The organism is Serratia sp. GW822-FHT06D09 (genome assembly GCF_058799515.1).
In genome coordinates, this window is the sequence record NZ_JBXALO010000004.1 from 57672 (window position 1) to 413479 (window position 355808).

303 protein-coding genes, 1 tRNA gene, 1 other RNA gene, 2 pseudogenes and 1 riboswitch (1 of these 308 only partly in view) are annotated in these 355808 nt (G+C 55.3%); of the genes and pseudogenes, 169 read left to right on the forward strand and 138 right to left on the reverse strand.

The features are described 5' to 3' along the window. The 3 genes in view from AC1RKG_RS11255 to AC1RKG_RS11265 are tightly spaced (at most 22 nt apart) and all read right to left on the reverse strand, a layout consistent with a single transcriptional unit that may run on beyond the window. Nucleotides 1–31, reverse strand: the beginning of a protein-coding gene (locus tag AC1RKG_RS11255) for a nucleoside hydrolase (protein ID WP_116691094.1). The gene continues 953 nt to the left of window position 1, outside the view; 31 of the gene's 984 nt are visible here — the first part of the coding sequence; its start codon is at nt 29–31; its stop codon lies off the left edge, out of view. A gap of 22 nt (nt 32–53) precedes the next feature. Then, a complete protein-coding gene (locus AC1RKG_RS11260; protein WP_122080339.1) occupies nt 54–1055 on the reverse strand; it encodes a LacI family DNA-binding transcriptional regulator in 1002 nt (333 codons plus the stop codon). A 22-nt stretch (nt 1056–1077) separates the two neighbouring features. After that, on the reverse strand, nt 1078–2460 hold the full coding sequence (locus tag AC1RKG_RS11265) for an MFS transporter (protein ID WP_020837173.1): 1383 nt from the start codon (nt 2458–2460) through the stop codon (nt 1078–1080). Nucleotides 2461–2851: 391 nt separating this feature from the next. Here AC1RKG_RS11265 and ubiC point away from each other — a divergent pair, with 391 nt between their 5' ends. Next, a complete protein-coding gene (gene ubiC, locus AC1RKG_RS11270; RefSeq protein ID WP_122080338.1) occupies nt 2852–3376 on the forward strand; it encodes a chorismate lyase in 525 nt (174 codons plus the stop codon). Continuing rightward, a complete protein-coding gene (gene ubiA / locus AC1RKG_RS11275; protein ID WP_493183055.1) occupies nt 3373–4266 on the forward strand; it encodes a 4-hydroxybenzoate octaprenyltransferase in 894 nt (297 codons plus the stop codon). Before ubiC ends, ubiA begins: the two co-directional genes overlap by 4 nt. A gap of 59 nt (nt 4267–4325) precedes the next feature. Here ubiA and plsB read toward each other — a convergent pair whose 3' ends face one another. Continuing rightward, nucleotides 4326–6791, reverse strand: a complete 2466-nt coding sequence (gene plsB, locus AC1RKG_RS11280; protein WP_046372522.1) for a glycerol-3-phosphate 1-O-acyltransferase PlsB — start codon at nt 6789–6791, stop codon at nt 4326–4328. A 148-nt stretch (nt 6792–6939) separates the two neighbouring features. Here plsB and AC1RKG_RS11285 point away from each other — a divergent pair, with 148 nt between their 5' ends. The 4 genes from AC1RKG_RS11285 (at nt 6940) to AC1RKG_RS11300 (ending at nt 10000) form a co-directional block, all read left to right on the forward strand. After that, on the forward strand, nt 6940–7308 hold the full coding sequence (locus AC1RKG_RS11285; protein WP_046372523.1) for a diacylglycerol kinase: 369 nt from the start codon (nt 6940–6942) through the stop codon (nt 7306–7308). Nucleotides 7309–7429: 121 nt separating this feature from the next. Beyond that, nucleotides 7430–8038, forward strand: a complete 609-nt coding sequence (lexA, locus tag AC1RKG_RS11290) for a transcriptional repressor LexA (protein WP_037416119.1) — start codon at nt 7430–7432, stop codon at nt 8036–8038. 101 nt (nt 8039–8139) lie between these two features. Then, the gene (dinF, locus tag AC1RKG_RS11295; RefSeq protein WP_020837168.1) at nt 8140–9504 is read left to right on the forward strand and encodes an MATE family efflux transporter DinF; all 1365 of its coding nucleotides are present in this window, start codon (nt 8140–8142) and stop codon (nt 9502–9504) included. Between the two features lie 286 nt (nt 9505–9790). Further along, on the forward strand, nt 9791–10000 hold the full coding sequence (locus tag AC1RKG_RS11300) for a CsbD family protein (protein ID WP_017894203.1): 210 nt from the start codon (nt 9791–9793) through the stop codon (nt 9998–10000). Between the two features lie 105 nt (nt 10001–10105). Here the strand turns inward: AC1RKG_RS11300 and zur are convergent, their stop codons facing one another. The 4 genes from zur to AC1RKG_RS11320 form a co-directional block, all read right to left on the reverse strand. Further along, a complete protein-coding gene (gene zur / locus AC1RKG_RS11305; protein ID WP_041415728.1) occupies nt 10106–10618 on the reverse strand; it encodes a zinc uptake transcriptional repressor Zur in 513 nt (170 codons plus the stop codon). 185 nt (nt 10619–10803) lie between these two features. Then, the gene (locus AC1RKG_RS11310) at nt 10804–11562 is read right to left on the reverse strand and encodes an anti-sigma factor family protein (protein ID WP_490633077.1); all 759 of its coding nucleotides are present in this window, start codon (nt 11560–11562) and stop codon (nt 10804–10806) included. Then, the gene (locus tag AC1RKG_RS11315) at nt 11559–12047 is read right to left on the reverse strand and encodes an RNA polymerase sigma factor (protein ID WP_071827058.1); all 489 of its coding nucleotides are present in this window, start codon (nt 12045–12047) and stop codon (nt 11559–11561) included. The genes AC1RKG_RS11310 and AC1RKG_RS11315 overlap by 4 nt, the downstream gene beginning before the upstream one ends. A 42-nt stretch (nt 12048–12089) precedes the next feature. Next, entirely contained in the window at nt 12090–12623 is a 534-nt protein-coding gene (locus tag AC1RKG_RS11320; protein WP_115060659.1) for a tetratricopeptide repeat protein, read from the reverse strand. 204 nt (nt 12624–12827) lie between these two features. On the opposite strand from AC1RKG_RS11320, the gene dusA reads away from it, so the two are divergent. Further along, the gene (gene dusA, locus AC1RKG_RS11325; protein WP_404780420.1) at nt 12828–13838 is read left to right on the forward strand and encodes a tRNA dihydrouridine(20/20a) synthase DusA; all 1011 of its coding nucleotides are present in this window, start codon (nt 12828–12830) and stop codon (nt 13836–13838) included. A gap of 160 nt (nt 13839–13998) precedes the next feature. Further along, nucleotides 13999–14217 (forward strand): envelope stress response protein PspG, encoded by a 219-nt coding sequence (gene pspG / locus AC1RKG_RS11330; RefSeq protein WP_020837162.1) that lies wholly within the window; start codon nt 13999–14001, stop codon nt 14215–14217. A gap of 309 nt (nt 14218–14526) precedes the next feature. On the opposite strand, the gene AC1RKG_RS11335 is transcribed toward pspG, so the two are convergent. Together AC1RKG_RS11335 and AC1RKG_RS11340 are read right to left on the reverse strand one after the other, a co-directional pair. After that, nucleotides 14527–14958 carry a lysozyme inhibitor LprI family protein gene (locus tag AC1RKG_RS11335; RefSeq protein ID WP_041415033.1) on the reverse strand — a complete coding sequence of 144 codons (432 nt, stop codon included), beginning with the start codon at nt 14956–14958 and terminating at the stop codon, nt 14527–14529. Nucleotides 14959–15075: 117 nt separating this feature from the next. After that, nucleotides 15076–16065, reverse strand: a complete 990-nt coding sequence (locus AC1RKG_RS11340) for a quinone oxidoreductase (protein ID WP_020837160.1) — start codon at nt 16063–16065, stop codon at nt 15076–15078. A 180-nt stretch (nt 16066–16245) separates the two neighbouring features. On the opposite strand from AC1RKG_RS11340, the gene dnaB reads away from it, so the two are divergent. Next, nucleotides 16246–17670 (forward strand): replicative DNA helicase, encoded by a 1425-nt coding sequence (dnaB, locus tag AC1RKG_RS11345; RefSeq protein WP_020837159.1) that lies wholly within the window; start codon nt 16246–16248, stop codon nt 17668–17670. Nucleotides 17671–17687: 17 nt separating this feature from the next. Then, nucleotides 17688–18767 carry an alanine racemase gene (alr, locus tag AC1RKG_RS11350; protein ID WP_261287009.1) on the forward strand — a complete coding sequence of 360 codons (1080 nt, stop codon included), beginning with the start codon at nt 17688–17690 and terminating at the stop codon, nt 18765–18767. 42 nt (nt 18768–18809) lie between these two features. Here the strand turns inward: alr and AC1RKG_RS11355 are convergent, their stop codons facing one another. Further along, nucleotides 18810–19577: a transporter substrate-binding domain-containing protein gene (locus AC1RKG_RS11355; RefSeq protein WP_046372529.1), complete on the reverse strand. Its 768-nt coding sequence runs from the start codon at nt 19575–19577 to the stop codon at nt 18810–18812. A 214-nt stretch (nt 19578–19791) separates the two neighbouring features. Between AC1RKG_RS11355 and AC1RKG_RS11360 the strand changes: the two genes are divergently transcribed. The 5 genes from AC1RKG_RS11360 to maa all read left to right on the forward strand — a co-directional run bounded on the left by AC1RKG_RS11360 (nt 19792) and on the right by maa (nt 23161). Further along, the gene (locus AC1RKG_RS11360; RefSeq protein WP_020837156.1) at nt 19792–20259 is read left to right on the forward strand and encodes an Lrp/AsnC family transcriptional regulator; all 468 of its coding nucleotides are present in this window, start codon (nt 19792–19794) and stop codon (nt 20257–20259) included. A gap of 80 nt (nt 20260–20339) precedes the next feature. Continuing rightward, nucleotides 20340–21533 (forward strand): amino acid aminotransferase, encoded by a 1194-nt coding sequence (locus tag AC1RKG_RS11365; protein WP_258090749.1) that lies wholly within the window; start codon nt 20340–20342, stop codon nt 21531–21533. 126 nt (nt 21534–21659) lie between these two features. Continuing rightward, the gene (locus AC1RKG_RS11370) at nt 21660–22076 is read left to right on the forward strand and encodes a secondary thiamine-phosphate synthase enzyme YjbQ (protein ID WP_017894193.1); all 417 of its coding nucleotides are present in this window, start codon (nt 21660–21662) and stop codon (nt 22074–22076) included. Nucleotides 22077–22080: 4 nt separating this feature from the next. Continuing rightward, nucleotides 22081–22434: an MmcQ/YjbR family DNA-binding protein gene (locus AC1RKG_RS11375; protein WP_020837154.1), complete on the forward strand. Its 354-nt coding sequence runs from the start codon at nt 22081–22083 to the stop codon at nt 22432–22434. A 169-nt stretch (nt 22435–22603) separates the two neighbouring features. Continuing rightward, nucleotides 22604–23161 carry a maltose O-acetyltransferase gene (maa, locus tag AC1RKG_RS11380; protein ID WP_020837153.1) on the forward strand — a complete coding sequence of 186 codons (558 nt, stop codon included), beginning with the start codon at nt 22604–22606 and terminating at the stop codon, nt 23159–23161. 34 nt (nt 23162–23195) lie between these two features. Here maa and AC1RKG_RS11385 read toward each other — a convergent pair whose 3' ends face one another. After that, nucleotides 23196–24248, reverse strand: coding sequence for an NAD(P)-dependent alcohol dehydrogenase (locus tag AC1RKG_RS11385; RefSeq protein ID WP_187961985.1), 1053 nt, complete (start codon nt 24246–24248; stop codon nt 23196–23198). Nucleotides 24249–24472: 224 nt separating this feature from the next. Continuing rightward, nucleotides 24473–27304, reverse strand: a complete 2832-nt coding sequence (gene uvrA, locus AC1RKG_RS11390; RefSeq protein ID WP_020837151.1) for an excinuclease ABC subunit UvrA — start codon at nt 27302–27304, stop codon at nt 24473–24475. 277 nt (nt 27305–27581) lie between these two features. Between uvrA and ssb1 the strand changes: the two genes are divergently transcribed. Continuing rightward, nucleotides 27582–28118: a single-stranded DNA-binding protein SSB1 gene (ssb1, locus tag AC1RKG_RS11395; RefSeq protein WP_020837150.1), complete on the forward strand. Its 537-nt coding sequence runs from the start codon at nt 27582–27584 to the stop codon at nt 28116–28118. Nucleotides 28119–28179: 61 nt separating this feature from the next. Here the strand turns inward: ssb1 and AC1RKG_RS11400 are convergent, their stop codons facing one another. Then, nucleotides 28180–28929 (reverse strand): 3-oxoacyl-ACP reductase family protein, encoded by a 750-nt coding sequence (locus tag AC1RKG_RS11400; protein WP_046372533.1) that lies wholly within the window; start codon nt 28927–28929, stop codon nt 28180–28182. A 128-nt stretch (nt 28930–29057) separates the two neighbouring features. Between AC1RKG_RS11400 and AC1RKG_RS11405 the strand changes: the two genes are divergently transcribed. Beyond that, a complete protein-coding gene (locus AC1RKG_RS11405; protein WP_493183060.1) occupies nt 29058–29975 on the forward strand; it encodes a LysR family transcriptional regulator in 918 nt (305 codons plus the stop codon). Between the two features lie 56 nt (nt 29976–30031). On the opposite strand, the gene bhsA is transcribed toward AC1RKG_RS11405, so the two are convergent. Continuing rightward, complete coding sequence (bhsA, locus tag AC1RKG_RS11410) at nt 30032–30292, reverse strand: multiple stress resistance protein BhsA (RefSeq protein ID WP_020837147.1); 261 nt, start codon at nt 30290–30292, stop codon at nt 30032–30034. A gap of 231 nt (nt 30293–30523) precedes the next feature. Here bhsA and AC1RKG_RS11415 point away from each other — a divergent pair, with 231 nt between their 5' ends. The 4 genes from AC1RKG_RS11415 (at nt 30524) to AC1RKG_RS11430 (ending at nt 35181) form a co-directional block, all read left to right on the forward strand. After that, nucleotides 30524–31192, forward strand: coding sequence for a glutathione S-transferase family protein (locus AC1RKG_RS11415; RefSeq protein ID WP_020837146.1), 669 nt, complete (start codon nt 30524–30526; stop codon nt 31190–31192). Nucleotides 31193–31239: 47 nt separating this feature from the next. Continuing rightward, nucleotides 31240–31647: a VOC family protein gene (locus AC1RKG_RS11420; RefSeq protein WP_020837145.1), complete on the forward strand. Its 408-nt coding sequence runs from the start codon at nt 31240–31242 to the stop codon at nt 31645–31647. A gap of 336 nt (nt 31648–31983) precedes the next feature. Then, nucleotides 31984–33345 (forward strand): NCS2 family permease, encoded by a 1362-nt coding sequence (locus tag AC1RKG_RS11425; RefSeq protein WP_020837144.1) that lies wholly within the window; start codon nt 31984–31986, stop codon nt 33343–33345. Between the two features lie 186 nt (nt 33346–33531). Further along, on the forward strand, nt 33532–35181 hold the full coding sequence (locus AC1RKG_RS11430) for a Na+/H+ antiporter (RefSeq protein ID WP_020837143.1): 1650 nt from the start codon (nt 33532–33534) through the stop codon (nt 35179–35181). 175 nt (nt 35182–35356) lie between these two features. On the opposite strand, the gene AC1RKG_RS11435 is transcribed toward AC1RKG_RS11430, so the two are convergent. Next, the gene (locus AC1RKG_RS11435; RefSeq protein ID WP_020837142.1) at nt 35357–36259 is read right to left on the reverse strand and encodes a LysR family transcriptional regulator; all 903 of its coding nucleotides are present in this window, start codon (nt 36257–36259) and stop codon (nt 35357–35359) included. A gap of 138 nt (nt 36260–36397) precedes the next feature. Here AC1RKG_RS11435 and AC1RKG_RS11440 point away from each other — a divergent pair, with 138 nt between their 5' ends. Together AC1RKG_RS11440 and AC1RKG_RS11445 are read left to right on the forward strand one after the other, a co-directional pair. Next, nucleotides 36398–36820 carry a CidA/LrgA family protein gene (locus AC1RKG_RS11440; RefSeq protein WP_115060649.1) on the forward strand — a complete coding sequence of 141 codons (423 nt, stop codon included), beginning with the start codon at nt 36398–36400 and terminating at the stop codon, nt 36818–36820. After that, complete coding sequence (locus tag AC1RKG_RS11445; protein ID WP_020837140.1) at nt 36813–37502, forward strand: LrgB family protein; 690 nt, start codon at nt 36813–36815, stop codon at nt 37500–37502. Before AC1RKG_RS11440 ends, AC1RKG_RS11445 begins: the two co-directional genes overlap by 8 nt. 33 nt (nt 37503–37535) lie before the next feature. Here the strand turns inward: AC1RKG_RS11445 and AC1RKG_RS11450 are convergent, their stop codons facing one another. The 3 genes from AC1RKG_RS11450 to lpxP form a co-directional block, all read right to left on the reverse strand. Continuing rightward, entirely contained in the window at nt 37536–41480 is a 3945-nt protein-coding gene (locus tag AC1RKG_RS11450; RefSeq protein ID WP_493183063.1) for a non-ribosomal peptide synthetase, read from the reverse strand. A gap of 712 nt (nt 41481–42192) precedes the next feature. Next, nucleotides 42193–42891 carry a CTP synthase C-terminal region-related (seleno)protein gene (locus tag AC1RKG_RS11455; protein WP_422917693.1) on the reverse strand — a complete coding sequence of 233 codons (699 nt, stop codon included), beginning with the start codon at nt 42889–42891 and terminating at the stop codon, nt 42193–42195. Nucleotides 42892–43161: 270 nt separating this feature from the next. Beyond that, nucleotides 43162–44082 carry a kdo(2)-lipid IV(A) palmitoleoyltransferase gene (gene lpxP, locus AC1RKG_RS11460; protein ID WP_128864512.1) on the reverse strand — a complete coding sequence of 307 codons (921 nt, stop codon included), beginning with the start codon at nt 44080–44082 and terminating at the stop codon, nt 43162–43164. A 953-nt stretch (nt 44083–45035) separates the two neighbouring features. Between lpxP and AC1RKG_RS11465 the strand changes: the two genes are divergently transcribed. The 4 genes from AC1RKG_RS11465 (at nt 45036) to AC1RKG_RS11480 (ending at nt 50203) form a co-directional block, all read left to right on the forward strand. After that, on the forward strand, nt 45036–45527 hold the full coding sequence (locus AC1RKG_RS11465) for a transcription termination/antitermination NusG family protein (RefSeq protein ID WP_201895964.1): 492 nt from the start codon (nt 45036–45038) through the stop codon (nt 45525–45527). 169 nt (nt 45528–45696) lie between these two features. Beyond that, nucleotides 45697–47097, forward strand: coding sequence for a glutamate--tRNA ligase (gene gltX / locus AC1RKG_RS11470; protein WP_493183066.1), 1401 nt, complete (start codon nt 45697–45699; stop codon nt 47095–47097). 182 nt (nt 47098–47279) lie between these two features. Continuing rightward, a complete protein-coding gene (gene gad, locus AC1RKG_RS11475; RefSeq protein ID WP_236591420.1) occupies nt 47280–48611 on the forward strand; it encodes a glutamate decarboxylase in 1332 nt (443 codons plus the stop codon). Nucleotides 48612–48805: 194 nt separating this feature from the next. Then, entirely contained in the window at nt 48806–50203 is a 1398-nt protein-coding gene (locus AC1RKG_RS11480; protein WP_122080322.1) for an APC family permease, read from the forward strand. 133 nt (nt 50204–50336) lie between these two features. Here the strand turns inward: AC1RKG_RS11480 and fis are convergent, their stop codons facing one another. The 11 genes from fis to acuI form a co-directional block, all read right to left on the reverse strand. Then, nucleotides 50337–50633 (reverse strand): DNA-binding transcriptional regulator Fis, encoded by a 297-nt coding sequence (gene fis / locus AC1RKG_RS11485; protein ID WP_000462905.1) that lies wholly within the window; start codon nt 50631–50633, stop codon nt 50337–50339. A gap of 21 nt (nt 50634–50654) precedes the next feature. Next, entirely contained in the window at nt 50655–51620 is a 966-nt protein-coding gene (gene dusB, locus AC1RKG_RS11490) for a tRNA dihydrouridine synthase DusB (RefSeq protein ID WP_044553902.1), read from the reverse strand. Between the two features lie 463 nt (nt 51621–52083). Beyond that, nucleotides 52084–52965, reverse strand: coding sequence for a 50S ribosomal protein L11 methyltransferase (prmA, locus tag AC1RKG_RS11495; protein ID WP_020832090.1), 882 nt, complete (start codon nt 52963–52965; stop codon nt 52084–52086). An 11-nt stretch (nt 52966–52976) separates the two neighbouring features. Further along, nucleotides 52977–54422 (reverse strand): sodium/pantothenate symporter, encoded by a 1446-nt coding sequence (gene panF, locus AC1RKG_RS11500; protein ID WP_122080321.1) that lies wholly within the window; start codon nt 54420–54422, stop codon nt 52977–52979. Beyond that, a complete protein-coding gene (locus tag AC1RKG_RS11505; protein ID WP_128864515.1) occupies nt 54412–54654 on the reverse strand; it encodes a YhdT family protein in 243 nt (80 codons plus the stop codon). The genes panF and AC1RKG_RS11505 overlap by 11 nt, the downstream gene beginning before the upstream one ends. A 390-nt stretch (nt 54655–55044) precedes the next feature. After that, the gene (gene accC / locus AC1RKG_RS11510; protein ID WP_020832086.1) at nt 55045–56394 is read right to left on the reverse strand and encodes an acetyl-CoA carboxylase biotin carboxylase subunit; all 1350 of its coding nucleotides are present in this window, start codon (nt 56392–56394) and stop codon (nt 55045–55047) included. A 10-nt stretch (nt 56395–56404) separates the two neighbouring features. Further along, the gene (accB, locus tag AC1RKG_RS11515) at nt 56405–56869 is read right to left on the reverse strand and encodes an acetyl-CoA carboxylase biotin carboxyl carrier protein (protein WP_122080320.1); all 465 of its coding nucleotides are present in this window, start codon (nt 56867–56869) and stop codon (nt 56405–56407) included. Nucleotides 56870–56900: 31 nt separating this feature from the next. Then, nucleotides 56901–57353, reverse strand: coding sequence for a type II 3-dehydroquinate dehydratase (aroQ, locus tag AC1RKG_RS11520; protein WP_020832079.1), 453 nt, complete (start codon nt 57351–57353; stop codon nt 56901–56903). 241 nt (nt 57354–57594) lie between these two features. Further along, entirely contained in the window at nt 57595–58194 is a 600-nt protein-coding gene (msrQ, locus tag AC1RKG_RS11525) for a protein-methionine-sulfoxide reductase heme-binding subunit MsrQ (RefSeq protein WP_020832077.1), read from the reverse strand. Next, a complete protein-coding gene (gene msrP / locus AC1RKG_RS11530; RefSeq protein WP_129984027.1) occupies nt 58195–59196 on the reverse strand; it encodes a protein-methionine-sulfoxide reductase catalytic subunit MsrP in 1002 nt (333 codons plus the stop codon). It abuts the gene before it with no gap. 252 nt (nt 59197–59448) lie between these two features. Beyond that, nucleotides 59449–60426 carry an acrylyl-CoA reductase (NADPH) gene (gene acuI, locus AC1RKG_RS11535; protein WP_122080319.1) on the reverse strand — a complete coding sequence of 326 codons (978 nt, stop codon included), beginning with the start codon at nt 60424–60426 and terminating at the stop codon, nt 59449–59451. Between the two features lie 296 nt (nt 60427–60722). On the opposite strand from acuI, the gene csrD reads away from it, so the two are divergent. The 14 genes from csrD to AC1RKG_RS11605 all read left to right on the forward strand — a co-directional run bounded on the left by csrD (nt 60723) and on the right by AC1RKG_RS11605 (nt 87846). Further along, a complete protein-coding gene (gene csrD / locus AC1RKG_RS11540) occupies nt 60723–62657 on the forward strand; it encodes an RNase E specificity factor CsrD (RefSeq protein WP_371078600.1) in 1935 nt (644 codons plus the stop codon). A gap of 412 nt (nt 62658–63069) precedes the next feature. Further along, nucleotides 63070–64113 carry a rod shape-determining protein MreB gene (gene mreB, locus AC1RKG_RS11545; RefSeq protein ID WP_012147106.1) on the forward strand — a complete coding sequence of 348 codons (1044 nt, stop codon included), beginning with the start codon at nt 63070–63072 and terminating at the stop codon, nt 64111–64113. 94 nt (nt 64114–64207) lie between these two features. Then, on the forward strand, nt 64208–65209 hold the full coding sequence (mreC, locus tag AC1RKG_RS11550; RefSeq protein ID WP_493183071.1) for a rod shape-determining protein MreC: 1002 nt from the start codon (nt 64208–64210) through the stop codon (nt 65207–65209). After that, on the forward strand, nt 65206–65694 hold the full coding sequence (gene mreD / locus AC1RKG_RS11555; RefSeq protein ID WP_012147104.1) for a rod shape-determining protein MreD: 489 nt from the start codon (nt 65206–65208) through the stop codon (nt 65692–65694). The genes mreC and mreD overlap by 4 nt, the downstream gene beginning before the upstream one ends. Before the next feature lie 10 nt (nt 65695–65704). After that, on the forward strand, nt 65705–66289 hold the full coding sequence (locus AC1RKG_RS11560) for a Maf family protein (RefSeq protein ID WP_020832069.1): 585 nt from the start codon (nt 65705–65707) through the stop codon (nt 66287–66289). Between the two features lie 38 nt (nt 66290–66327). After that, on the forward strand, nt 66328–67797 hold the full coding sequence (rng, locus tag AC1RKG_RS11565) for a ribonuclease G (RefSeq protein ID WP_020832068.1): 1470 nt from the start codon (nt 66328–66330) through the stop codon (nt 67795–67797). 105 nt (nt 67798–67902) lie between these two features. Next, nucleotides 67903–71718 carry an AsmA2 domain-containing protein YhdP gene (yhdP, locus tag AC1RKG_RS11570; RefSeq protein WP_493183073.1) on the forward strand — a complete coding sequence of 1272 codons (3816 nt, stop codon included), beginning with the start codon at nt 67903–67905 and terminating at the stop codon, nt 71716–71718. After that, nucleotides 71715–72575: a deaminated glutathione amidase gene (nit1, locus tag AC1RKG_RS11575; protein ID WP_020832065.1), complete on the forward strand. Its 861-nt coding sequence runs from the start codon at nt 71715–71717 to the stop codon at nt 72573–72575. Before yhdP ends, nit1 begins: the two co-directional genes overlap by 4 nt. A gap of 7 nt (nt 72576–72582) precedes the next feature. Then, the gene (gene tldD, locus AC1RKG_RS11580; RefSeq protein WP_046372542.1) at nt 72583–74028 is read left to right on the forward strand and encodes a metalloprotease TldD; all 1446 of its coding nucleotides are present in this window, start codon (nt 72583–72585) and stop codon (nt 74026–74028) included. A gap of 287 nt (nt 74029–74315) precedes the next feature. Then, the gene (locus AC1RKG_RS11585; protein WP_493183074.1) at nt 74316–75989 is read left to right on the forward strand and encodes a ShlB/FhaC/HecB family hemolysin secretion/activation protein; all 1674 of its coding nucleotides are present in this window, start codon (nt 74316–74318) and stop codon (nt 75987–75989) included. Nucleotides 75990–76015: 26 nt separating this feature from the next. After that, entirely contained in the window at nt 76016–85414 is a 9399-nt protein-coding gene (locus AC1RKG_RS11590; RefSeq protein WP_493183076.1) for a two-partner secretion domain-containing protein, read from the forward strand. Next, nucleotides 85411–85776 carry a hypothetical protein gene (locus AC1RKG_RS11595; RefSeq protein WP_493183078.1) on the forward strand — a complete coding sequence of 122 codons (366 nt, stop codon included), beginning with the start codon at nt 85411–85413 and terminating at the stop codon, nt 85774–85776. The genes AC1RKG_RS11590 and AC1RKG_RS11595 overlap by 4 nt, the downstream gene beginning before the upstream one ends. Before the next feature lie 217 nt (nt 85777–85993). Next, entirely contained in the window at nt 85994–87502 is a 1509-nt protein-coding gene (locus AC1RKG_RS11600; RefSeq protein ID WP_493183080.1) for a VENN motif pre-toxin domain-containing protein, read from the forward strand. Next, entirely contained in the window at nt 87499–87846 is a 348-nt protein-coding gene (locus tag AC1RKG_RS11605; RefSeq protein WP_217331608.1) for an immunity 8 family protein, read from the forward strand. Before AC1RKG_RS11600 ends, AC1RKG_RS11605 begins: the two co-directional genes overlap by 4 nt. A gap of 144 nt (nt 87847–87990) precedes the next feature. Here the strand turns inward: AC1RKG_RS11605 and uriH are convergent, their stop codons facing one another. Further along, the gene (gene uriH, locus AC1RKG_RS11610; protein ID WP_493183083.1) at nt 87991–88935 is read right to left on the reverse strand and encodes a uridine-preferring nucleoside hydrolase UriH; all 945 of its coding nucleotides are present in this window, start codon (nt 88933–88935) and stop codon (nt 87991–87993) included. A gap of 214 nt (nt 88936–89149) precedes the next feature. Between uriH and AC1RKG_RS11615 the strand changes: the two genes are divergently transcribed. Beyond that, complete coding sequence (locus AC1RKG_RS11615) at nt 89150–89431, forward strand: zinc ribbon domain-containing protein (protein ID WP_230090396.1); 282 nt, start codon at nt 89150–89152, stop codon at nt 89429–89431. After that, on the forward strand, nt 89428–89805 hold the full coding sequence (locus AC1RKG_RS11620; RefSeq protein ID WP_128864525.1) for a hypothetical protein: 378 nt from the start codon (nt 89428–89430) through the stop codon (nt 89803–89805). Before AC1RKG_RS11615 ends, AC1RKG_RS11620 begins: the two co-directional genes overlap by 4 nt. On the opposite strand, the gene aaeR is transcribed toward AC1RKG_RS11620, so the two are convergent. Next, nucleotides 89768–90679 carry an HTH-type transcriptional activator AaeR gene (aaeR, locus tag AC1RKG_RS11625; RefSeq protein ID WP_041415021.1) on the reverse strand — a complete coding sequence of 304 codons (912 nt, stop codon included), beginning with the start codon at nt 90677–90679 and terminating at the stop codon, nt 89768–89770. The genes AC1RKG_RS11620 and aaeR overlap by 38 nt on opposite strands. A gap of 440 nt (nt 90680–91119) precedes the next feature. Between aaeR and aaeX the strand changes: the two genes are divergently transcribed. From aaeX to AC1RKG_RS11650, 5 genes are all read left to right on the forward strand, one after another. Further along, on the forward strand, nt 91120–91323 hold the full coding sequence (aaeX, locus tag AC1RKG_RS11630) for a p-hydroxybenzoic acid efflux pump operon protein AaeX (RefSeq protein WP_004936952.1): 204 nt from the start codon (nt 91120–91122) through the stop codon (nt 91321–91323). A gap of 7 nt (nt 91324–91330) precedes the next feature. Further along, nucleotides 91331–92266, forward strand: a complete 936-nt coding sequence (aaeA, locus tag AC1RKG_RS11635) for a p-hydroxybenzoic acid efflux pump subunit AaeA (RefSeq protein WP_020831905.1) — start codon at nt 91331–91333, stop codon at nt 92264–92266. Then, the gene (aaeB, locus tag AC1RKG_RS11640) at nt 92266–94233 is read left to right on the forward strand and encodes a p-hydroxybenzoic acid efflux pump subunit AaeB (RefSeq protein WP_020831904.1); all 1968 of its coding nucleotides are present in this window, start codon (nt 92266–92268) and stop codon (nt 94231–94233) included. The genes aaeA and aaeB overlap by 1 nt, the downstream gene beginning before the upstream one ends. Nucleotides 94234–94476: 243 nt before the next feature. Further along, a complete protein-coding gene (locus AC1RKG_RS11645; protein ID WP_020831903.1) occupies nt 94477–94926 on the forward strand; it encodes a ribonuclease in 450 nt (149 codons plus the stop codon). Nucleotides 94927–94931: 5 nt separating this feature from the next. After that, nucleotides 94932–95231 carry a barstar family protein gene (locus AC1RKG_RS11650; RefSeq protein WP_020831902.1) on the forward strand — a complete coding sequence of 100 codons (300 nt, stop codon included), beginning with the start codon at nt 94932–94934 and terminating at the stop codon, nt 95229–95231. Nucleotides 95232–95261: 30 nt separating this feature from the next. Here the strand turns inward: AC1RKG_RS11650 and yjgA are convergent, their stop codons facing one another. Then, a complete protein-coding gene (yjgA, locus tag AC1RKG_RS11655) occupies nt 95262–95810 on the reverse strand; it encodes a ribosome biogenesis factor YjgA (protein ID WP_020831901.1) in 549 nt (182 codons plus the stop codon). Between the two features lie 189 nt (nt 95811–95999). On the opposite strand from yjgA, the gene AC1RKG_RS11660 reads away from it, so the two are divergent. The 4 genes from AC1RKG_RS11660 (at nt 96000) to cybC (ending at nt 98781) form a co-directional block, all read left to right on the forward strand. Beyond that, entirely contained in the window at nt 96000–96350 is a 351-nt protein-coding gene (locus tag AC1RKG_RS11660) for a type II toxin-antitoxin system RelE/ParE family toxin (RefSeq protein ID WP_122080305.1), read from the forward strand. Then, nucleotides 96347–96685 (forward strand): helix-turn-helix domain-containing protein, encoded by a 339-nt coding sequence (locus AC1RKG_RS11665; RefSeq protein WP_122080304.1) that lies wholly within the window; start codon nt 96347–96349, stop codon nt 96683–96685. Before AC1RKG_RS11660 ends, AC1RKG_RS11665 begins: the two co-directional genes overlap by 4 nt. 176 nt (nt 96686–96861) lie before the next feature. Beyond that, nucleotides 96862–98202, forward strand: coding sequence for a metalloprotease PmbA (pmbA, locus tag AC1RKG_RS11670; RefSeq protein ID WP_020831900.1), 1341 nt, complete (start codon nt 96862–96864; stop codon nt 98200–98202). Nucleotides 98203–98394: 192 nt separating this feature from the next. After that, nucleotides 98395–98781, forward strand: coding sequence for a cytochrome b562 (cybC, locus tag AC1RKG_RS11675; RefSeq protein WP_020831899.1), 387 nt, complete (start codon nt 98395–98397; stop codon nt 98779–98781). Here cybC and AC1RKG_RS11680 read toward each other — a convergent pair. Continuing rightward, the gene (locus AC1RKG_RS11680) at nt 98778–99563 is read right to left on the reverse strand and encodes an AraC family transcriptional regulator (protein ID WP_493183088.1); all 786 of its coding nucleotides are present in this window, start codon (nt 99561–99563) and stop codon (nt 98778–98780) included. The two genes, cybC and AC1RKG_RS11680, sit on opposite strands and share 4 nt — an antisense overlap. Before the next feature lie 120 nt (nt 99564–99683). On the opposite strand from AC1RKG_RS11680, the gene AC1RKG_RS11685 reads away from it, so the two are divergent. Then, entirely contained in the window at nt 99684–100472 is a 789-nt protein-coding gene (locus AC1RKG_RS11685) for a sulfite exporter TauE/SafE family protein (protein ID WP_493183089.1), read from the forward strand. A gap of 39 nt (nt 100473–100511) precedes the next feature. On the opposite strand, the gene rnk is transcribed toward AC1RKG_RS11685, so the two are convergent. Further along, entirely contained in the window at nt 100512–100922 is a 411-nt protein-coding gene (gene rnk / locus AC1RKG_RS11690; protein WP_020831894.1) for a nucleoside diphosphate kinase regulator, read from the reverse strand. 425 nt (nt 100923–101347) lie between these two features. Here rnk and AC1RKG_RS11695 point away from each other — a divergent pair, with 425 nt between their 5' ends. The 10 genes from AC1RKG_RS11695 to AC1RKG_RS11740 all read left to right on the forward strand — a co-directional run bounded on the left by AC1RKG_RS11695 (nt 101348) and on the right by AC1RKG_RS11740 (nt 110243). Next, a complete protein-coding gene (locus AC1RKG_RS11695; RefSeq protein ID WP_130017021.1) occupies nt 101348–101695 on the forward strand; it encodes a glycine dehydrogenase in 348 nt (115 codons plus the stop codon). Nucleotides 101696–101730: 35 nt separating this feature from the next. Next, nucleotides 101731–102096, forward strand: a complete 366-nt coding sequence (locus AC1RKG_RS11700; protein ID WP_012147075.1) for a glycine-rich SFCGS family protein — start codon at nt 101731–101733, stop codon at nt 102094–102096. Next, on the forward strand, nt 102096–102392 hold the full coding sequence (locus tag AC1RKG_RS11705) for a DUF4312 family protein (protein WP_020831890.1): 297 nt from the start codon (nt 102096–102098) through the stop codon (nt 102390–102392). The genes AC1RKG_RS11700 and AC1RKG_RS11705 overlap by 1 nt, the downstream gene beginning before the upstream one ends. Nucleotides 102393–102422: 30 nt before the next feature. After that, the gene (locus AC1RKG_RS11710; RefSeq protein WP_012147073.1) at nt 102423–103199 is read left to right on the forward strand and encodes a DUF4311 domain-containing protein; all 777 of its coding nucleotides are present in this window, start codon (nt 102423–102425) and stop codon (nt 103197–103199) included. An 11-nt stretch (nt 103200–103210) separates the two neighbouring features. Beyond that, nucleotides 103211–103861, forward strand: coding sequence for a DUF4310 family protein (locus tag AC1RKG_RS11715; protein WP_017894152.1), 651 nt, complete (start codon nt 103211–103213; stop codon nt 103859–103861). A 66-nt stretch (nt 103862–103927) separates the two neighbouring features. Beyond that, nucleotides 103928–105067 (forward strand): amidohydrolase/deacetylase family metallohydrolase, encoded by a 1140-nt coding sequence (locus tag AC1RKG_RS11720; RefSeq protein ID WP_493183092.1) that lies wholly within the window; start codon nt 103928–103930, stop codon nt 105065–105067. Next, complete coding sequence (locus AC1RKG_RS11725) at nt 105051–106169, forward strand: DgaE family pyridoxal phosphate-dependent ammonia lyase (RefSeq protein WP_493183093.1); 1119 nt, start codon at nt 105051–105053, stop codon at nt 106167–106169. The genes AC1RKG_RS11720 and AC1RKG_RS11725 overlap by 17 nt, the downstream gene beginning before the upstream one ends. Next, complete coding sequence (gene dagF, locus AC1RKG_RS11730) at nt 106166–106906, forward strand: 2-dehydro-3-deoxy-phosphogluconate aldolase (protein WP_493183094.1); 741 nt, start codon at nt 106166–106168, stop codon at nt 106904–106906. The genes AC1RKG_RS11725 and dagF overlap by 4 nt, the downstream gene beginning before the upstream one ends. A gap of 151 nt (nt 106907–107057) precedes the next feature. Beyond that, the gene (locus AC1RKG_RS11735) at nt 107058–108275 is read left to right on the forward strand and encodes a lactonase family protein (protein WP_493183096.1); all 1218 of its coding nucleotides are present in this window, start codon (nt 107058–107060) and stop codon (nt 108273–108275) included. Nucleotides 108276–108326: 51 nt separating this feature from the next. Beyond that, nucleotides 108327–110243, forward strand: a complete 1917-nt coding sequence (locus AC1RKG_RS11740; protein ID WP_400826804.1) for a BglG family transcription antiterminator — start codon at nt 108327–108329, stop codon at nt 110241–110243. Nucleotides 110244–110294: 51 nt separating this feature from the next. Here AC1RKG_RS11740 and npr read toward each other — a convergent pair whose 3' ends face one another. The 12 genes from npr to AC1RKG_RS11800 all read right to left on the reverse strand — a co-directional run bounded on the left by npr (nt 110295) and on the right by AC1RKG_RS11800 (nt 118754). Continuing rightward, nucleotides 110295–110567: a PTS phosphocarrier protein NPr gene (npr, locus tag AC1RKG_RS11745; RefSeq protein ID WP_020831874.1), complete on the reverse strand. Its 273-nt coding sequence runs from the start codon at nt 110565–110567 to the stop codon at nt 110295–110297. Next, complete coding sequence (rapZ, locus tag AC1RKG_RS11750; protein ID WP_012147065.1) at nt 110564–111418, reverse strand: RNase adapter RapZ; 855 nt, start codon at nt 111416–111418, stop codon at nt 110564–110566. Before rapZ ends, npr begins: the two co-directional genes overlap by 4 nt. Nucleotides 111419–111549: 131 nt before the next feature. Next, on the reverse strand, nt 111550–112011 hold the full coding sequence (ptsN, locus tag AC1RKG_RS11755; protein WP_115060613.1) for a PTS IIA-like nitrogen regulatory protein PtsN: 462 nt from the start codon (nt 112009–112011) through the stop codon (nt 111550–111552). Nucleotides 112012–112169: 158 nt separating this feature from the next. Then, nucleotides 112170–112457 carry a ribosome hibernation promoting factor gene (gene hpf, locus AC1RKG_RS11760; RefSeq protein WP_004948547.1) on the reverse strand — a complete coding sequence of 96 codons (288 nt, stop codon included), beginning with the start codon at nt 112455–112457 and terminating at the stop codon, nt 112170–112172. 23 nt (nt 112458–112480) lie between these two features. Next, nucleotides 112481–113914 (reverse strand): RNA polymerase factor sigma-54, encoded by a 1434-nt coding sequence (gene rpoN, locus AC1RKG_RS11765; protein WP_020831868.1) that lies wholly within the window; start codon nt 113912–113914, stop codon nt 112481–112483. Between the two features lie 50 nt (nt 113915–113964). Continuing rightward, nucleotides 113965–114690, reverse strand: a complete 726-nt coding sequence (lptB, locus tag AC1RKG_RS11770) for an LPS export ABC transporter ATP-binding protein (protein WP_020831867.1) — start codon at nt 114688–114690, stop codon at nt 113965–113967. 6 nt (nt 114691–114696) lie between these two features. After that, complete coding sequence (gene lptA / locus AC1RKG_RS11775; RefSeq protein WP_020831865.1) at nt 114697–115236, reverse strand: lipopolysaccharide ABC transporter substrate-binding protein LptA; 540 nt, start codon at nt 115234–115236, stop codon at nt 114697–114699. Then, nucleotides 115205–115783, reverse strand: a complete 579-nt coding sequence (gene lptC, locus AC1RKG_RS11780) for an LPS export ABC transporter periplasmic protein LptC (RefSeq protein ID WP_115060611.1) — start codon at nt 115781–115783, stop codon at nt 115205–115207. The genes lptA and lptC overlap by 32 nt, the downstream gene beginning before the upstream one ends. Then, on the reverse strand, nt 115780–116334 hold the full coding sequence (kdsC, locus tag AC1RKG_RS11785) for a 3-deoxy-manno-octulosonate-8-phosphatase KdsC (protein ID WP_122080298.1): 555 nt from the start codon (nt 116332–116334) through the stop codon (nt 115780–115782). The genes lptC and kdsC overlap by 4 nt, the downstream gene beginning before the upstream one ends. Before the next feature lie 17 nt (nt 116335–116351). Beyond that, nucleotides 116352–117338, reverse strand: a complete 987-nt coding sequence (gene kdsD, locus AC1RKG_RS11790; protein WP_044553673.1) for an arabinose-5-phosphate isomerase KdsD — start codon at nt 117336–117338, stop codon at nt 116352–116354. A 124-nt stretch (nt 117339–117462) separates the two neighbouring features. After that, nucleotides 117463–118449 carry a calcium/sodium antiporter gene (locus AC1RKG_RS11795; protein ID WP_122080297.1) on the reverse strand — a complete coding sequence of 329 codons (987 nt, stop codon included), beginning with the start codon at nt 118447–118449 and terminating at the stop codon, nt 117463–117465. A 20-nt stretch (nt 118450–118469) separates the two neighbouring features. Then, nucleotides 118470–118754: a hypothetical protein gene (locus AC1RKG_RS11800; protein ID WP_153263146.1), complete on the reverse strand. Its 285-nt coding sequence runs from the start codon at nt 118752–118754 to the stop codon at nt 118470–118472. Between AC1RKG_RS11800 and mlaF the strand changes: the two genes are divergently transcribed. The 7 genes from mlaF (at nt 118753) to murA (ending at nt 123567) form a co-directional block, all read left to right on the forward strand. Further along, nucleotides 118753–119568, forward strand: a complete 816-nt coding sequence (mlaF, locus tag AC1RKG_RS11805; protein ID WP_020831858.1) for a phospholipid ABC transporter ATP-binding protein MlaF — start codon at nt 118753–118755, stop codon at nt 119566–119568. The genes AC1RKG_RS11800 and mlaF overlap by 2 nt on opposite strands. Before the next feature lie 4 nt (nt 119569–119572). Further along, nucleotides 119573–120355 carry a lipid asymmetry maintenance ABC transporter permease subunit MlaE gene (gene mlaE, locus AC1RKG_RS11810; RefSeq protein ID WP_046372552.1) on the forward strand — a complete coding sequence of 261 codons (783 nt, stop codon included), beginning with the start codon at nt 119573–119575 and terminating at the stop codon, nt 120353–120355. A 4-nt stretch (nt 120356–120359) separates the two neighbouring features. After that, nucleotides 120360–120911 carry an outer membrane lipid asymmetry maintenance protein MlaD gene (gene mlaD, locus AC1RKG_RS11815; protein WP_493183099.1) on the forward strand — a complete coding sequence of 184 codons (552 nt, stop codon included), beginning with the start codon at nt 120360–120362 and terminating at the stop codon, nt 120909–120911. Between the two features lie 14 nt (nt 120912–120925). Further along, nucleotides 120926–121555, forward strand: coding sequence for a phospholipid-binding protein MlaC (mlaC, locus tag AC1RKG_RS11820; RefSeq protein WP_044553666.1), 630 nt, complete (start codon nt 120926–120928; stop codon nt 121553–121555). Continuing rightward, nucleotides 121555–121857 carry a lipid asymmetry maintenance protein MlaB gene (gene mlaB / locus AC1RKG_RS11825; RefSeq protein ID WP_493183100.1) on the forward strand — a complete coding sequence of 101 codons (303 nt, stop codon included), beginning with the start codon at nt 121555–121557 and terminating at the stop codon, nt 121855–121857. Before mlaC ends, mlaB begins: the two co-directional genes overlap by 1 nt. 140 nt (nt 121858–121997) lie before the next feature. Next, nucleotides 121998–122252 carry a BolA family iron metabolism protein IbaG gene (gene ibaG / locus AC1RKG_RS11830; RefSeq protein ID WP_020831850.1) on the forward strand — a complete coding sequence of 85 codons (255 nt, stop codon included), beginning with the start codon at nt 121998–122000 and terminating at the stop codon, nt 122250–122252. Nucleotides 122253–122307: 55 nt separating this feature from the next. Then, nucleotides 122308–123567: a UDP-N-acetylglucosamine 1-carboxyvinyltransferase gene (gene murA, locus AC1RKG_RS11835; protein WP_130017013.1), complete on the forward strand. Its 1260-nt coding sequence runs from the start codon at nt 122308–122310 to the stop codon at nt 123565–123567. A 417-nt stretch (nt 123568–123984) separates the two neighbouring features. Here the strand turns inward: murA and degS are convergent, their stop codons facing one another. The 3 genes from degS to zapG form a co-directional block, all read right to left on the reverse strand. Continuing rightward, the gene (degS, locus tag AC1RKG_RS11840) at nt 123985–125043 is read right to left on the reverse strand and encodes an outer membrane-stress sensor serine endopeptidase DegS (protein WP_122080296.1); all 1059 of its coding nucleotides are present in this window, start codon (nt 125041–125043) and stop codon (nt 123985–123987) included. 96 nt (nt 125044–125139) lie between these two features. After that, on the reverse strand, nt 125140–126510 hold the full coding sequence (gene degQ, locus AC1RKG_RS11845; protein ID WP_128864528.1) for a serine endoprotease DegQ: 1371 nt from the start codon (nt 126508–126510) through the stop codon (nt 125140–125142). 195 nt (nt 126511–126705) lie between these two features. Next, nucleotides 126706–127107, reverse strand: coding sequence for a Z-ring associated protein ZapG (gene zapG, locus AC1RKG_RS11850; RefSeq protein ID WP_020831844.1), 402 nt, complete (start codon nt 127105–127107; stop codon nt 126706–126708). A gap of 231 nt (nt 127108–127338) precedes the next feature. On the opposite strand from zapG, the gene zapE reads away from it, so the two are divergent. The 5 genes from zapE (at nt 127339) to sspB (ending at nt 131060) form a co-directional block, all read left to right on the forward strand. Beyond that, entirely contained in the window at nt 127339–128466 is a 1128-nt protein-coding gene (zapE, locus tag AC1RKG_RS11855) for a cell division protein ZapE (RefSeq protein WP_493183101.1), read from the forward strand. A 275-nt stretch (nt 128467–128741) separates the two neighbouring features. Further along, entirely contained in the window at nt 128742–129170 is a 429-nt protein-coding gene (gene rplM / locus AC1RKG_RS11860; RefSeq protein WP_020831840.1) for a 50S ribosomal protein L13, read from the forward strand. A 15-nt stretch (nt 129171–129185) separates the two neighbouring features. Beyond that, on the forward strand, nt 129186–129578 hold the full coding sequence (gene rpsI / locus AC1RKG_RS11865) for a 30S ribosomal protein S9 (protein WP_020831838.1): 393 nt from the start codon (nt 129186–129188) through the stop codon (nt 129576–129578). 337 nt (nt 129579–129915) lie between these two features. Continuing rightward, nucleotides 129916–130557 carry a stringent starvation protein SspA gene (sspA, locus tag AC1RKG_RS11870; RefSeq protein ID WP_012147043.1) on the forward strand — a complete coding sequence of 214 codons (642 nt, stop codon included), beginning with the start codon at nt 129916–129918 and terminating at the stop codon, nt 130555–130557. Nucleotides 130558–130562: 5 nt separating this feature from the next. Continuing rightward, a complete protein-coding gene (sspB, locus tag AC1RKG_RS11875) occupies nt 130563–131060 on the forward strand; it encodes a ClpXP protease specificity-enhancing factor (RefSeq protein ID WP_493183103.1) in 498 nt (165 codons plus the stop codon). 66 nt (nt 131061–131126) lie between these two features. Here the strand turns inward: sspB and AC1RKG_RS11880 are convergent, their stop codons facing one another. From AC1RKG_RS11880 to gltB, 3 genes are all read right to left on the reverse strand, one after another. Continuing rightward, nucleotides 131127–131606, reverse strand: a complete 480-nt coding sequence (locus tag AC1RKG_RS11880) for a hypothetical protein (RefSeq protein WP_020831834.1) — start codon at nt 131604–131606, stop codon at nt 131127–131129. A 171-nt stretch (nt 131607–131777) separates the two neighbouring features. Beyond that, entirely contained in the window at nt 131778–133196 is a 1419-nt protein-coding gene (locus AC1RKG_RS11885; protein ID WP_044553650.1) for a glutamate synthase small subunit, read from the reverse strand. Between the two features lie 11 nt (nt 133197–133207). Further along, entirely contained in the window at nt 133208–137668 is a 4461-nt protein-coding gene (gene gltB / locus AC1RKG_RS11890; protein WP_261158790.1) for a glutamate synthase large subunit, read from the reverse strand. A gap of 695 nt (nt 137669–138363) precedes the next feature. Here gltB and mnmL point away from each other — a divergent pair. From mnmL to mtgA, 4 genes are all read left to right on the forward strand, one after another. Beyond that, complete coding sequence (gene mnmL / locus AC1RKG_RS11895) at nt 138364–139290, forward strand: tRNA modification radical SAM protein MnmL/YtqA (RefSeq protein ID WP_187963018.1); 927 nt, start codon at nt 138364–138366, stop codon at nt 139288–139290. Nucleotides 139291–139394: 104 nt separating this feature from the next. Continuing rightward, nucleotides 139395–141734 carry an aerobic respiration two-component sensor histidine kinase ArcB gene (gene arcB, locus AC1RKG_RS11900; protein WP_046372558.1) on the forward strand — a complete coding sequence of 780 codons (2340 nt, stop codon included), beginning with the start codon at nt 139395–139397 and terminating at the stop codon, nt 141732–141734. A 237-nt stretch (nt 141735–141971) separates the two neighbouring features. Continuing rightward, nucleotides 141972–142625 carry an isoprenoid biosynthesis glyoxalase ElbB gene (elbB, locus tag AC1RKG_RS11905; protein WP_020831829.1) on the forward strand — a complete coding sequence of 218 codons (654 nt, stop codon included), beginning with the start codon at nt 141972–141974 and terminating at the stop codon, nt 142623–142625. After that, complete coding sequence (gene mtgA / locus AC1RKG_RS11910; protein ID WP_020831828.1) at nt 142622–143353, forward strand: monofunctional biosynthetic peptidoglycan transglycosylase; 732 nt, start codon at nt 142622–142624, stop codon at nt 143351–143353. Before elbB ends, mtgA begins: the two co-directional genes overlap by 4 nt. Nucleotides 143354–143410: 57 nt before the next feature. On the opposite strand, the gene AC1RKG_RS11915 is transcribed toward mtgA, so the two are convergent. The 5 genes from AC1RKG_RS11915 to AC1RKG_RS11935 all read right to left on the reverse strand — a co-directional run bounded on the left by AC1RKG_RS11915 (nt 143411) and on the right by AC1RKG_RS11935 (nt 148697). Beyond that, on the reverse strand, nt 143411–144973 hold the full coding sequence (locus AC1RKG_RS11915) for a S10 family peptidase (RefSeq protein WP_130017010.1): 1563 nt from the start codon (nt 144971–144973) through the stop codon (nt 143411–143413). Between the two features lie 116 nt (nt 144974–145089). Further along, a complete protein-coding gene (dolP, locus tag AC1RKG_RS11920; protein ID WP_020831822.1) occupies nt 145090–145665 on the reverse strand; it encodes a division/outer membrane stress-associated lipid-binding lipoprotein in 576 nt (191 codons plus the stop codon). A 9-nt stretch (nt 145666–145674) separates the two neighbouring features. Next, nucleotides 145675–146265, reverse strand: a complete 591-nt coding sequence (diaA, locus tag AC1RKG_RS11925) for a DnaA initiator-associating protein DiaA (protein WP_020831820.1) — start codon at nt 146263–146265, stop codon at nt 145675–145677. A 51-nt stretch (nt 146266–146316) separates the two neighbouring features. Next, a complete protein-coding gene (locus tag AC1RKG_RS11930; RefSeq protein WP_020831818.1) occupies nt 146317–146670 on the reverse strand; it encodes a YraN family protein in 354 nt (117 codons plus the stop codon). After that, nucleotides 146667–148697: a penicillin-binding protein activator gene (locus AC1RKG_RS11935; protein ID WP_176984409.1), complete on the reverse strand. Its 2031-nt coding sequence runs from the start codon at nt 148695–148697 to the stop codon at nt 146667–146669. Before AC1RKG_RS11935 ends, AC1RKG_RS11930 begins: the two co-directional genes overlap by 4 nt. A 62-nt stretch (nt 148698–148759) precedes the next feature. Here AC1RKG_RS11935 and rsmI point away from each other — a divergent pair, with 62 nt between their 5' ends. Together rsmI and rnpB are read left to right on the forward strand one after the other, a co-directional pair. Then, nucleotides 148760–149623, forward strand: coding sequence for a 16S rRNA (cytidine(1402)-2'-O)-methyltransferase (rsmI, locus tag AC1RKG_RS11940; protein WP_020831815.1), 864 nt, complete (start codon nt 148760–148762; stop codon nt 149621–149623). Nucleotides 149624–149664: 41 nt separating this feature from the next. Continuing rightward, nucleotides 149665–150043: RNase P RNA component class A (gene rnpB / locus AC1RKG_RS11945), an RNA gene on the forward strand. A gap of 58 nt (nt 150044–150101) precedes the next feature. On the opposite strand, the gene AC1RKG_RS11950 is transcribed toward rnpB, so the two are convergent. Next, nucleotides 150102–150803, reverse strand: a complete 702-nt coding sequence (locus tag AC1RKG_RS11950; protein ID WP_046372563.1) for a pirin family protein — start codon at nt 150801–150803, stop codon at nt 150102–150104. 107 nt (nt 150804–150910) lie between these two features. On the opposite strand from AC1RKG_RS11950, the gene AC1RKG_RS11955 reads away from it, so the two are divergent. After that, nucleotides 150911–151816 (forward strand): LysR family transcriptional regulator, encoded by a 906-nt coding sequence (locus AC1RKG_RS11955; protein WP_493183107.1) that lies wholly within the window; start codon nt 150911–150913, stop codon nt 151814–151816. A 37-nt stretch (nt 151817–151853) separates the two neighbouring features. Here the strand turns inward: AC1RKG_RS11955 and AC1RKG_RS11960 are convergent, their stop codons facing one another. From AC1RKG_RS11960 to AC1RKG_RS12010, 11 genes are all read right to left on the reverse strand, one after another. Next, nucleotides 151854–152840: a glutathione S-transferase family protein gene (locus AC1RKG_RS11960; protein ID WP_129984011.1), complete on the reverse strand. Its 987-nt coding sequence runs from the start codon at nt 152838–152840 to the stop codon at nt 151854–151856. Nucleotides 152841–152912: 72 nt separating this feature from the next. Continuing rightward, a complete protein-coding gene (locus tag AC1RKG_RS11965; RefSeq protein WP_020831809.1) occupies nt 152913–153308 on the reverse strand; it encodes a DoxX family protein in 396 nt (131 codons plus the stop codon). A gap of 294 nt (nt 153309–153602) precedes the next feature. Continuing rightward, the gene (locus AC1RKG_RS11970) at nt 153603–153890 is read right to left on the reverse strand and encodes a YqjK-like family protein (protein WP_020831807.1); all 288 of its coding nucleotides are present in this window, start codon (nt 153888–153890) and stop codon (nt 153603–153605) included. Further along, nucleotides 153887–154291, reverse strand: a complete 405-nt coding sequence (locus tag AC1RKG_RS11975; RefSeq protein WP_493183109.1) for a phage holin family protein — start codon at nt 154289–154291, stop codon at nt 153887–153889. Before AC1RKG_RS11975 ends, AC1RKG_RS11970 begins: the two co-directional genes overlap by 4 nt. A gap of 2 nt (nt 154292–154293) precedes the next feature. Next, nucleotides 154294–154599, reverse strand: a complete 306-nt coding sequence (locus AC1RKG_RS11980) for an ElaB/YgaM/YqjD family protein (protein WP_020831805.1) — start codon at nt 154597–154599, stop codon at nt 154294–154296. 164 nt (nt 154600–154763) lie between these two features. Further along, on the reverse strand, nt 154764–155135 hold the full coding sequence (locus tag AC1RKG_RS11985; protein ID WP_142816311.1) for a DUF1090 domain-containing protein: 372 nt from the start codon (nt 155133–155135) through the stop codon (nt 154764–154766). A 220-nt stretch (nt 155136–155355) separates the two neighbouring features. Beyond that, nucleotides 155356–155727: an EnvZ/OmpR regulon moderator MzrA gene (gene mzrA, locus AC1RKG_RS11990; protein WP_020831802.1), complete on the reverse strand. Its 372-nt coding sequence runs from the start codon at nt 155725–155727 to the stop codon at nt 155356–155358. Beyond that, nucleotides 155727–156407 carry a DedA family protein gene (locus AC1RKG_RS11995; RefSeq protein ID WP_020831800.1) on the reverse strand — a complete coding sequence of 227 codons (681 nt, stop codon included), beginning with the start codon at nt 156405–156407 and terminating at the stop codon, nt 155727–155729. The genes mzrA and AC1RKG_RS11995 overlap by 1 nt, the downstream gene beginning before the upstream one ends. A gap of 139 nt (nt 156408–156546) precedes the next feature. After that, nucleotides 156547–156993 (reverse strand): hypothetical protein, encoded by a 447-nt coding sequence (locus AC1RKG_RS12000; RefSeq protein WP_020831799.1) that lies wholly within the window; start codon nt 156991–156993, stop codon nt 156547–156549. Between the two features lie 185 nt (nt 156994–157178). After that, nucleotides 157179–157955 carry a transcriptional regulator ExuR gene (gene exuR, locus AC1RKG_RS12005; protein ID WP_020831798.1) on the reverse strand — a complete coding sequence of 259 codons (777 nt, stop codon included), beginning with the start codon at nt 157953–157955 and terminating at the stop codon, nt 157179–157181. Nucleotides 157956–158071: 116 nt separating this feature from the next. Then, nucleotides 158072–159370, reverse strand: coding sequence for an MFS transporter (locus AC1RKG_RS12010; RefSeq protein WP_046372567.1), 1299 nt, complete (start codon nt 159368–159370; stop codon nt 158072–158074). A gap of 388 nt (nt 159371–159758) precedes the next feature. Here AC1RKG_RS12010 and uxaC point away from each other — a divergent pair, with 388 nt between their 5' ends. Together uxaC and AC1RKG_RS12020 are read left to right on the forward strand one after the other, a co-directional pair. After that, on the forward strand, nt 159759–161171 hold the full coding sequence (gene uxaC, locus AC1RKG_RS12015) for a glucuronate isomerase (RefSeq protein ID WP_493183111.1): 1413 nt from the start codon (nt 159759–159761) through the stop codon (nt 161169–161171). A gap of 20 nt (nt 161172–161191) precedes the next feature. Continuing rightward, nucleotides 161192–162682: a UxaA family hydrolase gene (locus AC1RKG_RS12020; RefSeq protein ID WP_493183113.1), complete on the forward strand. Its 1491-nt coding sequence runs from the start codon at nt 161192–161194 to the stop codon at nt 162680–162682. Nucleotides 162683–162739: 57 nt separating this feature from the next. On the opposite strand, the gene sstT is transcribed toward AC1RKG_RS12020, so the two are convergent. The 5 genes from sstT to AC1RKG_RS12045 form a co-directional block, all read right to left on the reverse strand. Next, nucleotides 162740–163975 (reverse strand): serine/threonine transporter SstT, encoded by a 1236-nt coding sequence (gene sstT, locus AC1RKG_RS12025; protein ID WP_130017008.1) that lies wholly within the window; start codon nt 163973–163975, stop codon nt 162740–162742. Nucleotides 163976–164242: 267 nt separating this feature from the next. Further along, nucleotides 164243–165220, reverse strand: a complete 978-nt coding sequence (locus AC1RKG_RS12030; RefSeq protein ID WP_020831791.1) for a TerC family protein — start codon at nt 165218–165220, stop codon at nt 164243–164245. A 258-nt stretch (nt 165221–165478) separates the two neighbouring features. Next, the gene (locus AC1RKG_RS12035; protein WP_020831790.1) at nt 165479–166210 is read right to left on the reverse strand and encodes a glutamine amidotransferase; all 732 of its coding nucleotides are present in this window, start codon (nt 166208–166210) and stop codon (nt 165479–165481) included. A gap of 1 nt (nt 166211) precedes the next feature. Beyond that, a complete protein-coding gene (locus AC1RKG_RS12040; protein WP_493183115.1) occupies nt 166212–167192 on the reverse strand; it encodes a Gfo/Idh/MocA family protein in 981 nt (326 codons plus the stop codon). 100 nt (nt 167193–167292) lie between these two features. Further along, nucleotides 167293–167799, reverse strand: coding sequence for a M48 metallopeptidase family protein (locus tag AC1RKG_RS12045; RefSeq protein WP_122080277.1), 507 nt, complete (start codon nt 167797–167799; stop codon nt 167293–167295). Between the two features lie 149 nt (nt 167800–167948). On the opposite strand from AC1RKG_RS12045, the gene rlmG reads away from it, so the two are divergent. Then, nucleotides 167949–169088 carry a 23S rRNA (guanine(1835)-N(2))-methyltransferase RlmG gene (gene rlmG / locus AC1RKG_RS12050; RefSeq protein WP_493183117.1) on the forward strand — a complete coding sequence of 380 codons (1140 nt, stop codon included), beginning with the start codon at nt 167949–167951 and terminating at the stop codon, nt 169086–169088. Between the two features lie 44 nt (nt 169089–169132). Here rlmG and AC1RKG_RS12055 read toward each other — a convergent pair whose 3' ends face one another. Beyond that, nucleotides 169133–171154 carry an oxidoreductase gene (locus tag AC1RKG_RS12055; protein ID WP_122080275.1) on the reverse strand — a complete coding sequence of 674 codons (2022 nt, stop codon included), beginning with the start codon at nt 171152–171154 and terminating at the stop codon, nt 169133–169135. A 426-nt stretch (nt 171155–171580) separates the two neighbouring features. Between AC1RKG_RS12055 and AC1RKG_RS12060 the strand changes: the two genes are divergently transcribed. Further along, on the forward strand, nt 171581–173200 hold the full coding sequence (locus AC1RKG_RS12060) for an ABC-F family ATP-binding cassette domain-containing protein (protein WP_187961960.1): 1620 nt from the start codon (nt 171581–171583) through the stop codon (nt 173198–173200). Between the two features lie 14 nt (nt 173201–173214). On the opposite strand, the gene pdxR is transcribed toward AC1RKG_RS12060, so the two are convergent. Next, nucleotides 173215–174699: a MocR-like pyridoxine biosynthesis transcription factor PdxR gene (gene pdxR / locus AC1RKG_RS12065; protein WP_493183119.1), complete on the reverse strand. Its 1485-nt coding sequence runs from the start codon at nt 174697–174699 to the stop codon at nt 173215–173217. Between the two features lie 128 nt (nt 174700–174827). Between pdxR and AC1RKG_RS12070 the strand changes: the two genes are divergently transcribed. Genes AC1RKG_RS12070 through AC1RKG_RS12080 form a run of 3 tightly spaced genes read left to right on the forward strand, consistent with a single transcriptional unit; the run spans nt 174828 to nt 178863 of the window. Continuing rightward, nucleotides 174828–176093: a 4-aminobutyrate--2-oxoglutarate transaminase gene (locus AC1RKG_RS12070; protein WP_122080273.1), complete on the forward strand. Its 1266-nt coding sequence runs from the start codon at nt 174828–174830 to the stop codon at nt 176091–176093. Between the two features lie 12 nt (nt 176094–176105). Next, entirely contained in the window at nt 176106–177560 is a 1455-nt protein-coding gene (locus AC1RKG_RS12075) for an NAD-dependent succinate-semialdehyde dehydrogenase (RefSeq protein WP_046372577.1), read from the forward strand. A 58-nt stretch (nt 177561–177618) separates the two neighbouring features. Further along, nucleotides 177619–178863 carry an aromatic amino acid transport family protein gene (locus AC1RKG_RS12080; protein ID WP_130017003.1) on the forward strand — a complete coding sequence of 415 codons (1245 nt, stop codon included), beginning with the start codon at nt 177619–177621 and terminating at the stop codon, nt 178861–178863. Between the two features lie 70 nt (nt 178864–178933). On the opposite strand, the gene yfcF is transcribed toward AC1RKG_RS12080, so the two are convergent. After that, nucleotides 178934–179569: a glutathione transferase gene (yfcF, locus tag AC1RKG_RS12085; RefSeq protein WP_020831776.1), complete on the reverse strand. Its 636-nt coding sequence runs from the start codon at nt 179567–179569 to the stop codon at nt 178934–178936. A gap of 171 nt (nt 179570–179740) precedes the next feature. Here yfcF and AC1RKG_RS12090 point away from each other — a divergent pair, with 171 nt between their 5' ends. Continuing rightward, complete coding sequence (locus AC1RKG_RS12090; RefSeq protein ID WP_493183122.1) at nt 179741–180457, forward strand: HPP family protein; 717 nt, start codon at nt 179741–179743, stop codon at nt 180455–180457. 73 nt (nt 180458–180530) lie between these two features. Here AC1RKG_RS12090 and AC1RKG_RS12095 read toward each other — a convergent pair. After that, nucleotides 180531–180607 (reverse strand) — tRNA-Ile (locus tag AC1RKG_RS12095). Between the two features lie 148 nt (nt 180608–180755). Here AC1RKG_RS12095 and mug point away from each other — a divergent pair. Together mug and AC1RKG_RS12105 are read left to right on the forward strand one after the other, a co-directional pair. Continuing rightward, on the forward strand, nt 180756–181244 hold the full coding sequence (mug, locus tag AC1RKG_RS12100; RefSeq protein ID WP_116691708.1) for a G/U mismatch-specific DNA glycosylase: 489 nt from the start codon (nt 180756–180758) through the stop codon (nt 181242–181244). 28 nt (nt 181245–181272) lie between these two features. Continuing rightward, nucleotides 181273–181716, forward strand: coding sequence for a nuclear transport factor 2 family protein (locus AC1RKG_RS12105; protein ID WP_420283946.1), 444 nt, complete (start codon nt 181273–181275; stop codon nt 181714–181716). A gap of 48 nt (nt 181717–181764) precedes the next feature. On the opposite strand, the gene rpoD is transcribed toward AC1RKG_RS12105, so the two are convergent. From rpoD to rpsU, 3 genes are all read right to left on the reverse strand, one after another. Beyond that, nucleotides 181765–183600, reverse strand: a complete 1836-nt coding sequence (gene rpoD / locus AC1RKG_RS12110) for an RNA polymerase sigma factor RpoD (RefSeq protein WP_020831770.1) — start codon at nt 183598–183600, stop codon at nt 181765–181767. Between the two features lie 157 nt (nt 183601–183757). Continuing rightward, complete coding sequence (dnaG, locus tag AC1RKG_RS12115) at nt 183758–185506, reverse strand: DNA primase (RefSeq protein ID WP_046372583.1); 1749 nt, start codon at nt 185504–185506, stop codon at nt 183758–183760. Nucleotides 185507–185642: 136 nt separating this feature from the next. Next, the gene (gene rpsU / locus AC1RKG_RS12120) at nt 185643–185858 is read right to left on the reverse strand and encodes a 30S ribosomal protein S21 (RefSeq protein ID WP_001144069.1); all 216 of its coding nucleotides are present in this window, start codon (nt 185856–185858) and stop codon (nt 185643–185645) included. Nucleotides 185859–186185: 327 nt separating this feature from the next. Between rpsU and tsaD the strand changes: the two genes are divergently transcribed. Next, a complete protein-coding gene (gene tsaD / locus AC1RKG_RS12125) occupies nt 186186–187199 on the forward strand; it encodes a tRNA (adenosine(37)-N6)-threonylcarbamoyltransferase complex transferase subunit TsaD (RefSeq protein WP_020828723.1) in 1014 nt (337 codons plus the stop codon). 62 nt (nt 187200–187261) lie between these two features. On the opposite strand, the gene AC1RKG_RS12130 is transcribed toward tsaD, so the two are convergent. The 4 genes from AC1RKG_RS12130 to plsY form a co-directional block, all read right to left on the reverse strand. Further along, entirely contained in the window at nt 187262–189004 is a 1743-nt protein-coding gene (locus AC1RKG_RS12130) for an ABC transporter ATP-binding protein (protein WP_493183124.1), read from the reverse strand. Continuing rightward, nucleotides 188998–190794, reverse strand: a complete 1797-nt coding sequence (locus tag AC1RKG_RS12135; RefSeq protein ID WP_115060537.1) for an ABC transporter ATP-binding protein — start codon at nt 190792–190794, stop codon at nt 188998–189000. The genes AC1RKG_RS12130 and AC1RKG_RS12135 overlap by 7 nt, the downstream gene beginning before the upstream one ends. Nucleotides 190795–190935: 141 nt before the next feature. Then, nucleotides 190936–193131 (reverse strand): ferrichrome porin FhuA, encoded by a 2196-nt coding sequence (gene fhuA, locus AC1RKG_RS12140; RefSeq protein WP_128864541.1) that lies wholly within the window; start codon nt 193129–193131, stop codon nt 190936–190938. A 252-nt stretch (nt 193132–193383) separates the two neighbouring features. Then, on the reverse strand, nt 193384–194022 hold the full coding sequence (gene plsY, locus AC1RKG_RS12145) for a glycerol-3-phosphate 1-O-acyltransferase PlsY (RefSeq protein WP_046372586.1): 639 nt from the start codon (nt 194020–194022) through the stop codon (nt 193384–193386). A gap of 107 nt (nt 194023–194129) precedes the next feature. Here plsY and folB point away from each other — a divergent pair, with 107 nt between their 5' ends. Together folB and bacA are read left to right on the forward strand one after the other, a co-directional pair. Continuing rightward, nucleotides 194130–194489 (forward strand): bifunctional dihydroneopterin aldolase/7,8-dihydroneopterin epimerase, encoded by a 360-nt coding sequence (gene folB, locus AC1RKG_RS12150; RefSeq protein WP_006320572.1) that lies wholly within the window; start codon nt 194130–194132, stop codon nt 194487–194489. 131 nt (nt 194490–194620) lie between these two features. Beyond that, complete coding sequence (gene bacA, locus AC1RKG_RS12155; protein ID WP_004948342.1) at nt 194621–195445, forward strand: undecaprenyl-diphosphate phosphatase; 825 nt, start codon at nt 194621–194623, stop codon at nt 195443–195445. Between the two features lie 39 nt (nt 195446–195484). On the opposite strand, the gene AC1RKG_RS12160 is transcribed toward bacA, so the two are convergent. After that, nucleotides 195485–196729: a multifunctional CCA addition/repair protein gene (locus AC1RKG_RS12160; protein ID WP_046372588.1), complete on the reverse strand. Its 1245-nt coding sequence runs from the start codon at nt 196727–196729 to the stop codon at nt 195485–195487. Nucleotides 196730–196852: 123 nt separating this feature from the next. Further along, nucleotides 196853–197473 (reverse strand): TIGR04211 family SH3 domain-containing protein, encoded by a 621-nt coding sequence (locus AC1RKG_RS12165; protein WP_020828715.1) that lies wholly within the window; start codon nt 197471–197473, stop codon nt 196853–196855. 280 nt (nt 197474–197753) lie between these two features. Between AC1RKG_RS12165 and AC1RKG_RS12170 the strand changes: the two genes are divergently transcribed. The 4 genes from AC1RKG_RS12170 (at nt 197754) to yjeH (ending at nt 204833) form a co-directional block, all read left to right on the forward strand. Then, nucleotides 197754–199061, forward strand: a complete 1308-nt coding sequence (locus AC1RKG_RS12170) for a CYTH and CHAD domain-containing protein (protein ID WP_493183126.1) — start codon at nt 197754–197756, stop codon at nt 199059–199061. Nucleotides 199062–199106: 45 nt separating this feature from the next. After that, nucleotides 199107–201944 carry a bifunctional [glutamate--ammonia ligase]-adenylyl-L-tyrosine phosphorylase/[glutamate--ammonia-ligase] adenylyltransferase gene (glnE, locus tag AC1RKG_RS12175; RefSeq protein WP_128864542.1) on the forward strand — a complete coding sequence of 946 codons (2838 nt, stop codon included), beginning with the start codon at nt 199107–199109 and terminating at the stop codon, nt 201942–201944. Nucleotides 201945–202037: 93 nt separating this feature from the next. Then, nucleotides 202038–203468 (forward strand): bifunctional D-glycero-beta-D-manno-heptose-7-phosphate kinase/D-glycero-beta-D-manno-heptose 1-phosphate adenylyltransferase HldE, encoded by a 1431-nt coding sequence (gene hldE / locus AC1RKG_RS12180; RefSeq protein ID WP_020828712.1) that lies wholly within the window; start codon nt 202038–202040, stop codon nt 203466–203468. Nucleotides 203469–203579: 111 nt separating this feature from the next. Then, entirely contained in the window at nt 203580–204833 is a 1254-nt protein-coding gene (gene yjeH / locus AC1RKG_RS12185; protein ID WP_174574842.1) for an L-methionine/branched-chain amino acid transporter, read from the forward strand. 28 nt (nt 204834–204861) lie between these two features. Here the strand turns inward: yjeH and ubiK are convergent, their stop codons facing one another. After that, entirely contained in the window at nt 204862–205140 is a 279-nt protein-coding gene (ubiK, locus tag AC1RKG_RS12190) for a ubiquinone biosynthesis accessory factor UbiK (protein WP_006328184.1), read from the reverse strand. A 145-nt stretch (nt 205141–205285) separates the two neighbouring features. Next, nucleotides 205286–205447: riboswitch (FMN riboswitch) on the forward strand. 110 nt (nt 205448–205557) lie between these two features. Here ubiK and ribB point away from each other — a divergent pair. After that, complete coding sequence (gene ribB / locus AC1RKG_RS12195; RefSeq protein WP_020828709.1) at nt 205558–206211, forward strand: 3,4-dihydroxy-2-butanone-4-phosphate synthase; 654 nt, start codon at nt 205558–205560, stop codon at nt 206209–206211. Nucleotides 206212–206277: 66 nt separating this feature from the next. Here the strand turns inward: ribB and zupT are convergent, their stop codons facing one another. Further along, the gene (gene zupT, locus AC1RKG_RS12200) at nt 206278–207045 is read right to left on the reverse strand and encodes a zinc transporter ZupT (RefSeq protein ID WP_020828708.1); all 768 of its coding nucleotides are present in this window, start codon (nt 207043–207045) and stop codon (nt 206278–206280) included. Nucleotides 207046–207251: 206 nt separating this feature from the next. On the opposite strand from zupT, the gene ygiD reads away from it, so the two are divergent. Further along, entirely contained in the window at nt 207252–208034 is a 783-nt protein-coding gene (gene ygiD / locus AC1RKG_RS12205; RefSeq protein WP_493183129.1) for a 4,5-DOPA-extradiol-dioxygenase, read from the forward strand. 16 nt (nt 208035–208050) lie between these two features. On the opposite strand, the gene AC1RKG_RS12210 is transcribed toward ygiD, so the two are convergent. Next, nucleotides 208051–209076 (reverse strand): LacI family DNA-binding transcriptional regulator, encoded by a 1026-nt coding sequence (locus AC1RKG_RS12210; RefSeq protein ID WP_044553550.1) that lies wholly within the window; start codon nt 209074–209076, stop codon nt 208051–208053. 214 nt (nt 209077–209290) lie between these two features. Here AC1RKG_RS12210 and AC1RKG_RS12215 point away from each other — a divergent pair, with 214 nt between their 5' ends. Genes AC1RKG_RS12215 through AC1RKG_RS12235 form a run of 5 tightly spaced genes read left to right on the forward strand, consistent with a single transcriptional unit; the run spans nt 209291 to nt 213642 of the window. Next, nucleotides 209291–211060, forward strand: coding sequence for a class I mannose-6-phosphate isomerase (locus AC1RKG_RS12215; RefSeq protein WP_493183131.1), 1770 nt, complete (start codon nt 209291–209293; stop codon nt 211058–211060). 5 nt (nt 211061–211065) lie between these two features. Continuing rightward, nucleotides 211066–211494, forward strand: coding sequence for a PTS sugar transporter subunit IIA (locus AC1RKG_RS12220; RefSeq protein WP_129941651.1), 429 nt, complete (start codon nt 211066–211068; stop codon nt 211492–211494). A 9-nt stretch (nt 211495–211503) separates the two neighbouring features. Further along, nucleotides 211504–211998 (forward strand): PTS sugar transporter subunit IIB, encoded by a 495-nt coding sequence (locus AC1RKG_RS12225; protein ID WP_493183133.1) that lies wholly within the window; start codon nt 211504–211506, stop codon nt 211996–211998. A 22-nt stretch (nt 211999–212020) separates the two neighbouring features. Further along, nucleotides 212021–212821 (forward strand): PTS mannose/fructose/sorbose/N-acetylgalactosamine transporter subunit IIC, encoded by an 801-nt coding sequence (locus AC1RKG_RS12230; RefSeq protein WP_020828702.1) that lies wholly within the window; start codon nt 212021–212023, stop codon nt 212819–212821. Continuing rightward, nucleotides 212821–213642, forward strand: coding sequence for a PTS system mannose/fructose/sorbose family transporter subunit IID (locus AC1RKG_RS12235; protein ID WP_020828701.1), 822 nt, complete (start codon nt 212821–212823; stop codon nt 213640–213642). The genes AC1RKG_RS12230 and AC1RKG_RS12235 overlap by 1 nt, the downstream gene beginning before the upstream one ends. A gap of 94 nt (nt 213643–213736) precedes the next feature. Here AC1RKG_RS12235 and AC1RKG_RS12240 read toward each other — a convergent pair whose 3' ends face one another. From AC1RKG_RS12240 to AC1RKG_RS12255, 4 genes are all read right to left on the reverse strand, one after another. Further along, complete coding sequence (locus AC1RKG_RS12240; RefSeq protein WP_122080262.1) at nt 213737–214519, reverse strand: glucose-6-phosphate isomerase family protein; 783 nt, start codon at nt 214517–214519, stop codon at nt 213737–213739. Beyond that, nucleotides 214512–215075, reverse strand: coding sequence for a glucose-6-phosphate isomerase family protein (locus tag AC1RKG_RS12245; RefSeq protein WP_493183135.1), 564 nt, complete (start codon nt 215073–215075; stop codon nt 214512–214514). Before AC1RKG_RS12245 ends, AC1RKG_RS12240 begins: the two co-directional genes overlap by 8 nt. Nucleotides 215076–215198: 123 nt before the next feature. Next, nucleotides 215199–216359, reverse strand: a complete 1161-nt coding sequence (locus AC1RKG_RS12250; protein ID WP_020828698.1) for a glutathionylspermidine synthase family protein — start codon at nt 216357–216359, stop codon at nt 215199–215201. Between the two features lie 3 nt (nt 216360–216362). Further along, nucleotides 216363–217031, reverse strand: coding sequence for a DUF1190 family protein (locus tag AC1RKG_RS12255; RefSeq protein WP_020828697.1), 669 nt, complete (start codon nt 217029–217031; stop codon nt 216363–216365). 352 nt (nt 217032–217383) lie between these two features. On the opposite strand from AC1RKG_RS12255, the gene AC1RKG_RS12260 reads away from it, so the two are divergent. Genes AC1RKG_RS12260 through dhaM form a run of 4 tightly spaced genes read left to right on the forward strand, consistent with a single transcriptional unit; the run spans nt 217384 to nt 221700 of the window. Continuing rightward, nucleotides 217384–218490 carry a glycerol dehydrogenase gene (locus tag AC1RKG_RS12260; RefSeq protein WP_046372598.1) on the forward strand — a complete coding sequence of 369 codons (1107 nt, stop codon included), beginning with the start codon at nt 217384–217386 and terminating at the stop codon, nt 218488–218490. Nucleotides 218491–218542: 52 nt separating this feature from the next. Next, nucleotides 218543–219613, forward strand: a complete 1071-nt coding sequence (gene dhaK, locus AC1RKG_RS12265; protein ID WP_041415710.1) for a dihydroxyacetone kinase subunit DhaK — start codon at nt 218543–218545, stop codon at nt 219611–219613. Between the two features lie 9 nt (nt 219614–219622). Then, nucleotides 219623–220255 carry a dihydroxyacetone kinase subunit DhaL gene (dhaL, locus tag AC1RKG_RS12270; protein ID WP_020828694.1) on the forward strand — a complete coding sequence of 211 codons (633 nt, stop codon included), beginning with the start codon at nt 219623–219625 and terminating at the stop codon, nt 220253–220255. An 11-nt stretch (nt 220256–220266) separates the two neighbouring features. Beyond that, nucleotides 220267–221700 (forward strand): dihydroxyacetone kinase phosphoryl donor subunit DhaM, encoded by a 1434-nt coding sequence (dhaM, locus tag AC1RKG_RS12275; RefSeq protein ID WP_493183137.1) that lies wholly within the window; start codon nt 220267–220269, stop codon nt 221698–221700. Between the two features lie 8 nt (nt 221701–221708). Here the strand turns inward: dhaM and dhaR are convergent, their stop codons facing one another. Continuing rightward, nucleotides 221709–223655 (reverse strand): dihydroxyacetone kinase operon transcriptional regulator DhaR, encoded by a 1947-nt coding sequence (dhaR, locus tag AC1RKG_RS12280; protein WP_020828692.1) that lies wholly within the window; start codon nt 223653–223655, stop codon nt 221709–221711. Nucleotides 223656–223889: 234 nt separating this feature from the next. Here dhaR and AC1RKG_RS12285 point away from each other — a divergent pair, with 234 nt between their 5' ends. Beyond that, entirely contained in the window at nt 223890–224951 is a 1062-nt protein-coding gene (locus tag AC1RKG_RS12285) for a mannonate dehydratase (protein ID WP_493183225.1), read from the forward strand. Nucleotides 224952–225098: 147 nt separating this feature from the next. Here AC1RKG_RS12285 and tolC read toward each other — a convergent pair whose 3' ends face one another. Then, nucleotides 225099–226601: an outer membrane channel protein TolC gene (tolC, locus tag AC1RKG_RS12290; protein ID WP_493183139.1), complete on the reverse strand. Its 1503-nt coding sequence runs from the start codon at nt 226599–226601 to the stop codon at nt 225099–225101. Between the two features lie 286 nt (nt 226602–226887). On the opposite strand from tolC, the gene nudF reads away from it, so the two are divergent. The 6 genes from nudF to AC1RKG_RS12320 all read left to right on the forward strand — a co-directional run bounded on the left by nudF (nt 226888) and on the right by AC1RKG_RS12320 (nt 232304). Beyond that, complete coding sequence (gene nudF / locus AC1RKG_RS12295) at nt 226888–227520, forward strand: ADP-ribose diphosphatase (RefSeq protein ID WP_020828689.1); 633 nt, start codon at nt 226888–226890, stop codon at nt 227518–227520. Beyond that, nucleotides 227520–227945 carry a DUF1249 family protein gene (locus tag AC1RKG_RS12300; RefSeq protein ID WP_020828688.1) on the forward strand — a complete coding sequence of 142 codons (426 nt, stop codon included), beginning with the start codon at nt 227520–227522 and terminating at the stop codon, nt 227943–227945. Before nudF ends, AC1RKG_RS12300 begins: the two co-directional genes overlap by 1 nt. A 27-nt stretch (nt 227946–227972) precedes the next feature. Next, a complete protein-coding gene (gene cpdA, locus AC1RKG_RS12305) occupies nt 227973–228800 on the forward strand; it encodes a 3',5'-cyclic-AMP phosphodiesterase (RefSeq protein ID WP_020828687.1) in 828 nt (275 codons plus the stop codon). Continuing rightward, nucleotides 228800–229384: an esterase YqiA gene (yqiA, locus tag AC1RKG_RS12310; RefSeq protein WP_020828686.1), complete on the forward strand. Its 585-nt coding sequence runs from the start codon at nt 228800–228802 to the stop codon at nt 229382–229384. The genes cpdA and yqiA overlap by 1 nt, the downstream gene beginning before the upstream one ends. A 47-nt stretch (nt 229385–229431) precedes the next feature. After that, nucleotides 229432–231327, forward strand: coding sequence for a DNA topoisomerase IV subunit B (gene parE, locus AC1RKG_RS12315; protein ID WP_020828685.1), 1896 nt, complete (start codon nt 229432–229434; stop codon nt 231325–231327). An 80-nt stretch (nt 231328–231407) separates the two neighbouring features. Continuing rightward, entirely contained in the window at nt 231408–232304 is an 897-nt protein-coding gene (locus AC1RKG_RS12320; RefSeq protein WP_493183141.1) for a LysR substrate-binding domain-containing protein, read from the forward strand. A 27-nt stretch (nt 232305–232331) separates the two neighbouring features. On the opposite strand, the gene AC1RKG_RS12325 is transcribed toward AC1RKG_RS12320, so the two are convergent. After that, complete coding sequence (locus AC1RKG_RS12325) at nt 232332–232640, reverse strand: putative quinol monooxygenase (RefSeq protein ID WP_020828683.1); 309 nt, start codon at nt 232638–232640, stop codon at nt 232332–232334. Nucleotides 232641–232799: 159 nt separating this feature from the next. After that, entirely contained in the window at nt 232800–233381 is a 582-nt protein-coding gene (locus AC1RKG_RS12330; protein WP_020828682.1) for an NAD(P)H-dependent oxidoreductase, read from the reverse strand. 315 nt (nt 233382–233696) lie between these two features. On the opposite strand from AC1RKG_RS12330, the gene parC reads away from it, so the two are divergent. The 4 genes from parC (at nt 233697) to AC1RKG_RS12350 (ending at nt 240171) form a co-directional block, all read left to right on the forward strand. Beyond that, on the forward strand, nt 233697–235970 hold the full coding sequence (gene parC / locus AC1RKG_RS12335) for a DNA topoisomerase IV subunit A (RefSeq protein WP_020828681.1): 2274 nt from the start codon (nt 233697–233699) through the stop codon (nt 235968–235970). Nucleotides 235971–236328: 358 nt separating this feature from the next. Next, nucleotides 236329–237063: a 1-acylglycerol-3-phosphate O-acyltransferase gene (locus AC1RKG_RS12340; protein WP_493183143.1), complete on the forward strand. Its 735-nt coding sequence runs from the start codon at nt 236329–236331 to the stop codon at nt 237061–237063. Nucleotides 237064–237195: 132 nt separating this feature from the next. Beyond that, nucleotides 237196–238611 carry a cell division protein FtsP gene (gene ftsP / locus AC1RKG_RS12345; protein ID WP_020828679.1) on the forward strand — a complete coding sequence of 472 codons (1416 nt, stop codon included), beginning with the start codon at nt 237196–237198 and terminating at the stop codon, nt 238609–238611. A gap of 264 nt (nt 238612–238875) precedes the next feature. Further along, entirely contained in the window at nt 238876–240171 is a 1296-nt protein-coding gene (locus AC1RKG_RS12350; protein WP_493183145.1) for an SGNH/GDSL hydrolase family protein, read from the forward strand. 352 nt (nt 240172–240523) lie between these two features. Here AC1RKG_RS12350 and AC1RKG_RS12355 read toward each other — a convergent pair whose 3' ends face one another. The 4 genes from AC1RKG_RS12355 to AC1RKG_RS12370 all read right to left on the reverse strand — a co-directional run bounded on the left by AC1RKG_RS12355 (nt 240524) and on the right by AC1RKG_RS12370 (nt 245122). Then, nucleotides 240524–241405 (reverse strand): LysR family transcriptional regulator, encoded by an 882-nt coding sequence (locus AC1RKG_RS12355; protein ID WP_128864551.1) that lies wholly within the window; start codon nt 241403–241405, stop codon nt 240524–240526. 653 nt (nt 241406–242058) lie between these two features. Continuing rightward, nucleotides 242059–242862, reverse strand: a complete 804-nt coding sequence (locus AC1RKG_RS12360; protein ID WP_187961942.1) for a hypothetical protein — start codon at nt 242860–242862, stop codon at nt 242059–242061. Nucleotides 242863–242917: 55 nt separating this feature from the next. After that, nucleotides 242918–243994: an HBL/NHE enterotoxin family protein gene (locus tag AC1RKG_RS12365; protein WP_128864553.1), complete on the reverse strand. Its 1077-nt coding sequence runs from the start codon at nt 243992–243994 to the stop codon at nt 242918–242920. A gap of 30 nt (nt 243995–244024) precedes the next feature. Next, nucleotides 244025–245122: a hypothetical protein gene (locus tag AC1RKG_RS12370; RefSeq protein WP_493183146.1), complete on the reverse strand. Its 1098-nt coding sequence runs from the start codon at nt 245120–245122 to the stop codon at nt 244025–244027. 373 nt (nt 245123–245495) lie between these two features. On the opposite strand from AC1RKG_RS12370, the gene AC1RKG_RS12375 reads away from it, so the two are divergent. Next, complete coding sequence (locus tag AC1RKG_RS12375) at nt 245496–245981, forward strand: lysozyme (protein ID WP_201895995.1); 486 nt, start codon at nt 245496–245498, stop codon at nt 245979–245981. A gap of 27 nt (nt 245982–246008) precedes the next feature. On the opposite strand, the gene AC1RKG_RS12380 is transcribed toward AC1RKG_RS12375, so the two are convergent. After that, the gene (locus AC1RKG_RS12380; RefSeq protein WP_409325242.1) at nt 246009–246899 is read right to left on the reverse strand and encodes a LysR family transcriptional regulator; all 891 of its coding nucleotides are present in this window, start codon (nt 246897–246899) and stop codon (nt 246009–246011) included. Between the two features lie 151 nt (nt 246900–247050). On the opposite strand from AC1RKG_RS12380, the gene xapA reads away from it, so the two are divergent. After that, the gene (xapA, locus tag AC1RKG_RS12385) at nt 247051–247872 is read left to right on the forward strand and encodes a xanthosine phosphorylase (protein ID WP_493183148.1); all 822 of its coding nucleotides are present in this window, start codon (nt 247051–247053) and stop codon (nt 247870–247872) included. Between the two features lie 81 nt (nt 247873–247953). Further along, a complete protein-coding gene (locus AC1RKG_RS12390; protein ID WP_116691782.1) occupies nt 247954–249213 on the forward strand; it encodes a nucleoside permease in 1260 nt (419 codons plus the stop codon). Between the two features lie 38 nt (nt 249214–249251). Here AC1RKG_RS12390 and AC1RKG_RS12395 read toward each other — a convergent pair whose 3' ends face one another. Continuing rightward, nucleotides 249252–250139: a PfkB family carbohydrate kinase gene (locus AC1RKG_RS12395; protein ID WP_493183150.1), complete on the reverse strand. Its 888-nt coding sequence runs from the start codon at nt 250137–250139 to the stop codon at nt 249252–249254. A gap of 182 nt (nt 250140–250321) precedes the next feature. Here AC1RKG_RS12395 and AC1RKG_RS12400 point away from each other — a divergent pair, with 182 nt between their 5' ends. After that, nucleotides 250322–252487 (forward strand): YgiQ family radical SAM protein, encoded by a 2166-nt coding sequence (locus AC1RKG_RS12400; protein WP_020828674.1) that lies wholly within the window; start codon nt 250322–250324, stop codon nt 252485–252487. A 63-nt stretch (nt 252488–252550) separates the two neighbouring features. Here the strand turns inward: AC1RKG_RS12400 and AC1RKG_RS12405 are convergent, their stop codons facing one another. Both AC1RKG_RS12405 and AC1RKG_RS12410 read right to left on the reverse strand, forming a co-directional pair. Further along, on the reverse strand, nt 252551–253156 hold the full coding sequence (locus AC1RKG_RS12405; protein ID WP_041414972.1) for a transglycosylase SLT domain-containing protein: 606 nt from the start codon (nt 253154–253156) through the stop codon (nt 252551–252553). A gap of 38 nt (nt 253157–253194) precedes the next feature. Next, nucleotides 253195–254397: an ROK family protein gene (locus AC1RKG_RS12410; protein WP_020828672.1), complete on the reverse strand. Its 1203-nt coding sequence runs from the start codon at nt 254395–254397 to the stop codon at nt 253195–253197. Nucleotides 254398–254504: 107 nt separating this feature from the next. Here AC1RKG_RS12410 and AC1RKG_RS12415 point away from each other — a divergent pair, with 107 nt between their 5' ends. The 13 genes from AC1RKG_RS12415 to AC1RKG_RS12475 all read left to right on the forward strand — a co-directional run bounded on the left by AC1RKG_RS12415 (nt 254505) and on the right by AC1RKG_RS12475 (nt 271463). After that, nucleotides 254505–257795, forward strand: coding sequence for a DUF5107 domain-containing protein (locus AC1RKG_RS12415; protein WP_493183152.1), 3291 nt, complete (start codon nt 254505–254507; stop codon nt 257793–257795). A gap of 19 nt (nt 257796–257814) precedes the next feature. Beyond that, a complete protein-coding gene (locus AC1RKG_RS12420; RefSeq protein WP_261136102.1) occupies nt 257815–259236 on the forward strand; it encodes a sugar porter family MFS transporter in 1422 nt (473 codons plus the stop codon). 163 nt (nt 259237–259399) lie between these two features. After that, nucleotides 259400–260383, forward strand: coding sequence for a substrate-binding domain-containing protein (locus AC1RKG_RS12425; RefSeq protein ID WP_174574796.1), 984 nt, complete (start codon nt 259400–259402; stop codon nt 260381–260383). 161 nt (nt 260384–260544) lie between these two features. After that, on the forward strand, nt 260545–262068 hold the full coding sequence (locus AC1RKG_RS12430; RefSeq protein WP_493183154.1) for a sugar ABC transporter ATP-binding protein: 1524 nt from the start codon (nt 260545–260547) through the stop codon (nt 262066–262068). Between the two features lie 35 nt (nt 262069–262103). Further along, complete coding sequence (locus AC1RKG_RS12435) at nt 262104–263084, forward strand: ABC transporter permease (RefSeq protein ID WP_261440270.1); 981 nt, start codon at nt 262104–262106, stop codon at nt 263082–263084. A gap of 48 nt (nt 263085–263132) precedes the next feature. Next, on the forward strand, nt 263133–264191 hold the full coding sequence (locus tag AC1RKG_RS12440; protein WP_122080252.1) for a zinc-dependent alcohol dehydrogenase family protein: 1059 nt from the start codon (nt 263133–263135) through the stop codon (nt 264189–264191). A gap of 14 nt (nt 264192–264205) precedes the next feature. Continuing rightward, nucleotides 264206–265093, forward strand: a complete 888-nt coding sequence (locus AC1RKG_RS12445; RefSeq protein ID WP_493183155.1) for an aldose 1-epimerase — start codon at nt 264206–264208, stop codon at nt 265091–265093. Between the two features lie 145 nt (nt 265094–265238). Continuing rightward, a complete protein-coding gene (locus tag AC1RKG_RS12450; RefSeq protein ID WP_020828663.1) occupies nt 265239–265550 on the forward strand; it encodes a PTS sugar transporter subunit IIB in 312 nt (103 codons plus the stop codon). A gap of 85 nt (nt 265551–265635) precedes the next feature. After that, complete coding sequence (locus AC1RKG_RS12455) at nt 265636–266955, forward strand: PTS sugar transporter subunit IIC (RefSeq protein ID WP_020828662.1); 1320 nt, start codon at nt 265636–265638, stop codon at nt 266953–266955. Next, nucleotides 266952–267281: a PTS lactose/cellobiose transporter subunit IIA gene (locus tag AC1RKG_RS12460; protein ID WP_020828661.1), complete on the forward strand. Its 330-nt coding sequence runs from the start codon at nt 266952–266954 to the stop codon at nt 267279–267281. Before AC1RKG_RS12455 ends, AC1RKG_RS12460 begins: the two co-directional genes overlap by 4 nt. Continuing rightward, entirely contained in the window at nt 267278–268681 is a 1404-nt protein-coding gene (locus tag AC1RKG_RS12465) for a GH1 family beta-glucosidase (protein WP_493183156.1), read from the forward strand. Before AC1RKG_RS12460 ends, AC1RKG_RS12465 begins: the two co-directional genes overlap by 4 nt. Nucleotides 268682–269065: 384 nt before the next feature. Then, nucleotides 269066–269863: an alpha/beta fold hydrolase gene (locus AC1RKG_RS12470; protein WP_122080245.1), complete on the forward strand. Its 798-nt coding sequence runs from the start codon at nt 269066–269068 to the stop codon at nt 269861–269863. 151 nt (nt 269864–270014) lie between these two features. Continuing rightward, nucleotides 270015–271463 (forward strand): amidohydrolase family protein, encoded by a 1449-nt coding sequence (locus AC1RKG_RS12475; RefSeq protein ID WP_259218489.1) that lies wholly within the window; start codon nt 270015–270017, stop codon nt 271461–271463. A 48-nt stretch (nt 271464–271511) separates the two neighbouring features. Here AC1RKG_RS12475 and dkgA read toward each other — a convergent pair whose 3' ends face one another. Continuing rightward, nucleotides 271512–272336 carry a 2,5-didehydrogluconate reductase DkgA gene (dkgA, locus tag AC1RKG_RS12480; protein WP_493183158.1) on the reverse strand — a complete coding sequence of 275 codons (825 nt, stop codon included), beginning with the start codon at nt 272334–272336 and terminating at the stop codon, nt 271512–271514. 268 nt (nt 272337–272604) lie between these two features. Further along, nucleotides 272605–273768: an alcohol dehydrogenase gene (gene yqhD / locus AC1RKG_RS12485; RefSeq protein ID WP_020828656.1), complete on the reverse strand. Its 1164-nt coding sequence runs from the start codon at nt 273766–273768 to the stop codon at nt 272605–272607. Between the two features lie 222 nt (nt 273769–273990). On the opposite strand from yqhD, the gene AC1RKG_RS12490 reads away from it, so the two are divergent. Beyond that, entirely contained in the window at nt 273991–274878 is an 888-nt protein-coding gene (locus tag AC1RKG_RS12490) for an AraC family transcriptional regulator (protein ID WP_218167687.1), read from the forward strand. 20 nt (nt 274879–274898) lie between these two features. On the opposite strand, the gene AC1RKG_RS12495 is transcribed toward AC1RKG_RS12490, so the two are convergent. Next, the gene (locus tag AC1RKG_RS12495; RefSeq protein ID WP_419225725.1) at nt 274899–275927 is read right to left on the reverse strand and encodes a zinc-dependent alcohol dehydrogenase family protein; all 1029 of its coding nucleotides are present in this window, start codon (nt 275925–275927) and stop codon (nt 274899–274901) included. Nucleotides 275928–276035: 108 nt separating this feature from the next. Here AC1RKG_RS12495 and AC1RKG_RS12500 point away from each other — a divergent pair, with 108 nt between their 5' ends. Next, complete coding sequence (locus tag AC1RKG_RS12500; RefSeq protein ID WP_046372618.1) at nt 276036–276956, forward strand: LysR family transcriptional regulator; 921 nt, start codon at nt 276036–276038, stop codon at nt 276954–276956. Nucleotides 276957–276983: 27 nt separating this feature from the next. Here AC1RKG_RS12500 and AC1RKG_RS12505 read toward each other — a convergent pair whose 3' ends face one another. Both AC1RKG_RS12505 and metC read right to left on the reverse strand, forming a co-directional pair. Beyond that, nucleotides 276984–277646 carry a DedA family protein gene (locus tag AC1RKG_RS12505; protein WP_046372619.1) on the reverse strand — a complete coding sequence of 221 codons (663 nt, stop codon included), beginning with the start codon at nt 277644–277646 and terminating at the stop codon, nt 276984–276986. A 154-nt stretch (nt 277647–277800) separates the two neighbouring features. Next, nucleotides 277801–278997 (reverse strand): cystathionine beta-lyase, encoded by a 1197-nt coding sequence (gene metC, locus AC1RKG_RS12510; protein WP_493183161.1) that lies wholly within the window; start codon nt 278995–278997, stop codon nt 277801–277803. 458 nt (nt 278998–279455) lie between these two features. On the opposite strand from metC, the gene exbB reads away from it, so the two are divergent. Continuing rightward, nucleotides 279456–280430, forward strand: a complete 975-nt coding sequence (gene exbB / locus AC1RKG_RS12515) for a tol-pal system-associated acyl-CoA thioesterase (RefSeq protein WP_493183162.1) — start codon at nt 279456–279458, stop codon at nt 280428–280430. Nucleotides 280431–280433: 3 nt separating this feature from the next. Beyond that, nucleotides 280434–280856, forward strand: a complete 423-nt coding sequence (gene exbD / locus AC1RKG_RS12520) for a TonB system transport protein ExbD (protein WP_020828649.1) — start codon at nt 280434–280436, stop codon at nt 280854–280856. Between the two features lie 230 nt (nt 280857–281086). On the opposite strand, the gene AC1RKG_RS12525 is transcribed toward exbD, so the two are convergent. The 6 genes from AC1RKG_RS12525 to cscK all read right to left on the reverse strand — a co-directional run bounded on the left by AC1RKG_RS12525 (nt 281087) and on the right by cscK (nt 288421). Next, the gene (locus AC1RKG_RS12525) at nt 281087–281905 is read right to left on the reverse strand and encodes a shikimate 5-dehydrogenase (RefSeq protein WP_493183163.1); all 819 of its coding nucleotides are present in this window, start codon (nt 281903–281905) and stop codon (nt 281087–281089) included. Nucleotides 281906–281941: 36 nt separating this feature from the next. Beyond that, the gene (locus AC1RKG_RS12530; protein WP_046372623.1) at nt 281942–282985 is read right to left on the reverse strand and encodes a LacI family DNA-binding transcriptional regulator; all 1044 of its coding nucleotides are present in this window, start codon (nt 282983–282985) and stop codon (nt 281942–281944) included. 21 nt (nt 282986–283006) lie between these two features. Next, nucleotides 283007–284416 carry a sucrose-6-phosphate hydrolase gene (locus tag AC1RKG_RS12535; RefSeq protein WP_493183228.1) on the reverse strand — a complete coding sequence of 470 codons (1410 nt, stop codon included), beginning with the start codon at nt 284414–284416 and terminating at the stop codon, nt 283007–283009. Further along, complete coding sequence (locus AC1RKG_RS12540) at nt 284416–285786, reverse strand: sucrose-specific PTS transporter subunit IIBC (protein WP_020828643.1); 1371 nt, start codon at nt 285784–285786, stop codon at nt 284416–284418. The genes AC1RKG_RS12535 and AC1RKG_RS12540 overlap by 1 nt, the downstream gene beginning before the upstream one ends. Before the next feature lie 65 nt (nt 285787–285851). Further along, nucleotides 285852–287261 carry a carbohydrate porin gene (locus AC1RKG_RS12545; RefSeq protein WP_020828642.1) on the reverse strand — a complete coding sequence of 470 codons (1410 nt, stop codon included), beginning with the start codon at nt 287259–287261 and terminating at the stop codon, nt 285852–285854. Between the two features lie 230 nt (nt 287262–287491). Continuing rightward, nucleotides 287492–288421: a fructokinase gene (gene cscK, locus AC1RKG_RS12550; RefSeq protein ID WP_046372624.1), complete on the reverse strand. Its 930-nt coding sequence runs from the start codon at nt 288419–288421 to the stop codon at nt 287492–287494. A 580-nt stretch (nt 288422–289001) separates the two neighbouring features. On the opposite strand from cscK, the gene AC1RKG_RS12555 reads away from it, so the two are divergent. The 6 genes from AC1RKG_RS12555 to AC1RKG_RS12580 all read left to right on the forward strand — a co-directional run bounded on the left by AC1RKG_RS12555 (nt 289002) and on the right by AC1RKG_RS12580 (nt 302473). Further along, entirely contained in the window at nt 289002–290717 is a 1716-nt protein-coding gene (locus AC1RKG_RS12555; RefSeq protein WP_046372625.1) for a ShlB/FhaC/HecB family hemolysin secretion/activation protein, read from the forward strand. 10 nt (nt 290718–290727) lie between these two features. Then, complete coding sequence (locus AC1RKG_RS12560; protein ID WP_020828639.1) at nt 290728–291258, forward strand: toxin-activating lysine-acyltransferase; 531 nt, start codon at nt 290728–290730, stop codon at nt 291256–291258. Nucleotides 291259–291268: 10 nt separating this feature from the next. Then, nucleotides 291269–300889, forward strand: coding sequence for a hemagglutinin repeat-containing protein (locus AC1RKG_RS12565; protein ID WP_493183165.1), 9621 nt, complete (start codon nt 291269–291271; stop codon nt 300887–300889). After that, the gene (locus tag AC1RKG_RS12570; RefSeq protein ID WP_493183167.1) at nt 300879–301127 is read left to right on the forward strand and encodes a hypothetical protein; all 249 of its coding nucleotides are present in this window, start codon (nt 300879–300881) and stop codon (nt 301125–301127) included. Before AC1RKG_RS12565 ends, AC1RKG_RS12570 begins: the two co-directional genes overlap by 11 nt. Next, complete coding sequence (locus AC1RKG_RS12575) at nt 301124–301657, forward strand: hypothetical protein (protein ID WP_046372628.1); 534 nt, start codon at nt 301124–301126, stop codon at nt 301655–301657. Before AC1RKG_RS12570 ends, AC1RKG_RS12575 begins: the two co-directional genes overlap by 4 nt. A 240-nt stretch (nt 301658–301897) precedes the next feature. Further along, on the forward strand, nt 301898–302473 hold the full coding sequence (locus AC1RKG_RS12580; RefSeq protein ID WP_020828635.1) for an Ail/Lom family outer membrane beta-barrel protein: 576 nt from the start codon (nt 301898–301900) through the stop codon (nt 302471–302473). A 45-nt stretch (nt 302474–302518) separates the two neighbouring features. On the opposite strand, the gene abgT is transcribed toward AC1RKG_RS12580, so the two are convergent. From abgT to AC1RKG_RS12595, 3 genes are all read right to left on the reverse strand, one after another. Further along, on the reverse strand, nt 302519–304045 hold the full coding sequence (gene abgT, locus AC1RKG_RS12585) for a p-aminobenzoyl-glutamate transporter (RefSeq protein WP_493183169.1): 1527 nt from the start codon (nt 304043–304045) through the stop codon (nt 302519–302521). Nucleotides 304046–304147: 102 nt separating this feature from the next. Beyond that, nucleotides 304148–305599, reverse strand: a complete 1452-nt coding sequence (locus AC1RKG_RS12590) for a M20 family metallopeptidase (protein ID WP_046372632.1) — start codon at nt 305597–305599, stop codon at nt 304148–304150. After that, the gene (locus AC1RKG_RS12595; RefSeq protein WP_020828628.1) at nt 305596–306912 is read right to left on the reverse strand and encodes a M20 family metallo-hydrolase; all 1317 of its coding nucleotides are present in this window, start codon (nt 306910–306912) and stop codon (nt 305596–305598) included. The genes AC1RKG_RS12590 and AC1RKG_RS12595 overlap by 4 nt, the downstream gene beginning before the upstream one ends. Nucleotides 306913–307185: 273 nt before the next feature. On the opposite strand from AC1RKG_RS12595, the gene AC1RKG_RS12600 reads away from it, so the two are divergent. The 14 genes from AC1RKG_RS12600 (at nt 307186) to AC1RKG_RS12665 (ending at nt 320558) form a co-directional block, all read left to right on the forward strand. Then, nucleotides 307186–308082: a LysR family transcriptional regulator gene (locus AC1RKG_RS12600; protein WP_041414962.1), complete on the forward strand. Its 897-nt coding sequence runs from the start codon at nt 307186–307188 to the stop codon at nt 308080–308082. Between the two features lie 402 nt (nt 308083–308484). Beyond that, nucleotides 308485–309336 carry a winged helix-turn-helix domain-containing protein gene (locus AC1RKG_RS12605; RefSeq protein ID WP_130016524.1) on the forward strand — a complete coding sequence of 284 codons (852 nt, stop codon included), beginning with the start codon at nt 308485–308487 and terminating at the stop codon, nt 309334–309336. Continuing rightward, nucleotides 309326–309811: a hypothetical protein gene (locus tag AC1RKG_RS12610; RefSeq protein WP_217331580.1), complete on the forward strand. Its 486-nt coding sequence runs from the start codon at nt 309326–309328 to the stop codon at nt 309809–309811. Before AC1RKG_RS12605 ends, AC1RKG_RS12610 begins: the two co-directional genes overlap by 11 nt. A 156-nt stretch (nt 309812–309967) precedes the next feature. Next, on the forward strand, nt 309968–310597 hold the full coding sequence (locus tag AC1RKG_RS12615; protein ID WP_128865443.1) for a helix-turn-helix domain-containing protein: 630 nt from the start codon (nt 309968–309970) through the stop codon (nt 310595–310597). A gap of 309 nt (nt 310598–310906) precedes the next feature. After that, the gene (locus tag AC1RKG_RS12620) at nt 310907–311452 is read left to right on the forward strand and encodes a fimbrial protein (RefSeq protein ID WP_130016522.1); all 546 of its coding nucleotides are present in this window, start codon (nt 310907–310909) and stop codon (nt 311450–311452) included. A gap of 43 nt (nt 311453–311495) precedes the next feature. Next, complete coding sequence (locus AC1RKG_RS12625) at nt 311496–312077, forward strand: fimbrial protein (RefSeq protein WP_217331579.1); 582 nt, start codon at nt 311496–311498, stop codon at nt 312075–312077. Nucleotides 312078–312163: 86 nt separating this feature from the next. Beyond that, on the forward strand, nt 312164–314689 hold the full coding sequence (locus AC1RKG_RS12630; RefSeq protein WP_240504971.1) for an outer membrane usher protein: 2526 nt from the start codon (nt 312164–312166) through the stop codon (nt 314687–314689). Nucleotides 314690–314831: 142 nt separating this feature from the next. Beyond that, a complete protein-coding gene (locus AC1RKG_RS12635; RefSeq protein WP_280638211.1) occupies nt 314832–315524 on the forward strand; it encodes a fimbria/pilus periplasmic chaperone in 693 nt (230 codons plus the stop codon). A 17-nt stretch (nt 315525–315541) separates the two neighbouring features. After that, nucleotides 315542–316201 (forward strand): fimbrial protein, encoded by a 660-nt coding sequence (locus tag AC1RKG_RS12640; protein ID WP_232807859.1) that lies wholly within the window; start codon nt 315542–315544, stop codon nt 316199–316201. A 31-nt stretch (nt 316202–316232) separates the two neighbouring features. After that, the gene (locus tag AC1RKG_RS12645; protein WP_493183173.1) at nt 316233–316700 is read left to right on the forward strand and encodes a fimbrial protein; all 468 of its coding nucleotides are present in this window, start codon (nt 316233–316235) and stop codon (nt 316698–316700) included. Between the two features lie 19 nt (nt 316701–316719). Continuing rightward, nucleotides 316720–317220: a fimbrial protein gene (locus AC1RKG_RS12650; RefSeq protein WP_493183174.1), complete on the forward strand. Its 501-nt coding sequence runs from the start codon at nt 316720–316722 to the stop codon at nt 317218–317220. An 11-nt stretch (nt 317221–317231) separates the two neighbouring features. Next, nucleotides 317232–317777, forward strand: coding sequence for a fimbrial protein (locus AC1RKG_RS12655; RefSeq protein WP_232807857.1), 546 nt, complete (start codon nt 317232–317234; stop codon nt 317775–317777). A 76-nt stretch (nt 317778–317853) separates the two neighbouring features. Then, nucleotides 317854–318732, forward strand: coding sequence for an MrpH family fimbial adhesin (locus tag AC1RKG_RS12660; protein ID WP_493183175.1), 879 nt, complete (start codon nt 317854–317856; stop codon nt 318730–318732). Nucleotides 318733–318821: 89 nt separating this feature from the next. Then, nucleotides 318822–320558 carry a PglL family O-oligosaccharyltransferase gene (locus tag AC1RKG_RS12665; RefSeq protein WP_493183177.1) on the forward strand — a complete coding sequence of 579 codons (1737 nt, stop codon included), beginning with the start codon at nt 318822–318824 and terminating at the stop codon, nt 320556–320558. A 140-nt stretch (nt 320559–320698) separates the two neighbouring features. Here AC1RKG_RS12665 and AC1RKG_RS12670 read toward each other — a convergent pair whose 3' ends face one another. From AC1RKG_RS12670 to AC1RKG_RS12720, 11 genes are all read right to left on the reverse strand, one after another. Beyond that, nucleotides 320699–322828, reverse strand: coding sequence for a TonB-dependent receptor family protein (locus tag AC1RKG_RS12670; protein WP_020828626.1), 2130 nt, complete (start codon nt 322826–322828; stop codon nt 320699–320701). A 162-nt stretch (nt 322829–322990) separates the two neighbouring features. Next, nucleotides 322991–324070: an ABC transporter substrate-binding protein gene (locus AC1RKG_RS12675; RefSeq protein WP_369982364.1), complete on the reverse strand. Its 1080-nt coding sequence runs from the start codon at nt 324068–324070 to the stop codon at nt 322991–322993. Nucleotides 324071–324213: 143 nt separating this feature from the next. Further along, nucleotides 324214–326361 carry a phosphocholine-specific phospholipase C gene (locus tag AC1RKG_RS12680; RefSeq protein WP_493183179.1) on the reverse strand — a complete coding sequence of 716 codons (2148 nt, stop codon included), beginning with the start codon at nt 326359–326361 and terminating at the stop codon, nt 324214–324216. A 122-nt stretch (nt 326362–326483) separates the two neighbouring features. Further along, entirely contained in the window at nt 326484–327326 is an 843-nt protein-coding gene (gene queF, locus AC1RKG_RS12685) for an NADPH-dependent 7-cyano-7-deazaguanine reductase QueF (RefSeq protein ID WP_048759769.1), read from the reverse strand. Further along, nucleotides 327304–328200, reverse strand: a complete 897-nt coding sequence (locus tag AC1RKG_RS12690) for a queuosine precursor transporter (RefSeq protein WP_020828622.1) — start codon at nt 328198–328200, stop codon at nt 327304–327306. Before AC1RKG_RS12690 ends, queF begins: the two co-directional genes overlap by 23 nt. Further along, nucleotides 328201–328815 carry a helix-turn-helix domain-containing protein gene (locus tag AC1RKG_RS12695; protein ID WP_020828621.1) on the reverse strand — a complete coding sequence of 205 codons (615 nt, stop codon included), beginning with the start codon at nt 328813–328815 and terminating at the stop codon, nt 328201–328203. It abuts the gene before it with no gap. 609 nt (nt 328816–329424) lie between these two features. Further along, nucleotides 329425–330720 carry a cytosine permease gene (locus AC1RKG_RS12700; protein ID WP_046372634.1) on the reverse strand — a complete coding sequence of 432 codons (1296 nt, stop codon included), beginning with the start codon at nt 330718–330720 and terminating at the stop codon, nt 329425–329427. A gap of 20 nt (nt 330721–330740) precedes the next feature. Further along, the gene (locus tag AC1RKG_RS12705) at nt 330741–331430 is read right to left on the reverse strand and encodes a helix-turn-helix transcriptional regulator (protein WP_020828619.1); all 690 of its coding nucleotides are present in this window, start codon (nt 331428–331430) and stop codon (nt 330741–330743) included. 25 nt (nt 331431–331455) lie between these two features. Further along, complete coding sequence (locus AC1RKG_RS12710; RefSeq protein WP_020828618.1) at nt 331456–331866, reverse strand: GNAT family N-acetyltransferase; 411 nt, start codon at nt 331864–331866, stop codon at nt 331456–331458. Between the two features lie 344 nt (nt 331867–332210). Beyond that, nucleotides 332211–333131: an alpha/beta hydrolase gene (locus AC1RKG_RS12715; RefSeq protein ID WP_493183181.1), complete on the reverse strand. Its 921-nt coding sequence runs from the start codon at nt 333129–333131 to the stop codon at nt 332211–332213. A gap of 216 nt (nt 333132–333347) precedes the next feature. Continuing rightward, nucleotides 333348–336545, reverse strand: coding sequence for an autotransporter outer membrane beta-barrel domain-containing protein (locus AC1RKG_RS12720; RefSeq protein WP_493183183.1), 3198 nt, complete (start codon nt 336543–336545; stop codon nt 333348–333350). Nucleotides 336546–337561: 1016 nt separating this feature from the next. On the opposite strand from AC1RKG_RS12720, the pseudogene tssB reads away from it, so the two are divergent. The 6 genes and pseudogenes from tssB to AC1RKG_RS12750 all read left to right on the forward strand — a co-directional run bounded on the left by tssB (nt 337562) and on the right by AC1RKG_RS12750 (nt 347035). After that, nucleotides 337562–338109 (forward strand): annotated as a pseudogene (tssB, locus tag AC1RKG_RS12725) (type VI secretion system contractile sheath small subunit). A 529-nt stretch (nt 338110–338638) separates the two neighbouring features. After that, on the forward strand, nt 338639–339232 hold the full coding sequence (locus tag AC1RKG_RS12730; protein ID WP_187961918.1) for a response regulator transcription factor: 594 nt from the start codon (nt 338639–338641) through the stop codon (nt 339230–339232). 157 nt (nt 339233–339389) lie between these two features. Continuing rightward, nucleotides 339390–342476 carry a DUF4214 domain-containing protein gene (locus AC1RKG_RS12735; protein WP_493183185.1) on the forward strand — a complete coding sequence of 1029 codons (3087 nt, stop codon included), beginning with the start codon at nt 339390–339392 and terminating at the stop codon, nt 342474–342476. Nucleotides 342477–342614: 138 nt separating this feature from the next. Then, nucleotides 342615–344360 (forward strand): type I secretion system permease/ATPase, encoded by a 1746-nt coding sequence (locus AC1RKG_RS12740; RefSeq protein ID WP_493183186.1) that lies wholly within the window; start codon nt 342615–342617, stop codon nt 344358–344360. Beyond that, a complete protein-coding gene (locus tag AC1RKG_RS12745) occupies nt 344347–345666 on the forward strand; it encodes an HlyD family type I secretion periplasmic adaptor subunit (protein ID WP_087762503.1) in 1320 nt (439 codons plus the stop codon). Before AC1RKG_RS12740 ends, AC1RKG_RS12745 begins: the two co-directional genes overlap by 14 nt. Before the next feature lies 1 nt (nt 345667). Then, entirely contained in the window at nt 345668–347035 is a 1368-nt protein-coding gene (locus AC1RKG_RS12750) for a TolC family outer membrane protein (RefSeq protein WP_187961914.1), read from the forward strand. A 647-nt stretch (nt 347036–347682) separates the two neighbouring features. On the opposite strand, the gene pqiB is transcribed toward AC1RKG_RS12750, so the two are convergent. From pqiB to AC1RKG_RS12770, 4 genes and pseudogenes are all read right to left on the reverse strand, one after another. Then, nucleotides 347683–349329 carry an intermembrane transport protein PqiB gene (gene pqiB / locus AC1RKG_RS12755; protein ID WP_187961913.1) on the reverse strand — a complete coding sequence of 549 codons (1647 nt, stop codon included), beginning with the start codon at nt 349327–349329 and terminating at the stop codon, nt 347683–347685. 603 nt (nt 349330–349932) lie between these two features. Then, nucleotides 349933–350173, reverse strand: a pseudogene (locus tag AC1RKG_RS12760) (transposase); the annotation flags it as partial. Nucleotides 350174–350507: 334 nt separating this feature from the next. Then, nucleotides 350508–351926 (reverse strand): hypothetical protein, encoded by a 1419-nt coding sequence (locus AC1RKG_RS12765; protein ID WP_493183188.1) that lies wholly within the window; start codon nt 351924–351926, stop codon nt 350508–350510. Beyond that, on the reverse strand, nt 351923–352123 hold the full coding sequence (locus tag AC1RKG_RS12770) for a hypothetical protein (RefSeq protein WP_493183190.1): 201 nt from the start codon (nt 352121–352123) through the stop codon (nt 351923–351925). The genes AC1RKG_RS12765 and AC1RKG_RS12770 overlap by 4 nt, the downstream gene beginning before the upstream one ends. A 1180-nt stretch (nt 352124–353303) precedes the next feature. Between AC1RKG_RS12770 and AC1RKG_RS12775 the strand changes: the two genes are divergently transcribed. Next, on the forward strand, nt 353304–354170 hold the full coding sequence (locus tag AC1RKG_RS12775; RefSeq protein ID WP_493183192.1) for a hypothetical protein: 867 nt from the start codon (nt 353304–353306) through the stop codon (nt 354168–354170). Between the two features lie 184 nt (nt 354171–354354). Here AC1RKG_RS12775 and AC1RKG_RS12780 read toward each other — a convergent pair whose 3' ends face one another. After that, nucleotides 354355–354654 (reverse strand): Cif family virulence factor, encoded by a 300-nt coding sequence (locus AC1RKG_RS12780; RefSeq protein WP_493183194.1) that lies wholly within the window; start codon nt 354652–354654, stop codon nt 354355–354357. 378 nt (nt 354655–355032) lie between these two features. Next, on the reverse strand, nt 355033–355191 hold the full coding sequence (locus AC1RKG_RS12785) for a hypothetical protein (protein ID WP_262504730.1): 159 nt from the start codon (nt 355189–355191) through the stop codon (nt 355033–355035). Nucleotides 355192–355808 lie beyond the last annotated feature (617 nt).

A 355808-nucleotide genomic window follows, 5' to 3' on the forward strand; every position in this document is an offset into this window, starting at 1 on the left:
TGCCGGGATCGCAATCAATAATCAAACGCATAGCGGTTACCTGAATCAATAAACTAACAGCCGCACGATCGGCGGATATGCAGTTGGAAAGCGAATTCGTGCAGCTCTGGCTGTGCAGCACCGGCGGCCAGCATGGCGATGGCTCGCTTGGCCATGGCGTCAATCGGTTGTTCGACCGCACTGAGCGGTGGCACGCTGAACTCGGACTGCTGGGTGCCGTTAAAACAAATGATCGCCAGATCGTCCGGCACGCGAAGCCGGTGTTCTGCCAGTGCCGACAGGCAACCGAGCGCCTGTTGTTCGTTAGAGGTGAATATGGCCCGCGGCCGTGGGGCTTGCAGCATTTTCTGGCTGGCCTGATAGCCCCCCTGACGGGTATAGGGCGCTTCGAATATCCACTCTTCGCGTGGCGCAATGCCCGCTTCCTTCAGTGCATCACGCCAGCCGTTAAGGCGGTCCTGCGCGTTGAGCATGGTCAAGGGGCCCACAAAAATGCCGATGTCCTGATAGCCGTGCTGCAACAGATGGCGAGTTGCCTGACAGGCTGCATCACGCTCGTCGACGCGAATGGCGCAGACGCCGGCATGGCTGTCTATGGTGTCAATCATTACGCATGGCGTGCCGGATGCGCGGATCAGATCGAACCAGGGATGGCGATCGACGCTGGTGTACAGCAGCCCGTCAACCTGACGGCGCAGCAGATGATTAATCAGGTCGTGCTCGCGCTGGCGGTCGTCACCGGCGTCACCCAACAGCAGTACCCGACCGTGGCTGAAAGCCTCTCGCTGCAACGCCTGGGCCAGGGTGGCAAAAAACGGGTTGGAGATATCGGGTACCACCAACCCGTAGGTCAGGGTGTTGCCTGAAGCCAGTGCCCGGGCGATATCGTTTGGTCGGTAACCGGTTTTTTCAATAGCCTCCAGCACCCGCAGACGGGTGGCTTCCGCCACCGGGCGCGGTCCGTTGTTGATCACGTAGCTGACGACCGCAACCGAGGTGCCCGCTACGCGGGCGACGTCGGCACGGGTGATGCGTCGCGCAGATTGATTATCCAAGTTGGGTTCCTGTGCGCCCTGATTACGCCGCGTCCTGCGGCAGGTTTAGATCGCGGCCGCGTGTTTCCGGTGCAAAGAAGGTGGTGATTAAGCCAATGGCCGCCATTACAACAAAATAGCAGGCGACAGGCCACCAGTGACCGAAGCCGGACAGCAACGCGGTGGCGATCAGCGGAGCGGTACCGCCGGAAAGGATCGACCCCAGCTCCTTGGCGAACGCCATTTTTGAATAGCGATTTTTGACGCCGAACAGTTCCACGCCATAGGCCGCCTGCACGCCGAAAATGCCGAGTGACGCAATGCACATGCCGACCACAATCACTGAAATGACGGTTGCCGGTTCGCGGCTGTCGAGCAGCCAGAACGCCGGGAAGGCATACAACACCAGCAACAGACAGAACCAGCGGTAAGTGATGCGACGGCCGAAGCGATCGGAAAGCCAACCGGCCAGGGGGATCACCAGGAAACCGCACAGTGAGGCGATCATCACCGCCAGCGCGGGCACCGATTTGTCCACCATCAGCACTTTGGCGACGTAACCGACGATAAAGCCCTGGCACAGATAGGAGGGGCCATTCTCGCCAATGCGCAGGCCAAGCATGATCCAAAAAGCTTTGGTGCGCTGCAAGTAACTGCGGTTATCCGGCTCGGTGGGGGTATTTTCCAGCATCCGCTGGCGGTTTTGCTGCAGCTCGCGTTCAAAAACCGGCGTTTCGCGTACGTGGCGGCGCAGGTACAGTGCTCCTGCGGCGATCAGGATGCTGGCAAGGAACGGAATACGCCATCCCCAGGCGATAAGATCCGCTTTGTCCAACTGCAACACTAACAACCACACCAGCGACGCCAGCAGGGTGCCGCTGTTGGAACCGATGGCGATGATCGACGCGACCAGACCGCGTCGTTTTGCCGGTGCGTATTCTGCCAGCATCACCGCGCCGCCGGAGAGCTCCGCTCCGGCACCGAAACCTTGCGCAAAACGCAGGATCACCAGACAGACAGGCGCCCAAACGCCAATTTGTGCGTAGGAGGGGATTAGCCCGATCAGCGTGGTAGAAACGCCCATCAACGCGACCGTGGTGAGCAGTACCACGCGGCGGCCTTTGCGATCGCCAATCCAGCCGAATACCAACGCACCGATTGGACGGGCGACAAAGCCGACGGAGTAAGTGGCAAAGCTGGCCAACAGCGCCACTATCGGTGTGGCTTCGGGAAAGAACACGTCGCCGAACACCATGCCGGCCGCCAGGCCATACAGTGCGAAATCGACATATTCCATCGCGGTGCCGAGCCAGCAGGAAAAAGTGGCACGCCAGAATTGGCCGCGCCCTTCTTTGGTGGCCAGGCGTTCGTCGGCCGCCAGCGTATCGCCGGCGGCCTGTTGGTGTGCAAGCGTTGTTTCGCTCATGGCATTGATATCCTCTTTTCGTCATGCGCCATAAATGGCGCCGTTAAAGATGGTTTCCCTGGTGTCGGCAAGAAGGTTTGCTGACAAAGTGTTGGACTGATGGCGATTCAACGCTGCGGCACAAGAGTATCTACGCGCGTAGATAAAACAATGTGGCAGAGGCGAAAGTTTGCAGGCGATCACAGAATCCCCATCGCTCCGGTGGACGAAGGTAAAGAAAACAGATGGCAGAAAGATGACATTGCGCCGCTTTTTTGGGCGTTATTTTGCTGCGCGTCACGCCACGAATCAGCCTGCCGCTTTTGAATTTCTGCGTTACAATGGTCGACTGTTAACAGTTTGTCTGGTCTGGCGCGGCCGCAGGGCGCGGCGTCAGGCATGGAGTAGAGCAATGTCTGGCAATAAGGATTCCATCCTGCCGCCGTTGGAGTGGTTATCCGCACAACAATCTCCGCCACCGGCCGCCGTCAGTGATTGGCTGATGGAGTTAGGATCCATGACCCGCCGCTTTGAACGTCACTGCGGGCGCGTGCACGTTGAGCCGCAGCGCGAGTGTTTTATCACCCGCGATCAACTGGGCGAAGAAGCCGACCATCTTCCTGAGAGCCCACGATACTGGCTGCGTGAAATCGTGCTGTTGGGCGATAACCAGCCCTGGCTGCTGGGGCGTACGGTGATCCCGCAGGAAACTCTGACCGGCCCGGATTTGGCGCTGGTGGATTTGGGCACATTGCCGTTGGGGCGCTATCTTTTTAGCAGCGACGAGTTAACTCGCGATTACATCCATATCGGTCGGCAAGATGCGCTGTGGGCACGCCGTTCCCGCCTGCGGCTGGCGGGTAAACCGCTGTTGCTGACCGAACTGTTTCTACCGGCTTCGCCGCTGTACGCCGCGGGCAGTACTGACCCCGAATGATGAGGAGAGGAAATACCTTGGAGGGAAGCGTGATTCAAAGTAAATGGCAGGCTTATAGCCATCTGATGCGCATCGATAAACCTATTGGCACCTTGCTGTTGCTGTGGCCGACGCTGTGGGCGCTGTGGCTGGCGGGGAAGGGCGTGCCGTCGTTGTCTATCCTGCTGGTGTTCGTGGTCGGGGTTTTCCTGATGCGTGCCGCCGGCTGTGTGGTGAATGATTATGCCGATCGCGCCGTCGATGGCCATGTGAAGCGTACCGCCGGACGCCCAATGCCCAGCGGCCGGGTGAGCGAAAAAGAGGCCAAGATCCTGTTTGTGGTGCTGGTGCTGATTTCGTTCGCGCTGGTGCTGACGCTGAATGCGATGACCATCTGGCTGTCTCTGGCGGCGTTGGCGCTGGCATGGGCCTATCCGTTTATGAAGCGGGTCACTCATTTGCCGCAGTTCGTATTGGGCGCTGCGTTTGGTTGGGGCATTCCGATGGCCTACGCCGCCGTCAGCGAATCGTTGCCGCTGAGCTGCTGGCTGCTGCTGCTGGCCAACATCTGCTGGACGGTAGCTTACGATACGCTGTATGCCATGGTCGATCGCGACGATGATCTGAAGATTGGCGTGAAATCCACCGCCATTTTGTTCGGCCGTTACGACAAACTGATCGTCGGCCTGCTGCAGTTCGCCACCTTGCTGCTGATGCTGTCGGTGGGCTATCTGGCGCAGTTGAGCGGCGCGTTTTATTGGTCGCTGTTGCTGGCGGGAGCCCTGTTTATCCATCAGCAAAAACAAATTGCCGGTCGTGAACGGGATGCCTGCTTCAAAGCGTTCTTGGATAACAACTACGTCGGGCTGGTACTGTTTATCGGTATTGCGTTGAGTTACTGGCAAAGTTGACCGCGTTCGGACAGTAAAAAAGGCACCCTGGGGTGCCTTTTTGTTTTTTTATCAACGTATTACTGGTCTTTCTCTTCCGGTTCAACCGCTTCTGGCAGAGCGTTGGTTTCCGCCGGCATGCTGACGCTTTCAATGGTCAGTTTGATTTCCGGGGTAATCAGGTCGCTCAGCATGTTGTACACCTCTAGGGTGTGCTCACGCACCGCATCGCCAATATCATTGATGTAGCCCTCTTCACGCAACGTAGCCACCAGAGTGGAGAATACCGCCTTGTCGAAGAACTCCGGTGCGTTGATGCCGTGCAGCACGGATAAACGCTGCGCCATGATACGGCTCTCTTTCTCCAGCGCACCGCGGTTAATGCTCGGGTTGGCGCTGAGGATAGACATGGTGATGGCGTAGCGCTGCAAGGTTTCACGGACACCGGCGGCCAGCAGCTGCAACGGACGGATGCGTGCTGGATTCAGTACCAGATCGTCGCCTTTATCGCAGATCAATTGCTGACGGATCATTTCCTCGATCAGCGGTTGCAGCACTTCCGGCAGTTGTTCCTTGTCGTTGTGCAGGAACAGCTCGGCTTTCAGCATCGGGTAAATCAAACCAATCTGGCGCAGCAGTTCAGCGCGAGATACCCGGCGATGGTGCATCACGATAGTGGCAATCAGAGACGGCAGAACCAGCAGGTGATGGATATTGTTGCGGTAATAGGTCATCAGCACCGCCTGCTCGCGCGGCAGAATGATGATATCGCCGATGTTATCCTTCTCCACCTCGAACTTGTTCATGTTCAGCGCGTGATCCAGCAACTCATCCGGCGTTTGAGTCGGCACGGTAACGTCATCGGCATAAGGCACGTTGCGCATCAGTTGCAGATAGCATTCCAACTGTTCAAGCAACTGCTCGCGGGTCAACGAGCGCTGGCGAGAAGCCAGTAACGCCGTGGAACACAGGTTCATGGCGTTGGCCGCTGCGGCATTGTTGATGCGCACCATAATCTTGGCCGCCAGATCGTTGACCGTCGGCGTCAGCCAGCTTGGGCGCTGGGATTCGATCGGGTCAATCGATTCGCGCCACTGCGGCACATTCTGGTTCAGGTAGGTGGTCAACGGCAGGGGATCGCCGAAGTTCACGTAGCCCTGGCCGAGATTACGCAGTTTGCGCAGGCCGCGCAGCATCTGCAGCAGGCTCTCTTTTTCCTTGGTGGCGCCACGCAGCTCTTTGGCGTAGGTACCCACTTCCATCACGTGCTCGTAACCGATGTAGATCGGCACTAGCGTGATAGGGCGGGCCCCGCCGCGCAGCATAGCCTGAATGGTCATCGACAGGGTGCCGGTCTTCGGCTCCAGCAAACGCCCGGTACGGGAACGCCCGCCTTCGACAAAATATTCCACCGAGTAACCGCGGGTAAACAGCTCGCCGAGGTATTCACGGAACACCGTCGAGTACAGCTTGTTGCCTTTGAAGGTCCGGCGGATAAAGAACGCGCCCAGGCGGCGGAAGATCGGCCCGGCCGGCCAGAAGTTGAGGTTAATACCGGCAGCAATGTGCGGCGGCACCAGGCCCTGGTGGTACAACACATAGGACAACAGCAGATAGTCCATGTGGCTGCGGTGACAGGGCACATACACGATCTCGTGGCCGTCCTGCGCCAGCTGACGCACGCGTTCGGCGTTGGTGACGTTGATGCCCTGATACAAGCGGTTCCAGGTCCAGCTCAGCACGCGGTCGGAAAGGCGCACCGTCTCGTAAGAGAAGTCGGCGGCAATCTCTTCCATCAATGCAATGGCATTTTGCTGGGCTTTTTCGTGGGAGATCTTTTTACTGCGCGCTTCGTCTTCGACCGCTTTTTCGATCGCTTTGGACGCCAACAGCTTGTTGAACAGGTCCTGACGGGCCGGCAGGCTTGGGCCTACGGCGGCCAGACGCTGACGTGAGAAGTGCATCCGGGCTACGCGAGCCAGCTTTTGCGCGATGATCTTGTCCGTACCGTGCTCGGTCGCCATGCGGCGCAGCGAAACGGTATTGGAGAAGCGCACAAAGCTATCGCGGCCGAGCCACAGCACGGCGAAGAATTTCTGCACGCCATTTAGCAAGCGCAGATGCGGTGTGCCGTGGCCTTCGCGCCCCGGAGAGCGGCCAAACATCACCGAAACCGGCAGCATCTGAATATCGAGATCCGGGTTACTGCGGTGCAGATCCAGATAGTCGTGGAACAGTTTTACCGACTCTTCTTTCGGCGTGTAGTAGCGGAATACGCGCGGGCCGTCGTGAATAAACACGTGGCTGGGCAGCACGGTGCCGTCTATTTCCAGCGGTTCGAGAGGATCGGGCAAATCCTGCGCCAGGCACTGGGTGCGCAGCGTCAGTAAATCCGCCTTGGAATTATAAGGTAAAACATACAAAATCGGCCGTGAGGGATCCAACCCTAACTCCGTGACCGGATCTGAAGGGATAACCTTACTTCTTACCAACAATTTGAGTGGTAAATTCAATAGTTTATAATAAATTTTACGCCAACCTGACATAACAACGTGAAGCCTCTTGTTAGCAATGCGCCGCAAGCATACCAGAAACCGGGTAGCAGATCTGTGGTGTTGGAAAACCGGGAGCCGTGAGCGCTTCCTGGCCTAGACTGTTTAATTATGACTTACCTCTGCGAAAGGCACTAAAAACATGACGAACCAAGCAACCGGCCTGACCCGTATTATTAAAGCCGCCGGCTACTCTTATAAAGGTTTTTCCGCTGCCTGGCAGCACGAAGCGGCGTTCCGCCAGGAGTTGGTGGTGACCGTGCTGGCTATCATACTGGCGATTTGGCTGGACGTGGGTGCGATAGCGCGCATTTTACTGATTGGGTCGGTGGTGCTGGTGATGATTGTCGAGATGCTCAACAGCGCGATTGAGGCGATTGTTGACCGGGTGGGGACCGAGTATCACGAGCTGTCCGGCCGGGCCAAGGATATGGGGTCGGCGGCAGTTTTGCTGGCGGTTATTTTGGCGCTGTTTGTTTGGGCCGCGGTCCTGTGGCAGCACTTTGTCTGAGCAGAGCAAGCTCGTTGCGATCCGGGTCGCTAATCCCTGATTTTTATTCATTCTTCGGTTCCCAAGCCGCACTTACCTGTATATACTCACAGCAAGACTGTATAAACAAACAGGGGGCGGAATGAAAGCACTAACTACCAGACAGCAAGAGGTCTATGATCTGATTCGCGATCATATTTCGTCCACTGGCATGCCGCCGACGCGTGCCGAGATCGCCATGCGTCTGGGGTTCCGTTCGCCAAATGCCGCAGAAGAACATCTGAAAGCGCTGGCGCGTAAAGGCGTCATCGAAATCGTCTCCGGCGCTTCGCGCGGCATTCGGTTGCTGATGGAAGATGAAGAGGGTTTACCGCTGATTGGCCGCGTGGCTGCCGGTGAGCCGCTGCTGGCGCAGCAGCATATCGAAGGTCACTACAAGGTGGATCCTTCCCTGTTCAAACCGAGCGCGGATTTCCTGCTGCGGGTTAACGGTATGTCGATGCGTGATATCGGTATTCTGGACGGTGATCTGCTGGCGGTGCATAAAACTCAGGACGTGCGTAATGGCCAGGTGGTTGTGGCGCGCATCGAAGATGAAGTTACGGTCAAGCGGCTGAAAAAGCACGGTAACGTGGTTGAGCTGCTACCGGAAAACAGTGAGTTCCAGCCGATTGTGGTTGATCTGCGTCAGCAGAACTTCACCATTGAAGGCTTGGCGGTCGGCGTGATCCGCAACGGCGACTGGGTTTAACCCATAAGCCTGCACGCTGCCCTTTGATTTAAATCGCCCCAGCTCTGGGGCGATGTCATTTCTGACCGATTAAAACCGCATTGCCACGGGAACATTTCACTATGCGCCTGCTCTCCGCCTTCACCAGCGATACCGATAAAGCCTTGTGGCGCCTGGCGCTGCCAATGATCTTCTCCAATATCACCGTGCCGTTGCTTGGGCTGGTGGATACCGCAGTGATCGGTCACCTCGACAGCCCTGTTTATCTGGGCGGTGTGGCGGTAGGAGCCATGGCGACCAGCTTCCTGTTCATGCTGTTGTTGTTCCTGCGTATGAGCACCACCGGTCTGACTGCGCAGGCTCTGGGCGCACAAAACCCACAGGGATTGGCGCGCGCCTTTATGCAACCGCTGCTGCTGGCGGCGTTGGCCGGTGTGGCCATTGTCTTGCTGCGCCATCCGCTGATCGAACTGGCGCTGAAAATCGTCGGTGGCGACGAGGCGGTGCTGGAGCAGGCCCGATTATTCCTCGAGATCCGCTGGCTGAGCGCACCGGCGGCATTGGCGAACATGGTTATCCTGGGCTGGCTGCTTGGCGTGCAATACGTACGTGCGCCGGTGATCCTGCTGATTGTCGGCAACTTATTGAATATTGTACTGGATATCTGGCTGGTGATGGGGCTGGGCTGGAACGTGCAAGGTGCGGCGACGGCGACCGCTATTTCTGAGTATGCCACGCTGCTGCTGGGCTTATGGCTGTCCTGGCGGGTCATGCGCCTGCGTGGCATTTCCATGCCGATGCTGCGCACTGCCTGGCGTGGCAACCTGCGGCGTTTACTGGCGCTGAATCGCGACATTATGCTGCGTTCCCTGCTGCTGCAGCTGTGTTTCGCTTCTTTGACCATCTTCGGTGCCCGGCTTGGCGGCGAAGTGGTGGCGGTGAATGCGGTGCTGATGAACTTACTGACCTTTACCGCCTATGCGCTCGACGGTTTTGCCTACGCGGTTGAAGCGCATTCTGGCCATGCCTATGGCGCGCGCGACGATAGCCAACTGCGCAAGGTGTGGCGTGCGGCTTGCCGACAAGCCTGTCTGGTCGCGTTGGCCTTTGGCCTGGTTTATGCCGTTGCCGGTCAGCATATTATCGCCGCCTTGACCTCGTTACCGGAACTGCGTGCGCTGGCCGGCCACTATCTGCCGTGGCAGGTGGTGCTGCCATTGGTGGGCGTATGGTGCTATTTGCTGGACGGCATGTTTATTGGCGCCACACGAGGAGCAGAAATGCGCAACAGCATGGCAGTGGCGGCGGCCGGCTATGGTTTGACGCTGCTGACCGTACCCGTCTTGGGCAATCATGGTTTATGGCTGGCGCTGGCGGTCTTTCTTTCTCTGCGCGGCATCGCGCTCGGCTGGATTTGGCACCGCCACAGGCTGCGCGGTACCTGGTTTGCCGCGGATCCAACGGCTCACAATGAGACGTTATCATAAAATTAACTAATGTTTTGTATTCATATTGAGTTACATATTATCGCGTCGATTGAGTCCCGCTTACTGACTGTTATTTCGGGTGTTTTACTGAATTTTGTTGTTTTGTTGAATTTTTATTCTGGTTTTTTGTTATTTATCGATATCTGTTGCTATAGTTAATCATGTGGCTGGCGGAATGAATTGGAATGACATTCCCTTCATTTTAGGTCAATTGACCATGATTATTACTCAGTTAAGCCCAGCGACAAGTTTTTAAAACTGACTAATCACAGGTAACGGAGAGGTTATGAACAAAGATCAAGCCGACGGTAACTGGAAGCAGTTTAAAGGGAAAGTGAAGGAAAAATGGGGCAAGCTGACCGATGACGATTTGACGGTCATTGAAGGGAAACGCGAACAGCTTGTCGGTAAAATTCAGGAACGCTACGGCTACCAGAAAGAGGCGGCCGAGAAAGAAGTGAAATCCTGGGAAGACCACAACAAGTATCGCTGGTAGTGCGATAGGCCGCAGCGGATTGCGGCCGTAAACTATGCTGATGGCCAGGCGTTTCAATCCCCTTGACGCTATGGCCGAAGGTACAGGGAGGTACCTGATACCCTCTTATTTCTTCTTGATAGCGATGCTGTGATCGTGTTCGCCGCAATCATGTTTGCTATCGCAGGCTTCTACCTCAACGCAACCCTCACACAGGCCATGGGCTTCTACCACGCTGTGACGCAGGGCAAATCCTGACTCTTTAGCCAGCTTTTGCAGCGTCTCTTCGATCCCTTCGGTTGTGCGCTCAGTCACCTGGCCGCAGCGATCGCAAATGAACAGTGCGGAAGTATGCATCGGCTGTTCGAAATGATGGCACAACACATAGCTGTTCGCCGATTCCACGCGATGAATAAAGCCTTGTTCCAACAGGAAATCCAATGCACGGTAAACCGTGGGGGGTTTGGCCTGGGGTTCGGCTACGCGCAGCAAATCCAGCAGGTCGTAAGCGCTGATGGCACCGGGCTGTTGTGCCATCAGGCGTAACACTTCCAGCCGCTGCGGTGTCAGCCGCACATTGCGTTGCTGGCAGAGTTGTTCAGCCTGCGCCAGCAGCTTTTCCTGGGTGCTTGAGTTCATGGCAAATTTCCCGGTACGTAAAAAAGCCGATTTTACCATGCTTCAGCCGAATCGCCGAGAGTCGGCCACTTTTCTGCCAGTATGGCGCATTAAACGTCCGGTTTAGCGCCCGTTGTTAGCCAGAAATGTGATGGTATTCACGATGTTCCGTGCCGTTCTCGCAGGCTATGGCTTTGCGTAGGCTCTTAGGCAGTCAGCGAACGCTGTAATTGACTGGCCAATCTGACCATTTCCACTGCCGGATTATGGCCAATCAGCATGAAACTGTGTCTGCTATCGGACCAATAGACCACATTCATTCCCAGGCGTTGTTCGCTCTCGGCGGGCTGCGACTTGCCCGGTTGCTGGATAATACACAGTGCCAATACACCGTACCGCGCATCCAGCCAGGTCAATTGAGCAATACGGCGATCGTCGTACGCCAGCACACGGGCGTTTTTCAGTTCGGCCCCTTGCAACGTCAGCTGCGGCAGAGGAAGCGCGATGCTCAGCCGATCACCAGTGTGCTGTAGTTGACTGGCAATCTGCGCTGCGGAGCCCTCAAAACCCATCAGCGTTTCCGGGGTGTACAACGCCATATATTGAGCGACCAGGCTCCGCCAGTTGTCATCCGGTTGGCTGAGCTGCAGATAGGCGCGATCGCCTGCGATGCCCAGTGCCAGAAAAGCGACGGCGGCGGCAATCAGGCCACGGCGGCTGATAGCGTGCGGTGGCGAGGGGACGATAAGTGGCAATTTTGACTGCAATCTTTGCACCGGCGCTTCATCAAGCAAAGGCGCAAAGGCTTGCTTAAAGGGCAAGCTGCTGCGCTCCAGCAACGACAAGCGTTCTGCCAACGCCGGTTCGCCGGCCAGACGCTGTTCCAGCCGGTGGCGTTGCTGTGGGTCCAACTGATTATCCAGATAGGCGACCAGCAGTTCATCCGTTGCGTAGGCTGAACTCATGATTGTTCTCCTTTTACCTGCGGGGTACGGGTTTGCAGCAGGCTGTCGTTCGCCAACCGCAGCCGTGCCGCCGCCAGACGGCTCATGATGGTGCCAATGGGCACACCCAGCACCTCAGCGGCTTCCCGGTAAGAAAGTTCCTCCACGTACACCAGAAACAACGTATTGCGCTGCGCCTCCGGCAGTTGATTAACCCGTTGCATCACCTCATTGGCCCAAATCGGCTGCTCGCCGTTTTCCGCACCGGCCAGTTCGTCAACGTCGACAAAGCCCTGTCCCTGGCGAATGTGCTGAGAGCGGACCTCGTTCAACCAGATGGAGTGAAGAATGGAAAATAACCAGCGGTCCATACGCGTTCCCACGGCAAACTGTGCGGCGCGTTCCAACGCCCGCACGCAGGTGGCCTGAACCAAGTCGTCGGCTACGTCCCGCCGGTGGGACAGCACCAAGCCATAGCGCCACAGGCGGGAGAGATATTGGCCGATTTCGTTGCGGATCGCGTCGCTGCTGATGTTTGCCTCCGGGTTTTACGATTCAGGGTGATGATCGATAGCCGCCGCCAGATCTCGGTACTCTTCACAACCGGTACCGCACAGCGATTGAATAACCTTAAGCTGCTCCTTCGCCAGGTCCTGACGCCCTTTGATCATATAAGCCTCACCCAGGTATTCGCGGACTTTGGGGTATTTCGGATCGAGCGCCACTGATTTTAAATAGTAGCCGATCCCTTCGTCGGTGCGGCCGAGCTTGCGGGTGGCATAGCCGCGGTAATTTAGGGCCACGGCAGTGTTGGGATCTTTGAGGGTATTCAGCACATCCAGCGCTTCCTGATAGCGGCCGCTTTTGGCCAGCGCATAGGCATAGTTCGTGCGATCGTTGTCGCTGACCATGCTGCTTTTATCCACCATGCAGGTTTTGGTTTTCGTATCGTATATCTGGCCTTTGGGGCAGGTTGGCGTGGTTTGACCGCTGCCATCGCCGCCCATCGCCAGAGCGGTACCGGAAAACAGCAGTGAACCGGCAATGACTGGCAGCAGCAGGCGTTTAACGAAACTGTTCATGGTTATTTCCTCATCATGAAGGACGCAGAACTGCGGCCTTACAGAGAGAACACCTGACAGCCTCTTTTTATTCGCTTTTGCCGGTGCTTTTTTATCGGCGACACAGCGGTTTTCCCAACGCCGCCGATTGTCGTTATAATAGCCGTTTGCGGCAGCATGCCGTTCGTTGAACCCCAGACAGAATCAGGTAGCCGGTAGCCCAGCATGACGACAGACAATAACGCCCCAAAATACGCCGCCAATCGTTTTTCCATCGCGCCTATGCTCGACTGGACCGATCGTCATTGCCGTTACTTCCACCGCTTGTTGACCAAGGAAACCTTGCTGTACACCGAAATGGTGACTACCGGCGCGATTATCCACGGTAAGGGCGACTATCTGGCCTACAGCGAAGAAGAACATCCTGTGGCGCTGCAACTGGGCGGCAGCGACCCGGCTGCGCTGGCGCACTGCGCAAAACTGGCTGAGCAGCGCGGCTATGACGAGATCAACCTCAACGTCGGTTGCCCGTCGGATAGGGTACAGAACGGCATGTTCGGTGCCTGCCTAATGGGACAGGCAACGCTGGTTGCCGACTGCATCAAGGCGATGCGCGACGTGGTGTCGATCCCGGTGACGGTGAAAACCCGCATTGGTATTGACGATCAGGACAGCTACGAGTTTCTGTGCGATTTCATCGCCACCGTCGCCGGGCGCGGTGAATGTGACATGTTTACCATTCATGCCCGCAAGGCATGGCTGTCGGGCCTGAGTCCGAAAGAGAACCGCGAAGTGCCGCCGCTGGATTATCCGCGCGTGTACCAGTTAAAAAAGGATTTCCCGACGCTCACTCTGGCGATTAACGGGGGGGTGAAAACGCTGGAAGAGGCGAAACAGCATCTGCAGCATCTGGATGGCGTGATGATGGGGCGCGAAGCCTACCAGAACCCAGGCATTCTGGCGCGGGTCGACAGTGAACTGTTTGGCTGCCAAAGCGAAGTTATGGACAGCATAGCGATTATCGAATCGTTGTATCCGTACATTGAACGCGAGCTGTCGAATGGCACTTATTTGGGCCATATCACCCGCCATATCCTTGGGTTGTTCCAGGGCGTGCCCGGTGCCCGTCAGTGGCGCCGTCACCTGAGTGAGAATGCCCATAAGCCAGGGGCCGATGCACGCGTGGTTGAGCAGGCGCTGGATTTGGTTCGCCTACCGCGCACCGAGATGGCGTAATAGAGATAAAATTCTGACTAACAGTTAGTGTTTTTGACCAGGCATGTTGCGTGATGCGGCATGCCTTTTTTTTCAATTTCAATAACTTAGTCCTCTCACCATTTTGGCACGCTTCTTGTAATACCTTCGCAGATACTTTGTTTTGCGAAGGAGCAAAATCATGTTGGAACTCTTCTTTCTGGTCGGCTTTGTCGTCATGCTGATGGTGACGGGCATTTCGTTGCTGGGCGTATTCGCGGCGTTGCTGGTGGCCGCGGCATTCATGCTGATTGGCGGGCTGTTTGCGATGGTGATTAAGCTGTTGCCGTGGCTGATTTTGGCGGTGGTTGGCGTTTGGATCTACCGTTCAATGCAGAAGCCTTCAATACGCCGCTATTAATTTTTTGTCGAATAATCAGTCGGTCACGCTGAAAGTCGAGCAACAGATGCGTTCTTAATGCGGCAGCGATCACAGCTTGACGTTTAAACGGCCGGTGCGGCGCATTAGCCATTTTTTTTGCGCCTCGGGGCTGTTAGGATGTTTGCCGATGCAGCGATGCGACCGATTTCATCACCGCAAGAGACAATAATAATACGAGCGTTGCTCAAGCAACCCACTGTCTCTGGCGGACTCTGCTCTACCCCTACAAACGCAGTAACAAAAAGGGCTCCTTACGGAGCCCTTTTTGTTACTGATAATCCAGCAATATTAAGATCTTGGCCAGTTGTCGCTTTCAAGTTGCAACGTACGTTCAATGGTCATGTTCAGTTCGCATGAAGCCGCATCCAGCGCATCGCCGGAGCCATGCGGTGCTGCCACCAGCGCCTGGCATTGGCTGTCTTTGAACTTCAGCCAGTTACGCTGTGCCTCACGCCAGGCTTTTGGGGCTGCCTTAAACTTGAGCGCTTCCTTATAGGACTTGTTCAGGCGTGCATCCCAGAGCTTGAACTCTGTTTCAATGCAGGCAGCCATACTTGGTGTATTGAGATCTGGTTTGCTCATACATTGCGTATAGGCGGCAGAGTAAGGGTATTTCATCAATGCGTCTTTTTCTGCGTTTGGCGTCGCTGCCTGCGCTGCGGTGGCCAACGCTGGAGCTGCGGCGAAAACCAGCGCTGTAACCAGCATTTTTATTTTCATTTCAGAGCTATTTCCCTATTGAACAACGTGAATTGCCGGAAGATCATATTCCACTCTTCGCCTTTAGACGATGTACCACCGCACGTTATACCTAATTTTACCGATCTTTTTTCCAACTCAACGACCAGGGATCAGCAGGCTTGAGCCGCTGGTATTACGGCTTTCCAGCACCTGATGCGCACGTTGTGCGTCAGCCAGCGCAAACTTCTGCTCTTCTTTCACGTCGACCTTGATGGCCCCGCTGCCGATCAATGAAAACAGCTCATTGCTGGCAAATTGCAGCTCCGCGCGGCTGGTGATGTAGCCATTGAGGGAAGGGCGGGTGACATACAGAGAGCCTTTCTGGTTAAGCAATGCCAGATCGACACCGGTAACCGGGCCGGAGGCGTTGCCAAAACTCACCATCAGCCCACGTCGCTTGAGGCTATTGAGCGAGGCTTGCCAGGTGCTTTGGCCCACAGAGTCATACACCACGCCGACTTTTTCGCCCTGGGTCAGTTCGGCGACGCGCTGGGCGATGTCTTCCTTATGGTAATTGATGGTGGCCCAGGCGCCGGCACGCTTCGCCAGCTCGGCTTTTTCGTCGGAACCGACGCTGCCGATTAACCTCGCCCCGAGCGCTTTGGCCCACTGGCAGGCAATCAACCCGACACCGCCTGCGGCAGCATGGAACAGGAACACTTCACCCGGCTGCACCTCATGGGTTTGACGCAGCAGGTAATGCACCGTCAGCCCCTTCAGGAATGAGGCTGCCCCTTGCTCGAAACTCAAATTGTGCGGCAGGATGGCCACTTTTTCCTGCGCGACGTTGTGCACTTCGCTGTAAGCACCGAGCGTTGACTGGGCGTAAACCACGCGGTCACCCGGCTTCAGCGCGCTGACTCCTGCGCCGATCTTGGTGACCACCCCGGCCGCCTCGGTGCCCAACCCACTTGGCAGGCTGGCGGGCGGGTATAACCCGCTGCGTATGTAGGTGTCGATATAGTTGATGCCGATCGCCTTGTTCTCGATCTGCACCTCACCGGCTGCCGGGTCTGGTGGGGTAAAATCAACGTATTGCAACACTTCAGGGCCGCCGGTGGCGGAGAATTGAATGCGCTTGGCCATATCAGTACCTCGTGTGGGTGTCTGATTTCACCCTACGCGTTTTAGTATTGGCGATCCAGTTTGTCCGCGCGCGGATTGATACCTTTTTTGCATCGGTTATGCCGCAGGAATCACAGATAAAAATCACGTATACTCTCGCGTCAGGATCCTTCATTCGCAACCGGATTAAGAATACGCTTCATGGCAGGAAAAAAACCAACCAACAAAACAAACGCAGACGAAGCCAGAGAACGTCCCCGCGATCGCCAGATGGAAGGGCTGAAGATGCCGCCACATTCGCTGGAGGCTGAGCAGTCAGTGTTGGGCGGTTTGATGCTGGATAACGAACGCTGGGATAACGTGGCGGAACGCGTGGTCTCCAATGATTTCTTCAGCCGCCCGCACCGCCTGATCTTTACCGAGATGCAGCGCCTGCTGGAGATGAGTCGGCCTATCGATTTGATCACCCTGTCCGAATCGCTGGAACAGCGGGGCGAACTGGACTCTGTCGGCGGCTTCGCCTATCTGGCCGAATTATCGAAAAACACCCCAAGCGCTGCCAACATCGGCGCTTATGCGGATATCGTGCGTGAACGTGCGGTAGTGCGTGAGATGATCTCGGTGGCCAATGAGATCGCTGACGCCGGCTACGATCCGCAAGGGCGCAGCAGCGAAGATCTGCTCGATTTAGCCGAATCGCGGGTATTCCAAATTGCGGAAAATCGTGCCAGCAAAGATGAGGGTCCAAAAGGGATCGAGCGTATCCTGGAAGATACCGTTGCGCGTATTGAGCAGCTGTATCAGCAGCCGCACGATGGCGTCACCGGGGTGGATACCGGCTATCAGGATCTCAATAAGAAAACCGCCGGTTTGCAAAAGTCGGATCTGATCATCGTCGCCGCCCGTCCAGCAATGGGTAAAACCACCTTCGCCATGAACCTGTGCGAACACGCCGCGATGACGCAGGACAAGCCCGTGCTGATTTTCAGCCTGGAAATGCCCTGCAACCAGATCATGATGCGTATGCTGGCCTCGCTGTCACGTGTGGATCAGACCCGTATTCGTACCGGCCAGTTGGACGATGAGGACTGGGCGCGAATTTCCAGCACCATGGGTATCCTGCTGGAGAAGCGCAATATGTACATTGACGACTCCTCTGGCCTGACGCCAACCGAAGTGCGCTCCCGTGCGCGGCGTATTTTCCGTGAACATGACGGCATCAGCCTGATCATGATCGACTACCTGCAGTTGATGCGCGTGCCGTCGCTCTCCGACAACCGAACGTTGGAAATTGCCGAGATCTCCCGCTCGTTAAAAGCCCTGGCGAAAGAGCTGCAGGTACCGGTGGTGGCGCTGTCGCAGCTGAACCGAAGCCTGGAGCAGCGTGCCGACAAGCGCCCGGTCAACTCCGACCTGCGTGAGTCCGGCTCCATCGAGCAGGACGCCGACCTGATTATGTTCATCTACCGTGATGAGGTTTATCACGAGAACAGCGATCTGAAAGGGATTGCCGAAATTATTCTGGGTAAGCAGCGTAACGGCCCAATCGGTACCGTACGCCTTACCTTTAACGGCCAGTGGTCGCGCTTCGATAACTATGCGGGGCCACAGTATGATGACGAATAATCAGCTAAGGAACTGAAATGAAAGCGGCAACCGCTGTAATCGACCGCCGCGCTCTGCGACATAATCTGCAACAGGTGCGCCGTCAGGCGCCGCAAAGTCGCCTGATTGCCGTTGTGAAAGCAAACGCTTATGGACATGGCCTGCTGGAAACAGCCCACACCCTGCAAGATGCCGATTGTTACGGCGTGGCCCGCATTGGCGAGGCGTTGAAGCTGCGCTCCGGCGGCATCGTCAAACCTATCCTGATGCTCGAGGGCTTCTTCTCGGCCGAGGATCTGCCGGTGCTGGTGGCCAATAACATCGAAACCGCCGTGCACAGTATCGAACAGCTTGAAGCGCTGGAGCAGGCCACGCTGGCGCGTCCGGTGCCGGTGTGGATGAAGCTGGATACCGGCATGCATCGTCTGGGGGTCCGCCCTGAGCATGCCGAGGCGTTTTATCAGCGTCTGAGCGCCTGCCGCAATGTGGTGCAGCCGGTCAATATCATGAGCCACTTCAGCCGTGCCGATGAGCCGGGTTCCGATGCCACGCTCAAACAAATGCAGTGCTTTGAACAGTTTGCCCGTGGTAAACCGGGCCAGCGTTCTATTGCCGCCTCCGGCGGTACCCTGCTGTGGCCGGATGCGCATAACGACTGGGTTCGCCCAGGCATTATCCTGTATGGCGTCTCGCCGATGGAGGACGCCAACGGCAGCCAGTTTGATCTGCAGCCGGCGATGACGCTCAAGTCCAACCTGATCGCGGTGCGTGAGCACAAGGCTGGCGAGTCCGTAGGCTACGGTGGCACCTGGGTCAGTGAAGGTGATACTCGCTTGGGCGTGGTGGCGATGGGTTACGGCGACGGTTACCCGCGCAGCGCGCCTTCCGGTACGCCGGTGTGGCTCAACGGCCGTGAAGTGCCGATCGTGGGCCGGGTGTCGATGGACATGATGTCGGTCGATCTGGGGCCGAACGCGACCGACAAGGTCGGGGATGAGGTGGTGCTTTGGGGGCGGGAGTTACCGGTCGAACGCATCGCCGAATGCACCGGCATCAGTGCTTATGAACTGATTACCAAGCTGACGCAGCGCGTGGCGATGGAATATATCGGCGAATAAGTCCATTGAGGGGCCGCCAGGCAGCGGCCCCGTTATATTGAGTTACTTCTTCACTGCCAACCACTGATCGATAATGCTTTGATACTCACCGGTCGCCTTGGCCAGGTGCAGCCACTGATCCACATACAGCTTCCAGCTCAAATCGTCACGCGGCAGCATGTAAGCCTTTTCGCCATACTGCATCGGCTTTTTCGGGTTGACCGCGCACAGCTTCGGATAGCGTTTTTGCTGATACTGCGCCTCGGAAGCGTCGGTGATCATCACATCGGCTTTCTTGTCGACCAACTGCTGGAAAATCCCCAAATTATCATGGGTCAACGTCAGTTTGGCCTTGGGCAGATAGGCGTGGACAAAGGCCTCGTTGGTGCCGCCTGCCGGCTCAAGCAGGCGTACGGACGCTTTATTGATCTGGTCAATGGTGCGGTATTTCTTCACGTCGGTGCAGCGCACTAACGGGATCTTGCCGTCGGTATCCAACGGGTCGGCGAAGAACACCTGCTTTTGACGTTGCAGCGTGACCGAGATGCCGCCCATGGCGATATCACATTTGCCGGCGACAAAGTCCGGCGTCAGGGTTTTCCAACTGGTTTTCACCCATTTCACCTTGGCGCCCAGGCTTTTTGCCAGCGATTCCGCCATGGCGATATCAATGCCTTCGTAGCTGCCGTCTTCTTTTTGGAAGGTATAGGGTTTGTAATCGCCGGTGGTGCACACTTCCAGCGTGCCCTGCTGTATCACCTTATCCAAATGCGATTGTGCGCTGGCGCTTCCGGCGGCAACCAGCAGTGCGAGAGGGAGAAATCTTTTCATCGGCGTCCTTATTATACATTCGTGGTTTTATGCGCTATTTAACCGCTCATTGTTGCTGACTTGCGCGAGTTACCCGTTTTTTATGCCATTGGCAGGCGGAAACGTCCGGCATTGCTGCTGTGCGCTTCACAACCTCGGTGCGGGAAGGGTATCCACAGTCAAAAAACTGATAGGCTGTAACGTCAACATTTATTAACACAGTTTACAGGTGGCTATGTACAACATTGACGATTTTGATATGAAAATCCTGACGCTGTTACAGGCCAATGGCCGTCTGACCAATCAGGAACTGAGCGATCTGGTGGGGCTGTCGGCATCCCAGTGTTCGCGGCGGCGCATCAGCCTGGAACAGGCGCAACTGATCCGCGGTTACCACGCGCGGCTGGCGCCGGAGGCCGTCGGGCTAGGGTTGGTTGGCCTGATAGAAGTGAGTCTGACCCACCATGCTCAGGAGCAGATCGACAGTTTCCACCAGATGCTGGAAGAAGTGGACGCCATTCTTGACGCTTACAAAACCACCGGCGATGCTGATTATCTGCTGAAGGTTGCGGTGGCGGACCTGCCGGCACTGGACGATTTGATCAGCCAGACGCTGTCCCGCCACAAAAGCGTGGCGCATATCAAAACGGCGGTGGTGCTCAACCGAATCAAGGAAAATGGTTTGTTGCCGGTTGCGAGATAAAGCTCAAACTGAACGGCCTTTTCCGTCTATATTAGGAGCGTAACGCTGTGCCTACTCACCATAATCCAGGAGAATAATCCGTGTTCCAGAATGTTGATGCCTACGCAGGTGACCCGATCCTGTCGCTGATGGAAAAATTCAAAAAAGACTCACGTGCGCACAAGGTTAACCTGAGTATCGGCCTTTACTATGATGAGCAGGGTATTATCCCGCAGATGAAAGCGGTTGCTGCGGCAGAAGCGCAGCTGAACAGCGTGGATCATGGGGCATCGGTGTACCTGCCGATGGAAGGTCTGCTGCCTTACCGCACGGCGATCCAACATTTGCTGTTCGGTGCCGAACACCCGATGCTGCAGCAAGGGCGCATCGCCACCATTCAAACCGTGGGCGGTTCCGGCGCGCTGAAAGTCGGTGCCGACTTCCTGAAAAGCTACTTCCCGGATTCGCAGGTGTGGGTCAGCGATCCGACCTGGGAAAACCACGTTGCCATCTTTGGCGGCGCTGGGTTCAAAGTGAACACCTATCCGTACTTCGACAGCGAAAGCCTGGGCGTGAAGTTTGACGCCATGCTGAGCGCGTTGAAACAGCTGCCGAAGCACAGCATCGCACTGCTGCACCCGTGCTGCCATAACCCGACAGGTTCCGACCTGACCCACACTCAGTGGGATGAAGTGGTCAAAGTGATCGCCGAGCGTGAACTGATCCCATTCCTCGATATCGCTTATCAGGGCTTCGGTGGCGGCATTGCCGATGATGCCTACGCTATCCGCACTATTGCTGCGGCCGGTCTGCCATGCCTGGTGAGCAATTCCTTCTCGAAAATTTTCTCGCTGTATGGCGAACGCGTCGGCGGCCTGTCGGTAGTGTGTGAAAGCGAAGAAGCGGCCGGACGCGTGTTGGGCCAACTGAAGGCCACGGTGCGTCGTAACTACTCCAGCCCGCCGAACTTCGGTGCGCAGGTGGTGGCGAAAGTGCTGAACGACGCGCAGCTGAAAGCCCAGTGGTTGGCCGAAGTGGAAACCATGCGCACCCGTATTCTCGAGATGCGCAAGACGCTGGTGGAAGCGCTGAAAATCGCCCTGCCGCAACGGAACTTCGATTATCTGCTCGCACAGCGCGGCATGTTCAGCTACACCGGCTTTAGCGCTGCACAGGTTGATCGCCTGCGTGAAGAATTCGGCGTGTACCTGATCCACAGTGGACGCGTTTGCATGGCTGGCCTGAACCACCACAACGTGCATCAGGTAGCCGAGGCGTTTGCCGCCGTGCAGTAAAAGCTGTTAGGGTAAACTGACGTTAGCCAGGGAGCGATAGCGATATCGCTCCTTTTTTGTTGTCGGTTTGCCGCCAGAGTTGCCGCAAACTGGAGAGAGAATATACTGATTGAGGGGCGCTCACTTATGTGGCATCAGCAAACGCTAATCCTCAGCGCAAAAGCGCGTGGTTTTCATCTGGTTACCGAAGAGATTACTGACCAGCTAACCCACTTACACCGCCTGCAAACTGGCCTGCTGCATCTGTTATTGCAGCATACCTCGGCCTCGCTGACGCTGAACGAGAACTGCGATCCTACGGTGCGAGCCGACATGGAGCAGCATTTCCTGCGTCAGGTGCCAGAGAACGCACCCTATCAGCATGACTACGAAGGGCCGGACGACATGCCGGCGCACATCAAATCCTCTCTGTTGGGCACGTCGTTGACGCTGCCTGTCGGTCACGGGCGGCTGATGCTGGGCACATGGCAGGGAATTTGGCTGGGGGAGCACCGCATCCACGGCGGTTCACGCCGGGTTGTGGCCACGTTACAGGGGGAATAACCCAATGAATAACACAGCACTGCTGGAATACTGCATGGCGAAACCGGGCGCGGAACAGAGCGACCAGAACCAGTGGCAGGCCAGCCAGATCAAAGTCGGCGACGTTATGTTCGCCATGGTGTGCGAGGTACAGGGGCGACCTGCTTTGGCGGTAAAATCCAGCCCGGAACTGGCGGAAAGCCTACGGGAGCATCACCCGGAGATCGTCCCCTGCGTCGGACTGAACAAGGCACACTGGAATACGGTCTTTCTTGATGGCAATCTGCCGAACTCGCAGTTCTATACGTTGATCGACAGTTCCTATCAGCTGGTGCTGGAAGGGTTACCCGACCATGTGCGCCAGGAATTGCGCGCCTAACCATAGATAACGGCAGGTGTAGCGCCTGCCTGAGTCCTTCGTTTATTTCTTCTGTTTTCCCGCCAAACTGTGATCGTGATTCGATATTGGGAACGTTCCCGTTTTATTGTGGATGAGGAAAGACTAGGCTTTTTAATCAATAAGCCGAAATACCAAAGGATGCCGCGAGATGGCGATGAGTGAAGAAAAACGCAAAATGATTGCCGGTGAATTGTACGACGCCGGCGACGAACTGTTGCGCAGCGAGCGCAAGCGCGCACGCCAATTGGTCCACCGTTACAACCATTCGTCACCGGATGAGGGCGACCTGCGTAAACAGGGATTGGCAGAATTGTTGGGCCAGTATCAGGGGGGCACTATCGAGCCGACGTTTCGCTGCGATTACGGCTACAACATCTATCTGGGGAAGAATTTCTACGCCAATTTTGACTGCGTGATCCTCGACGTATGCGAAGTGCATATCGGTGATAACTGCCTGCTGGCGCCTGGAGTGCATATTTATACCGCCACCCATCCGCTGGATGCGGAAACCCGCGTGGGCGGGGCGGAGTTCGGCAAGCCGGTGCGCATTGGCAATAATGTGTGGATTGGCGGTCGTGCGGTGATTAATCCCGGCGTTACGCTGGGGGATAACGTGGTGGTGGCGTCCGGTGCGGTGGTGACCAAGGACGTGCCTGCGAACTGCGTGGTCGGCGGCAATCCGGCGCGAGTGATAAAGCAGCTGTAAGAAAATCGGGCGCCGCTGTGGGCGCCCGAGAGGCTTAGGCTCGCAAAGAGTCGATATCCACCACGAAGCGATATTTCACGTCGCTTTTCAGCATCCGCTCGAAGGCTTCATTGATTTGCTGCATCGGGATCAGTTCGATATCCGAGGTAATGCCGTGCTGGCCGCAGAAATCCAGCATCTCCTGGGTTTCTGCAATGCCGCCAATCAGTGAACCGGCGATGCGACGACGCTTCATGATCAGGTTAAACACCTGCGGTGACGGGTGGTCATGCTCCGGTGCGCCAACCAGCGTCAGGGTGCCGTCACGGCGCAGCAGATTGAGGAACGGGTTCAGATCGTGCTGGGCCGCCACCGTGTTAAGAATAAAATCGAAACTGTTGGTGTGCTGCGCCATCTCTTCCGAATTGCGTGAGATCACCACTTCGTGAGCGCCGAGGCGTTTGGCATCTTCGACTTTGGACGCTGAAGTCGTGAACAGCACCACATGCGCTCCCATCGCCCGGGCCAGTTTAACGCCCATGTGCCCCAGCCCGCCGAGACCGACGATGCCCACCTTTTTACCCGGACCGGCGCCCCATTGACGCAGCGGGGAATAGGTGGTGATACCGGCGCACAGTAAGGGGGCGACACCGGCAGGATCGAGGTTTTCCGGTACGCGAAGTACAAAGTCCTGATCTACTACCATATCGGTGGAGTAGCCGCCGTAGGTGGTGGCGCCGGTTTGTCGATCCTCACCGTTATAGGTGCCGGTAAACCCATTTTCACAATATTGCTCCAGACCCTCGTCACAGCTCGGACAGCTGCGGCAGGAGTCCACCATACAGCCCACGCCGACCAAATCACCGACCTGATAGCGTGACACATGGTTGCCGACGGCGCTCACGCGCCCCACAATTTCGTGGCCGGGAACCACCGGAAAAAGGGTGTTGCTCCATTCGTTGCGGGCCTGGTGTAAATCCGAATGGCAGACGCCACAGAACAGAACCTTGATTTGCACATCGTGGTCGCGCAAGGTGCGCGGCGTGTAATCAAAAGGAACTAACGCTGATTTGGCGTCATGCGCGGCATAGGCGTGCGTAATGTTCATGGTAACTCCAGTCATCAGTGTATGGGGGGAACGGCTTCCGGCAGTAGGGTGCCGGTGGACGTGGCCTGAGTACGGCAAAGGGCCACAGAGGGAACATTGATGATAAAAGCTGAGAGCGGGGAGGGAAATGCCTGAAAATGTCTAAATCTTGCCTGTTTCTGTTCAATTTGACCGAAACGGGTAAGCGTGCGGGCCGCTACAGTAACGGCCCGCCTGGCAGGGGATTATTTCTTCTTCAGTAACGGCTTAAGGAAGCGCGCGGTGTGCGACGTTTCGCAGTTAGCCACGGTTTCCGGCGTGCCGGCAACCAGGATCTCACCGCCGCCGCTGCCGCCTTCCGGCCCCAGGTCGACAATCCAGTCCGCGGTTTTAATCACGTCCAGGTTGTGCTCAATCACCACGATGGTATTGCCCTGATCGCGCAGTTGATGCAGCACCGCCAGCAGTTGCTGAATATCGGCGAAGTGCAGCCCGGTGGTCGGCTCATCCAGGATGTACAGCGTTTGACCGGTACCGCGTTTTGACAGCTCACGAGCCAGCTTGACGCGCTGCGCTTCCCCGCCGGACAGCGTGGTCGCCGACTGGCCGAGACGGATGTACGACAGGCCGACTTCAATCAAGGTTTGCAACTTACGCGCCAATGCCGGTACCGCGTCGAAGAAATCACGTGCCTCTTCGATGGTCATCTCCAGCACTTCGTGAATGCTTTTGCCTTTGTACTTCACTTCCAGCGTTTCGCGGTTATAGCGTTTGCCTTTGCACTGGTCGCACGGCACATAGATGTCCGGCAGGAAGTGCATTTCCACCTTGATCACACCGTCACCCTGGCAGGCTTCGCAGCGGCCACCCTTGACGTTAAAGCTGAAGCGGCCCGGGTTGTAACCGCGACTGCGCGATTCCGGCACGCCGGCGAACAGCTCACGCACCGGGGTGAATATGCCGGTGTAGGTCGCCGGGTTGGAACGCGGAGTACGCCCGATCGGGCTTTGATCGATGTCGATCACCTTGTCGAAGTGCTCCAGACCGGTCACTTCGCGGAACGGCGCCGGTTCGGCGATAGTGGCACCGTTTAGCTGGCGCTGGGCGATCGGGAACAGCGTGTCGTTGATCAGCGTGGATTTGCCGGAGCCGGATACCCCGGTAATGCAGGTAAATAGCCCCACCGGCAGCGTCAGCGTCACGTCCTTCAGATTGTTACCGCGAGCACCGCTCAATTTCAGCACCTTGGTCGGGTCCGCCGGGACGCGCTGTTCCGGAATGGCAATCTCGCGTTTGCCACTGAGGAACTGGCCGGTCAATGACTCAGGCTGCGCCATGATGTCTTCGACGGTGCCTTCCGCCACTACCTGGCCGCCGTGCACGCCGGCACCGGGACCGATGTCGATGACATGGTCGGCGGCGCGGATGGCGTCTTCGTCATGTTCCACCACGATCACCGTATTGCCGAGGTTACGCAGGTGGATCAGGGTTTCCAGCAGGCGTTCGTTGTCGCGCTGATGCAGGCCGATTGACGGCTCATCCAGCACGTACATCACGCCCACCAGGCCGGCGCCAATCTGGCTGGCCAAACGGATACGCTGCGCTTCACCGCCGGAGAGGGTTTCCGCCGAACGCGACAGCGACAGGTAGTTCAGGCCGACGTTCACCAGGAATTTCAGGCGATCGCCAATCTCTTTCAGCACTTTCTCGGCGATCTTGGCGCGCTGGCCGCTGAGCTTCATGTTCTGGAAGAAGGTCATCGCATGGCCGATGCTCAGATCGGAAATTTCCGGCAGCGTGGTGTCTTCAACGAACACGTTTCGCGCTTCTTCGCGCAGACGGGTGCCGTGGCACGAGGCGCAAGGACGGTTGCTGATAAACTTCGCCAGCTCTTCGCGCACCGCACTGGATTCGGTTTCTTTATAACGGCGCTCCATGTTGTGCAGCACGCCTTCGAACGGATGGCGGCGCACGGTGGTGTCACCGCGATCGTTGATGTATTTGAATTCGATCGATTCTTTACCGGAGCCGCTGAGCACCGCTTTCTGCACGTTGGCGTCCAGGCTGTTGAAAGGCGCTTCAACGTCAAACGCGTAATGCTCTGCCAGCGAACGCAGCATCTGGAAGTAGTAGAAATTGCGACGATCCCAACCGCGAATGGCACCGCCGGCCAGCGAAAGCTCGGGGTTTTGCACTACGCGTTCCGGATCGAAGAACTGCTGTACGCCCAGACCGTCGCACGTTGGGCAGGCGCCGGCCGGGTTGTTGAACGAAAACAGGCGCGGTTCGAGTTCGCGCATGCTGTAGCCGCAGATAGGGCAGGCGAAGTTGGCGGAAAACAGCAGCTCATCCGCTTTTTCGTCGTCCATATCAGCCACAATGGCGGTGCCGCCGGACAGCTCCAGCGCGGTCTCGAAGGATTCCGCCAGACGCTGCGACAGATCATCGCGCACTTTAAAACGATCGACCACCACTTCGATGGTGTGCTTTTTCTGCAACTCCAGCTTCGGGGGATCGGAAAGATCGCACACTTCGCCGTCGATGCGCGCACGGATATAGCCCTGGCTCGCGAGGTTTTCCAGCGTTTTGGTGTGCTCGCCCTTGCGGTCTTTTACCACCGGGGCCAGCAGCATCAGGCGTTTGCCTTCCGGCTGGCTGAGCACGTTATCCACCATCTGGCTAACGGTTTGCGCCGCCAGTTCGACATGGTGATCCGGGCAACGCGGTTCGCCGACGCGGGCAAACAGCAGACGCAGGTAATCGTGGATCTCGGTGATGGTGCCGACCGTGGATCGCGGGTTATGCGAGGTCGATTTCTGCTCGATGGAAATTGCCGGTGACAGACCTTCAATGTGGTCGACGTCCGGTTTTTCCATCAGCGAAAGGAACTGGCGTGCATAGGCGGAGAGCGATTCGACGTAGCGACGCTGCCCTTCGGCATACAGGGTATCAAAGGCCAGCGAGGACTTGCCTGAACCGGACAGACCGGTGACGACGATCAGCTTGTCACGCGGGATAATCAGGTTGATGTTTTTGAGATTATGGGTTCGAGCACCACGAACTTCGATATTGTCCATTTACACTTCCCGTCTTGATGATACACCGCGCCTGTCTGGGTGATTTACGCACGATTATGTGATCGAACGCGCAAAAAACCGGCACAGCCAGTACGAAACGCATAATTATGACACAAAAAAACCTGAATGAATATCCAGTACATGAATGCAAACAGGTCGATCGAAAGGACAATTCCGGAATACAGCACGCAGTAATCAACACGGGTGTCGTTTCAGGCTGAGCGTGTTAAACTTACTCGTTTATACTGTGTAAAAATCAATCATCAGGAGAGTTCTCATGGCCAGCAGAGGCGTAAACAAAGTAATTCTGGTCGGGAATCTGGGCCAAGACCCGGAAGTCCGTTACATGCCGAATGGCGGTGCAGTGGCCAACATTACCCTGGCAACCTCCGAAAGCTGGCGTGACAAGGCGACTGGCGAGCAGAAAGAAAAGACCGAGTGGCACCGCGTTGTGCTGTTCGGCAAGCTGGCTGAAGTGGCGGGCGAATATCTGCGTAAAGGTTCCCAGGTGTACATCGAGGGCGCGCTGCAGACTCGCAAATGGACCGATCAGGCTGGCGTAGAAAAATACACCACCGAAGTTGTGGTTAACGTTGGCGGCACCATGCAGATGCTGGGCGGCCGTCAAGGCGGTGGCGCACCGGCAGGCGGTGGTCAGGCTTCCGGCGGCCAGGGCGGTTGGGGTCAACCTCAGCAGCCACAAGGCGGCAACCAGTTCAGCGGTGGCCAGCAGGCGCGCCCGGCGCAGAACAACGCACCGGCAGCCAGCAGCAATGAACCGCCAATGGACTTCGACGACGATATTCCTTTCTGATATCAGGTTGTCCTAAGCCCAAAAAAAAGCCCCTTTTGGGGCTTTTTGCTTTTCAGAACATTTAAGCCGAAAAACCGCCGTCGATGCTCAGGCTGGCACCGGTGATATAGCCCGCCTCCGGACCGGCGAGGTAAGCGACAAAGCTGGCGATCTCCTCATCTTTGCCGTAACGGCTGATGGCCATCATGGCTTTTAACTGTTCGGCGAAATCACCGCTGGCCGGATTCATGTCGGTATCGACCGGGCCGGGTTGCACGTTATTGACGGTGATGCCGCGTGGGCCCAGATCGCGCGCCATGCCTTTGGTCAGACCGACCAGCGCGGATTTGCTCATGGCATAAACTGCGCCGCCGGCAAAGGGCATGCGTTCAGCGTTGGTGCTGCCAATATTGATGATTCGGCCACCGTCATTCATATGGCGCGCCGCTTCCTGGCTGGCGACAAATACGCTGCGCACGTTGACAGCCAGCGTGCGATCCAGATCCTCCAGCGGCAGCTCTTCGGTACTGCCCATCGCAAGCACGCCGGCGTTGTTCACCAGAATGTCCAGATTACCCAGGCTGTTTACTGCCTGGCGTACCGCTTGTTGCAGGGCCGCGGCATCGGCACTGTCGGCCTTGATGGCGAGCGCTTTACCGCCGGTGGCGCTGATTTCGGCCACCAGGGCGTCTGCTTTTTCGGCGGAGGCGACGTAGGTGAAGGCTACGGTGGCGCCTTCACGTGCCAGGCGCTTAACGATGGCGGCACCAATGCCGCGTGAGCCGCCCTGAATAAATGCGACTTTGTTTTGCAGAGGATGTGCTGTTGTCATGGTGCTTCTCCAGAGTGGGGTGAGGTTAAACATCTACCGGATCAGTATCTGGGAAACGCCGGGTCGCCACTAGCCACAAAGAGCTATAATCAGCTTAAACCGTGGGTTTGAAATCAACAGGGGAAACCATGCTGGGCCATCTGGAATGTTTTGTTTGCAGCGCAGAGAACGGCAGCTTTTCTGCGGCCGGACGCAAGCTGGGCATCAGCTCTGCGGCCGTCGGGAAGAATGTGACCAAGCTGGAGACGATCGTCGGGGTAAGGCTTTTCCAGCGCAATACGCGCAAATTGATCCTGACCGAAGAGGGCGAGCGTTTTTTGCAGGAGGTCAGCGGCGGCCTGTTGTCGATCCAGTGCGCATTAAAAGGAGTAAGCAGCGGCGGCGGGGTGGCGGCCGGCACGCTGAAGGTCAGCATGGGGACGGCGTTCGGCCTGCATTTTGTCATGCCGATGCTGCCCGACTTTCTGGCGCGGTACCCGGCAATTGTCCCCGACTGGCATTTCGACAACCGTAAAGTGGATCTGATTGGTGAGCATTTTGATGCTGCAATGGGGGGCGGTATCGAATTGGCGCAGGGCATGATTGCACGTGAACTGGCTCCAGCCCACGGCATCCTGGTGGCTTCTGCAGCGTATCTGCAGCGCAACACTGCCATCCGGCAGCCGGAACAGTTGATGAATCATGCGGGCATTTTTATCCGCTCACCGCAAACCGGGCGGATCCGTAATCTGCCGCTGCGTAATGCGGAGAATGAACAACGAGCGCCGTCGATGGAAATCAAAATGACGGTAAATGAACCGGATGCTGCAGCGCAGGCGGCGGAAATGGGGTTGGGGATCGCGCTGATCGCCATGCCGAACGCCTTGCCTTATCTGGAAAGCGGTCGACTGGTGCGGGTATTGTCGGGCTGGTATGTCGATCGCGGCAGCGTGCACCTGTATTTCCCCACCACCAAGTTCCTGCCGACCAAAACCCGAGTGTTTGTTGATTTCATGATCGAACAATTTCGGCTGCAGAAGCTGGCGGCGAGGTTTGATGCTCGCTAGAAACGAGAAAAGCCCCTTGCGGGGCTTTTTTCTTCCGTCAGTTTACTGTCTGACGATCAGTTGAAGATTTCTGCGGTGCCATACAGTTTGTTCTGGCCACCGGCGGAGATGATGCGGTAAGAGCTGGCACCGGATGCAGCGGCTTTGCTGGCCAGTTCATTTTCCAGCGTGCTCAGGTTAGAAGCGCCGCTCACGGACACCACACCGATTTTCTGGGCACCGGCCGCAGGCTGGTTAGCGGGTTGGTCAGCGGCAACGCTGGCGAAAGAAGCGGTAGTCAGCAGCAGAGCGGTAGCAAAAAATTTGATGTTTTTCATGATTCAATCCTCAGGGTATTTTTTAGGTGAGAGGCTGTTTTCTCTCGATGTGTTAGATAATAGGCCGTCATGCCCAAAGAGAAAATCGGAGAGTTTTGAGTATCTCTGTCAAATTTATTGATTTAAATTTGAGCGACAGATGACCTTATTGGCAGATGGGATAATTCACCACTACCCTTTAACCAGAAGCCTCGACATATAACGGGTGTGGCAACAGAGTGGAGAAGCCCCATGATTATCGTGCACCATCTAAATAACTCGCGGTCGCAGCGCATCCTGTGGTTTCTGGAAGAATTGGGAGTGCCGTACCAGGTGCAGCGCTATCAGCGCGATCCGCAAACCATGCTGGCGCCTGCGGAGTTGAAAAAGATCCATCCGCTCGGCAAGTCGCCAGTGATTGTCGATGGCGATCTGACGCTGGCGGAGTCCGGCGCCATTATTGAATATCTGCAGGAAGCCTACGATGCGCAGGGGCAGTTTATCCCCACCGACTATCATGCCCGGCAACAGTATCGTTACTGGCTACATTATGCCGAAGGGTCACTGATGCCGCTGTTGGTGATGAAGCTGGTGTTTAGCCGTTTGGGCCAGCCGCCCATTCCCTGGCTGTTACGACCAGTGGCAGGGGCTATTGGCAAAGGCGTACAGCGGGAGTATCTGGATAAACAGATTGCTCCGCACCGCGACTATCTTGAACAGCACCTGGCCAAAAGCACCTGGTTTGTCGGCAATGAATTCAGCGCGGCGGACATCCAGATGAGTTTTCCGCTGGAAGCGATGGCGGCACGTGGCGCATTGGATGGCTGTCCAAAGCTACGCGACTATCTCCAGCGTATCCATGCGCGGCCGGCCTACCAACGGGCGCTGGAGCAGGGCGGGCCTTATGACCTGCTGAAATGAGCGGGTGGGCTATACTCGATGAGGTCACTCTTCGTCGGAGGTAGCCCATGGCTACGCAAATTTTTGTTAACCTGCCGGTGGGCGATTTGCCCGTATCCATCGAGTTTTTCACTCGTCTTGGTTTCAGCTTTAATCCACAGTTTACCGATGACACCGCCGCCTGCATGGTGGTCAGCGACAGCATCTATGTGATGCTGTTGACCCACGACAAATTCAAAATGTTCACCCCGAACCCGATCAGCGATGCCAGAAAGGCGACCGAAGTGCTGATATGCCTGTCGCAGCCTAACCGGGCAGCGGTGGACGATCTGGTGCGCAAAGCGATCGCCGCCGGCGGCAATACCTATAATCAGCCGCAGGATTATGGCTTTATGTACGGCCACGGTTTTCAGGATCTGGACGGACACATCTGGGAACTGATGTACATGGATGAAAAGGCGGCCCAGGCTCAGTAGTCGTTTTGCCCTCCGAAAGGGGGGCGCTCCCATCGGATTTACCTATGAGACAAATACCGTATTTTCGATAATGATTGATCCCAGTGCTTTTCCGCATAAATTGGCGCGATCTTTGGTTGATCAGACGGTATGGAAGGCTGGATAATCGTTTGCCTTGAATAAACCACCATAAATTACCCGTACCATTCACTGTGAGTTAAACGTTTGCCTTTGATGCGACGCCCATTGGCGACGTGAGCAAAGGGCAGAAAAGCAAACGTTACCCTAATGAACATGCGTGGGCGGAATAACAAGCCTCTTTAAACGGGCTGGCAATGAAACACAGGGGACAGCAACATGTCGAATTCTCAAGCGAATAACGCCGTTAAACCAAAAGGCGGGCTTGATGGTTATTTTAATATTTCTGCGCGCGGCAGCACCGTGCGTCAGGAAGTGGTGGCGGGGCTAACTACCTTCCTGGCGATGGTGTACTCGGTGATCGTGGTGCCGAGCATGCTGGGCAAAGCCGGCTTCCCGCCAACGGCGGTGTTTGTCGCCACCTGCCTGGTGGCGGGTCTCGGTTCGTTGCTGATGGGGTTATGGGCCAATTTGCCGATGGCCATCGGCTGTGCAATTTCCCTGACCGCTTTCACGGCGTTCAGTCTGGTGCTGGGCCAACACATCAGCATTCCGGTGGCGTTGGGGGCGGTATTCCTGATGGGGGTGCTTTTTACCATTATTTCGGTAACCGGTATTCGCGCCTGGATCCTGCGCAATTTGCCGATGGGCGTCGCTCATGGTACCGGCATCGGTATTGGTCTGTTCCTGTTGCTGATCGCGGCTAACGGCGTTGGCCTGGTGGTGAAAAACCCACTGGACGGCCTGCCGGTGGCTTTGGGCGCATTCACTTCGTTCCCGGTAGTGATGACGCTGCTCGGGCTGGCGGTGATTTTCGGGCTGGAAAAACTGCGCGTTCCCGGCGGTATCCTGCTGGTGATCATCACTATTTCGGTGGTGGGGTTGGTGTTTGACCCGGCGGTGAAATACCAGGGCTTATTCGCGATGCCAAGCCTGGCGGATGCCAACGGCAATTCGTTGATTTTCAGCCTGGATATCATGGGCGCATTGCAGCCGGTGGTCTTGCCGAGCGTGCTGGCGCTGGTGATGACCGCGGTATTTGACGCTACCGGTACTATCCGTGCGGTGGCCGGTCAGGCCAACCTGCTGGATAAAGACGGGCAAATCATCAACGGCGGCAAGGCGCTGACTTCGGACTCCCTGAGCAGCATTTTCTCTGGTCTGGTCGGTGCGGCCCCGGCGGCGGTGTATATCGAATCCGCAGCGGGCACGGCTGCGGGCGGTAAAACCGGTCTGACAGCAACCGTAGTCGGTTTGCTGTTCCTGCTGATCCTGTTCCTGTCGCCGTTGTCTTATCTGGTGCCGGTTTACGCGACCGCACCGGCGCTGATGTACGTTGGCCTGCTGATGCTGAGCAACGTCACCAAGCTGGACTTCAATGATTTTGTCGATGCCATGTCCGGCCTGCTGTGCGCCGTGTTTATCGTGCTGACCTGCAATATCGTCACCGGTATCATGCTGGGCTTCAGCTCATTGGTGATTGGCCGTATCTTCTCCGGCGAATGGCGTCGGCTGAATATCGGTACCGTGCTGATCGCCGTGGCGCTGGTGGCATTCTATGCCGGCGGCTGGGCAATCTAACCGCTATGTCGTTTCCCCCGTCGTTCCGGCGGGGGGATGTTTGCCCTCATACCCTATTCAGATAAATCTCCTTCTGCCAATGCTGCATTTTGAAAGGCACAACAAGCTTTAACCGCCGTAAAAAAAGTGATCTACTATCGGGTATACATCAGAGATGTAGTCTGAACCCAAGAGTCTAAGGAAAGCATGGAAATCTTTTTTACAATCCTCATTTTAATCCTGGTGGTCTCCCTGTCCGGGGTGGTGACGCGCATGTTGCCGTTCCAGGTGCCGCTGCCGTTAATGCAAATCGGTATCGGGGCCCTGTTGGCCTGGCCGCATTTCGGGTTGCACGTCGACTTTGACCCTGAATTGTTCCTGGTGCTGTTTATCCCGCCGCTGCTGTTTGCCGATGGCTGGAAAACCCCGACGCGGGAGTTTTTGCACCACGGTCGTGAAATTCTTGGCCTGGCGCTGGTATTGGTGCTGATCACCGTGGTCGGCGTCGGTTATCTGATTTACGCCATGGTGCCGGGCATTCCTCTGGTGGCGGCGTTTGCGCTGGCGGCGGTGCTGTCGCCAACGGATGCCGTGGCGCTGTCCGGCATCGTCGGTAAAGGGCGTATTCCGAAGCCGATCATGGGCGTGCTGGAAGGCGAGGCGCTGATGAACGACGCGTCGGGCCTGGTCTCACTCAAATTCGCTATCGCGGTGGCGATGGGCACCATGGTGTTTACCGTGGGCGGCGCGACGCTCGAGTTCCTCAAGGTGGCGATCGGCGGCCTGCTGGCAGGCGTAGCGGTCACCTGGCTCTACAGTAAATCTTTGCGGATCATGAGCCGCTGGAGCGGTGATGACCCGGCGACGCAGATAGTCTTCCTGCTGCTGTTACCTTTTGCTTCTTACCTGATTGCCGAACACATTGGCGTATCCGGCATCCTGGCGGCGGTGGCAGCGGGGATGACCATCAGCCAGTCCGGCGTGATCCGCAACGCGCCGCTGGCGATGCGCCTGCGCGCCAACAGCGTCTGGGCGATGCTGGAGTTTGTGTTCAACGGCATGGTGTTCATCATGTTGGGCCTGCAACTGCCGGGGATCCTGGAAACCTCTATCCTGCAGGCGGAGCTGGATCCGACCATTCAGACCTGGTACCTGTTTGCCGACGTGGCGATTATCTACGCGGCGCTGCTGGTATTGCGTTTTACCTGGCTGTGGCTGATGAAAAACGCCAGCCGTCGCTTTATGAAAAAACGGCCGTTGCAGTTCGGCGATTACACCACCCGCGAACTGTGGGTAGCGTCGTTTGCCGGGGTACGCGGGGCGATTACGCTGGCCGGTGTGCTATCAATTCCACTGTTGCTGAGTGACGGCACCGCCTTCCCGGCGCGTTACCAACTGGTGTTTATCGCCGCTGGGGTGATCCTGCTTTCATTGATTGCCGGCGTACTGGCGCTGCCGCTGTTGCTGCGCGGCGTTCAGGTGGCGGATAAGAGCGTCAGCAAAAGCGAAGAGCGGATGGCAATCGCCATGGCGGCTGAAGTGGCGATCGAAAGCATCAACAAAATGGAAGAGCGGTTGGCGGTTGATACCGAGGAAAACCTCGATCCGCAGGTGCTGAAAGAGATCAGTTCGCGAGTGGTGGGGACGCTGCGGCGCCGTATCACCACCAAAGACGATATCGAGAATGCGCTGATGCTGGAAAACCTCGAGCGTCGTTTCCGCCTGACGGCGCTACGCGCTGAGCGCGGTGAGCTATATCACCTGCGCGCTACGCAAAAAATCAGCAACGAGACGCTGCAAAAGCTGTTGCACGATCTCGACCTGCTGGAAGCGCTGTTGATAGAGCGAGAAGGATAATACTCACGGGGCCGCATATGCGGCCCTGATTTGATGACAAACACCCGAAAAGCGTGGTTTTCGGGTGTTTGGGGTAAAACTGAAGACATCATCCTTAGTTTTTATCAGCACGCAATCCATGACTTTTAAGTACAAAGGAATTATCAGCAGTCTGGGGCCGCATATGCGGCCCTTGCTATTTGTGGTGACTGGTACTGGCTGCGGGCCAGTAGTCGCGGCAGCAGGCTATCCAGGCCTGTGCACTGTGCGACAGGTAGCTGCCCTGCCGCCAGATCAACCCGACTTTCCATTCCATACGGGGTTCCAGTGGCAGCCAGATCAGGTTTTCCTTATCCAGCCATTGGCAGACCGGCTCCGGCAGGGTGGCGATGCCGACCCCGGCCTGTACCATCGAAGCCAAAAAATCCCACTGTCCGCTGCGCACCGCAATCTGTGGCTCAAACCCGGCCTGACGGAACGCTTTCATCAGCATTTTGTACAGCGCGAAGTCCTCGTTATAAAGCAGGATCGGCCAGTTAGCCAACTCGGTGATATTGATGCTGGTGCGATTAAGCCAGTGTGGCGTACGCGGCGCAACCACGCACATGGGGTGGACGAGTAACGGCAGGAAGGTCAGTGGTTGATCCGAATCGACCGGCAGTATGGTCATCGCCAGATCCAGCTCGCCGGACATCACCGCCTGCTCCACCGACAGCCCACCCAGCTCGGAGATTTTCAGTTCGATGCCAGGGTAGGTTTGGCGGAATTGACGGATCAGATCGGCAATCTGCCGGCCGACCATGGGGGGAATACCCAGCCGCAGCACGCCTTTTTTAACCGAACTGATGTCTTCCAGCTCCGCCTCCAATTGGCGGAACTCATCAATGATCGCCAGCCCGCGCTGGTATACCGCTTGCCCGCTGTCGGTCAGGTGCAGTTTGCGGCCTTCGCGGATCAGCAGCGTGCATTCCAGTTCTTCTTCCAAATGGCGCAGCATCTTGCTGATGGTCGGTTGGGTGACGAACAGTTTCTCCGCCGCGCGGGTAAAGCTTTGCTGGCGCACCACTTCCACGAAGTAGCGCAGGGTGCGGACATCCACGTTGGATTCTCCTGGGGGAAGTACCGTCGGGAAACTATTCCCTGATGGCATGATGTCGATAATTTTAATTCATTTCAGGCGAGGTTTCCTGGCTGCGTATACTGTAAACCGTGAATTTTTTGTTTAAGGCCTTCCCCCATGTTATTGGCGTTCCGCCACGCTGCTCCCTCTTTGTTGAACCGGCTGCAGGTGCCGATCCAGGTTGCTTTATATGCAGTGTTATTTTTGATTGCCGACCGATTGGTGCAGCAGTTCCATCTGCCGCTGCCCGCCAACATTGTTGGCATGTTGATGTTGTTGGCGCTGATCCTGTTGCGCATTCTGCCGCTGAACTGGGTCAAGGCCGGTTCGCGCTGGTTGCTGGCCGAGATGCTGCTGTTCTTTGTTCCAGCGGTGGTGGCCGTGGTGAACTATGCCCAGCTGTTAATGGTGGAGGGGTGGAAAATTTTCCTGGTGATTGCCATCAGCACCATGCTAACGCTGGGCGCGACCGGATTGGTGGTCGATCGCGTCTATAGACTGGAAGTCTGGCTGCAACGGCGTAAACAACGCGATGAATGATTTTATCCTTAGCCTCGCCTGCTTTCTGGCAACCCTGGTGTTGTACTTCGCCAATAAAAAACTTTACCGGCGCCGTCGTACCCTGCTGTTGATGCCATTGGTGTTGACGCCGATGATCCTGGTGCTGCTGCTGGTGGTGACCCATATTTCCTACCAGGACTACATCGGTGAAACGCACTGGCTGCTATGGCTATTGGGGCCGGCGACCATCGCCTTCGCGGTGCCGGTCTACGAAAATCTGCATATCATTCGTCGCCATTGGTTATCGCTCAGCGCCGGGGTGCTAACGGCGGTGTTGGTGGCGGTTTACAGCTCGGTGTGGCTGGCTCGCCTGCTGACCTTGCCGGAAGAGGTGCAACGCAGCCTGGCGGTGCGATCCATCACCACGCCGTTTGCGCTGGAGGCCGCCAAACAGATGGGCGGCCAGCCGGATCTGGTGGCGCTGTTCGTGGTGATCACCGGGGTATTCGGTATGGCAGTGGGGGACATCCTGTTTCTGCGGCTGTCAGTGCGCAGCAGTCTGGCGAAAGGGGCCGGGCTGGGGGCTTCGTCGCACGGCGCCGGTACCGCGAAAGCCTATGAGATGGGGCAGGAAGAAGGCGTCGTCTCCAGCCTGGTGATGATGCTGGCGGGGATTATCACGGTGATTGCCGCCCCACTGATAGGGCAACTGATGTGGTGAGCCTGCGGCACAAGCGCCGCAGGCGGGGGAACGTTAACGGATACCGGTCGATGCAGCGGGCGCTCGCGTAGACTCGCGCAGAACGCGACCGATTTCCTCATGGCTGAAAATAATAGAGTGGTGGTTACAAGCCAGAGGCTGTATCTGCAAAGACGGGCTGATGGATGACAACCCGTTGTCGGCAATCGCCAGCAGCTCGCGCCCATCCCCTTGGTCGCTCATACTCAAATTCACGTCCTCCGTGGCTTTGAATAGCGTGATCCGTGCGTGCCTCAATGGCGCACTGAGCCTTTCCTTATTCAAAGATAACTCCGTAGGCTCCGCCCGTAGCGCTCTGGCGGCGGCCTCGCCATCAATGCCCAGCATCGCCAGCATGGCCGCCAGCAGGCCCGGTTCGCTGCGGAGCTGGAAGGCGGTTTGGTAGAAGGTATCCAGCAGGAAGACCTGCACGTCACTAAAGCCGCGGCTTTCAAGCTGCGCCGCCATTTCAAGCGCAATCAGCCCCCCTAGCGACCACCCCAAAAGGCGCACGGGGCGGCTGGGAGCCAGTTTCATATGGCCGAGATAATATGATGCCAATTCGCGTAATGACGTGATGGGCGTTGGCATAAACAGGTTGTAATTGTTAATGCCAAAGGCGTTAAACTCACCCTCCAGCGAACTGGCCAGATCGTGGTAAATATCGCAGCCGGTGACCGCAGGATGAACCATCCAGATATCGTTGGCGGCCTGGGTGCGGTTAAGCCGCAGTACCTGCTTGAAGGCCAGGCTGGTTTGGTTCAGTCGCGCCAACAGCTGTTGTAGCGGTGCTGCCGTAATCGGTGCATCAATGTCAGAGTCCTTCTCGCTGGCCAGTGCTTGCGCCTGGGCGCGTAACGACGGATGAGCGAACAGCGTTTTTATCACTGCCGGGTAGCCACGGCGTTTCAGTTTGACCAGCAGTTGAATGGCATGCAGCGAGTGGCCGCCGAGCTCAAAGAAATCATCGTCCAGGCCAATTTGCGCAACGCCCAGCAGTTCGGACCAGAGTTCGGCAAGCTGTTTTTCCAACGCAGTTTGGGGCGCTTCATAGCGCAGTGAAACTTGCGTAACCGGTGCGGGGGCAGGAAGGGCTTTGCGATCCAGCTTCCCATTAGGCGAGAGGGGTAATGCTTTCAGCCTGACAAAGCTGGAGGGCACCATAAAATCGGGTAACTGCTGTTGCAACTGCTGACGCCACTGTGTCGAATGGACATTCTCGTCCGGTGCCACCACGTAGGCTATCAGCCGTTTTCCGCCCTGTCCGTCTTCCTTTGCCAGTATTGCAGCATCTTCCACACCTGTGCACTGCCGCAGTTGCTGTTCGATTTCACCCAATTCAATACGTACCCCATGGATTTTGACCTGGAAATCATTTCTGCCCAGGTACTCAATGTTGCCATCCGGCAGCCAGCGGGCGAGATCGCCGGTTTTATACAAACGTGCATCGGACTCGGGGCTAAAGGGGTCGGCAATAAAACGCTCGGCGTTCAATTCCGGGCGATTAAGGTAACCGCGGGCGACCTGGATACCGCCGATATGGAGTTCGCCGGCGACGCCGGGTGGCAGCGGCTGTAGCTGATGGTCCAGAATATGGAGCTGCGTATTGGCGATGGGTTTGCCGATCGGCACCAACGGCCGTTCGTCATTGGGCAGACATTGCCAACTCGAAACATCTACTGCGGCCTCCGTCGGTCCGTAGAGGTTGTACAATTGCGCCTGAGGCAACTGTTGCAGGCAGCGTTGCACTGTCGCCAGGGGCAAGGCTTCGCCGCTGCAGAGTATGCGACGCAGGGACGCGCACTGTGTCATTTCGCCATGCCGCAGGAATAATTGCAGCATCGAAGGGACAAAATGCAGCGTGGTGACGCGGTTTTGTGCGATGCAGGCGCTCAGATAGTCGGGGTCCTGATGGCCGCCGGGTTTGGCAATGACCAGTTGCGCACCCACCATCAGCGGCCAGAAGAATTCCCAAACTGAAACGTCGAAACTGAACGGCGTTTTTTGCAGTATCACGTCGTCATGCGTCAGAGGATAGGCTTGCTGCGTCCAAAGCAGGCGGTTGATCACGCCCCGATGTTCATTCATCACGCCCTTGGGTTTTCCTGTCGAGCCTGAGGTATAAATCACATAAGCCAGGCTGCGTTGCGGATCGGATGCCAAAGGGGCAAGGTTTTCCGTGGATCCCTGTTGCCAGCGATGACTATCATGCTGCAGGTGCAGACGCGGAATAACGACGTCATGGATCGAATGCAGCGCCTGCTCACCGGCCTCGTCAATCAGCACGAATTTCGCGCCGCAATCCTGCAGCATATGGCGCAAGCGATCCTGCGGGTAGTCAGGATCGATTGGCACATAGGCGGCCCCCGATTTTAAAATGGCATACAGCGCCATCACCATTTCCGGGCTGCGGTTGACGCAAACCGCGATGCGATCGTCCGGCTGTATCCCTTGCTGACGCAAGAATCCGGCAAACTGGTTCGCCTGCTGATTCAACTGCAGATAGCTTACCTGTTGTTGCTCATAGCACAGTGCCGGGGCGTTAGGCGTGCGCAGAACCTGTTGCTCTAAAAATTGATGAATGCCCTGCGGCATGGCCCAGGATTGCTGCGTATGATTCCATTCGCCAAAAATCTGTTGCCGTTCAACGGGCAGTAACAGCGGCAATTGACCCAGGGGCAGGTCAGGATCGCCTTCTAACAGGCTATCGAGCATTTGCAGGATGCGGCCGGCGATACGTTCACCGTCTTTATCGCTAAACCAGGCTTGGTTGAGGTTGAACTCCAGCAGCGGATCGTCACTCGGGTGGTAATGGCGCAGATAGATACCCAATGGCAGCTGTTCATAGCCATGATGGATGTTTTCTACCTTGAACTGGCTTCCCTCCAGCTCGATATCGGTTGGGAAGGCCTCAAGCGAAAAGCTGATATCAAACAGCTGGCGTCTTCCCTGTTGATGCAGGTTCAACTGACGGTTTAGTTCGGCAATGGGAAAGCGCTGGTGGCGATAGCATCTGCGCAGCTCGCTGCCCACCTGTCGCAGCAGGTGGTGAAAGGGCTGCTGCAGATCCACGTCGATATTGAGTGGGATCATGGAGGAGAACATGCCCAGCGTTTGTTTATGATCCTGAGTGCTGCGGTTATGCACCGGGACGCCCAGGGTGACATTATCCATCTGCCAAATTCGGGCGAACCAACTTGCCAACAGAGCCACCATAAAATGCATGGCCGAACCGCCGTGCTGAGCTGCATATTGCTCCAACCGCAGGAAACGTTCACGCGGTAAACGCTTGATGATTTGACTGCTGGGATAGGCTTGCTGCTCTGTGTAATGTGGTCGCCGCTCCAGCACAGAAGCTGGTGCCGTTGCAAAACGTTCCAGCCACCAGTCACGGTCGCGTTGATAACGTAACGACTGGAGATAAGCCTGATCGCTAACGACGAAATCCCCGTAGTGTGACTTGCTGGCCTCACTTTTATCCCCAGCTTTTAATTGCTTATAGCGATCCATGATCATACGGCTTAATAAAGAGATCGAGGTGCCATCGGCAATCAGATGGTGCGAGGCCAATAACCATAGCGTAGTTGAATCATCGATTTTGGTTAAATGGCAGCGCCAGAGCAGGTCTTCATAGAGTTGATAAGGTTGGATAAACATGTCACGCAGATGGTTCTGCGCCAGGCTGGCGGCATCTTCTTGCTGCGAAAAGTCGGTGTAGTGAAGTTCAATGGATCTTTGAGAAAGAGGTTGCTGAATGATGCCTTGCGGTGTTTCCTTCAGGGTGGTTTGCAATGCATCATGCCGTTGCTGAACCTGTTGGATGGCTTCTTTAAACAGAGGGAAAGAGATCTCCCGCTCCACTCGCCATAAACACCCCACATTATAGAGAGGAATATCAGGATTTAATGTCTGGTCGAGCCATACGGCCTGTTGTACCGTCGTGAGAGAATAAGCGGACACGGAACCACCTCCATAAAAATAGGAAAGAGTCGACTTAAATAGGTGCGTAGTCGGTAAGTACTCGAACATTATAAGAGGTGATGGTAAATTCGCCCAATTTCACATTAACTATTTTAAATTGTTTGTTTGAATAATTTAAATTGGATTTGTTTGTGATTGAATTGTTTTGTGTTTAATTTATTTCTTTGTGTATCGTTAGTAACGATATAAATAGCTATTTTCAATTGTTTGACGAGAAAAAATAAGGGGGGTTATCAAGGGATTTTCTGAGGTCTCGATGGGTTTTTTATGTGTAATGTATTGATTTTAATTGGTTTATTTTTATTGTGTTGTCGGCGTTATTTTTCTGAAAAATTTAGGAGGGGATGTTGTCGTTGTAATGATGGCTTCATTTACTTCTGATCTCCTATCAAAAATGACAATAATTTATTGCTATTCTTGCTACTTCAGATTTATCGCCAGGTTCTCCGCGAGTACAATTTTTGCATCAAACTGCAGGGTTTCTAATGATATATTATTTAGTAATAAATAAGAGCATTATCAGATTATTGTCGGGTCGGCGTGTGAAAATATGGCATGCGCATGACGGAACAATTAATTTGGAATGAATTAAGTTTCTTTATCACAAACCAGCTTACGCTATCTTATTTTCCTGGCCCTGTTTGGAATTAAGGCAAGGAGGGCCATTATGCCATGACCCTCCCAGGGGCTATCAGGCCGTTGCCGCGGTCCTGATCAGTTCCACCACCAGTGGCGAAAGCTCGTTTCGCAATGCCGCACGTTCGGACTGAAACAGCGTGGCAGCGTAAAAACGGTGTCCCGGTAGTTCTACCGAGCGAACGTCACCTTCACTGTCGTGGCCGCTGATTATCAGCGGGTGCCGTTGCAGATCGGCGACAAACTCCGGGTTGACGCCAAAGTTGCAGTGGTAGCCTTCGTGCGTTTCCAGCTTGCCGTAGACACGGGCTGCCAGCGTATTGGGTTGGAAAATAATGACCCCGCTTTTTTCAACCAGCGAACAGCTCAGGGGAGCTATTACCAACCGACCCTCGCTGTCGGTTTCCGCATGCCCGGCATCGTGCCAGCCCATCACGTTACGGGCGTACTCTACGATCGCATATTGGAAACCACCGCAAGAGCCCAGGAAGGGAACGTTTTGCTCGCGCGCATGGCGGATAGCCATAAAGGCACCATCGTCATGATTATACGGGCTGCCGGGTACCACCCAGATGGCATCGTAGTCCTGCAGAACCGACGTGTCGGTAATGGTTTCTGTGGGCAGCCAGTGGGATTGAATGTCGACGTTAAGATGGGAGGCGGTGAGCTGGAGAGCAATGGGGATGGCCTGGTGAGAAATGGCCTGAGGTTGGTAGTCACCGACCAGAGCAATACGGACTTGAGCTTTCATCATTTCCTTTTCCTGTGCGGGTAAAAAAGGAGGTTACAGCAAAGATAAGCGCCCATCCGCAATTTTTTAAATCCGGCGCACAAAAAAGCCCGGCATTGGCCGGGCTCAGACTGTGGAGGGAATTCTGTGTGACTAAAATCATGATGATGATTCGGTTAAAAACAAAGGATTATGCCTTCGGTTTCCCCCAAACATCCGAAAATCCCATTTTTCGGGTGTTTGCCACTAAACTAAGCCCGGCATTGGCCGGGCTGATAAATATGGTTTTTGGGCTCAGTACAATGACGGAGCCCCGATCGGCCGGGTTTTAAAGCGACGATGCAGCCACATGTATTGCTCAGGTGCGCGCATGATCTCTTTTTCCACCACTTTATTCATGTAAGCCGCCGCGGCAATCTCATCGCCGATAGGATAATTTTCCAGCGCAGGTTGGATCAGCAGGTCATAACCTCGACCTTTTTCGCGGCGGATCAGAACCACCGGCACCAGCGCCGGCTTGGCCATGCGCGCCAGCATAAAGGTACCGCTGGTGGTGGCAGCCTGATCGACGGCGAACAGTGGAGCGAACACGCTACCGCGTGGGCCGTAGTCTTGATCCGGGGCGAACCATACGGCCTCGCCGCGCTTGAGGGCATGAACCATGCCGCGCAGATCTTTGCGATCGAGCATCGCCTTGTTGGAACGCATGCGACCTTTGGTCTGCGCCCATTCCATCGCTTTATTGTTATGTGGGCGGTACATCGCCATCATTGGCTGACACAGGCCCATGGCACGGCCACCCAACTCCAGCGACATAAAGTGCACGCCAATCACCAACACACCGCGCTGGTTCTGCTGCGCCATTTTCAGGTGGTTGATGCCGGAAACGTTGAACCAACGTTTGACGCGCTTATCTGACCAGAACCAGGCCATGCCGGTTTCCAGCAGGCCCATGCCGAGGGATTCAAAGTTGCCGACCACTTTACGCTCGCGCTGAGCCTCGTCCATATCCGGGAAGCACAGTTCCAGGTTGCGGCGGGTGATGGAAACGCGCCGCTTCAGAAAGCGCATCGAGGTGCGGCCCATCCACACGCCGAGCTTGTGCAGCACCGGGTAGGGGAGTTGGACTAACAGGAATAAGCAGGCCAGGCCGAACCAGGTAAACCAGTAGCGCGGATGCAGCAGGGCCGATTTGAATTTTTGCGGACGCTTCATATGAACTCATTTATGCGTTTAAGGGGGCAGCAACCTGTAACGCATAAAGATCCACTCAATTGCGATACAACCACTCAGACACCCAGATACCACTATGGTTTAGCCAGATTCCATAATTGACTAAATCTTTACACTCGAAGGGCGGTTCGCGCTGCTATCAGGCTTCGGGAGGAGGGCTGTAGGCCAGCGAAGGCGGTCCAAGACGGGGCATTTTACCACACAACATCAGGGGGAGGATCCGAATATTCCGATTCCCATGAGAAGAGAACGACGCATTTTCGTTGGTTTGCTTTTGTGCAAAACCTGCGAGAGAAGATCAAAAAATAAGCATGTAAATCCGCGGAAATACGGTGGGATATAAAGTTTGATCTTTGTTTTATATCATGGCGAAGTCAGTTCATATGCATTATGCGTTTGTGGATTTTTTCCCCTGCAACAGAAGGTGTTAGTACTATTGATTTTTAATGGTCATCTTTTCTCAAAATTTTGTTTTTATTGTTTTTTTTATTAAAATAAAATCAGCATGAAACTTTTTGATACAGGGTGATACATTTCATTTTATTTTAATGCCCATTTAAAATTCTCAGCCAGTAAAATTGCGTCTGTGGATTCTTGTACTGGATTTTTATCTCAAGAGGGAATATTGTTTTTGGCGTAGTGCTGGTGGTCAAAATGAAATTTTCAAAAACTCAGTGGGATCGCTCACTGCTACTGCATTGGTAAAACGCCAACTCGTGCTCTGACTAGACCCAATCTCGATAAATACCCTATCCAAATTCCTGATAACGCCTGGGGATTATTTCCTGGCGAAAATAGCCATCTGATCAATGAAAACTAATGTGCCGATTCAGCTTTGTTCCTAAGAACAATGGCTGCGGATGGCTATTTCCATTCGCCTGATAAGCAATGAATTGGTTTTCCATCACAAGCAATGAAATGAATAAGGGGCAGAAATGTACTCATGGTATCTCATTTGCTATCGTTCCAGATTACATGCGAAGGTTATTGATGAAATAGAACGTATTGGTGTTGAATGTTATATGCCAATGAAAACCAGGTTAACATTACGTGCCGATCGGAAAAATTCGTTTAGAACTCACACCACTCCATTGTTCCCCGGTTATTTATTTGTGCGATTTTCACCAGAGATCACTCATACCACTTTAATTGCTAAGCAAAGTAGCGTGCAGGGGTTTGTTCGTCTTGGAAGAGAGATTTGCACCGTCCCTCAAAATATTATTGATGCTATCAGACGTCTTTCTTTTCGATTAGAGAATAAGGATGAAAGATTAAGCTATATAGAATGTAAAAATGTTTCTCCTGGCATGTTGAAAGAGATAGAGAAAATAATAGAGGTGGAAAAGCCAGAGGTTAGAACACAAACATTATTGCAATATCTCTCTTATTCAATACAACATCCAACGGCTTTATTGGCAAGCGGTTAATGAACCTCATGGGCATGGCTTGAAATGCCACCTGATATTGGCAGGTGTTATCTCTGGCGCTGTTTTAACCCCGCAATGCTTGAAGTTGCTTCAGGGTTGATGAATGTGTTTATCACCTTGATGCAATGCTCATTATTTGGGGTTTTATTCAATAATAAGGAGTTCTCTAATGAGCGTAAGAACAAGGTTTGCGCCCAGCCCAACGGGTTTTTTACACGTAGGCGGGGCAAGAACAGCTCTCTATTCCTGGCTCTATGCACGCCATAATCACGGCAAATTTATTCTGCGTATTGAAGATACCGACGTGGAACGGGAAAAGGAGGGTGCAGTCGACGCCATCCTGGACTCGATGAAGTGGTTGGGTATGTATTGGGACGAAGGCCCCTTCTACCAGACTAAACGCCTGGAGCGTTACAACGAGGTGGTCGATCAACTGTTGGCGTCTGGGCAGGCCTACCGCTGCTACTGCAGCGAGGAGCGCTTGAATGCACTCAAGGCTCAGCAGGAAAAGAACAAAGAGAACTTCATTTACGACCGCCACTGTCTGCATCATCTGGGGCACGATCCCAGCCTGCCTCACGTGGTGCGTTTGAAAAGCCCACAGCAGGGTATTGTGGCCTGGGACGACATGATCCGCGGACGTATTGAGTTCAGCAACAGCGAGTTTGATGACTTTATTATTCGCCGCACCGACGGTTGGCCAACGTATAATTTTTGTGTGGTGGTCGATGATATCGACATGCAGATGACGCATATCATCCGCGCCGAAGAACATATCAATAATACACCGAAGCAAATTTATGTTTACCGGGCGTTGGGGCTGGAGCCGCCTGTGTTTGCTCATGTTTCGCCAATACTCGGGGATGACGGTAAAAAACTCTCCAAGCGCCACGGTGCAGCCAACGTTATGCAATACCAAGAGGAAGGTTTTTTACCTGAGGCATTGCGTAACTATTTAGTGCGTTTGGGGTGGGGGCATCAGGATAAGGAAATTTTCTCTTTGGATGAGATGATCTCTCTTTTCGATATTAACAATGTCAGCAACTCACCGAGCGCGTTCAATACAGAGAAATTACTGTGGCTCAACAAGCATTATATCGCTGCCGCTACGGCCGAACATTTATTACCCGATTTGCAATGGCAACTCCAACGGCTGGCTATCAGTACGGAGGACGGCCCACCGCTGGAACGGGTTGTTATGCTGTTAAAAACCCGAGCCAGAACGATGAAGGAAATGGCGGAAGCCTGCCGTAGTTATTACGGTGAATATCAGTGTAACAACCAGGAAACTTACCAGCAGTTGCTTGCCTCGGCACATCCAACGGTTTTCTGTGAAATCTATCAGCGCTTCTCCACGATAAACGACTGGCAAAGTGCCGAGATTAACCAAGTGATTGGCGATATTTCCAAGGAATTCGGCACGTCGTTAAAAGACATCAATATGCCGCTGCGATTATTTATTCTCGGGGCGAAAGATACACCATCGTTAAATGATTGTCTGGCCGTATTGGGAAAAGAAAAAACGTTGAATCGCTTACATGCGGCAATAGAGAATATGTCGTGTAAATAGCAGGTAATAGGGCCGGCCATCGTAAGATTAATCACGATGGTCGGAATGTATAAGGCTGGGATGACAACCAATATTAATTCCTTAAGGAGGTAAGTCGAAGCGTAATTATTAGCGATATCCACGGCAACTTTCATGAAAACACATCAAATAAAAAGAGGTGATTTATTATGACTAATCAATATATGCCTATCTATTCCACTGAGGTGGCTCAACACACTTTATCTGAGGGAAAGATCCCAGAATCATCCAGCTGCCCGAGTTCTGTTTTGAATTTGATTAAAGATCGTTTAATGCTAGACGGCAATGAAAAACAGAATTTGGCGACGTTCTGCACCACCTGGTCAGAGCCCGAAGTCGACGAACTGATGAAGCTGGGATCGGTAAAAAACCTGATTGATAAAGAGTTGTACCCAGAAACGGCAAAAATTGAAGTGTGCTGTACAAAAATGCTGGCGGGGTTGTGGCATGCGCCAGACGTGAATAATTCGATTGGTACTTCCTGCGTGGGGTCCAGCGAAGCGGCAATGTTGGGCGGTTTGGCGTTGAAACGCAACTGGCAGCAAAAACGCAAGGCAAAAGGGCTGGACACTTCCAAGCCAAACCTGGTCACTGGCCCGGTACAAATTTGCTGGAAAAAATTCTGCACCTATTTTGAGATCGAGCACCGCGAGGTGCCCATCCGCGAAGGCGCCCTGTGCGCCCACCCCGACGACATGGTTAATTACATCGATGAAAATACCATCGGTGTGGTGCCGACTTTCGGGACGACCTTTACGCTGGTGTACGAAGACGTGCTTGGCCTGTCCAATGCGCTGGACAAGCTACAGAAAGAGCGTGGCCTGGATATTCCGATCCACGTTGATGCGGCATCCGGCAGCTTTATTGCGCCTTTCGTCGAAGAGCAAAGCCACATCGTTTGGGACTTCCGTCTGCCGCGCGTAAAATCCATCAACTCTTCCGGCCATAAATACGGCCTGGCCCCGCTGGGTCTGGGTTGGGTGGTATGGCGTGAAAAACAAGACTTGCCTGACGACCTGGTGTTCTACGTTAACTATCTCGGCGGCAACATGGCGACTTTCGCCCTCAACTTCAGCCGTCCTGGCGGTTCCGTCATTGCTCAGTACTACCAACTGCTGCGTCTGGGTAAAGAAGGTTATTCCGAGATCCAGCAGACCTGTGTGGATACCGGCAAGTTCCTGGCGCATAAATTGGCCGACTTCCCAGAATTTGAAATGCTGTACAGCAGCGAAGGGGGGTTGCCTGGCGTGGTCTTTACCCTGAAAGACGATGTAAAAGGCTTCACCCTGTATGATTTGCAAAACCAGGTGAAACAGCGCGGCTGGCAAACGGCGGCATACCCGCTACCGAGCAACCGTCAAAACACCATCATCATGCGCGTTCTGATCCGCTACGGCGTCAGCACCACATTGATGAACCTGCTGGCGCAGGACATTCGAAACATTGTTGACCAGCTAAAGGCCAACGCCACTACCCATGAGTCCGTGCTCTGCTGAGCGCTTCCTGACGGCATTCACGCCGTATCCCAATGGGGACGTCAAACACACTGACGTCAGTGCTCAGCGTGCCGGCAGGCCCCGTTGCTGCCGATGTTCTGAGCTACTCCCGTCTTTGCTTTGACAGACCTTCTTACTGAGCGTCCGGGCACCTAATGCTGGTGCTTGGGCGCTTTGTCTCGCAAAGGTGAATAATGAGCACTCAAACAACGACCTCGGGCAAAATGAAGTTCGGGACGATAGTCCTGTTCGGCATTAACTGCCTGCTGGGGGCAGGGATCTTCATCACCCCCGGCAAAGCTTATTCTGAACTCGGTATGAACCTGTTTCCGGTACTGGTGGTCTGTGCCGTTCTGGCGCTGATCATGGCATTGGCTTTTGCCGAAATGGCCGGGATTTTTACTAAAACCGGCGGGGTGTACGTTTACGTAAGCGCCACTTTTGGTCCTTTCCTGGGATTTAACATTGGCTTTATGCGTTTTCTTGCCGCCTGCGTAGCATTGGCAGTACAGGTGGCCGCATTGCCGGGGATCATTACGACCGCGTTAGGTATCCATTTGGCGCCAGCCAACTCGGCGATGATCAGTATCGCTTTTGCCTGCGTGCTTTGCGGTATCAACCTGATCTCGGTAAAAGTGATGTCGGTGTTTACCCGCGTGAGCAGTTGGCTGGTATTGGCGGCGTTAATCAGCTGCATCCTGGTCTCTTTCAGCCATTTCGACCTGGCTAATTTTACCGATGTGCCAGGATTGGTGGCGCAGTCGACCGGGGTTGAAGTGCCCGCGTTTGGCCATTTGACCTCGGCAGAATTTTCAGGCGGCTTCCTGCTGTTGTTTTACGCGATGGTGGGTTTCGAGAATATTGGCGTGGCCTCGCAAGATATGGAAAACCCTACTCGCGATATCCCACGGGCGATCATTCTGGTGCTGTTATCGGTCACGGCGCTCTATTTCCTGCTGTTTGCTTCCATTATCGGGTCTATGGGGGGCGAGCATCTGGCGTTTTCCGATAACTCCGTGGCGGACAGCGTGGGGATGGTTCTGGGCAATGGCGCTCGTGCGATCATGTCCTTAGGGTCGGTGGTTGCCCTGTTTGGTATCGGTCTGGCCATGTGCTTTGCCGGGCCGCGAAATCTGGTGCCGCTGGCGGTGGATGGCTTCCTGCCAGAGTCAGCCGGTGCCAATAACAAACGCGGCGTACCGGCCAAGTCGATCATTGCGATGCTGGTGGTGACTATCATCTTTATCGTCTTGGCGAATGCGATGTCGAAAGAGTCCTTTGTACTGCTGGTGGAGGTCGCAACGGTTTGCCGTCTGCTGCAGTATCTGGCGGTGATTGTCGGTATCTTTGTGGTGCGCAAGAAAAAGATGCAAGGGACTTACCGCATGCCGTGGTTCAAGGTACTGGTGCCTATTTGCGTATTGGTTTGCCTCTATCTCGGTTCATGCACCCCGCCAACCGTGCTGTTGATTACGCTTGGGTTGATAGTGATTTCCCTGCTGGTGTACTTCCTGTACGCGCAACCGCGAGCAAAACGGATGGATGAGTCGGGAGATGACGGCCACCACCACGGCCATCATCACGCGGTTTAATAAGGCTTAATAAACACAAAGGCGCTGCTCCTGAGGGAAAAGCGCCTTTTTTGCGTTCTGATGGGACGGCCCACAAGAAAAAGGCGCCGCCTCTTGCGAGGTTGCGCCTTTTCAACATGCCAACTGACTAGTATCAGTTCATGCCGTATTTTTTCAATTTCTTACGCAGCGTACCGCGGTTGATGCCCATCATCAGGGCTGCACGGGTCTGGTTGCCACGGGTGTATTGCATCACCATGTCCAACAGTGGCTGTTCAACTTCAGCCAATACCAGCTCATACAGATCGTTAACGTCTTGACCATTCAGTTGAGCAAAATAGTTCTTCAGTGCTTGTTTAACCGAGTCACGCAGAGGCTTTTGAGTCACTTGATCCTGTGAGTTCACGGTTGAAACGGTCAGTACGTCAGAATTTACGCGTTGTTCGAACATAGTTCTGTCAGCTCTTTTTTGTTACGCAAGATTTTCGAAATATGCCTCCAACGCCTCCAGCTGTTCGCTGGCATCCTCTATGGCGTTGAATGTGCGCCGAAACTGGTCATTCGGGGCGTGCTCCTGGAGATACCAGGATACGTGCTTACGAGCAATCCGGAATCCCTTGCCTTGGCCGTAAAAGCCGTGCAATTCCCGAATATGCCCTATCAACAAACGCTTAACCTCGCCAAGTGGCAGAGGGGGCAGCAGTTCCCCAGTGTCCAGATAATGCTGGATTTCCCGGAAGATCCAGGGTCTCCCCTGAGCAGCGCGGCCTATCATAAGGGCATCAGCCCCAGTGTAGTCGAGCACTGCTCTGGCTTTATGCGGGTCAGTAATGTCACCATTCGCGATAATCGGAATGGAAACATTCTGCTTAACTGCCCGAATGCTGTCGTACTCCGCGTTGCCGTTGAACAGGCAGGCGCGGGTTCGGCCATGAATAGTCAGGGCCTGTATACCACAGTCTTCGGCCAGTTGGGCAATCTCTACACAGTTACGGTGTTCTGGCGCCCAGCCAGTGCGGATCTTAAGCGTTACCGGCACATCCACGGCGTTAACCACCGCGTGGAGGATCTGTTTAACCAGATCCGGGTACTGCAGCAATGCAGACCCTGCAAGTTTCCGGTTCACTTTCTTGGCCGGGCAACCCATATTGATGTCGATGATCTGTGCACCGCCGGCCACGTTAATACGCGCCGCGGCGGCCATATCATCCGGATCGCATCCGGCAATCTGCACGGAGCGGATCCCTGGTTCATCGCTATGGACCATACGCAGACGCGACTTATCCGTCCGCCACACCTCCGGATTGGAGGAGAGCATTTCGGATACAGCCATCCCAGCACCCATTGCATGACATAGGGTCCTAAATGGGCGATCTGTAATGCCGGCCATCGGGGCCGCAATCAGGCAATTTGTAAGCTGGTGGTGTCCAATGCGCATAGACAAAGAGTAACCATACTGTGTCCGCAAGGGCGCGTATATTACGCATTTTTGCGCTGAGATGAAAGGCCAAACTTTGACCAATTGGCCGCTATTCGCCATTAAAAATGCGGTTTGTCGGGATTCATAAAAATATTATATATATTTAACAATGACTTGCCTGATTTTGGTTAATTAGTGCGCTATAAAATATTCCCAATACAACAGGATTTTATCTGTAATGAGTCTCGATTCAGCTCGAGAACGGCAGTGATTTAAGTCGTTTCTCAGGGTTTTTCATTGAGAATGGGCTGAATTATGCTGAAATCGCGTGGTGAAGGCTTAGGCAGAAAATATTCAGGGTCACGTGAATTTGGCATGGTGTTTCAAAGGCGCGGGGTGCCGACGTCGCGTAGACAGGAAAAACAAAAAACCACCGCCACGGGCTACGTTGGCGGTGGTTTTTATCAGGGCAGTAAGGGGATTACTTGCGCTGACCGGTGATGCGGCACCACTCTTCACGCTCTGCGACCGGATCCAGCGTGAATTTCTCTTCATAGGCTTGCGCCACGCTTGCCGCCTGTGTTGCCAGCACGCCGGACAGGCCCAGATAACCGCCGGACTTCGGCAGACAGCCGATCAAGGGGGCCAGCTCACGCAATGGGCCTGCCAGGATATTGGCGACGACCACGTCGGCCTGCAGATCGGCAGGCTGGTCTTTTGGCAGATACAGCTCCAAACGCTCTGAAACGCCGTTACGCTGCGCGTTGTCGCGGCTGGCCTGAATGGCCTGGGGATCGATATCGATGCCGATAGCGCGCGCTGCACCGAGCTTCAACGCGGCAATTGCCAGGATGCCGGAACCACAGCCGAAGTCGATAATGGTTTTACCGGCCAGATCGAGGCCGTCAAGCCATTGAAGGCACAGTGCAGTCGTTGGGTGAGTGCCGGTACCAAATGCCAGGCCCGGGTCCAGCATGACGTTGACCGCGTTCGGGTCGGGCACGTCGCGCCAGCTTGGGCAGATCCACAGACGTTCGCCGAAGCGCATCGGGTGGAAGTTGTCCATCCACTCGCGCTCCCAGTCCTTGTCTTCCAGCTGTTCAATTTTATGGCGGAAGCCGACGCCCAGCAGCGGGTGCTGTTCCAGCATGGCGACCACGTCGGCCATGTCGGTTTCGGCATCGTACAACCCGATCACATCAGTGTCGCCCCACAGCAGGGTCTCGCCCGGCAGCGGTTCGAACACCGGATTGTCGTGGGTGTCCTGGAAGGTGACCGATACGGCGCCGCTTTCAACCAGCGCGTCGCTCAGGTCTTCCGCCTGGCTGCCGGTGGTGTTCAGTTTTAGTTGGATCCAAGGCATAACAATTCTCTTTAAGAGGCTAATGATGACGCCACTCGGCGCTTTTCGCCTATGACGTTACCGATATAAAACGCCAGCAGGCTAAGCAGCAGCGAAGGCACGATAGGGTGCAACCCCGCTAGCTGCAGATTGAAGCTGGCCAATAGCGTATAGCATACCGCACCCGTCACCATTGAGCTAAGTGCTCCCTGCGCATTGGCGCGTTCCCAGTACAGGCCCAGCACCAGTGGCCACAGGAATACCGCTTCCAGGCCGCCAAATGCCAGCAGGTTCAGCCAGATGATCATTTCCGGTGGCCGCCAGGCTGCCAACAGCACCAGCAAGCCCAAAATCAACGTGGTCAGGCTGGAGAAGCGTTTGATCAGGCGCTCGTTCTGCATGTGCTGTGGGCGTACGCCAAGGTAGAGATCTTTGATGATGGTGGCGGAAGATTGCAGCAATTGGGCGTTAATGGTCGACATGATCGCCGCCATCGGCGCCGCCAGGAAAATACCGGCGGCATAAGGCGGCAGCACGGTGATCATCAGCGTCGGGATCACCTGATCGGGGATCTTCAGGTCCGGCAATACCGCACGGCCCAGCGCGCCAGCCAGATGCATGCCAAACATCAGCACCGCGACCACCATGGTGCCGAGGATGATCCCGCGATGCACTGCTTTGCTGTCCTTGTAGGAGATGCAGCGCACCGCCGTGTGCGGCAGGCCAATCACGCCAAAGCACACCAGGATCCAGAACGATGCCATAAACGGCAGGCTGAGGATCTGTTCACCGCCCTGCGGTGATACCAGCGCGGGGTCAATCTGTTGCAGCTTATCCACGGCGCTGTGCAGGCCGCCGGCGGCGTGAATCACCGCAACCAGCAGCAGCACGGTGCCGATCAGCATCACCAGCCCCTGCATGGCGTCATTGAGCACGCTGGCGCGGAAGCCGCCAAAGGCGGTATACAGCGCGATGCTGATACCGAAGATCAGCAAACCGGTGTCGTATGGAATACCGGCGGCGGTTTCCAGCAGGCGCGCGCCGCCGATAAACTGCACCGTCATGGCCCCCAGGAACGCCACCAGCAGACTGAGGCTGGCCAGCCAGACCAACAGACGACTTTGATAGCGGCCGTAAAGCATGTCGTTCAGGGTAATGGCGTTGTAGCGGCGCGCCAGAATGGCAAACTTTTTGCCCAGCACGCCGAGTGAAAGCCAAACCGCCGGCAGTTGGATCATCGCCAACAGCACCCAGCCAAGGCCGTATTTATAGGCGGCGCCGGGGCCCCCGATAAAGGAACTGGCACTGATATAGGTGGCGGTCAAGGTCATGGCCAGTACGAAGCCGCCCATCGATCGGTTGCCCAGAAAATATTCGCTGAGGAAGTTGCCGCTCTGGCGTCGGCTATAGGCGTAAACCGACAGCCCGAACACCAGCACCAGATAGGCGACCAGCGGCAGAATGACTTCAGTTTGCATCGCCGTCCTCCAGCGAAATATCGCGGAATATGCCGCGAACCATTAGCCAACACAGGCCGATGAACAGCAGCGGAACCAACAGGCAGGCCATTTCGAACCAGTGCGGCAGACCGGTAATACCGGATGCGCTGTCCGGCAGATAGGCTGCCAGCGCCCAGGCCAGCAGATAAAGCAGCGTCAGGCCCAGAGCCCAGCGCGCCTCGCGGTGAGCTTGAATAAAACGTGTGTCCATCCGTTTCTCCAATATACCCGTCATACTTGAAGCTGCCTCTGTGTTGGCTGCGCTCACTTACCCGAATCACTTACTACAGTAAGCATCATCGGGATGCGCTCCTTTGCCGCCTTGATGCAACTCCAATTATTTAGGGTATACAACTATTATGGATTTGATCATCCATTGAGTGACCCAAAGCAGTAAAGAAAAAGGCCGGTGATTAACCGGCCTCAGATTGCTGACAAAGTCCTTTGCAGTTAAAAGTCCCGATCTGGCGACGAATAAAAACAAAGGATTATGTCTTCTGATTTACCCCAAACATCCGAAAACCACGTTTTTCGGGTGTTTGTCATCAGACTAAGGCCGGTGATTAACCGGCCTTCTGTCAGGCGATGCGAATAGCCTGCCTTAGGTTTCCTGCAGACCGAGCTTTTTCTCCAGATAGTGGATGTTGGTGCCACCGTGCTGGAAGTTTTCGTCGCTCATGATCCGCTGTTGCAGTTCAACGTTGGTTTTGATGCCATCGATGATCAGCTCAGCCAGGGCGTTCTTCATGCGGGCAATCGCCACGTCACGGTTTTCACCGTAGGTGATCAGTTTGCCGATCATGGAATCATAGTACGGCGGTACGGTATAACCGGCGTAAATATGAGATTCCCAACGCACGCCGAAACCGCCTGGCGCATGGAAACGGGTGATCTTGCCTGGGCTAGGCAGGAAGGTGTTCGGGTCTTCGGCGTTGATACGGCATTCCACCGCGTGGCCGTGAACCTTCACTTCTTCCTGTTTGATCGACAAAGGCTGACCGGCAGCGATACGCAGCTGCTCTTTAATCAGATCCACGCCGGTGATCATCTCGGTAACCGGATGCTCAACCTGAATACGGGTGTTCATTTCGATGAAATAGAACTCGCCGTTTTCATACAGGAACTCGAAAGTGCCTGCGCCGCGGTAACCGATTTCCACACAGGCTTTCGAGCAGCGCTCGCCGATATAACGGCGCATTTCGCTGGTGATGCCCGGTGCCGGAGCCTCTTCAACCACTTTCTGGTGGCGGCGCTGCATGGAGCAGTCGCGCTCGGCCAGATAGATGGCGTTACCCTGACCGTCCGCCAACACCTGAATTTCGATATGGCGTGGGTTTTCCAGGTATTTTTCCATGTAAACCATGTCGTTGTTGAAAGCCGCTTTGGCCTCCGCCTTGGTCATGGAAATGGATTGCTCGAGGTCTTTGTCGCTGCGCACTACGCGCATGCCACGACCGCCGCCGCCGCCGGATGCCTTGATGATAACCGGGTAGCCGATGCGCTTGGCGAAGGCACGGTTTTTATCCATGTCGTCGGTCAGCGGGCCATCGGAGCCAGGTACGCAAGGCACGCCTGCTTTCTTCATGGCATTGATGGCAGAAACCTTGTCGCCCATCAGGCGGATAGTTTCGGCTCTCGGGCCAATGAAGATAAAGCCGGAGCGTTCGATCTGCTCGGCGAAATCGGCGTTTTCAGACAGGAAGCCGTAGCCCGGGTGGATCGCCACTGCGCCGGTGATTTCAGCCGCAGAGATGATTGCCGGGATATTCAGGTAACTTTTTACCGATGGCGCAGGACCGATACACACGGTCTCGTCAGCCAGCAGTACGTGTTTCAGATCGCGATCGGCTGTCGAGTGCACGGCAACGGTTTTGATGCCCAGCTCTTTACAAGCACGCAGGATACGAAGCGCGATCTCGCCACGGTTGGCGATAACAATTTTATCAAGCATGTTCGCCTCGTTATTCGATGACGACCAGTGGCTCGTCAAATTCTACCGGTTGGCCGTTCTCTACCAGGATGGCTTTCACCACGCCGGATTTGTCCGCTTCGATCTGGTTCATCATTTTCATTGCTTCAACGATGCACAGAGTGTCGCCGGCGTTCACTTTCTGGCCGACTTCGATGAAGGCTTTCGCATCCGGGCTTGGCGTGCGGTAGAAAGTACCGACCATTGGGGAACGAACGACGTGGCCACTCATGGCCGCTGGTGCTGCAGGCGCTTCGGCTGGCGCGCTGGCAACGGCGGTAGCCAGTGCTGGCTGCGGCTGTGCCGGCATTGCGTATGCCTGTGGCATCATTGGGTAAGCCTGCGCTGGAGCAGCGCGGCTGATGCGAACTGACTCTTCGCCTTCAGAAATTTCCAGTTCAGAAATACCTGATTCTTCAACCAGTTCGATCAGTTTCTTGATTTTACGAATATCCATGAGTGTGATTCCGTACTCTTTTGCGTAGCAATTAGTGGGTTTTCGACAGACGGTTAACCGCTGCCTGTAAAGCAAATGTGTAGCCATCCGCGCCGAGGCCGCAAATCACGCCTACCGCAATATCGGAGAGGTAAGAGTGATGGCGGAAAGGCTCTCGGGCATGCACGTTGGAGAGGTGGATCTCGATAAACGGGATCTGCACCGCCAGCAATGCATCACGCAGCGCCACGCTGGTATGCGTGAACGCGGCAGGGTTAATCAGAATAAAATCTGTGTTGCCGCGCGCCTGATGTATGCGGTCGATCAGCGCATGTTCGGCGTTAGACTGCAGATGGCTCAGGGTAATATCCAGTGCGGATGCCTGGTTTTCCAATCCGTTAACAATCTCTGTTAACGTCGTGCTGCCGTACTTCTCCGGCTCACGCGTCCCCAGCAGATTCAGATTGGGGCCGTTCAGAAGCAAAATGTGAAACTTATCCGCCATTGTGCTGGTATCTCCGGCAATAAAACCATCATCGTAGAAAATAACCCGACGTCACAGATTTGTCACCTGTTAAGGGGAAAATTCACCCTGAGAACAGGAACAAGGTCGGGCATTATAACGATATCGTAGCAATTCGCAGCTAAATACTGGTCTTATCAGCGAAGATATTCAACCCTAAATCAGTAAACTGGCCAGGGCGATATTGCATTATGAGGGGTAGAACACAGAAAAGTTCCGGCTTTTAACGCCACCAATTGCGGAATTTCTTGTATCGCAGCGCCAGTAGCGCGACGGCCAGCAGAGCATAAATGAAGGGCTGCGGCGAAAAGGTTTTTACCGACCACAGGTAGTGAATCGGTGCCAGGATCGCCACCAGATAGACCAGATTATGCAACGTCTGCCATTTGGCCCCCAGTTTACGCATCGCCCACAGCGTGGAGGTTGCGGCCAGCGCCAGCAGGATCAGCCAACTGACAATGCCGAGCGTCAGGTAAGGGCGGGTGACCAGTTCACGCCCCAGCAGGCCGATATTGCTCAGCCCCAGCTCCAGCGTCGAATAGCTTATCAGATGCAGCGTGCCCCAGGCAAAACACCATAGTCCCACCAGACGACGACAGCGAATCAGCAGCGGTTGCCGGGCATAGCGCGCCAGTGGCGCAATCATCAAGGTCGCCAGCAACAGTTTCAACGTCATTCTGCCGGTAAAGTGTTGAATGTCTTTGGCCGGATCGGCGCTGAACCAACCCTGGTCCACCGACAGCACCAGCCAGAGAAAAGGCAGGAATGCCGCCAGATAAATGGCGACCTTAATCCACTTGATATGAGCCGGAGTTAAACGCACCTAAAAATTCTCCCTTAGATCCAGGCCGCGGTACAGCGACGCTACCTGTTCGCCATAGCCGTTAAACAGCAGCGTGGGTTGGCGTTTAACGTCCAGAATGCCGCCGGAGCCGATAAAGCGTTCGGTGGCCTGTGACCAGCGTGGGTGATCGACGTTCGGGTTTACGTTGGCATAGAAGCCGTACTCATTCGGCGCAGATTCATTCCAGGTGGTGGGCGGCTGATCGCGCACCAGACGGATATGGACTATCGACTTAATGCCTTTAAAGCCGTATTTCCAGGGGGTGATCAACCGCAGCGGCGCACCGTTTTGCGGCGGCAGCGTTTTGCCGTATACGCCGACGGTCAGCAGGGCCAATGGGTTCATGGCCTCATCGAGACGCAGCCCTTCAACATAAGGGTATTTCAGCCCGCCGCCGATAAAACGATCCTTCTGGCCTGGCATCTGTTCCGGATCGTACAGCGTTTGGAAAGCGACGTAGCGGGCATTGCTGTTCGGCTCCGCCAGCTTGATCAGCTTACCCAGCTCAAAGCCAATCCAGGGCACGACCATCGACCAGGCCTCCACGCAGCGCATACGGTAGATGCGTTGTTCCAGCGGGAAGCGTTTGATCAAGTCATCGATATCCAATGTGATCGGTTTGGCGACCTCGCCGTCGATACGCACTTTCCAGCCTTCGGTTTTCAGGCCGCCGGCATTCGCGGCAGGATCGGCTTTATCCAGACCGAATTCGTAGAAGTTGTTGTAACCGGTGACTTTGTCTTCCGGCGTCATGGCCAGTTGCGCCTGCCAGGCCGCAGGCTTGCTGAATGACAGCGGTTTACCGGCGGGGGCCTTGGGCCGATCGTTGCCTTTGAACCATGACAGCAAATCGGCCTGCGCATTAAGCGGCAAGGCCAGCGACGCGGCGGTGATACCCAACGCCTGTAGCACTTTGCGCCGCTGATGGAACACGCTCTCGGGCGTGACATCGGCTTCGGTCAATTTAGGGGGCTTTCTCATGGTGTGTTCTCCGCGTTTCATCCCCGCCGCCTTTCAGGTGCGGGTACTCAAACCTGCTCCCATCAGAGTGACTGTAGGGGGTAACCTTCTGAGCCCGATTAACGCGGACGCAGCATGCAACGCCCCTACAGTATGCTGGGGTATCTGTGTTGTAAGCATGGCGTGAAATCAGGCTATATGCGAGAGGGCGCGGGAAAATATGAAATTTCGCAGGCGAATGTTCCCCCCCGTTGCCGGGGGGCGATTTAAGCTTTAGCGGATTTTAACCAGAGTGCGTCCGGTCACTTGATGATTCAGCAGCGCGGCGGCGGTGGCCGGTGCCTGTTCCAAAGTGATTTCCTGGGTGGCCTGTTGGTAGAAACTGTCCGGCAGAATACCGGCTAGCCGTTCCCAGGCGGTCTGGCGGCGATGCAGAGGCGTATGCACCGAGTCCACGCCCTGCAGGCGAACGTTGCGCAGGATAAACGGCATCACCGTGGTGGGCAGGTGATAGCCACCGGCCAGGCCACAGGCGGCGACCGTGCCGTTATAATTCATCTGTGCCAGGACTCGCGCCAGCAGCGTGTCGCCAACGGTATCGACCGCCCCGGCCCACAGTTGCTTTTCCAGCGGACGCGGGGCTTCCAGGTAGCCGTCGCGCGACAGGACTTCTTTGGCGCCCAGCGCTTTCAGATACTCGGTATTGCTCTCGCGGCCGCTGATGGCGGTGACGTGATAGCCCAACGCCGCCAGAATGGCGATGGCCGTGCTGCCTACGCCGCCGCTGGCACCGGTAACCAAAATATCGCCGTCGTCCGGGCGCACGCCACCTTCTTCAAGCGCCATCACGCACAGCATGGCGGTAAAGCCGGCGGTACCCAGGATCATCGCTTTGCGTTCATCCAGCCCGTTTGGCAACGGCACCAGCCATTCGCCTGAGACTCGTGCCTGTTCGGCCAGGCCACCCCAGTGGTTTTCACCCACGCCCCAACCGGTGAGCACCACGCTTTGGCCTTCTTTAAAACGATCGTCGCGGCTTTCGCGTACCGTACCGGCGAAATCGATACCTGGCACCATCGGGAAGTTACGCACGATCTTGCCTTTGCCGGTGATCGCCAACGCATCTTTATAGTTAAGGCTGGACCAGTTGACGTCCACCAGGACATCGCCGTCGGGCAGCAGATCGCTGCTGATATCCTTGATGTGAGCCAGAGTTTGATCGCCTTGTTGTTCCAATAACAGTGCACGCATGTCACTCTTCCTCTTGTTTGCATTTTTGCCATGGATGGCTGAACCAGATTTAATTGACTATATGCATATAAGAAATTTATGTCCTGATAAAAGACAAAAAAGGGTGATTGAAGGTTTTCTTCGTTGTCGAGGCTTGGTAGCTTGGGTGGTGTGAACCGACAACGGGTATCGCCGGAGCGGTACCCGCTATTCATTAAAAAAATCAGGATATTGTGTTGGATTCATTTGAGCGGATTCGGGGCCTTTATACTTCCAAAGGTGAAAACTCACGTAACCATACCGGACAAGGCACAGGGATGCGATTCACCACCAAACTCTCTGCATTGATCACCTTGCTTGTTGCTTTGGCGATGTTTTTGATGCTGATGGGCTGCTCATACAGCTTCTTTTACGTCACTCAGGAGCGTCTGGATCGCCGCTTCGAGTCGCTGATGACCTCACTCGATCAAGCGATGCTGCGCGAATCCCCAGAGGAACAGAAACGCTGGTTGCCGTTGGTGATGCGTCCACTGGGTATTGTGGCGGTCAGCGTGGATACCAGCCACAGTAACCTCCTTTCCTATAAATTGCCGACGCTCAACAAACAGCCCTGGGATCCGCTCAACGGTTACAGGCAGGTGGCTTTGCCGCTGATGCAGCATCCCGGCGCGGCACTGCAAATTACTTATATCGATCCTTTCGCCAGCGACGTACGCTCGTTGCAATCTACTGCCGCCGTGACGCTTTCGATCGTTGTGATGGTGGTGATCTTGCTGTTTAGCCTGCGCTGGCTTCGCGATCAGGCCGACGGAGAGGATCGGCTGGAACGCCGTGCACGACGCATTCTCAACGGCGAAAGAGAGAGCGTGATGCAGGGCGATATGCGCGAATGGCCGGCGAACGTCAGTGGCGCGCTCGATCGCTTGCTGGCAGATTTGGCGGAAGCGCGCGAGGAACGCAATCGGGTCGATACCTTGATCCGCGCCTTTGCCGCCCAGGATGCCAAAACCGGCCTGAATAACCGCCTGTTCTTCGACAACCAGCTAACCACCCAACTGGAAGAAGAGGGCTCGCACGGTATTGTGATGATGGTGCGACTGCCCGATTTTGACACGCTGCGGGAAATTCACGGCAACGGCGCGGTGCAGGAACTGATGTACTCGCTGGTCAATCTGCTGTCGACCTTCGTGATGCGCTATCCGGCGGCGCTGCTGGCGCGTTATTTCCACAGCGATTTCACCGTCCTGCTGCCGCACCGTACGCTGAAAGAGGCGGACGGCATTGCTTCACAGCTGGTCCACGCGATTGACGCCTTGCCTTCAACGGCGCTTATCGATCGTGAAGCATTCCTGCACATTGGCATCGTGGCGTACCGCAGCGGACAAACCACCGAGCAGGTGATCGATTACGCGGAGCAGGCAACGCGCCATGCTACGTTGCAAGGCGAAAACGGCTGGTATGTTTATGACAGCCAGGTGCCGGAAAAAGGGCGCGGCAGCGTCAAGTGGCGCACCCTGCTGGAACAGGTGCTGGCGCGGGGAGGCCCGCGTTTGTATCAGAAACCGGCGGTGACGGTAGAAGGGGAAGTGCATCACCGTGAGATCATGAGCCGGATCTACGATGGCACCCAGGAACTGCTACCATCGGAGTATATGCCTCTGGTGCGGCAGTTAGGGCTGGCGGAAAGCTACGATCGTCAACATCTGAGCCGTATTCTTCCTTTACTGACGCTGTGGCCCGAAGAGACATTGGCTTTTACGCTGAGCGTAGACTCACTGTTGCAGCGTAGTTTCCAGCGTTGGCTGCGTGATAGCCTGTTACAGTGTGAAAAAAGTCATCGTCGGCGAATTCTGATTGAACTTGCAGAGGCAGACGTGTGTCAACATATCGACCGTTTACGTCCGGTACTGAAGTTACTGTCAGGGCTGGGCTGTCGTCTGGCGGTGTCCCAGGCCGGGTTAACCGTGGTAAGTACCTCCTATATCAAGTCCTTACCGGTGGAATTGGTTAAGCTCCATCCGGGTCTGGTGCGGAGTATTGATAAGCGTGATGAAAATCAGCTGTTCGTTCAAAGCCTGACCGGCGCCTGTGAAGGCACCAGCACTCAGGTTTTCGCCGCCAGCGTGCGGACGCGTAATGAGTGGCAGACGCTGAAAGAGCGGGGGATCCTCGGTGGACAGGGCGACTTTTTCGCGTCGCCGGAACCGATAGACGTCGGGCGTAAAAAATATTCGCGTCGTTATCGTGTTTAACCTGAATACCGAACAAAAATTAACGTAGAATGAGCGCCAATTCATCTGGGCTTTTTTCTCTGTCATTTTGGGATAACCCCCAAACTGCCTGCGACAATGACGCCTATTTGATATAGGCTCTTGTCAGTCCTTTTCTGTTGAACGTTGGTAGGTGCTTACCACCAGCGGCAATCAGGGAATATGTTAGATTTTATGAGCTGTGTTACGCCGTTTCGTGCGCTGACAGGGTGGTAAACTGAGCCTTTGTTCAGGGAATTCAGGCCTCATCCAATTTCCGTGCATTCGAGCAGAAACAATACAGACTATTTTTCACCGAAGTAGAACGTTTTTGCGCCTTGTCGCTGCTTCGTGTGGTTGGTAAAGTAGGCGGATTTTATTTTCCGCCCCCAGCTTGCAGGATTATCCTTTAGTTATGTTTAAGAAATTTCGTGGCATGTTTTCCAATGACTTGTCCATCGACTTGGGTACCGCCAATACCCTGATTTATGTTAAAGGGCAAGGCATTGTACTGAACGAACCGTCGGTGGTTGCCATTCGCCAGGATCGTGCCGGTTCACCCAAGAGCGTTGCGGCCGTGGGTCATGAGGCTAAACAAATGCTGGGGCGTACGCCCGGCAACATCGCGGCTATTCGTCCGATGAAAGACGGCGTGATCGCCGATTTCTTCGTGACCGAAAAAATGCTGCAGCACTTTATCAAACAGGTTCACAGCAACAGCTTCATGCGGCCAAGCCCGCGCGTGCTGGTGTGTGTGCCGGTTGGCGCAACTCAAGTTGAGCGCCGCGCCATCCGCGAATCTGCCCAAGGGGCCGGTGCGCGTGAGGTGTTTCTGATTGAAGAACCTATGGCTGCCGCAATCGGTGCCGGCCTGCCGGTTTCTGAAGCGACAGGTTCCATGGTGGTGGATATCGGTGGCGGTACCACTGAAGTGGCGGTGATCTCACTGAACGGTGTGGTCTACTCTTCTTCTGTACGTATCGGTGGTGACCGTTTCGACGAAGCTATCATTAATTACGTGCGTCGTAACTACGGCTCACTGATCGGTGAAGCAACTGCCGAACGTATCAAGCATGGCATCGGTTCCGCTTATCCGGGCGATGAAGTGCATGAAATCGAAGTTCGCGGCCGTAACCTGGCTGAGGGCGTGCCACGTGGCTTTACCCTGAATTCCAATGAAATCCTTGAAGCGCTGCAGGAGCCGTTGACCGGCATCGTCAGTGCGGTGATGGTGGCGCTGGAGCAGTGTCCACCAGAGCTGGCTTCAGACATTTCCGAACGCGGCATGGTGTTGACCGGCGGTGGCGCATTGCTGCGCAACCTGGATCGCCTGCTGATGGAAGAAACCGGTATTCCGGTGGTCGTGGCAGAAGATCCGCTGACCTGCGTAGCCCGCGGCGGTGGCAAGGCGTTGGAAATGATCGACATGCATGGCGGCGATTTGTTCAGCGAAGAATAGTCAGCCCCAAGAAGGAGGAATCGTATCGGGTGAATGCGCAAAGCGAAAATCAGGTACGGTTCCTCTTTCTGTTGTCGAGGAACACGCATAATTTATGAAGCCGATTTTTAGCAGGGGGCCTTCCCTGCAACTACGACTTTTTTTGGCGGTGATCGTGGCCATTGGCCTGATCGTTGCCGATAGCCGTCTCGGTACGTTCGTGAAAATACGTAACTACATGGACACGGCCGTCAGCCCTTTCTATTTTTTGGCCAATGGGCCACGTAAAGTTTTGGACAGCGTTTCAGAAACGCTGGCTACCCGCCAACAGCTGGAGCTGGAAAACCGGGCTCTGCGGCAGGAACTGCTGCTGAAAAACAGCGATATTCTTCTTCTTGGCCAATTCAAGCAGGAAAACGCCCGCTTGCGTGAGCTGTTAGGCTCGCCGCTGCGCCAGGACGAACACAAAATGGTCACTCAAGTGATCTCGACCGGCTCGGATCCTTACAGCGATCAGGTAGTGATCGACAAAGGATCGGATAACGGCGTTTATGAGGGCCAACCGGTCATCAGTGATAAAGGCGTAGTGGGCCAGGTGGTGGCGGTGGCTAAAGTCACCAGCCGCGTGCTACTGATCTGCGATGCTTCACATGCGCTGCCAATTCAGGTGCTGCGCAACGATATCCGGGTGATTGCTGCAGGCAGCGGCTGTGCCGACGATTTACAGCTCGAACATCTGCCGAACAATACCGATATCCGCGTGGGTGATGTGCTGGTCACATCCGGCCTTGGTGGTCGCTTCCCTGAAGGCTATCCGGTGGCGGTGGTGTCCTCGGTCAAAGTGGATAATCAGCGCGCCTATACCGTGATTCAGGCTCGACCAACCGCAGGGCTACAGCGCTTGCGCTATCTGCTGCTACTGTGGGGGGCCGATCGTAACGGCGACATGCCGTTGCCGCCCGATGAAGTTCATCGCGTCGCCAATGAGCGTCTGATGCAGATGATGCCGCAGGTTCTGCCGCCGGCTGATGCGGTGGGGCCGCAACTGCCTCTGCCTGCTCCGGCAACCGGGGCCGCGGTACAAATCGCTGCTCCTGCCGCGGGAGTCACGCAATGAATCGTTACCGCAGCAACGGGCGCTGGATAATCTGGCTGTCATTCCTGGTGGCGCTGGTGCTGCAAATCATGCCGTGGCCGGAACAGATCTACATGTTCCGTCCCTCCTGGCTGGCTTTGATCCTGATCTACTGGGTGATGGCGTTGCCTCATCGGGTTAACGTCGGCACCGGCTTCGTGCTGGGGCTGATTATGGATCTGATCCTCGGTTCCACGCTGGGCGTACGCGCACTGGCGTTAGGTATTATTGCCTATCTGGTGGCGTTCAAATTCCAACTGTTCCGCAATATGGCGCTCTGGCAACAGGCGCTGATCGTCGTGCTGCTGTCACTGGCGATGGACGTTGTGGTGTTCTGGGCCGAGTTTTTAGTGATCAACGTTTCTTTCCGCCCAGAGGTGTTCTGGAGTAGTGTGGTAAACGGCATCCTGTGGCCATGGTTGTTCCTGTTGATGCGAAAAATTCGCCGTCAGTTCGCCGTACAGTAAGGGTATAACAATGACTTCGCTTTATCTGGCCTCCGGCTCTCCCCGTCGACATGAATTACTGACCCTGTTGGGCGTCCCCTTTGAAGTTATCCTGACGGATACCGAAGAGCAGCGGCAGGAAGGGGAATCCGCGGAAGCCTATGTGCGCCGTCTGGCGCAGGATAAGGCCAAAGCCGGCGTGGCGCTGGCACCGCAGGCGTGGCCGGTGCTGGGTGCCGATACCATAGTGGTGCTCAATGGCCGGGTGTTGGAAAAACCTCAGGACGAGACGCACGCGGCGCAAATGCTGGCGGCGCTGTCGGGTAAACAGCATCAGGTGATGACTGCGGTGGCGATCGCCGATCGCCATGACGTTCTGTGCCAACTGGTGGTGACGGACGTGACATTCCGCAACCTGTCACAGCAGGATATCTGCGACTATATTGCTACGGGCGAGCCGATGGATAAAGCGGGCGCCTACGGAATTCAAGGAAAGGGTGGTTGTTTCGTCAGAACGATAACCGGGAGTTATCATGCGGTGATGGGCCTGCCGTTAGTCGAAACACATGAGCTGCTCAGTAATTTTGTCGCATTACGTGATGTAAGAACCGGTTGATGGGCGCTGCCATTATCGACCGGCTCTGAGGAGAAGGCATGACAGCTGAGCTACTGGTTAATATCACACCGTCTGAAACGCGGGTTGCCTATATTGATGGCGGCATCCTGCAAGAGATCCATATCGAACGCGAATCCAAGCGCGGCATCGTCGGCAATATTTATAAAGGGCGCGTAAGCCGCGTGTTGCCGGGCATGCAGGCGGCATTCGTCGATATCGGCCTGGATAAAGCGGCCTTCCTGCACGCTTCCGATATCATGCCGCACACAGAATGTGTCGCCGGCGATGAGCAGAAAAATTTCCACGTGCGTGACATTGCCGAACTGGTGCGCCAGGGACAGGATCTGATGGTCCAGGTGGTGAAAGATCCGCTCGGCACCAAGGGCGCACGCCTGACCACCGACATCACTTTGCCTTCGCGTTACCTGGTGTTTATGCCAGGGGCGGCGCACGTTGGCGTTTCGCAGCGTATAGAAAGTGAAGCCGAGCGCGATCGCCTGAAAAAAGCGGTGGCCGGTTACTGTGATGAGCTGGGCGGCTTTATCATCCGCACCGCGGCTGAAGGTATTGGCGAAGAAGAGTTGGCGCAGGACGCCGCTTTCCTCAAACGCCTGTGGACCAAGGTGATGGAGCGTAAAAAACGCAACCAGACCAAATACAAATTATACGGTGAGTTGGCGTTGGCGCAGCGCATTTTGCGTGACTTCGCCGGCGCGGCGCTGGACCGGATCCGCGTGGATTCCCGCCTGACCCACGATCTGCTGGTGGAGTTTACCGGTGAGTACATCCCGGATATCACCGCCAAGCTGGAGCTGTACACCGGCAGCCAGCCAATCTTCGATCTGTACGACGTCGAAAACGAGATACAGCGTGCGCTGGAGCGCAAGGTCGAGCTGAAGTCCGGCGGTTATCTGATCATCGATCAGACCGAGGCGATGACGACCGTGGATATCAATACCGGCGCCTTTGTCGGCCACCGCAATCTCGACGAAACCATCTTCAACACCAATATCGAAGCGACCCAGGCCATTGCCCGCCAACTGCGGCTGCGCAACTTGGGCGGCATTATCATCATTGACTTCATTGATATGAATAATGAAGAACATCGCCGTCGAGTATTGCATTCGCTGGAGCTGGCGCTGAGTAAAGATCGGGTAAAAACCACGATCAACGGCTTCTCTCAGCTAGGCTTAGTGGAAATGACGCGTAAACGTACACGGGAAAGCATTGAACATGTGCTGTGTAACGATTGTCCTACCTGTCAGGGACGCGGCACGGTGAAAACAGTGGAAACCGTGTGCTACGAAATTTTGCGTGAAATTGTGCGCGTGCACCATGCTTATGATTCAGATCGTTTCCTGGTTTACGCCTCTGCGGCGGTGGGTGAGGCGCTGAAAAGCGAAGAGTCCCATGCGCTGGCCGAAGTGGAAATCTTTGTGGGCAAGCAGGTGAAGGTACAAATCGAACCTTTATACAGCCAGGAACAATTTGACGTTGTCATGATGTAGTTCGCCCGTTGGTGGCTAAAGTCAGACATGAGTGGGGCTCAGCATACTGAGCCCCATCGTGCATAGATATTCCCGTTGCCAGGCAGCGGAAGCAAGGAGAACTGCGTGAGGCGACTGCCTGGGATTTTGTTAGCTACAGGCGCCACTCTGATTGTCATCGTGGCGTTGCTGATCAGCGGGCTGCGTCTGGCGCTGCCTGAACTGAACAACTATCGCCCTCAATTGCTGGCAAAGGTTGAAAGCCTCTCCGGCGTGCCCGTACAGGTCGATTTCATCCAGGGCAGTTGGGAAACTTTTGGCCCACAGCTTGAAATGCGCAACGTGCGCGCCACGCTGCCCAAAAGCAATCTGAAGATTGAACGCGTGACCTTGGCGCTGGACGTGTGGCAATCGCTGCTGCATTTGCGCTGGCAGTTCCGCGATCTTACCTTTCACCAACTCCAGTTCGATCTTAACACCACGCTGGGCGGCGATGAGCACCAGGGTAGCACCATCGAACCGGGTAAAATCACCGATTTGCTGCTGCATCAGCTGGATCATTTCGACCTGCGCGACAGCCGCATCTCATTCCTGACGCCCGCCGGCGCGCGTGCCGAATTCGAAATCCCGCAGTTGACCTGGCTGAACGGCCGCGATCGTCACCGGGCAGAAGGGCAGATCAGCCTGTCGACGCTGAACGGTCAGCATGGTGTGGTGCAACTGCGCATGGATCTGCGTGATAACCAAGGGCTATTGAATACCGGCACTGTCTATATGCAGGCCGACAATATCGATATGAAGCCCTGGTTCACCCGTTGGCTGCGTGCCAATACCGGGCTGGAAAGCGCAGACTTCAGTCTGGCGGCCTGGCTGCAGATCCAAAATGGTGAAATCGCCACCGGCAGTGCATTACTGAAACAGGGGGCGGCCAACTGGAACGTGGGGACTCAAGCTCATCGGCTCGACGTGGACAATCTGGCGCTGACGCTCAGCCGTCAGGGTACCGGCTGGCAGGTGGACGTTCCGCAGTTGAACCTGGCCACCGACGGTCAGGCCTGGCCACAGGGTAAACTGTCTGCGCTGTGGTTGCCGGAAAACACCGAGTTCCTGGGCCCAGGGCAAACCGAAGAGCTGCGCGTGCGCGCCACTGACATTCAGCTTGAGCGCCTGGCCGCGCTACTGCCGACCTTCTCTTTCCTCAGCCCGGACGTGTTGGATCGCTGGAACGATCTGCAGCCGCAAGGCAAGGTCAACGCGCTGGCGTTGGATATCCCGCTGAAACAACCGGAAAAAACGCGTTTCCAGGCCCTTTGGCAGGATGTCAGCTGGCAGCACTGGAAACTGTTGCCCGGCGTGAATCACTTCTCCGGCGCACTGAGTGGCGGTGTGGAAAATGGTCGTCTGCAGCTTGATCTCAATAACAGCACCTTGCCGTATGGCGATATGTTCCGGGCACCTCTGGAAATCAGCAGCGCGCGGGGGGTTCTGACCTGGCAGAACAACGATCAGGGCTGGGAACTGGCGAGCCAAAACCTGGATGTGAAAGCCAAATCGCTGTGGGTTAACGGTGATTTCCGCTATCAGCAGCCGGCCAAAGGCGACCCGTGGCTGAATATTCTGGCAGGTATCCGTCTGTACGACGGCGCGGACGCCTGGCGCTACTTCCCTGAGCCCCTGATGGGCAAGCATCTGGTGGATTACCTCAGCGGCGCCATCCAGGGTGGGCAGGTGGATAACGCCACGCTGATCTACAACGGTGACCCGCAGCATTTCCCGTACCGCAAAAACGAAGGTCAGTTTGAGGTGTTTGTCCCGCTGCGTCATTCCACCTTCCAGTTCCAACCGGATTGGCCGGCGTTGACCGATCTGGCTATCGATCTCGACTTCGCCAATGAAGGGCTGTGGATGAACGCTCCGCAAACCAAATTGGGTAAAGTCGATGGTAAAAATGTTAGCGCCGTCATTCCGGACTACCTGAAAGAGCGTTTGTTGGTGGATGCCGAGGTCGCGGGTCAGGGGGGGGAAATCCATGACTATTTCAAACAGACTCCGCTGCACGATTCATTGGGCTCGGCCCTGGACGAACTGCAGATTGGTGGTAATGTCAGTGGGCGCTTACACCTTGATATTCCCTTGAACGGCGAGCTGGTGCGCGCCACCGGTGAAGTTGCACTGAACAATAACTCACTGTTGGTGAAGCCTATCGACAGTGAGCTGCAAAAGGTCAGCGGCAAGTTCCGTTTTGATAACGGCAACCTGAGCAGCGATACCCTGTCTGCCAATTGGTTTGGACAGCCGGTGGCGGTGGATTTCAACACTCAGGAAGGGAAAAACGATTACAAGGTCAACGTTGGCCTGAAAGCTGACTGGCAGCCGGGCAAATTCCCTGGCATCCCGCAGGAAGTGAACGATGCACTGAGCGGCAGCGCCCCTTGGCAAGGCCAAGTGGCTATTGTCTTGCCTCATCAGGGCGCGGCCAGCTATGACATTGGCGTTGATGCGGACCTTAAGAAAGTAAGTAGTCACTTACCTTCGCCATTAGATAAACCGGCGGGTGAGCCATTGCCGCTGAGCGTAAAAGTGAAAGGCGGTCTGAATGGATTCATGCTGACCGGCAGTGCTGGCAAACAAAACAAATTCAACAGCGAATGGACCTTCGCCAAACAGCAAGTCACGCTGGCACGGGCGGCCTGGCAGACCGCTGGTAGTGGGATCCCACCGCTACCGAACGGAAAATCGCTGACGCTTAACCTGCCGCCGCTGGACGGTGAGAAATGGCTGGGCCTGATGGCACCGGCGCTGAAACAAAGTGGCGGTATGGGCAAGGTGGGCGGATTTAACTTCCCGACCACCGTCGCACTAAAAACGCCACAGCTGCTGCTAGGCGGTCAGGCGTGGCATAAGCTGACGCTGTCGGCAGAGAAGCAGCTGGGGGCCACGCTGGTCAGCGCCAAGGGCGATGAGGTTGACGGCAGTTTGCGGGTGGCGGACCGGGGGCCGTGGCGCGCCGATATCAATTATCTCTATTACAACCCGCAGTTTGACGCCGCTAAGAGCACTCCGACGGCGACCGCAGCTGCGCAGGTGGCCGCAGACAAGGTTTCCTTCCGCGACTGGCCGTCGCTGATGCTGCGCTGTAAGTCGTGCTGGGTGATGGGGCAGAACCTCGGCAAGGTTGAGGCGGATTTGACCAATCAGGGGGATACCCTCCTGCTGACGCACGGGTTAGTCGATACCGGCAAAGGGCGCATGACCGCCAGCGGTTTGTGGAAACAGAATGCCCAGGAAGAGCGCAGCTCGCTGAAAGGTAAACTGCTGGGTGCCAAAATTGATGAAACCGCGGCTTTCTTCGGCATCACCACGCCGCTGAAAGGCGCACCTTATGACGTCGATTTCGATCTCTACTGGCGCGGCCAGCCGTGGAAACCGCAGTTGAATACCCTGAGTGGCGCGCTGAAAATCAATATGGGCAAGGGCGAAATCGACAGCATGGGCGGCGGTCGTGCCGGCCAGCTGTTGCGTCTGGTGAGCTTCGATGCCCTGTTACGCAAGCTACAGTTCGATTTCAGCGATACCTTCGGCAAAGGCTTCTACTTTGACTCCATCCGCAGCACCTCGTGGTTGAAAGATGGCATAATGCATACCGATAACCTTTTGGTTGACGGGCTGGCAGCGGATATTGCCATGAGCGGGCAAATTGACCTGGCGCGTCGGCAGATTGATATGGAAGCGGTGGTGGCGCCGGAAATTTCAGCCACCGTCGGCGTGGCGACGGCATTCGTGATTAACCCGATTGTCGGTGCTGCGGTGTTTGCCGCGTCCAAAGTGCTGGGGCCGCTGTGGAACAAGATTTCGCTGATTCGTTACCATATCGGCGGCAGCCTGGATCAGCCGAAGATCAATGAGGTGTTGCGTAAGTCAAAGGAGGATAAGGCGTCATGAGAAATGCTAACGTTGCGTTGTTACAGTTGTGCAGTGGCGATCGGGTGCGTGACAACCTGGCCCAGATTGAACAGCAGATTAAGCAGCTCAATGCCGGGGTAAAACTGGTAATGACGCCGGAGAATGCGCTGCTGTTCGCCAACTCTGCGGCCTATCGTGAGCATGCGGAGCAACAGGGCGACGGGCCGTTGCAAAACGCGGTGCGTGAAATGGCGCGACGCTATGGCGTGTGGTTGCTGGTCGGTTCCATGCCGCTGGTCAGCCGCGAAAATCCTGCGCTTATCACTACCAGCAGCCTGCTGTTTGACGATCAGGGCGAGATCCGAGCGCGTTACGACAAACTGCACATGTTCGACGTGGACATTAACGACTCCCACGGCCATTATCGTGAGTCGGACACCTATCAACATGGCCAACAGCTCACGGTAGTGGATACCCCGGTCGGTCGGCTTGGCATGACCATCTGCTACGATTTGCGCTTCCCGGCGCTGTTCCAGGCGTTGCGAGCGCAGGGCGCTGAACTGATTTCCGTGCCTGCAGCCTTTACCCGCGTGACCGGTGAAGCGCACTGGGAAATACTGCTGCGCGCAAGGGCGATTGAAAACCAGTGTGTGATCCTGGCGCCGGCGCAGGTCGGCAGCCATGGTCCGACTCGCCGCACCTGGGGCCACTCGCTGGCGGTAGACGGTTGGGGCAAGGTGCTGGCCGAAAACGCGGATGCGGTCTCGGCGTTGAAAGTGCGGGTTGACACTACCGGCCTCAAAACGATTCGTGAGCAGATGCCGGTGTTGCAACACAACAGATTCCAGATGTCGCTGACGGCGCCGTTTGAAAAAAACTCCTCCATTAAAGAGTGAAAAAATTATGAGCCTGACGTTTGTCAGTGAGCAGTTACTTGCTGCGAATAAGTTGAGCCACCAAGACCTGTTTTCCGTCCTGGGGCAACTGGCAGAACGCCGCCTCGATTATGCCGATCTCTATTTCCAGTCGAGCTACCATGAAGCCTGGGTGATTGAAGACGGCATTATCAAGGATGGTTCTTACAATATCGATCAAGGGGTCGGGGTACGCGCCGTCAGCGGCGAAAAAACCGGCTTCGCCTATGCCGATCAGATCACCCTGAACGCTTTGCAGCAGAGCGCTCAGGCGGCGCGCAGCATCGTACGTGACAAGGGCAACGGCCAGGTACATACCCTGGGCGAAATCAGCCATAAGGCGCTGTACCCGCTGCTTGATCCGCTGCAAAGCCTGCCGCGTGAAGAAAAAATCGCCTTGCTGCATCGCGTTGATAAGGTGGCCCGCGCTACCGATAAGCGCGTACAGGAAGTCAGCGCCAGTATCACCGGCGTATATGAGCAGATCCTGGTCGCGGCTACCGACGGCACCCTGGCGGCGGACGTGCGCCCCTTGGTGCGTTTGTCCGTCAGCGTGCTGGTGGAACAAGACGGCAAGCGTGAGCGCGGCTCCAGCGGCGGCGGCGGTCGTTTTGGCTATGATTATTTCCTGGAAATCGTCGAGGGTGACGTTCGCGCCGATGCCTACGCCAAAGAGGCGGTGCGCATGGCGTTGATCAACCTGTCTGCCGTTGCGGCGCCGGCGGGCAATATGCCGGTGGTGTTGGGCGCAGGCTGGCCAGGCGTACTGCTGCATGAGGCGGTAGGCCACGGCCTGGAAGGTGACTTCAACCGTCGCGGTACGTCGGTGTTCAGCGGTCAGATGGGCCAACTGGTGGCTTCCGAGCTTTGCACCGTAGTGGATGACGGTACTCTGCAAGGGCGTCGTGGGTCACTGGCTATCGATGACGAAGGCGTACCGGGTCAGTATAACGTGCTGATTGAGAACGGCATCCTGAAAGGCTACATGCAGGACAAGCTCAATGCGCGCCTGATGGGCGTTGCACCGACCGGTAACGGCCGCCGCGAGTCTTATGCGCACCTGCCAATGCCGCGCATGACCAATACCTACATGCTGGCGGGTAAGTCGACGCCGGAAGAGATCATCGCCAGCGTCGAGTACGGGCTGTATGCGCCTAACTTCGGCGGCGGTCAGGTGGACATCACTTCGGGCAAGTTCGTGTTCTCCACCACCGAAGCCTATTTGATTGAAAATGGCCGCATCACCAAACCGGTGAAAGGCGCTACGCTGATTGGCTCCGGTATCGAGGCGATGCAGCAGATTTCAATGGTCGGCAACGATCTGGCGCTGGATAAAGGCGTTGGTGTATGTGGCAAAGAGGGGCAAAGCCTGCCGGTGGGCGTCGGCCAACCGACCCTGAAGCTGGACACCCTGACCGTTGGCGGTACCGCGTAACCGTCTCCTGGGGCCGGATCCCGGCCCCTATCAAACGCCATTTTGCGGCCTGCATCGCATTAACGGCAATGAGTTGGCTTTGCTTAAATTAAGAGCGATTCACTGTTTTTCCCAGCCTCAGTAAATCAATAAATTAGATTTAACTATTTGAAGCTATTTTCTGCGGTTTTCCCTAAGAGCTTTCTGTATCGATTGCCCTAATTGCCTCTCCAGCTAATGATTCACAGCTTGTTACATTCTTCCTTCCGTCGTTAAAATGCTGAAAAAACACACGGATGATCTTCTGAATGGATTCAGTGACTCAACGGCTTTCGACAGCTTTGCTGTGCATTTTCTTTTCCTCCGCGGCGGGCGCTAACCTGCTTAGCCCGGCAGATCGTGACACCATTCAACAACAGCAGCGTGAATTGCTGGAGCAAAACCAGCAGCAGCGGCAGGAGCTGCAACGTAGCCTGACGCCGGCCTTGCCGCCCCCTGCATCACCCAACGCCAACGCTGGCGGACCTTGTTTTAGCATCACCCATATCCGGCTGGAAGGCGCGGCTCATCTGCCCGCCAGTGCACAACGTAAACTCACGCAGCCTTATCTGCAGCAATGTCTGAATCTGGGCCAAGTCCAGACGCTGGTGCAGCAGATCTCCGATTGGTATATCAACCGTGGCTATATCACCAGCCGCGCATTCCTGACCGAACAGGATCTGTCGCGCGGCGAGCTGCGGTTGCTGGTGCTGGAGGGCAAGCTGGAGAACGTTCTGCTGGAGCAACGAGACGATCGCATGCTGAAAATGGCCTTCCCGGGCCTGCAGGGCAATATTCTTAATCTGCGTGATATCGAACAGGGCATGGAACAGATCAACCGACTGCGTCAGCAGCCGGTACAGATAGAAATTCTGCCGGGTAGCCGGCCGGGTTACTCGGTGGTCAATCTGAGCGCCAAACCTGAGTTTCCTCTGACGCTGGGGGCAGGGTTCGACAACAGCGGGCAAAAAAGTACCGGTGCCGGTCAGATCAACGGATCGCTGACCGGCAATAACCTGCTGGGGCTGGCGGATCAATGGTTTGTCGCCGGTGCCCGCAGCAGCGATTTCGCCAACGATCACAATGCGCGCAGCGTGCAGGCCGGCCTCAGCTTGCCTTACGGCTACTGGACGCTGGATTACAACTATTCCTACAGCGACTACCTGGCTACCCTCAACAACCAGGGCTTTGACTGGCGTTCCAGCGGTGACAGCCAGATCCATCGGCTGGGCGTTTCGCGGGTGTTGTTCCGTGACGGCGAAATGAAAACCGGCCTGTCGCTGGGGGTCACGCACCGCATCAATCGCAATTATCTCAATGACACCCGGCTGGAAAGCAGCAGCCGCAAACTGACCAGCGTGACGCTGGGTGTTAGCCACAGCCAAAAGCTGTTGGGCGGTTTCGCCACCCTGAACCCGGCTTACAGCCGCGGGGTGCCGTGGCTAGGGGCAGAGAACGACAGCGGAAAAATCAAGGAAGCCCCCCGCGCCGAATTTCATAAACTTTCGCTTTCCGGCAGCTACTACCTGCCGCTGGCGCAAGATTGGACTTATCTCACCAGCCTGTACAGCCAGTGGAGCAATCACCGCTTATACGGCAGCGAACGTCTGACCATCGGTGGTGAGAGCTCGGTACGTGGTTTCAAGGAGCAGTATCTTTCCGGTGACAAGGGCGGCTACTGGCGTAATGAAGTTAACCGGGCGCTGGTGACCTTGCCGTATGTCGGCAGTGTTAACGCCCTGGTGGCGGTGGACGGCGGCTATCTGCACCGTGACGCGCTGGATGCCAATGCCTCGGGGACGCTGTGGGGCGGCGCCCTGGGCCTGGGGAACCGTAGCCGCTATTTCAGCAGTCAACTGACCGTCGGCTGGCCACTGGCTTACCCGGATGGAATGAAGCCGGATCGTGTTTCGGTCTATTACCGGGTCAATATCGTAATTTAACGCTAACGCACAGGAAGGTTTCAAGGATGAAACATAATGATAATCAAAACCTTAATACCACGCAGCGCCTGCTGAGTTATACCCTGTGCACATTGCTGGCGGGGCAACCGTTGCTGCCTGTACTGGCCGAGGGCATTAACGTAGCCGAAGGCAATACCCGAGTGGATCAGGCCGCCAATGGTGTGCCGGTGATCAATATTGCCACGCCGAACCAGGCCGGTATTTCGCATAACAAATACAACGATTTCAACGTTGGCAAAGAGGGGACGATCCTCAACAACGCCACTGGCCAGCTCAATCAGAGCCAGCTTGGCGGGCTGATCCAGAACAACCCCAACCTGCAGGCCGGCGGGGAAGCGCAGGGCATCATCAATGAGGTGGTGGCACCGAACCCCTCACAGCTGCGCGGTTACCTGGAGGTCGCGGGCAAGCAGGCCAGCGTGATGGTTGCCAACCCCTATGGCATCACCTGCGACGGCTGCGGCTTTATCAATACCCCCAACGCGACGCTGACGACCGGCAAGCCGGTGCTGGGTGCTGACGGCAAGCTGCAGGCGCTGGAAGTCACCCAGGGGGCAATCACCATTCAGGGTAAAGGGCTGGACGCCGGCAAGAGCGAAAAATTTGCCTTGATCGCCCGCGCAACCGAGATTAACGCGCAACTGCACGCCAAGGACCTCAGCATCACGCTCGGGGCCAACCGGGTAGATGCTACCGGCAAGGCCACGGCGATTGCAGGCAGCGGCGACGCGCCCAAGGTGGCGATTGATACTGGTGCGCTTGGTGGCATGTACGCCAACCGCATCCACCTGGTCTCCAGTGAAAAAGGCGTTGGGGTCAACCTCGGCAACCTCAACGCGCGTGAGGGCGATATTCAATTGGATGCCAATGGGCAACTGCGGCTGAATAATACGCTGGCAGAGGGGAGCCTGAATGCTACGGCGGCAGGAATGACGCTGAGCGGCAACCATAAGACTGGCCAGGCGATGAGCCTGAACAGCCGGGGTGAACTGGCTCTGGACAAGGCCGCGTTGAACGCCAAAGGCGATATGCAGCTTACCGCCGCAGGCAAATTGCAGGCGGGCAAAGCCAGTACTGACGGCAAACTGCAGCTGACCGCAGACACCCTGAGCAGCGCTAAAGACAGCAGCCTGACTGCCGAAGGCGACATCAATATGACGCTTAACGGTGACGGCGACTGGCAGGGCGTTCTGACCGCCGGGCGCGATCTGCACCTGCAAGCCAATAACCTCAGCAGCAGCGGCCAACTGGCCGCCAACCGCGACAGCCACATTCAGACACAGAGCCTGGACAACAGCGGGCGGATACAGGCACAGGGCACGCAGACGCTGATCGGCGAACGGCTTGATAACCGGGGGCAGTTGCAAGCGGGCGGTGTTCAGCGGATTACGGCTAAAAGCGTCGATAACCAGGGGGCCATCGGGGCCAGGCAGCAGCTTGAGCTGCGCGTGCGCGACAAGCTTAACGTGGCAGGTTCCCTGTCTGCAGATGGCCTCTTAACCGTACAGGCCGGGGAATTCTTGCTGGCGGGCCGCGCCAGCGGCAAACAGGGCATCACCCTCAACGGCGGCATACTGAGCACAGCTGCAGGCTCATCGCTGCTGAGTGATAGCGATATTGTCATTCAGGCTAATGACGTGCGGTTGGGTGGGCTGCTTTCCAGCGAACTCGCCCTGACGATGGACAGCCAGAATTTGTCGACCACCGCAGGCGCCCGCACCCAGGCCAAACAGGGCATGGCGTTAAAAATTACGCAGGATGCGAAGTTGGCGGGCGTGTTTAACACCTTGGGGGATTTGAACTTTTCCGCTGCGACGGCCGATAACAGCGGCCAAATCAATGCACTTAACATTGACTGGCGCGGTGGTTCACTGCGCCAGCGAGGGCATCTGCAGGCCGATAATGGCTTCACGCTGAAGGTAAATCGGCTCGATCAACAAGGCGAACTGCTGGCAGGCAAACGGCTGACGGTGAATGGCACTACCTTGGTCAACAGTGGGCAGATCGGCGCCTCCGGGGTGGAGCTGAGCTTTAGTGAAAAGGTGGACAACCAGGGCAAGCTGGTGGCGGACAATACGCTGACGTTAAAGGCTCCAACGTTGAACAATACCGGCACCCTCGCGGCAAACAGCATGAAGCTCACGGCGCAAGACGTGGAGAACAGTGGGCTGATACAGGCCAAGGGGCTGGCGGAGATTACAGCGAAAGATCTGCAAAACCGCGTGGCAGGGCGAGTGCTGGCCGGGGGGGCGTTGGCGCTGCAGGGGGAACGGTTGAATAACGCCGGTAAGTTACAGGGACAGAACATTGATATCGGCGTACAAGGTTGGGCCAACACTGGCAGTACCCTGGGGGAAAATGGGCTGACGGCAACGGTTGAACAGACGTTGCACAACAGTGGGCAAGTGCTGAGCCAGGGGCCACTGAAACTGACGGCTGCCACGCTGAAAAACGACGGCAAGGTATTGAGCGAAGGCGCATTACAGCTTTCGGCCGACAGCATCAGCAATCAGGGGGAAGCGCAGGGTGCGGCGACCACCGTCACGGCCAACACGGTGAACAACAGCGGCAATCTGATTGGTCTACGGCAGTTGGCGTTGCAGTTGCAAAAGGATCTGAACAACACAGTAAGCGGCAAGTTGCTCAGCGAAGGGGAACTGACGGTAGGGGCGGCGACCGTCGATAACGACGGAGTATGGCAGGGCGACAGCATCAGGCTGGCGGCTCAGCAGTTGGATCATAAAGGCGTGTTGCAGGCGGGCACGGGAGGGATCCATTTGGATCTCAGTGACAGCCTCAAGACGGAAACCAGCAGCAAGATCTTCTCCAGTGGGAAAATGGATCTGACGGCGCAGACCTTGAACAATCAGGGCCATGTACAGGCGGGCGAGTTGACGTTAAAAGCCGCTGAACTGACCAACACCGGCAGGCTGCAGGGGCAGAAAAATCTGGAGGCCAAGCTGAGCGGCATATTCCATAACCTGGCTGGTGGCACGATGCGCAGCCTGGGAACCCTGCGGGTAGAGGCGGCAGAGCTAAACAACGCTGGGGATCTGCAGGGAGATGGTGGCAGCGTATTGCGGTTGGATCGCCAGTTGATCAACTCAGGCAAAATGATCGTCGGCGGCGCACTGGATCTTCAAGCGCCTTCGCTGAATAACCTCGGCTGGCTGCAGGCCAATAGCCTGACGTTCAGGGGCACCCGGTTGGATAACAGCGGCACATTGAGCGGTATCGGCGATACCCGGTTTACGCTCGATGTTCTGAATAATATGGGAACCCTGCAGGGCGGCAATTTAACGCTGCAGACAGGCAGCCTGGATAATACCGGCACGCTATTGGCGACAAGCCAGATGAGCGTTAACGCGCGGCAGATTGATAACCACCAGAACGGCAAGCTGTTCAGCGGTGGCGATGCGACATTGGTGAGCAGCCTGCTGAATCAGTACGGTCAACTGGTGGCGCTGGGCAATATTACGCTGACGTTAAAGGAAGCCTTCACCCAGAATGGCACCTTGGCGGCAGGTAAAAAGCTGACCCTGAGCAGCGACGGCGATGTTGTGCTGCTGGGTACCCTCCAGGGCCAGAGCATCGATGTGCGTAGCGCTGGCCAACTGACCCATGCCGGTACCCTGCGCGGCGGAAGCGGCGACGTGCGGATCGAAGCCGCCGGCATCACGCAAACCAGCACCGCCAGTCTGCAGTCGGGTGGCTGGGTACAGTTGCTGAGCCGTGGCGACATCAATAATAACGGGTTTATCGGTACCGCCGGCAATTTGCTGCTGAGCGCGGCTAACCATCTGCTCAACACCGGCATGTTGTACGGCGGTGGCGATGTGCAACTGTTGGCGGAACGTATCACTAACCAGCGTGGCGACGTCCTGGCGGGCAACAACCTGTGGATGCAAAAAGACGCGGCCGGCAATGCCAACAGTGAGATCGTCAACACCTCCGGCACCATCGAGACCGAAAATGGCAATATTCAGATCAACACCGCGCATTTGCTCAATCAGCGTGATGGCTGGTCGGTGAGCACCGAAAAGCAGACGACGGCGAAAGATCCGCTGTGGAATGGTCAGACGCTGGTCAATATGAAACTGGGGGATTTGGCTGAAAGCGAGCTCGGTTATTACATCAAAACGGTGCGCACCGGCGGCAGCATGGGGCATGGCAACGGTTCCGTTGATGATTACTATTATTTAGCGCCTAAAGCGCCTGCCATTGATAAAAAGATCCTGGTTGAATCATCCAGCGTAACCGTCACTGCGAACGGGGGCGCTGGGCGAATTGCCGCAGGAAAGGACATTGTCGGCACCATTACGCGTTTTGACAATATTGCCAGCGACATGCTGGCCAATGGTGATATTTCGCTGAGTGGCGGCTCGCTGAATAATGAGAGCACCCAGGCAGGAAGTCAGAATAAATACCTGAATTACCGTTATGACGGCGAAATCGCACAGTATGATTTCGACAAGCACCGCTCGTTGGCTGACTTCAAAAAGAGCGGCCATTACATCCGTGATAACGTCAATACCCCCATTCAGTACCGCTTAACCGGACAGCCAGAGTACCAGAACGAAAACACCGCTGTTTATCGCAGCGTGATCCAGGCCGGTGGTGCCGTTAACGTCCATTTTACCGACGATATCAGCAACAGCATGGTGACACCGAACGCCGGCAGCCTGAGCCATACCCTGGCTAGACCAACGTTGGACAGCCTGCAGCAGCCGGAGGCTATCAGCGGTGTTCAACAGCAGGATCTGGCGGCGGATCAGAGCGTTGCCTTCGGTTCAGCGGAGTGGAAAGACAACCTGCAGGCGGCCTTGGGCTCGCTGGGTAATAACGCCGTAGCCTTGGCGGACTACCCACTGCCGGGCGGGGATAGCGGCCGTTTTGTCGTCAGCGCGGATCCCAATAGCCCATACCTGATCACCACCAACCCGAAACTGGACGGCCTGGGGCAGTTGGATAACAGCCTGTTCAACGATCTCTACGCCATGCTGGGCCAACAGCCGGGTGCCGCTCCGCGTGAAAACGACCGCCGTTTTACCGATGAAAAACAGTTTATCGGTTCGGCCTACTTCCTCGATCGGCTGCGACTTAATCCGGACTACGACTATCGGTTCCTGGGGGATGCGGCGTTCGATACCCGCTATATCAGCAACGCCATGCTCAGCCAGACCGGCAAGCGCTATCTCAACGGTATCGGCTCCGATTTGGCGCAGATGCAGCAGTTGATCGACAACGCCGCACAAGCGCAGAGCGGCCTGAATTTGCAGTTTGGCGTTAGCCTGACGCCGGCCCAGGTTGCGCAGTTGGATAAAAGCATCGTCTGGTGGGAGAAGGTAACGATTAACGGCCAGACGGTGTTGGCGCCAAAACTCTATTTGGCCAAAGGTGACGCAGCCCAGCTCAATGGCAGCGTGATCACCGGCAATATCGTTAACCTGAACGGCGGCAGTCTTCGTAATGACGGCAGCTCGCTACAAGGTGGTGAACGGCTCAACGTTAATAGTAAAACGGGTATCAGCAACCTTAACCAGGGGCTGTTCGACGCCGACGGCAATTTGCAGCTCAGCGCCATTGGCGATATCAGCAATATCGGCTCGACCATCAGCGGCAAACGGGTCGTGATTGAAAGTCTGGATGGCAGCATTATCAATAAAACTCAGGCTCGCCAGTGGGATGCCACAGGGACTCAGGGCGGCCAGACGTTGTCGCTGTCGCGTACCGAAGTTGGCGATACTGCTGTCATTAGCGCAGAAGATGCGTTGATCATGCGTGCCGACAAAAATATCGATGTTATCGGCGCGAGGATCGCCTCTGATGGCACGATGAATCTGCAGGCGACGGGTGATATCAACCTGCTTGTCAATCACACGGAATCCATTGATAAAACCAGTAATAGCGAGCGCATCAGCAGCGGTGCCGATCGCAGCATCATCACCAGTAGTGGGAATATGACGCTACATGCCGAGCATGATTTGAACTCGCAGGCGGCGGTGTTGGTGGGTGACGGCGACATCCTTCTGAGTGGCAAGCGAGACGTAAATCTTAACAGCGTGGAAAACCGGGAGTATCAGGCAAGCCACGGCGGCGGCCAGCTGCGGGTGAAGGAGTCCATACGCCAACAGGTCACCGAAATCGCCGGCGGCAGTTTGCGCGTTGATGCTGGCCAGGATGCCATCTTCGAGGGTACTCAGGCACAGGTAAGTGGAGATTTGGTGGTTAACGCCGACCGTAATATCGTGGTGGACAGCGTAACTGAAAGTGACTACAGCTTCTTCGAAGAGACTAAGGTCAAGAAAGGGTTTATGTCCAAAACCACCACCCATACGGTGGAGGAGGACTACGCGACCCATGAGAAAGGAGCGGTACTAAGTGGCGACAACGCTTTACTCAACGCCGGTAACGACCTGACAGTACGGGGTTCGACGATAGTGGGTGACGGCCAGGTCACATTAAAGGCCGATAATACCATCGATATTTTTGCCGCCACCGAGGAGCAATCCCTTTACCGGCTGAACGAGAAAAAAACCAGCGGCGTGTTCAGCGGTGGCGGCATCGGCGTGACCATCGGCAGTAAATCTTCTCGTCATCAATTGAACGAAGATGGTACTACCCAAAGCCAGAGCGTCAGCACCATAGGTTCGACCGGCGGCAGCGTGGATATCGAAGCGCGCGGCAAGGTGCATATCAGTGGCGCAGATGTGATTGCGGATAAGAATCTGTCGGTGACGGGGGATAGCGTCCATATCGACCCGGGTAAGGATATTCGTCGTCGTGACGAAGCCTTCGAACAGAAACAGAGTGGCCTGAGTCTGGCGCTGTCCGGTACGGTGGGCAGTGCGATTAATAGTGCGGTGACAACGGCCCAACAGGCAAAGCAGGAGACCGATGGTCGACTGGCTGCCTTGCAGGGGGTCAAAGCGGCATTATTCGGCGTGCAGGCCGCTCAGGCGGGTCGACTGGCAAAAGTCGGCGATACCGATACTGAAGAAGGCAGTATGGTGGGGATCAGTATTTCTCTTGGCGGCCAGAAATCGTCGTCGAAACAGCATCAGGAACAAACGAGCATCGCCGGTTCAACATTCAGTGCCGGTAATAATATGCAGGTGACTGCAACCGGCAAGGGCAATACTGCTGACAGCGGTGACATTGTCGTTGTCGGCAGTCAGTTTAAAGTGGCGGGCAACACCACCGTGGTCGCCGAGCGTGACATCTTGCTGTTGGGCGCAGCCAATACTCAGAAGACCGAAGGAAGTAACAAGAGCAGCGGCGGCAATATCGGCGTCAGCATTGGCGTGGGAAAACAGACGGGATTGAGCGTCTTCGCCAATGCCAACAAAAGCCAGGGCAGTGAGCATGGTGATGGAACGTTTTGGACTCAGGCGAAGATAGACACCGTTGGCGTGCTGTCACTGCGCAGTACCCGGAATACTCTTTTGTCAGGGGCACAAATCAGTGGCGAAAGGGTGGAGGTGGATACCGGCGGTAACCTGATAATGCAAAGCCAGCAGGATAGCGACAACTATGACGCCAAACAAAGCAGCGTCAGTGGTGGTGTCAGTGTGGCTATCATCGGTGCTGGCGGCTCGGGGAGTCTGAGTATGAGCCATGACAAATTGCACAGCAATTATAACAGCGTGCAGGAGCAAACCGGTATATTTGCCGGCAAGGGCGGCTATGATATTAAGGTTAACCAGCATACGCAGTTGGACGGTGCGGTCATCGCCAGTACTGCCGCGCCAGAGAAAAACCGTCTTGATACCGGCACCCTGGGCTTCAGTGATATCCATAATCAGGCGGATTTCAAGGCCGAGCATCAAGGGGGCAGCATCAGCAGCGGCGGCCCGGTGGGGTCAGATCTGCTGACCAATCTGGCGGGCGCGGCCCTTTCCGGCGCGGGCAATAGAGGGCATGCAGAAGGCACGACCAAGGCTGCGGTGTCGGGCGGTAGCGTGGTTATTCGCGATCGGGCCAATCAGCAGCAAGATGTGAATGCGTTGAGCCGGGATACGGATAACGCCAATGGCAGTATCGGGCCGATCTTCGACAAGGAGAAAGAGCAGAACCGGCTGAAGCAGGCGCAGCTGATCGGCGAAATCGCCGGGCAAACGATGGATATTGTCCGCACCCAGGGTGATATCAATGGCTTGCAGAAGGCAAAGGACAAGCATCCGGGGCTGGATGCGACAGCGTTGCGTAAAACGCCGGAATATCAGGCCGAGATGCAGAAATACGGCACCGGCAGCGATATGCAACGGGCCGCACAGGCGGTAACGGGCGCGCTGCAGGCGTTGGCGGGGAACAATCTGGCCGGCGCTTTGGCGAGCGGAGCGGCACCGTATCTGGCGAGAGAAATCAAGGCGCGGGTCGGTGAAAATAACGTGGCAGCGAACGCAATGGCGCATGCGTTATTGGGGGCGATAACTGCGCAACTGAACAACCAGTCTGCGGTAGCCGGTGCAGTGGGTGCGGGCGGTGGCGAGCTGGCCGCGCGGGTGATAGCAGAGATAAGGTTCCCGGGCCGTGACATAAGCAGTCTGACAGAAGGTGAGAAGCAGGAGGTGAGTGCTTTGAGCCAGTTGGCCGCAGGGCTGGCAGGGGGGCTAGCTTCAGACAGTACGGCAGGGGCGGTAGCGGCTTCGCAGGCCGGTAAGAATGCGGTGGAGAATAACTCGCTCAGTGGTGACAAAGCGCGGGAGTCTGTGAAACAGGCTGCTGAATCTCTGAAAAATCAGGTTAGGGATAAACTTGGTGAGGGAACAACGTCTTCGATTGCGAATGGCATCATTAACGCGCTTGCGGATACTGGCGATGCAGCATTAGGTGGAGCGGATTACGCTGCGGATGCAGCAATGGCCTTGGCGGCATGCGCTGCCGGAGACAGTTACTGTAATAAGGCACTGAGCGACCTGTCAGGGAAAAATCAGACAGTGGCTGACAGTGTTACAGCGCTGATGAAGAGTGAAACCTGGTCAGCGGTGAAAGACACGTTAGTTCAGGCATCTGAAGGGAATCAGGCAGCGCTGGAAGCGACGGGTGGGTTGGTTGCTGGAATTATCCTGCCAGGTAAGAAAGTACCGCATACGCCTAATGCCGGAGCAGTAGGGAATATGAGTGAATTCCTTAAGCAACCAGGCTTTGGTAGTGAAATCAAAGAACTATCCAAAAAAACCAGTAAGCAATATCAGGGGCAAAGTGTCTATCAGGCAAATAAGCCCGTAGGTGATTATATTCAGAAAGGTGATCAGTTTTATTTAGATGCTAAACATAAGGACCATATAGAGGTCTTTGATAGTACAGGAACAAAAGTGAGGGCGGTCCTTAATCTTGATGGTTCATTTAATGACGCAAAAACTAAAGCTGCCAAAGCTGAAGGTCGAAGGTTGCCAAAATGATTGATATCAGTATGTTAGATAAGTTTAAAGATGCTTACTTGGAGCTATTAAAGCAGAAAACGGGAAAAGAGCTTGATATGGATAATCTTTATTTGGAAAAAGATTATTCAATCGTTGATAGCATTCAAAGCAGCATAGAAAATCTTAACTTAACAATCGAGTTATTTTTTAATGCAAAAGAAAATAACGATGAATTAGCAATGCAAGCAGCCTTGCTACGTATATCAACTTTTTTATCTGGGATATATGGAGTTTTTTATCAAACTACTGAGGATATTGACAGATTTTTCAAACTTCCTAATGGGATACCTTTCCCGGAAGATTATAAAATCCCAGAGCATTACAACTATCCTATTAAATAAAACGAATCCCGGCCATCTGGCCGGGATTTTTACATCTATGCCCCAAATCCTCCCACCTCCCGCCGCCGTAACAGGATCACACCGGGTGCGGCGGTGATCTTCAGAGGTTTCGGGTTGGTGATGCCGTACTCGGAGAGCCAGTTATCGTCGATAATCAGATTGCCGTTCTAAAAGGCATGCAGAAGGCACGACCAAGGCTGCGGTGTCGGGCGGTAGCGTGGTTATTCGCGATGGGGCCAACCAGCAGCAAGATGTGAATGCGTTGAGCCGCGATACGGATAACGCCAATGGCAGTATCGGGCCGATCTTCGACAAGGAGAAAGAGCAGAACCGGCTGAAGCAGGCGCAGCTGCTCGGCGAAATCGCCGGGCAAACGATGGATATTGTCCGCACCCAGGGTGATATCAATGGCTTGCAGAAGGCAAAGGACAAGCATCCGGGGCTGGATGCGACAGCGTTGCGTAAAACGCCGGAATATCAGGCCGAGATGCAGAAATACGGCACCGGCAGCGATATGCAACGGGCCGCGCAGGCGGTAACGGGCGCGCTGCAGGCGTTGGCGGGGAACAATCTGGCTGGAGCCTTGGCGAGCGGAGCGGCACCGTATCTGGCGAAAGAAATCAAGGCGCGGGTCGGTGAAAATAACGTGGCAGCGAACGCAATGGCGCATGCGTTATTGGGGGCGATAACTGCGCAACTGAACAACCAGTCTGCGGTAGCCGGTGCGGTGGGTGCGGGCGGTGGCGAGCTGGCCGCGCGGGTGATAACAGAGATAAGGTTCCCGGGCCGTGACATAAACAGTCTGACAGAAGGTGAGAAGCAGGAGGTCAGTGCTTTGAGCCAGTTGGCCGCAGGACTGGCAGGGGGGATAGCTTCAGACAGTACGGCAGGGGCGGTAGCGGCTTCGCAGGCCGGTAAGAATGCGGTGGAGAATAACTTGCTGGGCGGGAATGAGGAAACTCAAACCAAGTTCGTGCAGGAGCACGGCAAGAATATCGCGTCTTGCAGCACTGACCCAAGCTCAGCGTCCTGCCAGAAAGGGCTGGCGATGAACGATGCGCTGATGGTGGCGCTTCCGGCGGGTCTTGGTGGTGGTTTACTGGCAGCGGCCACGCCTGAAATAGCAGCGGCAGCGAAAGCAGCGATACAGGCTTGTGCGGGTAATGTGGTGCTGTGCCTGAATAATGCCGGTATCCAGATGTCGGAAGCTATCGTACCGGGCGGTGTTGGCGCTGGCGGTGCGGTAGGTATTGGTAAGACAGCGGCAGAGGCAACGGCAGCGAAAGCTGCGGCGGCTAATGCTGCTAAGAATGGAAGCTTAGGAAAGGGAACATCAACGAGTTCTGGTGCGGAAAACATCGCAACCTATCCTAAGTTGAAAGATGAACTGTTACAGCAAAACCTGAATAATATTGCGAAGCAGGATCCGAGGCTAGCAGAAGCTGTTAAAGGTAGCGGTACAACAAACCCTAACTTCTCTGTTGGGGTGGGATCCGTATCTGAAGCGGACAGGTTAGGTAAAATCTGGGTTGGTGATGGTGGGAGACTAGTTGATAATCAAGCGAAATGTCCAGGTTGTTGGATTAGTGCTGATAGTACTCGTTTATATCGACCACCGACTGCTAAGAAAAGCCAGTTTGCCACTACTGGTGTCCAGGCCAACTTCCAGCAGTTTGATAAATCAGGAGCGATGATCAGTAATGGTCATCTTAATGTGACCAAATGAAAGCCGATCTAAAAGCCCTATGGTCTGATCACTTATTATTGGAAGATTATCAGCCTCCTGAATACGATAATTTCTCCTTATGGATAGAATTATCGATAGGTACTTATGGTGAGGAGGAAGCCGACCTCTTCCGATTAAGAATATGCACCCCTGAATGGCTCTGTAAACATCATTGGGTGCCTGAGCTGATGCGTCATACCCTATTGGTTCGCAAGTATGATCTTGATGAGATCACCAAGACCATTACAGATTATATCGATCAGTGCGACGGCAAAGACTGGATGGAGATAGCGCAAAAGCTCTCTCGCGTCTTTGCTTGGGAATATGAAGATTACCAACCTTAAACGACAATCCCGGCCAACTGGCCGGGATTTTTACATCGATACCCTAAAAACTTCGTCCTCCCGCCGCTGCAACCGAATAACACCGGCTGCGGCGGTGAGCTCCAGTTGTTCGGCATCGGTAATGTCCGGCTCGTTAACCGTTCATTAAATCTTCACGTCCCCAATCCTCTCTAGAGCATCCACCACCAAACCCCAGAATTTATCCTGATCCAGCGCTACTGCTACCTGCGTATGGCAGTCGGGCGGTGGTGCTGTGCGGAAATCGGCTACCGTCATGCCCAGTGTCAGGGTGCCGGTGAGTTCGATATCTACCGGGACTTTTCGCACCGTCATCACATCGGGGGCAATAACGTAGGCCACCGCACAGGGATCGTGCACCGGCGGTGCACTGAACCCCTGCGCCTGCTGGTACATTTTGCCAAAGAACTCGAGCAATTCGCCGACAAACCTGGCTGGTCCGGTGTGGATGGCGGCAATGCGTGCACACACCTCTGGGGTGGCGAGCGCCTGATGGGTCAGATCCAGCCCGACCATGGTCAGCGGCCATTTCTCATTAAAAACGATGTGCGCGGCTTCCGGATCAATCTTGATATTGAATTCCGCTACCGCGCTCCAGTTCCCCACGTGGTAGCCACCCCCCATCAGCACCACTTCCTTCACCCGTTCGGCAATCCGTGGTTCTTTACGAACTGCCATGGCGATATTGGTCAGGCCGCCGGTGGGGACCAGCGTCACGCTGCCTGGCGGATGGGCCATGATGGTGTCGATAATCAAATCTACCGCGTGTCGCGTTTCCAGCGTCAGCGTTGGCTCAGGTAAAACCGGGCCGTCCAGGCCGGACTCGCCGTGAATATCGGGCGCAACCTCGATTTGCCGCACCAGCGGCCGTGGGCAGCCGGCGGCGAAGGGCACGCCGGTGATATTGGCGATACGTGCAACAGCCAGCGCGTTGCGGGTCACCTTATCCAGCGTTTGGTTGCCCACCACGGTGGTGACGGCCAGCAGCTCGATCTGCGGATTGCCCCAGGCCAGCAGCATGGCGATAGCATCGTCATGCCCCGGATCGCAGTCCAGTATGATTTTTTTCATTTTTATTCCTGATGCAGGGAGAGGTCTCCGCAGCATAGCGCACCGGCAGCAGGCCAGGTAATGACAGATGATGCTTTTTGCTAGCCACATCAAAGCGTTGCTGATCTTAGGATGTAATTAAACGTAAATCCTTCTCGCAGCGCTTTACCCTGGAGTTTACTCCAGGGTTTACATTGAGTCCTGGCGTACAGCAGAGAGGTGAAGAGCGATGAGCATGTTGAAAAAGCTTTTGGGACAAGGTGGCTTTGGTGGTGGCCACTCACGTTCGCGGCACGGGGGCGGACACCATGGTAACCGTTATAACCAGCATGGCGATCAGGGCCCGCAGTGCCTGCAATGTCAGGCGCCTAACCGGCCCGGTGCCCGTTACTGCCACCGCTGCGGCCAACCTTTCGAAACGGAGTCAGCGTCCTGCCGCGGGTGTTCGGCGCCGCTGCCGCCGGGGAGCCGTTTCTGCCAGCAGTGTGGTACGGCGGTCAGCGGAGGGCAACCATGACCAAATCAGGATGGAGTCTGGTCGTCCTGTTGGCGGCCATGACGTTATGGACGCTGCTGGCCTGGGGAGCTTCCGGCGTGTTGGCCTGGCTGCCGTCGTTGACGGGGCTGGCACAAAGGGGTTCTGCGGAGCTGGCGCCCCCGTTGGCGGGGTTGCTTAGCCTGGTGCCGCAGGCGCTGTTGGAAAGCTGGTTACCGTTGTTGCAGCAACTGGGGGATTGGCTGACGAGTTATTTCCCGCAGTTGATCACCTGGGCTGGGTATCTTGTCTGGCTGGTTTGGGGGCTGGGCATGCTGGCCTTGTTGTTGCTTGGCGCGTTGGCACGCCGTATTTTGCTCAGCGATACTCCTGATAAACTTCCGCCACGCGCTTGAAGTAATCGCTCAGGTAGTTGATGCACACCTGCACCTTCAGCGGCAGCTTATCTTTCTCGGTGTACACCGCGTACACCGGGCGAGGATCCGCATGATAGCTTTTAAACAGGATCTCGATCTCACCACGTTTGATCTCTTCGATCACCCACATCAGCGGCGCATAGGCGATGCCGGCTCCGGCTTTCAGCCAGCGGATCATGGTCTGTGAATCATTGGTGATAAAACGTCCCTGCGGCGCAATACGCGTGCTGATGCCTTCGGGGGCGATCAGTTCGAATTCGCTATCCGGCCGCACGCTGTATTCCAGCCAGGAAAAGTTGACCATGTCGCTGGGCTTCTGCGGCGTACCGTGCTGGCTGAGATAGCTTTTGGCGGCGCAGACCACCATCGGCATGGATCCCAGACGTTTGGAGAACAGGCTGGAGTCCTGAAGCGCACCGGTACGGATCACCACGTCCAGCCCGTCAGCAATCAGGTCCGGCGCCGGAATACCGGTCACCAGGTTCACCGTCAGGCCAGGATATTCCTTCAACATATCGGCAGTCATGGTCGCCAGCACGTTTTGCGCCATGGTGGACGAGCTGCCAATGCGCAGCGTGCCGGTCGGGGTATTGTTAAACGCGTACAGCTGTTCGTGCACCTCGCTCACTTCCAACAACATGCGACGACAACCCTGGTAATAGATTTTTCCGGCTTCCGTCAGGCCAATGCTGCGGGTGCTGCGGTTAAGCAGTTTAACCTGCAGCTCATTCTCCAGTTTGGAGACGGTCTGGCTGATAGACGAAACGCTCATATCGAGTTGGCGCGCCGCCGCAGTAAATGACCCGCATTCAACCACTTTGGCGAATACCGACATCCGTTTTAATCGTTCCATTATTCACTCTGGCTTAAAAGTGATTTAGATCACAGATTGTTGATGAGTTGATAGTAAGCACGCTAATATAACGGGGTCGGGTGGAAAGACCTTATCAACGCGCGAGTGCGATCGGCGCCGACGTCGTGGCCGATCCCTCCGGTATCCTCGCATTCCCTATCGCGGATGTACGTTCCAGAGTTTACCTTTTTTTCAGGTTCGTGGCCTGGACAACCTGTCTGGGGCGGAATTTGTGGTGCGTGTCGGCTAAAATGTAAAGAGAATGTGAATGAAATATACCCTATAGCTTTCAAGTTGCAGCTAGGCGACCAGCTCGCTCACCCCAGGCGCTTACTTAAGTAAGTAACTGGGGTGAGCGAGTGCAGATAACAGCGCTGCAACTTGAAAGATGACGGGTATAAAGGGTTACGCCCGGTGCAGTGAGTAATAAGGAAAAATTGATGAGTTTGCTTCCGGTTATGGTCATTTTCGGACTGTCGTTCCCCCCGGTATTTTTTGAATTGCTGGTCTCTCTGGCGCTGTTTTTCTTGCTGCGCCGTCTGCTGCAGCCTACCGGGATCTACGATTTTGTCTGGCATCCAGCGCTGTTCAATACCGCGCTGTACTGCTGTTTGTTCTATCTGATTTCATGTCTTTTCGTTTGAGGTCGCTGTGAAAAATTTTTCAATAAAAATAACCCGAATCGCGATCACTCTGATTCTGGTCCTGCTGGGGATCGTCGCCGTATTCAAAGCCTGGGTGTTTTACACCGAGTCCCCCTGGACGCGTGATGCCAAGTTTACTGCCGACGTGGTGGCGATAGCGCCGGACGTTACCGGGCTGCTGACCGACGTGCCGCTGGTGGATAACCAGTTGGTCAAGAAAGGGCAGGTGCTGTTGGTGATCGACCAGCCGCGCTACCAGCAGGCCCTGGCGGAAGCTAACGCCGACGTGGCCTACTACCAGACCTTGGCAGCGGAAAAAAGAAGGGAGGCGGGCCGTCGTGTTCGCTTGGGCGTGCAGGCGATGTCGCAGGAAGAAATAGACCAGGCGAATAACGTTCTGCAAACCGTAGAACATCAGTTGGCGAAGGCTGTAGCGACGCGTGAACTGGCGAAGCTGGATCTGGAACGTACCACTGTGCGCGCACCGGCCGATGGCTGGATCACAAACCTGAACGTGCATGCCGGTGAGTACATTACCCGCGGTTCAGTCGCTGTGGCGCTGGTGAAGAAAAACAGTTTCTATATTTTGGCCTATCTGGAAGAAACCAAGCTGCATGGTCTGAACAAAGGCGATCGTGCGGAAATTACCCCGTTGGGCAGTAACCGTATCATGCATGGCACCGTCGACAGCGTGGCTGCCGCCGTCAATAACAGCAGCAGCACCGTGAACAGCAAAGGGCTGGCGTCGATCGACAGCAACCTGGAGTGGGTGCGCCTGGCACAGCGCGTGCCGGTGAAAATTCTGCTGGATGACAAAGACCAATTGCATCCGTACCCGGCAGGTACCACGGCTACCGTGGTGATCACCGGCAAGAACGATCGCGCTACCGACAGCGGCTCGCCTTTTGTGCGTTTGATGCATCGGCTGCGTGAGTTCGGTTAATGAATAACCCAACCTTTATCAGGCTGAGATTTGCCTTCAAGCTCAGCTTTGCCATTGTGTTTGCCCTGTTTGTCGGCTTCCACCTCAATCTGGAAACGCCACGTTGGTCGGCGATGACCGCCGCCATCGTGGCCGCCGGCCCGGCCTTTGCCGCCGGTGGCGAACCCTTCTCCGGCGCTATCCGCCACCGCGGCTGGCTGCGTATCATCGGTACCTTTATCGGGTGTTTCGTCGGTCTGGCGATTATCGTCACTACGGCGCGTGCGCCCGTTGTGATGCTGTTGTTGTGCTGTATCTGGGCCGGTTTTTGTACCTGGTTGTCCTCGCTGATTAAAGTCGAGAATTCTTACGCCTGGGGGTTGGCCGGTTATACCGCGCTGATCATTATCGTGACGGTCGCCACCAGCGAATCCCACCTGCTGGAAGCGCCGCAGTTCGCCATTGAGCGCTGCAGCGAGATCGTGCTGGGGATCGTCAGCGCAGTGCTGGCGGATCTGTTGTTCTCGCCGCGATCGATCAAGCAGGATATCGATCGCGCGGTGGATCAACTGTTGGTGGATCAGTACCGCTTGATGCAGATGTGCATCAGCGATGCCGAGAAAGAAGACATTGACCGCGCCTGGAGCAACCTGGTGAAAAGCACCACTGCGCTGAACGGCATGCGCAGCAACCTGATGATGGAGTCTTCACGCTGGCAAAAGGTGAACCGTCGTGTTCAGGCGTTGCATACGCTGTCGCTGACGCTGATTACCCAGGCCTGCGAGACGTATTTAATCCTACTGAATCATCCGGATGCGGTGAAAGAGAATATTCGCGAACTGCTGATGGTGCCGGCGGATACCCCGCAGGAAATTCACAAGCGCATGAAGCTGTTGCGCCAGGTGCTGACCACCAACCGCACCGACGAAACCTTGCTGACCATCAGCAGTTGGGTCGGGGCGGCCACGCGTTATCTGTTATTGGCTAAAGGCGTACACACCAACAGCAGCATCAGTGCGGTGGAAGAAAGTGTGCTGAGCAGTGAGGTGGTGATCAAACCGACGTCGGCGGAAGGCCATCACGCGATGATCAACGGTCTGCGTACCTTTGTGGCGACGACCTTCGGCAGCCTGTTGTGGCTGTGGACCGGTTGGACCTCCGGCAGCGGTTTTATGGTGATCATTGCGGTGATCACCTCGCTGGCGATGCGTACCCCCGCGCCACGTATGGTCGCAATGGATTTTGTGCTGGGCATGCTGGCGGCAATCCCGGTCGGTTCGCTGTTCTTTATGGTGATCCTGCCGGCGACCCAGCAAAGCATTTTGCTGCTGTGCCTCAGCCTCGGGCTGCTGGCGTTTTTCATCGGTATCGAAGTGCAGAAAAGGCGGCTGGGTTCGCTCGGCTTGCTGGCGGGGACCATCAACATTTTGGTGTTGAGTAACCCGATGGAATTCAACGTCACTCAGTTTCTCGACGGTGCGCTTGGCCAGTTCCTCGGTAGCTGCGTGGGGTTGATGGTGCTGTTGCTGATCCGCGATAATTCACGTGAACGCACCGGCCGCACGCTGCTGAACCAGTTTGTCAGCAGCGCAGTATCGGCACTGACCACCAAGGCGTCGCGCCGTCGGCAAAACCATCTGCCGGCGCTGTATCAGCAGCTTAACCAACTGCTGATGATGTTCCCGAACGACATTGCCAAATACCGGCTGGCGCTGAATCTGATCATTGCTCATCAGCGCATGCAGCGGGCGGAGATCCCGGTTAGCGAGGAACTTTCGGCGTTCCACAAGCAGATTCGCAACACTGCCGATCATGTGGTTTCGGCCAAGAACGACGTGAAGCGCGCTTACTATTACGATCGGCTGCTGGACGAAATGAATGACTATCAGCAAAAGCTGGTGGATTATCACGCACCGCTCAGCGTTACCGATCCGGTAAAACGCCTGGCCGGCATGCTGCATCGCTACCGCCACGCGTTGATCGACTGATACGCCAAACGCCCCTGCCGGGGCTATACTTGCCTGATAGAGGCCTGTTTCAGAGTTGCACTGAGTGCCAGACGCGCTGCACAATGGCATGATTAGCTTGAATGGGTGTTGCAGGTTGTGGGGCGTGGTTTCCCTGAAGTGAAAACGTTACATACCAGTCATCTCTGCTTCATCCTCTTCATCTATAAATCCAACTAGCATGGGTGCCGGTGCACCCTTGTCGGCCATAATTCAGGGACAGCAATGAATAAGCGGATCCTCGTGGCGGTAGTTATCGCCATTGTGATAGCCGGTTTTAGCGCACTGCGTGGTAACGATCGGGCGATTACCAACGTACCGGCGGTGGCCGAAGGCCAGAGTATTGACCAACTGACGCAGCAAAAAAGGGTGGTGAGCTACCTGCAGCAGCATCAGCGGCTGCCGGATTATTACATCACCAAAAAACAGGCGCGCGAGCAGGGATGGGATGCACGTAACGGCAACCTGTGTTCGGTGCTGCCGGGCAAGGCAATTGGTGGCGACCGTTTCTCAAACCGTGAAGGACAACTGCCTGCGGCCCGCAGCCGGGTATGGCGCGAGGCGGATATCAATTACCAATGCGGCCGGCGTGGTGCCGATCGCCTGCTGTATTCCAGTGATGGCCTGATTTTTGTCACGCGTGACCATTATAAAAACTTCATTCGGGTGGAGTGAGCTTGATGGCAAAAGTAGAGTTCGATTTTAATCAGATTAGCGATCTGCCGGCGTTTTACCGCGATTTTGCGCATAAGTTTGCACTGGATGAGGCTTTTGGTGCCAATCTTGATGCGCTGTGGGACGTGGTCACGGCGGATATCGGCCTGCCGGTCGAGATTGAGTTTACCCATCTCAACGCCCGCAGCAAACGTCGCTTTGGTGCGATTATCCTGTTGTTTGAAGAGGCGGAAGAAGAACTGGAAGGCAGCCTGCGTTTCAATATCCGTGAAAGCAGCGGTGAACCTGCACATCACCGGGGATGAATCGGGTTCATCCCGTGGTGACGGCGGCGATTATTCGGCGGTTTCGGCCAGATCGCGCAGGTATTGGAAAATTTGACGGTAAGCTTTCGGCGGCTTGTTAGCGGCTTTCTCTTTCTGTGCGTTACGCACCAGTGAGCGCAGCTGCTGGCGGTCGGCTTCCGGATACAGCGCCAGAATCGACGGGATCGCGTCATCACCTTCTTCCACCAGACGGTCACGCAGCGCTTCCAGCTTGTGGAACAGCGAAACCTGTTGGTTATGGCGGTTCTTCAGCTTGTCGAGCGCGGTTTGGATCGGCTCTACATCGCGGGCGCGCAGCATTTTGCCAATCAGCTGCAGCTGACGGCGGCGGCCTTCTTTCTTGATCTTCTGCGCCAGCTCAACTGCGGCGCGCAAATCTTCGTCCAGCGGGATGCGTTCCAGCGCGTTTTTACCCAGTTCGACCAGTTCGGTCCCCAGGTCTTTCAGGGCTTCGGCATCACGTTTAATTTCACTTTTACTGACCCAGATAATCTCGTCATCGTCCTCGTCCGTGTTCTCCGGGACATCGTCGAGCCAGTCTTCAGGCTGTTTGTTCATGGTAGGCTCCGTTAAAAAGAGGCTAATCCTAACAGGTTGTCCAGCAACCCGCCAATTGCGCGCCAGAGCAGATTGAGTATAGCTGCCGATGCGACAAGAAATCCGCCTTATTCACCGACAGTTATTTTTTGATTTGTTGTTTTTATCACCACGCGCGTATAAAATTTTATACATATGGAGGTGGGGCTCATGGATGATGAGAATGAAAAGGCCATAGACTGGCGTGGCTCCTCGTTGGCGGATCTATTAGCGTTTCCGGCGGACGCACGTAGAGCGGCCGGGTTTGAATTAAGCAAAGTGCAAAAGGGAGTAGAACCCGGCAATTGGAAACCGATGAAGGGGTGTGGCACCGGCGTTTGCGAAATTCGCTTATATGCCCTTGCAGGAGCTTTTAGAGTGATTTACGTGGCTAAATTTAATGAAGTTATTTATGTTTTGCACAGTTTTCAGAAGAAAACGGCGAAAACTAGTCAGCACGATATTCAGATTATCAAAGCGCGTTATGACGCAGTGATAGAAGAGCGGGGTAAGAAAAAATGACCAAGCCAATTGATACCCATTCCAGGCATGTTACGCCACAAGGTGGCAATGTGTTCGCTGACCTGGGTTTTGCCCCTGACGAGGCTCGGCAGTTGCAGAAGCAATCCAACGCAGAGATTGAACACATCATCGCGCTTAAAAGGCAACTGATGGGAGAAATAAGCGCGTGGATAGAGGACGAAGGGTATCGGCAAGAGGAAGCCGCAAGGTATTTACACACTTCACGACCGCGCGTGTCTGATGTGGTAAACCGGAAAACAGATAAATTTACGCTTGATGCATTGATCAACATGCTCGCCAATATAGGCAAATCAGTAAAATTGGTGATTGAGTGATAAGCCTGCTGTTTTAGCGATCATTCTGTGTCCCTGTTCTCGCTTTATGCGAAATTCCACGCGGTTCCTGTTAGACTCAAAAGTATAAATCACATGATTTTTGCGCGTGACTCCGCGCGCAACCACGCCGCCACGGCACTTTTCTCAACGATTTTCTGATTAAGTATGGCAGATTGATGAAAGTAGTCACTCAAGTTGCAGAACAGCGCAAGGCGCTGGAACAGGCCGTTTCACAGGCTTTGGAACTGGCGCGCGCCGGTTCTGATGCGGCAGAAGTTGCCGTGACCAAATCTACCGGTATCAGCGTCAGCACTCGCTTTGGCGAAGTGGAGAACGTTGAGTTCAACAGCGATGGCGCGTTGGGCATTACCGTTTATCACCAGCAACGCAAAGGCAGCGCTTCTTCCACCGATCTCAGCCCGGATGCCATTGCCCGCACCGTGCAGGCGGCGCTGGATATTGCCCGTTACACCTCGGTAGATCCGAACGCCGGCCCGGCGGAAAAGGACCTGTTGGCGTTTGATGCACCGGACTTGGATCTGTTCCACCCGGCAGAACTGGACGCCGAACGCGGTATCGAATTGGCTGCTCGCGCAGAGCAGGCTTCGCTGGCGGCTGACAAGCGCATCACCAATACCGAAGGCGGCAGTTTTAACAGCCACTACGGCATCAAGGTGTTCGGCAACAGTCATGGCATGCTGCAAAGCTACTGTTCCAGCCGGCACTCGCTGTCGAGCTGCGTGATTGCCGAGCAGGATGGCGATATGGAGCGCGACTACGCCTATACCATCGGCCGTGCGATGGGCGATTTGGAAAGCCCTGAATGGGTGGGTCAGGAATGTGCCCGCCGCACGCTGTCGCGTCTGGCACCGCGCAAGCTGTCTACCATGACCGCCCCGGTGCTGTTCGCTTCCGAAGTGGCGACCGGCCTGTTCGGGCATTTGGTTGGCGCCATCAGCGGCAGCAGCGTTTACCGTAAATCCACCTTCCTGCTGGATTCTTTGGGCAAGCAGATCTTGCCGGACTGGCTGACCATTGAAGAACACCCGCACCTGCTGAAAGGCCTGGCTTCCACGCCGTTCGACAGCGAAGGCGTACGCACCCAACGGCGCGACATCGTTAAAGATGGCGTACTGCAAACCTGGCTGCTGACCAGCTATGCGGCCCGCAAGCTCGGTATGCACAGCACCGGGCACGCAGGCGGTATTCACAACTGGCGCATTGCCGGGCAGGGTAATGACTTTGCCGGCATGCTGAAGCAACTGGGCACGGGCCTGGTGGTGACCGAACTGATGGGCCAGGGCGTTAGCGGTATTACCGGTGACTATTCGCGTGGCGCCGCCGGTTTCTGGGTGGAAAACGGCGAGATCCAGTATCCGGTCAGCGAGATCACCATCGCCGGCAACCTCAAGGATATGCTGCGCAACATTGTCAGCGTGGGCAGCGACATCGAAACCCGCAGCAATATTCAGTGCGGCTCCGTTTTACTGCCGGACATGAAAATCGCCGGTCAATAATGTTCGCCACGGCTGGCCGCTCCGGTTGCCAGCCGTTTCCCCTTCCTCTGTTTTAACCTTGCTTACAAATCTCCGGTTTCGGTTTTCTGCTCCCTTGCCTATGTTTAGGCTGTGCTGCGTCATGGCGTGGTCAATGACGGCGCACGGCCCTAAAAGGGGACCACTAAAACAATAACTGGAAGGTGAGCAAGCATGTCGAACAAACTGAAAGCGCTGATGGCGCTGGCGCTGCTGGGCGCCAGTTCACTGGCGGTCGCGGCCGATCTGGCCGACGATATGGATACCATCGCAGGCAATTACAAAACGGTGCTGAGCACTGACTCCACGGATACCTTGAAGCAAAGTTTGCAGAACATGCGCGCAGCCGCAGTGGATGCAAAGCAAAGCACGCCGCCCAAGCTGGAGGACAAAGCGCCCGATAGCCCGGAGATAAAAGATTTCCACCACGGGCTGGACACGCTGATCGGTCAGATCGACCAATCGCTGGCGCTGGCCAACCAGGGCAAGCTGGCCGAAGCCAAGCAGGTCGCGCAGGGCTTCAAACAAACCCGCGACGCTAACCACAAGAAGTTCCGCTAACCCCTTTCGCGCCGTTCTGAAGCCAGATAGCAGGACGGCGCCTGCCCCAGCACGCGGCGAAACATGGTGGCAAACGCCGCGCTGCTTTCATACCCCAATTCCAGAGCCACCTGCGTCACGCTGCTGCCTTCGGCCAATTGGGCCAGCGCCAACACCACGCAGGCACGCTGACGCCATTGTGAGAAGGACATTCCTGTCTGAGCGCGAAACAGGCGGCTGAAACTGCGGATGCTCATATACAGCCGCGAAGCCCATGCCTGAGGTGAATCGTGCGCGTCAGGGTGTTGCAGGAATTGCTGGCAGAGTTCACTCAGCCGCCGGTCCGCCGGCAGGGGGATATGCAGCGGCAGAGGCGGTAGATTGGCCAGCTCATGCAGCAGCAGGCTAACCAGCGCGCCATCCCGGCCTTGCTCATCGTAATCCAGTGGCATATCGACGGCGGCCATCAACAGTTGGCGCATCAGCGGCGTTACGCTGACCACCTGGCAATCCTGTGGTGGGTCAACCAACAACGCGACCGGTTCAATGTACAGGCTGCGGGTCGTGACGCCGACCATTCTTACTTCATGCGCCATCTGTGGGGGCAGCCACACCGCATGCTGAGGCGGCACAATCCAGTTCCCCTGACGGGTGAACACGTGCATTACCCCGGTGGCGCCGTAAAGCAATTGAGCGCGCCGATGCTGGTGCATAGGCAGCAGGTAACCCCTTGGGTAGTCGGTGCCAATAGCAATTACGGGCCTTTGCACCGAGTCGAGATCGTCAATATGTCGATTGCGCATAAAGCTTTTCGCTGAACAGTTGGCCGAAACGCAATGATAGTTGGCCTTTGATATGAAGCAAGCCAAAAGCCGGTGTTTTATGCTGCCGCTCGACATCTTTACTCAGGAGCGCCTGCGGCTATGGTGGATATTATTTTCGTGCTGTTGACCGGCGTTGTTACCGGTATGACGACCATCGTGTTCGGTTTTGGCGGTGGTTTTGTGGTGGTGCCACTGGTTTACCATCTGGTGATCGCCTCGGGGGAACAGCCTGGTCAGGCGATGCATATCGCAGTGGCCACCTCGACGGCGGTGATGATTTTCACGGCAGGTTACGCCACTTTTTCCCAGTGGCGCAGCGGCAACCTGCTGCGTGAAACTCTGGTCCCGCTCATTTTTTATATCGGGATGGGGGCGGTGCTGGGGGCTTTTGCATCCAGCCTGTTGGCGGACGGCACGGTGCGCTTGTTGTTTGTGATTTACATCCTGGTGACGATTGCGGATTGTCTGTTCAGGCCGGGGTTTTTGGTTAAGCCGGTACGCGCTGCACTTTCACCATCGACTCTGTTGATCGGCGGTCCGCTGATTGGTGTCATCGCGACCCTGCTCGGCGTAGGGGGGAGCGTGATGACGGTGCCTCTGTTGCGTCGCCATGGGTTCGAGATGCGGCATTGCGTCAGTTCGGCCAATGCGTTGTCGATCCCTGTCGCCGTCGTGGGGGCATTGATGTACGTCGGTTTGGGATGGAGAGAAATGACAGGGCCGCACTATCTGGGTTACGTCAATCTGGCTCTGCTCGGGCAGTTGGTGACGAGCGGTGTCGTGGGGACGGTGGTTGCCAGGAAGTGGCTGCCGAAGGTCAATGATCGGCTGCATGCCAGAATTTACGTGCTGTTGCTGATCCTGGTTTTGATCGCCATCGGTGTGTAAGAGACAGAAAGGGCGGCTGGTCACCGCCCTGAAAACCGCTTAGCGGTGGTATTCACCCGCCGCTTCCGGCTGGTACAACAGTTCCAGCACTTCGATACGCGCTTCTTCACCGTTCGGCAACTGCCAGGTAATCTGGTTGCCGATGTGCATGCCCAGCAGCGCTGCGCCCAGCGGCGCCATCACCGACAGCTGTTCGTGGCTATCCTTCAGCGAAGCCGGGTAAACCAGCGTACGCACGTGTTCTTCTGCCGTGTGCAGATCGCGGAAACGTACGCGGCTGTTCATGGTCACTACGTTGGCCGGGATCTGGGACGGCGGCAGAATTTCGGCGCGATCCAGCTCGATGTTCAGCGCAGCCGCGACATCGGTGTTGGCAAAGGCCGGTTGTTCCAATAGCGCATCCAGGCGTTCCGCATCCAGCTCATTAATAGTAATGGTTGGCTTGGTCATTCCACTCTCCAGTCAAATCAAAAGGCGTCGGGTAACGCGCCCATAAATTCGGAAAAACAGCACAAAAGCAAAACCCCCGCGCCAGAGGTACGGGGGTGTTGTTGATGTCGAATTGTCTTACCGATAGTAGGCGGTTAAGCCGGGAAAAGAAAGAGATCCCGATCACGAAGCTTTTCACCTCCCTTGGCTCAACTGGAAACCTTTTGTGGCGATATCTTTTTGTAATCTAATTGAATTATCTGGCAGATGCTTATTTTGCGAAATGGATCCCTGACGGTCATTGAATTTCCACTTTCAACTGGAAAAAAACAGAGTACACAGAATATCGCTCCGGGGTTAGGGTAAAGGCATCAGAGAAGGCGGCTTATTCAGGTGATGTGCTGTGCGACTTACGGAATCATGTTTGGATCTAGGGGTGCTGAAAAGTGAATGATGGATCTGCTGCGAGAGAAAATAGTGTACAACCTGATGTCAGCACGGCCGGGGCGATAACCGAACGGGTGCTGGCTGATATTACCGCCATGCTAAACGCCGAAGATATTTATACCAATGCGGTGCAGCAACAGATGCTGGAGTCGCATATTCGCGCCATGGTGTTGCGCTCAATAACCGGCGAGCCATTACCGGAAGTCGATAAATCACTGTTTGACGAGATCTCGGCGGAATCCATGCAAATGGCGGAGCGGGTAGTCGACCAATTTACCACTCTGCCGATTGAAGAGGCTTATTTGCTTTCCGTCCATTTTGAAGTGGCAAAAGATAATAACCAATAGCTTTTACCGAATTAAATTAATCAGGAGAAAATACCATGGGTCAGATTACCGTAGTGATTGGCGATCGTTTGGGTAAAGGTCAGAAAGTGGGTCAGGGTATTGAAAACGCAGGCGGAAAAGCCATCGTGATCCCCGGTGTGGCGGCCGACATGAAGCTGGGTGACGTGATGAAAGCGGAAGGCGCGCAGCTGGGGATTTCTTTCTGCGGCAGCGGCGGTGCCGGGGCCATTACCGCCCAGACTAAATATGGCTACAAAGCCAAATACGGCATGCGTTCCATTGATGAGGGCGTGACGGCAATAAACGAAGGCTGCACCGTATTGGGTTTTGGTTTTATGGATAAAGAAGAGCTGGGTCAAAGACTGGTTGAAGCCTACGTCAAAAAACACGGCAACCCGTAATGAAAGAACAATATACAACGTCGGTAAAGGTGGAGGGTAAGGGCGATAGCAAAGCGAAAGCTTTTGCTTCCGCCTTGGCCAATGTGCAGGGCGCGGTATTAAAATCCACCGGTAATATTCTGCTGCGTATTGAACCGCAGGATGTCAGCGTATTAAAAGCAGAAGAGAAAATAACAAAAGAAAAGTTTCTGTTTTTCTTTCTGCCGCGCGAAAGAAAAAGCTACTTCGTGGCTCTGGAAATAACCGTGAACGTGACAATGATCAATACAGAAAAAGTTGTCTTCGTCGCGAAATAAAAACGTTAGCATAAATCAAAGGGTATACTGATGTTTTTAATCATCTTATTTAAGTCGCTTATTATCGGCGGACTGGTGGGGGTTGGCGTAGGGGCCGGCGCCGCACGTATGTTCCATGCTCCGACGACACAGGGCATGGGAGCTTTCCGCACCTTGGGCGAGTTGAACTCCTGCGAGGGTGACCCGGCTTCCCACTTCTCATTCGGTCTGGGCTTCTTCTTCAACGCCTGGGCGTCTTCCGTGGCAGCAGGGGCCTTCACGCAGGACGTTGACCACCGCATTATTCCACACTGGGGCGCGGCTGCGTTGATGGTCAAAAACCGCAACCTGGCGCAAACGCTGCACGATCCGAAAAAAATGGCTATCGCCTGCGGCATCATCGGCATGCTGGTTGTGGCCTTCCTGAATACCACCGCTTCCGCCGTGCCTGCCGCATTGCAGGTGACGGCGATCAAGGTGCTGGTGCCGGCAGCAAACCTGCTGGTGAATACCGTGATGCCGGTGATCTTCTGGCTGGCGGCGATCGACGCCGGACGCCGTTCCGGCTTCTGGGGCACCATCTTCGGCGGCCTGGCGCAGCTGATTATGGGCAACGCCGTACCGGGGCTGGTGCTGGGCATCCTGATCGGTAAAGGCGTGGAAGAGAGCGGCTGGAACAAAATCACCAAGATCATGATGGCGGTGATCGTGCTGCTGTTCGTGCTGAGCGGGTTCTTCCGCGGCTTCGACATGAAAGTCCTCGAGTCCTTCAGCCTTGGCGTGCCGGGTTGGTTGGACGCCATTCACAACACCCTGAGCGGTAAATAAGGAGCTGGATAATGGAAGAACAAACCCAAAAAGGCTTCTGGTATGCCGACTGGTCATTCCCGATTTTTGTCGGTCTGCTTTCCTCAGGCGTGTTCGCCGGAACACATATGTACTACCTGTACGGCATCGGCGCGTTTAACGAAGTGGCCTTTGTTTCCATGCTGCGTGCGGGAATGGACACTGGCGTTTACGGTGCCGTGGCGGCCTTCGGGGCCAGCTTCCTGTTTGCGCGCATCATTGAAGGTTCGCTGGTGGGGATCCTGGACATCGGCGGTGCGATCCAGACCGGCGTGGGGCTGGGGGTTCCGGCGCTGCTGCTGGGGGCGGGGATCATTTTCCCGGTCGCTAACTTTGCCGCCTCGCTGGTGACCGGCCTGGTGATTGGCCTGGCGATTGGCTACCTGATCATTTTGGCGCGTAAATTTACCATCAATCAGAGCAACTCCACCTACGGGGCGGACGTGATGATGGGCGCCGGTAACTCCTCAGGGCGTTTCCTGGGGCCGTTGATCATCTTGTCGGCGATGACCGCTTCCATTCCGATCGGTATCGGCTCGCTGCTTGGCGCCTTGCTGTTCTATATCTGGAATAAGCCGATCACCGGTGGGGCGATCCTCGGTGCGATGCTGTTAGGGGCCATTTTCCCGGTAGCTATCGCCTAATCACGAACGTGATTGCTGGGGGCGGTACCGGGTGCCGTCCCCAGGCTGTAAAAGGAGTAATGCGGTATGTATGACTTAGTAATCACAGGCGCCAGACTGGCGGATGATCGGCTGGTGGATCTGGCGGTCAAAGACGGCAAGATTACCGAAGTGGGTCAATTGGCCGACGACGTCCACGCCCATCGAAGACTGGATCTGGCGGGTAACTGCCGCCTGAGCGCCGGCTGGATCGACTCCCACGTGCACTGCTACCCCTCTTCGCCGATTTACCATGACCAACCGGACTTGGTCGGGACGGCCTGTGGCGTCACCACGGTGGTGGATGCCGGCAGCACCGGCACCGACGACGTGGATGCGTTTTATACGCTGACGCGCAGCAGCAAAACCAACGTTTTCGCCTTCCTGAACATTTCGCGCATCGGCCTGCTGCGTCAGAACGAACTGGCTGATTTGGCAGACATCGACAAACAGAAAGTCAGCCGGGCGATCGACAAACATGCCGGTTTTGTCATCGGCATCAAGGCGCGCATGAGCAGCAGCGTCGTTGGCCAGAACGGCATCCGGCCGCTGGTGCTGGCCAAAGAGATCCAGCAAGAAAATAACCTGTTGCCGTTGATGGTTCATATTGGCAATAACCCGCCGGATCTGGATGAAATAGCCGATCTGCTAACCCGTGGCGACATTATCACTCACTGCTACAACGGCAAACCGAATCGCATTCTGACGCCGGCGGGCACGCTGCGTGAGTCTATCCAGCGCGCGCTAAAGCGCGGCGTCCTGCTGGATGTTGGCCACGGCACCGCCAGCTTCAGCTTCGAGGTGGCGCGTCAGGCGATAGCGCTCGGCATTTTACCGCATACCATCAGCTCCGATATCTACTGTCGCAACCGGATGGCCGGGCCGGTACACAGCCTGGCGACGGTGATGTCCAAATTCTTCAGCGTTGGGTTATCGCTGCCGCAGGTGATTGCCTGCGTTACGGAAAATGCCGCCTCGGCGCTGCATCTGTCCCATAAGGGGCGACTAGAACCGGGCTGCGATGCCGATTTCACGCTGTTCGAGCTCCGTCAGGGGCCACAGGTGTTCGCCGATTCAGAAGGGCAGTCGGCCGAGGGCCAACAATTGCTGGTCCCGCTGGCCGCCGTGGTGGCCGGGGAAATCCTATTAACCGATGAAGGGAAAGCCGCTCATGTCTTCGATTTATGAAAAATATAATTTAAAACAGGTCATCAACACTTCAGGTCGCATGACTGTACTCGGCGTGTCTACGCCGCGGCAGGACGTCATTGATGCCGTGGATTACGGCATGAACCACTACTTCGAAATCAAGGATCTGGTCGACAAAACCGGCGCTTACATCGCCAATTTGCTGAATGTCGAAAGCGCGGTGGTGGTTTCCTGCGCCTCGGCGGGCATTGCCCAGTCAGTGGCGGCGCTGATCGTCAAAGACAACGCCAACCTGTTGGTGAACCTGCACTCCGCGCCTATTACCGTTCCGCGCGAAATCGTATTGCCGCGCGGTCATAACGTCAACTTTGGTGCGCCGGTCGATACCATGGTGGCGCTGGGCGGCGGCAAGGTGGTTGAAGCCGGTTACGCCAACGAGTGTTCCGCCGAGCAGCTCGAGGCCTGCATTACGCCGCAAACGGCGGCGATCCTCTATATCAAGTCACACCACTGCGTGCAGAAAAGCATTCTTTCCGTTGAGCAGGCGGTGGTGGTGGCGCGCAAACATAACCTGCCGCTGATCGTCGATGCCGCGGCGGAAGAAGATCTGCTGTGCTACTACCAGATGGGAGCCGACCTGGTGGTTTACAGCGGCGCCAAGGCCATCGAAGGCCCGACCAGCGGTCTGGTGATTGGCAAGAAACAGTACGTCGAATGGGTGAAGCTGCAAACCGGCGGTATCGGCCGGGCGATGAAGGTCGGCAAAGAGGGCATCCTCGGCCTGACGCAGGCGATAGAAAGCTACCTGCGGCTGGAGAAAACCACCGGGCAGCAGATGGTTGAAAGAATGACGCCGTTTATCGACAGTCTGAATACCCTGACCGGTATCAGTGCCAAAACCGTCTGGGACAGCGCCGGGCGTGATATCGCACGGGCAGAAATCACGTTCGACGAAGCGGTGCTGGGATGGTCGACCTACGACATTGTGCAGGCGCTGAAAACCGGCGAGATCGCTATCTACTTCCGTGGCTATAAAGCTAACGAAGGCAAGATTGAAGTGGACGTGCGCAGCGTTGATCAGCAACAGCTGATGACCGTTTTCACCTGTATTAAAAATCTGTTCACGGAGAAACAAGCATGAAGCTGCAACCTAACTACTATCGCGATCGCGTGTGCCTCAACGTGTTGGCCGGTTCGAAAGACAACGCGCAGGAGATTTATGCGGCGGCAGAAGGGCATGTGCTGGTAGGGGTGCTTTCCAAGAACTACCCGGACGTCGACAGTGCAGTTGCGGACATGCAGCGTTATGCGCGTCTGATAGAAAATGCGCTGTCGGTAGGCTTGGGCGCAGGCGATCCTAAACAATCGGCGATGGTCAGCCTGATTTCCCAGCGGGTACAGCCGCAGCACGTCAATCAGGTGTTTACCGGCGTGGGCGCTAGCCGTGCGCTGCTGGGGCAGAATGACAGCGTGGTGAACGGTCTGGTGTCGCCAACCGGCCGCGTTGGCTGGGTAAAAATTTCGACGGGGCCGCTGAGCGCTGCCGCGCCGGACGGCATTGTGCCGGTGGAAACCGCCATCGCCTTGTTGAAAGACATGGGCGGTAGCTCAATCAAATATTTCCCGATGGGCGGACTGGCATGCAGAGAGGAATACGATTATGTCGCCAAAGCCTGTGCCGAGCATGACTTTATGCTGGAACCGACCGGCGGTATCGATCTGGAAAACTTCGAGCCGATCGTCGAGATCGCATTGGCTGCCGGCGTGAAGCGCGTGATCCCGCACATCTATAGCTCAATCATCGACTCCAGCACCGGTAACACCCGCCCACAGGACGTGAAAACCCTGCTGGCGACCACCAAAAAGCTGGTGGGTTAAAGCACATTATCGGATGACGTAAGGCAGGGAGGCGCAGGCTCTGTATCCCCAGGCGCGGGCACACCGCGCCGCTATCTTTCCCCTCTGGCTTTCAAGTTGCAGCTAACTACGCTGTGGCTTGAAAGATGACGGGTATACCATCAGGATAACTATGCGAAACTGGCAAACATCTTCCACCCTGCGAACTGCAGTCACTCTGGCGCTGCTGGCGATGGCTAGCCCGGCGCTTCATGCTGAGGATGCAATGAAATCTACGTCATCTCATTTTGCTTATATCGGTACTTACAACCCTAACGGCGAAGGCGTTTACCGGGTGCAGGTCGATCCGGTCAGCGGCGCACTGAGCGCCAGAACCCTGGCCAGCAGCCAGCCGAACCCAGCACAGCTTACCGTGGATGCCAAAGGCCAGACGCTGTATGTCGCCAGCGAAGTGGCTGACTTTAACGGGACTCAGCATGGCGGCATTATTGCTTACCGTATCAATCCGATGGACGGCAACCTGACCCAGCTCAATCAGGTTGATGCGCAGGGGGCGGGGCCGGTTTATCTCTTCCTGACGCCAAACGGTCGTCATCTTTTGGTGGCAAACTATGTCAGCGGCACCGTAGCGGCTTTCCCGGTTGAAAGCGACGGCAAGCTGGGCACGGCCAGTTCGGTGCAGCAACAGCAAGGACCGGCAGGGGCCGGCAAGCCTGAGGCGGCGGTGGAGGGCAGCTTTGCTATCAGCGATCACAACGGCCCGCATGCGCATATGATCGCCAGCGATCCGAGCGGCAAGTTTGTGTTCTCCACCGATCTGGGGCTGGATCGTATTTATCAATGGCGCTTTGACGATGCCAGCGGCCAGTTAACGCCGAACGATCCGCCGTGGATCGCGGCATCTTCCGCCGGCGCCGGGCCGCGTCATTTCGTGTTTCATCCGGACGGGAAAACCTTGCTGCTGGTGAACGAAGAGGCTTCCACGCTGACCAGCTACCGTTTTGATAACCAAAAAGGTACTCTGAAACAGTTGCACGTGATCTCTTCGCTGCCAGCCGATTATAAGGGCACCAACTTCGCCGCCGGCCTGGTGCTGAGCGAGGATGGCAAAAATCTGTACGTGGCCAATCGGCTGCATAACAGCATCGCGCAGTTCAGCGTTGGCAGTGGCGGCGAGCTGCATTCGGTGGCGGAAACCTGGACGCGCGGGGATTATCCGCGCTCGTTAACGCTGAGTCCGGACGGGCGCTATCTGTATGCGATGAATCAACGCAGCGATAACATCACCCGTTTCAGCGTGGATAAGGCCAGTGGCAAACTCAGCTTTGTTGAAGGCTATACGCCGGTCGGCAGTCCCTCGCAAATGGTGTTCTTGCCGCTAGCCAAGTAACTTGTTGCCCGCCGGATCCACCTGGCGGGCACTCTAATTGACGGAAAGAGAATGGTGCGATTTCCCTACCCGCGTTTGGCCTATCTGTTCGATGCTTTGCAGTCTGAAACCTTGCCGCAGGACGAGTTGGCGAAACGTTTTGCCGTGTCCACCCGAACCGTGCGGGCTGATATCACCGCGCTGAACGATATTTTGGAAAAATATGGTGCGCACTTTGTGCATAGCCGCGGTGCGGGCTATCGCCTGCAGGTGGATGACGCCAGGTTGTTCAGCGCCCTGCAGCATCAGGAGCGTAAAAAACACGCCACGCCACGCAGCGCACAGGAGCGGGTACACTATCTGCTGGTTCGTTTTTTGACCTCAGCCTTTTCTCTGAAGCTAGAAGATTTAGCCGACGAATGGTTTGTCAGCCGCGGCACGCTGCAAAACGACATGGCTGAGGTGAGGGAGCGCCTGGCGCACTATCAGTTGACCATCGAGACCAAGCCGCGCTATGGCATGAAGCTGTTCGGCTCGGAGATGGCGATCCGCGCCTGCCTGACCGACTTGTTATTCCAACTGCATTTGGCCGATGCCGAGAACCCATTGCTTAACAATGAGATCCTGCAGCAACCGCAGGTGGCGACCTTTGCCGGGCTGCTGCATCCGCTGTTGTCTCAATATGCTATTCGTCTGACCGACGAAGGTGAACAGTACCTGATTTTCTACTGTGCGGTGGCATTGCGGCGCATTACCGACGGCTATCCGTTGCCGGATTTTGACGTTGAGGACGGTGATGACGCTGTGCGTAAGGCTTCTACCTGGCTAGCCGGGGAGTTACGCAAAGCCAGCGGCAAAGAGGTCTCGATGGCGGAGGAGGCTTATCTACGGGTCAACATCGCCGCGCGTCGTGTGCAGGAGGTGCAGCCGACCGAGATCAACGCCGACGATGAAGAAGCGCTGGTGGATTACATCCTGTCGTATATCAATTCGCACTATAACTACAACCTGCAAGGGGACAAGCAGCTGCGGGCCGATCTGCTCACCCACATCAAAACCATGATCACCCGGGTGAAATACCAGATTAATATCCCCAACCCGCTGTTGGCGAACATCAAGCAGCACTACCCGATGGCCTACGACGTGACGCTGGCGGCCGTATCGAGCTGGGGAAAATACACGCCTTATACCCTGAGTGAAAACGAGATCGGCTATTTGGTGCTGCACATTGGCGTTGGCCTGGAGCGGCATTACAACATCGGTTATGAGCGCCATCCGCAGGTGATGTTGGTCTGCGATACCGGCAACTCGACGGTCCGGATGATCCAGGCGCAAATCGCACGCAAATACCCGCAGTTGGTGATGACGCGCATCGTTTCGCTACGCGATTACGAGGTGCTCAATCATATCGACGAAGACTTTGTCATTTCCAACGCGCGGGTCAGTGAAAAGAACAAACCGGTGGTGGTGATGTCACCGTTCCCGACCGAATACCAACTAGAACAGTTGGGTAAGCTGGTGCTGGTGGATCGCACCAAGCCCTATATGCTGGAGAAGTTTTTCGACGCCGACCATTTTATGGTGGTGAACGAGCCGCTGACTCAGGCGCAATTGTTCCAGAAAGTGTGCAGCCAGCTTGAGCGCGAAGGCTACGTGGGTGGTGACTTTTATCCGTCGGTCGTAGAGCGCGAGGCGATAGTTTCCACGCTGCTGGGCGAGGGGATCGCACTGCCGCACTCGCTGGGCCTGTTGGCGAAAAAAACCGTGGTGGTGACGTTGCTGGCGCCGCAGGGTGTGGTCTGGGGAGAGGGCGAAATCGCCCACGTGATCTTCCTGTTGGCGATCAGCAAAAGCGATTACGAAGAAGCGATGGCTATTTATGAGCTGTTTGTCACCTTTGTACGCGAGCGGTCAATGAGCCGCCTGTTGGGCAGCAACAACTTCGATAGCTTCAAGGCGGTGGCGCTGGACTGTTTGAGCCGGATCTAGGACTGGAGGGGTTAGGTCTAATGAAAAGGGCGCAATAGCGCCCCCAGTATTTTAGTCTTCGTCAAAACCGGAATTAATCAGTTCAATCACCGCGGCCAGCGCTTTAACCTCATCCGGCCCGGTGGCTTCCACCTCGATATGGCGCCCTTGCGCAGAGTCCAGCATCAGCAGCGCAATCACGCTGCTGGCCTCGGCCTCGGTGCCGCTGTCGTTGCGCAGCATCACTTCGGCATCAAAACTCTGCACCAGCTCGAACAGCTTCATCGCCGGGCGGGCGTGCATGCCCAGTTTGTTTTTGATTTCAACCGTTTGCTTGACCGTCATTGTTTGCGTTTTTCCAGCGTGCGGTGGCGTGACTGTACGTTCTTGCCGCGTGAGCGGAAGTAATCGGCCAACTGTTCCGCTACGTAGACTGAACGGTGTTTACCGCCGGTACAGCCAATGGCCACCGTCAGATAGCTGCGGTTGTTGGTTTCCAGCATTGGCAACCACTGTTCCAGATAGCTGCGGGTCTGGTAGATAAAGTTGTGCACCTCAGTGTGGCGATCGAGGAATGAGGCGACGGGTTTATCCAGGCCGGTCATCGGGCGAAGTTTAGGATCCCAGTGTGGGTTCGGCAGGAAACGTACGTCGAACACGTAATCGGCGTCGATCGGGATACCGTGCTTAAAGCCGAAGGATTCAAACACCATGGTCAGCTCGCGCTCGCGTTTGCCCAGTAAACGGGTACGCAGCATTTCGGCCAGTTCATGCACCGACATTTCCGAGGTGTCGATGATCAGATCGGCTCGTGAACGCAGTGGTTCCAGCAGATCGCTTTCTTCATCGATGGCGCTTTCCAGCGACAGATTCTTGCTGGACAGCGGGTGTAAGCGACGAGTATCACTGTAACGACGAATCAGTGTGTTACGGTCGGCATCAAGGAACAGCAACTGCGGCGAAAAGCTGTCCGGCAGTTGGGTCATCGCATATTCAAACACTTCCGGCGATTCCGGCATGTTACGCACGTCGATGCTTACCGCCGCGGAGCTGTTGCGTTCCGCCAGCGTATTGGCAAGCTGCGGCAGCAGTACCACGGGCAGGTTATCAACGCAGTAAAAACCCATGTCTTCCAGCGCCCGTAAGGCGACGGATTTCCCTGAACCGGAACGGCCGCTGACAATCATCAGCACCATGTGGCAACTCCCCCTGGCATCTCAGTGGCGTTTATCGCCACCGTTAGAAACTTTATTATTCCGGCCTGAACCGGAATCCATCATGGCTAAACAGTATCGTTATCCGGGCTGGAAGTCACGCCAGCCGGGCGTTACTCGGTGATGATTTGGTAAAGCTCTTCGTCACTTTGCGCCGCGCGCAGGCGGCGGCATACTGTTTTGTCGGCCAGACGCTTGGCGACCAGAGACAGGGTATGCAGATGGGTTTTACATTGGTCGGCCGGCACCAGCAGGGCGAACAGCAGATCGACCGGCTGGTTATCAATGGCGTCGAAGGCGATAGGTTGGTCGAGACGAATAAACACGCCAACGGCCCGCAGTGTGTCCTCTTCCAGTTTGCCATGGGGGATGGCGATACCGTTGCCGATACCGGTGCTGCCCATGCGCTCGCGGGTGAGAACCGCGTCAAATACCACCTGGGGTGGCAGATTGAGCTGTTTGGCGGCCAGTTCGCTGATAATTTCCAAAGCCCGTTTCTTGCTGGTGCAATGTACGGAGCTTCTGGTGCACTCGATATTTAATACCGAGCTTAACTGCATTGTTTCGTTGTTCATCTCATCTTCACTTAAAACCACACCAGCAAGCAGGCTTGTGAGGTGATTTTTCGCCTTGTTTAACCCTGATGGCTTATCGGCGCGTACCCAAACAGGTAACGCGCCGATGGCCGAGGCTACGTTTGAGCCGTACCCGCTGACGGAAACGGCCCAGAATGTCAGTGTTGTTTCAGTTTGTCTTTATGTTTGTTCAATTGACGCGCCAGTTTGTCGATCAGGGTATCAATTGCCGCATACATGTTCTCGTCTTCCGAGGTGGCGTGCAACTCGCCTCCATTCACGTGCACCGTCGCTTCTGCAATCTGCTGCACTTTTTCCACACTAAGCACGACATACACCTGATTTATGCGGTCAAAATACTGTTCGAGTTTGGCGAACTTGGTGTTCACGAACTCACGCAAAGGTTCGGTGATTTCGATGTGGTGTCCGGTAATGTTGAGCTGCATAGTGTCTTCCTTCTCAATAGAGGTCAAACCAACTGTTTACGTTGGTTGGACGGCGGGATGGACAAAGACTCTCGGTACTTGGCGACGGTACGCCGCGCCACGATGATCCCCTGATCGGAGAGCAGGGTAGCCAGCTTGCTGTCGCTGAGCGGTTTGGCGGGGTTTTCCGCCGCAATCAATTTCTTCACCACCGCCCGGATCGCCGTAGAGGAAGCTTCGCCCCCGCTGTCGGTATTCACGTGGCTTGAGAAGAAATATTTCAATTCGAAAATGCCGCGCGGACTGTGCAAAAACTTCTGCGTGGTCACGCGTGAGATTGTCGATTCATGCATCTCCACGGCCTGAGCGATATCCGCCAGCACCATGGGCTTCATAAATTCCGCGCCTTGCTCAAAGAACGCCTGCTGCTGCTCGACGATGCAGCGCGAAACTTTCAGCAGGGTGTCATTGCGGCTTTCCAGGCTCTTGATCAGCCATTTCGCCTCCTGCAAATTGCTGCGGATGTACTGACCGTCGCTGTCGTTACGCGCGCTATTGCCCAGAGCGGCATACTGCTGATTGATCTTCAGCCTTGGGATGCTGTCGCTGTTGAGCTCGACCGTCCACACATCCTGCACTTTGCGTACCAGCACGTCCGGGATCACGTACTCAGATTCGCCGGTGTTGATCGACTGGCCTGGACGCGGATCGAGTGACTGGATCAGCAACATCGCTTCTTTCAGTGTATCTTCTTTTGAGCGCGTTGTTCGCATCAGGCTGCGAAAGTCGTGGTTAGCCAGCAAGTCCAGATGTTCGCTGATGATCAGGCGCGCTTCCGCCAGGTAAGGCGTGTCTTGGGCGTATTGGGATAGCTGAACCAGCAGACAATCGCGCAGGTCGCGCGCCGCGACGCCAACCGGATCAAACCGCTGTACGCGCTTCAATACCGCCTCGACTTCGTCCATTGTCACATTCTCGTCACCCATGCTCTCCAGAATGTCTTCCAGCGGCACGGTGAGATAGCCGGTGTCATCGACGGCGTCGACGATCGAGGTGGCAATGGCAGCATCGGTATCGGAAAACGGCGTCAGATCCACCTGCCACATCAGGTAATCCTGCAGGGTTTGGGTGGTTTCACCCTGATACACCGGCAGTTCGTCGTCACTGTAATCGGTGCGAGTTCCTGACGGAGTTCCGGCGGTATAGATCTCGTCCCAGGTGGCGTCCAGCGGCAGCTCTTCGGGCATGTCCTTTTGTTCCAGCGCCTCCCGGGTATCCAAACCTTCGGTTTCGGTCGTCTCTTTCGCGTCGATTTCTTCGTGCAGATCGGTCTGTTCAAGCAGTGGATTGCTCTCTAACGCCAGCTGTATCTCCTGCTGGAGCTCAAGCGTGGACAACTGCAGCAGTCGTATGGCCTGCTGGAGCTGGGGGGTCATTGCCAGTTGTTGGCTAAACCTGAGTTGCAAACCTTGCTTCATATTCTTCAGTCTACTTCCGTTAACAGTCGCCCATCAGGACGCGCCGGTACTCAGAGGCGGAATTCTTCGCCCAGATAAACGCGTTTTACCTGCTCATCGGCCAGAATAGCATCCGGCGTGCCGTGAGCAATCAGTTTGCCCTGGCTGACGATATAGGCGCGTTCACACACGTCCAGCGTTTCGCGCACGTTATGGTCGGTGATCAGCACGCCCAGGCCGCTGTCACGCAAGTGCTCGATAATTTTTTTAATGTCGATAACGGAAATCGGGTCAACCCCGGCGAAGGGTTCATCCAGCAGGATGAATTTCGGGTTAGCCGCCAGCGCACGGGCGATCTCCACGCGGCGACGTTCGCCACCGGACAGCGCCTGGCCCAGGTTGTCGCGCAGATGGGAGATATGGAACTCTTCCATCAGCTCCACCGCACGGTCCGCCCGCTGTTCGCTGCTGAGATCGTCACGGATCTCCAGCACCGCCATCAGGTTGTCGTAAACGCTCAGGCGGCGGAAGATCGAGGCTTCCTGCGGCAGATAGCCGATGCCACGACGCGCACGGGCGTGCAGCGGCAGCAGGCTGATGTCTTCTTCGTCAATCACGATACGTCCGGCGTCACGCTGAACGATACCGACCACCATGTAGAACGTGGTGGTCTTGCCGGCGCCGTTTGGCCCCAGCAGGCCGACGATCTCGCCGGATTTCACTTTCAGGCTGACGTCTTCAACGACTTTGCGGCCCTTGTAGGCTTTCGCCAGGTTTTCTGCGATGAGTGTAGCCATAAGTGATTAGTTACTCTTGTTTTGCCCGTTTTTGTCTTGCAACTGCGACGGTACCAGAACCGTAGTCACGCGCTTGCCTTTATCGCTAAACGCCTGCATTTGCTGCTGTTGCACCAGGTAGGTGATGCGATCGCCCTTGACGTTGCTGTCGAGCTGTTCCAGGTAGGCGTTCCCGGTCAGGGTCACCAACTGAGACGCCACATCGTAACGCACCTTCTGAGCGTGGCCTTTCACCGGCTTGCCGCTGTCTTGCATCTGATAGAAGGTTACCGGGTTGCCGAAAGCTTCAATATAGGTTTTGTTCTGATCGCCGCCTGGGCGGGTGACCACGACTTTGTCCGCTTTGATATCGATGGTGCCTTGCTTGATCACCACGTTATCGGTAAAGGTGCTGACGTTGCTCTGCATGTCCAGAGACTGTTTCAGCGAGTCGATGCTCACCGGCTGATTGGAGTCGGACTTCAGCGCCCATGCGGGGGCGCTGGCGGCCAAAATCAAGCTGCCGATTAACAGATTACGGCTTGGTTTGTTGGTTTTGAATTTCATAGTTGGTCTTAACCTTATCAATCAGCTCAGCGGTCTTGGCCCGCAGGTTCCCACGCATTTTCATGCCGTTAGAGGTGAAGTTCGTCCCGTAGAGCGTCACTTCGTCATCCGAAGACACATCCTGGGTCACCAGGTTCACCTGAGCATTGTCTGTTTTAATTTTTTCCAGCTGCGACGTGGTGGTCAGGCTGTTCACCTCGACGTGGCCGTAAAGATACAGCATCCGGTCTTTAGTCAGTTTGGCGCGGTCGGCGCGAACTGACCAGGTGGCCACCGCGTTTTCATCAAACAGCGTCATCACCGGCTGGGTGAACCAGCTTAATTCATCGGCGGTATAGTACTTCACGTCTTCCGCCACCAGCTTGTAACTCAGCTTGCCGGTCGGATTGTACACTATGGTGACCGTATGCTGGCTCTGATAAGTCGGGTCCTGGCTGTTCACCGGTCCCGGAGCAGTATCATCACTGAAATCCGTCATGTTCCAGCCAATCAGCGCCAGTGCGATCACCGCCAGCAGCACGGTGATCCAAAGTTTGGTTTTACTCATATCGATAGCCCTTTGGCGTCTTCCAGCTTGTTTTGAGCCAAAAGAATAATGTCGCACAGCTCACGCACCGCACCGCGGCCGCCGGCAATGCGGGTAACATAATGGGCCCGTGGCGTCAGCAGCGGGTGCGCATCTGCCACCGCGACCGCCAGGCCAACCTGCGCCATCACCGGCCAGTCGATCAGGTCATCGCCGATATAGGCGACCTGATCCGCCGTCAGCGACAGTGTATCCAACAGTTCGCGGAAGGCCAAAAGCTTATCGGATTGCCCCTGATAAAGGTGCGTGATGCCGAGCGTTTTAGCCCGGTCTTCCAATAGCTTGGCGGAGCGACCGGTAATGATCGCCACTTCGATATCCGAGGTTTTCAGGCAGCGGATGCCGTAACCGTCGCGTACGTTGAACGCTTTTAATTCTTCGCCATTGTTGCCCATGAAAATCAGGCCGTCTGACAGCACGCCATCGACATCACAAATCAGCAGGCGGATTTTGCCGGCACGCGCCATGACATCTTGCTCTACAGGCCCGTAGCAGGTTTCAACCAGACTCATTGAGTTCTCTTCCATAGTTAAACGACGCCGGCGCGCAGCATGTCATGCATATGTACCACACCCAGCAATTGGTCGCCATCGGCAACCAGCAACGCGGTGATATGGCGCTGCTGCATCAGGTTCAGCGCGTCGACCGCCAGCAGGTTCGGGCGTACCCGCACGCCGCCGAGCGTCATGACATCGACGATCCGCGCTTCGTTGAGATTGATGCCCATATCGAAAATCCGGCGCAGGTCACCGTCGGTGAAGATACCGGCGATTTTCATCAAATCATCGCAGATAACCGTCATGCCCAGATTTTTGCGGGTAATTTCCAGTAGCGCGTCGCGCAGCGATGCATCGGCGCTGACGTGAGGAATTTCATCGCCGCTGTGCATGATGTCGCAGACGCGCAGCAACAGGCGGCGACCCAGAGCGCCTCCCGGGTGCGATAACGCAAAATCTTCCGGCGTGAAACCGCGTGCCTTTAACAGTGCGACGGCCAACGCATCCCCCATCACCAGAGTAGCGGTGGTGCTGGTGGTCGGCGCCAGGCCGAGTGGGCAAGCTTCCTGTGGCACCTTGATGCACAGGTGAATATCCGCCGCTTTGCCCATCGAACTTTCCGGGTTGTTGGTCATGCAGATCAGCGGGATGCGCTGACGCTTCAATACCGGGATCAGCGCCTGTATTTCGTTAGACTCACCCGAATTGGAAATGGCGAGCACAATATCCTGTGCGGTGACCATGCCGAGATCGCCATGGCTGGCCTCGGCCGGGTGAACAAAGAACGACGGCGTTCCGGTGCTGGCGAAGGTGGCGGCAATCTTGCAGCCGATGTGCCCGGATTTACCCATGCCCATCACCACCACTTTGCCGCTGCATTCGGCGATCAACTCGCAGGCGCGGGTAAAGTCTGCATTGATGTATTGATCGAGCTGGGCCAGCCCGTCACGCTCAATCTGCAGCACTTCTTTGCCTGCCTGCTGAAAATCAAAGCCCGGTTGCAACTGAATGTTCGACATGCTCATTCCCATCGGTCATACCCGTCATCTCTCAAGTTACAGCGCCGTTACCACTCATCCCGGTGACTTACCTGAGTAAGCGCCTGGGGATGAGTGAGCTTGCCGCCTGGCTGCAACTTGAAAGCTAGAGGCTATAGCTAAATGAATTGAAAGGGTTAAAAAACAGCACCGCAAGGTACGCAATAAAACCACATAATAACAGAGCGCCGGCCAGATGGCCGATGCGATGTTTGCGCCCGATGCACAGGGCGCTGAGCACAATGCTGACCGCCAGCATGACCCAGTAATCGCGATGGAAGGCGGCGCCATCGACGGTCCCCGGAGACAGCAGGGCGGGCACGCCCAGCACGATCACCGTGTTGAAAATGTTGGAGCCGATGATATTGCCAATTGCCATATCATCTTCGCCCTTGAGTGCCCCGGCGATGGACGTCGCCAATTCTGGCAAGCTGGTGCCGATGGCGATGACGGTCAGGCCGACCACCAACTCACTCATACCGAAATAGTGCGCGATGACCGTGGCGTTATCGACCACCATTTTGGAAGACAGCGGCAGAATGATAAACGCCAGCACCAGCCACAGTATCGCCACGGTGTTGCTGCTGTCCTGCGGCAGTTCGGCGATTTGCTCCACGGTCAGGCTGTCGCTGCCTTCGCGCTGCGCCAACCGGGCAATTTTCAACATCAACAGAATAAATACCGCGGCGGCAGCCAACAGCAGCACGCCATCCAGCCGGCTCAGCGTGCCGTCCATCAGCACGAAACCGCACAATACTGTGACCGCCAACATCAGCGGCAGTTCGCGCCGCAACACTTCGGATCGCGCCGCCAGCGGGTGTATCAGCGCGGCAACGCCGAGGATCAGTAAAATATTCGTGATGTTGGAACCTAGTACGTTCCCCACGGCCATATCTATTTGCCCGTTCAGTGCCGCAGTGGTCGACACGAACAGCTCTGGCAGTGAAGTGCCTATGCCGACGATGGTCATACCGATAATCAGCGGTGGCACGCCGAGTGAACGGGAAATTACCGCAGCACCGTAAACTAAGCGGTCTGCACCATATACCAGTAAAAATAAACCAACGATTAATAAAGCTATCGCGAGAAACATGCAGGGTCCTTTGTTGGGTATCATCCCGGTTCGTTGGTTAAAAGCCGTAATTCGGCTATCTTGCTTTGCCCTCCGTTGCGCAGGTTAAAACCGCAGCAACGGGTTTTCCCGGCTAATATATGAACACTTTCGTTTTTTTTCGTTATGGCGCCAATTTTGACCGGGTGGCGGGTAAAAGTAAAACCTATGGCACCATTGGTAGCGAAATGGCGGTAAGTTTTTGTAAAGATGAGACGCATTGCGCCCGTTGCTTTAACATCGTGGGTAGATTTGGCAAAAATGACCCGTGAAGGATCAATTAACATGCACCAGAAGGCAGAGAATCTGGTCGAAGTTCGCGACATGACGTTCACGCGCGGCGATCGACTGATATTCGAAGATATCAACCTGACGGTTCCCCGTGGCAAGGTCACGGCGATCATGGGGCCGTCCGGCATTGGCAAAACGACGCTGCTGCGTTTGATTGGCGGTCAACTGGCACCGGACAGCGGTGAAATCTGGTTTGATGGCGATAACATTCCCGCGTTGTCTCGCCATCAACTGTATGAAGCGCGCAAGAAAATGAGCATGCTGTTTCAGTCTGGTGCGCTGTTCACCGATCTGACGGTGTTCGAAAACGTGGCGTACCCGCTGCGCGAACATAGCCGTTTGCCGGAGCCCATTCTGCGCAGCACGGTGATGATGAAGCTGGAAGCGGTTGGACTGCGTGGCGCAGCCGATCTGATGCCCAATGAATTGTCCGGCGGTATGGCGCGCCGTGCCGCACTGGCGCGAGCGATTGCGCTCGATCCGGAGATGATCATGTTCGACGAACCTTTCGTCGGCCAGGATCCCATCACCATGGGCGTGCTGGTGAAGCTGATCGATGAGCTGAATCATGCACTGGGCATTACCTGCATCGTGGTTTCGCACGACGTGCCGGAAGTGCTGAGCATCGCCGACTACGCTTACATTGTGGCCGATCATCGGGTGATAGCCGAAGGCACGGCGCAGCAATTACAGAACAATCCTGATGCACGCGTGCGCCAGTTCCTGGATGGTATTGCCGATGGGCCGGTACCCTTCCGTTATCCGGCCGGTGATTATCAGGCCGAGCTGTTAGGTTTAGGGAGTAAATAAGCTGATGTTATTTCAGGCGTTAGCGTCGTTAGGACGCCGTGGCATCAACACCAGCGCCAGCTTTGGGCGTGCTGGGTTGATGCTGTTCAACGCGCTGGTCGGGCGGCCTGAGCCGCGCAGGCAGTGGCCACTGTTGCTCAAGCAGTTGCACAGCGTGGGCGTGCAGTCGCTGCTGATCATCGTGGTTTCCGGGTTGTTTATCGGTATGGTGCTGGGGTTGCAGGGTTATCTGGTACTGACCACTTACAGCGCAGAAGCCAGCCTGGGCATGATGGTGGCGTTATCGCTGCTGCGTGAACTGGGCCCGGTGGTCACCGCGTTGCTGTTTGCCGGGCGTGCCGGCTCTGCATTGACGGCCGAAATTGGCCTGATGAAGGCAACGGAACAAATTTCCAGCCTGGAAATGATGGCCGTCGATCCGCTGCGGCGTATCGTTGCGCCGCGCTTCTGGGCCGGTTTGATCAGCATGCCCTTGCTGACGATGATTTTTGTCGCTATCGGTATCTGGGGCGGCTCGGTGGTGGGCGTAGACTGGAAGGGCATTGACAGTGGCTTCTTCTGGTCGGCCATGCAGGGCGCCGTTGAGTGGAAAAAAGACTTGCTCAACTGCCTGATCAAGAGCGTGGTATTTGCCATCACCGTGACCTGGATTGCCATCTTCAACGGGTATGATGCCGTACCCACCTCTGAAGGGATAAGCCGGGCAACGACCCGTACCGTGGTACATTCGTCACTGGCGGTGTTGGGATTGGATTTCGTGCTGACAGCACTGATGTTTGGGAATTGATTCGATGCAAACGAAGAAGAGTGAAATCTGGGTTGGGGCATTTATGCTGATTGCGCTGTGCGCCATCGTGTTTTTGTGCCTGCAAGTGGCGAACATTAAGTCGATCGGTAACGAGCCAACATACCGCATCTACGCGACCTTCGATAACATCGGTGGTTTGAAAGCGCGTTCTCCGGTGAAAATCGGCGGTGTGATGATTGGCCGAGTGGCTGATATTACGCTCGATCCTAAAACCTATACGCCGCGCGTAGCCCTGGATATCCAGGATAAATACGACCAGATCCCGGACACCAGCTCACTGGCGATCCGTACCTCCGGCCTATTGGGGGAGCAATATCTGGCGCTGAACGTCGGTTTTGAAGATCCGGATATGGGCACGGCCATCTTGAAAGATGGCGGCACGATTCAGGACACCAAATCAGCCATGGTTCTGGAAGATCTGATCGGCCAGTTCCTGTATAAGAGCGGCGGTCAGGATGATGCTGCCAAAACAGGAGACGCGGCTGCTCAGCCGGCTGCCGGTGCAGCTCCACAAACCGCTGCCCCTATTCATTAAGAGAGGAAACCTGCATGTTTAAACGTTTACTTATGGTTGCCCTGCTGGTGGTCGCACCGCTGGCGAATGCGGTCGATCAGACCAATCCTTACAGCCTGATGCAAGACGCGGCTGAGAAGACCTTCACCCGTCTGAAAACCGAACAGCCGAAGATCAAGCAGGACCCTAACTACCTGCGTTCCGTGGTGCATCAGGAGCTGATGCCGTTTGTGCAGGTCAAATACGCCGGTGCGCTGGTGCTGGGCCGTTTTTACAAAGAAGCGACGCCGGCGCAGCGTGAAGCCTACTTCACCGCATTCCAGGCCTACCTGGAACAGGCTTACGGCCAGGCGCTGGCGATGTACCACGGCCAAACTTATCAGATTGAGCCAGAGAAGCCGCTGGGCGACGCCAGCATTGTGGCGATCCGCGTGACCATCATCGACAACGGCGGTCGTCCGCCGGTGCGTCTGGACTTCCAGTGGCGCAAAAACACCAAAACCGGCCACTGGCAGGCTTATGACATGATCGCCGAAGGCGTCAGCATGATCACCACCAAGCAGAACGAGTGGGCTTCTACGCTGCGTACCCAGGGGATCGACGGCCTGACCAAGCAGCTGCAGGCGGCGGCGGCTCAGCCGATTACTCTGGATCAGAAAAACTGATGTCAGCTGCACTCAGCTTTGAATCGCAGCAACAGACCCTGATCCTGCGCGGTGCGTTGGATCGGGAAACCCTGTTGCCGTTGTGGGAACAGCGGGAAATGTTGCTGGCGGATAAAACCGCTATCGACGTTGCTCAACTGCAGCGGGTGGACTCGTCCGGGTTGGCACTGCTGGTGCATCTGCGCGAACAGCAACGCCAGCATGGCGTGGAATTAAAAATTTCTGGCGCCGGCGATCGCTTGAAAACGCTGATCGCACTGTACAATCTGCAAGCAATAATGCCTGTCGATACCGCTGGTTAGCCCGATTTTCGACTGGATGAAGACGTTTTCTCCCCAGAAAGCCCCTGTTGTACAGGGGCTTTTTCTTTAGTTTAAGAAAACGTCGTATTCCACTAAGATATCAGGCTGATTATGATCCTTTTGATACAGAACTGGATACTATGGAAAATAGCGAGATTAAAGATGTGCTGATGCGCGCATTGGCACTGGAAGAAGCACATGTTACCGGCGACGGCAGCCATTTTCAGGTGATCGTGGTCGGTGAGCTGTTTGCCGCCATGAGCCGCGTCAAGAAACAACAGGCGGTCTATGCGCCGTTGATGGAATACATTGCGGACAACCGTATTCACGCCTTGTCGATTAAGGCGTACACCCCTGAAGAGTGGCAGCGAGATCGCAAACTCAACGGATTTTAAGGCTGTTTGCCCAGCGGGGCGGGCAGCGTCAGTTTAGATAACAGAGAGTAGTCAAATGGATAAATTTCGTGTGCAGGGCCGGACCCGCCTCAGCGGTGAAGTGGCTATTTCCGGGGCTAAAAACGCCGCCCTGCCGATCCTGTTCGCCGCATTGTTAGCGGAAGAGCCGGTCGAGTTGCAGAATGTCCCGAAGCTGAAGGACATCGACACCACCATTAAGCTACTCAGCCAATTAGGCACCAAGATTGAACGCAACGGTTCCGTATTCGTTGACGCCAGCGGCGTGAACGAATTCTGTGCACCCTACGATCTGGTGAAAACCATGCGCGCCTCTATCTGGGCGTTGGGGCCGTTGGTTGCCCGTTTCGGCCGTGGTCAGGTTTCTCTGCCGGGCGGCTGCGCCATCGGTGCGCGTCCGGTCGATCTGCATATTACCGGTCTGGAACAGCTCGGTGCAGAGATCAAACTGGAAGAAGGCTATGTTAAAGCTTCCGTCGATGGCCGCCTGAAGGGCGCACACATCGTTATGGACAAGGTCAGCGTTGGCGCTACCGTGACCATCATGAGTGCTGCCACCCTGGCGACCGGTACCACCGTGATTGAGAATGCTGCGCGTGAACCGGAAATTGTCGATACGGCCAACTTCCTCAACACGCTCGGCGCAAAAATCACCGGTGCCGGCAGTGACCGCATCACTATCGAAGGGGTTGATCGTCTGGGTGGCGGTGTTTATCGCGTTCTGCCGGATCGCATCGAGACCGGTACCTTCCTGATCGCTGCAGCCGTTTCCGGTGGCAAGGTGATGTGCCGTGATACCCGTCCTGATACGCTGGATGCCGTGTTGGCCAAGCTGCGCGAAGCCGGTGCGGATATCGAAGTGGGCGAAGACTGGATCAGTCTGGATATGCATGGCAAACGCCCTAAAGCGGTGACCGTGCGTACTGCGCCACACCCGGGGTTCCCGACCGATATGCAGGCTCAGTTCAGCCTGCTGAACCTGGTTGCGGAAGGCACCGGTGTGATCACCGAAACCATCTTTGAAAACCGCTTCATGCATGTGCCTGAGCTGATCCGTATGGGTGCACACGCTGAGATCGAGAGCAACACCGTGATTTGCCACGGCGTTGAGCAACTGTCAGGGGCTCAGGTGATGGCGACCGATCTGCGTGCTTCAGCCAGCCTGGTATTGGCCGGTTGCATCGCCGATGGCGTGACCGTCGTCGATCGTATCTATCACATCGACCGCGGTTATGAGCGTATCGAAGACAAGCTGCGCGCGCTGGGTGCTAATATCGAGCGTGTGAAAGGCGAGTAATTTGTCTGACGGGCATTTTTTATTCGGTCCCTGAAGGCTCAGTGCAGGCAGAATTGCCGTCAATATCCCGCATTTCTCTGCCGCCGCAATGAACGGCAATTGGAGGGGCCGTAGGCGCGGCCCCTCCACCTGCGCCCTCGCTTAACACCCTCTGTCCGCTACGCGGATACCCTCGCTGCACCCGCGTTGTCGGGCGTGATACGGCGTGATGAAGTGAGAGTCGTTGGCGCAGCCAACCGTCTGATAGGGCAAAGGCGCGGGTTGCAAGGGGCCGCGCCTACGGCCCCTTGCTCGGTCGGAGCTTCAGAACCTCATGGAGCTTTGCCCGTTTATCGACCGAAAAGAACGTTGAACTGGCCTAAAAAACACCTTAAGTGAACGGCATTAGTATTGAGGGCTCGGCATTGCCGGGCCTTTTTAATTGTTATCTTCCGGGAATTCACCCACCGTCATCTTCAGCGTGATGCGTTTGCCTTCGCGCAGGACCACCACCGGGATTTCTGTACCCGGTCGGATTTCTGCTACCTGGTCCATGGTTTCCAGCACCGATACCGCAGGCTTGTTGTCCACGTTGATGATCACGTCGTTAATATGGAAACCGGCGTTGCCTGCCGGCCCGCCCTGAGTAATTTCAGTCACGATAATGCCCTGCAGGCGATCGATGCCGGAATTGGACGAGCGCAACGGAATAATCTCTTTGCCCTGAATGCCGAAATAACCCCGAATGACGCGGCCGTCGCGGATCAGTTTGTCCATAATCTTGGTGGCCAGCTCGATAGGAATGGCGAAACCCAGGCCTTCCGGCGTTTCACCGTCGGTGATTTTGTCGTAGGTCAGGGTATTGATACCGATTAATTCGCCGAGGGAGTTGACCAAAGCACCGCCGGAGTTGCCGCGGTTAATCGAGGCATCGGTCTGCAGGAAGGTCTGACGTCCGGTGGTGCTCATACTGATACGGCCGGTGGCGCTGAGGATCCCCTGAGTCACGGTCTGGCCTAGGTTGTAAGGGTTGCCAATCGCCAGCACGACGTCACCGACGTGGGCGGTGCGTGCGGTATTAATTGGGATCACCGGCAGGTTGCCCTGATCTATTTTCAGCACTGCCAGATCGGTCAGGCTGTCAGAGCCGACCAGCAGCGCCTCATAGCGGCGGCCGTCCTGGACGACCACGGTAATTTGTTGCGCATCCTTGATCACGTGTCGATTGGTCAGGATATAGCCACGTTCATTCATGATCACGCCTGACCCCAGCAACAGCACGTTGGCGGTGCCGTTCATATTGCGGTTGTAGATATTGACTACGGCAGGCGCGGCACGTCGTACCGCCTTATTGTAACTGACGGGTGTTTCATCAAGGGTACTATCATGTTTTTCTGCGAACAAAGCATTGGAAGAACGTAGCACGGGTAAAGCAACCAGCAGCAGGCCGGCAACGATTAGACCAATAACGACGGAACGCAAGAGCTTAGCAAACATGGAGTTTTAGTACGTAAGATGAAAGATACCGGGAGGATAACATGAGAATACCGAGCGCAGTATGTCACCGCGCCCGGTTTTTAAACAAATATACGATCAGCGCAACAGCAGATAAATGGTTTCGCTGCCACGCACGATGTTCAGCGCCATGACCGGTGGTTTGGCTTCAAGCACCTTGCGCAACGCCGTGATGTTCTCAATTCGCTGGCGGTTGACGCCGATGATCACATCGTCTTTCTGCAGCCCGATTTGTGCCGCCGCAGAGCCTTTATCCACTTTATCGATCTTCACGCCTTTTTCACCGCTTGGGATCGCCCCGTTGCTGAGTGAAACCCCCTGCAGAGCTGGGGAAAGCGTTTCGGCATTGGTTGAGGCGCTTTCGCTGTTATCCAGCGTAACGGAAACTTCCTGCGGTTTGCCGTCGCGCAGCAGACCGACCTTGATGGTTTTGCCCGGCGCAGTGGTGCCGACCTTGGCGCGCAGCTCGGCGAAACTGCTGACAGGCTTGCCGTCCACCGAAACCAGGATATCGCCGGCCTTGATGCCCGCCTTGGCAGCGGCGGATTTCGGCAGCACTTCGCTGACGAACGCCCCGCGTTGCGCGTCGGTATTAAAGGCCTTGGCCATATCGGCGGTCATTTCACTGCCTTTAATGCCCAGTAGCCCGCGTTTCACTTCGCCAAACTCGATCAACTGCTGGCTGAGGTTCTGCGCCATGTTGCTCGGAATGGCAAAACCGATACCGACGTTGCCGCCGCTTGGCGCCAAAATGGCGGTGTTGATACCGATCAGCTCACCGTTAAGGTTAACCAGCGCGCCACCGGAGTTACCGCGGTTGATGGATGCATCGGTCTGAATAAAGTTTTCCAACCCTTCCAGGTTCAGGCCACTGCGGCCCAACGCGGAAATAATGCCAGAAGTGGCGGTTTGGCCCAGGCCAAACGGGTTGCCGACGGCCACGGCGAAATCACCGACCCGCAGTTTATCGGAGTCCGCCATTTTTATAGCGGTCAGGTTTTTCACGTCGTTGAGCTGAAGCAGGGCGATATCGGACTGTTCGTCACGGCCTACCAGCTTGGCGTCCACTTCACGGCCATCGTTCAACTGTACGCTGATTTTATCGGCGTTGTTGATCACGTGGTTGTTGGTCAGCACATAGCCCTTGGCGGCGTCGATGATGACGCCGGAACCCAAGCCTTCAAACGGGCGTGAGCTTTGCTGTTGCCCAGGGCCGCCAGGGCCAAAGAAGCGTCTGAACTCCTCCGGAACTTGCTGGCGTTGTACCTGGGTTCCTTCAACATGCACGCTGACCACTGCGGGCAAGACTTTCTCCAGCATCGGCGCCAGGCTTGGCAGCGGTTGCCCTTGAACGGCGACGGGCATCGCGGCGGTGGCAGCCGGTACGGAGGTCAGTGTGAGGCCAATACTCATTGCCAATGCACTAAGAATTAACGACTTTTTCTTCATTGATAATAGCTCTCTCAATACCTGCCGGTGGAATAGTGATGATAAAGCAGCAGCAATACCATAGTGAAGGGTAAGACCGTGAATTTGCGTGAAAAGTTCACTCAAACGTCTGCGTTAAGGATAGCTCAGCGTGGGGGAAGAAGTATGAGGAGGATCAAAAACCCGTGGGACTGGCCCACGGGCGAAGAACGGCGTTTAGTCGCGACGTGGACGTTCGCCACGCAGCAGGCCTGATGCGCCTTCCGAATAGTCGCGCGGCATTTCTACCGGCGCCTGATCGTTATCCGCTTCGGCTTCGGTCAGGCGATAGCGGAACGGATTTTCCTGCATCGGCAGATCCGGCAGCAGGTTGTTGGAGCTTTTCGCCATATGCTGATACAGCTGGCGATAATCGCGTGCCATGTTGTCCAGCAGCTCGGCGCTGCGGGCAAAATGACCGACCAACTCCTGACGATACTCTTCCAGCTCGGTTTTGCTCTTATCCAACTCGTTCTGCAAAACTTGTTGTTGACGTAATTTACGGTTACCAAAACGCATCGCTACCGCACCAATGACGATACCGACCACCAAACCAATCAGCGCATACTCCCAGGTCATGATGACTCCTATTTTGACTTCGTTGTTCCGCAGGGATTTTTCACTTAATAATATCCACTATAACCGTTAACCTTGTCCGAGTGGAATCCTGATGAGCTTTGACCTGATTTTTACAGGGTTTTCAGCGCCGCTCAGAGTGGGCATTTGTGGCGATATGAGGGCTAACCAGCCGTAATATGTCGCGAAAATGGGCTAAATAATTTCTAAGCGTTCTTAGGGAACATCGAACAGATGCAGGCACAATCACCGTTATCACGCTACCAGCGGCTGCTTGCTGCGGGGGAATACCAGGCCGATGAGGTTCAACGCCAGGCCGTCACTCAACTGGATCATATCTATCAGGCCTTGCAGCAAATACCGGCCGTCAGTGCACCTGCCGGCGGTCTGCGCGGCAAGCTGAGCCGTTTGCTGGGCAAAAGCAGCGAAACGGTAAAACAGCGGCCGGTGCAGGGCTTATATATGTGGGGCGGGGTCGGGCGTGGCAAAACCTGGCTGATGGATATGTTTTTCCACAGTCTGCCGGGTGACCGCAAGCTACGGCTGCATTTCCACCGCTTCATGCTGCGGGTGCACGAAGAGCTGACCGAATTGCAGGGGCAGGAAAATCCGCTGGAAATCATCGCTGATGGTTTCAAGGCGCAAACCGACGTGCTGTGTTTCGACGAGTTCTTTGTTTCCGACATCACCGACGCCATGCTGCTGGCGACGCTGTTGCAGGCGCTGTTTGCCCGTGGCATTACGCTGGTCGCCACCTCCAATATTCCGCCGGACGATCTGTATCGCAACGGTCTGCAGCGCGCGCGCTTTCTGCCGGCGATCGACCTGATTAACGAGTATTGCGATGTGATGAACGTTGACGCCGGCATTGATTATCGTCTGCGCACCCTGACTCAGGCGCACCTGTATCTGACGCCGCTGGATGAACAAACCCGGCAGACCATGGATCAGATGTTCGTGAAACTGGCCGGCAAGAAAGGCGAGGCGGCACCGGTATTGCAGATCAATCACCGGCCGCTGCAGGTTATCAACGCGGTAGACGGCGTGCTGGCCGTTGATTTTCATACCTTGTGCGAGGAAGCACGCAGCCAGCTCGATTACATCGCCTTATCGCGCCTCTACCACAGCGTTATCCTGTATAATGTGCGCGTGATGGGGCCGTTGAAGGAAAATACCGCACGCCGCTTCCTGGCGTTGGTGGATGAATTTTACGAGCGCCACGTCAAGTTGGTGATCGCTGCCGAAGCCTCGATGTTCGAGATTTACCAGGGCGAGCGGCTGAAGTTTGAGTACCAGCGCTGCCTGTCGCGGCTGCAGGAGATGCAAAGCGAGGAGTATCTCAAGTTGCCGCATCTGCCTTGATTGCCCGGGGGCGCCACCGCCGGCGTCCCCGATTTTCCGCTGCTGGCGATTAATTGCGTTTCCATTCAAAAAGCGTTCGATCTTTGTGAGCGACTTCTCTATAATCTTGCGACCCCACGTTACAACAAAGTTTTTTTTCCCAAAAACTTTATAGTGCCGGCAATGGCTATTCGAAGGGGTAGGTTTGCTGGACTTGTATGGTCGTGTGAGCCTCAACTGTTTTCGAGCGTTTGGGTGTTCACCAACGTGTAACTAATTATTGGGTAAGCTTTCTAATGAAAACTTTTACAGCTAAACCAGAGAGCGTTCAACGCGACTGGTACGTTGTTGATGCAGATGGTAAAACTTTAGGCCGTCTCGCTACTGAACTGGCTCGTCGTCTGCGCGGCAAGCATAAAGCGGAATACACCCCGCACGTTGATACCGGTGACTACATCATCGTTCTGAACGCAGAAAAAGTTGCTGTAACCGGCAACAAGCGTACAGACAAGGTGTATTACCACCACACCGGCCACATCGGTGGTATCAAGCAAGCGACCTTTGAAGAGATGATTGCCCGCCGTCCTGAGCGCGTGATTGAAATCGCGGTTAAAGGCATGCTGCCAAAGGGTCCGTTGGGTCGTGCAATGTTCCGTAAACTGAAAGTTTACGCGGGCAACGAGCACACTCATGCGGCACAGCAACCGCAAGTTCTTGACATCTAATCGGGATTATAGGCAATGGCTGAAAATCAATACTACGGCACTGGTCGCCGCAAAAGCTCCGCCGCTCGCGTTTTCATCAAGCCGGGCAGTGGTAACATCGTAATTAACCAGCGCAGCCTGGAACAGTACTTCGGTCGCGAAACTGCCCGCATGGTAGTTCGTCAACCGCTGGAACTGACTGACATGGTTGGTAAATTTGACCTGTACATCACCGTTAAAGGTGGTGGTATCTCTGGTCAAGCTGGTGCTATCCGTCACGGTATCACCCGTGCACTGATGGAGTACGACGAGACTCTGCGTGCAGAATTGCGTAAAGCTGGCTTCGTCACTCGTGACGCCCGTCAGGTTGAACGTAAGAAAGTCGGTCTGCGTAAAGCACGTCGCCGTCCGCAGTTCTCCAAGCGTTAATTTTTTACTGCTTCGGCAGTGGAATTTACGCAAAAAACCCGGTGCTTCACCGGGTTTTTTTATGCCTGAAAATCACGTTGCTGCTACTAAAATCTTTGGTATATCAGACAATTCAATACGAATTCGCCGCACAGCCCCCACAAAACAAGCAAAATCTGGTAAACTATCATCCACTTTTGCGCCTGTTCGCCATGCAGCAGTTATCAGTTTACCTCCGAGGCCGGTTTTTATGACCTAAGGTTTAGCTGCGAGTTGCTGGCCTGCGGTCAAGATCATTCAGGATAGCAGCCTGTCAGTGGGCTATTCGCAGTATTTTCTAGATAACTTGGAGGTTTTCATGGCTGTCGCTGCCAACAAACGTTCGGTAATGACGCTGTTCTCTGGCCCGACCGACATTTTTAGCCATCAAGTACGTATCGTACTGGCGGAGAAAGGTGTCAGCGTCGAGATTGAGCAGGTTGAGTTGGATAACCTGCCGCAGGATCTGATTGACCTCAACCCGTACCAGACGGTGCCTACGCTGGTCGATCGCGAACTGACCCTGTATGAATCCCGTATCATCATGGAATACCTTGATGAGCGCTTCCCGCACCCGCCGTTGATGCCGGTTTATCCGGTCGCGCGTGGCGAGAGCCGCCTGATGATGCTGCGTATCGAGAAAAACTGGTATTCGCTGATGTACAAAATCGAGCAGAGCAACGGTCAGGAAGCTGAATCAGCTCGCCGTCAACTGCGCGAAGAGCTGCTGGCGATTGCCCCTATCTTTGGTCAGACGCCGTATTTCATGAGCGAAGAGTTCAGCCTGGTGGATTGCTACCTGGCGCCGCTGCTGTGGCGTTTGCCGCAGTTAGGCATTGAGCTGAGCGGTGCTGGCTCCAAAGAGCTGAAAGGCTACATGACCCGCGTCTTCGAACGCGATGCCTTCCTGGCCTCCCTGACCGAAGCCGAGCGCGAAATGCGCCTGCAGACTCGGGGCTAAGCGTCATGGATATGTCTCAGATGACACCACGCCGTCCGTACTTGCTGCGGGCGTTCTATGACTGGTTGCTGGACAATCAGCTAACACCGCATCTGGTGGTAGATGTGACGCGTCCTGATGTGCAAGTGCCGATGGAATTCGCCCGCGATGGACAGATTGTTCTGAACATTGCGCCGCGTGCGGTGGGCAATCTGGAACTGGGCAACGACGAAGTGCATTTCAACGCACGTTTCGGCGGTGTGCCGCGTCTGGTTTCTGTGCCAATGGCAGCCGTGCTGGCGATCTATGCGCGTGAGAACGGTGCAGGCACCATGTTCGAACCGGAAGCCGCTTATGAAGCGGAAGGCGCGTTTGAAGGCCTGGACAATGAGACGATCCCATCGGAAAGCCTGATGTCGGTGATTGATGGCGATCGGCCGGATCTGAGTGAAGATAACGATTCGGACGATGAACCGCCTCCGCCGCCACGTGGTGGCCGCCCGGCACTGCGCGTGGTGAAATAACCTCGCGGTAGTGAACACCAAAGGTCGCTTCGGCGACCTTTTTTATTGCCTGCGATCCGGCTTGGCTTAGCTTTTCAATGAGGCGATACAGGCGTCACGCGGTGCACTGAGATCGCCGATACGGACGGTGGTGAGTGCATGGGTGGCGCGCTGCTTGAACGTGGTGATAGCGGTATCACCTTGCACTTCCGGCGGCGCGGTACAGATATCGTTGATCGGTAAGTTATTGCCTTTGTCGAGGGCATGCAGCACCGCCGCGGGGTTATAGACCAACGCGGAAGACAGGGCTGACTTCACGCCGGCGGTAAATGAGGCGTTACCCCCATTGGCCAGTTTAGGGGCCAGCGCGATCCAGTTATCGTCGCCCAGTTTGATGTTTTTTTCTACCGCGGCAAGCTGGCCTGCTTTAGCCAGTTGTGCGACCACCGACGCCGCACCGCGTGCCTCAATGTTATAACCCACTTCCTGAGAGTCGAGCGACATGGCCAGTGAATTGAAGCTGACAACCAGCAGTGCGCCAGTCAGTAAGGCAAAGGAGAATTTCATGGTTAGCTATCCTTATCAAGATATCAGACGCAGCAGCGCCCCTGAGTGATGCTAACTCAATACTATAGCGCGTTGGGCAAAAGGGGGTGTTACAAAGCGTGTGGGTTGCGGTGAAAAAACAAAGGCCCGGCAGTTTTGGCTGCGGGCCCTTGGGGGGAAGTCAGCGAAAAATTACACTTCCAGATAGCTCATGATGCCATCGGCGGCTTTACGCCCTTCGGCAATCGCCGTCACCACCAGGTCAGAACCGCGTACCGCATCGCCACCGGCGAAGATTTTCGGGTTGCTGGTCTGGAAGGCGTTATCGGTGCTTTCCGGTGCCACGATACGACCTTGCTTGTCGAGCTCGACGTCGTGGGCAGCCAGCCAGTCCATCTGGTGCGGACGGAAACCAAACGCCATGACCACGGCATCGGCATCGATAACGTGCTCGGAGCCTGGCACCTGTTCTGCAACCTGACGACCATTGGCGTCTGGCGCGCCCAGTTGGGTACGAACCATTTTCACACCGGCGACGCGGCCGGCGCTGTTCAGTTCGATGCTCAGCGGCTGCAGGTTGAATTTGAAATCAACCCCTTCCTCACGCGCGTTTTTCACTTCACGCTTGGAGCCTGGCATGTTGGCTTCATCACGGCGGTAGGCGCAGATAACCTCGGTGGCGCCCTGACGGATAGAGGTGCGTACGCAGTCCATCGCGGTATCACCGCCGCCCAGTACCACCACGCGTTTGCCTTCCATGCTGACATACGGCTCATGCTGCTCGGCTTGATAACCCATCAGCTGTTTGGTGTTGGCGATCAGGAACGGCAATGCGTCGTAGACTCCCGGCGCGTCTTCATTCTCCAGACCACCACGCATCGACTGATAAGTACCGACGCCGAGGAACACCGCGTCAAACTCACTCAGCAGCGTTTCCATGGCGATGTCTTTGCCCACTTCAGTGTTGAGTTGGAATTCAATGCCCATCTCACTGAAGATGCCACGGCGCTTCACCATCACTTCTTTTTCCAGCTTGAAGGCCGGAATACCGAAGGTCAGCAGGCCACCGATCTCGGGATGACGATCGTAGACCACCGCTTTCACGCCGTTGCGGGTCAGCACATCGGCACAGGCCAGACCGGCAGGACCGGCACCGATCACCGCCACCCGTTTGCCGGTAGGCAGTACATGGGACATGTCCGGCTTCCAGCCCATTTCGATCGCTTTGTCGCTGATATAGCGCTCGATGTTACCGATGGTCACCGCACCGAACTCATCGTTGAGAGTACAAGAGCCTTCACACAGGCGATCCTGTGGGCAAACGCGGCCGCAGACTTCCGGCAGGCTGTTGGTCTGGTGCGCCAGATCCGCCGCCTCCATGATGCGGCCTTCATTCGCCAGCTTCAGCCAGTTCGGGATGTAGTTGTGAACCGGGCATTTCCATTCGCAATAAGGGTTACCGCACGACAGGCAGCGGTCCGCCTGCGCTTTCGCCTGAGTTTCCGAAAACGGCTCGTAAATCTCTACAAACTCAATTTTACGGATCTTCAGCGGTTTCTTTGGCGGATCAACGCGCTGCAGGTCGATAAATTGATAAACATTCTGACTCATTTAATGACCTCTTACTGCGCCTGAACCCGCAGCTCGGCTGCGGAACGACTACGGTGACCCAACAATGCTTTGACATCACTGGACTTCGGCTTGACCAGAGCAAACTTCGGTGCCCATTCCGGCCAGTTGGCCAGGACCTCTTCCGCACGCGAAGAACCGGTCGCCTGCACGTGCTCGGTAATCAATCCGCGCAGGTGTTCTTCATGAATTGCCAGTTGGTCGACATCCAACACTTCCACCAGTTCTGGGTTCACTCGTTTACGGAACTCGCCGTCTTCATCCAGCACGTAGGCGAAGCCGCCGGTCATGCCCGCACCAAAGTTGATGCCGGTTTTGCCCAGCACGCAGACGATGCCGCCGGTCATGTATTCACAACCGTTGTCGCCGATGCCTTCTACCACGGTGATGGCACCGGAGTTACGTACGGCGAAGCGTTCACCCGCACGGCCCGCAGCGAACAGCTTGCCGCCGGTAGCGCCATACAGGCAGGTGTTGCCGATAATGCTGGCTTCATGACTGCGGAACGCGGAGCCAATCGGTGGACGGACGGCGATACGGCCGCCTGCCATGCCTTTGCCAACGTAGTCGTTGGCGTCGCCGGTCAGGGTCAGTTCTACGCCGCCCGCATTCCATACGCCGAAGCTCTGGCCGGCGGTACCGGAGAAGTAGGCCTTGATCGGATCGGCCGCCATGCCCTGGTCACCGTGCACGGTAGCGATGGCTCCGGACAGGGTAGCGCCCACTGAACGGTCGGTGTTGCGGATATCGAAGTAGAAGGCTTTGCTGCTTTTCGCTTCAATATGCGGTTCCGCCTGCGCCAGCAGATCCTTGTTCATCAACCCTTGGTCGAACGGCGGGTTGCTGCTTTCGGTGCAATACAGCGCCTTGCCCGGATGCGGCGTGGCGGTTTTCAGCAACGGCGACAGATCCAGCTTGTTCTGCTTGGCGGAGATACCGTCCAACTCGGTCAGGAAATCGGTACGACCAATCAGATCCACCAGTTGGCTAACCCCTAACTGCGCCATGATCTCGCGGGTTTCGCGCGCGATAAACTGGAAGTAGTTGGTCACGCGTTCCGGCAGGCCGTGGTAATGATCGCGGCGCAGTTTTTCATCCTGAGTTGCCACGCCGGTAGCGCAGTTGTTCAGGTGACAGATACGCAAGTACTTACAACCCAGCGCCACCATTGGACCGGTGCCGAAGCCGAAGCTTTCCGCACCCAGAATTGCCGCTTTCACGATATCCACACCGGTTTTCAGGCCACCATCCACCTGCAGGCGAATTTTATGGCGCAGGCCGTTGGCCACCAACGCTTGCTGGGTTTCCACCAGGCCCAATTCCCACGGACAGCCAGCGTATTTCACTGAAGACAGCGGGCTGGCGCCGGTACCGCCGTCGTAGCCGGCGATGGTGATCAGATCGGCATAGGCTTTCGCCACGCCGGTGGCGATGGTGCCCACGCCCGGTTCGGAAACCAGCTTCACCGAGATCATGGCCTTCGGGTTGACCTGTTTCAGGTCGAAAATCAGCTGTGCCAGATCTTCAATCGAGTAGATGTCGTGGTGCGGTGGTGGCGAAATCAGCGTCACGCCCGGTACCGAATAACGCAGCTTGGCGATATAAGGGGTAACCTTATCCCCCGGCAACTGGCCGCCTTCACCCGGCTTGGCTCCTTGCGCCACTTTAATTTGGATCACATCGGCATTCACCAGGTAAGCCGGCGTCACGCCGAAACGGCCGGATGCCACCTGCTTGATGCGCGACACTTTGTTGGTGCCGTAACGGGCCGGATCTTCACCGCCTTCGCCGGAGTTGGAGAAACCGCCGAGGCTGTTCATGGCGATTGCCAACGACTCGTGCGCTTCCGGGCTCAGGGCACCGATGGACATCGCTGCGGTATCGAAACGTTTGAACAGCGATTCAGCAGGTTCAACCTGATCAACCGGAATTGGCGTGCCCTTCGGCGTGATGGCCAACAGGTCGCGCAGCATGGCCACCGGGCGCTCGTTCACCAGCTTGGCGTAAGCCTGATAGTCGCTGTATTTGCCGCTGTGCACTGCCGTTTGCAACGTGCTCACCACGTCAGGGTTGTACGCATGGTACTCGCCGTCGTGGACGAACTTCAGCAGGCCGCCCTGTTCCAGCGGTTTACGTTTCAACCACGCACGCTTGGACAGGTTCTGCAGATCCTGTTGGATGTCGCTGAAGCTGGCGCCGCCGATGCGGCTGACCACGCCCTGGAAACACAAATCGGACAGATCGCGGTGCAGGCCGACGGCTTCGAACAGTTTAGCGCAGCGGTAAGAGGCGATAGTAGAGATGCCCATTTTGGACATGATCTTGTACAAGCCTTTATTGATGCCGTTACGGTAGTTCAGCATCACTTCACGGTATTTCTTGTCGATTGCCTGGGTATCTACCAATTTGGCCAGCGTTTCGTAAGCCAGGTAGGGGTAGACCGCCGTCGCGCCAAAGCCTAACAGCACGGCAAAATGGTGCGGGTCACGGGCACTGGCGGTTTCAACAATGATGTTGGCGTCGCAGCGCAGGCTTTTCTCGACCAGACGGGTCTGGATCGCACCAACGGCCATTGGCGCAGGCACCGGCAGGCGTTGGGGGGTGATGGCGCGGTCTGACAGCACCAACAGCACGGCACCGTCGCGGACTTTACGTTCCGCTTCGTCGCACAGCGAACGGATGGTCTGCTCCAGATCCTGCTCCGCCGGATCAAAGGTCAGATCGAGCGTGTCGGCCCGATAGTATTCGCCTTCCAGCGTAGTGAGCTGTTTGAAATCGGAGTACAGCAGGATCGGCGATTTGAAGCTTAAACGGTGCGCCTGGCCTTCGGCCTCGCAAAACACGTTCATTTCGCGGCCGATGCTGGTGGCCAGCGACATGACGTGCGCTTCGCGCAGCGGATCGATAGGCGGGTTGGTCACCTGCGCGAACTGCTGACGGAAATAGTCATAGATGATGCGTGGGCGGCTGGACAGCACGGCAAACGGGGTATCGTCACCCATTGAGCCGGTAGCTTCCTGGCCAATCTCGCCCAGTACGCGGATCACCTGATCCAGTTCTTCGCTGCTGTAGCCGAACTGTTTCTGGTAAGTCTCGAGCTGCGAATCGTCAAGCTCACGACTGCCGACCTGATCGGCCGGCAGGTCTTCGAACGGCACCAGCCGCTTGACGTTCTTTTCCATCCACTCTTTATACGGGTGGCGGCTTTTCAGATCGTCGTCGGTTTCGGCAGAGTGCAGGATCTTGCCGCTACGGGTATCGATCACCATCAGCTCGCCAGGGCCCACGCGGCCTTTCTCGACCACTTCATCCGGCTGGTAATCCCAGATGCCGACTTCAGAGGCACAGGTAATCAGCTTATCTTTGGTGATGACGTAGCGTGCCGGACGCAGACCGTTACGGTCCAGGTTACAGGCGGCGTAGCGGCCGTCGGACATCACGATACCGGCAGGGCCGTCCCACGGCTCCATGTGCATCGAGTTGAAGTCGAAGAAGGCACGCAGATCGGTGTCCATATCCGGGTTGTTCTGCCAGGCTGGCGGAACCAGCAGGCGCATGGCGCGGATTAAGTCCATACCGCCTGCCAGCAACAGCTCCAGCATGTTATCCAGCGAGCTGGAGTCTGAACCGGTTTCGTTAACGAAAGGCGCTGCCGTTTGCAGATCCGGGATCAGCGGCGTCTGGAATTTATAAGTACGGGCGCGCGCCCATTGGCGGTTGCCGGTGATGGTGTTGATTTCGCCGTTGTGCGCCAGGTAGCGGAACGGCTGCGCCAGCGGCCAGCGTGGCACGGTGTTGGTGGAAAAACGCTGATGGAACAGGCAGATGGCCGATTCCAGACGCAGGTCCGCCAAATCAAGATAGAAACGGGGCAGATCCGCAGGCATGCACAGGCCTTTATAGATCGTCACCAGATTCGAGAAGCTGCATACATAGAAGCTGTCGTCCTGGACGCGCTTCTCGATACGGCGGCGCGCGATAAACAGGCGGCGTTCCATATCGCGTGGGCGCCAACCGGCCGGGGCGTTAACGAAAATCTGTTCAATACGCGGCAGGGAGGAGAGGGCAATTTCACCCAAAACGTCCGGGTTGGTCGGCACTTCACGCCAGCCAACAACCGACAGCGTTTCGTTCTGCAGCTCTTCTTCTACAATGCGGCGGCTGGCACGGGCTTCCTCTTCGTTCTGGCTGAGGAACATCATGCCAACGGCGTAGTTCTTGGCTAAGCGCCAGCTGCGCTCTTCCGCCACCATGCGGAAAAAGCGGTCGGGCTTTTGTAATAACAGGCCGCAACCGTCGCCAGTCTTGCCGTCAGCAAGGATTGCGCCACGGTGCTGCATGCGGGCCAGTGCGTGAATCGCGGTACGCACGACCTTATGGCTAGGTTCGCCTTCTATGTGGGCGATCAGGCCGAAACCACAGTTGTCCCGCTCTTGGGATTTATCGTACAACATATCAGTGAACCTCCCCAGGCTCTGCGTGACTCTCACAACCGACTCACGAGCGGGCTTCTCAACGTCAGGCAGAAGTCCAATCAGCAAGCTGAATATCGCCGATCTGCTTTTCCGCCCTCCGTCAATGGCCTCTCGTGATGGTGCTCACAAGTGGTAAATGACTTGTTTTAAGAGGGAGTCTTAAATTACTGCATAAATATGACGAGACGTTTGCCCGTCCAGAAAGCTTCCAGCGGACTTCCAACTTAGCGAGAAAGAATACGCAGGTCAAATATAGGCCTAAGGGGGTTTTTTAATGAAATAACTGTATTTAATTATTTGATATTAATTGTTTTTTGGCGTTTTTTAAGCTTGCATGGGGGAGTGTCGTCCCCCGAAGAAATGTGAGCTGTCTCACTATAGTGCAACGCCTGAATCTCTGCACCATGCTAGTGCGGGTGGGAATGTCAGAGTTTTATTCTAATAACTTATTCTTTTTTGTTTTTTACAACTATTTTTCATCGCTTTGTCATACTGGCGTTAACGGTTGCGTGGAAATAAGAAAAATTCATCTCGGCCAAGATGATTTTATTTGCATTTATAATGAATAGTTATGCTTGGTGAAGCCTTGCGGAGAAAGCGTTGATCTCTGTCATCGCGGGAAAAGCCGTTTTTTATTAGCATCACGGGCTTTGAGCACAGAGACCTCCAAGATTATGCAGTTGCCGCAATTAGTCAATATGTTTGGTGCCGACCTTCAGCGGCGATACGGCGAAAAGATCCATAAACTCACCCTGCACGGCGGGTTCAGTTGCCCGAATCGCGACGGCACGTTGGGGCGTGGTGGCTGTACCTTCTGCAATGTCGCTTCTTTTGCCGATGAACAGATGCAGCATCAAAGCATCGCCGAACAGTTGGCGCTGCAGGCCGGCAGGGTGAATCGCGCAAAACGCTACCTGGCCTATTTTCAGGCCTATACCAGTACTTATGCAGAAGTGAATCTGCTGGCGGAGATGTACCGCCAGGCGCTGGGACAGGCGGATATGGTCGGCATTTGTGTTGGAACCCGGCCGGACTGCGTGCCACCTGCCGCCCTGGATCTGCTGGCGAGTTACCGCGAAAAAGGCTACGAGGTGTGGCTGGAACTCGGGCTGCAGACGGCGCACGATAAAACGCTAAAGCGCATTAACCGCGGCCACAATTTCTCCTGTTATCAGCGCACCGCCCGGCTGGCGCGCGAACGCGGGCTGAAGGTGTGTAGCCATCTGATTGTTGGGCTGCCGGGGGAAAGCGCCGCCGAACATCTGACCACGTTACAACGGGTGGTGGACAGCGGCGTGGATGGCATCAAGCTGCATCCGCTGCACATCGTTACCGGCAGCACGCTGGCGCGGGCCTGGCAGGCGGGTCGGTTGCCTGAACTGTCGCTGGAGGCATACGCCGCCAGCGCCGGAGAGATGATCCGCCACACGCCGAAGGAGGTGGTATATCACCGTATTTCCGCCAGCGCGCGTCGGCCGACGCTGTTGGCACCGTTATGGTGCGAAAACCGCTGGAACGGCATGCAGGCGGTCGGCGGCTATTTGCAACGCCATGGCGGGCAGGGCAGTCGATTGGATGAAAAGCAGCAATATCGCCCTTGATCGCTGTTTTGATTTGCAATCTTTCCCACACTTCGACGTTTGCTTCCTTATCTCCTCGGTGTTTTACGGTATGATTTAGACGATTCTGTCTGATGGGAGCGGCTATGAAGCAAATCCGGGTGTTAGCCCAGTACTACGTTGATTTAATGGTAAAACTGGGGCTGGTACGCTTTTCGCTGCTGCTGGCATCGGCGCTGGTGGTGCTGGCGATGGTGGTGCAGATGGCGGTGACCATGCTGCTGCGCGGCGAAGTGGAAAGCATCGACGTGGTGCGCTCAATCTTCTTCGGCCTGTTGATTACGCCCTGGGCAGTCTACTTTCTGTCGGTGGTGGTCGAACAGCTTGAAGAATCACGCCAGCGCCTGGCGCGGCTGGTAGATAAGCTGGAAGAGATGCGCCACCGCGACCTGGAGCTGAACCAGCAGCTTAAGGACAACATCAGCCAGCTGAATCAGGAAATTGCCGATCGTATCAAGGCGGAAGAAGAGCGCCAGCAGGTGATGGACAAGCTGACGGAAGAGATGGAACAGCGCGAACTGGCGCAAATCGAACTGGGCCAGCAGTCGGCGCTGTTGCGTTCTTTCCTCGATGCTTCACCGGATCTGGTGTATTACCGTAACGAAGACAAAGAATTCTCCGGCTGTAACCGGGCGATGGAGCTGCTGACCGGCAAAAGTGAAAAACAGCTGATTGGCCTGACGCCGTATGACGTTTACGGCCAGGAAATCGCCGAAAAGGTGATAGAAACCGATGAGAAAGTGTTCCGCCACAACGTTTCGCTGACCTACGAACAGTGGCTGGTCTATCCGGACGGGCGCAAGGCCTGTTTTGAGCTGCGCAAAGTGCCGTTTTACGATCGCGTTGGCAAACGGCATGGGCTGATGGGCTTCGGCCGCGATATAACCGAGCGTAAGCGCTATCAGGACGCGCTGGAGAATGCCAGCAGGGACAAGACCACCTTCATCTCCACGATCAGCCACGAGCTTCGTACGCCGCTTAACGGCATTGTCGGGCTGAGCCGCATTCTGCTCGATACCGAGTTAAACGACGAACAGCTGAAATACCTCAAAACCATCCATGTCAGCGCTATTACCCTGGGCAATATCTTCAACGACATTATCGAGATGGACAAGCTTGAGCGGCGCAAAGTGCAGCTCGACAATCAACCGGTAGATTTCACCGGCTTCCTGGCGGACCTGGAAAACCTCTCCGGCCTGTTGGCTCAGCCGAAAGGCCTGCAGTTTGTGATGGAGCCGCAGCAACCGCTGCCGCAGCAAATCATCACCGACGGTACCCGCCTGCGTCAGATCTTGTGGAACCTGATCGGCAATGCGGTGAAGTTCACGCCGCAGGGGCAAATCGTGGTCCGCGTACGCCGCGAAGAGCAGGATCGGTTGGTGTTTGAGGTGGAAGACTCCGGCATGGGGATTCCGAAGGATGAGCAGGACAAAATCTTCGCCATGTATTATCAGGTCAAGGACCAGCACGGCGGCCGTCCGGCGACCGGCACCGGCATTGGGCTGGCGGTTTCCAAGCGCCTGGCGCAGAGCATGGGCGGCGATATCACTGTCAACAGCGTGCAAGGGCACGGTTCTTGCTTCACTTTGACCATCCAGGCGCCGGCGGTGAAGGAAGCGGAAAGTGAAACGCAGGCGGAAGAGGCCCTGCCATTACCGGCGCTGCATATCCTGCTGGTCGAAGATATCGAGCTGAACGTGATTGTGGCGCGTTCGGTGCTGGAGAAGTTGGGCAACAGCGTCGAAGTGGCGATGAACGGCAAGGATGCGCTGGCGATGTTTGATCCGGACGAGTTCGATTTGGTGTTGCTGGATATCCAGTTGCCGGACATGACCGGGCTGGATATCGCCCGGGTGCTGCGAGAGCGCTATGCCGGGCAGGCGCTGCCGCCGCTGGTTGCATTGACTGCCAACGTGCTGAAAGACAAAAAAGAGTATCTCGACGCGGGGATGGACGACGTGCTGAGCAAGCCGCTGTCGGTGCCGGCGCTGACCAAGGTGATTAAACATTACTGGGATCATCAACCCTCTCACACCACAAAGAAAATGGAGCAAAAGACGATGCAGATTAATGAGTCTTTACTGGATACCACCATGCTGGAACAGTACATGGACCTGGTGGGGCCGCAGTTGATCCATCAGAGCCTGGAGATGTTTGAGCAAATGATGCCGGGCTATCTGGCGGTGTTGGATTCCAATATGACCGCGCGTGATCAGAAAGGCATCACGGAAGAAGGGCACAAAATTAAAGGTGCAGCGGGTTCGGTGGGTCTGCGCCATCTGCAACAGCTGGCACAGCAAATTCAAACCCCGACGTTGCCAGCGTGGTGGGATAACGTGCAGGACTGGGTGGATGAGCTGAAGCAGGAATGGCGTAACGACGTGCAGGTACTGCGGGCGTGGGTAGCGGAAGCTGAAAAAAAATGACCCCGACCTAGGCCGGGGTGCGCGAATATTGCGCCAACACCAGGGAAATTGTGAACCTGCGTATTGGATTTAGTGTTCTGGTCGAGCAGGTTGCAGAGAATTCCTAAACATCATACAGCCAACAACATAGCAAATGTAAGCGCTCTTGTTAGAAGATTCATTAAAATGTGTGATGTAGATTAGTGTTTGACTACTCCGAGCACTAACCAGTTGACAGTATCAACAGGAGGAAGGGTGATGAAAAACGTGGGTGTAGTGCTGAGTGGCTGCGGGGTTTATGACGGTACGGAGATCCATGAGGCCGTCCTGACGCTGCTGGCGTTGGACCGGGCAGGCGCACAGGCGGTGTGCTTTGCGCCTGATAAACCTCAACTTCATGTTATTAATCACTTATCTGGCGATGAAATGCCAGAGGCGCGCAATGTTTTGCTGGAGTCTGCACGCATTGCCAGAGGCAAGATCCAGCCGCTTTCACAGGCCGATGCCGACCAACTGGACGCCCTGATTGTCCCCGGCGGGTTTGGCGCTGCGAAGAACCTCAGCAGTTTTGCCAGCGAAGGGGCGGAATGCTGGATTGATAAAGATTTAGCGAAGCTAACGCAACAAATGCATAAGGCAAATAAACCAATTGGTTTTATGTGCATCGCGCCGGCGCTGCTGCCAAAGTTGCTGGATCAACAAGTGCGGCTGACCATTGGCAACGATCCTGACCTCGGTGAAGTGATTGATGCCATGGGCGGTGAGCCGGTCATTTGCCCGGTTGACGATATCGTGGTGGATATTGAGAACAAAGTGGTGACCACGCCAGCCTATATGTTGGCGAAATCGATCGGTGAGGCCGCCCGCGGGATTGATAAGCTGGTTTCACGGGTGCTGGATTTGGCTGAATGAGAAAATCTGTGGGCAAATCGATGCTATCCCGGCCATGGTTTTGGCTGAAACGCGGATTGATCGCAGTGGTTGGTGCCTGGCTGCTGGGTATCCTGGTATTTGCTTTTTTACCGGTGCCTTTTTCTGCGGTGATGGTCGAGCGGCAGATCGGTGCCTGGCTGAGGGGCGATTTTGGCTATGTGGCGCACTCCGACTGGGTGTCGATGGACGAGATTTCCCCGCAGATGGCGCTGGCGGTGATGGCGGCGGAGGATCAGAAGTTCCCGGATCACTGGGGTTTTGACGTGGCGGCGATAGAAAAGGCGTTCAGCCACAATGAACGTCGGCCCACGCGCATTCGTGGCGCTTCTACGCTGTCGCAGCAAACCGCGAAGAACCTGTTCCTGTGGGACGGCCGCAGTTGGTTGCGCAAAGGGTTAGAGGCCGGTTTGACCTCCGGCATCGAACTGGTGTGGACCAAGCGTCGGATCCTGACGGTATACCTGAATATCGTGGAGTTCGGTGACGGCGTGTTCGGCGTAGAGGAAGCGTCACGGCGCTACTTCAATAAACCGGCCAAGCGTCTGACTGCATCGGAGGCCGCACTGCTGGCGGCGGTGTTGCCCAATCCACATCGCTTCAAGGCCAATGCGCCTTCCGGCTATGTCATACAGCGACAGCAGTGGATCATGCGCCAGATGCGCCAGTTGGGTGGGGAAGGTTTCCTGAAAGAGAATAAGCTCGATTAACCTGATGCTCCCCTACCGTCAGGCAGGGGAGCCGTCTCTTTAGCAGTGAATTTTGTATCAGGGTTTTTGACTGATAAACGCACTCAGGTCTGCATGCATCTTTTTGAGCGACGGTTCATCCACGTACGGCATATGCCCGGTGTCATACCAATAGAAACGGATATTGTCGCGTAGTTTGGGCGACACGGGCAGATGGCTCATCTCATATTTGGCGACGAAATAAGGCGTGGCCAGATCGTAAACCCCGCCTATCACCATCACTCTCATTGCCGGATTCATTTTCATCACCCGCGACAGGCTCGGCAACACGTTAAACGATCTGTCGCGGCTGTTGCTGGACATGTTCCAGTCATAGACCTCATCGGAAAATGCGCGATAGTTTTGGTCGGCGCTAAAATGCAGCGTCTTGCCAAGATAATCGTGGAATTGCGCGACGTAGGCGGAGGTAATTGCACTGATGTTGGGATCGTAATTGGACGTTTCGGCGATATTATCCAGCGACGGCCCACGATAGCGGGTATCGATTCTGCCAATGGTCTCGTCCTGGCCGCTCAACAGTTGTTTGGCGAAAACCGGCCCACTCAGGCGCAGATTGGCCTTGAGCCAATAATCGGCCGAAATGCCGGTAAATTGGTAAAGTTGCTCGGCGAGCGTTTGACGATCTTTTTCAGGCAGATTGGCACCTTGCAGCAATGCCTGGGCATAAGTCCCCAGTGCAAACTTCTCGGCCTGGTCTAACAAGGTTTGCAGGCTCTGGTGTTTGTCCGGCAGCCGCTGGTGATACCATGCGCTGGCCGCGTAGGTGGGGAGTGCCAGGTAGTAAGGCTGATCGACGCCGGGGTTTTGATTGGGATCGTCGACATTGTTGTCATAGTTCAGAAACTGCGACATCAGAATAATGCCGTTAAGATCGATATTCTGATTTTTTAGCGTCTCGGCCAATACCACCGAGCGGGTAGTGCCGTAGCTTTCACCCAATAAATATTTAGGTGAGTTCCAGCGTTGGTAATGCGTTAGAAACTGAACGATAAACTGAGAAAAAGCCTGAGCATCGCCGTTGACGCCATAAACGTTGCTGGCACTCTGTGATTTTTGCTGCGCTCTCTCCGGTTGGCTGGCGGCACTGCTGGAAAAGCGGCTGTAACCCGTTCCGGGGGCATCGATAAATACCAGATCGCTGACGTTGAGCAGGCTGTATTGGTTATCGGTTAGTTGGTAAGGCGCCAGCTGTGTTTTCTCTGGCTGAGTAGCGATAACCCGTTTAGGCCCGAGTGCCCCCATATGCAGCCAAAGCGAGGCGGAGCCCGGCCCGCCGTTGTAGATAAAGGTAATCGGCCTGTTCTCGTTCTTATTCTCATTCTTTTTGAAATACGCGACATAGAACATGCCGGTCACGGGATCTTCCGGGTCGTCTTTACTCAATTCCAGCACCCCGGTTTGCGCCTGATAATTGATTTTTACCTGGTTGACCGTGATCGCGCCTTCGGTAGCAACGGTTTGATCGGCCATCGGGGCTGGGGCGTGCTCGGCGTGGGGCGCTTCCTGTGGCGGATTGGCGGCGGAAACTCCGGCGGTGAATAAAGAAACGGCAGTGAGAAAACCGATTAAAATTCTGTCCATTTGAATTTTATCCGTAATGAAGTGAGAGATGACTTTAAACGCGACTCATTAAACCAGGGTACAACAGCGCGGAGCGTGCAGAAAAGCGGCAAGGGGAATGCCCCTTGCCTGAAGGATCATTTAACGAAGGTGAAGGCGGTGGTGACGTGTTTTACGCCGCTCACCTGGCTGGCGATCTGCGCCGCAGACTGGCCTTCCTGTTGGGTGACCAGGCCCAGCAAGAACACTTCGCCATTTTCAGTGGTCACTTTCACGTTGGATGACTTCACCGTATCGCTGGTGAGCAGCTGTGAACGGACCTTGGTGGTGATCCAGGTATCGGAGGAGGCGGTGCTCAGGCTAACCGGCGTTCCCTGACGGATCTCGTTATACACTTCGGTGGTGCCTTCAACACCCATGGCGATTTGCTTGGCGCGAGCCGCCAGATCGGTGCTTGGCGATTGGCCAGTCAGCAGGACTTTACCCTGGTAGGCCGTTGCGACCACCCGGGCTTCTTTCTTCAACTGCTGATCTTTGCTCAGGGCATTTTCAACCCGGGCTTCCAGCGTCCCATCGTCTACCTGAGTCCCCACGCTGCGTGGGTCGGTGGCCGTTTTAGTGGCGACGGCGGCGCTGCCAACGACAACGCCTGCAATACAACCTTGTAACAGCAGGGCGCTGGACAGCACTGCAAATGTGGCTTTTAGCTTCATCTCAGTTCCTTAATCGTCCTGGTGGGGAAACAACGTATTATCTATCAGGTCGCATAGGCAATTTACAGTCAGCATATGCATTTCCTGAATGCGTGCACTGCGGTGGGAAGGGATGCGGATCTCGACATCCTGCTGACCGAGCAAGCCGGCCAGTTCCCCACCGTCGTAACCGGTAAGTGCGACAATCGTCATGTCACGCGTCACGGCGGCTTCGACCGCTTTCACAATATCACGGCTATTGCCGCGGGTGGAAATTGCCAGCAGTACGTCGCCGGCGTGTCCGAGCGCACGAACCTGTTTGGCATAGACTTCATCGTGCAGGCGATCGTTGGTGATCGCGGTCAGCACCACGTTATCGGCATTCAGGGCAATGGCCGGTAGGCTTGGGCGCTCGGTTTCAAAGCGGTTGATCATGCTGGCGGCGAAATGCTGCGCATTGGCTGCCGAGGTGCCGTTACCGCAGCACAGAATTTTATTACCGTTAAGTAAGGATTGAACCAGCGTCATTGCTGCACGCGAGATGGCGTCGGGCAAAGCTTCCGCCGCCGCAATCTGGGTTTGGATGCTTTCGGTAAAACAGGCTTTAATTCTATCCAGCACGTTGTATTAATCCACTAAGTCAAAGGGCCGGTCTGCACCGGTAAACCGCGTTTAATCCGCATTGAAGGCATTGGGTATCCATTCTAACTGGCTACCGGTAATGGCCAAAACATCAAAACGGCAAGACGATGTGTCAAAACTGGCTCCGCGCCCCGCCAGCCAAACGGCGGCGGCATGCAGCAACCGCTGTTGCTTGCGATAGGTAACGCTGGCGGCTGCACCGCCAAACGCATCGCTGCGCCGGTAGCGTACTTCAACGAACACCCAGGTTTGGCCATCGCGCATGATCAGGTCGAGCTCACCGCCGCGCAGCGTAACATTGGCGGCGAAGAAAGTGAGCCCGGCGCGTTCCAGATAGTGGCGGGCCTGTAATTCATAGCCCGCCCCTGTGGCGCGTTGACTCAAGAGACCGGAACGACCATGCCCTGGCGGTATTGCAGCCAAGGCAGTTTTCTGTTGATGACGCAACCCGGTGAGGCGGTCAGCATGCCAGTGGTGCCTGAGACCTGGAAGCCGGGCAACTGGCGCATTTCAGCAAAGTGGTTGGACAATGTCCAGGCATCCATCCCCATGGCGTACAGACGCACCAGCGAGTAGTCGTTGCGGAACTGGCTGCTTGCCTGCTGCAATAGCTGCGGGTTGGCACCGGCCAGCAACGGGATATCGCTGAACTGCAGGCCTTCCATTTCCAGACGGAAGTCCGGACCGGCACCGGCCTGGTAGCTGCGTGAACTGGCGTACATCGCCGGCTTGCTGCGCGAGTTGGTGGCCATGTCGATCATCGGTTTGATCAACGTCAGTTGGGACTGGGTCGCGACGATATAGACCGAGTCTACGCTGCCGCCGCTGGCTGCTGGCGTGTCGCTCGGTGGCGCAGGGATGGTCAGCCCGGCAATGGTAACGGCCTGCGGTGCCGGCGCGGTGGAGATTGGCGTACCCGACATGCGAATGCCGCCGCTGTTCACCATTTGGCGCAGTTCACCGGCGGAGCCGATATTTTGCTGCAGCACCGTTTGGCCGCCCAGTTTTTGCCACTCCTGATTAAAGGCTTTGGCAACGCGATCGCCGAAGGCACCGCGCGGGATCAGCAACAGCGGTTGCCTTTTCTGCTGTTCCCAAATGTGGCGGGCAGCATCGCGGGCTTCATCTTCCGGTGAAAGCGCGAAGTAACAAATATTCGGATTGTCCTTCGGCGTTTCCGGCTGGTTGAGCGCCAAGACGTTCAGGGTGGTGGTGCTGCCGGCCAGTTGATCGACATTTTCTTTCAGCAGCGGGCCGACCACCAGGGTGGCACCATCCTGCTGGGCCTGCGTCAGCAGCGCGGCCAGTGGCTGACTGGAGGTATCATACACCTTAATTTGCGCGTTAGCGGCCTGCGGCGGCGTAATTGGCGCGGTAGACGGAGCAGAAGGCTGAGCGGCAGTGACAGGGGCAGCATCTGCTGACGGCGCCGAGGTGCTTACTGCGCCGTTGGCATTGGGATCCGTCGAGGCAGGAGCCTGTACCGGCTCGCTGGTAGGCTGTTGCTGCTGTTGTTGCACCGGAGCGGAAGGCGTCACGCCGTTTTTCGCCGCTTCAAACCCTTTTTGGATCGCGTCGGCGAACACTTTTGCCTGGCCGTTCAACGGCAGCAGCAGTGCGATTTTTGAAGTGGAAGCCTGGGTAAAGTTCAGTACCTGGTTCAACTGAGTGGGCAGGGTTTTCGCCGCCGGATTCTGCGGGTAGCGATTCTGCCAATCTTTAATACCGGCCTTCAGCAGATCGGGATCCTGTTTGTTGTCCTGATAAACGCGCAGCAGATCCAACCAGCCCTGCAGTACATTCTCATTGGCGTTGATCACCAGACTGTTCATGTCCTGCGGTGTCAGCTGCAGCAGGGACAGCCAGGTCTGGTCCAGATTGGTTTGGTGCGCTTTGCCGGTCACCAGCGGTTCTTGTGCGATGTAAGCGCGGATCAGCGGCAGGGAAGGTTTACCCTGATTGGCAGCGATCTGCGCCTGGTAGAAGCGCACCAGCTGGTTGGCCGACAACGAGCCGGTATCCAGATGGCTCAGGGTGGTGCGGGCAGCGACATAGCTTTTGTTCGCCACCTGCAGCTCGGCGCTCAGTAACTGGCGCTCCACCAGTTGAACGCTGCTGAGGTTTTTCGGCAGCTGGTTCAGTTGTTCACTGGCCTGCGGCAGTTTCCCTTCGCGCAGTAACGCGCGAATAGCAAGTAATTGCCAGTCAGCCTTGTTATCATTGCTGCTTTGCTGTAGCTGCTGCAGATAGTAATCGGAACTGGCGCTCGCTTCGTCCTGTATATTAGCGGGCGGCGTCTGCGGGGCCTGACTCGGGCAACCTGCAAGGAAAAGGGCTGCCGCGATAACTGCGGTAAGTCGGACAGGCTTTGAACGCCCTGCTTTGGTACGAACGAATGTTGAGGAAAGCATACTGTATCCAGTGATGTTTTTTTCAAGATGCTTAATATTAAATCGGCAATCCGGATGAAACAATGAATCAACACCAACAATCAGTCATTTCTGCATCAACGCTGTATGTGGTGCCCACCCCAATCGGCAATTTAGGGGACATTACCCACCGTGCGTTAGAGGTACTGAAAAGCGTTGATCTGATTGCGGCGGAGGACACGCGCCACACCGGGTTGCTGTTGCAACACTTTGCGATTAGCGCGCGGTTGTTTGCGCTGCACGACCATAACGAACAGCAAAAGGCCGATCAACTGCTGGCGAAATTGCAGGAAGGCCAGAGCATTGCGCTGGTTTCCGACGCAGGTACGCCTTTGATTAACGATCCCGGCTATCACCTGGTACGCCGCTGCCGTGAAGCCGGTATCCGCGTCGTACCCTTGCCGGGCGCCTGTGCGGCAACCACCGCGCTGTGTGCTGCCGGTCTGGCTTCAGACCGCTTCTGTTACGAAGGGTTCCTGCCGGCGAAAACCAAGGGGCGTAAGGATACGCTGATGGCGCTGGCAGAGGAACCGCGCACGCTGATTTTCTACGAATCAACCCACCGTCTGCTGGAAAGTTTGCAGGACATGGTGACCGTGTGGGGGCCGCACCGTTACGTGGTGCTGGCGCGCGAACTGACCAAGACCTGGGAATCCATTACCGGTGCGCCGGTCGGCGAATTGCTGGCCTGGGTGCAGGAAGACGAAGTACGTCGTCGCGGTGAGATGGTGCTGATCGTTGAAGGCCACAAAGTACAGGAAGATGCACTGCCGCTGGAGGCGTTGCGGACGCTGGCGCTGTTGCAAAAAGAATTGCCGTTGAAAAAGGCGGCGGCGCTGGCGGCGGAGATCCACGGCGTGAAGAAAAATGCGTTGTATAAACACGCATTGGAGCAACAAGAACAGTAAAGCGGTTGACCTGCCGTGAGCGCAACGCTACTATCCGCGCCGGAGTTGACCAGACAGTCGCCGCTTCACTGCCGTCCCTTTCGGGGGAGACAGGTGGAGGGGAGGAAAGTCCGGGCTCCATAGGGCAGGGTGCCAGGTAACGCCTGGGAGGCGCAAGCCTACGACTAGTGCAACAGAGAGCAAACCGCCGATGGCCCGCGCAAGCGGGATCAGGTAAGGGTGAAAGGGTGCGGTAAGAGCGCACCGCGCGACTGGCAACAGTTCGTGGCACGGTAAACTCCACCCGGAGCAAGGCCAAATAGGGGTTCACATGGTACGGCCCGTACTGAACCCGGGTAGGCTGCTTGAGCCAGTGAGCGATTGCTGGCCTAGAGGAATGACTGTCCACGACAGAACCCGGCTTACCGGTCAGCTCCCTCTATAAAGAAAACCCCGCGTGACGCAAGTTACGCGGGGTTTTTTCCTTTCAGGATGTGACTCACACCGGCAAGTCGATCAGCAGCGCACGCAGCGGCGTGGCGGCGCGTATCGTCAGGCGGTTTTCATCATGGATAAATGCGCCGTCACCGCACGTCAGGTTCTGGCTGTCCTGATGGTTGCCCTGGGCTTCAATGGTACCGTGGATCGACTGCAAGTAAGCACGGGGCCCATTCAATGCCAGCGTCTGCTGCTCGCCTTCCTGTAAATCCAGGTGATGGATCCACACCTGTTGGCGCAGTTGCAGGCTGCCCTGAGCGCCGTCCGGCGACGCCAGTAGCGTCACACCCTTCGCCGGCAGCGTCAGGCGCTGCACACGTTCGTTATTGGTGTCTGGACAGGCATCCAACCACAGCTGCAGACGGGTTAGCGGCGTATCGCTGCTGGCGTTTTGTTCGCTGTAACTCATCCCTGGCTGGGTGGCCAGCAGCAAAGCCTCACCGGCCTTGGCGCTCATCGTGTTACCGTCGCTGTCGCGGTATTCGGCCTGGCCTTGCAGGATCAAATTCAGAATGTCCACGCTCGGATAAGTACGCGGCTGCAAGGCTGCGCCCGGCGCCAGGACTTCCTGATTGAGCACCCGCAGCGAGGCGTAACCCATCAGCTTGGGATCGAAGTAATGTCCAAAAGAAAAGGTGTAGCGAGCCTGCAGCCAACCAAAGTCAGCTTGCCCGCATTGTTTTGCTGTTCTGCATGTAATCATGGCAATTGGCTCTCTAAATTCATTATGTAGATGGTAAGCATCTGGACGCCGGATTGTTAGCCAGTTAATCTGGTCGGCATATTCAAATTTCCTGACAGAGAGATTCGATGGCCAGAGATCGGGCGTTAACGCTTGAAGCGTTAAGGGTTATGGATGCGATCGACCGACGTGGCAGCTTTGCTGCGGCAGCCGATGAGCTGGGGCGCGTGCCTTCGGCGCTCAGCTACACCATGCAAAAATTGGAAGAAGAATTGGACGTGGTGCTGTTCGACCGCTCCGGCCACCGCACCAAATTCACCAACGTCGGCCGCATGCTGCTGGATCGTGGACGGGTGCTGCTGGAGGCGGCGGATAAGTTGACCACCGACGCCGAGGCCCTGGCGCGCGGCTGGGAAACCCATCTGACTATCGTCAGCGAGGCCTTGTCGCCGCCAAGCAAGCTGTTTCCGCTGGTTGATAAGCTGGCGCTGAAAGCCAATACCCAGGTGTCTATCTTCACTGAGGTGCTGGCCGGAGCCTGGGAGCGGCTGGAGCAGGGGCGCGCCGATATCGTTATCGCCCCGGACATGCATTTTCGCGCCTCGTCTGAAATCAACACGCGCAAACTGTACAAAGTGACGAGCATGTATGTGGCCGCGCCGGACCATCCGATCCATCTGGAGCCAGAGCCGCTGGCTGAGGCCACGCGGGTGAAATACCGTGGTATTGCGGTAGCGGATACCGCCAGGGAGCGTCCGGTATTGACCGTACAATTGCTGGATAAGCAGCAGCGCCTGACGGTGAGCACCATTGAAGATAAACGTCTGGCTCTGTTGGCCGGTCTGGGCGTGGCGACCATGCCTTACCCGATGGTCGAGAAAGATATCGAAGAAGGGCGCTTGCGGGTGGTGGGGCCGGAATACAGCCGTGAAGTTGACATTATCATGGCCTGGCGGCGCGACAGCATGGGCGAGGCAAAAGCCTGGTTCCTGCGCGAGATCCCAAGGCTGTTCACCCAGTTGGATCGTCAGTAAGCGCTCCCCCTTGCCGCAGGCAAAGGGGAGCTTGCCGTTAACCGAAACGCGTGTCGCGACCGTGTGGTTCGTCGAGATCCTGCGCCGGCCCAATCGAAATGATGCCGTGCGGATTGATGGTGGCGTGGCTGCGATAATAGTGATTGCGGATGTGCGGCAAACTGACCGTTTCGGCAATGCCTGGCATCTGGTAGATATCACGCAGGAAGCCGTACAGGTTGAGGTAATCGCTGATGCGGTGTTTGTCGCACTTAAAGTGGGTAACATACACCGGATCGAAGCGTATCAACGTGGTCCACAGGCGCAGGTCAGCCTCAGTCAGGCGATCGCCCGTCAGATAACGCTGTTGTCCCAGAATTTGCTCCAGCCGTGCCAGGGCGTCGAATACCCCGTGTACTGCTTCGTCATAGGCTTCCTGGCTGGTGGCAAAGCCGGCCTTATACACCCCGTTGTTCACCAGGTCGTAAATCCAGCCGTTCAGCTCATCAATTTCCCCGCGTAGCTCTGCAGGATAATAATCGCCAGCGCGTGCGCCAACGCCATCGAACGCGCTGTTGAACATGCGAATGATATCGGCAGATTCATTGCTGACGATGGTTTGCTGCTGCTTGTCCCAGAGCACCGGTACTGTCACACGACCGGTGTAGTGCGGGTCGGCGCGCAGGTAAAGCTGATAGAGGAAATCTGAGTGATAGAGATCATCGCCGGTCGCTTCAGGGAAATCGGTGCCGAAGGTCCAGCCGTTTTCCAGCATCAGCGGATGTACCACCGAAACAGGAATGATCTGCTCCAGCCCTTTCAATTTACGCATCAGCAGAGTGCGGTGCGCCCAAGGGCAGGCAAGTGAAACGTACAGGTGATAACGATCTTTCTCCGCTTTAAAACCTGCGACGCCGTGTTCGCCCGGCTGGCCGTCGGCGGTCACCCAGTTGCGGAACTGAGAGGTTGAGCGTTTGAAACGGCCTCCGGTAGATGAGGTGTCATACCAGATGTCTTGCCAAACGCCATCGACGAGTTGTCCCATGGGAATCTCCTTCGTGTCCGAGTGAAAAAGCAGAAGGGCCCGCTTACCGGGCCCCGTGTCACTATTAAAAACTTACCACTTCTTGTTCAGCAAGCGGTCGATACTGAAACCGCCCGGGCCAGCAACAGCCAGTACCAGGAAGCCGCCGGCGATGGCCAGGTTCTTCATGAACATCAGCTGGTTTACGCCTTCCGCAAAGTTAGTATGGAACAATAACGCGGTCAGCACAGTAAAACCGGCGGTGAACAGCGCTACGGTACGAGTCAGGAAACCGAACATGATCGCCAGACCGCCGCCAAATTCCAGCAGGATGGTCAGAGGCAGCAAGAAGCCAGGCACGCCCATCGATTGCATGTACTGTTGGGTTCCGGCATAGGCATCGCCCATTTTGCCGTAGCCAGCCACGATAAACAGGATTGTCATCAAAATACGCGCAACCAGCAAACCTGTATCTTCTAATTTTTTCATCATTTACTCCAAAGTGATTTTTGTTTGCCAGTCTTGGCGTTTTCATGTCGGTGGGCGGTATGCCGGGTATTTAGCCCCGTGCGGCCCGTCTCGTGTCGATGGAGTGAATGTTAATCGGGAAGCCTACGCTTTGTTAGCAAGTAAAACTGTCGTATTTTTTCAAAAAAACTGAATCTTTAGCCTGCTAACAAAGAGAGGGGAATCAGAATGTTGCCCAGCCTTCACCGACAGAAACGGGAATTTTCTGCGAAAAGGCGGGCTTAACAACGGAAGAATTGAAGGAACTGCGAAAGGTTATTTGTTGGAAAAGGTTTTCTGGATCAAACGGATAGTGCCAAAGACACCAAAAGCACGACGAGACCAGCGAATCAGCTTGCTTGGATGGCGTATACCGTAGATGGCCATCACGCTGGAGCCGACCACCAGGTATTTACGCAAGCCGAAAACCGTTTGCCAGCCGCGGTCGATACGCTCGGTCTTTTCCAACCACAGGGTTTTGTTTTCCGCAAGATCCAGCCTTTGCTGCTGGATCTTGCGGATGAGCTTCTCTTTTCTCCATTCCAGATAGCGGCGACGATTCATTTTTCGTCCTCCAGCTCGGAACGGTCGATCTCCAACTGTTTGCGCGTGGCGCCCAACAACGTGGAGCGTCGAGCCTTGACCAGTGTCCAAATGGCACCGAACACGGCCAGGAACAGCAGCACCCCGGTAGTGGCCCCTAACGCCATCAGGCGGTAGATAGGATCGATGGCCCAGAAAATCAGGATTAACAGGCTCATCAGGCCAAATGCGGTGAACAACAGCGTCATGCCGGCCATGATCAGCAACTGAATGAGGTTGGCTTTCTCCTCTTCCAACTCGACCACTGCCAGACGGACACGGGTTTCCACCATACCGACCAAAATAGTGATGATGCGCTGGCCGACGTCCATGACCCCCTTGGCGGGGCCCTGTGCACGAACTTGCGGTTGTTGTTCAGCCATAATTAGCGGCGCGCTAACAGAACGCCCAGTACCACACCGACAGCGGCGCCGATACCGATACCGGTCCACGGATTATCACGAACATATTCGTCCGCCTGGCCGGCGATCTGTTTGGTTTGAGAAGCCAGTTTGTCCCCGGCATCGCTCAGGCGAGCACGGGTATCCTTCAGCGCGCCTTCAGCTTTGGAGCGCAGCTTTTCCAGTTCGGCTTTTGGCTTATCGGTGGAAGAGTTCAACACTTCTTCCAGCGTATCGGCTAAGGATTTAAGTTCAGCGCGTAAGTTTTCTGCATTTGAATCATGTGCCATGTGATAATTCCTTAACGTTAACTGAGACAGACTTTTAACATAGCGGATTTTTTCGCCGGAGCAAAGGGGGGATGAGTAGTTGATATCACTAAGCATCCATTTCAAATACGGTAAAAATCCCGCTTGGTGCGGCTCTCAGCGATAAATCCGCTAGTGTAAAAAAATTATTCCGCTTGGGCTTGCTTAAGCTCGGCTTGAGCTTCAGCCAGCTTTTTCTGTTTCTTGGCCACTTTGTCCAGATTGCCGGTCTGCTGGGCTTCTTTCAGCTCCTGCTGACGTTCGGCTACCTTGCTTTGTTTCTCATCGATTTTTTTCTGGCGATCGGCCTGCAGGCCAGCTTCGGTGCAATTTGTCTGCACTTCGCTCAGCGCCTTTTTCAACCCGGCGACGCGGTGAGTATTGCCGTGCTGGGTGGCGTAATCGATCTGTTTTTGAATCTCTTGTGCTTTGGCGGCACAGCCGCCCTCAGCCGCAAATGACAGGGCCGGGAAGACGAAGAATGGGAGAGCCAGTAACATAGATTGGCGTAATTTCATGCTATCAATTCCTTGTTATTGGGATGCGTTGTCACGTATCCGCTTTCCTGACTGCCGACAGAGGCAGTGCGACAGGAGTCTTACGTAGCTGACTGACGCTAACCTTGAGCATAGCCATAAATCGTGAAGACCCCAAAGAATCCGCCACGGTTCAGTGTTGAGTGATGATTAATTGAACAGGGCGGTGATATGAAAGGAAACCCCTTCATATGAAAGGGTATTATCCCAGATTAAGGGGGGAGCGCGCAAATTCGCGCACCCAGTGAGTGGGCACTGGGGATTCGCTCAGGGCAATGATGTACCCCGGCGGCAGAATGGTTTGCAAGGCCTCGCGCGCCAGCAACTGCTGTTCCGGCGAGTCCAGGCGGATCACCAGGCCGTCGCCTTCCGGGGTAATGCTCTTGATGCGAATACCGCGTTGATCCAGCCGCTGATAGACATAAAAACCGTCAGGCAGCGAAAGGCCTTGCTGCCCTGCGCGAATGCGAAGCTCGCTCTCGGTTCGCACCATGCAGGGCACCAACAGCGTGGCGAGTGCCAGCAAGGCGAGCGCAATCAGCAACACGTACTGCCAGCGCGGGCGCTTGATCATCACGCCCCTTTCCCCTGGTCCTGGCTATCGGCGCGTTTCTTGCGCCACAAGACGATCAGCGAGCCGACCAGCCCGACGACCAGCAGCACCAACGGCAACAGCATCAGGCAGAACATCAGTTGATCTTCATACTTGCGGAAGACCGGGGTTTTGCCCAGAGCAAAGCCCAGCGAGGTGAGGATCACGACCCACAGCAGGCCGCTCATCCAGTTAAAGAACTGGAAGCGGGCATTGCTCAGGCCAGACAGGCCGGCAATGGTCGGCAGCAGGGTGCGGACAAACGCCAGGAAACGACCGACCAGCAGGGCGGAAAGCCCGTGGCGGTGGAACAGCTGGTGAGCCCGTTGATGATAGTGAGCCGGCAGATGCGACAGCCAGCCCTGTACCGTTCGGGTATTGCCGAGCCACTTGCCCTGTATGTAGCTGACCCAGCACCCCAGGCTGGCGGCGACGGTCAGGATCAGGATGGTGAGCGGGAAATTCATGGTGCCTTTGGCGATCAGGACGCCGACCAGGATCAACAGGCTATCCCCTGGCAGAAAGGCTGCCGGCAGCAGACCGTTTTCCAAAAACAGGATCATAAACAGCAGCACGTAGAGGGTCCAGACCAGCGAAGGGTTCGCCAGCGTCTCAAAATCCTGCTGCCATAAGGCATGTAACAGTTCTTTAATGATGTCCATCCGGTGTTCCTAAAACGTCATTGTTTATTTTATTTCAGCGGCTGATCGAGTGTGGGCCGAAAGCGCGCGGGCGATGCTGGCTGCTGATAATGATGAAACGGCGTTGCTTTTTAGTAGATTCTAGTCGGTGCGACACCGGTCATGAGTGGTAAGTCAGCGTGCCACGGTAAAGCATATTACTTTCTTTCCAGCCGCCTAGCCTGTTTTGCTGCTGCGGGGTGTGCAGCGTCCAGTTGACCTGGGCAAGCCGGTTGAGCGCAGGTGAGTTCTGGCGCGGGAGTTTGGTGCGGTGGCCCAGCTCTGCGGCCAGGGTATAGACCGGCGGTAATTGGGCGCAGGTCGACAGCGAGCCGGAGAAGGAATGCAACCGCGGCAATAACAACGGCAATTTACCCGGCTTTTTTCGCTGCAGCTCTGCCGGTGACCGATAAACCTGGTCGTAAGGGGAAAGCAGCGGATCGGAGAGCGAGGGTAAACTGCTCAGCGACGTAGGGGTTGCTTTGGAAGGAGCCGCGCATAGCTTTTGGCCGGAGACCGAACCGGTCCAGCAAAAAAGAGCAATAAGCATGGCAAACAACCAGCGCATGTATTCGCGTCCCGCCCCGTAGCAGAGGGTAAAAAAGTGGCTCAACTTTACCAAAATAGCACGATTGGCAACAGGGAAATCTACGTTGCCAGCGGTGAAATACTACACGGCAAATCGCCGTTCAGGCATCGATTCAGCGGATTTTACAATACCTGACATAACCCGACGATTTTTGACCGCCTGGGCTATTTATTTTCGGCGGCTACGCCATCCAGATGCACCACCGGGTTATCGGCGAACAGGTAGCGGTCGGCATTATATTCAAAATCGTCGCTGGTGGCGTTGAACAGCATCTGCTTGGTGTTTTCCAGGTGTTGCCACATGGCTAGCTTGGCGGCGTAAGGATCTTTACGTATCAATGCCTTGAGGATCTGATCGTGGTCGTCGCACCAGCTGGCGATGGAGCGATCGTCGATATGCTCATGCAGCTTGATCCAATAAGGGTTATTCACCCGCTGAACCCACATTTTTTCCACGATGGTGGCCATGGCGGTGTTCTGAGTGGCCAGCGCCACCTGCACGTGGAATTTCAGATCCCACTGCGAGTCGCGGAAGCGATCCTCTTTACGCGCCTGTTCCTGGATCTCCATCAGTTGGACGATGTCCTGCTTGGTAACCTGGGTCGCGGCGAATTCGGCGATGTTGCTCTCAATCAGTTGGCGCGCCTGCAGCAGCTCGAACGGCCCGGCAGTGGCAAATTCAATGCTGTCGCCCGGCACCACCAGATGCTTTTGCTGGTTGGACATCACGTGGATCCCGGAACCTTTGCGTACGTCGACGTAGCCTTCCACTTCCAGCATGATGATCGCTTCGCGTACCACGGTACGGCTGACGTTCATCTCTTCGGCAATGTAGCGCTCGGCCGGCAGCTTATCGCCCACCGGGTATCGGCCGCTTTCGATACGCTGTTTAAGCTCGGCGGCCAGTTGCTGATACAGGCGTCTGGTTTCAGTGAATTCCATAGTGAATGCTCTTTGGATAGGGAGGGGCGCATAGCCATGGATTTGTTATACCACTTATCCGGCAGAGCTGCCAGTAGGCTCCGGGGAGCGCCCGGCGCGATGGCCGGGCTGCGGGGTTAATGGCGCGCCGGGGAGGGGGCCAATACTGCCTCTTCGGATTGCGTAGCGGGGCGATTTTGCAGGACGGTCCAGATAACGATGGCGCCGAGAATATCGAATACCGACAGTGCGGCAAACAGTGGGCTGAAGCCCAGTGTGTCCGCCAGGGCGCCGACCACCAGGGCAAACAGGGTACTGGCGGTCCAGGCCGCCATGCCGGTCAGGCCGTTGGCGGTGGCCACCTCGTTGCGACCGAAGACGTCAGAAGACAGGGTAATCAGTGCACCAGACAGCGCCTGATGGGCAAAGCCACCGACGCACAGCAGTGCAATAGCCGCATAGGGGCTGGTAAACAGGCCTATCATGCCAGGGCCAATCATCAGCACGGCACCCAGGGTAACCACCAGCTTACGTGAAACAATCAGGTTCACTTTAAAGTGTTTCTGGAAAAACGGTGGCAGGTAACCGCCGACGATACAGCCCAGATCGGCGAACAGCATCGGCATCCAGGCGAACATGGCGATCTCTTTCAGGTTGAAGCCGTAGGCTTTGAACATGAATAACGGGATCCAGGCATTGAAGGTGCCCCATGCCGGCTCTGCCAGAAAGCGCGGCAGCGCGATGCCCCAGAACTGGCGGTTGCGAACAATCTGCCAGGCGGACATTTTCTTGGCGTTGCCGGTTTGGTGCTGTGCTTCCTGCCCACCCAGAATGTACTCGCGCTCTTCGTCGCTGAGCTTCTTCTGGTCTTTCGGGTGCTTATAGAAAATCAGCCAGCAGACAGCCCAGATCAGGCTCAGCACGCCGGTGATGATGAACGCCATTTCCCAACTGTGCGCGACGATTGCCCAGACCACCAGCGGCGGCGCCAGCATGCCGCCTATCGACGAGCCGACGTTGAAGTAACCCACGGCGATGGAACGTTCTTTGGCCGGGAACCACTCACTGCTGGCCTTCAGCCCGGCGGGGATCATTGCCGCCTCCGCCATGCCCACGGCCCCGCGCGCCAATGCCAGCCCGCCCCAACTGTTGGCCAGAGCCGTGCCCATGCAAAACAGCGCCCACAGGATGGCGAACATGGCGTATCCGACCTTGGTACCCAAGACGTCCAGCACATATCCCGCCACTGGTTGCATCAGGGTGTAGCAGGCAGAATAGGCCGCGACGATGTAAGAATACTGCTGCGTGGTGATGTGTAAGGTGTCTTCCAGCGTGGGCGCCGCGACGGCGATGGCGTTACGCGTCAGGTAACCCAGCACGGTGCCGATCGTCACCAGTCCGATCATGTACCAGCGTAACCCTTTAATTTTACGCATCCGAAATATCTCCCAGTCTTGAATTGGCGGCGCCCTGTCGGCGTCAGCGTTTTAAGGGGTTATCCCTTTATCGTTGATTTGCACCGGCCTCTTCATCACCGGCGTATTCCCGCCGCAAGCACGACTGGGTGGCGAGACAATAACTTGTCATACAGATTTAAAAGTTGAGTGATATCACAAAAGCCATTTTTCAATTCGGCAATACTGTTTGCCGCATGATTGGGCTGTTTAGGCGCTATCTGGCCGTAAAAATGCCGGTAAACGGCCTTTTATGGGTCATGGCAGCCTGGCTGAAGGCGATATTTTGCTGGACGCCCAATAAAATTGGTGTGATAACTTTGTCGCATTGAACACTGTGTCGAACGGCAAGCAAGGTGAGGAGCCAGCTATGGCGACGTTTTTAAACGAAGATTTCTTGCTGGGCAGCGAATTCGCCCGGCGTTTGTATCATGACTATGCGGCGGAGCAACCGATCTTTGACTATCACTGTCATCTGCCGCCGGAACAGATCGCCGAGAACACCCGTTTCAAAAATTTATACGAAATCTGGCTTAAGGGTGACCACTACAAATGGCGGGCGATGCGCACCAACGGGGTGGCAGAACGGCTGTGTACCGGCGATGCCGGCGATCGTGAAAAATTCGATGCCTGGGCTGCCACCGTACCGCATACCCTGGGTAACCCACTTTATCACTGGACCCACCTGGAGCTGCGTCGTCCGTTCGGTATCACCGACACGCTGCTTTCCCCGATGACGGCGGACGACATCTGGCAGCGAGGCAATGCCCTGCTGGCGCAGGACGATTTCAGGGCGCGCGGCATCATGCAGCAGATGAATGTGAAGATGGTCGGCACCACTGACGATCCTGTCGACGATCTGCGCCACCATAAAGCCATTGCCGCCGACAGCAGTTTCGATATCAAGGTGTTGCCAAGTTGGCGACCGGACAAGGCGTTTAATATCGATGCGCCGGGCTTCAATGACTATCTGCAAAAGCTGGAAGCGGCAGCCGATATTCATATCGGTCGATTCAGCGCGCTGTGTGACGCGTTGAAAAAGCGCATGGATCATTTTACCGCCCATGGCTGCAAGGTGGCTGACCATGCGTTGGACGTGGTGGTTTATGGAGAGGCGGATGAAGCTGCACTGGATGCGATTTTAACGGCGCGCCTGAGCGGCAAGCTACCTGCGCCAGAGCAGAGTGCCCAATTCAAAAGTGCGGTGCTGCTGTTCCTGGCGGCAGAATATCAACGCCGTGAATGGGTACAGCAATATCACATCGGCGCGCTGCGCAATAATAACAGCCGCATGCTGGCCAGCGTCGGCCCGGATATCGGCTTTGATTCGATAAATGACCGACCGCTGGCGGAGCCACTTTCACGCCTGCTGGATGCCCAGGCGCGTCAGGGGGGCCTGCCGAAGACCATCCTGTACTGCCTCAACCCGCGTGACAATGAAGTGATCGCCACCATGGTCGGTAACTTCCAGGGGGAGGGCACGCCGGGCAAGATGCAGTTCGGTTCCGGCTGGTGGTTCAACGATCAGAAAGACGGTATGCAGCGTCAGATGACGCAATTGGCGCAGCTCGGCTTGTTGAGCCGCTTTGTCGGTATGCTGACCGACAGTCGTAGCTTCCTGTCTTATACCCGCCATGAATATTTCCGCCGCATCCTTTGCCAGATGATGGGGCGTTGGGTGGCAGACGGCGAGGCGCCAGCAGATATCGCGCTGCTGGGCGAGATGGTGAAAAACATCTGCTTCGACAATGCCAAGAACTATTTCGCCATTGAACTGGCGTAGCCGCTGCCCGAGGTGGGTTTATGCAAAGCATGGTAAAAATTCATTCGCTGGATAATGTCGCGGTGGCACTGCGCGATCTGGCGGCCGATGAAACGTTGATGCTGGACGGCACGGCAATTCGGCTTGCGCAGCCGGTAGCGCGCGGGCATAAGTTTGCGCTACGGCTGATTGCCGCCGGTGAGGCCATCATCAAATATGGCCTGCCGATCGGCCATGCGCTGGAGACGATTGCTTCCGGTGTACATATCCACTCGCAAAATGCCAAAACCAACCTGAGTGACCTGGATAGCTATCAGTATCAGCCGCAATTTCCCGTATTACCGCCGCAGGCTGCGGATCGGGAAGTACAGCTTTATCGCCGTAGCAGTGGGGAAGTAGGGATCCGCAACGAGCTGTGGATCATACCGACCGTTGGCTGTGTCAACGGCATTGCCCGACAGATCCAGCAGCGCTTTTTGAAGGAAACCCAGGATGCGCAGGGGATCGACGGCGTGCACCTGTTCAGTCATCCGTTTGGTTGCTCCCAACTGGGGCAAGATCATGAGAACACCCGCACTATGCTGCAAAACATGGTGCGCCATCCCAATGCTGGCGCGGTGTTGGTGATTGGCCTGGGGTGCGAGAATAATCAGGTGGATGTTTTCCGCAGTACCCTGGGTGCGGTTGATGATCAGCGGGTGCGCTTTATGGTCTGTCAGCAACAGGACGATGAGGTAGAGGCTGGGTTGGAACAGCTACATGCGCTGTACCAGGTGATGCGTGATGAGCGCCGTCAACCGGGCAAGCTGAGTGAATTGAAATTCGGGCTGGAGTGCGGCGGGTCTGACGGGCTGTCCGGCATCACTGCCAATCCGCTGTTGGGGCGTTTTTCCGACTATCTGATTGCCAACGGCGGCACGACGGTACTGACCGAAGTGCCGGAGATGTTTGGCGCCGAAAGGATCCTGATGAGCCGCTGTCGCGATCGTGCGACGTTCGACAAGACCGTCAGCATGGTTAACGATTTCAAACAGTATTTTATTGCCCATAACCAGCCGATTTATGAAAACCCTTCGCCGGGCAACAAAGCTGGCGGGATCACCACGCTGGAGGAGAAATCGCTCGGCTGCACGCAGAAAGCCGGGCACAGCCAGGTGGTGGACGTGCTTAAATATGGCGAACGGCTGCGGCAACCCGGTTTAAACCTGCTGAGTGCGCCAGGCAATGACGCGGTAGCGACCAGCGCGCTGGCCGGTGCCGGTTGCCATATGGTGTTGTTCAGCACCGGGCGCGGTACGCCCTATGGCGGTTTCGTACCGACGGTGAAGCTGGCGACCAACAGCGAGCTGGCGGCGAAGAAGCCGCATTGGATCGACTTCGATGCCGGCCGGCTGATCCACGGCACCCCGATGGAAAGTCTGCTGGAGCAGTTTGTCGATCTGATTGTGGCGATTGCCAATGGTCAGCCAGCACGCAACGAAACCAATGATTTCCGTGAGTTGGCGATTTTTAAGAGTGGAGTGACATTGTAAGGCTCCAGTCGTAAAAAAGGCGCCCGATCACGAGCGCCTTCTGGAACATTTTGGGGATTAACGCACTTTCAGCGGGTCTTCATCCGCTAAACGCTGATCCTCCGCCTGACAGGCAGCTGCGGTGAACAGCACGTCGGTCGAGGAGTTCAGCGCGGTTTCGGCGGAGTCTTGCAGTACGCCGATGATAAAGCCGACTGCCACCACCTGCATTGCCACGTCGTTCGGAATGCCGAACATGTTGCAGGCTAATGGGATCAGCAGCAGTGAACCGCCTGCCACGCCGGAAGCGCCGCAGGCACAGATAGCCGCGACGACGCTGAGCAGCAACGCCGTGGGCACATCAACCGGGATCCCCAGAGTATGCACCGCCGCCAGCGTCAGCACGGTAATGGTGATGGCGGCGCCGGCCATGTTGATGGTGGCACCCAGCGGGATGGAAACCGAATAGGTGTCTTCGTTCAGATTCAGCTTTTTGCACAGCTCCATATTCACCGGGATGTTGGCAGCTGAGCTGCGGGTGAAGAAGGCGGTCACGCCGCTTTCGCGCAGGCAGGCAAACACTAGCGGGTAAGGGTTGCGACGGATTTTCCAGTAAACGATCAGCGGGTTCAGCACCAGCGCCACCAACAGCATACAGCCGATCAGCACCACCAGCAGTTGCGCATAGCCCCAAAGCGCACCGAAACCGGTATCCGCCAGCGTCGAGGCCACCAGACCGAAAATACCGAGTGGAGCGCAGCGGATCACCGCGCGTACTACCAGGGTGACCGCATGCGACATATCGTTAATCAGCGACTTGGTGGTTTCAGAGGCGTGGCGCAGCGCCAGCCCCAGACCCACGGCCCAGGCCAGAATACCGATATAGTTGGCATTAATCAGCGCATGGAACGGGTTGGCGACCACGCTCATCAGCAGGCCTTTCAGCACCTCAATAATGCCGCCTGGCGGGTTGATATCCGCATTGCCGGTCACCAGCGCCAGGTTGGACGGGAACATAAAGCTGACCACTACCGCCACCAGCGCCGCGGCGAAGGTCCCCAGCAGGTAGAGGAACAGGATCGGGCGGATATTGGTTTTTTGCCCGTGCTTGTGGTTGGCGATTGAGGCCATGACCAACACCAGCACCAATACCGGCGCTACCGCTTTTAGTGCCCCGACGAACAGGGCGCCAAGCAGGCCCACCGCAGAAGCTGTTGCCGGCGAGATCAACGCCACGATAATCCCGGCCACCAGGCCGATCATGATTTGTTTAACCAGGCTGCCCTGTACGATCCTGTGTAGTAAGTTTTGCATAATGCTTTTTCCCGATGATGTTGCGTACAGACTTTGTCACCTCGGTGGGAACGCCACCGGACAACTTTATAGGGATCTGTAACCAAGTGTGTTTGCCGAATCAGTATTCAGTAAAGCCTGGGTATTGGAAAGGGGAGAGGGTGAAATTCTGAGCGCGGATCAACTCTTTATAACATACTGATTACATTTGTGTGATCGCAATAACATTTGGCGTTTGGGGGGAATTGCCAAACAATCGCGGGGCGGCAAGCCGCCCCGGCTAACAGATTATGGTGCTTTATGATTGGCCAGACGGTCGTTACGACGGTTAACCCAGGCGTTGATCACCAACGTTAACGTCAGGATACCGGCCACCACGCCGAGCGAAACGCCGATCGGGATATGGAAGAAGTCGATAATCAACATCTTGACGCCGATAAACATCAGGATAATCGACAGGCCGTATTTCAGCATCGAGAAACGCTCAGCCACGTTAGCCAGCAAGAAGTACATGGCGCGCAGGCCCATGATGGCGAACAGGTTAGAGGTCAGAACGATAAACGGATCCGTGGTCACAGCGAAAATTGCCGGGATGCTATCGACCGCAAAGATCACGTCACTCAGTTCGACCAGGATCAGCACCAGCACCAGCGGCGTAGCGAACAGCAGGCCGTTGCGGCGCACGAAGAAACGTTCACCTTCCAGGTTGTCGGTCATACGCAGGTGGCTGCGCAGCCATTTCACCAGCGGCTTGTCACCAATCGCCGAGTCATCTTCTTTTGCCAGCGCCATCTTGATACCGGTAAACAGCAGAAACGCACCGAACAGATACAGCAACCACTGGAACTGGGTCACCAGCCAGCTGCCGGCGAAGATCATGATAGTACGCAGCACGATCGCGCCCAGTACGCCAAAGATTAGCACCCGACGCTGCAGGTTGGCCGGAACGGCAAAGTAGCTGAACAGCATCAGCCAGACGAAGACGTTATCGACCGCCAGCGCTTTTTCGATCAGATAACCGGTGAGGAAGGCCAACGCCTGGGTGTCGGCGACGGCGCGCCCGGCGGTTTGGTTCAGGTAGTACCAGAAGCCCAGGTTGAACAGCAAAGAGAGGCTGACCCACACCAGCGACCAACTGGCGGCCTGCTTGAGCGTCATGGTGTGTGCGCCTTTGCGGCCTTGCAGCAGTAAGTCGATTGCGAGCATCACAACTATGATGGCGGCAAAGCTGCCCCATAACCAAGGTGTGCCAACGGTATTCATCATCAGAGGTATCCTTCAAAAACAAAAACGGCCAACGTCGGAAGACGCTAGCCGCTCTTATGAACGCTGCAAGCAAACCTCGCCTTCCGGCAAGGTCTCACTTACAACGTTGATGAAGGTGCACTGATCGTGCCCGTTACATCATGTTGCCCGGTAACCGGATGCTTGCGCATCGTAATGACGATTGACCGGCTATGAAGTTACTCCCCTTTGCACGGCAGAAAGTAATGCAAAATATGTCAGCGGTCAACGTTTATTAAGTTACCCGGCCAGGGCTTTTTGCGCGCCGAGGCTGACGACAAATCCCTGCAGCAGCAGCCGACTGAACGGCGTATCGCTAACCTGCTGTTGCTTAAGCTGATACGCTGCCTGCTGCTCTGGATACAGCTCACCGAGCCAGCTCAGATACTGGTGCATCACCGCGCCGTTAAATTCCGGATGGAACTGGGTCGTCAGCACGCGATCGCCATAACTGAGGATCTGATAGGCATCCTGTTGCGACCGGGCCAGCGGCACTGCGCCGGCGGGGGGCGTCAACACGCTCTGCGAGTGGATCAGATTGGCTTTGAAGCGCGGCGGTAACATCGCCATTCGCCGGTCGTTGGCGGCGGCGGGCAGCAATTCGACGTCCAATGTGCCGACTTCCATACCCTGCGGGTGATAACCGACTTCACCGCCAAGCGCATAGGCCAACAGCTGGTGCCCGTAGCAGGCACCGAAGATCGGCAGTTGGATCTGCATCGCCTGGCGCAGCCACTCGGCGGCTTGCTCGCTCCACGGCAGCCGTTCGGTCACCATCGCAGGTGAACCGGTGATCACCACGCCGGCGTAATTTTGCGGCGGCAGCGGCTGCTCGCCTGCGGGAAGGTGCACGATCTGCACGCGATCGGCATCAATGTTCCCCTGTTGCAAGAACATGCCGTCGAAGTTGGCCTTTTCCCGACGGATAACCTCTGGGGCATCGCCGGTTTGCATCAGTAATAAGGGTTTCATGTCACTCTCCGTCGGCAGGGAAGACCACGCCGGTCTGGCGGCGAATTTCGGTCAGCAGGCGGGCGATAACCAGTGAATTCTCCAGCCCCGGGTGTTCCACCTGCCGTTTTTCCACCAGGTCGGCGAACACCTGTGCCTCATACAGCATGGTATTGATGTGCTGAGGACGGGTCAGATCCTGACGATGGCCGCCGCGTGGGGTCAGCACCACGCCCTGACACTCAGAAATTTTCTCAATCACCAGCGTTCCTTCTTCGCCCTGGATCTCACTAGGAATCTCCGAGTTGCTGACTTTGGAGTGGGAGAGGGTGATGTCGAAATCGCCGTAGTTGAGGCAAGCGGTACCGTGGGCATCCACACCGGTATCCAGCAGCGCCGCGCTGGCAATCACCGATTTCGGTTCGCCGAACAGGGCTACGGCGCTGGCCAGGCAGTAATAGCCAATGTCCATGATTGAGCCGTTGGAAAACTGCGGATTGAAGGTGTTCGGATTCTCGCCGGCCAGATAGCGCGGGTAGCGTGACGAGTATTGGCAGTAGTTGAGGAAGGCTTTGCGCAACCTGCCGATTTGCGGCAACGCCTGTTGCAGGGCCAGGAAATTCGGCAGATGAGCGCTTTTGAAAGCTTCGAACAGCACCACCTGATTTTCACGCGCGCAGGCCACCAGCTTTTCGGCTTCACGCAGGTTGGACGCCAGCGGCTTTTCGCAAATCACATGCTTTTTATGGCTGAGGAACAGCAGCGATTGTTGGCAGTGAAGGGCGTTGGGGCTGGCGATGTAAACCGCATCGATGGCATCAGATTGGGCCAATGCTTCAAGGGAATCGAAAAACAGGCTGACGTGGTAGTTGGCGCCAAATTCCTGCGCTTTTTCCAGCTTGCGCGAATAGACGGCGGTCAATTTCAGCTTGCCGCTTTCGTGCGCGGCGTCGATAAAGCGTTCCGTAATCCAGTTGGTGCCCACAACGGCAAAGCGAATCATAGATATCTCCGGTTCCCAGGCGCTGTACCCTATGCGCTTCACGCGTCGCACAGGGTAGAAAGAATCAGATTATCACGGCATTTACAGAAGGCGAATCTCGCTATGCATACAGATCGCCAAACACGGAGAGGTGGGTCAGATACAGCCGGGTGTCGAACTCCAACTGATGGTAATTGGGTTCCATATGGCAGCACAGGCTGTAGAAGGCCTTGTTGTGGTCTTTCTCTTTCAGATGCGCCAACTCATGTACCACGATCATGCGCAAAAACGGCTCAGGCGCCAGCTTGAAGACCGTCGCCACGCGGATTTCCGCCTTGGCCTTCAGTTTGCCACCCTGCACGCGGGAAATGGCGGTGTGCATGCCCAGCGCGTGTTTCATCACCTGAATTTTACCGTCGTAAGCCACCTTGCTCAGCGGTTGAGCGTTGCGCAAATACTGGTTTTTCAGATCGACGGTAAACTGATAAAGCGACTTGTCGGTAGTGCAGTCATGCACTTGCGGATAGCGCTGCAACAGCACATCCCCCAGGCGTCGTTGGTCGATCAACTGCTGCACCTGGCTTTGCAGATGTTCAGGGTAGCCCTGCAGGTAGGTCAGTTCGGACATCATCTTCCCGTTTTGGCCTCAATTGAGCGGGTCATTGTATGATGTTTTTTCGTGCAAAGCCCGCAAAGGGCAATTTATCCGAAAAAACATTTTACTGCCGGACGTTTTTAGGGGATAAACAGCCCAAATTTTATCAGTCAGGAGGGGCAATGAGCCAACTCGATCTGGGAACACAGCAACTTGAGCTGGAACGTTATCCCCAACAGGAAGAATCCACCCAACTGCAGGCGTGGGAAGCGGCGGACGAATATCTGCTGCAACAGCTTGAAAATATAAACATTGGCGATCGCCCGGTGCTGATTTTCAACGACAACTTCGGCACGTTGGCCTGCGCACTGCACGCTCATCAGCCTTACAGCATCAGCGATTCCTACATGAGTCAGTTGGCAACGCGCCATAACCTGAAGCTCAATGAACTGGATCCGGAGCAGGTGACGCTGCTGGACAGCCTGGGCGAACTGCCTGCATCACCGGCAGTGGTGCTGATCCGCATTCCTAAAGCGCTGGCACTGCTGGAACAGCAACTGCGCTCGTTGCGCAACGTGGTGGCGCCGGATACGGTCATTATCGCCGGAGCCAAGGCGCGTGACGTGCACACCTCGACCATGCAGCTGTTTGAAAAGGTGCTTGGCCCAACGCGCACCAGCCTGGCATGGAAGAAAGCGCGTCTGATCCACTGCGAAGTGACGGACATTGTGCCGCCGGCGGCCCCGGAAACCACCAACTGGACGCTGGACGGCACGGATTGGCTTATCCACAACCATGCCAACGTGTTCTCGCGCAGCAATCTGGACATCGGCGCGCGCCTGTTCCTGGAGCATCTGCCGAAGGATCTGGAAGGCCATATTGTCGATCTTGGCTGTGGTAATGGCGTGATTGGCCTGACGGCACTGGCGCAGAATCCGCAGGCTCAGGTGACTTTTGTCGATGAGTCTTATATGGCGGTGGCATCCAGCGAGTTGAACGTAGAGCACAACCTGCCGCAGGATCTGGATCGTTGTCAGTTTGAGGTGAACAACTCACTGGCGGGGATTGAGCGTGAAAGCGTGCAGGCGGTACTGTGCAACCCACCGTTCCACCAACAGCATGCGATCACCGATCACACCGCTTGGCAGATGTTCTGCGACGCCAAGCGTTGCCTGCAGGTCGGTGGCGAGTTGCGCATCGTCGGCAACCGTCATCTGGATTACCACCATAAGCTGAAGCGCCTGTTTGGCAACTGCACCGTTGTGGCATCCAACAAGAAATTTGTGATCCTCAGAGCGGTGAAATCCGGCGCACGTTACTGATTGACCGAGGGGCGCGGTGAATGCGCCCCTCCATGATTAGCGAATTAAAGTGCCATTGCCAGCCGCGTACCCTGATCGATAGCGCGGCGGGCATCCAGCTCGGCGGCGACGTCCGCACCCCCAATCAAATGCACGGTTTTTCCCATCTCCAGCAGCGGTTGCTGCAGTTCGCGTCTGGGTTCCTGTCCGGCGCAGATAATCACCGTATCCACCGGTAGGCAGCTTTCCTGTTCGGCGCGTGAAATATGCAGGCCTTCATCATCAATGCGTTGGTAGTTCACGCTGTTGAGCATTTTTACACCGCGCATCGCCAGGCTGGTGCGGTGGATCCAACCGGTGGTTTTCCCCAGGCCTTCGCCCACTTTGCTGGTTTTGCGTTGCAGCAGGTAGATCTGCCGAGCAGGGCGGGCAACCACTGGCCCCTGCACCGCCAGCCCGCCGCGTTGGCTAAGCTGGTCATCGATACCCCATTCACGGTTAAATTCCGCCGGATCCAGACTGCTCGACACCCCGTGTTGGCTGAGGTATTCGGCGGTATCGAAGCCGATGCCGCCGGCACCGATAATCGCCACGCGCTGGCCGACCGGCTTTTTATCGCGTAGCACATCCAGATAGGTCAACACTTTGGCGTTGTCGATACCGGGGATCGCCGGGGTACGCGGCACAATACCGCAGGCAAGGATCACTTCGTCGAACTCCGCCAGATCGGCCGCCGTCACCCAGGTGCCGAGCTTCACATCGACCTCTTGCAGCGTCAATTGGCGACGGAAATAACGCAGCGTTTCATGAAACTCCTCTTTACCGGGGATCTGCTTGGCGATATTGAACTGGCCGCCAATCTGATCGGCGGCATCGAACAGCGTCACCCGGTGGCCGCGGCTGGCTGCGGTAGTGGCAAAGGCCAATCCGGCCGGCCCGGCTCCGATCACCGCCAGCTTTTTCGGCTTCTCCGTTGCCACCAGCGGCATCTCGGTTTCACGACAGGCTCGAGGGTTCACCAGGCAGGAGGTGAGTTTGCCTTCAAAAATCTGGTCGAGGCAAGCCTGGTTACAACCAATGCAGGTATTGATTTCATCGGCACGCCCTTCGGCGGCTTTCTGCACAAAAGCGGCGTCGGCCAGGAACGGGCGGGCCATTGATACCATGTCGGCGCAGCCGTCGGCCAAGACCTGCTCCGCTACCGCCGGGTCGTTGATGCGGTTGGTCGTGATCAGCGGAATGCGCACCTTACCCATTAGCTTGCGGGTCACCCAACTGAATCCGGCGCGTGGCACCATGGTGGCGATGGTGGGGATACGCGCCTCATGCCAGCCAATGCCGGTGTTGATAATAGTGGCCCCGGCTTGCTCAACGGCCAGCGCCAACTGTTCGATTTCCTGCCAACTGGAGCCATCCTCAACCAGATCGAGCATCGAAAGGCGGTAAATCAGGATAAATTCGTGGCCGACCGCCTGGCGTACCGCCCGGACGATCTCCACGGCAAAACGCATGCGGTTGCTGAAGCTGCCGCCCCATTGATCATCACGCTGGTTGGTGCGTGCGACCAGGAACTGGTTGATCAGATAGCCTTCGGAACCCATCACTTCGACGCCGTCATAACCTGCCTGTTGAGCTAAAGCCGCGCACTGCGCGAAGTCTGCGATAGTTTGCAGAATGTCCGCTTCGCTCAGTGCGGTAGGGGTAAAGGGATTGATCGGCGCCTGTAGCGCGGAGGGGGCTACCGGCTGCGGCTGGTAGCTGTAGCGACCGGCATGCAGGATCTGCAGCGCAATTTTACCGCCGGCCTTGTGGACGGCGTCGGTGACGATGCGGTGATGGTCGACCTGCTCCGGGTGGCTCAGGGTTGAGCCGCCGCGATAGACCACACCTTTTTCATTGGGGGCGATGCCGCCGGTGACGATCAACGCCACGCCGGCTGCAGCGCGCTCGGCATAGAAAGCGGCCATGCGCTCGGGGCCATTCGGCAGTTCTTCCAGGCCGGTGTGCATCGATCCCATCAGCACCCGATTTTTCAGGGTGGTGAAGCCGAGATCCAGCGGCGCCAGCAGGTGTGGGTAATTGCTCATTGCAGTCTCCATCATTCATCCCCTTCATCTTTCAAGCTGCAGCGTTGTTGGCTGCATTCGCTCACCCCAGTCACCTACCTGAGTAAGCTCCTGGAGACTCGCGAACTTGCTGCCTCGCTGCCGCGTGAAAGCTATTGGGTATGATCTGTAGTTATTATTATGTGCGACCTCAAGTGGTCGGATGAGATAAATCTAGCCGTTGTCTCTGTCGTTGGGAATCTGCGTTGCGCTGAATGTGATAGATGTCATGAATCTGTGCCTCTGTTTGCATGGTGAACAACAAATGGGTTAGCATTCGTTCGTCATAAATTCCCTTTCTCTACGGAGCCATCACCGAAAATGAACACACACGCCTGCTGATATCTTGTCCCACGTTGCGCACACCGGTGCCTTGTGGGGATATTTTGATTTCATTCAGGAGTGCTTATGGCTCATTTTGCGCAATCCCCTCATTTTGTTTTACATCACCTGATCTGCCAGTTCGCTGACGGCGAAACGCTGTTCGGTCCCTTGGATTTGACTTTCGATCAGCAACGCTGTGGCCTGGTTGGGCGCAATGGCGTCGGCAAAACGCGCTTGCTGCGTTTGATCGCCGGACTGGATCATCCCGGTGGCGGACATGTTGAATCCCATGCATCGCTGGCTTACGTCGCGCAACAGCCGGAGCTCTCCCCACAGACTACGCTGGCCCAACTGCTGGGCTACGGTGAGATATTTGCCGCATTGGCCCGCCTTGAGCAGGGGCAACCGCTGGCGGACGATCTCGATCTTTTGGAAGGTCAGTGGGATCTGCGCGATCGTCTGCAGGCTGCCTTTGTCGCCGCCGGGTTACCGGCGTTCGATGCGCAACGCCCCGTGAGCGATTTGAGCGGCGGTGAACGAATGCGTGCCGCGCTGTGTGGGGCGATACTGAGCAACGCGGATTTTTTGTTGCTCGACGAACCGACCAACCACCTCGACGGCCGGGGCCGCGACTGGCTGTATCAACAGGTGGAACAGTGGCGTGGGGGCTTGCTGGTGGCCAGCCACGATCGGCAGCTGTTGGCGCGTATGCAGCGCATTGTCGAACTGACGCCGGGCGCACTGCACAGCTACGGCGGCAACTACGACGACTATCGCCGCCAGCGTGATTTGGAGCAGCAGGCCGCACGAGCCGGGCTGGAACACGCGCGCCAGGAACGGCGGCGCACCCGGGCCCGGCAGCAGAAAGAACACGACATCAGCCAACGGCGCTCTGCGCAAACGCTGAAAACCGTCGATACGCTCAATATCGCGTCTTTTGAGCGTGTGGCCTACAAAGCGGCGGCCAAAGAAAGCCTCGGCACGCTGCGCAAGCAGCATCAGGACCAGAAGGACGCTCTCGATGCCGCCGTGCGCGATGCCTATCAGCGGGTGGAAGACGACTGCCCGGTGATGCTCACCCTGCCGGGCAGCGCCGTGGTAGCGGGCAAACAGGTGCTGGTACTCGAACAGTTGGAACTGCCTTTTATCACCATGCCGCCGCTGAATTTTCGCATTGATGGCCCGATGCGCGTGGCGCTGACCGGCCCGAACGGCTGCGGAAAATCCACGTTGCTGAAGGTGATCCTGGGGCAGTTGGCGGCCAAAGCGGGGAGTTGTCACTGCCCACTGTCGACGGCTTACCTCGATCAAACCCTTTCACAGCTCGATCTTTCGCTGTCTGTGGTTGAGCATCTGGGGCTGCAGGATTCACCGCTCAATGAGGGTACGGTACGCAGTCAATTGGCGCAGTTGCAGCTAAACGCCGAACGCGTGCTGTTGCCGATGGCGGTGCTGAGCGGCGGCGAACGACTGAAGGCGGCGCTGGCCTGCATGCTGTGGCGTCGAGAGCCGGCGCAGTTGTTGTTGCTGGATGAGCCGACTAACCATTTGGATCTGGCGTCGTCACTGGCAATCGAGGCTTCGCTGGCCAGCTTCCCCGGCGCGATGCTGGTGGTTTCTCATGATGAAAACTTCCTGCAGGCGCTGAAATTGACCCATCGTTTGCAGTGGCAGGTGGGGGAATGGCACCTTCAGAGCTTATGAAGCTCATTCGTGCCTTAGGGCCGCCTTCTGTTTTCAGGGGGGATGCACTCCAACAGCAGGGTAAAAGCGGCGGCCATCTGCTCTTCCGGTACGCAGGCAAAGCCCATCAGCAGGCCGCGGCGATGGTTGGGCAACATGTAGTACCGCGACAGCGGCCGTACCAGTACGCCACGCGTATTGGCTGCGGCGGCAATTGCCACATCGTCCGCCTGGTCCGGCAGGTTGAGGATCAGGTGCAGCCCGGCATTGTTATTGAATTCACTCAGGGCCTGCTTACCCAGATGCTGCTCGATAAGACCGGTTAGGAAGGCGCGCCGCCGGGCATACAGCAGGCGCATGCGGCGGATATGTGCGCTGTAGTGGCCTTCCTGAATAAACTGCGCCAGCGCGGTCTGGATCAGCAAATGGCCGCCGCGATACAGCTCTGCATGTGCGGTTTTCAGCGCCGCCATCAGCGGATTCGGCAACACCACATAACCCAGTCGCAGCGCCGGATACAGCGTTTTGCTGAAGGTGCCGATATAGATCACCGGCGCGTCGGCTTCCAAGCCCTGCAACGCCGGGATCGGCTGACCGGAAAAGCGAAACTCGCTGTCGTAGTCATCTTCAACAATCCAACTGCCGGCGTTGCGCGCCAAGGCCAATAACCTTTGCCGACGCGCCAGGCTCATCACCGATCCCAGTGGGTACTGGTGCGACGGCGTGACGAAAATCAGCCGCGGCGCCTCGGTAGGCTGTTCCGGTGGCACCATACCGGCTTCATCCACCGCCAACGGGCAGATATTCACGTCGTTCATCCGCAGGATATTGCGGATCCCCCAATAGCCCGGTTCTTCAATCCATGCGTCGTCGCCCGGATTACACAGCATGCGCGTCACCAGATCTATCGCCTGATGGATGCCTTCGGTAATCAGAATTTGCTCTGGCGAACAGCGTACCGAGCGCGCTACGCGCAGATAGTCCACCAGCGCATGCTGCAGCTCCGGACTGCCGCCCTGGTTGCTGTAGGTCAACTTCTGCGGGGCCGGACGACGGCTGATACGCGCCTGGATCTTGCTGAATAACTGGTGTGGGAAAGCATTGACGTCAGGCACGCCGGGGATAAAGGCGCCCCACTGTTTGGGGCTGGCGCTGGCGTGGTGCAGCAGGGTGGCACCGCGCGCTGACAGTTCAATCCGCCGCTGTTCCCCGTCACTGCCTGCTGGCGCGCTGACGGTGGATAAACAGCTGTCCGGGACGGTTTCGGCGACGAATGTACCGCTTCCGGCGCGCGCCAAGACATATCCTTCCGCCAAGAGTTGTTCATAAACGGTTAATACAGTGTTACGAGAAAGGCTGAGCTCCTGGGCTAAATCCCGTGAGGCGGGCAGGCGGCTGGAGGGCGGCAGGCTACCGTCCAAAATGCTGGTGCGGATCGCATTATAAAGCCGCTTATGCAGCTTATCATCCGGCTGTTCGCCAAGACGTTGCAACAGCAGGTCACCACTCAGTGAGCGCAATTGGATCCCTCAATTAATCGTAACTGGCTCTCGATTATAGGGCCACATCCTGTGTAAATAAACGTCATTGTTTCACGAATGTGAACAAACCGTTTAGCTGGCACCGACTACCGACTGGAGAGAACAACATGAAAAACGCAGAATTGAATCAACGTCGTCAGGATGCCACCCCACGTGGGGTCGGCGTGATGTGCGGCTTTTACGCCGAACGCGCCGAGAACGCCACGCTGTGGGATGTCGAAGGGAATGAAGTTATCGATTTTGCCTCCGGTATCGCCGTATTGAATACCGGACACCGCCACCCGAAGGTGATCGCTGCCATTGAGAAGCAACTGAAGGCCTTCACCCATACCGCTTACCAGATTGTCCCTTACGAAAGCTACGTTTCGCTGGCCGAACGCATCAACCAGTGTGCGCCGATCGAAGGACCATGTAAAACCGCGTTCTTCACCACGGGGGCGGAAGCGGTAGAGAACGCCGTCAAAATTGCCCGCGCCCACACTGGCCGTCCGGGTCTGATCACCTTCGGCGGCGGCTTCCACGGCCGCACCTACATGACCATGGCGCTGACCGGCAAAGTGGCGCCTTATAAACTGGGCTTCGGGCCATTCCCGGGATCGGTGTTCCACGGCCAGTATCCGAATGCGCTGTATGGCGTGACCACCGAAGATGCGATGAACAGCCTGGAGCGTATCTTTAAAGCGGATATCGATCCCAAGCAGGTTGCGGCCATCGTGCTGGAGCCGGTGCAAGGTGAAGGTGGTTTCAACGTCGCACCGGCCGAGTTTATGCAGGCGTTGCGCACCTTGTGCGACGAACACGGCATTTTGCTGATTGCCGACGAAGTGCAAACCGGTTTTGCCCGTACCGGCAAGCTGTTTGCCATGGATCATTACAACGTCAAACCCGATCTGATCACCATGGCGAAAAGCCTGGCGGGCGGCATGCCGTTGTCGGCCGTAGCCGGTCGTGCAGAGGTGATGGATGCCCCGGCACCGGGCGGGCTGGGTGGCACCTATGCCGGTAACCCGCTGGCGGTGGCGGCAGCGCTGGCGGTGCTGGATGTGATTGAAGAAGAGCAGCTATGCCAACGTTCTCAACGCCTGGGCCAGCATCTGGTGGAGGTGCTGCAGCAGGCCCGTCAGACCAGCCCGGCGATTGCGGATATTCGTGCGCAGGGTTCGATGGTGGCGGTGGAGTTCAACGATCCCAAGACCGGCAAACCCTCGGCCGAGATCACCCGCCAGGTGCAGCAGAAAGCGCTGGAAGAAGGCCTGCTGCTGCTGAGCTGCGGTGTTAACGGCAACGTGATCCGCTTCCTGTATCCACTGACCATTCCTGAAGACCAGTTCACCAAGGCGCTGGGCATTCTTTCCCGCGCGCTGGCTCAATAAGGAGTGACCGGTATGAAATTGAATAACCCCGAGCTGCTGCGCAGCCAGTGCCTGATTAACGGCGAGTGGTGCGATGCGCTGAGCGGTAAACGTGAAGCGGTCATCAATCCGGCGACCGGCGTTGAGCTGGCCAGTATTCCGTTAGTCAGCGGCGAAGAAACTCAACAGGCGATTAACGCTGCGCAGGTTGCGCAGCAAGGTTGGAAACAACTGACCGCCAAACAGCGTTCCGCTTTGATGCTGACCTGGGCCGACAAGGTGCTGGCGGCGCAGGAAGATCTGGCCCAGTTGATGACCGCGGAGCAGGGCAAATCGCTGGCGGAAGCGCGCGGTGAAGTGGCTTATGCCGCCTCGTTTATCACCTGGTTTGCTGAGGAAGCCAAGCGAGTGGATGGCGCGGTACTGCAAGCGCCGCAGGCTTCACAACGTCTGGTGGTGGTAAAACAGCCCATCGGCGTTTGTGCGGCGATCACTCCGTGGAACTTCCCGGCGGCAATGATCACCCGCAAGGTGGCGCCGGCGCTGGCAGCAGGTTGCGCAATCATCGTTAAACCGGCCGAACAAACGCCGCTGACCGCGCTGGCGTTGGGCAAGCTGGCGCAGGACGCCGGCATTCCGGCGGGGGTGCTGCAGATCGTGACCGGCGATGCCGCTCAGGTGGGCAAAGTATTGTGTGACAGCCCGGTGGTACGCAAGTTGAGCTTTACCGGTTCGACCGAGGTCGGCCGCATTCTGATGGCGCAGTGCGCGCCAACCATCAAAAAGCTGTCGCTGGAGCTGGGTGGCAATGCGCCGGTGATCGTTTTCGACGACGCCAATCTGGACGCGGCCGTGGCGGGTATTATGGCCTCCAAATTCCGCAATAGCGGCCAGACCTGCGTCTGCGCCAACCGTATCTACGTGCAGGACGGCATCTATGACCGGCTGGTGGATAAGCTGGTGGCGGCGGTCGAGCAACTGAAGGTCGGTGACGGCAGTCAGGCGGGCACCACTCAGGGCCCGTTGATTGACCAGGATGCGGTGGAAAAAGTGCAGAGCCATATCGACGATGCATTGATCAAGGGCGCGCAAATCGCTATCGGCGGTCAGCCGCATGAGCTGGGTCGTACCTTCTTCCAGCCTACGGTAGTGACCGGCGTGACGCAGAAAATGCGCTTCGCCAAAGAGGAAACCTTTGGCCCGGTGGCACCGCTGTTCCGTTTCCATGACGAGGCGGAAGCTATCGCCATGGCCAACGATACCGAGTTCGGGTTGGCCGCCTATCTGTTCACGCAGAACGCCTCGCGTCAATGGCGAGTGCCGGAGGCGTTGGAATACGGCATGGTCGGCATCAATACCGGTCTGATTTCCAATGAAGTGGCACCTTTTGGCGGCGTGAAGCAGTCAGGGCTCGGACGTGAAGGATCGCGTTACGGGATTGAAGAATATCTGGAGCTGAAATACCTGTGTATCGATGTGAGCTGTTAACCCCTGGGAAATTAACCAACCCCGGTGGCCAGCGCCGCCGGGAGCCAAAGGATGCTGCATGTCTTCTGAAAACATCTCTATTTCTCCGGCGCTTGCCGCCGGGGTGCGAACGCCTGCACCCGCCAAATCACTGAGTTTCCTTGAAGGGGTGGCGATGATTGTCGGCACCAACATTGGCGCCGGCGTGCTGTCCATCGCCTACGCCTCCAGCAAGGCCGGTTTTCTGCCGCTGTTGTTCTGGCTGGTGCTGGTGGGCAGTCTGACCACTATCACCATGCTGTACGTTGCTGAATCTACCCTGCGTACCCGTGCCCATCTGCAATTGAGCGGACTGGCGAAACGTTATGTCGGCGGTATCGGTGCCTGGCTGATGTTTGCTTCGGTTTGCGTTAACAGCATTGGGGCGTTGACCGCCTACATGAGCGGCAGCGGCAAACTGTTGCAGTCCCTGTTTGGCATTTCCCCGGCAATAGGCAGCCTGCTGTTTTTCGTACCCGCTGCGGGGGTCTTGTACCTGGGATTAAAGGCGATTGGCCGCGGGGAGAAGTTTATCAGCATCGGCATGGTGGTCATGCTGAGTGCGCTGGTGGCGGCCACGCTGCTCAAAGACACCACCCAGATGCGCAACCTGCTGGACGGTGATTGGCGCTTTATGGTGCCGGTATTCAACGTGGTGGTGTTCTGTTTCTCTGCGCAGTATATCGTGCCGGAAATGGCGCGCGGTTTTTCGGACAAGCCGGAACAACTGCCCAAGGCGATTATGGTCGGAATGGCCGTGACCTTTGTGCTGCTGGCGGCGGTGCCGATGTCGGTGATTGCGCTCAGCGGGCTGAATAACATTTCTGACGTGGCGACCATTTCATGGGGCCAGGCGTTAGGGCAGTGGGCCTTCTTCTCCGCCAATATTTTTGCCCTGTGCGCGATGCTGACCTCTTACTGGGGCCTCGGCGGCAGCTTCCTGACCAATATTTTCGACCAGTTCAGGCTGGGCAACGACGAACAGCCACTGCGCCGTTTCGGCGTGCTGATGCTGGTGGTGCTGCCGCCGTTCGCGCTGGCCTACAGCGGGTTGGTGTCATTCGTTAACGCGCTCTATTTCGCCGGGGTTTTCAGCGGAGTGATTTTGTCGATTATGCCAATGCTGATCCTGCGTGAGGCGCGCAAGCATGGAGACCAGACACCGCGTTGGCAGTGTAACTGGATCACCCACCCGCTGTTGCAGATCAGCATCGTGTTGCTGTATCTGGCCAGTGCGGTGTATGCCATCGCGTCGCTGTTAGGCTATCTGCCCGCGGGATGGTGATTTGCCTTCCCTCAAGAAGTGATGTTATTTCTCAGTTGAGAACGGCGGCGTCGTGGCCGCCGATTTTTTATCACCCGCGCATTTTCTCTGGCAGCGCCAACCAGGCCTGCACGGAAGGACGTTGCCACTGTTTGTGAGCGTAGTGGCGAATATTTTCCGGTACCGGATCGCCATGTATCACCAGCCGATTCAGCATCAAAGCCAAATCGGTGTCGGCAATGCACCATTCCCTGAACAGATTATCCTGGCCGTGACTCAGCAGCTTTTCGACGGCGGCAATCAACTTGTTGGCGGCACCCTGCGCGGCGTTGGACAGTGGAGGAAACTTGCCGTTAATGAACACTGCCTCGGTCGGCCGCTCGGCGCGTAGCTGTAGCAGATCGCTGCGCAGCCATGCCTGAACTTCGCGGGCTTTGGCACGGTGTTTTACATCGCGTGGGTACACCGGATGGGCAGGATGGATCTCATCCAGGTACTCATCAATCGCCGAGGACTCCGAAAGCTGAAATTCACCGACCACCAGCGTTGGCACCCGGCGTGTCAATGACAGGGCCGCGTAGGCCGGCTCATGGTTTTTCCCCTGCGACAAATCGACCGGCTTCACGGTGAAGGGAATACCTTTTTCCGTCAGGGTGATAAACGCCGACATGGCATAAGGGCTGAAAAATTCGGCGTCGGTATAGAGTTCGGCAATCGGCTGAGACATTGGGTTTTCCTCAAGGCAAAGGGAGGCGAACTTTGATAATTGACGAGGAGTGGCTAAAGATCAATCTGTTAGCCGAAAGTTATTTTCGTAGTGAAAAGCGCGGCGAGCGGCGACGCCTGGCGTTGTGATATATTTGTTGCCATTAAGTTGAATTTGGCAGCACGAAGTAACATGAAAATGCCGTTGTTGGAAAGAGTGAAAGTAGGGTGCGCACGTTTGTGGCCGCACCCATTGGCGGTGGGCAAAAAAGAGATTTTGCTTTCCAGCGTCGGTGCCGGGCTGGGGCTAATGATTGCCGGCTGGATCAGCCATTTTGTTCTGGGCGAGGTAAACCTGTGGTTTATCGCCCCGATGGGCGCATCGGCCGTATTGCTGTTTGGCGTGCCAAATAGCCCGTTGGCGCAGCCCTGGTCGATCGTGGGCGGCAATATGTCGGCGGCGGCAGTGGGGGTCAGCACCAGTTTGCTGATTGCCGACCCGGGGCTGGCTTGCGGGGTGGCGGCCGCACTGGCGATTGGCTTGATGTTTAAGCTGCGCTGCCTGCACCCGCCCGGTGGCGCGGTGGCGCTGACCGCCATTCTCGGTGGCCCGGGTATTCATCAACTGGGCTATAGCTTTGTGCTGTACCCGGTGCTACTGAACTCGGTGCTATTGGCGCTGCTGGCGATCGTCTTCAATAACCTGGCCGGGCGACGCTACCCGCACCCTTTGGCGCCGACCGAGGCGAAGACGGCTAATCTGCCGATTGATGCGGTGTCTATCACCCGCGCCGATCTGCACGAGGCGCTGATGCAGGGCGAACTGTTTGATATCGACGAGGACGATTTGCAGGAAATCCTGCTGCGTGCCGAACAGCTAGCGCATCAACGCAAGAGCGGTGGAAGCTGATCACTTGGGCGGATGGAAATAAAAAAGCCACCTTTAGGAAGGTGGCTTTTTTGGCTGTGAAAACAGCGAGATTTGGTGGCCCCTACTGGACTTGAACCAGTGACCAAGCGATTATGAGTCGCGTGCTCTAACCAACTGAGCTAAGGGGCCAAGCGGCGAGATTATACGGCAATCCTTCGACGCAGGTCTACAGTTAACCATCCGTATGTTGCTTTTATGCGCAGTTCTAGCCTGTTGTAATTACTGGCGGATTTTGCGATAACCGCTGTAAATCCCCTTTAATGGACTCCCGAACCCTATGGAACTCCTGGCGCCAAACCTGCGGGTGGTGTTTTGCGGCATCAACCCCGGCCTCTCCTCCGCCCACCAAGGCTACCCTTTTGCCAACGGCAGCAACCGCTTCTGGAAGGTGGTGCATCAGGCCGGCTTTACCGAACGTCAACTGGCGCCCGAACAGTGGCAACAGCTGCAGGATACCGGCTGCGGCATCACCGCGCTGGTGGCACGGCCAACGGTCGCGGCCAGCGAAGTGACGCGTGACGAATTGCTCAGCGGCGGCGAGGCGTTAAAAGAAAAAATCTTGCGCTATCAGCCGCGCGCATTGGCTGTTTTGGGCAAGCAGGCGTTCAGCAGCGCCTTTGGGGTAAAAAATGTAGCTTGGGGCCGTCAGGAGATGACGATCGGCAAAACTGAGGTTTGGGTATTGCCGAACCCCAGCGGATTGAATCGTGCCACGCTGGAGCAGCTTACAGAGAGTTATCGCGAGCTGTTTCTGGCATTGAAATAATCTGAGAGGGAGTTGAGGGATGAAAGCGATGATTAAAGCGGGATTGGTCGCTCTGCTGTTGGCAAGCGGCGTTGCCCATGCGGGCAACAGCGCGCAGGAGCTGAAGAACAAAAATAACGTGCTGGAGTTTTATCAGCAGGGGTTAAATAACAAGGATTTTGCCGCGGCACGGCCCTTTCTGGGGGACGAGTACAAACAGCACAATCCCAATGCGCAGGATGGGGTGGAAGGGTTCCGCAAGTTTGTCGAGCTGCTCAAAGCGCGTTACCCCGATTCTCACAGCGAAATCAAACAGGCATTTGTCGACGGCAACTATGTGATTTTGCACGTAGAGACCAGCGGACGAGAAAAGGGCAAGACGGCCGCGATTATCGATATTTTCCGGCTTGATGACGCAGGCAAAATCGTGGAGCACTGGGACGTGACCCAACCGGTGCCGGAGAAAACCGCCAGCGGCAACAGCATGTTTTAGGCAATAAAAAACCCCGGCTCGCCGGGGTTTTTTGTCAACAGCTGAACCTTAGTCGTCCAGGAAGCTGCGCAGCACTTCGGAACGGCTTGGGTGGCGCAGTTTACGCAGTGCTTTGGCTTCGATCTGACGAATACGCTCACGGGTAACGTCGAACTGTTTGCCCACTTCTTCCAGCGTATGGTCAGTGTTCATGTCGATGCCGAAACGCATACGCAGCACTTTCGCTTCACGGGCAGTCAGGCCGGCCAATACGTCGTGCGTTGCGGAGCGCAGGCTTTCCGAGGTGGCAGAATCCAGCGGCAGCTCGAGGGTGGTATCCTCGATGAAATCGCCCAGATGTGAATCTTCATCATCACCGATCGGCGTTTCCATGGAGATCGGCTCTTTGGCGATCTTCAGCACTTTGCGGATTTTGTCTTCCGGCATCAGCATGCGTTCAGCCAGCTCTTCCGGCGTCGGTTCGCGGCCCATCTCTTGCAGCATCTGGCGCGAAATACGGTTGAGCTTGTTGATGGTCTCAATCATATGCACCGGAATACGGATGGTACGCGCCTGGTCGGCGATAGAACGGGTGATAGCCTGACGGATCCACCAGGTGGCGTAAGTCGAGAACTTATAACCACGACGGTATTCAAACTTGTCTACCGCTTTCATCAGACCGATGTTGCCTTCCTGGATCAGATCCAGGAACTGCAGGCCGCGGTTGGTGTATTTCTTGGCGATAGAAATAACCAGACGTAAGTTCGCTTCAACCATCTCTTTCTTCGCACGGCGGGCTTTCGCTTCACCGATAGACATGCGGCGGTTGATGTCCTTCACCTGCTCGATGGTCAAGCCGGTCTCTTCTTCGATCTGACGCAGTTTCTGCAGGCTGCGCTGCACGTCTTCGGCGACGTCTTTCAGCTTCTCTGACCATGGCTTGGCCATTGCCAGCGCCGCTTCGAACCAGGTGGTGCTGGTTTCGTTGCCGGCGAACAGAGTGACGAAGTTTTTCTTCGGCATTTTGCACTGTTCAACGCACAGCTTCATGATGATACGTTCTTGAGTACGAACGCGGTCCATCATGGTACGCATGCTGTTGACCAGGAAGTCGAACTGTTTTGGCACCAGGCGGAACTGCTTGAACACTTCAGACAGCTTCAGAATTTCTTCTGCTGCGCTGGCGTGGCTGCGGCCGTTCTTTTTGATGACGACACGAGTCGCTTCGTACTGATCGCGCAGGTCGGCGAATTTCTGACGGGCCAGCTCAGGATCGATGCTGTTGTCGTCTTCTTCTTCGTCTTCATCCTCTTCTTCGTCGTCGTCGTTCTGCTCTTCGGTAGACAGCTCAGAACCCACGTGGGTAGCGGTAGGGGCGATGTCCTCTTCCGCATTAGGATCGACGAAGCCGGTGATCAGATCGGACAGGCGAGCTTCGCCCGCTTCGACGCGATCGTACTGTTCCAGCAAATAGGTAATGGCTTCCGGGTACTCGGCAACCGAGCACTGCACCTGGTTGATGCCGTCTTCAATGCGCTTGGCGATGTCGATTTCGCCTTCGCGCGTCAGCAGTTCAACGGTCCCCATTTCGCGCATGTACATGCGCACCGGGTCGGTGGTACGGCCGATTTCAGACTCAACGCTGGACAACACCTGAGCGGCAGCTTCTTCCGCATCTTCGTCCGTGCTGTTTGAGTTTTCAGCAAGCAATAGGTCGTCGGCGTCCGGTGCTTCTTCCAGAACCTGGATGCCCATGTCGTTAATCATCTGGATGATGTCTTCGATCTGGTCGGAGTCGACGATATCTTCCGGCAGATGGTCATTGACCTCAGCATAGGTCAGATAGCCTTGCTCCTTACCACGGGTGACAAGTAGCTTTAGCTGTGACTGCGGGTTTTGCTCCATAAGACGGTATCCACACTTCAGAGTATTTGGGTTGGTGTCGGTCGGCGAAACCGCCAACAATAGCATTTGGGGCGTTTTTGTTGTTGCCGCGGCCCACTGTGGCGGCATATTGCAGGGCTCTGCCCTCGCATTTATCGGCACTTAAGCCGTTTGGTATTCAGTTTTTCTTCGCCAGCACCTGATTCAAAGAACGGACTTCTTCACGTTCTTCCGGGCTGAGGCCATGGGTTCTGGCCTGTGCGATCAATGTCTCCAGCCGCTGTTCCAGTACCGAGTCGTACAGGCTGGCTAAAGTATCCAAAAAAGTCTGTTCAACCATATCCTCAACGATCATATGGTTCCATGTTGCCAAGGTTTCAAGCTGTTGGCTCAATTTGTTGTCGCGATACTGCTCCAACAGTTGGCCGGTTGTCAGCCCTGGCTGAGCCAGACAGGTCTGCACCAGCTCGACAAACAGCGGCAAACCCGCCTGTTTGGTCTGCTCCAATCCCTCAAGCGAAGGGATAAGTGTAGCCAGTTGCGGATTTTGTACCAGTAACCCTATCAGTATACGCATGGTTGTGCGTTTTAGCTGGGGCGCCTGATAAGTATTCGCATTTTCGGCTTGCTTGGGCATCAGCTTGTCCAACTGGCTGTCGTCCAGCAAACCCAGCTTGCTGCCGAGCTGTTGGCGCAGGTACAAGCGCAACGTTTCGCCCGGTACCTGAGTAATCAGCGGCAGTGCCAGCGTGCTCAGCTTGGCGCGGCCGTCCGGGCTGCTCAGGTCTACCTGTGGCATCAGGGTTTCGAACAGGAAAGTGGAAAGCGGCTGCGCCTGCTCCATTCGCTGTTCGAAGGCCTCTTTGCCTTCTTTGCGTACCAATGTGTCCGGGTCTTCGCCGTCGGGCAAAAACATAAACCGCAGTTGACGCCCGTCATTGAGATAGGGCAACGCGGTTTCCAGTGCGCGCCATGCCGCTTCGCGACCGGCTCTGTCACCGTCATAGCAACAGACAACGTTGTCGGTGGCGCGGAACAGCAGCTGAATATGTTCGGCCGTTGTCGAGGTGCCAAGCGAGGCGACGGCATAATCGATGCCGTACTGCGCCAGCGCCACCACGTCCATATAGCCTTCCACTACCAGCAATCGCTGCGGGGTAGGGTGGCTCTGTTGCGCTTCATACAGGCCGTACAGCTGACGACCTTTGTGGAAAACTTCGGTTTCCGGTGAGTTCAGGTATTTCGGCATGCCGTCACCCAATACACGTCCGCCAAAGGCGATCACTCGCCCGCGTTTGTCGCGGATAGGGAACATTACGCGCTCACGGAAACGATCGTACGAGCGTCCTTGATCGTTAGTCACCAGCATGCCTGCATCGTTCAATGCCAGGCGTGACTCGGCGTCACGACCAAAACGCTTTAATGCGTTATCCCAACCGGCAGGTGCAAAACCGATGGCGAAATGACGGATAACGTCGTCACTCAGTCCGCGCTGTTGCAGATAATTGCGCGCCGGCGTGCCGGAGGACTGATGCAGTGACTGTTGATAGAACGCGCTGAGCTGTTCCATCAGTTGATACAGGCTTTGACGCTGATGGCGTTCGATTTGCGTCGGTCCGGAACCCGCCTCGTAAGGCACTTCCAGTCCGTGCATGGTGGCCAGCTCTTCGATGGTTTCGACAAACTCGAGCCTGTCGTAATTCATCAGAAAGTCGACGGCGTTACCGTGCGCACCACAACCAAAGCAGTGGTAAAACTGCTTTTCGCCATTAACCGTAAATGAAGGCGTTTTTTCGTGGTGGAACGGACAGCACGCGTGATAGTTCTTGCCCTGCTTCTTGAGCTTTACCCGGGCATCGATCAGATCGACGATGTCGGTGCGAGCCAGCAAGTCATTGATAAATACGCGCGGAATTCGTCCAGCCATAAGCCCTTACTTTACTAGCCTATAAACGAGAACAAGCCGCGCATTCCTTTCGGAAAGCACGGCCTTCGTATGCAACTACTCGGTCTGCGCGATTTTTAAAATCAGAAATTCACGCGGCGGGGTTGCCCCCGAAGAATTAATACAGACGAGTGCGGCGTGCGTTTTCGCGAGCCAGTTTCTTCGCGTGACGTTTCACAGCAGAAGCTTTAGCGCGCTTACGTTCGGTAGTCGGTTTTTCATAGAACTCACGACGACGAACTTCAGCCAGAACGCCCGCTTTTTCGCAAGAGCGTTTGAAACGACGCAGAGCAACGTCAAATGGCTCGTTTTCACGTACTTTAATTACAGGCATGTGCCTCTCACCTCAATAAAATTCGGTTTGCTGCTGGCCAAGCGCCAGCAATTTCAAAATGGTGCGGAATTTTACTTCAACGGATGCTGCTTTGTAAAGCACCACAGCAAATTGAAACCTGCGGCCACCCTGGTAAAACATGCGCAATTTTGCATCGGGCGCTGATTATAGACTAATCAGAAAAAAATGCTCGTTTTTAATCAAATCGGCATTTGTGGCTGTAATCATCAACATAGCCCAATAATGGTGACAAGCGTGCGCCACGCTGGCGGTAAACAGGCCCGATTGTGCTAAACTGGCGGCCGCACGTGAATGATGGGAAATGTAATGCGAGTACTGGGCATAGAAACCTCCTGCGATGAAACCGGAATTGCAGTGTATGACGATCAGGCCGGTTTATTAGCCAACCAATTGTACAGCCAGGTGAAACTGCATGCCGACTACGGCGGCGTGGTGCCGGAGCTGGCCTCCCGCGATCACGTGCGCAAAACCGTGCCGTTGATTCAGGCGGCATTGAAGGAAGCGAACCTGACCGCGGCGGATATCGACGGCGTTGCCTACACCGCCGGGCCGGGCCTGGTGGGGGCGCTGCTGGTCGGAGCCACCATTGGCCGCGCACTGGCGTTTGCCTGGAATGTGCCGGCGGTGCCGGTGCATCATATGGAAGGCCACCTGCTGGCGCCGATGCTGGAAGATAACCCGCCGGCGTTTCCGTTTGTCGCGCTGCTGGTGTCTGGCGGGCATACGCAGCTGATCAGCGTGACCGGTATCGGCGAATATGAACTGCTGGGCGAATCGGTCGACGATGCGGCCGGTGAAGCTTTCGACAAAACCGCCAAGCTGCTTGGGCTGGACTACCCTGGCGGGCCGATGCTGTCGAAGATGGCGCAACAGGGCACGGCGGGGCGTTTCACCTTCCCACGCCCGATGACCGACAGGCCAGGGCTGGATTTCAGCTTCTCCGGGCTGAAGACCTTTGCCGCCAATACCATTCGCTCCAACGGCAATGACGATCAGACGCGTGCTGACATAGCCCGGGCGTTTGAAGATGCGGTGGTGGATACGCTGGCGATCAAATGCAAGCGCGCGCTGGAACAAACCGGCTTTAAGCGCCTGGTGATGGCCGGTGGCGTCAGCGCCAACCGTACGCTGCGAACCAAGCTGGCAGAAATGATGCATAAGCGCGGCGGTGAAGTGTTTTACGCCCGACCGGAGTTTTGCACCGATAACGGTGCGATGATCGCTTACGCAGGCATGGTGCGGCTGAAAAGCGGCGCTAATCCGGAGCTGAGCGTTTCGGTACGGCCGCGCTGGCCATTGGCTGAGCTGCCTGCCGTCTGATTAGGTCGGCTCTTGCCGTAGCCAAAAAAAAGGCTCCCAGTGGGAGCCTTTTCAGTTTTCAGTCAGGCAATACGCCAACCTTTGGTTCTGTGCCGCTGAGTCAGGAAATGCGCGTAGCGTCCCCCCAGGGCTTCAAGCTGGGTATGGGTGCCGCGTTCAGCAATTTCGCCGTCTTGCAGTACCAGAATTTGATCGGCCATCGCTACCGTCGACAGCTGGTGCGCAATGACAATCAACGTCTTCTTGCCGCGCAGCCGTGCCAGGGTGTCGGCGATGATCGCTTGATTCTCGGGATCCAGTGCCGCAGTCGCTTCATCAACCAGCAGAACAGGGGCGTCTTTAATCAGCGCGCGGGCGATAGAAATACGCTGGCGCTCGCCGCCGGAAAGCCGTGCGCCGCCTTCCCCTACCGGGGTATCCAGCCCCTGGGGCAGCCGTTCGATGATTTCCGCCGCCCCGGCCTGTTCGATGGCCATCAACACTTCCTCGTCGCTGGCCGTCGGCTTACCCAGACGGATGTTTTCGCCAATGCTGCCTTGGAACAGGTAGGTATTTTGGAAAATCTGGCTGATCTGATCCGTCAATTGTTCGTTAGGGATCTGGCGTACGTCGGCTCCGCCAATCATCACAGCCCCGCCGGTGACGTCAAAGAAACGCGCAATCAAACGGACCAGGCTGGTTTTACCCGAGCCGGATGCGCCAACCAGTGCGGTCATGGTGCCGGGTTCCACCTTAAAGCTGACCCCGTGCAGTACGGCAGCCTGTTCTGGCGAATAGCTGAACGAAACATCGCGCAGCTCCAGCGAGCCGTCATGTGGCCGTTGCGCCTGTTGAGGTTCGGGCAAGGGGGTAATGGCTAAAATTTCGCTGACGGCATTTAACTGGCCGCGGGCGTTTCGCAGGGCTTCGCCATAACTGGCAACGTCCAGCAACGGGTCGATAAAGCGGCTAACCAGCATCAGGGCGATCACCGTCCCCACGGCGCTACCGATAGCCGGCAGGTTCCCCTGATAATGGCTCAGCAGCGTGGCTCCGGTGACCAAGAGGGTGGCAAACACCAGTTGCACTACCCAGGAGTTGAGCACCACAGAGGCCGTGGAGATATAAATAAGCCGCTTGCCTGACTGATACTGCCGATCGATGGCCTGTTCGAGGAAACGGGTCCCGCCGCCTTCGCCATTGAAGGCGCGCAGTACGGACTGTGCCTGAGCAAACTCCACCATACGTTGGCTGGTGTGGGCGGATGCCTGATGGAAGGCTTCGTCAGCCTGGGTACCGAGCCGCGCTGAGAGCAGGAAAATACCGGCAATCAGGGGGAGGGCCGCCAGCGCCAGTAACCCCATTTGCCACTGCAGGGTGCAGAGCGCTATCACCAGCACCAGCGGCGTGACGACACCGCTGACGATCGGTGTAAAAAGGTGCGCCGGGAGTTGCGCCACATCCATCATCCCCTGAGAAACCACATGACTGAGTCGCGCCGTATTATCAGGAGTGAACCAGCCGATAGGCAAGGTAGCCACATGGTCGCCAATGCGTTGACGGGCGGTCAGTAACAGCGATGAACCTACGTTCATGCCGGCGAAATCGACGCGCCTGCGCAACAGCCAGCTCAAAAGTACGCCGGCGAAAAGCGCTATCAGCCAACCGGCAGCCGTGTAGACTTCACCTTGCAGCAGATAGCCGACTATAGGCACCAAGGTGGTGACCGTCAGGCCGCAACACACACCGTAAAGCGCGGCCATGCCGATATAACGACGGAATATGGGAGCATCGTTGCCGAGCAACTGCATAAATGTTTTTAACATGGTTGATCCGCCTGTTTCGTCATGTTTTCGTAACCCCCCGCAGCCCAGAGGCGAGCATAGCGGCCTTGGCCGGCCAACAACTCGGCATGGTTGCCTTGTTCGCGGATCGTGCCGTCCTCAAGCACAACGATATGATCGGCGTGCATAATGGTGTCTAACCGATGGGCAATCACCAGTAACGTGCGATTTTTGGCAAAGTTGGAAAGGGCTTCCTGAATCAGGTATTCGTTCTCCGCATCAGCGGCGGCGGTGGCTTCATCCAGTACCAAAATCGGAGGGTTCAACAGTACGGCGCGCGCAATGCTTACGCGCTGCTGTTCACCCCCGGAGAGTTTTGCATCCTCCCCGACCACCGAGTCGTAGCCCCGTGGCAAGCTCAGGATATGATCGTGAATATTGGCAGCCCTGGCGGCGGCTTCGATTTCTTGCATGCTGGCATTGGGGCGACCCAACGCAATATTTTCTCGCAGGCTGGCGTGGATCAGCTTCACTTCCTGCAACACGAAACCAATGTGTTGGTAAAGCTGGGTCGAGCTCATTTCGCGCAGATCGACTCCGCCAAGCGTGATGCGCCCCTGCGTCGGATCGAAGAAGCGCAACAGCAAGCGCGCCAGGGTGGATTTACCCGCGCCTGATGGGCCGACGATGGCGGTTACGCTGCCGGGTTTCAGGCTGAGGTTGATGTCTGCCAGCACGTGACTGTCACTATTGTAGGAATAACCGGTTTGTTCGAAACGGATCTCCGCGTCTTTCAGCATTGGCTGCACTTCCGGCTGTGTGAGGATCGGCGTGTCCAGCAGCGATTGTATGCGCTCCGCCGCCCCTGTGGCATTACGCAGGCCGTGGGTAATAAAGCCCATTAGCAGCAGCGGGGCGGAAATACCCGGTGCGACCAGGGCGAACGGCAAGACGTTAAGCGGTTCAAGCCAGCCCAGTGCCACAAACAAGGTACCGAAAACCAACACCACCCCCAATACGGTCACCGGAGCAACGATGGCATTCGCCAGCGCGATGGTCTTGATCACCGGGCTCATGGTACGGGTGAATATCTGGGTAAAGGAGGCGATCGCTTTACGGTAGCTGCTGTGCGCTTTGCCGCCGCCGCTGAAGGTCTTGATCACCGGGATACCGTTAACGAATTCGGCTACGGCATTATTGATACGGCCTAATCCCTTAACAAACTCGCCCATATGGGGCGCTCCGGCTTTCTGAGCCCTGCCGAAAATGAAGAAGAACAGGAAGAAAGGAATGATCGAGACGATCGCCATCCGCCAGTCCATGACGAACATGTAGATAACCGAGATCAGCATCGCGCCGATTGTGCGTCCCAGCGTGGTGAAAAAGTGGGCGGTGAGATCGTGCAGAGTGCCAATATCGTCCTGCATCGCCTGTTTCACTTCGCCTGAGGCACGGTCGCTAAACCACCCCAAGGGCACCTGTGCCAGACGCCGGGCCGCCGTAATGCGCAGGCCATGGGTAATGCGGTTATCCGCCAGGTGTGCGAGCACTTCGGCCAGGGTGACAATGATTAAGCCGACAAACAAGCTGACCAGGCAGACGACGACGCTGTCGCCAATCCCACCCGCCGCCAGCAACGGAGTAGCGGCTCCTGTTTGTTCCTGATGACCCAAAACAATGACGGCAATATGGGCAATGCCCGCCAACGGCACCAGCGTGAATATTGTGCCGATAGCTGCCAGTACCCCGGCGACAATAAGGCTCCCACGTATAGGCCGCAGCAGTCGCCCGATCGGACCAGGCTTACCGGCCCCCGTTTGATGACTACTCATAATAACTCCCCTGAGGAATATAAATAAGGATTCTTGGCCAAGATTGGCCAAGAAATAGAGTGGCGAAAATTAAACGCCATAATTAAAGCACGACATGTAGCTCAATATAATTTCGGAAGAATAGGACTGTAATATTTGTTATTACCAATGCAATGTTAATGTGGTGAGGATTTGCCGTTCCGCACCCCATGAACAGGTATTGTTGGTAAAGCAAGAGGAAACATAGTGCTTATCAAAAAGATTATTTACGTTTAAAGCAATTTCTGCGTTTTCCAGTCCGGGGATATCATCCAGTTGATATTTTATGGCGGTATCAAAAACCGTATAGCTCGGGACTTTGAAATTATTCCCATCGTCACCCGGGGTGCTTGACACATAACGTGCACCACCGCCGAGGCTCAGCCCATTTAGCCAGCCTTGATTAAAGGTGTAATCGGTCCACAAATTAGCCATATGTTTAGGCACCATGGCTGGAGTATGACCATTATTACCGGAGTTATCGCGGAACTCTGCATGGGTATAGGTATAGCTTGCGATTAAATTAAGGTTATAAGTGAGTGCGGCCTTACCTTCAATTTCAATCCCGCGAGAGCGGATTTTGCCTTCCTGCACATTGTAATAAGGGTTAATGGCATCACGGCGTAAATTATTGTCTTTGGTCAGTTGGAATGCGGCGATAGAGGCAGAAACCGGTGCGTTATCAGGGATGAATTTAATCCCGGCTTCATATTGCTTCCCTCGGGAAGGTTTGAAAGCCTGGCCTGATAAACTGTTGCCGCTATTGGGTTCAAATGACTCGCTATAGCTCACGTAAGGTGCGATGCCGTTATTGAAAACATAGTTAACGCCGCCACGCCAGGTGAATTCATTATCCGTGATGCTGGATGAGGATTCCGCGCCCGTCATATTACTGCTTTCATGGGTTTTTACGACGCTGTGGTCAAAGCGGCCGCCCAGCGTGAATACCCAGTTCTGCCATTCGGCTTGATCCTGCAGATAAGTGCCTAACTGGTGGTTTTTGTTAATCGTATGGGTGTCGCCAAAATAAAGCACATCATGGTTGCCATACTGCGGGTTCACCAGATTGAGCGGCGCGGCAGAGCCCATCTTGTTTTGCAGATCGTTGCGCAGCTGCGAATAGTCGATCCCCATCAACAGGGTGTGGCGCCAACTGCCGGCGTTCAATTTCCCTTCCAGCCGGGTATCCGTGGTTAACCCATTCAATCTCTCGTCGCTGACCATGGTTGCGCGGGACAAGGTGGTGCCGTATTGCTGGGGGGCTACTCCCATGCAGGTCATTGGGTTGCACAGGCCGTTGCCATAGATGCTGCGCCAGTTGACCTTGGTATGCTGATAGCGGACGGCCTGATGGAAGGACCAGGTATCGTTGAAGGCATGATCAAGCTGATAGCCCACCGTGCGCTGCTGGCGTTCGAAACGGTTATAGCTGGGCTCGCCCTCGTTAAACGAAGGAGACAATTTGCCGAATTCGCCGGAAGTCAAAGTTCCTTCGCTCGGCAGCCAGCCGTAATAACCGGTGCGTGGTTCGTTTTGCAAAGACAGCTGAAACAACAGTGAGGTTTTATCCGACGGCTGCCAAAGCAAAGAAGGCGCAATGGCATAGCGTTTTTCGCGCTCGCCCTTTTGCTGGCTGTGCGCTTCGTAATAATTACCGGTTAAGCGGTAAGCCAATGCTTCTTCATCATCAAGAGCGTCGCTGAAATCGAATTGGGTTTTCCATTCGTGATGGTTGCCGGCCTGCAGTTGTAATTCATGCAATGGCTGCTTTTGTGGACGCTTGCTGACGCTGGAAATAACGCCGCCGGGGTTACTTTTGCCATACAGCACCGAGGCCGGACCGCGCAAAACTTCTACCCGCTGTAAAAAATACGGATCCACTTTGCTGTCGGCATACATATCCCCTTGTAATTTCAAACCGTCCAAATAGATATTCTGGCTGACGTTATTGAATCCCCGGATCATGACGCTATCAAATATGCTCGAACTGCCGCTGTTGCCTGTCATTACACCCGGCGTATAGTTGAGCGCATTTTTAATGGTGGCTGGGCGTTTGGTTTGTAATTCTTCTTGCGTAATAACGGAAATAGACTGAGGAGTTTTGATTAATGGGGTGCTGGTTTTTGTTGCCGTAACGCTTTGTTTGGCGGCATAGGTTCCATTGGATCCTATGGCTTCTTCTGCCGTATTTCCCTCGCCGTAAACGGTAATGACACTTTCGTTTTCCCCTGCGGCATAAGCCAATGAACTGGTACATATTCCTGCCAGCAGCATAAAAAGGTTAGGCTGTTTTATTATCAGGCGCCGAATAGTCTTCATAGGCATTTTATTGATGATCCATCTTTAGGGAATGACAATATTTAATTGTCGCTAATGATAATCATTAGCGATGGGGCCATTTGGCAATTCATGCGATTTTGAAAGAGGGATATTATTACAGCAGAGGCGTTACCCTAGCGGGAAAACGCAATATATTCACGACGATAGAGTGATAACTCAAAAAAACGGGCAACGAGGGGAACAGAACCCGGGCTAATTCGGGGCAGGCTGACCTGCCCCTGGCGTTATGAATTACTCTTCTTTTTTGGTTTCCTGCTCAACCGCTTCAGGCTTTTTCTTGCGGAATTTGCCCCAAATTTTTCCTTCCTGCCCACGCCAAAGGCGCTGAATGTTGTCGTGGTGCCGCATCAGGATCAGGCATGACAGCATGGCTACCGGGAAGGTGAACTGCGGTTTGAACCACCAAACGTAGAAGGGGGCAATCAGCGCGCTGACAATCGCGCCCAGCGAAGAGTAACCGCTGAGCAACACGGTCAGCAACCAGGTACCGGTCATCAGACCGGTCAGATCCCAGCCTATCGGTGCTATGGCACCAAATGCCGTTGCCACGCCCTTGCCGCCACGGAAATGGAAGAACACCGGATAGATGTGCCCAACGCAGGCGGCAATTGCCGTCAGCCCCAGGTACAGCGGCGGGACATTAAGCTTGTATGCCAGCCAGACCGGCAGCATTCCTTTGAGAATATCGAAAACCAGCACCGCCGCCGCCGCCAGGCGACCGCCGATGCGCAGGACGTTGGTAGCCCCTGGATTCCCTGAGCCATGTTCACGCGGATCGGGCAGCCTGGCGATCCGACAAACCAGGATCGCACTGGAAATTGAGCCACACAGATACGCGAAGATAATCATGCCAAGCGCGGTAGCACTCATAACGCGGTTCCGTTTAATAAGGGTCGTTTTACTCGCAACATAAAGGGATAATACGCATATTCCGCTGGAAGTGGTATCCGGCAAGGCCAAAAACAGAGAATGACGTGATGGATATCGTATTTATAGAAGAACTTACCGTAATCACCACCATTGGCGTTTATGACTGGGAACAAAACATTCGCCAGAAGCTGGTGTTCGATATCGAAATGGGCTGGGATAACCGCCAGGCAGCTGCCAGCGACGACGTGAACGACTGTCTGAGCTATGCCGATATCAGTGAAGCCATTATCCAGCACGTGGAGCCAAATCGCTTTGCGTTGGTGGAGCGGGTGGCAGAGGAAATATCTGAAATATTGCTCCAGCGCTTCAATTCCCCCTGGGTCCGTATTAAGGTCAGCAAACCGGGCGCTGTTGCACATGCCAGCCGGGTTGGGGTGATTATTGAGCGTGGTACCCGTCCGGTGTGATGTTCTGTCATACAGGTGCAACTAAAGGCCGTTAACCTGGTCTGAACCTGAGAATTGTTTTAGCGGCAATGTATTGAGCACTGCCGCTTTTTTATGTTTATAGCCGTAAATTTATGGGGTGATCGAAGCACATGGCGGACATGCATTCACTGTTTATTGCGTTTGTTCTTGGGGTGGTTGAAGGGTTAACTGAATTTTTGCCGGTATCTTCTACCGGGCACATGATCATCGTTGGCGAGTGGCTGGGTTTTACCGGCGATAAGGCCAAAACCTTTGAAGTGATCATTCAGTTGGGGTCGATTCTTGCGGTGGTGGTGATGTTCTGGCGCCGTCTGTTCGGGCTGATCGGCATTCATTTCGGCGGTAAGCCGGTTGAGCACGAAGGCAAAACGGCGGGCCGGTTGAAACTGGGCCATATCCTGCTGGCGATGATCCCCGCAGTAGTGCTGGGACTGTTGCTCCATGATTTCATCAAATCGCTGTTCGCACCGAAAAACGTGATGTATGCGTTGGTGGTCGGTGGTTTCCTGTTGCTGGCGGCGGAATGGCTGAAGCCGAAAAAACCGAGCGCTGAAGGGCTGGATGACATCACCTACCGCCAAGCGTTTATGATTGGTTGCTTCCAGTGTCTGGCGCTGTGGCCGGGCTTTTCCCGTTCAGGTTCGACCATTGCCGGCGGTATGCTGGTGGGCGTGAACCGTTATGCGGCCTCCGAGTTCTCCTTCATTCTGGCGGTGCCGATGATGATCGGTGCCAGCGGGCTGGACTTGTACAAGAGCCTGCACTTCCTGACGATGGGCGATTTACCGATGTTCGCCGTCGGTTTTGCTACCGCTTTCGTCGTAGCGCTGATCGCGATAAAAACCTTCCTGTCGCTGATCAAACGCATTTCGTTTGTGCCGTTCGCCATCTATCGTTTTATCGTTGCCGCCGTGGTTTACATGGTCTTCATGTAAGCGGCATGCCAATTAAAAACCCCGCGCTGCGGGGTTTTTTTATGCCTGGTCTTTCAGAATATCCTGGGTTTGTTTCCAGTCGGCCAACGCCTGTTGACGACGGCGTTTGAGCTCATCGCGGATCGCCAGCCCTTGCAGGCCGCTGGCCACCACTTCTTTTACCGAGACGGCATTCGCCACCTGAAACGCCTGGCGCAGATAGTCACCCTGCGGGTAGGGATTGTTTTCAAATCCGGTACGGCCCCGAGCATCGGCTTCGCTGGTGAGGATCATCTGCTCCAGCCGCTGAGGCTTGCGCCAGACATCGACCGCATCAAACAGTTTCAACAGGGTCTCCGGGCGCAGCTTGTTAACGGTGTGGATCAGGTCGTGATACTCGGCCACCAGTTTGGCCAGGTCGCGTACCGGGTTGGGGACGCGCAACCGCTGACACAAGGCGTCGACCAGCACAACACCGGCAGGCCCATGGCCGTGGTGGTGAGGCCACAGCTCTTTTGGTGTCTGCCCTTTACCCAAATCATGGCACAGCGCCGAAAAGCGTACGTCGACCTCGGGGCTGAGTTGGGCGGCGATAGCCAGCGTCATCAGCGTGTGAATGCCGGTATCGATCTCCGGATGCCATTTGGCGGGGGCCGGTACGCCGAATAAAGCATCGATCTCCGGGAACAGTACGCTGAGCGCCTCGCAGTCGCGCAGCACCTGGAAATAGACCTGCGGGCTTTGGCTCTGCAGCGCCTTCTCGGTTTCTTTCCAGACCCGTTCTGGGGTCAGCGCCGCCAGTTCGCCGCTGTTCGCCATCTGACGCATCAACTCCGCGGTTTCCGGGGCGACGGTAAAACCCAGATGAGCGAAGCGGGCGGCAAAGCGCGCCACGCGCAGCACGCGTAACGGATCTTCACCAAAAGCTTCAGATACATGGCGTAACACCCGCGCTTGCAGGTCGGCCACGCCGTTGAAAGGATCGATTAACTCCCCGTCGGCGCTGCGGGCGATGGCGTTGATGGTCAGATCCCGGCGCTGCAGATCCTGCTCCAACGTCACGTCCGGCGCGGCGTAACAGGTAAAACCGGTATAGCCCTGGCCGGATTTCCGCTCGGTGCGCGCCAGCGCATATTCTTCATGGGTCTTGGGATTAAGAAACACCGGGAAGTCTTTACCGACCTGTTGATATCCCAGCGCGATCAGCTCTGACGGCGCGGCGCCCACCACCACCCAGTCGCGGTCGAATACCGGTATCTCAAGCAGGCTGTCGCGGACGGCGCCGCCGACCAGGTAAGTCTTCACTGTTAACTCCTGAATTTATCTTAAGGCTCTGCTGACCAGATTACCTCAATTAGCCGGGCGGTGCCGCAGCCAATAAAAAGGGCGCCCCGCAGGCGCCCGATCTCAAACAGAAGGAGACTGAAATCAGTTCATCCAGCGGTTGTTGCTTTTGCGCCGCGGGATCAGGTGTGGCAACAACAAGCCAAGCAGCAGGCCTACGCCAGCTACGCCACCGCCGTACATGAACCACTGCAGGATAATGGTACGCTGTTTGTCGTCGAGCTGCAGATTAACCGCGTTAACCTTTTTCTGTGCGACCACCAGCTGATTTTTCAGATCCTGGTTTTCCTGCTGCAGACCGCTGATGGTGCTGTCGCTGCCGGCCACTTTCTGCTGCATTTCTGCCGTGCGCTGGTTCCAGCTATTGTCGATGTTGGCCAGCTTGTCGGTCAGGGTTTTTACCTGTTGCTCCAGCGCCGGCACTTGGGTGCGCAGGCTTGGCGTCTGGCTCAGCTGATTGAGTGGGATCCAGGTCGTGCGGCCTTTCGCATCGCGGATCTGGCCATAGTTGGTGCTGTCATTTACGCTCAACAGGGTGACTTCTTCACCGGCGTTCAGGGTACCGACGATACGGTACTGATTACCCGGGCCGCTATGGACGTAAGTATTCAATTCATCGGAGATATAGCGTTTATCTTCGGCATGGGCGCCCCAAGTGATGCTGAAGCTCAGCACGGCAAGGCAAATTAGGCGTAATTTCTGCATTAGTTCATCGTTTCTGTGTGAATTTATGGGAACGATAGTAGAGCGTTCAGTCTGACGACGCAACGCAAAAACCGGAATGAGAACTATCTTACTGTGGCAGATTCTGTGAGTTGCGCAGTGTTTTATAACGTAACAGGTTTTTTCTGCAGTTAGCAGGGTTAAGGTGCAGGGAATCGCGGTAAGATAACGGCAACTGTGCGTCATCGGGCAGAGCGCGGCAGGCGAGGCCCGCCGCCGTGAAGGCTGACGCGAATGCGTAACTTATTGGTGTAAAAGACTTATGACCGTTGAAATAGAACTGAAATTTATTGCTACCCCGGATGCGGTTGCCGCTTTGCCGCAGCGGTTGGCTGCCTGGCCTCATCAGCATTCCGCGCCGCAAAAACTGACCAATATCTACTTCGAAACCGCCGATAATTTCCTGCGCAGTCAGGATATGGGGCTGCGTATCCGCGGCTTCGACGACAGTTATGAAATGACCATCAAAACCGCCGGCAAGGTGGTGGCGGGTTTGCATCAGCGCCCGGAATATAATGTGGCTATCACCACGCCGGAGCTGGCGTTGGAACGGTTCCCGGCGGATATCTGGCCGCAAGGCTGTGATGTCGACGCGCTGCAGCAGGCGTTGCAGCCCCTGTTCCGCACCGACTTCGTGCGTGAGAAGTGGGTGGTCACTTACGGTAAGAGCGAGATTGAGGTTGGGCTTGACCAGGGCGAGGTCAGCGCCGGTGAGCTGAGTGAAGCGCTGTGCGAGATTGAGCTGGAGCTTAAAACGGGTAATACCGACGATCTGCTGGCGCTGGCCAACGAATTGGCGATGCACGGCGGCCTGCGTCAGGGCAACCTGAGCAAAGCGGCGCGCGGCTATCATCTGGCGCAGGGCAATGCTCCGCGTGAGCGCCGCCCGCTGGCGGTATTGAAGCCTGCGGCCAAATCCAGCGTAGAGCAGGGTATGGTTGCCAGCTTCGAATTGGGCCTGAGCCACTGGCAGTATCACGAAGAGCTGTGGCTGCGCGGTGATACCCAGGCCCGTCGCTCGGTTATGGAGGCGATTGCGCTGATCCGTCAGGCACTGGTGATCTTCGGTGGTCTGGTACCACGCAAAGCCAGCGCCGATCTGCGCGCCCGCCTGACCGCACTGGAGCCGCTGTTGATTGATAAGAGCACTCAACCGCAGGTGTTGTGTTACAGCGCAGAATACCTGCAGTGTAAGTTAGCGCTCACATCATGGTTGGTGACCGGTGCCTGGAAACCCTTTATCGACGCCAAGGCGCAAACCAAGCTCGACGGTTCATTCAAACGTTTCAGCGACATTATGCTGGGGCGCAGCGCGGCCGAGTTGAAAGAGGCCTTCACGCGCACGTTGAACGAGGATGAATACGAGGAACAGCTGCCGCGCCTGACCCGTCAGGTGTCGGCATTTATCCTGCTGTCCGGTGCTTATCCCGATGACGAAACCGGTCCTTATATCGAAAGCTGGCGCGAACTGCAGCAGGCGCTGGCCGAACGTCGTCAAGGCTGGTACGAATCCAGCCGCAAGCAGGCCTTATCGCATGCGCCATTCTGGTTAAACGGCGCGCTCCGCTAATAAAGCTGGCCTGCGAGGCGCAGGCCGCAGAACGGATCCTTCACTATGTTGCCACTCTCGAGCAGGTTACAGGTTCAGGCACAGAGCATCGTGCAGCGTTTTCAGGAAACTCAGGGCGCGGACTGCGTGCTCAGCAGCCAGGAACAGCGGGTTTTGGCGTCGAGCGATTTTGTCTGCGACATGTTGCTCAGTCAGCCGCAATGGCTGGAGACGTTGCGCAAACAGCCACCGGTCGCGGACGAGTGGCAACATTACGCCGCCTGGTTGCAAGACACGTTGGAAGATGTGCGCGATGAAGCGCAACTGATGCGCGCGTTACGTCTGTTCCGCCGCGAGACGCTGGTGAGGATCGCCTGGGCGCAGGCGCAGAATCTGTGCAGCACGCAAGAGACGCTGTTGCAGCTGAGCGGGCTGGCGGAAACGCTGATCGTCAGCGCTCGCGACTGGCTGTATCAAACCTGCTGCCGTGAGTGGGGCACCCCGTGCAACGCCCAGGGCGTACCCCAGCCGTTGCTGATCCTCGGCATGGGGAAACTGGGCGGCGGCGAGCTGAACTTCTCGTCCGATATAGACCTGATTTTTGCCTACCCGGAAAACGGTCAGACCCAGGGAGGACGGCGCGAGTTGGATAACGCGCAGTTCTTTACCCGTCTGGGGCAGCGGCTGATCAAGGCACTGGATCAGCAAACCATCGACGGCTTTGTTTATCGTGTGGATATGCGGCTGCGGCCCTTCGGCGACAGTGGTCCGCTGGTCATGAGCTTCGCCGCCCTGGAGGACTACTACCAGGAGCAGGGGCGCGACTGGGAACGTTACGCGATGGTGAAAGCGCGGCTGATGGGCGGTTCGGAAGACGCCTACAGTGAAGAGTTGCGCAAAACCCTGCGGCCGTTCGTTTTCCGTCGCTATATCGATTTCAGCGTGATCCAGTCGCTGCGCAATATGAAAGGCATGATTGCCCGCGAAGTGCGGCGGCGTGGGCTGAAAGACAACATCAAGCTGGGTGCCGGCGGCATCCGCGAAATTGAATTTATCACTCAGGTATTCCAATTGATCCGCGGCGGGCGAGAGCCGGCGCTGCAGGGGCGATCGCTGCTGCCCACGCTGCAGGCCGTGGGGGAACTGGGGTTGCTGGAGCCGCAGCAGGTACAGGCGATGAGCGCCAGCTACTTGTTCCTGCGCCGGCTGGAAAACCTGCTGCAGGCCATTGCCGACCAACAAACGCAGACGCTGCCACAAGATGAGCTCGATCAGGCCCGTTTGGCCTGGGGCATGGGGTTCGACGACTGGTCGACGCTGCTCGCGGCGCTGGACGAGCATATGCAGGCGGTCAGAGCGGTATTTAACGACCTGATTGGCGACGATAGTCCCGATGTGGGCGAAGATCCCGATTATCAGCACTACCACAGCCTGTGGCAGGACGCACTGGAAGAACACGAACTGGCGCCGTTGACGCCACATCTGGATGAAGAAGCGCGCAGGCAGATGTTGCGTACCATCGCCGAGTTTCGTCACGACGTCGACAAACGCACTATCGGCCCGCGCGGTCGCGATGTGCTTGATCAATTGATGCCGCGTCTGCTGGCGGAAGTGTGTCCGCGTCAGGATGCGCCGACGGCGCTGCTGCGGTTGACCCAGCTGCTGTTGAGCATCGTAACGCGCACCACCTACCTTGAGCTGCTGGTGGAATACCACGCGGCGCTCAGCCATCTGATTCGCCTGTGCGCCGCTTCGCCGATGGTCGCCAACCAGCTGTCGCGCTATCCGCTGTTGCTGGACGAACTGCTGGATCCGGCGACGCTGTATCAGCCGGTGGCCCCGGATGCTTACCGCAGCGAACTGCGCCAATACCTGTTGCGGGTACCGGAAGATGACGAAGAGCAGAAACTTGAGGCATTGCGTCAATTCAAACAGGCGCAGCAATTACGCATCGCAGCCGGGGATATCTCTGGGGCGCTGCCGGTGATGAAAGTGAGCGATCACCTCACCTATCTGGCCGAGGCCATTATCGATGCGGTGGTGCAGCAAGCGTGGAACGACATGGTTGCTCGCTATGGTCAACCGACCCATTTGCAGGAACGGGAAGGGCGCGGTTTTGCCGTGATTGGCTACGGAAAACTGGGCGGTTGGGAGCTGGGCTACAGTTCCGATCTTGATCTGGTGTTTATTCTGGATTGTCCACCGGACGTGATGACCGACGGCGATCGCTGCATCGACGGCCGTCAGTTTTATCTGCGTTTGGCGCAGCGCGTCATGCACCTGTTCAGTACCCGCACCTCCTCCGGCATTTTGTACGAGGTGGACGCTCGCCTGCGGCCCTCGGGCGCAGCAGGCATGTTGGTCAGCACGGTCGAAGCCTTTGCCGATTATCAGCAGAACGAGGCCTGGACCTGGGAGCACCAGGCACTGGTGCGGGCGCGTATCGTCCATGGCGATCCGGCGCTGCATCAGCAGTTTGACGCGATCCGCCGTGAGATCTTGTGCAAACCACGCGACGGCGAAACGCTGCGGCTGGAGGTACGCGAGATGCGCGAGAAAATGCGCAATCACCTCGGCAACAAGCAGCGTGAACTCTTTGATATCAAAGCCGACGAGGGTGGTATCACCGATATCGAATTTATTGCCCAGTATCTGGTCTTAGGCTATGCAAGCACCGAGCCCCGTCTGACGCGTTGGTCTGATAACGTACGCATTTTCGAGTTGATGGCCAATTACGGCATCATGCCGGAAGAAGAGGCGCAGGCGCTCACTCAGGCCTACGTCACCATGCGCGATGAAATTCACCACCTGGCGTTGCAGGAGCATTCCGGCAAGGTCGCCAAGGGGCAATTTGCCGCCGAGCGTGAACAGGTTCGCACCAGTTGGGCGAAGTGGCTGGGTTAGGCAGGCCGGTTGCGCAATACGTTTTGCAGCTATTACAGACGTCTGTGGTAATATCTGCGCCACTAAAATTTTGTACTTTTTTGGAGTTATCGGATGAAAGTTACACTGCCTGATTTTCGCCGCGCCGGGGTATTGGTGGTGGGTGACGTCATGTTGGATCGCTATTGGTATGGGCCGACCAGCCGTATTTCACCGGAAGCGCCGGTGCCGGTGGTCAAGGTTGAAACCATTGAAGAGCGTCCCGGCGGTGCAGCAAACGTGGCGATGAATATCGCTTCGCTGGGTGCCAACTCACGCCTGGTGGGCTTGACCGGTATTGATGACGCGGCGCGTGCACTGAGCGCCAAGCTGAACGAAGTGAACGTGCGCTGTGATTTCGTTTCGGTACCGACGCATCCGACCATCACCAAGCTGCGCGTGCTGTCACGCAACCAGCAACTGATCCGTCTCGACTTCGAAGAAGGGTTCTCCAACGTCGATTCGCAACCCATGCTGGAACGCATCCAGCAGGCGCTGCCGCAAATTGGTGCGCTGGTGCTGTCTGACTACGCCAAAGGTGCGCTGAGCCAGGTACAGAGCATGATCCAACTGGCGCGGGCCGCCAAGGTGCCGGTGCTGATCGATCCAAAGGGTTCCGATTTTGAGCGCTATCGCGGTGCGACGCTGCTGACGCCAAACCTGTCTGAGTTCGAAGCGGTCGTAGGGCACTGCAAAGACGAAGCCGAGCTGGTCGAACGCGGCATGAAGCTGGTGGCGGACTTTGAGCTCTCCGCGCTGCTGGTGACCCGTTCCGAACACGGCATGACGTTGCTGCAATTGGGCGTTCCGCCACTGCACCTGCCAACCCAGGCGCAGGAAGTGTTTGACGTTACCGGCGCCGGCGATACCGTGATTGGCGTGCTGGCCGCCGCGTTGGCTGCCGGTAACACCTTGGAAGAGTCCTGTTTCCTGGCCAATGCCGCTGCCGGCGTGGTGGTGGGCAAACTGGGGACCTCTACCGTTTCCCCGATCGAGCTGGAAAATGCGGTGCGTGGCCGTGCCGAAACCGGCTTTGGCGTCATGACCGAAGCCCAGTTGAAAACCGCCGTGGCGCAAGCACGTCAGCGCGGTGAAAAAGTAGTGATGACCAACGGTATCTTCGACATTCTGCATGCCGGTCACGTTTCCTACCTGGCGAATGCCCGCAAACTGGGCGACCGCCTGATTGTGGCGGTCAACAGCGACGCTTCTACCAAGCGCCTGAAAGGCGAGACCCGTCCGGTCAACGCGCTGGAAAACCGCATGATCGTATTGGGTGCGTTGGAAGCGGTGGACTGGGTTGTGGCATTCGAAGAAGACACGCCGCAACGCCTGATCGCCGATATCCTGCCGGATCTGCTGGTGAAAGGCGGCGACTACAAACCTGAAGATATTGCCGGCAGCGCCGAGGTTTGGGCCAACGGCGGCGACGTCAAGGTGCTGAACTTTGAAGACGGCCTGTCGACCACCAATATTATCAAGGCAATCAAAGACGGGCGGGGCTAACAGACTCTTTTTAGCCTAAATAATTCGAGTGGTATCAAGGCGGTAATCGGGTGAGTAAAAGCAGCCGACGCGGATGCAACTTGAAGTATGGCGGATAAAACGGCGGTGGCAGTGAGTGGACTGAAGCAGGAATTGAGTTTGGCGCAGGGCGTTGGGCTATTGTCCACTTCATTGCTGGGAACGGGGGTGTTCGCCGTTCCTGCGCTGGCGGCCCAGGTGGCGCAGGGCGATAGCCTTTGGGCCTGGCCGGTATTGATTGCGCTGGTGTTCCCGATTGCCATCGCTTTTGCTGCTCTGGGCCGGCATTTCCCCAGCGCCGGTGGTGCCGCGCATTTTGTCGGTCTGGCTTTTGGCCCGCGTATGGCAAAAGTGACCGGCTGGCTGTTTTTGTCGGTGATCCCGGTGGGCCTGCCTGCGGCATTACAGATAGCCGCCGGTTTTTGGCAGGCCGCGTTCGGCTGGAACGCCAATGGCCTGCTGCTGGTGCAAATAGCCACGCTGATGGTGATTTGGCTGCTGGGCACGCGCAGCGCCGGTTCCAGCGCCAATATTCAAACGCTGATCGCCATGCTGGTGGTGGCGCTGGTCGCCGCAATTTGGTGGCGTGGCGGCATCTCTCCTGCTCAAATCCCCTGGCCAGCACTCGACGAAATATCTCCCCCTAATTTGTTCCACGCGTTGGCGGTGATGTTCTGGTGCTTTGTCGGTTTGGAAGCCTTTGCGCATCTGGCAACCGAGTTCCGCAACCCTGAGCGCGATTTCCCGCGTGCCCTGCTGTTTGGCCTGCTGGTCGCCGGGGCGGTGTACTGGGGTTGTACCGTGGCGGTGTTGCACTTTCACGCGTACAGTGAACATCAGGCGGCGGCCGCGTCGTTGCCGGGTATCGTGGTGCAACTGTTTGGGCAACATGCGTTGTGGGTAGCCTGCGTCATAGGTTATCTGGCTTGCTTTGCCAGCGTGAATATCTATACCCAAAGCTTCGCCCGGCTGGTGTGGTCGCAGGCGCAGGATCGGCCAGCCAGCGCGTTGGCTAAACTGTCCGCCGGACAGGCACCGGTCAATGCATTAAGCGCGGTGGTGGGCTGTTGCCTGCTGTTTACCCTGCTGATTTATACGCTGAAACTGCCGTTGGATATGCTGTTGGTGTATGCCAATGGCATCTTTGTGCTGATCTACCTGCTGTGTATGCTGGCGGGCTGTCGAATTTTGCACGGACGTTCGCGGCTAATGGCGGCGGTAGGGCTGGGGCTGTGTTTGCTGCTGATGGTCATTATCGGCTGGAAAAGCCTGTATGCGCTGGGGATGTTCGCGTTGATTTGGCTGGTGTTGCCGCGCAGGCCGAAGGCGGCGCTAAAACGGCAGTAAGGGCGCGATGCCGCGCCCTTAGCGGTAACTATTCTGCGTCTGGCTGTTGTGCGGCTGGTGCTGCGTTCAGCTTGCTTTCCAACTCGTTCATGCGCTGTTCCAGCAACGCCAGCTTTTCACGGGTGCGCAGCAGCACCTGTGTCTGAACGTCGAACTCTTCGCGGTTGACCAAATCCAGACGGGTAAGCTGCGACTGCAGCACCTGACGGATTTTCTTCTCAACGTCTTCCCCGAATTCACGTACGCCTTTAGGCATGGATTCATGCACCTGGCGTGCGATCTGTTCAATTTTTTTCGGGTCAATCATGGCGTATCCCTTTCAGAGTTTAATAGCTGTCGTCTAGTGTAATGCGAGTTGCCCGCCGGATAAACTAATAACCGCATTCCCTGTGATTGGCCGAATTGTGCTTTTGCCAATTGCCCTGATTAATCATTAGCGTTATAGTCGAGAAGCTTATTCTCAGGGCGGGGTGCAAGTCCCCACCGGCGGTAAATCACCTTCTACGGTGAAAGCCCGCGAGCGCTCAGCCAGTCTCTTGCAGCTTGGTTAGAGGTCAGCAGATCCGGTGTAATTCCGGGGCCGACGGTTATAGTCCGGATGGGAGAGAGTAACGGTATCTGCCGGGTTTGCGCCCGCTTGCGTTATTTTTTTAGCTATTGCTAGCTACTCCTCAAGATCGCCCTGGTTCTGGTAATCCATAATTTTTTAATGAGGTTTTTTACCATGAATCAGACCCTACTTTCAGATTTCGGCACGCCGGTAGAACGCGTAGAGCGAGCTATTGAAGCATTGCGCAATGGCCGCGGTGTAATGGTGCTCGATGATGAAAATCGTGAAAACGAAGGTGATATGATCTTCGCCGCAGAAACCATGACCGTTGAGCAGATGGCACTGACCATTCGCCACGGCAGCGGTATTGTGTGTCTGTGTCTCACCGAAGAACGTCGTCAGCAGCTCGAACTGCCGATGATGGTGACCAACAACTCCAGCCAGTTCCAGACGGCCTTCACCGTGACTATCGAAGCGGCGCAGGGCGTGACCACCGGCGTGTCCGCTTCCGATCGCCTGACCACTATCCGTGCGGCCGTGGCCGATAACGCCAAGCCAAGCGATCTGAATCGTCCTGGGCACGTTTTCCCGCTGCGCGCGCAGCCAGGTGGCGTGCTGAGCCGTCGTGGTCACACTGAAGCGACTATCGATCTGGTCTCTATGGCCGGTTTCAAACCTGCCGGTGTGCTGTGTGAACTGACTAACGACGATGGCAGCATGGCGCATGCGCCGGAAGTGATCGTGTTTGCCAAACAGCATGATATGACCGTATTGACCATCGAAGATCTGGTGGCTTACCGCCAGGCTCACGAAAAGAAAGCCAGCTGATAACGAACTGACTTTCTGACGATGAAAAAAGCCGCGTAATGCGGCTTTTTTTGTGGCTGAAAACCGTTAACCTATGCCGCCGCTTTGCAACAGCGTCAGGCTGAATCCCATCACCGCCATCCCACACAGCACGCCGTAGCTCGGGTTATTGTGCGGATCGATTTCTTTCGCCAACGGCATCAGTTCATCAACCGACAGCGCCACCATGATGCCAGCAACCGCCGCCATAATCGACGCCATTACCACCGGCGAAATCATCGGGCCAAGCAGCAGGAACGCCAATACGCCGCCGAGAATCTCCGCCATGCCGGAAATACCGGACCACAGCAGGGCTTTGGTCTTGGAGCCGGTTGCGGCATACACCGGGCCGGCCACCGCCAGACCTTCAGGAATATTGTGGATAGCCACGGCCAGCGCAATGCCCATGCCCAGTTCCAGGTCGGCGCTGGCGGTGACGAAGGTAGCGATGCCTTCCGGGAAGTTGTGCAGGCTGATGCCCAGCGTCAACAGCACCGCGGTGCGCTTCAGGTTGTGCGGTTTCAGCGGTTGCTGCATCAGATCCTGCGGGTGCTGGTGCGGCAGCATGCGGTCCAGCGCGAAATACCCCAGCAGCCCAAGCATGAACATGCCGTAACCCATCATCGGCGACATGCCGACGGTGTGCAGCGCCGCGGGCAGCATTTCCATCAGCGATATCAGCAGCATAATCCCAGCGGCAAATCCAAGAGCAAAAGCCAGCATTCGGTTGGAAGGCTTCTGGCCAATAATGCCGAACAGGGCGCCGACAAAGGTGGCGCCGCCGGCCAGCAAGGTCAGGAGCAGCGGTACGGACATGGTTGTCTCCTTTTATGCTGAAATTATCGTTTATTTTCTGATACTAACAGAGTAAAGGCATAAATCGAGTGGATTTGGCTGATTGTTTCTATCGTTTTAACCGTTCAAATTTATTGAAGATCATCATCACGGTTATCCGGCTGTGTCGCCGTGGCAAACGGCGTAGTCTAGTCCCCATCATGTTTGCGACTGACCAAGGATCTTGTATGAACAGCTCTCGTATGCCTGCACTTTTTCTCGGCCACGGTAGCCCGATGAACGCGCTGGAAGAAAACCGCTATACCCAGGCCTGGCGTCATCTGGGTGAAACGCTGCCGCGCCCGAAGGCCATCATTGCCGTTTCTGCTCACTGGTACACCCGTGGCACCGTGGTGACTGCGATGGAAAAACCAAGAACCATCCATGACTTTGGCGGTTTTCCGCAGGCGCTGTTCGATACCCGGTATCCGGCGCCAGGATCCCCTGCGCTGGCGGCGCAGATCCAGCAAGTGTTGGCGCCGATTACTGTCACGGCAGACGACAGCGAATGGGGCCTGGACCACGGCACCTGGGGCGTGTTGATCAAAATGTATCCCGAGGCGGATATTCCGATCGTGCAGCTCAGCATCGACGGCACCAAACCGGCGGAATACCATTATGAACTGGGCCGTAAACTGGCGGTGTTGCGTGACCAGGGGGTGATGATCGTCGCCAGCGGCAACGTGGTGCATAACCTGCGGATGGTAAAATGGCAGGGGGACGCCACCCCTTATCCGTGGGCCACTTCGTTTGACCGGTTTGTGCGTGATAACCTGATTTATCAGGGAGATAACCACCCGCTGGTCAATTTTATGCAGCACGAAGGCGCAGCGCTGTCTAACCCGACGCCGGAACACTACCTGCCGCTGTTATACGTACTGGGCAGTTGGGACGGCAAAGAGGCGATAACCCTTCCGGTGGAGGGCATCGAGATGAGCGCACTGAGTATGCTGTCGGTGCAGGTTGGCTAAAGGCTCTACGCCGGCCTCAGGCCGGCGTAGATTGATCGGCAAAGCCGCAGGATTGGCGGATCACCAGCGAAGGCGGCAGGATGATGCGTTTTGGCGGCTCATCATTGCCTTGAATGCGGCTATACAGCAGTTCCCCCGCCTTGCGGCCGATCTCGCGGGAGGCCACCGATACGGTGGTCAAACCCGGCTGCACCAGCGACGCTTCGGTAATATCATCAAACCCTATCAGCGCGAAATCACGGCCAATCTGGCGTTCGAGTTTGCGCAATGTCTGCATCACGCCCAACGCGACAATGTCCTGATAGCATAACGCCGCCGTGATTTCCGGATGGGCCATCAACAACTGCTCTGCAGCCTTGGCGCCGGAGCTTTGGCTGGCCTCGCTGTCGACGATCCATTCGCCCTTGACCACAATCCCCCGTTCCAGCAGCTTGCTGGTGTAACCCCCCAACCGCTGCGCGCGGGTGGTGGAGTTGATGGATCCTCCGATGAAAGCGATATTGCGATGGCCAAGATCCAACAGATGCTGGGTTGCCAACTGTGTGCCAAGGAAGTTATCTGTGCCGACAAAGTCAAAGTGCGCATCAGCCACCGGCCTGACCACCATGATGGCCGGGATCTTGCGGCGTTTCAGCGTTTCAAAAAACAGGCTCGGCGTTTGTCGGGCGGCACACAGCACCATGCCGCTGGCGCTGTTTTGCAGCAGCGAGTCGACAAATTTTTGTTGCCTGTCGGCCGATTCTTCGCTGTTGGCCAGAAACAGCATCAGTTGATGGCGTTCCATTTCCTGGCTCAGCCCGGCGGTCATCTCGGCGTAAAAAGGATTGGTGATGTCATGTAGCAGCAGGCCGACCTGATTGCTGCTGCGATTGCGCAGGTTTGCCGCGGTCTGATTGTAAACGTAGCCCAGATGATCGATGGCGCTCAGCACACGCTTGCGTGTTTCATCCGATATGCGGCCACGGTTACGCAATACCATCGAAACCGTAGCGGTGGAGACTTTTGCGTATGCGGCGACATCCGCCAAGGTTATGGTGCTCATTTCATCTCCTGTCGATGCTGGCTTTTACACCAAGGTATATCGATTAACCTTTTCTGTATGATTTCGTTAAATAGAGTGTGACGACGATCGCGATTTATAAGCTTTTTAGCAGGTTATTATCCGTTATATGAGGTTAATCTCGTTAATCAGCCTGTTTGTTATGGGGTTAATCGATTAATCTTTTTCTATCTATTCAGTGCATAGGCAGAAGGATATGACAGAGCAACAGCGCAACGCAACAAGCTATGACAAACACCCGGAAGTGGCGGTTCAGGGCTTTGATCATGCCGCCTGGCAAGGTTGGCCGGCGGTGGTCGAGGCAGTCAGCCGCAAGGTTGCCGCCCTCGGGTTACGCAAAACCCTGTTGGTGGTGGATTGCTACCCTGGGGTGAATTTGGCAGAACTGAGCGAGAATCTTATCCATCCGCTGAAGCCCGCCAGCAGTATCAACGCCGAATTGGCCAAATATGATGAATCGCATATTCACGCGATGATTGAACGCAACTTAACCGATGACCGCGTTTTTGGCGTGCTGTCATGCCATCAACTACCTGAATTTTTTGATGATGAGCGCGTGCAGCAGCTACGCGATCAAATTGCGAGCGTCGAAAGTGGCCTGGTAGTGATTTATGGACCGGGCGCGGCGTTGATCGCCGAGGGCGATGTGCTGGTGTATGCCGACATGGCTCGCTGGGAAATCCAGCAGCGTTTTCGCCGTGGTGAACTGGGCAACTGGGGCGTCACCAATGTGGACGAAGACGTGTTGCGTCGTTACAAGCGGGCCTTTTTTGTGGAATGGCGGGTGTTCGATCGCCATAAAACCCCGTTGTTGCAGCGTGCTGACCTGGTGTTGGACACCAACCAGGCAGGTAAGCCCAAGGCCGTGAGTGGCGAGGCATTCCACGCTGGATTGCAGCAGGTCACCCAACGTCCATTCCGCGTCGTGCCCTTTTTTGACCCCGGTATTTGGGGCGGTCAATGGATGAAACAACAGTTCGATCTCGACCCGACGGCAGCCAACTACGCGTGGTGTTTTGACTGCGTGCCCGAGGAAAACAGCCTGCTAATGCGTTTTGGTGACGTTCGGGTCGAGATCCCCTCACAGGATTTGGTGCTGTTATACCCGAGGCCCCTGCTGGGCGAGCGCGTACACGCCCGTTTCGGCGCCGAATTCCCGATCCGTTTTGACCTGCTGGATACCGTCGGCGGGCAAAACCTCAGCTTCCAGGTGCACCCGCTGACGGAATACATCCAACAGCATTTCGGCATGCATTACACCCAGGATGAAAGCTATTACATTCTGGCGGCAGAGCAAGGCGCCGAAGTGTATCTGGGGATGAAAAACGGTACCGATCCGCAGGCGATGATGGCCGATCTGGCGGCCGCCCAAAGGGGCGAAAAGGCGTTCGACGATTGCCGTTTTGTGAACCGCTTCCCGGCGCGTAAACACGATCACTTCCTGATCCCGGCTGGGACGGTGCACTGTTCAGGTGCGGGAACCATGGTGCTGGAGATCAGCGCTACGCCGTACATTTTCACCTTCAAACTGTGGGACTGGGGCCGTGTGGGATTAGATGGCCTGCCGCGTCCGGTGCATTTGCAGCACGGTGAGCAGGTGATCAACTGGCAATGCGACACCGACTGGGCAACGGAGAACCTGGTCAACCACGTTGAACCGGTTGCTGAAGGGCAAGGCTGGCAGGAAGAGCGAACCGGCCTGCACGAGCGCGAATTTATCGAAACCCGCCGTCACTGGTTCAGTGAACCGGTATTACACCATACCGAAGGGCGAGTGAACGTGCTGAACCTGGTGGAAGGAGAAGAGGCAGTGGTTGAAAGCCCTGAGGGCCATTTTGCTCCCTTTGTGGTGCATTACGCGGAAACCTTCATCGTCCCGGCTGCGGTCGGGGCGTATCGCATCAGCCCACATGGCCGCAGCCTGGGTAAAACCCTGGGCACCATCAAAGCCTGGGTAAGGGGATAAACATTATGTTGAGAGTGATTGTGACTTCTCATGGGCCGCTGGCCGAGGCGTTACTGAGCAGCGCGCGCATGGTTTACGGCGAGTTGCCGGGGACCAGTCATGTCGGTCTGAGTGAAGGCGCCGGCATCGAGGCTTTTAAGCGGGACTTTGCCGACGAACTGCGTCGGGTGAGCGCAGGGGCTGACGGAGTGTTGATACTGTGCGACATGCTGTGCGGTACGCCGTACAACGTGGCCTGTCGTCACGCCTTTGATCCCAATGCGCCAGTGCCGATGGCGGTAGTGACCGGCGTGAATTTCCCGATGTTGCTGATGAGTGCCGAATTGCTGGAAGGAAAGGATGTTCAACTGGCGGCACAGGAGCTGGTGGCGCAGGGCGGTGAGGCGATTGCGCTTGCCCGTCCTGCGGTGACGGCGCAAATGGACGATTTCTGAGGAGAGAGTATGGCTATTTCATTCGTACGTATCGACGACCGGGTCATTCACGGTCAACTGGTGACCCGCTGGGCGAAAGAGCTGCCCTGCGACGGCATCGTGGCGATTGATGATGAGGTCGCGGCAGATCCGCTGTTGTCATCGGTGATGAAAGGGGCAGTGCAGGACACCAAGGTATGGCTGTTCACCGTACAGCAGGCGATAGAAAAATTGCCGAAGGTGATCGCCAGCGACAAGCAGTACTTCGTGATTGGCAAATCGCCGGTCACGCTGCGACGGCTGATGGAAGCAGGAATCGACCTCAGCAATCGCAACAAGAAAATCAACGTCGGTCCGATGTCTGCCCGCAAAGACACGGTGACTATCGGCCCGAATCAATCCGTGACGGTAACAGAATCGGAAGCCTTTGATTTCCTGAGCGAACATGGCCATGCCATCGAATTCCGTTTAGTCCCGGATGCCAGCCATTTCAACTGGCTGGATGCAAAAAAGAAACTCAAATAAGCCTGAACGGCGGGAGTGAACTATGTGGTTTGAAGCGACGCTTATCGGGATACTTTGCTATCTCGGCGCGCTGAGCAGCCCCTGGCTGCTGGGACTGACCGGAGGCTGGTATATTCTCAGCCGTCCGCTGGTCTCCGGCATGCTGGTGGGGGCTATCCTCGGCGATGTACAGACCGGCATCATCATTGGTGTGGCGGTACAGGCGGTTTATATCGCCATGGTTACACCGGGCGGATCGATGCCGGCCGACCTCAATTTTGTAGCATTCCCGGCGATTGCGCTGGGCATTCTTTCCGGTAAGGGGCCCGAGGTGGCCGTCGCCCTGGCAGCGACTATCGGCATCATGGGCACCGTGCTGTTCAATGCCATGATGGTACTCAATTCCTACTGGAACCACCGCGCGGATCTGGCGGTGGAGCGCGGGGACGAACAGGGCATTTACCTTAACAGCGCCATCTGGCCGCAGGTCACCAACTTCCTGCTGCGCTTTGTACCGACGTTTATCGCCGTCTTTTTCGGGGCGCGCTATATCAACGCCTTTATGGACAGCTTGCCGACGTTGGTGCTGACTACCATGAACGTGGTCGGCGGCATTCTGCCTGCGGTCGGTATCGCCATTCTTCTTAAGCAGATTATTAAAAGCTACAGCATGCTGATTTACTTCCTGGTGGGGTTCATCTGCATTGTTTTCCTCAAGCTGAATATGGTGGCGCTGGTGATTGTCGGCGCGCTGCTGGCATTGATTCACTACAACTATAAGCCAGAGCCGCAGGCGGCTGCCGCACAGGCCGCGCCTCAGGCTGACGATGAGGATGAATTCTGATGGATACGCCAACACCAAAATTGAATAAGCAGGACCTGCGTCGTTGCTGGCGCAGTTGGATGATGTACAACCTGTCGTCGATGAGCTTTGAACGTCTGGAATCTTACGGTTTCTGCCTGAGCATGATGCCGGCGCTGAAAAAACTGTATCCGGAAAAACAACAGCGCATTGAGGCCATTCGCCGCCATACTTCGTTCTATAACACCGAGCCGCAGCTGGGCGCGATTGTTAACGGCATGGTGATAGGGCTGGAAGAAAAACGTGCCAACGGCGAGCCGATCGACGGTGAAACCATCAATACGCTCAAGGTCGGCCTGATGGGGCCGGTGGCCGGTATCGGCGACTCCATGGTGCCGGGCATGTTGCTGCCCATTTTGTTGAGCATCGGTATGGCGCTGGCTGCTGGCGGCAGCGTGATTGGCCCGTTATTCTACATTATGGCGTTCAGCCTGATCGTCATTCCCGGGTCTTACTGGCTGTTTATGAAGGGCTACCATATGGGCTCCGGCTCGGTGGAAATGCTGGTCAGCAGCAAGTCCTCACGCCTGCGAGAAGCGCTTTCCCTGCTGGGAGTGTTCGTTATGGGCGGCGTAGCCGCGAGCTACGTCAAACTGGGCACCGGCCTGGAGTTCATCACCAAAGACGGGGTGAATATTCACCTGCAGCAAATGCTGGACGGCATTTTCCCTAACCTGATGCCGCTGATCGTGGTGCTGATGACCTGGTATCTGATGGCCAAGCGGGGATTGTCACCGGTGAAAGCGATGTTGGGGCTGTTGGCCCTGGCAGCGGCAGGGGTGGCCTGCGGCTTGTTCTCCTGATACCCGTCGCCTTTCAAGCTGCAGCCAGGCGCCTAGGCTGCAGCTTGAAACTCATAGGGTAGAAATTTCCTATTATTGAATTAGACAGTAGTCTTTAGGGCTCAAACCGTTGCCATTTTTCCGCTACGCTGCCCGGTTTGGAAATGAACTGGAAGCGCGCCGGATCGGTTTCAAACTGCGAGTAGAGCGGGGCATCACTCAGACCGAATTCATGGTATTGGCGTGGGCCGATGGCGTGCAGCCGGCCGGATTGATAACGCGGGTTCTGTTGCCAGATTATATTGTCGCCCTGCAATAGCGGGTACCACGCCAGTCCTTTGTATTCACGCACGGCATCGTATTCAAAGCCATATTCACGATCGCACCAGGCCGCGAAGGTCAGCGGCTGGTGAGGATCGGCAGAAATCGTGGCGTGGGCCCAACCCGGCGGCACCAGCACTTTCTCGCCGGGTCCGGCGTGGACGGCGAAGCAGCGGCCCGGTTCATATTCCACCTGTTCCTGCATGTAAATGATCGCCTTTCCCTGCCAGATTTCATACAGCTCTGGTGGTGACCAACCGCTGTGCGCGCTGATACGGTGTACGTGTCCCTGGCTGCGTATCGGCTCCTGGCCCAATTGCCCTTGGGCATAGGTGACAATGCCGAACAACAGCATGCGTTTCTTCAATTCGGCCAAATGTTGCTGTTTCGCGACGTCCATCGCGATGGCATAAACCTGCTCTGGTCCCTGGCAGTCAGGATCGCGCAGGGAACGGCGGATTTGCTCCAGCGTGCGTATCTCCGGCAAGGGGCCAATCACGTCATTGCCATAGCCAAATCCCATCGGGCTGTCGCTAATACGGACATCAAGCCCAAATCGCAGCATTGAGTCACTCATATTGCGCCTCCGCCTTCCAGCCATCGCCATCGGCAAAGACCCGCAGCTTGAAACCCTGAGGCTGCAACGCATCGTAGTTGTGGCCGGCGACCGTTGGCCACACCGCCAGCGCAGAAAGCACGTCATTGCCGATATTGATCAAACGGTGGGCAGTAAAGGAGGGGATATGATGAACGCTACCGGGGGAAACCTGTTCCAGCGTACAAGCGCCGTCCTGGTGTTGCAGCAACAGCAAACCTTGGCCCCGTAGGCCAAAATAGAACTCGGCCTGTTCTGGCCGCTGGTGAAAATGCCCACGGGTCATAAAGAATTCGTCGCCCACCCGGCCAGGTTGCAGATGAGTGGTGCCGACAAACAGCTCGCCTTCCTGCTGCACGGAAGGCAACATTTCAACCTGATAGACGGCAAGCTCCGCCGGTAAGCTTTGCCAGGCTGCGGGATCGGCAAAGATCCCCGACAGGCTGCCCAGCGTCGTGGATTTGCGTTGAACATCAGGTGCGGTAAAGCATCCGTTCGCCAGGTTGACCTGCGGTGGGATCATGGACGTCAGTTTCATATCTGGTTGCTCCGCCCGAGGAGAACAGACGCTTCGAGTATAGAAGGTTAATCGATTAATCACCAGGCGAAATGCATAAAAAAAGCGCGATAAGATCGCGCTTTTTACCCAAGAACTGAGCCGTTAGCCGAGAATGATATGCGGATAGAAACGCGACAGATCCTGGGTGATCAGTTCACGATCTTCGCGCAGGCCGATCCCGCAGGGTTGATCGTCCACCAGCCAACTGCCGATCAGCGTATAGCTGCCTTCGAACTGGGGCAGCGGGTGGAACTGCTGCACGATCATGCCTTCTTCGCCGTAAGGGCCATCGACGCTCGCGACCTGCTGGCCGTTCTGCACGATCTGGATATTGGCGCCTTCGCGTGAGAACAGCGGCTTGGTGACGTAGTGGTCAAGCTGCGGGTGCTCGTCTTCTGCAAAGTAGGCCGCCAGCAGATTTGGATGATCCGGGAACATTTCCCACAGCATCGGCAGCAGTGCCTTGTTGGAAATGATGCTTTTCCATGCCGGCTCCAGCCAGCGTACGCCGGCGTCTTCCAGCTTGGTGGAAAACATCTCGCGCAGCATGAACTCCCACGGATAAAGCTTGAACAGGTTACCTATGACCTGGTTCTGCAGGTCGGTAAACTGGCCTTTTTCACCCAGGCCAATCTCTTCCATAAACAGGAATTCGGTCGGCACGCCGGCTTCCAGCGCGCAATCTTGCAGATACTGCACTGTCCCGCGATCTTCTTCGCTGTCCTGGCAACAGGCCATATGCAGCAGGCCAAAACCGTGGTGCGCTTTCAGATCGGCGAAACGCTCGATCAGCTTTTCCTGCAGGCTGTTGTACTGATCGGATTCCGGGCTAAGGTTGCCTGCATTGATCTGATCTTCCAGCCACAGCCATTGGAAAAAGGCTGCTTCATACAGCGAAGTTGGCGTATCGGCGTTGTTCTCCAGCAGCTTGGGCGGGTTAACGCCGTCGTAGGCCAGATCGAGACGCGAATACAGCGAAGGCTGGTTGGTGCGCCATGAACTGCGCACGAATTCCCAGGTGTGTTTCGGGATGCGGAACTTGGTCATCAGCGCATCGCTGCTGACCACTTTTTCTACCACCTGCAAGCACATCTGGTGCAATTCAGCGGTGGCGTTTTCAATTTCTTCAATCTGCGCCAGCGTGAATTGGTAATAGGCATCCTCACACCAATAGGGTTCGCCGTACATGGTGTGGAAGCGGAAGCCAAATTCGGTGGCTTTTTCGCGCCAGTCCGGACGCTCGGTAATCGCAACGCGTTTCATGCATTAACCGCCCATGCTGCGTGAGCCGGAATTGGACGTTGCGCTGCTGCGCTGCATGCTGGTTTGCTTGGCCACGGATTCACCGAAGCCACCGCGGGTGACGGTATTGGTCACTGCCGGTTTTGGCGCCATCGCGGTTTTCGGCACCGTCATGGTGCGGCCGCCGGCTGTGGCTGGGCCGTAGCTCTTGCCACTGGCGTCAACAAACTTGCCGTTTGCCGGGCTGGCTGCATTTTTGGAGGTGAACAGCGGTTGCTGAGCAAAACCGGAGCCGCCCATCATGCGGCCCATCATGTAACCGGCCATCAGCGGCATCCAGAAGCTGCCGCTGCTCTGCGACTCTGCGGCCATGCCGGCCTGGGCCGGAGCAGGTGCCTGAGTACATTGAGCTTCGCCGAACTCGGCGACGCAGTCTTCGCGGGTTGCGTATTTCGGCGCCGTTTTCTCGGCTTCTTTCAGGGCGTTGTTATAAGCGGTGGTGCACTGCTCGCTCATGGAAGGGTTGTTGCGCGAACAGTCGTCGGCATTCTGATACATGGAGACAGTTTCATCGCTCTTCTCGCAGCCGGCCAGCATAAAGACTGCGCTGATCGCCAAAGCCACAGGGGCAACACGGTAGTTGCGCCAGGATTTGCGGAACGTCTCTTGGTTGATGTTTTTTGTCCGTTTCATCGTTAGTAATCCCATCAGTCGGGCTGTTTTCGCCCTTTCCCAGTAGTGGCCGTAAGAATAGGGGAAAGATGGTCAAAATTAAAGCTGAAACGCCCACAGAATCCACTCTTTACGCAGTTATACGTTGGGCTGTGCGCCAGCTCGCTTTACTGACTAAAAAAGCGGCGTCAGGGTTTCATTATGGAACGTGAAGGGGAAAGTAATGTTCCATAATGAAACAAAAAATCCCGAGATCGCAAAGCAAGCAGCAAGCCCTATAGTCAGTCCATAACAACGCGGCGGCACAAGACCGACGCAGCATCACCTGATATCTGAACGTTACCATCGCCAATTTCCCTACAAGGATCCGGTTATGTTGAGAATCATCCAGTCTCCAGGCAAGTACATTCAGGGCGCCAACGCATTGGCCGCCGTGGGCGAATACGCCAAAAACCTTGCCGACCATTATTTCGTGATTGCCGACGACTTCGTGATGAAGCTGGCGGGCGATACCCTGATGGGCAGCTTGCAACAGCACGGGGTGAAGCACCATGCCTGCGTGTTCAACGGCGAATGCTGCCATAAGGAAATCGACCGGCTCGGCCGGGAGCTCAAGGCTCACGGTTGTCGCGGAGTGATTGGTATCGGCGGTGGCAAAACGCTGGATACCGCCAAAGCGATTGCGTATTACCAGCATCTGCCGGTGGTGCTGATCCCGACCATCGCCTCTACCGATGCGCCGACCAGCGCGTTATCAGTGATTTATACCGAACAGGGCGAATTTGCCGAATACCTGATTTACCCACGCAATCCCGACATGGTGGTGATGGACAGTGCAATTATCGCCAAGGCCCCGGTGCGGCTGCTGGTGGCGGGTATGGGCGATGCGCTGTCGACTTATTTTGAGGCGCAGGCGTGTTTCGATGCGCAGGCCACCAGTATGGCGGGCGGCAAATCGACGCTGGCAGCCCTCAGCCTGGCGCGCTTGTGTTATGAGACGCTGTTGGCGGAGGGCGTCAAAGCCAAGCTGGCGGTCGAGGCCGGAGTGGTGACGGAGGCGGTCGAACGCATTATCGAGGCCAATACCTACCTGAGCGGCATCGGCTTTGAAAGCAGCGGATTGGCGGGAGCGCATGCCATCCACAACGGCTTTACCGTGCTCGAAGAGTGCCATCATCTGTACCACGGCGAGAAAGTGGCTTTTGGCACGCTGTCGCAGCTGGTGCTGCAAAACAGCAGCATGGAGCAGATCGAAACGGTGCTGGATTTCTGTCAGCAGCTCGGTTTGCCGATCACGCTGGCGCAAATGGGGGTTAGCGGCGATGCGGCAGAGAAAATCATGGCGGTTGCCGAAGCCAGCTGCGCTGCCGGCGAAACTATCCACAATATGCCGTTCAAGGTCACGCCGGCCAGCGTTCAGGCGGCTATTCTGACGGCAGATCGGCTGGGCAATGCCTGGCTGCAACGACACTCAAGCTGATGCCGCAGGGGCGCAGCAGGCTGCGTCCCGTGGGCCAAACGAGGAAATAACCGTGAAGAAACTGATTAATAAGGTGGAATCGGTACTGGAAGAGCAACTGCTGGGGCTGGCAGAGGCGCACCCGGAGCTGTTGGTGCATCAGGAGCCGGTGTTCGTCACTCGCGCCGACGCGCCGGTCGCGGGCAAAGTGGCGATCCTGTCCGGCGGCGGCAGCGGCCATGAGCCGATGCACTGCGGCTTTGTCGGCGAAGGCATGCTCGACGGTGCCTGCCCGGGCGAAATTTTCACCTCGCCAACGCCGGACAAAATGTACGAGTGCGGCCAGGCGATCGACGGTGGTGCCGGGGTGTTGTTGCTAATAAAAAACTATACCGGCGACGTGCTGAACTTTGAAACCGCCACCGAGCTGCTGCATGACAGCGGCGTCCAGGTGGCGACGGTGCTGGTGGACGATGACGTGGCGGTCAAAGACAGCCTGTTCACCGCCGGACGTCGCGGGGTGGCCAATACCGTGCTGATGGAAAAATTGCTCGGTGCGGCAGCGGCGCGCGGCGACGATCTGGATAGCCTGGTGACGCTGGGCCACAGCATCAACAATCACGGGCATTCGATCGGTATTGCGTTGGGGGCCTGTACCGTACCGGCCGCCGGCAAGCCCTCGTTCGTGTTGGCGGAAAATGAGATGGAGTTTGGCGTCGGCATTCACGGCGAGCCGGGCATTGCACGGCGTCCGTTTACCACCCTCAATGCGGCGGTGGACGACATGTTTCATACCCTGATAGACCATGGCCATTACCAGCGCACCCTCCGCGTTTGGGATCGTCAGCAGGGGGAATGGCGTGATGAAGCGCAAACCAAGCAGCCGCTGACGCGCGGCGATCGCGTGATTGCATTGGTGAATAACCTGGGTGCGACACCTTTGTCCGAGCTGTATGGCGTCTATCACCGTCTGGCGGAACGTTGCGCAGAAGCTGGCTTGATCGTCGAACGCAGCCTGATCGGTTCTTACTGCACGTCGCTGGACATGCAAGGGGTTTCAATCACGCTGCTGAAGGTGGATGACGAGTTGTTGTCCCTGTGGGATGCGCCGGTGAAAACGCCTGCGCTGCGTTGGGGTTGCTGAGGAGGAATTATGGCGTTAACCAAACAACAAGTGGTCGATTGGCTGATGCGTTGCGGCGAAGTGTTTACTCAGCAGCGCGATTTCTTGACCCGGCTGGATACCGAGATCGGCGACGCCGACCACGGGCTTAATATGAACCGCGGCTTCAACAAGGTGGTGGAGAAACTGCCTTCGGTGGCGGACAAAGACATTGGTTTTATCCTGAAAAACACCGGCATGACGCTGCTGTCCAGCGTGGGCGGCGCCAGCGGTCCGCTGTTTGGCACCTTCTTCATCCGTGCGGCGCAGGCGGCGAATGCCAAGCAGAGCCTGGATCTGGCGGAGCTGCATCAACTGATGCAGGAAGGCGTTGACGGCGTAGTGATGCGCGGCAAGGCGGAACCGGGTGATAAAACCATGTGCGATGCCTGGTGGGCGGTGGTGGACAGCCTTGGTCAGTCGGTTGAGCAGCAGCTTGGCGTCGCGGAAGCCCTGCAGCGCGCCAGTGAGCGGGCAGAGCAGGCGGTCGAAAGCACTATCACCATGCAGGCGCGCAAAGGGCGAGCCAGCTATCTGGGTGAGCGCAGCATCGGTCATCAGGACCCGGGCGCGACTTCGGTGATGCTGATGATGAAAACGCTGGCAGAGGTCGCCGGCCAATAGCAGGAGGCGAGATGATCAATATCGTTGTTGTTTCACACAGTGCGCAGTTGGCTCGCGGCGTTGAGGAACTGGCATTGCAGATGATGCGTGGCGACGGCTGCAAACTGGCGCTGGCAGCGGGTGTCGATGATGCGGAGCATCCGATAGGCACCGATGCGATCAAGGTGATGGAGGCGATAGAGTCGGTGGCTGAGGGCGCGGGCATTGTGGTGCTGATGGACCTGGGCAGCGCGCTGTTGAGCGCCGAAACCGCCATCGATCTGCTGGATCCTGCGCTGGCCGCCAAAGTCAGGCTGTGTTCGGCGCCGTTGGTTGAAGGGACGCTGGCCGCCGTGGTTGCCGCAAATGCCGGCGCGGGGCTGGAGCAGGTGCTGGCCGAGGCGCAAGGCGCGCTGCAGGCCAAGCAGGCGCAACTGGGCGAGGGTACTGCGCCCGTGGTCAAAAAGGTTGAATTACCGCTGACGCAGGGGAAAAGCGTCAGTTGGACGGTGCAGAACCCACATGGGCTGCACGCCCGCCCGGCGGCCCGGCTGGCGGAAGCGCTGGCGCCGTTCGATGCCGAACTGGTGCTGGAAAAGCAGGGGCAGTGCGCCAATCCTCGCAGCCTTAACCAACTGGCATTGTTGCAGGTGCGTCATGGCGACACCATCCGGCTGATTGCCGACGGTGCGCAGGCCGACCAGGCGCTGGCGGCCTTTAGCGCATTGGCGGAGCAGCACTTTGGCGAAACCGTCTCTGAGCAAAGTTTACCTTCGCTGCACGGTATCCCGGTGGCGGAAAGCGTCACCAGCGGCCCGGTTTGGCAGGCGTACAGCTTCTGCCCGGCGATCACCGAACGCCAGATTGGCGCCGATGACGTACTCAACGAACAGCAGCGTCTGCGTGAAGCGCTGCAACATACGCTAAGCGATTTGAACCGCCTGGCGGAGCGCACCGGCTCGTTGATTGGCAAGCCGCAGGCGGCGATTTTCGGCGCGCACAGCATGTTGCTGGACGATCCGGACCTGCAACAGGCGGCCTATACCCGCATTGCCCGTCAGCAATGCAGCGCCGAGCAGGCTTGGCAGCAGGAGATGGAAGCGATAGCCGAGGAGTATCGCGCGCTGGACGACGAATATATGCGGGCGCGTGAGCTGGATGTGCGCGACATGCTGCGCCGCACCTTGAGCCATTTGCAGCAGCAGCCGTTGCCGTTAATCACGCTGACCACACCGTCGATTCTGGTGATGGACGAACTGATGCCGTCAGACGTGGTGATGTTAGATCGCCGGCAGGTGCTGGGCATCTGCCTGAGCGGTGGCAATGCGCTGTCGCACAGCGCGATCCTCGCTAAGGCGATGGGGATCCCGATGGTGATTGGCATGCACGACTGCATGAGCAAAACCCGCAACGGCCAAAAAGCGATGCTGGATGCGGCACGCGGGGTATTGCAGCTCAGCCACTGACGGCCGCTTCAGGCGCGCAGCTTAAACTGGCGGATATCAATTTGATACTGTTTGATTTTCCGCCACAGCGTAGTGCGGCCAATCCCCAGCAACTGCGCCATTTCATTCAACTGCCCGCGGCTGACGTTGGCCGCGCGAATGATCGCCTGGCGCTCCATTTCCGCCAATGTTAACAGCGGCATACCCGGCTGCGGATCGCTTTCCAGTAAGGGTTGTTGACCGAGCAGGTGCTCGGGCAGATCGGCCAGTTGCAGGTGGTGGCCGTGGCACATCATCGCCGTGCGCTCCACCACGCCTTTCAGCTCCAGATCGTTGCCGGGCCACAGATAGAGCCCAAGTTGGGTCATCACCTCGTCGTCTACCCGGAAGCGGCACTGGAAATGCTGTTCCAGCGTACGCAGATGATGCTTCACCAACAGTGGAATATCGCTTAGGCGCTGGCGTAACGCCGGGATCTGGATCTCGAACGCCTGCAGGCTGTAAAACAGCTGACGGCGAAAGCGATTTTGCTGCACCAGCAATGGCAGATCGGCGGCGCTGCTGGCGATCACCCGCACGTCGACGGGGATCACTCGGTTAGAGTTGAGCCGCATTACCACGCCGGTTTTCAGCACCTGTAACAGTGCCGACTGCATTTCCATCGGCAAATACTCAATCTGCTCCAGGTACAGCGTCCCGCCGTTAGCCAGTTCAAACTTGCTGAGCTGGCCCGCTTCCTCTTCGTTGGCGTCGCTGCCCAGCAGCTCGCGCAGCCCCTGGGCCTCCGGCAATAGCTGACAGTTGAGGGCGATATAGGGCCCGGCGGCGCGATCGCTGGCATTGTGGATCGCCTGGCTGAGTTGTTCCTTGCCGACGCCTTCTTCGCCACACAGCAAAATGGGATGCTGCCCCTTCGCCGCCTGTTGGCCATAGCGGATCAAGCGACGCATCTCCAGCGAGGCGGACGGCATCTGTTCAAAGCTGTGGCTGACGCGCCCCAATTGGCTGCTGACATACTGGCGCAGCCTTTCCAGCGGGTGCAGCAGGGCGATAAAGCTGCAGCGCTCGCCGTCGAAGATCGGCTTCAGGGTCAATAGCGTTGCGATAAACTGCCGCTGGCTCTCAAAGGTGACTTCAACGTGCTGCAGCGCCTGACGCTGGGCGATAGCTCGGTTGAGCAACGCGGGCAGCGTCAGCAGCTGTGTCAGCGGTTTGCCCTGGCTTTGCTGCTCATCCAGTTTCAACAGGGTGGCGGCACGCTGGTTGATGTACTGCAGGTAGCCGCGGTGGTCCCAGGCCATAACGCCGTCATCCACGCCGTCGAGCAGGCCGTAAAGCTGGTTTAGGTGACGGTTGGACTCGGCAAGGAGGCCATCGGCATTCAGCGAATTGCCGATTTCGCGTGCCAGTGCCAGCGTCAGGGACAGATCGCCGGCGGCGCAGTCGGCCAGCAGACAGCCCAGCGCAATTGACCCGCGTTGACGGCCGCTGTTGTCATAGACCGGGGTGGCGCAGAATGACCAGTCGTGCAGCGCCTGACGCACGTGCTCGCTGCCGCGTACCTGTATCGGATGCCCCTCCGACGCCGCCAGCGACGGTGCATTGGTGCCGATATCACCTTCCGCCCAATAGGCGCCGGGGGTAAACCCCAACAGCTGCAGACGTTCGCGAGTCAGGACATCGCCGCACAGCCACAGCATGCAGCCGCTTTCGTCGAGGATAGCTAACAGGCAGCGGCGCTGTTCCATGTATTCGCAGGCGTCCTCCAACGCTGCCTGGCCGAGCGTCAGCAGATCGTTCTTACGCTGGCAGATTGACGTAAAAGTTGCGCCCAGCGCGCAGTGGGGGGCTTTCCACACCGCAGGCTGCATCAGGCTGCGACAACGTAGCCAGGAAGCATAAATTGCCGGAGCAGGGCGCTGGGCCGGCGGCAGTTCGCCTTCGATCAGGCGTTGCCAGCGTGAAGTGTTCTCCATCGGATCCCATCCAAACGAGATAAAGCGATAGCCGTGATGATATCACCCCCTCTTCTTTTCGACGGTTTGCCGTTGCCATATTGACGATGAAGATCACATCGCAGTGATTTGCCGCTTTTCTGTTATTTTTATTTCTCATAACCTGTCATACAGGTTGATAGCTTCTGCCTGAGGGGCAGGGTACGAATCCGTAATCGGTGATAAATAAAATTTTTTTCTTCAGGAGATAAGGTGATGAAACTGGGTTTCGGTCTGTACAAGCATATGCTGGATGATGAGCACTTTGCCTTTGCTCGCCAGTGCGGTGCGACGCATGTCGTGGTGCACATGGTGGATTACTTTCATCGAAACGATCGTTTTTCTCGTTCGAATCAGCCCGTGGGCGATACTCAAGGGTGGGGAACGGCACAGGCGGAGATCTGGAGCACGGAAGATCTGCTCGATATTCGTGCCCGGATGGAGAAATTCGGCCTGACATTTTTTGCCATCGAAAACTTCGATCCCTGTCATTGGGACGACATTCTGTTTGATGGCCCCAAAAAAACTCAGCAGATAGAAACGGTTAAACAAATTATTCGCAATGTGGGTGCCGCCGGTATTCCCGTTTTTGGCTATAACTTCAGCCTGGCCGGGGTCGCCGGTCGAATAGAGGAAAATAAAGCGCGTGGCGGAGCAAAAACCGTTGGGCTAAACGGAGCCAATGAGCAAACAGAAAGCCCGCTACCGGCCAGCATGGCGTGGAATATGGTGGTGGATGAAAACGCTACAGGGTTGAGAGAGGTGACGACGAAAGAGCAGCTTTGGCAGCGTCTTGAGTGGTTCCTGGCGCAGATTGTCCCGGTGGCGGAAGAGGCTGGCGTCAGGCTGGCAGCGCATCCGGATGATCCACCGCTCGAGTTTGTACGCGGTCAGCCACGATTGGTCAATCAACCGCATTTGTATCAAAAATTGCTGGATTTGCAACCCAGCCATGCGAATGCGCTGGAATTCTGCCTTGGCACTATCGCCGAAATGTCAGAGGGGGATGTTTACCAGGCGGTGGAGCAGTACGTACAGCAGGATGCCATTGCTTATATCCACTTTCGCAATGTGAAAGGCAAAGTGCCGTACTACCATGAAACCTTTATCGATGAAGGTGATATAGACATGCCGAAGGTGTTGCGAGTGCTAAAAGAGTGCAAATTTAACGGTGTATTGATCCCCGATCATTCGCCGCAGATGAGCTGTGAGGCGCCATGGCACTCGGGTATGGCCTATGCGATGGGATACATGAAAGCACTTATGCAGGTTATTTGAGCCGTTTCTCGATTTTCAGCCAGTTCTTCTGCCCAAACGCCCAGAAGTGAATTCCTGCTATTGGGGCTGAGGATCCAAATCTATAAGCCGAGACAAAAAAAACGGGGCTGGCAGATGCCATACCCCGTTTTCAATGCTGTGCGCGAATCAGTTGCGGAATGGATTACCGCTGTTGCGTACAGGCGGAGTGGTTGTGTTCACCGGCGCAGAGGTCCGGGTAGCGGCAACCGGTGCCGGCGCTGCGCTTTGCTGTGCAGGCGCATTATCCTGATAACCGTCGGCATAAGCGTCTTGCGCCGTGGTCGGTGGCGCTACCACGTCTTGCGAGGTAGAGATTGGTTTGCCCAATGCACCGTTCAACAGCATCAGGTCGTTCTCGTTCAAGGTACCGAGTGCGAACTTGATGTTCAACTGGTTGATCAGATAGGTATAACGCGCGCTGGAGAGCTGTTGCTTGGCGTTATACAGCGTGGTGGTGGCATCCAGCACGTCGACGATGGTGCGGGTACCGACCTGATAACCTGCTTCCATTGCATCCAGTGAACTCTGAGCCGACACCACTGCCTGTTTGTAAGCGTTGATGCTACTGATCGAGGCGTTCACGTTATTGAATGAGGAACGAACAGTCTGCACCACGTTACGGTGTGCACTTTCCAGTTGCTCACTGGCGCCGACGAAGTTGTACTGTGCTTGTTGCACCTGCGAGTTGGTCTGGCCACCGCTGTAAAGCGGCATATTAAAGCTCAGGCCCACTTTGTTCTGACCAATATCGGCGTCTGGCGTTGAATTACGCGAGCCGTTGTTTTTGGTGTTACTGACTGCCGTGGACGCATTGAAGTCAATCGTTGGCATATAGCCGGTTTGCGCAGAGCGGATCTGCTCGCGGGCCAGATCCTGGCTCAGACGGGCGGATAACAGGCTCAGGTTGCGGCTTTCGGCCTCTTTCAGCAGATTATTCACTGCTTCCGGGCGCTGGGTGCTGAAACGGTCGGTATTCAGCGAAGCCAGTTCCGGGTAGAAGGTGCCGGTGACCTGGCGCAGTTTTTCCAACGCGTTATCCAGCGTGTTACGGGCAGTGACTTCCGCCGCCAGCACCGTATCGTAGTTGGAACGGGCGTTCTGCACGTCGGTGATCGCTACCAGACCAACGTTAAAGCGCTGAGTGGTTTGATCCAGGGTGCGATATACCGCCTGTTTCTGCGCTTGGGTATAGGACAGTGAATCGATGGCGCTCAGCACGTTGAAATAGGCGGTGGCGGTATCAAGGATCAGCTGTTGCGACGAAGTCTGGAACGTCACGTCGGAGATGCCGGCAGTTTTTTCCTGCAGCGTCAGCGCGCGCCATTTCGACATGTCGAAGATGGTCTGGGTCAACGCCAGTGAACCACTGGTGGCATCACTGTTTTGATCGCGACTGTCACGGTAGCCATTGGTGTGGGTATAACCCGCACTTAACCCCAGCTGTGGCAGTAAGGGGCTGCGCGCTTCATTGATTTTTTCGAATGCGGCGTCACGGTCAGCGGCGGTTTTGCGCAGATCCGGGTTACTTTCCCTGGCCTGTTTGTAGACCTGCAGCAGGTTCTCTGCCTGGCTCATTGCACTGAAGCCGCCCAGGCTCAGTCCGATAAGAAGGGGGAGCAGTTTCTTCATTTGCATTCCTTGTTGTGCAGCAATATTGCTATGTAGTTAGCGCTGACGATAGACGAAATAGTTGCCGATTCTAACAGAGTCTGTTGTACGCATAAGGTGGCGGAATGTGCCATCTTGCGTAACTTTTACCTTTCAGGCCGCCTGTTTACCTTAGTTCAACTGGCTGCGTACGTCACACCTGATATCATGGCTCACAATCTATCATAAAGCCGCGGAAGATTATCCCGCCGTTTCTGTCATCAAAACTGTTTATTTTATCGGCATACTCACGCAGGAGAATTCGCTTATGAGCCACTCGCAGCCATCGCCCGTTACTCTCGATAAAAATGATGTAGAAATTATTGCACGTGAGACACTTTACCGTGGTTTTTTTTCACTCAATTTATATCGCTTTCGTCACCGTTTATTCAACGGCGATATGAGCCCGGAGATTAAGCGCGAAATTTTCGAGCGTGGGCACGCGGCGGTGCTGCTGCCTTATGACCCGGTGCGTGACGAAGTGGTGCTGATTGAACAACTGCGCATCGCTGCGGTCGATACCAGTAGCTCGCCCTGGCTACTGGAAATGGTGGCGGGTATGATCGAAACCGGCGAAAGCGTTGAAGACGTGTGCCGCCGCGAAGCGCAGGAAGAAGCCGGCGTGACGGTCGGGCGCTGCAAGCCGGTGCTGAGTTATCTGGCGAGCCCAGGCGGCACCAGCGAGCGCTTGTCGATCATGGTCGGCGAGGTGGACGCCACCACGGCGGAAGGTATCCATGGACTGGAAGAAGAGCATGAAGATATCCGTGTCCATGTGGTCAGCCGCGAACAGGCTTACCGCTGGGTTGAAGAGGGCGCGATTGATAACGCGGCATCAGTGATTGCATTGCAGTGGCTGGCGTTGCACCATGAATCGTTGAGAAAAGAGTGGGCCAACTAATGAAACAGCGCTATACCCCTGATTTCCCCGAAATGATGAGATTGTGCGAAACCAACTTCGCGCAATTGCGCCGCTTGTTGCCGCGCAACGATGAAGTGGGCGAAACGGTGACTTATCAGGTGAGTGGCGCCAGTTATCGTCTGACTATTGTTGAATCCACACGCTATACCTCGCTGGTGCAGATTGAGCAGACTGTCCCGGCGGTCAGCTACTGGAGCCTGCCTGCCATGACGGTGCGCCTGTATCATGACGCGATGGTTGCGGAAGTGTGTTCAAGTCAGCAGATCTATCGCTTTAAAGCGCGTTATGATTATCCCAACAAAAAGTTGCATCAACGCGACGAAAAGCATCAAATTAACCAGTTTCTTGCTGATTGGTTGCGCTACTGTTTGGCGCATGGAGCGATGGCGGTTCCGGTTTGTTAGACAGACTGAGATAACAAAGGACACCATTTGGAAAGCCTGTTTAAACCGACCGTGGCAAGTGGGGCCAGGGTCAGGATTCTGCAAATAACAGATACCCACCTTTTTGCCGGCGAAAATGAGACTTTGCTCGGCATCAATACCTATCGCAGCTATCACGCGGTGTTGGACGCCATTTTGGCGCAGCAGCGTGATTTTGATTTGGTCGTCGCCACCGGTGATTTGGCCCAGGATCATTCATTGGCTGCCTACCGGCATTTTGCCGAAGGTATTGCCCGTCTGCCGGCGCCTTGCGTCTGGTTGCCGGGTAACCATGACTTTCAGCCGGCGATGGTCGACGCATTGGCCGCCGCCGGTATCGCCCCGTCAAAGCAGGTGCTGGTGGGCGACCACTGGCAGGTGTTGCTGCTGGACAGTCAGGTTTTCGGCGTGCCGCACGGCGAACTGAGCGAGTACCAGCTTGAGTGGATGGAGCGCTGCCTGCAGGCCTATCCCGAGCGCTATACCCTGATGCTGCTGCACCATCATCCGTTGCCTTCCGGCTGCACCTGGCTCGATCAGCACAGCCTGCGCAACCCACACATGCTGGGTGCGGTGCTGCTGCGCTACCCGAAAGTGAACACGCTGCTGTGCGGGCATATTCACCAGGAGCTGGATCTGGAGTGGCAGGGGCGTCGTCTGCTGGCGTCGCCCTCTACCTGCGTGCAGTTCAAACCGCACTGCACCAATTTTACCATCGACGATGTTTCGCCCGGCTGGCGCTATCTTGACTTGCTGCCGGACGGCCGTATCGAGACGCAGGTTTTCCGATTGGAAAACGACGACTTCCGCCCCGACATGGATTCGGATGGGTACTGATGCCTTCTACGCTGCTCTATCTGCACGGTTTTAACAGTTCGCCGTACTCGGCCAAAGCGACGTCCTTCAAGGCGTGGCTGGCCGAGCATCATCCGCATATCGAAATGTTGGTGCCACAGCTGCCGGTTTTTCCGGCTGAAGCCGCCGAAATGATCGAGAATCTGGTGATGGAGCGTGCCGGGCAGACGATGGGCCTGGTTGGTTCCTCGCTGGGTGGCTACTACGCGACCTGGCTTTCGCAGTGTTTTTCACTGCCAGCGGTAGTGGTTAACCCTGCCGTGAAGCCGTTTGAGCTGCTGATTGACTACCTTGGCGAAAACGAGAACCCCTACACCGGCCAGCAATATGTGTTAGAGTCACGACACGTTTACGATCTGAAAACGATGCAGATCGATCCCTTGGAGTCACCGGATTTAATCTGGTTGCTGCAACAAACGGGCGATGAAATTCTCGATTATGGGCAAGCGGTGGCCTATTACACTGCGTGCCGTCAGACGGTGGAATCGGGTGGAAACCACGCTTTCGTCGGTTTCGAGCACTACTTCCCCCAGATTGTGGATTTTTTAGGGCTCAACGCTGTCTGAGCAGACGGTTCCGGCACCTTCCTTTAACCACGAAAAAATAATCAACGATGACTCAATCCAGCTATAACGCTGATGCCATTGAAGTACTCAGCGGTCTAGAACCAGTGCGCCGTCGTCCCGGCATGTATACCGACACGACGCGCCCCAATCACCTCGGCCAAGAGGTGATAGATAACAGTGTCGATGAAGCTTTGGCCGGTCACGCCAAGCGCATCGACGTGATTTTGCACGCCGATCAGTCACTGGAAGTGATCGACGACGGCCGCGGCATGCCGGTGGATATCCACCCTGAAGAAGGCGTACCTGCGGTTGAGTTGATCATGTGTCGTCTGCACGCCGGCGGTAAATTCTCCAATAAAAACTACCAGTTCTCCGGCGGTCTGCACGGCGTGGGGATCTCGGTGGTTAACGCCCTGTCGAAACGGGTGGAAGTCAACGTCAAGCGTGACGGTAACGTCTACAGCATTGCCTTCGAAAACGGCGACAAGGTACAGGAATTGGCGGTGACCGGCAGCTGCGGCAAGCGCAATACCGGCACCAGTATCCACTTCTGGCCTGACGAGCAGTTCTTCGACAGCCCGCGTTTCTCGGTATCGCGCCTCAGCCACCTGCTGAAGGCCAAAGCGGTGCTGTGCCCCGGCGTTGAAATTTACTTCATCGACAAGCTGAACAATACCGAGCAACGTTGGTGCTATCAGGACGGCCTGACCGATTACCTGATGGAAGCGGTCAACGGCTTGATCACTCTGCCGGAAGCGGCCTTTGTCGGTAACTTCTCCGGTGATACCGAAGCGGTGGACTGGGCGTTGCTGTGGCTGCCGGAAGGCGGTGAGCTGCTGACCGAAAGTTACGTCAACCTGATCCCGACCATGCAGGGCGGTACCCACGTCAACGGCCTGCGTCAGGGCCTGCTGGACGCGATGCGTGAGTTCTGCGAATTCCGCAATATCCTGCCGCGCGGCGTTAAGCTGTCCGCCGAAGATATCTGGGACCGCTGCGCCTATGTGTTGTCGGTCAAGATGCAGGATCCGCAGTTCGCCGGCCAGACCAAAGAGCGTTTGTCTTCGCGCCAGTGCGCGGCCTTTGTTTCCGGCGTGGTGAAAGACGCCTTCAGCCTGTGGCTGAACCAGAACGTTCAGGCGGCGGAACAGCTGGCCGAGTTGGCGATTTCCAGCGCCCAGCGGCGTTTGCGTGCCGCCAAAAAAGTGGTGCGCAAGAAGCTGACCAGCGGGCCGGCATTGCCGGGCAAACTGGCCGACTGTACGTCGCAGGATCTGAACATGACCGAACTGTTCCTGGTAGAAGGGGACTCGGCGGGCGGTTCAGCCAAGCAGGCGCGCGATCGCGAATATCAGGCGATCATGCCGCTGAAAGGCAAAATCCTCAACACCTGGGAAGTGTCTTCGGACGAAGTGCTGGCCTCGCAGGAAGTGCACGACATTTCCGTGGCGATCGGCATTGACCCGGACAGCGAAGATCTTAGCCAACTGCGTTACGGTAAAATCTGTATCCTGGCGGATGCGGACTCCGACGGTTTGCACATCGCCACGCTGCTGTGCGCGCTGTTCGTGCGTCACTTCCGTTCGCTGGTGAAGGGCGGCCACGTGTATGTGGCGATGCCGCCTCTGTACCGTATCGATCTGGGCAAAGAGGTGTACTACGCGCTGGACGAAGAAGAGAAAGCCGGCGTGCTGGAGCAGTTGAAGCGCAAAAAGGGCAAGCCTAACGTTCAGCGCTTTAAAGGGCTGGGCGAGATGAACCCATTGCAGCTGCGTGAAACCACGCTCGATCCGAATACCCGCCGTCTGGTGCAATTGACGGTGAGTGACGACGATGTGGATCAGACGCTGGCGATGATGGACATGCTGCTGGCCAAGAAGCGTTCAGAAGACCGCCGTAACTGGCTGCAGGACAAAGGCGATATGGCCGAGCTTTCTGTCTGACTGTCAGGCCCGGCTTCTCCGCCGGGCCTTCTTTCCGCAGGGGCGCTGCGTGCGGCACCCGACCACTCTGGGCGGCATGCATGAAAATCACCCTCGAAGAGTTACTGGCCTTTACCACCGTCGTTGACAGCGGCTCCATCACTGCCGCAGCCGAACAGCTCGGCCAGACCACCTCCGGCATCAGCCGCGCACTCAGCCGGTTGGAGAAAAAACTCGATACGACCCTGATGCGCCGCACCACGCGTCGACTGGAGCTGACCGAAGAAGGCCAGAATTTTCTCAGCCATGCGCGTGAGATTATCCACTCGGTGGAAAACGCCGAAGAGCAAATGGCGCTGCGCAGGTTGATCCCTGCCGGGAAACTGCGGGTCAACGCTGCCGCTCCGTTTATGGAGCACGTGATCGTGCCGCTGGTAGCCGGTTTCCGGCAAAGCTATCCGCAGATTGAGCTGGAACTGAATACCGATAACCTGATCATCGATCTGCTGGAAAAACGCACCGACATTGCCATTCGCATTGGCGCGCTGCGGGACTCGACCATTCATGCACGTCTGTTGGGCTCCAGCCGCTTGCGTATTCTCGCCAGCCCGGAATACCTCTCGCGTTATGGTACGCCGGGCAGCGTGGAAGCGCTGCGCGAGCACTGCCTGCTCGGGTTCACCCAGCCGGAGTCGCTCAACCTGTGGCCGTTGCGCTATCAGCAGGCGCAGCATTTTGCCATTGCCCCGACAATCTCGGCTTCCAGCGGTGAAACCCTGCGTCAGTTGGCGTTACGGGGGGAAGGGATAGTGCAATTGGCGGATTTTATGACGCGAGACGATCAGCGTGCGGGGCGACTGATACCCTTGCTGGAACAGGAAACGCTGGATGTGCGCCAACCGATTAATGCGGTGTATTACCGCAATACCCAGTTGGCGGCGCGTATTACCTGTTTTCTGGACTACGTCAGTGCGCATATTGATGCGCAGACGCTGTAGAAAACGACTGGCTGTTCCCAACCGGTCTTACAGGGCGTTGCCCAGCACGTGAATGGTCACGCCCAGCACGCTGTCTTTGATGGTGTCACGATGACGGTGCATGTGAGCGATATCCAGATGCTTTTCCAGATGCGCCTGACTGGCCCATTTCTCCAGCATAAACACCGAGTCCGGCGACAGCTTCTGCCATGGCGCCTGGGTGTGGCTGTCGATCATCGGCGTGTATTCGCTACAGCCATCTTCTGCCAGTACCAGCGGGACCAGTTTCTCAATCGCCTTCAGAACCGTTTCACGGTGGCCCGGCTTGGTTTTGATTTCTGCAATTACGGTGATCATCATTACCTCATTGGTTGACGTGTATTCCCATCATACTTCAAGCCGCCTCTTTGTTGGCTGTCCGTACTTACCCCGGTCACGTACCACTTGTACGCTCCCGCGGATGCGTTTGGTTGCCGCCTTGATGCAACTTGAATTATCTCGGGAATAACCTATCAGTTAAGCAAAAATTTCGGTCAGATGCGCGCGATAACGTGCGATGTCGCTGTCGATATCCGGTTGTTTAATCACATCATTACAGATAAAGGTCGGCAGCGCTTCCATTCCCAGGAACTGATTGGCCTTATGGAAATGCAGATACACGCCGTCGACGCCGACGCCATGGAAGAACTGGTCCGGGTCGGTAAAGGCTTCCAGTGGGGCGTTCCAGGTCAGGCTCAGCATGTATTTCTTGCCCTGGATCAGGCCGCCGGAGCCGTACTTCTTGCCGGCGTCTGAGCGGGTGCGACCGTCGCTGGCGTACAGGCTGCCGTGCCCGGCGGTGAACACTTCATCGATGTATTTTTTCAGGATCCACGGCTCGCCCATCCACCAGCCCGGCATTTGATAAATCACCACATCGGCCCACAGGTATTTTTGCACCTCGGCTTCGATGTCGTAACCGTCGTCGACGACGGTGACCTGCACCTGGTGCGGTACATCGCGCAGGAAGCTTTCCGCCACGTCGCTCAGGGTTTGATTGAGTTCGCCGTTGGAATGGCCAAACTGCTTTTTAGCATTGATAATCAGGATATTGCTCATTATTCACGGCTCCTGTCAGAATTAGAATGTGTGATGTTCTCCGCGCCGGGGGCGGGAAACATTTCGCTGAGAAGCAGTGTAATCGTTAGCAATACAAGTAAAAATGCGATCCAGCGCACAACAGTGTTGACTGTGAGTCAATAAATGCGCCACCGCATAGCGCTATTTTGCACAAAACTGCCTGATACACCGGCTTCGCCGGATGATTGCTGCGCCATCTGTGACAGCTACCCTGCTGATGGGTTACTATCGCAGGCAGAATCAACCCTTTGTCGTCCAGGGATTGCCAAGCCACGGTCTGAGGATAATTGAGTAATGAGTGATCTGACTCATGACGGTGTAGAGCGTTTACCGCTGCACACATTCACTGAAAACGCCTATCTGAACTATTCCATGTACGTCATCATGGATCGGGCGTTGCCGTACATCGGTGACGGTTTGAAGCCGGTACAACGCCGCATCATCTACGCCATGTCGGAACTGGGGCTGAGCAACAGCGCCAAATTCAAAAAATCCGCCCGTACCGTCGGTGATGTGCTGGGTAAATACCATCCGCACGGCGACAGCGCCTGTTATGAAGCTATGGTATTGATGGCGCAGCCATTCTCTTATCGCTATCCGCTGGTAGACGGCCAGGGGAACTGGGGTGCGCCGGACGATCCGAAATCCTTCGCCGCGATGCGTTATACCGAATCGCGCCTGTCCAAATATGCGGAAGTGTTGTTGGCCGAGCTGGGTCAGGGCACCGTTGACTGGGTGCCGAACTTTGACGGCACTATGCAAGAACCGAAGATGTTGCCGGCACGTCTGCCCAACATTCTGCTGAACGGCACCACCGGCATTGCCGTGGGCATGGCGACCGATATCCCTCCGCACAACGTGCGTGAAGTGGCTGCCGCTGCGGTGGAGCTGCTCGAGCGGCCGGGCGCTTCGCTTGAAGACCTGCTCGAGTTCGTGCAGGGGCCGGACTTCCCGACTGAAGCCGAGATCATCACGCCGCGCGACGAAATTCGCAAAATCTATCAAAATGGCCGCGGTTCAGTGCGTATGCGCGCCGTTTGGAAGAAAGAAGACGGCAGCGCTGTGATTACCGCCTTGCCGCACCAGGTTTCCGGCGCCAAGGTGCTGGAGCAGATTGCCAGCCAGATGCGCGCCAAAAAGCTGCCGATGGTTGAAGATCTGCGTGATGAATCCGATCACGAGAACCCAACGCGGCTGGTGATCGTGCCACGTTCCAACCGTATCGATTTGGAACAGGTGATGAACCACCTGTTTGCGACCACCGATCTGGAACGCAGCTACCGCATCAACATGAACATGATCGGTCTGGACAACCGCCCGCAGGTCAAGGGGCTGGTAGAAATCCTGACCGAGTGGCTGGCGTTCCGTCGCGATACGGTACGCCGTCGCCTGAATTACCGCCTGGAAAAAGTGCTGAAACGCCTGCACATCCTCGAAGGTTTGCTGGTGGCGTTCCTCAATATCGATGAAGTGATCAACATCATCCGTACTGAGGACGAACCCAAGCCGGTGCTGATGGCGCGTTTTGGTATTTCAGACACTCAGGCTGAAGCCATCCTCGAACTGAAACTTCGCCATTTGGCGAAGCTGGAAGAGTTCAAGATCCGCGGTGAGCAGGACGAACTGGCCAAAGAGCGCGATCAACTGCAGGCACTGCTGGCCTCCGAACGTAAGCTGAACACTCTGATCAAGAAAGAGATCCAGGCCGATGCATTGGCCTACGGCGACGATCGCCGCTCGCCGATTACCGAGCGTTCGGAAGCCAAGGCGATGAGTGAGCACGACTTCGTACCTTCAGAGCCGGTGACCATTGTGCTGTCTGAAATGGGCTGGGTGCGCAGCGCCAAGGGCCACGATATCGACCCAAGCGGCCTGAGCTACAAGGCGGGCGACAGCTTCCGCAGCGCGGCGCGCGGCAAAACCAACCAGCCGGTGGTGTTTATCGACTCCACTGGACGCAGCTACGCGCTTGATCCGCTGACGCTGCCTTCGGCACGCGGGCAGGGCGAGCCGCTGACCGGTAAGCTGACACCACCGCCGGGCGCCACCATTGAGCAGGTGCTGATGGCGGCGGACGACCAAAAACTGCTGATGGCTTCCGACGCCGGCTACGGCTTCGTTTGTACCTTCAACGATTTGGTGGCACGCAACCGTGCCGGCAAGGCGATGATTACTCTGCCGGACAACGCCAAAGCGCTGGCGCCGATGGAGATCCACGGCGACGACGATATGCTGCTGTCGATCACCGCAGCCGGTCGCATGTTGCTGTTCCCGGTTGCCGATCTGCCTCAGCTGTCGAAGGGCAAAGGTAACAAGATCGTCTCTATCCCGTCGGCGCAGGCCGCCTCCGGTGAAGACAAGCTGACATGGCTGTTCGTGTTGCCGCCGCAGACCTCTGTGACGCTGCATGTGGGTAAACGCAAGCTGACGCTGCGTCCGGAAGATTTGCAGAAGTTCCGTGCGGAGCGGGGCCGTAAAGGCACCTCACTGCCACGTGGCCTGCAGCGTATCGATCGCGTAGAGATCGACGCGCCTGCACGAGCGCCGACGGGCGACAGCGAAGAGTAACCCTGAGGGAATAACAAGCGGGCGCAGCATATTGCGCCCGCTTTTTTTCACGCAACCGGCAATTATTTTCAAATAGTTAACATTTCTCTGCATAAAATTATTGTGCGTATCGCCGGCTGGCGGGAAAATAGCAAAAAAATGCAGGGCAGGTTTTCAGCCCCTGCAATCAAAGAATGAGTTTACCCAAAATAATTGGAGTTGCATCAAGGCGGCAAGGCCGTAAATCCCTGGGAGCTTAGTAAACTAAGTGACTGGGGTGCGCGGACGCAGCCAACACAGATGCAGCTTCAAGTATGAAGTGAAAAAGGGACCTGCGCAGCGTTTCAGGCTGTGTCGGCAGTGTGCTAATGAGGTTGTTATGTTATTAATTTTGCGTGCCATTCTTGCCACTCTGTATTGTATTTTGGTGTGCATCTTCGGTTCTATTTACTGTTTGTTCAGCCCGCGCGATCCTCGCCATGTGGCGACCTTCGGTCACCTGTTTGGCCGCCTTTCCGGGTTATTCGGTTTGAAGGTGGAAGTCCGCGTACCGGCCGATGCGGCCAAAAATGGCAACTGCATTTATATCGCTAACCACCAGAATAACTACGATATGGTGACCGCCGCCAAAGCGGTGCAGCCGCGTACCGTGACCGTGGGTAAAAAGAGCCTGCTGTGGGTGCCGTTCTTTGGTCCACTGTATTGGCTGACCGGTAACCTGCTGATTGACCGTGATAACCGCGCCAAAGCGCACGGCACCATTGCACAGGTCGTCGAACAGTTTAAAAAACGCGACATTTCGATCTGGATGTTTCCTGAAGGCACCCGCAGCCGCGGGCGCGGGCTGATGCCGTTTAAAACTGGCGCATTCCATGCGGCAATCGCCGCCGGGGTGCCGATTGTGCCCATCTGCGTTTCCACCACCAGCGGTAAAATTAATCTTAACCGTTGGAATAATGGTCATGCGATCGTCGAAATGTTGGAGCCGGTCGATATCAGCGGCTACGGTAGAGAAAATGTGCGTGAGCTGGCGGCCCATTGCCATGAGCTGATGCTGGCGAAAATCGCCGAGCTGGATGCGGAAGTCGCCCAGCGCAATGCCGCCGGAAAATAATATTCCTACCGGCTTCAAAGAATGAACTTTTAAACGGCGCCAAATGCCGTTAACGCCGGGGCTCCTGCTAATCTGATTAACAGGGGCCCGGTCTTTGCACACGGTTTAGTCATTGCTTTTCATGGAGAAAATATGTCACTCAGTCGACGTCAGTTTATTCAGGCATCGGGCTTGGCGCTGTGCGCGGGAGCCGTGCCGCTGAGGGCTGAGGCGAGCGGAACGCAGACCCCGTTACCTGTCCCACCGTTGCTGGAATCCCGCCGTGGGCAACCGCTGTTTTTAACCTTACAGCGTGCCCACTGGGCATTTATGGATAACCGCAAGGCGTCGGTGTGGGGCATCAACGGCATGTACCTCGGGCCGACGGTGCGGGTTTACAACGGTGATGACGTAAAGCTGATTTACAGCAACCGCCTGCCGGAGCCGGTGGCGATGACCATCAGCGGCCTGCAAGTGCCGGGTACGTTGATGGGGGGCGCGCCGCGCATGATGTCTCCCAACGTTGACTGGTCGCCGGTGCTGCCGATCCGCCAGAATGCGGCCACCTGCTGGTATCATGCCAGCACCCCTAACCGCATGGCGCCGCATGTTTACAATGGCTTGACCGGGCTGTGGCTGGTCGAAGACGAGGTCAGCAAATCGCTGCCTTTGCCGAATCACTATGGCGTAGATGACTTCCCGCTAATCATTCAGGACAAGCGCCTCGATAACTTCGGCACGCCGGAATACGATCCGCCGTCGCAGGGGGGCTTTGTCGGCGATACGCTGTTGGTTAACGGCGTACAAAATCCTTATATCGAAGTCTCCCGCGGTTGGGTGCGCCTGCGCCTGCTTAATGCTTCCAACTCACGTCGCTACATGCTGCAACTGAGTGACGGCCGACCGCTCAACGTGATCGCCAGCGATCAGGGCTTCTTGCCTGCGCCGGTCGCGGTACAGCAACTTTCGCTGGCACCGGGCGAACGCCGTGAAGTGTTGATCGACATGTCAAAAGGCGATGAGGTGACGATCACCGCCGGCGAAGCGGCAGGCATTATGGATCGCCTGCGCGGCTTGTTTGAACCTTCGAGCATCCTGGTCTCTACCCAGGTGCTGACGCTGAAACCGACCGGGCTGTTGCCGTTGGTGACCGATAACCTGCCGATGCGCTTGTTGGCCGATCAACTGTTGGACGGCAGCGTCAGCCGCACCCGCGAGTTCCGTTTGGGCGACAGCCAGGCCGGGATCAACGGGGCGATCTGGGACATGAACCGCATCGATGTGCAAACTCAGCAGGGGAGCTGGGAGCGCTGGAATATCCATGCGGATACCCCGCAGGCGTTCCACATTCAGGGCGTACAGTTCCTGGTCAAGCGCGTTAACGGTGCGCAGCCAATGGCAGAAGATCGCGGTTGGAAAGACACGGTATGGATCGACGGAGACGTTGAGCTGTTGGTTTACTTCAATCAGTCCACCTCAGAACATTTCCCGTTCCTCTACTACAGCCAGACGCTGGAAATGGCAGATCGCGGCAGCGCAGGCCAGTTTATGGTGCAGCCTGCACTCTAAACCCGGAGTATTTCTGCATCATCTTGGGGTTTAATTCGTTCCCTGTGGCCGCAAGCCGACCACAGGGGATATCTCTTGTTAAGAGAAAGAATATAAAGGCGTCTTAATAGACAGTTGGGGATTTCCTTTTTAATAATTATCTTAATTAAAAAAACATGCTGTCAAATAGTCTTCTTTGAAGTCTTAAAAGGACCTGTATATGACATTCTGTCGATGTCATATTTTTTATCGCATCATCCGGTGCGATAAGAAGAGAATTCTTTTATGAAAAAATCACTTTATGCATTACTGTTTATTTCTTCTGCTGCTTTTGCTAATGATAATTTAGCTCCCATTCCGCAGGGGGGCGTTAATAATACCCTTTCACCCAAAGGACCTGATGTCATTGATAAAGGTTCTCCTTTCTTATTCGGTAAGAGTAATAATACCTATACTTACTTGCGGTGTTATTACCGTATCGACCCGAGCAGTATCTCCCCACGGGCAGATTATCTCTGGGCTAAGAATATCGATTCAACGACGTATTATCGATTGCAGGGAAGTTGGTGGTCATCGTTCGCAATGTCCTGGAAGAATATGTTTTACAGTGATACATCATTAACTGCGCTGAATCAGGTGTGCGACAACACCCTGAGTCGGGCCGGCATTGATCAACCTCTGGCGATGATTGCTGCAGCTAACAATAAGCTTTCATTCAACTACAGCGTTTGGAGCAATGACCCGCCGACGCAAGGCGTAGGTATCAATAAGATCATTGCTTTTGGGGACAGTCTTAGTGATACGAATAATGTATTTAATGCGTCATTATGGCGTTTCCCTAATCCTAAAAGCTGGTTTTTAGGGCGGTTCAGCAATGGCCCCACCTGGGTTGAATATCTGGCGAAGCAGAACCATTTACCCGTATATAACTGGGCTGTGGGGGGGGCGGCGTCCAATCAGCAAAAATTGGTCATTCCCGGGTTGCTTGATCAGGTTGACTCGTGGCTGATTTACATGAAAAAGGCTAAAAACTATCGGCCGGAAAACTCGCTGTTTACCGTTTGGATCGGTGCTAATGATTTGGTTACCTATAATCAAGGGGTTGATGGCCTGATTGCGAATCAAACCAAGGCGCTTAATCGACTGGTCAGTGCGGGGGCGAAAAAGGTGCTGGTACTCAATTTACCGAATATTACGCGGGCGCCGGAGTTTGCTTTTCGTCAGGACGGGGAAAAGATCAAGCGACAGATCGATGATTACAATACCCGTATTAAGCAGGTAGTGGACGATATCAACCGGAGCCATCCTGATTCACCGGTGATCATTTTTAACTTGGCTGCGTTGTTTACTGACATGCTTGATAACCCTGCTCGCTATCAGGTCAGTGAAACTAAAATGGCCTGTCTCGATATCCATGCGCCTTCATCGTTGAATTATATCAATGCACTTCCGGTGCGTGCTGCCTGCACCAACGCAGATACTTATGTATTTTGGGATCTATTACATCCGACTACCCACACTCACAAACTGTTGGCAGAGCACGTAAGCCAGTACTTGAAACAACAGCAGGTATTACCGTAATTCCTGCCTCAGCCGGTTAATATGAAAAATATCTGATGTCAAAGGGGTGAGGAGTGTAATCTCAATTCGCTAGCAAAGCCTGGATTCTCTGTTCTACGGGGGCCGGGCTTTTTAACTTTTGTCTGGCATGAAGCCTGAGAGGCACCCCATAGTGATGCTAATTAACGGATGATGTCTGGGAGAGTGTCTGTTAGTTAATCGTTTGCTATTTCGCGTAGAGAAGAAGGGAGGATGCCGGGGGGTTAAAGTTTTTAGGATTAGTGCTGTCATGAAAACTGGTGTTGTGCGCTGGAAAATTACGTGAATATAAATTAAATACCAAGCTGAGCGGACTCAGAAAAAAATCAATCTATTAATTCATATATGCAGGGGGGCAAATTGTTTTCCACTGTTGCGTCCCTTGATGGGCCAGATGGGCCATCACCTGCTGGCTGTCATTTAATTGCGCCACATTGCTGTAGATATGATGCGTCAAGCGCGCATTAGACAACAACATGGTACTGCATTCACTTTCGTCAACATTCATGATGGGCAGCATGGATTCTAGCGCCAGTGCTACGGCTTTACCCTGACGGATCAGGTTGAGCCGCAGGTGCAGATTATCGATGTTCATCAGATCCCGTGCAAACCCCTGTTGCTGCAGTTGCTCATGGCAGTGTTTAAATATCGGGGTTTCAGAGAAATAAGTGCTTTGCACCCAGGGTAGTGATCGATATTGTTCTGGCTTATTCCCTACCGGGTGCAGTAGCAGCAGCCGTTCCTCGGTACACAGGTGCTGCGAAAAGGGGGCGGTTGGCAAAGGTTCGATGCTGAACAGTAGATTGAGCCGATTAAGCTCATTGCGGTTCACTCCATCCGTCGGTGTCAGCCGTACCAGGTTGATAGTCAATGCCGGGTTTTTCATCAACAGGTAATCAATCACCGTATTGACGTGAGGAGGCACCGGTCCGTAAACACCGACTTGAATGTGCCTTTTTTCCTTATGATTATCTTTGATTCTATTGAGTTCTTCATAGTGGGCAATAATATCACTATATAAATGCTGGCCTTCTTTGGTTAAGGATAGCCCTTGGTTAGTCCGCTCGAAAAGCGTAATTTTTAAATTTTCCTCCAACTCTTTAATTCTTTTGCTTAATGGCGATGGTGTGATGCAGAGGCGATCTGCAGCCTTGGTGATTGATCCTTCTTGTGCAACAGCGATAAAATAATTAACGCGTTTTGACATAAATTCCATAACTATTCCTTTTTATAATCTGCATGCTGTCATTGAGTTTCATTTTAGAGTGAGTTGCTGTTCTCAGTTCCTTATCTGATCCCGGATTTACATTGGATTACATAGTATTCTGTTGCGGTTCAATGCTTTCTATATGGATGAAGATCGGTACCCGTGATGATCTCCTTTTTTTTGATTGAGTTGCATTACCTCGATAGGATGACATTTTTATGACGAATATGAAGCAGAATGTGTTACTTTTTTGATCTATGGCGACTGAATATGTGTGGCGGTTATTCGTAACCCTATACCTTCATTTAAACTATTGAGGTCTGGGTCGGTTATTGTGATAGTACATATTTCCCAGAAAATGGCTAAGAAGACTCTGGGAGTAATTATGATCGAGATCGCGAAATCGAAAGAGCAGGCTCTTTTTTTCATGATGTTCCTTATCAGCACGGCGCGTATAAAATGAAAAGCGAGTTAAGGTATTTTGGAATGCCAGATCCTGAGTGTATAGGGCTGAATGGAGCACTCTTGGTGGTTAAAAAGGACATCGGTACGCCAGCCGCGTCCTTGGTAGCTCAACTTATCACTCCCCAACAACCGATAAATATCACCTTTTGTCAGGGAGGATGATTCTTGGTCTAAAAATAGAGATGAGCAGTTACCGTTTAAGACGCGTCTACCAGCAACGTTTTCACACTCATTTTTGCTGCAGTAAAGAACAATTTCGTCAATTGTGCTGCTTCGCCACCTGAGATGTTTTTCTCCGCTTTCTGAATATCATTGCTGACAAACTCGATAGCATTGCCGATCTTCAGCATATGGTTACTCAGCTCAAGCAGATCCTGTGAGAATGCAACAGTTTGTGTCGCAAAGCTTTGTTGTTGCCGAATATCCGATTGTTGTGCTGAAATCTGACGCTCAATGCTATTCACGTTACTTTGTGCTTCACTGAGCAGCACTGCCATGGCAATCAGCCCCGGGATACCCAAAATACCGAGCGCAATAAAGTAGTACTTTTTCTTGTTCAACTCATCGAGCTTCTGCTGGCTACCTTGCAAATTCGATTTCAGCCCGGCAATCGTCGCCTGCAGGTCGATGATAATGCGTTGCAGGGTTATATTATTATCAACAACGGTATTATCGGTATTTTTCGTACGATCTTTAACTTTATCGACCTGACTCATTACCTTGGTAATTTCCTCCTTGCTTTGGCGAATGAACATGGTCAGTTCGCTGGGGGATAAGCTCTCCAAAACCGCCAGTTTTTCATCAAGCTGAGCCTCGAGTTTCAGACCCCAGGTCGTCACATCACGCTGCATTTGTTTAATGTCCGGCAACAGCGTGTTAATAGCGCTCTGGATATTCCGTTGGATTGGGATCGCATTAGCCGGCAGACCATCGAATTTTTGAATAGCCTCACCGGTGCGCGATAAATTATTGATGACTTGCGTTAGCATTCCACCACTCATGGGGTGTTCTCCAGAATAGGGGCCGGGATCGCCTGGCCCCCCGGGTTATAAGGGATTACGCCGCCAGGCGTTTAACAAAATCGGCAATGGTTTGATCTTGCGGTACTTCGCGTACCACTACACCTGCCATCTGTTGTTTGATGATTTTTGTTCCATCCAAGACTTTGCCAACGGACGACTTTGATGCTTCCAGGAACAGTTGGCGCAGGAAGCCGTCATCAATAATGCCTTTGCGCAGGTTGGCGTTCAGCGTATCCAACTCTGAAGTGAGTGAGTCCCACGCGTTGCTCATCTGAGTGGCGGCGGTGACTGCACTTTGTGCCTGAGTCTGCAGCCCCTTGTATCCTGACCCAATCTGGGTGGCTACCATCACTTCGCTGTTAAGTTGGCTACGGTCGCGATAGAGTTTTTCACGGGCCTCCAATGATTTACTTAGTACAATGGCCCCACCGACCACCCCACCAGCCCCTGCGGTCATCATGGCAATACCGCCGAGTACTACAGGGGTTGAGGTTCCCGCAGTCACCAGGCCGGCAACAGCACCAATGGCCGTGACAATGGCACCGCCAATGATCAACAGGCCGCCGACTACAATGCCGGCAATCGCGCCATCAATGGCCGCGTTGATACCATCGATATCCCGATTTAGCTGCTCCAAAATCCCATTGTTACCACCGACTACGTTGTTAAGGTTAACCACAATTACTTGATAGTTATTTGAGTCGATAATCAGGTTGTCATTCAAGGTACCAATGGTACGGCGAGTATTTACCGAGACTTCCTGGTACTCTTTGGCCTTATCGCGGATCATACCCAAGGTGCTTAACCATTGTTCTTTTGTCGCACCGGAAGGCATGACAGACGCAATAAGGTTTTGCGTTTCAAAATAATCCTGGATATTAGTGACGTTACGGATGATCAACGGTTGAATATCATTCAAATAATGGTTTGAATGACGTTTTGCCGTGGTCAGACTCTCATTGATTTGACGTTGATGCTCCCGTAAGTTCGGGAAACGTTCAAAGTCGACCGATATTTGTTGTCGGACGCTATTACAATAGGTCTGGATATGCAGTGCTTGGGATGATTGATTGTTCATACCATCGTTAATAGAAAGTGTTGGGGTAGTCATGATTTTTTCCTTTATTAAAATAAGTGGTGATTACATTTCGGGTAAGATGTTGTTTCCAGCGTAATTAGCCTTGGCATTCTCAATGACTTTCGATATTTGCTGCCATTGATCGGCACTGAGCGAAATAACCTGCTTGATTTGCTTCATATCAGAAGGTTCACTGATATCGCGTATAACGGGAGTCGCGGCCAGATAGGCGTTCGCCACCTTGTTCCACTCGGCTGGCAAGAGCGCTACACGTTGCGCAGTAAGCGCATAGGTTTCGACAAATAGCTGGGCCTGAGCGTGAACCGACTTGGCAACGGAGAGCAACGCGTTGGCGGTGGCCAAAGCCTGATAGGCAGCTGCCAACTTGACGTAGTTGGCCTTCAGATCGCTAATCGCCTGATGAGCACCGGAGGCCCCGGCTGAGATGGCCTGAATGCCGGAGATCATATATTCGGTTTGGTCACCGGCAGATTTGGGTTTGGCGGGTGGCGGGTCTTTCGGTTTGTTGCCAGTGGTGCCCAACGGTACGGCGGCGACAATGGCCTGGCCCAGCTGTACCACCCCGGAACCTGCCTTGATACCAGCATCCACGATGCCTTGAATATTTTTAGCAATCGCTTCATTAAGCGCGGTGATGGTTTGCGCCTGCTGTTTGGCCTCTGCGCCAAGCCCCTGTTCAATGGCGCTGACTGTCTCACTGAAATTGTTCATTAGGGGCTCTAAGGTTTCCCTTGTAGCGCTGAACTGCGTATGAACCGCTTGCGCCGCGACCTGGTAGCTTTGAGCTACGGTCGCCAGTGCTGCCACCATTTCACCCCCTTTCTGGGATGACTGCGGGTCCTCCGTGGAAAAGATGCCGTCGACGGTGGTGACCAGGGTGGAAAAGTTTGATGCCTTGGTAAACAGCCCAATCAGCTCAGACATGGTACTTTGTTTAAATGTATGAGCCTGCTGCCTTAATTGATTCTGATAGGCCTTTATTTTCACGGTCAGGCCCGGATCCATACTTAGTGAAGTTAACAGCTGTTGGCTCAGTAACAAATTACTGTAACTTTGATTAAGCAAAGCATGGGAGGAAATTGAGATATGTAATGATAATAACTCTTGCGGACTTAAATCAATACTCATCAGGTCTTTCATAATACACTCTCTGTAAGTAATGGGTTTTTAAATGACGGCGATAATAAACGGTGGTATCTGTTTTCTCCTTTAGGGTTATCTGTTGGCCAGATAAACCTATCGCAGAGTGACCCATCATGAATATTGTCAAAATCAGCAGGTGGATGTTCGAAACGGAAAATACACTTTATTTTATGGGTATTACGAGAAGGCAGCTTTCAGAACGATGTTTCTTATTTTATTTTTGAGTCTGCTTCGTGTTATTTCGCCTGTCCTTTTTGATGATTCATATTAATTTATGATGATTTGGTATTGTCTGTTGCCGGGACAACTCTATACTGCTTAACCCAATAAATGAGGAGCGTTATTAATTACACTATTGAAAGGAGTCTATATGCATCAAGTACTGTCAGAGCGTGGATTAACATTAATTAAAAGTTTTGAAGGGCTTCGACTTTCGTCATACCGCGATAGCGGCGGTATTTGGACTATTGGTTATGGACATACCGGTGACGTGGGCGCGGGGAAAACCATCAGTGAATTGACTGCGCTGACTTTGCTGCAAGCCGATGTGATGGATTGTGAAGCACTGCTGCACAAGATAGTTGAGGTCCCTTTGAACCAAGGGCAATTTGATGCCTTGGTGTCTTTTCTGTTCAATGTCGGGCCGGGCAAGCCCGGGATAAAAAGTGGGCTGCGGTTTCTGAAATCCGGTTCCCCTTCGACATTGTTGGTTTTGTTGAACGCCGGACGTTATCAAGAGGCGGCAGGGCAATTCCCTCTGTGGATGTATGCCGGTGGTCAGCGTCTGCCCGGGCTGCTGCGACGTCGCAAGGAAGAGCAGCGTTTGTTCTTATCGGAAATGCAACGCGTAGCCTAAACGCGTCCCGGCAGAGTGGAACAACAACTAGGCACGCAGCATCGCCAGAAAGGCCTGCACCACCGGCGTCGCGCTGTCGGCATGGTAAATGGCGTACAAATCCGCTGACGGTGCCTGCTGCAGCGGGCAAAAACGCACGCCGGGCCACGGAATGCGGCCGTAGCTGTCTGGCAACAGCGTGATGCCATAGCCTTCGGCCACCAGCGCCATCAGGGTTTGCGGTTCGTTGACCTGATAGGCGATATCCGGTTTGAACCCCTGCTGCAAACACAGGTTGTGCAGATATAGCCCCAGACTGGCCTCATGAGGCGGCAGCACGATGAATTTTTCATGCCGCAGTGCCGCCAGCGGCAGGCTTTCCGCCTGTGCCAGCGGGTGATCGAGCGGTAGCACCAGCGCAATGTTCTCCCGTGCCAGCAGTTGGCATGCCAGCCCCGGTAATATCTGTTCCCTGGCTTCTCGCCACACGCCGATATCAATATGACGTTTTTGCAGCGCCGTTATTTGCTGGCCGGGTGTCAGTTCGTTCAACGCCCAGGTGACGTTGGCCGTTTGTTCGGTAAAGCGCTTCAGCGCCGGTATCAGCCCACCCCACACCGATGTGCCGACCATGCCAATCACCATATGGCCCGCTTCGCCACGCCCCAATTGCTGCACCTGATTGAGTGCATTACCCGCCTGATCCAATAGCATCTCGACGTTGTGAAACAAGGTTCGGCCCGCCAGCGTCAGCGCCATCGAGCGGGTGGTGCGTTTGAACAGCTCTACGCCCAGTTGGCTCTCCAGCTCTTTGATGTGTTTGCTGAGCGGGGGTTGGGAGATGTTCAGCCGCAGTGCGGCCTGGGTGAAGTTCATCTCTTCCGCCACCACGCGAAAATAGTGCAGCAGGCGGAAGTTAATCCGGCTGGGATCCGGCAGTTGCTGTGGCTGCTTTAGGTTGATGATGGCCTCCTGATGCGAGCAATTTATAGGTGAATGGAATAAATCAGCCGCCAATAATGTATTGGTCGCCGGTGCGCATCGCTCTCTACTATGGGGATTATTTCACCCTTCCACAGATGAGAATACTATGTTTAATCAAGAAGATGCTTTTTCCTGTGCTGAAACTATCCGCGCCCGCCTGCCGGGCTTCCAACCGCGAGCGGCTTTGATTCTGGGCTCCGGCTTGGGGGCGTTGGCGGAGGTGATGACCGACACCCTGACCATCGACTACGCCGAACTGCCGGGTTTCCCGGTCAGCAGCGTGGTGGGGCATGCCGGCCAGTTGGTTGCCGGCTGGCTGGAAGGTGTTCCTGTTGTGTGCATGAAAGGGCGCGGTCATTACTATGAAGGGCGCGGTATGCAGGTGATGACCACTGCCGTACGTACCTTCAAACTGTTGGGCTGCGAATTCCTGCTGGCGACCAACGCCGCCGGTTCGTTGCGCCAGTCGGTGCCGCCGGGCAGCCTGGTGGCCCTCACCGATCACATCAATTTTATGCCCGAGTCGCCGTTGGTTGGCGATAACGATGAGCGTTTTGGTCCGCGCTTTTTCAGCCTGGCCAATGCCTACGATCGCGATTTGCGTGCTCAACTGACGCAGGTGGCCCAGCGCGTGGGTATTCCGCTGGCGGAAGGGGTGTTTGCCGCTTACACCGGGCCCAACTTCGAAACACCGGCTGAAATTCGCATGATGCAAACGCTGGGGTGCGACGTGGTCGGCATGTCCATCGTGCCGGAAGTGCTCTCGGCGTGCCATTGCGGGCTGAAAGTACTGGTGGTTTCGGCGATGACCAACTACGCCGAAGGGCTGTCCGATACGCCACTGTCCCACGAGCAAACGCTGAGCTGCGCGGCCCTGGCGGCAGAAGACTTTATGCGCCTGATCCGTGAGTTCTTCAAAACGCTGTAACGCTGCAAATTCCCCCGCGGCGAGGTGCAGGGGCCTGGCCGCGTGAATCATCGTTTTAATCAAAATAATAAGGTGATGGTGATGGCAATAAAAACGCGACTGAAGGTAATGGTTTTTCTGCAGTTTTTTATTTGGGGTGCCTGGCTGGTTACGCTGGGATCTTACATGATTAATACCCTGCATTTCAGCGGATTGCAGGTGGGCATGGTGTACAGCGCCAAAGGCGTCGCGGCGCTGATTATGCCGGGGCTGGCGGGCATTCTTGCCGACCGCTGGATCAGGGCCAATTACCTGTACGCGCTCTGTCATCTGTTCGGTGCGCTTGCGCTGTATTGCGCCGCCCAGGTTGAGCAGCCGATGGTGATGTTCTGGGTCATGTTGTTCAACGCCATGGTGTATATGCCGACCATTTCGCTTTCCAACGCCATTGCCTATTTCTGCCTGGAAAAGCACGGTTACGACACGGTGAAAGATTTCCCCCCGGTGCGGGTATACGGCACCCTGGGCTTTATTGTGGCGATGTGGCTAATCGGCTTTAGCCGAATTGAGCTGAGCAATATGCAGCTGTATCTGGCTTCTGCCGTGTCACTGTTGCTGGCCTGCTATTCTCTGACGCTGCCGAATTGCCCGACCAGCAAAGTCGAAAAATCGAAAAGCTGGTTCAGTGTGCTGGGGCTGGACGCGTTGGTGCTGTTTCGCCAGCGGCGTATGGCGCTGTTTTTCCTGTTTGCCATGCTGTTGGGCGCGGCACTGCAGATCACCAACACCTTCGGCAATCCCTTCCTGCATGATTTCGCGAGCAACCCGCTGTATCAGGACAGCATAAGCGTCAGATACCCGGCGGTGCTGTTGTCGTTGTCACAAATCTCCGAGGTGTTCTTTATCCTCACCATTCCGTTCTTCCTGCGTCGATACGGCATCAAACAGGTGATGCTGATCAGCATGGCGGCCTGGACGCTGCGCTTCCTGTTCCTGGCCTATGGGACCCCGGTTGGTTTCGGCTTTGTGCTGCTGCTGCTGTCGATGATCGTTTACGGCTGTGCCTTTGATTTCTTTAATATCTCCGGGGCCATCTTCGTTGAGAAAGAGGCCGATAGCCGCATCCGCGCCAGTGCGCAGGGGCTATTCATGACCATGGTCAACGGTATCGGCGCGTATCTGGGGGCGATAGCCAGCGGCGAAGTGGTGGATTTCTTCACCCACGACGGCGTCAAAGATTGGCAGAGCATCTGGTTGATCTTCGCGCTGTATACGTTGGTGCTGGGGATCATTTTTGCGCTGACCTTCAACTATCAGCACCGGCCGGAAGAATATGTCGGGCCGGTAGAGCGAGCGCATTAGAAAGAGAAGAGGGGCGCGCAAACCGCGCCCATTAGGCATCAAACGTCGGGGAAACGCTGTTGCAGCTGTTGCCAGTCTGGCCCGTCGCTTGCACCTTGGGTTGTTACCACGCAGGCGGCCACGCGGTTAGCCAGATCGACCGCTTGCGGCAATGGCCAACCGGCGGAGAGCCCGGCCAGCAGGCCGGCGCAGTGGGCGTCGCCCGCACCCAGAGTGTCGACGACGTTCACCGGATAGGCCGCTATCTGGAGCGGCGGGGTGTCGCCACGGCAAATCCAGACGCCATCGCAATCCAACCGACAGATCAGCGTGATATTGCGCGCGGTGGCAAACTGCTGGGCCAGAGTGAGCGCATCGCCTGCGCCGCAGAGTGTGACCACTTCATTTCGGTTCAGCGTCAGCAGGGTGTGGCTGTCGCTGAGCATGGCAAAGAAATCTTCATCCAATTGAGCGATGCCCGGGCCGGGATCAATCAGCCGCCACTGGTCAAACGGCAAGCGTGTTAACCATTCACGTACCGCCTCGCCGCTTTCTCCGGCCAACTGCTCGCCGCTGATGTAAATCAGCGTGTCTTCGCTCAGGGGCAGCGTGCCCAACTGGGCTTTATTCCACTGGGTTTCGCAGCCGGGCTCGATCACCGACAGCGACTCGCCGCTGGGTTGCATCTGTGTCAGACGGCGGCCGTTGTCCATCTGGCCATGGCGCAGCAGCACCTGCAGGCCTAAACTTTCCATCTCGGCTTCAATCGCCGCGCCCCATACTCCATTGCCGACCGGCATACCGTTGAGCACCGGGACCTGCAGGCGCTTCAGCGCCCGCGCAACATTAAACGCGCAGCCACCTATTTTTTGCTCCTGCGTCAGCGTCACCTCAACGATCGCGCTGCCCAGAGCCAGAATCGGTTTTACTGCTAAAAACTCACTCATTGATCTCCTCCGCTGTCGGCCGGTGGGCCGAACAGAATGCGCTATGATGACCGCGCAGGCGCGTGGAGTCGAGAGGGAAGCCCGAGATGCTGTGGCGAAGGCGTGAAATAACCATGCTCTTTTTGTCACTAGTGCGTATAATCGCCGCCCGGCGATTAATTAACCTGTGAAAGAGCACCAGAATGAGCACTACCAGCCTGATCCAACCCGATCGTGAATTGTTTTCCTATAAGCCTTATTGGGCCGAATGTTATGGCACCGCGCCATTTTTACCGATGTCGCGCGAAGAGATGGATCAACTGGGCTGGGATAGCTGCGATGTGATCATTATCAGTGGTGACGCCTATGTCGACCACCCGAGTTTTGGTATGGCGATCATCGGCCGCATGTTGGAAGCGCAGGGCTTCCGCGTCGGCATCATTGCGCAGCCGGACTGGAGCAATAAAGAAGATTTCATGCGGTTGGGCAAACCGAACCTGTTCTTCGGCATCACCGCCGGCAACATGGACTCGATGATCAACCGTTATACCGCCGATCGCAAACTGCGTCACGATGATGCCTACACCGCCGGCAACGTGGGCGGCAAACGTCCGGATCGCGCGACGCTGGTTTACAGTCAACGTTGCAAAGAAGCCTATAAAGACGTGCCGATCGTGCTGGGCGGCATCGAAGCCAGCCTGCGTCGTATCGCTCACTACGATTACTGGTCTGATACCGTACGCCGTTCGGTGTTGGTGGACTCCAAAGCTGACATGCTGATTTACGGCAACGGCGAGCGTCCGCTGGTGGAAGTGGCGCACCGCCTGGCTGCGGGCGAGAAAATCAGCGAGATCCACGACATCCGCAACACCGCGGTGATGCGCAAGGGTGCGTTGCCGGGCTGGACCGGGGTGGATTCTACCCGTCTGGACAAGCCGGGCCGCATTGAGCCTATCCCGAACCCTTACGGCGACGATCTGCCGTGTGCTGACGGCGGTAAACCGGAGCCGGAGGCCAAACCGGTCACCGTGCGCGCCGCCAAGCCCAAGCCGTGGGAAAAAACCTACGTGTTGCTGCCGTCATTTGAAAAGGTGAAGGCCGACAAGGTCCTGTATGCGCACACTTCGCGCATTCTGCACCATGAAACCAACCCTGGCTGTGCCCGTGCGCTGATGCAGTCGCACGGCGACCGTTACGTGTGGATCAACCCACCGGCGATCCCGCTGACCACGCCGGAAATGGACAGCGTGTTTGCCCTGCCGTACCAGCGTATTCCGCACCCTTCCTACGGCAAGGAAACCATTCCTGCCTATGACATGATCCGCTTCTCGGTCAACATCATGCGCGGTTGCTATGGCGGCTGTTCATTCTGTTCGATTACCGAGCACGAAGGGCGCATCATCCAGAGCCGTTCGGAAGACTCCATTATTCGCGAGATCGAAGAAATTCGTGACAAAGTACCGGGCTTTACCGGTGTGATCTCCGATTTGGGCGGCCCGACCGCCAACATGTACATGCTGCGCTGTACCAACCCGCGCGCTGAGCAGACCTGCCGCCGCGCCTCGTGCGTGTACCCGGAAATCTGCACCTACATGGACACCAACCACGAACCGACCATCAAACTGTATCGCCGTGCGCGCTCGTTGGAAGGCATCAAGAAGATCCTGATCGCCTCTGGTGTGCGTTACGATCTGGCGGTGGAAGATCCGCGCTATATCAAAGAGCTGGCTACCCACCACGTTGGCGGCTACCTGAAGATTGCGCCGGAACACACCGAAGAAGGCCCGCTGTCGAAAATGATGAAGCCGGGCATGGGCAGCTACGACCGGTTTAAACAGCTGTTTGACCATTACTCCAAGCTGGCGGGCAAAGAGCAGTATCTGATCCCGTATTTCATCTCCTCGCATCCGGGCACCCGCGATGAGGATATGGTGAATCTGGCGCTGTGGCTGAAGAAAAACCGTTTCCGTCTCGATCAGGTGCAGAACTTCTATCCGTCACCGATGGCAAACTCCACCACCATGTATTACAGCGGCAAGAACCCGTTGAGCAGAGTGGGTTATAAGAGTGAAGATGTGGTGATACCGAAAGGCGATCGTCAGCGTCGCCTGCACAAGGCGTTGTTGCGTTACCACGACCCGGCCAACTGGGCGATGATCCGTACCGCTCTGGAAGAAATGGGCATGAAGCACCTGATCGGCAGCCGTCGCGAGTGTCTGGTGCCGGCACCGAGCATTGACGAACAGCGCGAAGCCAAGCGCTTGCAGCGTCATACCCGCCCGGCGCTGACCAAGCACACCGACATCACCCGTCAGCGTACGCCGTCCAACAAGCCGCCGCGCAAGCCGATTCGTAACGGCAAGCCATAACGGCTCGGCACTGGCTTAAACGAAAAGGAGAACCCTCGGGTTCTCCTTTTTTGCTTTTGAAAATCAGAGCTGCTCGTAGGCCGCTTCTACCTTCATCAAGTGGCGCGGCGCCTGCGGGGCGGGATGATACTTGCGCACGTGCCAGTTAAAGGCTTCCGGTGACAGATTGTTAATCATCGAAATGGCTTGCTGGCGGTTGCTGGAGAAGGTCCGCAGCAGCGCACCGGTGCCGTTGACGTAGGCGATGATGGTGGCATAACGCAGCGTGACAGGATCGTCGATGCCTTTAAGCTGCTGTTTTTGCAACACGGCCAGATAGGCTGCGCCAAGGTCGATATTGGTATCCGGATCCAGCAGATCGTCGTCGTCCGGACAGCCACGTTTCCCTTTGTAGCGATAGGCGTCACAGCCGGCGGTGTCGGCTTTCAACTGCATCAACCCGATAGCATTGGAGCGGCTGATTGCCGCCGGGTTAAAACCGGACTCGACCTTGATCATCGCAGCGATCAGTTTTTGATCGACATCGTATTTATCCGCAGCATCCTCAATCGCGTCGTCAAAGGCATGAGCATCATAGCTGGTACGCGGTTTTTTGCTGGAACAACCGGCCAGGATCAGCATCAGGCATATCACGCCTGCGCGCGACCAGTGTCGTAGGGTGGGTTTCATGGTGCTCCGTATTGTTTTTGCTGGGATAAAAGTCGGCATCATAGCATCTCCGTCAGTGCCTGTTCGACATACAGATAGCCAATTCCCATCACCTGCTGCGCGCGCGTGAGTTGGCCAAAGCCGATATGCGTGGCCTGAGTCTGAATCTGATCGTGACGATCGAAGGGGTTGAACCCGGTCTGGCTGATGATGGTCTCCAGCCAGGCCTGACCGAAGCCACAGCTGCGGCCATAAAGATAAATACGGTTAATATTTAAGATGTTAAGGAAGTTATACAGGCTCAGGCCAATCGCTTGGGCGGCGCGTTGCACCAACACCTGCAACGCGGGGTCTCCCTGATGATAGCGGGCGATCAGCTCGGCGGTGGTGGGGGTTTTAAGCCTTTCGCCTTCGTGTTGCGCCCTGGGGGTGACTTTTAGCTGAATGCGCGCTTTTTTCTTCAGTGCCGACAGTGATGCGATGGTTTCCAGACAGCCGTAACGGCCGCAGGAGCACAGGCCACCATCGGGATCGACGATGGTGTGGCCAATCTGGCCGCTGCCGAACAGGCTGCCCCGGTAAATCTGCTGGTTGATCACGAACGACGAGCCGATGCCGTAATCGACATTAATCACGCAGAAGTCCTGCGCGTTAGCGTTATTTTGCCACTTTTCTGCCAGCCCCAGCATCACGCAGTCGTTATCCAGCAGGACCTCGGTCTTCAGGCGCTCTTCCAGCAGGTATTTTATCTCCACCGGGCCTTCCCAGGGGGCCTGTGGCATGCGCTGCGACACCCCGGTGAGCGGGTTTACCTGGCCGTGGATCGACAGCGCTATTTTCAGCGGCATCCCCTGTTGTCGGCTGTGCAGGTGATAGATCTGCACCATTTCCTGCAGCATCGCCTGTGGCGTGGTGGCAACGATCGGTTGCGGCGTGAAGGCGCTGCACGGCGTGATCAGGCCATCCACCACGATGCTTTCAATCAGATAGGGCGACACGTTCAGGCACAGGATCCGTTGCTCAGAGGCAGCGATGCGGTAACTGCCGCCGCCCAGACCGCGGCGGTGCAAATTCTGCTGGTCGTGCTCAACCCGGCGTTCTTCCTGCAGCTCATCGAGAATTTTGCCGACGGCAGGAATAGACAGCTGTGAAAGCCGCGCCAGCGTCGATTTACTGGCCACCTTTTCCCGATACAGCAACGCGCACAGCACCCGTTTATTAAAATTGCGCACCCGTTGGTTATTCAACCCTTGCAATGCCATTCATTAAACCCCGTTTACTGTATTGCGTGATGGTAGCGCGTAAAGTAGCCGATTCTGTCATTTAGACTGCCTGAAAAGCAACCTTCAGTATTTTTAGTGAGGAAAACATGCACGGGACAGTCAAGGTTTGGCAAGAGCAGGTTGAATTACCCACTTACGGCACGGGCGAGCAGGACTCGCACCCGATGTTCCTGGAAAACCGCGTCTATCAGGGATCGTCCGGTGCGGTTTATCCCTATGGCGTTATTGACACCCTGAGTGGTGAAAAATCTCTGCGTCGCTATCAGGCGGTATATCTGGAAAACGACTACCTGCGCGTGATGCTGTTGCCGGAACTGGGCGGGCGTATTCATCGGGCTTACGACAAAGTGCAGCAGCGCGATTTTGTCTATCACAACGAGGTAGTGAAACCGGCGCTGGTGGGGTTATTGGGGCCGTGGATCTCAGGGGGGATCGAGTTCAACTGGCCGCAACACCACCGTCCGACCACCTATATGCCGGTGGACTGCCAGATCCAGCAGCACGATAACGGGGCGCAGACCGTCTGGCTGGGGGAGGTGGAGCCGATGCGCGGGCTGCAGGTGATGGCCGGTTTCACGCTGTATCCTGACCGCGCGCTGATTGAAATCAGCGCCAAGATTTTTAACCCTAACCCGACGCCGCGCCATTTCCTGTGGTGGGCCAACCCGGCGGTGAAAGGTGGAGACGATCACCAGAGCGTATTCCCGCCGGATGTGACCGCCGTTTTTGACCATGGCAAGCGCGATGTCTCTTCGTTCCCTATTGCCACCGGCACCTACTACAAGGTGGATTATTCGGCCGGTGTGGATATTTCGCGCTACAAGAATATCCCGGTACCGACGTCTTACATGGCGCATAAGTCGGACTATGACTTTGTAGGCGCTTACAGCCACGATGAGCAGGGCGGATTGTTGCACATCGCCGATCGCCATGTGTCGCCCGGCAAGAAACAGTGGAGCTGGGGCCACGGCGAATTTGGCCAGGCCTGGGATCGCAATCTGACCGACAATAACGGCCCTTACATTGAGCTGATGACCGGGGTTTACACCGATAACCAACCGGATTTCACCTGGCTCGACGCCTACGAAGAAAAATGCTTTGTGCAGAATTTCCTGCCCTACAACACCCTGGGCATGGTGCAGAACGCCAACACCCGTGCCGCGCTAAAACTGGAAAGCGACGGGCGACAACTGGTGTGGGGGTTGTATGCGGTCGCGCCGCTGGCGCAGCACCGGTTGGTGATCCGCAGCGATAGCGATCAGCAGCTGCTGCTCGACCTCCGCGTTGATCTCACCCCCGGTGCGGCGCTGCTGGAGACCATGACCGGCGATTTCTCCGGTCGCCTGACGATTGAATTGCAGGACGCCCAGGGCCGCAGCGTACTCAGTTATCGCCAGCATCAGGCGAGCGAAAGCACCGAATTACCGCAGCCCGCCAAAGCGCCACTGGCGGCAGAACAGATCGTCAGCGCCGATGAAGCCTGGTTTATCGGCCAGCATCTGGAGCAGTACCACCATGCCAGCCGTTCGGCGTTCGATTACTACCAGCGGGGCCTGACGCTGGATCCTCTTGATTACCGCTGCAATTTGGCTCTGGCCACGCTGGAATATAACCGCGCCAATTTCCAACGCGCGATTGCCTACGCGGATGACGCGCTGACACGAGCCCATAACCTTAACCGCAACCCACAGTGCGGGTTAGCCAGCCTGATTCGTGCCTGCGCTCAGGAACAATTGGGTAACGACGACGCGGCTTACGAGGATTTCTACCGCGCCATCTGGAGCGGTAACGGTAAACCGGGCGGTTTCTATGGTCTGGCGCGGGTCGCGGCGCGGCGCGGGGAGTATCAGCAGGCGCTGGCGTTTTGCGAAAGCAGCCTGAGCGTTAACGCCAGCCATTATCCGCTGATCGCCCTGAAAGCGCTGCTGTTGCAACGCCTGGGGAAAGGGGCACAGAGCCTGGACTATATCGATGACCAGCTTGTCGCCCGTCCGCTGCATTACAGCCTGTATTACCTGCGCTATGCGCAAACTCACGCCGAGGCCGATTTACAACGGCTGCGGTCGGTGACCGGTTGCCGTGGGATCAATGCGCTAAACATTGCCGGTCAACTCTGTGAATGGGGAGCCAAAGAGCAGGCGATTGAGTTACTGACGCTGTTGGACAGCCAGGAAACCTTGCCGCGCTATATGTTGGCCAGCCTACGCAAAGGCGCGGTAAGTGACCGGGAATATCGGCAGCTGTTGGCGCAGGCGCGCGACGGCTTCGGCCACCAGGTGCGCTTCCCCAATACCCTGAATGAAGTGCAGATGCTAAGCCAACTGCAGGAGTGCGTTTTTGCACAGTATCTGTTGGCTTGTTTCCATTACAGCAAGCGCAACTACTCGCAGGCGGTAGCGCTGTGGCAGCAATGCGTGGAGCGGGAGCCGACGTTTGCCGACGCCTGGCGCAATCTGGGGATCTACGCCTTCAATAAACTCCAGCAACATGACGTGGCACTGGCGCATCTGCAGCAGGCCTTTGCTCTGCAACCTGATGACGCTCGGCTGCTGTTTGAACTGGATCAACTGAACAAACGCCTCGGTACTGCACCTGCTCAGCGGCTGGCGATGTTAGAGCAACATTTGCCGGTAGTGGCCCGGCGTGACGACCTTACCGCCGAATTGCTGAGCCTTTACAACCAGTGCGATCGGTTGAGTGACGCGCAACGGATCCTGCAGCAGCGTGAGTTTCACCCGTGGGAAGGTGGTGAAGGCAAAGTCACCGGCCAGTATCTGATCAATCTGCAACGGTTGGCATTCCAGGCGCTGCAACAGGGAGCGCCGCAGCAGGCGCAGCATTTGCTGCAGTCGGCGTTGCACTATCCGCAAAATCTGGGGGAAGGGCGTCTGGCTGGGCAAAGCGACAACGATATCTACTATTGGCTGGGTATCTGTGCTGCCCGGCAAGGCCAGCTCGAGGCAGCGGCCACCTACTGGCAGCAGGCCTGCGCGGGGCACGGCGAACTGGCTGAAAGCCGCTACTACAACGACCAACCGGTGGATTATTTGTTCTATCGCGGCATGGCGCTCAAGCAACTGGGGCAGTCGGCACAGGCTGAACAGCAGTTCACCCAAATGCAGCAGTGGGCAAGCCAGCAGTCTGAGATGTTGCCTGGCGCCGATTTCTTTGCCGTTTCGCTGCCGGATTTGATGGCGTTGGACAATGACCTGCAACAGGCGCATCAACAGCACTGCCTGCTGGTGACGGCTTTGGCGCAACTGGGGTTAGGGCAGTTAGCCGCAGCGCAGCAAACGTTAAGCGAGCTGCTGGCGATAAATCCTGCGCATGACAAAGCGCGTTTATTCACCGTGCTGGCCGAGACTTTAGCCAACTGATGCCCAAAAGGGGACCAATGTGACGAATAAACTGAACATGCCCTATGTCTGGACTATCTGCCTGGTCGCCGCTTGCGGTGGCCTGTTATTCGGCTACGACTGGGTGGTCATAGGCGGGGCCAAGCCTTTCTACGAGGCCTATTTTGGCATCACCGATCCCGCCCAGTCAGGCTGGGCGATGAGTTCGGCGCTGGTGGGCTGTATTTTCGGCGCGGTGATCTCGGGCCTGCTGTCGGATCGTTTTGGCCGCAAGCTGCCGTTGGCGATTGCCGCCTTGACCTTCGTGATCTCGGCCTGGGGCACCGCCGTGGCCACCAGTTTTGACGCCTTTATCATTTACCGCATTGTCGGCGGGGTCGGCATTGGCCTGGCTTCGGCGCTGTCGCCGGTGTATATCGCCGAAATCAGCCCGGCGGCACAGCGGGGGCGCTTCGTTGCGGTGAACCAATTGACCATTGTGATCGGGGTATTGGCAGCGCAGTTGATCAACCTGCTGATCGCCGATCCGGTGGCGGCCAATGCCGGTCAGGCGGAGTTGTTGGCTAGCTGGAACGGACAGGTTGGCTGGCGTTATATGTTTGGCGCCGAACTGGTACCGGCGCTGGCCTTCCTGCTGCTGATGCTGGCAGTGCCGGAATCGCCACGCTGGCTGGCGAAGGTCGGCCGCCACGAGCAGGCGCAGAAGGTCTTGCGACGCATCGGCAATGAAAGCTATGCGCAGCAAACGCTAAAGGAGATCCGTCATACGCTGGACAAGGACAGCGGCAAGGTGCCGCTCAGTGCGCTGCTGCGCAGCGATGTACGGCCGGTGTTGGTGATAGGCATTGTGCTGGCGATATTTCAGCAGTGGTGCGGTATCAACGTGATCTTTAACTATGCGCAGGAGATCTTCGCGTCGGCAGGGTTCGATATTAACGATACGTTGAAGTCGATCGTCGCCACCGGGTTGATCAACCTGATCTTCACCTTGCTGGCTTTACCGCTGGTGGATCGCATTGGCCGACGCCGGCTGATGCTGATAGGCGCCTGTGGATTAACGGTGATCTACCTGCTGATGGCGGCGGCTTACGCCTATGGTTTGCTGGGGCTGCCGGTGTTGTTACTGGTGTTGGTCGCCATCGCTATCTATGCCGTCACGCTTGCCCCCGTTACTTGGGTACTGCTGTCTGAAATCTTCCCCAATCGCATTCGCGGAGCAGCCATGGCCGCCGGCACCTTTGCGCTGTGGGTGGCCTGTTTTGTCCTGACCTATAGCTTCCCGTTGCTGAATGCCGCATTGGGCGCAGCGGGCAGTTTCCTGTTGTATGGCGTCATTTGCCTGGCCGGTGCGGGGTTCATTTACGCCAGAGTGCCGGAAACCAAAGGCATTACTCTGGAAGCATTGGAAGAACAGCTCAGTGCAGCAGGCACGGATCGCGCCAGGGAGAAAAAGTTTACTTAACCCTGTTTAGTTTAATGCGTGATCCTGTGGCGGTAAGTAATCAGTTTGATCATTTAGTGTAATGAGTCTGTGCTCCGCCTGAGGGCGAACAGCGGTAAAGCCTTCAGGCGGGATAATAAAAATAGGCAGCAAGAGGTTAATGAACATTAACTGGAGAATAACGATGTTGCTAAAAAAAATAAAACACGTGCTGTTAGCCATTACCGGGGGCCTGATTATTTTCAGTGCAGGCGCACAGGCTAAGAACGACAAAACCGCCATCGGCGCTATTTATCTCGATACCCAGGGGTATTACGCCGGGGTCCGCTGGGGCGTGCAAGACGGCGCCGCCAAGGACAAAGGGAAAATTGAAATCATAGAAACCAATGCGCAGGGGGATGTTTCTAAAGAAAGTTCGTTTATCGATACCATGATTGCGCGCGACGTGAATGCCATCGTGCTTTCCGCCGTTTCGGTGAATGGCAGCGTGCGGGCCATCAAGCGTGCCAACGAAGCCAGTATTCCGGTGATTTGTTACAACACCTGCATTAATGAGAAAGGCGTAGATAAATATGTTTATGCCTATTTGGTCGGCGATCCCTACGAGTTTGGCAAAAAACTGGGTAATACCGCCGCCGACTACTTCATTGAAAAGAAAATAACCGAGCCTGCGATCGCCGTTATTAATTGCGAAGCCTTCGAAGTTTGCGTGCAACGGCGTAAAGGATTTGAAGAGGCGTTAAAAGCGAAAGTACCGGGCATGAAAATCGTCGCTAATCAGGAAGGCACCGTGCTGGACAAGGCGATATCGGTCGGCGAGAAACTGCTGATTTCCTCCGGGAAAGTCGATGCCATTTTCGGCGAATCCGGCGGCGCTACGCTCGGGGCGGTTAAAGCCGTGCGCAACCAGAACAAGGTCGGCCAAACGGTGGTATTCGGCTCGGACATGACCACCGAAATCGCGCAGGAACTGGTGAACCGTCAGGTACTGCAGGCGGTGGTGGATATCTCGGGCAAGAAAATGGGGGCGTTGGTCTTTACGCAGGCGATGAACGCCATCAACCAGCGGCCGGTCGGCCAAAAGGTGGTGCAGGTGCCGATCGATCTCTACGCCTCGTCGCAGAGCGCTACTGATTGGCTAGTGACTCACAAAGACGGCTTACCTTAGAGCCTATTCCATTAGGTTATTTTATTTGTCCGTTTGGCCCTGGGCAGTGCTCAGAATCCTCACGTACTCTGTGTACGCTCCGGTTCTTCCGCGCTGTCCTTGTCCAAACTGCCTGCAACAATGACGCCTACTGGGATAGGCTCTTAATGTCGGTGGCTTGCATGAGTGACAGAGCCTTAAACGAATTGGCGCAGCAACCGGTCGTGGCCCGCATTCAATCGGGGCATAAGCGTTACCCGGGAGTGGTGGCGCTGCAAGATGTGAATTTCACGCTGCAGCGTGGCGAGGTGCGCGCTCTGCTGGGGAAAAACGGCGCGGGCAAGTCCACCTTGATCCGCATGTTGACCGGCAGTGAGCGGCCGGACGCCGGGCAGGTGTTTATCGGCGATCGACTGCTGGAGGGGCCAGATGCGCTGTTGACGCGCCGGGCCGGTGAGCTTGGCGTGCGGGCCGTCTATCAGGAGCTAAGCCTGGTTCAGGACATGAGCGTGGCGGAAAACCTGTGTTTGGGGGCCTGGCCGCAGCGCGCCGGCGTGATTGACGCACCAGGCATGCTGGCGCAGGCCCGGCACGCGTTGGCGCTGCTCGGGGTGGACATCGATCCTCAACAATGGGTTCGCGATCTCAGCCCGGCGCAGCAGCAGCTGGTGGAGATAGCCCGGGCCTGCCAGGGGGATCCCAAAGTGGTGATCCTCGACGAGCCAACCAGTTCGCTGGCCAACGCCGAGGCCGATCTGGTCGCGGCGGCAGTGATGCGCCTTTCCGCCGCCGGGATTGCAGTGGTGTATGTCAGCCACCGAATGAATGAGATCCGCCGGCTGGCGTCGTCCTGCACCATTATGCGCGACGGTCGCGTGGCGGGTGACGTGGCACTGGACAACACCTCAACTCAGCAAATTGTCGACCTGATGCTGGGCCATCAAGACCACCATACGCAAACCGTCACGGCCCCGAAGGGCGGGGACAAGGTTTTTGAAGTTAAACAATTATCGCTGCCGCCCAAGTTGCATCAGGTCAGTTTTGAGCTGCGGCGGGGCGAAGTACTGGGCATTGCCGGGTTGTTGGGCGCAGGCCGCAGTGAATTGCTGAAAGCCATCGTTGGTCTGACGCCGTTCACCGACGGCGAGCTGATCCTCGACGGTGAAACGCTGATCTGCCCGAATTACGCCCAGATGCTCCAGCGCGGTATGGCCTACACGCCGGAAAACCGAAAGGCGGAGGGCATCATGCCGTTGCTGGGCGTGGATGAAAATACCGTGATGACAGACAGCCGCTCCGTCAGCCGCTTTGGCGTGTTGAATTGGCCGAAGATCAAACAGGCAACCTCGGCGATCGTCAGCCGGATGCGGGTGAAAACCGCAGAAACCGGCACACCGATCATGACGCTTTCCGGCGGTAACCAGCAGAAGGTGGTGATCGGCCGTTGGGTTTACGCCAGAAGCCGGATCCTGTTGCTGGATGAGCCGACGCGCGGCGTGGATGTCGAAGCGAAAAACCAAATTTACCGTATTGCGCGTGAGCTGGCGGCAGAGGGGAAAAGTATCATTTTCGTATCGAGCGAAGTGGAGGAATTACCCCAGGTCTGCGACCGGATCTTGTTGTTGCAGCAAGGCACGATAGTGAAGGAGTTTATCTCGCCCGTGGATGTTGAACAGCTGATGTCTGAAGTGCTGATGATCCAATAATTCTGCCCACATTCGAAGGCACCGGAGGTAATACAATGTCCACATTGGTACCGGAAGTAAAAATAACCCGAACCCGAAAATTATCGAAGCACGCCAATGAACTGGGCCTGCTGGCAATTATTGTCGTGCTTTACCTGGTATTTTCTATTTATGCCACCGGGTTTATTTCGCTGAATAACCAAATGAATATCTTACGCGATGCCGCCACCATCGGCATTGCCGCCTGGGCCATGACGCTGATTATTATTTCCGGGGAAATCGACGTTAGCGTAGGCCCGATGGTGGCGTTTATCTCGGTGATCCTGGCTTATTTGATGCAGTACGCGATCCCGCTGCCGTTCGCGCTGATCCTGGCCTTGTGCCTGGGGGCGGCGTTGGGCTCGGTCGCCGGGGTGTTGCGAGGCTGGTTTAACGTGCCCAGCTTTGTCGCCACATTGGGGCTTTGGAGCGCCCTGCGCGGGATGGGATTGTTTATGACCAACGCCTTGCCGGTGCCGATCGACGAAAATGGCGTGCTGGACTGGCTGGGTGGGCAGGTACTGGGGCTGCCGGTTTCGGCGGTGATTATGCTGATCCTGTTCGTGGTTTTTCAGTTTATCAGCAAGAAAACCGCCTTTGGCCGCTCGGTGTACGCCATTGGCGGCAACGCCAGCGCCGCCCAGCTGTGCGGCATTAACGTCAAACGCATTCGTGTCCTGCTGTTTACCCTGGCCGGCCTGTTGGCGGCCGTCACCGGTATTCTGTTGGCGGCGCGCCTGGGCTCCGGCAATGCCGGTGCGGCCAGTGGCCTGGAGTTTGACGTGATTGCCGCCGTGGTGGTCGGGGGGACAGCCTTGTCCGGCGGGCGCGGTTCGATGCTTGGCACTCTGCTCGGCGTGCTGGTGATCACCCTGATTGGCAACGGCCTGGTCTTGCTGGGAATTAACTCCTTTTTCCAACAGGTGGTCAGAGGGGTGATTATCGTACTGGCGGTGCTGGCCAATATTATCGTGATGCAGAAGAACAATAAGCAATAGCCTCATATGCCACTAAAAATAACGCATTAAATCTGGAAGGAAAATATTATGGGAAAAATGTTGGCGGCTTATTTACCCGGAAATTCCACGGCAGAGCTGCGCGAGGTGGATATTCCGCAACCGGGTATTGGCCAGGTATTAATTAAAATGAAGTCGTCCGGTATTTGCGGCAGCGATATTCATTATATTTATCATCAGCACCGTGGCACGGCTGCCGCACCGGATCAGCCCTTGTACCGGGGATTTATTAACGGTCACGAACCTTGTGGGCAGATTGTCGCGTTGGGGGCCGGTTGCCGGCACTTTCGCGAGAGTGACCGCGTGCTGGTGTACCACATTTCCGGCTGCGGCTTTTGCAGCAACTGTCGCCGGGGCTATCCGATTTCCTGTACCGGCGTTGGCAAGGCAGCCTATGGCTGGCAACGGGATGGCGGCCACGCCGACTATCTGTTGGCGGAGGAAAAGGATCTGATCCATCTGCCGGATTCGCTCAGCTACGAAGACGGCGCTTTTATTTCCTGCGGCGTCGGCACGGCCTATGAAGGCATTGTGCGCGGCGAGGTGTCCGGCAGCGATCACGTGCTGGTCGTAGGGTTGGGCCCGGTCGGCATGATGGCGATGATGCTGGCGAAGGGGCGGGGGGCGAAAACGGTGATTGGCGTAGATGTCATACCGGAACGTCTGGCGACCGCGAAGCGGTTGGGGCTGATGGATCACGGTTTTCTGACCGGCGAGGGGGTGACAGAGCGCATTCGCGAATTGACCGCGGGCGGCGCCAACGTCACCCTCGACTGTTCCGGTAACGCTAAAGGACGGCTGCTGGCGCTGCAGGCATCCTCGGACTGGGGAAGGGTTGTCTACATCGGTGAAACCGGCAAGGTGGAATTTGAGGTCAGTGCAGACCTGATGCATCACCAACGACGAATTATCGGCTCCTGGGTCACCAGCCTGCACCATATGGAAAAATGTTGTACCGACCTGCACGACTGGAAAATGCATCCGCATCACGCGATTACCCACCGCTTTGCCCTTGAACAGGCTGCCGATGCTTATGCGCTGATGGCTTCCGGGCAGTGTGGCAAGGTGGTGATTAACTTCGCCGATTAACGTCAGGGGGCACTATGGCACTGTTTAGTTTGGATAACGGCTGCGTCTCGCTGGTGGTTTCCTCGTTGGGCGGCAGCGTGCTGAAATTCACCGCTTATACACCGGAGGGAGAGCTTCCTCTGCTGCGGCCTGCGGTAGTGAATGACGCTACGCCGGCGCTGCAATCGGGATGTTTTCCTCTGGTCCCCTTTGGCAATCGGGTCAATCAAAACCGCTTCAGCTTCGAGCAGCAAGACTACCGGCTCAGCGCCAATACCGACTGGGATCGGCATTATCTGCATGGTGACGGCTGGCTGCAGGAATGGCAATGTGTTGAGCAAGGCGACGAAGTCCTTCACTTGCGCTATCAGCATGAGAATGGCCCTTATCGTTATCAGGTAGAACAATACTTTACCCTGCATCAGCACCAACTCAGCATCGAACTGGCGGTAGAGCACACCGGAGAAAGGCCGATGCCCTATGGGCTGGGTTGGCATCCGTACTTTCCGTTAACCGCGCATACCCGGGTACAGGCTTCCGCCGCGGCCTATTGGCGGGAGGCCGAAGACTGGCTGGCGGGCGAGCAGGCGGCGCTGAGCGAAGAAATGGATTTCAACCAGCCGGGGCCATTGCCGCGTCATTGGGTGAACAACGGCTTTAGCGGCTGGAATGGCGAGGCGGAGATCCAGTGGCCGGAGCAGGGAGCTCGGTTACGAATGAACACTCAGCCGGCCTGTCCGGTTTATTTCCTGTTCGTCTCGGATCCGGCCTTCGATCCGGGTTATCAATTCGACTTTTTCTGTCTGGAACCCATGTCCCACGCGGCCAACGGGCATAACATGGCTGACCTGGGCGGGCTGCGCCGCCTGGCTAAAGGGCAGCGGTTTAGCCAGACGATGTTGCTCCGTTATTCCGCGCTTTAAGCCCGAAAATTAAAATTCGGATCTCCTTCACAGAACCCATTCAAACTCTGCAACCGGTTACTGAAACCGGTTGCGGTTTTTTCGTTTTTGAAACCATACTCATTCTTCAACTGAATCATTTGTACCTATGCCTCCAGGAGAACGGATGAAAAAAATATTCTTATGCTGCGCCGCAGGAATGTCGACCAGCATGGTGGTGAATAAAATGAAAAAGTCTGCCGAACAGCAGGGGATTGAGGTTGATATTATCGCCGTCGGCCTGGAGGAATTTGAATCCACGTTGGCGAATTACCAATGTTGCCTGCTTGGGCCGCAGGTGAAATATAAGTTCGCCGATTTTAAAAAGATTGCCGACAGGGAAAATAAACCTATCGCGGTGATAAACAGCATGGATTACGGCATGATGCGCGGCGATAAAATTCTCGCCGAAGCCTTACAGATGATCGCACAACACTGATCCCACCGGGCCGCCGGCATCAGGCCGTTTCCGCCGGTTTTCCCATCCTGTGACCATTGACTCAGCACCTCCCGAGGGTTGGACCATGAGTATCAGCCAGGCCGCATTCAATTTTATCGAAAACCGCATCAGCCCGATTGCCGGGAGATTATCGACTCAGCGACATATTATGGCGATCCGCGACGGTTTTATTTCCGCGATGCCCTTTATGATCGTCGGCTCATTCTTGCTGGTGTTTGCCTATCCGCCCTTTTCCGCCGACAGCAGTTGGGGCATTGCCCAATGGTGGCTGGGGGCGGCGGAAAAACATCAGGTCGCTATTCTCACCCCGTTTAATATGACGATGGGCATTATGTCCATCTATATCACCGCCGCCATTGCCTACAACCTGGCGCAGAGTTATAAGCTCGATCCCTTTATGGCGGCGATGCTGGCATTGATGTCTTTCTTGCTGGTGGCCGCGCCGCAAAGCGAAAAGATGCTGCCGACCGCGGCACTGGGCGGCGTGGGGATCTTCACCGCCATTTTGGTGGCGATATACACCACCGAACTGATCCGTTTCCTTAAGGCGCACAATATCGGCATCTCGCTGCCGGAACAGGTGCCGGCCAAGATCAAGCAGTCGTTCGATCTGCTGATCCCGATACTGGCGGTGGTGATCACCCTGTATCCGCTGAGCCTGCTGGTGCAGCACCAGTTCAACCTGCTGTTGCCGCAGGCGATCATGGCGCTGTTCCAACCCTTGATCTCTGCTGCGGATTCGTTGCCGGCGATCTTGCTGGCGGTGCTGATCGGCCATTTGCTGTGGTTTGCGGGTATCCACGGCGCGGTGATCGTTTCCGGCATGCTGCAGGCCTTCTGGCTCACCAACCTGGGGATTAACCAAGACGCGCTGGCCGCCAACCAACCGATGCCGCACATCTTTATGGAGGCCTTCTGGACCTTCTTTATCGTCATCGGCGGATCCGGCGCCACCTTTGGGCTGGTACTGCTTTATCTGCGCAGCCGTTCGGCGCACCTGCGTTCGATCGGCAAGCTGAGCCTGGTGCCGAGTTGTTTCAACATCAACGAACCGGTGATCTTCGGCACGCCGATCGTGATGAACCCTACCTTCTTTATTCCGTTTATTACCGCGCCGATCGTCAATTCGATCATCGCCTACGCGGCGGTGAAGCTGGATCTGATCGGGCGGGTGATCTCGGTGGTGCCCTGGACCGCTCCGGCGCCGATTGGTGCCGCCTGGGCTACCGGTTGGGATTTCCGCGCCGCGCTGTTGGTGCTGCTGCTGGCGGCGGTTTCGGCGTTGATCTACTACCCGTTCTTCAAAGTCTATGAGCAACAGCTGCTGGATCAGGAAGTGAGCGAAGCGGAGCAGATTGAACAGACACAAGGAGTCACCGAATGATGGACATGGAAACGGCGGTAATGGAGCTGATCATCAACGCCGGAGAGGCGCGCAGCTGTGCCATGCAGGCGCTGTATGCGGCGCGTAAGTACCAGTGGGACCAGGTGGATATTCTGCTGGCGGAATCGCAACTGGCGGCGAAGCGTGCCCACGCCACCCAGACCGAGCTGATCGGTTTTGACGAGGGGGAGGGCAAACTGCCGGTCAACCTGATTATGGTGCACGCGCAGGACCACATCATGAATGCCATGCTGGCGCGCGATCTGGTGGAGGAACTGGTGAGAATTTACCGATTACTGGAGCAAAACGGGGTGAAAAACCAATGAGCGTATTTCCGAAAGACTTTCTCTGGGGGGCCGCGACCGCGTCTTATCAGGTCGAGGGCGGCTATGATGCCGACGGCAAAGGCCTGTCCAACTGGGACCTGTTCTCTCACCTGCCAGGCACCACCTATCAGGGGACTAACGGCGACGTGGCGGTCGATCACTATCATCGCTTCCGTGAAGATGTGGCGCTGATGGCCGAGCTGGGTATGCAGACCTACCGATTCTCGATCTCCTGGCCACGGCTGCTGCCACAAGGCCGGGGAGAAGTGAACGAGGCCGGGATCCAATTCTACAGCGATCTGATCGACGAACTGCTCAAGCACAATATCAAACCGATGATCACCCTGTACCACTGGGATCTGCCGCAGGCGTTGCAGGACGCATTTGGTGGTTGGGAATCACGAGAGATCGTCGATGCTTTTGATGAATATGCGCGTCTGTGTTACTCGCGGTTTGGCGACCGGGTCGAACTCTGGTCCACGTTCAATGAAACCATCGTGTTTATCGGCATGGGCTATTTCACCGGGGCGCACCCACCCAAACTGACCGATCCGAAAAAGGGCATTCAGGCGTGTCACCATGTGTTCCTGGCCAACGCCCGAGCGGTAAAAAGCTTCCGTGAAATGAAGATCAAGGGCCAGATCGGCTTCGTCAACGTGCTGCAACCGAACGATCCGATCAGCGATTCACCGCAGGATCGCCGCGCCTGCGAAATAGCCGAAGGGATCTTCACCCACTGGCTGTACGATCCGGTGCTGAAGGGCGAATACCCGTCAGAGCTGCTGGCGATGGCGCAGCAGGCCTTTGGCGTGCCGCATTTCGCGCCGGGCGATGAGGCATTGCTGAAAGAGAATATCGTCGATTTTATCGGCCTGAATTACTACAAGCGTGAAATGGTCGCGCACAACGATGACGTGGACGGTTATACCATCAACACCAGCGGGCAGAAGGGCAGCGGGCGCGAGCTGGGCTTCAAGGGGTTGTTTAAACAGGTTCGCAATCCGCACGGCGTCTACACTGATTGGGACTGGGAGGTCTATCCGCAGGGGTTGACCGATGCCATTGGCCGTATCGTCAAACGCTACGGCAATATCCCAATCTACATTACCGAGAACGGGCTGGGAGCCAAGGATCCGATCGTCGAAGGTGAGGTGCGCGATCAACCACGTATTGATTATTTACGCGATCATATCCAGGCGATTGGCGCGGCGATCGAGCAGGGCGCGGATGTTCGTGGTTATTACCCGTGGTCGTTTATCGATCTGCTCTCCTGGCTCAACGGCTATCAGAAACAGTACGGCTTTGTGTATGTCGATCACGACAACAATCTGGCACGTAAGAAGAAGCAGAGCTTTGGCTGGTACCAGCGGGTGATCGCCACCAACGGCGAACGGTTGTAACTCGCTAAAGGGGTAAGTCTCAGTATGTCCCAGGCTGATAGGCAACACTTTAGCCTGGGCGGGTACTTACCCTCTTTTTCTGATCTGTCTGTCAATCATACCCTTCTCAAAATCCCCTTTTGCTATTCCATTTCGGCATACCCGTGTTGTGACTATTCATTACTCACCGCCTATAAAAACGCCATATAGTCAAATTATTGCCTTACCGTACCATCACAAACAGGAGGGGGGAGATGAGCGATTTCCCGCTTGAACCGCCACACAATTTTTCTCGCCGGCTGGCAGAGCATAAGCATCTACTACAGTTCTTGTGGGAAACGGCCAAATCTGGGCGGATCGCCATTCACCCCTGCATCCCACTTTCTGCATGATGAGGGAACAAGCATGAGCATGAAAACGATAACGCTGGGCAGCAATTCATTCGACTACCAGGACAGCGGCAGCGGGGACACCACCCTGCTGTTGCTTTCCGGTTGGTGCCAGGATCACCGGCTTTTTAAACACCTAATACCGCTGCTGGCGCAACACTATCGCGTACTGAATATTGATTGGCGCGGGCACAATGCCGCACGCAGTTATGACGGCGATTTTGGTATGGATGATCTCACGGCCGATCTGGTTCTGTTTCTTGACCGGCTGGATGTTGAGCGCTTGATTCCGCTCTCTACATCTCATGGCGGCTGGGCCAACATCGCTTTAAGCCAGCAACTGGGCCCGTTGCGGGTACCGAAAACCATCGTGGTGGACTGGTTGATGACCGGAGCTTTTACCGATCTGCTGCAGAATTTACAGCAGAGCCAGCGGCCGGAAAGCTGGCAACAGGCGCGAGATGCCCTGTTTGCGGAATGGGTAGCCCATACGGATAACCAGGATGTGATCAACCATGTCCAACAGGAAATGGCCGGATTCGATCAGGAGATGTGGATCCGTTCTTGTCGGGAAATCGAGTTGGCCTATGGGCAATTTGGCTCTCCCCTGCAACGCCTGGAACAGCTCACCCCTGAGCGTCCGGTAATGCACCTCTATTCACAACCGCATAGCGCAGAGTATGACCAGTTGCAGCGCGAGTTCGCCCAACGCCACCGCGGGTTCAATCCGGTAAAAATTGCGGGGGCGAGTCATTTCCCCACCCTGGAATCGCCGGACAAAGTGGTGATGGAAATCCGGTCATTTATTGGCTAGGCAACATCCCGCCGTAGCAACAGCGCTCCTAATGATGAGCAGATTCATAAGAATGTGCGTAGCCGTATTTATGTCGTTCGGCCTGTCTGCCGTGATTAAACCAGCGACATTGTGCACGCCTGTTTTCCAGTGGGTAATCAGGAGGTAAAACATGAGCATGCAGGCCGATCGTAAGGTCATCACTGGCGGTCATATTATCACCATGGATGCAGAGTATGGGGAACTGCCCCAGGGGGCGCTGCTGATTGAAAATGGCCGGATCGCAGCGCTGGCGGAAAACGCAAAGGCGTTTAGTCATCTGGATGCCGAAGTGATCGATGCGCGTGGTGCGATCGTGTTGCCGGGTATGATCGACAGTCATCGCCACACCTGGATGTCGTTGTTTCGGGGGATCTCCGGCGATATGTCGTTGCCGGAATTTCTGGCAAATACGTTTTATGGGCTGGGGGCCTTGGTGACCGCCGAGGATTTGTCCACTGCCACCCTGGTGGGGGCGCTCGAGGCCATAGACAGCGGGGTCACAACCATCCTCGACTGCTGTGACTGTGTGAATAGCCCGGATCATGCCGTCGCGGCGATCGAATCACTGCAACAATCCGGTATCCGTGGCGTGTATTCCTATGGATTTCAGGTTTATGATTTTCAGCCCGCCGGTTTTTCCAGCCATCAAGAACGCGTCAATTTTGCCGCTGAATTGCGCGAGCGTTATTTTAGCGACGATCAGGGTTTGTTGCGTATGGGGACCTTGCTCAGCGATTTTGGCACCGTGCCCTTTACGCAGACTGCGGCGGAGATCCGCATGGCGCAGCAGCAGGATATCCTGATTGCTTCTCATACCGGCGCACTGCCGAATAGCCGGTTATTGAAAGGGTTACAGGAGCTTGACGATCATCAATTGCTGCAGCCCGGTCACCTGCATATTCACTGTTCCGGTCTGACCGATCCCGAATGGCGGCTGTTGGCTAAAACCGGCGCTAAAGTCAGCATTGCTCCCGAAACTGAAATGCAAATGGGCATGGGCTTTCCTCCCATCAGAGCCTGCCTGGATCACGGGATAGCCCCGGCGATCAGCACTGACATTGTCTGCGTGGGGTCTGGGGATCTGTTTTCGCAGATGCGGCTGGGGCTGCAAACCCAGCGCTGCCTGGATAACCATCAGCACCATATCCGTGGTGAAGTGGTTTCTGAACTTTCTCTCTCGGTGGGGGATGCGTTGCGTTGGGCGACCCACGGCAGCGCGGCTGCGCTGGGAATGGAGACAAGTATTGGTTCGCTGACGCCGGGAAAACAGGCCGATGTGATTATGCTTAAACATCAGCGGGCGATGGTGCCTTCTTCTTTCCCAAGGGCGAGCAGCGTGTTGCAGTCCCATGCCGCCGATGTAGATACGGTGATCATCAACGGCCAGACTCGCAAGCGGCATGGCGAACTGGTGGGACAGGATATGGCCGCCATCCGGCAACGTGCCGCTCAGACGCTGGCGCGTATTCAGCAGGCGGCACTCGGGCGTGCAGAGATCACCGGAGCAGAAGCGGTTGCCTGGCTTAGGGAGGCGGAGCGGAGAGCGTCGGTAAATCTGGCGGAGGCCTATCGCCGATAAGCGTATTTTGGATGATGCTGCGCCCGACCGAAGCCGGGCGCAGGGAGATTACAGTGAGTCCGGATCCGGCCCCAGGCGGTTGCCGATATCCAGTTTGGCAATTTCGCCCAGTTCGTCTTTATCCAGTTTGAAGTCGAAGACTTCGAAGTTTTCACGAATGCGCGCTGGCGTGACCGATTTCGGGATCACGATCAGCCCGCTGTCCAGGTGCCAGCGCACCACGATTTGCGCCGGGGTTTTCTCGTATTTTTCCGCCAGGTTTTTGATCACCGCTTGGTCGAATACCCCTTCGCCACCTTGTGCCAGTGGGCTCCAGGATTCGGTCGCAATATGGTGGGTTGCGTTCCAGGCGCGTAGCTGACGCTGTTGCAGCAACGGGTGCAGCTCGATTTGGTTAATCACCGGTGCGACATTGGTTTCGTCCAGCAGGCGCTGCAGGTGCGGGGTGTGGAAATTGCATACCCCGATGCTTTTGACCAACCCCTGCTCGCGCAGTTTGATCAGCCCGCGCCAGGCGTCGACATATTGGTCCTGCTGCGGCCTTGGCCAGTGGATCAGATACAGATCGACGTAATCCAACTTGAGTTTTTCCAGGCTGGTTTCCAGCGCGCCTTGCGGGTCGCCCTGATCGTCGTTCCACAGTTTGGTGGTGATAAACAGCTCATCGCGTGGTATTGAGGTGGATTGCAGTGCTGCGCCAACCCCTTCCTCATTCTTGTAGATTGCAGCGGTATCGATCGAGCGATAGCCCACCTCCAGTGCTTTAAGCACCGCCTGGGTGGTTTCTGAAATACTCGCCTGCCAAACGCCGAGACCCAACTGCGGCATCAGATTACCATCGTGGAGTTTGATGATGGGTTGTTGCGTTGTCATGCGTATCTCCTTGTCAACGGATTGCCCAGTGCTGTATGCACCGGAAACGGCTATTAATAAATTCTAGTTGGCAAATTGGGGGAGTGCTGAGTTTGCTAACCAAATTCCAGCGCTGTCGGGATAGGGCGGCTACAGGTCATGTTTTCTCCCATGGGTTAATCAGATGAGGATCGGCAGCGCGAATAGCGCATTGAACTGCGCCCGATGAAGCGTCGGGCGCAGGAGAGAAGTTGAAACTAAAGCCTAGCAGGAAATAGGCGGTTTGCGATTAACGCGCCGCGTTATAAATGCGTTGGCTGACTTCGAGGGTGATGTCTTGATGCTCGCCAAGTGCTGTCATGCCGTGCTGATGCAGTTTATCAAGCAACGCCGGGATAGAGCTGCCGTCGAGCTGGTAATCCGCCATGCGGGTCGGTACGCCCATTTGTTCGAAGAAGGCACGAGTGGCGGCGATGGCACCGTCGATACGGCTGTCTTCACTGCCATCGCGCAGGCCCCAAACGCGGTCGGCGTACTGCAGCAGTTTTTCGCGTTTCTGCGCTTTTTTCTCGATCAGCAGCGCAGGCAGAACAATCGCCAGCGTCTGGGCATGATCCAAACCGTGCATGGCGGTCAATTCGTGGCCCAGCATGTGGGTTGCCCAATCCTGCGGCACACCGGCGCCGATCAGACCGTTCAAGGCCATGGTTGCGCTCCACATCACGTTGGCGCGCACCGCATAGTTTTCCGGCTCGGACAGCGCGCGCGGGCCATCTTCCAGCAGCGTCAGCAGCAGGCCTTCGGCAAAGCGATCTTGCACCTTGGCGTCGACCGGATAGGTCAAATACTGCTCAATGGTGTGGACAAAGGCATCGACTACGCCATTGGCGATTTGGCGCGGCGGCAGAGAGTAGGTCACTACCGGATCCAGCACCGCGAACAGCGGTTGCACGTGTGGCGAGAAGAAGTGCTGTTTGTCGCCGCTGCTTTTGCGGGTGATCACTGCGCCGCTGTTGGACTCAGAGCCGGTGGCCGGCAGTGTCAGTACGCAGCCCATTGGCACCGCGCCTTTGATTTCACTGCCCACGGTTTTCAGGATGTGCCATGGATCGGCATCCGCCTGATAATGGGCCGCTGCGGCAATAAACTTGGTGCCATCAACCACGGAGCCGCCGCCGACCGCCAGCAGGAAATCGATATTCTCTGCGCGCACCACTTCGACCGCTTTCATCAGCGTTTCGTAGGTTGGGTTAGGCTCAATGCCGGAAAACTCCTGCACGTTGCGGCCCGCCAGTGCGGCATACACCTGATCCAGCACGCCATTTTTCTTCACGCTGCCGCCACCGTAGGTGATCAGAATGCGTGCGTCGGCAGGGATCTGCTGTGCCAGGCCGGCGATTTGGTCTTGGCCGAACAGGATTTTGGTTGGGGTATGAAGAATAAAGTTTTGCATGGGTAATTTCTCTTCTGCATGTGGCAAGCGCCGCTGGCGCAAAATATCTGAGGTGTATTGTCAGTAACTTGGCTCAGCAGCACAATGCACATTCCTGCCCGAGTCTTGCCTATTCCTACAAAGCGTTGTAGAAAAATAGAGTTTTAAACTATTATTTATGCCGAATTATTCTTAATGTAAGAGGGTGTTTCCGTGAGCGAAATCGATGAACTGCGCGGCCGCATGGCGCGCCAGGCGGCCTGCTTTGCCGAGAGCAACGGTTACACGCCCTCGCCGGTGCCGCTGGTGAAAATTCTTTATGTCGATCGTCATTGCCCGCGCCAGCCGGTGATGTATGAGCCGGGTGTGGTGATCATTTTCCAGGGGCACAAGGTCGGCTACTGCGGTAATCGGGTTTTCCAGTATGACCCGCGCAATTATCTGTTGATGACGGTGCCGTTGCCGTTTGAGTGCGAAACCTTCGCCAGCCCGGAATTGCCGCTGGTGGGGTTGTCGGTGAACATCGACAGCCAAATGCTGCAGGACCTGTTGATCGACATCGGCGATGACGACTACCTGGTGAAGCCGCGCAGAGAAAGCAGCGGGGTGAACCTGGCCGAGCTGTCGGAAGAACTGTTGTGCGCCACCGAACGCCTGCTGGATGTGATGGCCAAACCGCTGGATGCACGCGTACTGGGGCCGCAGATTGTACGTGAAATTCTCTACCACGTACTGCGCGGAGCCTGTGGCGCCTCATTGCAGGAATTGGTTAACCGCCATACCCACTTCAGCCAAATCGCCAAGGCGCTGCGGCGTATTGAGAACCAATATGCGGACAACCTCAACGTTGAGCAGTTGGCGGGGGAGGTGAATATGAGCATCTCGGCGTTTCACCATAACTTCAAGGCGGTGACCAACACCTCGCCGCTGCAATATGTGAAATCCTATCGCTTGCACAAGGCGCGTTTGCTGATGGTACACGACGGTTTGAAAGCCAGTACCGCGGCGATCCGTGTCGGCTACGAAAGCGCTTCGCAGTTCAGCCGCGAGTTCAAACGTTTCTTTGGCGTGACGCCGAGTGACGAAGTTGCCCGACTGCGCGAAAACCCTCCTTTAATGATGGAAGGTTAATCTCGCCGCCGGGCAGTGATTCAGCGCGTCAGCACAATTTTACCGAATGCTCCGCGATCGAGGTGATCGAGCGCCTGCGGCAATTGATCAAAGCGGTAGCGCTGGTCGATCACCGGCTGTAGGGCATTAACGTCCACCGCACGCACCAGATCTTCCAGTGCGCGGCGGTGGCCGACACCAATACCCTGAATGACCGGCGATTTCATCAGCAGCGGCCCTGCGGGAGCCGAAACTTCAAAGCCCTCCAGCGCCCCGATCACCGAGATACGCCCGTGCACCGCAACGGCGCGTACCGAATTACCGAGATTAGGGCCACCCACGGTGTCAATCACGTGGTCGATGCCGCGATCCTGGGTCAACTGGTACACCTTTTCTACCCAGTCCGCAGTCAGACGGTTAATGCCATGATCGGCACCCAAGGCTTTGGCTCGCGCCAGTTTTTCGTCGCTGCCGGAGGTTACATAGACCTCGGCACCCAGCATTTTGGCGATTTGCAGTCCGAACAGCGCCACGCCACCAGTGCCTTGTACCAGCACCGATTCTCCGGCGTGCAGCTGGCCCTGTTCCACCAGCGCGAACCAGGCGGTCAGTCCGGCACAGGGCAGGGTACTGGCCTGCGCGTCGTCCAGCGAGGTGGGCGCAGCCGCCAACCAGTCTTCGTGCAGCACTACGTATTCCGCCAGCATACCCTGATAAAAGCCGCCCAGAGTGCGGTAGGGTGGGATGCGCGCATTACCATAGGGTTTTTGCCGGCCATCGATCCAGTCGGGGCTAAAGGTGGAAATCACCCGTTCGCCGGGCTGAAAACGGGTAACGTCGGGCCCAATGGCGTCGACTTCACCGGCCATGTCGGAGGCTGGCGTGAAGGGCTGCGGCAGTTCTAGTCCCATGCCGGTTTCAATGACCAGTTTGTCGCGGTAATTGAGCGATACCGCATTCACTTTCACTCTGATCTGGTGCGGTCCCGGTTGCGGTATGACGCTTTCGTTCAGTTGCAGGTGTTGGCGCCCCAGGGCGTCCATTGTCCAGCGTTGCATTGTTTCGGCCATGATTGACTCCAAAGTCAGCGATAAACAGACCTGCTGATAATATCGTTGATAGAAGTTCGCCAGTGGCGATAAGATTTCCTTTGATTGTTTCTTTCAGGGCTACAAATCATGAGCGATCGATTGAACGGCATTTCGGTATTTGTCACCGCGGTGGAGGCAGGCAGTTTTGCGCTGGCGGCCAGCCGGCTACACCTTTCGCGTTCGGCGGTGGGGAAAACCATCGCCCGCCTGGAGCAACGGTTGGCCGTTCGCTTGTTTCATCGCACGACCCGCAGCCTGAGCCTGACCGACGACGGTGCGCTGTTTTACGAACGTTGTCTGCGGGCACTGGAAGAGATACGTACCGCAGAAATGCTGCTGGAGTCGGGGAAGCAGCAGGTCAACGGCAGGCTGAGGGTGTCGATGCCGGTGCTGTTTGGCCGCATGTGCATTGCGCCGCTGTTGACCAGTATGGCGCGTGAGCATCCTGGGCTGGAGCTGGAGCTGTCATTCAACGACCGCGTGGTGGATTTGATTGAGGACGGTTTTGACCTGGCGATCCGCAACGGTACGCTGGTCAGTAGCAGTGGGTTGGTGGCACGGCGCGTTGGCGACCACCGTATGACATTGTGCGCGGCTCCGGAATATCTGTTGCGCAGCGGCGAACCCAAAACCCTCGAGCAGCTGGCACAACATGATGCGGTGACCTACATGCGCGCCGGCGTGGTTCTTAACTGGACGCTTCTGGATGCCTGCGGAAAAGAGCAGGAGGTGATACCGAAGAAAGGGTTACAGATGGATGACCTGCAGGCGATTGCGGATGCCACGGTAGCGGGGTTTGGCATCGCCTGGTTACCTTGCTGGCTGGTGCGCGAAGCGTTGTTGAAAGGGGAATTGGTCAGGCTGATGCGCAATCGGCCCGGCATGTCATTCGACGTTCACGCGGTTTGGCCGCAAACGCCGCATTTGCCTTTGAAGGTTCGATTGGCGGTGGATACGCTGGTGAGCAAGCTGCCTCCCAGACTGGCGTTGGTTGAAAAAGCGCTTTAAGGGCGACGATGGCCGCCCGTCTGGGTATCAGGAAGAGGCGGCGCGTTTTTTACGCCAGATAACCAACATGCCGCCCACCAGGCCAACCAGCAGCAGCACCAACGGCAGGATCATCAGCCCGGTCATCACCTGGCTCTCATAGCGTTTAACCAAAGGGATCTGGCTGAAAGCGTAGCCGAGGCCGACCACTGCACCTACCCAAATCACCGCGCTTAGCCAGTTAAAGAACTGAAAACGGGTGCTGTTCAGGCCAGAAATCCCGGCCATGGTGGGCAGCAGGGTGCGAACAAAACCCAGAAAACGTCCGATGACCAGCGCCGTTAGGCCATGGCGGTTAAACAGGTTGTGTGCACGTTGGTGATACTGAGCGGGCAGTTGCAGCAACCAGCCTTTGACCAGATTGGTATGGCCCAACCAACGGCCCTGCAGGTAGCTCAGCCAGCAGCCCAGGCTGGCGGCGACGGTCAAAATGATCAGCGTTGGCACAAAGGCCATCACGCCTTTGGCGATCAGCGCGCCGGATAACAGCAGCAGGCTGTCGCCGGGTAAGAAGGAAGCTGGCAGTAGTCCGTTTTCTAAAAATAGAGTGGTGAAAAGCACCGCATAAACCACCCAAATTACGCTGGGATCGGCAAGGGCAATGAAGTCCTGCTGCCAAAGCGCATGAACAATCTCTCGTAATACATCCATTATTTATCCTGTTGCATACCGGTTGCGCCTGGCTTCAGGGTATCCAGGGCACAGTGTTGGCCGTATCTGACAGTTACCCGCCTAGTGTAACGCTAATAGCTTAAGCACACATTAAACAAGGCGAATAAAGTTGCCGATGCAAGCAGGCGTTCTGTTAGCGCGTATTGGCAATTCGGTCGAACCCGGCGGCGAGATCGGCGATCAGATCCTGCACATTTTCCAGGCCGATATGCAGGCGTACCAGAGTGCCGGAGAAGTCTATGCCACCCGCTGGGCGAATGGCTTCCAGTTCTTCCGGTTGGTTAGCCAGGATCAAGGATTCAAAGCCGCCCCAGGAATAGGCCATGCTGAAGTGGCTGAAGTTATCCAGAAACTCGGCTAACTGCACGTCGCTCAGGCGCTTTTTCAGCACGAAAGAAAACAGGCCGTTGCAGCCGTTGAAATCGCGCAGGTAAAACTCGTGGCCCTTGCAACCAGGCAGCGCCGGGTGATTGACCACCGCCACCTCTGGTCTCTGGGCCAGCCAATGGGCGACTTCGATGCTGCTCTGCTGGTGCTGCTTCAGGCGTATGCCCAGGGTGCGCAAACCGCGGCTGGCCATATAAGCGGTATCGGCGTCTACCATCTGGCCCATCAAATAAGAGTATTCACGCAGTTGGTCCCAACAGCGCTCGTTAGCCACGGCGGTGCCGAGCATGTAATCGGAATGGCCGATAATATATTTGGTGCCAGCCTGAATCGAAATGTCGATATCAAAATCCAGCGCCTTGAACAAGATGCCGGCCGCCCAGGTGTTATCGATCATGATCACCACTTCAGGTGCCACGGCGCGAATCGCCTGCACCATCGCCGGGATATCCTGGATCTCCATAGTGATCGAGCCGGGTGATTCAAGGAACACCACACGGGTATTGGGTTGAATCAGTCCGGCGATATCGGCGCCGATCAGCGGGTCGAAATAGGTGGTTTCCACATTCATGCGGCTCAGAATATGGGTACAAAAGTCCTGCGTCGGCTCATAGACGGAGCCGGTCATCAGCAGATGGTCGCCTGCGCCGACAAAGGACAGAATGGCGTTGGAGACCGCCGCCGCGCCGCAAGGATAGAGCACGCAGCCTACGCCGCCCTCCAGCTCGACCATCGCATCCTGCAACGCGAAGTGGGTCAGGGTGCCGCGTCGGCCGTAAAACAGCTCGCCATGAGCACGTTTGGCGGTAGCCTCTTTTTTGGCCGCCACGGAGTCAAATACCAATGAAGAAGCGCGTTGGGTGACGGGGTTGACGGAGCCCTGGGTATAGCGCTTGCTGCGCCCGGCGCCAATCAGGGTAGTTTCGATGTTTTTAGACGTCATAGGAGCGGGCTCACCTTTGCTTGATCTTCACGGGCCATTTGCAATAGCCCTTACGTTAGCATGACGCTTTATAGCCATCCAGACGTTTTAACATCCAAATGTAGAAACGGCTATAATCTTCTGCTCAATCGTGCTCTCGCATGCCATCCTTCTGCCTGACGGCGATAACCAAGCGAGTTTATCGGTGAGACCGGGATGTAACAGTAAAATGCGACAAATCCCCTGTCTATGTTGCATCCCTGTGCGGTAAAAGTGACGAAATAGCCCTATAAAGGGTGCATATAGGCCCGAACAGGCGGCGAATGGGTTCGCCAGGGAGCCATAAGTGCGCCGCAGGAGTAATTTTCCCGATTATTTGGTAAATAATAATGAGAACTACTATCAATCCCTGATTGGTTTGATATGATCGCACGCTGAATTATTCCTCAATTTTGATCGGTAACGGGTGGAGGCACAGCGTGAAAACGGCTGGCAAGAATTTAAATCAAGGATCGTTCGGTCAGGGCCGGGCGCAATGGGGCCAGGCGTTCGGCCGTGGTCTGTTAGCTTCAATGGTATTGGTGGCAGGTCTGGCCGGCAGTGCTCATGCGGCACCGGCGACTAATCCGGCCGTTACCGAAAGCGTGGCTCCGGCAGCCACCGCGCCTGCCGCGGCAGCGCCTGAAACCCTCACTCCGGTCAATCCGCAACCGACCATCCAGCCGCCGGAAACCCTCGGTATGGACCTGTCCGTCTGGGGTATGTACCAGCATGCGGACATCGTGGTGAAAATCGTGATGATCGGCCTGGTTCTGGCGTCTATCGTCACCTGGACCATCCTGTTCTCCAAGGGCAGCGAACTGTTCCGCGCCAAGCGCCGTCTGCGCCGCGAACAGCTGGCGTTGGCCAACGTACGCTCGCTGGACGAAGCGTCCGAACTGGCGCAGAGCTTCTCGGACGAAAGCATCAGCTCCGTGTTGCTGAACGATGCGCAAAACGAACTGGAGCTGTCGGCGGCGTCCAACGACAACAACGGCATCAAGGAACGTACCGGTTTCCGTCTGGAGCGTCGCGTAGCGGGCTACAGCCGTAACATGGGACGCGGCAATGGCTTCCTGGCGACCATCGGTGCCATTTCGCCGTTTGTCGGTCTGTTCGGTACCGTTTGGGGCATCATGAACAGCTTTATCGGCATCGCGCACTCACAAACCACCAACCTGGCCGTGGTTGCGCCCGGCATCGCAGAAGCGCTGCTGGCTACCGCGCTGGGCCTGGTCGCCGCTATTCCGGCGGTGGTGATTTATAACATCTTTGCCCGTGTGATCAGTGGTCACCGCGCTCAGGTTGGCGACGTAGCGGCACAGGTTCTGCTGTTGCTGGGCCGTGATTTGGATCTGGCCGCCACGGCGGAAGCCAAACGTTCACAGCATTCCCACCAACTGCGGGTGGGGTGAGTTATGGCGATGCGCTTAAATGAAGATCTGGACGACAGCGGCGAACTGCATGAAATCAACGTGACGCCGTTTATCGACGTCATGCTGGTGCTGTTGATCATCTTTATGGTGGCCGCGCCGCTGGCAACGGTAGATATCCGTGTCGATCTCCCGGCGTCCTCCGCCAAACCTCAGCCGCGTCCGGAAAAACCGGTGTTCCTGTCGGTGAAAGCGGACAAACAGCTCTACGTTGGTGAGCAGGCGGTCAGTGCAGATCAACTGACGTCGGTGCTGGATCAACGGACGCAGGCGAACAAAGAGACCACCATCTTCTTCCAGGCGGATAAGAGCGTGGACTACGAAACGCTGATGAGCGTAATGGATACGCTGCGTAAAGCCGGCTACCTGAAAGTGGGGCTGGTGGGGATGGAAGGCACCGCCAAGTAGCGGGCTGGCATCATCCAGGATTAGAAGGGCGCTCAGGCCCCTTTGAGGCCGTTGACAAAGTGCTCTGTTGTTTAATGGTAGGGGCGCTGCATGCTGCGCCCAATAGCATAATCAATGGGTTAAATCGGGTCGAACATGTTCGACCCCTACCGGTTTAGCCTTTCACAGGTTTGTCAGCAGTTTGAAAGGGCGCTCAGGCGCCCTTTTTTACGTCCAGAGTTCGAAAATATTCAGCCGCGAGCGTGCGCTGCAGCACGGGCGATTTGCTCATCGGTAGGACGTACGCCGGTGTAGAGGACAAACTGTTCCAGCGCCTGCAACGCAATCACTTCTGCCCCGGTAATCACCTGTTTGCCGTGCTCACGCCCGTAACGGACCAGCGGGGTTTCCGCAGGCAGTGCCACCACGTCGAAGACGATTTTCGCCGCATCGACAGTCGCGGGCGCGAAAGCCAATTGCTCCGCTTCTGCACCGCCGGCCATGCCGATTGGCGTTACGTTGATCACCATATCCACTTTTAGCTCATCGACTTGTGCCTGCCACTGATAGCCGTATGCACTGGCCAGAGCCTGTCCGGCCTGCGGGTTACGGGCGATGATATAGCCATTTTTAAAACCGGCGTCACGCAGTGCCGCGGTCACCGCTTTTGCCATACCGCCGCTGCCGCGCAGGGCAAAGGCGGTTTCTGTCGGGATTTGGTACTGGGCCAGCAATTTGGCGATGGCGATATAATCCGTGTTATAGGCCCGCAAAAAACCGGCGTCATTGACGATGGTATTGACCGATTCAATCGCCGTTGCGGAAGCGTCCAGCTCATCGAGGAAAGGGATGCAGCTCTCTTTGAACGGCATGGAAACCGCGCAACCACGGATGCCCAAAGCCCGTACGCCGCCCACTGCCGCCTGGATATCCTGGGTAGTGAACGCCTTGTAGATAAAGTTCAGACCCAGTTCCTGATACAGATAGTTATGAAAGCGAGTACCGAAGTTGCCTGGGCGACCGGCCAGCGACATGCACAGCTGGGTATCTTTGTTAATCTCACGGCTCATGCTGAGCTCCTTAAGCGGAAAAAGAAAAACCTCAAGTCAGGGCTGGCCGAGCAGCGCCTTCGAACCGGCGTGGCGCCAGTGGATATTGCCCGGCAGGTAAAGCGCGTTCTGTTCCAGGGGCCGCTCGTCAATCAGCGCGCTGACCATGTCGAAGCTGTGTTGCGCCAGGGCACGACAGTCTTGGGCCACGGTGTCGATTTTCAGCGTCAGGCCATCGAACAGGTAGTGATCGTCGAAACTGCACAAATGCAGGTCGCTCTCCATCAACTGGTGCTGATTCAGGTAGCGCAACACCCCTTCCAGCAGACCACAGGCGGCGGTAAATAACGCTTTTGGCGGACGGCCCAACTGTGCGCACAGCTGGGCGAACATCTCGTAGCCGGAGCTGGGGTGATAATTGCCGTTGATGATCCATTCCGGTTTACACGCCACGCCGGCGCGCTCAAGGCCGAGCTGAAAACCGGCCAATCGATCGCGGGTTGGCGAGATGCGCGGTTGCCCGCCAAGGAAATAGAACTCGTCAGGATGCTGGCGCGCGACGTTTTCCACCAGCGTAGCGGTCGAGCTCAGCGAGTCGGTGATCACCAGCGGCAGTTCGGAGCCGGTAATCAAGCGGTCCATCTGCACTACCGGCAGGCTGGCGTTAATCTTTTGGTATTCCGCATCGTTGAGCTGGCTGGAGGCGACAATCAGGCCGTCGACCTGACGCTGCACCAGGCTGTTCACCGCCATCATTTCCTGCGCCGGGTTTTCGTCGGTACAGGCGATCAGCAACTGCAAACCGGCCTCGCGGCACAGGGTTTCCAGCTCGCGTGAAATCACCGCAAAACCGTAGTTGGTCATTTCCGGCACCACCAGCCCCAGGGTATGGCTGCGGGAGGAACGCAGCGAACGGGCATGGAAGCTGGGCTGGTAATGGTGCTCGCCGGCCAGCGCCAGGATGCGATCGCGGGTATCGTCGGACACCCGATACTCCTTGCTGCGGCCATTAAGCACCAGGCTGGCGGTCGATTTCGACACGCCGGCCAGTGCGGCAATATCACTGATGGTTATGCGTTTATTTTTTTTCACTGACGGCATCTGAATTCATCGAAGGATGCGTCATTCTAGCATGCATGGCGTCAGCGACCAGTGCTCGAGCGCCAGCTGCGCTTTACCGCTCAGGTGCAGCAAGGGTTGTGGGCCGGGGAAATAGCGCGAACTCATGGTCGCTTCGCCGTGATTGATAAAAATCTCCACGCTCGAACGGTCGAACAATATCTGCAGCTGAGTCAGCTCACCGCGCCAGTAACGGTGTTCCGGCTGCCCGCTGCGCAGGTTGTTGCGCGTCAGCCGCAGCTCGGTGCCATCCCAATTCAGGGCCATCGCCCCGCCAAAGTCGGCGTTGAACGCGCCGTTTGGCGCCAGCAGCAGTTCCGCGCTGTCGACAGGCCAGCAGGGCGCGTCGTCGGCGGTGCCCTGCCATTGGCGGTTTTCGCCCCTCAGCTGTTGCAGTTCACGTGCCGGACGTTGGCGGAGTCTGCCGTTATGCAACGACAGCTCCCGTGGGCAGGTCAGAATATGGATCCAGCCATACTGCAGGGTCGGGTGGCAATCCTCGTCTTGCTCCGGCACGCCCATCCAGCCAACCAGTAGCCGGCGACCGTCTTCGGTCAGGGTGGTCTGCGGCGCGTAGAATTCAAACCCGGCATCCAGTTCGTGGAAATCCTGATGGTCGAAAGTGGCCTGTCGATAGTCCAGCCTGCCGGTGAAATATCCCGCCTGGTAAACATTGAGATAGCGTTCGGCCTCCGCCGCCAGGCCTTGCGGACAGCAGATAAGCACCTCGGCACCGTCCAGCGTAAACAGATCCGGGCATTCCCACATATAGCCGAAGTCACCGATGCCGTTCAGCTGTGAGCCGGCGATTTCACCCAGCAACTGCCAGTTGCGCAGCTCGGCGGAGCGCAGCAGTAAAACCTGACCGCGATCCTGCAGGTCACGGGCGCCGAGCACCATGTACCAGTTGTCCTGATGGCGCCAGACCTTCGGATCGCGCACGTGGCCGCTATAACCCGGCGGCAGCTGCAATACAGGCCCGAGCTTGTCATAACCGCCGTGAGCATTTTCCTGCGCCAGGCATTGATAGGCGGTGCGCGAGCCGTCGGGATATTTTACGTTGCCGGTGTAGGCCAGCATGATTTTGCCGTCTGCCACTACCGCCGAGCCGGAATAACAGCCATGGCTGTCGTAGCAGGCTCCCGGCACCAGCGCCACCGGCTGGTGCTGCCAGTGGACCAGATCCGTCGACTGCCAGTGACCCCAGCATTTGTTGCGGTGATCGCAGCCCAGCGGGTTCCACTGATAGAACAGGTGGTAAACCCCGTTATGCTGAATAAAGCCGTTGGGATCGTTGAGCAGCCCGACGCTGGGGGCCAGGTGCCACGCCGGTCGGTGCGGATCGCGCAGCGCCTTGGGCATGCCGCTCATCATCGCCTGAACGGCCTGTTTCATCAGGTTAAGTTCTTCCATCATTCACTGTCCGTTTTGTATTTCAGCAACAACGAGAGGGTAAAGGCGCTGCCAAAGGCGATCACCAGACCAATGATATAACTCACCAGCGAACTGGCCTGCACGATTGCCATTCCCGGAATCGCCGTGAGCCCGACGGCGTTCATGCCGACATGATTGGCCACCACCCAGGCTCCACCGAGCGCACCGCCCGCCAGAGCCGCCAAAAACGGTTTCACAAAGCGCAGGTTGATGCCGAAAAGCGCCGCTTCGGTAATGCCAAGCATGGCGGAAAAGGCCGAAGGTACCGCAATGGCTTTGATTTTTGCGTCACGGGTTTTGAAATACACCGCCAGACAGGCGCCACCCTGGGCGATGTTGGCCATTGACCAGATCGGCAGCAGGAAGTTAACGCCGATATTGGGGTTACCGAGCAGTCCGGCTTCGACGGCGTGGAAGCTGTGGTGAATGCCGGTGATCACGATAGCGGAATAGAGACCGCCGAACAGCAAGCCGGCAAACCAACCGGCGTGGGTAATCAACGTGCTGAGGACAAAGGAGATGCCGTCACCCAGCGCGCGCCCGGCGGGGCCGATAAACAGCATGGCGACGAAGCCGGAGATCACCACCGTCAGGAACGGCGTCAGGATCAAATCCAGCGCGTTGGGGATCACCTTACGCAGCTGTTTTTCCAGTACGCTCATAAACCACACCGTCAGCAGCACCGGGAATACCGTGCCCTGATAGCCGATCATGGCGATCTCCAGCCCGAAGAAATCCATGGTATGGAAACCACCGGCCACGCCCCAGGCGTTGGTCAGCGCCGGATGCGTCAGAATGCCGCCGAGCGTGGCACCCAGATAGGGGTTACCGCCGAACTCGCGCGCCGCGGTGAAACCGATCAGGATCGGTAAAATGATGAACGCCGCCGAACTGAACATGTCCAGCATCACGAACAGGGCGCTGTTGGCATCGGCCCAGCCGTAGGTTTTCACCATGCCGAGCAGGCCCATCAGCAGGCCGGAGGCGACGATGGCCGGAATGATCGGCACGAAGATATTCGACAGCAGGCGGGCGATGCGTTGCAGCGGATTAAGTTTTTTAGCGGCTATATCGGCGGCTTCCGATTTACTGGATTCGCTGACGCCGGCCGCTTTGATAAATTCCGCGTGCACCTTGTTGACCAGCCCGGTACCGAAAATCACCTGGATCTGCCCGGCGTTGCTAAAGCAGCCTTTCACCCCGTCCAGCTTGCCGATCGCCACTTTGTCTACCTTGCTGTCATCCACCAGCACCAGACGCAGGCGCGTGGCGCAGTGGGCGGCACTGGCGATATTTTCTTTACCGCCGAGCAGCGGCAATAGCGCGTTGGCGGTTGCGGTTATGTCCATGTTCACTCCCTTCATAAATAAAAATGCCGCCGCGGTTTTTCGCGGCGGAAATCAGTTCATCCGCGTCAGAAGAAGTACTTGAATCTGGCACGTACGCCATAGCGCTGATCGTTATTGGCGTTGGCTATCTTGTTCTCGGCATTGGCCTCCAGCATCGAAACGTAGGCGCCGAGGTACAAATTGAAATTCTTCATATTCATGATGTTAGGTATCTGATACGAAGTATGGATTGTGTGGATGTCATACTTGCCCGGCTCGCTGAGCGGGTTGCTGATATCGGCCGTCATTCCGGCAGTGTTGAACTCTTTGATGTTGTTGTGAGCATAGATATAACCCACTTCAAAGCGGCGCCACAGCACGTTGACCCCGGCGGTAAAGTCCTGCTCGCCGGAGGCGTCAAGATAGGCAGTGCTCAGGTTGGCGACCACGCCGTTGTCCGGATGAGTGGCGGTGTTGTTCCAACTGAGGGTCATGCCATAGCCGTTGCGCTTGGATTGGTCGACGAATTGTCCCTGACTGTCATGGTAGCCATAGGCGTTGTTGACCACGTTGCTTTCCATCGCCACCGCCGCGCTGAGCCGATCTTTTTTCCAGGCGATCACCGGCCGCAGGTAGGCGACATTCTTTTTGTTATCCAGGCTGTTGCCGTGATAGGCGTCGTCCTGAAACAGCGAAGTACCGTCTTCGACCAGCGTATTCAGTTCGAAGTAGAAGTCGCCGGCGTACTTGCTCAGCATCAGGTTACCGCCGCTGCTGCTACGACCGCGGCCTTCTTTCATCATGTAGATATAACCGAAGCCATCAGCATACAAATCGTTGGCGGTATTGCCGGAATACTGGATGAAGGTGTCCTGATTGAGCGGGAACATGTCGTAGGCTTCAAAGCGACCAATCTTGGTTTGCCAGTTCTTTTCATTACCGAAGAAGAAGGCGGCATCGTCGAGGTTCATTTTGCCGGTCATGTCTGCCAGCGGTTGCACGCTGAAACCAGAAAAGTTGCCATCCGGGTTGCGGCGATAACCGTCCACGCCGACCAGTATGCGACCGTTGATATCCCACTTTTCTTTGTTACCGGGCTTCCAGTCCTTGTTGTCGCTGCCTTTCAACGACGTCAACTGGCCGCTGCGGCTGGCGCCGTCCAGGTTGAATTCGACGTCGCCGTACAGCTTGAGATCGGTTAAGCCGGTGAGCTTCAGGTTGCTGGCCGGTGCGGCGTGGGTTTCCAGCGTCGCGGTACGCTGCGCCACTTGTACGGTTTGCCGCTCGGTGTTGGCGGTACGCTGCTCCAACTGCTGAGCCTTGCGCTCCGCCGCCGTGGCGCGCGTTTCTGCCTGGCTCGCCCGTTGTTCGGCCTGCTGCAGCCGCTGTTCCAACGCATTGAGGCGCGCTTCGATGCTGTCGTTGGCGCCTGCCGCTGCGGCAGAGGTAGAGATGAGAAGCCCTGTAGTGATGGCCAGATAGCTAAGTTTTTTCATGATTTTCTATCATCCGGGAAGGTTGTTATTATTTTTTGCTAAATTGCTAAACCGGTTTTTCAGGATGAAAGATAGTGAGTTGCTGTGCGGCTGGCAATCAAGTTTGCTAACCCGATTCAGCTATTGTGATCGACTCCGCAAATTGTGCCTGAACTGGCAGGGGCGAATGTGGCCCCGATATTGTTTGCTTAATCTCGGGTCTTGTCGGGGCCAGTTTTACTGTGGGCGGCTCAGCGGCGAAGGAAGGCCCGGAGCTCGTCGGCATGCGGCAGCGCGGTCATCGCACCTTTGGCGGTAGTCGCCAATGCGCCGCAGGCCTGAGCCTGAGCGATCACCGCCGGCCATTGTTCCTCCTGCGGCAAAGCGCCGATCTGCGCCAGCGCCGCCAGCAGGCCGGCAACAAAAGCGTCGCCTGCACCGGTAGTATCGACAGGGGTGATTGTGGGGGCACGGAAATGCCGGATCTGCTTGCCGTCGTGTACGCATACGCCGTTGCCGCCCAGCGTCACCAGCAATAAACGCAGCGGGTAGCGTTGCATCATCCAGTCAATGGCACTCTCCAACTCACCGATATTGCTGATAAAACTCAGCTCTTCCAGCGAGATTTTCACCACGTCTGCCAGCAGCAGGGCCTTTTGCAAACAGGTGCGCAGCGCATCCGGTTGACGCCAGACCTCTTCACGAATGTTCGGGTCAAAGCTGACCCAGCCGCCGGCCGCCTTGATGTTCTCCATGGCGGCAAACGTGGTGCTGCGGCTGGGCTCCTGCGACAAGGCAATAGAGCAGACGTGCAGCCATTCATCGGCGTTGAATTCAGGCAGATCTTCAGGCTGCAGGAACAGGTCGGCACTGGGATTGACCATGAAAGTGAAGGAGCGCTCGCCCGACAAATCAAGGTCCACCACCACGGTGGAGGTGTGGTGACCGGGGTCCTGGAACATATGGCCAATATCCACCTGTTCTTCGCTCAGTACCTGTTGCAAGAAGGTGCCGAAACTGTCTTGGCCAACCCGGCCGATAAAGGCGCTGTCGCCGCCCAGGCGGGCAATGCCAACCGCCACATTGGCAGGCGCACCACCGGGACACTTAAGGTAACTGTTTGAGTTTTCAGGCACCAGGTCGACGACTGCATCACCCAGAACCCATACGCGATTAACCATGTTCAACCTCTGTTTTCACCCGTGTCAGATGGCGAGCTAAAATAGAAGAACCGGTTTAGCATTGCAACGAAAGAATCTGTCGCACCAGGCGAAAGGCAGCAGACTGCGAGGTGGCTATGACTTGATGGCGGAATAAGTTATATCGATTGTGAATAAGTAACGCATTGACAAATATAATTAAAAAACAGCATGGCAATTAATGGCGAATTTGATTTCTGGTGGGAGCTAATAAAGTGGTTAATCGTATTTGAAATAGGAAATTTCTTAAAGGTTGTAACCTGTTTAGCGTTAATGACTCGGTGATGAATAATTGCATTGTTTAGATGCAATTATTCATGAATATGAATGTCGATTAAAATGGATTTATAAATATAGTGATTAAAAACAATTTGTTAGTTGTTATTTTTGGCTTGGCTTAACAGCGCCGGCATTAGCATTGCAGATCCTTCTTATTAAGCATTTTGTTACCCAGCGCCCATTACCGAGCAAAATTAAGTTGATCGTGAGCTATTCGTGCGCATAATGTTTGCGTTTATTTACAATTCTTATCTTTTATTTGTCTTTCGACAGGGAAAAAGTAATGCGCCACTCCGCTTACTCTTCGCTCGGCCTTGCTGTGCGCAAGGGCTGTATTCCATTTGGCTCCGTTGTCTTGCCGCTATTTATATTCAGCCAACCGTTGCTGGCGGCAACATCAAACAGCGAACAGCTGATCATACAGCAGCAGCGGCAAAAGGCGCTGGAGCAACAGCTGACCCCTCCGACGCCGGATGTGCGCTTGTCGCCACCTTCATCCAGTTTTGGACGTATTGCTTTCCCGCAGGAAAAACCCTGCTTCCCTATCGATCAGGTCGAATTGAGCGGCCAGGACAAACTCCCTCATTGGCTGCCGTTACAGCGCATCGCTAATCAGGCGCAGGGGCGCTGCCTGGGCGGGCAGGGCATTAACCTGTTGATGAGTACCCTGCAAAACCGGCTGGTGGATCACGGCTACATCACTACGCGCGTGCTGGCGCCGACGCAGGATCTGAAAAGCGGCAAGCTGCGGCTGGTGGTGGTGCCGGGTTACGTGCGGCAGGTGAAACTGACGCCTGACAGCGGCCATTACATTCAGCCTTACAGCAGCTTCCCGGCCCATGCGGGCAACCTGCTGGACCTGCGCGATATCGAACAGGGTCTGGAGAACCTGCAGCGCCTGCCGACGGTGCAGGCCAATATGGAAATCATCCCCGGCGAACAGCCCGGCGAAAGCGACATCGCTCTGAGCTGGAAGCAGGAACGCATGTGGCGTATCGGCGCCTCGCTGGATGATTCCGGCACCAAGAGTACCGGGCGCTATCAGGGTGGTTTAACGCTGTCGCTGGATAACCCGTTTTCGCTCAGCGATCTGTTCTATATCTCCGGCTCTACCGATCTGCAAAACCAGGGCGGCAAGGGATCGAAGAACATCACCGGGCACTATTCGGTACCGTTCGGTTACTGGATGGCCGGGGTTACCGCCAACAGCTATGACTACCACCAGACCATTGCCGGTCAGAATCAGGATTACCGCTACAGCGGCAAAAGCAAGAATCTGGATTTCCAACTCAGCCGGGTGCTGCACCGCAACGGCAGCCAGAAAACTACGCTGACCTATGACGTGCTGGCGCGCGAGTCCAGTAACTACATCAACGATACCGAAGTGGAAGTGCAGCGCCGACGCACCTCGGGCTGGCGCCTGGGGCTGCAGCACCGCCACTACATTCAACAAGCTACGCTGGACGCGGGTGTCAGTTATCAGCGCGGTACCCGTTGGTTCGGCGCATTGCCTGCGCCGGAAGAGACCTTTGGCGAGGCCACGGCGCTCAGCAAAATTGTGCAGCTTAACGCCCAGCTCGACGTGCCATTCAGCCTGTTCAGCCAGAATTTCCGCTACAACGTGCAATACCAGCGTCAGATCAGCGATACGCCGCTGACGCCGCAGGATCAGTTCGCTATCGGCAACCGTTGGACGGTGCGCGGCTTTGATGGCGAACGCACCCTGAACGCCAATCACGGCTGGTTCGTCCGTAACGATCTGGCCTGGCGCACACCGTTGCAGGGGCAAGAGTTGTACCTCGGCGCCGACTACGGCGAAGTGGGCGGTTACGGTTCCGACTATCTGGTTGGGCAGCACCTGGCCGGTGGCGTGGTGGGGCTGCGCGGCTACGCCTTCAAGGTCGGTTACGATCTGTTCGCCGGCGTGCCGTTCTCCAAACCCGAGGGGTTCAGCACCAGCCCGGTCACCCTGGGCTTTAACCTGAGCTGGAACTACTGAGGGCACGACCATGCGCATAGGCGAATACGATATCAGGGCGCCGTTGATCCTCGGTGGCGAAGACAGTGAGGCAGAAGCCTTTGGCGCGGCGGTATGGCTGTGGATGCATTCACCGATGCACCGCGACGCCCCGCTGCACACCCTGCCGACCCTGCTGCTGCCGATCATCAAGCGACAGCAATATGTGCTGGCGTCGCACCAGAATCAGCCGGTGTTTTTCCTCAGTTGGGCCTGGATGAATCAAGAGGCCGAGGCGCGGTATTTGACGCAGCCTGCGGTGAATATGCTGGAAAGTGATTGGAACAGTGGCGATCGTCTGTGGTTCTGCGACTGGATAGCGCCCTTTGGGCACACGCGAGAAATGCGCAATCTGATCGCCCGGGAAATCTTCCCGCACCTGTGCATGCGGGCGCTGTATCACCGCGGAGAGCAGCGCGGAAAGCGCGTGGTGAACTTTAAAGGCGCGCAGGTTAGCCATCAACAGGCGCAGCAATGGTGGGCGAGCCACCCGTTAGCCGTCGAGCCGTCAGAAATCCAATAAGGACATTGCCATGAACAAGAACCTGTATCGTATCGTTTTCAACAAAGCGCGTGGCATGCTGATGGTGGTGGCGGATATCGCCCGCTCCGGCCGTGCCGGGTCAGCCCGTTCGTCTGGTTTGGGGCATACCCTGAGCCAGTGCATAGGCAAGATGAACGCCGTCAGCTTTAGCCTGCTGATGGCGCTGGGGGCTATCCAACCGGTGCAGGCGGCGATTATTGCTGACGGCAATGCGCCGGGCGGCCAGCAGCCGACCATCGTCAATAGCGCCAACGGTACGCCACAGGTCAATATCCAGACGCCAAGCGCCGGTGGGGTTTCTCGCAATACCTACAGCCAGTTTGACGTCGACAAACAGGGTGCGATCCTCAACAACTCCCACAAAATGACTCAAACCCAGCAGGGCGGCTGGGTCGACGGTAACCCGTGGCTAGCGAAAGGCGAAGCCAAGGTGATCCTCAACGAGGTCAACTCACGCGATCCCAGCCGTTTGAACGGTTATATCGAGGTTGCCGGGCAGCGTGCTCAGGTGGTGATCGCCAACCCGTCAGGCATTACCTGTAACGGTTGCGGCTTTATCAACGCCAACCGCGCCACCCTGACCACCGGGCAGGCGCAGATGAACAACGGTAACCTGACCGGCTTTAACGTCGAACGCGGTGAAGTGGTGGTTGAAGGTGCCGGTATGGACAGTTCTCGCCAGGATTACACCGAGATCATTGCACGTTCGACGAAGATCAATGCCGGACTGTGGGCGAACGATCTCAAAGTCACCACCGGGCGCAACAAGGTGGATGCCGCGCATCAACAGATCGACAAACAAAGCGACGAGCCGGCCACCCGTCCACAACTTGCGGTGGACGTGGCTAAGCTGGGCGGTATGTATGCCGGTAAGATCCGCATGATCGGCACCGAAACCGGCGTTGGAGTACGTAACGCCGGTAACATCGGTGCGCAGGCCGGCAGCGTGATAGTCACTGCCGATGGCCGTATTGAAAACAGCGGTAAAATTAGCAGCGGCGCTGATACGCAACTGGCCTCGAAGGGCGGCGTCAGCAACAGCGGTTCGCTGTTCGCGGCGGGCCATGCCGATGTCAGCAGCGACGGTGAGGTACAAAACAGCGGTTCTATTGCGGCCCGCAATAATGTGCGTATCCAGGCAGCCAGCCTGAACAGTGGCAAAGGCAGTACGCTGGCGGCCGGTGTGCAACAGGATGGTCGGCTTGGCGGCAGCGGCGAACTGGCGCTAACCACCAGCGGAAAACTGACTGCGCAGGGCCAAAATCTGGCGGCAGGCAACCTGCGTGCCAATGGGCAGGGCGTGGACATCAGCGGCAGCCGTACCGCGGCTACCCAGGTCACATTGGAAGCCGGGGCCGGCGATTTGTCCACGGCCAATGCGCAGGTTGAAGCCGCGCAACAGCTCACCGCCAGCAGCGGCAAGCGGTTCAATAATGACGGTGGCAAGCTGGCGGCGAATAAACTGGCGCTTAATGCGCATGACTTATCCAACCGCAAGGGGGAGATCACCCAGCTTGGCGAAGACAACCTCCGGTTGAACCCACAGGGCAAACTGGATAACGCCGGTGGCCGTATTGCCAGCAACGGCAATGACTTGACGTTGGAAGCGGGTCTGATCGACAACCAGGGCGGGCAAATCGTCCATGCCGGTAAAGGTGCGCTGGCGGTGAATACCGGTCGCTTGCAGGGCGATGGTGGCAAGCTGCTGTCCAACGGCCAGCTCAGCATGCAGGGCGGCGACTACGTATTGGACGGCGGCACCACTTCGGCACAGCAGATCGCGTTGGATGCCGGCAGTCTGTCTAACCGCAACGGCCAACTGGTGCAGAGCGGCAAGGGTGAGATGCGCCTCACTACCCGCGAGGGGATTGATAACCAGGGCGGCCAACTGGCGGCTAACGGCAACGTCGCGCTTAACGCCGCGCGGTTGAACAACCAGAGCGGCAAAGTGATTGCTGCGCAGGACGGCAGCCTGAAGGCGCAGGTCAGCGGCGCTATCGATAACCGACAGGGGCAACTGGCGGCCAGCGGCCATACTCAGCTGCGGGCGGACAAGCTGGATAACCGCAAGGGGCTGGTTTCCGCCGCGACGGGCAATGCTGAGGTCACGGCGCGACAGGCGCTGGATAACCGCGGCGGCCGTATTGAGGCCAAACAGGCTCTGCAACTGACCGGTACCGGGCTGGAGAATCAGGCCGGGCAGGTCGTGGGCGGCGCGCTTTCGCTGGCGCTGGGCAAAGGGGCGCTGAACAACCAACAGGGCGTTATCGCCGCCAGCGGAGATCTGGGCCTGAGCAGCGGTGTGTTGAACAATGACGCTGGCCTGCTGCAATCCGCCGGCAATATGAATATTGACACCCAGGGCGCGGCGTTGAGCAACCGCCTGAGCGGTGAAACCGGCGGCATCCTCAGCCAGGGGACGTTGACGATCCACAGCGGCGCGCTGGACAACAGCCAAGGGATGCTGGTGGGTGCCGGGACGACCGATCTGTTCACCGCCCAGCTTGATAACAGCCAGGGCACTCTGGTCGGCAAGCAGAAGCTGAATATCGACAGCCTGGCACTGACCAACGACGGTGGACTGTTGCAGGCGGGCGGCGATGCGCGCATCGATACCCACGGTCAGGCGTTGAGCAATCGCGACAGCGGCAAGAATGGCGGTATCAGCAGCCTGGGCAAACTGACGATCGCCAGCGGTGCCGTGGATAACCAGGCCGGTTTTATCGCCAGTGCGGGTGACCTGCAGCTGCATGGCGAGCAACTGGATAATCGCCGCGGCACGCTGGCTTCAGAGAAGCAGCTGTCGGCCACCGCCAGGGTGATCAATAACCAGGGCGGGGCGATCAAGTCCGGTCAGGATATGACGCTGGATGCCAAAGAATTGCTGGATAACAGCAATCTTGGGGTGATTGGCGCAGGCAAAAAACTGCAGCTGGACAGCGCGCATTTGGTGAACAATCAGGGCACGCTGGTCAGCGCCGATGTGGCGAAGATTAACTTCGGCCTGCTGGAGAATCAGGGCGGCCAGTTGGCGGCACAGACGGCGCTGGAGCTGCACGGCAATAGCCTCAATAACAACGACGGTGGCCTGATCCAGAGTGGTGAGGGGTTAGATCTGACCGTTGAGCGGCTGACCAACGCCAACAGCGGCGACAAGGGCGGCATCACCAGCCAGGGTGCGATGAACCTCACTACCGGCGTATTCGATAACGGCCAGGGCGTGGTGATTGCCGGCAAGGGCTTGCAGCTCGATGCCGAAGCGCTGCTGAACGGTGGCGGCAAACTGGTGGCACAGCAGGCATTGGTGTTGAATACCACCGGCGCAGGCGGCTTGAATAACCAGGGTGGATTGGTGCAGTCGGGCGCGGATATGCATGTCGATACCCACGGCCAGCGGCTGGATAACCAGAACGGTACCCTGCACAGCCTGGGTAAACTGCAGCTCAGCAGTGGCGACGTCAATAATCAGGGCGGAACGCTGGGGGCCAAAGGTGACTTTGCCCTGGCGGCGCTGAAATTGGACAACAGTAACGGCGGGCGGATTGTTGGCGAACAGGCGGTTCAACTCGCCAGCGCCGGTCTGGATAACCGCAATGGACAAATTCAGGCGGTCGGCAACCTGTTGCTGGACAGCGCTCAGGGGGTTATCGACAACGCCCTGGGGCTGATCCGCAGCGGCGCCACCGTGACGCTCAATGCCCTGCAGTTCATCAACGACGACACCAAGGCGGAAAATAAAGGGCTGGAAGGCCAAGCCGTGGCGTTGAACACCGGCTCGTTGAGCAACCGTGGCGGCAGCATTCTGGCTAACCAACAGCTGACTATCACCAACGGCGGTCAGTTGGATAACAGCGCAGGCCAACTGGCCGCCAGCGAAAACCTGCAGTTGCAGGGCGCGGCGCTTAACCTGCTGAACACCGGCGGTATCGTTAAAGCGGGCAAGCTGCTGGACATCAACGCAGCAGCGGTCGGCGGCGACGGGCAATTGCTGTCGCTGGGCGATATAAACCTGGTCAGCGCACAGGGCATCAATAACAGCGGTGAGATGATTGCCAACGGCAATTTCAATTTCACCACGCCGGGCGATGTGACCAACAGCGGCAAACTGCTGGCAGGTGCCAAGCTCGATCTGCGCGCCAATAATCTGTTCAATGCCGCCAGCGGCGAGATAAACGCCGGGCAGGACTGGCTGACGGTCAACGGTACCTTGACCAACTATGGTCTGATTGACGGCAAACATACGTTGATCCAGGCCAATACGCTGACCAACATTGGCACCGGCCGTATTTATGGCGATGCTATTGGCGTGCAAACCGTCACCTTTAACAATCTGGCGGAAAACGGCACCGCTGCCACGCTGGCCGGGCGCGAACGGGTGGATATCGGCACCCAAACGCTGAATAACTACGATCATGGGTTGATCTACAGCGGCGGGGACATGGCGATTGGCGGCCAGCTTGACGCCAACCACCTGGCCACTGGCCAGGCCGGCACCCTCAACAATCACAGTTCGACCCTTGAATCTGCGGGCAACATGGCTATTTCGGCCGGACAGATCAACAACGTCAACGACCGCTTTACTACCGAACTGGTCACCGTTTCCAACGGAAAAATCACCGAGTATCAGCAATCGGGTGACCCGGTACGCTGGATGGCCGGAGAACCGGGCGTTTTCGTTGACCGCAATTCATCAGACTCGCTGTTGAACCTGAATACCCCAGGGAAAACTGGGCATAACAACGACAGATTTACGCAATACGACTACAACCGCACGGTGCAGGAAACCCAGGTTAAGGAAAGCGATCCGGCCAAAATCATCGCGGGTGGCGATATGGCGATCAACGCCGGGCAACTGCTGAATGACAAGAGCCAGGTGATCGCGGGCGGCACGCTGGCGATTAATGCCGGCAGCGTGGATAACGTGGCGGTGCCGGGCCAGCGCCTGACCACCGACGTCGGCGAAGTGACCAGTTACTACCGCATCAAGAAGAAGGGCAAAGATAAGCAGGGGCACAATGCCACGGCCTATACGCCACCGACCACCATTCAGACCATTTCGCTGAAGCCGAGCCAGCTGATTGACCACGGGCAGGTGGCAGGTAACCCAATCGCCATTGCCCCACTGACGCAGCAGGGCACCAATGCCACTATCGGCGCTGCCGGTGGGGTCAATGCGGTGGTCAGCGGCAGTGATATTTCCGCCGGCCTGCAGACCATTGGCAGCGGCGCTCTGCCGGTGATCCAGGCCGTAGCGTTGCAGCCGGGCCAGCAGTTCGAAGTCGCCAACAAGGTCAATAACCAGCAGGGCGACGCGGCGGACAGCGTGGTGCGCATTGTCGGGCCAGACACCCGTTTGCCGGACAACAGCCTGTTCAAGACCAATCCGGCGCCGGGCGGCCAGTATCTGGTGGAGACCGATCCGCGCTTCACCAACCAGAAATCCTGGTTGGGCTCGGATTACATGATGGGTAAAGTGACCAATAATCCGGATAACGTGTTGAAGCGCCTGGGTGACGGTTACTACGAGCAGCGGCTGATCCGCGAACAGGTGATCAACCTGACCGGCCAGCGCTATCTGGACGGTTTCAACAACGACGAAGAGCAGTTTAAGGCGCTGATGGATCAGGGGCTGGCCTTCAGCCAGCAATATAACCTGAAGGTGGGCGTGGCGCTGACGGCTGAGCAGATGGGGTTGTTGACCCAAGATATCGTTTGGCTAGTGAACGCCAAAGTCACCTTGCCGGACGGCAGCCAGCAAAACGTCCTGGTACCGCAGGTGTATGCCCGCATGCAACCGGGCGATCTGGACGGCTCCGGTGCGCTGATTGCCGGGCGTAACGTCAATCTCAATCTGGGCGAAGGCCTGTTCAACAGCGGCCATATCGCCGGGCGTGAAGTGGTGAAACTGAGCGCCGCCAACATCACCAACGTGGCGGGCCAGATTCAGGGGGCCGACGTTGGCCTGACTGCCCGTACCGACATTAACAATATCGGCGGGGTGATCCAGGGCAACAACTCGCTGCTGGCCAGCGCCGGGCGTGATATCAACGCCATCAGCACTACCCGTACGGCGCAGAGCGTTAACGGCGCCAACAGCTTCGAACGCACCAACATCGACAGCGTGGCAGGCATGTACGTGCAGGGAGCCGACGGCAAGCTGATGCTGCAGGCCGGTCGCGACATCAAGTTGGATGCGGCGCAGGTGGTTAACAGCGGTGAGAATGGCCAAACCCTGCTGAGTGCCGGGCGCGATCTCACCCTGAATACGGTGACCACGGCCAGCCGCGACAACCTGATCTGGAATGGCGACAACAGCCTGAAACAGGGCAACAGCCAGCAGGTCGGCAGCGAAGTGGTGGGCAAAGGGGCCGTGACCCTCAATGCCGGGAACGATATCACTGCCCATGCGGCAACGGTTTCGGCCGGCGATGCGCTGAACCTCAATGCCGGCCATGACATCAATATTCTCAGCGGCGAGAACACCCTCGATCTGGACGAGCGACACAAGGTGACCGGCGGTAACGGCCTGATGTCGAAAACCACGACCACCACCCGCGACACTCTGGATCGCCAGACCGTACAGGGCACTACCCTGAGCGGCGACAGTATTAATGTGTTGGCGGGCAATGATTTACGCGTTCAGGGCAGCAGCGTGGCCGGGACTCAGGACGTGAAACTGCTGGCAGGGAACGATCTGAGCATCACCGGCGCGACCGAAAGCAACAGCGAACTGCACCTCAAGCAGGAGAAAAAATCCGGCCTGATGAGCAGCGGGGGTATCGGCATCAGCTACGGCACCGAAAGCCTGAAAACCACGGATACCGCGCAGGGGCTGACCAATCAGGGCAGCACCGTCGGCAGCGTAAACGGCAACGTCACCCTGGGGGCCGGTAATAACCTGGCGGTGACCGGGTCCGAGCTGGTGGCCGGCAAGGACATGGCGCTGAGCGGCAAGAATGTGTCGGTGACGCAGGCGCAGGATCAGAACAGCCAGACTCACAAGGTTGAACAGAAGAAATCCGGTCTGACACTGGCACTGTCCGGCACGGTCGGCAGTGCGCTGAACACTGCGGTAGAGACCTCGCAGCAGGCGAAATCCACCGACGACAGTCGCCTGGCGGCATTGCAGGGTACCAAGGCGGCGCTGAGCGGCGTACAGGCGGTGCAGGCGGCGCGTTTGGCGCAGGCGCAGGGCGCCGATCCGGCCAATAACAACATGGTGGGGATCAGCATTTCCTACGGTACCCAGTCTTCCACCTCTACTCAAAACAGCGGGCAGAGCACCGCGCAGGGCAGCAGCCTGACGGCGGGCAATAACCTGAGCATTACCGCCAGCGGCAACGGCGTGAAGGGCCAGGACGGCGACATCCTGGTGCAGGGCAGCCAGTTGCAGGCGGGCAAGGACGTCACCCTGAATGCCAACCGCGACGTGAACCTGCTTTCCGCCAAAAACACCCAGTATCTGGACGGTAAAAACGAGAGCCAGGGCGGCACGCTGGGCGTGGGTATCGGTGTTGGCTCCGGCGGTATTGGGCTGAGCGTTTCCGCCAGCGTCAACAAGGGCAAGGGTAACGAGAAGGGCAACGGCACCAGCCACACCGAAACCACGGTTAACGCCGGTAATCAGGTCAACATTACCAGCGGGCGCGATACCAACCTGATCGGCGCACAGGTCACCGGCGAATCGGTCAAGGCCGACGTTGGCCGCAATCTGCTGCTGGAAAGCCAGCAGGACAGCGATCGTTACGATTCCAAACAGCAGAATGCCAGCGCTGGCGGCAGCTTCACCTTCGGTTCGATGACCGGTTCGGGCAGCATCAGCCTGAGCAAAGACAAGATGCACAGCAATTACGACAGCGTGCAGGAGCAGACGGGCATTTTCGCCGGCAAGGGCGGCTTTGACCTGACGGTGGGCGAACATACCCAGCTTAACGGCGCGGTGATCGGCAGCACCGCCACCGCCGACAAAAACAAGCTCGATACCGGCACGCTGGGCTTTAAGGATATTCACAATCAGGCCGATTTCGACGTGGAGCACCAGAGCGTAGGCATCAGCTCCGGCGGCAGCATTGGCAGCCAGTTCGCCGGCAACATGGCCAACGGCCTGCTGGTGGGGGCCAACAACAGCGGACACGACAGCTCAACCACCTTTGCTGCGGTGAGCGACGGCACCATCATCATCCGCGATCAGGACAAACAAACGCAGGACGTCAACGACCTGAGCCGCGACGTGGAGCACGCCAACCAGACGTTAAGCCCGATCTTCGACAAAGAGAAAGAGCAAAAACGGCTACAGCAGGCGCAGCTGATCGGCGAGATCGGCAATCAGGCGATGGATATTGCGCGGACCGAGGGGGCGATCGCCGCAACCAAAGCCGCCAACGAGAAAATGAATAACGTTACCGATGCCGATCGCCAGGCCGCTGCGGCTAAGCTGGCGAAAGAAAAACCTGGCAAGGTCATCACCGATAAGGATATCAACGAACAGATTTACCAGACGGCGTATAACCAGGCGTTCAGCGAGTCGGGCTATGGTACGGGTGGTAAGGTTCAACAGGGTATGCAGGCGGCGGTTGCCGCAGTGCAAGGGTTGGCTGGTGGCGATCTACAAGCCGCGATTGCCGGTGGGGCTGCGCCGTATCTGGCGGAACAGATACATCGTCTGGCACCGAATGAGGAAAGCCGAATTATCGCACATGCCGTGGTGGCTGGCGCACTGGCTGAACTACAAGGCCAATCGGCCGCAGCCGGAGCTGCGGGCGCTGCGACAGCTGCATTAGGCACTAAAGCGATTGCCGAGGCGATGTTCGGCACCAGTGACTTCAGCAAAATGAGCGAAGAACAGCGCCAGACTGTTTCCGCGTTGGCTACGCTCGCAGGTGGTTTGGCCGGCGGCCTGGCAAGTGGCGATACGGCGGGTGCGGTCGTTGGTGGACAATCCGGTAAGAATACTTCTGAGAATAATGACCAGTTCGGTTTCCCTGCTGGGATGGTGAGTTCTGGTCAAGCTGCGTTTACGTTGGGTAAGTATATGAAAGAACATGGCGCGACTCCGGAGCAAATAACTGCGGCACAGTCTGATTTGGCGCGTGGTTTGGGAACTGGTGCACCACAGCCTGCAACCGAGTTTGTTAAGGCTTGGGCGCTACTGATGAGTGGTGTCGGGGGAGCTGTTATCGCACCTACGGCTGGCACGGCGGCCGTTATTGGTGGAGGGACCTTTGGTGGTATTTCTGATGCGGGTAAGCAGCTGCTTACTATGAAGCCAAATGAGACATATAGTTACACAGATACTTTAATAGCTATTGGTACCGGCGCATTAACGCAGGGCAAAGGATTGGTACTCTCAGAGGCCGTAAATACAAGTGGTGCATATTTAGGAAGTAAAGTTAAAGGCGAAGATGCCACAGGGGCTGTAACAGGTGCTTTATTTGGTACGTTCATCGGTTATAAGGGTGGTGAAAAAATAACCGAAAAAATTATATCTAAAGGTATATCACCCATTACTGCTGAAGCATCTGGGGTTGTGGGTGGCGGTGTGGCTGGGACAGTTGTAGGGGCAGGAATTGAAGCTGGGATGAAAGCTGAGGATAAAAAAAATGAAAAATAAACGTGTAGGTTTTTCAATGTTATTATATTTATTTTTTTCGTGTGCATTATTGATAATAGGAATAGCTATTTTAGCTAGTTTTATCGCGCCAATAATTTTCTTCGTTCGTAATGGAGTTTTTGAGTATCGGTTAGATACGTTTATTTTTGCTTGCAAAGCTGGAGCAGGTGCTGGCGTCCCATTAGGCATTGGGGTTTGGGTGTTTGCTAAGATAGAAGAGATTAAAAAGAAAAAATGAAACGACTTTGCAAGACTGTTTTGCTACCGATGAACATCGGTATTGCAGTGCTTAGCCCCCTGAGTGCTGGTGCTGTCACACGCGAAGAAATGCGGACACTCGATGCCGCCTATCCGCCTGGCAGTATTGTTAACTGCGAGGCCGAACTTGCCGGGAATGGTAAAAATCTATTGCCTATGACCACAAAAATTCGTGGGCATATCATAAGTAGAGCGGAAAATCTAAGCCACGCCGATGTCCGCGTGATGTTCATTCCTCATGGCTCATCAACGGCAACAATTACTCTGAGCTATCGGCAGAAAGTGATTATGGAAGAGAATGGTCAGCGGGTTTATATCGATCCGGAAAGCCTGAAAGTCTCAATGCCGGTCAGCCCTTCGAGTGAGGCGATTGTAGCCAAAGGATTTCGGGATCGGCTTCCAGCAACGCAAGAAGTCCAGCCCTATCAGACGACAGAAATCACCGATTTCCCGTCTTATGTGGTCAGGGTTCCGGGTGAATCCCCCCTTTATTGCCATAAAGTAGAGTAGGGAGTAGTTTGAAAGCGAATAGACAGTTCCCAGCGACTAAAGATAGCGTGATTGTTCTTTCTAAAAGGTGGTTAGCAAATTGCACGTTCAACTAATTAATAATAAAACAGGGTTTGCTATAATCTAATTTTATCAACCAATTTTTCTTGATAATGAAAAATTAATGATTTATGCCGCCAATACGACATGGATAGTTATTTTTTTACCAATGTTGTTCCACTTACGATTAAGGAAGATTGCATGAAAAAGTTAATCATCTCCACTTTGGTTCTTTCCACTCTGGGCTTCGGCATGGCTGCCCATGCTGGGCAAAGTACCATCACTGCCGGTTATGCGCAGAGCAAGGTACAGGACTTCAAGAATATCAATGGCGTGAACGTTAAGTACCGTTACGAGTGGGATTCGCCAATCAGCGTTATCAGCTCATTTACCTATATGAGCGGTGACAAGGACGAGTCTTACAATGTCTATCGCGACAAAGTTAATAATCATGCCGAAGTTAAATATTACTCACTGTCCGTTGGTCCGGCATACCGTTTTAATCAATTTGTCAGCGTTTACGGGCTGCTGGGTTTGAATTATAACAAGGTGGATTACAAGTCATCCTGGAGCAATTACGCATACAACACTTACGAATATATGGGTGAAGAGAGCGGTAACCAGAAGAAAACCTCCTTTATGTACGGCGTTGGTTTCCAGGTTAACCCAATGGAAAATTTGGCGGTAGATATCGGTTATGAAGGCTCCAAACTGGATGCCGGTGGTAAAAATCGCTCTATCAACGGTTTCAATATCGGCATTGGCTATCGTTTCTGATAGTTGCATGCTTCCGGCCTCCCGATATCAAGAGGCCGGTAATCTTTACCCCATCTTCGGATAGACCCCCGGCCCGATCGGCAGGCCGAGTGCGTACCACGCCAGCAACAGTAAAATCCACACGGCAAAGAACACCAGCGGATACGGCAGGATCAGCACGTAATAGGTGCCGAGCTGGGCGTCTTTGCGGTAACGCTGCAGGAAACCGAGGAACAGCGGCAGGAATGGCGACATCGGTGCCAGCGGCAGCACCGAGGAGTCGGCAATGCGGAAGATCATCTGCGCGAACGCCGGGTGGAAGCCGAGCAGCATAAACATCGGCACAAAAATCGGTGCCAGAATCGACCAGATGGCCGAACCACTGGCGATAAACATGCACAGGAAGGCAGAGAGGAACATCAGGCCGAGGAACGCCGGTGCGCCGCTCATGCCGGCGGCTTCCAGCATGTCGGTCAGGCCGATGGCCATAAACTTGCCCATGTTGCTCCAGTTAAAGAACGCCACGAACTGCGACAGCGGAAACACCATCACGATAAAGCCGGCCATGCTCTTCATCGGCTCTGTCAGGTGGTGGGGAATATCGTCTGGCCGTCGGATCTGTTTGGTGACCACGCCATAGGTAATGCCGACGGTGAAAAAGAACAGGATGATGATTGGTACAATGCCTTTGATGAACGGCGAGGGGATCACCGAACCGGTTTTGGGATCGCGCAGCGGGGCGGCTTCCGGCACCACCAGCGCGGCGATAATCGCGATAAACACCAGTGCGGCGATGCCGCTCATCATCAGCCCACGGTTTTGCAGCGGGGTTAGCGCTTCAATTTTGTCTTCCGCGCTGCCGCGCCATTCCGGCAACCTGGGTTCAATAAACTTATCGGTCAGCAGTGCGCCGGCGATGGTCAGCACGATCACCGAGGTGGCCATAAAGTACCAGTTGTCGATCACGCTGACGTGAACGGCGGCGTCTACCGCTTTGGTGGCCTCGGTACTGATACCGGACAGCAGCACGTCGGTGGTGACGATCAGCAGGTTGGCGGTAAAGCCGGAAGCGACCCCGGCAATAGCGGCCAATAGCCCGGCAATGGGATGGCGGCCCACGGCAAGGAACATCAGTGCGCCGAGCGGCGGCATCACCACCAGCGCGGCATCCGATGAAATGTGGCTGAAGAAGGCGATAAACAGCACCATGTAACTGGCATAGCGTGCGCTAACGCGTGAGGCCATTTTATACATCAGCGCCTGCAACAGCCCGACTTTCTCAGCCAGCCCAGCGCCGATGACCAGTGCCAGAATGGCTCCCAGCGGCGCAAAGCTGCTGAAGTTATGAATGATGTTCGGGAAAATCCACTGCATGCCCGCTACGCTCATCAGGTTATTCACCTTGATCAGTTCGCCGGTGGCCGGGTTCTTCACCGCTAGGTCCAGCCAGGAGAACAGCGCCGTGGCCAGCATTAAAACAACGATTAAATAGACGAACAGTAAAAAAGGATTGGGAATTTTATTCCCGATGCGTTCTACCCAGTAAAAAATGCGACCGGGGCTTTTATTGACTGACGTTGTGGCCTCACTCATTGTCTTACCCTCTGTGTTTGTCCTGTTGTGTTTATTTTTTATTATTTGATTTATTTATAATTATTTTCACAGGCCCGTGGGTGGGCCTGTGTCGTTCTGTCTTTATTTTAACGGCGAAGGTTTAACCCCCGACGGGATTGGGCAACTGTACGGCTGTTCTGTTCGTTGGCGTTCGAACTCGCGGCGGCACTCCGCCAGCAGAGCGCTGTCGCTCAACAGATCGATGGCGGTGGCCGCCATCACCTTGCCCGCCAGGCACATGCCCTTGTGCGCAATAGAGGTGCGGCCCTGTGCCACCAGTTGCCAGGTGTGCAGCGGGGTGCCGAGCGCAAAGCACGGGCTGAAGCACTGAGCGGTCGGCGTCACCCAACTGACGTCGCCGACGTCGGTGGAGCCATACAGCAGATCTTCCGAGGCCACATAAGGCGCGACTTCATCCATCAGCACCTTGTCGCCCAGGTTTTGCACCCATTCACGCCCGGCCGCCCCGCCAGTCCGGGCGATATTCAACTTGGCATTACGCAGGTCGTCCTTGTTCAGCGTTTGGCGGATCTCGGTGGCGAAGCTGCGCTCCTCCTCGCTGTACTCCGGCAGACCGAAGCCACAGACGTGGCGATACATCACCTGCTCCATGCTGCGGTTTGGCACATAGTTGGAACAGGCCTTGTCGAAACGTACCGTCATTTGGGTATCGGTCATTAGCGCCGCACCCTTGGCAATGTTGATCACTCGCTGGTAAATATCCTGCGCTTGATCGAGCTGCGGCGCGCGGATCAGATACAGCACTTCGGCGTCGGCTTGCACCACATTGGGCGAGCTGCCGCCGGTATTGGTAACCGCATAGTGCAATCGCGCTTCCTGCACGATGTGCTCACGCAGGAAGTTGGCACCGGTGTTCATCAATGTCACGGCATCCAGCGCGCTGCGGCCAAGGTGGGGTGAGTTGGCGGCGTGCGCGGCGACCCCCTTGAACTGAAACGCCGCCTGAATATTGGCCAGGGTGCTGGTATTGAACATGCCGCTGAAGCCTTCGGGGTGCCAGGTGAGGGCGGCGTCGACGTCATCGAACAGCCCTTCGCGTACCATAAAGGTTTTGCCGGAACCGCCCTCTTCGCCAGGGCAGCCGTAGAAACGCACGGTGCCGGTCAGGTGCTGTTGCTGCATCCAGGCTTTGACCGCGAAGGCTCCCGCCAATGCGGCGGTGCCCAACAGGTTGTGACCACAGCCGTGACCGTTCCCGTTTTCGACCAGCGGTTGCGGCGTGGCGCAGCCTGATCGTTGGCTTAATCCGGCAAGGGCGTCGTACTCGCCCAGCAGGGCGATCACCGGCTGGCCGCTGCCATAGCTGGCGATAAATGCGGTTTCAATGCCGCCGACGCCGCGTTCAAGCGTAAAACCTTCTTGCTCCAGCGCATCGGCCAGCAAATTGGCAGAATAGGTTTCGGTAAAGCGTGTTTCCGGGTGATCCCAGATACTGTCGCTCAGTGCGCTAAAACGCGGCTGGTGTTGGTCAATGTAGTGATGGATAAACTTCAGCAGCTGTGGATGGCTCATGCTTGGCTCCCAAAAGTAGGCAGGTTAAGCGCCAGCGACGCCAGCGTTTTCACTGCCACCGCCATGACCTGTTCATTAAAATCAAACTTCTCATTGTGGTGCCCGGCGCTCAGCTCGGTGCCGAAGATTACGTACGAGGCCTGCCCGCCGTGCGATTTCACCCGTTCCATCATGTAGGTTGCGTCTTCTGAACCGGCGGCCTGCTCGCGGCGGTCGACCACCGAACTCAGTTCGGCAATGCCCTGCGCCTGTCGGTGAATGTAGTCCACCCACGGTTGGGTCGGTTTGCTGCTCTGCGCCGCGCCCATTAGCGCTATATCGCACTCAACGCCATGCATTTTTGCCGCGCCTTCAATCACGTTCAGCGCCTGCTGGTAGACAAATTCGTTGATGGCATTGGTGGCGCCGCGGGTTTCTACTTTCATGAATGCGTGGTCGGCGATCACATTCCGACCGGTCCCTGCCTGCAGCACACCGACGTTGATGCGCGAGCTGCCTTCGCTGTGGCGTGGAATGGCGTACAGCCCCAGCGTTGCCTGTGCCGCCGCCAGCAGCGCATTGCGGCCATCTTCCGGTTTGGCCCCCGCATGGGCGGCCACGCCACGGTAGGTGACGTCGAGTTTGCTGGTCGCCATAAAGCTGTCGCTGCCGCACACCAGTTCGCCGGCCGGCACGCCGGTGCCGATATGCACCGCAGTGAAGAAATCAACGTCGTCCACTACGCCGGCTTCCACCATGGATTTTGCGCCGCGGGTGCCTTCCTCCGCCGGTTGGAAAATCAGTTTGATGGTGCCGTTGAGCTGAGGCTCCAGGCTTTTGAAAACGTGTGCCAGTCCCAGGCCGATGGTGGTGTGGCCATCGTGACCGCATGCATGCATCATGCCGCTGTTGCAGGAGGCAAAACCTTCGCGAAACGGCAGGTGATCCGGCTGCAGCTTTTCGTTGAGATCGAGCGCGTCCATGTCAACGCGATAGGCGATCACCGGCCCGGGACGGCCGGTATCCAGCGTGGCGACAATACCGGCGAAGCCGCCGGAAAAATGTGGCAGCCATTTTTCCAGCGCACCCTGTTCGCGGGCGCGCTGCTCCTGAGCCTGCAGAGCCTCGGCCGACGGTAACCCCATGCGGGCGTCGGCGTTAATCACTTCACGACCCAGTTGCAGGCGGTAGCCCAGCCGATCCAGCTCTTCCGCCACCAGGGTAGCGGTGCGGAACTCAAACCAGCCGGACTCGGCGTAGCGGTGAAAGTCACGCCGCCAGGCCTGCAGCTGCGGGTACAGATCGGTCACCAACATCGAAAGCGGATTATTCATTTTGATATCTCATAAGTTATCGCGCCCAGGTAAATGCAGGGCAGCAGTGGTGCGCTGAACCAAATCAGACGGTGAAGCTATTTAATGAAAAAAAAGACGTATTTAGTGACTAACTGCCGTGAATAGCGCTTATCGGCGCAGAAAATGCGCTTAATTAAGCGAAATAAGAATTTGGTTATATATTCTGTTTTTTTCGAATGTACACAATGGAATCAGGCTAAATAAGATGCCAATATCTTGCTATTGATAAACAACGGTTATCGCCATTTGCCTATGCCAGCCTCAATAAAATTGCACCAATTACGTGCGTTTGTAGAAGTCAGTCGCCAGGGCAGCATCCGCGCCGCCAGCCGCACTTCACGCCTTTCCCAGCCTGCGTTAACCAAGTCGATTCAGGAGCTGGAGCAGGTGCTGGGGGCCAAGCTGTTTATTCGCCGCAGCCAGGGCGTGGTGCTGACCGACTGCGGCGATAACTTTTTCCAGCATGCCAGCCTGATCCTCGAAGAGCTGCGGGTGGCGCAGGAGGATATTCAGCAACGGCTGGGGCTAGCGGGTGGTTCAGTGAATATCGGCGTAGGCGGCAGCATTGCGCGCACCGTCATGCCGCAGGTTATCACCCAGTTTCATCGTGAATACCCGAAGGTCAAAGTACGGATTGTCGAAGGACAGCTGGTATCGATGATCCCGGAGCTGCGCCAGGGCGAGCTGGATTTTACCGTCAATACTTATTACCCCAGCAGCCTGGACAATGAATTACAGTACGAACGGCTGATGGAAAAAGAGTACAAGGTGGTGGTGCGCAAGGGGCATCCGATGGAAGGAGCGACGTCCCTGAAACAGCTGCAGCACTGCGACTGGACCATGCCGACGCCCAAAGGCAGCTACTATCGCCTGCTGCACGATCTGTTCGGGGATTTGGGAATGGCGCCGTCAATCAGCGTGACCTGTGAGACATTTATGGCCTGCACCAGCCTGGTGGCGCAAAGTGATTTCGTCAGTATTTTATCGGTAGATGTGATCTCTGACCCAATACTGGGTAAGCATCTGGTGCCGCTGGCGCTGGAAGAAAGCTTGCCAAAGGCGACGTTTTATCTGATTCAGCGTAAGGACACCACGCTTACGCCGATGGGCGCACACCTGGCGCGCCTGTTTCGTCTGCACTGTCGCTGAGGTGTTAACCAAAAACCGGCAGTGTTGAGCGAAATGTGCAAACCACTTAATTAGCCAATCAGTAGATGTCTACGATGTTCTATTTTTTCGTAATTTACGTATTGTACACTTATAAAAAAAACAGCTGAAAATCTCTCTGTCATTAATTTATAAAAATATCTTTATCTTAATGGGGTGTTTTAATTCCATTTCTCACATTTGTAGTTATAGCATTATTTTTAATGCAATTTGGTTGGGTAAAAAAACGGCAAAAACAAAACCATAAGAATGTTTAATGTTTAAATTTATATTTCAAAATCAATGAGTTGAATTATTCATTGGGATTTTTCCTATGTATTGCTTGACCAAAATGGTTAATTTGACATACTTTTTTCTTGATTTTACTGTATTTAAAGGCGTTTTATGGAAGAAAACAAGATATTTAATAATAAAGTCGTTTTTGACTTTAACGCCTGTTGTTTGTATGAGGCTAATAATGAAGGTAACCGAGTTTCATTAACTACGCCTTCACGTGATTGCTTGGCTATCATTACATTAAACTCTCCTAATACAACATCTCAACAAGTGTTGTTTGAGCAAGTATGGGAGCAGCATGGGATCCCGGTTAATGTGAATACGCTGTATCAGCATATTTCTATGATTCGCCGTGCATTCAGACAGCTTGGTATGAACGATGACGTGATAGTGACGATCCCTCGTCGTGGCATGTGCTTGGCGGCGGGGCTGCATGTTGCAGCATTAGCGGGAGGTAAACAGGTTCCCTGCATTGAAAGGTTAGGCCAGCCTGGTAGGGTAATCGAAAAAGCGCCTGATATAATTTTACAGCCAGCGGCTGAAGTTGATAATCAGCAATATCCAGAAAAAGCTCCGGCAGATGCCAGAGGGCCCAGCATTATCAATTGGTTGCTCATTGCACTGCTGACATTGAGTGTGGCGCTGATCGCAACGGTTTTAATGGCGTATTTTTTCTCGACCAAAAACGGCCGGTTCCACGATTATCATCACGCCATGAAAGTTAACGGCTGCGATATTTATCTCTATAAAAAAGAGATTGCGTGGTCGAGAGATAAGATTTCAGACGCATTAGCCGAAGCAGGTAAAACCTGTTCACAGAGTGAAAGGGTATACATCAGTTATTTCAATACGTTGCCGAGAGTTTCCCTGATTAGCTGTAATGGTGATATTTTGAGCGAAAACACGGATTGCTCTTCCTACTATATTTATCGTGAAGGGGGGCATCGTTATGAAAAATAGGTTTTTTTTAGCTGTGATATTTTTATTGCTGCTTGGTTCTCTTGCTGGATGTTTTTTTTATAAAAAACTGACTAAGCGTGAGAATGGCTTGGGTTGCTATGCGCATGCGAGCTTTATTTATCCATCATCAAGTGGGAGTGACCGCCTGGAGCTTGGCATGTTATTTCTTTTGGATAAAAATGTTGGGCTTATTTCATACAGCGGTAAGATTAATTCCGCAGGTGTTAATTATAACGTTAAGCGCTATGCTGAAGTAGAGTATGTTGTGCATGATGGCACCTCTTATTTTATAAAAACTAAAGCCGTGCATCCCGATGTTTCGGATAATGTGCCTGATGTGCTGTCGAAAAAATATTTTTATGATTACCTCGATAGGGTTGACGGTTGGGTTAGCTTTAGAGTGGTTAAGGATTACCATAATAAATATACTTTTTACACTAACTCAATTCCTCACTTTGTTTGTAAGGAACGCTGAGCATCCAAGTGGATGCTACAATTGTATAAAATCTAAAAAAACCTGACGTTAATGTCAGGTTTTTTTATAAGTTTTTTTTAGCTAAGTTAATTATTTATCTTAATCATCAATCTGTAGTGTGATTAATCTATAGTTGTTAGATTGATAAGGGAATATATGCTTAGTTACAATGTTATTATTGTTGGCAGTGATAAGTATTATGCACAGGGGTTAAAGTTGTTAATTGATAAAATATTTATTGAGGGCGGCTTCATTGGAAATGTGAGTTTTGATAAGAGCAAACTGAACTATGCTGATGTTGTGTTTAAGGAAGTGGAGGGGGATGGCGACTGTGCCATGTCATTGCCATTAATCAGTAAGGGATTCTGTGGTGTGGTTTTTCCGGTATTTAGAGATGTAAGAGACGTCAAGAGAGGTCGTGGGTCGTTAACATGTTCTGTTTTCAATTCTGGATTGAAATTCTCAAAGCGGGACTCTACATCAGAAACTGTAGGTAAAATAAAAAAATACTTCAGCCAGCTGTCAATGAATAAAGAGGGCGGCTACAGCAATGCGTTGTCATCAACTTGTCAATCCTGTGGTAAGCAGCTTTTGACTCAGTGCGAGATTGATGTTATCGAGCTTCTTTCTGCTGGGTTTTCATTTAATAGCATAGCTTATATCTTGAGTAGAAATGCTAAAACAGTCTATACGCAGAAGTACTCTGCGATGAAAAAGCTAAAGTTAAAAAATAATCTGGAGTTGACATCTTTTATCTGTGGGGGGGCAAATAAAAAACGGATGTAATTCGTGATTCTTACATTATTTATTAATGTAAGAATGATTAGAATGCTCTGTTTCATCTTGTTTAGTTTGTTTAAGACATCTTAAATTATCTGCCAACTTTAATTGTTAAGTTTATGTCATTGTTTTTAATGGGTTTATTTTAATTTCATTAACTTTAGATTTATTCATTGAGTAGTGGTGTTTTGACGGTGTTATATTTTGTCTCGCCGAAGGTTTTGATTAATTTTCGTCTTGGGAAGAGGGATGCTTCTATATAGGGAGGTTTCCTCTCAAGGTAAGAGATAATTTATTATGATGGAAGATTAAGTAATGAATATTAATAAGCTTAAGATGGCGATGATCATGGGTGCTATGGGTGCTTCTTTTATCGCTAATGCCGCCGTTGTGAACCAGGGTTCCGGTAAGGTTACTTTCACCGGGTCTATTATTGATGCACCATGCTCTATTGCTGCTGATTCAGCAGACCAGACCATTGAATTGGGGCAGGTTTCTCAGGTTTCGCTGAAGGATGGTGGTAAATCTACGGTGAAACCTTTTTATATTAACCTAGAGAACTGCGAGTTAACCACTTCTGGTCCAGGGAAGAATAACGCAGTGAACCTGACTTTCACAGGGGCAAGCGGTAAAGACCAGGATGGTCGTCTGAGCATTACCGGTACGGCTAAGGGGGCAAGTATTGCTATTACTGATGGGACTGGTGAAGTCATTAAACTGGGAACTGCAACGAATGCTCAGACCTTGCAATCGGGGAAAAATACTTTGAGTTTCTCCGCCTATTTACAAGGCGATGGTGCTTCTTCAGCTACACCTGGTGATTTCAGCGCCGTGACTGACTTTACCTTGGCTTACCAGTAAACATTATTAAGTAGCTGGTGCTAGATAGGCATGCGGAAACCGCATGCCTGATTTAGCGCTCAATGAGGGTAAGGCCATGTTATCTAAGGGGAGAGTAAAGATAATAACCCCTTTAATTTTTGTGTTTGCATTGATTGTTTCTGCAAATGCAGAGGCCCTATCATCGCAAGGACGAGGGCAGGTAAATATAAAAGGTGAGATTGTAGCAACGGCATGCGCCATTTCTACCAAAAGCCGCGAGCAAACCATTGATATGGGAAATATCTCTGTCTCAGATATTTATCGGAGTGGGAAGGGGAATGTCAAAGCCTTTTCTATTGAGTTAATTAATTGCACTCTGGAAACACAGAGTGCGCATGATTCCGCCAGGAAATACGTGCAACTTACGTTTGATGGAAATAACGATAACGGACTCTTTCAGGGGGAAGGCAGAGGGAAGGGGGTAGCGATAAGAATTACGGATCATAATGGAAATGTCGCTATCCCCGGTGTTGCGATGCCGCTGGAAACTCTTGCTCCAGGAAATAAAATGCTCAATTACTTTATGACACTTGTTGCGGTTCATCATCCGCTCAAGGTGGGTGGGTATTTTTTCACCATTCGGTTCAGATTAGATTATTTATGACGAATTTTAGAACGCGTCTGAAAGTTAAGTAATAGATAAGGTTTTTAATTATGCGAAAGCCTACAAGGACGTTATTGAATTTTTACATGCCCAGGTTGTGTTTTTTTTTATATTTCTGGCAGCCGAATGGGGTGGCTTATGCCGTAGAAGAGATCCAGTTTAATACGGATGTACTGGATTTAAACGATAGAGAAAATATCGACTTAAGTCAGTTCTCTCGTAGCGGTTATATTATGCCAGGCACCTATGCCATGACGGTGCATGTGAACAAGAACGAACTTGCTGAGCAATCTGTGTTGTTTATCGCGCCGGAAAATGATCCCAAAGACAGCAAGGCCTGCTTGTCGCCTATGCTGGTTCAGCAACTGGGGTTAAAGGAGAGCATTCTGCCTCAGCTTTCTTGGTCACGCGATGGACGTTGCCTTAACTTGCACAGTCTGGAAGGGATGGAAGCACGTGGTGATTTGGCATCATCGGCGTTGTATCTGAGCGTTCCTCAAGCCTATTTGGAGTTTACTTCCGATTATTGGGATCCACCGTCGCGCTGGGATGAGGGGATTCCAGGGATCCTGCTGGACTATAGCGTCAATGCTCAAACGCAGTGGAATCAGCGGCAAGCTGGCAATGGGTATGACATCAGCGGCAATGGGACTTTGGGAGGGAACGCAGGTGCTTGGCGGTTGCGCGCTGACTGGCAAGGGCGACTGGCCAGTCAATCCGGTTCGAAACAACGGATGCAGCGTTCGCTGGAGTGGAGCCGCTACTACATCTACCGGGCTATTCCGGCATGGCGTGCAAAATTGACGCTGGGTGAGGAGTATTTGGAGTCCAGCCTTTTTGACAGTTTCAGATTTACCGGGCTCAGTTTACGGTCCGATGACAACATGTTACCTCCGAATCTGCGAGGTTATGCGCCAGAAGTAACGGGGATAGCCAAGTCGAATGCCAAGGTCATCATCAGCCAACAGGGGCGGGTGTTGTATGAGACACAGGTTGCTGCTGGACCATTTCGTATTCAGGGGCTTAGTGACGCTGTATCAGGACAGCTTGATGTGCGGGTGGAGGAGCAGGACGGAGGTGTGGTGCAAACGTTTACGGTCAACACGGCCAGCATTCCATACTTAACGCGCCCAGGTTTGGTGCGCTTCAAACTGGCGGCAGGACGGCCAGCGGAATGGGGGCATCAGCTGCGAGGCCCGTTGTTTACTGCCGGGGAGTTTTCTTGGGGAGTGACCAACGGTTGGTCGCTGTACGGTGGTGGATTAGGCGGTGGCGATTATAACGCGCTGTCATTGGGGATTGGGCGCGATCTAATGGCACTGGGTGCGCTGTCATTTGATGCGACCCAGTCACGGACACAGCTGCGACAAGAGAGAGCCTTTAGCGGCAGCTCGTATCGCCTCAGTTATTCGAAGACCTTTGACGAATTGGACAGTCAAGTGACCTTTGCTGGTTACCGTTTCTCGGCGCAGGACTTCATGACAATGAGCGAATATCTTGATGCGCGCTATACCGGCCACAGAAGCGGTAGCAGCAGGGAAATGTACACCGTCACCCTGAACAAGAACTTTCGGGACTGGGGATTAAGCACTTATCTCAACTACAACCACCAGACCTATTGGAATCGACCAACCAATGATCGCTATAACCTGACGCTGTCGCGCTACTTTGATTTCGGCAATATCAAAAATCTCAGCTTGTCGATAGGGGCTTACCGCAACCGTTTTAACGGTCGCAATGAGGATGGAATGACGTTGTCCGTGTCGATGCCATGGGGAAATAGAGCATCACTTAATTACAGCCTAATGCTTGATCATAAGGACACAGTGCACCGTGCTGGCTATTACGATCGGATTGACGAGCATAGCAGCTACCAGTTGTCCGCTGGCACATCGCGCCGTGGTGGCAACCTGAGTGGTTATTACGATTATGAAGGGGATATTGCCAGGGTCAGTGCCAATGCCAGCTATCAGCAAGGCAGCTATAGCGCATTGGGTGCCTATGCGCAAGGGGGTATGACGTTAACGTCCGAAGGTGGGGCATTACACCGCAGCAACATGATGGGAGGCACACGTTTGTTGATTGACACCAATGGGGTCAGTGGTGTGCCGGTGCGTGGATATGGCAGCACCTCCAGAAGCAACCGCTTTGGCAAAGCGGTTGTCGCAGAAGTAAACAGCTATTACCGCAATAAGGTGAGCATCGATTTGAACCAGCTAAGTGATAGCGCGGAGGCGATAACTTCGGTGGTGCAGGCAACGCTCACCGAAGGCGCGATTGGTTCTCGACGATTTGACGTGATAGCCGGTGAAAAGGCTATGGCGATGATCAGACTCGCCGATGGCAGTGAGCCGCCTTTTGGTGCGACGGTGTTGAACGTGCGCAATCAGGAAACTGGCATTGTTAACGACGGTGGCAGTGTTTACCTGAGTGGTATCAATGCAGGTGAGACCATGAAGGTGAGCTGGGCGGGCCATGTGCAATGCGAGGTGAAAATGCCGGCGTCGCTGCCAGCGGATTTGCTGATGAATAACCTGCTATTGCCGTGTGAACCGGTAGGTAGGGGGAGCGATTTAAGCCAGCAAAGTGTGCGGGCGATGATGCTGCCATGAACAGTGTGTAGGGGGAGGCTCTCTCCTCAGCACAAAGAATAATGTAATAACAATCAGGATATAGGTATTGATGATCATGACTTATGTAAAACGCCGTGGCATATCCAAATTGAGCGCGGTTATCGCTGTTTTGCTAGGTTTTATGACGGCTTGGCAGGTGCAGGGCGCTATTGCTCTGGATCGCACTAGAGTGATTTTTGACGGTGACTTGAAATCCGTAAGTCTTAATATTAGCAACCAAAACAAACAGTTGCCATATTTAGCACAGGGGTGGCTGGAAGACGAACGGGGGAATAAAATCCTAAGCCCACTGACAGTGCTGCCGCCGGTTCAGCGTATTGAGCCGGGGAAAGCGAGTCAGGTGAAGTTGTTGGCGTTGTCGAAGATCGCACAGCTACCACAGGATCGAGAGACGTTGTATTACTTCAACCTCCGTGAGATCCCACCAAAAAGTAGTAAGCCGAACACGCTGCAGATTGCGCTGCAGACGCGGATCAAACTGTTCTATCGCCCGGCGGCCATAGCGCCTCAGCAAAACGCCGCGCCTTGGCAGGAAAAACTGACGCTGACCAAGATAGGGAATACCTACCGCGTCAATAACCCGACACCGTACTACGTAACGATTGTCGATGGCGGCGTCAAAAAAGGGAGCCCGGGCATTACGGGTTTTGAACCGTTGATGTTGCCACCTAAAGGCAACGGCATGCTGAACGTATCTTCAGCGGCTCTGGGGCAAACCCCTGTGTTGACCTATGTGAATGATTACGGTGGGCGTCCGCAGCTCAACTTTACCTGCAGCGGTAGTGAATGCCATGTAGTCATGGATAAACCCTAAAGGTATTTGGAGAGGAAATGGCAATGCAGGGAGCTAAGCATTGTGGGGGGGACGACGGCTATAGTCGCTACCTACATCGCTGGATAGGGTTGATTATTGCGGCGCTGCTGATGGTGTTGCTGACATTGGTCATGATGATGCTATTGATACAACAAGCCCAAGCCGATGGTGGTGAGGTTGATGGTGCCAATGGTGTGCTACTGATCACGGGTTCACTGACGGAAAGTGCCTGTCGACTGGATATGGCGAGTGCTGATCAGGTTGTGAGTCTGGGGAGTTTAGGAACGGCACAGTTACAGCAACCTGGTGATCGCGGTGCCTCAGTATTGCTCGAGTTGCGGCTGAAAGATTGTTTACGTATTCAGACCGGCCAGCGGGATGAGCTCGTGGGAAAAAGAGCCTGGGGAATCGAATATCCCACGGGCACGGTGAGTTTCAGTGCCCTACAAGATGCAGATACGACGGGATTAGTTGAAGTGCAGGGGGCATCGGGTATTGCGCTATTGTTGTCTGACCGTCAGGGAAAACCCGTGAGTCTTGATCTTCCTGGTACGCCACTGATGCTCTCCCCTGGTAATAATGCGTTGGTTTATCGGGTGACACCCGTGCGTACACCCGCTGCGTTGCAAGCCGGCGCATATAGTGCGGTGATCCACTTCCGGCTGTTTTATGAATGAGGTGACTAAGATGGCGGGGAAAAACCTGTGCATGGCAGCAAGTCTGTTGAGCTTATTGGCGTTGTCTGCGCCTTGGGTGATACAGGCCGCCACGGTAACGGTAAAAGTGGTTGTTGTTCAACCCCCTCCCTGCGTCGTTAATCAAAATCAACCAATAGAAGTGAATTTTGGCGAAGTCAGTACGATGAAGGTTGACGGCAGCAACTATCGTCAAACGATCAGTTATAGCCTCGCATGTAGTGGCGCAGTATCCAACGCTATGAAATTACAAATTAAAGGCAGTGGCGCATTGTTTGATCACGAAGTGCTGCTGACCAATAAGACGGGGCTAGGTATCGCTTTATTACATAACGATATCCGGCTACCTCTTAATCGTTGGGTCAACTTTACTTACCCAAACTCACCGGTATTGGCGTCGGTACCGGTTAAAGCCGCTGGTGTAACGTTAACCGGGGGGGAATTTAGCGCTGGTGCAACCTTGGCGGTGGATTACCAATGACAAATGCGGGATGAGTCTCATGCAATCTATAAATATGCGCCGATATTGGCATATTCACGCTCTATTGCTGTTGGCTTTGGGGAAGGCTGGGGTGGGGCAGGCAACCGAGATGCAATTTCGGGGCAAACTGATAGAGCCGCCAGTTTGCTCGATTAATGATGGCGGGATTGTGGATGTGAACTTTGGCGATCGGTTGGGTGTGAACAAGGTTGATGGCGTGAACTACCGACAAGCCGTGAATTACCGAATTAGCTGTGAGGGGAGTACCGGCACGGACGGCATGACACTTATCTTTAGTGGCGCTGTCAGCACTTTCGATAAGGCAGCACTGCAAACTAGCATGAGTGATCTGGGCATCCGCATTTATCAGAATGATCAACCGATGGCGCCGGGTAGCAAGATTGCCATTAATCCCTCTAGCCCGCCGCAACTGGAGGCGGTGCCAGTACAGCGTCCCGGTGCGGTGTTGAGCGAAGGCCAGTTTGAGGCCACTGCGACCCTGCAGGTTAATTATCAGTAGCAGAGAAATGCATGATAACCATAAAAATGAAACACCATCCTTTGGTGTGTGTTCTGGGGATGTTGACGGTACTAAGTACAACGAGTGCTCTTGCCGAAAAAGACAACCTTCGTTTTCGTGGCGCGTTGGTGGCAGAACCTTGCGTTATCGCACCGGGGGACGAAGAGGTTCAGTTGGCGTTTGGTGTAATCGTCGATAAATATCTTTACCAGAATGTCCGAACGGTTGGAATGCCCTTCGAGCTGCGTCTGGCACAGTGCGACCTGAGTTTAGCCAAATCCATCTCGGTAACGTTTACGACATCGGAAGAGAGCCGTGAGCTGCCAGGGTTGTTGGTTCCCGTTGGTAACGCGAGGGGAATTGCTATAGGGCTGGAAACAGCATCAGGGCAAACCATTAAGCTTGATAAAGCGAGTGAACTTTACCCGCTGACGCAAGGCAGCAACGTGATACATCTCAAAGCTTATGTGCAGGTGGAACCACTGGCATTGGCTAACAGGTCCGTTGTGCTGGGAGCCTTTACCGCGGTGTCCACTTTTCGGTTGACGTATGAATAAGGTGGACAACATCTCCCCGATATAGGTTTTCAACCATATTCTATATTTCTGACTGGTGTTTTCTACGAGAATAATTATGGAAATAAGAAAAATTTCATTACGTATTGGGTGTCTTTTATTTTGTTTTTATACATCCATTTCTTATGGAATGCCCTCTGACTATGGTAGTGGCTATTTTTATGTGTCATCTTTCAATAATTATGAATGGCATATTGATCAGGATGGGTATGCTGTTGTCGATAAGGCCGACTTGTCGCTGCGTGTAAATACAGTGACCAATCCTTGTCTAAGTGCTTTTAATCTCGTTACTGGTATTGGCCGGTTTGTTTCTTGCCGCGTTGAACGAGAATTGTGCGGAGCCAGATGTGAATATTCAACGTTGTTTGAATCCACTAATATTAATGCGTTGTCAGTGGCCCAATTGAGAAATCTGTTGTCTGCCACGGGTAAGATGGCGTATGTCGGGTCTGCCCAGCAGGGGAGCATGATTTTTATATTGTCAGTGAGCGGCACCTCCGGGAGCTCTAACAACTATCTTCCCAAACAACGTGGAGGAGGAGGCGGTGGTGTTGAAGGTATCCCGATTACACCCGTTGAGCCGCCCACCAGTTGTTTAGCGTCAAGTACGACGCTTGATCATAAGACGTTGAGTGTCGCTGACTTGCAGGGCAATATCGCGACAGGCAACCTGACGATTTCTTGCAATAAAGCAGCCGGAGTGCGACTCAGGATTAATGGCTATAGCCATTCCAGTGGTCTGGCGTTGACTGACGACCGGTCGTTAATATCACACTTAACTCTCAACGGCGCACCGGCAGACAGCGATTTAAATGTCTCGGTACCGAGTTGGCAGGCAGCCACGGTGGTTGTCTATTCGATATTAGAAAAAACTGGAGCGACGGTCACACCAGGCACTTATTCGAAAGCATTGATCGTTTTAATGACTATTGATTAGCACAGATAGAACCGCGAATTAATACTCCTTGGGTTATTAACGCTTTCCCTCATTACAATGAACGGGGATATGTATAGGTTGGGAAAGATATGCGTGTATTATATAAAGTAAAGTATTGTGATAATTATTTGTTTCTACTTTTTCTTGTTGTTTCATTTTTTGTTTTTCGCTACTTCCCAAATATGGGAGGGGTGGGATTAAATCTGCCGGTGAATACATTGGTCTATGCTGCCAGCGCAAGCTTGATATTGCTCATATGGCTGCGGATGGTAAGAAGGCGGTCCATAACCATCACTTCGACGTTCCGCTATTTTTTCTTTGGCGGGATTATGTTGAGTATTCCGCTATTGTTTACGCGCCCAGAATGGTTGCCAGCTGCAGCTTGGCGAATGGCGGCGTTTTTTGCTGGCTTGGTGCTCTATTTCTCTTGGCTGCAACTCCCCTTGAACCGTCACTATCGGCGTACTTTATACGTACTGCTGTTACTGCTCATTGTGCAACAGGCGGGTATGGCGTTATTGCAGCTGTTTGCCCCTGAATGGAGTGGTATGCCGCCGGGAGGACGCCGGGTATCTGGTGTTTTCCAGCAACCTAACGTGCTGGGCAGTTTTATCGCCACCGGGCTGGGGCTAACATTGATGCTCTATCTGCTACCAAGGAAAATGCTGGCGGTTTCGGGTTATGGACGTTATCACCGTTTGGCGCTCGCTTTGCTGCTAGTTTTACTCCCGGCATTACTGATCTGGATACAGTCGAGGGCCGCTTGGTTAGGCTCAGGATTGATGGCGTTGGGTTTCTGTTTGAGTTTCTGGCGGCATCAGCCATTGTTTTGTGCGAAGGCGGTTGGGTTAATGTCTGTGGGGTTGTTGTTGGGGATTATCGTGATGCAGTGGCAGCATAGTGAAATGCTACGCTATATCAGCCATGAGTCATCTAACCACGCGCGATTGTCGATGCTGATGGACACATTGGCAATGATAATCCGGCAACCTTTGAGCGGTTGGGGATACGGTGGTTTCGAATTCAGTTTCCAGCACTTTCGTATTAATCAGAGCCCTCCAACTGCAGTGTTGGAAATCGCTCGGCATCCTCATAACGAAATTTTGTTGTGGTGGGTTGAGGGAGGATTACTTGCTTTAGTGGGCATGGCGATGATCGCTGTGGCGGGAGGACTATTGCTGATACGAGCAATGTATAATGACCGGCAGGCATGGAGGGCTGGGCGAAGTGGAGCCGGAGAAGCAACCGCGCTCTGTTGGGTACTGGTTCCTATCCTGATTCATAGCCAACTTGAATATCCATTTCATATTTCTGCCGCGCATTGGGTACTGTTTTTACTGCTGTTAGCCACATTAGATGGCTTAACGAAAAAGCGTATAGCTTGTCGTCGGGTGGGCAGCGGAATACTGGTAAAAGGGGGAATGCTGGTTATGGCTGTGATGATCATCAGTGTGATGATCGCTGCCTTTCGGGGCGGGATAGAGCTGACGGCGGTTGAACGCAATGGTATGCGCGATATCGAACCACTGAAACAGATGTCACCATTGTCTGCGTGGGTGCATGATGAGCGCAGAGAGTTTGACCTGCAGATTAACGCTTTGATGAGCTATAACCAGACGAATGACGAGTTACTGCTGGTGGAACATGTCACTTGGGCACGGGCCTATTTGTTACGGCGCATTGATGTCAATGTCTACGCCAGCCTGATAGCTATCTTGCGCCACCAGAGGCGAATGGTGTTGGCTGAACGCTACCGTCTGGAGGCCGCCATGCTATTCCCCGCCGATCGACGCTTTTCTGATGAGCCTTGGTATCAGCAACAGTAATATCCAGCGTGGCTTTGAACAAAAAGCTCAGCAGGGGCTTTTATTCCCGTACTCTGGCTTGTCGTGCTTACGACTCTGAGGTTACGCGTCGTTCGCAAGATTAACCCCCCGGTTCTGGCGAGCCGGGGGGCTTTAAACGCTTAGAACGCCACGGAACCCTGCACGAAGAAGGTGCGCGGTTCACCGACGTATTTGCCGAAGTTGTTGTCGTTGGAGCGGGTGAAGTAGCGCTGATCGAACAGGTTTTTCACCCCGGCACCCAGCGTCAGGTTCGACAGCTGCGGCCCGAAGTTATACTCCCCACGCATATTCCACACCATATACCCGGCGATGTTGCCAAACTGGCCGTCGGCGCTTTCCTGCGTGACGTAATCCGGCCCGGTGCCCGGCGAGTGCTGCTTGGACTGGGCATAGCTGTCCAGATTCCACACCCAACTGCCGGTGGCGTAGCGGGTGCCGACGGTATACACCTGGCGCGAATAGAACGGCAAATCCTTACCGGCGAAGTCGCCCTTGTCGGTGCTGGCTTTAGTATAGGTGTAGCTGGTGTAGACGCTTACGCCATCCAGCGCGCGGTTCAGTTCGCTGAGATCGTAGCTGAGCGCCAGCTCGATACCCTTGTGCTTGGTGGCGCCCATGTTGGTCCAGCCGACATCGTTGCTGATGTACTGCAGCTGGTTATCGAAATCGATATAGAACAGCGTGGCCTCGGCTTTGACGATGGTGTCGTCATAACGGGTACCGAATTCATAGGTATGGGCTTTTTCCGCCGTCAGGCCCGGCGCGGGTTGGTTGCCGTTGCCGCCCTTGGTCAGCTGGAAGTACTGCATGCTGCCGAACGAGGTGTTGGCGTTGGCGAACAGCTTCCAGGCGTCGGACATGTGGTACATGACGTTCAGTGACGGCAGCGGTTCGCTGTAGCTCTTCTCGCGGCTGATGTTGTTGAACGAATCATCCACATGGGTGCGGATGCTTTCATAGCGCAGGCCCGGCGTAACCGTCCAGTTGCCGACGTTAATGGTGTCGTCAATGTACAGTGCGTGGGCTGCGGTGCCGCCGGAGGTGTGCTGATAGTAATCCGGCGTTTCCGGCGTAGAACCGATATCTGCCGGGTTGTACCAGGCTGAACGGGACGCTTTTTCATCCATGGTTTCGTTCAGGTAGCGGTAGCCGAGGGTGATCTCGTGCGCCATGTCCCAGAAACGGAAGACCTGCGAGTAGCTGGGTTCGATCGCCCAGGTGGAGTAGTGGCGCGGGTAAGACACCATACGTTTCATCCCGGCGTTTTTACCGGTGCCTTCCGATTCGATGCTGCTGCCACGATAGCTGTCGGTGAAATACGTCAGCACTTCGAACTGCTTGTCGTCTTCCTGGTGCTTATATTTGAACGACATATCCTTGCGGCGGCCTTCGAACTGGTCCCACGGACGGGTCGACTGGAACGGATTTTGCGCATACTGCGCGCTGCTCAGCCCGCCCGGCATACCGGATTTTGCGTCGTAATAGTGGAAATTGGCCAGTAACTCATCGCGATCGGTAAACGCATAGCGCGTTTTCAGCATGAAATCGTCGATGTCGGTATTGTCGTTGTTGTCGCGATAGCCCTGGCCGTGCAGGCCGGAATACAGCAGCTCTGCGCCGAAACCGTTGTCGGCGGTGCCGCCGAGCGAGGTGCTGGTCAGGGTTTTCAGGCCGCCGTGGCTGGCCCCCTGGGTCTGGACGCTGGCCGCGCCACCGAAGGTTTTCGGGATGTCCTTGGTGACGAAGTTAATCACGCCGCCGACGTTTTGCGGCCCGTAACGCACTGCGCCACCACCGCGCACCACGTCAACCGATTGCAGGCTGCCAATCGACAGCGGTGCCATCGACAGCTGTGGCTGACCGTAAGGCGCGACCGCCAAGGGGACGCCGTCCATCAAAATGGTGGAGCGAGGTGAAAGGCGCGAAGTCAGGCCACGTACGCCGACGTTGAGCGAAATATCGCTGCCGCCGGTACCGTTGCTGTCGCGCACCTGCACGCCAGGCACGCCGCGCAGGGTATCGGCAATGGTCTGATCGCCTTGTTCATGCATTTGTTGTTCGGTCACGATGGAACGTGCGCCGGGGTGGTTGAGCAACACCGAACTGGTATCCGGGTTATCCAGCCAGTTGCCGACGACGGTAATAGTGTCGGCAGGCGCATCATTTTGAGATTTATTATCAGCAGCAAGGACTGGCAGCGCCATGGCAACGGAAGCCGCCAACAGCGAAAGACGAAAAAGAATTGACATAATAATGCCTTAAAAGTTTCGAACCCGGATGTGTTTTATTAGAAATGACAATCTTAATGATAATTATTGGCAAGTAAATAGCTTTGTTGCGGAATAATTCAACCGGTAAGCAAGTGGCGGGGAAAGGTGTCGGAGCCCGGCCGGCGGGCCCCGAGCGGGGGATTATTTTGCGGTGACCCAAAACACGCCGCTGTAATCCAGCGCCGTGAATTTATGGTGCACCATTTCAATATCCGCTTGCGGATCAATATCTTTAAATAAGTCCGGATGCAGGAATTTGGCGATGGCCTCGACCGCAATAAAATTCAGCGGCGTGTCATAGAACTGGTGGTAAATCGCCATCACGCGTTTTTCCTTTACCGCCTTCAGCACGTTGAGGCCGGTGCGGTTCATCAGTACCGCCAGCTTTTTCTCTGTGGTGGCGGTATCGGTGGCATAGCCCAAGGGAACCGCCAATGTACCTTTATGACCGCGGCTCCAGTCGGCGCCGGTCATCAGATAGAAATCCGGGTTGCTGGCGATCATCTGTTCCACGTTCACCTCACCGCCCATTTCCGGGAACAGTTTACTGCCGATGTTGTTGCCGCCGGCGGTATCGATAAATTGGCCAAAGCTGCCCTTGCCGAAGGTGTTGCAGCACTGCTCGCCTTTCATGCCGGCGCTGCGTTCGATAAACACGCTGGGGCGCTGTTCCGGCTTCAGCGTAGCCACCCGCTGGCGTACCAGATCCAGACGTTGCTGGTAGAGCTGGATAAAGGCGTCGGCATTTTGCTGCTCGTCAAACACCTTGCCCAACAGTTGCATGCTGGCGACGGTGTTGGTCAGCGGCTGCTGACGGAAGTCGATAATCAGTACCGGGATGCCGATTTTTTCCAACTGGGCCAGCACGCCGCTGTCCTTCAGCTTGCTCAGCAGGCCGATGTCGAAAATGATCAGATCCGGCTTACGGACAACGGCGCTTTCTACGCTGAAATCGCTGACGTAAGGATTATCGAAGGTGGGGATCTGCATCACCTGCGGGAATTTTTTCGCGTAGGCCTCCACCAGATCCGGTGCCTTCACCTTCAGCGAGTTATCCCAGGCGATAATATTTTTCAACGGCTCCTGCGGATGCAGGATATTCAGTGCCAGCAGCGCGCGGGCATCGGCCAGGATCACCCGTTGGGCGGGCTGCTGCAGGGTGACTTCTCGACCCGCGACATCGGTGACGACGATCGGTGCGGCCTGTACGGCGCTGACCATCAGCAGGGCGCAGGCGGCCAGCCAACGGCTGGCTTTGGCAATAAGAACGGCAGGCATGGAGATCCTTGGGCATGGGGTGTTGAATAAAGAGGCTAATGATAATCCATATCCTTTCGCTTTTTGAACACCCCCGTGCGGATATCTTAGGCTTTGCCCATTAGCGGATCGCTGACGCTGTGCTCGCCGTTCTCTAGCCGCCCGGCCATGCGGCGTTGCCAACCGTCAGAAGCCTGCAGTGAAATATCGTACCAACCTCCGCTGGCCCTGGCGTCAAAGGCCTGCTGGTGGCGCTCTCCTGCCGGCAGCTCAATCGACCAGGGGCCGTTTTGCGTATAAGGGCAGCGGGCGATAGTCACGGTTATAGCCTGGTGGGTGGGGTTAGTGAGGGTTAATGACAAGTGGTCGCCTTGCGGCGTCAGGCGGACTTGCGGCTGCGGTTGCCCAGTGGCGCCGCGCAGTTCACGATGAAAGCCGTTCGGGCCCAGCAGCCACAGGTGATACTGGTTCGTCACGGACCAGTTATCGCTGAGCGCTTTGCCGGCCTCGACGGTATAGCGCCGTGGGATCTGGTTCAAATCCAACCGGTCGTAAACGTGAAATACCACCCCCTGCGCCCCGGTGTTGTACAGGTTGAGCGTCAGTAATTGCTGGTCGGGGGAGATAGTTTCTTCAACATGCAATTGGTAAGGCAGGGCGCGTGAAGGGCGTGCCAGTCGTGCCTGATGCGGCAACTGTTGTTTGTCTACTGCCGGCAGAGGCACCTGCGGCAATTGCTCCTGCCGCTGGCGCAGGCTGTCGGCGGAATGGCGGCTGGTGGCGGGCAGGTTGGGCAAGGTTTCCCCGTTGGGATCGACAAAGTTGAAGGCCGAAGTGAGATCGCCACATACCGCGCGTCGCCAGGCGCTGATATTGGGTTCGTGTACCTGGAAGCGCTTCTCGAGAAATTGCAGCACTGAAGTGTGGTCGAACACCTGTGAATTAACCCAGCCACCGCGGCTCCAGGGCGACAGCACCAGCATGGGCACACGAGGGCCGGGGCCATAGATGCGGCCGTCCGGCGGCGGTTGTTCCTGTGAGCCTGGCGGGGCGACATGCTGAAAGATTTCACTGTCGAACGGCACCGTCGATTTACCGGCGAAGGTGCCATCTTCACGCAGTGACGGTGCGGAGGGCGACGGCATATGATCGAAGAAGCCGTCGTTCTCGTCGTAATTGACCAGCAGCACGGTTTTACTCCACACCTCGGGATTCTCCGTCAGCGCATTGAGGATCTCCTGGGTAAACCACCCACCCTGCACCGGGCTGGAAGGCCCGGGGTGTTCCGAGTAGGCCGCCGGAGCGATGATCCAGCTTACCTGCGGCAATTTGCCTTGCTGCACGTCGGCGCGGAAACCGGCCAACATGGCCTCTAAATCGTTGCCGTCCGCCGCCGGCAGCGTATTGCCATTGCCTTTGTATAACGGCGCTTCGGCGTTCAGCTTGTCGCGGTAGGGGACAAAGGCAGTAAAGTCCTTCGGCGGCTGCGCCGGATTGCCCACTTTCACGCTGGCCGCACGGTACTGACGGAACCCCGCCAAAGGGTTGTCGGTGAAGTTATCCGGTAAAAACTGGTAGACCTTCCAACTGACGCCGCTGGCTTCCAGCCGTTCGGGATAGGTTTGCCATTGGTAGCCTACGTCGGGTGGGCCTGGGCTGTCCCATTCGTTGACCACTACGGCGACCTCGGCTGCCGTCGGGCCGTTAGTGCCGGTCCAGTGGAACAAGCGATTGGTGTTAGTGCCGGCGTGGATCGAGCAATGATAGGCGTCGCACAGGGTGAAGGTTTCGGCCAGGGCAAACTGGAAGGGCAGCTCATGCCGACGGTAATAACCCATCGAGGTCGGCGTTTTGTAGGTTGGCCAGGCGCTCATGCGGCCGCTGTCCCAGGCCGATTGCTCATCCACCCACGAGTGCGGCGTGCCGCTCACCCGCTGGGCATTGCCACGTTTGCTGTCCAGATGGTAAGGCAGCACCAGTCGATCTTCCCCTTGCTGTTGCCAGACGTGACGGTTGTCGGGCAAAGGAATGGTTATGCGATCGCTAAAGCCGCGTACGCCGGGCAGCGTGCCGAAGTAATGGTCGAAGGAACGGTTTTCCTGCATCAGGATCACCACGTGTTCGACATCGTTGATGGTGCCGGTGCGGTTATTGGCTGGGATCGCCAAGGCTTTGCGGATCGACGCGGGTAACAGTGAAAAAGCCGATCCGATGGCGGCAGCCCGCAGTATTTCTCTGCGCGAAAAGTCAGGCATGCGTCGTTAAACTCCCTGAGGTTTGTTTTGAAGATAGTTGCTAACGACGGTAATAGCGAAAAATAACAAGGAGATGAACAGGGGAAAAATAATGCCCCGCATGGGGGCATTGATGGGGAAGCTTATTGTCGGATCAGACGACCGAGGGTTGGCGCCGTTTCGAAGTCGCTGCGGAACGGGTTGATGTCCAGGCCGCCGCGGCGGGTATAGCGGGCAAAAACGCTGAGCTTTTCCGGTTGGCAGCTTTGCTTGATGTCGTTGAAAATGCGCTCGACACACTGCTCGTGGAACTCGTTATGCTGGCGGAAGGAGATCAGGTAGCGCAGCAGGCGCTCGCGATCGATTTTCCGGCCCTGATAGTGGATCACCACGCTGCCCCAGTCCGGCTGGTTGGTGACCAGACAGTTGGATTTCAGCAGGTTGGACGACAGGGTTTCGGTCACGATGTCCCCTTGTTGGTCTGCTGCACCGTGCAGATATTCCGGCTTAAAGTCGAAATCATCGACGGCAATATCCAGATCGTCGATATTGATGCCTGGCAGGCTATCGATCTGCGGCGAATATCCGTCCAGACCCGGATAGAGCTTAACCCCAACCTGGCCGTTTGCCGCTTGCGACAGGTCTTTTTGCATCGCGGCACTCACCTGTTCCACGCTGTCGAAGCGTGTCTGGTTAAAGCTGTTGAGATAAAGTTTGAATGACTTGGACTCGATCAGGTTGGTGGAAGAATGGGGCAGGGTGAATTCACCAATGCCCACCACCGGCTTGCCTTTGGCGTTGAGCCAGGAAAGCTCGAAGGCGGTCCACAGATCAAAGCCGCTGAACGGCAGGTTTTGTTCATCTACACCGATCAGATCCCGACCGCGTGAGCGTGGCAGGGCCTCGAGCAATTCGGGAGCGTACTGGTCCGGATAATCGGAGTTTGCGCCAAGATGGGTGATTTTATCTTGTTTTTTGATATGCATATTCATTGCTCCTTGCATGATCGGTATTGATATAGCGGTTAAACAGGCTGCGAGCGGCGTAAATCGGCCCGACACCCACCAGGGCGTAGACCACCTTGATCAAGAATTGTGACAGGATCATGGTCTTGATGATATCCCAGCTCAGAACGTTGTAGAACGCCAGCGTGCAAAACACCACGCTATCGATGGCCGAGGCGACCACGGTGCTGGTGATCACGCGCACAAACAGGTAGCGGGAGTTGGTCAGCTCTTTGATTTTGCACAGCAGGTAAGAGTTGACGTTCTCGGAGATTAAATAGGCCGCAGACGACGCCACCAGGACCGCCATGATGCTGTGGACGATGCCGTCATAGGTCTTGCTGAATTCCCATTGCGGAATACTGGGTACCAAGGTGGTGACCCAGACGCCCAGCACGAAAATCAGGTTTGCCATAAACGAGATGATGATGGTGCGCCTGGCCAGTCGCAGCCCGTAAAACTCGTTCAGAATATCCACCAGGATAAAGGTGAGGGGGTAAATAAAAATCGCCGGGGGAGTGATGAGGTTCAATGCGGGAATTTGAATCGGTTTGACGCCACACAGGGTTGAGAAGATATAAATCACGCTGAGTGCGACGGTAATGATCAGGTAGGCGTACCACGATCGTTCATGGCGATCGCTGAGCTCATAGGCGGTTTGCTGCTGATTGTTACCGTAGATTTTGCGGTACAGCGCCTGCAGCTCATGCCGGCTCAGATCTTCCGATATTTCGCTGTCGGCCAGCTCATTGAGCCCCATGGTGATGGTTTTGCCGGTGGCCAATATCATGACATTGGCGGCGAGGGTGCCATGCCGGGTAAAGCCCAATAGCTTGAACTTTTGATTCGGTTCCATTTATAGCCGTTCTCCAAAGATATAACCCAGGAATTGCACGGTATCCTGATGATTTTTTTCCATGCAGTAATCTTCTTTGTCGTTAACCACAAAGAAGCCATTTTTTCCCGAGTGATACAATAAAGGCGAATCGCAAACCAGCACCGGCGGGCGTTTTATAATAATCACCTCGCCTGGAATAAATGAACCTTTTATTTCGGTCTCTATTTTCATTGCTACCATATTTGACTCATCGCCGAAGAAATAAGTCAAAGGGAACTCAGTTACCAACTGGCCGACTTTCCAACCGGCAACCGCTAAAAAACGCGACTGAGGAATAACGGGCACGGCGGAAGGGTTTTTATTGCCTTCGGTAGAGAGCGTTTCATTGAGCAGTTCCAGCTTGGCCAGATCATAATCTTCGATCTCTTCACAGGAAACGCCAAAGAAATCTGAAATCCGGTTGACGGTGGCCTGCTGCACGTTGTTAACCCGGCCGTCGAGAATTTTATAGATGGTGGTACGCGTCAGGCCAGTGCGGTTAGAGAAGGATGCTTTAGTTTCGCCCCGGGTGCGCATCAGATATTCAATATTCTTAATGATGTTGATTTTGCGCTGCGCGTTAGTGGTCTTCATAAGCATTCCTTACAATATTCTGGCCGGCATTACTATATCGCACGCGCCGACATTGTCCAGAACTGACGCTGAGGTTGGGGCGGTAACCGGCTGATTAATCATTGGAAATGGGCTTTGATCTCTCACGTATCATGCCAGCTGATGCTTTTATCATGATGAGTAAAATGTAAAACAAAGGTAATTAAATATAAATCAATTGGTTAGGTTTAAGACTGGAGAAAGTGGACACAAAAGTGGGTTTTGTGTCTACTTTTGTGTTGACCACGGTGGTTTCCGTGAGCTACTGTTCATCCACACTGAAGTGTTTCTTGACGGTCAAAACGGTTAATAAACGATTGTCTGACAACTTCTATAATAAAAAGCTCAGGGAGGGAGGCGTTTCCATTCTCTGGGTATTAAAGGATGTTTTAGCTACCGACACCAGGGATCCCCATTACGTCTTCTGTTTTACCTTCGCAGTAAAAAACCCGCTTTCGTATTGATGCCAGTCGGCTTTTTAGCCGACCGATATCAATTTGTTGCGCCTAAAAAAGGTGGCGACAACTTAATCAAACCCCCTTTCTGTTCCGATTATCCCCACTCCCCAGCGCGGGAGAGTAGGGATATCAATCAGCTTTGCGCAGGCGCAGGTTTCTGAGAACGGCTCATGGCCAACTTAAATACCCAATAGATCAGGCTGGCAGCCAGCAGAGAGTTGATGGTCGGCACGCCCCACTCGGTCACCAAACCGACAATGCTGCCGACGATGCTGGCGATGATCGCCGCCCAGCCGATAGTTGGCGTCTGGTCCGGCAATTTCCCTTCGCGACGGCTCTCGTCGAGAATTTTACGGTGAGTACGCAGCAGATAATAATCTACCAGCATGACGCCGATAATCGGCGGGAACACCACGCCAAGCACCGTCAGGAAGTCGACGAAGCGGTCGAGGATCCCCAGTACCGACAATGTGGTGCCCAGCACGCCGATCACCAGGGTGGTGGCGGTGTACTTCAGTCTTTTGCCCGTCATGCCTTCGACGGCGTTAACGATGCCTAGCGAAGAGGAATACAGGTTGAGGTCGTTAACCCTGAGGGTAGAGAACACCACGACCAGCAGGCCTGCACCACCGGCGACCTGTGACATGATGGTGACCACATCCGCCGTGCCCAGCGTTTTGGCGATCAGTATCGCCAGGCCGTTAACCACGAATTCCCCGGCAATGATGGTGAAAATGGTGACGCCAAAGACATGCTTGCCGTTCCTGGAGTAGCGCGTTAGATCCGGCGTCATCAGGCTGGCGACAATCGCACCGCCGACTACGATAGTGATACCGGCGCTGATCGACAGCGGTTCGCCTGGTGGTACCAGTTGAATAATTTCAGGCAGATTGTGGCCGGTGAGGGTGATGATGGAGATATAGGCCACCAGCATAATAAACATCGGTACCGCAATCCTGGCGGCGATACGCAAGGCTTTAAAGCCGAACGCCACCAGAATGGTCAGCAGGGTGCCGGACAGACCGGCCGCCAGGCCAAAGCCCAGCTTGTTCCCCAACGCGAAATCCAGCGACTTGGCGAAGATGGCGTTTTGAATGCCAAACCAGCCCAGCAGGCTGACGGCCACTACCACCCCGATCAACACCGATCCGAGTCGCCCAAAGCCGCACCAACGGGCCAACAGGCTGCCGGAGATCCCTTCGCGCATGCCCGCCAGGCCCAGGCCATAGGTCACCACGCCAAAGATCAGGCTGCCGATGAAAATGGCGGTAAATGCATCGAGCAGCGTCATGGAGTGGCCGAGTACGGCACCGAGCATAAACTGATCGAGCGCGGTCAGCATGCCCATATGCACTATGGCTACGCTTAAAAACGAGACTCTTTTATCCTGAGGTACCCGGGTTAACGGATAGTCTTCGATTTTGATCACGGTGAGGTATTCCTTGCTATTTAAATAAACTGGATGCCTTTAGCTATCAGGCGATCGGGAATGTAGCTGTCCAGCTGAGCATATTTGCAAAATTCCTCAAACTGCTGCTGTGTGTGGACATCAGATTTTTGATAAATGTTATATATTCTATTTTCTATGGTCTTATTGCTGATGTTATATATTTTGGCGATTTCTTTCACCGACAGCCGTTGCAGCATTAAAAATATAACGTCCAGCTCAGCCCGGGTAAAAATGGTGCTGTTGGTTTCTGTGGTTAGTACGCTGGGTTTTTGATGGTTGATATAGTTAAGCGGGGATAAGGTGTTAAGCGGTTTGGCGTTCCACATTACCCCGAAGACTTCTTTCTTGTCGTTGTAGATAGGCAGTTTTTCGCTGATAAACGGTGTCAGGCTGTCTTTCCCGTACCAATAATGTGTTTCTATCACGGCAACCCGATCCCGCGAGATCTCGGTCATTTTGTCATGTTCAACAAAATCGGCTGCAGATTCGGCCCAGTCGGCGGGGAACTCGTCGTCTCGTTTACCGGCTATATCAAAATTTAATGGCGTATTGGTATAGAGGTAGGCGGCCCGGTTCATGTAAAGATGACGGGATGCCAGGTCCTTGATGCCCCATGGCTCACTTAAGTGCTCCATCATGGCAATCAGGCCTTTCAAATAGAATTCATTACTTTTATCGGGCGAATCCATTCTGACCTCACCGACTGGAATTGGGTTAAATCTTTTTCGCCAGGTAGTGACGCGTATGCTGTTTGGCATAGTCGCCTAAGTTGCCGTAAACCTGATAGCCCAATTTTTCATAAAAGCCGCGGGCCTGAAAATCGAAAGTATCGACATAGGCCATGTGGCAACCGCGTTTCTTGGCCTCTTCTTCGGCCTGTACCATCAGTTGACGGCCATAACCGCTTTTACGGTATTGGTCGCTGACCCAAAGATACTGCACTTCAAGCCCGCCCCACCAGGTTCTGGCAACCAGTCCGGCAACGATTTTACCCTCGTCATCGGTGACGGTCAGGAATAAGGGGTGGATATCGACGGGTTCAATTTTGGCGTTGTGGGCCCAAAGACTGTCAATCACAAATTCTTCGTCTTTCGGGTTCGGTTGGTCGGTAATATTGATATTCATCGTTATAATATAATTCCCTGTGATAATTATTAGGCGGTGCAATCAAACGGAGGTTACTCCAACCGGTTTAACTATCACTTTTCATAATGTATTACAAGGGTGGTTTTCACCCGTTCCCGTCACGTACTCAAGGGGCTATATTAGCTGCGACAGGGCCAGAAAATAACGTAATACGCGGTAATAAATAGCCTTTGGTCCTGCTCAGTCTATCTATTCCTATTGTGCCTCACCAGGGCCCCATCCAGGAAATACATTAGCTATTCAGGCTCCACCGGTAGAGCAAGTTAACTTGCCAAAGGGGAGCCGCCGCGTACAGCCTTTTCCCAGAACCCGCTTTTAAAGCCTTATTTACCCGCCGCCTCGCCTTTGGCTATGCCTTCCAAAGCCGGCGGTATGGCCGCACCGAACATTGTCCCATGGTCTAAACCGGGCCATTCCCGATAGTCAACCTTAAGTCCGTCAAGTGTCGCCAGCCGTGTGGCCAGGCCATGAGCCGCATCTGCGGGTAACTGACTCTGCCTGATAATCGGCGGGGCTTCACGCATTTTCTCCGCACCGCCGTTCCACAACTGCAAATGGGCGGACAAAGACGGATGCCTATCCATAACACGTTGCGCTTCTTGCAGGATAAAGCCTTTCCCCCACCACAGCGAAGGTTCCACCGCGATGTAATTCTGGAAAGTAGCAGGTTGGGTTAACAGAGTATGCAGAACGAAAAGGCCACCATAAGAGTGCCCCCACAGCGTTTGCTGCTGCGGGTTAACGGTGACCTGAGCGGCCACGGCAGGCTTAATCTGGGTTTCGATCAGTTTAAGGAAAGCGTCTGCGCCACCATGGGGCTGCTTTCCTGAACCTTGTTGCGAAGCCGGTGTGTAGTCGTAACTGCGGCCTCTGGAGTCGATACGCAGATCGTTGTCATAGCTGAGTAGCACCAGAACCGGCGGCTGTTTTTGTACGGCAAGCTGAGCCAGCAACTGGGCGTTCAACTCCATCAATACTGCGTTGCCGTCCAGGAAGTAGATAACCGGATAGCCGCCCAAGGGCGGAGCAATGCGCGGTTTTATTATGCGGACACGATAACGGCGCTGACCGTCCGCCGAAGTGAAGCGCAGATCGCTGAATTGATAATCAGGCGATTTTGAATCGACCAGGGTTGTGCCGATTTTACGTTCCAGATCGGGCCTGGCCTGCGCCAGCATGGGGGAGCCAACGCCGATAATCAGCGCGATAACGAGGGTGAGACAGCGACGATAAGACGATGGCATGCTGGATTCTGTTTATCAGGAAAAGGGGATATTAGCATTTATGTTGGGAAGCAAAAAACCTGTCTTTCGACCCTATCTTTGCATAGGAAGCCGACCTTGGACGGCCGGCGTTAGCGGTGGTTGTACCATCATCCTGTAAAAGAGGTGTTGGCCGGGGAGGAAATTCCTTTAAAGAGCTAAACCCCGGCCAACTCTGACATCAGTCAGAAGTGCATTTTAGAAAAGATATTTCACGCCAAGCGCAGCCTGGGTGTCGCTGTAGCCTGTATCCCCCATTTGTTGCCCAATGTTTGCCCACAGATTCAGATTGTTACCGAGTTGCCCTTCCACACCTGTTTTTATTTCGCCGATGTGGCGAGTGCCGGCCATAGAGACCCTGGTGTCATCCAGGGTTACGCCGAAGTTTTTACTGTTATGGAGCCAGTTGGCTTCGACAAAGGGTTGGAATGTCCGATCTTTACCTTCGTCGATAGCGCTGTGCCCTTTAAGGTACGCCTTGACGCCAAGACGGGTACGGATGTTGTTTTGCCCGTCGCCCTGCACGCGAGTGCCATTGGATTCGGTATGTTCCTTCGCTTTCACGCCCATCCAGGTAACCTGAGCCTGAGGTTGTAACCAGAAGGTTCTGATCATGCCCTGGCGGCTCTTGCTTTCACCGAGAAGGAAGCTGTAACCGCTGGCTAATGATGCGGTAAATCCACGGGATTTATATTTCTCGGCGTTGAGGTTATCGCCATTCACTTCGTTGTTAAACCATTGGTATTGCAGCCAGCCATCCATGTAAAGACCAGACTTATTTGCCGCATTCGCATACCAGGTGCTGTAAATGCCGGTGGAGTAGCCATCAATGTTCCCACGTGAGCCGTAGCCGGTAACTGATGAGTGTGTATGGCTTTTCTGGTTGGCATAGCCTGACATTACACCGAGGTGGTAACGATTAAGTCCGTCAGTGCTCCACTGAGCGAGATCGGCACCCAACTGCACCACATAACGGTTGGCCTGAGTCTTGTTCTGACCATCAGCCATCTGGCTGCGTTGATGCCCACCCTGATTACGCAACCACATGCTGGTCACTTTTTTCTCACCGGTAAGCACGTCGGTGTACTGAGTTTCACCCAAACGGTCGTGCAGCGAGAGAGTAAATAGCGTATTGGCGGCCAGCATATTCGTGGCATAGCTGCCTGCTTCTGGGCGGAAGATATGCTCAGTGGGACGTTCTGGTTCCAGAGGGTATACCGGCGAAATCGGTGTTGCGGGGTCCCCCGGTATTACAGGCTCTGCTGGCGTTACAGGTTTTTCCTGCGTCCCAGGGTCTACAGGGGGGATAACAGGTTTTTCTTCCGATATGCCGGGGGAGACAGGGTTTGTCTGCGTGCTGGACAGATACCAGTTTTTGTTTTTCTTCACCAACTCGTAATCATAGGCACCGGCAGCAATACGTCCTGTTTTGGTGAAAACGCCTTCAGACTTTCCGCCGACGGAAATCAGCTCAATGCCTTCGACAGTTTGTGCGCCGCCGCCGCCGGCCTTGTTTACCTGAACGTTTGAATTACCCGCCGAGTCACCGGTGATCACCAGCCGGTCCGTTTGCGACTTATCGTCACCCAGCAGGGTATTGAAGATCAGAGTGCCATTGTTACCGGTGTAGTTTTGGGTGGTGAGTGTTTTAAACTGCCCGCCGGTCGGGGGTGAGAAGGCAAGGGTGCCGGCGTTGCTGACAGATTGTGATACGGTTGAATTACCGGTTACCGTCCATACGCCGCCTTGGTCGAGGGTCATATTAGTGGCATTTTTGGCTGCCCCGGTAAGCGTGGCATCTTCCAGCCTGACCGATACCACGTTTTCTGCGGCGGCCATGATATCACCATAGAGGCTGGATTTTTGTGCAGTGAGATTGACAACGCCATGTTCACCGGGATCTGCGTCAAAGGAGGTAATCAGCAGGCCGCTGCCGGAGCGTGGGGCAATGACATTTTTAAACGTCACATCCAACGCGGCTCCGTAGGAAATCAGAATACTCCCCAGGGAAGACTTCAGCGTGCTGTCAGTTATGCTGACAGTACTGACATCATTATCTTTGGATAGTGTGTCTCTATTGGCAAAAATAACAGCGGCATTTTTCCCTTCTGTCTGGATTTGAGTATTAGTGGTGGTCATCCGGCCGCCGTTATATATGATCAGGCCGTGAGCGAGTTCACCGGTTGTTGTTATACTTCCGCCAACCAGAGTTATTTCTCCTTTGTTGCCGGCACCGGCACCTACAGAATTGAGCCCCTGTGTTTCTATGGCCACATTAATTGCAGATGCAGATGAGCCTTCATCTGCAGCTCCTATCCCGAGGCTTTTGTCACCGAAAGTTTTTATCGTACCGCCGTTGATGGCGACTTTGCCGCTTTTATAGGCCACCGCGCCATATGAGGCATTTCCGGTTGTTTCGGTGTTTACGTTAAACGTCTCAATAGCAGCACTATTATCCTTGGCCAGGATCCCCACGCTTTCTTCACCGGCGGTTTTTATGCTGCTATCACGAACAGTGACTTTGGCATTATTCAGAGCCACTGCCCCTACAGAGTTGTCCCCGGTGATTTCGATGGCTAATTTAGCAACCTCAGCGGATGATCCCGTATCAGTAACGGCAATACCGTGGCTGTTTATATCTGTGGTTTTTATCGTACTGCCGTTGATGATGAGCTTTCCGCTTTGATATGCGGCTACACCATAAGAATCCTTACCTGTTGTTTCTATACTGGCATCGGAGATTTCAATGGATGAATCAGCATCTTTGACATAGCCCCCATAACTTTTGTCTCCTGTGGTTTTTATACTCCCGGCGCTGACGATGGTTTTCCCGCCCTGGTAAGCTGCCGCACCATAGGCTTCTTTACCACTTGTTTCTACGGCGACATCAGATGCCTTAACGGAACTGTCGACGCCAACTGCCTGGAGCCCATCGCTCATCTCACCCGCAGTTTTTATACTGCCGCCGCTCAGGGCTACTGTCGCAGCATCCTGAGCCATAGCCCCTTTTGTGCCATTTCCTCTGATATCCAGCGTGGTGCCCGTGGTGTTGATAGTCGAACCGTTACCAGACGCCATAAGCCCAGACCCCATATTTCCAAGGGTGGTAATACTTCCATCCGTCAGTGATATATGCGACTGGTCAAGGGCAATCACCCCAGTTTTATAATCTGAATTAGCGGTAAGTACAGTTATATTTTTCCCTGTGATAGAACTATCCTTTCCAGAGGAAATAATGCTATCGAATGTTTTGTTCTCTACATCGATTTGCTTACCATTATTGACAATAAGCATTTCTGCCAAAGCATTCGGCAGGCCAGGTAAAAAACACGAAGTGCCTAGTATTAATGCGCCATTAATGGCGTAAGATATTCTTTTAACTTTAAAACTTAACATGGTATTAACGTCCCTTATGTTAACATATATATTATTGATATTTTATTTGATTGAGGGAGAGTTGGCCGAAGAATAGGATGGTAATGCATTTGTTTATTTGAGGCTGATTGTTATCTCTCTCAGTATCTAACATGGCTAAAATAGCTCAGCTTGAAACTGGGGTAAAGCTTTCAGTTCTGATTTTTATTGATTATTGAAGGTGGGTTAGACTTTTTTATGTTATTTGTTTTTGTTATGAATTAATATGTAATGTGCTTACTGCTTATGTTTTTTATTTCCTATGTGTTTTTTTATTTAAAGTCAAAGGGTTGGGGTTTTTGTTTTGGGTTTATGAGAGCCTGGGTTACCGGGGGCTTAACGTTGAAAACTAAAATATCCTGGTATAATTTCAATTGGATTAATAATTAATTGATTTATAAGAAAGTAGAATCACTTATATCATGCTTTAAATAAATAATATGGATGTTTACTACTGTAATTATAATTTTATAGCGCGTGATATATGAGAGGTAATGTAACCATTTAAATAAGCTATTTAAGAATGGTGATTGTTCCTTCCTGTGGGGAAATAAAGCGAAGTTATCGTGAGGGTACTATTGCAGCAGTTCAATGTCCTTACTGATTTTACAGGCGTGTGACATGGATATTATCCACCGGGTTGAGCTACTGGTGAATTGATTGAATTTTTGGTCATTGTCGATTTGTCAGCCCCCACGAGGTTTTTCAGACCCAGCCACCTCCTGTCGTTCAGAAGCCCTATCCTTGAAAAGGTATGGGAATTTTTAGTATTTCAATACTGATTTAAATCAATGAAGGATGGATTTGTTAACAATCACCTGCGCACTTTAACTGTTTCTAGTTAAATGTTTGTTAATTGTATTATCTGTAGTTGATTTTGCTGGTGTGTAAGCGCTATCCAGCATTAACATTTGGCGGTAAATTTTTAATAAATTTCAATTTATGGATTAAAGCTCTGCAAATTTTATCACTGGTAGATCATTATTCTATTATCGGATATGGATAACTGTAGTGTAAAAAGCATACACAGAGATAACGTGAGGGCTGACAGTTTCCAGAATGAAGTGCCAAAGGCACGTATTAATCCAAAGCTTGACCTGCATACGGGTGGGGCAAGCAAGAAAACTGAACTACCCCTGAAATTACGTATTGCGGGCGATTTCATTAATGGTCAGGAGTCCTCACCATTATCAGAGCGTAAAAAGTTAACCTGGATAAAAATAACTTTTATTCCGTGCTTTCCGAATACTCCCCAAAGGTGAATATTACCGTTAAAAACACCCTTGCTGATGATGGCAGTGAAGACACTGTCAGTCTGATATTTCTGAGCGTGAAGGATTTCTCTCCGGAACAGGTCTCCCGGCAAATACCACAGCTGAAGGCTATGCTTTCCATACGCAATTTGTTTCGTGATTTTAAAGCGAACCTTCTTGATAACCAGACTTTCCGAAAAGAACTGGAAAAAATTCTTCTGGTCCTGGCATTAAGCGCAGAAGTCAGAGCCGAACTGTCAGCTTCCTTTTTTAATAAAATAATACCACTATAGGTCATATAAACAAAAAAGCGAATTGAATTGTTCTTTCCGAATATACAAGTCCGACCACTGCATTTCCATCTATTATGGTTTCTCCTCAGCAATGCAGGAGGGACTACAAAATAGCACTCAGGTTTTTTGCAATCCCTTATACACGATACACAGCGGATCACCGAGCCAGTTAAGCATCAACACGCTGAATGTGGCTAATTGATCCAGTTCGGAGCGACGTCCAGAGATGAGTCACCAAGAATTTCTGCCATGTTCATTTTTTACGTTAACTCACGATGTCTGGAATGTTAATGAAAAATTTCACATCGCGATAAATTAAAAAAAGAGATAGTTTCATAAGTTACTTGTTTCTTTTTTGAATTTGACTTGATTGAATTAGGTGTGGTTATATTTCGTTCAATTATTGAATCATGGATGATAACTTATATGAATTTAAATAAGCCAAACCGCCATCAGTGCAAGTGCATCTGAGTAAAATCACAATAGTGATAAATATTAGCTATATAAAATGCAATGGTGAGATTAGACGGTGGTTAATGTGGTTAACTCAAGTGGTATCCATTTGATATCTGATGATGTCTTCTTTTCTTTGGGGTGTGAGGTTATTTTTCAAAAAAATAATTATAAATTAAATAAAATTCCATCTGAGAAAGTTTGGCAAGAAGATTTGACTCAAGAGTTCAGCAAAGGTGATGTCTGCTTGGTTGCTATGCGATCTTACCTTGCATCGAAAATAGTGTTGGAAAAGCTCTCATGTCATAAAGTTAAGATAATGTTGTTTCTTGATATTCCAGAAAAAAAAGAAACAAGACGCTGTGTGCAGGTTTTCAATGTGTGGTTTTTGTCTAAGAAAATGTCGATGAGCTTGTTGATATCTCGCTTTGAAAATTTATTTGAATACCACGACAGCACCGAGAAACTATTGACCAAGCGAGAAATAGAAGTCATGGAGAATATTCTGCAAGGAAAATCATTCGCAGAAGTATCTGTCGCTTTGAATATCGCGTTGAAGACGGTTTATACGCACCGCAGAAACTTGTTCCATAAGATTGGAGTTAGAGATTCCCATGCTATTTACTCTCTAATTATCAAGCTTTTTTCCTGTAATAAACCCACAACATAAAGGATGACAATTGCTTAATTGAAATCATGTGAATTATTTTACAGCTGTAACGCCAATCTATCAGTTCTGTTGGGTAGGATGATATTTTGTTTGCGACAGCTTTGCACTGACATTAAATAAAATACAGTTAATATCAACAACACTCAGGAATAAAACTATGGCCAGTTTATATTATCAGCAAGAGGCTGCGGCTTTATATTATGCGGTTTTAGGAAAGAACGCTTCATCATCTGCTTATGATTACTTTGGTAAAGCTCTTGAAACCGGAAGTTCAACACCGACAAATTTGGTAAAAAGTTTCTTGGCTGGCAATGATGGTCTGGCGCGTTTCGCAAATAAGACGCCAGCAGAAATACTGACGAGAGTCTATACCAACATCCACGGCTCGGCTCCATCGGAGGACGAACTCACATCTTTATTGAATTCTGGAAGTACTGCGGATGCTATTGCAAAAATGGTCGATAGCGTACTTCATTACTCTGGCTTTGATCCTGTGGAATTAGCGGCACATTCTAGCTTCGAAACGACTGTTGGGGCATCTCTATACCCAGCCGTATCGGCAGCTGCGAGTGCTGGCGCCAGCACAGCCCTGGCGATTTACTACGTGATCGGCAGCACCGCGACCACAAGCGGAATTAACTATTGGGGGGAGAAACTGGCCAACGGAGCCGACACTGCTAAAGTTGCGCAAGTTTTTGTCAATGATCACGCTTATTTGACATCACTGAACAATGCCGATTTTGTTACACGACTGTACGAAAAGACCTTCCATCGCGAACCATCGGCCATAGAGTCCTCTGTGTTCCTGGCTAAGTTGGATGAAGGTGCTACCCGCGGTTCCATCGTCGTTGACGTTATAAACCAGATTAAAGGCCGGGTGCCGGTCACTGATGAAGCGGCACAAAATAATTTTTCTCAAGCAATTCATGTGTATAGTCCGGGACAATTGCCTGAGCTAAGTTACCAAGAGCAAGTTGCGTCAATTTATCTGGCTGTCCCAGGACGTGGCGTTGACGCTCAGGCATTGGATGTCTGGAGCAAACAGCTCGCTTCTGGCACAACTTTCACCAAGTTGCTTTCTTCTTTGATCAGTAGCAAGGAGTCCCAGGCCAAAGGAGGTGCCCTGAGCGGTTCCGAATTCGTTACCAAGGTTTTTAACGATGTTTGGGGGACCCCGCCTACGGACAAGCAATTGGCGAACTATACCGCCAAAGGTGATAATACATCCATCGCGCAGGCAATCATCAACGATCTACGAGGGTCCACCGCCACGGATGACGTTACGGTCAGCGCTCAACATGCCTTTGAAGCCGATATTGGCAACAGCCTGTTGTATAAAACCGCCGCCACCCTGAACAGTGCTTCCAGCGACGGCAATGTTGCCGGTACCGTGAATACTGGTAGCGAGCATGTGCTGAGCAATGCAGAAATCGCTGTGTTGAAAAATGTTGTTCTCAACGCAGACAGTGCAACTGTCACCGATCTGAAATTCGCCGACCAGTTGGCTAATCTGACTATTAACGGCAATGCTGCCGCGACGGTCGACCTGTCCAACAACGGTGTCAACAAAGGGGTCGACGCTACCGTCAACAATGCTAACGTCATTCTTAACGCCAGTTCTGGCGCGGACAAGATTGTAGTGACCTCTGTGGCGGCCGAGAACACCGGCACTGGGCAATTCAATCTGGGCGCAGGCAACGACACCTTGCAATGGGCTGGCAACGCGGCTGTCGGCAGCACCAACAGCGTCAGCAATACCATCAAGGCTGACGGCGGCGCAGGTTCCGATGTGTTGTCCGCCAACTTTATCACCAAAAACGTTGACTTCAGCGAAAGCGGTTTTCTGCAGAAGACAGACACAGCTATTATTACCACTAACGCCTCGCAGTTCACGAGCTTCGAGAAAATTGATTTGGCGGGCTATATTGGCAAAGCGACCGTCAGTAAAGGTTCAACCGCAACTGACCATACGTTCGACTTTGGCGTGTTGAACGGTAGTGCGTCCACTGAATCCAGCCGCGACGTCGATCGACTACAGCAGCCGGAAACTACCAGTGACAACGATGGGCTCCTGTCCGCACTGCGCGATTTGTTGGTCATAAGTGCGCCGAAGGACACCGGCTCTCAGGGCTTTGTTCTGTCCGGTCTGGCCGATGGAGTGAAAGTAATCAATGCTGCGGGTGGTAGTGCAGCGCGGTTGGAAGTGACCGGCGACGCCACCGCGGCCAGCAAGCTTAACTTCGCGTTGAACTCACTGGCTCTCACCGACAAGTTCGACATTGTGTTCACCGCGAACAGCGATGCGGACATCAACGCCGGCTCAGTCAGCCTGAACGCGCACCTCACCAACCCCAAATTTAAAATGGAGACTGTAAATGTGGCCTCCGGCGGTAACGGCGACTTTGGCAATATCTTGTCGCTGAGAGACGGTGATAACGATGTTACCAAGATTAACGTCACGGGCGATCATCACTTGGATCTTACCGTTGGCAGCAGCTATAACAACGTCACCATCAACGCCAGCGACAACACTGCTGGAGTCAATATCGATTCTGAGGCCAGTGGAACCGGCAACAATACGTTCGTCCATTCATTGGTAGAAGCCGCTAACAAATGGCCGATTGTGGGGCTGGTAGCCACCTCCTTGGAAGACAAAATGAATGAGGTTCTGGCAGATTATGGTTTGCAAGAATCAACCACCGTTTCGATTACCGGTACTCAAGCGAATGACATCTTCTCGGTGAAAGACAACACCATCGTACATGGCGGGGATGGCAGTGACGTCTTTAACATTGTTTCTAGCAAGCGTGACACCTCTGCCACTATCGACGATTTCGACTATGCCGAGGATACGTTAGTCGATCAAAGATCCAGTTTAGCGTTCTCAGGTCATGACGACGGTATCAAAGTAACTAACTATGGCGAGAAGAACAGCATCGATAATTTAGTGAGTGAGCTGGTGAAAAAGGGCATGGGTACCGGCTTAGAGGCATTAGCAAATGCAGCCATGGGGATAATCGGCCTGGATAGCAATAAACTGTCCGATAAGGTGGGGATTTCCAGCGTCGGCGACAAACATTTCCTGACCATTGATCAGAATGACGATCGCGTGCTGGACAGTAACGACACCATAGTCTTGCTGCAGGGCGGCAGCCACGCGGATCTGGTGAATAACCTGTACTACTCCCCGGTGGAGTTGAACGGCATCAACCTCGCTCAATTCCAGCACGAACCGGTTGCCTGATTAACGGCAGCAATGCGTGTCACCCAGGGGGGCCCCCCCCCCTTTTTTTATTTTTTCTGCGATGTCAGCGCCATAAGAGTGAAATTATCCGCATCAGAGATGAACCTCCCTCCGGATTTTCCTACCAGAGAATGAATTATGCAGTTTGTCGAGCTTTTCCAACCCAATGAGATAGTCAATGCCGTACGCCAACACCGTCGCGCCTTCTGGAGCCTCGGTTGTTTTACCGCAGTCATCAACATCCTGATGTTAGTGCCGTCGTTGTATATGCTGCAGGTCTACGACCGAGCTCTGCCTTCGGGCAACGGCATGACGCTGCTGATGCTCACCCTGATTGTGTTGTTTCTTTTCATAATGATGGGGGTGTTCGAATACGTGCGTAGCATGATGGTGATCCGTATCGGCAAACAACTCGACGCCACGCTCAACGATCGGATTTACACCGCTGCTTTCGAAGCCAATCTCAGGAACAACGCCACCGATGCCGGCCAGATGCTCGGCGATCTGACCACTGTGCGGCAGTTTTTGACCGGCAGCGCCCTGTTTGCCTTCTTCGACGCCCCCTGGTTCCCGATTTACCTGTTGGTGATCTTCTTGTTCAACGGCTGGCTAGGGCTGTTCGCGCTGGCGGCGGTGCTATTACTGATCGCGCTGGCAGTGCTCAACCAGGTCAAGACCAATGAGCCTCTCGCTATGGCCAGTCGTTTCTCTATTGAATCCGGCATTGCCGCCAGCACTGGGCTGCGCAATGCTGAAGTGATTGAAGCAATGGGCATGTTGCCGGCGTTAAGACAACGCTGGAAATCTCTGCATAGCAGGTTTCTCGATGCTCAGCGCATCGCCAGTGAACGAGCAGCCAATATCGGTGCCGTCACCAAGGTGGTACGCATCGCCTTGCAATCGTTGGTACTGGGATTGGGCGGCTGGCTGGCCATTGACGGCCATATCTCCGCCGGCATGATGATCGCCGGCTCGATTTTGCTTGGCCGCACGCTGGCACCTATCGAGCAAGTCATTAACGTTTGGAAGAGCTGGAGCAGCGCCAAACTTGCTTATTTGCGCTTGGTCAAGCTGCTTGACGCCTCGCCGCCGCGTATCCTCGGCATGAGCCTGCCCCGTCCACAGGGGCGCCTGCGCGTCGAGCAGATCGCCGCCGGCACGCCGGCGGCACCAACCTCTTTGATATTACAAGGCATTGACTTCCAACTGACGCCCGGTGAAGTGCTCGGTGTAATTGGCGCCAGTGGTTCCGGGAAATCCACGCTGGCGCGCCTGTTGGTCGGAATCTGGCCGGTGACCGAGGGGCATATTCGGCTCGATGACGCCGATATCTTTCAATGGAACAAAGATCAACTCGGCAGCGCCATCGGGTATCTGCCGCAGGACATCGAATTGTTCGCCGGTACCGTGGCGGAAAATATCGCGCGCTTTCAGGAGGTCAATCCTCAAAAAGTCCTGACCGCCGCAAAACTTGCCGGCGTACATGAGCTGATCCTGCATTTCCCCGCCGGCTACGATACCGTACTCGGCCACGCTGGCAACGGCTTGTCCGGCGGCCAAAAACAGCGCATCGCACTGGCCCGGGCGTTATATGACGATCCGGTGATGCTGGTACTGGACGAACCCAACGCCAATCTCGACGAGACCGGCGAGCTGGCGCTTAACCAGGCGATCATGCAACTGCGTACGGCGGGAAAAACGATAGTGCTGATTAGTCATCGTCCACAGTTGATTGCTACCACCACCCACCTGCTGCTGCTTGATGGCGGCAGCATGCGAGCTTTCGGCCCTACATCCAAGGTGATCGCCGCCATGCAGCAGGTACAGCGTCAACAGCCAGCCGTTAACCACCGTCCAGAGGAGATGCCGGATGGCACTGCCTGAAATTCTGAAAGCACCGGTGCCTGATGATGTGCACCACTATGGCCGGTTTGGCTGGTTGACGCTGTTGCTCGGGCTTGGCGGGTTCCTGCTGTGGGCGCTGTTCGCGCCGCTTGATCAGGGGGTGACCGCGCAAGGTACCGTCCAGGTGATCGGCAACAGCAAAACTGTGCAGGCCGCCGCCGCCGGCTCAATCGCCGCGATTAAAGTCAAAGAAGGCGAACACGTGCTCGCCAACCAGTTACTGATCCAACTCAACTCCGTACAGGCGCAGGCGCAGGTTGACAGCTACCGTGAACGCTACTTGACATCGTATGCTATGGAAGCCCGCCTGTTGGCAGAGCGTGACGGCAAACCGCAGGTCACCTATCCGTGGGATTTGCGCCGACAGGCTCAGGAAAATTCGCGACTGGCAGAAATTATCGCTTTGCAGGATCAGCTATTCTCCTCGCGCCGGGCGGCACTCTACAGCGAGCTGGAAGCCTTCCGCCAGTCGATGGCCGGCGTGCACTTTCAACTGCAGGGCATTGACAACGCCCAAGATAGCCGCCAACTGCAGCTGAAAAGCTTCCGTGAGCAGCTCAACAGTATGCAAAGCCTGGTAAAAGACGGCTACCTGCCGCGCAACCGCTATCTGGAGATGCAACGGCAATATGCGGACGTCCGCAGCGCGCAGGCGCAGGCGCAGGGGCAGCAGGGTCAATTGCGACAACAACTGAGGGAAGGGCAGCAAAACATCGCCCGTCGCCAGGCCGACTACCAAAAAGAGGTCCGTACGCAGTTGACGCAGATCCAACTGGACATCGCCGAATACCGCAGCAAACTGACACAGGCCAATAGCGACCTGCACTTTACCGAAGTGCGAGCGCCGCTGGACGGCACCGTAGTCGGCCTGAAAGTGTTTACCACCGGCGGCGTGGTCGGTATTGGCGAACCGTTGCTGGATATCGTCCCCAGCGAGCGACACCTGGAAGTTGAGGCTCAACTGCCGGTCAACCTGGTCGACAAGGTGAAACCCGGTCTGGAGGTTGAGCTGATGTTTGTTGCCTTTAACCAGAACGCAACGCCCAAGGTACGAGGGGACGTCACGCTGGTCTCCGCGGACCGTCTGATCGATCAGCGCACTGGCGAAGCCTACTACAGCATGAAGGTGGCCGTGCCGCCAGCGCAAATAAAGCGGCTGGGCAAGAACACCATCGTGCCTGGCATGCCGGTTTCAGTCTTCGTACGTACCGGCGAACGCTCGCTGCTCAATTACCTGTTCAAACCGATCATGGATCGCGCGCATATGTCGCTGACGGAGGAATAAGATGGCTCAGCGTATCATTATCGCCGCACTTGCCTTATTACTGGTGGCCTGTTGGCTTCTGGGCACGCCTGCGTATGCCTTGTCGTTAACAGAAGCCTTTGCGCTGGCCATACATAACGATCCCACTCTGCAATCTGCAGTACAGGAGAAGCTCGCGGGTGAAGAGGAGCGAACGATTGGCCGCGCGGGTTTATTACCGCAAGTCTCGGCAAATTATCAGAATGCGCCACGCAACTGGCAAAACCAAAAATATCAGGGGGCGGACATTTTCAACCAGCCAACGGGTGAGCAAAGCGTCAATACGCAGTATCGCAGCAGCTCACTGTCCGTGACCCTCACTCAGCCGCTATTCGATTATGCCGCCTGGGCGCGCTATCAGGCTGGCGTGGCACAGGCTCTGTTGGCGGACGAACGCTATCGGGGCAAACTGCAAGAGATGACGACGCGTCTGGTGGAGGCCTATATCGAGGTGGCATATCGGCGTGAGGCCATCGCGCTGACACAGGCTCAGGTCACTACTTACGCGGAACAACTGGCGCTGAACCAACGACTGTCGAGTCTGGGGGAAGGCACCGTCACCGACGTGGCGGAAACCGAGGCGCGTTATGGCATCGCTCTGACGCAGAGGATTGAAGCACAGGATGCGCTGGATGTGTCCCAAAACACGCTCAGTAACCTCATTGGTGTGCCGGTGGCCAGTTTCGACCCTATCGCGGCGCAGCCCGGGACCTTTTCGCCATTGGTGCTGAAATACCCGACGCTGGAGGCCTGGCAGCGCCAGGCAAAAAGCAATAACCCTGCGTTACGTAGCGCTCAGCAGGGCATCAATGTTGCGCGATATGAGGTAGAGCGCAACCGTGCAGGACATTTGCCTCGTGTAGCACTGTACGCCTCGCATTCGGAGAACGATTCAAGCAGCGACAATACCGTAGGCCAGAAATACCGCACCGATTCGGTCGGCATACAGGTCAGCATTCCACTTTACTCCGGCGGCGGCGTTTCTGCTTCAACTTCACAGGCGGCGGCGCGCTACCAGCAAGCCAAGTACGAGATGGCGGCGCAATCGGACAAAATACTCAATGATCTGCAACAGCAGTACCGTCTGTGCCGCAACGGTGAAGCGAAGCTGAAAGCTTACGAGTTAGCTTTGCAAGCGGCAGATAAACAGGTGGTAGCGACGAGACAGAGCGTTCTGGCCGGCATGCGGGTAAACGTCGACGTGTTGAATGCGGAACAACAGCGTTACACCACGCAAAAAGAGTATGCGGAGGCCAAATACGGTTATCTGAAAGCCTGGGTGGCGCTGCAGAGCCTGGCCGGGACGCTCAATGAAAAGGATATCGCGCAGGTCGCACGCTATTTTCACTAATCGATAACTACGTGAATCTCCAATTAGTCATATAAGGATAGAGTTGTTAAAAAAACGTTGAGCAAGATAAACGCAAGAATTGGCATTGGCGCTTGGTGTTGAAGTGTTTAAAGCCAGAGGGCAGAGAGTGTTGGGTTGATCCGGCAACGCCACATTGTTTGACGACCATGGCGCCGTGGTCCACGATTTAAAAATAAGAAGTGATTGGGGGCCGGATGAAGCAAACACTTACTCCGGCTTGCAAAATTTTGGCCATGATGGGACAACCAGGGGCGGCGTAGTCTATGTTCATATAAATCACGAGATGATGGAGCTGCTTGCTCGCATTCTCAAGATGCAAGGCTTAAGGGGACTCTCGATAAAACAATAAAGAGTATGTGTGATAATGGCTCTAATTCCTGAAAAAACCACTGATTAAGAAGCAAAGACATAAAACAAAAAAAACATAACTTATTGAATAAAGGAAATCTTTCATTTTAAAACCTCACAGTTTTAGAACTATCATCAGAAAATCAACTGAGGATATTAAAAGGGCTTCAATAACCTACGCCTCAACCCTATGAAAATCATTGGTAAACCTAAACGTCGGCTAGTAAATCTACTGTAGGTGCTGTGCAACTACGTTAGGGTAACCGGGAGCCATTCCCTCATTTAGCGGCCCTCTTCGGTTGAGGATCGTTACCGGCGGAGGCCTCAAACATCAACGCATTGCTCTTCTCATTCAGGGTGTGCAATATCGGTTGCAGTTCACGCAACACGTGGTCCAGGTGCTGCATATTGCCCACCATCTTGCTGTAAGCCGGTGAGCCCGGTTGGACCCCTTTCAGACTGAGTCTCAACTCCCGCAACGTTTTCTGCATGTCCTGAGGCAACGTCTTCATCTCTTTGCTGGCGATAATACTACTCAGCGATTTCATGGCCTGCTGCGTCAACTTCATGGTCTTCTGACTTTCCACCAACGTGTTGGTTGCTTCGTTGATCATCGGATTTATTGGAATTGTGTTGATTTTGTCCAGTGTCTGGATCAGTTTCTGTTGAATCTGAGCTAAACCGACGCTGATGGTTGGTACCACGGGATAACCAAATATCGCGTGTGGGCCTTTCCAGGGCTTTGCTTGCGGATAAAAGTCCAAATCGACATACAGCGAACCGGTCAACAAGCTGGCGGGTTTCAGAGACGCACGCATGCCGCGCGACTCAGCAACTAATCTTCTACGTTCAAAATCGGCATTGTCGACATTGGTTTTTTGAAAACGCTCTGGTTCGATACGGATCAGCACAGGAATACGGTAACGGTTGTCTAGCCGCTGTGGTATACCCTCTTTGTAAAAAGGCACCTGCGCCACCGTGCCCAAACGAATGCCACGGAATTCAACTGGTGCGCCCGGTTGCAAGCCGCTAACTGAATCGGTGAAGAACAACAGATAGTCTTTGTGGGCGGTATACAGCGACTCCTGAATGTTGCGCTTATTATCGAAAAGTTGGTATTCCGCTTTTTCTATCGCCAACTCCCCGTGCTCCCAGCCTTCAGGTACGTCAAAACTCACCCCCCCACTGATTAGGGTCGACAGAGACCCCATCTCCATGCGTATCCCTTGTGCTGACAAATCGAACGCCACACCGCTATTTTTCCAGAAGCGTACGTTGGTTGTGATCAACTGGTCGTAAGGTGCGGTGATGAATAGCTGGTAACGCATTAGACGTTCTGCGGGCGTAAAATCGCGAGTTTCCACTGTGCCGACGCGATATCCACGAAATAGCACTGGGTCACCAACATTAAGCTGGCCCGATTTCTCACTGGTTAGCACGATGCGCAGCCCTTTGGTGTCCGGCGAGGTCAGCGGTGGAGTGTCGTGTAACTGATAACTATTCTTGTCGCCTTTGCCTTTGCTGCCCGGCAGTACCTCGATATAGGCTCCGGACAGCATTGTGCCTAGACCTGAGATACCTTCGCGGTCGATCTGCGGTTTTACCACCCAGAAGGCGGAATCTTGCGACAATAACTTATCCATGCCGTCATTAAGGCGTGCCCGTATCCTCACCTGGCCCAAGTCATCACTAAGCGTGACGGTTTCTACTCTGCCGACATCGACGCTACGGCTTTTTATTTTTGTTTTTCCCGCCTCCACTCCATCAGCGGTGGTAGTGACCAACATCACTACTGGTCCTTGATGACTGAAGTGGTAAAACAAGATCCAGGCACCGATCAGCGCGGTCACTATGGGAATTATCCACACCGGTGACCAGCGTTTGATCTGCTCGACATCGGCGACGCCATAATTATGTTCTTTCACATGAGGCCCTATTCTTTTATTCACTTTATGAGAGCCCTGCTATCAATTAATGACCGATATCTGAGGAGCGAAAGTTGCTCTCTGAATATCATTTGAAAAATCACCATGAATGAAACCCTGTCACGCTCGACTTTTTGTTAAAATAATGGAAGCAATGAGGATTATGCAATTCGGATTTAACGGTATAACTTAATGACACGGGTAACCCTACTGGTTGGGTGGTTAACTTACCTAAGAGGTTAGGGTGGCATTAAATTGCATTACACTAAAAAATGGAAGGCAAATTAATGGGCTTATAGTATTGTGTTTTATATTCAAACACATAAATTAAAGTGAGATCAAATTTAAAATAAAACAAATAACATTTTGTTATTATCTTTATGTTTAATTCTGGTGCGTTTATTTTACCTAAAAATTTGATAAATTTTTTTATAAAAATAATTTTTTAACCCCTGTAACTAATCCATGCAGGGTTAGGATATATGTAAATCGTCGACAGAGTGACAAGCAGACATGCGTGATTATCAGAGGTATGGGTTCCACAGTTTCAACGGAACCTCTTCTAGCAGCAACGGAGCTCGGGAAGGGGGCAACGCTCACCGAAAGGGTCTCTTTTAACGCACGAATTTCTAGACTCAGGTTGGCAACATCTGTTTGAGACGACGGTTTTCGTCCTCAAGATCCTTCATTTTTTGGATATCAGAGGCTTTCATGCCGCCATACTTCGCTTTCCAGTTATAGTATTAAGCCTCAGCTATTGGCAGATATCTTTGACGGTACGTCCGGTTTTAACAGACGTTAGAACGGAGATGATCTGGTGCTCGGAGAATCGGGTTTTACACATGGTGATCTCTCCAAGGGTATAATCAGTATGTCGGAATATCTCTAAAATGAATGGTTCGGTTAAGCAGGTTACTTGCAACACCACAAGCCAATCGAACGACGATGCAAGCTAACCGATAAGGCCGCTGCCAATACCAACCAAGATGATACCCGCCAGGAAATAGTGCGAGGGGGCAATATTGGTTGGCCATTCTCCCATCGGGGGGAAGCCACCGATCTGGGCACGCTCTTTAACATCAGTTGAATGACCACGACGCTGGAGAAAGCATCTCTGGCTTCAACAGAGGGCCTTTTGCCAATGCCGGCCCTTCGTAATGTGGGGGGCCAACGGACGCTTACATCCGGTGTCTGTGCATGAAAAGAAGGATGCGAGCCACCGCAAGGAGTTTCCTCAATTTTGAGGGGCGTTTAACGACGCCGAAAGTGGCGCTGTCGACATGGCTGGCAAGATGAGTGAGTAACCGCCGGAAACTGTCGATCTGACGAGTCAGCGCTTCAATGTCTACCAAGTCCGCATCCGTTTCCGCAAGAAGATACATTGGGCCGGTGACGAGTGCGATGGCAGGTATCCCTTGCTCGAAGAGGGGTTCGCCTTCGCCCAGGTGAACTAATGCGCCCGGTTTTACGGGAATGATCGCATTCATGCCTGCTCCCTTCCAGGTGGTCAGGGCCAATTGTGTCAACTCTGGAGTCGTGGTATAGAGTAATTCAGGTTGTAAGGTGCCGTCGGGGCCGTATTGCCCGCTGCTTGGGTCAACACAGAAATGTTTTGCGCCCAAGTGCTCGATGACAAGGCCTGCAACCACCGTGAGCCCTTTGTGCGAAGGGGACCAATATTCAGGATGCGCTGCAAGCCATGCCGTGGTGGCTTGACCATGCTTCGTGACGCTGGGGATGCGCAGGTGCCCTGCTGTGTAGACAAAAACGATCGTGCGATTATGAGGGATTACTGCCGCATCCCGGGCGAGCGCAAGCAATCCCAGGTGGCCGTTCTCCTCAACGCTATTCCCGCCATCGCTGTGCGTGACGACCATGACAGCTTCCTCTGCCTGCGGACCGGTGCCACGAGAGACGGCCCACAAGGTATCCATCGTTGCTCCCTTGGTTTTCCGGGCATTAAGGATGAGCGTCGCTCCTTTCCCGCATTCGGCGGCGGTGAGAAGAGTGCTTCGTTGCGATTCGGGAACCCACACCGCAGGAATGCCCTGATAATCACGAGTGAAAGGCAGGTACTGACCACTTGCCGCTTCATCGGCTATGCTGCCCCAGACCACGACGACACCCAGTACCCCTGCTTCGCGAGCCTTTGTTAATTCGATATTGGCGAATTCGCTCCCGATGACCGGATTGGCTATGGTGTCGAAGGGCAGTTTGCCCCCCCAGTTGCCAAAGAGCAGTCGAGCCGGCACGTCAATATTGTGCACTTCGATAACCGCAATCTTGCCTGCCGCCTTTTTCCACTTTTTCCGCCGGCCCTGTAACAATATGAGAGGCGCGCTGACGCCGAGAGGGCCGGTTTCCCCGGAGTACGGCCAGATAGACGAGAGTGGGATATCAACTCCTCCAATGTGTAATGTGGTGTTATTTGGCAATGCATCCCAGCGCTCGAAGGTGTGTTTATCACGTTGCACGTCATAACCGAGTTCGCTCAACTCGGTTGCGACTTCCGAGATAAGCGCGCGGTGGGCGTCATTGCCTGAGGTGCGAGGGCCAAGTTCTTTCAGGCGTCTGATTTGTTCAGCATAGTTGGTCACGGGATCTCCAAAAAACGTGTTGAATCACTAGGTATTTCCTGTTGTTCATTGTTGTAAGCCACATTGCGGTTGCGCGGGCAAGTTAGCTTAGCGCTGCTGGCTTCAACGTTGATGTCGGAGCAGCAACGTTTGGCGTCGGTGGCGTGGGTTTGAATTTGTCCGCCCACCCACCCAAGATAATCGGTATGGATCGTCATACGATTTACCGGTTTCTCGATCAAGCATGAGCTATAAAAAGTAAAATGTTTTCATCATTAATATTGGGTTATATTAAAATTTTTTAAGAAATTTTTTTATCAATTTTCAAGATGATTTCCTGTTGTTATTTTTTTGATGTTAACGTTGGCGTGGTTGATTGGGGGGCGTCGGTGGGTTTCCGTAGTATTCGTCTGGGTTCGGTAGTGCAGGTTCCCTTCTATAAAGACGGTATGAAGCAGCGAATAGACTAAAATTATTGCATCCCAGTGCTGATCCGTATCGAGCCGGAGCGTTATCGAGAAACGCAGACCGACAATGCCGATATGGAGAATCGGAGACTGCTTGCCGAGAACCGCGGTATGGGAGCGTCACTAAAGCCAGCCAACTCGTGAAAGTTTGGCAAGTCAACGATCAACATGACTTCAACACTATTGCCTGAAAGGTATTTCAGGGTTTTTAGTGTTTGAGTATCTGAACTCAAGGCGACCAAAACAACGTCACCACGTTGGTTTTTTATATAAACTAAAATACTGTAGTTCTTTGAAGTGAATCCTATTTTCCTGATGGTTATTTTAAAGTGGCCTCACAACCTAAAGATAAAAGTTGTCATCAGGGATTGTGTGAATGTTTATTTGCTGGTTTTTCCGTTCTTTTATAAAAGTTTACTCATTGGCATAGCTTCAAAAACTTAATATTAAAAATGAACCTTGCGGCTTACAAACATCAAAATCATAGTTAACGTTTCTGCAGTCAGCTTTTTCCATGGTTTTTATTTCATTGATTATCGTTTGAATTTTAACCACAACAACATTGGTGGGGTTTTTAGCCAAAAACAAATGATAAACAAATAACGTAAAGTTAATTGTTTATAGAAAAACTAAATGGAGTATTTTTTTCTGTAAAAAGGTAGATACAATTCTGAATTGTTAAAAATGGCCAGGCTATCCTTTCGTTAATGCTGCCTGAAAAGAGTGGCTAAGGTGGTAGGAAAAAATGTGCTGGCTGCGAGTGGGGGGCTTTTCCCATGTTAATCAATAGGACGGCGGCATCTCCGCGCCGAGAGAGCGCTTTTCGGGATGTTTAAAGAATTGTCCATAAGTCTGTAAATTGGCGTTTTTTGCGAAAATACCCGTTTGTGTATAAAATGTAAGCATACGCGTGTGGTGATGGTTGAGTAAGGTGAGTGCTATAAATAGATTTAATGAAATCATAGAGATACAAGTAAGTATACAAAACCATAAAGACTTCAGTCTGATGACTCAGGTATTTGCCGAAGGGCTTTGGGAGATGTGTGCTTCTAACTCATCGTTTTATAACTACTTTTTTAAGAAAGAAAGAATCATTACATTTAACTTATTGATGAGTCTTGTTCTCTCAAACGGTATTTCCTCGCTGAGCGAGTTTTATACTCTATGTGGTAAAAACAAAATTTCAGGTAAAAATAACACTATAGGTTTTGTGGACTATATGGTGCGTACCGGGAGAGTCGTTTTCATAAGAGGTGGTGATCGAAGAAGAAAAACACTGGCGCTAACTGAGAAGGGGCGAAAAGATTTAGATTACCTGTTTCTAAAAAAGTTGGCACCTCTGAGCATTTATGACTCGACTATTGATTGTAGCTCATTATTAACCGATGATTTTTATAGAAATTATTATAACAAAAAGAATCTTGTATGGGTGACTTCATCGCGACATAATTTTGATTCGACCTTTGTTGATTCACAGCACTTTTTGGAAATACAATCTAAATCGGCAGGATTGTTTTTTTTAATGAAAATATTGATGGATGTCAGAAAGTGTAACGTGAAAGTTGGGGAGCGGTTGAGCGGTTCATACTTTAAAACCATTTCCAGTAAAGTTGGAGTGTCGCCTTCACATTCTTTAAACTTGATTGCCCTCTTGGTTGAAGGCGGCGCGGTTGAAAAAATTGGCGTTGATTACGTAATCAGAGATGAACTGCTGAAAGGGGTTGAACATATAATATCACTAAACTTGGCTGTAAACTATCTTATAATAAAGAAGGACTTAGATGATGATAAAGTCTGAGCATTGTTTGCAAATTTTCTATGGTTTAATTTTCTTATAGGTTCTTAGATGCGTGGTGGAAATCATTGGCGAAATAATGCGTGAGCGCCTTGGCCTTTTCATTAAGTCGCCACGCATGGTTTTTTCATAATGGTATTAATGATCCGCACCGTTAGGATGGTCGAGGATCAATAGCCATGTGCCATCAGGTTGACGCTGTACTATTGTGTTGCTTTCGCCTTTCACCATCATTGATGGTTCCGTCCTCAACTTTGATCCAGGCAGACCAGGATGTTCGGGTAAATGCGATATCCCGTTTGGTGCTGAGAAAAGCAATGGGCTCCGTTGTTAATTTAAAATAATCGACCTTCATATAGGGTTTCAAAGCCTCCGCAATTGAACTATGTCCGGTTATCTTTTGGTTATCACAAAGTATTAGCACACCATCCGCTTCAAACAAAAATAATGCCTCGTCTATATTTTTATTTTTAAATTCGTGAGCCAAACAGATCACATTTTTTGTGAGGCATCGCGAGAATACTTTAATCCTTAGTGGCAACGATTTTTAATTTTGTTATTAAGTAATGACCAGCGTCTGAGCGCTGGCATACGTTTTTTTACCGACAGTTATGGCGATTGACGTTACTTGTAAACATTATTAATGAAAATTATCTGATATAATAAAATAGTCACTCTGGTTAATTTAAATTGAAAATAAATAATATTTCGAAGCTATGTTCGCATTGTAGATATAAGGCAGCGTTCTGCGTTAAAACAGAGTTACGGTACTGATGACGTATCGCTGTTTGCGTTACCGCTATCCCATGCTCTTGGGACAGCACCTCGAACAGCGTGTCGATCTCGCCTTGGGTGTTGTAGTGCATCATGCCGATGTGTAGCACGCCGCTCTCTTGCAGCCCAGTTGTTGAATCAGGTCCAGCACATAGAAATTCGCGCTGTCGGCGCAGATGTTGCGCTGCCCGAAGTGACGGGCGATCGCGTCAGGCGTATGATCGCTGAAGGTCAGGGTGAAGGTCGGCATGCGCTGCCCGTCAGGGTCACTCAGAAAGCAAAAAACCCGCCATAGGCGGGTTCTTCTAAATAGGGTGCCGGACTCGGACAACCGGTGCTTGCACCGGATTGAACAACGCTTTAGCGTTGGCCCGCAGGGTGAGGCCTCTGGCCGAATAATCGAACGTATTCGATGAAGAGTCCTATCCCCAGAAAAGCAAAAACCCGCCTTTCGGGCGGGTTCTTTAGAATAGTGGTGCCCGGACTCGGACAACCGGTGCTTGCACCGGATTGAACAACGCTTTAGCGTTGGCCCGCAGGGTGAGGCCTCCGGCCGAATAATCGAACGTGTTCGATGAAGAGTCCTGTCTCGAAAAGCAAAAAACCCGCCATAGGCGGGTTCTTCTAAATAGGGTGCCCGGACTCGGACAACCGGTGCTTGCACCGGATTGAACAACGCTTTAGCGTTGGCCCGTAGGGTGAGGCCTTTGGCCGAATAATCGAACGTGTTCGATGAGGAGTCCTGTCTCGAAAAGCAAAAAACCCGCCATAGGCGGGTTCTTCTAAATATGGTGCCCGGACTCGGACAACCGGTGCTTGCACCGGATTGAACAACGCTTTAGCGTTGGCCCGCAGGGTGAGGCCTCC

Coding starts and splice junctions, on each gene's coding strand:
- AC1RKG_RS12720 (WP_493183183.1), bottom strand. CDS start 336,545: ATGTTAAGTTTTAAAGTTAAAAGAATATCTTACGCCATTAATGGCGCA.
- AC1RKG_RS12530 (WP_046372623.1), bottom strand. CDS start 282,985: ATGCCGTCAGTGAAAAAAAATAAACGCATAACCATCAGTGATATTGCC.
- AC1RKG_RS11355 (WP_046372529.1), bottom strand. CDS start 19,577: ATGAAAAGATTTCTCCCTCTCGCACTGCTGGTTGCCGCCGGAAGCGCC.
- aaeR (WP_041415021.1), bottom strand. CDS start 90,679: ATGGAACGATTAAAACGGATGTCGGTATTCGCCAAAGTGGTTGAATGC.
- uriH (WP_493183083.1), bottom strand. CDS start 88,935: ATGAAAAAAATCATACTGGACTGCGATCCGGGGCATGACGATGCTATC.
- AC1RKG_RS12325 (WP_020828683.1), bottom strand. CDS start 232,640: ATGATCACCGTAATTGCAGAAATCAAAACCAAGCCGGGCCACCGTGAA.
- yqiA (WP_020828686.1), top strand. CDS start 228,800: ATGCCTTCTACGCTGCTCTATCTGCACGGTTTTAACAGTTCGCCGTAC.
- tsaD (WP_020828723.1), top strand. CDS start 186,186: ATGCGAGTACTGGGCATAGAAACCTCCTGCGATGAAACCGGAATTGCA.
- AC1RKG_RS12595 (WP_020828628.1), bottom strand. CDS start 306,912: ATGAATAATCCGCTTTCGATGTTGGTGACCGATCTGTACCCGCAGCTG.
- ubiA (WP_493183055.1), top strand. CDS start 3,373: ATGATGAGGAGAGGAAATACCTTGGAGGGAAGCGTGATTCAAAGTAAA.
- AC1RKG_RS12655 (WP_232807857.1), top strand. CDS start 317,232: ATGATAACCATAAAAATGAAACACCATCCTTTGGTGTGTGTTCTGGGG.
- xapA (WP_493183148.1), top strand. CDS start 247,051: ATGTTTAATCAAGAAGATGCTTTTTCCTGTGCTGAAACTATCCGCGCC.
- exbD (WP_020828649.1), top strand. CDS start 280,434: ATGGCGATGCGCTTAAATGAAGATCTGGACGACAGCGGCGAACTGCAT.
- AC1RKG_RS12505 (WP_046372619.1), bottom strand. CDS start 277,646: ATGGATGTATTACGAGAGATTGTTCATGCGCTTTGGCAGCAGGACTTC.
- AC1RKG_RS11645 (WP_020831903.1), top strand. CDS start 94,477: ATGAATAAGCGGATCCTCGTGGCGGTAGTTATCGCCATTGTGATAGCC.
- AC1RKG_RS12745 (WP_087762503.1), top strand. CDS start 344,347: ATGGCACTGCCTGAAATTCTGAAAGCACCGGTGCCTGATGATGTGCAC.
- AC1RKG_RS12250 (WP_020828698.1), bottom strand. CDS start 216,359: ATGAAACGCGTTGCGATTACCGAGCGTCCGGACTGGCGCGAAAAAGCC.
- AC1RKG_RS11795 (WP_122080297.1), bottom strand. CDS start 118,449: ATGTTTCTCGCGATAGCTTTATTAATCGTTGGTTTATTTTTACTGGTA.
- AC1RKG_RS12215 (WP_493183131.1), top strand. CDS start 209,291: ATGACAGAGCAACAGCGCAACGCAACAAGCTATGACAAACACCCGGAA.
- mtgA (WP_020831828.1), top strand. CDS start 142,622: ATGAGAAAATCTGTGGGCAAATCGATGCTATCCCGGCCATGGTTTTGG.
- AC1RKG_RS11360 (WP_020837156.1), top strand. CDS start 19,792: ATGTACAACATTGACGATTTTGATATGAAAATCCTGACGCTGTTACAG.
- AC1RKG_RS12135 (WP_115060537.1), bottom strand. CDS start 190,794: ATGAGTAGTCATCAAACGGGGGCCGGTAAGCCTGGTCCGATCGGGCGA.
- AC1RKG_RS11980 (WP_020831805.1), bottom strand. CDS start 154,599: ATGGCACATGATTCAAATGCAGAAAACTTACGCGCTGAACTTAAATCC.
- AC1RKG_RS12435 (WP_261440270.1), top strand. CDS start 262,104: ATGTCCACATTGGTACCGGAAGTAAAAATAACCCGAACCCGAAAATTA.
- dusA (WP_404780420.1), top strand. CDS start 12,828: ATGACGACAGACAATAACGCCCCAAAATACGCCGCCAATCGTTTTTCC.
- AC1RKG_RS12340 (WP_493183143.1), top strand. CDS start 236,329: ATGTTATTAATTTTGCGTGCCATTCTTGCCACTCTGTATTGTATTTTG.
- dhaL (WP_020828694.1), top strand. CDS start 219,623: ATGGCGTTAACCAAACAACAAGTGGTCGATTGGCTGATGCGTTGCGGC.
- AC1RKG_RS12000 (WP_020831799.1), bottom strand. CDS start 156,993: ATGCGCTGGTTGTTTGCCATGCTTATTGCTCTTTTTTGCTGGACCGGT.
- AC1RKG_RS12490 (WP_218167687.1), top strand. CDS start 273,991: ATGGCGCGCCAGGCGGCCTGCTTTGCCGAGAGCAACGGTTACACGCCC.
- AC1RKG_RS12785 (WP_262504730.1), bottom strand. CDS start 355,191: ATGCCGACCTTCACCCTGACCTTCAGCGATCATACGCCTGACGCGATC.
- AC1RKG_RS11705 (WP_020831890.1), top strand. CDS start 102,096: ATGAAAGAACAATATACAACGTCGGTAAAGGTGGAGGGTAAGGGCGAT.
- mlaB (WP_493183100.1), top strand. CDS start 121,555: ATGTCAGCTGCACTCAGCTTTGAATCGCAGCAACAGACCCTGATCCTG.
- AC1RKG_RS11715 (WP_017894152.1), top strand. CDS start 103,211: ATGGAAGAACAAACCCAAAAAGGCTTCTGGTATGCCGACTGGTCATTC.
- AC1RKG_RS11480 (WP_122080322.1), top strand. CDS start 48,806: ATGAGCACTCAAACAACGACCTCGGGCAAAATGAAGTTCGGGACGATA.
- rapZ (WP_012147065.1), bottom strand. CDS start 111,418: ATGGTGCTGATGATTGTCAGCGGCCGTTCCGGTTCAGGGAAATCCGTC.
- AC1RKG_RS11615 (WP_230090396.1), top strand. CDS start 89,150: ATGTTGAAAAAGCTTTTGGGACAAGGTGGCTTTGGTGGTGGCCACTCA.
- accB (WP_122080320.1), bottom strand. CDS start 56,869: ATGGATATTCGTAAAATCAAGAAACTGATCGAACTGGTTGAAGAATCA.
- AC1RKG_RS12225 (WP_493183133.1), top strand. CDS start 211,504: ATGGCTATTTCATTCGTACGTATCGACGACCGGGTCATTCACGGTCAA.
- AC1RKG_RS12360 (WP_187961942.1), bottom strand. CDS start 242,862: ATGAGTGGTGGAATGCTAACGCAAGTCATCAATAATTTATCGCGCACC.
- AC1RKG_RS11310 (WP_490633077.1), bottom strand. CDS start 11,562: ATGAGTTCAGCCTACGCAACGGATGAACTGCTGGTCGCCTATCTGGAT.
- AC1RKG_RS11725 (WP_493183093.1), top strand. CDS start 105,051: ATGTCTTCGATTTATGAAAAATATAATTTAAAACAGGTCATCAACACT.
- fhuA (WP_128864541.1), bottom strand. CDS start 193,131: ATGAAGACTATTCGGCGCCTGATAATAAAACAGCCTAACCTTTTTATG.
- AC1RKG_RS12580 (WP_020828635.1), top strand. CDS start 301,898: ATGAAAAAGTTAATCATCTCCACTTTGGTTCTTTCCACTCTGGGCTTC.
- mreC (WP_493183071.1), top strand. CDS start 64,208: ATGAAGCCGATTTTTAGCAGGGGGCCTTCCCTGCAACTACGACTTTTT.
- mnmL (WP_187963018.1), top strand. CDS start 138,364: ATGCAGTTGCCGCAATTAGTCAATATGTTTGGTGCCGACCTTCAGCGG.
- AC1RKG_RS12390 (WP_116691782.1), top strand. CDS start 247,954: ATGGCAATAAAAACGCGACTGAAGGTAATGGTTTTTCTGCAGTTTTTT.
- AC1RKG_RS12670 (WP_020828626.1), bottom strand. CDS start 322,828: ATGTCAATTCTTTTTCGTCTTTCGCTGTTGGCGGCTTCCGTTGCCATG.
- AC1RKG_RS11975 (WP_493183109.1), bottom strand. CDS start 154,291: ATGGCTGAACAACAACCGCAAGTTCGTGCACAGGGCCCCGCCAAGGGG.
- AC1RKG_RS12630 (WP_240504971.1), top strand. CDS start 312,164: ATGCCCAGGTTGTGTTTTTTTTTATATTTCTGGCAGCCGAATGGGGTG.
- rplM (WP_020831840.1), top strand. CDS start 128,742: ATGAAAACTTTTACAGCTAAACCAGAGAGCGTTCAACGCGACTGGTAC.
- cybC (WP_020831899.1), top strand. CDS start 98,395: ATGTCGAACAAACTGAAAGCGCTGATGGCGCTGGCGCTGCTGGGCGCC.
- AC1RKG_RS11650 (WP_020831902.1), top strand. CDS start 94,932: ATGGCAAAAGTAGAGTTCGATTTTAATCAGATTAGCGATCTGCCGGCG.
- kdsC (WP_122080298.1), bottom strand. CDS start 116,334: ATGAGTCTGGTTGAAACCTGCTACGGGCCTGTAGAGCAAGATGTCATG.
- AC1RKG_RS12355 (WP_128864551.1), bottom strand. CDS start 241,405: ATGGAATTTATGTCAAAACGCGTTAATTATTTTATCGCTGTTGCACAA.
- panF (WP_122080321.1), bottom strand. CDS start 54,422: ATGCAAACTGAAGTCATTCTGCCGCTGGTCGCCTATCTGGTGCTGGTG.
- dusB (WP_044553902.1), bottom strand. CDS start 51,620: ATGCGCATTGGACACCACCAGCTTACAAATTGCCTGATTGCGGCCCCG.
- ubiC (WP_122080338.1), top strand. CDS start 2,852: ATGTCTGGCAATAAGGATTCCATCCTGCCGCCGTTGGAGTGGTTATCC.
- dkgA (WP_493183158.1), bottom strand. CDS start 272,336: ATGACAACGCAACAACCCATCATCAAACTCCACGATGGTAATCTGATG.
- lptA (WP_020831865.1), bottom strand. CDS start 115,236: ATGAAATTCAAAACCAACAAACCAAGCCGTAATCTGTTAATCGGCAGC.
- gad (WP_236591420.1), top strand. CDS start 47,280: ATGCCTATCTATTCCACTGAGGTGGCTCAACACACTTTATCTGAGGGA.
- AC1RKG_RS12090 (WP_493183122.1), top strand. CDS start 179,741: ATGAAAATGCCGTTGTTGGAAAGAGTGAAAGTAGGGTGCGCACGTTTG.
- parE (WP_020828685.1), top strand. CDS start 229,432: ATGACTCAATCCAGCTATAACGCTGATGCCATTGAAGTACTCAGCGGT.
- zapG (WP_020831844.1), bottom strand. CDS start 127,107: ATGACCTGGGAGTATGCGCTGATTGGTTTGGTGGTCGGTATCGTCATT.
- AC1RKG_RS12645 (WP_493183173.1), top strand. CDS start 316,233: ATGGCAGCAAGTCTGTTGAGCTTATTGGCGTTGTCTGCGCCTTGGGTG.
- rpsU (WP_001144069.1), bottom strand. CDS start 185,858: ATGCCTGTAATTAAAGTACGTGAAAACGAGCCATTTGACGTTGCTCTG.
- AC1RKG_RS12375 (WP_201895995.1), top strand. CDS start 245,496: ATGCATCAAGTACTGTCAGAGCGTGGATTAACATTAATTAAAAGTTTT.
- AC1RKG_RS12540 (WP_020828643.1), bottom strand. CDS start 285,786: ATGGACATAACCGCAACCGCCAACGCGCTATTGCCGCTGCTCGGCGGT.
- pspG (WP_020837162.1), top strand. CDS start 13,999: ATGTTGGAACTCTTCTTTCTGGTCGGCTTTGTCGTCATGCTGATGGTG.
- lpxP (WP_128864512.1), bottom strand. CDS start 44,082: ATGAAGCGTCCGCAAAAATTCAAATCGGCCCTGCTGCATCCGCGCTAC.
- AC1RKG_RS12675 (WP_369982364.1), bottom strand. CDS start 324,070: ATGGTCAGCGCCGTACAGGCCGCACCGATCGTCGTCACCGATGTCGCG.
- AC1RKG_RS12740 (WP_493183186.1), top strand. CDS start 342,615: ATGCAGTTTGTCGAGCTTTTCCAACCCAATGAGATAGTCAATGCCGTA.
- acuI (WP_122080319.1), bottom strand. CDS start 60,426: ATGCGTGCACTGTTATTGGAACAACAAGGCGATCAAACTCTGGCTCAC.
- ftsP (WP_020828679.1), top strand. CDS start 237,196: ATGTCACTCAGTCGACGTCAGTTTATTCAGGCATCGGGCTTGGCGCTG.
- fis (WP_000462905.1), bottom strand. CDS start 50,633: ATGTTCGAACAACGCGTAAATTCTGACGTACTGACCGTTTCAACCGTG.
- AC1RKG_RS12080 (WP_130017003.1), top strand. CDS start 177,619: ATGTCTTCTGAAAACATCTCTATTTCTCCGGCGCTTGCCGCCGGGGTG.
- mlaD (WP_493183099.1), top strand. CDS start 120,360: ATGCAAACGAAGAAGAGTGAAATCTGGGTTGGGGCATTTATGCTGATT.
- ibaG (WP_020831850.1), top strand. CDS start 121,998: ATGGAAAATAGCGAGATTAAAGATGTGCTGATGCGCGCATTGGCACTG.
- AC1RKG_RS11375 (WP_020837154.1), top strand. CDS start 22,081: ATGAATAACACAGCACTGCTGGAATACTGCATGGCGAAACCGGGCGCG.
- lptB (WP_020831867.1), bottom strand. CDS start 114,690: ATGGCTACACTCATCGCAGAAAACCTGGCGAAAGCCTACAAGGGCCGC.
- AC1RKG_RS11915 (WP_130017010.1), bottom strand. CDS start 144,973: ATGGACAGAATTTTAATCGGTTTTCTCACTGCCGTTTCTTTATTCACC.
- csrD (WP_371078600.1), top strand. CDS start 60,723: ATGCGATTCACCACCAAACTCTCTGCATTGATCACCTTGCTTGTTGCT.
- ptsN (WP_115060613.1), bottom strand. CDS start 112,011: ATGAACAACGAAACAATGCAGTTAAGCTCGGTATTAAATATCGAGTGC.
- AC1RKG_RS12220 (WP_129941651.1), top strand. CDS start 211,066: ATGTTGAGAGTGATTGTGACTTCTCATGGGCCGCTGGCCGAGGCGTTA.
- AC1RKG_RS11370 (WP_017894193.1), top strand. CDS start 21,660: ATGTGGCATCAGCAAACGCTAATCCTCAGCGCAAAAGCGCGTGGTTTT.
- AC1RKG_RS12260 (WP_046372598.1), top strand. CDS start 217,384: ATGTTGAGAATCATCCAGTCTCCAGGCAAGTACATTCAGGGCGCCAAC.
- bacA (WP_004948342.1), top strand. CDS start 194,621: ATGGCGGACATGCATTCACTGTTTATTGCGTTTGTTCTTGGGGTGGTT.
- AC1RKG_RS12640 (WP_232807859.1), top strand. CDS start 315,542: ATGGCAATGCAGGGAGCTAAGCATTGTGGGGGGGACGACGGCTATAGT.
- AC1RKG_RS12430 (WP_493183154.1), top strand. CDS start 260,545: ATGAGTGACAGAGCCTTAAACGAATTGGCGCAGCAACCGGTCGTGGCC.
- AC1RKG_RS12690 (WP_020828622.1), bottom strand. CDS start 328,200: ATGGAACCGAATCAAAAGTTCAAGCTATTGGGCTTTACCCGGCATGGC.
- abgT (WP_493183169.1), bottom strand. CDS start 304,045: ATGAGTGAGGCCACAACGTCAGTCAATAAAAGCCCCGGTCGCATTTTT.
- AC1RKG_RS12410 (WP_020828672.1), bottom strand. CDS start 254,397: ATGGCATTGCAAGGGTTGAATAACCAACGGGTGCGCAATTTTAATAAA.
- arcB (WP_046372558.1), top strand. CDS start 139,395: ATGAAGCAAATCCGGGTGTTAGCCCAGTACTACGTTGATTTAATGGTA.
- AC1RKG_RS11965 (WP_020831809.1), bottom strand. CDS start 153,308: ATGAAAAAATTAGAAGATACAGGTTTGCTGGTTGCGCGTATTTTGATG.
- AC1RKG_RS12210 (WP_044553550.1), bottom strand. CDS start 209,076: ATGAGCACCATAACCTTGGCGGATGTCGCCGCATACGCAAAAGTCTCC.
- degQ (WP_128864528.1), bottom strand. CDS start 126,510: ATGAAGAAAAAGTCGTTAATTCTTAGTGCATTGGCAATGAGTATTGGC.
- tolC (WP_493183139.1), bottom strand. CDS start 226,601: ATGAAGAAACTGCTCCCCCTTCTTATCGGACTGAGCCTGGGCGGCTTC.
- aroQ (WP_020832079.1), bottom strand. CDS start 57,353: ATGGCGGATAAGTTTCACATTTTGCTTCTGAACGGCCCCAATCTGAAT.
- AC1RKG_RS12590 (WP_046372632.1), bottom strand. CDS start 305,599: ATGAGCCATCCACAGCTGCTGAAGTTTATCCATCACTACATTGACCAA.
- AC1RKG_RS12525 (WP_493183163.1), bottom strand. CDS start 281,905: ATGAGCCGTGAGATTAACAAAGATACCCAGCTGTGCATGTCGCTGGCC.
- dhaM (WP_493183137.1), top strand. CDS start 220,267: ATGATCAATATCGTTGTTGTTTCACACAGTGCGCAGTTGGCTCGCGGC.
- AC1RKG_RS11430 (WP_020837143.1), top strand. CDS start 33,532: ATGGAAATCTTTTTTACAATCCTCATTTTAATCCTGGTGGTCTCCCTG.
- AC1RKG_RS11455 (WP_422917693.1), bottom strand. CDS start 42,891: ATGATGAAAGCTCAAGTCCGTATTGCTCTGGTCGGTGACTACCAACCT.
- AC1RKG_RS11405 (WP_493183060.1), top strand. CDS start 29,058: ATGCTGGGCCATCTGGAATGTTTTGTTTGCAGCGCAGAGAACGGCAGC.
- AC1RKG_RS11605 (WP_217331608.1), top strand. CDS start 87,499: ATGAAAGCCGATCTAAAAGCCCTATGGTCTGATCACTTATTATTGGAA.
- zupT (WP_020828708.1), bottom strand. CDS start 207,045: ATGTCCGTACCGCTGCTCCTGACCTTGCTGGCCGGCGGCGCCACCTTT.
- rsmI (WP_020831815.1), top strand. CDS start 148,760: ATGAATCAACACCAACAATCAGTCATTTCTGCATCAACGCTGTATGTG.
- ribB (WP_020828709.1), top strand. CDS start 205,558: ATGAATCAGACCCTACTTTCAGATTTCGGCACGCCGGTAGAACGCGTA.
- msrP (WP_129984027.1), bottom strand. CDS start 59,196: ATGAGAAAGCCCCCTAAATTGACCGAAGCCGATGTCACGCCCGAGAGC.
- AC1RKG_RS11960 (WP_129984011.1), bottom strand. CDS start 152,840: ATGGGACAACTCGTCGATGGCGTTTGGCAAGACATCTGGTATGACACC.
- AC1RKG_RS11620 (WP_128864525.1), top strand. CDS start 89,428: ATGACCAAATCAGGATGGAGTCTGGTCGTCCTGTTGGCGGCCATGACG.
- queF (WP_048759769.1), bottom strand. CDS start 327,326: ATGCATATCAAAAAACAAGATAAAATCACCCATCTTGGCGCAAACTCC.
- AC1RKG_RS12255 (WP_020828697.1), bottom strand. CDS start 217,031: ATGAAACGGACAAAAAACATCAACCAAGAGACGTTCCGCAAATCCTGG.
- degS (WP_122080296.1), bottom strand. CDS start 125,043: ATGTTTGCTAAGCTCTTGCGTTCCGTCGTTATTGGTCTAATCGTTGCC.
- uvrA (WP_020837151.1), bottom strand. CDS start 27,304: ATGGACAATATCGAAGTTCGTGGTGCTCGAACCCATAATCTCAAAAAC.
- AC1RKG_RS12245 (WP_493183135.1), bottom strand. CDS start 215,075: ATGAAACTGACGTCCATGATCCCACCGCAGGTCAACCTGGCGAACGGA.
- AC1RKG_RS12070 (WP_122080273.1), top strand. CDS start 174,828: ATGAAAAACGCAGAATTGAATCAACGTCGTCAGGATGCCACCCCACGT.
- rng (WP_020832068.1), top strand. CDS start 66,328: ATGACAGCTGAGCTACTGGTTAATATCACACCGTCTGAAACGCGGGTT.
- mreD (WP_012147104.1), top strand. CDS start 65,206: ATGAATCGTTACCGCAGCAACGGGCGCTGGATAATCTGGCTGTCATTC.
- AC1RKG_RS11590 (WP_493183076.1), top strand. CDS start 76,016: ATGAAACATAATGATAATCAAAACCTTAATACCACGCAGCGCCTGCTG.
- AC1RKG_RS12395 (WP_493183150.1), bottom strand. CDS start 250,139: ATGAGTGAGTTTTTAGCAGTAAAACCGATTCTGGCTCTGGGCAGCGCG.
- AC1RKG_RS12450 (WP_020828663.1), top strand. CDS start 265,239: ATGAAAAAAATATTCTTATGCTGCGCCGCAGGAATGTCGACCAGCATG.
- AC1RKG_RS12575 (WP_046372628.1), top strand. CDS start 301,124: ATGAAACGACTTTGCAAGACTGTTTTGCTACCGATGAACATCGGTATT.
- AC1RKG_RS12300 (WP_020828688.1), top strand. CDS start 227,520: ATGAAACAGCGCTATACCCCTGATTTCCCCGAAATGATGAGATTGTGC.
- mlaE (WP_046372552.1), top strand. CDS start 119,573: ATGTTATTTCAGGCGTTAGCGTCGTTAGGACGCCGTGGCATCAACACC.
- AC1RKG_RS12425 (WP_174574796.1), top strand. CDS start 259,400: ATGTTGCTAAAAAAAATAAAACACGTGCTGTTAGCCATTACCGGGGGC.
- glnE (WP_128864542.1), top strand. CDS start 199,107: ATGTTGCCACTCTCGAGCAGGTTACAGGTTCAGGCACAGAGCATCGTG.
- hpf (WP_004948547.1), bottom strand. CDS start 112,457: ATGCAGCTCAACATTACCGGACACCACATCGAAATCACCGAACCTTTG.
- AC1RKG_RS12705 (WP_020828619.1), bottom strand. CDS start 331,430: ATGGATTCGCCCGATAAAAGTAATGAATTCTATTTGAAAGGCCTGATT.
- yfcF (WP_020831776.1), bottom strand. CDS start 179,569: ATGTCTCAGCCGATTGCCGAACTCTATACCGACGCCGAATTTTTCAGC.
- dolP (WP_020831822.1), bottom strand. CDS start 145,665: ATGAAGCTAAAAGCCACATTTGCAGTGCTGTCCAGCGCCCTGCTGTTA.
- AC1RKG_RS11340 (WP_020837160.1), bottom strand. CDS start 16,065: ATGGCCAAGCGCATTCAATTCTCCGCCACCGGCGGCCCTGAAGTGTTG.
- AC1RKG_RS11560 (WP_020832069.1), top strand. CDS start 65,705: ATGACTTCGCTTTATCTGGCCTCCGGCTCTCCCCGTCGACATGAATTA.
- AC1RKG_RS12055 (WP_122080275.1), bottom strand. CDS start 171,154: ATGAGCAATTACCCACACCTGCTGGCGCCGCTGGATCTCGGCTTCACC.
- AC1RKG_RS12320 (WP_493183141.1), top strand. CDS start 231,408: ATGAAAATCACCCTCGAAGAGTTACTGGCCTTTACCACCGTCGTTGAC.
- AC1RKG_RS12455 (WP_020828662.1), top strand. CDS start 265,636: ATGAGTATCAGCCAGGCCGCATTCAATTTTATCGAAAACCGCATCAGC.
- AC1RKG_RS12445 (WP_493183155.1), top strand. CDS start 264,206: ATGGCACTGTTTAGTTTGGATAACGGCTGCGTCTCGCTGGTGGTTTCC.
- uxaC (WP_493183111.1), top strand. CDS start 159,759: ATGGCGACGTTTTTAAACGAAGATTTCTTGCTGGGCAGCGAATTCGCC.
- AC1RKG_RS12040 (WP_493183115.1), bottom strand. CDS start 167,192: ATGATTCGCTTTGCCGTTGTGGGCACCAACTGGATTACGGAACGCTTT.
- folB (WP_006320572.1), top strand. CDS start 194,130: ATGGATATCGTATTTATAGAAGAACTTACCGTAATCACCACCATTGGC.
- AC1RKG_RS12570 (WP_493183167.1), top strand. CDS start 300,879: ATGAAAAATAAACGTGTAGGTTTTTCAATGTTATTATATTTATTTTTT.
- hldE (WP_020828712.1), top strand. CDS start 202,038: ATGAAAGTTACACTGCCTGATTTTCGCCGCGCCGGGGTATTGGTGGTG.
- AC1RKG_RS12650 (WP_493183174.1), top strand. CDS start 316,720: ATGCAATCTATAAATATGCGCCGATATTGGCATATTCACGCTCTATTG.
- AC1RKG_RS12370 (WP_493183146.1), bottom strand. CDS start 245,122: ATGAAAGACCTGATGAGTATTGATTTAAGTCCGCAAGAGTTATTATCA.
- AC1RKG_RS11685 (WP_493183089.1), top strand. CDS start 99,684: ATGGTGGATATTATTTTCGTGCTGTTGACCGGCGTTGTTACCGGTATG.
- AC1RKG_RS11885 (WP_044553650.1), bottom strand. CDS start 133,196: ATGAGTCAGAATGTTTATCAATTTATCGACCTGCAGCGCGTTGATCCG.
- AC1RKG_RS11970 (WP_020831807.1), bottom strand. CDS start 153,890: ATGAATCGTCGCCGCTATCTGGAATGGAGAAAAGAGAAGCTCATCCGC.
- lptC (WP_115060611.1), bottom strand. CDS start 115,783: ATGAGTAAAACCAAACTTTGGATCACCGTGCTGCTGGCGGTGATCGCA.
- mug (WP_116691708.1), top strand. CDS start 180,756: ATGGAACTCCTGGCGCCAAACCTGCGGGTGGTGTTTTGCGGCATCAAC.
- AC1RKG_RS11950 (WP_046372563.1), bottom strand. CDS start 150,803: ATGATTACATGCAGAACAGCAAAACAATGCGGGCAAGCTGACTTTGGT.
- AC1RKG_RS12500 (WP_046372618.1), top strand. CDS start 276,036: ATGAGCGATCGATTGAACGGCATTTCGGTATTTGTCACCGCGGTGGAG.
- AC1RKG_RS12170 (WP_493183126.1), top strand. CDS start 197,754: ATGACCGTTGAAATAGAACTGAAATTTATTGCTACCCCGGATGCGGTT.
- AC1RKG_RS11985 (WP_142816311.1), bottom strand. CDS start 155,135: ATGAAATTACGCCAATCTATGTTACTGGCTCTCCCATTCTTCGTCTTC.
- maa (WP_020837153.1), top strand. CDS start 22,604: ATGGCGATGAGTGAAGAAAAACGCAAAATGATTGCCGGTGAATTGTAC.
- AC1RKG_RS12165 (WP_020828715.1), bottom strand. CDS start 197,473: ATGCAGAAATTACGCCTAATTTGCCTTGCCGTGCTGAGCTTCAGCATC.
- AC1RKG_RS12105 (WP_420283946.1), top strand. CDS start 181,273: ATGATTAAAGCGGGATTGGTCGCTCTGCTGTTGGCAAGCGGCGTTGCC.
- AC1RKG_RS11720 (WP_493183092.1), top strand. CDS start 103,928: ATGTATGACTTAGTAATCACAGGCGCCAGACTGGCGGATGATCGGCTG.
- nit1 (WP_020832065.1), top strand. CDS start 71,715: ATGAGAAATGCTAACGTTGCGTTGTTACAGTTGTGCAGTGGCGATCGG.
- AC1RKG_RS12350 (WP_493183145.1), top strand. CDS start 238,876: ATGAAAAAATCACTTTATGCATTACTGTTTATTTCTTCTGCTGCTTTT.
- AC1RKG_RS12615 (WP_128865443.1), top strand. CDS start 309,968: ATGCTTAGTTACAATGTTATTATTGTTGGCAGTGATAAGTATTATGCA.
- rnk (WP_020831894.1), bottom strand. CDS start 100,922: ATGACCAAGCCAACCATTACTATTAATGAGCTGGATGCGGAACGCCTG.
- AC1RKG_RS11300 (WP_017894203.1), top strand. CDS start 9,791: ATGAACAAAGATCAAGCCGACGGTAACTGGAAGCAGTTTAAAGGGAAA.
- AC1RKG_RS11335 (WP_041415033.1), bottom strand. CDS start 14,958: ATGAAAATAAAAATGCTGGTTACAGCGCTGGTTTTCGCCGCAGCTCCA.
- ygiD (WP_493183129.1), top strand. CDS start 207,252: ATGAACAGCTCTCGTATGCCTGCACTTTTTCTCGGCCACGGTAGCCCG.
- AC1RKG_RS12495 (WP_419225725.1), bottom strand. CDS start 275,927: ATGGCCGAAACAATGCAACGCTGGACAATGGACGCCCTGGGGCGCCAA.
- npr (WP_020831874.1), bottom strand. CDS start 110,567: ATGACGGTCAAGCAAACGGTTGAAATCAAAAACAAACTGGGCATGCAC.
- AC1RKG_RS12610 (WP_217331580.1), top strand. CDS start 309,326: ATGAAAAATAGGTTTTTTTTAGCTGTGATATTTTTATTGCTGCTTGGT.
- AC1RKG_RS12475 (WP_259218489.1), top strand. CDS start 270,015: ATGAGCATGCAGGCCGATCGTAAGGTCATCACTGGCGGTCATATTATC.
- AC1RKG_RS11440 (WP_115060649.1), top strand. CDS start 36,398: ATGTTATTGGCGTTCCGCCACGCTGCTCCCTCTTTGTTGAACCGGCTG.
- AC1RKG_RS12440 (WP_122080252.1), top strand. CDS start 263,133: ATGGGAAAAATGTTGGCGGCTTATTTACCCGGAAATTCCACGGCAGAG.
- AC1RKG_RS11585 (WP_493183074.1), top strand. CDS start 74,316: ATGGATTCAGTGACTCAACGGCTTTCGACAGCTTTGCTGTGCATTTTC.
- pmbA (WP_020831900.1), top strand. CDS start 96,862: ATGAAAGTAGTCACTCAAGTTGCAGAACAGCGCAAGGCGCTGGAACAG.
- plsY (WP_046372586.1), bottom strand. CDS start 194,022: ATGAGTGCTACCGCGCTTGGCATGATTATCTTCGCGTATCTGTGTGGC.
- AC1RKG_RS12535 (WP_493183228.1), bottom strand. CDS start 284,416: ATGGAAGAACTTAACCTGATGAAACAGGCCGTTCAGGCGATGATGAGC.
- gltX (WP_493183066.1), top strand. CDS start 45,697: ATGAGCGTAAGAACAAGGTTTGCGCCCAGCCCAACGGGTTTTTTACAC.
- AC1RKG_RS12230 (WP_020828702.1), top strand. CDS start 212,021: ATGTGGTTTGAAGCGACGCTTATCGGGATACTTTGCTATCTCGGCGCG.
- AC1RKG_RS11710 (WP_012147073.1), top strand. CDS start 102,423: ATGTTTTTAATCATCTTATTTAAGTCGCTTATTATCGGCGGACTGGTG.
- accC (WP_020832086.1), bottom strand. CDS start 56,394: ATGCTTGATAAAATTGTTATCGCCAACCGTGGCGAGATCGCGCTTCGT.
- elbB (WP_020831829.1), top strand. CDS start 141,972: ATGAAAAACGTGGGTGTAGTGCTGAGTGGCTGCGGGGTTTATGACGGT.
- AC1RKG_RS11995 (WP_020831800.1), bottom strand. CDS start 156,407: ATGGACATCATTAAAGAACTGTTACATGCCTTATGGCAGCAGGATTTT.
- rpoD (WP_020831770.1), bottom strand. CDS start 183,600: ATGGAGCAAAACCCGCAGTCACAGCTAAAGCTACTTGTCACCCGTGGT.
- AC1RKG_RS12625 (WP_217331579.1), top strand. CDS start 311,496: ATGCCTGATTTAGCGCTCAATGAGGGTAAGGCCATGTTATCTAAGGGG.
- dnaB (WP_020837159.1), top strand. CDS start 16,246: ATGGCAGGAAAAAAACCAACCAACAAAACAAACGCAGACGAAGCCAGA.
- AC1RKG_RS12035 (WP_020831790.1), bottom strand. CDS start 166,210: ATGAAACCCTTATTACTGATGCAAACCGGCGATGCCCCAGAGGTTATC.
- mlaF (WP_020831858.1), top strand. CDS start 118,753: ATGCACCAGAAGGCAGAGAATCTGGTCGAAGTTCGCGACATGACGTTC.
- AC1RKG_RS12130 (WP_493183124.1), bottom strand. CDS start 189,004: ATGTTAAAAACATTTATGCAGTTGCTCGGCAACGATGCTCCCATATTC.
- AC1RKG_RS11385 (WP_187961985.1), bottom strand. CDS start 24,248: ATGAACATTACGCACGCCTATGCCGCGCATGACGCCAAATCAGCGTTA.
- AC1RKG_RS11285 (WP_046372523.1), top strand. CDS start 6,940: ATGACGAACCAAGCAACCGGCCTGACCCGTATTATTAAAGCCGCCGGC.
- AC1RKG_RS11680 (WP_493183088.1), bottom strand. CDS start 99,563: ATGCGCAATCGACATATTGACGATCTCGACTCGGTGCAAAGGCCCGTA.
- AC1RKG_RS11955 (WP_493183107.1), top strand. CDS start 150,911: ATGGCCAGAGATCGGGCGTTAACGCTTGAAGCGTTAAGGGTTATGGAT.
- AC1RKG_RS12045 (WP_122080277.1), bottom strand. CDS start 167,799: ATGTCCGAACTGACCTACCTGCAGGGCTACCCTGAACATCTGCAAAGC.
- AC1RKG_RS12075 (WP_046372577.1), top strand. CDS start 176,106: ATGAAATTGAATAACCCCGAGCTGCTGCGCAGCCAGTGCCTGATTAAC.
- AC1RKG_RS11595 (WP_493183078.1), top strand. CDS start 85,411: ATGATTGATATCAGTATGTTAGATAAGTTTAAAGATGCTTACTTGGAG.
- AC1RKG_RS12470 (WP_122080245.1), top strand. CDS start 269,066: ATGAGCATGAAAACGATAACGCTGGGCAGCAATTCATTCGACTACCAG.
- tldD (WP_046372542.1), top strand. CDS start 72,583: ATGAGCCTGACGTTTGTCAGTGAGCAGTTACTTGCTGCGAATAAGTTG.
- AC1RKG_RS12415 (WP_493183152.1), top strand. CDS start 254,505: ATGCACGGGACAGTCAAGGTTTGGCAAGAGCAGGTTGAATTACCCACT.
- ubiK (WP_006328184.1), bottom strand. CDS start 205,140: ATGATTGACCCGAAAAAAATTGAACAGATCGCACGCCAGGTGCATGAA.
- dnaG (WP_046372583.1), bottom strand. CDS start 185,506: ATGGCTGGACGAATTCCGCGCGTATTTATCAATGACTTGCTGGCTCGC.
- aaeB (WP_020831904.1), top strand. CDS start 92,266: ATGAATAACCCAACCTTTATCAGGCTGAGATTTGCCTTCAAGCTCAGC.
- parC (WP_020828681.1), top strand. CDS start 233,697: ATGAGTGATCTGACTCATGACGGTGTAGAGCGTTTACCGCTGCACACA.
- AC1RKG_RS12465 (WP_493183156.1), top strand. CDS start 267,278: ATGAGCGTATTTCCGAAAGACTTTCTCTGGGGGGCCGCGACCGCGTCT.
- AC1RKG_RS12560 (WP_020828639.1), top strand. CDS start 290,728: ATGCGCATAGGCGAATACGATATCAGGGCGCCGTTGATCCTCGGTGGC.
- zapE (WP_493183101.1), top strand. CDS start 127,339: ATGCAGGCACAATCACCGTTATCACGCTACCAGCGGCTGCTTGCTGCG.
- murA (WP_130017013.1), top strand. CDS start 122,308: ATGGATAAATTTCGTGTGCAGGGCCGGACCCGCCTCAGCGGTGAAGTG.
- AC1RKG_RS12405 (WP_041414972.1), bottom strand. CDS start 253,156: ATGAAACCCACCCTACGACACTGGTCGCGCGCAGGCGTGATATGCCTG.
- mzrA (WP_020831802.1), bottom strand. CDS start 155,727: ATGATCAAGCGCCCGCGCTGGCAGTACGTGTTGCTGATTGCGCTCGCC.
- AC1RKG_RS12750 (WP_187961914.1), top strand. CDS start 345,668: ATGGCTCAGCGTATCATTATCGCCGCACTTGCCTTATTACTGGTGGCC.
- exuR (WP_020831798.1), bottom strand. CDS start 157,955: ATGGAATTCACTGAAACCAGACGCCTGTATCAGCAACTGGCCGCCGAG.
- AC1RKG_RS12715 (WP_493183181.1), bottom strand. CDS start 333,131: ATGCCATCGTCTTATCGTCGCTGTCTCACCCTCGTTATCGCGCTGATT.
- AC1RKG_RS11320 (WP_115060659.1), bottom strand. CDS start 12,623: ATGAACAGTTTCGTTAAACGCCTGCTGCTGCCAGTCATTGCCGGTTCA.
- AC1RKG_RS12285 (WP_493183225.1), top strand. CDS start 223,890: ATGAAACTGGGTTTCGGTCTGTACAAGCATATGCTGGATGATGAGCAC.
- sstT (WP_130017008.1), bottom strand. CDS start 163,975: ATGCAAAACTTACTACACAGGATCGTACAGGGCAGCCTGGTTAAACAA.
- yjgA (WP_020831901.1), bottom strand. CDS start 95,810: ATGAACAAACAGCCTGAAGACTGGCTCGACGATGTCCCGGAGAACACG.
- alr (WP_261287009.1), top strand. CDS start 17,688: ATGAAAGCGGCAACCGCTGTAATCGACCGCCGCGCTCTGCGACATAAT.
- AC1RKG_RS11935 (WP_176984409.1), bottom strand. CDS start 148,697: ATGCTTTCCTCAACATTCGTTCGTACCAAAGCAGGGCGTTCAAAGCCT.
- AC1RKG_RS12235 (WP_020828701.1), top strand. CDS start 212,821: ATGGATACGCCAACACCAAAATTGAATAAGCAGGACCTGCGTCGTTGC.
- AC1RKG_RS12400 (WP_020828674.1), top strand. CDS start 250,322: ATGAGCACTACCAGCCTGATCCAACCCGATCGTGAATTGTTTTCCTAT.
- rpoN (WP_020831868.1), bottom strand. CDS start 113,914: ATGAAGCAAGGTTTGCAACTCAGGTTTAGCCAACAACTGGCAATGACC.
- sspB (WP_493183103.1), top strand. CDS start 130,563: ATGGATATGTCTCAGATGACACCACGCCGTCCGTACTTGCTGCGGGCG.
- zur (WP_041415728.1), bottom strand. CDS start 10,618: ATGAACTCAAGCACCCAGGAAAAGCTGCTGGCGCAGGCTGAACAACTC.
- AC1RKG_RS11660 (WP_122080305.1), top strand. CDS start 96,000: ATGGATGATGAGAATGAAAAGGCCATAGACTGGCGTGGCTCCTCGTTG.
- gltB (WP_261158790.1), bottom strand. CDS start 137,668: ATGTTGTACGATAAATCCCAAGAGCGGGACAACTGTGGTTTCGGCCTG.
- AC1RKG_RS12665 (WP_493183177.1), top strand. CDS start 318,822: ATGCGTGTATTATATAAAGTAAAGTATTGTGATAATTATTTGTTTCTA.
- dhaR (WP_020828692.1), bottom strand. CDS start 223,655: ATGGAGAACACTTCACGCTGGCAACGCCTGATCGAAGGCGAACTGCCG.
- AC1RKG_RS12620 (WP_130016522.1), top strand. CDS start 310,907: ATGAATATTAATAAGCTTAAGATGGCGATGATCATGGGTGCTATGGGT.
- AC1RKG_RS12555 (WP_046372625.1), top strand. CDS start 289,002: ATGCGCCACTCCGCTTACTCTTCGCTCGGCCTTGCTGTGCGCAAGGGC.
- AC1RKG_RS11465 (WP_201895964.1), top strand. CDS start 45,036: ATGTACTCATGGTATCTCATTTGCTATCGTTCCAGATTACATGCGAAG.
- AC1RKG_RS11445 (WP_020837140.1), top strand. CDS start 36,813: ATGAATGATTTTATCCTTAGCCTCGCCTGCTTTCTGGCAACCCTGGTG.
- AC1RKG_RS12240 (WP_122080262.1), bottom strand. CDS start 214,519: ATGAGTGACTCAATGCTGCGATTTGGGCTTGATGTCCGTATTAGCGAC.
- AC1RKG_RS12030 (WP_020831791.1), bottom strand. CDS start 165,220: ATGATGAATACCGTTGGCACACCTTGGTTATGGGGCAGCTTTGCCGCC.
- AC1RKG_RS11415 (WP_020837146.1), top strand. CDS start 30,524: ATGATTATCGTGCACCATCTAAATAACTCGCGGTCGCAGCGCATCCTG.
- AC1RKG_RS12695 (WP_020828621.1), bottom strand. CDS start 328,815: ATGAAGACCACTAACGCGCAGCGCAAAATCAACATCATTAAGAATATT.
- AC1RKG_RS11800 (WP_153263146.1), bottom strand. CDS start 118,754: ATGTTAATTGATCCTTCACGGGTCATTTTTGCCAAATCTACCCACGAT.
- AC1RKG_RS12660 (WP_493183175.1), top strand. CDS start 317,854: ATGGAAATAAGAAAAATTTCATTACGTATTGGGTGTCTTTTATTTTGT.
- AC1RKG_RS12330 (WP_020828682.1), bottom strand. CDS start 233,381: ATGAGCAATATCCTGATTATCAATGCTAAAAAGCAGTTTGGCCATTCC.
- AC1RKG_RS11735 (WP_493183096.1), top strand. CDS start 107,058: ATGCGAAACTGGCAAACATCTTCCACCCTGCGAACTGCAGTCACTCTG.
- AC1RKG_RS12735 (WP_493183185.1), top strand. CDS start 339,390: ATGGCCAGTTTATATTATCAGCAAGAGGCTGCGGCTTTATATTATGCG.
- AC1RKG_RS11400 (WP_046372533.1), bottom strand. CDS start 28,929: ATGACAACAGCACATCCTCTGCAAAACAAAGTCGCATTTATTCAGGGC.
- AC1RKG_RS12635 (WP_280638211.1), top strand. CDS start 314,832: ATGACGGCTTGGCAGGTGCAGGGCGCTATTGCTCTGGATCGCACTAGA.
- AC1RKG_RS12010 (WP_046372567.1), bottom strand. CDS start 159,370: ATGCGTAAAATTAAAGGGTTACGCTGGTACATGATCGGACTGGTGACG.
- AC1RKG_RS12600 (WP_041414962.1), top strand. CDS start 307,186: ATGCCAGCCTCAATAAAATTGCACCAATTACGTGCGTTTGTAGAAGTC.
- plsB (WP_046372522.1), bottom strand. CDS start 6,791: ATGTCAGGTTGGCGTAAAATTTATTATAAACTATTGAATTTACCACTC.
- AC1RKG_RS11880 (WP_020831834.1), bottom strand. CDS start 131,606: ATGAAATTCTCCTTTGCCTTACTGACTGGCGCACTGCTGGTTGTCAGC.
- AC1RKG_RS12680 (WP_493183179.1), bottom strand. CDS start 326,361: ATGCCTGACTTTTCGCGCAGAGAAATACTGCGGGCTGCCGCCATCGGA.
- AC1RKG_RS12545 (WP_020828642.1), bottom strand. CDS start 287,261: ATGAAAAAACTTAGCTATCTGGCCATCACTACAGGGCTTCTCATCTCT.
- AC1RKG_RS11665 (WP_122080304.1), top strand. CDS start 96,347: ATGACCAAGCCAATTGATACCCATTCCAGGCATGTTACGCCACAAGGT.
- sspA (WP_012147043.1), top strand. CDS start 129,916: ATGGCTGTCGCTGCCAACAAACGTTCGGTAATGACGCTGTTCTCTGGC.
- ssb1 (WP_020837150.1), top strand. CDS start 27,582: ATGGCCAGCAGAGGCGTAAACAAAGTAATTCTGGTCGGGAATCTGGGC.
- rlmG (WP_493183117.1), top strand. CDS start 167,949: ATGAGCCAACTCGATCTGGGAACACAGCAACTTGAGCTGGAACGTTAT.
- AC1RKG_RS11265 (WP_020837173.1), bottom strand. CDS start 2,460: ATGAGCGAAACAACGCTTGCACACCAACAGGCCGCCGGCGATACGCTG.
- AC1RKG_RS12710 (WP_020828618.1), bottom strand. CDS start 331,866: ATGAATATCAATATTACCGACCAACCGAACCCGAAAGACGAAGAATTT.
- AC1RKG_RS12565 (WP_493183165.1), top strand. CDS start 291,269: ATGAACAAGAACCTGTATCGTATCGTTTTCAACAAAGCGCGTGGCATG.
- rpsI (WP_020831838.1), top strand. CDS start 129,186: ATGGCTGAAAATCAATACTACGGCACTGGTCGCCGCAAAAGCTCCGCC.
- AC1RKG_RS12605 (WP_130016524.1), top strand. CDS start 308,485: ATGGAAGAAAACAAGATATTTAATAATAAAGTCGTTTTTGACTTTAAC.
- cscK (WP_046372624.1), bottom strand. CDS start 288,421: ATGGTTAATCGCGTATGGGTTCTGGGTGATGCAGTCGTCGACCTGGTG.
- AC1RKG_RS12365 (WP_128864553.1), bottom strand. CDS start 243,994: ATGACTACCCCAACACTTTCTATTAACGATGGTATGAACAATCAATCA.
- AC1RKG_RS12770 (WP_493183190.1), bottom strand. CDS start 352,123: ATGACGATCCATACCGATTATCTTGGGTGGGTGGGCGGACAAATTCAA.
- AC1RKG_RS11425 (WP_020837144.1), top strand. CDS start 31,984: ATGTCGAATTCTCAAGCGAATAACGCCGTTAAACCAAAAGGCGGGCTT.
- AC1RKG_RS12060 (WP_187961960.1), top strand. CDS start 171,581: ATGGCTCATTTTGCGCAATCCCCTCATTTTGTTTTACATCACCTGATC.
- yqhD (WP_020828656.1), bottom strand. CDS start 273,768: ATGCAAAACTTTATTCTTCATACCCCAACCAAAATCCTGTTCGGCCAA.
- dinF (WP_020837168.1), top strand. CDS start 8,140: ATGCGCCTGCTCTCCGCCTTCACCAGCGATACCGATAAAGCCTTGTGG.
- nudF (WP_020828689.1), top strand. CDS start 226,888: ATGAGCCACTCGCAGCCATCGCCCGTTACTCTCGATAAAAATGATGTA.
- AC1RKG_RS11420 (WP_020837145.1), top strand. CDS start 31,240: ATGGCTACGCAAATTTTTGTTAACCTGCCGGTGGGCGATTTGCCCGTA.
- AC1RKG_RS11740 (WP_400826804.1), top strand. CDS start 108,327: ATGGTGCGATTTCCCTACCCGCGTTTGGCCTATCTGTTCGATGCTTTG.
- AC1RKG_RS11505 (WP_128864515.1), bottom strand. CDS start 54,654: ATGGACACACGTTTTATTCAAGCTCACCGCGAGGCGCGCTGGGCTCTG.
- prmA (WP_020832090.1), bottom strand. CDS start 52,965: ATGCCTTGGATCCAACTAAAACTGAACACCACCGGCAGCCAGGCGGAA.
- dagF (WP_493183094.1), top strand. CDS start 106,166: ATGAAGCTGCAACCTAACTACTATCGCGATCGCGTGTGCCTCAACGTG.
- aaeX (WP_004936952.1), top strand. CDS start 91,120: ATGAGTTTGCTTCCGGTTATGGTCATTTTCGGACTGTCGTTCCCCCCG.
- bhsA (WP_020837147.1), bottom strand. CDS start 30,292: ATGAAAAACATCAAATTTTTTGCTACCGCTCTGCTGCTGACTACCGCT.
- mreB (WP_012147106.1), top strand. CDS start 63,070: ATGTTTAAGAAATTTCGTGGCATGTTTTCCAATGACTTGTCCATCGAC.
- kdsD (WP_044553673.1), bottom strand. CDS start 117,338: ATGTCGAACATTCAGTTGCAACCGGGCTTTGATTTTCAGCAGGCAGGC.
- mlaC (WP_044553666.1), top strand. CDS start 120,926: ATGTTTAAACGTTTACTTATGGTTGCCCTGCTGGTGGTCGCACCGCTG.
- metC (WP_493183161.1), bottom strand. CDS start 278,997: ATGACGTCTAAAAACATCGAAACTACCCTGATTGGCGCCGGGCGCAGC.
- AC1RKG_RS12460 (WP_020828661.1), top strand. CDS start 266,952: ATGATGGACATGGAAACGGCGGTAATGGAGCTGATCATCAACGCCGGA.
- AC1RKG_RS12020 (WP_493183113.1), top strand. CDS start 161,192: ATGCAAAGCATGGTAAAAATTCATTCGCTGGATAATGTCGCGGTGGCA.
- lexA (WP_037416119.1), top strand. CDS start 7,430: ATGAAAGCACTAACTACCAGACAGCAAGAGGTCTATGATCTGATTCGC.
- AC1RKG_RS11700 (WP_012147075.1), top strand. CDS start 101,731: ATGGGTCAGATTACCGTAGTGATTGGCGATCGTTTGGGTAAAGGTCAG.